The organism is Shinella zoogloeoides (assembly GCF_033705735.1).
Classification (GTDB): Bacteria; Pseudomonadota; Alphaproteobacteria; order Rhizobiales; family Rhizobiaceae; genus Shinella; species Shinella zoogloeoides_A.
Genome location: NZ_CP131130.1, coordinates 650,994 through 1,082,876 on the forward strand (window position 1 = coordinate 650,994; position 431,883 = coordinate 1,082,876).

The 431,883-nt window shown below is 64.0% G+C and carries 458 protein-coding genes and 12 tRNA genes (2 of these 470 running past the window's edge); 246 read left to right on the forward strand and 224 right to left on the reverse strand.

What is annotated here, in order from left to right:
- Nucleotides 1-402: the 5' end (the start) of a MurR/RpiR family transcriptional regulator gene (locus ShzoTeo12_RS03195; RefSeq protein WP_119258855.1), read on the reverse strand. Its footprint begins 471 nt before the window's first position; 402 of the gene's 873 nt are visible here — the first part of the coding sequence; the start codon lies at nt 400-402; its stop codon lies beyond the left edge, outside the window.
- A gap of 190 nt (nt 403-592) precedes the next feature.
- Between ShzoTeo12_RS03195 and ShzoTeo12_RS03200 the strand changes: the two genes are divergently transcribed.
- On the forward strand, nt 593-1,714 hold the full coding sequence (locus ShzoTeo12_RS03200) for a Gfo/Idh/MocA family oxidoreductase (protein ID WP_318911259.1): 1,122 nt from the start codon (nt 593-595) through the stop codon (nt 1,712-1,714).
- A 97-nt stretch (nt 1,715-1,811) separates the two neighbouring features.
- The gene (locus ShzoTeo12_RS03205; protein WP_318911260.1) at nt 1,812-5,159 is read left to right on the forward strand and encodes a caspase family protein; all 3,348 of its coding nucleotides are present in this window, start codon (nt 1,812-1,814) and stop codon (nt 5,157-5,159) included.
- 144 nt (nt 5,160-5,303) lie between these two features.
- On the opposite strand, the gene ShzoTeo12_RS03210 is transcribed toward ShzoTeo12_RS03205, so the two are convergent.
- The 3 genes from ShzoTeo12_RS03210 to ShzoTeo12_RS03220 all read right to left on the reverse strand — a co-directional run bounded on the left by ShzoTeo12_RS03210 (nt 5,304) and on the right by ShzoTeo12_RS03220 (nt 7,844).
- A tRNA-Ser gene (locus tag ShzoTeo12_RS03210) sits at nt 5,304-5,393 on the reverse strand.
- 324 nt (nt 5,394-5,717) lie between these two features.
- The gene (locus ShzoTeo12_RS03215) at nt 5,718-6,629 is read right to left on the reverse strand and encodes a tyrosine-type recombinase/integrase (RefSeq protein WP_413251116.1); all 912 of its coding nucleotides are present in this window, start codon (nt 6,627-6,629) and stop codon (nt 5,718-5,720) included.
- A gap of 147 nt (nt 6,630-6,776) precedes the next feature.
- Complete coding sequence (locus ShzoTeo12_RS03220; RefSeq protein ID WP_318911262.1) at nt 6,777-7,844, reverse strand: porin; 1,068 nt, start codon at nt 7,842-7,844, stop codon at nt 6,777-6,779.
- 676 nt (nt 7,845-8,520) lie between these two features.
- Between ShzoTeo12_RS03220 and ShzoTeo12_RS03225 the strand changes: the two genes are divergently transcribed.
- Nucleotides 8,521-9,558 carry a porin gene (locus ShzoTeo12_RS03225; RefSeq protein ID WP_119258850.1) on the forward strand — a complete coding sequence of 346 codons (1,038 nt, stop codon included), beginning with the start codon at nt 8,521-8,523 and terminating at the stop codon, nt 9,556-9,558.
- An 89-nt stretch (nt 9,559-9,647) separates the two neighbouring features.
- On the opposite strand, the gene ShzoTeo12_RS03230 is transcribed toward ShzoTeo12_RS03225, so the two are convergent.
- Both ShzoTeo12_RS03230 and ShzoTeo12_RS03235 read right to left on the reverse strand, forming a co-directional pair.
- Nucleotides 9,648-10,526 (reverse strand): alpha/beta hydrolase, encoded by an 879-nt coding sequence (locus tag ShzoTeo12_RS03230; RefSeq protein WP_318911263.1) that lies wholly within the window; start codon nt 10,524-10,526, stop codon nt 9,648-9,650.
- A 149-nt stretch (nt 10,527-10,675) separates the two neighbouring features.
- Complete coding sequence (locus ShzoTeo12_RS03235; protein WP_318911264.1) at nt 10,676-12,745, reverse strand: lytic transglycosylase domain-containing protein; 2,070 nt, start codon at nt 12,743-12,745, stop codon at nt 10,676-10,678.
- Nucleotides 12,746-13,066: 321 nt separating this feature from the next.
- Between ShzoTeo12_RS03235 and dapA the strand changes: the two genes are divergently transcribed.
- Nucleotides 13,067-13,951 (forward strand): 4-hydroxy-tetrahydrodipicolinate synthase, encoded by an 885-nt coding sequence (dapA, locus tag ShzoTeo12_RS03240; protein WP_318911265.1) that lies wholly within the window; start codon nt 13,067-13,069, stop codon nt 13,949-13,951.
- A 1-nt stretch (nt 13,952) separates the two neighbouring features.
- Entirely contained in the window at nt 13,953-14,432 is a 480-nt protein-coding gene (gene smpB, locus ShzoTeo12_RS03245; protein ID WP_119258846.1) for an SsrA-binding protein SmpB, read from the forward strand.
- Between the two features lie 18 nt (nt 14,433-14,450).
- Here smpB and ShzoTeo12_RS03250 read toward each other — a convergent pair whose 3' ends face one another.
- The 3 genes from ShzoTeo12_RS03250 to ShzoTeo12_RS03260 form a co-directional block, all read right to left on the reverse strand.
- Nucleotides 14,451-14,915, reverse strand: a complete 465-nt coding sequence (locus ShzoTeo12_RS03250) for a hypothetical protein (protein ID WP_318911266.1) — start codon at nt 14,913-14,915, stop codon at nt 14,451-14,453.
- Between the two features lie 183 nt (nt 14,916-15,098).
- Nucleotides 15,099-15,632 carry a GNAT family N-acetyltransferase gene (locus ShzoTeo12_RS03255; RefSeq protein ID WP_318911267.1) on the reverse strand — a complete coding sequence of 178 codons (534 nt, stop codon included), beginning with the start codon at nt 15,630-15,632 and terminating at the stop codon, nt 15,099-15,101.
- Between the two features lie 49 nt (nt 15,633-15,681).
- Nucleotides 15,682-16,257 carry an NYN domain-containing protein gene (locus ShzoTeo12_RS03260; protein ID WP_318911268.1) on the reverse strand — a complete coding sequence of 192 codons (576 nt, stop codon included), beginning with the start codon at nt 16,255-16,257 and terminating at the stop codon, nt 15,682-15,684.
- Between the two features lie 408 nt (nt 16,258-16,665).
- On the opposite strand from ShzoTeo12_RS03260, the gene rpoZ reads away from it, so the two are divergent.
- The 8 genes from rpoZ (at nt 16,666) to era (ending at nt 23,386) form a co-directional block, all read left to right on the forward strand.
- Nucleotides 16,666-17,067, forward strand: coding sequence for a DNA-directed RNA polymerase subunit omega (gene rpoZ, locus ShzoTeo12_RS03265; protein ID WP_119258843.1), 402 nt, complete (start codon nt 16,666-16,668; stop codon nt 17,065-17,067).
- A 108-nt stretch (nt 17,068-17,175) separates the two neighbouring features.
- Nucleotides 17,176-19,404: a RelA/SpoT family protein gene (locus ShzoTeo12_RS03270; RefSeq protein ID WP_119258842.1), complete on the forward strand. Its 2,229-nt coding sequence runs from the start codon at nt 17,176-17,178 to the stop codon at nt 19,402-19,404.
- Nucleotides 19,405-19,572: 168 nt separating this feature from the next.
- A complete protein-coding gene (locus ShzoTeo12_RS03275; protein ID WP_119258841.1) occupies nt 19,573-19,725 on the forward strand; it encodes a DUF3563 family protein in 153 nt (50 codons plus the stop codon).
- A 111-nt stretch (nt 19,726-19,836) separates the two neighbouring features.
- Nucleotides 19,837-20,412, forward strand: coding sequence for a DUF2062 domain-containing protein (locus ShzoTeo12_RS03280; protein WP_413251137.1), 576 nt, complete (start codon nt 19,837-19,839; stop codon nt 20,410-20,412).
- Nucleotides 20,409-20,819, forward strand: coding sequence for a holo-ACP synthase (gene acpS / locus ShzoTeo12_RS03285; RefSeq protein ID WP_119258839.1), 411 nt, complete (start codon nt 20,409-20,411; stop codon nt 20,817-20,819). The genes ShzoTeo12_RS03280 and acpS overlap by 4 nt, the downstream gene beginning before the upstream one ends.
- 72 nt (nt 20,820-20,891) lie before the next feature.
- Nucleotides 20,892-21,662: a signal peptidase I gene (lepB, locus tag ShzoTeo12_RS03290; RefSeq protein ID WP_413251117.1), complete on the forward strand. Its 771-nt coding sequence runs from the start codon at nt 20,892-20,894 to the stop codon at nt 21,660-21,662.
- On the forward strand, nt 21,659-22,372 hold the full coding sequence (rnc, locus tag ShzoTeo12_RS03295; protein WP_119258838.1) for a ribonuclease III: 714 nt from the start codon (nt 21,659-21,661) through the stop codon (nt 22,370-22,372). Before lepB ends, rnc begins: the two co-directional genes overlap by 4 nt.
- Before the next feature lie 69 nt (nt 22,373-22,441).
- Entirely contained in the window at nt 22,442-23,386 is a 945-nt protein-coding gene (gene era / locus ShzoTeo12_RS03300) for a GTPase Era (protein WP_318911270.1), read from the forward strand.
- A 187-nt stretch (nt 23,387-23,573) separates the two neighbouring features.
- Here era and ShzoTeo12_RS03305 read toward each other — a convergent pair whose 3' ends face one another.
- A complete protein-coding gene (locus tag ShzoTeo12_RS03305; protein WP_318911271.1) occupies nt 23,574-25,937 on the reverse strand; it encodes a putative bifunctional diguanylate cyclase/phosphodiesterase in 2,364 nt (787 codons plus the stop codon).
- On the reverse strand, nt 25,924-26,973 hold the full coding sequence (locus ShzoTeo12_RS03310; RefSeq protein ID WP_318911272.1) for a spermidine/putrescine ABC transporter substrate-binding protein: 1,050 nt from the start codon (nt 26,971-26,973) through the stop codon (nt 25,924-25,926). The genes ShzoTeo12_RS03305 and ShzoTeo12_RS03310 overlap by 14 nt, the downstream gene beginning before the upstream one ends.
- Nucleotides 26,974-27,199: 226 nt before the next feature.
- Between ShzoTeo12_RS03310 and ShzoTeo12_RS03315 the strand changes: the two genes are divergently transcribed.
- Both ShzoTeo12_RS03315 and bla read left to right on the forward strand, forming a co-directional pair.
- Nucleotides 27,200-29,509, forward strand: a complete 2,310-nt coding sequence (locus ShzoTeo12_RS03315; RefSeq protein WP_318911273.1) for a Tex family protein — start codon at nt 27,200-27,202, stop codon at nt 29,507-29,509.
- 144 nt (nt 29,510-29,653) lie between these two features.
- Nucleotides 29,654-30,547, forward strand: a complete 894-nt coding sequence (gene bla / locus ShzoTeo12_RS03320) for a BKC/GPC family carbapenem-hydrolyzing class A beta-lactamase (protein ID WP_318911274.1) — start codon at nt 29,654-29,656, stop codon at nt 30,545-30,547.
- A 31-nt stretch (nt 30,548-30,578) separates the two neighbouring features.
- On the opposite strand, the gene ShzoTeo12_RS03325 is transcribed toward bla, so the two are convergent.
- Nucleotides 30,579-30,902, reverse strand: a complete 324-nt coding sequence (locus tag ShzoTeo12_RS03325) for an ArsR/SmtB family transcription factor (protein WP_119258833.1) — start codon at nt 30,900-30,902, stop codon at nt 30,579-30,581.
- A 74-nt stretch (nt 30,903-30,976) separates the two neighbouring features.
- Between ShzoTeo12_RS03325 and ShzoTeo12_RS03330 the strand changes: the two genes are divergently transcribed.
- Complete coding sequence (locus tag ShzoTeo12_RS03330) at nt 30,977-31,465, forward strand: SRPBCC domain-containing protein (RefSeq protein WP_318911275.1); 489 nt, start codon at nt 30,977-30,979, stop codon at nt 31,463-31,465.
- A 62-nt stretch (nt 31,466-31,527) separates the two neighbouring features.
- Here ShzoTeo12_RS03330 and ShzoTeo12_RS03335 read toward each other — a convergent pair whose 3' ends face one another.
- Entirely contained in the window at nt 31,528-32,235 is a 708-nt protein-coding gene (locus ShzoTeo12_RS03335) for a L,D-transpeptidase (RefSeq protein WP_318911276.1), read from the reverse strand.
- A gap of 261 nt (nt 32,236-32,496) precedes the next feature.
- Here ShzoTeo12_RS03335 and recO point away from each other — a divergent pair, with 261 nt between their 5' ends.
- The 10 genes from recO (at nt 32,497) to ShzoTeo12_RS03385 (ending at nt 44,346) form a co-directional block, all read left to right on the forward strand.
- Nucleotides 32,497-33,258, forward strand: a complete 762-nt coding sequence (gene recO, locus ShzoTeo12_RS03340; protein ID WP_318911277.1) for a DNA repair protein RecO — start codon at nt 32,497-32,499, stop codon at nt 33,256-33,258.
- Complete coding sequence (locus tag ShzoTeo12_RS03345) at nt 33,255-33,764, forward strand: PaaI family thioesterase (RefSeq protein ID WP_318911278.1); 510 nt, start codon at nt 33,255-33,257, stop codon at nt 33,762-33,764. Before recO ends, ShzoTeo12_RS03345 begins: the two co-directional genes overlap by 4 nt.
- A gap of 96 nt (nt 33,765-33,860) precedes the next feature.
- Complete coding sequence (locus tag ShzoTeo12_RS03350; protein ID WP_318911279.1) at nt 33,861-36,713, forward strand: DUF2339 domain-containing protein; 2,853 nt, start codon at nt 33,861-33,863, stop codon at nt 36,711-36,713.
- Between the two features lie 36 nt (nt 36,714-36,749).
- A complete protein-coding gene (locus ShzoTeo12_RS03355; RefSeq protein ID WP_318911280.1) occupies nt 36,750-37,403 on the forward strand; it encodes an HD domain-containing protein in 654 nt (217 codons plus the stop codon).
- 78 nt (nt 37,404-37,481) lie between these two features.
- A complete protein-coding gene (locus tag ShzoTeo12_RS03360; RefSeq protein ID WP_318911281.1) occupies nt 37,482-38,327 on the forward strand; it encodes an MOSC domain-containing protein in 846 nt (281 codons plus the stop codon).
- A gap of 208 nt (nt 38,328-38,535) precedes the next feature.
- A complete protein-coding gene (locus ShzoTeo12_RS03365) occupies nt 38,536-39,768 on the forward strand; it encodes an MFS transporter (RefSeq protein WP_318911282.1) in 1,233 nt (410 codons plus the stop codon).
- 168 nt (nt 39,769-39,936) lie between these two features.
- Nucleotides 39,937-41,016 (forward strand): quinolinate synthase NadA, encoded by a 1,080-nt coding sequence (gene nadA / locus ShzoTeo12_RS03370; protein ID WP_318911283.1) that lies wholly within the window; start codon nt 39,937-39,939, stop codon nt 41,014-41,016.
- 198 nt (nt 41,017-41,214) lie between these two features.
- Nucleotides 41,215-42,813, forward strand: a complete 1,599-nt coding sequence (locus ShzoTeo12_RS03375; RefSeq protein WP_318911284.1) for an L-aspartate oxidase — start codon at nt 41,215-41,217, stop codon at nt 42,811-42,813.
- A 39-nt stretch (nt 42,814-42,852) separates the two neighbouring features.
- Nucleotides 42,853-43,758 (forward strand): carboxylating nicotinate-nucleotide diphosphorylase, encoded by a 906-nt coding sequence (gene nadC, locus ShzoTeo12_RS03380; RefSeq protein WP_318911285.1) that lies wholly within the window; start codon nt 42,853-42,855, stop codon nt 43,756-43,758.
- A 66-nt stretch (nt 43,759-43,824) separates the two neighbouring features.
- Complete coding sequence (locus ShzoTeo12_RS03385) at nt 43,825-44,346, forward strand: superoxide dismutase family protein (RefSeq protein WP_318911286.1); 522 nt, start codon at nt 43,825-43,827, stop codon at nt 44,344-44,346.
- On the opposite strand, the gene ShzoTeo12_RS03390 is transcribed toward ShzoTeo12_RS03385, so the two are convergent.
- The 5 genes from ShzoTeo12_RS03390 to ShzoTeo12_RS03410 all read right to left on the reverse strand — a co-directional run bounded on the left by ShzoTeo12_RS03390 (nt 44,347) and on the right by ShzoTeo12_RS03410 (nt 48,220).
- Entirely contained in the window at nt 44,347-45,177 is an 831-nt protein-coding gene (locus tag ShzoTeo12_RS03390) for a mechanosensitive ion channel family protein (protein WP_318911287.1), read from the reverse strand. It lies immediately after the preceding gene.
- Between the two features lie 61 nt (nt 45,178-45,238).
- Nucleotides 45,239-46,216 carry an NrtR DNA-binding winged helix domain-containing protein gene (locus ShzoTeo12_RS03395; RefSeq protein WP_318911288.1) on the reverse strand — a complete coding sequence of 326 codons (978 nt, stop codon included), beginning with the start codon at nt 46,214-46,216 and terminating at the stop codon, nt 45,239-45,241.
- Entirely contained in the window at nt 46,213-46,746 is a 534-nt protein-coding gene (locus ShzoTeo12_RS03400) for a tyrosine phosphatase family protein (protein ID WP_318911289.1), read from the reverse strand. The genes ShzoTeo12_RS03395 and ShzoTeo12_RS03400 overlap by 4 nt, the downstream gene beginning before the upstream one ends.
- 2 nt (nt 46,747-46,748) lie before the next feature.
- Nucleotides 46,749-47,378, reverse strand: coding sequence for a YfbR-like 5'-deoxynucleotidase (locus ShzoTeo12_RS03405; RefSeq protein WP_119258820.1), 630 nt, complete (start codon nt 47,376-47,378; stop codon nt 46,749-46,751).
- The gene (locus ShzoTeo12_RS03410) at nt 47,375-48,220 is read right to left on the reverse strand and encodes a folate-binding protein YgfZ (RefSeq protein ID WP_318911290.1); all 846 of its coding nucleotides are present in this window, start codon (nt 48,218-48,220) and stop codon (nt 47,375-47,377) included. The genes ShzoTeo12_RS03405 and ShzoTeo12_RS03410 overlap by 4 nt, the downstream gene beginning before the upstream one ends.
- Nucleotides 48,221-48,383: 163 nt before the next feature.
- Here ShzoTeo12_RS03410 and ShzoTeo12_RS03415 point away from each other — a divergent pair, with 163 nt between their 5' ends.
- Complete coding sequence (locus tag ShzoTeo12_RS03415) at nt 48,384-49,007, forward strand: amino acid transporter (protein WP_318911291.1); 624 nt, start codon at nt 48,384-48,386, stop codon at nt 49,005-49,007.
- Here ShzoTeo12_RS03415 and ShzoTeo12_RS03420 read toward each other — a convergent pair.
- The 4 genes from ShzoTeo12_RS03420 to ShzoTeo12_RS03435 form a co-directional block, all read right to left on the reverse strand.
- A complete protein-coding gene (locus ShzoTeo12_RS03420) occupies nt 48,994-49,791 on the reverse strand; it encodes a hypothetical protein (protein WP_318911292.1) in 798 nt (265 codons plus the stop codon). The two genes, ShzoTeo12_RS03415 and ShzoTeo12_RS03420, sit on opposite strands and share 14 nt — an antisense overlap.
- Nucleotides 49,792-49,807: 16 nt before the next feature.
- Nucleotides 49,808-50,077 (reverse strand): hypothetical protein, encoded by a 270-nt coding sequence (locus tag ShzoTeo12_RS03425; protein WP_119258816.1) that lies wholly within the window; start codon nt 50,075-50,077, stop codon nt 49,808-49,810.
- 92 nt (nt 50,078-50,169) lie between these two features.
- Nucleotides 50,170-50,595, reverse strand: a complete 426-nt coding sequence (locus tag ShzoTeo12_RS03430; RefSeq protein ID WP_318911293.1) for a TIGR02301 family protein — start codon at nt 50,593-50,595, stop codon at nt 50,170-50,172.
- Nucleotides 50,592-51,026 (reverse strand): NUDIX hydrolase, encoded by a 435-nt coding sequence (locus tag ShzoTeo12_RS03435; protein WP_318911294.1) that lies wholly within the window; start codon nt 51,024-51,026, stop codon nt 50,592-50,594. Before ShzoTeo12_RS03435 ends, ShzoTeo12_RS03430 begins: the two co-directional genes overlap by 4 nt.
- 60 nt (nt 51,027-51,086) lie before the next feature.
- Between ShzoTeo12_RS03435 and ShzoTeo12_RS03440 the strand changes: the two genes are divergently transcribed.
- Entirely contained in the window at nt 51,087-51,857 is a 771-nt protein-coding gene (locus tag ShzoTeo12_RS03440; RefSeq protein WP_318911295.1) for an SOS response-associated peptidase, read from the forward strand.
- 11 nt (nt 51,858-51,868) lie between these two features.
- Here the strand turns inward: ShzoTeo12_RS03440 and ShzoTeo12_RS03445 are convergent, their stop codons facing one another.
- Nucleotides 51,869-52,051: a hypothetical protein gene (locus ShzoTeo12_RS03445; RefSeq protein ID WP_119258812.1), complete on the reverse strand. Its 183-nt coding sequence runs from the start codon at nt 52,049-52,051 to the stop codon at nt 51,869-51,871.
- 441 nt (nt 52,052-52,492) lie between these two features.
- Here ShzoTeo12_RS03445 and cysS point away from each other — a divergent pair, with 441 nt between their 5' ends.
- The 8 genes from cysS (at nt 52,493) to rarD (ending at nt 59,955) form a co-directional block, all read left to right on the forward strand.
- Complete coding sequence (gene cysS / locus ShzoTeo12_RS03450; protein ID WP_318911296.1) at nt 52,493-53,965, forward strand: cysteine--tRNA ligase; 1,473 nt, start codon at nt 52,493-52,495, stop codon at nt 53,963-53,965.
- Between the two features lie 176 nt (nt 53,966-54,141).
- Entirely contained in the window at nt 54,142-54,525 is a 384-nt protein-coding gene (locus tag ShzoTeo12_RS03455; protein WP_318911297.1) for an endonuclease domain-containing protein, read from the forward strand.
- Complete coding sequence (locus ShzoTeo12_RS03460; protein WP_318911298.1) at nt 54,522-55,004, forward strand: GFA family protein; 483 nt, start codon at nt 54,522-54,524, stop codon at nt 55,002-55,004. The genes ShzoTeo12_RS03455 and ShzoTeo12_RS03460 overlap by 4 nt, the downstream gene beginning before the upstream one ends.
- Nucleotides 55,001-55,498, forward strand: a complete 498-nt coding sequence (locus tag ShzoTeo12_RS03465) for a GFA family protein (protein WP_318911299.1) — start codon at nt 55,001-55,003, stop codon at nt 55,496-55,498. Before ShzoTeo12_RS03460 ends, ShzoTeo12_RS03465 begins: the two co-directional genes overlap by 4 nt.
- 127 nt (nt 55,499-55,625) lie before the next feature.
- Nucleotides 55,626-56,108 (forward strand): GFA family protein, encoded by a 483-nt coding sequence (locus ShzoTeo12_RS03470; protein WP_119258809.1) that lies wholly within the window; start codon nt 55,626-55,628, stop codon nt 56,106-56,108.
- Complete coding sequence (gene pip, locus ShzoTeo12_RS03475; protein ID WP_318911300.1) at nt 56,105-57,064, forward strand: prolyl aminopeptidase; 960 nt, start codon at nt 56,105-56,107, stop codon at nt 57,062-57,064. Before ShzoTeo12_RS03470 ends, pip begins: the two co-directional genes overlap by 4 nt.
- 182 nt (nt 57,065-57,246) lie before the next feature.
- Nucleotides 57,247-58,860, forward strand: a complete 1,614-nt coding sequence (gene cimA / locus ShzoTeo12_RS03480) for a citramalate synthase (RefSeq protein ID WP_318911301.1) — start codon at nt 57,247-57,249, stop codon at nt 58,858-58,860.
- A gap of 150 nt (nt 58,861-59,010) precedes the next feature.
- Nucleotides 59,011-59,955: an EamA family transporter RarD gene (rarD, locus tag ShzoTeo12_RS03485; RefSeq protein ID WP_119258806.1), complete on the forward strand. Its 945-nt coding sequence runs from the start codon at nt 59,011-59,013 to the stop codon at nt 59,953-59,955.
- A 54-nt stretch (nt 59,956-60,009) separates the two neighbouring features.
- Here rarD and ShzoTeo12_RS03490 read toward each other — a convergent pair whose 3' ends face one another.
- The gene (locus ShzoTeo12_RS03490) at nt 60,010-60,630 is read right to left on the reverse strand and encodes a TIGR00730 family Rossman fold protein (protein WP_119259128.1); all 621 of its coding nucleotides are present in this window, start codon (nt 60,628-60,630) and stop codon (nt 60,010-60,012) included.
- 160 nt (nt 60,631-60,790) lie between these two features.
- On the opposite strand from ShzoTeo12_RS03490, the gene ShzoTeo12_RS03495 reads away from it, so the two are divergent.
- Together ShzoTeo12_RS03495 and ShzoTeo12_RS03500 are read left to right on the forward strand one after the other, a co-directional pair.
- Nucleotides 60,791-63,058: a LysM peptidoglycan-binding domain-containing protein gene (locus tag ShzoTeo12_RS03495; RefSeq protein ID WP_318911302.1), complete on the forward strand. Its 2,268-nt coding sequence runs from the start codon at nt 60,791-60,793 to the stop codon at nt 63,056-63,058.
- A 249-nt stretch (nt 63,059-63,307) separates the two neighbouring features.
- On the forward strand, nt 63,308-65,143 hold the full coding sequence (locus ShzoTeo12_RS03500; RefSeq protein WP_318912365.1) for an ABC transporter ATP-binding protein/permease: 1,836 nt from the start codon (nt 63,308-63,310) through the stop codon (nt 65,141-65,143).
- On the opposite strand, the gene ShzoTeo12_RS03505 is transcribed toward ShzoTeo12_RS03500, so the two are convergent.
- On the reverse strand, nt 65,144-65,554 hold the full coding sequence (locus tag ShzoTeo12_RS03505) for a VOC family protein (protein WP_413251118.1): 411 nt from the start codon (nt 65,552-65,554) through the stop codon (nt 65,144-65,146). It abuts the gene before it with no gap.
- Between the two features lie 348 nt (nt 65,555-65,902).
- On the opposite strand from ShzoTeo12_RS03505, the gene ShzoTeo12_RS03510 reads away from it, so the two are divergent.
- The 6 genes from ShzoTeo12_RS03510 (at nt 65,903) to ShzoTeo12_RS03535 (ending at nt 72,085) form a co-directional block, all read left to right on the forward strand.
- Entirely contained in the window at nt 65,903-66,601 is a 699-nt protein-coding gene (locus ShzoTeo12_RS03510; protein ID WP_119259130.1) for a phosphatidylserine decarboxylase, read from the forward strand.
- A 114-nt stretch (nt 66,602-66,715) separates the two neighbouring features.
- Complete coding sequence (gene pssA / locus ShzoTeo12_RS03515; RefSeq protein ID WP_119259131.1) at nt 66,716-67,567, forward strand: CDP-diacylglycerol--serine O-phosphatidyltransferase; 852 nt, start codon at nt 66,716-66,718, stop codon at nt 67,565-67,567.
- 149 nt (nt 67,568-67,716) lie between these two features.
- A complete protein-coding gene (locus tag ShzoTeo12_RS03520; protein ID WP_119259132.1) occupies nt 67,717-68,172 on the forward strand; it encodes a MarR family winged helix-turn-helix transcriptional regulator in 456 nt (151 codons plus the stop codon).
- Between the two features lie 95 nt (nt 68,173-68,267).
- Nucleotides 68,268-69,842: an MFS transporter gene (locus tag ShzoTeo12_RS03525; protein WP_413251138.1), complete on the forward strand. Its 1,575-nt coding sequence runs from the start codon at nt 68,268-68,270 to the stop codon at nt 69,840-69,842.
- A 7-nt stretch (nt 69,843-69,849) separates the two neighbouring features.
- A complete protein-coding gene (locus ShzoTeo12_RS03530) occupies nt 69,850-70,887 on the forward strand; it encodes an HlyD family secretion protein (protein ID WP_318911303.1) in 1,038 nt (345 codons plus the stop codon).
- A gap of 265 nt (nt 70,888-71,152) precedes the next feature.
- Nucleotides 71,153-72,085, forward strand: coding sequence for an IS110 family transposase (locus tag ShzoTeo12_RS03535; RefSeq protein ID WP_318909409.1), 933 nt, complete (start codon nt 71,153-71,155; stop codon nt 72,083-72,085).
- Between the two features lie 168 nt (nt 72,086-72,253).
- Here the strand turns inward: ShzoTeo12_RS03535 and ShzoTeo12_RS03540 are convergent, their stop codons facing one another.
- The 5 genes from ShzoTeo12_RS03540 to alr all read right to left on the reverse strand — a co-directional run bounded on the left by ShzoTeo12_RS03540 (nt 72,254) and on the right by alr (nt 78,133).
- Nucleotides 72,254-72,994, reverse strand: a complete 741-nt coding sequence (locus ShzoTeo12_RS03540) for an SDR family NAD(P)-dependent oxidoreductase (protein WP_318911304.1) — start codon at nt 72,992-72,994, stop codon at nt 72,254-72,256.
- A gap of 11 nt (nt 72,995-73,005) precedes the next feature.
- The gene (purF, locus tag ShzoTeo12_RS03545) at nt 73,006-74,499 is read right to left on the reverse strand and encodes an amidophosphoribosyltransferase (RefSeq protein WP_119259135.1); all 1,494 of its coding nucleotides are present in this window, start codon (nt 74,497-74,499) and stop codon (nt 73,006-73,008) included.
- 196 nt (nt 74,500-74,695) lie between these two features.
- On the reverse strand, nt 74,696-75,307 hold the full coding sequence (locus tag ShzoTeo12_RS03550; protein ID WP_119259136.1) for a CvpA family protein: 612 nt from the start codon (nt 75,305-75,307) through the stop codon (nt 74,696-74,698).
- Between the two features lie 191 nt (nt 75,308-75,498).
- Nucleotides 75,499-76,902 (reverse strand): DNA repair protein RadA, encoded by a 1,404-nt coding sequence (gene radA / locus ShzoTeo12_RS03555; protein ID WP_119259137.1) that lies wholly within the window; start codon nt 76,900-76,902, stop codon nt 75,499-75,501.
- A 67-nt stretch (nt 76,903-76,969) separates the two neighbouring features.
- On the reverse strand, nt 76,970-78,133 hold the full coding sequence (gene alr / locus ShzoTeo12_RS03560; protein ID WP_119259138.1) for an alanine racemase: 1,164 nt from the start codon (nt 78,131-78,133) through the stop codon (nt 76,970-76,972).
- 103 nt (nt 78,134-78,236) lie between these two features.
- On the opposite strand from alr, the gene ShzoTeo12_RS03565 reads away from it, so the two are divergent.
- Entirely contained in the window at nt 78,237-78,833 is a 597-nt protein-coding gene (locus tag ShzoTeo12_RS03565) for a hypothetical protein (RefSeq protein ID WP_318911305.1), read from the forward strand.
- A 25-nt stretch (nt 78,834-78,858) separates the two neighbouring features.
- Here the strand turns inward: ShzoTeo12_RS03565 and ShzoTeo12_RS03570 are convergent, their stop codons facing one another.
- The 6 genes from ShzoTeo12_RS03570 to rpsF form a co-directional block, all read right to left on the reverse strand.
- Entirely contained in the window at nt 78,859-80,358 is a 1,500-nt protein-coding gene (locus ShzoTeo12_RS03570; RefSeq protein ID WP_119259140.1) for a replicative DNA helicase, read from the reverse strand.
- Nucleotides 80,359-80,552: 194 nt separating this feature from the next.
- Entirely contained in the window at nt 80,553-81,839 is a 1,287-nt protein-coding gene (locus ShzoTeo12_RS03575) for an SAM-dependent methyltransferase (RefSeq protein ID WP_119259141.1), read from the reverse strand.
- Nucleotides 81,840-82,077: 238 nt separating this feature from the next.
- Nucleotides 82,078-82,653 carry a 50S ribosomal protein L9 gene (gene rplI, locus ShzoTeo12_RS03580; protein WP_119259142.1) on the reverse strand — a complete coding sequence of 192 codons (576 nt, stop codon included), beginning with the start codon at nt 82,651-82,653 and terminating at the stop codon, nt 82,078-82,080.
- A 20-nt stretch (nt 82,654-82,673) separates the two neighbouring features.
- The gene (locus ShzoTeo12_RS03585; RefSeq protein ID WP_318911306.1) at nt 82,674-83,648 is read right to left on the reverse strand and encodes a DUF2232 domain-containing protein; all 975 of its coding nucleotides are present in this window, start codon (nt 83,646-83,648) and stop codon (nt 82,674-82,676) included.
- A gap of 205 nt (nt 83,649-83,853) precedes the next feature.
- Nucleotides 83,854-84,102, reverse strand: coding sequence for a 30S ribosomal protein S18 (gene rpsR, locus ShzoTeo12_RS03590; protein WP_097139135.1), 249 nt, complete (start codon nt 84,100-84,102; stop codon nt 83,854-83,856).
- Between the two features lie 24 nt (nt 84,103-84,126).
- A complete protein-coding gene (gene rpsF / locus ShzoTeo12_RS03595) occupies nt 84,127-84,579 on the reverse strand; it encodes a 30S ribosomal protein S6 (protein ID WP_119259144.1) in 453 nt (150 codons plus the stop codon).
- Nucleotides 84,580-84,926: 347 nt separating this feature from the next.
- Here rpsF and ShzoTeo12_RS03600 point away from each other — a divergent pair, with 347 nt between their 5' ends.
- The gene (locus ShzoTeo12_RS03600; RefSeq protein WP_205536236.1) at nt 84,927-85,259 is read left to right on the forward strand and encodes a hypothetical protein; all 333 of its coding nucleotides are present in this window, start codon (nt 84,927-84,929) and stop codon (nt 85,257-85,259) included.
- 265 nt (nt 85,260-85,524) lie between these two features.
- Nucleotides 85,525-86,913, forward strand: coding sequence for a nucleobase:cation symporter-2 family protein (locus ShzoTeo12_RS03605; protein WP_119259145.1), 1,389 nt, complete (start codon nt 85,525-85,527; stop codon nt 86,911-86,913).
- A gap of 39 nt (nt 86,914-86,952) precedes the next feature.
- Here ShzoTeo12_RS03605 and ShzoTeo12_RS03610 read toward each other — a convergent pair whose 3' ends face one another.
- Complete coding sequence (locus ShzoTeo12_RS03610; protein ID WP_318911307.1) at nt 86,953-87,996, reverse strand: aldo/keto reductase; 1,044 nt, start codon at nt 87,994-87,996, stop codon at nt 86,953-86,955.
- 193 nt (nt 87,997-88,189) lie between these two features.
- Between ShzoTeo12_RS03610 and fabD the strand changes: the two genes are divergently transcribed.
- The 7 genes from fabD (at nt 88,190) to gmk (ending at nt 94,847) form a co-directional block, all read left to right on the forward strand.
- Complete coding sequence (fabD, locus tag ShzoTeo12_RS03615; RefSeq protein WP_318911308.1) at nt 88,190-89,134, forward strand: ACP S-malonyltransferase; 945 nt, start codon at nt 88,190-88,192, stop codon at nt 89,132-89,134.
- Nucleotides 89,135-89,157: 23 nt separating this feature from the next.
- Nucleotides 89,158-89,895 (forward strand): 3-oxoacyl-[acyl-carrier-protein] reductase, encoded by a 738-nt coding sequence (fabG, locus tag ShzoTeo12_RS03620; protein WP_119259148.1) that lies wholly within the window; start codon nt 89,158-89,160, stop codon nt 89,893-89,895.
- 282 nt (nt 89,896-90,177) lie between these two features.
- The gene (locus ShzoTeo12_RS03625) at nt 90,178-90,414 is read left to right on the forward strand and encodes an acyl carrier protein (RefSeq protein WP_097139127.1); all 237 of its coding nucleotides are present in this window, start codon (nt 90,178-90,180) and stop codon (nt 90,412-90,414) included.
- 110 nt (nt 90,415-90,524) lie between these two features.
- Entirely contained in the window at nt 90,525-91,787 is a 1,263-nt protein-coding gene (gene fabF / locus ShzoTeo12_RS03630) for a beta-ketoacyl-ACP synthase II (RefSeq protein ID WP_318911309.1), read from the forward strand.
- A 129-nt stretch (nt 91,788-91,916) separates the two neighbouring features.
- Nucleotides 91,917-93,101: an endolytic transglycosylase MltG gene (mltG, locus tag ShzoTeo12_RS03635; protein ID WP_119259150.1), complete on the forward strand. Its 1,185-nt coding sequence runs from the start codon at nt 91,917-91,919 to the stop codon at nt 93,099-93,101.
- Between the two features lie 195 nt (nt 93,102-93,296).
- Nucleotides 93,297-94,184, forward strand: a complete 888-nt coding sequence (locus ShzoTeo12_RS03640) for a YicC/YloC family endoribonuclease (protein WP_318911310.1) — start codon at nt 93,297-93,299, stop codon at nt 94,182-94,184.
- A 3-nt stretch (nt 94,185-94,187) separates the two neighbouring features.
- A complete protein-coding gene (gene gmk, locus ShzoTeo12_RS03645; RefSeq protein WP_119259152.1) occupies nt 94,188-94,847 on the forward strand; it encodes a guanylate kinase in 660 nt (219 codons plus the stop codon).
- Between the two features lie 190 nt (nt 94,848-95,037).
- Here gmk and rsmA read toward each other — a convergent pair whose 3' ends face one another.
- The 6 genes from rsmA to lptF all read right to left on the reverse strand — a co-directional run bounded on the left by rsmA (nt 95,038) and on the right by lptF (nt 102,699).
- Entirely contained in the window at nt 95,038-95,865 is an 828-nt protein-coding gene (rsmA, locus tag ShzoTeo12_RS03650) for a 16S rRNA (adenine(1518)-N(6)/adenine(1519)-N(6))-dimethyltransferase RsmA (RefSeq protein WP_318912366.1), read from the reverse strand.
- Nucleotides 95,865-96,902, reverse strand: coding sequence for a 4-hydroxythreonine-4-phosphate dehydrogenase PdxA (gene pdxA / locus ShzoTeo12_RS03655; protein ID WP_318911311.1), 1,038 nt, complete (start codon nt 96,900-96,902; stop codon nt 95,865-95,867). Before pdxA ends, rsmA begins: the two co-directional genes overlap by 1 nt.
- A gap of 128 nt (nt 96,903-97,030) precedes the next feature.
- Nucleotides 97,031-97,972: a peptidylprolyl isomerase gene (locus ShzoTeo12_RS03660; protein WP_119259155.1), complete on the reverse strand. Its 942-nt coding sequence runs from the start codon at nt 97,970-97,972 to the stop codon at nt 97,031-97,033.
- A 127-nt stretch (nt 97,973-98,099) separates the two neighbouring features.
- Nucleotides 98,100-100,439, reverse strand: coding sequence for an LPS-assembly protein LptD (locus ShzoTeo12_RS03665; RefSeq protein ID WP_318911312.1), 2,340 nt, complete (start codon nt 100,437-100,439; stop codon nt 98,100-98,102).
- Entirely contained in the window at nt 100,439-101,518 is a 1,080-nt protein-coding gene (lptG, locus tag ShzoTeo12_RS03670) for an LPS export ABC transporter permease LptG (RefSeq protein WP_119259157.1), read from the reverse strand. Before lptG ends, ShzoTeo12_RS03665 begins: the two co-directional genes overlap by 1 nt.
- Nucleotides 101,515-102,699: an LPS export ABC transporter permease LptF gene (gene lptF, locus ShzoTeo12_RS03675; protein ID WP_318911313.1), complete on the reverse strand. Its 1,185-nt coding sequence runs from the start codon at nt 102,697-102,699 to the stop codon at nt 101,515-101,517. The genes lptG and lptF overlap by 4 nt, the downstream gene beginning before the upstream one ends.
- Before the next feature lie 359 nt (nt 102,700-103,058).
- On the opposite strand from lptF, the gene ShzoTeo12_RS03680 reads away from it, so the two are divergent.
- The 4 genes from ShzoTeo12_RS03680 (at nt 103,059) to ShzoTeo12_RS03695 (ending at nt 106,894) form a co-directional block, all read left to right on the forward strand.
- On the forward strand, nt 103,059-104,549 hold the full coding sequence (locus tag ShzoTeo12_RS03680) for a leucyl aminopeptidase (RefSeq protein ID WP_318911314.1): 1,491 nt from the start codon (nt 103,059-103,061) through the stop codon (nt 104,547-104,549).
- Between the two features lie 7 nt (nt 104,550-104,556).
- Nucleotides 104,557-105,006, forward strand: coding sequence for a DNA polymerase III subunit chi (locus ShzoTeo12_RS03685; RefSeq protein WP_119259160.1), 450 nt, complete (start codon nt 104,557-104,559; stop codon nt 105,004-105,006).
- Nucleotides 105,007-105,106: 100 nt separating this feature from the next.
- Nucleotides 105,107-105,508, forward strand: a complete 402-nt coding sequence (locus ShzoTeo12_RS03690; RefSeq protein WP_119259161.1) for a MarR family winged helix-turn-helix transcriptional regulator — start codon at nt 105,107-105,109, stop codon at nt 105,506-105,508.
- Between the two features lie 93 nt (nt 105,509-105,601).
- Nucleotides 105,602-106,894 carry an MFS transporter gene (locus ShzoTeo12_RS03695; protein WP_318911315.1) on the forward strand — a complete coding sequence of 431 codons (1,293 nt, stop codon included), beginning with the start codon at nt 105,602-105,604 and terminating at the stop codon, nt 106,892-106,894.
- 39 nt (nt 106,895-106,933) lie between these two features.
- Here ShzoTeo12_RS03695 and ShzoTeo12_RS03700 read toward each other — a convergent pair whose 3' ends face one another.
- Nucleotides 106,934-107,860 carry a Gfo/Idh/MocA family oxidoreductase gene (locus tag ShzoTeo12_RS03700; RefSeq protein WP_318911316.1) on the reverse strand — a complete coding sequence of 309 codons (927 nt, stop codon included), beginning with the start codon at nt 107,858-107,860 and terminating at the stop codon, nt 106,934-106,936.
- A gap of 248 nt (nt 107,861-108,108) precedes the next feature.
- Between ShzoTeo12_RS03700 and ShzoTeo12_RS03705 the strand changes: the two genes are divergently transcribed.
- Both ShzoTeo12_RS03705 and ShzoTeo12_RS03710 read left to right on the forward strand, forming a co-directional pair.
- The gene (locus ShzoTeo12_RS03705; protein ID WP_119259164.1) at nt 108,109-108,684 is read left to right on the forward strand and encodes a TRAP transporter small permease subunit; all 576 of its coding nucleotides are present in this window, start codon (nt 108,109-108,111) and stop codon (nt 108,682-108,684) included.
- The gene (locus ShzoTeo12_RS03710; protein WP_318911317.1) at nt 108,681-110,468 is read left to right on the forward strand and encodes a TRAP transporter large permease subunit; all 1,788 of its coding nucleotides are present in this window, start codon (nt 108,681-108,683) and stop codon (nt 110,466-110,468) included. Before ShzoTeo12_RS03705 ends, ShzoTeo12_RS03710 begins: the two co-directional genes overlap by 4 nt.
- 259 nt (nt 110,469-110,727) lie before the next feature.
- Here the strand turns inward: ShzoTeo12_RS03710 and ShzoTeo12_RS03715 are convergent, their stop codons facing one another.
- The 5 genes from ShzoTeo12_RS03715 to ShzoTeo12_RS03735 all read right to left on the reverse strand — a co-directional run bounded on the left by ShzoTeo12_RS03715 (nt 110,728) and on the right by ShzoTeo12_RS03735 (nt 116,245).
- Nucleotides 110,728-111,834, reverse strand: a complete 1,107-nt coding sequence (locus ShzoTeo12_RS03715) for a TRAP transporter substrate-binding protein (RefSeq protein ID WP_119259166.1) — start codon at nt 111,832-111,834, stop codon at nt 110,728-110,730.
- A gap of 194 nt (nt 111,835-112,028) precedes the next feature.
- Complete coding sequence (locus tag ShzoTeo12_RS03720) at nt 112,029-113,912, reverse strand: ABC-F family ATP-binding cassette domain-containing protein (RefSeq protein WP_318911318.1); 1,884 nt, start codon at nt 113,910-113,912, stop codon at nt 112,029-112,031.
- A gap of 73 nt (nt 113,913-113,985) precedes the next feature.
- Nucleotides 113,986-115,068: a GGDEF domain-containing protein gene (locus tag ShzoTeo12_RS03725; RefSeq protein WP_318911319.1), complete on the reverse strand. Its 1,083-nt coding sequence runs from the start codon at nt 115,066-115,068 to the stop codon at nt 113,986-113,988.
- 187 nt (nt 115,069-115,255) lie between these two features.
- Entirely contained in the window at nt 115,256-115,537 is a 282-nt protein-coding gene (locus ShzoTeo12_RS03730; protein ID WP_162911552.1) for a hypothetical protein, read from the reverse strand.
- A 198-nt stretch (nt 115,538-115,735) separates the two neighbouring features.
- A complete protein-coding gene (locus ShzoTeo12_RS03735) occupies nt 115,736-116,245 on the reverse strand; it encodes a DinB family protein (RefSeq protein ID WP_318911320.1) in 510 nt (169 codons plus the stop codon).
- Between the two features lie 133 nt (nt 116,246-116,378).
- On the opposite strand from ShzoTeo12_RS03735, the gene ShzoTeo12_RS03740 reads away from it, so the two are divergent.
- Together ShzoTeo12_RS03740 and ndk are read left to right on the forward strand one after the other, a co-directional pair.
- The gene (locus ShzoTeo12_RS03740; protein WP_318911321.1) at nt 116,379-117,068 is read left to right on the forward strand and encodes a glutathione S-transferase family protein; all 690 of its coding nucleotides are present in this window, start codon (nt 116,379-116,381) and stop codon (nt 117,066-117,068) included.
- Between the two features lie 104 nt (nt 117,069-117,172).
- The gene (gene ndk, locus ShzoTeo12_RS03745; RefSeq protein ID WP_119259171.1) at nt 117,173-117,595 is read left to right on the forward strand and encodes a nucleoside-diphosphate kinase; all 423 of its coding nucleotides are present in this window, start codon (nt 117,173-117,175) and stop codon (nt 117,593-117,595) included.
- Between the two features lie 250 nt (nt 117,596-117,845).
- Here ndk and ShzoTeo12_RS03750 read toward each other — a convergent pair whose 3' ends face one another.
- The gene (locus tag ShzoTeo12_RS03750) at nt 117,846-118,349 is read right to left on the reverse strand and encodes a hypothetical protein (protein ID WP_318911322.1); all 504 of its coding nucleotides are present in this window, start codon (nt 118,347-118,349) and stop codon (nt 117,846-117,848) included.
- Nucleotides 118,346-118,900: a CGNR zinc finger domain-containing protein gene (locus ShzoTeo12_RS03755; protein WP_318911323.1), complete on the reverse strand. Its 555-nt coding sequence runs from the start codon at nt 118,898-118,900 to the stop codon at nt 118,346-118,348. Before ShzoTeo12_RS03755 ends, ShzoTeo12_RS03750 begins: the two co-directional genes overlap by 4 nt.
- 64 nt (nt 118,901-118,964) lie before the next feature.
- Between ShzoTeo12_RS03755 and ShzoTeo12_RS03760 the strand changes: the two genes are divergently transcribed.
- Entirely contained in the window at nt 118,965-119,861 is an 897-nt protein-coding gene (locus ShzoTeo12_RS03760) for a branched-chain amino acid ABC transporter permease (RefSeq protein ID WP_318911324.1), read from the forward strand.
- A gap of 184 nt (nt 119,862-120,045) precedes the next feature.
- Here the strand turns inward: ShzoTeo12_RS03760 and ShzoTeo12_RS03765 are convergent, their stop codons facing one another.
- From ShzoTeo12_RS03765 to ShzoTeo12_RS03785, 5 genes are all read right to left on the reverse strand, one after another.
- Entirely contained in the window at nt 120,046-120,519 is a 474-nt protein-coding gene (locus tag ShzoTeo12_RS03765) for a molybdenum cofactor biosynthesis protein MoaE (RefSeq protein ID WP_313195753.1), read from the reverse strand.
- Between the two features lie 3 nt (nt 120,520-120,522).
- A complete protein-coding gene (gene moaD / locus ShzoTeo12_RS03770; protein WP_119258788.1) occupies nt 120,523-120,777 on the reverse strand; it encodes a molybdopterin converting factor subunit 1 in 255 nt (84 codons plus the stop codon).
- A gap of 1 nt (nt 120,778) precedes the next feature.
- The gene (pgsA, locus tag ShzoTeo12_RS03775; RefSeq protein WP_119258787.1) at nt 120,779-121,363 is read right to left on the reverse strand and encodes a CDP-diacylglycerol--glycerol-3-phosphate 3-phosphatidyltransferase; all 585 of its coding nucleotides are present in this window, start codon (nt 121,361-121,363) and stop codon (nt 120,779-120,781) included.
- A 202-nt stretch (nt 121,364-121,565) separates the two neighbouring features.
- Complete coding sequence (gene uvrC, locus ShzoTeo12_RS03780) at nt 121,566-123,614, reverse strand: excinuclease ABC subunit UvrC (protein ID WP_318911325.1); 2,049 nt, start codon at nt 123,612-123,614, stop codon at nt 121,566-121,568.
- Nucleotides 123,611-124,375: an SDR family oxidoreductase gene (locus ShzoTeo12_RS03785; RefSeq protein ID WP_318911326.1), complete on the reverse strand. Its 765-nt coding sequence runs from the start codon at nt 124,373-124,375 to the stop codon at nt 123,611-123,613. The genes uvrC and ShzoTeo12_RS03785 overlap by 4 nt, the downstream gene beginning before the upstream one ends.
- 358 nt (nt 124,376-124,733) lie before the next feature.
- Here ShzoTeo12_RS03785 and ShzoTeo12_RS03790 point away from each other — a divergent pair, with 358 nt between their 5' ends.
- Entirely contained in the window at nt 124,734-125,366 is a 633-nt protein-coding gene (locus ShzoTeo12_RS03790; protein WP_119258785.1) for an outer membrane protein, read from the forward strand.
- Between the two features lie 63 nt (nt 125,367-125,429).
- Here ShzoTeo12_RS03790 and ShzoTeo12_RS03795 read toward each other — a convergent pair whose 3' ends face one another.
- Genes ShzoTeo12_RS03795 through ShzoTeo12_RS03805 form a run of 3 tightly spaced genes read right to left on the reverse strand, consistent with a single transcriptional unit; the run spans nt 125,430 to nt 127,683 of the window.
- Nucleotides 125,430-126,020 (reverse strand): glutathione S-transferase, encoded by a 591-nt coding sequence (locus tag ShzoTeo12_RS03795; RefSeq protein WP_318911327.1) that lies wholly within the window; start codon nt 126,018-126,020, stop codon nt 125,430-125,432.
- 14 nt (nt 126,021-126,034) lie between these two features.
- Nucleotides 126,035-126,769 (reverse strand): ribonuclease T2 family protein, encoded by a 735-nt coding sequence (locus ShzoTeo12_RS03800; protein ID WP_318911328.1) that lies wholly within the window; start codon nt 126,767-126,769, stop codon nt 126,035-126,037.
- A gap of 53 nt (nt 126,770-126,822) precedes the next feature.
- Nucleotides 126,823-127,683, reverse strand: a complete 861-nt coding sequence (locus ShzoTeo12_RS03805; RefSeq protein ID WP_318911329.1) for a 23S rRNA (adenine(2030)-N(6))-methyltransferase RlmJ — start codon at nt 127,681-127,683, stop codon at nt 126,823-126,825.
- Nucleotides 127,684-127,785: 102 nt separating this feature from the next.
- Between ShzoTeo12_RS03805 and ShzoTeo12_RS03810 the strand changes: the two genes are divergently transcribed.
- The 4 genes from ShzoTeo12_RS03810 to ShzoTeo12_RS03825 all read left to right on the forward strand — a co-directional run bounded on the left by ShzoTeo12_RS03810 (nt 127,786) and on the right by ShzoTeo12_RS03825 (nt 133,017).
- The gene (locus tag ShzoTeo12_RS03810) at nt 127,786-129,900 is read left to right on the forward strand and encodes a molybdopterin oxidoreductase family protein (protein WP_318911330.1); all 2,115 of its coding nucleotides are present in this window, start codon (nt 127,786-127,788) and stop codon (nt 129,898-129,900) included.
- Between the two features lie 16 nt (nt 129,901-129,916).
- Nucleotides 129,917-130,513 carry an NUDIX domain-containing protein gene (locus ShzoTeo12_RS03815; protein ID WP_318911331.1) on the forward strand — a complete coding sequence of 199 codons (597 nt, stop codon included), beginning with the start codon at nt 129,917-129,919 and terminating at the stop codon, nt 130,511-130,513.
- Nucleotides 130,514-130,806: 293 nt separating this feature from the next.
- Entirely contained in the window at nt 130,807-132,594 is a 1,788-nt protein-coding gene (aspS, locus tag ShzoTeo12_RS03820) for an aspartate--tRNA ligase (protein ID WP_318911332.1), read from the forward strand.
- A 93-nt stretch (nt 132,595-132,687) separates the two neighbouring features.
- Nucleotides 132,688-133,017, forward strand: a complete 330-nt coding sequence (locus tag ShzoTeo12_RS03825; RefSeq protein ID WP_318911333.1) for a DUF1236 domain-containing protein — start codon at nt 132,688-132,690, stop codon at nt 133,015-133,017.
- Between the two features lie 81 nt (nt 133,018-133,098).
- Here the strand turns inward: ShzoTeo12_RS03825 and ShzoTeo12_RS03830 are convergent, their stop codons facing one another.
- Nucleotides 133,099-134,289: a hypothetical protein gene (locus ShzoTeo12_RS03830; RefSeq protein ID WP_318911334.1), complete on the reverse strand. Its 1,191-nt coding sequence runs from the start codon at nt 134,287-134,289 to the stop codon at nt 133,099-133,101.
- A gap of 210 nt (nt 134,290-134,499) precedes the next feature.
- Here ShzoTeo12_RS03830 and parC point away from each other — a divergent pair, with 210 nt between their 5' ends.
- The gene (gene parC, locus ShzoTeo12_RS03835) at nt 134,500-136,752 is read left to right on the forward strand and encodes a DNA topoisomerase IV subunit A (RefSeq protein WP_318911335.1); all 2,253 of its coding nucleotides are present in this window, start codon (nt 134,500-134,502) and stop codon (nt 136,750-136,752) included.
- On the opposite strand, the gene ShzoTeo12_RS03840 is transcribed toward parC, so the two are convergent.
- From ShzoTeo12_RS03840 to ShzoTeo12_RS03860, 5 genes are all read right to left on the reverse strand, one after another.
- Nucleotides 136,753-137,142 (reverse strand): type II toxin-antitoxin system death-on-curing family toxin, encoded by a 390-nt coding sequence (locus ShzoTeo12_RS03840; RefSeq protein ID WP_318911336.1) that lies wholly within the window; start codon nt 137,140-137,142, stop codon nt 136,753-136,755.
- Complete coding sequence (locus ShzoTeo12_RS03845; protein WP_119258777.1) at nt 137,139-137,360, reverse strand: AbrB/MazE/SpoVT family DNA-binding domain-containing protein; 222 nt, start codon at nt 137,358-137,360, stop codon at nt 137,139-137,141. Before ShzoTeo12_RS03845 ends, ShzoTeo12_RS03840 begins: the two co-directional genes overlap by 4 nt.
- 53 nt (nt 137,361-137,413) lie before the next feature.
- On the reverse strand, nt 137,414-138,331 hold the full coding sequence (locus ShzoTeo12_RS03850) for a DMT family transporter (RefSeq protein ID WP_318911337.1): 918 nt from the start codon (nt 138,329-138,331) through the stop codon (nt 137,414-137,416).
- Between the two features lie 111 nt (nt 138,332-138,442).
- Entirely contained in the window at nt 138,443-139,207 is a 765-nt protein-coding gene (locus ShzoTeo12_RS03855) for an arginyltransferase (RefSeq protein ID WP_318911338.1), read from the reverse strand.
- A gap of 160 nt (nt 139,208-139,367) precedes the next feature.
- Complete coding sequence (locus tag ShzoTeo12_RS03860; RefSeq protein WP_119258774.1) at nt 139,368-139,832, reverse strand: RDD family protein; 465 nt, start codon at nt 139,830-139,832, stop codon at nt 139,368-139,370.
- Nucleotides 139,833-139,985: 153 nt separating this feature from the next.
- Here ShzoTeo12_RS03860 and ShzoTeo12_RS03865 point away from each other — a divergent pair, with 153 nt between their 5' ends.
- Complete coding sequence (locus ShzoTeo12_RS03865; protein ID WP_318911339.1) at nt 139,986-140,507, forward strand: hypothetical protein; 522 nt, start codon at nt 139,986-139,988, stop codon at nt 140,505-140,507.
- Between the two features lie 12 nt (nt 140,508-140,519).
- Here ShzoTeo12_RS03865 and hemB read toward each other — a convergent pair whose 3' ends face one another.
- A complete protein-coding gene (gene hemB, locus ShzoTeo12_RS03870) occupies nt 140,520-141,536 on the reverse strand; it encodes a porphobilinogen synthase (protein ID WP_119258772.1) in 1,017 nt (338 codons plus the stop codon).
- Nucleotides 141,537-141,689: 153 nt separating this feature from the next.
- Between hemB and ShzoTeo12_RS03875 the strand changes: the two genes are divergently transcribed.
- From ShzoTeo12_RS03875 to ShzoTeo12_RS03930, 12 genes are all read left to right on the forward strand, one after another.
- Entirely contained in the window at nt 141,690-142,127 is a 438-nt protein-coding gene (locus tag ShzoTeo12_RS03875; protein ID WP_413251139.1) for a DUF6163 family protein, read from the forward strand.
- Nucleotides 142,128-142,258: 131 nt separating this feature from the next.
- Nucleotides 142,259-142,771 (forward strand): transcriptional regulator LdtR, encoded by a 513-nt coding sequence (ldtR, locus tag ShzoTeo12_RS03880; RefSeq protein ID WP_119258771.1) that lies wholly within the window; start codon nt 142,259-142,261, stop codon nt 142,769-142,771.
- 279 nt (nt 142,772-143,050) lie between these two features.
- Nucleotides 143,051-144,376, forward strand: a complete 1,326-nt coding sequence (locus ShzoTeo12_RS03885) for a L,D-transpeptidase family protein (RefSeq protein ID WP_119258770.1) — start codon at nt 143,051-143,053, stop codon at nt 144,374-144,376.
- A gap of 191 nt (nt 144,377-144,567) precedes the next feature.
- Nucleotides 144,568-145,866, forward strand: a complete 1,299-nt coding sequence (gene glyA, locus ShzoTeo12_RS03890) for a serine hydroxymethyltransferase (protein ID WP_119258769.1) — start codon at nt 144,568-144,570, stop codon at nt 145,864-145,866.
- Between the two features lie 13 nt (nt 145,867-145,879).
- Nucleotides 145,880-146,359, forward strand: a complete 480-nt coding sequence (gene nrdR, locus ShzoTeo12_RS03895; protein WP_119258768.1) for a transcriptional regulator NrdR — start codon at nt 145,880-145,882, stop codon at nt 146,357-146,359.
- Complete coding sequence (gene ribD / locus ShzoTeo12_RS03900) at nt 146,360-147,457, forward strand: bifunctional diaminohydroxyphosphoribosylaminopyrimidine deaminase/5-amino-6-(5-phosphoribosylamino)uracil reductase RibD (RefSeq protein WP_318911341.1); 1,098 nt, start codon at nt 146,360-146,362, stop codon at nt 147,455-147,457.
- Complete coding sequence (locus ShzoTeo12_RS03905; RefSeq protein WP_318911342.1) at nt 147,457-148,074, forward strand: riboflavin synthase; 618 nt, start codon at nt 147,457-147,459, stop codon at nt 148,072-148,074. The genes ribD and ShzoTeo12_RS03905 overlap by 1 nt, the downstream gene beginning before the upstream one ends.
- Before the next feature lie 225 nt (nt 148,075-148,299).
- Entirely contained in the window at nt 148,300-149,436 is a 1,137-nt protein-coding gene (locus tag ShzoTeo12_RS03910) for a GGDEF domain-containing protein (RefSeq protein WP_318911343.1), read from the forward strand.
- A 181-nt stretch (nt 149,437-149,617) separates the two neighbouring features.
- Nucleotides 149,618-150,079 (forward strand): 6,7-dimethyl-8-ribityllumazine synthase, encoded by a 462-nt coding sequence (gene ribH, locus ShzoTeo12_RS03915; RefSeq protein ID WP_119258764.1) that lies wholly within the window; start codon nt 149,618-149,620, stop codon nt 150,077-150,079.
- The gene (nusB, locus tag ShzoTeo12_RS03920) at nt 150,076-150,558 is read left to right on the forward strand and encodes a transcription antitermination factor NusB (protein ID WP_119258763.1); all 483 of its coding nucleotides are present in this window, start codon (nt 150,076-150,078) and stop codon (nt 150,556-150,558) included. The genes ribH and nusB overlap by 4 nt, the downstream gene beginning before the upstream one ends.
- A gap of 12 nt (nt 150,559-150,570) precedes the next feature.
- The gene (locus tag ShzoTeo12_RS03925; RefSeq protein ID WP_318911344.1) at nt 150,571-151,797 is read left to right on the forward strand and encodes an MFS transporter; all 1,227 of its coding nucleotides are present in this window, start codon (nt 150,571-150,573) and stop codon (nt 151,795-151,797) included.
- A gap of 189 nt (nt 151,798-151,986) precedes the next feature.
- Nucleotides 151,987-154,122 (forward strand): sodium-translocating pyrophosphatase, encoded by a 2,136-nt coding sequence (locus ShzoTeo12_RS03930; protein WP_318911345.1) that lies wholly within the window; start codon nt 151,987-151,989, stop codon nt 154,120-154,122.
- Nucleotides 154,123-154,197: 75 nt separating this feature from the next.
- On the opposite strand, the gene ShzoTeo12_RS03935 is transcribed toward ShzoTeo12_RS03930, so the two are convergent.
- Nucleotides 154,198-154,668, reverse strand: coding sequence for an outer membrane protein assembly factor BamE (locus tag ShzoTeo12_RS03935; RefSeq protein ID WP_119258760.1), 471 nt, complete (start codon nt 154,666-154,668; stop codon nt 154,198-154,200).
- 152 nt (nt 154,669-154,820) lie between these two features.
- Here ShzoTeo12_RS03935 and ShzoTeo12_RS03940 point away from each other — a divergent pair, with 152 nt between their 5' ends.
- From ShzoTeo12_RS03940 to ShzoTeo12_RS03975, 8 genes are all read left to right on the forward strand, one after another.
- Nucleotides 154,821-155,375 (forward strand): ubiquinol-cytochrome C chaperone family protein, encoded by a 555-nt coding sequence (locus ShzoTeo12_RS03940; protein WP_318912368.1) that lies wholly within the window; start codon nt 154,821-154,823, stop codon nt 155,373-155,375.
- Nucleotides 155,376-155,393: 18 nt separating this feature from the next.
- Nucleotides 155,394-155,948: a DUF177 domain-containing protein gene (locus ShzoTeo12_RS03945; protein ID WP_318911346.1), complete on the forward strand. Its 555-nt coding sequence runs from the start codon at nt 155,394-155,396 to the stop codon at nt 155,946-155,948.
- Nucleotides 155,949-156,073: 125 nt separating this feature from the next.
- Nucleotides 156,074-157,129, forward strand: coding sequence for a phosphate acyltransferase PlsX (gene plsX, locus ShzoTeo12_RS03950; RefSeq protein WP_119258758.1), 1,056 nt, complete (start codon nt 156,074-156,076; stop codon nt 157,127-157,129).
- Between the two features lies 1 nt (nt 157,130).
- Nucleotides 157,131-158,102 carry a beta-ketoacyl-ACP synthase III gene (locus tag ShzoTeo12_RS03955; protein WP_318911347.1) on the forward strand — a complete coding sequence of 324 codons (972 nt, stop codon included), beginning with the start codon at nt 157,131-157,133 and terminating at the stop codon, nt 158,100-158,102.
- A 99-nt stretch (nt 158,103-158,201) separates the two neighbouring features.
- A complete protein-coding gene (locus tag ShzoTeo12_RS03960) occupies nt 158,202-158,540 on the forward strand; it encodes an integration host factor subunit alpha (protein ID WP_064329714.1) in 339 nt (112 codons plus the stop codon).
- A 128-nt stretch (nt 158,541-158,668) separates the two neighbouring features.
- Nucleotides 158,669-159,199: a MerR family transcriptional regulator gene (locus ShzoTeo12_RS03965; protein ID WP_119258756.1), complete on the forward strand. Its 531-nt coding sequence runs from the start codon at nt 158,669-158,671 to the stop codon at nt 159,197-159,199.
- Nucleotides 159,200-159,560: 361 nt separating this feature from the next.
- Nucleotides 159,561-159,637 (forward strand) — tRNA-Pro (locus ShzoTeo12_RS03970).
- A 116-nt stretch (nt 159,638-159,753) separates the two neighbouring features.
- Nucleotides 159,754-160,005, forward strand: a complete 252-nt coding sequence (locus ShzoTeo12_RS03975; protein WP_119258755.1) for a GlsB/YeaQ/YmgE family stress response membrane protein — start codon at nt 159,754-159,756, stop codon at nt 160,003-160,005.
- On the opposite strand, the gene ShzoTeo12_RS03980 is transcribed toward ShzoTeo12_RS03975, so the two are convergent.
- From ShzoTeo12_RS03980 to ShzoTeo12_RS03995, 4 genes are read right to left on the reverse strand one after another with little or no spacing between them, the layout of a single operon-like run.
- Nucleotides 159,995-161,290 carry an O-antigen ligase family protein gene (locus ShzoTeo12_RS03980; RefSeq protein WP_318911348.1) on the reverse strand — a complete coding sequence of 432 codons (1,296 nt, stop codon included), beginning with the start codon at nt 161,288-161,290 and terminating at the stop codon, nt 159,995-159,997. The genes ShzoTeo12_RS03975 and ShzoTeo12_RS03980 overlap by 11 nt on opposite strands.
- The gene (locus ShzoTeo12_RS03985) at nt 161,287-162,849 is read right to left on the reverse strand and encodes an undecaprenyl-phosphate glucose phosphotransferase (protein ID WP_119258753.1); all 1,563 of its coding nucleotides are present in this window, start codon (nt 162,847-162,849) and stop codon (nt 161,287-161,289) included. The genes ShzoTeo12_RS03980 and ShzoTeo12_RS03985 overlap by 4 nt, the downstream gene beginning before the upstream one ends.
- A 55-nt stretch (nt 162,850-162,904) precedes the next feature.
- Nucleotides 162,905-164,092, reverse strand: a complete 1,188-nt coding sequence (locus ShzoTeo12_RS03990; RefSeq protein ID WP_119258752.1) for a glycosyltransferase family 4 protein — start codon at nt 164,090-164,092, stop codon at nt 162,905-162,907.
- A gap of 5 nt (nt 164,093-164,097) precedes the next feature.
- Nucleotides 164,098-164,673, reverse strand: a complete 576-nt coding sequence (locus tag ShzoTeo12_RS03995; protein ID WP_119258751.1) for a polysaccharide biosynthesis/export family protein — start codon at nt 164,671-164,673, stop codon at nt 164,098-164,100.
- 207 nt (nt 164,674-164,880) lie between these two features.
- On the opposite strand from ShzoTeo12_RS03995, the gene ShzoTeo12_RS04000 reads away from it, so the two are divergent.
- Nucleotides 164,881-167,112, forward strand: a complete 2,232-nt coding sequence (locus ShzoTeo12_RS04000; RefSeq protein WP_318911349.1) for an exopolysaccharide transport family protein — start codon at nt 164,881-164,883, stop codon at nt 167,110-167,112.
- Here ShzoTeo12_RS04000 and ShzoTeo12_RS04005 read toward each other — a convergent pair.
- Together ShzoTeo12_RS04005 and ShzoTeo12_RS04010 are read right to left on the reverse strand one after the other, a co-directional pair.
- On the reverse strand, nt 167,109-168,353 hold the full coding sequence (locus ShzoTeo12_RS04005; RefSeq protein WP_318911350.1) for a GNAT family N-acetyltransferase: 1,245 nt from the start codon (nt 168,351-168,353) through the stop codon (nt 167,109-167,111). The genes ShzoTeo12_RS04000 and ShzoTeo12_RS04005 overlap by 4 nt on opposite strands.
- 147 nt (nt 168,354-168,500) lie before the next feature.
- Nucleotides 168,501-168,719 carry a DUF2842 domain-containing protein gene (locus ShzoTeo12_RS04010; RefSeq protein ID WP_318911351.1) on the reverse strand — a complete coding sequence of 73 codons (219 nt, stop codon included), beginning with the start codon at nt 168,717-168,719 and terminating at the stop codon, nt 168,501-168,503.
- A 194-nt stretch (nt 168,720-168,913) separates the two neighbouring features.
- Between ShzoTeo12_RS04010 and ShzoTeo12_RS04015 the strand changes: the two genes are divergently transcribed.
- Nucleotides 168,914-170,005 (forward strand): COX15/CtaA family protein, encoded by a 1,092-nt coding sequence (locus ShzoTeo12_RS04015; protein ID WP_318911352.1) that lies wholly within the window; start codon nt 168,914-168,916, stop codon nt 170,003-170,005.
- Nucleotides 170,006-170,011: 6 nt separating this feature from the next.
- On the opposite strand, the gene ShzoTeo12_RS04020 is transcribed toward ShzoTeo12_RS04015, so the two are convergent.
- From ShzoTeo12_RS04020 to ShzoTeo12_RS04045, 6 genes are all read right to left on the reverse strand, one after another.
- Nucleotides 170,012-170,854 (reverse strand): aminoglycoside phosphotransferase family protein, encoded by an 843-nt coding sequence (locus tag ShzoTeo12_RS04020; RefSeq protein ID WP_318911353.1) that lies wholly within the window; start codon nt 170,852-170,854, stop codon nt 170,012-170,014.
- The gene (argC, locus tag ShzoTeo12_RS04025) at nt 170,851-171,783 is read right to left on the reverse strand and encodes an N-acetyl-gamma-glutamyl-phosphate reductase (RefSeq protein ID WP_318911354.1); all 933 of its coding nucleotides are present in this window, start codon (nt 171,781-171,783) and stop codon (nt 170,851-170,853) included. The genes ShzoTeo12_RS04020 and argC overlap by 4 nt, the downstream gene beginning before the upstream one ends.
- 118 nt (nt 171,784-171,901) lie before the next feature.
- Nucleotides 171,902-172,855: an agmatinase gene (gene speB / locus ShzoTeo12_RS04030; RefSeq protein WP_119258744.1), complete on the reverse strand. Its 954-nt coding sequence runs from the start codon at nt 172,853-172,855 to the stop codon at nt 171,902-171,904.
- A gap of 140 nt (nt 172,856-172,995) precedes the next feature.
- A complete protein-coding gene (rpsI, locus tag ShzoTeo12_RS04035; protein WP_119258743.1) occupies nt 172,996-173,472 on the reverse strand; it encodes a 30S ribosomal protein S9 in 477 nt (158 codons plus the stop codon).
- 2 nt (nt 173,473-173,474) lie between these two features.
- Nucleotides 173,475-173,939 (reverse strand): 50S ribosomal protein L13, encoded by a 465-nt coding sequence (rplM, locus tag ShzoTeo12_RS04040; protein ID WP_119258742.1) that lies wholly within the window; start codon nt 173,937-173,939, stop codon nt 173,475-173,477.
- 229 nt (nt 173,940-174,168) lie between these two features.
- Nucleotides 174,169-174,600: a PaaI family thioesterase gene (locus ShzoTeo12_RS04045; protein WP_318911355.1), complete on the reverse strand. Its 432-nt coding sequence runs from the start codon at nt 174,598-174,600 to the stop codon at nt 174,169-174,171.
- A gap of 156 nt (nt 174,601-174,756) precedes the next feature.
- On the opposite strand from ShzoTeo12_RS04045, the gene ShzoTeo12_RS04050 reads away from it, so the two are divergent.
- A complete protein-coding gene (locus ShzoTeo12_RS04050; RefSeq protein ID WP_318912369.1) occupies nt 174,757-175,578 on the forward strand; it encodes an enoyl-CoA hydratase in 822 nt (273 codons plus the stop codon).
- Here the strand turns inward: ShzoTeo12_RS04050 and ShzoTeo12_RS04055 are convergent, their stop codons facing one another.
- On the reverse strand, nt 175,579-176,415 hold the full coding sequence (locus tag ShzoTeo12_RS04055) for an EamA family transporter (RefSeq protein WP_119258740.1): 837 nt from the start codon (nt 176,413-176,415) through the stop codon (nt 175,579-175,581).
- Between the two features lie 240 nt (nt 176,416-176,655).
- Here ShzoTeo12_RS04055 and ShzoTeo12_RS04060 point away from each other — a divergent pair, with 240 nt between their 5' ends.
- The 4 genes from ShzoTeo12_RS04060 to ShzoTeo12_RS04075 all read left to right on the forward strand — a co-directional run bounded on the left by ShzoTeo12_RS04060 (nt 176,656) and on the right by ShzoTeo12_RS04075 (nt 179,374).
- Nucleotides 176,656-177,093, forward strand: a complete 438-nt coding sequence (locus ShzoTeo12_RS04060) for a CoA-binding protein (RefSeq protein ID WP_318911356.1) — start codon at nt 176,656-176,658, stop codon at nt 177,091-177,093.
- Between the two features lie 61 nt (nt 177,094-177,154).
- Nucleotides 177,155-177,583: a CoA-binding protein gene (locus ShzoTeo12_RS04065; protein WP_318911357.1), complete on the forward strand. Its 429-nt coding sequence runs from the start codon at nt 177,155-177,157 to the stop codon at nt 177,581-177,583.
- 95 nt (nt 177,584-177,678) lie between these two features.
- A complete protein-coding gene (locus ShzoTeo12_RS04070; RefSeq protein WP_318911358.1) occupies nt 177,679-178,962 on the forward strand; it encodes an O-acetylhomoserine aminocarboxypropyltransferase in 1,284 nt (427 codons plus the stop codon).
- 67 nt (nt 178,963-179,029) lie between these two features.
- On the forward strand, nt 179,030-179,374 hold the full coding sequence (locus ShzoTeo12_RS04075; RefSeq protein ID WP_318911359.1) for a cupin domain-containing protein: 345 nt from the start codon (nt 179,030-179,032) through the stop codon (nt 179,372-179,374).
- 32 nt (nt 179,375-179,406) lie between these two features.
- Here the strand turns inward: ShzoTeo12_RS04075 and ggt are convergent, their stop codons facing one another.
- Entirely contained in the window at nt 179,407-181,161 is a 1,755-nt protein-coding gene (gene ggt, locus ShzoTeo12_RS04080) for a gamma-glutamyltransferase (RefSeq protein ID WP_318911360.1), read from the reverse strand.
- A gap of 262 nt (nt 181,162-181,423) precedes the next feature.
- On the opposite strand from ggt, the gene clpP reads away from it, so the two are divergent.
- From clpP to ShzoTeo12_RS04105, 5 genes are all read left to right on the forward strand, one after another.
- Nucleotides 181,424-182,056 carry an ATP-dependent Clp endopeptidase proteolytic subunit ClpP gene (gene clpP, locus ShzoTeo12_RS04085; RefSeq protein WP_318911361.1) on the forward strand — a complete coding sequence of 211 codons (633 nt, stop codon included), beginning with the start codon at nt 181,424-181,426 and terminating at the stop codon, nt 182,054-182,056.
- Between the two features lie 287 nt (nt 182,057-182,343).
- Nucleotides 182,344-183,621 carry an ATP-dependent Clp protease ATP-binding subunit ClpX gene (gene clpX / locus ShzoTeo12_RS04090; protein ID WP_119258733.1) on the forward strand — a complete coding sequence of 426 codons (1,278 nt, stop codon included), beginning with the start codon at nt 182,344-182,346 and terminating at the stop codon, nt 183,619-183,621.
- A 423-nt stretch (nt 183,622-184,044) separates the two neighbouring features.
- Nucleotides 184,045-186,468, forward strand: coding sequence for an endopeptidase La (lon, locus tag ShzoTeo12_RS04095; protein WP_119258732.1), 2,424 nt, complete (start codon nt 184,045-184,047; stop codon nt 186,466-186,468).
- Nucleotides 186,469-186,673: 205 nt separating this feature from the next.
- On the forward strand, nt 186,674-186,949 hold the full coding sequence (hupB, locus tag ShzoTeo12_RS04100) for a DNA-binding protein HupB (protein ID WP_023516583.1): 276 nt from the start codon (nt 186,674-186,676) through the stop codon (nt 186,947-186,949).
- Nucleotides 186,950-187,227: 278 nt separating this feature from the next.
- Entirely contained in the window at nt 187,228-189,420 is a 2,193-nt protein-coding gene (locus ShzoTeo12_RS04105; protein WP_318911362.1) for an esterase-like activity of phytase family protein, read from the forward strand.
- Between the two features lie 112 nt (nt 189,421-189,532).
- On the opposite strand, the gene ShzoTeo12_RS04110 is transcribed toward ShzoTeo12_RS04105, so the two are convergent.
- Complete coding sequence (locus ShzoTeo12_RS04110) at nt 189,533-190,099, reverse strand: MarR family winged helix-turn-helix transcriptional regulator (RefSeq protein WP_245424916.1); 567 nt, start codon at nt 190,097-190,099, stop codon at nt 189,533-189,535.
- Between the two features lie 172 nt (nt 190,100-190,271).
- Between ShzoTeo12_RS04110 and ShzoTeo12_RS04115 the strand changes: the two genes are divergently transcribed.
- From ShzoTeo12_RS04115 to secD, 4 genes are all read left to right on the forward strand, one after another.
- Nucleotides 190,272-191,540, forward strand: a complete 1,269-nt coding sequence (locus tag ShzoTeo12_RS04115) for a DNA repair exonuclease (protein ID WP_318911363.1) — start codon at nt 190,272-190,274, stop codon at nt 191,538-191,540.
- A gap of 3 nt (nt 191,541-191,543) precedes the next feature.
- Nucleotides 191,544-195,026 (forward strand): ATP-binding protein, encoded by a 3,483-nt coding sequence (locus ShzoTeo12_RS04120; protein WP_318911364.1) that lies wholly within the window; start codon nt 191,544-191,546, stop codon nt 195,024-195,026.
- A 154-nt stretch (nt 195,027-195,180) separates the two neighbouring features.
- Complete coding sequence (locus ShzoTeo12_RS04125) at nt 195,181-195,603, forward strand: hypothetical protein (protein WP_318911365.1); 423 nt, start codon at nt 195,181-195,183, stop codon at nt 195,601-195,603.
- A gap of 106 nt (nt 195,604-195,709) precedes the next feature.
- Nucleotides 195,710-198,247 carry a protein translocase subunit SecD gene (secD, locus tag ShzoTeo12_RS04130; RefSeq protein ID WP_119258726.1) on the forward strand — a complete coding sequence of 846 codons (2,538 nt, stop codon included), beginning with the start codon at nt 195,710-195,712 and terminating at the stop codon, nt 198,245-198,247.
- A 35-nt stretch (nt 198,248-198,282) separates the two neighbouring features.
- On the opposite strand, the gene ShzoTeo12_RS04135 is transcribed toward secD, so the two are convergent.
- From ShzoTeo12_RS04135 to hutI, 9 genes are all read right to left on the reverse strand, one after another.
- The gene (locus tag ShzoTeo12_RS04135) at nt 198,283-199,407 is read right to left on the reverse strand and encodes an NAD(P)/FAD-dependent oxidoreductase (RefSeq protein ID WP_119258725.1); all 1,125 of its coding nucleotides are present in this window, start codon (nt 199,405-199,407) and stop codon (nt 198,283-198,285) included.
- 82 nt (nt 199,408-199,489) lie between these two features.
- Nucleotides 199,490-200,443, reverse strand: a complete 954-nt coding sequence (locus ShzoTeo12_RS04140) for a LysR family transcriptional regulator (RefSeq protein ID WP_318911366.1) — start codon at nt 200,441-200,443, stop codon at nt 199,490-199,492.
- Between the two features lie 194 nt (nt 200,444-200,637).
- Nucleotides 200,638-201,414 carry an ABC transporter substrate-binding protein gene (locus ShzoTeo12_RS04145; protein WP_318911367.1) on the reverse strand — a complete coding sequence of 259 codons (777 nt, stop codon included), beginning with the start codon at nt 201,412-201,414 and terminating at the stop codon, nt 200,638-200,640.
- Nucleotides 201,415-201,529: 115 nt separating this feature from the next.
- Entirely contained in the window at nt 201,530-202,516 is a 987-nt protein-coding gene (locus ShzoTeo12_RS04150) for an aldo/keto reductase (RefSeq protein WP_318911368.1), read from the reverse strand.
- A 71-nt stretch (nt 202,517-202,587) separates the two neighbouring features.
- The gene (locus ShzoTeo12_RS04155; RefSeq protein ID WP_318911369.1) at nt 202,588-203,166 is read right to left on the reverse strand and encodes a HutD family protein; all 579 of its coding nucleotides are present in this window, start codon (nt 203,164-203,166) and stop codon (nt 202,588-202,590) included.
- The gene (hutU, locus tag ShzoTeo12_RS04160; protein WP_318911370.1) at nt 203,166-204,842 is read right to left on the reverse strand and encodes a urocanate hydratase; all 1,677 of its coding nucleotides are present in this window, start codon (nt 204,840-204,842) and stop codon (nt 203,166-203,168) included. Before hutU ends, ShzoTeo12_RS04155 begins: the two co-directional genes overlap by 1 nt.
- A 16-nt stretch (nt 204,843-204,858) precedes the next feature.
- Entirely contained in the window at nt 204,859-205,659 is an 801-nt protein-coding gene (gene hutG / locus ShzoTeo12_RS04165; RefSeq protein ID WP_318911371.1) for an N-formylglutamate deformylase, read from the reverse strand.
- A gap of 1 nt (nt 205,660) precedes the next feature.
- Nucleotides 205,661-207,196 carry a histidine ammonia-lyase gene (hutH, locus tag ShzoTeo12_RS04170; protein ID WP_119258718.1) on the reverse strand — a complete coding sequence of 512 codons (1,536 nt, stop codon included), beginning with the start codon at nt 207,194-207,196 and terminating at the stop codon, nt 205,661-205,663.
- 42 nt (nt 207,197-207,238) lie between these two features.
- A complete protein-coding gene (gene hutI / locus ShzoTeo12_RS04175; protein WP_318911372.1) occupies nt 207,239-208,462 on the reverse strand; it encodes an imidazolonepropionase in 1,224 nt (407 codons plus the stop codon).
- 112 nt (nt 208,463-208,574) lie between these two features.
- Between hutI and ShzoTeo12_RS04180 the strand changes: the two genes are divergently transcribed.
- The 3 genes from ShzoTeo12_RS04180 to ShzoTeo12_RS04190 all read left to right on the forward strand — a co-directional run bounded on the left by ShzoTeo12_RS04180 (nt 208,575) and on the right by ShzoTeo12_RS04190 (nt 211,223).
- Nucleotides 208,575-209,918 carry a formimidoylglutamate deiminase gene (locus tag ShzoTeo12_RS04180; RefSeq protein ID WP_318911373.1) on the forward strand — a complete coding sequence of 448 codons (1,344 nt, stop codon included), beginning with the start codon at nt 208,575-208,577 and terminating at the stop codon, nt 209,916-209,918.
- Nucleotides 209,919-209,949: 31 nt separating this feature from the next.
- Nucleotides 209,950-210,756, forward strand: coding sequence for a histidine utilization repressor (gene hutC, locus ShzoTeo12_RS04185; protein ID WP_318911374.1), 807 nt, complete (start codon nt 209,950-209,952; stop codon nt 210,754-210,756).
- Nucleotides 210,757-210,950: 194 nt separating this feature from the next.
- Nucleotides 210,951-211,223 carry a hypothetical protein gene (locus tag ShzoTeo12_RS04190; protein WP_119258714.1) on the forward strand — a complete coding sequence of 91 codons (273 nt, stop codon included), beginning with the start codon at nt 210,951-210,953 and terminating at the stop codon, nt 211,221-211,223.
- A gap of 113 nt (nt 211,224-211,336) precedes the next feature.
- On the opposite strand, the gene ShzoTeo12_RS04195 is transcribed toward ShzoTeo12_RS04190, so the two are convergent.
- Nucleotides 211,337-211,412 (reverse strand) — tRNA-Val (locus ShzoTeo12_RS04195).
- Nucleotides 211,413-211,657: 245 nt separating this feature from the next.
- Between ShzoTeo12_RS04195 and ShzoTeo12_RS04200 the strand changes: the two genes are divergently transcribed.
- The 26 genes from ShzoTeo12_RS04200 to ShzoTeo12_RS04325 all read left to right on the forward strand — a co-directional run bounded on the left by ShzoTeo12_RS04200 (nt 211,658) and on the right by ShzoTeo12_RS04325 (nt 236,610).
- Nucleotides 211,658-211,734: transfer RNA gene (locus ShzoTeo12_RS04200), tRNA-Asp, on the forward strand.
- Between the two features lie 47 nt (nt 211,735-211,781).
- Nucleotides 211,782-211,858: transfer RNA gene (locus tag ShzoTeo12_RS04205), tRNA-Asp, on the forward strand.
- 143 nt (nt 211,859-212,001) lie between these two features.
- Nucleotides 212,002-212,889, forward strand: a complete 888-nt coding sequence (locus ShzoTeo12_RS04210; RefSeq protein WP_119258713.1) for a prohibitin family protein — start codon at nt 212,002-212,004, stop codon at nt 212,887-212,889.
- A gap of 276 nt (nt 212,890-213,165) precedes the next feature.
- On the forward strand, nt 213,166-213,531 hold the full coding sequence (locus tag ShzoTeo12_RS04215) for an NADH-quinone oxidoreductase subunit A (RefSeq protein ID WP_119258712.1): 366 nt from the start codon (nt 213,166-213,168) through the stop codon (nt 213,529-213,531).
- The gene (locus tag ShzoTeo12_RS04220) at nt 213,522-214,103 is read left to right on the forward strand and encodes a NuoB/complex I 20 kDa subunit family protein (RefSeq protein ID WP_234189364.1); all 582 of its coding nucleotides are present in this window, start codon (nt 213,522-213,524) and stop codon (nt 214,101-214,103) included. The genes ShzoTeo12_RS04215 and ShzoTeo12_RS04220 overlap by 10 nt, the downstream gene beginning before the upstream one ends.
- Before the next feature lie 18 nt (nt 214,104-214,121).
- Nucleotides 214,122-214,727, forward strand: a complete 606-nt coding sequence (locus ShzoTeo12_RS04225) for an NADH-quinone oxidoreductase subunit C (RefSeq protein WP_318911375.1) — start codon at nt 214,122-214,124, stop codon at nt 214,725-214,727.
- Nucleotides 214,728-214,775: 48 nt separating this feature from the next.
- A complete protein-coding gene (locus ShzoTeo12_RS04230) occupies nt 214,776-215,966 on the forward strand; it encodes an NADH-quinone oxidoreductase subunit D (protein ID WP_318911376.1) in 1,191 nt (396 codons plus the stop codon).
- Nucleotides 215,966-216,145, forward strand: a complete 180-nt coding sequence (locus ShzoTeo12_RS04235; RefSeq protein ID WP_318911377.1) for a hypothetical protein — start codon at nt 215,966-215,968, stop codon at nt 216,143-216,145. Before ShzoTeo12_RS04230 ends, ShzoTeo12_RS04235 begins: the two co-directional genes overlap by 1 nt.
- 16 nt (nt 216,146-216,161) lie before the next feature.
- Nucleotides 216,162-217,298 (forward strand): NADH-quinone oxidoreductase subunit E, encoded by a 1,137-nt coding sequence (locus tag ShzoTeo12_RS04240; RefSeq protein ID WP_318911378.1) that lies wholly within the window; start codon nt 216,162-216,164, stop codon nt 217,296-217,298.
- A gap of 11 nt (nt 217,299-217,309) precedes the next feature.
- Nucleotides 217,310-218,614, forward strand: a complete 1,305-nt coding sequence (gene nuoF, locus ShzoTeo12_RS04245; protein ID WP_119258707.1) for an NADH-quinone oxidoreductase subunit NuoF — start codon at nt 217,310-217,312, stop codon at nt 218,612-218,614.
- Nucleotides 218,615-218,618: 4 nt separating this feature from the next.
- Entirely contained in the window at nt 218,619-219,263 is a 645-nt protein-coding gene (locus ShzoTeo12_RS04250; RefSeq protein ID WP_318911379.1) for an NADH:ubiquinone oxidoreductase, read from the forward strand.
- Nucleotides 219,264-219,382: 119 nt separating this feature from the next.
- Nucleotides 219,383-221,461 carry an NADH-quinone oxidoreductase subunit NuoG gene (nuoG, locus tag ShzoTeo12_RS04255; protein ID WP_119258706.1) on the forward strand — a complete coding sequence of 693 codons (2,079 nt, stop codon included), beginning with the start codon at nt 219,383-219,385 and terminating at the stop codon, nt 221,459-221,461.
- 20 nt (nt 221,462-221,481) lie between these two features.
- On the forward strand, nt 221,482-222,528 hold the full coding sequence (gene nuoH / locus ShzoTeo12_RS04260) for an NADH-quinone oxidoreductase subunit NuoH (protein WP_119258705.1): 1,047 nt from the start codon (nt 221,482-221,484) through the stop codon (nt 222,526-222,528).
- A 34-nt stretch (nt 222,529-222,562) separates the two neighbouring features.
- On the forward strand, nt 222,563-223,054 hold the full coding sequence (gene nuoI, locus ShzoTeo12_RS04265; protein ID WP_119258704.1) for an NADH-quinone oxidoreductase subunit NuoI: 492 nt from the start codon (nt 222,563-222,565) through the stop codon (nt 223,052-223,054).
- A gap of 102 nt (nt 223,055-223,156) precedes the next feature.
- Entirely contained in the window at nt 223,157-223,771 is a 615-nt protein-coding gene (locus ShzoTeo12_RS04270) for an NADH-quinone oxidoreductase subunit J (RefSeq protein ID WP_119258703.1), read from the forward strand.
- Nucleotides 223,772-223,796: 25 nt separating this feature from the next.
- Nucleotides 223,797-224,105, forward strand: a complete 309-nt coding sequence (gene nuoK / locus ShzoTeo12_RS04275) for an NADH-quinone oxidoreductase subunit NuoK (protein ID WP_119258702.1) — start codon at nt 223,797-223,799, stop codon at nt 224,103-224,105.
- Nucleotides 224,106-224,112: 7 nt separating this feature from the next.
- Nucleotides 224,113-226,110, forward strand: a complete 1,998-nt coding sequence (gene nuoL, locus ShzoTeo12_RS04280) for an NADH-quinone oxidoreductase subunit L (RefSeq protein ID WP_119258701.1) — start codon at nt 224,113-224,115, stop codon at nt 226,108-226,110.
- The gene (locus ShzoTeo12_RS04285) at nt 226,110-227,624 is read left to right on the forward strand and encodes an NADH-quinone oxidoreductase subunit M (protein ID WP_119258700.1); all 1,515 of its coding nucleotides are present in this window, start codon (nt 226,110-226,112) and stop codon (nt 227,622-227,624) included. Before nuoL ends, ShzoTeo12_RS04285 begins: the two co-directional genes overlap by 1 nt.
- 16 nt (nt 227,625-227,640) lie before the next feature.
- Nucleotides 227,641-229,083, forward strand: coding sequence for an NADH-quinone oxidoreductase subunit NuoN (nuoN, locus tag ShzoTeo12_RS04290; RefSeq protein ID WP_119258699.1), 1,443 nt, complete (start codon nt 227,641-227,643; stop codon nt 229,081-229,083).
- Nucleotides 229,080-229,847, forward strand: coding sequence for a biotin--[acetyl-CoA-carboxylase] ligase (locus tag ShzoTeo12_RS04295; RefSeq protein ID WP_318911380.1), 768 nt, complete (start codon nt 229,080-229,082; stop codon nt 229,845-229,847). Before nuoN ends, ShzoTeo12_RS04295 begins: the two co-directional genes overlap by 4 nt.
- A 15-nt stretch (nt 229,848-229,862) precedes the next feature.
- Nucleotides 229,863-231,530 (forward strand): ribonuclease J, encoded by a 1,668-nt coding sequence (locus ShzoTeo12_RS04300; protein WP_119258697.1) that lies wholly within the window; start codon nt 229,863-229,865, stop codon nt 231,528-231,530.
- A 247-nt stretch (nt 231,531-231,777) separates the two neighbouring features.
- Entirely contained in the window at nt 231,778-232,182 is a 405-nt protein-coding gene (gene mce / locus ShzoTeo12_RS04305; protein ID WP_318911381.1) for a methylmalonyl-CoA epimerase, read from the forward strand.
- A 77-nt stretch (nt 232,183-232,259) separates the two neighbouring features.
- On the forward strand, nt 232,260-232,529 hold the full coding sequence (locus ShzoTeo12_RS04310; protein WP_119258695.1) for a DUF1467 family protein: 270 nt from the start codon (nt 232,260-232,262) through the stop codon (nt 232,527-232,529).
- A 719-nt stretch (nt 232,530-233,248) separates the two neighbouring features.
- The gene (gene proS / locus ShzoTeo12_RS04315) at nt 233,249-234,577 is read left to right on the forward strand and encodes a proline--tRNA ligase (protein WP_318911382.1); all 1,329 of its coding nucleotides are present in this window, start codon (nt 233,249-233,251) and stop codon (nt 234,575-234,577) included.
- 27 nt (nt 234,578-234,604) lie between these two features.
- Complete coding sequence (locus ShzoTeo12_RS04320; RefSeq protein WP_318911383.1) at nt 234,605-235,912, forward strand: lipoprotein-releasing ABC transporter permease subunit; 1,308 nt, start codon at nt 234,605-234,607, stop codon at nt 235,910-235,912.
- A gap of 11 nt (nt 235,913-235,923) precedes the next feature.
- Nucleotides 235,924-236,610 (forward strand): ABC transporter ATP-binding protein, encoded by a 687-nt coding sequence (locus tag ShzoTeo12_RS04325; protein WP_318911384.1) that lies wholly within the window; start codon nt 235,924-235,926, stop codon nt 236,608-236,610.
- Nucleotides 236,611-236,616: 6 nt separating this feature from the next.
- On the opposite strand, the gene ShzoTeo12_RS04330 is transcribed toward ShzoTeo12_RS04325, so the two are convergent.
- Complete coding sequence (locus tag ShzoTeo12_RS04330) at nt 236,617-237,207, reverse strand: hypothetical protein (protein ID WP_318911385.1); 591 nt, start codon at nt 237,205-237,207, stop codon at nt 236,617-236,619.
- 476 nt (nt 237,208-237,683) lie between these two features.
- On the opposite strand from ShzoTeo12_RS04330, the gene dnaE reads away from it, so the two are divergent.
- On the forward strand, nt 237,684-241,178 hold the full coding sequence (dnaE, locus tag ShzoTeo12_RS04335; protein WP_318911386.1) for a DNA polymerase III subunit alpha: 3,495 nt from the start codon (nt 237,684-237,686) through the stop codon (nt 241,176-241,178).
- Between the two features lie 37 nt (nt 241,179-241,215).
- On the opposite strand, the gene ShzoTeo12_RS04340 is transcribed toward dnaE, so the two are convergent.
- The gene (locus ShzoTeo12_RS04340; protein ID WP_318911387.1) at nt 241,216-242,097 is read right to left on the reverse strand and encodes a LysR substrate-binding domain-containing protein; all 882 of its coding nucleotides are present in this window, start codon (nt 242,095-242,097) and stop codon (nt 241,216-241,218) included.
- 117 nt (nt 242,098-242,214) lie between these two features.
- On the opposite strand from ShzoTeo12_RS04340, the gene ShzoTeo12_RS04345 reads away from it, so the two are divergent.
- Nucleotides 242,215-243,060, forward strand: a complete 846-nt coding sequence (locus ShzoTeo12_RS04345; RefSeq protein ID WP_318911388.1) for a DMT family transporter — start codon at nt 242,215-242,217, stop codon at nt 243,058-243,060.
- Between the two features lie 12 nt (nt 243,061-243,072).
- On the opposite strand, the gene ShzoTeo12_RS04350 is transcribed toward ShzoTeo12_RS04345, so the two are convergent.
- From ShzoTeo12_RS04350 to ShzoTeo12_RS04360, 3 genes are all read right to left on the reverse strand, one after another.
- Nucleotides 243,073-244,380, reverse strand: coding sequence for a L,D-transpeptidase family protein (locus ShzoTeo12_RS04350; RefSeq protein ID WP_318911389.1), 1,308 nt, complete (start codon nt 244,378-244,380; stop codon nt 243,073-243,075).
- 132 nt (nt 244,381-244,512) lie between these two features.
- Entirely contained in the window at nt 244,513-245,859 is a 1,347-nt protein-coding gene (locus ShzoTeo12_RS04355; protein ID WP_318911390.1) for a DNA polymerase IV, read from the reverse strand.
- Between the two features lie 123 nt (nt 245,860-245,982).
- A complete protein-coding gene (locus tag ShzoTeo12_RS04360) occupies nt 245,983-246,282 on the reverse strand; it encodes a DUF3572 domain-containing protein (protein ID WP_119258687.1) in 300 nt (99 codons plus the stop codon).
- A 141-nt stretch (nt 246,283-246,423) separates the two neighbouring features.
- Between ShzoTeo12_RS04360 and ShzoTeo12_RS04365 the strand changes: the two genes are divergently transcribed.
- Together ShzoTeo12_RS04365 and ShzoTeo12_RS04370 are read left to right on the forward strand one after the other, a co-directional pair.
- The gene (locus tag ShzoTeo12_RS04365) at nt 246,424-246,795 is read left to right on the forward strand and encodes a response regulator (RefSeq protein ID WP_119258686.1); all 372 of its coding nucleotides are present in this window, start codon (nt 246,424-246,426) and stop codon (nt 246,793-246,795) included.
- A 7-nt stretch (nt 246,796-246,802) separates the two neighbouring features.
- Nucleotides 246,803-248,170, forward strand: coding sequence for a PleD family two-component system response regulator (locus ShzoTeo12_RS04370; protein WP_318911391.1), 1,368 nt, complete (start codon nt 246,803-246,805; stop codon nt 248,168-248,170).
- 649 nt (nt 248,171-248,819) lie between these two features.
- Here ShzoTeo12_RS04370 and rpmG read toward each other — a convergent pair.
- The 6 genes from rpmG to topA all read right to left on the reverse strand — a co-directional run bounded on the left by rpmG (nt 248,820) and on the right by topA (nt 256,452).
- On the reverse strand, nt 248,820-248,987 hold the full coding sequence (gene rpmG / locus ShzoTeo12_RS04375) for a 50S ribosomal protein L33 (RefSeq protein ID WP_003547442.1): 168 nt from the start codon (nt 248,985-248,987) through the stop codon (nt 248,820-248,822).
- Nucleotides 248,988-249,081: 94 nt separating this feature from the next.
- Nucleotides 249,082-250,266: an MFS transporter gene (locus ShzoTeo12_RS04380; protein WP_119258684.1), complete on the reverse strand. Its 1,185-nt coding sequence runs from the start codon at nt 250,264-250,266 to the stop codon at nt 249,082-249,084.
- Nucleotides 250,267-250,279: 13 nt separating this feature from the next.
- A complete protein-coding gene (locus ShzoTeo12_RS04385) occupies nt 250,280-250,942 on the reverse strand; it encodes an NUDIX hydrolase (RefSeq protein WP_318911395.1) in 663 nt (220 codons plus the stop codon).
- Complete coding sequence (locus ShzoTeo12_RS04390; RefSeq protein WP_119258682.1) at nt 250,939-251,409, reverse strand: DUF983 domain-containing protein; 471 nt, start codon at nt 251,407-251,409, stop codon at nt 250,939-250,941. The genes ShzoTeo12_RS04385 and ShzoTeo12_RS04390 overlap by 4 nt, the downstream gene beginning before the upstream one ends.
- 29 nt (nt 251,410-251,438) lie before the next feature.
- A complete protein-coding gene (rnr, locus tag ShzoTeo12_RS04395; RefSeq protein ID WP_318911396.1) occupies nt 251,439-253,790 on the reverse strand; it encodes a ribonuclease R in 2,352 nt (783 codons plus the stop codon).
- Between the two features lie 4 nt (nt 253,791-253,794).
- Nucleotides 253,795-256,452, reverse strand: a complete 2,658-nt coding sequence (topA, locus tag ShzoTeo12_RS04400; RefSeq protein ID WP_318911397.1) for a type I DNA topoisomerase — start codon at nt 256,450-256,452, stop codon at nt 253,795-253,797.
- A gap of 259 nt (nt 256,453-256,711) precedes the next feature.
- Here topA and ShzoTeo12_RS04405 point away from each other — a divergent pair, with 259 nt between their 5' ends.
- Nucleotides 256,712-256,966, forward strand: coding sequence for a hypothetical protein (locus ShzoTeo12_RS04405; RefSeq protein ID WP_119258679.1), 255 nt, complete (start codon nt 256,712-256,714; stop codon nt 256,964-256,966).
- Here ShzoTeo12_RS04405 and dprA read toward each other — a convergent pair.
- The 4 genes from dprA to ShzoTeo12_RS04425 form a co-directional block, all read right to left on the reverse strand.
- Nucleotides 256,898-258,049, reverse strand: a complete 1,152-nt coding sequence (dprA, locus tag ShzoTeo12_RS04410; protein ID WP_318911398.1) for a DNA-processing protein DprA — start codon at nt 258,047-258,049, stop codon at nt 256,898-256,900. The two genes, ShzoTeo12_RS04405 and dprA, sit on opposite strands and share 69 nt — an antisense overlap.
- Before the next feature lie 2 nt (nt 258,050-258,051).
- Nucleotides 258,052-258,657 carry a glycerol-3-phosphate 1-O-acyltransferase PlsY gene (gene plsY / locus ShzoTeo12_RS04415; RefSeq protein WP_234189392.1) on the reverse strand — a complete coding sequence of 202 codons (606 nt, stop codon included), beginning with the start codon at nt 258,655-258,657 and terminating at the stop codon, nt 258,052-258,054.
- 172 nt (nt 258,658-258,829) lie between these two features.
- Nucleotides 258,830-260,122, reverse strand: coding sequence for a dihydroorotase (locus tag ShzoTeo12_RS04420; protein ID WP_318911399.1), 1,293 nt, complete (start codon nt 260,120-260,122; stop codon nt 258,830-258,832).
- Nucleotides 260,119-261,060, reverse strand: coding sequence for an aspartate carbamoyltransferase catalytic subunit (locus ShzoTeo12_RS04425; RefSeq protein ID WP_234189336.1), 942 nt, complete (start codon nt 261,058-261,060; stop codon nt 260,119-260,121). The genes ShzoTeo12_RS04420 and ShzoTeo12_RS04425 overlap by 4 nt, the downstream gene beginning before the upstream one ends.
- Before the next feature lie 172 nt (nt 261,061-261,232).
- Between ShzoTeo12_RS04425 and ShzoTeo12_RS04430 the strand changes: the two genes are divergently transcribed.
- Entirely contained in the window at nt 261,233-262,879 is a 1,647-nt protein-coding gene (locus ShzoTeo12_RS04430) for an acyl-CoA dehydrogenase family protein (protein ID WP_313196351.1), read from the forward strand.
- Here the strand turns inward: ShzoTeo12_RS04430 and ShzoTeo12_RS04435 are convergent.
- Nucleotides 262,861-263,796 carry an AEC family transporter gene (locus ShzoTeo12_RS04435; protein WP_318911400.1) on the reverse strand — a complete coding sequence of 312 codons (936 nt, stop codon included), beginning with the start codon at nt 263,794-263,796 and terminating at the stop codon, nt 262,861-262,863. The two genes, ShzoTeo12_RS04430 and ShzoTeo12_RS04435, sit on opposite strands and share 19 nt — an antisense overlap.
- Before the next feature lie 182 nt (nt 263,797-263,978).
- Here ShzoTeo12_RS04435 and ShzoTeo12_RS04440 point away from each other — a divergent pair, with 182 nt between their 5' ends.
- Both ShzoTeo12_RS04440 and ShzoTeo12_RS04445 read left to right on the forward strand, forming a co-directional pair.
- On the forward strand, nt 263,979-264,137 hold the full coding sequence (locus tag ShzoTeo12_RS04440; protein ID WP_162911518.1) for a hypothetical protein: 159 nt from the start codon (nt 263,979-263,981) through the stop codon (nt 264,135-264,137).
- Nucleotides 264,134-264,457, forward strand: a complete 324-nt coding sequence (locus ShzoTeo12_RS04445; protein ID WP_119258665.1) for a DUF6105 family protein — start codon at nt 264,134-264,136, stop codon at nt 264,455-264,457. The genes ShzoTeo12_RS04440 and ShzoTeo12_RS04445 overlap by 4 nt, the downstream gene beginning before the upstream one ends.
- Here ShzoTeo12_RS04445 and ruvX read toward each other — a convergent pair.
- Nucleotides 264,406-264,888 carry a Holliday junction resolvase RuvX gene (gene ruvX, locus ShzoTeo12_RS04450; protein ID WP_119258664.1) on the reverse strand — a complete coding sequence of 161 codons (483 nt, stop codon included), beginning with the start codon at nt 264,886-264,888 and terminating at the stop codon, nt 264,406-264,408. The two genes, ShzoTeo12_RS04445 and ruvX, sit on opposite strands and share 52 nt — an antisense overlap.
- Before the next feature lie 9 nt (nt 264,889-264,897).
- Nucleotides 264,898-265,194, reverse strand: coding sequence for an alkylphosphonate utilization protein (locus tag ShzoTeo12_RS04455; protein WP_318911401.1), 297 nt, complete (start codon nt 265,192-265,194; stop codon nt 264,898-264,900).
- Between the two features lie 132 nt (nt 265,195-265,326).
- On the opposite strand from ShzoTeo12_RS04455, the gene ShzoTeo12_RS04460 reads away from it, so the two are divergent.
- From ShzoTeo12_RS04460 to ShzoTeo12_RS04475, 4 genes are all read left to right on the forward strand, one after another.
- Entirely contained in the window at nt 265,327-266,031 is a 705-nt protein-coding gene (locus ShzoTeo12_RS04460) for a metal-dependent hydrolase (protein ID WP_318911402.1), read from the forward strand.
- Between the two features lie 104 nt (nt 266,032-266,135).
- A complete protein-coding gene (gene gatC / locus ShzoTeo12_RS04465; RefSeq protein ID WP_313196356.1) occupies nt 266,136-266,423 on the forward strand; it encodes an Asp-tRNA(Asn)/Glu-tRNA(Gln) amidotransferase subunit GatC in 288 nt (95 codons plus the stop codon).
- A 45-nt stretch (nt 266,424-266,468) separates the two neighbouring features.
- Nucleotides 266,469-267,950, forward strand: a complete 1,482-nt coding sequence (gene gatA / locus ShzoTeo12_RS04470; RefSeq protein ID WP_318911403.1) for an Asp-tRNA(Asn)/Glu-tRNA(Gln) amidotransferase subunit GatA — start codon at nt 266,469-266,471, stop codon at nt 267,948-267,950.
- A gap of 113 nt (nt 267,951-268,063) precedes the next feature.
- Nucleotides 268,064-268,576 carry a GNAT family N-acetyltransferase gene (locus tag ShzoTeo12_RS04475; protein ID WP_318911404.1) on the forward strand — a complete coding sequence of 171 codons (513 nt, stop codon included), beginning with the start codon at nt 268,064-268,066 and terminating at the stop codon, nt 268,574-268,576.
- Between the two features lie 32 nt (nt 268,577-268,608).
- On the opposite strand, the gene ShzoTeo12_RS04480 is transcribed toward ShzoTeo12_RS04475, so the two are convergent.
- From ShzoTeo12_RS04480 to ShzoTeo12_RS04495, 4 genes are all read right to left on the reverse strand, one after another.
- Nucleotides 268,609-268,869 (reverse strand): YjhX family toxin, encoded by a 261-nt coding sequence (locus ShzoTeo12_RS04480; RefSeq protein ID WP_318911405.1) that lies wholly within the window; start codon nt 268,867-268,869, stop codon nt 268,609-268,611.
- A 188-nt stretch (nt 268,870-269,057) separates the two neighbouring features.
- A complete protein-coding gene (locus tag ShzoTeo12_RS04485; protein WP_318911406.1) occupies nt 269,058-269,960 on the reverse strand; it encodes an NAD(P)/FAD-dependent oxidoreductase in 903 nt (300 codons plus the stop codon).
- Between the two features lie 84 nt (nt 269,961-270,044).
- Nucleotides 270,045-270,488, reverse strand: a complete 444-nt coding sequence (locus tag ShzoTeo12_RS04490) for an Rrf2 family transcriptional regulator (protein ID WP_119258656.1) — start codon at nt 270,486-270,488, stop codon at nt 270,045-270,047.
- Between the two features lie 57 nt (nt 270,489-270,545).
- Nucleotides 270,546-270,851, reverse strand: a complete 306-nt coding sequence (locus ShzoTeo12_RS04495; protein WP_318911407.1) for a DUF1294 domain-containing protein — start codon at nt 270,849-270,851, stop codon at nt 270,546-270,548.
- Nucleotides 270,852-270,980: 129 nt separating this feature from the next.
- On the opposite strand from ShzoTeo12_RS04495, the gene gatB reads away from it, so the two are divergent.
- Nucleotides 270,981-272,483 (forward strand): Asp-tRNA(Asn)/Glu-tRNA(Gln) amidotransferase subunit GatB, encoded by a 1,503-nt coding sequence (gene gatB / locus ShzoTeo12_RS04500; RefSeq protein ID WP_119258654.1) that lies wholly within the window; start codon nt 270,981-270,983, stop codon nt 272,481-272,483.
- A 4-nt stretch (nt 272,484-272,487) separates the two neighbouring features.
- Nucleotides 272,488-272,982, forward strand: a complete 495-nt coding sequence (locus ShzoTeo12_RS04505) for a GNAT family N-acetyltransferase (protein WP_318911408.1) — start codon at nt 272,488-272,490, stop codon at nt 272,980-272,982.
- A 119-nt stretch (nt 272,983-273,101) separates the two neighbouring features.
- Here the strand turns inward: ShzoTeo12_RS04505 and ShzoTeo12_RS04510 are convergent, their stop codons facing one another.
- Nucleotides 273,102-273,347, reverse strand: a complete 246-nt coding sequence (locus ShzoTeo12_RS04510; protein ID WP_119258652.1) for a hypothetical protein — start codon at nt 273,345-273,347, stop codon at nt 273,102-273,104.
- 38 nt (nt 273,348-273,385) lie between these two features.
- Nucleotides 273,386-273,631, reverse strand: a complete 246-nt coding sequence (locus tag ShzoTeo12_RS04515) for a hypothetical protein (RefSeq protein ID WP_119258650.1) — start codon at nt 273,629-273,631, stop codon at nt 273,386-273,388.
- A 376-nt stretch (nt 273,632-274,007) separates the two neighbouring features.
- Between ShzoTeo12_RS04515 and ShzoTeo12_RS04520 the strand changes: the two genes are divergently transcribed.
- Together ShzoTeo12_RS04520 and ShzoTeo12_RS04525 are read left to right on the forward strand one after the other, a co-directional pair.
- Nucleotides 274,008-274,403, forward strand: a complete 396-nt coding sequence (locus ShzoTeo12_RS04520) for an NADH:ubiquinone oxidoreductase subunit NDUFA12 (RefSeq protein ID WP_318911409.1) — start codon at nt 274,008-274,010, stop codon at nt 274,401-274,403.
- A 76-nt stretch (nt 274,404-274,479) separates the two neighbouring features.
- Nucleotides 274,480-274,920, forward strand: a complete 441-nt coding sequence (locus tag ShzoTeo12_RS04525) for a DUF2155 domain-containing protein (protein WP_413251119.1) — start codon at nt 274,480-274,482, stop codon at nt 274,918-274,920.
- 211 nt (nt 274,921-275,131) lie between these two features.
- On the opposite strand, the gene aat is transcribed toward ShzoTeo12_RS04525, so the two are convergent.
- From aat to ShzoTeo12_RS04550, 5 genes are all read right to left on the reverse strand, one after another.
- Nucleotides 275,132-275,746 carry a leucyl/phenylalanyl-tRNA--protein transferase gene (aat, locus tag ShzoTeo12_RS04530; RefSeq protein ID WP_318911410.1) on the reverse strand — a complete coding sequence of 205 codons (615 nt, stop codon included), beginning with the start codon at nt 275,744-275,746 and terminating at the stop codon, nt 275,132-275,134.
- Between the two features lie 15 nt (nt 275,747-275,761).
- Nucleotides 275,762-277,108 carry an acetyl-CoA carboxylase biotin carboxylase subunit gene (gene accC, locus ShzoTeo12_RS04535; protein ID WP_318911411.1) on the reverse strand — a complete coding sequence of 449 codons (1,347 nt, stop codon included), beginning with the start codon at nt 277,106-277,108 and terminating at the stop codon, nt 275,762-275,764.
- A 10-nt stretch (nt 277,109-277,118) separates the two neighbouring features.
- Entirely contained in the window at nt 277,119-277,583 is a 465-nt protein-coding gene (gene accB, locus ShzoTeo12_RS04540) for an acetyl-CoA carboxylase biotin carboxyl carrier protein (RefSeq protein WP_119258646.1), read from the reverse strand.
- Nucleotides 277,584-277,605: 22 nt separating this feature from the next.
- Nucleotides 277,606-278,043 carry a type II 3-dehydroquinate dehydratase gene (gene aroQ, locus ShzoTeo12_RS04545; RefSeq protein WP_119258645.1) on the reverse strand — a complete coding sequence of 146 codons (438 nt, stop codon included), beginning with the start codon at nt 278,041-278,043 and terminating at the stop codon, nt 277,606-277,608.
- Nucleotides 278,044-278,188: 145 nt separating this feature from the next.
- On the reverse strand, nt 278,189-278,950 hold the full coding sequence (locus tag ShzoTeo12_RS04550) for a DsbA family protein (protein ID WP_318912374.1): 762 nt from the start codon (nt 278,948-278,950) through the stop codon (nt 278,189-278,191).
- 208 nt (nt 278,951-279,158) lie between these two features.
- On the opposite strand from ShzoTeo12_RS04550, the gene ShzoTeo12_RS04555 reads away from it, so the two are divergent.
- Nucleotides 279,159-280,298: a pyridoxal phosphate-dependent aminotransferase gene (locus ShzoTeo12_RS04555; RefSeq protein WP_318911412.1), complete on the forward strand. Its 1,140-nt coding sequence runs from the start codon at nt 279,159-279,161 to the stop codon at nt 280,296-280,298.
- Between the two features lie 74 nt (nt 280,299-280,372).
- On the opposite strand, the gene ShzoTeo12_RS04560 is transcribed toward ShzoTeo12_RS04555, so the two are convergent.
- Both ShzoTeo12_RS04560 and ShzoTeo12_RS04565 read right to left on the reverse strand, forming a co-directional pair.
- A complete protein-coding gene (locus tag ShzoTeo12_RS04560) occupies nt 280,373-281,137 on the reverse strand; it encodes an SDR family oxidoreductase (RefSeq protein ID WP_318911413.1) in 765 nt (254 codons plus the stop codon).
- A gap of 127 nt (nt 281,138-281,264) precedes the next feature.
- A complete protein-coding gene (locus ShzoTeo12_RS04565; protein WP_318911414.1) occupies nt 281,265-284,123 on the reverse strand; it encodes an Rne/Rng family ribonuclease in 2,859 nt (952 codons plus the stop codon).
- Between the two features lie 652 nt (nt 284,124-284,775).
- On the opposite strand from ShzoTeo12_RS04565, the gene ShzoTeo12_RS04570 reads away from it, so the two are divergent.
- From ShzoTeo12_RS04570 to prfB, 3 genes are all read left to right on the forward strand, one after another.
- A complete protein-coding gene (locus tag ShzoTeo12_RS04570; protein ID WP_245424913.1) occupies nt 284,776-285,996 on the forward strand; it encodes an N-acetylmuramoyl-L-alanine amidase in 1,221 nt (406 codons plus the stop codon).
- A 284-nt stretch (nt 285,997-286,280) separates the two neighbouring features.
- The gene (locus ShzoTeo12_RS04575) at nt 286,281-288,731 is read left to right on the forward strand and encodes a penicillin-binding protein 1A (RefSeq protein ID WP_318911415.1); all 2,451 of its coding nucleotides are present in this window, start codon (nt 286,281-286,283) and stop codon (nt 288,729-288,731) included.
- Nucleotides 288,732-288,831: 100 nt separating this feature from the next.
- A protein-coding gene (gene prfB / locus ShzoTeo12_RS04580; RefSeq protein ID WP_119258640.1) for a peptide chain release factor 2 occupies nt 288,832-289,963 on the forward strand; the annotation gives its coding sequence in 2 pieces (ribosomal slippage) (nt 288,832-288,900 and nt 288,902-289,963; 1,131 coding nt in all).
- 46 nt (nt 289,964-290,009) lie between these two features.
- On the opposite strand, the gene ShzoTeo12_RS04585 is transcribed toward prfB, so the two are convergent.
- From ShzoTeo12_RS04585 to ShzoTeo12_RS04620, 8 genes are all read right to left on the reverse strand, one after another.
- The gene (locus ShzoTeo12_RS04585; protein ID WP_318911416.1) at nt 290,010-290,474 is read right to left on the reverse strand and encodes a hypothetical protein; all 465 of its coding nucleotides are present in this window, start codon (nt 290,472-290,474) and stop codon (nt 290,010-290,012) included.
- A gap of 31 nt (nt 290,475-290,505) precedes the next feature.
- Nucleotides 290,506-291,279 (reverse strand): NAD kinase, encoded by a 774-nt coding sequence (locus tag ShzoTeo12_RS04590; protein WP_119258638.1) that lies wholly within the window; start codon nt 291,277-291,279, stop codon nt 290,506-290,508.
- Nucleotides 291,280-291,489: 210 nt separating this feature from the next.
- Nucleotides 291,490-291,681 carry a hypothetical protein gene (locus tag ShzoTeo12_RS04595; RefSeq protein ID WP_318911417.1) on the reverse strand — a complete coding sequence of 64 codons (192 nt, stop codon included), beginning with the start codon at nt 291,679-291,681 and terminating at the stop codon, nt 291,490-291,492.
- Nucleotides 291,682-291,883: 202 nt separating this feature from the next.
- A complete protein-coding gene (locus ShzoTeo12_RS04600) occupies nt 291,884-292,072 on the reverse strand; it encodes a hypothetical protein (RefSeq protein WP_318911418.1) in 189 nt (62 codons plus the stop codon).
- A complete protein-coding gene (locus ShzoTeo12_RS04605) occupies nt 292,069-292,236 on the reverse strand; it encodes a hypothetical protein (RefSeq protein ID WP_162911516.1) in 168 nt (55 codons plus the stop codon). The genes ShzoTeo12_RS04600 and ShzoTeo12_RS04605 overlap by 4 nt, the downstream gene beginning before the upstream one ends.
- 92 nt (nt 292,237-292,328) lie before the next feature.
- A complete protein-coding gene (locus tag ShzoTeo12_RS04610) occupies nt 292,329-292,454 on the reverse strand; it encodes a hypothetical protein (RefSeq protein WP_318911419.1) in 126 nt (41 codons plus the stop codon).
- Between the two features lie 794 nt (nt 292,455-293,248).
- Nucleotides 293,249-293,324: transfer RNA gene (locus ShzoTeo12_RS04615), tRNA-Thr, on the reverse strand.
- Between the two features lie 54 nt (nt 293,325-293,378).
- On the reverse strand, nt 293,379-294,326 hold the full coding sequence (locus tag ShzoTeo12_RS04620; RefSeq protein ID WP_318911420.1) for a LysR family transcriptional regulator: 948 nt from the start codon (nt 294,324-294,326) through the stop codon (nt 293,379-293,381).
- 130 nt (nt 294,327-294,456) lie between these two features.
- Here ShzoTeo12_RS04620 and ShzoTeo12_RS04625 point away from each other — a divergent pair, with 130 nt between their 5' ends.
- Nucleotides 294,457-295,080, forward strand: coding sequence for an FMN-dependent NADH-azoreductase (locus tag ShzoTeo12_RS04625; protein WP_318911421.1), 624 nt, complete (start codon nt 294,457-294,459; stop codon nt 295,078-295,080).
- 71 nt (nt 295,081-295,151) lie between these two features.
- Here ShzoTeo12_RS04625 and rlmB read toward each other — a convergent pair whose 3' ends face one another.
- The gene (rlmB, locus tag ShzoTeo12_RS04630; protein ID WP_119258793.1) at nt 295,152-296,027 is read right to left on the reverse strand and encodes a 23S rRNA (guanosine(2251)-2'-O)-methyltransferase RlmB; all 876 of its coding nucleotides are present in this window, start codon (nt 296,025-296,027) and stop codon (nt 295,152-295,154) included.
- A gap of 247 nt (nt 296,028-296,274) precedes the next feature.
- Here rlmB and ShzoTeo12_RS04635 point away from each other — a divergent pair.
- The 15 genes from ShzoTeo12_RS04635 (at nt 296,275) to ShzoTeo12_RS04705 (ending at nt 313,207) form a co-directional block, all read left to right on the forward strand.
- A tRNA-Tyr gene (locus tag ShzoTeo12_RS04635) sits at nt 296,275-296,359 on the forward strand.
- A gap of 26 nt (nt 296,360-296,385) precedes the next feature.
- A tRNA-Gly gene (locus tag ShzoTeo12_RS04640) sits at nt 296,386-296,459 on the forward strand.
- A 155-nt stretch (nt 296,460-296,614) separates the two neighbouring features.
- Complete coding sequence (locus ShzoTeo12_RS04645; RefSeq protein ID WP_162911515.1) at nt 296,615-296,980, forward strand: hypothetical protein; 366 nt, start codon at nt 296,615-296,617, stop codon at nt 296,978-296,980.
- 304 nt (nt 296,981-297,284) lie between these two features.
- Nucleotides 297,285-298,460: an elongation factor Tu gene (tuf, locus tag ShzoTeo12_RS04650; protein WP_318911422.1), complete on the forward strand. Its 1,176-nt coding sequence runs from the start codon at nt 297,285-297,287 to the stop codon at nt 298,458-298,460.
- A 290-nt stretch (nt 298,461-298,750) separates the two neighbouring features.
- Nucleotides 298,751-299,407, forward strand: coding sequence for a hypothetical protein (locus ShzoTeo12_RS04655; protein ID WP_318911423.1), 657 nt, complete (start codon nt 298,751-298,753; stop codon nt 299,405-299,407).
- Between the two features lie 136 nt (nt 299,408-299,543).
- A tRNA-Trp gene (locus ShzoTeo12_RS04660) sits at nt 299,544-299,619 on the forward strand.
- Between the two features lie 190 nt (nt 299,620-299,809).
- Complete coding sequence (gene secE / locus ShzoTeo12_RS04665; protein WP_119259258.1) at nt 299,810-300,016, forward strand: preprotein translocase subunit SecE; 207 nt, start codon at nt 299,810-299,812, stop codon at nt 300,014-300,016.
- A gap of 16 nt (nt 300,017-300,032) precedes the next feature.
- Nucleotides 300,033-300,563 (forward strand): transcription termination/antitermination protein NusG, encoded by a 531-nt coding sequence (gene nusG, locus ShzoTeo12_RS04670; RefSeq protein ID WP_119259257.1) that lies wholly within the window; start codon nt 300,033-300,035, stop codon nt 300,561-300,563.
- Nucleotides 300,564-300,764: 201 nt separating this feature from the next.
- Entirely contained in the window at nt 300,765-301,196 is a 432-nt protein-coding gene (rplK, locus tag ShzoTeo12_RS04675; protein ID WP_119259256.1) for a 50S ribosomal protein L11, read from the forward strand.
- A 4-nt stretch (nt 301,197-301,200) separates the two neighbouring features.
- Nucleotides 301,201-301,893, forward strand: a complete 693-nt coding sequence (gene rplA / locus ShzoTeo12_RS04680; protein WP_119259255.1) for a 50S ribosomal protein L1 — start codon at nt 301,201-301,203, stop codon at nt 301,891-301,893.
- Nucleotides 301,894-302,230: 337 nt separating this feature from the next.
- Nucleotides 302,231-302,749: a 50S ribosomal protein L10 gene (gene rplJ / locus ShzoTeo12_RS04685; protein ID WP_024270435.1), complete on the forward strand. Its 519-nt coding sequence runs from the start codon at nt 302,231-302,233 to the stop codon at nt 302,747-302,749.
- Nucleotides 302,750-302,809: 60 nt separating this feature from the next.
- Nucleotides 302,810-303,187 carry a 50S ribosomal protein L7/L12 gene (rplL, locus tag ShzoTeo12_RS04690; RefSeq protein WP_119259254.1) on the forward strand — a complete coding sequence of 126 codons (378 nt, stop codon included), beginning with the start codon at nt 302,810-302,812 and terminating at the stop codon, nt 303,185-303,187.
- A 252-nt stretch (nt 303,188-303,439) separates the two neighbouring features.
- Nucleotides 303,440-307,579: a DNA-directed RNA polymerase subunit beta gene (rpoB, locus tag ShzoTeo12_RS04695; protein WP_119259253.1), complete on the forward strand. Its 4,140-nt coding sequence runs from the start codon at nt 303,440-303,442 to the stop codon at nt 307,577-307,579.
- 208 nt (nt 307,580-307,787) lie between these two features.
- Entirely contained in the window at nt 307,788-311,999 is a 4,212-nt protein-coding gene (rpoC, locus tag ShzoTeo12_RS04700; RefSeq protein ID WP_119259252.1) for a DNA-directed RNA polymerase subunit beta', read from the forward strand.
- 158 nt (nt 312,000-312,157) lie between these two features.
- On the forward strand, nt 312,158-313,207 hold the full coding sequence (locus ShzoTeo12_RS04705; protein ID WP_318911424.1) for a cytochrome-c peroxidase: 1,050 nt from the start codon (nt 312,158-312,160) through the stop codon (nt 313,205-313,207).
- A gap of 18 nt (nt 313,208-313,225) precedes the next feature.
- Here the strand turns inward: ShzoTeo12_RS04705 and ShzoTeo12_RS04710 are convergent, their stop codons facing one another.
- Nucleotides 313,226-313,522, reverse strand: a complete 297-nt coding sequence (locus ShzoTeo12_RS04710; RefSeq protein ID WP_119259250.1) for a transcriptional regulator — start codon at nt 313,520-313,522, stop codon at nt 313,226-313,228.
- A 574-nt stretch (nt 313,523-314,096) separates the two neighbouring features.
- Between ShzoTeo12_RS04710 and rpsL the strand changes: the two genes are divergently transcribed.
- From rpsL to rplQ, 31 genes are all read left to right on the forward strand, one after another.
- Entirely contained in the window at nt 314,097-314,468 is a 372-nt protein-coding gene (gene rpsL / locus ShzoTeo12_RS04715) for a 30S ribosomal protein S12 (protein ID WP_022719193.1), read from the forward strand.
- A 55-nt stretch (nt 314,469-314,523) separates the two neighbouring features.
- On the forward strand, nt 314,524-314,994 hold the full coding sequence (gene rpsG, locus ShzoTeo12_RS04720; protein ID WP_069059038.1) for a 30S ribosomal protein S7: 471 nt from the start codon (nt 314,524-314,526) through the stop codon (nt 314,992-314,994).
- A 31-nt stretch (nt 314,995-315,025) separates the two neighbouring features.
- A complete protein-coding gene (gene fusA / locus ShzoTeo12_RS04725; protein WP_119259249.1) occupies nt 315,026-317,125 on the forward strand; it encodes an elongation factor G in 2,100 nt (699 codons plus the stop codon).
- 65 nt (nt 317,126-317,190) lie between these two features.
- Nucleotides 317,191-318,366 carry an elongation factor Tu gene (gene tuf / locus ShzoTeo12_RS04730; protein ID WP_318911422.1) on the forward strand — a complete coding sequence of 392 codons (1,176 nt, stop codon included), beginning with the start codon at nt 317,191-317,193 and terminating at the stop codon, nt 318,364-318,366.
- Nucleotides 318,367-318,554: 188 nt separating this feature from the next.
- Nucleotides 318,555-318,863, forward strand: a complete 309-nt coding sequence (gene rpsJ, locus ShzoTeo12_RS04735) for a 30S ribosomal protein S10 (RefSeq protein ID WP_003507767.1) — start codon at nt 318,555-318,557, stop codon at nt 318,861-318,863.
- A 158-nt stretch (nt 318,864-319,021) separates the two neighbouring features.
- A complete protein-coding gene (gene rplC, locus ShzoTeo12_RS04740) occupies nt 319,022-319,705 on the forward strand; it encodes a 50S ribosomal protein L3 (protein ID WP_318911426.1) in 684 nt (227 codons plus the stop codon).
- Nucleotides 319,706-319,717: 12 nt separating this feature from the next.
- Nucleotides 319,718-320,338: a 50S ribosomal protein L4 gene (rplD, locus tag ShzoTeo12_RS04745; protein WP_119258430.1), complete on the forward strand. Its 621-nt coding sequence runs from the start codon at nt 319,718-319,720 to the stop codon at nt 320,336-320,338.
- Nucleotides 320,335-320,628: a 50S ribosomal protein L23 gene (locus ShzoTeo12_RS04750; protein ID WP_117372286.1), complete on the forward strand. Its 294-nt coding sequence runs from the start codon at nt 320,335-320,337 to the stop codon at nt 320,626-320,628. Before rplD ends, ShzoTeo12_RS04750 begins: the two co-directional genes overlap by 4 nt.
- Before the next feature lie 31 nt (nt 320,629-320,659).
- A complete protein-coding gene (gene rplB / locus ShzoTeo12_RS04755; protein ID WP_119258429.1) occupies nt 320,660-321,496 on the forward strand; it encodes a 50S ribosomal protein L2 in 837 nt (278 codons plus the stop codon).
- Nucleotides 321,497-321,511: 15 nt separating this feature from the next.
- Nucleotides 321,512-321,790, forward strand: coding sequence for a 30S ribosomal protein S19 (gene rpsS / locus ShzoTeo12_RS04760; RefSeq protein WP_023517272.1), 279 nt, complete (start codon nt 321,512-321,514; stop codon nt 321,788-321,790).
- 2 nt (nt 321,791-321,792) lie between these two features.
- Nucleotides 321,793-322,182 (forward strand): 50S ribosomal protein L22, encoded by a 390-nt coding sequence (gene rplV / locus ShzoTeo12_RS04765; protein WP_023514179.1) that lies wholly within the window; start codon nt 321,793-321,795, stop codon nt 322,180-322,182.
- Nucleotides 322,182-322,913 (forward strand): 30S ribosomal protein S3, encoded by a 732-nt coding sequence (gene rpsC / locus ShzoTeo12_RS04770; protein WP_064329856.1) that lies wholly within the window; start codon nt 322,182-322,184, stop codon nt 322,911-322,913. Before rplV ends, rpsC begins: the two co-directional genes overlap by 1 nt.
- 38 nt (nt 322,914-322,951) lie before the next feature.
- Nucleotides 322,952-323,365 carry a 50S ribosomal protein L16 gene (rplP, locus tag ShzoTeo12_RS04775; protein ID WP_119258428.1) on the forward strand — a complete coding sequence of 138 codons (414 nt, stop codon included), beginning with the start codon at nt 322,952-322,954 and terminating at the stop codon, nt 323,363-323,365.
- A gap of 12 nt (nt 323,366-323,377) precedes the next feature.
- Nucleotides 323,378-323,578 carry a 50S ribosomal protein L29 gene (gene rpmC, locus ShzoTeo12_RS04780; RefSeq protein WP_119258427.1) on the forward strand — a complete coding sequence of 67 codons (201 nt, stop codon included), beginning with the start codon at nt 323,378-323,380 and terminating at the stop codon, nt 323,576-323,578.
- A 13-nt stretch (nt 323,579-323,591) separates the two neighbouring features.
- Nucleotides 323,592-323,828 (forward strand): 30S ribosomal protein S17, encoded by a 237-nt coding sequence (gene rpsQ / locus ShzoTeo12_RS04785; protein ID WP_119258426.1) that lies wholly within the window; start codon nt 323,592-323,594, stop codon nt 323,826-323,828.
- 234 nt (nt 323,829-324,062) lie between these two features.
- Nucleotides 324,063-324,431: a 50S ribosomal protein L14 gene (rplN, locus tag ShzoTeo12_RS04790; protein ID WP_119258425.1), complete on the forward strand. Its 369-nt coding sequence runs from the start codon at nt 324,063-324,065 to the stop codon at nt 324,429-324,431.
- Nucleotides 324,432-324,443: 12 nt separating this feature from the next.
- The gene (rplX, locus tag ShzoTeo12_RS04795) at nt 324,444-324,755 is read left to right on the forward strand and encodes a 50S ribosomal protein L24 (protein ID WP_024270443.1); all 312 of its coding nucleotides are present in this window, start codon (nt 324,444-324,446) and stop codon (nt 324,753-324,755) included.
- Nucleotides 324,748-325,305, forward strand: a complete 558-nt coding sequence (gene rplE, locus ShzoTeo12_RS04800; RefSeq protein WP_119258424.1) for a 50S ribosomal protein L5 — start codon at nt 324,748-324,750, stop codon at nt 325,303-325,305. The genes rplX and rplE overlap by 8 nt, the downstream gene beginning before the upstream one ends.
- Before the next feature lie 34 nt (nt 325,306-325,339).
- Nucleotides 325,340-325,645: a 30S ribosomal protein S14 gene (gene rpsN, locus ShzoTeo12_RS04805; protein ID WP_119258423.1), complete on the forward strand. Its 306-nt coding sequence runs from the start codon at nt 325,340-325,342 to the stop codon at nt 325,643-325,645.
- 12 nt (nt 325,646-325,657) lie between these two features.
- A complete protein-coding gene (rpsH, locus tag ShzoTeo12_RS04810; protein ID WP_064329860.1) occupies nt 325,658-326,056 on the forward strand; it encodes a 30S ribosomal protein S8 in 399 nt (132 codons plus the stop codon).
- A 42-nt stretch (nt 326,057-326,098) separates the two neighbouring features.
- Nucleotides 326,099-326,632: a 50S ribosomal protein L6 gene (gene rplF, locus ShzoTeo12_RS04815; RefSeq protein WP_119258422.1), complete on the forward strand. Its 534-nt coding sequence runs from the start codon at nt 326,099-326,101 to the stop codon at nt 326,630-326,632.
- Nucleotides 326,633-326,644: 12 nt separating this feature from the next.
- On the forward strand, nt 326,645-327,007 hold the full coding sequence (gene rplR / locus ShzoTeo12_RS04820; RefSeq protein ID WP_119258421.1) for a 50S ribosomal protein L18: 363 nt from the start codon (nt 326,645-326,647) through the stop codon (nt 327,005-327,007).
- A gap of 123 nt (nt 327,008-327,130) precedes the next feature.
- Nucleotides 327,131-327,697 (forward strand): 30S ribosomal protein S5, encoded by a 567-nt coding sequence (gene rpsE / locus ShzoTeo12_RS04825; protein WP_119258420.1) that lies wholly within the window; start codon nt 327,131-327,133, stop codon nt 327,695-327,697.
- Between the two features lie 13 nt (nt 327,698-327,710).
- Nucleotides 327,711-327,914, forward strand: coding sequence for a 50S ribosomal protein L30 (gene rpmD, locus ShzoTeo12_RS04830; protein WP_119258419.1), 204 nt, complete (start codon nt 327,711-327,713; stop codon nt 327,912-327,914).
- A 13-nt stretch (nt 327,915-327,927) separates the two neighbouring features.
- A complete protein-coding gene (gene rplO, locus ShzoTeo12_RS04835; protein ID WP_119258418.1) occupies nt 327,928-328,407 on the forward strand; it encodes a 50S ribosomal protein L15 in 480 nt (159 codons plus the stop codon).
- Between the two features lie 317 nt (nt 328,408-328,724).
- Nucleotides 328,725-330,065, forward strand: a complete 1,341-nt coding sequence (gene secY / locus ShzoTeo12_RS04840; protein ID WP_119258417.1) for a preprotein translocase subunit SecY — start codon at nt 328,725-328,727, stop codon at nt 330,063-330,065.
- Complete coding sequence (locus tag ShzoTeo12_RS04845) at nt 330,062-330,646, forward strand: adenylate kinase (RefSeq protein ID WP_119258416.1); 585 nt, start codon at nt 330,062-330,064, stop codon at nt 330,644-330,646. The genes secY and ShzoTeo12_RS04845 overlap by 4 nt, the downstream gene beginning before the upstream one ends.
- A gap of 228 nt (nt 330,647-330,874) precedes the next feature.
- Nucleotides 330,875-331,243, forward strand: a complete 369-nt coding sequence (rpsM, locus tag ShzoTeo12_RS04850) for a 30S ribosomal protein S13 (protein ID WP_119258415.1) — start codon at nt 330,875-330,877, stop codon at nt 331,241-331,243.
- Nucleotides 331,244-331,485: 242 nt separating this feature from the next.
- Nucleotides 331,486-331,875 carry a 30S ribosomal protein S11 gene (gene rpsK / locus ShzoTeo12_RS04855; RefSeq protein WP_023513823.1) on the forward strand — a complete coding sequence of 130 codons (390 nt, stop codon included), beginning with the start codon at nt 331,486-331,488 and terminating at the stop codon, nt 331,873-331,875.
- A gap of 100 nt (nt 331,876-331,975) precedes the next feature.
- Complete coding sequence (locus tag ShzoTeo12_RS04860) at nt 331,976-332,986, forward strand: DNA-directed RNA polymerase subunit alpha (protein ID WP_119258414.1); 1,011 nt, start codon at nt 331,976-331,978, stop codon at nt 332,984-332,986.
- A gap of 139 nt (nt 332,987-333,125) precedes the next feature.
- Nucleotides 333,126-333,551, forward strand: a complete 426-nt coding sequence (gene rplQ / locus ShzoTeo12_RS04865; RefSeq protein ID WP_119258413.1) for a 50S ribosomal protein L17 — start codon at nt 333,126-333,128, stop codon at nt 333,549-333,551.
- A 58-nt stretch (nt 333,552-333,609) separates the two neighbouring features.
- Here rplQ and msrQ read toward each other — a convergent pair whose 3' ends face one another.
- Both msrQ and msrP read right to left on the reverse strand, forming a co-directional pair.
- Nucleotides 333,610-334,257: a protein-methionine-sulfoxide reductase heme-binding subunit MsrQ gene (gene msrQ / locus ShzoTeo12_RS04870; RefSeq protein WP_318911427.1), complete on the reverse strand. Its 648-nt coding sequence runs from the start codon at nt 334,255-334,257 to the stop codon at nt 333,610-333,612.
- Nucleotides 334,257-335,198 (reverse strand): protein-methionine-sulfoxide reductase catalytic subunit MsrP, encoded by a 942-nt coding sequence (msrP, locus tag ShzoTeo12_RS04875; RefSeq protein WP_318911428.1) that lies wholly within the window; start codon nt 335,196-335,198, stop codon nt 334,257-334,259. Before msrP ends, msrQ begins: the two co-directional genes overlap by 1 nt.
- Nucleotides 335,199-335,398: 200 nt before the next feature.
- On the opposite strand from msrP, the gene ShzoTeo12_RS04880 reads away from it, so the two are divergent.
- Both ShzoTeo12_RS04880 and ShzoTeo12_RS04885 read left to right on the forward strand, forming a co-directional pair.
- Complete coding sequence (locus ShzoTeo12_RS04880; protein ID WP_413251120.1) at nt 335,399-336,802, forward strand: DegQ family serine endoprotease; 1,404 nt, start codon at nt 335,399-335,401, stop codon at nt 336,800-336,802.
- On the forward strand, nt 336,799-338,115 hold the full coding sequence (locus ShzoTeo12_RS04885) for a replication-associated recombination protein A (RefSeq protein WP_318911429.1): 1,317 nt from the start codon (nt 336,799-336,801) through the stop codon (nt 338,113-338,115). Before ShzoTeo12_RS04880 ends, ShzoTeo12_RS04885 begins: the two co-directional genes overlap by 4 nt.
- Before the next feature lie 131 nt (nt 338,116-338,246).
- Here ShzoTeo12_RS04885 and ShzoTeo12_RS04890 read toward each other — a convergent pair whose 3' ends face one another.
- From ShzoTeo12_RS04890 to ShzoTeo12_RS04925, 8 genes are all read right to left on the reverse strand, one after another.
- A complete protein-coding gene (locus ShzoTeo12_RS04890; RefSeq protein ID WP_318911430.1) occupies nt 338,247-338,561 on the reverse strand; it encodes a DUF1883 domain-containing protein in 315 nt (104 codons plus the stop codon).
- Between the two features lie 462 nt (nt 338,562-339,023).
- Entirely contained in the window at nt 339,024-339,659 is a 636-nt protein-coding gene (locus ShzoTeo12_RS04895; RefSeq protein ID WP_318911431.1) for an alpha/beta family hydrolase, read from the reverse strand.
- A gap of 9 nt (nt 339,660-339,668) precedes the next feature.
- Nucleotides 339,669-339,839, reverse strand: coding sequence for a hypothetical protein (locus ShzoTeo12_RS04900; RefSeq protein ID WP_318911432.1), 171 nt, complete (start codon nt 339,837-339,839; stop codon nt 339,669-339,671).
- A gap of 75 nt (nt 339,840-339,914) precedes the next feature.
- Nucleotides 339,915-340,910 (reverse strand): endonuclease/exonuclease/phosphatase family protein, encoded by a 996-nt coding sequence (locus ShzoTeo12_RS04905; protein WP_318911433.1) that lies wholly within the window; start codon nt 340,908-340,910, stop codon nt 339,915-339,917.
- 312 nt (nt 340,911-341,222) lie between these two features.
- Nucleotides 341,223-345,038 (reverse strand): vitamin B12-dependent ribonucleotide reductase, encoded by a 3,816-nt coding sequence (locus tag ShzoTeo12_RS04910; protein WP_318911434.1) that lies wholly within the window; start codon nt 345,036-345,038, stop codon nt 341,223-341,225.
- A gap of 767 nt (nt 345,039-345,805) precedes the next feature.
- Nucleotides 345,806-346,303, reverse strand: coding sequence for a xanthine phosphoribosyltransferase (gene gpt / locus ShzoTeo12_RS04915; protein ID WP_318911435.1), 498 nt, complete (start codon nt 346,301-346,303; stop codon nt 345,806-345,808).
- Nucleotides 346,304-346,417: 114 nt separating this feature from the next.
- Entirely contained in the window at nt 346,418-347,260 is an 843-nt protein-coding gene (locus tag ShzoTeo12_RS04920) for a universal stress protein (protein ID WP_119258404.1), read from the reverse strand.
- Between the two features lie 59 nt (nt 347,261-347,319).
- Nucleotides 347,320-348,075 carry a competence/damage-inducible protein A gene (locus ShzoTeo12_RS04925; RefSeq protein ID WP_318911436.1) on the reverse strand — a complete coding sequence of 252 codons (756 nt, stop codon included), beginning with the start codon at nt 348,073-348,075 and terminating at the stop codon, nt 347,320-347,322.
- 169 nt (nt 348,076-348,244) lie between these two features.
- Here ShzoTeo12_RS04925 and wrbA point away from each other — a divergent pair, with 169 nt between their 5' ends.
- Nucleotides 348,245-348,844 (forward strand): NAD(P)H:quinone oxidoreductase type IV, encoded by a 600-nt coding sequence (wrbA, locus tag ShzoTeo12_RS04930; RefSeq protein ID WP_318911437.1) that lies wholly within the window; start codon nt 348,245-348,247, stop codon nt 348,842-348,844.
- 87 nt (nt 348,845-348,931) lie between these two features.
- Here the strand turns inward: wrbA and ShzoTeo12_RS04935 are convergent.
- The 7 genes from ShzoTeo12_RS04935 to ShzoTeo12_RS04965 form a co-directional block, all read right to left on the reverse strand.
- A tRNA-Leu gene (locus tag ShzoTeo12_RS04935) sits at nt 348,932-349,016 on the reverse strand.
- An 82-nt stretch (nt 349,017-349,098) separates the two neighbouring features.
- Nucleotides 349,099-349,413 carry a HigA family addiction module antitoxin gene (locus tag ShzoTeo12_RS04940; protein WP_318911438.1) on the reverse strand — a complete coding sequence of 105 codons (315 nt, stop codon included), beginning with the start codon at nt 349,411-349,413 and terminating at the stop codon, nt 349,099-349,101.
- Nucleotides 349,414-349,435: 22 nt separating this feature from the next.
- Nucleotides 349,436-349,717, reverse strand: coding sequence for a type II toxin-antitoxin system RelE/ParE family toxin (locus ShzoTeo12_RS04945; protein ID WP_318911439.1), 282 nt, complete (start codon nt 349,715-349,717; stop codon nt 349,436-349,438).
- A 100-nt stretch (nt 349,718-349,817) separates the two neighbouring features.
- Nucleotides 349,818-350,825, reverse strand: coding sequence for an inorganic phosphate transporter (locus ShzoTeo12_RS04950; RefSeq protein WP_119258402.1), 1,008 nt, complete (start codon nt 350,823-350,825; stop codon nt 349,818-349,820).
- Nucleotides 350,825-351,469 (reverse strand): DUF47 domain-containing protein, encoded by a 645-nt coding sequence (locus ShzoTeo12_RS04955; protein WP_119258401.1) that lies wholly within the window; start codon nt 351,467-351,469, stop codon nt 350,825-350,827. The genes ShzoTeo12_RS04950 and ShzoTeo12_RS04955 overlap by 1 nt, the downstream gene beginning before the upstream one ends.
- A gap of 125 nt (nt 351,470-351,594) precedes the next feature.
- A complete protein-coding gene (locus tag ShzoTeo12_RS04960) occupies nt 351,595-352,152 on the reverse strand; it encodes a hypothetical protein (protein WP_318911440.1) in 558 nt (185 codons plus the stop codon).
- 108 nt (nt 352,153-352,260) lie between these two features.
- On the reverse strand, nt 352,261-353,715 hold the full coding sequence (locus ShzoTeo12_RS04965; protein WP_119258399.1) for a TrkH family potassium uptake protein: 1,455 nt from the start codon (nt 353,713-353,715) through the stop codon (nt 352,261-352,263).
- A 195-nt stretch (nt 353,716-353,910) separates the two neighbouring features.
- On the opposite strand from ShzoTeo12_RS04965, the gene ilvA reads away from it, so the two are divergent.
- The 5 genes from ilvA to ShzoTeo12_RS04990 all read left to right on the forward strand — a co-directional run bounded on the left by ilvA (nt 353,911) and on the right by ShzoTeo12_RS04990 (nt 359,027).
- Nucleotides 353,911-355,158 (forward strand): threonine ammonia-lyase, encoded by a 1,248-nt coding sequence (ilvA, locus tag ShzoTeo12_RS04970; protein ID WP_318911441.1) that lies wholly within the window; start codon nt 353,911-353,913, stop codon nt 355,156-355,158.
- A 64-nt stretch (nt 355,159-355,222) separates the two neighbouring features.
- A complete protein-coding gene (locus ShzoTeo12_RS04975) occupies nt 355,223-355,537 on the forward strand; it encodes an HlyU family transcriptional regulator (protein WP_318911442.1) in 315 nt (104 codons plus the stop codon).
- Nucleotides 355,538-355,681: 144 nt separating this feature from the next.
- On the forward strand, nt 355,682-356,962 hold the full coding sequence (locus ShzoTeo12_RS04980; protein WP_318911443.1) for a GGDEF domain-containing protein: 1,281 nt from the start codon (nt 355,682-355,684) through the stop codon (nt 356,960-356,962).
- Nucleotides 356,963-357,096: 134 nt separating this feature from the next.
- The gene (ppk2, locus tag ShzoTeo12_RS04985; RefSeq protein ID WP_318911444.1) at nt 357,097-358,005 is read left to right on the forward strand and encodes a polyphosphate kinase 2; all 909 of its coding nucleotides are present in this window, start codon (nt 357,097-357,099) and stop codon (nt 358,003-358,005) included.
- 14 nt (nt 358,006-358,019) lie between these two features.
- Nucleotides 358,020-359,027: a CorA family divalent cation transporter gene (locus ShzoTeo12_RS04990; protein ID WP_119258393.1), complete on the forward strand. Its 1,008-nt coding sequence runs from the start codon at nt 358,020-358,022 to the stop codon at nt 359,025-359,027.
- 48 nt (nt 359,028-359,075) lie between these two features.
- On the opposite strand, the gene ShzoTeo12_RS04995 is transcribed toward ShzoTeo12_RS04990, so the two are convergent.
- Entirely contained in the window at nt 359,076-359,537 is a 462-nt protein-coding gene (locus tag ShzoTeo12_RS04995) for an Lrp/AsnC family transcriptional regulator (RefSeq protein WP_119258392.1), read from the reverse strand.
- 161 nt (nt 359,538-359,698) lie between these two features.
- Between ShzoTeo12_RS04995 and ald the strand changes: the two genes are divergently transcribed.
- Nucleotides 359,699-360,817, forward strand: coding sequence for an alanine dehydrogenase (gene ald, locus ShzoTeo12_RS05000; protein ID WP_318911445.1), 1,119 nt, complete (start codon nt 359,699-359,701; stop codon nt 360,815-360,817).
- Between the two features lie 201 nt (nt 360,818-361,018).
- Here ald and ShzoTeo12_RS05005 read toward each other — a convergent pair whose 3' ends face one another.
- The 6 genes from ShzoTeo12_RS05005 to ShzoTeo12_RS05030 form a co-directional block, all read right to left on the reverse strand.
- The gene (locus tag ShzoTeo12_RS05005; RefSeq protein ID WP_318911446.1) at nt 361,019-361,486 is read right to left on the reverse strand and encodes a DUF1203 domain-containing protein; all 468 of its coding nucleotides are present in this window, start codon (nt 361,484-361,486) and stop codon (nt 361,019-361,021) included.
- 119 nt (nt 361,487-361,605) lie between these two features.
- A complete protein-coding gene (locus ShzoTeo12_RS05010) occupies nt 361,606-362,166 on the reverse strand; it encodes an OmpA family protein (RefSeq protein ID WP_313196167.1) in 561 nt (186 codons plus the stop codon).
- A 96-nt stretch (nt 362,167-362,262) separates the two neighbouring features.
- On the reverse strand, nt 362,263-362,853 hold the full coding sequence (locus ShzoTeo12_RS05015; protein ID WP_318911447.1) for a GNAT family N-acetyltransferase: 591 nt from the start codon (nt 362,851-362,853) through the stop codon (nt 362,263-362,265).
- A gap of 2 nt (nt 362,854-362,855) precedes the next feature.
- Entirely contained in the window at nt 362,856-363,725 is an 870-nt protein-coding gene (gene sseA, locus ShzoTeo12_RS05020; RefSeq protein ID WP_318911448.1) for a 3-mercaptopyruvate sulfurtransferase, read from the reverse strand.
- A gap of 12 nt (nt 363,726-363,737) precedes the next feature.
- A complete protein-coding gene (locus tag ShzoTeo12_RS05025; RefSeq protein WP_318911449.1) occupies nt 363,738-364,481 on the reverse strand; it encodes an alanyl-tRNA editing protein in 744 nt (247 codons plus the stop codon).
- A gap of 5 nt (nt 364,482-364,486) precedes the next feature.
- Nucleotides 364,487-365,527, reverse strand: coding sequence for a cysteine synthase A (locus ShzoTeo12_RS05030; protein ID WP_318911450.1), 1,041 nt, complete (start codon nt 365,525-365,527; stop codon nt 364,487-364,489).
- 262 nt (nt 365,528-365,789) lie between these two features.
- Between ShzoTeo12_RS05030 and ShzoTeo12_RS05035 the strand changes: the two genes are divergently transcribed.
- Both ShzoTeo12_RS05035 and ShzoTeo12_RS05040 read left to right on the forward strand, forming a co-directional pair.
- Entirely contained in the window at nt 365,790-365,996 is a 207-nt protein-coding gene (locus ShzoTeo12_RS05035; protein WP_318911451.1) for a hypothetical protein, read from the forward strand.
- 69 nt (nt 365,997-366,065) lie between these two features.
- Nucleotides 366,066-366,257, forward strand: coding sequence for a hypothetical protein (locus ShzoTeo12_RS05040; protein WP_119258384.1), 192 nt, complete (start codon nt 366,066-366,068; stop codon nt 366,255-366,257).
- Nucleotides 366,258-366,496: 239 nt separating this feature from the next.
- Here the strand turns inward: ShzoTeo12_RS05040 and ShzoTeo12_RS05045 are convergent, their stop codons facing one another.
- On the reverse strand, nt 366,497-366,694 hold the full coding sequence (locus ShzoTeo12_RS05045; RefSeq protein WP_318911452.1) for a hypothetical protein: 198 nt from the start codon (nt 366,692-366,694) through the stop codon (nt 366,497-366,499).
- Nucleotides 366,695-367,230: 536 nt separating this feature from the next.
- Here ShzoTeo12_RS05045 and ShzoTeo12_RS05050 point away from each other — a divergent pair.
- The gene (locus tag ShzoTeo12_RS05050; protein WP_318911453.1) at nt 367,231-368,073 is read left to right on the forward strand and encodes a hypothetical protein; all 843 of its coding nucleotides are present in this window, start codon (nt 367,231-367,233) and stop codon (nt 368,071-368,073) included.
- A 425-nt stretch (nt 368,074-368,498) separates the two neighbouring features.
- Nucleotides 368,499-368,753 carry a hypothetical protein gene (locus ShzoTeo12_RS05055; RefSeq protein WP_318911454.1) on the forward strand — a complete coding sequence of 85 codons (255 nt, stop codon included), beginning with the start codon at nt 368,499-368,501 and terminating at the stop codon, nt 368,751-368,753.
- Nucleotides 368,754-368,769: 16 nt separating this feature from the next.
- On the opposite strand, the gene ShzoTeo12_RS05060 is transcribed toward ShzoTeo12_RS05055, so the two are convergent.
- From ShzoTeo12_RS05060 to ShzoTeo12_RS05070, 3 genes are all read right to left on the reverse strand, one after another.
- Nucleotides 368,770-369,090, reverse strand: a complete 321-nt coding sequence (locus ShzoTeo12_RS05060; protein ID WP_318911455.1) for a hypothetical protein — start codon at nt 369,088-369,090, stop codon at nt 368,770-368,772.
- Nucleotides 369,083-369,475: a DUF4326 domain-containing protein gene (locus ShzoTeo12_RS05065; protein ID WP_318911456.1), complete on the reverse strand. Its 393-nt coding sequence runs from the start codon at nt 369,473-369,475 to the stop codon at nt 369,083-369,085. Before ShzoTeo12_RS05065 ends, ShzoTeo12_RS05060 begins: the two co-directional genes overlap by 8 nt.
- A gap of 554 nt (nt 369,476-370,029) precedes the next feature.
- Complete coding sequence (locus ShzoTeo12_RS05070; RefSeq protein WP_318911457.1) at nt 370,030-370,248, reverse strand: hypothetical protein; 219 nt, start codon at nt 370,246-370,248, stop codon at nt 370,030-370,032.
- A gap of 321 nt (nt 370,249-370,569) precedes the next feature.
- Here ShzoTeo12_RS05070 and ShzoTeo12_RS05075 point away from each other — a divergent pair, with 321 nt between their 5' ends.
- Nucleotides 370,570-370,824 (forward strand): hypothetical protein, encoded by a 255-nt coding sequence (locus ShzoTeo12_RS05075; RefSeq protein ID WP_318911458.1) that lies wholly within the window; start codon nt 370,570-370,572, stop codon nt 370,822-370,824.
- Nucleotides 370,825-370,835: 11 nt separating this feature from the next.
- Here the strand turns inward: ShzoTeo12_RS05075 and ShzoTeo12_RS05080 are convergent, their stop codons facing one another.
- The 34 genes from ShzoTeo12_RS05080 to ShzoTeo12_RS05245 all read right to left on the reverse strand — a co-directional run bounded on the left by ShzoTeo12_RS05080 (nt 370,836) and on the right by ShzoTeo12_RS05245 (nt 391,633).
- A complete protein-coding gene (locus ShzoTeo12_RS05080; protein WP_318911459.1) occupies nt 370,836-371,150 on the reverse strand; it encodes a hypothetical protein in 315 nt (104 codons plus the stop codon).
- Complete coding sequence (locus tag ShzoTeo12_RS05085) at nt 371,143-371,412, reverse strand: hypothetical protein (RefSeq protein WP_318911460.1); 270 nt, start codon at nt 371,410-371,412, stop codon at nt 371,143-371,145. Before ShzoTeo12_RS05085 ends, ShzoTeo12_RS05080 begins: the two co-directional genes overlap by 8 nt.
- Nucleotides 371,405-371,932, reverse strand: a complete 528-nt coding sequence (locus tag ShzoTeo12_RS05090) for a DUF1643 domain-containing protein (protein ID WP_318911461.1) — start codon at nt 371,930-371,932, stop codon at nt 371,405-371,407. Before ShzoTeo12_RS05090 ends, ShzoTeo12_RS05085 begins: the two co-directional genes overlap by 8 nt.
- Entirely contained in the window at nt 371,929-372,660 is a 732-nt protein-coding gene (locus tag ShzoTeo12_RS05095) for a hypothetical protein (protein ID WP_318911462.1), read from the reverse strand. Before ShzoTeo12_RS05095 ends, ShzoTeo12_RS05090 begins: the two co-directional genes overlap by 4 nt.
- Nucleotides 372,647-373,036, reverse strand: a complete 390-nt coding sequence (locus ShzoTeo12_RS05100) for a hypothetical protein (protein WP_318911463.1) — start codon at nt 373,034-373,036, stop codon at nt 372,647-372,649. Before ShzoTeo12_RS05100 ends, ShzoTeo12_RS05095 begins: the two co-directional genes overlap by 14 nt.
- Nucleotides 373,033-373,473 carry a hypothetical protein gene (locus tag ShzoTeo12_RS05105; RefSeq protein ID WP_318911464.1) on the reverse strand — a complete coding sequence of 147 codons (441 nt, stop codon included), beginning with the start codon at nt 373,471-373,473 and terminating at the stop codon, nt 373,033-373,035. Before ShzoTeo12_RS05105 ends, ShzoTeo12_RS05100 begins: the two co-directional genes overlap by 4 nt.
- 2 nt (nt 373,474-373,475) lie before the next feature.
- Nucleotides 373,476-374,054 (reverse strand): J domain-containing protein, encoded by a 579-nt coding sequence (locus ShzoTeo12_RS05110; RefSeq protein ID WP_318911465.1) that lies wholly within the window; start codon nt 374,052-374,054, stop codon nt 373,476-373,478.
- Nucleotides 374,051-374,923: a DUF5131 family protein gene (locus ShzoTeo12_RS05115; RefSeq protein WP_318911466.1), complete on the reverse strand. Its 873-nt coding sequence runs from the start codon at nt 374,921-374,923 to the stop codon at nt 374,051-374,053. Before ShzoTeo12_RS05115 ends, ShzoTeo12_RS05110 begins: the two co-directional genes overlap by 4 nt.
- Before the next feature lie 296 nt (nt 374,924-375,219).
- Nucleotides 375,220-375,426 carry a hypothetical protein gene (locus ShzoTeo12_RS05120; RefSeq protein ID WP_318911467.1) on the reverse strand — a complete coding sequence of 69 codons (207 nt, stop codon included), beginning with the start codon at nt 375,424-375,426 and terminating at the stop codon, nt 375,220-375,222.
- The gene (locus ShzoTeo12_RS05125; protein WP_318911468.1) at nt 375,423-375,842 is read right to left on the reverse strand and encodes a hypothetical protein; all 420 of its coding nucleotides are present in this window, start codon (nt 375,840-375,842) and stop codon (nt 375,423-375,425) included. The genes ShzoTeo12_RS05120 and ShzoTeo12_RS05125 overlap by 4 nt, the downstream gene beginning before the upstream one ends.
- Nucleotides 375,839-376,945, reverse strand: a complete 1,107-nt coding sequence (locus ShzoTeo12_RS05130; RefSeq protein WP_318911469.1) for an ATP-dependent DNA helicase — start codon at nt 376,943-376,945, stop codon at nt 375,839-375,841. The genes ShzoTeo12_RS05125 and ShzoTeo12_RS05130 overlap by 4 nt, the downstream gene beginning before the upstream one ends.
- A complete protein-coding gene (locus ShzoTeo12_RS05135) occupies nt 376,942-377,127 on the reverse strand; it encodes a hypothetical protein (protein WP_318911470.1) in 186 nt (61 codons plus the stop codon). The genes ShzoTeo12_RS05130 and ShzoTeo12_RS05135 overlap by 4 nt, the downstream gene beginning before the upstream one ends.
- Nucleotides 377,124-377,585: an RNA methyltransferase gene (locus ShzoTeo12_RS05140; protein ID WP_318911471.1), complete on the reverse strand. Its 462-nt coding sequence runs from the start codon at nt 377,583-377,585 to the stop codon at nt 377,124-377,126. The genes ShzoTeo12_RS05135 and ShzoTeo12_RS05140 overlap by 4 nt, the downstream gene beginning before the upstream one ends.
- Entirely contained in the window at nt 377,582-378,256 is a 675-nt protein-coding gene (locus ShzoTeo12_RS05145; RefSeq protein ID WP_318911472.1) for a hypothetical protein, read from the reverse strand. Before ShzoTeo12_RS05145 ends, ShzoTeo12_RS05140 begins: the two co-directional genes overlap by 4 nt.
- On the reverse strand, nt 378,253-378,408 hold the full coding sequence (locus ShzoTeo12_RS05150) for a hypothetical protein (protein WP_318911473.1): 156 nt from the start codon (nt 378,406-378,408) through the stop codon (nt 378,253-378,255). Before ShzoTeo12_RS05150 ends, ShzoTeo12_RS05145 begins: the two co-directional genes overlap by 4 nt.
- 44 nt (nt 378,409-378,452) lie before the next feature.
- On the reverse strand, nt 378,453-378,701 hold the full coding sequence (locus ShzoTeo12_RS05155; protein WP_318911474.1) for a hypothetical protein: 249 nt from the start codon (nt 378,699-378,701) through the stop codon (nt 378,453-378,455).
- Nucleotides 378,698-379,132, reverse strand: a complete 435-nt coding sequence (locus tag ShzoTeo12_RS05160) for a hypothetical protein (RefSeq protein WP_318911475.1) — start codon at nt 379,130-379,132, stop codon at nt 378,698-378,700. The genes ShzoTeo12_RS05155 and ShzoTeo12_RS05160 overlap by 4 nt, the downstream gene beginning before the upstream one ends.
- Nucleotides 379,129-379,725 (reverse strand): hypothetical protein, encoded by a 597-nt coding sequence (locus ShzoTeo12_RS05165; protein WP_318911476.1) that lies wholly within the window; start codon nt 379,723-379,725, stop codon nt 379,129-379,131. The genes ShzoTeo12_RS05160 and ShzoTeo12_RS05165 overlap by 4 nt, the downstream gene beginning before the upstream one ends.
- Nucleotides 379,725-380,375 carry a hypothetical protein gene (locus ShzoTeo12_RS05170; RefSeq protein ID WP_318911477.1) on the reverse strand — a complete coding sequence of 217 codons (651 nt, stop codon included), beginning with the start codon at nt 380,373-380,375 and terminating at the stop codon, nt 379,725-379,727. Before ShzoTeo12_RS05170 ends, ShzoTeo12_RS05165 begins: the two co-directional genes overlap by 1 nt.
- Nucleotides 380,368-380,739, reverse strand: coding sequence for a hypothetical protein (locus tag ShzoTeo12_RS05175; RefSeq protein WP_318911478.1), 372 nt, complete (start codon nt 380,737-380,739; stop codon nt 380,368-380,370). Before ShzoTeo12_RS05175 ends, ShzoTeo12_RS05170 begins: the two co-directional genes overlap by 8 nt.
- Nucleotides 380,736-381,629 carry an FAD-dependent thymidylate synthase gene (locus ShzoTeo12_RS05180; protein WP_318911479.1) on the reverse strand — a complete coding sequence of 298 codons (894 nt, stop codon included), beginning with the start codon at nt 381,627-381,629 and terminating at the stop codon, nt 380,736-380,738. The genes ShzoTeo12_RS05175 and ShzoTeo12_RS05180 overlap by 4 nt, the downstream gene beginning before the upstream one ends.
- Nucleotides 381,626-382,474 carry a hypothetical protein gene (locus ShzoTeo12_RS05185; RefSeq protein WP_318911480.1) on the reverse strand — a complete coding sequence of 283 codons (849 nt, stop codon included), beginning with the start codon at nt 382,472-382,474 and terminating at the stop codon, nt 381,626-381,628. Before ShzoTeo12_RS05185 ends, ShzoTeo12_RS05180 begins: the two co-directional genes overlap by 4 nt.
- 3 nt (nt 382,475-382,477) lie before the next feature.
- Complete coding sequence (gene dnaN / locus ShzoTeo12_RS05190) at nt 382,478-383,593, reverse strand: DNA polymerase III subunit beta (RefSeq protein ID WP_318911482.1); 1,116 nt, start codon at nt 383,591-383,593, stop codon at nt 382,478-382,480.
- Nucleotides 383,593-383,790, reverse strand: coding sequence for a hypothetical protein (locus ShzoTeo12_RS05195; protein ID WP_318911483.1), 198 nt, complete (start codon nt 383,788-383,790; stop codon nt 383,593-383,595). The genes dnaN and ShzoTeo12_RS05195 overlap by 1 nt, the downstream gene beginning before the upstream one ends.
- On the reverse strand, nt 383,790-384,035 hold the full coding sequence (locus ShzoTeo12_RS05200) for a hypothetical protein (protein ID WP_318911485.1): 246 nt from the start codon (nt 384,033-384,035) through the stop codon (nt 383,790-383,792). The genes ShzoTeo12_RS05195 and ShzoTeo12_RS05200 overlap by 1 nt, the downstream gene beginning before the upstream one ends.
- The gene (locus ShzoTeo12_RS05205; RefSeq protein WP_318911486.1) at nt 384,032-384,988 is read right to left on the reverse strand and encodes a DNA polymerase III subunit epsilon; all 957 of its coding nucleotides are present in this window, start codon (nt 384,986-384,988) and stop codon (nt 384,032-384,034) included. The genes ShzoTeo12_RS05200 and ShzoTeo12_RS05205 overlap by 4 nt, the downstream gene beginning before the upstream one ends.
- Nucleotides 384,985-385,530: a peptidylprolyl isomerase gene (locus tag ShzoTeo12_RS05210; protein ID WP_318911488.1), complete on the reverse strand. Its 546-nt coding sequence runs from the start codon at nt 385,528-385,530 to the stop codon at nt 384,985-384,987. Before ShzoTeo12_RS05210 ends, ShzoTeo12_RS05205 begins: the two co-directional genes overlap by 4 nt.
- A gap of 11 nt (nt 385,531-385,541) precedes the next feature.
- Nucleotides 385,542-386,780, reverse strand: coding sequence for a hypothetical protein (locus ShzoTeo12_RS05215; RefSeq protein ID WP_318911489.1), 1,239 nt, complete (start codon nt 386,778-386,780; stop codon nt 385,542-385,544).
- Nucleotides 386,777-387,724, reverse strand: coding sequence for a PD-(D/E)XK nuclease-like domain-containing protein (locus tag ShzoTeo12_RS05220; RefSeq protein ID WP_318911491.1), 948 nt, complete (start codon nt 387,722-387,724; stop codon nt 386,777-386,779). The genes ShzoTeo12_RS05215 and ShzoTeo12_RS05220 overlap by 4 nt, the downstream gene beginning before the upstream one ends.
- On the reverse strand, nt 387,721-389,046 hold the full coding sequence (locus tag ShzoTeo12_RS05225; protein ID WP_318911492.1) for an AAA family ATPase: 1,326 nt from the start codon (nt 389,044-389,046) through the stop codon (nt 387,721-387,723). The genes ShzoTeo12_RS05220 and ShzoTeo12_RS05225 overlap by 4 nt, the downstream gene beginning before the upstream one ends.
- A gap of 14 nt (nt 389,047-389,060) precedes the next feature.
- Nucleotides 389,061-389,321 (reverse strand): hypothetical protein, encoded by a 261-nt coding sequence (locus ShzoTeo12_RS05230; RefSeq protein ID WP_318911495.1) that lies wholly within the window; start codon nt 389,319-389,321, stop codon nt 389,061-389,063.
- Nucleotides 389,314-389,592 (reverse strand): hypothetical protein, encoded by a 279-nt coding sequence (locus ShzoTeo12_RS05235; protein WP_318911497.1) that lies wholly within the window; start codon nt 389,590-389,592, stop codon nt 389,314-389,316. Before ShzoTeo12_RS05235 ends, ShzoTeo12_RS05230 begins: the two co-directional genes overlap by 8 nt.
- Nucleotides 389,593-390,893: 1,301 nt before the next feature.
- Complete coding sequence (locus tag ShzoTeo12_RS05240; RefSeq protein ID WP_318911499.1) at nt 390,894-391,271, reverse strand: hypothetical protein; 378 nt, start codon at nt 391,269-391,271, stop codon at nt 390,894-390,896.
- 17 nt (nt 391,272-391,288) lie between these two features.
- Nucleotides 391,289-391,633: a hypothetical protein gene (locus ShzoTeo12_RS05245; protein ID WP_318911501.1), complete on the reverse strand. Its 345-nt coding sequence runs from the start codon at nt 391,631-391,633 to the stop codon at nt 391,289-391,291.
- A 54-nt stretch (nt 391,634-391,687) separates the two neighbouring features.
- On the opposite strand from ShzoTeo12_RS05245, the gene ShzoTeo12_RS05250 reads away from it, so the two are divergent.
- The 20 genes from ShzoTeo12_RS05250 (at nt 391,688) to ShzoTeo12_RS05345 (ending at nt 409,127) form a co-directional block, all read left to right on the forward strand.
- A complete protein-coding gene (locus tag ShzoTeo12_RS05250; protein WP_318911502.1) occupies nt 391,688-392,062 on the forward strand; it encodes a hypothetical protein in 375 nt (124 codons plus the stop codon).
- Between the two features lie 312 nt (nt 392,063-392,374).
- Entirely contained in the window at nt 392,375-393,037 is a 663-nt protein-coding gene (locus ShzoTeo12_RS05255) for a hypothetical protein (protein WP_318911503.1), read from the forward strand.
- Between the two features lie 17 nt (nt 393,038-393,054).
- Nucleotides 393,055-393,678, forward strand: a complete 624-nt coding sequence (locus ShzoTeo12_RS05260; RefSeq protein WP_318911505.1) for an MT-A70 family methyltransferase — start codon at nt 393,055-393,057, stop codon at nt 393,676-393,678.
- Between the two features lie 29 nt (nt 393,679-393,707).
- A complete protein-coding gene (locus tag ShzoTeo12_RS05265) occupies nt 393,708-393,983 on the forward strand; it encodes an HU family DNA-binding protein (RefSeq protein ID WP_318911506.1) in 276 nt (91 codons plus the stop codon).
- 76 nt (nt 393,984-394,059) lie between these two features.
- The gene (locus ShzoTeo12_RS05270; RefSeq protein WP_318911508.1) at nt 394,060-394,575 is read left to right on the forward strand and encodes a hypothetical protein; all 516 of its coding nucleotides are present in this window, start codon (nt 394,060-394,062) and stop codon (nt 394,573-394,575) included.
- Between the two features lie 16 nt (nt 394,576-394,591).
- Entirely contained in the window at nt 394,592-395,692 is a 1,101-nt protein-coding gene (locus tag ShzoTeo12_RS05275; RefSeq protein ID WP_318911510.1) for an ORF6N domain-containing protein, read from the forward strand.
- Complete coding sequence (locus tag ShzoTeo12_RS05280) at nt 395,689-396,417, forward strand: hypothetical protein (protein WP_318911512.1); 729 nt, start codon at nt 395,689-395,691, stop codon at nt 396,415-396,417. Before ShzoTeo12_RS05275 ends, ShzoTeo12_RS05280 begins: the two co-directional genes overlap by 4 nt.
- A gap of 29 nt (nt 396,418-396,446) precedes the next feature.
- On the forward strand, nt 396,447-397,031 hold the full coding sequence (locus tag ShzoTeo12_RS05285; protein WP_318911514.1) for a GcrA family cell cycle regulator: 585 nt from the start codon (nt 396,447-396,449) through the stop codon (nt 397,029-397,031).
- Entirely contained in the window at nt 397,019-397,408 is a 390-nt protein-coding gene (locus tag ShzoTeo12_RS05290) for a hypothetical protein (RefSeq protein ID WP_318911516.1), read from the forward strand. The genes ShzoTeo12_RS05285 and ShzoTeo12_RS05290 overlap by 13 nt, the downstream gene beginning before the upstream one ends.
- Nucleotides 397,405-399,672 carry a DNA cytosine methyltransferase gene (locus ShzoTeo12_RS05295; protein WP_318911517.1) on the forward strand — a complete coding sequence of 756 codons (2,268 nt, stop codon included), beginning with the start codon at nt 397,405-397,407 and terminating at the stop codon, nt 399,670-399,672. The genes ShzoTeo12_RS05290 and ShzoTeo12_RS05295 overlap by 4 nt, the downstream gene beginning before the upstream one ends.
- Nucleotides 399,665-400,015 carry a hypothetical protein gene (locus ShzoTeo12_RS05300; protein WP_318911519.1) on the forward strand — a complete coding sequence of 117 codons (351 nt, stop codon included), beginning with the start codon at nt 399,665-399,667 and terminating at the stop codon, nt 400,013-400,015. The genes ShzoTeo12_RS05295 and ShzoTeo12_RS05300 overlap by 8 nt, the downstream gene beginning before the upstream one ends.
- Nucleotides 400,015-401,226, forward strand: coding sequence for a phosphoadenosine phosphosulfate reductase family protein (locus ShzoTeo12_RS05305; protein WP_318911520.1), 1,212 nt, complete (start codon nt 400,015-400,017; stop codon nt 401,224-401,226). The genes ShzoTeo12_RS05300 and ShzoTeo12_RS05305 overlap by 1 nt, the downstream gene beginning before the upstream one ends.
- Nucleotides 401,227-401,264: 38 nt before the next feature.
- Nucleotides 401,265-401,750, forward strand: coding sequence for a hypothetical protein (locus ShzoTeo12_RS05310; RefSeq protein ID WP_318911521.1), 486 nt, complete (start codon nt 401,265-401,267; stop codon nt 401,748-401,750).
- On the forward strand, nt 401,747-402,490 hold the full coding sequence (locus ShzoTeo12_RS05315) for a DNA N-6-adenine-methyltransferase (RefSeq protein WP_318911523.1): 744 nt from the start codon (nt 401,747-401,749) through the stop codon (nt 402,488-402,490). The genes ShzoTeo12_RS05310 and ShzoTeo12_RS05315 overlap by 4 nt, the downstream gene beginning before the upstream one ends.
- Before the next feature lie 2 nt (nt 402,491-402,492).
- A complete protein-coding gene (locus ShzoTeo12_RS05320) occupies nt 402,493-404,139 on the forward strand; it encodes a DEAD/DEAH box helicase family protein (protein ID WP_318911525.1) in 1,647 nt (548 codons plus the stop codon).
- Nucleotides 404,136-404,963, forward strand: a complete 828-nt coding sequence (locus ShzoTeo12_RS05325; protein ID WP_318911526.1) for a DUF6551 family protein — start codon at nt 404,136-404,138, stop codon at nt 404,961-404,963. Before ShzoTeo12_RS05320 ends, ShzoTeo12_RS05325 begins: the two co-directional genes overlap by 4 nt.
- Nucleotides 404,963-405,628, forward strand: a complete 666-nt coding sequence (locus ShzoTeo12_RS05330; protein WP_318911528.1) for a sigma-70 family RNA polymerase sigma factor — start codon at nt 404,963-404,965, stop codon at nt 405,626-405,628. Before ShzoTeo12_RS05325 ends, ShzoTeo12_RS05330 begins: the two co-directional genes overlap by 1 nt.
- Nucleotides 405,625-406,770 (forward strand): toprim domain-containing protein, encoded by a 1,146-nt coding sequence (locus ShzoTeo12_RS05335; protein ID WP_318911529.1) that lies wholly within the window; start codon nt 405,625-405,627, stop codon nt 406,768-406,770. Before ShzoTeo12_RS05330 ends, ShzoTeo12_RS05335 begins: the two co-directional genes overlap by 4 nt.
- A complete protein-coding gene (locus ShzoTeo12_RS05340) occupies nt 406,739-408,130 on the forward strand; it encodes a replicative DNA helicase (RefSeq protein ID WP_318911531.1) in 1,392 nt (463 codons plus the stop codon). Before ShzoTeo12_RS05335 ends, ShzoTeo12_RS05340 begins: the two co-directional genes overlap by 32 nt.
- Nucleotides 408,131-408,134: 4 nt before the next feature.
- Nucleotides 408,135-409,127 (forward strand): hypothetical protein, encoded by a 993-nt coding sequence (locus tag ShzoTeo12_RS05345; protein ID WP_318911533.1) that lies wholly within the window; start codon nt 408,135-408,137, stop codon nt 409,125-409,127.
- 15 nt (nt 409,128-409,142) lie between these two features.
- Here ShzoTeo12_RS05345 and ShzoTeo12_RS05350 read toward each other — a convergent pair whose 3' ends face one another.
- The 28 genes from ShzoTeo12_RS05350 to ShzoTeo12_RS05485 form a co-directional block, all read right to left on the reverse strand.
- The gene (locus tag ShzoTeo12_RS05350; protein WP_318911535.1) at nt 409,143-409,661 is read right to left on the reverse strand and encodes a hypothetical protein; all 519 of its coding nucleotides are present in this window, start codon (nt 409,659-409,661) and stop codon (nt 409,143-409,145) included.
- A 41-nt stretch (nt 409,662-409,702) separates the two neighbouring features.
- Nucleotides 409,703-410,122, reverse strand: coding sequence for a hypothetical protein (locus tag ShzoTeo12_RS05355; protein WP_318911536.1), 420 nt, complete (start codon nt 410,120-410,122; stop codon nt 409,703-409,705).
- The gene (locus tag ShzoTeo12_RS05360) at nt 410,119-410,424 is read right to left on the reverse strand and encodes a hypothetical protein (protein WP_318911538.1); all 306 of its coding nucleotides are present in this window, start codon (nt 410,422-410,424) and stop codon (nt 410,119-410,121) included. The genes ShzoTeo12_RS05355 and ShzoTeo12_RS05360 overlap by 4 nt, the downstream gene beginning before the upstream one ends.
- Before the next feature lie 10 nt (nt 410,425-410,434).
- Nucleotides 410,435-411,217, reverse strand: coding sequence for an N-6 DNA methylase (locus ShzoTeo12_RS05365; protein WP_318911539.1), 783 nt, complete (start codon nt 411,215-411,217; stop codon nt 410,435-410,437).
- A gap of 237 nt (nt 411,218-411,454) precedes the next feature.
- Nucleotides 411,455-411,751 (reverse strand): hypothetical protein, encoded by a 297-nt coding sequence (locus ShzoTeo12_RS05370; RefSeq protein WP_318911541.1) that lies wholly within the window; start codon nt 411,749-411,751, stop codon nt 411,455-411,457.
- A gap of 259 nt (nt 411,752-412,010) precedes the next feature.
- Nucleotides 412,011-412,757 carry a hypothetical protein gene (locus ShzoTeo12_RS05375; RefSeq protein ID WP_318911542.1) on the reverse strand — a complete coding sequence of 249 codons (747 nt, stop codon included), beginning with the start codon at nt 412,755-412,757 and terminating at the stop codon, nt 412,011-412,013.
- A gap of 10 nt (nt 412,758-412,767) precedes the next feature.
- Entirely contained in the window at nt 412,768-412,950 is a 183-nt protein-coding gene (locus ShzoTeo12_RS05380) for a hypothetical protein (RefSeq protein WP_318911543.1), read from the reverse strand.
- Complete coding sequence (locus tag ShzoTeo12_RS05385; protein WP_318911545.1) at nt 412,947-413,720, reverse strand: hypothetical protein; 774 nt, start codon at nt 413,718-413,720, stop codon at nt 412,947-412,949. The genes ShzoTeo12_RS05380 and ShzoTeo12_RS05385 overlap by 4 nt, the downstream gene beginning before the upstream one ends.
- Nucleotides 413,717-414,283 (reverse strand): hypothetical protein, encoded by a 567-nt coding sequence (locus tag ShzoTeo12_RS05390; protein ID WP_318911547.1) that lies wholly within the window; start codon nt 414,281-414,283, stop codon nt 413,717-413,719. Before ShzoTeo12_RS05390 ends, ShzoTeo12_RS05385 begins: the two co-directional genes overlap by 4 nt.
- A 683-nt stretch (nt 414,284-414,966) precedes the next feature.
- A complete protein-coding gene (locus tag ShzoTeo12_RS05395; protein ID WP_318911548.1) occupies nt 414,967-415,665 on the reverse strand; it encodes a hypothetical protein in 699 nt (232 codons plus the stop codon).
- 38 nt (nt 415,666-415,703) lie between these two features.
- Nucleotides 415,704-416,000 carry a hypothetical protein gene (locus ShzoTeo12_RS05400; protein ID WP_318911550.1) on the reverse strand — a complete coding sequence of 99 codons (297 nt, stop codon included), beginning with the start codon at nt 415,998-416,000 and terminating at the stop codon, nt 415,704-415,706.
- 9 nt (nt 416,001-416,009) lie between these two features.
- Nucleotides 416,010-416,375, reverse strand: coding sequence for a hypothetical protein (locus ShzoTeo12_RS05405; protein ID WP_318911552.1), 366 nt, complete (start codon nt 416,373-416,375; stop codon nt 416,010-416,012).
- A gap of 44 nt (nt 416,376-416,419) precedes the next feature.
- Nucleotides 416,420-416,797 carry a hypothetical protein gene (locus ShzoTeo12_RS05410; RefSeq protein WP_318911553.1) on the reverse strand — a complete coding sequence of 126 codons (378 nt, stop codon included), beginning with the start codon at nt 416,795-416,797 and terminating at the stop codon, nt 416,420-416,422.
- Between the two features lie 2 nt (nt 416,798-416,799).
- Nucleotides 416,800-417,555, reverse strand: coding sequence for a hypothetical protein (locus ShzoTeo12_RS05415; protein WP_318911554.1), 756 nt, complete (start codon nt 417,553-417,555; stop codon nt 416,800-416,802).
- 40 nt (nt 417,556-417,595) lie between these two features.
- The gene (locus ShzoTeo12_RS05420; RefSeq protein WP_318911555.1) at nt 417,596-417,904 is read right to left on the reverse strand and encodes a hypothetical protein; all 309 of its coding nucleotides are present in this window, start codon (nt 417,902-417,904) and stop codon (nt 417,596-417,598) included.
- Nucleotides 417,905-417,945: 41 nt separating this feature from the next.
- On the reverse strand, nt 417,946-418,242 hold the full coding sequence (locus ShzoTeo12_RS05425) for a hypothetical protein (protein ID WP_318911556.1): 297 nt from the start codon (nt 418,240-418,242) through the stop codon (nt 417,946-417,948).
- 28 nt (nt 418,243-418,270) lie between these two features.
- On the reverse strand, nt 418,271-418,651 hold the full coding sequence (locus ShzoTeo12_RS05430; protein WP_318911557.1) for a hypothetical protein: 381 nt from the start codon (nt 418,649-418,651) through the stop codon (nt 418,271-418,273).
- 212 nt (nt 418,652-418,863) lie between these two features.
- On the reverse strand, nt 418,864-419,238 hold the full coding sequence (locus ShzoTeo12_RS05435) for a hypothetical protein (RefSeq protein ID WP_318911559.1): 375 nt from the start codon (nt 419,236-419,238) through the stop codon (nt 418,864-418,866).
- Nucleotides 419,231-419,767, reverse strand: a complete 537-nt coding sequence (locus ShzoTeo12_RS05440; protein ID WP_318911561.1) for a hypothetical protein — start codon at nt 419,765-419,767, stop codon at nt 419,231-419,233. The genes ShzoTeo12_RS05435 and ShzoTeo12_RS05440 overlap by 8 nt, the downstream gene beginning before the upstream one ends.
- A 40-nt stretch (nt 419,768-419,807) precedes the next feature.
- A complete protein-coding gene (locus tag ShzoTeo12_RS05445; protein WP_318911562.1) occupies nt 419,808-420,110 on the reverse strand; it encodes a hypothetical protein in 303 nt (100 codons plus the stop codon).
- A gap of 721 nt (nt 420,111-420,831) precedes the next feature.
- A complete protein-coding gene (locus tag ShzoTeo12_RS05450; RefSeq protein ID WP_318911563.1) occupies nt 420,832-422,040 on the reverse strand; it encodes a DUF2201 family putative metallopeptidase in 1,209 nt (402 codons plus the stop codon).
- Nucleotides 422,037-423,089, reverse strand: a complete 1,053-nt coding sequence (locus tag ShzoTeo12_RS05455; RefSeq protein WP_318911565.1) for a MoxR family ATPase — start codon at nt 423,087-423,089, stop codon at nt 422,037-422,039. The genes ShzoTeo12_RS05450 and ShzoTeo12_RS05455 overlap by 4 nt, the downstream gene beginning before the upstream one ends.
- A gap of 39 nt (nt 423,090-423,128) precedes the next feature.
- Nucleotides 423,129-424,004 carry a hypothetical protein gene (locus tag ShzoTeo12_RS05460; protein ID WP_318911566.1) on the reverse strand — a complete coding sequence of 292 codons (876 nt, stop codon included), beginning with the start codon at nt 424,002-424,004 and terminating at the stop codon, nt 423,129-423,131.
- 59 nt (nt 424,005-424,063) lie between these two features.
- Nucleotides 424,064-424,246 carry a hypothetical protein gene (locus ShzoTeo12_RS05465; RefSeq protein WP_318911568.1) on the reverse strand — a complete coding sequence of 61 codons (183 nt, stop codon included), beginning with the start codon at nt 424,244-424,246 and terminating at the stop codon, nt 424,064-424,066.
- Nucleotides 424,247-424,324: 78 nt separating this feature from the next.
- Complete coding sequence (locus tag ShzoTeo12_RS05470) at nt 424,325-424,528, reverse strand: hypothetical protein (protein ID WP_318911570.1); 204 nt, start codon at nt 424,526-424,528, stop codon at nt 424,325-424,327.
- 97 nt (nt 424,529-424,625) lie between these two features.
- On the reverse strand, nt 424,626-424,847 hold the full coding sequence (locus ShzoTeo12_RS05475; RefSeq protein ID WP_318911572.1) for a hypothetical protein: 222 nt from the start codon (nt 424,845-424,847) through the stop codon (nt 424,626-424,628).
- Nucleotides 424,848-424,913: 66 nt separating this feature from the next.
- A complete protein-coding gene (locus ShzoTeo12_RS05480) occupies nt 424,914-425,150 on the reverse strand; it encodes a hypothetical protein (protein WP_318911573.1) in 237 nt (78 codons plus the stop codon).
- 310 nt (nt 425,151-425,460) lie between these two features.
- Nucleotides 425,461-425,661 carry a hypothetical protein gene (locus ShzoTeo12_RS05485; RefSeq protein WP_318911575.1) on the reverse strand — a complete coding sequence of 67 codons (201 nt, stop codon included), beginning with the start codon at nt 425,659-425,661 and terminating at the stop codon, nt 425,461-425,463.
- A 684-nt stretch (nt 425,662-426,345) separates the two neighbouring features.
- Here ShzoTeo12_RS05485 and ShzoTeo12_RS05490 point away from each other — a divergent pair.
- The 4 genes from ShzoTeo12_RS05490 (at nt 426,346) to ShzoTeo12_RS05500 (ending at nt 428,428) form a co-directional block, all read left to right on the forward strand.
- Nucleotides 426,346-426,888, forward strand: coding sequence for a hypothetical protein (locus tag ShzoTeo12_RS05490; protein WP_318911577.1), 543 nt, complete (start codon nt 426,346-426,348; stop codon nt 426,886-426,888).
- Complete coding sequence (locus ShzoTeo12_RS05495; RefSeq protein ID WP_318911578.1) at nt 426,885-427,538, forward strand: hypothetical protein; 654 nt, start codon at nt 426,885-426,887, stop codon at nt 427,536-427,538. The genes ShzoTeo12_RS05490 and ShzoTeo12_RS05495 overlap by 4 nt, the downstream gene beginning before the upstream one ends.
- A gap of 185 nt (nt 427,539-427,723) precedes the next feature.
- Nucleotides 427,724-427,945 (forward strand): HNH endonuclease, encoded by a 222-nt coding sequence (locus ShzoTeo12_RS28215; protein WP_413251140.1) that lies wholly within the window; start codon nt 427,724-427,726, stop codon nt 427,943-427,945.
- Nucleotides 427,946-428,014: 69 nt separating this feature from the next.
- Nucleotides 428,015-428,428, forward strand: a complete 414-nt coding sequence (locus ShzoTeo12_RS05500) for a hypothetical protein (protein WP_318911580.1) — start codon at nt 428,015-428,017, stop codon at nt 428,426-428,428.
- An 18-nt stretch (nt 428,429-428,446) separates the two neighbouring features.
- Here the strand turns inward: ShzoTeo12_RS05500 and ShzoTeo12_RS05505 are convergent, their stop codons facing one another.
- A complete protein-coding gene (locus ShzoTeo12_RS05505) occupies nt 428,447-428,770 on the reverse strand; it encodes a BrnA antitoxin family protein (RefSeq protein ID WP_318911582.1) in 324 nt (107 codons plus the stop codon).
- An 820-nt stretch (nt 428,771-429,590) separates the two neighbouring features.
- Here ShzoTeo12_RS05505 and ShzoTeo12_RS05510 point away from each other — a divergent pair.
- The 6 genes from ShzoTeo12_RS05510 to ShzoTeo12_RS05535 all read left to right on the forward strand — a co-directional run.
- Nucleotides 429,591-429,667 (forward strand) — tRNA-Met (locus ShzoTeo12_RS05510).
- A 19-nt stretch (nt 429,668-429,686) separates the two neighbouring features.
- Nucleotides 429,687-430,016, forward strand: coding sequence for a hypothetical protein (locus ShzoTeo12_RS05515; protein ID WP_318911584.1), 330 nt, complete (start codon nt 429,687-429,689; stop codon nt 430,014-430,016).
- A 333-nt stretch (nt 430,017-430,349) separates the two neighbouring features.
- A tRNA-Pro gene (locus ShzoTeo12_RS05520) sits at nt 430,350-430,424 on the forward strand.
- Nucleotides 430,425-430,994: 570 nt separating this feature from the next.
- Entirely contained in the window at nt 430,995-431,207 is a 213-nt protein-coding gene (locus tag ShzoTeo12_RS05525) for a hypothetical protein (RefSeq protein ID WP_318911585.1), read from the forward strand.
- A gap of 11 nt (nt 431,208-431,218) precedes the next feature.
- Nucleotides 431,219-431,362 (forward strand): hypothetical protein, encoded by a 144-nt coding sequence (locus ShzoTeo12_RS05530; RefSeq protein WP_318911587.1) that lies wholly within the window; start codon nt 431,219-431,221, stop codon nt 431,360-431,362.
- Between the two features lie 112 nt (nt 431,363-431,474).
- On the forward strand, nt 431,475-431,883 hold the 5' portion of the coding sequence (locus tag ShzoTeo12_RS05535; protein WP_318911589.1) for a prohibitin family protein. The gene runs 446 nt beyond the window's last position; 409 of the gene's 855 nt are visible here — the first part of the coding sequence; the start codon lies at nt 431,475-431,477; its stop codon lies off the right edge, out of view.

Here is a 431,883-nt window from a genome sequence, read left to right on the forward strand (position 1 = left end):
GATGGTGCCGGCGAGCCGCGCCACCGACTGGCTCGCCGCCGTCAGGAAGCCGGAGAGCAGTTCCGCGTCGCTGTTGGCCGCCGGCCCCGCCTCCAGCGAGAGCATGCGCTCCTCATAGGAAAGCGTGCGGTCGCGCAGGCGCGCGCGAAAGACGTTCTGGAGGTCGGAAAAGCCTTCGTAGCCGAGGTGGTGGGCAAGGCGCACCAGCGTGGAGGGCTGCACGTCGGCCGCCGTCGCGATGCTCGCCGCCGTGCCGAAGGCCATGTCGTCCGGGTTGGAAAGCGCATAGGCCGCCACCTGCGCCAGCCGCTTCGGCATGGTCGCCTTGCGCTCGATGATGACGCTGCGCAGGCTGTCGAAATCGCGGGGGACGCGCGTGAGGGCCGCTTCGCTGCTGTTCATGGATCTGTTCTCCTCGTGCGGCCATTCTGCGACAAATGAAATAAATATTCCATATCGTCGGAAAAGATAGTTTTCGTTCCAAATCTTTCCCGCTATGGATGGCGCAAGGCGCGCCCTCAGCGCGAGGTATATCAACTCTTGCGAAACTGCGTAGCGGTTTTGCGAGGGCCGGAGACGATGGAGGATTGTCATGAAGGCCTTGGGTATCGGACTGATCGGCACGGGTTACATGGGCAAGTGCCACGCGCTCGCCTGGAACAATGTCAGCACCGTCTTCGGCGACGTCGAGCGCCCGCGCCTCGTGCATCTTGCCGAGGCCAATGCCGGGCTTGCGGCAAGCCGCGCCCGCGAATTCGGCTTCGCCAGATCCACCGCCGATTGGCGCGACCTCCTGTCCGATCCCGAGATCGACGTCGTTTCCGTCACCACGCCGAACCAGTTCCATGCCGAGATGGCCATCGCCGCGCTCGAGGCCGGCAAGCATGTCTGGTGCGAGAAGCCGATGGCGCCCGCCTTTGCCGATGCCGAGCGCATGCTCGCCGCCCAGCGCGCCTCCGGCAAGGTGGCCGTCATGGGCTACAATTACATCCAGAACCCTGTCATGCGGCATATCCGCCTGCTGCTCGACGAGGGCCGCATCGGCACGGTCAACCATGTCCGCATCGAGATGGACGAGGACTTCATGGCCGATCCGGACGTACCCTTCTACTGGAAGAGCGAGGCATCCTCCGGCTACGGCGCGCTCGACGACTTCGCCGTGCACCCGCTTTCGCTGCTCTGGAGCCTCTTCGGCCATGTCGAGGCCGTCATCGCCTCGCTGGCGAAACCCTATGCCGAGCGCCCGCTGAAGGAAGGCGGCCGCCGCGCCGTCGAGAATCACGATATCGCCAGCGTCCTGATGCGCCTTCCCGGCGGCATTTCCGGCGTGCTGATGTCCAACCGCTCCGCCTGGGGCCGCAAGGGCCGCATCGCCCTGCAGATCTACGGCTCGAAGGGCTCGATCCTCTACGACCAGGAGCGCATGAACGAGTTCCAGCTCTACACGACCGAAGGCCGCGCCACCGAACAGGGCTTTTCCACAGTCCTGACCGCGCCGCACCACAGGCCCTATGACCGCTTCATCCCGGCGCCCGGCCACGGCCTCGGCTTCAACGATCTCAAGGTCATCGAATGCCGCGAGCTGATCGCCGCAATCGCCGGCATGGCCTCGCATTCCATTGATTTCAATCATGGTCTGCGCATCGAGCAATCCGTGCACGCCATGGCGCGTTCGTTCCGCGAGGGACGCTGGGTGGAGATCGCCTCTGCGTGAGTTTTCGGCGGCCGGGTCCAAAAAATCCGGCCGGCCACGCATTGAAACGACCAATCCCATACGTAATACTCTCGGCAATAATGCCGGAGGGATAGGCATGTTCAAGCGACTACCGAAACGCTGGGCGCCGGTTTTCCTTGTCTCGATTGCTGTCGTTGTGTTCAACGCGGGCGCCGCAGAGGCCAAACGCGTGGCGCTGCTGATAGGCAATCAGAAATACGAGGAAACCGCACCGCTCAACAATCCTGCGAACGACGTGGAGCTGATGCGCGCCTCGTTCCAGGAAGCGGGCTTTGATTCCGTGAAGACCGTCTTCGATCTCGACCGCGCCGCCATGGTCAAGGCGTTGCGCGATTTCGAGGACGAATCCATCGATGCGGAAATGGCCGTGGTCTACTATTCCGGCCATGCGATGGAGATGAACGGGGTCAATTACCTGATCCCCGTCGACGCGGCGCTGAGGAGCGACCGCGACGTCGAGGACGAGAGCGTCGCCATCGACCGCGTCCAGCGCTCGCTGGAAGGCGCCAAGAAGCTGAAGCTCTTCATTCTCGACGCCTGCCGCAACAATCCCTTCGCCGCCTCCATGACGCGCTCCATCGGCACGCGCGCCGTCAGCCGCGGCCTCGCCCGCGTCGAGCCCGAATCGGCCGACACGTTGATCGCTTTCGCCTCCAAGGCCGGCACGGTGGCGCTGGACGGGGAGGGCAGGAACAGCCCCTTCGCCACGGCGCTCGCGAAATACCTCACCGAGCCGGGCCTCGACGTGCGTATCGCGCTCGGCAAGGTGCGCGACGAGGTGGTGCAGGCGACCAACCGCGAGCAGGAGCCCTTCGTCTATGGTTCGCTCGGCGGCGCGCAGATCTTCCTGAACATCAAGGAAGTGAACATCAACATCACCAATAGCGGCAACACGCAGGAAGTCTCGCCGAACGGCCAGTCGGAAGCGGCTGCCGACTGGCAGAACATCCGCGATCTTGCCGACGAGGACCTGATCAACGCCTTCATCGCCAAGCACGGCAAGGACCCGGTCTACAAGATGCTGGCGGAAAAGAAGCTCGCCAGCCTCAAGGAGGCCACCCAGAACGAAGGCCAGGACGCGGCAAGCATCGCCTGGGAGGCGCTGAAGGAATCGACCGACGCGGCCGCCCTGCAGCGCTTCATCGAGCGCTATCCGGACAGCCAGCACCGCGGCGATGCCGAACACCTGATCGCCGCGCTGGAGCCGAAGAAGGGCCTCAGCGTCAACCTTGCCGCCAAGGAAACGGCCGCCTCGCGCGATTGCTTCCTCCTAGCCGGCGAGCCGCAGTCGCTGCCCGGCTTCATGGGCGTCAACTTCCTGAAGATCGATGCCAAGCGGGCGCTCACCGCCTGCGCGCAGGCCGTCAACGAAAACCCGTCCGACGGCATGCTGGTGAACCTGCTCGGCCGCTCGCACGATGCCGACCGCAACTATGTCGAGGCGCGGCGCAACTACGAGAAGGCCATCGAGCTCGGCAACATGTACGCGCTCACCAACCTCGCCTGGTTCTCGATCTACGGCACGGACGGGCCGGTCGACGTGGCCAAGGGCCTCTCGATGTTCGAGAAGGCGGCGATCGCCGGCAATTCCTATGCGCAGGCCTCGCTCGGCTGGCTGTACCGGGAAGGCTATGGCGGCACCCGCCAGGACTATAACGAGGCATTGAAGTGGTACCAGCAGTCCGCCAACCAGGGCTATGCCAATGCCATGGCGACCATGGGCTGGTTCTACCGCGAGGGCCTCGGCGTCTCGCAGGATTATGTCCAGTCGCTTGCCTGGTACCGCAAGGCGGCCGATGCGGGCGATGCCAACGCCATGTCCTCGCTCGGCTGGGCCTACCAGAACGGCCTCGGCACGTCGCAGAACTACGGCGAGGCGAAGGTCTGGTACGAAAAGGCCGCCAATATCGGCGACGCCTATTCCATGGCCTCGCTCGCCTGGCTCTATGACGTCGGCAACGGCGTGAAGCAGGACTATGTGGAGGCCCGCTACTGGTACGAGAAGGCGGCCAATGCCGGCAGCTCCTATGCCATGGGCAACCTTTCGCGCCTCTACGACCAGGGCCTCGGCACGCCGTCGGATGCGAAGGAGGCCGTCCGCTGGGCCGCCGCCAGCATCGAGAGCGGTGATGCCACCAAGCTGAAGGAACTGAAGGAAAATCCCGGCAACTTCACCGTCGCCTTCCGCCGGGAAATGCAGGATCTCCTGAAGGAGCGCGGCTATTACAGCGGCGCGTCCGACGGCGAATTCGGCCCGGCCACCATGGCCGCGATCGAAAAGCTGGCGACAGGCCGCAACGACAGCACGCTGTCGAGCGCCGGCACCTCGACCGTCACGATGATGGGCCAGTCGACTGTCGCCCTCAGCGGCTCGGAGGCCGAGCAGTGCTACGAGCTGGCGGGCGAGCCGAATGTCCGTCCGGGCTTCGTCGGCAAGCTCTTCGCGCAGATTGACTATGGCCGGGCTATACCGGTCTGCGAGGCGGCGCTGGGCGCCAACCCCTCGGACAATTCGATCCGCAACATGCTGGGCCGTGCCCACGATGCCGCGCGCAATTACCCGCAGGCGCGCGAGAATTACCAGAAGGCGGCCGATGCGGGGAACCTCTACGCGCTGACCAACCTTGCCTGGTATTCGATCTACGGCACGGACGGCGCGGTCGACATGGGCAAGGGCACGCGCATGTTCGAGCAGGCCGCCAATGCCGGCAATGCCTATGCCCAGGCGTCCCTCGGCTGGCTCTACCGCGAAGGCTACAACGGCACGCGCAAGGACTATGACGAGGCGATCAAGTGGTACCGCAAGGCCGCCGAACAGGGCTATGCCAACGCGCAGGCCACGATGGGCTGGTTCTACCGCGAAGGCCTTGGCACGCCGCGCGACCACAACATCTCGCTCGACTGGTACAAGAAGGGCGCGGAAGGCGGCGACATCAACGCCATGTCCTCGGTCGGCTATGCCTACCAGTCCGGCCTCGGCGTTGCGGTCGATTATGTCGAGGCGCGCAAGTGGTACGAGAAGGCCGCGGCCTTCAACGACTACTATTCCATGGCCTCGCTCGGCTGGCTCTATGATGCCGGCAACGGCGTGAAGCAGGACTATGTCGAAGCCCTGAACTGGTACGAGAAGGCGGCCAATGGCGGCAATACCTACGCCATGGGCAACCTCTCGCGCCTCTACGACCAAGGCCTCGGCACCCGCGCCAATGCCAAGGAGGCCGCCCGCTGGGCCGCCGCCAGCGTGGAGGGCGGCGACCAGGGCAAGCTGCAGGAGCTCAAGGGCTCTCCGGCGAACTTCACGCCGCAGTTCCGCAAGGAGTTCCAGCAGATCCTGCGTGACCGTGGCTACTACAACGGCCCCGTCGATGGCGATTTCGGCGCTTCGACGCAAAACGCCATCGACCGCCTCGCCGCCCGCACCTGAGCCGCGCCGAGTACACAGAGCAAAGTCGCTGGAAACGACCGTTTCCGGCGGCTTTTCATGTCGAACGGTAACCGCGTAGCGGCTTGCGCGAGCAAGCGACTGCGGACGCCTGGAATATGAAATAAAGGAAAGAGTAGGGGGAACTGGCGGAGAAGAAGGGATTCGAACCCTCGATACCGTTTCCGGTATACTCCCTTAGCAGGGGAGCGCCTTCGACCACTCGGCCACCTCTCCGCTCGCGGTTTCACTATGCGGCATGGACTGAGATTGCAAGGCTTTTTTCGGTTCTTGCGACAATATTCTGAATTTCAACAGCGGAGGCCGAGCCGACGAAAAAGAGGGCGCAAGCCATTGTTTCTCGGCCTGTTTCCGCAAGCTTTCCGCAGTGCTTGTTTCCCATCCGTGCGCCGCCCGGGATGCTGATGCTGCGACTGCAAACGAAGCTAGTTTGAAAGCCGAAAGATGCTCGCCGCAGCTTGTCGTTCCATCTGATTCTCGTGGGCAGTCGGCATCGCCGGCGCCGAATGCAATCCGGCGCCGGCGGAGTAAATCCGGCCGTCAAGCCGTCTTCGCGCGAGCGGCGCGCTCGAGGATCGGCACGCAGATATCGAGATCGCCCGAAGCCAGATGCGCATAACGCATGGTCATCTGCAGCGTCTGGTGGCCGAGCCATGTCTGGACGCGGCGGATATCGATGCCACCCTGGACCAGCCGTGAGGCGCAGGTGTGGCGCAGGATATGCGGCACGACGTCCGGCTCTGAGCCGAGTCCCACTTCCTGCTTCGCCTCGTTCCAGGCGGCCCTGAATTTCGCCTGGATGATGTTGGTAAACGGCCCTCGCCGCGTCCGCTCCGAAGCCTGTATGGCCGCCGCCGCCCGCTCGGTGAGGGGAACGGAGCGGCTCTTGCCGCTTTTCGTCAGCCAGAAGGTTGCGCGATCACGGTTGAGATCCTGCCAGCGCAGGCCTATGCCTTCGCCAAGACGTGCGCCGGTGTCGATCAGGAAGATGCAGAAACGGCCATAGAGGTCCGACTTTTCCGAAATGGCCTCAAAAAGCCGCGTTTCCTCCTCTGGCTCCAGAAAACGGATGCGTCCCGCCTTCTCCTTCAGGCGCTTGAATTCCGGCAGGCTCTGGACGTCGCCCATCTTGTGGGCCTTGCGCAGAAGCTTGCTGAGCGCCGCCATCTTCCGGTTGATCGTGGCGTTGCTGTTACCCCGCTTGCGAAGCGCCGAGATCAGCGTGTCCAGCATCTCGTCAGTGAATTCCGAAAATTCCGCCCCGAACAAGACCTCGTCGAGTTCGCCGATAAAGGACGAGACATTGTATTTGTGCGAGCCCGGTTCCCAAAGGACATCGACATGGCGGCCAAGCAGAGTCCGAAGGCTGGTGAGCTGGGTTGCTCGCCCTTTCATTCCGCCGAGTTGATAATCCAATTTATAGATGCTGTTAATTTGGGTGTTTTGTAACATTTCGCTCCCCAGTACGACCTTTGATCGCCCATTGGTTGCATGATATAGTTAGCAAATTCTGTTGAAAAGCCCCAAACAACAGGAATAGGGAACCACCCGACCTTTTCAGGCCGGATGATCCCCTCGTTTCGGCTAAGTCAGATCGACTTAGAAGCTGCGCTGAAGGCGCAGGAAGCCGGTGACTTCGTCCTTGCCGACATCCTGATCGGTGTAGTTAACCGTTGCCTTGACAGCGAGGTTTTCGACGACCTGGTAGTCGACCGTCAGGCCAACGCGCCATGCGTCGTTGCCGTTCACGAGCCTGTAGTCGCCGAAGTACTGGGCGCCGGGCGTGATCGACAGCTTGTCGGTTGCCTTGAACGAGTAGTCGGCAGCAACGCTCCACTCGGACTTGCTGTAGTAAGCGTTTGCACCGCTTGCATAGAGGCCCATCAGTTCGAAGGTGCCCGGACCGACTTCAGCCGAGAGCCAAGCGCGGACTGCGCCTTCTTCAGCGGCGTTGTCGTATGCGCCAAGCAGTTCGAAGTTCACGCCACCGAGGGTAGCGGCAACCATGCCGGAGAAGCCGACATCGTTGTGAATGCCATCAACGCCGCTGCCGACGCCGGGGCCAGCCCAGTCAGCGTAATCCGGCATTTCGTCGATCGACAGACCGGCGCGGAAGGTGCCGCCGTCATAGACGTAACGAACCGAGGTGAAACGGGTGACGTTCGACGCCGTTTCGGTTTCGCCGATCATGTCGTTATCCCACCAGTTCAGGAAGGTACCGGCACGGAACCCGCCGAGTTCGATATAGGCTTCATCGATGTAGAAGGAGCTGGTAGAGCCGCTGCCCAGACCCTCGAAGCCATCGTCCTCAAAGTTATAGGTGTAAGCGCCGTTGCCAGATTCGCCGTTGATGGCGATGACGCTCGTGAGCGTGCCGAGTTCCGTGTCGGACTTGGCTTCAACTGCGAGATGAGCGCGAGTCCACGTGTTCCAGTCGGAGTTGCCGAACTGGTCGCGACCGAAGTCGGTCTGGAAACGGACATAACCGCCGATCTTGAGGCAGGTTTCGGTGCCCGGGATGTAGAAGAAGCCGGTGCCGAAGGCGTCGCAAACGCGAACGTATTCCATGGGCTCAGGCTCAGCAGCAACGATAGCGTCGGCAGCCTGTGCGCCAGATACTGCTGCGAGAGCCGCAGCGGAGCCGATGAGAAGGCTCTTGATGTTCATTTCTGACCTCCAGTCAAAAAGAGCCCCGCATGTGTTTTGTGGGGGCCTGATCAACCCTTGGTCGGAGATGGCTATATATAGAGTGTGTCTTGCGCCTTGGCGCAGGTTCGATGTGCCGATAGCCCGACGCATCGCTGGGCAACCGGAGTGAGAAAAGTGCGTGGCCTTCATGCAGAAGCGAAGCGACGCAGCTCGCCCAATCGATGATTGCTGGCGCGCCGACTCGGGCGAATCGAACAGGTAAATGACGACAGCGATTCTCTTCCGGTCTGCATGAAAAGGGCGGAGTCGGAACTGAACCGCCGCGCTAAAAACGCTTCACTGCCACCTTGCGGGGCCGCGTTTGCCCGCTTCTCGCCGGGTTTGTGGCATGCCATATGATAGTCGGGCGCCTGCTAAGTGCCCGCTTCATAAGGTGTTTTGTTAAGAATCCATAAACTTTTAGCGATCCGACCTGCCGTTTTGTGTCCTTTGCGCAACAGCGCGGGGCGAAGGCTGGCGCAAACCCCCTCTCGTTTCAGTTTGGTGATTGCTTACGGAAACGCGTCTTGTATTTTCAGCTTCGGAAGCAGGGGCGGTTGATCGTCCGCTTCCTGAACTTGGGGATGGGGCAGGGAACGCTGTCCTTCAGCAAAAAACCCAGACCCGTTTGAAACTTTTTGACTGGAGGTCAGAAATGAACATCAAGAGCCTTCTCATCGGCTCCGCTGCGGCTCTCGCAGCAGTATCTGGCGCACAGGCTGCCGACGCTATCGTTGCTGCTGAGCCTGAGCCCATGGAATACGTTCGCGTTTGCGACGCCTTCGGCACCGGCTTCTTCTACATCCCGGGCACCGAAACCTGCCTCAAGATCGGCGGTTACATCCGTTTCCAGACCGACTTCGGTCGTGACGCCTTCGAGGCATCTGACTGGAACACCTGGACCCGCGCTCGTCTCGAAGTTCAGGCCAAGTCCGACACGGAACTCGGCACGCTCACGAGCTTCATCGCCATCCACGGCGAAGCTGGCAACGACGTTGATGGTCTTCCCGACGGCATCGCAGGTAGCGGCGCTACGAACGACTTCTACCTCGACGAAGCTTACATCGAACTCGGTGGCTTCCGTGCCGGTACCTTCCTGAACTGGTGGGATAACGACATGATCGGCGAAACCGAAACGGCGTCTTACAAGACCCGCTTCACCTCGGTTCGCTACGTCTATGACGGCGGTACCTTCCGCGCCGGTCTGTCGGTCGACGAAATCCCGGATTACTGGGATTCCTTTGCTGGCACCGGTAACGCTCACAACAATGTCGGCTTCTCCGGCATGGTTGCAGCGACCCTCGGTGGCGTGAACTTCGAACTGCTCGGCGCATACGACAACGCCGCTGAAGAAGGCGCAGTCCGCGCTTGGCTCTCGGCTGAAGTTGGTCCGGGCACCCTCGAAGTCATGGGCCTCTACTCGAGCGGCTGGAACGTCTACTACAACGAATCCGAGTGGAGCGTTGCAGCAGACTACTCGTTCAAGGCAACCGACAAGCTGGCGATCACGCCCGGCGCCCAGTACTTCGGCGACTACAAGCAGGTTAACGGCAACGACGCATGGCGCGTTGGCCTGACGGTCGACTACCAGATCGTCGAAAACCTTGCTCTCAAGGCGACGGTCAACTACACCGATCCGGATGAATCCGACGACTTCGTCTCGGGCTTCCTGCGCCTGCAGCGCTCGTTCTAATCTGATTTCATAATCGGATGAATGACCCGCAGCCTCCCTGAGGCTGCGGGTTTTTCTATTCAGCCTGCTTTTTGGAAAAGGCTGCCTTCTTACGGCCGGTGATCCAGGAACGCCTTTATCCGCGGAAACAGGCTGCGGTGATGGAGCAGTGGGGCATGACCCTGGCCTTCGGCGGTAGCCGTCTCCAGATTCGAGGCCTCCGCCTGCATGCGCGCCATGGTTTCCGTCGAGAACAGCCTCGAATGTTCTCCTCGCACCACGAACAGGGGCCGTTCCGCCAGAAGAGCGAATTGCGGCCATAGCGTCGGCAGAGGCTGGCTGAAATCCACGGCCTGCAACTGGTCGGCCAGCCGGGGATCGTGATCGGCGGCGATGCGGCCGTTCGTATCTCTATAGATGGCGTGGGCCATATCGAGCCAATCCGCCCGGGAAAGGGCGGGGAAGGTGGGGCCGTGGATGCGTTTGAGCGCGTCGGCGGCGTCTTCGAAGGTTTCCAGGAAGGCGCGGTTCGCAAGATAGTCGCGAATTTCCTTCAGTCCCTCGGCCTCGATTGCCGGCCCTATGTCGTTGAGGACCGCGGCGTCGATGAGATCCGGCTGCGTTGCCGCCATGACATGCAGGATAAGGCCGCCGCGGGAGGTGCCGACGAAGATCGCGCGCGATATGCCGAGCGCGGCGCATGCGGCGATGACGTCGCGGCATTCGATGACGACATTATAGTTGGCGGCATCGTTGTCCCAGGCGGAAAGCCCCCGGCCGCGATAGTCGAGCGCCACGACCCGGCGGGGCAAGGCCGCGTCCTGCGAGAGAAGCGTGGCGAATGGGTGGAAATCCCGGGCGTTGCGGCTGAGTCCCGGCAGGCAGATGACGGGGAGGCGTCTTTCCCCTCCCAGCGCAGGCGGGTAGTCGCGAGCATGCAGTTGCAGCCCGTCCGGTGCGGAAAAGAAGCGGCTGGTATCGTTCGTCATGCACAGGCCTCCTGATCTGGAGGCAGACTAGAGCAATTTCGTGCGGCATGCGAAGCCGTTACGCCCGCCTTCGCATGAAAACAAAGAGATAGAGCATTCATGCGGCGAGGCAGCATTTTTGGCGTGCGCCATCGCAAGGCGCGGCCGCCTCAGCGCCCCACGCTTAAATCGTGCACGATATCGGCCTTCTGGCCGAGGCGGGTTTTGTAGACTTGGTAATTCTCCATGACGCGCTGCACGTAGCCGCGGGTTTCGGAGAAGGGGATGCGCTCGATCCAGTCCACCACCTCGTCGATCGGCTTGCCGCGCGGGTCGCCATAGCGGGCGATCCACTGCGGTACGCGGCGCGGGCCGGCATTGTAGGCGATGAAGGTGAGGACGTAGGAGCCGCCGAACTTGTCGATCTGCTCGCCGAGATAATGCGCGCCGAGCGTCGCATTATAGGCGGCGTCCGTCGTCAGCCGCGCCTTCGAATAGGCAAGGCCGTAGCGCTTGGCGACGCCTTCCGCCGTGCCGGGCATGAGCTGCAGCAGGCCTTGTGCATTGGCGGCGGAAACGGCGGCCGGGTTGAAGGCGCTTTCCTGCCGCGCGATGGCATAGGCGAGCGCCTTGCCGGAGCCGGCTATATTGGCGCCATCCGGAATGACACCGATGGGGAAGGCGAGCGCCGCCACATCGATACCGCGCCCGAAGGCGATCTTGCCGATCTGCAGGGAAAGCTGGTGGTTGCCGTCCTTCTCCGCGTCGGCGGCAAGGAGCGCAAGTTCGCCGGGGCTCATCAGTTCGCCCGCGAGCGCCCGGTAGAGGCTATCGCCCCGCCAGCCATGGCCGGCGGCCTGAAGGCGGGCGATGGCCTGCACGGCCTCGCGCTGGCGGAAGCTCGTGCGCTCCTCGGCAGTCGGCGTCGGATAGGCGACATTCAGCGTCGTGCGGCCGAGCCGGGCAGCGGCAAGCTGGCCGTAGAAGGTGCCGGGAAAGTTCGCGGCCTTGGTGAAATAGTCCTTCGCATCGCCCGGCCCGCCCTTTTCCGCCGCGCGACCGAGCCAGTACCAGGCGCGGGAGACGGAGATCGGCCTGTCGGAGACCTGCAGGATGTGCTGGAAATGCTTTGCCGCGGTCTTCGCCTCACCGAGATCGCGTAGCGCATACCAGCCGGCATGGAATTCCGCTTCCACGATATCGGCAGGGTCGTCCGCGCCGTGCCGGGCGGCGACGCGGTAGGCGTCGCGATAGTCGCCGAGATCGGCAAGCCCGCGGCTGACGATGCGCTGCTCGTTCCACCACGCGCCCGGATTGACGAGCCGTGCGGGATCCTCCGGCATGGCGGAAAAGAGTTTCGCGGCCGCGCGGTAATCTTCCCGGTTCCGCAGGTAGCGGATGCGCAGATAGGTATAGGCCGGGTCCTTCTGCCAGCTCGCATCCACAGCCTTGATGAGGTCGCCGGCAGTCCGGTTCTTGCGGATGACCGCCGCCCAGGCGCGGTAGAAGGACTGCGCCTTGCCGAGGTCGCCGAAACGCTGCGCCTGGTCGGCGCGGTCGCGGTAGAGCAGCATCTCCATGCGGGCCTTGTGGTCCGCGACGGTAAGAAGCGTGTCGAATTCGCCGAGAATCTGGCTTTCGAGGTCCTTGGTGAGCGCCTCCTTCTGCCAGAAGGCGCGCAGGATCTCGGTCGCGCGGGCCGTCTCGCCGGAGGCGACGAGCGCGCGGGACAGCACGATGGCGCCCTCCGCCGTTTCCGGGCGGGTGGTACCGAAGGCGGCCAGCACGTCGGCGACCGGCGGATTTTCGCGGGCAAGCGCCCGCTCGGAATGGCCGCGCAGCGCCTTCAGGCCCGGCCAGCCCTTGAGCTCGCGCTGGGCGCTGGCGATTTCAAGCGAGGGAACGCCCCGCTGGCCGGAAACGGCAATGGCCCAGGTGAGGATATGCCGGTCGAGGCTGCCGGAAGGAAGGCGGCCGCGCGCGGCGATGGCGGCGGCGGGATCGCGGTTGGAAAGCGCATCGAGCCCGGCGCTGAGATCCGGATTGACCGGCTGCAGCGCCTCGGCGCGCGGAATGGCGTTGGTGATTACCTCGGGGGAGGGCATCTGGGCGGCGAAGCCGAGCGGCTTGATCTCCGGCACGGCGGAATTATCCGCCTCGACGGGCGAGGAGTGGAGCGCAAGGATAGCCGCTCCGGCAAGCAGCAAGGCGCAAAGGGCAAAACCGTTTCTCGAGATCATGCTACGTCCCGGATGCCTGGCAGGCGGCGCATGGACCCTCGCTTTCCGCCTGTTCTCCGACAAACATTAACCCTTCGTTGCCTTAACGAAACCTTAACCGCGCCTCTCACCAATCCGTGAAGGCCGCCGGTTCTCAGGCGACGGATGAAGCAGCGTAACTATTCGTGCGGGCATGCGGATTTCCGCCTTGATCGTGCATGAAAACGCCCGTCGCGCGCTTGCCGCATCCCTGTCACATGATTATTGTGCGACCGTTTTTAACCACGGAATACGGCCAAAGCATGTATGCCCTTGCGGCGGCTCTGGCCTCAGGAGTTCTCGATGTTCAAGGGATCCATTCCCGCTCTCGTCACCCCGTTCACGGCTGCCGGCGCCGTCGATGAAGACGCCTTTGCCGCGCATGTGGAATGGCAGATCGGCGAAGGCAGCCACGGCCTTGTGCCGGTCGGCACCACCGGCGAATCGCCGACGCTGTCGCATGACGAGCACAAACGGGTGGTGGAACTCTGCATCAAGGTTGCCGCCGGCCGCGTGCCCGTGATCGCCGGCGCCGGCTCCAACAACACCAAGGAAGCGATCGATCTCGCCCAGCACGCCGAAAAGGCGGGCGCGGACGCGATCCTCGTCGTCACGCCCTATTACAACAAGCCGACGCAGAAAGGCCTCTTCGCGCATTTCGCGGCCGTCGCCGAGGCCGTGAAGGTGCCGATCGTCATCTACAACATTCCGGGCCGTTCGGTGATCGACATGACGCCGGAAACGATGGGCGCGCTGCACAAGGCGCATCCCTCGATCATGGGCGTCAAGGATGCGACGGGCAAGATCGAGCGCGTTTCCGAGCAGCGCATCGCTTGCGGCAAGGACTTCGTCCAGCTTTCGGGCGAGGATGCGACCGCGCTCGGCTTCAACGCCCATGGCGGCGTCGGCTGCATCTCGGTCACGGCCAATGTCGCCCCGCGGCTCTGTGCCGAGTTCCAGAAGGCGACGCTTGCCGGCGACTATGCCAAGGCGCTGGAATACCAGGACCGGCTGATGCCGCTGCACAAGGCGATCTTCATGGAGCCGGGCGTCTGCGGTGCGAAATACGGCCTCTCGCGCGTGCGCGGGATGAACCGCACCGTTCGCTCCCCGCTCGTCTCCTCGCTGGAGCTGGCCACGGAGGCGGCTATCGACGCGGCGTTGCGCCACGCCGGGCTGTTGAACTGATATGGCGACGAAAGCGCGTCCGACAACGATCAAGAAGATTGTCGCGGAGAACCGCAAGGCCCGCTACAACTACGAGATCGTGGATACCTACGAGGCCGGTCTCGTGCTGACCGGCACGGAGGTCAAGTCGCTGCGCGAAGGCAAGGCGAATATCGCCGAATCCTACGCCTCCGACGAGGGTGGCGAAATCTGGCTGATCAATTCCTACCTGCCGGAATACCTGCAGGCGAACCGCTTCAACCACGAGACGCGCCGACGGCGCAAACTCCTCCTGTCGCGTCGCGAGATCCATCGCCTGCGCGTGGCGATCAACCGCGAGGGCATGACCCTCGTGCCGCTGAAGATCTATTTCAACGACAGCGGCCGGGCCAAGCTCGAACTCGCGCTCGCCAAGGGCAAGAAGCTGCACGACAAGCGCGAGACGGAGAAGGAACGCGACTGGAACCGCCAGAAGGGCCGCCTGCTGCGCGAACGCGGCTGATCCGGCCTTCGGTCTTCCTCAGAACTGGTTGTAGAGCTGGTTGATCACCGACTGGCGAGCGGCGAGCGCAAGCTGTTCGTTGCTCGCGGGCGCCGGCACGTCCGGCGAGGGCGCAGGATTGGCGCTCGACGCGCGCGCGGTCAGGAACGACGACATCAGGGCGTCGAGATCCGTGCTTTCGATGGCGAGCCGTGCGCTCGGGTTGCGTTCCGCGGCAACGCGCGTGTCAGGCGTCGCCTGCGTGGCGGAGACGGTGCTGACGGGCTGGGTCGCAAGGCCCGGCTGGCCGTTCGGCGCATAGAGGAAGGCGAGATCGCCGATCTCTTCCGCCGCATCGGAGGGAGCGGAAACTGTCGTCACCGGCTGCGGGCCGCTCAGTGCGGCCAAGGCTTCCGCTGCGGGGCGGCTTTCGGCGATGCGCGATGCGAGCGCGCTCGATGCGGCCCGGTAGCTGTTGCCCGAAAGCGATACTGCGTCCACCATTTTCCGGAAATCCTGATGCGAAGTGACTGTAGGATTTCGCAATATCAGCAGAGTCTTGCGGAACGTTAACGAGGGGCAGGGGCATTTGAATCAATGTTTAACGAACATTGAATATGGCGGATTTCCGGGTTTACGGAAGAGTATGAAAAGGGAGGGCCGCGTGCGATGGCCCGCTTTGTCCGGCTAGCGGCCGCGCCATTCGCCGCGTGTCATCTCGTACCAGACATCGCCTTGCTCGCTGCCGGCAATCGGGTCGGGATAGTCGATATGGTCGGTGCGCGTGTATCTCATGCCCACCTTTTCCATCACGCGGCGCGATCCACGGTTCACCGCCATCGTGGTCGCCACGATCCTGTCATAGCCGCCGTGTTCGAAACCCCAGCCGACGAGGGCGAGGGCGCCTTCCGAGGCCAGCCCCTGTCCCCAGTCCTCCCGGCGCAGGCGATATCCGAGTTCGGCAAGGGCCTCGCCCTCCGGCCAGAGGCAGAACCATCCCACGAAGGCGCCGCCGGTCGTGCGCCGCGCCGTCCAGACATGAGGTTCCGTTCCCTCCGGCATGAGGAATGTCGCGCTCGGATCTGCCCGCGCCCGATCGACGGCGTGGCCGCCGTTGAGGAAGCGCATGACCTCGGGGTCGCGTTCGAGGGCGATGAAATCGTCGCGGTCATCCGGGCGGCAGGGGCGGAGCGTCAGCCGTGTCGTCTGCAAGACAGCCATTCTCGTGCATCCCCTCCGCTGACGGCTTGAAGAGGCGGAGCCTGCCGCCTCAGTCCGCGGCGGTTTCCACCGGCTCGGCCGTGCGCTGCGGGCGCTCGGACGGGTCGCGGCCGACCTCGGCCTTCAGCGTGCCGAGGTCGATGAAATAGTCGGCCTGGCGGCGCAGGTCGTCGGCGATCATCGGCGGCTGGGTCTGCATGGTGGAGACGACGGAGACCTTGCGGCCCCTACGCTGCAGCGCCTCGACGAGTGTGGTGAAGTCGCCGTCGCCGGAGAAGATGACGAGGTGGTCGACCGTCTCGGACTGTTCCATCGCGTCGATGGCCAGCTCGATATCCATGTTGCCCTTGATCTTGCGGCGGCCGAGCGAGTCGGTGAATTCCTTGGCCGGCTTGGTGACGACCTTGTAGCCGTTATAGTCGAGCCAGTCGATCAGCGGGCGGATGGAGGAATATTCCTGGTCCTCGATGAGGGCGGTATAGTAATAGGCACGCAGCAGGTAGCCGCGCTTCTGGAAGGCCTTCAGAAGCTTCCTGTAGTCTATGTCGAAGCCGAGTGTCCTGGACGCCGCATAGAGATTTGCACCGTCGATGAAGAGGGCGATTTTCTCGCGGGGGTCGAACATGTCGCGCAATCCTTTAAATAGAAGTTGAGGAAAAAGGTTGGGTTTCAGCCGGTTTCTGCTTGCCCGGTGCACATTCCGGTTGAATTACCTATTTTTCATATAATATTCATTTAGGGCAGCCGCCGCCGGTTTCCAAGCAAATCTAGGTTGCGCCGTTCAATTTTGTTTCCGGCATCGTTTCAGTAAATTCAATGACTTCCGAATTGGGGAATAGTTCCCGCGCTTTACCCCATTTGTCCGATATTTCGCCCTTCCGCCTCCCCTAGCGGGAGGCATCAATCAGAAGTTATATGGGCAACCTTACGACATGCCCCGCCGGGGGCGCGGGAAGGAAAAACTTGAATTTCCGGCCCGATCCCTGTATCGGGCATGCAAACTCCTGAAATTCTCGATCACAAAGGACAGGCAATGGCCCGTGTCACCGTTGAAGATTGCATTGACAAGGTAGACAACCGCTTCGAGCTGGTTCTTCTTGCAAGCCATCGCGCCCGCCTCATCTCGCAGGGCGCCGCCATCACCATCGACCGCGACAACGACAAGAACCCGGTCGTCGCGCTGCGCGAGATCGCCGACGAAACCCTTTCGCCCGACGACCTCAAGGAAGACCTGATCCACTCGCTGCAGAAGCATGTGGAAGTGGACGAGCCCGAGCCCGATCCGGCAAGCCTCATTGCCGACGACGCGACGACCGCCACCGTCGACGAGGACGAGGACCAGCCGGAAACCATCGCCTTCGACCGCATGTCGGAAGAAGAGCTTCTGGCCGGCATCGAAGGCCTCGTTCCGCCGGAAAAGAGCGACGATTACTGATTTCGGTAACTTACCGAAACCTTTGCTGTTGCGAATGCCGGTGCGCCCCTTTTAAGTTGGGGCGCACTTTTTTTTGCCCTGCGGGAGCGGGGAGAAAGCCGACCGAGGATGATGCGTCAATATGAACTCGTCGAGCGGGTTCAGAAATACAAGCCCGATGCCAACGAAGCCCTGCTGAACAAGGCCTATGTCTATGCCATGCAGAAGCATGGACAGCAGAAGCGGGCGAGCGGCGACCCCTATATCTCGCATCCCCTCGAAGTCGCCGCCATCCTGACGGATATGCGCCTCGACGAATCCACCATCGCGGTGGCCCTGCTGCACGATACGATCGAGGACACCAGCGCCACGCGCGCCGAGATCGACGAACTGTTCGGCGAGGATATCGGCGCGCTGGTCGAGGGCCTCACCAAGATCAAGAAGCTCGACCTCGTTTCCAAGAAGGCCAAGCAGGCCGAGAACCTGCGCAAGCTGCTGCTCGCCATTTCCGACGACGTGCGCGTGCTCCTCGTCAAGCTCGCCGACCGCCTGCACAACATGCGCACGCTCGACCACATGTCGCCGGAAAAGCGCGCCCGCATCTCCGAGGAGACGATGGACATCTATGCGCCGCTCGCCGGCCGCATGGGCATGCAGGACATGCGCGAGGAGCTGGAGGACCTGTCCTTCCGCTACATCAACCCGGAAGCCTACGAGACCGTCAGCCGCAAGCTGGAGGAGCTTTCCCGGCGCAACGAGGGCCTGATCCGCAAGATCGAGGAGGAGCTGCGCGAGCTGCTGGTGACGAACGGCCTCGACGAGGCGCTGGTCAAGGGCCGGCAGAAGAAGCCCTATTCGGTCTTCCGCAAGATGCAGTCGAAGTCGCTGTCCTTCGAGCAGCTCTCCGACGTCTATGCCTTCCGTATCCTCGTCGGCGACATTCCCGCCTGCTATGCCGCGCTCGGCATCGTGCACACGCGCTGGCGCGTCGTGCCGGGCCGCTTCAAGGACTATATCTCGACGCCGAAGCAGAACGACTACCAGTCGATCCACACGACCATCGTCGGCCCCTCGCGCCAGCGCATCGAGCTGCAGATCCGCACCAAGCGCATGCACGAGATCGCCGAATACGGTATCGCCGCCCATTCGCTCTACAAGGACAAGGAAGCCGCCGGCGCGGACGAGGTGCGCTCGCCGCGCTCCAACGCCTATGCCATGCTGCGCCGGACCATCGAGGCGCTGGCCGAGGGCGACAATCCGGAAGAGTTCCTGGAGCACACCAAGCTGGAGCTCTTCCAGGACCAGGTCTTCACCTTCACGCCGAAGGGCCAGCTCATCACGCTGCCGCGCGGCGCGACGCCCATCGACTTCGCCTATGCGGTGCACACCAATATCGGCGACACCTGCGTCGGTGCCAAGATCAACGGCCGCATCATGCCGCTCGTCACCCGCCTCAACAATGGCGACGAGGTCGAGATCATCCGCTCCGGCATCCAGGTGCCGCCGCCGGCCTGGGAGGAGATCGTCGTCACCGGCAAGGCGCGCGCCGCCATCCGCCGCGCGACCCGCGCCGCCGTGCGCAAGCAATATTCCGGCCTCGGCTACCGCATTCTGGAGCGCACCTTCGAGCGCGCCGGAAAGCAGTTCTCCCGCGACGGGCTGAAGCCGGTGCTGCATCGCCTCGGCCAGAAGGAGGTGGAGGACGCCATCGCCTCCGTCGGGCGCGGCGAGCTTTCCTCGCTCGACGTGCTGCGCGCCGTCTTCCCGGATTACCAGGACGAGCGCGTGACGGTGAAGCCGAGCTCGGACGACGGCTGGTTCAACATGCGCAGTGCGGCCGGTATGGTCTTCAAGCTGCCGGGCAAGAACAAGGCGGCGCTGGAGCGCGAGGAGGGCGAGGCCGGCCCCGATGCGCTGCCGATCCGCGGCCTTTCCGGCAATGCCGAGGTGCACTTCTCCGCCGGCGGCGCCGTGCCGGGCGACCGCATCGTCGGCATCATGGAGAAGGACAAGGGCATCACCATCTACCCGATCCAGTCGCCGGCGCTGCAGAAGTTCGACGACGAGCCGGAGCGCTGGATCGATGTGCGCTGGGACCTCGACGAAGCGAACAACACCCGCTTCATGGCGCGCATCATGATCAACGCGCTGAACGAGCCGGGCACGCTCGCCGAAGTCACGCAGACCATCGCCACCAGCGACATCAACATCCGCTCCATGTCGATGGCGCGCGTGGCGGCCGACTTTACCGAGGTGCATATCGATCTGGAGGTCTGGGACCTGCGCCAGCTCAACCAACTCATCGGCCAGTTGAAGGAACTGCAGTGCGTTTCGACGATCAATCGTGTCTTCGCGTGACGGTCCCATGCAAAAATGTGGCGACCTGCCTCGATTGAGGCAGGTTTGCCCAAGATTTGACCAGCCGTTATGCGCGTTCCGCATGGCTGTATTGGGATAGTGTCGCTGGTGCGAAGGGGCGGGTAAACCTATCTTCTGCGTCGGGAGGTAACCGAACGAGGTTTACCAATGTTGAAGCAGATCAAGAATTTCACCCGCGCCCTGCGCATCCCGAATGCCGACGAGCGCGAAATGGCCTACCTGAACGCCGCCATCGACCGCATCGACCTGGAATACCGCCAGCGTCAGATCGACCGCGGCCTCTTCCGCAGGTCCTACTAAGGCTTCGGCTTGCCGTGTGGCGCAGATCGCTGCGCCACGGCGGCTGCCGCATCCGGCGCCATGACGGCGCCGCCATTGAAATGCCACCAACGGATCGGCTATGTCTGGGCGATGTTGTTCCGACGCCGAAAGAAGGCCTCCTGGCCCGAGCGATTGCGCGAATTCTTCTGGCCGCGCAAGGGGTTCTCGCGTCCCGCGCGCTACCTCGCCAAGCGCATCCTGCGCCTTTCCGCTTCGCCCCATGCGATTGCGGCGGGGGTCGCGGCCGGTACTTTCTCCGCCTTCACGCCGCTGCTCGGCTTCCATGTCATCCTGGCCCTTGCGCTCGCCTACCTGACGGCCGGCAATCTTGTCGCCGCGGCGCTCGCCACGACCATCGCCAATCCGCTGACCATCCCGCTCATCGCCCTTGCGACCTTCCGCGTCGGCGAGGTGCTGCTCGGCATCCGTTCGGGCGAGGCGATCAGCGCGGCCGACCTCTTCCACCGCATGGAACATCTGCAATTTTCCGAGCTCTGGCATCCTGTGCTTGAGCCGATGCTCGTCGGCGCGCTCGTCCTCGGCGGCAGCGCGGCTTTCCTCGCCTATGGCGCAACCCGCCTTGCGGCGCGTTCGGTGGCGGCGCGGCGCCATGCCCGCCTCGTGAAGCGCGTGCCCGTCCTTTCCCATGGAGACACTCCCCTATGATCATCGGCATCGGCAGCGACCTCATCGACATCCGCCGGGTGGAGAAGTCGCTGGAGCGCTTCGGCGAACGCTTCACGGAGCGCTGCTTCACCGAGATCGAGCGGGCGAAGTCCGATGGGCGGCGCAACCGCGCGGCCTCCTACGCCAAGCGTTTCGCCGCCAAGGAGGCCTGTTCCAAGGCGCTCGGCACGGGGCTGGCGCAGGGCGTGTTCTGGAAGGACATGGGCGTCGTCAACCTTCCGGGCGGCAAGCCGACCATGCGGCTGACCGGCGGCGCGCTCGAAAAGCTGAAGCAGCTCCTGCCCGAGGGGCACGAGGCGCGCATCCACATCACCATTACCGACGACTTCCCGCTGGCGCAGGCATTCGTGATCATCGAGGCGCTGCCGGCCGGAACGTCCGGCTAGCCGGTGTTTCGCCATGTGTCTTTTTGACCGACACGATTTCCAACAGGCAACCTTTCCTCTATAGAGGGCCCCATGTTTGCAAATAAGGACAAGTCCGGCGTGGCAGAGAAGACTGATAAGGCTGAGAGCGGCCTGTGGGAAAACGTCAAGGTCATCATCCAGGCGCTGCTGCTCGCCGTGGTGATCCGCACGGTGCTTTTCCAGCCCTTCACCATCCCCTCGGGCTCGATGATGCCGACGCTGCTCGTCGGCGACTATCTCTTCGTCAACAAGTTCTCCTACGGCTATTCGAAGTATTCGCTGCCGTTCTCGCCGAACCTGTTCTCGGGCCGCATCTTCGCCAGCGAGCCGAAGCGCGGCGACATCGTCGTCTTCCGCTTCCCGCCGAACCCCGACATCGACTACATCAAGCGCCTCGTCGGCCTGCCGGGCGACCATGTGCAGGTCAAGGACAGCGTCCTCTACGTCAACGGCCAGCCCGTGCCGCGCGAGCATAACGGCTTCTTCCGTGCCGACGACCAGTACGACACCGGCGAGGACGTGCCGGTCTTCCGCGAGACCATGGACAACGGCGTTTCCTACGATACGCTGGATACCCGTCCGGGTACCGTCGGCGACAACACGCGCGAGTTCATCGTGCCGGAAGGCCATTATTTCATGATGGGCGACAACCGCGACAACTCGGCCGACAGCCGCTTCGACGTGGGCTTCGTGCCGGCCGAGAACCTGATCGGCCGCGCAAGCCTCATCTTCTTCTCGCTGGGGCATGACACCTCGTTCAGCGAAGTCTGGAAGTGGCCGACCAACCTGCGCTGGGACCGCCTCTTCAAGGTCGTTGAATGAAGGGCGCCATACCGCTGAACGACGCGAACCGGAAAGCCCTCGAAGAGCTGATCGGCTACGTCTTCACCGACAAGGACCGTCTCGACCGGGCGATCACCCATGCCAGCGCCCGGCCCGGCAAGGGCAGCAACTACGAGCGGCTGGAATTCCTCGGCGACCGGGTCCTCGGGCTCTGCGTCGCCGAGATGCTGTTCCGCACCTTCCGAGAGGCGAAGGAGGGCGAGCTTTCCGTCCGCCTCAACCAGCTCGTCAGCGCCGAGAGCTGCGCGGCGGTCTCGGACGACCTCGCCCTTCACCGCTTCATCCGCACCGGCGCGGACGTCAAGAAGCTCACCGGAAAAGCCATGATGAACGTCAGGGCCGATGTGGTAGAGTCGCTGATCGCCGCGATCTATCTCGATGGCGGGCTGGAGGCGGCGCGCGGCTTCATCCTCGCCAACTGGGAGGGCAGGGCCGCCCGGGCGGAAGGCGCGCGGCGCGACGCCAAGACGGAATTGCAGGAATGGGCGCATGCCCGGTTCGGCGTGACGCCGAACTACCGGGTGGACGAGCGCTCCGGACCGGACCACGACCCGCGCTTCACCGTGACGGTGGAGATCAGGGGCGTGAAGCCGGAAACGGGCACCGACCGCTCGAAACGGGCCGCTGAGCAGGTGGCCGCGACGAAGATTCTGGAACGCGAAGGCGTCTGGCCCAAGGGCGGCGCCTGAGGCGATTCCGGCAGGAGCCGTAGGGCTTTGCGCCGGAAGTTGCCTGAAAACACAAGATTGACGGACACCATGACCGAAGAAAACCAGACCCCCGCCGAGACCGGAACGACCGGTGAGGGCGCGACCCACTCGGGCTTCGTGGCGCTGATCGGCGCGACCAATGCCGGCAAGTCGACCCTCGTCAACCGCCTCGTCGGCGCGAAGGTGTCGATCGTCAGCCACAAGGTGCAGACGACGCGCGCCATCGTGCGCGGCATCGCGATCCACGATAACGCCCAGATCGTCTTCATGGACACGCCCGGTATCTTCAAGCCGCGCCGCCGGCTCGACCGCGCCATGGTCACGACCGCCTGGGGCGGCGCCAAGGATGCCGATTTCATCATGTTCCTGATCGACAGCGAGCGTGGCCTCAAGGGCGATGCCGAGACCATCCTGGAAGGCCTGAAGGAGGTCCATCAGCCGAAGATCCTCGTCCTCAACAAGGTCGACCGGGTGAAGCCGGAGGACCTGCTGAAGCTGACGGCGGCGGTGAACGAGGTCGTCAAGTTCGAGCGCACCTTCATGATCTCGGCCCTCAACGGCTCGGGCTGCGAGGACGTGATGAACTATCTCGCCGCCGCGCTGCCGGAAGGCCCCTGGTACTATCCGGAAGACCAGATCTCCGACCTGCCCATGCGCCAGCTCGCCGCCGAGATCACCCGCGAAAAGCTGTTCCTGCGCCTGCACCAGGAGCTCCCCTATTCCTCGCATGTCGAGACGGAGAAGTGGGAGGAGCGCAAGGACGGCTCGGTGCGCATCGAGCAGGTCATCTATGTCGAGCGCGACAGCCAGAAGAAGATCGCGCTCGGCAAGAACGGCGAGGCGATCAAGGCGATCTCCATGGCCTCGCGCAAGGAGCTGTCGGATATCCTCGAACAGCCCGTGCACCTCTTCCTCTTCGTGAAGGTGCGCGAGAACTGGGGCGACGACCCGGCCCGCTTCCGCGAAATGGGCCTGGATTTCCCGACGTCCTGATCGGAGCGCATATTGCGGATTTGCCCCTCACCCTAACCCTCTCCCCGCAAGCGGGGAGAGGGGACTTGCCCCATGGGTGGGTAATGAGTCGGGAAACCGGTGCGGCATATCCCTTCTCCCCGCCCGCGGGGAGAAGGTCCCGGCAGGGGGATGAGGGGCAGCCCCCCTCGTCATTTTCTAAGAGACCTCACGCCCGAGCGCGCCGTTCCGGCTTCTGCGCGCCCTCGCGCGCCTTGTCGATGAGCCGCTGCATGGCCCAGATGCCGAGATCTTCCAGGGTGAGGGGGCGGCTGATCAGGTAGCCCTGGTAGAGGTCGCAGCCCGCCGCGGCGAGCAGCGTCATCTTCTCGGTCGTATCGATGCCCTCGGCGATCACCGACATGTCCTGCGCGTGGCAGAGCGCGACGAGCGCCCGCAGCGTCGGCAGGGCCGCCGAGCGGGTGAGGCTTTCGACGAGCGCGCGGTCGAGCTTGATGGTCTCGGCCGGATATTCGATGATCTGCTGCACCGAGGTATAGCCCGCCCCGAAATCGTCGATGGAGATGCGGAAGCCGCGGCTGCGCAGGATCTCGATATTGCGGCGCGACTGCTCGCCGAGCTTCACCGCGAAGGTTTCCGTCAGCTCGATCTCGATGAGGCGCGTGTCGACGCCGTGCCGGTCGGCACACTCGCAGAAATGGTCGCTGATCGACTTCGTGTAGAGTTCCGCCGACGAGATGTTGATGCAGAGGATCGTCTCGGCGCCGAAGAGCTTGCGGATCCGGCCATGGTCGGCCATGGCCCGGTCGATCACCCACCAGTCGATCTTGCTGAAGAGGCCGGTGGTCTCCGCGATCGGGATGAACTCGTCCGGCGTCACGCTGCCGAGTGCGGGAGAGGTCCAGCGCAGCAGCGCCTCGCAGCCCGTCACGCGGCCGTGGCCGTCGACGATGGGCATGTAGACGAGATGGAATTCCTCGTCGGGATCGAGGACGCGCAACTCCTCCTCGATGCGGCGCTGGCGGGTGCGCTTTTCGTGCAGCGAGCGCGAATAGCGGGCCGAGCCGTTCTTGCCCTGCGATTTCGCCTGATACATGGCCGCATCGGCATTGGCGATCAGCTCCGGCAGGGTACGGGCATCTTCCGGATAGACGGCGATGCCGATGCTCGCCGTCACCGGATAGGCCTTGTCCAGAACCTCGAAGCCTTCCGCAAAGAGCGAGAGGATGTTGTTTGCCATTTCGGTAATCGTGCCGCCGCCCGGCTGACAGCGCAGCATGATGGCGAATTCGTCGCCGGAAAGGCGGGCGAAGAGGCCGTCCGGCAGGCCGCGATCCGCGACGATGCGGGCGACGATGGCCGAGATGCGGTCGGCAAGCGTCTTCAGGAGCTCGTCGCCGATCTTGTGGCCGTGCTTGTCGTTGACGAACTTGAAGTTGTCGACGTCGATGAAGAGCAGCGTGCAGCCGAGGCCGGCTTCCTCGGCCTCTTCCAGAAGCTGCGTGGAGCGGATGTTGAAATATTCGCGGTTGGAAATGCCCGTCAGCGTATCCGTCCAGGAAGCGTTCTGCACGAGGTCGAAGGACTGCATGGAATGGTCGTGCAGCCGTTTGACATTGGCCGAAAGACGGCCGATCTCGCCCACTTCGTCCATTGCCAGGATGCCGCTGCGGCTGCCGGTCATGACGTCTGTAAGCTGGCGGTCGAGCCGCGCGATGGGATTGGTGATGTAGCGCCGCACGAGCAGCAGAACGAGGCCGATGGTGCAGAGGCTGAGCGCGATGGCGCCGAGCGCGAGCAGGCTCTTCAGCGTCCCCAGCCGGCTTTCGAGGAAGGCGGCGTCGGGCGTCAGGCGCGCGAAGAGCGAGGGGCCGAGCGTCGCGGTGGCCGAGAGCGCACCTTGCGCCAGGAACTGGTGCTGCCCGATCTCGATCGCCGCGCCATATTCCTTTTCGAGCGTGCGCTTCATCTCGAGGAAGGCATTGGGCCGCACGGCGGTCTGCACGAGGATCGCGCTGTCCTTGGCGCTGGCGACCGGCCGGTTGAAGGTCAGCGGATCGATGAATTCGGAATGCACGATCAGCGGCTCGATGCCGGCCGTGTCGAGATAGGCCCAGGACGAAAGGCGCGGGCTCGCGATGACCTGCCGGGCATGGGCGAGCTGCTGCGGCGTGATCTCGGCGAACGGATCGGCGCTGTCCTCGTAATAATAGTCGACCGTCAGCGGCGGGCGGATGATCGCGACCGAGATGAACTTCTTGCGGTCGTCGGAAAGCGAGGTGATGCTCTGCTGCAGGCGCACGCCGAGCGCCGTGCTGCGATAGCCCGCATCCGGCTCGTTGACGAAGAGGCGCACCGTATCGCCGGCGACCAGCGAATAGATGAGGCTGCGGTTCTGTGTCACCTCGTTCTGGAAGAGGGCGGTGAGCAGGCCCATCTGCTGCCACAGGCGCGCGCGCTCCAGCCCGAGGATCGCGGAGCCCTGGACATAGTAGATGAGGGAGGCCGCGAGCACGTAGCCCGCCAGCACGACCGGGAAGATGAGGGCGAGGGCGCGTTTACCGAGCGTCACTGAGTTGGGCCAGACTGCTGATGATGCGGCGGCGGGCCTGGACCGATTGGACGGTCAGTTCCTCCTGAAGCTGGCTTCTGGCCAGGATTTCCGGTGCGGCATAGATTTCGGGATTGGAGCGGATGTCTTGCGGCAGCAGCGCGAGCGCTGCGGTGCTTGCGGTGGGCATGTTGAGCTTGAGGGCGTTGCGCGCGCCGTTCTTCGCATTGCTGATATAGTCGACCAGCCGCAGCGCGTTCGCCTTGTCCCGCGAGCGCTCGCTGACGGTGATGCAGTCGAGCCAGGAGAGCGTGCCTTCCTTCGGCACGGCATAGCGCCAGAGGCCCGGCGCGTTGACCTTGCCGTTCAGCGTGTACTGGTCGCCGCTATAGCCGAGCGCCATGTAGATATTCGGCCCCTTGTCGGCGCTCTGGATCGAGGTGATGACGTAGTCGTAGGTCAGCACATAGGGAAGCTGCACCTTCATCAGCTCGAACGCCGCCTTCAACGTTTCGTTGTCGTTGGCATTGACCGACTTGCCGAGCAGCACGAGCGGCGCGACGAAGGCCTCCGCATGGTCGTCGTACATGGCGATGTGGCCGCGCAGGCTTTCCGCCGGCTTCATCAGGTCCGCCCAGGAGGAGGGCGCCTCGGTGATCTTGTCGGAACGGTAGAGGATGCCCATCGTGCCCCAGAGATAGGGCACGCCATAGCCGCCGCAACGCTTCGTCCAGCCTTCCTCGAAGTCCTTCAGCGCGGGCACGTTCTTGCGGTCGAGCGCCATGATGATGCCGCGGTTGCCGTAGAGCTTCGCGCCGTTCTCGTTGGTGACGACCACGTCGATATTGCTGTTCGGATCAGCGAGGATCTCGTCGCGGGCATCGCCGCTGTCGTAGAAGATCTGGCGCACCTCGATGCCGGTCTCGACCGTGAAATCGGCGAGGATCTGCTCGTCGATATAGGTTTCCCAGATGAGGAGGTTGAGCGTCGCCGCGTGGGCTGGAGCGGCCGCGGCGATGGCCGTCAGAGAGACTGCTGCAAGAAATGCGCCGCGCATGCCGAAGGCCCCGTTGCCGTTACGCAAGGCAGGATAGTCGGCAAGGCTTTATGAAGGGTTACAACCACCAAGCCCCCTTTTTTGTCCATTCAACCCTGATGCGGCGGCGCAAGGCTGCGCGGCCGGTGATATATTGTGGACGTGGCCCGCCGCGGCAGGCCCGGTGGTTGGCCTGTCGCCATGCGCTCACTATGGTCGCCGCCCGCACCATCACGAGGAGTTCGACATGGCCCCGACACCGCTCAAGATCGCCAACCTGATCGCCGCCGAGATCAAGGCGACCTCCGTGCAGGTCTCCGCCGCCGTGGAGCTGCTGGACGAGGGTGCGACCGTGCCCTTCATCGCGCGCTACCGCAAGGAGGTGACGGGCGGCCTCGACGATACGCAGCTGCGCACGCTCGCCGAGCGGCTGACCTATCTGCGCGAGCTGGAGGCCCGCCGCGCCTCGATCCTCGATTCCATCGCGGGGCAGGGCAAGCTGACGGATGAATTGGCCGCCAAGATCGCCACGGTCACCACCAAGGCCGAGCTCGAGGACATCTACCTGCCCTACAAGCCCAAGCGCCGCACCAAGGCGGAGATCGCCCGCGAGCGCGGCCTCGGCCCGCTGGCCGAGCAAATCCTTGCCGACCGCGCGCTGGTGCCGGCCGAACTGGCGGAAAAGTTCCTTTCCGCCGAGGTGCCGGACGTGAAGGCCGCGCTGGAAGGCGCGCGCGACATCGTCGCCGAGCAGTTGACGGAAAATGCCGACCTCCTCAAGCGCCTGCGCGAATACATGAAGGACAACGCCTTCCTGCGTTCCCGCGTCGTGGAGGGCAAGCAGGAGGCCGGCGCCAAGTTTTCCGACTATTTCGACCACACCGAACGCTGGGCGACCGTTCCGGGCCACCGCGCGCTCGCCATGCTGCGCGGCTGGAACGAGGAGTTCCTGTCGGTCGATATCGTCGTCGACCAGGACAGCACCGAGCCGGTCAAGCCCGTCGAGCGCATCATCGCCTCGTTCTATGCCGTCGGCACGAAGCCGGGCGACAAGTGGCTGGCCGAGGTGATCGGCTGGACCTGGCGCGTGAAGCTTTCCATGTCGCTCTCTCTCGACCTGATGCGCGAGATGCGCGAGCGCTCGGAAGAGGAGGCGATCCGCGTCTTCGCCCGCAATCTCAAGGACCTGCTGCTCGCCGCGCCCGCCGGCACGCGCGCCACGATGGGGCTCGATCCGGGCATCCGCACCGGCGTCAAGGTCGCCGTGGTCGACAATACCGGCAAGGTGGTCGAGACGACGACGGTCTATCCCTTCCCGCCGAAGAACGACGTGCGCGGCACGCAGGCCGAGCTTGCCTCGCTGATCCGCAAGCACAAGGTCGAGCTGATCGCCATCGGCAACGGCACGGGCAGCCGCGAGACGGAAAAGCTGGTGGCCGACATGCTCGCCCAGCTTCCCGCGCCCAAGCCCACCAAGGTCATCGTCTCGGAGGCCGGCGCCTCGGTCTATTCCGCGTCTGAAACGGCGGCCGCGGAATTCCCGAATCTCGACGTCTCGCTGCGCGGGGCCGTCTCCATCGCCCGCCGCCTGCAGGATCCGCTGGCGGAGCTGGTGAAGATCGAGCCGAAATCGATCGGCGTCGGCCAGTATCAGCACGACGTCGACCAGGGCAAGCTTTCGCGCTCGCTGGACGCGGTGGTGGAAGACGCGGTGAACGCCGTCGGCGTCGATCTCAACACGGCCTCCGCGCCGCTGCTCGCCCGCGTTTCCGGCCTGGGGAAATCTTCGGCGGAGGCCATCGTCGCGCATCGCGATGCGAACGGCCCCTTCGAGAGCCGCAAGGAGCTGATGAAGGTCTCGCGCCTCGGCGCGCGCACCTTCGAGCAATGCGCCGGCTTTCTGCGCATCCCGAACGGTAAGGAGCCGCTCGATGCCTCCTCCGTGCACCCGGAAGCCTATGGCGTCGCCAAGAAGATCGTCGCCGCCTGCGGGCGAGACCTGCGCGCCCTGATGGGCGACAGCGCGGCGCTGAAGGCGCTCGACCCGAAGGTCTTCGTCGACGAGCGCTTCGGCCTTCCGACCGTCAGGGACATTCTCGCCGAACTCGAAAAGCCCGGCCGCGACCCGCGCCCGGAATTCAAGACCGCGACCTTCGCCGACGGCGTCGACGACATCAAGGACCTCAAGGTCGGCATGCTGCTGGAAGGCACGGTGACGAACGTCGCGGCCTTCGGCGCCTTCGTCGATATCGGCGTGCATCAGGATGGCCTCGTGCACGTCTCGCAGCTCGCCGACCGCTTCGTCAAGGATCCGCATGAGGTGGTGAAGGCTGGCGATGTGGTGAAGGTGCGGGTGACGGAGGTGGACGTGCCGCGCAAGCGCATCGGCCTTACCATGCGCAAGGACGGCGGCGCGCCGGCCGCCCGCGACAATGCGCCCCGGAATGACCGCACTGCCGGCATGAAGCCGAAGTTCAGCCAGGCCGCGCCGAAGCAGCAGGCGCCCGCGCAGGGTGCTTTCGGGGCCGCGCTCGCCGAGGCGATGAAACGGAAATAGGGGCATGAGCCCAAATTTTCCTAATGGCTGGCGGCAGAAATCGTCGTTTGCCTTGTCCCTTATGCTCGCCCATAGTCGCGGTGTGGGCGGGCTGAACGGGCTGGGGCAAGGCGCACCGGTGCCCGAAAGACAGGAAAATACACGATGACGATCACGATTTCACGCCGGCAGGCGATTGCCGGCGCTTTCCTTGCCGTTCCCGCGGTCTCCGCGTTTGCCGGCACCGCGGTGGCGGCCGGGGAGGGCAACCTGGAAAAGCGGCTTGCGGAACTCGAAGCGCGGCACAAGGGCCGCATCGGCGTTGCCATACATAATCTCGCGACGGGCGCCCGGCTCGGCCACCGTGCCGACGAACGCTTCCTGATGTGCAGCACCTTCAAGGCGCTGCTGGCAGGCCATATCCTCGCCCGCGTCGACCGCAAGGAGGAAGACCTCGATCGCCGTATCGTCGTGAAGAAATCCGACCTCGTGGACTGGTCCCCGGTAGTGGAGAAGCGCGTTGGCGGCGACGGGATCTCGATTGCCGAACTCTGCGCGGCGACGATCACGCTCAGCGACAATGCCGCTGCCAATCTCCTGCTTGCGGCCTCCGGCGGACCGAAGGCGGTGACGCAGTTCCTGCGCGGCTTCGGCGACGAGGTGACCCGCCTCGACCGCACCGAGCCCAAGCTCAACTACCACGATGCGCCGGACGACGAGCGCGACACGACGACTCCGCTCGCCATGACCGAAACGCTGCGCCGGCTGGTCTTCTCCGACGTGCTTTCGCCATCGTCGAAGGCGCAGCTTGCCGCCTGGCTGGTGATGAACAAGACCGGCGACACGCGGCTGCGCGCCGGCTTCCCGGCGGACTGGATGACCGGCGACAAGACCGGCACGAACGGCGACAAGCAGGGTAATGCCAATGACGTGGCCGTCGCCTGGTCGCCGGATCGCGGCGCGATCGTCATCACGGCCTTCTGCGAGATCCCCGGCATTTCCGGCGACGAGCGCAATGCCGTCATTGCCGAGATCGGCCGCATCGCCGCCGAGGTCTGATCCTTGGGGGCGCTGCCGAAGGGCGGCGCCTTTACCCTTCGAGGTCGGCTTGCAGCGCCGAAAGCACGGTCATCGCATGGCCGGCATATTGGCTGATCCAGCGGTCGTGGATCGCCTGGATCGGCAGGGCGTTGAGATGGTTCCAGCGCTCGCGGCCCTCGCGGCGAGGAATGATCAGCTCGGCCTCTTCCAGCACCTTCAGGTGCTGCATGACCGTGCAGCGGTCCATCTCCGGAAACCTTTCGCAGAGCGCGCCCGTTGTCAGCGGCGCATCCCTGATCGCATCCAGCATCTGCCGCCTTTTGCCGTTGGCGAGCGCCTTGAAAACGGCGTCCTCTTTCGATTCGCTTGACATGTTATGTTTTTATAACATATTTTGACCGGGTACAAGATCGAGAAGAGGGCGGGGTAGCGCCCAAGGAGGACGGCATGACGCTGGAATTTCGCGTGAACGGCCGGATCGGCAAGCCGGTCGCCGAGGTTTTCGATGCTGTGGTCAATCCGAAGAAGCTGAGCGGCTATTTCACCACGATCGGTGGGGCGAGTGCACCGCTGGTCGAAGGCACGACGGTGACATGGTGGGGCATGGCCCCGGTCATCGTCGACAAGGTGGAGAAGGACGCGCTCATCGTCTTCCGCTGGGACGCCATGGTCGACAAGGACGAGGAGCCCTACAAGACGCGCGTCGAGATGCGCTTCAAGCCGCTTGAGGACGGCGGCACGATGGTCACCATCGCCGAGACCGGCTGGCGGGAGAACGACCGCGGCCAGAAATCCTCCTACATGAATTGCGAGGGCTGGTCGCAGATGCTCGCCTGCATGAAGGCCTATGTCGAATATGGCATCAACCTGCGCGAGGGCTATTACCCGAGCGAGATGAAGGGCGTCGTCACATCCGAGCAGCAGGATTTCACCTGATGCGGAAAGGCCGCTATCGCTGTGAAGCGATAGCGCCCTTTGAAAGCCGGATTTGACGGTCCCTAGATGGCGGCCGGCGGCACGAAGCCGTTGGCCGCCGCCACCGGCGTTGTCTCCTCCGCAGGGGTCTGATGCTGCAGCACGACGACGCGGCTGCCGCTCGGCACGCGGCCGTAGAGGTCGATGATGTCCTGGTTGAAGAGGCGGATGCAGCCGCTCGAAACGGCCTTGCCGATCGACCACGGCTCGGACGTGCCGTGGATGCGGAACAGCGTGTCCTTGCCGTCCTTGTAGAGATAGAGCGCGCGCGGCCCGAGCGGATTGGTCAGGCCCGGCTCCATGCCGTTCGCCCATTTGAGGTTCCGTTCCGGCTCGCGCTTGATCATGCTCGGTGTCGGCGTCCAGCGCGGCCATTCCGCCTTGCGGCCGATGCGCGCCGCGCCCTCGAATTCCAGTCCCGCCTTGCCGACGCCGATGCCGTAGCGCATCGCCATGCCTTCACCCTGCACGAGGTAGAGGAAGCGGTTCTGCGTATCGATGACGATCGTGCCGGCCGGCTCCATCGTCTGGTAGGCCACCTGCTGGCGGAAATATCTCGGGTTCACCCGGCTGATGTCCATCGCCGGCAGCGGGAAGCGCTCTTCCGGCTGCGGCCCGTACATGGCGACATGCATCGGATCCGGCCCCTTCCTCACCGGCTTTGCGGTGGTGACGCAGCCGGCAAGCGTTGCGGCGACGGCGAGAAGGGCGAGGGCGCGGGACACACACATGAAAGGGCACCTGTATCTGGAACTGCAATGCGGCCTCTTGGCCTTGGCCGGGGTCTATAAAGCCAAAGGCGGCGCCGGCAGGGCGAGAAGAAAGCGAAACTGTGGCAAGGGGTTAGGTGTGGCGATATGGCCACGCACCCATGCTTGGGATTGCCCCTCATCCGCCTGCCGGCCGTTCTCCTCGGCTGCGGGGAGACGGTGAGGGGCAAGGCAGCATGCGCTGCGCTTGCTCCCGCCCCATCGAGGGCGTAAGGCTTTGCCATGCAATGGAGTGACGAAGCCATCGTTCTGGGCGTGCGGCGCCACGGCGAGACGTCGGTGATCGCCGAGGTGATGACGCGTGGCCGCGGCCGGCATCTCGGCATGGTGCGCGGCGGCCGGTCGCGGACAATGCAGCCGGTGCTTCAGCCCGGCAATTCCGTTGAAGTGACATGGCGCGCGCGGCTCGACGAGCATCTCGGCGAGTTCCGCCTCGAGCCGCTGGAGCTTCGCGCCGGCCGCCTCATGGAGACCGCGACGGCCGTCTACGGCGTGCAGGCCATGGCGGCGCTGCTGCGTTTCCTGCCGGAGCGCGATCCCCATCCCCATCTCTACGAGGCGCTGTCGGTCATCCTCGACCATCTGCACGAGCCGGCCGATGCCGGCGAGCTCTTTATCCGCTTCGAGCTCGCCGTGCTGAACGACCTCGGCTTCGGCCTCGATCTCCTCGAATGCGTGGCGACCGGCAGCCGCGACGACCTCTGCTACGTCTCGCCGAAATCCGGCCGCGCCGTCTCGCGCGCGGCGGGCGCGCCCTGGGCGGACAAGATGCTGGCGCTCCCTGCCTTCCTCGGCGACGAGAGCCGGCACGCCGCCGATGCCGCCGCGCTCGCCGACGGTTTTCGCCTGACCGCCTTCTTCCTCAACCGCCATGTCTGCGAGCCGCGCGGGCTGGAGCTTGCGAGCGCCCGCGAAGGCTTCGTGCAGGCGGCCTTGAAGGCGCTCGGCCGGCAGGACGGGGAACGCAGGGAGGCGCATGCATGACGGTCGAAATCTATCCGGGGATGACGGTTGCGGGTGTCGGCACGCTGCCGCTCGACGTGGTGGCGCGCGACGGCGGCCTCAAGGTGCTGCGGGCGATGCTTGGCGGCGATCTGCCCGCGCCGCCGATGGCAAGGACCCTCGCCTTCAGTATGACCGAGGTGGAGGAGGGGCGTGTCGTCTTCGCCGGCATGCCGTCCGCCGACCATCTCAACCCGCTCGGCACGGTGCATGGCGGCTGGACCGCCACGGTGATGGATTCGGCGCTCGGCTGCGCCGTCTTCTCGACGGTCAGGCCGGGCGAGGCCTATACGACCATCGAGTTCAAGCTGAATCTCGTGCGCCCCGTTCTGCCCGGCATGGGCGAGGTGTTCTGCGAGGGAAGGATCGTCCATCGCGGCCGCACCATCGCCACGTCGGAAGCGTGGCTGCGCGACGGCAAGGGCAAGCTGCTCGCCCACGGCACGGAGACCTGCGCCATCTTCCCCATCGAAAATCTGATGCGCTGAGCGGCGAAGAGATCGCCTGCCTGAAACGTAACTACGTTTGGCGTTTGAGAAAAACCGGGTAGTGTTCCGCCCGGACAGTGCCGCTCTGGAGTCGCAATGCTTGAAATACTCGGCCTCGTCGCCTTTGGCCTGGCGCTCTATACCCTCAATGCCTCGCGCAACAGCGCGCAGAAGCTCGGCGATGAGGTGATGCGCCTCCGACAGGAGGTCGAGGCCCTGAAGGCGGGCGGCGTGCCCCTTGCAGCGGCGGCCCCCGCCGAAGAGACGGCCGAAGCCGCGACGGAAGAGCTGCCCGAGCCGCCGGCGGAGGAGGAGGGTTTCTCCAGCCCCTGGGCGGCGGCGCAGGCGGACGAGGCCGGCAAGGGCCGCTCCATCTTCGGCGGCGACACGCCCGCCGTGCCGGCCGATGCCGTGGCCGCAAGCGAGACGGCGGAAGAGACCGTCGCCGTGCCGCCCGCCGCCGCGCCGGCAAGGCCGAAGGAAAGCTTCGAGAGCCGCATCGGCGCGCGCTGGGCCGTCTGGGTCGGCGGCATCGCGCTCGCGCTCGGCGGCATCTTCATGGTCAAGTATTCCATCGAGGCGGGACTTCTCAGCCCCGCCGTGCGGCTGTCGCTCGCGGCGCTCTTTGGCCTCGTGCTGATGGCGGCCGGCGAATTCGTGCGCCGCCGCACCCAGCCGCTCATCGCCAACGCCTTCCAGAACGCCATGATCCCCGGCGTGCTGACGGCGGCGGGCGCCATCACGCTCTTCGCCGTGACCTATGTCGCCTATGCCTTCTACGCCTATCTCGGCGCGCCGGCCGCCTTCGTGCTGCTCGCCGTCGTCGCCTTCGCCACCATCGGCCTTTCGCTGCTGCACGGGCAGGCGCTGGCCGGCCTCGGCCTGCTCGCCTCGCTGCTGACGCCCGCGCTGGTCTCGACCAGCGAGCCGAACCCGTGGGGCCTCTTCGGCTTCCTCGGCATCGCCTGGCTTGCCACCTTCGCCGCCTCGCGCATCCGCCGCTGGCAGGTCGTGCCGGCGCTCGCCAATGTCGGCATGGCCCTCTGGGCCTTGCTCTATCTCTCGCAGGCCGACACGGTCGAGGTGATGCCGGTGCTGCTGGCCATGCTCGTGCTCGCCCTCGGCCATGGCCTGCTCTGGCCGGGCGGCATCACCGCCGAGGAGATGCCCGCGCCAACGGGCGCTGCCTCCGCCGATCCGCTCGACCGTCTCTTCGCCCCACCGGCCGTCGCGGTGTCGCTGACCGGCGCGCTCGCCATGCTCTTCCCGGCGCTGATGCTCGCCGGCAAGGTGCCCGTGGTCGCCTCCGCCGATTACGGCTTCGTCGCCGTCGTCCTCGCGCTCGCGCTGCTCGGCGCGCTACGCTGCTGGGCGATCTATCCGGCCGTCATCTCCGCCGTCGGTGCGGTGGCCGGCACCGTGGCGATGTCCGCCATGCCGGTCGGCCTGTTCATCGATACGCTTGGCGTGGTCGCCCCGCCGACGCTCGACGGGACGACCCTGCCGGTTCCCGTCCTCGGGCCGGCTCCCGTCCTCGGCTCGGTGCCGGTCGGTCTGCTGCTGGCGCTTGCCGTCGCCTATGCGGCCGTCGGCCTTGCGGCGGTACGCCTGCGCCTTGCCGGCTCCGGCCTCTTCGCCGCGATCTGGAGCCTGCTGGCGCCGGCCGTGCCGCTGGCGATCCTCGCGATCAGCTTCCTCACCTTCGGCAATCTCTCCTTCGACCTGAAGCACGGCCTTCTCGCCGTCGTCCTCGGCCTCGTCTTCCTCGGCGCGGCCGAGGCGTTCTCGCGCGGAAGGCAGGAGACGGACGGCGTCTTCGTCCCGCAATGGGCGCTCGCCGCCGGAGGCTTCGCCTTCCTCGTCCTGGCGCTGCACGCGCTGACGGACGGCCTTGCCACCACGCTCGGCATCGCGCTTCTCGGCGCCGCCGCCGTCTTCGCCACGCGCCTTCGCCGCTGGCCGGTGCTGCCCTGGCTGATGGTGGGCACGGCCCTCGTGGTCGCCGGCCGCATCGCCTGGGAGCCGACCATCGTCGGCGCCGCGAACCTTTCGAAGGTGCCGGTCTTCAACCAGCTTCTCGCCGGCTACGGCATTCCGGCCGTGCTGCTCGCGCTGTCGGCCTTCGAGCTGCGCCGCTGGCCGGATCTGCGCATCCGCAATCTCCTCCAGGCGCTCGCCAGCCTCTTCCTGCTGCTGACCGCCGCCATCCTCGTGCGCCACGGCATGAACGGCGGCGTGCTCGACAGCTCCGTGCCGACGCTCGGCGAGCAGGCGATCTACACGCTGCTGGTCATCGGCGCCTCGGCGACCATGATGTCGCTCGATCTCAAGTCGCCGAGCCCGGTCTTCCGCTATGGCTCCATGGCGGTCGGCGGGCTTTCTGTCCTTTCGGTGCTGAGCGCCCATTTCATCGGGCTCAATCCCTATTTCACCGGCGAGCTGCTCGGCAGGTGGCCGTTCTTCGACCTCTTGCTGATCGGCTATCTCATTCCCGGCATCGCCTATGGCGGGCTTGCCTGGTATGCGCAGAACCGCCGGCCGCTGCCCTATGTCATCATGCTGGCGCTCACCGGCGTCGCGCTCGCCTTCGCCTGGGTCACGCTCTCCGTTCGCCGCTACTGGCATGGCGAGGGCATCGCCGACTGGAAGGGTTTCCTCCAGCCGGAGACCTATACCTATTCGGTCGTCTGGCTGCTGCTCGGCGTGGCGCTGCTCGCCGTCGGCTCGAAGTTCGATTCCAAGAGCATCCGCCTTGCCTCCGCCGGCCTCGTGCTGATCGCCGTCGTCAAGGTCTTCCTCATCGACATGTCGAACCTCGAAGGCATCCTGCGGGCGCTCTCCTTCATCGGCCTCGGCGCGGTGCTGATCGGCATCGGCCTGTTCTACCAGAAGATCCTCTCGGGAAAGGCCGGGACGGAGGAAAAGGTGGAATTGAACGCACCGTCCTGACGGGATAGGTCTCGGGCAGTCTTTTTCGGGGTGCCCATGTCCTTCACCTGCCTCGCCGCCGCCTTCTCGCCCCTCGGGGACCTTGCCGGACGCCTGCTGCCGCAGGCCTTCGCCGCCGATGACGGCTCGCACGACGCCGCCCATCTCATCCGCGTGTGGAAGAGCGCCCGGCGCATCCAGGCGGAGGAGGGCGGGGACCTCCGGCTCCTCGCCGCCGCCGTGCTGCTGCATGATTGCGTGGCGGTGGAGAAGAATTCGCCGCTGCGCCGGCAGGCCTCGCGCCTTGCCGCCGAAAAGGCCGCGGGCCTTCTTGCCGCCGAAGGCTGGAGCGAGGCGGACATCGCCGCCGTCGCCCATGCCATCCTCACGCACAGCTTCTCCGCCGATATCCCGCCGGAAACGCTGGAGGCGAAAATCCTGCAGGACGCCGACCGGCTGGACGCCATCGGCATGGTCGGCGCGGCGCGCTGCTTCTATATCGCGGGCCGCATGGGCAGCGGCCTCTACGATCCGCTGGATCCGCTCGCCGAGCACCGCCCCCTCGACGACAAGGCCTTCGCCATCGACCATTTCGAGGTGAAGCTCTTCCGGCTGGCAGATGGGTTCCGCACGAAGGCGGGCGCGCGCATGGCCAAGGCCCGCACGGAGCGCCTGCGCGCCATCCGCGACATGCTTCTGGATGAAATCTGAGCGAAAACATGCTTTTGTGCCGCCGGATTGAATCGATCCGGCAAGGCGTTGAATCGAAGTTTCAGGAAAGGTCGTCCCATGAAGGTCGAGGCTCTCAATATCTATCCGCTGAAGAGCGGCCGGGCCATTCCCGTCGAGAGCGCGTCCGTGCGCCGCGATGGCCTTGCCGGCGACCGGCGCTTCATGATCGTCGAGCCGGACGGCCGCTGCATCACCCAGCGCGAGTTGCAGGCGTTGGCGCGTGTCGAGGCGACGCCGGTCGGCGAGAGCCTGCATCTGGAGATGGAGGGCCGCCAGCTCTTCGCGAGCTTCGAGCCGGAAGACCGCCTCGACGTGACGATATGGGATACGCCCGTCAATGCCGCGGTGGCCGACGAGGCGGTGAACGAGGCGCTGTCGGACTGGTTCGCCCGGCCCGTGAAGCTGGTGCACATGGATTCGGCGGCCCACCGCGCCGAGGGCGAGGAGTGGGCCGGAAAGCCGGTGCCGGTGCGTTTTGCGGACGGTTTTCCCGTTCTCGTCACCACGACGGGGTCGCTGGCCGACCTCAACCGCACGCTCGTCGCCAAGGGGCAGGAGCCGGTCGGCATGGACCGCTTCCGCACCAATATCCTCGTCACCTGCGAGGAGCCCTGGCAGGAGGATTTCTGGCAAACCATCGAGATCGGCGGCGTCACCTTCGACCTCGTCAAACCCTGCGCCCGCTGCATCATGACCACGCAGGACCAGATGACCGGCGAGCGCATCGGCGGCAACCCGATCCAGGGCCTTGCGGAAAAGCGCATGTCGGCCGACCGCCGCGTGCCCGGCGTCCTCTTCGGCTGGAACGCGGTGCCGCGCGGCGAGGGTGACATCCGCCTCGGTGACGTGGTGGAGGTGAAGGGCACGCGCGCCGATCGCTGGCCGCTCAAGGTGCGGGCGTGAATCTCGCCCGCTCTTCCATCAACCCGGTTGATCGTCCGCTCAATTAAATTCGCTTTCGTTCATCGATGGCGGCGCGTAGGTTCCGTGTCCCTGGAGCAATTCCAGCAAAAGCGTGAAGCGGTTTTGCGTCCTGGAATTGCGTGAAGAAAAAGAATTAGAGCGTTTTCGCGATTCGAAGAAAAGCGGAAATGCTCTAATGGAGACCACCATGTCCGCCACCACCGTTACGGCTCCGGCCGCGAGCCGGCCGATGCCCTGGCTCATCATCGTCGCCGGTTCGCTGATCGCCGTGCTGACCTTCGGCCCGCGCTCGGCGATGGGTTTCTTCCAGCTTCCGATGCTGCAGGATACCGGCTGGGACCGCACGACCTTCGGCCTCGCCATGGCCCTGCAGAACCTCGCCTGGGGCGTCAGCCAGCCCTTTTTCGGCGCCATCGCCGACAAGTTCGGCACATGGCGCGTGCTGCTCGTCTCGGGCCTCGTCTATGCGCTCGGCCTGTTCCTGATGTCGCTCGGCACATCGCCGCTCTGGCTGCATGTCGGCGGCGGCGTGCTGGTCGGGCTCGGCGTCGGGGCCGGCTCCTTCGGCATCCTGCTCTCCGCCTTCGCGCGCAACGTCACGCCGGACCAGCGTTCCATGGCCTTCGGCATCTGCACGGCCGCCGGCTCGGCCGGCATGTTCCTCTTCGCGCCGCTCTCGCAGGGGCTGATCAGCGCCTTCGGCTGGTCCGACAGCCTCGTCTGGCTCGGCGTCATGATGCTTCTCGTGCCGCTCCTCGGCATTCCGCTGCGCGGCAATTCCTCCTCCGGCATCACCGCCGCCAGCGAATACAAGCAGACCATCGGCGAGGCGCTGAAGGAGGCGCTCGGCCACCGCAGCTACCTGCTGCTCACCGCCGGCTTCTTCGTCTGCGGCTATCAGGTCGCCTTCATCACCGCGCATTTCCCGGCCTATCTCGGCGATATCGGCATCGATGCGCGCTATGCGGTGATCGCGCTGGCGCTGATCGGTTTCTTCAACGTCATCGGCTCGCTCGCCGCCGGCTTCATCGGCCAGCGTTACTCGAAGCCCTATTTCCTCGCCTATATCTACCTTGCCCGCTCGGTCGCGGTCTCGGCTTTCATCCTCCTGCCGAAGTCGCCGGCCTCCGTCATCATTTTTGCCGTGGTGATGGGCCTGCTCTGGCTCTCCACCGTGCCGCCGACCAACGGCCTCGTCGCCATCATGTTCGGCACCAAGCATCTCGGCCTGCTCGGCGGCATCGTCTTCCTGTCGCACCAGATCGGCTCGTTCCTCGGCGTGTGGATGGGCGGCTATCTCTACGACCATTTCGGCACCTACGATCCGGTCTGGTGGCTGGGCGTCGTGCTCGGCCTCTTCGCGGCGATCGTGCACTGGCCGATCGAGGAGAAGGGCGTCGCCCGCCCGGCGATGGCCTGATTCGAAACGGTATCGCCGCCCGAAGGAATTCGGGCGGCGCCGCCTTGCAAAGCGTCATAAAAGTTTCTAAATCTGAACCACCGGCAATGCCGGTTTTGTTTTACAGCCATTATGCTCAATATGAGCAAAATGGCGAAGCCGCCGGAAACGGCGGAGGAGGAGGGTTCCATGACCGTTCTGGCCCAGCATGCAGTGGAGGCCGAAGCCGCACGTCCGCTGACCGCCGCGGAGCGCTTCGGCGTCGCCGAAAAACCGGACCTTGCCTTCACGCCGGAGATCGCCCGCGAGACCGAGCACCTCTACGAGAAGGTCAAACAGTTCATTCCCGCCTTCGAATGGCCGGTCTACGCGCCCTATGTCGCAGCCATCAACCGGCTGAAGAAGGAGCGCGGCGCGGTCATCCTCGCGCATAATTACCAGACGCCGGAAATCTTCCACTGCGTCGCCGACATCGTCGGCGATTCGCTGCAGCTTGCCCGCGACGCCACCCGGGTCGATGCCGAGATCATCATCCAGTGCGGCGTGCACTTCATGGCCGAGACCTCCAAGCTGCTGAACCCGGAAAAGACCGTCCTCATCCCGGATGCGCGCGCCGGCTGCTCGCTGTCGGAATCGATCACCGGCGCGGACGTGCGCCTGCTCAAGCAGCGCTATCCCGGCGTACCGGTCGTCACCTATGTCAACACGTCCGCGGACGTGAAGGCGGAGACGGATATCTGCTGCACCTCCTCCAACGTGCTCGCCGTCATCGAGAGCCTTGAGAGCGACACCGTCCTCTGTATCCCGGACGAGTATCTGGCGATGAACGTCGCCAAGCAGACCAACAAGAAGATCCTCACCTGGAAGGGCCATTGCGAGGTGCACGAGCGCTTCACCCCGCAGGAACTGCTCGCCTACAAGGAAGCCCATCCCGGCATTGAGATCATCGGCCACCCGGAATGCCACCCGGACGTCATCGCCGTCTGCGACTTCGCCGGCTCGACGGCGGGCATGATCAACTATGTGAAGGACAACCGTCCCGCGCGCGTGCTGCTCGTCACCGAATGCTCCATGGCCTCCAATATCCAGGCCGAGCTTCCCGGCGTCGATTTCGTCAAGCCGTGCAACCTCTGTCCGCACATGAAGCGCATCACGCTGCCGAAGATCCTCGACAGCCTTGTGAACATGACGGAGGAGGTTCTGGTCGATCCGGCGATCGCCGATCGGGCGCGCCTTGCCGTCGAGCGGATGGTGAACTTGAAGCAGTAACGTGGCTGGCTTTCTGATCGCGGAAGGCAGAGCGCGGACGGTGCGGTTTTCGATCTCCCCCCTTGTGGGGGAGATGCCCGGCAGGGCAGAGGGGGGTGAGCCTCCTCGTCAGTGCGGGCCGCCACCCCCCTCTGTCACTTCGTGACATCTCCCCCACAAGGGGGGAGAACAGTCTGGTGCACGTCGGAGGAAAGACAAATGCCCATGGAAAGTTTCCGCCCGCAATCGTGGAACGGCATCGACGATATCGTCATCGTCGGCGGCGGGCTTGCGGGCCTGTTCTGCGCGCTGAAGCTCGCGCCACGCCCCGTCACCATCCTTGCCGCCGCGCCCATCGGGCAGGGCGCGTCCTCCGCCTGGGCGCAGGGCGGCATCGCGGCGGCGATGAGCCCCGGCGACACCTTCGACAAGCATGTCGCCGACACGCTGGAGGCGGGCGCCGGCATCGTCGACGAGAAGATGGCGCGCTTCATGGTCTCCGAAGGCCCGGCGCGCATCCATGACCTGCTCGAATACGGCGTGCCCTTCGACCGCGACCTCGAAGGCAAGCTCCTGCTCTCCCGCGAAGCCGCCCATTCCGAGCGCCGCATCGTGCGCGTCAAGGGCGACATGGCCGGCAAGGCCATCATGGAGGCGCTGATCGCGGCCGTGCGCAACACGCCGTCGATCCGCGTGCTGGAAGGCTATGTCGTCGAGGAGCTGGTGCGCGAGGGCCGCTTCATCTCCGGCGTCGTCGCCCGGCCAGATGCCGGCCAGTCGAAGAACCGCGTGCATTTCCCCGCCCGCGCCGTCGTGCTCTGCTCGGGCGGCGTCGGCCATCTCTTCGCCGTCACCACCAATCCGTGGGAGGCCTGCGGACAGGGCGTCGGTATGGCCGCCCGCGCCGGCGCGATCATCGCTGATCCGGAATTCGTGCAGTTCCACCCGACCGCCATCAATATCGGCCGCGATCCCGCGCCGCTCGCCACCGAGGCGCTGCGCGGCGACGGCGCGCATCTCGTCAATTCCGCCGGCCATCGCTTCATGCTGGATATCCACCCGGATGGCGAGCTTGCCCCGCGCGACATCGTCTCGCGCGGCGTCTTTGCCGAGGTGCAGGCCGGCCGCGGTGCCTTTCTCGATTGCACCAAGGCCGTCGGCGCGCATTTCCCCGACATGTTCCCGACGGTCTATGCCTCCTGTAAGGCCGCCGGCATCGACCCGGTCACCCAGCCGATTCCCGTCGTGCCCGCCGTGCATTATCACATGGGCGGCGTGCTGACGGATGCCGAGGGCCGCACCTCCATCGACGGCCTGTGGGCCGCCGGCGAGGTCACCTCCACCGGCGTCCACGGCGCGAACCGCCTTGCCTCCAACTCGCTGCTCGAGGCCGTCGTCTTCGCCGCCCGAATCGCCGAGAACATCAAGGGCATGCTGCCCGAGCCGAAGATCAACGACTGGGGCAAGAATGCCGGCGAGAGCGACGACCTCGTCACCATCGAGGACAGCCCCGCGCTCACGCGCCTGCGCCATGTCATGAGCGACCAGGCCGGCGTCATCCGCGATCGCGACGGCCTTGCGGCCGCCATCCGCGAGATCGCCACGCTGGAGCGCGAGAACAGCCGCATGCGCTTCCACAATATCGTCACCACGGCAAAGCTCATCGCCGTCGGCGCCTGGCTGCGCGAGGAAAGCCGCGGCGGCCATTTCCGCTCGGATTTCCCCGAGCAGAAGGCGAACTGGAAGCACCGCACCTTCCTCACGCTCGCCGAGACCGACAAGGTGGTCGCCGAGCTTTCGGAAACGGCGGCGGCCTGACGCCGCCGCTTGAGACACAGTGAAACGGGACAAGCAGCCATGACCACCCCCTATCTCCCCGTCCTTTCGCCGCTGATGGTGGAGGAGCAGGTGCGCGCGGCGCTTGGCGAGGATCTCGGCCGGGCCGGCGACATCACCAGCCAGGCGACCATTGCGCCCGACATGACGGCGGCCGCCGAACTGAACATCCGCGAGGACGGCGTCGTCGCCGGCCTCGATCTCGCCCGCGCCGCCTTCCGCCTGATGGATCCCGCCATCCGCTTCGAGACCTTCGTGAAGGACGGCGACACGCTTTCGCCGGGCACGGTGATCGCCAGGGTCTCTGGCCCGGCCCGCGCCGTGCTGTCCGCCGAGCGCGTGGCACTCAACTTCCTCATGCATCTGAGCGGCGTCGCCTCCTACACGGCGCGCTTCGCCCGCGAGATCGCCCACACGCCGGCCAGGGTCTGCTGCACGCGCAAGACCATTCCCGGCCTCCGGGCGCTTGAAAAATACGCCGTGCGCATGGGCGGCGGCTCCTCGCACCGCTACGGGCTCGACGACGCGATCCTCATCAAGGACAACCACATCGCCGTCGCCGGCGGCGTTGCCGGGGCTATTCGTGCCGCGCGGGCCTTCGCCGGCCATCTCGTCAAGGTCGAGGTGGAGGTGACGAGCCTTGCGGAGCTGGAGGAGGCGCTTGAAGCGCAGCCCGACGTGATCCTCCTCGACAATATGGGGCCGGAGCTCCTGCGCCGCGCCGTCGAGATCAACCGTGACAATGCCGGCCTTGCCGATGCCGTCTATGCGGCAGACCCGCGCCGCGTGAAGCTCGAAGCCTCCGGCAACGTGAACCTTTCGACGATCCGCGCCATCGCCGAGACCGGCGTCGACTATATCTCGACGTCCAAGATCACCATGGCCGCCCCGACGCTCGACATCGGCCTCGACGTCGTGCTGCGCTGAGCGCGGGAACACCCCAACGCAGGATGCGTTCCGGTTTCAGGTGAAAACCAACCGGAAGGACGCATCATGAACAAGATCCTTGGGCTCGCCGTCGCGGCGGGCACGCTCGCAGCGTTCGGCGCCCCGGCGCTCGCGCAGCAGGGGAAGAGCACGGCCGAGGCCAATTTCCTCAACCGCGCCGGCACGGAAACCGGCCGCGCGCACCTGACGGCCGGAAACGACGGCGTGCTGTTCGAGGTGGAGATCTCGGGTCTGACGCCGCGCAAATGGGTGGCGCTGCATATCCACGAGACCGGCGCCTGCGACCCGAGCGGCGGCCACGAATCGGCGGGCGGCCACTTCAACCCGGATGGGAAGGAGCACGGCTTCCTTGCCGCCGACGGCCCGCATGCCGGCGACCTTCCCAACCAGTATGTCGCCGACGACGGTGTGCTGCGCGCGCAGGTCTATTCAACGATGGTGCGCCTCGACGATGCCGAGCGCGGCATTCGCGGCCGCGCGCTGGTCGTCCATGCCGGCTCTGACGATTACCGCAACGGCCCGGCCGGCGGGGCCGGAGACCGGCTCGCCTGCGCCGTCATCAAGTAGCTATTCGGCCGGGGCCGCCTCTGCGGGCGGCTCCGGCAGGCTCTGCCCGAAGGCGATGCGCACGCGGCGGTTCATCTCCCGCGTCGTCCTGAACCATTGCGGCGTCGGCACCCAGTAGCGCAGCGTCAGCGTGGCGGCATTTTCCGCGAGGCTGTCGACGAAGACCTGTGGCGGCGGCGCCGATTCGATGGCGGGCTCCTCGCGCGCGATGGTCAGCAGGCGGTCGATCTCATTGTCGATATCCCGGTCGCTCGGGATGGTCACCTGGAGGTCGTGCTTGCGGGTGCGCTCGCGGCTGAAATTGGTGACCGGCGTGTTCCAGAGCGTGGAATTGGGCGCGAGGCGATAGAGACCGTCGCTCGTCCTCAGCTCCGTGGCGAAGAGGCCGATTTCGGTAATCGTGCCGGTGACGTCCTTGGTCTCGATATATTCACCGACCCGGAACGGGCGCAGCACCAGCAGCATGATGCCGGCCGCGATGTTCTGCAGCGTGCCCTGCAGCGCAAGGCCGATGGCGAGGCCCGCCGCGCCGAGCGCCGCGATGATCGAGGCCGTCTGCACGCCGAACTGGCCGAGCGCCATCACGAAGACGAGGATGAGCACCGCATAGCGCAGCACATTGGCGAAGAAATGCGCGAGCGTCATGTCGATGCCCCGCACACGCGAGAGCGCGGAAAGCGCCCAGCGGTGCAGCAGCCGCGACAGGAACCAGCCGAGCAGCAGCAGCAACAGCGCGCCGAGAATGGAGAAGGAATATTGCACGGCGAGCGCGCTCGCCTGCGTCAGCGCTGCTCGCGTCGCGACGATGACGTCGGTTGCCTGTCGTTCCATGAAACCCTTTTCCACCGTTGATATCGATGGCGAAATGGCAGGGAGGGAAAGAAGTTCCGATTTAGCGCATTCCGACCTTGAGGCCGGGTGCTGGGCGCTCCTCGAAGATGCGGCGGCGGAAGCGGAAGAGGGCGGCGGGCCGGCCGCCCGTCGCGCTGGTGGAAGAGCCGGTCGGCTCCACCAGCTCGGCCCCTTCGACGAGCCGGCGGAAGTTCTGCTTGTGCAGGTGCCGGCCCGAGATCGCCTCGACGGTCGCCTGAAGCTCGGTCAGCGTGAATTCCGGCGCCATCAGCTCGAAGATGACCGGGCGGTACTTGATCTTGCCACGCAGCCGCGCCATGGCCGTCGCGAGGATGCGGCGATGGTCGTGGCGCATGGCGATGCCGGGCGAGGGCTGGCCGGCGCGCGCCCAGCCGTCCGTCACCGCCTCCTCGGCAAGGCCGGCCTCGTAGAGAAGCTCGTAGCGCTCCAGCACGCGCTCCTCGTCCCACGGGAAATCGTCGAGGCCGAAGGCGAGGCGGATACGCGTGCGCGGCGTCGGCATCGGGGTCGCGCGGTCGGCATTGGCCGCCTCGCTGCCCCAGTGCTTCAGGGCGGGCAGGATCAGCTGGTCGATCACGGCCGGCCGGCCCTGCCGCCAGTCCTCCCAGGGAAGATAGGCATACCAGTCGCGCCAGGCGGCGCCGGCTTCCGCCAGCTGCTCGTTCGCCTCGGCGTCCGTGCGCGTCAGCGCGAGATAGCCGACCGAGACCATGTGCGTGCCGGCCTCGTCGGGGGCTTTCTGCCGGCCGCGGTCGCCGAAGGTGTAGAGCTGCTCGATATAGCCGAGTTTCAGCGCGGTCTGCGCCTCCACGCTGGCGCGCAGGCTCGTCTCGAAGGTGCGATGCTGGTGCGGGTCGAAGGGGCCGAAGGGCAGGGCGTCGCGCTTGTGCGCGCCCTCGCCGCCGATGGCGAGGATGGAGGGGCTGCGCCCGGAAATCGCGACGACCGCCGCGTTGAGGCCGATCTCGACCGGGGGGCGGGCGCCGCTTTCCGTCATGGTTCTGCGCTCTCGGGAAGGGCGGAGAAGGAGAACGGGCTCTCGCCGACATAGTCCGCGCCGCGGCCGATGGCCTTCACCGCCGCGACGAGCTTTCCGCCCCGCCCGAGCACATGGTCGCCGATCGCCACCAGCCGCACATTCGGCGTCGCCTGCGCGGAGGCGCGGCGCAGGCGCTGCGCGAGGTCATGGTCGTCCTGGTCCGGCGCCACCGCGAGCGCGGCGATAAGCGCGGCGGCCGGCGAGCGCGAGACGCCCATCATGCAATGGACGAGCAGCGGCGCCTGCCGGTCCCAGCCGCGCGCGAAGCCGACGATCGCCGCCACATGCTCCTCGCCGGGCGCGACGAGATTGCCGGTGCCGGCAAAGGCGATGTCGTTGACGCCGAGGATCAGGTGACGCCCGGCGGAGATCACCGCCGGTCGGTGGAAATCCTGCTTCGGCGCGACGAGGCTCAGCATCTCGCGGCAGCGGTGGCGGACGGCGAGCTCCGCGATCCGGCCGAGCGGGGCGACGACGATCGTGCCCATGCTCACACCGCCGCGGCGAGGGGGCCGCGCTCGCGTTCCAGCGCCTCGAAGCGCTCGCAAAAGCGCCTTTGCGCCTCCACGGCGGGCACCGGCGCGATCTCGATCATGTCGAGCGTGATGCCGCGCGGCGCGCCGAAGAATTTCACGGCCTCGGCATGGGAGAAGCCGGCAAGCTCGGTCGCCTCGAAGAAGGCGGCGACCTGGTCGGCCTTCTTGATCTTCGCCTTCAGGCTGGCAGGCGTTGCCGCCGGCAGGCCGAAGCGCAGGTGCACGGCGGCTTCCAGCCGCTTCTCGACCGTCTTGTAGCCGCCGCCGACCACGGCCTTGAAGGGCGAGATCATGTCGCCGATCACATATTCCGGCGCATCGTGCAGCAGCGCCATCAGGCACTCGCCGGCGTCGCAGCGGTTCTGGCGGCGGAAGATTGCCTCGACGGCCAGCGAATGCTGCGCCACCGAGAAGGCATGGTCGCCGTTGGTCTGGCCGTTCCAGCGGGCGACGCGGGCAAGGCCGTGGGCGATGTCGGACAGCTCGATATCGAGCGGCGAGGGGTTGAGGAGGTCGAGGCGGCGGCCGGACAGCATGCGCTGCCAGGCGCGCGGCTCCGTCTTCGGGCGTGCCGCGCCGCTCATTGCGCCGGCACCTCGGGTGCCTGCTCGGGGAAGGTGAGGCCGGTCCATGCCGGGAGCGTGAGGGTGACGGGCGCGCCGTCCGCCGTGATCGGCGTGCCGGCGGCGATGGCGTCGGCCACGCGGTCGATGCGCGCGATGGCAAGGCCGAGCGCACCGGAGACACTGCCGAGCGTGCCGACCGGCTTGCCGCCGGCCAGAAGCTCGGTGCCCGTCGCCGGAAGCGGCGCCTCGCCCGTGACGATGACGGGCCGGCGGCGGGCGGTGCCGCGATGCTGCATGCGGGAGACGACCTCCTGCCCGACATAGCATCCCGTGCGGAAGGAAAGCCCGCCGCTGAGATCGAGCAGAACGTCATGCGGGAAGACGTCGGAAAGCGCATAGTCGCTGCCGGCCTCGGGAAGTCCCGCGGCGATGCGCAGCGCATCGTAGAGTGCGGTATCGTCGCTGCCTCCGTCGCTCGCGCGGCGGGAAACGTCGATCCCCGCCTTGGCGAAGCGCACGTCGCGCGGCGCGCCGGCCTCCGCCTCGTCCCAGGAGATCGTCACCGCGCCGCACTCGGCGGCCGCAAGGTCGACGGCGGCGCGCAGCTTGTACATGGTCAGCCGCTTGAGGAGGCCGTCGCGCTGGTCCTCCGTCGTCTCGATGAGGAAGGCATCCGGGCCGTCGCGGCGGATCAGGAAGTCGAAGAGGATCTTGCCCTGCGGCGTCAGCAGCGCGCCGGGGCGGATTTCATCCTCCCTGAGATCGGGCAGGTTGGTGGTGATCAGGTTCTGCAGGAAGGTTTCGGCATCCTTGCCGGAAATGCGGAGGAAGGCGCGGCCGGAAAGCGTGACGGAAGGCATGGTCGGATCCAGATTTATCGTGCGCCGGACGAAGCCGGCGTCTGCGGTGCACCATCGCACCCGTTGATGCAGAGGTAGAACGGCTGGGCCGCTTTCGCAAGGTCGCGGCTCTTGCCCGCCGGCGCGATAGCGGTATGAAAGGCGCCCAAGGAGAGACCCGACGATGACCGCCCCGACAACGCCGCTTGCCCATGATGCATGGTCCGCCTGGCATCCGGCCGAGCTCGCCCGCCGGCTTGCCGGCGTCCCGCGGCCCTGGTGCGTCGTCGGCGGCTGGGCGCTCGATCTCTGGCACGGCGCCGGGACGCGCCCGCACGAGGATCTGGAATTCACCCTGCTGCGGCCCGATTTTCCGCTCTTCCGCGCGGCCTTGCCGGATGTCCGCCTTCATTTGGTGGGCGACGGCAAGGTGCGGCCGCTCGCGGAGGGCGAAGCGCCGCCGGCCGATATAGCGCAGGTCTGGTGCGAGGACAGGGCGGCACGCCGCTGGCGGGTGGACATGATGCTGGAGGACGGCACGCCGGAGACCTGGGTCTACAAACGCGATCCGTCGATCCGCCGCCCGCGCCGCGAGGCCGTCCGGCTGGGCGCAGGAGGCATCCCCCATCTCGCGCCGGAGATCGTCCTGCTTTTCAAGGCGAAGTACCGACGCGACAAGGACGAGGCCGATTTCGTCCGGGCGCTGCCGAAGCTGGACGCTCCGGCGCGAGACTGGCTGCGGGAATGTCTTGCCGGAGGGCATCCCGGACACGCGTGGCTGGACGCGCTGGAGACTATTCGCCGGTGACGAAGAACTTCCACTGGCCGTCCGGCGTAATGCCGACGCGGTAGAAGTTGTAGCTGCCGAATTCCTGCATGTCGGAATAGTCGCCGGCCGTGACGATGCGCAGCAGCTCCACCTTTTCCGGCGGCGTCAGGCTCGTGAGCGGCTTTTCGGCGAAATAGGGCCAGACATACATCTCGTCCGCCGTGCCCTGGCCGACATGGGCGAAGCCCGTCGCCAGCACGTCGAGCAGGATCGCGAGAATCTCGATGCCGTCGGGATCGCCGGACTGGCCCTTCAGCGTCTCGACCGGGCCGTCCTCGCTTTCGACCATGGAGACCTGCGTCTCGGTCATGCCCTTGCCGAGCAGGGGGCGCAGGCGCTCGATATCGCCGGAAGCGGCGGCCTCGACGATGAGCTGGCGCATGCGGCGCACCGGCTCGGGCGCCTTGTCGATGTCGTAGAGCACCTCGACGGGCGCCTGCGGCTCTTCCGCAGGCTTGTCGGTGGTCGCCGGCGTTTCCTCGGCCGGTTCCGTCACCGCCTTGTCGTTGCGGATCAGCGGGTCCGGCCGCGGCAGTTCGACCGGGGCGGCTTCCTCTTCCTTGACCGCCGGCGCGGACTTTTCGGCCTCGGCCGGCTTTTCGCCGTCGGCGGGTTTTTGCGGCACCTCGCCCGGCTCGTGCTTCAATTCGCTGAGGGCGAAGGCCGGGCGCACGGGCGCAAGGAGCGTCGTCGTTGCGAAGAGCACCGACAAGGCGATGACGCTGCTGGAAAGCAGCTTGTTGCCGTCAGCCGACATCTGCATGACCTGTCTTTCCAGCCTATTGCAGGATGCGCTCGGGGGAGAATTCTCCAGCCAGCAGGCGCTCGCGAAGCGAATCGAGCAGCGCTTCCGCGCCCCGCTCGCCATGGACGCGGACCGTCTCGCGCAGGGCGAGCGCAATGGCCGCATCGGCGATGATTTCCGGTTCGATACCATCAGCCATGCCATCGGCCCAGGCTTCGTTCTGGTGTTCCAGAGCGGCCTGCATCTTCTCGTGCACGATCATCTCGTCGATATCGTTGAGAGTAGGTTCCATAGATCGGTCCATGCGAGGCATTCAGTTCTTACTGCACTGTTAACGACCTTAGCAGCCTTTTCCCAAAACGGCACTGGCTGCTGCGAAAACAGGTTAATTAATCCCTAATTTCCGAACCTTGCGGTAATTTCCGTGGCAAGTGTTGCACCTTCGTTACGGTATCTCTCTTCTGCGACAACTGCCGAGTCGGTGCAAGCGGTATAGATGGCGGCAAAGGAGCGGTATCCACGGTTGAATGCGGCGGTCAGCTTTTCCTGCCGCTTCGGCTCCTTGGCCGCTTCCAGCTCGATAATGCGCTGCATGGCGGCGCGCCAGTTGTCCTCCGCCTTGCCGGCGCAAAGATTGCGCAGGTAGTGCACCGCGCCGAGGATTTCCGAAAGCCGCTCCAGCCGCTCGTCATAAGGTGCGGGTTTTTCCTCGATGGGAGCGGCGGCCGGCGTTTCCGTGCCGGCGGCCTGCTTCGCCTTCTGGGCGAGGGCAGGGCCGGCAAGGGCAAGGCTTGCGATCAGGGCGAGGCGAATCACCTTCATGCGGCAGGCCCCAGCCGTTCGGCTTCCAGCCGCGCGATGCATTCGCGCACGCTGTCGGGCGCGGGAAGGCCCGCAATCTCCTCGGCCGTGTACCAGCCGACGCTCGCCGCATCGTCGGCGGCGACGGCAACCGCGCTCCGGTCGGCCTTCACCTTGAAGACGGAAAGGAAGAAGGAGGGGCTGCCGGGGCCGTCCTCGCGGCCCGGCAGGTCGTAGGTCGCGAAAAGCATCGGCTTTTCCGCCTTTATGCCGGTTTCCTCGAAGAGTTCGCGCAGCGCCGTCTCGGCCGGCGTCTCGCCGTCCTCGCCGCGCCCGCCCGGAAAGGCATACATGGCATCCGACGGCGGCTTGCTGCGCAGCACGAGCAGGTAGCGCCCGTCGCGCTCAATGATGGCGGAGGAGGCGGGCTGGGGCGTCTTCGACTTCTTCATCGCTGTCCGGTTCGGTTGCGCTTCATTGACCCCTTATAGGCAAAGTGCGATGACGATGCCATGTGTGGACGATATGCATTGCTCGCCAGGACGGACCTCTTGCGGGAATTCCTCGGCATCGTGGATGTGGAGGATCCGCCGGCGCGCTACAACATCGCCCCGACGCAGCCGATCCTCGTCGTCATCGCGGGCGAAAGGCAGGAGCCCGGCAGCAACCTGCCGGAGCGCCGGGCGGTGCTCGTGCGCTGGGGCTTCATGCCCGGCTGGGTGAAGGATCCGCGCGATTTTCCGCTGCTGATCAATGCGCGCTCCGAGACGGCGGTGGGCAAGGCCTCGTTCAAGGCCGCCATGCGCCATCGCCGCATCCTCGTGCCGGCCTCAGGCTTCTTCGAATGGCGGCGGCCGGAGGAGAAGGGCGCGAAGGCGCAGGCCTATTTCATCCGCCCGAGGAAGGGCGAGATCGTCGCCTTCGCCGGCCTGATGGAGACCTGGTCTTCCGCCGATGGCTCGGAGGTCGATACCGGCGCGATCCTGACGACGGCGGCCAACAACGACATTTCCCGCATCCACGACCGCATGCCGGTCGTCATCCGCCCGGAAGATTTTTCCCGCTGGCTCGACTGCAAAGCACAGGAGCCGCGCGACGTCGCCGACCTCATGAAGCCGATCGACGACGGCTTCTTCGAGGCCATTGCGATTTCCGACAAGGTGAACAAGGTCGCTAATATGGGACCGGACATCCTCGAGCCCGTCGAGGAGAAAGCGCCGATGCCGCAAAAGAACAAGGGCGCACAAGCGCCCCCATCGTCGGATCAGCTATCGCTCTTTTGACTTGGAGCCGCCTATTCGTAGAGCGACTGGAGCACCGGCGGCAAGTCGCGGTCGCGGCGCGCCTCAGTGGCCTTCACCTCCGGCTTGCACTGCGTGGCGGCAACCACGGCGCGCAGGCCGAGCGGCTTGTAGCGCTCCTGCAGGTTGGCATTGGCGGCGGCGGGTTGCGCCGGTTTCTTCTTGGCGATCGACATTCTCACTCTCCTGAAGTTGTCATCAGGCAGCCCCGTCTGGTTCCCCCGGTCGCTACCCCCGATGACCTATGCATTTACCGGACCCTTTCGGCCAAATTCTGCTCAAATCTTGATCGCTCTGCGGCGGAAGGCCCAAATCCGCGGTTTCGGCGATCAATAAATATGACCGGCGGACATATCGCACGACGCGCCGGACGCCGGCTGTCACGCGGGTAACAGCTTGGGATAACAGGCCGAACGGGCAGGATTTTCGCGGCCCGGCCTTCACGCCGCTTGACCGCGGGCGCGCACGGCGCGATAAAGCAGGCCATGAAAACGGTACTCTGCATTCGCCGGAGCATTATTCGCTAGCGCACGCGCTGGCCTGGCCGTTTTCGTCCCCCAAAATCCCCGGATGACAACGACCCGGCCAGCCGGGTGCACGCATTTTGGGAGATTTCCATGGCCGAAAAGCCGGTCCTGTCGCTATACAACACGCTCACGCGCTCGAAGGAGCCCTTCGCTCCCATCGATCCCGACAACGTGCGCATGTATGTCTGCGGCCCGACGGTCTATGACTTCGCCCATATCGGCAATGCGCGGCCGGTCATCGTCTTCGACGTGCTCTACCGCCTGCTGCGCCATGTCTATGGCGAAGCCCACGTCACCTATGCCCGCAACATCACGGACGTCGATGACAAGATCAATGCCCGGGCGCTGCGCGATTTCGGCGGCGAGATCGAAAGCGGCGCCCTCTCGCTGAACGAGGCGATCCGCCGGGTGACGGAGAAGACGGCGAACCAGTTCCATTCCGATGTCGCCACGCTCGGTGCCATGCCGCCGACGCACGAGCCGCGCGCCACCGAATTCGTGCAGCCGCGCGAGGATGGCAAGGCGGACATGATCACCCTGATTCAACGTCTCATCGAACGCGGCCATGCCTATGAAACCAATGGTGAAGTGCTGTTCGACACCGGATCGATGGCCGATTACGGCCAGCTTTCGAAGCGCAATCTCGACGAGCAGCAGGCCGGCGCCCGCGTCGCCGTCGACGTGCACAAGAAGAATCCCGGCGACTTCGTGCTTTGGAAGCTCTCCTCGCCGGAGGAGCCCGGCTGGGAGAGCCCGTGGGGCCAAGAGGCATGGAAGGCCGCTGGCCTGACAGGGAAACCAAAGGGCCGCCCCGGCTGGCATATCGAGTGCTCGGCCATGTCGGCGGCCTATCTCGGCGAGGTCTTCGATATCCATGGCGGCGGGCTCGACCTGATCTTCCCGCACCACGAGAACGAGATCGCCCAGTCACGCTGCGCCCATGGCACGAAGGTCATGGCGAATGTCTGGATGCACAACGGCTTCGTGCAGGTCGAAGGCCGCAAGATGTCGAAATCCGAAGGCAACTTCGTCACGATCTACGAGCTGCTGCACGAGGAAAAGTTTGGCGGCCGCAAATGGCCGGGCGAGGTGCTGCGCCTCGCCATGCTGATGACGCATTATCGCGAGCCGATCGACTTCTCCGTCAAGCGGCTGGAGGAGGCCGAGCGCCTGCTCTCAAAATGGCCGGCCGGCGGTAACCCGGCGGAAGGCCGGGTGGACCAGACGGTGCTCGCCCCGCTCCTCGACGACCTCAACACGGTCGGCGCCGTACAGGCCCTGCATGCGCTGGCCCAATGCGCCAACAGCGACCCGCTGATGCTGCCCGTCTTCGCCGCCAGCGCCCGGCTTCTCGGCGTGGAGCCGAAGAAGGCCGAGGTCTCCAAGGCGCTGGAGGAGAGCATCGACTCGATCATCCAGCTCCGCCTCGAAATGCTGAAGGCGAAGAACTTCACTGAAGCCGACAGGATTCGCGACGACCTCTCCGCCAAGGGCATCCAGCTGAAAGACGGCAAGGACCCGGCGACGGGCGAGCGCGTGACGACGTGGGAGGTGAAGCGTTGAGACAAGCCACCCCCCTCTGTCACTTCGTGACATCTCCCCCACAAGGGGGGAGATCGGGGACTCGTGGCTTCCGCTTCGAAAATCAATTACTGGTTGAGTTCGCGATGAGCGATTATGCTGGCACCCAATCTCCCCCCTTGTGGGGGAGATGTCACGAAGTGACAGAGGGGGGTGCCATGCCGCACGGGAAGGTTTCGAGGCTCAATCGCCTTCGCGCGCGCCGGATGCGCAAGATCCTGACGGATGCCGAGCTCGCCCTCTGGAACGAACTGCGTGCCCATCGTCTCATGGGGCTGAGTTTTCGGCGCCAGATGCCGGTAGCCGGATACATCGTCGATTTCGCCTGCCCAGCCCATCGCATCGTTGTCGAGCTCGATGGATCGCAGCACGCGACGGACACGTCACTGCGATATGATGCCGACCGGACACGGCGTCTCGAAGCGGATGGCTGGACAGTTTTGCGGTTCTGGAATGACGACGTGCTGAAGGATATGGACAATGTTTGCCGCCATATCCTTGCCGTCGTCGAAGAGCGCCGGAACAGGGAGCCCGCGCCATGACCACCCCCTTCTACACCGGCGGATGCCAGTGCGGCGCCGTGCGCTTTCATGTCGAGGGCGCGCTGGGCGATGCGTCGGTCTGTCATTGCCGGATGTGCCAGAAGGCGAGCGGGAACTTTTATCTGCCGCTGGTTTCGGTCAGCGGCGCGAAGCTGACATGGACGCGCGGCGAGCCGAAGCGCTTCCGCTCCTCCAACCACGGCTATCGCGGCTTCTGCGCGGAATGCGGTACGCCGTTGACCTATGAGGCGCCGGACGGCGTGGCGCTGACCATCGCCGCTTTCGACGACCCAGCCGAGATCGCCCCGCGCATCCAGTGGGGCATCGAGGCAAAGCTGCCCTATGTCGACACGATCCGCGACCTGCCGGGCGAGGATACGATGGCCGACCAGGGGGCCGCCGCCTTCCTCGCCGACCTCGTCTCCTACCAGCATCCCGACCACGATACCGACGAATGGCCGCCGGAGCGCGCGCCATGAGCATCTCGCGCATCTATACCGGCGGCTGCCAGTGCGGCGCGGTGCGCTACCGCGTCGAGGGCACGCTCGGCGATCCGCATCTGTGTCATTGCCGCATGTGCCAGAAGGCGGCGGGCAACTATTTCCTGCCGCTCGCCAATGCCCCGCGCGAGCGCTTTTCCATCACCCGCGGCGAGCCGGGCTGGTTCCGGTCGTCGGAAATCGTGCGCCGCGGCTTCTGCCGGGATTGCGGCACGCCGCTCTTCTATGACGGCCTCGCCTCGGCCCATATCAACGTGACGCTGGGTTCGCTCGACGATCCGGACGACGTGCGCCCCATCGCCCAATCCGGCGTCGAATCGCGCGTCGTCTGGTTTCCGCAACTGGCCAGATTGCCGGAGCACGAAAGCAACGAGGGGGAGGGCGGCGAGGCGCGGCATGTGGCGATCCGCGATTCGAACCGCCAGCATCCCGACTACGACACCGACCACTGGCCGCCGGAGGATGCCCCATGAGCGATCCCAGGCCCGAGCTCGGCTTTCCCCGCAAGTGGCTCTATCTCATCGCCGGAAAGCTGATCCTCATCACGGCCGTCGTGATCGCCGTCGTCGTCTATTCCTCTTATCGCTGAAGGAGCCTGCCATGACCACGGAACAGGAAAAGACAAGGACCGGCGGCTGCCAGTGCGGCGCGGTGCGCTTCCGCATCCACGGCGCGCTCGGCCGCCCGTCGATCTGCCATTGCCGCATGTGCCAGAAGCAGTTCGGCGGCTTCTTCGGCCCGCTCGTCACCGTCGAGGGCGAGGCCGAATGGACACGCGAGGAGCCGAGCTACTTCCAGTCCTCGGTCAACATTGCCCGCGGCTTCTGCAAGCGCTGCGGCACGCCGCTGACCTACAGGCATCCGGGCGGGCTGGAGATCGCCATCGGCGCTTTCGACGACCGCAGCGACCTCGCTCCGCAGATCCAGGTCAATTACGGTTCGCGCCTGCCTTGGGTGGAGACGATCTTCTCCGCTCCGGTGCATGACGACCCGGATTACTACAGCCGGCAGGAGACGATCATCTCCTTCCAGCATCCCGATCACGAAACCGAAAACTGGCCTGCCCACGGAATGAAACTATGAGTGAAGCCTTGCGTACCCTCTATCCCGAGATCGAGCCCTATGCCTGCGGCCATCTCGATGTCGGCGACGGGCATGTCATCTACTGGGAACGGGCCGGCACGCCGGGTGCCAAGCCCGCCGTCTTCCTGCATGGCGGTCCGGGCGGCACGATCTCGCCGAGCCACCGCCGGCTGTTCGATCCGAAGCTCTACGACGTGACGCTGTTCGACCAGCGCGGCTGCGGCCGCTCCACGCCCCATGCGGGACTGGAGGCCAACACCACCTGGCATCTCGTTTCCGACATGGAGCGGCTGCGCGAGATGGCCGGGGCGGAAAAGTGGCTGGTCTTCGGCGGCTCCTGGGGCTCGACGCTGGCGCTCGCCTATGCCGAGAAGCATCCCGAACGCGTGTCCGAACTCGTGCTGCGCGGCATCTACATGCTCACCAAGGCCGAGCTCGACTGGTACTACCAGTTCGGCGTCTCGGAAATGTTCCCCGACAAATGGGAGCGCTTCCTCGCGCCCATCCCGCCGGAAGAGCGCCATGAGATGATGCAGGCCTATTACCGCCGCCTGACGGGCGCGGACAAGGCGGTGCGCATCGCCGCCGCCAAGGCCTGGAGCCTCTGGGAAGGCGAGACGATCACGCTTCTGCCGGAACCGTCGACGAGCGATCATTTCGGCGAGGACGAATTCGCCGATGCCTTCGCCCGGCTGGAGACGCATTTCTTCGTCAATGCCGGCTGGCTGGAAGAGGGGCAGCTGCTCCGCGATGCCCGCAGGCTGCACGGCATTCCCGGCGTCATCGCCCACGGCCGCTACGACATGCCGTGCCCGGCGAAGAACGCCTGGGCGCTGCACAAGGCCTGGCCGGAATCGGAATTCTACCTCGTCGAAGGAGCGGGCCATGCCTATTCCGAACCCGGTATCCTCGACCGCCTGATTTATGCGACCGACAAGTTTGCCGGCAAAGTTTGAGAGCTTGCCCCTCACCCTAACCCTCTCCCCGCAGGCGGGGAGAGGGGACACGCCCCACCAACAGTGAAGGTTTGGGGAAAACGGCGCGGCATAGTCCTTCTCCCCGCTTGCGGGGAGAAGGTGGCGGCAGCCGGATGAGGGGCAGATTTGAAGTACCAGGACCGTTCCCAGGGAGGGAACCGATGAAAGACCGTATCTACCTTTTCGACACCACGCTTCGCGACGGCCAGCAGACGCCCGGCATCGACTTTTCCGTCGAGGACAAGATCGCTATTGCCGGCATGCTGGACGAGTTCGGCCTGGACTATGTCGAGGGCGGTTATCCGGGCGCCAACCCGACCGATACGGCCTTCTTCGCGAAGAAACGCACCGGCCGCGCCAAGTTCGTCGCTTTCGGCATGACGAAGCGCGCCGGCGTGTCCGCCTCCAACGATCCCGGCCTTGCCGCGCTCCTCGATTCGCGGAGCGACGCGATCTGTCTCGTCGCCAAGAGCTGGGACTATCATGTGCGCGTCGCGCTCGGCTGCACCAATGAGGAGAACCTCGAGAGCATCGCCGAATCCGTGAAGGCGGTCGTCGCCTCCGGCCGCGAATCCATGATCGACTGCGAGCATTTCTTCGACGGCTACAAGGCGAATCCCGAATACGCATTGGCCTGCGCGAAGACCGCCTTCGCCTCCGGTGCGCGCTGGGTCGTGCTCTGCGACACCAATGGCGGCACGCAGCCCTCCGAAGTGCAGACCATCGTGAAGGCGGTGATCGCCGCCGGCGTGCCGGGCGAAAACCTCGGCATCCACGCCCATAACGATACGGGGCAGGCCGTCGCCAATTCGCTGGCCGCCGTCGAGGCGGGCGTGCGGCAGGTGCAGGGCACGCTCAACGGCATCGGCGAGCGCTGCGGCAATGCCAATCTCGTGACGCTCGTGCCGACGCTCGCGCTGAAGGAAGCCTATAGCGGGCGCTTCGAGATCGGCATCGACACGGAGGAGCTGACCGGCCTCACCAAGCTCGCCCATACCTTCGACGAGCTGCTGAACCGCTCGCCCGATCACCAGGCGCCCTATGTCGGCGCCTCCGCCTTCGCCACCAAGGCCGGCATCCATGCCTCCGCGCTCCTCAAGGACCCGCGCACCTACGAGCATGTCACGCCGGAAAGCGTCGGCAACCTGCGCAAGGTCATGGTGTCGGACCAGGGCGGCAAGGCGAACTTCATCAACGCCCTGAAGCTGCGCGGCATTTCGGTCGCCAAGGACGATCCGAAGCTCGACCGGCTCATCCAGATCGTCAAGGAGCGCGAGGCGACGGGCTATGCCTATGAGGGCGCGGATGCGAGCTTCGCGCTGCTCGCCTACCGCACGCTCGGCACGGTGCCGGATTTCTTCCATGTCGAGAGCTTTCGCGTGATGGTCGAACGGCGCTATGACGCCAACGGCCAGCTCAAGACCGTGTCGGAAGCGGTGGTGCGGGTGATCGTCGACGGCGAGACCATGATGTCCGTCGCCGAGGGCCACGGCCCGGTCAACGCGCTCGACCTTGCGCTGCGCAAGGACCTCGGCAAGTACCAGGGCGAGATCGCCGACCTGGAGCTGGCGGATTACAAGGTCCGTATCCTCAACGGCGGTACCGGGGCCATCACCCGCGTCCTGATCGAATCGACCGACGCTTCCGGCGCCCGCTGGTGGACGGTCGGCGTCTCCGACAACATCATCGATGCCTCCTTCCAGGCGCTGATGGATTCCATCGTCTACAAGCTGCTGAAGAACCGCGGCGAAGCGGGGCGCGTGGCGGCGGAGTAGTCTTTCCAGCGCATGGCGCCTGCGAAGGCAGGCCGCCATGCGCGCGAGCTTCAGCGCCGCTCATCGTCCCTTCACCGGAATGAATTGGTACATTCGCCGGCATTGGAGTAGGACGTCGGGAAATCCGAAAAATCGACGGGAAACGACACCATGGCCGACGCAAACTCCTCCAGCGGCCCCCAGACGGGCGATTCGCCGCGCGGTTTTGCCTTTGCGCTGATAGCCTATGTGCTGTGGGGCTTCCTGCCCTTCTTCATGAAGGCCGTGTCCCATATCCCCGCGCCCGAAGTGGTGGCGCACCGCATCGTCTGGTCTGTGCCGCTCGCCGGCCTCGTTCTGGTCTGGCTCGGCCGCACGGCCGATATCAAGGCGGCGCTGCGCTCGCCGCGCATGCTCGCCATGGCAACGCTGACGGCGGTGCTGATCACCATCAACTGGGGCATCTATGTCTGGGCGATCAGCGTCGGCCGCACCATCGAGACGGCGCTCGGCTACTATATCAACCCGCTCTTTTCGATCTTCCTCGGCGCGGTGCTTCTGAAGGAAAAGCCGAGCCCGGCGCAGATGGTGGCGATCGGCCTTGCCGCTTGCGCGGTGGCTATCCTCGCCTTCGATGCCGGCGGGCTGCCCTGGGTGTCGCTCGGCCTCTGCTTCTCCTGGGGCTTCTACGCCTTCTTCCGCAAGACCCTGCCGATCGGCCCGAATCAGGGCTTCTTCCTCGAAGTGCTGCTGCTCAGCGTGCCGGCGCTCGCCTATGTGATCTGGCTGGAAGCGAGCGGCGGGGGCCATTTCGGCGATACCGGCATGGCCGACGTCCTCTGGCTGCTCGCCTGCGGCATCGTCACGGCGATCCCGCTGATGATCTATGCCAACGGCGCGAAGCTCCTGCGCCTGTCGACCATCGGCATCATGCAGTACATCGCCCCGACGATGATCTTCCTCATCGCCGTCTTCGCCTTCGGCGAGCCCTTCGGCACCACCAAGCTCATCGCCTTCGGCTTCATCTGGGCCGCGCTCTTCATCTATTCCGGCGCGATGCTGCGCGGCGCCCGCGCGAAACGCCTCGCGGCGACGGAATTGAAGCCGGCGGAATGAACGAAAAAAGCCGGAGGTGAGACCTCCGGCTTTTTGTTTCCGTCGCTCCCGGCGTCAGAGCTTTGCGATGATCTCGGCTTCGCCCTCGCGGTCGATCTGGCCGGCCCAGTGCTCGACAAGGGCGGAGACGATTTCTTCCGGGTCGTCGATGACGAGCGGCTGGACGAGATGGGCGGTGTGGATGAAGCCCTCGTCGGCCATGTGGCGGATGAGCTTCAGCATCGGGTCCCAGAAGCCGCCGATATTGGCGAAGACCATCGGCTTCCTGTGCCGGCCGAGCTGCGCCCAGGTCATCACCTCGACGATCTCCTCCAGCGTGCCGATGCCGCCCGGCAGGGCGACGAAGGCGTCGGCGCGGTCGAACATCTTGTGCTTGCGCTCGTGCATGTCGGGCGTGACGATCAGTTCGCTGAGCTGGCCCAGCGAATGGCGCGTGGCCTCCATATCCACGAGGAATTGCGGTATGATGCCGGTGACGCGCCCGCCATGCGAGAGTACGCCGCTGGCGACGGCTCCCATGATGCCCTTGGTCCCGCCGCCATAGACGAGCTGGAGGTGGTTTTCCGCCATCGCCTTGCCCAGCAGCCTTCCGGCGGTGACATAGGCAGAATCACGGCCCGGCTGGGAGCCGCAGTAAACGCAGACGGATCGAATCGGCATGTTTTGCTCACTCATGCCCCGATTCAGACACCCGCCCGGCGGCCCGTCAAGGATATTGACCGAAAAAGCGTGGGGGCAAGGCCGCCAAAGCCCCCGAAACCTTGTGCAAGGCACTGGGAACCGATAGCAATTTCGGCAGGGGACGCCCCGGGAAACCGGGACAGAGAGAGAGTTGATGATGAAGAACAAGACCGGCCTGGTGGCCTTGATCGTGCTGGCGGCGGCAACGCTGCTCATGGTTTTCTTCGTGCTGCCCAACATGAACAAGGAAAAGCCCGCGCAAACGCCGGTCGCATCGCTTGCCGAAAAGCCGGTCGAGGGCGGCGGCGATACCAGGACGACGGACGGCAAGCAGGCCCGCGCGACGGGTGAGCAGCCCGCGGCCGGCACGGCTTCCAGCGGCGATGCCACTGCCACGGCCGCCGCGACGCAGGAAACCGCCAAGGCCGACGCCACCCCCGCCGAGTCTTCGGCCGATCCCACGGCCGGCTGGGTCACGCCTGCCTTCGATCTCCTGCGTGTCGAGCCGGACGGCTCCACGGTGATCGCCGGCCGCGGCCAGCCGAACACCAGGCTGGAGATCCGCAACGGCGAGACGGTCGTCGCCACGACCGATATCGGTCCCTCGGGCGATTTCGCCGCCGTGTTCGACCATCCGCTCGCCGCCGGCGACTACCAGCTCACGCTGAACACCAAGGACGACAAGGGCGATACGAAGACCTCCGAGGAGGTCGCGACTGTTTCCGTGCCGAAGGACGGCAGCGGCGAGCTGCTCGCCATGGTCTCGAAGCCCGGCGAGGCGAGCCGGCTGATCACGATGCCGGAAGCCGCGCAGAAGGCGACCGGCGAAGTCGCATCCGCCACGGGCGAGGTGCCGCTGGCCACCGGCGGGCAGACCGTGACCGGAGGCGAAGCCGCCAGCGCGCAGCCGACGGGCGAGGGCACCCAGCCCGCCGCCGATACGGCGGATGCCGCCGCGAAGGCGCAGGCGCGCGTTTCGGCCGTGGAACTGGAAGGCGAGCGTATGTTCGTCGCCGGGACGGCCAAGCCGAACGCACTGGTCCGCATTTATGCCGACGACAAGCTCGTCGGCGAGGCCAAGGCCGATGAAGCGGGCCGCTATGTCATCGATGGCAAGATCGTTCTCTCTGTCGGCCGCCATACGGTTCGCGCCGATGTCATGAATGCCGACGGCAGCAAGGTCGATTTCCGCGCCTCCGTTCCGTTCGACCGGCCGGAAGGCGAGCAGGTCGCAGTGGTCGCGCAGGAAAATGCCGCGACCGATGCCGGCCCGGGCCTCGGCCTCATCGGCGGCGGCACCTTCGACAAGCTGCGCACCGAGGCGGACAAGGCGCTTGCGCTCCTCAAGGGCCTTTACGCCGACGGCCGCGTGCCGAGTGCCGAGGAACTGGCGGCGGCCCGCTCCGCGACGGAGATCGCGCTGAAGTCGCTGGCCGAGTTCAAGCCCGGCGAGGAGGAAGGGGAGGCGGCCCGCCAGATGGCGGCCAAGGCCTCCGCCGCTGCCGCCTCCGCGTTGACCCGCCTTCATGCGTTGCCGCCGGATGCTGCCGCTGTCGGCGAGGCGCTCGGCTCGATCGAGACCGCCGTTGCCGATGCGCTCGCCCCGGCGATCGAGAAGGCCCATGACGCGGCCGGCAACGTGACGGCCGCCGCGGACAACTCCATCGAGGCGCTGGCCGGTCAGGCGACCGCCCTGCAGCAGCAGTTCGTCGCACTCTTCGCCGATGGCAGGAATGCCACGGCGGCGGAGATACAGACGGGCCGCACGGCGCTCGAAAGCGCGCTGATGCGCCTCACCGGCTTCGTGCCGCCGGCCGATACCGCCGCCGACGTCAAGGCCGCCATCGAGGAGCTGAAGGGCTGGGCCGCGACCGCGCTCGACCGCCTTGCCGCCGTGCCTGCCGGCGCGGGCAAGGAAGCCTACCAGCAGGCGCTCGTCGCGCTCGAGGGCATGCCCTCGCTGACCGCCGCGGCCAATGCCGTTGCAACCGCGACGCAGGGCGCCGCCGCCGCGACGGACGGCTCTGCTGCGACCAACGGTGCTACGGCAACCGATGGCGCGGCTGCAGGCGAGGGCGCTTCCACCGCTGCAGGCACCGAAAGCGGTGCGGCATCGGGCGGCCAGCCCGCGGCCTCCGCGGGCGGCGAGGCTGTCGCTGGGGAGCCGGAAACGGTCGAGCAGGCGCCGCTCAAGGAGAGCAAGACTTCGGTCATTATCCGCCGCGGCGATACGCTGTGGCAGATCTCCCGCCGCATCTACGGCAAGGGCGTGCGCTACACCACGATCTACCTCGCCAACGAGGACCAGATCGCCAACCCGGACCGCATCATCCCCGGCCAGGTCTTCGGCGTGCCGGACAAGACCATGGAGACCGACGCCGAGGCCGAGAAGATGCACCGCAAGCATATGCGCGGGAATTGACGGCCGTTATTTCCTGCCGGCCGTTGCGAAACGGCCGGCAAGGTCCTATCTCCGCTATGCGGCGCCCCACCGGGCGCCGTATTTCATTCCATGCGCGATTGCGTGAAGACGAAGGCTGAAAGGCGTCGAACGACGCTTTTCACGGGCAGCAAGACGAGAGCGGGCGTTTGGCGTCCGGCGGAGGCCAGCGTGGCGACGACGACGAAAAAGACGGTTTCGGCCGACCACAGCAATCTCCTCCAGACGCTGATGAACCTCTGGCCCTATATGTGGCCCTCGGATCGGCCGGACCTGAAGATGCGCGTGGTCTGGGCATCGGTCTTCCTTCTCGCCTCCAAGATCGTGCTGCTGCTCGTTCCCTATTTCTTCAAATGGGCGACGGATGCACTGAACAACAAGCCCGACGCCGTCGGCCTGCTGCCCGCCTTCCTGCTCGGCGCCGTCATGCTGGTGCTCGCCTATAACGGCGCGCGCATCGTGCAGGCCGGCCTCAACCAGCTTCGCGACGCGCTCTTTGCCAGCGTCGGGCAATATGCCGTGCGCCAGCTCGCCTACCGCACCTTCGTGCACCTGCATCGCCTGTCGCTGCGCTTCCATCTGGAGCGGCGCACCGGCGGCCTGTCGCGCGTCATCGAGCGCGGCACCAAGGGCATCGAGACGATCGTGCGCTTCACGATCCTCAATAGCGTGCCGACCTTCATCGAGTTCCTTTTGACAGCCGCCGTCTTCTGGCGCGGTTATGGCCTGCAATACCTGCTCGTCACCGCCGTCACGGTCTGTCTCTACATCTGGTTCACCGTCCGGGCGAGCGACTGGCGCATTTCCATCCGCCGCGCGATGAACGACAGCGACACGGAGGCCAACACCAAGGCCATCGATTCGCTCCTCAACTTCGAGACGGTGAAGTATTTCGGCAACGAGGAGATGGAGGCCCGCCGCTTCGACCAGTCCATGGAGCGGTACGAGAAATCCGCCACCCAGGTTTGGACCTCGCTCGGCTGGCTCAACTTCGGCCAGGCGCTGATCTTCGGCGTCGGCATGGCGGTGATGATGGCGATGTCCGCGCTTGCCGTGCAGCGCGGCGAGCAGACGGTCGGCGACTTCGTCTTCATCAACGCGATGCTGATCCAGCTCGCCATCCCGCTCAACTTCATCGGCTTCGTCTACCGCGAGATCCGCCAGGGCCTCACCGATATCGAGCAGATGTTCGATCTGCTGGAGGTCGAGGAAGAGGTGCAGGACAGGCCGGGCGCGACGGCGCTTGCCGTCACGGACGGCGCGATCTCCTTCAGGGACGTGCATTTCGCCTACGATCCGGCGCGGCCGATCCTCAAGGGCATCTCCTTCGACGTGCCGGCCGGCAAGACGGTCGCCGTCGTCGGCCCATCGGGTGCCGGCAAGTCGACGCTCTCGCGCCTGCTCTACCGTTTCTACGACGTGCAGGAGGGGGCGATCACCATCGACGGTCAGGATGTGCGCGAGGTCACGCAGAAGAGCCTGCGCAAGGTCATCGGCATGGTGCCGCAGGACACCGTGCTCTTCAACGACACCATCGCCTACAACATCCGCTACGGCCGCCCCGAAGCCTCCGACGAGGAGGTCACCGCCGCCGCCGAAGCCGCGCAGATCGGCCCCTTCATCCGCCACCTGCCGGGCGGCTTCAAGGCGATGGTCGGCGAGCGCGGCCTGAAGCTCTCCGGCGGTGAGAAGCAGCGCGTCGCCATCGCCCGCACGATCCTGAAGAGCCCGCCGATCCTCATCCTCGACGAGGCGACCTCGGCGCTCGACACCCGCACCGAGCAGGAAATCCAGGCGGCGCTCGATGTGGTCTCGAAGAACCGTACCACGCTGGTCATCGCCCACCGCCTCTCCACCGTCATCTCGGCCGATGAGATCATCGTGCTCAAGGACGGCGCGATCGCCGAGCGCGGCACGCATGGCGAGCTGATGCAGCGCGACGATGGCCTCTATGCCTCGATGTGGAACCGCCAGCGCGAGGCCGTGCAGGCCGAGGAGCGACTGAAGCAGGTGCGCGAGAGCGACGACCTTGGCATCGTCACGCGCGGCGTGCCGGCGGCGGAGTGATCAGTCGCCGGGGGCTGCAAAGAGGATCAGGTTGCCGTCCGGATCGCGGACGATGACGTTCCTCGCGCCCCACGGCTGCGTCGTCAGCGTCAGGTGAAAGGGCACGCCCGCCGCCTGATAGTCGAGAAAGAGCCGCTCGATGGCCGTCGCGCTGTCGAGCGTGATCGATGCCGACAACAGTTCCTCTCGCTCCCGCACGTCTCCGGCAAAGACCGGCCCTTCCACGAGCCGCAGGCAGAGCCGCGCCCGGTCCCGCTGCACGACGCCGTAAAAGGGCGGGTCGCCATAGATGAAGTCCACGGCAAAGCCGAGCTTCTGCGTGTAGAAGGCGAGGGCGGCGGGAAAGTCGGTCACGTAGAGGACCGGTTCTGCGCCGCTGAGAAGCGATTGCTTTTCCGTCTCTGCGCTCATGGCTTTGCCTCCCGCAATGATGACGAGTGTCCACTTCCGTCAGCTGCTCTGTCAATGCGGGATACCCCCCTCTGCCCTGCCGGGCATCTCCCCACAAGGGGGGAGATCGGCAAGAGGCGAGCACTTTGCTCAAATTGCAACGCTGATGGTGGCTTGAAACGGTGCCCCATCCAATCTCCCCCCTTGTGGGGGAGATGCCCGGCAGGGCAGAGGGGGTGTCCCGCCCGGTTTCCCATCGAAACCACATACGCCAGGCCTCGCGTCCGGGGTCTATCCACTGCGCCGCATTGCCCCGGCGGGCTTTTCACGCTAGGTCGATGGCGTGAAATTATCAGGAGACGTCGGAAGATGAGTTTGGTCGATACGATACGCAGCACCCTGGTGCCGATTCATCGGGAGGGCTGGAAGTTCGTGGCGGCCTTCTTCGTCGTGTCGCTGCTTCTCGGTCTCCTCTGGGAGCCGCTGATGTGGATCGGCTTCATCCTGACGGCCTGGTGCGCCTATTTCTTCCGCGATCCCGAGCGCATGACGCCGCAGGACGACGACCTCGTCATCTCCCCGGCAGACGGCCGCGTCTCGGCCATCGCCATGGTGACGCCGCCGGCCGAGCTGGAGCTCGGCGATCAGCCGATGATGCGTATCTCGGTCTTCATGAACGTCTTCAACTGCCATGTGAACCGCGCGCCGATGCGCGGCCGCGTCTCGCGGGTCGCCTATCGCGCCGGCAAGTTCCTCAATGCCGACCTCGACAAGGCGAGCCAGGAGAACGAGCGCAACGGTCTCGTCATCGAAAGCGCCCATGGCCGGATCGGCGTCGTGCAGATCGCCGGCCTCGTCGCCCGCCGCATCCTCTGCTGGACCGCGATGAACGACAGCCTGGAGGCCGGTGAGCGCTTCGGCCTCATCCGCTTCGGCTCGCGCCTCGACGTCTTCCTGCCGGCCGGCGCCGAGCCGCGCGTCAGCGTCGGCCAGACGGCGATCGCCGGGGAGACGGTGCTTGCCGAATTCGGCTCGGCCAAGGGTCCGGTCATCAGCCGTCGAGGATAGGCGATAGGAATTAGCCAATAGGCAGTAGGAACAATGAAATAGCCGGTACGGTTTCGATCAGGCATCTTCCTACTTCCTACTGGCTACTGCCTCACAACAACGAAGCGATAAGCGATGGACACTCCGTTTCCGCCCTATGAGCCCAATGGCCCGAACGACGAGGCCAGAGGCCCGCGCCTGCGCGAAATCCCGCTGCGCATCATCATCCCGAACGTCATCACGGTTCTCGCCATCTGTGCGGGCCTCACCGGTATCCGGCTCGCCTTCGAGAACCGTTACGAACTCGCCGTCGGCATGGTGCTGCTCGCCGCCTTTCTCGACGGCATCGATGGCCGCGTCGCGCGCCTGCTGAAGGCGACGTCCAAGTTCGGCGGGCAGATGGATTCGCTCGCCGACATCGTCAATTTCGGCGTGGCGCCCGCGCTTGTGCTCTACGTCTTCATTCTCGATCAGGCGCGCTCCTTCGGCTGGATCGCCGCGCTGATCTACGCCATCGCCGCGGGCCTTCGCCTCGCGCGCTTCAATGTCATGGCGGAGCGCGAGACCAAGGCGAAGTGGCAGTCGGAATATTTCGTCGGCGTGCCGGCGCCCGCCGGCGCCATGCTCGTGCTGCTGCCCGTCTATCTCGGCTTCCTCGGCATCGCGCCGAGCCCGCTCTTCGCCTTCCTCGCCTCCGGCTATACGGTACTGATCGGCTTCCTTCTGGTCAGCCGCCTGCCGGTCTGGTCCGGCAAGTCCGAGGGCAGCCGCATCCGCCGCGATCTCGTCCTGCCGGCGATCCTGCTCGTCGTCATCTATGTCGCGACGCTGATGAGCTTCACCTGGGAGACCATGGTTGTGACGGTCGTCGCCTATCTCGCGACCCTGCCGTTCGGCGCCCGCTCCTGGCAGCGCAAGTACGGCGGCTGGACGACGCCTTCGACCCATGGCGCAAGCGAATTCCCCGAGGAGGCCGACGGCCCCTGAGCCGGCTCCCGCCATCACATCCGCGTGAATCCCTTGAAGCCCTGTCCACACCCCGTGGGCAGGGCTTGATTTTTGCCAGGCGGTCGGGTAGATAGCTATCAAATAGATAGTGAGCTAATAATATTGAGACTAGCAATGAGACTGGCAAGATGAGCACGACCGATCCGCGCGAACGCCTCCTCGACGATCTCTCCCGTGTCCAGCGCAAGATGCGCGCGCTGTTCGACGCCCGCGTGAAGGAGAGGGGGCTGACGCTGCCGCGCGCCCGCGCGCTGCTCATTCTCGGCCGCGGCGTGCAGCTCAACCAGCGGGAACTTGCCGACGAGCTCGATATCGAGACGCCGACCCTCGTTCGCCTGCTCGACGGCATGGAAAAGCAGGGCTTCATCGAGCGGCAGGCCGTCGAAGGCGACCGCCGCGCCAAGCAGATCGCCATGACGCCCTATGGCGCCCAGGTGGCCGAGGAGGTGCTGGACCTTGCCAGATCGCTGCGCGCCGACGTGCTGAAGAGCATCCCGGCCGGCGACATGTCCACCACCGTCAAGGTCTTCGCCACCATGGCCGAGAACATCGCAAAGAGCTGTCGGGAGAGCGTCGACGCATGAGCACTGCGCCCGACAACGGGGATCGCGGCGCGGAGGGCGAGCCACCGGAGCCGGTGGAGGCGCCGCCGGCCGCCCCGCCGCCAGCTCCCCCGCCGATGCTGCCCGCGCGCGCCGCCGCCTACATGGCCGCCTCGACGCTGCTGGCCCTCACGCAGGGCTTCGGCATGAACCTCGTGGCCGCCAATATTCCCCAGCTTCAGGGCCCGTTCGGCGCTACCAGCGCCGAGGCGGTCTGGCTGATGGCGGCCTATATGGCGCCCAACGCCTCGCTGTCGATCGCCCTCATCAAGATCCGCAACCAGTATGGCCTGCGCCATTTCGCCGAGCTCGGCATTGCCGTCTTCCTCGTCGTCGCGGCGCTGCATATCTTCATCACGGACCTGCGCTCGGCGATCGTGCTGCGCTTCTTCGCCGGCATCGCCGCCGCGCCGCTTTCCTCGCTCGGCTTCCTCTATATGCTGGAGGCCTTTCCGCCGGCCCGCAAGCTGACGGTCGGCATTTCGCTGGCGCTCACCAATATCAGCCTTGCCCCGCCGCTGACCCGCTTCATCTCGCCGACACTGATCGACCTCGGCGGCGTGCGGGCGCTGCTCCAGCTCGAACTGGCGCTCGCCATGCTCGCCTTCGCGGCGATCTACCTCCTGCCGCTGACGCCGATCCCGCGCGCCAAGGTCATCGAGAAGCGCGACATCGTCAGCTATATCTTCATCGCCATCGGCTTTGGCTCGGGCGCCGTCGTGCTCGTCACCGGACGGATCTATTGGTGGCTGGAGGCGCGGTGGCTCGGCGAGCTGCTGGTGGTCATGATCGCCGCGCTCACCATCGCCGCCGTGCTGGAGCTGAACCGAGAGAAGCCGCTGATCGACCTGCGCTGGCTCGCCAGCCGCGAGGTGCTGCATGTCGGCGCGGTGCTGGTGCTGTTCCGGCTGATGCTGGCCGAGCAGACCGCCGTCGCCAGCAATTTCTTCCAGATCATCGGCCTGCAGAACGACCAGCTGACCGGCCTCTACGGCATCGTGGCGCTCGCCACCGTCGCGGGCGGGCTTTCCTGCGCGGCGATTCTCAAGCCCGGGCGGGAGCCCGGCATCCACATGGCCGCGCTGCTCTTCATCGGCATCGGCGCCTTCCTCGACAGCCATGCGACGAACCTCACGCGGCCCGGGCAGATGTATCTGAGCCAGTCGATGATCGCCGTCGGCGGCAGCCTCTTCATGCCGCCGGCCATCGCCGCCGGCTTCACCATGGCGCTGCGCAAGGGCCCGCAATACATCCTGAGCTTCATCGTCGTCTTCCTGGTGACGCAGAGCCTCGGAGGGCTGGCCGGCTCGGCGCTGTTCGGCTCCTTCATCACGCTGCGCGAGAAGTTCCATTCCAACATGCTCGCCCAGTCGATGACGCTCGCCGACCCGCTGGTCGCAGCCCGCGTCTCGCAGCTTTCCGCCGCCTATGGCCGCATCATCACCGACCCCGCCGTGCTCAAGGCGGAGGGCGTCGCGCTGCTCAGCCAGCAGGTGACGCGCGAGGCCAACGTGCTGGCCCACAACGACGCATTCCTCATCATCGCGCTTCTGGCGGTCGGCGCCGCCGTCGCGCTCGTCATTCACTGGCTTTACATCCGCATCAAGGAGGCCGCCGCCCGCCCCGAAGGGCAGGCGGCCGTTGAAGGTTGACCCCGCAATGAAGACATATATCCGCAACACGGCGACCGGCGTCGCCATCCTCCTCGGCATCGCCGGCATCGGCGCCGTGCTCTACGCCTGGCAATTGCCGCCCTTCTCCAGCGATGTCCAGACGACCGACAACGCCTATGTGCGCGGCTACGTCACGCTGATCAGCCCGCAGCTCGCCGGCTATGTCACCGACGTCACGGTCAAGGACTACGAGCCCGTGAAGGCCGGTGCCGTGCTCGCCCGCCTCGACGACCGCATCTACCGCCAGAAGGTGGCGCAGGCCGAGGCGACGCTCGCCAGCCAGAAGGCGGCGCTCGCCAATTCCGAGCAGCAGGAGAACGCCGCCAAGGCGCGCATCGGCGCCAGCGATGCGGCGCTCGCCAGCGCCAGCGCCGCAAAGCGCCGCGCGCAGGAGAACTGGAACCGCATCGAGGAACTGTCCGACAAGGGCATCGCCACCCAGAGCGACCGCGAGCAGAGCCGCACCCAGTTCGATCAGGCCGAGGCCGCCGTCGTGCAGGCCGAAGCCAATCTCGAAGTCACCCGGCAGGACCTCCAGACGATCATCGTCGGCCGCGATTCGCTGCGCGCCGCGGTGGCGGGCGCGGAGGCTTCGGTCGAGCTTGCCAAGATCGATCTTTCCAACACCGTCATCACCGCGCCGCGTGACGGCGCCGTCGGCGAGGTGGGCGTGAAGCTCGGCCAATATGTCGCCGCCGGCACGCAGCTCATGGCCGTTGTGCCGCAGGACACCTGGGTCATCGCCAATTTCAAGGAAACGCAGCTTGCCTATATCAAGCCCGGCCAGAAAGTGAAGGTCAGCGTCGACGCGCTGAAGCACGCCACCCTGACTGGCCATGTCGAGCGCTTCTCGCCGGCCGCCGGTTCGGAATTCAGCGTCATCAAGCCGGATAACGCCACCGGCAACTTCACCAAGATCGCCCAGCGCATCCCCGTCCGCATCGCCATCGACGAGGGGCAGGACCTTGCGAAATATCTCGCGCCGGGGCTTTCGGTGGAGGCGACGACGGTGGTCGGGGAGTAGGCAGTAGGCAGTAGAGAATAGGCAGTAGGCAGTAGGCAGTAGGCAGTAGGTTTGCCCCTCATCCGCCTGCCGGCACCTTTGTAACTTCCCTTTATCCGCGAAAGCCGGTGTATTTGGCATTGCGGTGGCGGATGGCATCCCGCAGCACTTTTGGGACACCAAGCCCGCGGGAGAGCCCGGGTCTCCATCCGCCGTTCCATCGAACCCGAACAGTCGCCAGGGCCGCTCGACATTGCGAAGCCCGCTTAGGCAAGGATGGGATCGGATGGACAAGGTTGTCGTCGGTATCGACGTATCGAAGGACTGGCTCGACGTGCATGTCGCACCGTCGGGTGAACATTTCCGGGTCGGCAACGATCATGCCGGCGTGGAGGCGCTGATAGCCCGGCTGTCGTCGCACGGCCCCGCTCTGGTGGCGCTGGAGGCGACGGGCGGCTACGAGCATGTGGCGGTGGCGGCGCTTTCGGCGGCGGGGCTTGCCGTGGTGGTCGTCAATCCGGCACAGGTTCGCGCCTATGCGAATGCTCTGGGCAAACATGCCAAGACCGATCCGATCGACGCGGCAGTGATCGCGGCCTTCGTCGAAGCGGCCAAGCCCGACATACGTCCCTTGAAGGACGAGGCGGCGCGGGCCTTCGGCGAACTGGTGACACGGCGGCGCCAGATCGTGCAGATGATGGTGGCGGAAGAGAACCGCGAGCGGATGGCCGCATCCCCGCCCGCCCGCAAGAGCATCCGGCGCGTCCTGACGGCGCTGCGGCGCGAGCTGGAGAGCCTTGATGCCGATATGGACGACCGGATCCGCAAATCACCGTTGTGGCGGGTGCGCGAGAGGCTGTTGACCTCGGTGCCGGGCGTGGGACCGGCGGTGGCGCGCACGCTTTTGGCACATATGCCGGAACTGGGCAGCCTCGACCGGCGACAGATCGCGGCGCTGGCCGGGCTTGCACCGTGGACGCGGCAATCGGGCAAGTGGAAGGGCAGGAGCTTCATCGGCGGAGGCCGGAGCAACGTGCGGTCCGTGCTGTTCATGGCAGCCCTCGTGGCCAGTCGCCACAATGCGGTGCTCAAGGCCTTCCGCGATCATCTCGTGGCGGCCGGCAAGCCGAAGATCGTCGCCATCGTCGCAACCATGCGGAAGCTGCTGACCATGCTCAACGCCATCATCAGGGACCAAAGGCCATGGCAAAACACTTGACAACAAAGACAGTCGCTCTCCCCGCAAGCGGGGAGAAGGATTGTCGTGGCACGGCTCTGCCATCCACCATGGTTGCGAGTTACTGGAAGCCGGATCGGCATAAGCCTTCTCCCCGCTTGCGGGGAGGAGGTGCCGGCAGGCGGATGAGGGGCTATGCCCGTGCTCGCCTCAATCCGGCAGCCGGTAATCCAGCAAACGCCCCTTGCGCATCTCGAAGAGCTTGCCCGTCTCGGTGAAACCCGGCGAGACCAGCGACAGGATGGCCTTCGCCACCTCGGAAGGATGCTGCACCGTCGACGGATCCTCGCCCGGCACGGCCTGCGCGCGCATGGCGGTGCGGGTAGCACCGGGGTCGAGCGAGGTGATGCGCAGGGCCGTGCGCTGCGTCTCGCCGGCCCAGGTACGGGCAAGGGCTTCCACGGCCGCCTTGGAGGCGGAGTAGGGCCCCCAGAAGGGCTTGCACTTGTGCGCGGCGCTGGAAGAGAGGATGACGGCGCGGCCGGCGTCCGACTTCAGCAGCAGCGGCTCGAGCGAGCGGATGAGGCGCCATGTCGCTGTGACGTTGATGGTCATCACCTTCTCGAAGACCTTCGCCTCGACATGGCCGATGGGCGAGATGGTGCCGAGCACGCCGGCATTGGCCACGAGGATGTCGAGCTTGCCCCAGCGCTCGAAGATCGAGCCGCCGAGCTTGTCGATGGCCGCCATGTCGGCAAGGTCGAAGGGCACCAGCGTCGCGCTGCCGCCGGCCTGCTTGATCGCGTCGTCCAGCTCTTCCAGCCCCCCGACGGTGCGGGCGCAGGCGATGACATGCGCGCCCGCCTTCGCAAGTTCGAGGGCGGTGAAATAGCCGATGCCGCGCGAGGCGCCGGTGACCAGCGCGAGGCGGCCCTTCAGGTCGATGCTCATGATGTCTTCAATTATCCGTTGCTTGCCAGAACCGAGACCTTCCGTCCCATCGTCTCGCCTTCCTTGTCAAGGAGGCGCGTCGGATAGTCGCCGGTGAAGTAATGGTCGGTGAACTGCGGACGGGCCGGGTTGCGGTCCTCGCCGCCGACGGCGCGGTAGAGGCCGTCGATGGAGATGAACTCAAGCGAATCCGCACCGATATACTCCGCCATCGCCTTGACGTCCGTGTACTGGTTGGCGAGCAGCTTGTCGCGATCCGGCGTGTCGATGCCGTAGAAGTCCGGATAGAAGATCATCGGGCTGGCGACGCGGATATGCACTTCCTTTGCGCCGGCATCGCGGATCATCTGCACGATCTTCAGCGACGTCGTGCCGCGCACGATCGAATCGTCGACGAGGATGACGCGCTTGCCGGCGATCATCGCGCGGTTGGCCGAATGCTTCAGCTTCACGCCGAAGGCGCGGATCTGCTGCGTCGGCTCGATGAAGGTGCGCCCGACATAATGGTTGCGGATGATGCCGTATTCGAACGGAATGCCGCTCTCCTGCGCATAGCCGAGTGCCGCTGGCGTGCCGCCGTCCGGCACCGGCACGACGACGTCGCCCTCGACCGGGTGCTCCTTGGCGAGGTTGATGCCCATGTTCTTGCGCGCCACATAGACGCTGCGGCCGCCGACGACGGAATCGGGGCGGGCGAAATAGACATATTCGAAGAGGCAGAGGCGTTCCGGCTGGGCGTTGCCCGACTTCTTCGCCTCGATGCTGATCGAGCCGTCCGGCTGGATCTCGCAGACGACGATCTCGCCGTTCTCCACGTCGCGGATGTATTTCGCGCCGATGATGTCGAGCGCGCAGGTCTCGGAGGCGAAGATCGGCTTGCCGTCGAGCTCGCCCATGACGAGCGGGCGGATGCCGGTGGGGTCGCGTGCGGCGATCAGCTTGGTGCGGGTGATGCCGAGCATCGAATAACCGCCTTCCATCTGGCGGATGGCGTCGATGAAGCGGTCGGTGGTGTTGGTGTAGCGCGAGCGGGCGATGAGGTGCAGCACGACTTCCGTGTCGGATGTCGACTGACAGATCGCGCCGCCGGCGATGAGCTGCCGGCGCAGCGTCAGGCCGTTGGTGAAGTTGCCGTTATGGGCGACGGCGATGCCGCCGACTTCCAGCTCCGCGAAGAGCGGCTGCACGTTGCGCAGCGCCACTTCCCCGGTGGTGGAATAGCGCGTGTGGCCGACGGCGATGTTGCCGGGGAGCTTGGCCAGCGTCACCGGGTTCGTATAGTGGTCGCCCACGAGACCCATGTGCTTTTCGGTGTGGAACTGCTTGCCGTCGAAGGAGACGATGCCCGCCGCTTCCTGGCCGCGATGCTGGAGCGCGTGCAGGCCCAGCGCCGTCAGCGTGGCCGCCTCGGGATGGCCGAGAATGCCGAAGACGCCGCATTCCTCATGAAGCGTATCGCCGTCGAGATCGTCGTCGTGGCGGCCGGGGAACTCAAAATCGCTCATTGCTGCAAGCCTTTGCTCGGGACCGTAGGAGGTTGCGCTGGTACTCGGTGGTTCATCGCCCCGGCGAGGCCCATATGGGTATCGCCGAAAGCATTTGCCACCGAGGCCCGGAAGCGTCAGTGGCGATTGTCTATCCTACCAAAAAATCGGGGAGCCTGCCTTCATCAATTCTCGCGAGCGGCGGCTCCCCTGGTGTTTATCCGTTCGTGGCGGGCGTGTCTTCGGCGGGTGCCGGGCTGGTGCCGCCGCCCGTCGTGCCGTCCGGCTCTTCCGCGCCGCCTTCGCCCTCGGTCTTCTTGCCGCGCAGGCGGTCGAGGATCGTCGCGTCGGCGTCTTCCGGCAGCAGCGCCACGAGGCGCGAGCCGAGATTGTCGAGCAGCGGCTTCGACTTGGCGGTGGTGACCCAGACCGGCTGCTGCTGCGGCGCGACCAGCCAATTGAAGAACAGCATGGCGACGACGACGAGCAGGATGCCGCGGGCCGCGCCGAACAGGAAGCCGAGCGTGCGGTCCAGCGCGCCGATGCGGCTGTCGATGATGAAGTCGGCGATGCGCATGGTGATGAAGGAGATCACGATGAGCGCGACGAGGAAGACGGCGCCGGCCGAGCCCGCCAGCGCGACCGTGTCGCTCGTCGTGTAGTTCTTCGCATAGGGAACCAGCACCGGATAGAGGAAGTAGGCGGCCGCGGCGGCGCCCACCCAGCTTGCGACGGAGAGCACTTCGCGCGAGAAGCCGCGCACCATCGCCAGAACGGCGGAGAACAGGGCAACGCCGATGACGATACCGTCGAGAATTGTGATGGGCATGTTCGTCCTACTCCAAACCCGAAATGTCGCCGGGCCCCATGCCCCCATGCGGGGCCAACTTATATGCCCCATGCGGGGCTAGCTTACATGTCCCCGTGCGGGGCTAACTTAGCGGAAGGCGCCGTCGCCGTCCCGGTTCGACACATATGAAGCCATGTTTCCCACAGGGCTTTCTCTTTCGCCGGAGGGCGTCAGACGTCCTCGTCTTCCCGCTTGAGGGCGTTCTTCGATCCGGCAATGCGCGCCACCAGATCCGGCAGGCTTTCGATCTCGCTCCAGCGGCCACCGGCCCCCTTGGGCAGATCGGCGGAACCGGCGGGCAGCACGGCCTGCGAAAAACCCAGCTTTTCGGCTTCTTTAAGGCGCTGGGCGGTGTGCGCAACCGGACGAATGGCGCCCGACAGGCTGACTTCGCCGAAATAGACGCAATCGGCGGGAAGGGCAAGTCCGGCGAGCGAGGAAACCAGCGCCGAGGCGACGGCAAGGTCCGCCGCCGGTTCCGAGATGCGGTAGCCGCCGGCGACGTTGAGATAAACGTCGTGCTGGCCGAGCCTGACGCCGCAATGGGCCTCCAGCACTGCAAGGATCATCGAGAGTCGCGCCGAATCCCAGCCGACGACGGCCCGGCGCGGCGTGCCGAGCGAGGTGGGCGCGACCAGCGCCTGCACCTCGACCAGCACCGGCCGCGTGCCCTCCATGCCGGCGAAGACGGCCGCACCCGGCGATTTGGCATTGCGCTCGCCGAGGAAGAGTTCGGACGGGTTGGAGACTTCGCGCAGCCCCCGGTCGGACATTTCGAAGACGCCGATCTCGTCGGTCGGGCCGAAGCGGTTCTTCACCGTGCGCAGGATGCGGTAGTGGTGGCCACGGTCGCCCTCGAAATAGAGCACCGCGTCGACCATGTGCTCGACGACGCGGGGACCGGCGATCTGGCCTTCCTTGGTGACATGGCCGACGAGGACCATAGCGGCGCCCGTCTGCTTGGCGAAGCGGATCATCGCCTGCACGCCGGTCCTCACCTGCGTCACCGTGCCGGGCGCGGCCTCGGCCGTGTCGCTCCACAGCGTCTGGATCGAATCGATGATGACGAGGTCCGGCCGCTTGCCCTCGCCGACGGTGGCGAGGATGTCCTCCACATTGGTCTCGGCGGCGAGCAGCACGTCCGTCTCGTGCGCATGCAGGCGCTGGGCGCGAAGGCGCACCTGCGCGACGGCCTCTTCCCCGGAGACATAGATGATGCGGTGTCCCTGCCGGGAGAGGGCGGCGGCCGACTGCATCAGCAACGTCGACTTGCCGATGCCGGGATCGCCGCCGATCAGCACCGCCGAGCCGCGCACGAAGCCGCCGCCGGTCGCCCGGTCGAGTTCCGCGATGCCGGTGTGGATGCGCGGCGCCTCCTCCGTCTCGCCGGAAAGCGTGGTGAGCGCGACGGGGCGGCCCTTCTTCGGCACCTTGCCGGGGCCGGCGCCGATGCCGCCCATCGGGTCTTCCTCGACCACGGTGTTCCATTCGCCGCAGCCCTCGCATTTTCCGACCCAGCGGGAATGCGCGGTGCCGCAGTTCTGGCAGACGAATTGGGTGCGGGCTTTCGCCATCGGATCTCGCTTCTGGTGCTGACGTTGGAATCGCCAGCAAGCCCATAGCACAAAACAGGAACGTGTCCTATTTTTTCACCGTCTCGTAGCGTCGTTCGTAGCGGTTGCCGAGGCTGGTGAGGAGCTCGTAGTCGACGGTACCCGCGGCGCGCGCGACGTCCTGGATCGGCATGGCGCGGCCGAAGAGCTCGATGAAGTCGCCGGCCCGTACGCTGCCGGGCGGCAGGTCGGTGACGTCGAAATGGGTGAGGTCCATGGTGACGCGGCCGATCAGCGGCACGGTGCGCCCGTGCAGCACGCCGTTCGCTCCGGGAATGCCGGCCGCGCGCAGCGGAACGCCGGCGCCGAGCGTGCGCATGTAGCCATCCGCATAGCCGATGGCGGCGATGGCGATGCGGCTGTCGCGGGCAAGCGGCGTCGCGCCGTAGCTGACGCTCTCGCCGGCCTTCGCCTCGCGCACCTGGAGGATGCGCGCCTCGGCGGTGACGACCGGTTTCATCGGGTTGTCGACGCCGTTGACGGCGCTGCCGCCATAGAGCGCGATGCCGGGGCGGGTGAGGGTGAAGTGATAGTCCTCGCCGAGGAAGATGCCCGCCGAATTGGCAAGGCTGGCGTCGATGTCGTCGAAGGCCGCGACGACGCTGCGGAACCTTTGCAGCTGCTGGCGGTTGAGCGGATGGGCTGGCTCGTCGGCGCAGGCAAGGTGGCTCAGCAGCATGATCGGCGCGAAGCTCGCCGGCCGCGCGGCGTCGCCCGCCAGCGCCAGCGCGTCCTCGACCCGAAGGCCGAGCCGGTTCATGCCGGTATCGACATGCAGCACGCAAGGATGGTCACGCCCTTCGGAAACCGCCGCCATGAAGACGACGAGCTGTTCTTCCGAGACGATGACGGGCACGAGGTCGAATTCGAAGAAGAGGCGTTCCGAGCCGGCCCACATGCCGGAGAGGACGTAGATGCGGACATCCGGCAGGATGGCGCGCAGCGTCGCGCCCTCCGCCGGAGTGGCGACGAAGAAGTCGCGGGCGCCGGCGTGATGGAAGGTCCGGCCGGCATGCTCCAGCCCGATGCCGTAGCCATCAGCCTTCAGCACGGCCGCCGTGCGCGCCGCGCCGGAGCGCCGCGCCATGGCGCGCCAGTTATCGGCGAGCGCCGAAAGGTCGATCGTCAGGCGGGCATGATCCTCACCGGCGACGGGCAGGGTGGAACGCGCGTGGGAATGGTGTGGGCTCATGGTTCTGAATACAGCCTGTTGACCATGGCGGCAATATGCCGGAGCGCGCCATTGCCGGTGCAAAAGGCGCTCTTTATGGTGCGCCACCAAAAGGGGAAACAGCATGTGGCGCAGAGTGGCAACGACCTTGGGGGCGATCACCTTTGCCTTTCCGGCGTCGGTCGCCGCGGCGCCCCCGCCGACCGACGCTGAAATGCGCGAGGCGCATGCCGTGCTGCTCGGCCTTGCCCAGGACGGCGCGGAACCCGAGCGCGACAAGGGCGCCGATGTCTATTACTCGATCGTCGAAAATCCCGATGCGCCGCGGCTCGTGACGCGGCTTGAAGTCTCCGGCGCGCCCTGCCGGGCGCGGACGATCTCCGCCCTGCAGTTTCCCGACAAATGGGCGACGCTGACCCTCGGCCTCGTCGATCTCGGTCGCGTCACCGCCGTCACGGCCTATGCCTCGGTCGACGACATGATCGCGGAGACCAACCCGCTTCCCCTCGATGCTCCGGGGGCCGAGCAGGTCGTGCTGACGGGCGAGGGGCTCTACTGTTCGAGCCGGATGTCGCTTTCCGGAGACAGTACCGCCGCGGACGAGACCTGCGCCGACCGCCTCGACCTGCCGATGACGGACGCGGACCAGAAGGCGCGCGGCAAACGCGCCCTGGCCATCGTCGCGGACTATTGCAAGGCGCCGGCCTTTCAGAAGAAGTGAGGCGGCGAAGGCCTCACGATTTCCCTCAGTGCTCGTACTGGGTGAAGGACGGATCGGCGAGATCGGTGAAGCGGGTGTATTCCGACTGGAAGGCGAGCTTCACCGTGCCGGTGGGGCCGTGACGCTGCTTGGCGATGATGACGTCCGCGGTGCCCTTCACCGCTTCGAACTTCATCTTCCATTCCTCGTATTTCGGGTCGAACTCGTCGCGCGGCTCGAGGTTCTTCACATAGTATTCCTCGCGAAACACGAAGAGCACCACGTCGGCGTCCTGCTCGATGGAGCCCGATTCGCGAAGGTCGGAGAGCTGCGGGCGCTTGTCCTCGCGGCTCTCCACCTGACGGGAGAGCTGGGAGAGGGCGATGATCGGAACATTCAGCTCCTTGCCGAGCGCCTTCAGGCCTGTGGTGATCTGGGTGATCTCCTGCACGCGATTGTCGCTGGATTTTCCCGAGCCGGTCATGAGCTGGATATAGTCCACCACGAGGCAATCGAGGCCGCGCTGGCGCTTCAGGCGGCGGGCGCGGGCGGAAAGCTGGGCAATCGAGATGCCGCCCGTCTGGTCGATATAGAGCGGCACCTTCTGCATCATCTGCGAGCAGGCGACGAGCTTTTCGAAATCGGCCTCGGAAATGTCGCCGCGGCGGATCTTCGAGGAGGAGACTTCCGTCTGTTCCGAAATGATACGGGTGGCGAGCTGTTCGGAGGACATTTCCAGCGAGTAGAAGCCGACGACGCCGCCGTTCCTCGCCTTGAACGAGCCGTCCGCCTGCACTTCCGGCTCATAGGAGGCGGCGATATTGTAGGCGATGTTGGTGGCAAGCGAGGTCTTGCCCATGCCGGGACGACCGGCAAGCACGATAAGGTCCGAGCGCTGCAGGCCGCCCATGCGGCCGTCGAGCGAGTGGATGCCGGTGGAAATGCCCGAGAGCGAGCCGTCGCGCTCGAAGGCCTGGCCGGCCATGTCGATCGCCTGCGCCACCGCGTCGTTGAACGACTGGAAGCCGCCGTCGTAGCGGCCGGTCTCGGCCAGCTCGAAGAGGCGGCGCTCGGCGTCCTCGATCTGGTTCTGCGGCGGCATGTCGAGCGGCGCGTCATAGGCGATGTTGACCATGTCTTCGCCGATGGTGATCAGCGAGCGGCGCAGCGCCAGGTCATAGATCGCCCGGCCATAGTCTTCCGCGTTGATGATCGTCACGGCCTCGGCGGCAAGACGGGCGAGATATTGCGGGATCGTCAGGTCGCCGACCTTGCCGTCCGCCGGAAGATGGGTCTTCAGCGTGATCGTTGTCGCGATCTTGCCCATGCGGATCGTGTCGCCGGCAAGCTCGTAGATCTTGCGGTGCAGGGGCTCGTGGAAATGGATCGGCTTGAGGAAGTCCGAGACGCGATAATAGGCGTCGTTGTTGACGAGGATCGCGCCGAGCAGCGCCTGTTCCGCCTCGACGTTGTTCGGCGCCTCGCGGTGATGCGCCTCCGGTGCTTCGCGACCGGCCCCGCTCAACTTGCGCACGGCATCGTTCATCGTCCCGAATCTCCCGTCCCTGTTGCCTGAAGCCCCGTGGTTTGGGTCCTTTGCGCCCGAGGGTCAAGCGGTTCCGGCCGCATGCGCGCCTGCCGCGTCCTTTAGGCCCGGTGTTAGACTTTTCCACAGGCGCGCCAAAGGCGGCAAGCCGGAATCTTCCGGGCCCGCCACCTTCCGGTTTGACTGGGGCGAATCTACAACGATGCCTCCTGCGGAAACTGCCGGGCGCCGCGGCGCTCGCCCTTCGGGTTTGCCTCATGCGCCTTCAGGCAATCCTCGCCGCGCCCGATATATTCGCGGGTCAGCGGCACGGCCTGCTGGTCATGCGCGAGCTGGAGCTGGAAGACCACGAGGTTCTGCCAGCGGAACGCGCTTTCCGAGGCGGCGAGATAGAACTCCCAGATGCGGCAGAACTTCTCGTCGTAGATCGCCTTGGCCTCCTCGCGCCGCGCCATGAAACGCTCGCGCCAGTGCCGCAGCGTTTCGGCATAGTGCAGCCGCAGGATCTCGACATCCGTCACGGCAAGCCCGCTCTTCTCTACCGCCTGCATCACCTCGGAAAGCGCGGGGATATAGCCGCCGGGGAAGATGTACTTCTCGATGAACGGGTTGTTGGCGGTCGGCTGGTCCGTGCGGCCGATCGTGTGCAGCAGCATCACCCCGTCGCGCTTGAGGAGCGAGGCGCTCTTCCTGAAGAAGGTGAGGTAGTTCGGCCGGCCGACATGCTCGAACATGCCGACGGAGACGATGCGGTCGAAGGGCCCTTCCGTGTTGCGATAGTCCTGCAGCAGGAACTTCACCTCGTCGGAAAGGCCAGCGTCGCTCGCGCGCTTGACGGCGATGGCATGTTGCTCGTCGGAGAGCGTGACGCCCGTGACCTTCGCGCCGACCTGGCGGGCGAGATAGAGCGCCATGCCGCCCCAGCCGCAGCCGATGTCGAGCACGTTCTGTCCCGGCCGGTTGATGTTGAGCTTGGCGGAGATGTGGCGCTTCTTGGCGAGTTGCGCATCATCCAGCGTCTGGTCCGGCCGCTCGAAATAGGCGCAGGAATATTGCCGGTCCTGATCGAGGAAGAGGTCGTAGAGCGCGCCGGTGAGATCGTAATGGTGCTGCACGTTCTTGCGCGAGCGCACGATGCTGTTCTTCTCCCGCGCCCAGCGGAAGAGGTAGCGGAAGCGCTCCAGGAAGCGGTTCCAGCCGGTGTCGTAATACTTGAAGTCCGGATTGCCGGTGAAGACCGCCTTGAGCAGCCCGTACATGTCGCCCTGGAGAAGATCGATCTCCCCCGTGCCGTAACAATGGCCGAGGTAATAGGCGGGATCGATGCCGAGCCCCCAGAGGGCCTTCCTGGTATTGATGCGCATGTGGACGGGATTGCCGGTGCCGTCGCCATAGGTCTGGCTGGTTCCGTCGGGGTATGTGATCGTCAGGTTTCCGGTCTCGATAAGGCGGGAAACGAGAGCCTGTACAATGAATTTCATTCGCTAAACTCCGTCACGCTTAAAATATCTGGCGGAACGGGTCTGGTCGGAAACCGGCCTGGGGAGCGGCCCGACCGCCAATCCAGTCTAACGGAATATAAATATTGATGGAAAAGACGGGATTTCAACCCGTATTTTTTTGCCTCTTTGCAAATAAGACGGGCCGGCAATGCCGGCCCGTCGGAAAAGCGTATCCGCTCGAAACAAATGAGCCGGCGGAAGCCGGCTCATTCGCTGATTATTCTTCGTCGCCGTCCTGGTCGGCTTCCGGATCGAAGAAGTCTTCCGGCTTCAGGGCGTCTTCGTCGACGCCGTAGATGGCGTCGGCCGAGGTGAGGCTTTCGCCCTTGGCCTGGCGCTCGGCTTCGTCGGCCGAACGGGCGACGTTGAGCTCGATGGCGATCTCGACTTCGGCGTGCAGGTGCAGGACGACCTTGTGCAGGCCGATCGCCTTGATCGGGGTGTTGAGCTCGACCTGGTTGCGGCCGATGTTGAAGCCTTCGGCGGAGAGGGCTTCGATGATGTCACGGGCAGCGACCGAACCGTAGAGCTGGCCGGTTTCGCCGGCGGAGCGGACCATGACGAAGGACTTGCCGTCGAGCTGTTCGGCAACCTTCTGGGCTTCCGACTTGCGCTCGAGGTTGCGGGCTTCGAGCGTCGAACGCTCGGCTTCGAAGCGCTTCTTGTTGGCTTCGTTGGCGCGCAGCGCCTTGCCGAGCGGCAGCAGGTAGTTGCGGGCAAAGCCGTCGCGGACCTTTACGGTCTCGCCCATCTGGCCGAGCTTGGCGATGCGTTCGAGGAGAATGACGTCCATTTCGAGTTCCTTTCTTGAGTTCAGGTATTCTGGTTTTTCTGGCCCGCCGGGCTGGTGGGCGTCAGCGCTATGGCGCGCCGCGTGTCCATCAGGCCGAGGATCAGGATGGCGAAGACCGGTATCGTGAAGAGCAATACCGAGATATAGGCGAACCACAGGGCAATCAGCCGCCACGGCTTGCCGCGCGTCCTGAAATGCAGGCTCGCGAAGCCGGCGAGCACGAAGCCGGCCCCGAAGGTGCCGCAGACGAGCGCGCCGATGATCGCCGGAACGCCGCCCACGAAGGACAGGACGAGGCCGGCGAGGAAGAGGAAGATCGCATTGCGGTGCATGCGCAGCGTCGAGGGCATGTCCTCGCGCGGGCGCAGGCCCTTGCCGGAAAGGCGAACGATGAAGCTTGCGACATAATAGGCGGCAAAGAGCAGGAACACCCACAGCGCGCCCTGCACCAGCGGCAGCGCCAGCGCGAAGATCGACTTCATCTGCGCGACGGCGGCAGCGTCCGGATTGTAGAGCGGTTCCTGCGCCTTCAGCGTCTCGATGACGATGTCGACCAGCTTGCCGGCCATCTCGCTGTCGTAGCCGACGATCGCGCCGACGGCGATCATGCCGAGCGTCACCATCACGGCGAGATGGGCGAGGATGTTGGAAAGCGGATACCAGGCAAGCGCGTCTTCCGGGCCGCCGAGTTCGGAGGCGGGGCGGGCGAGGTTCGCAAGGTTGCTGAGCCAGCCGGCCGGAATGAGCGTGATGATGACGATCAGCGCGGCGAAATGCGAGGAGACCAGCGCGGAGGCGGTCACGCCGCCGGCGACGACGGCGATGAAGGCGCTGGCATTGCCCCAGCCGAGGCCGGCGATCAGGATGGGAAGGGCGGACGCGGCATAGAGCACGATGGCGAGCGACGACTGCGCATTCGCGCTCAGCGAAAGCAGAGCGGCGGTCACACCGGCAACGAGGCCGGTCGCAATCGAGGCTGGCGTCAGGTTCTTCACGTCGCTGTCCTGTCCGGTCAGACAGTTAGAGGAGTGCCCGAAAGGACCGGCTCCCCAACATGGGATTTGGCCTTGCCCGTTGAGGGCCGAGGCCGGCGGTTCCGATCCGCGCCCATCGCGGAAGGGACTGGGGAAGGCGGCTGGGCCGTCTTCCCCGGTATCGTCTCTCCCGGCGCGGCGAAGGCCGGCCGGGAGGAAAGCATGATTACGCTACGACGTAGGGCAGCAGGCCGAGGAAGCGGGCGCGCTTGATCGCCTTGGCGAGTTCGCGCTGCTTCTTCTGGGAAACGGCCGTGATGCGGGACGGAACGATCTTGCCGCGCTCGGAGATGTAACGCGACAGAAGACGGACGTCCTTGTAGTCGATCTTCGGAGCGTTGGCGCCCGAGAAGGGGCAGGTCTTGCGGCGGCGGTGGAACGGACGGCGTGCCGGAGCGGAAGAAATATCAGCCATTGTCTTAGTCTCCTTCTGCTTCGATTACGCTTCGCGGGCCGGACGGTCGCCGTCGCGGCGCGGCGGGCGGTCGCCGAAGTCGCGGCGCGGACGGTCGCCGAAGTCACGGCGCGGGCCGCGGTCGTCGCCATCGCGGCGCGGACGGTCGTCGCGGTCGCGCTTCTGCATCATCGCGGACGGGCCTTCTTCGTGGGCTTCGACGGCGATGGTCATGTAGCGAAGAACGTCTTCGTTGATGCGCATCTGGCGTTCCATCTCGTGGATGGCGGCGGCCGGGGCATCGATGTCCATCAGGGCGTAGTGGGCCTTGCGGTTCTTCTTGATGCGGTAGGTGAGGGACTTGAGGCCCCAGTTCTCGACACGGCCGACCTTGCCGCCGTGTGCTTCGATCACGCCCTTGTACTGTTCGACGAGAGCGTCGACCTGCTGGGCGGACACGTCCTGGCGGGCCAGGAATACATGTTCGTAAAGAGCCATTTGGCTTTGCCTTTCTTGCGTTAAACTACACCCGAAACCGGCGCCAAGCCTCAACGACAGTTCTCAGGGGCGTATAGCCCGAAGCAAGAAAAGCGTATCATCCAGACGGTCGAGAGCGGAGACACGGGAGGCCGGAGCCCTTGGCCCCAAACGGCAGATCTTGCGATATGCCGGCCCTCCGTTCAGCCACCAGCCGGTGACCCGGGTGTTTTGAACAGCGCGCTTATACGCATTTTTCGCGGGAATGCAAGGCCTGCAGGCGCGCTGTCCCGTTCTGCGACGGCCGGGGGAACAAAAACGGACGTGGCGCGTTGTTCAGCCCGACCCAACCAGATGGAGTGACAGACATGCAGGATCCCAACCTTGTCAATCGTCCCCCGGAAGAGAGCGGCCCGACGGTGGTCAATACAACCAACCGCGGCAGCGGAACCGGCGGCTGGGCCGTGGCGGTGATCATCGCTGTCCTCGTCGCCGTGGGCATATTCTATTTCGTCGGCAGCGGAACACCGGGTGGCGGCGTCGATACGAACGCCAACACCTCGGCCATCGGGACGCAGGAAAGCGCCCCGGCGGGCGGCACGGCGACCGGCGGCGCAACGGGTGGCGCGGAAACCGGCACCCAGCCGCTGAACAGCCAGCCGGCCCAGGGCGGTGGTGCCAATACCACCACCACGCCCTGAGGTCGCCTGTATGGGGCATGAGAAACCCGCCGGAAACGGCGGGTTTCTTTTTGCGCATTACCCCTCGGACCGCACGAAACTCTTTCAGGTTTCCGGATGGGGTTCTTCGCGGCGAACTCGGTTAGCTTCTCCAGCCCGAAGTGGAGGCTTCGGAAAACCCCATCACGCCGGGAGGAGAAGCCATGGCGACCCACCATTACCGTGCCGCGGCACGGTCCTGCGCGCATATGCGCAATGTAATCGGACATTTCATGGGGGGCAGACGATGAACGCCTATACCCATCCCGAAGTGCCGTCGACGCCGGCGGACGACCTGGTCTTCGCGCTGGAGGACAAGCCGAAGCCGGCGATCGCGCTGCTCGCCGCCATCCAGCACCTGCTCGCCATCATCGTGCCGATCGTCACGCCCGGTCTCCTGATCTGTCAGGCCCTCGGCGTTTCCGCGCGCGACACCAACATGATCGTCTCGATGTCGCTGGTCATCTCCGGCATCGCGACCTTCGTGCAGTGCCGCCGCTTCGGTCCGCTCGGCGCGGGCCTGCTGATCGTCCAGGGCACCAGCTTCAACTTCGTCGGCCCGCTGATCGCCGGCGGCGTGCTCATGGTCAAGCAGGGCACGCCCGTCGAGGCCGTCATGGCCGCGATCTTCGGCGTGGTCATCGCCGGCTCCTTCATCGAGATGGGGCTTTCGCGCGTCCTGCCCTTCGTCAAGAAGCTAATCACCCCGCTCGTCACCGGCATCGTCGTGCTGATGATCGGCCTTACGCTCATCAAGGTCGGCCTCATCAGCATGGGCGGCGGTTTCGGCGCCATGCAGTCGGGCACCTTTGCCAATGGCGAGAACCTGCTCCTGTCGGGCACGGTGCTGGGCCTGATCATCGTGCTGAACCGTATCCCGGTCGTCTGGGTGCGCAGCGCCGCCATCATCATTGCGCTCGGCGCTGGCTACGCGCTTGCCGCCGCCGTCGGCCGCCTCGATTTCGCGGGCGTCCACCAGGCCGCCTGGTTCGAAGTGCCGACGCCGCTGCATTTCGGGATCGATTTCTCCTGGACGCTCTTTGCACCCATGGTCGTCATCTATCTCGTGACCTCGCTCGAGGCCATCGGCGACATCACCGCCACCAGCAAGATCTCCCGCGAGCCCGTCGAGGGCCCGGTGTGGATGGAGCGCGTGAAGGGCGGCGTGCTCGTCAACGGCGCGAACTCGCTTCTCGCCGGCATCTTCAACACCTTCCCGAGCTCGGTCTTCGCGCAGAACAACGGCATCATCCAGCTCACCGGCGTCGCCAGCCGCCATGTCGGCGTCTATATCGCCGGCGTGCTGGTGCTGCTCGGCCTGTTCCCGACGATCGCCGGCGTCATCCAGGCGGTGCCTGAGCCGGTTCTGGGCGGCGCGGTCATCGTTATGTTCGGTGCGGTCGCCGCCTCGGGCATCAACATCCTCGCCGGTCTCCAGCTCGACCGTCGCGCGCTGCTGATCATCTCGATTTCTCTGGCGCTCGGCCTCGGCGTGTCGCAGGTGCCGGAATTCGTCTCGCACATGCCGAATTTCGTAAAGAGCGTGCTGGAATCGGGCGTTGCGACCGGTGGCCTCTGCGCGGTCTTCCTGAACTGGCTGCTGCCGGAAACGCAGGAGCCCAAGCCCATCCATTGACGCCAATCTGGGCGGCCGGGGATCGGCCGCCCAGCTTTCCTACATCGGCGCGGGATAGAGCCGGTGGATGCGGCGGATGCCGTTCATCACCTCGGCGGAGAGCGCCACGTCCTTCGCCCCGATATCCGCCTTCAACTGTTCCATGGTCGTCGCGCCGATGATGACGGAGGCCGTGAAGGGCCGCGTCAGGCAGAAGGCGAGGGCCATCTGGGCGGGATCGAGCCCGTGCTCCCGTGCAAGCTCCACATAGGCGCGCACCGCCGGCTCCTGCAGCGGCTGGTAGCGGCCGCCGAGATCGCCGTTCTTCGTCAGGCGCGAGCCTTCCGGCCGCGCGCCGTCGAGATACTTGCCGGTGAGAAGGCCGGCGGCGAGCGGCGAATAGGCGAGCAGCCCGATCTCCTCGTGATGCGAAACCTCCGCAAGGTCGAGATCGTAGGCCCGGTAGAGGAGATTGTATTCGTTCTGGATCGAGGCGACGCGCGGCAGGCCCTTTTCCTCCGCGAGCTTCAGGAGCTGCATCGTGCCCCAGGCCGTATCGTTGGAAAGGCCGAGCGCCCGCACCTTGCCGGCCTTGACGAGTTCGCCGGCCGTTTCGAGGATTTCGAGAAGCTCGGCGGCGACTTTCGCGCGGTCCTGCTTCGAGGGCTCATAGCTCCAGGCGTTGCGGAAATGGTAGTGGCCGCGGTTCGGCCAATGGAGCTGGTAGAGATCGAGATAGTCGGTCTTCAGGCGCGAGAGGCTGTTGTCGATCGCTTCGAGAATGCCCGCACGGCTCATCGGCGCGCCGCCGCGGATATAGGGACGGCCGGGGCCGGCGACCTTGGAGGCAAGCACGATCCTGTCGCGGTTGCCGCGCGCCTTCATCCAGTTGCCGATGAAGCGTTCCGTGTCGCCATAGGTTTCGGGGGAAAGCGGCGTGGTCGGGTAGAGTTCGGCGGTATCGATGAAGTTGACGCCCTGCGAAAAAGCATAATCGAGCTGGTCCACGGCGTCCTGTTCGCTGTTCTGCGAGCCCCAGGTCATCGTGCCGAGGCAGATTTCCGACACGCTGATGCCGGTCCGGCCGAGCGGATTGTATTTCATGGGAGGGAAAATCCTTTGGTGGAAACGGCGCGAATGTAGGCAGCTCATGGCGAAGCGCAAGCCTGAAAGGCGCGATTCCCTGTGTGAAGCGCCCCGGAAAGCCGGGTTGGAGCGGGGCCGCCCGGGCGCCATGCCTTGACTTGCGGGGCCGGAATGTGAATGGAAAAGGAAACATGAGACGGGAGAAACCCCTATGAGCGTAGCATTCACCTTCCCCGGCCAGGGCAGCCAGGCCGTCGGCATGGGCAAGGATCTCGCCGACGCCTTCCCCGAGGCGCGCGCCGTTTTCGCGGAAGTCGACGAGGCCCTCGGCCAGAAGCTTTCCACCATCATGTTCGAAGGGCCCGAGGAAACGCTGACGCTGACCGCCAATGCGCAGCCGGCGCTGATGGCCGTCTCCATCGCTGTCATGCGCGTGCTGGAAGCGCGCGGCCTGTCGCTGAAGGATCAGGTCTCCTATGTCGCCGGCCACTCGCTCGGCGAATATTCGGCGCTCTGTGCCGCCGGCACCTTCTCGCTGGCCGATACCGCGCGCCTGCTGCGCATCCGCGGCAACGCCATGCAGTCGGCCGTTCCGGTCGGCGAGGGCGCCATGGCCGCGATCATCGGCCTTGAGCAGTCCGACGTCGAAGCCATCTGCAAGGAAGCCTCCACCGGCGGCGCCTGCCAGATCGCCAACGACAATGGCGGCGGCCAGCTCGTCATCTCCGGCTCCAAGCCGGCCGTCGAGGTCGCGGCCCGGCTCGCGACGGAGAAGGGCGCCAAGCGCGCGCTGATGCTCTCTGTCTCCGCCCCCTTCCACTCCGCCCTGATGGCGCCCGCCGCCGATGCCATGCGCGAGGCGCTCGCCGCTGTGACGGCCAAGGCCCCCGTCGTGCCGGTCATCGCCAATGTCCGCGCCGCGCCGGTGAGCGACCCTGAGGAAATCGTCAGGCTCCTCGTCGAGCAGGTCACCGGCCAGGTTCGCTGGCGCGAGACGGTCGAATGGTTCGGAAAGAATGACGTGACGACGCTCTACGAAGTCGGCTCCGGCAAGGTGCTGACCGGCCTCGCGCGCCGCATCGACAAGTCCGTCACCGGCATCGCCATCAACACTCCCGCCGATATCGACAGCGCGCTCGCAGCGCTCATCGGCTGATCTCTCTTTAAAGGAACGGAACCATGCTTGATCTTACCGGCCGCAAGGCTCTCGTTACCGGCGCATCCGGCGGCATCGGCGAGGAGATCGCCCGCGTCCTCCACGCCCAGGGCGCCATCGTCGGCCTGCACGGCACCCGCGTCGAGAAGCTGGAAACCCTCGCCAACGATCTCGGCGAACGCGTCCACATCTTCCCGGCCAACCTTTCCGACCGCGCCGAGGTCAAGGCGCTCGGCGAGAAGGCGGAAGCCGAGCTCGGCGGCGTCGACATTCTCGTCAACAATGCCGGCATCACCAAGGACGGCCTCTTCGTGCGCATGAGCGACGAGGACTGGGATGCCGTCCTCGAAGTGAACCTGACGGCCGTCTTCCGCCTGACGCGCGAGCTGACCCATCCGATGATGCGCCGCCGCTACGGCCGCATCATCAACATCACCTCGGTCGTCGGCGTCACCGGCAATCCGGGCCAGGCGAACTACTGCGCCTCCAAGGCCGGCATGATCGGCTTCACCAAGTCGCTGGCCCAGGAGATCGCGACCCGCAACGTCACCGTCAACTGCGTGGCGCCGGGCTTCATCGAAAGCGCGATGACGGGCAAGCTGAACGACAAGCAGAAGGAAGCGATCATGGGGGCGATCCCGATGAAGCGCATGGGCACCGGCGCGGAAGTCGCGTCAGCCGTCGCTTACCTCGCTTCCTCGGAAGCGTCCTACATGACGGGCCAGACGCTGCACGTGAACGGCGGCATGGCGATGATCTGAAGCTGGCCCAAGCGCCCGGCGAAACAGCATAAATTGCATGTTGACCGCTGGCGCACCGGCTATTTTCACACTTTGCGGCAGGCATAAACCGTGTTAATCGGGCCATGACTGCCAGCAGTCGACCGGCAAAAGCCTGAGCGATCGGGCGATACGCAAAAGGATCGTCGATCCCGCATTGCCGGTTGAAGGGTTTGCCGGATGTGTTCTTGAGGCACATCGGGCGTGTTGAGTGTCCGGTGCCGTGAAAGGCGCCGATCAAAAACAAAGGTCGAGGAATCCGACATGAGCGATATCGCAGAACGCGTAAAGAAAATTGTCATTGATCATCTGGGTGTTGACGCCGATAAGGTCAGCGAAGGCGCAAGCTTCATCGATGATCTTGGCGCGGACTCGCTCGACACCGTCGAACTGGTCATGGCGTTCGAAGAAGAATTCGGCGTCGAGATCCCGGACGATGCCGCTGACTCGATCCTGACGGTCGGCGACGCCGTCAAGTTCATCGAGAAGGCCCAGGCCTGATCTGACTGCCGACGGGCCGCCCTGCGGCGGCCCGTCCCGGTCTCCGTCCGGGAGGCCGCACCTCTCCACGAGGCAATGGATTATAAGAATATAAGGGTGGATCACGGACGATGAGGCGTGTCGTTATCACGGGTACCGGCATGGTATCCCCGCTTGGCTGTGGCACCGAAGTGACCTGGAGCCGGCTTCTGGAGGGCCGCAGCGCCGCCGCCAGGGTAACCGCCTTCGAGGTCGAGGACCTTCCCGCGAAGATCGCCTGCTCCATCCCGCTCGGCGACGGTTCCGACGGCACCTACAATGCCGACCAGTGGATGGAACCCAAGGAACAGCGCAAGGTCGATCCGTTCATCACCTATGCCGTCGCAGCCGCCGACATGGCGCTCGAAGATGCCGGCTGGCATCCGAAGACCGACGAGGACCAGATCGCGACCGGCGTGCTCATCGGCTCCGGCATCGGCGGCCTCGAGGGCATCGTCGAGGCCGGCTACACGCTGCGCGACAAGGGCCCGCGCCGCATCTCGCCCTTCTTCATTCCCGGCCGCCTGATCAACCTCGCCTCCGGCCAGGTCTCGATCAAGCACAAGCTGCGCGGCCCGAACCATTCCGTCGTCACGGCCTGTTCGACCGGCGCGCACGCCATCGGCGATGCCAGCCGCCTGATCGCGCTCGGCGATGCCGACGTCATGGTGGCCGGCGGCGCCGAATCGCCGATCTGCCGCATCTCGCTCGCCGGCTTTGCCGCCTGCAAGGCGCTGTCCACCGCCCGCAACGACGATCCGACCGCCGCTTCGCGTCCCTATGACCGCGATCGCGACGGTTTCGTCATGGGCGAGGGCGCCGGCATCGTCGTTCTCGAAGAGCTGGAGCACGCCAAGGCGCGCGGCGCGAAGATCTATGCCGAGGTCGTCGGCTACGGCCTTTCGGGCGACGCATTCCACATCACCGCACCGTCCGAGGACGGCGACGGCGCCTTCCGCTGCATGACCATGGCGCTGAAGCGCGCCGGCATTCCGGCCAGCGAAGTCGACTATATCAACGCGCACGGCACCTCCACCATGGCCGACACGATCGAGCTCGGCGCGGTGGAACGGCTCGTCGGCGATGCGGCCTCCCGTATCTCCATGTCGTCCACCAAGTCCGCCATCGGCCACCTTCTGGGTGCCGCCGGTGCCGTCGAGGCGATCTTCACGGCGCTGGCGATCCGTGACAATATCGCGCCGCCGACGCTCAACCTCGACAATCCTGACGTCGAGACGGCGATCGACCTGGTGCCCCACAAGGCCCGCAAGCGCGAGATCAACGTGGCGCTGTCCAATTCGTTCGGCTTCGGCGGAACGAACGCATCGCTGGTTCTCAAGCGCTACGACGCCTGATCCCGTCCGGGACGCCATGTCGTCCCGGCGCGCCCGCACAACCGAATGAGAAGAGCGGCTTGATCCCGCTTTTGCCGCATTGCTCTGCTGGAAGACGTCGAGCAATGCCCGAACCCATGAGGACAGTCCGTGAGCGACACGAACGATTCCGGCGAGACGCAATTCGGACGCGGCGAGGCCTCCGGCCAGCCCCGCATCATTCCGAAGTCCGCCAATGAGGCCCTGCGCCCCGAGCAGGTGCCCGAACCGCCGAGCCGCCGCCGGTCGCGCAAGGCGCGCAGCCAGGTCGTCATCTTTCTGAATTTCGTCATGACCGTGGTCGTCTTCGCCACGCTCATCGGCGTCGGCATCTTCTATTACGGCATCAAGAGCTATGAGGAAGCCGGTCCCCTGACCGCCAACACGAACTTCATCGTTCGCGGCGGCGCCGGCACCAACGAGATCGCCGCCAATCTCGAACGCAACAACATCATCAGCGACAGCCGCGTCTTCCGCGTGCTCTCGCGCGTCTATCTCGACGGCGAGACGCTGAAGGCCGGTGAATACGAGATCAAGGCCGGCGCCTCCATGCGCGAGATCGTCGAGCTGCTGAAATCCGGCAAGTCGATCCTCTACAGCGTCTCCGTGCCGGAAGGCCTGACGGTCAAGCAGGTGTTCAAGCGCCTCACCGAGGATCCGGTGCTGGAAGGCGACCTGCCGGCCGAGCTGCCGCCGGAAGGCTCGCTGATGACGGACACCTACAAGTTCTCGCGCGGCACGAAGCGCGCCGATATCCTGCACCAGATGCTCGATGCGCAGAAGGCGCTGATCGACCAGATCTGGCAGCGCCGCGACGACAATCTGCCGATCACCACCCGTGAGGAATTCGTCACGCTCGCCTCCATCGTCGAGAAGGAAACCGGCCGGGCCGACGAGCGCTCGCGCGTGGCCTCGGTGTTCCTCAACCGTCTCGAAAAGGGCATGCGCCTGCAGTCGGACCCGACGATCATCTACGGCATGTTCGGCGGCGAGGGTAAGCCCGCCGACCGCCCGATCTTCCAGTCGGACCTCGAGAAGAAGACGCCGTTCAACACCTATATCATCAAGGGCCTGCCGCCGACGCCGATCGCCAATCCCGGCCGCGCGGCGCTGGAAGCCGTCGCCAATCCCTCGCGCACCGCAGACCTCTACTTCGTCGCCGACGGCACCGGCGGCCATGTCTTCGCCGAGACGCTGGACGAGCACAACCAGAATGTCCGGCGCTGGCGTAAGCTGGAAGCGGAGAAGGCGGCCGACGCCGCCAAGGAAACGCAGGGCACGACCACCGCCCAGTAAGGGCGGGATTTCGCAAAAGGCCCCGGTTTTCCGGGGCCTCTTCGTATCTGCGCCACCTTTGATGTGGATCGCTGCCGCTTCCGCCCGCTTGCCGGTTTTCAAGGCCGGGAAACTGTTTCACTTTGGATATCCAATACCGGGCACGCTGCGCGTATCCGGCAGGTCCGCCCGGGCGGGCCGCCACTGGAGGCTGACATGACATTGCAATCGATGACCGGCTTTGCGCGGGTCGAGGGAACCAGCGGACGCACCCGCTGGGCGTGGGAACTGCGTTCGGTGAACGGCAAGGGGCTCGACATGCGCCTGCGCCTGCCGCCCGGCTTCGAGGCGCTGGAAGCGGATGTGCGGCGCCTTGCCGGCGAAGCCTTCTCGCGCGGCAATCTGCAGGTCGGCCTTGCCACCAGCGTCAGCGAAGCGGATATCGAGGCCGTCGTGAACCAGGGCGCGCTGGCCGCCGTCCTTGCCCTGCGCGACCAGCTTGCCGGCACCATCGATCCCGCTCCGATCAAGCTCGATACGCTGCTCTCCGTCCGCGGCATCGTGGACTTCCGCGAGGCGGAGGAGAGCGAGGACGAGCGCGCGGCGCGGGATGGCGACATCCGGGAGGGCTTTGTCGAGGCGGTCCGCCGTCTTGCCGACATGCGGCGCAAGGAAGGAAGCGCGCTCTCCGGCATCCTGCTCGGCCAGGTCGCCCGCATCGAGGCATTGACGGAGGTGGTCGAGGCCGACCCTTCGCGTAGCGTGACGGCAATCGCCGAGCGGCTGGCCGGGCAGGTCGCCATGCTGCTGCAGGGCGCGAGCGCGCTCGACCGAGACCGGCTGCACCAGGAAGCGGCGCTGCTCGCCACCAAGGCGGACCTGCGTGAGGAGATCGACCGGCTGAAGGCCCATGTTGCGGCCGCGCGCGAACTCATCGCCGCAGGCGGCCCCATCGGCCGCAAGCTCGATTTTCTCGCACAGGAATTTAACCGGGAATCGAATACGATCTGTTCCAAGTCGAACGCTGCTGCTGTAACGGCTGCAGGCATCGAGCTGAAGGTGGTCATCGACCAGTTCAGGGAACAGGTCCAGAATTTGGAGTAGGCCATGGCCGAACCGTCGAAAGAGATCCATATCGAGCGCCGCGGGCTCATGCTCGTCATCTCCTCGCCGTCGGGCGCGGGCAAGTCGACCATCGCGCGCAACCTGCTGGAGGCCGATCCCGGCCTCAGCCTGTCGGTCAGCGTGACGACGCGCCAGCGCCGCGCCAGCGAGATCGCCGGCCGGCACTATCACTTCATTTCCAAGCGTGAATTCGAACTTCGCCGCGACTCTGATTCTCTGCTCGAATGGGCCGAGGTGCACGGCAATTTCTACGGCACGCCGCGCGAGCCGGTGGAAGAGGCGATGTCCGCCGGCCGGGACATGCTCTTCGACATCGACTGGCAGGGCGCCCAGCAGCTTCAGGAGAAGATGCCGGCCGACGTCGTCTCGATCTTCATCCTGCCGCCGTCGATGACCGAGCTGCAATCGCGCCTGCACCGCCGCGCGGAGGACACGGAAGAGGTCATCCAGACCCGCCTCGCCAATTCCCGCGCCGAGATCGAGCATTGGCGCGAATATGACTACGTCATCCTCAACGACGACCTCTCCGTCGCCTTCGATGCCGTGCAGAGCATCGTGAAAGCCGAGCGCCTGCGCCGCGACCGGCGGCACGGGCTCTTCGATTTCGTGACGAATCTGGTGACGGAAAAGCCGGTTCTCTAACGGGTCAGTGCCGATCGCACGGTTCCCATTTCGGGATAGCCCCTCACCCTAACCCTCTCCCCGCAAGCGGGGAGAGGGGACTTGTCCCACGGGGCGTCAAAGATCCGGGAAACCAGTGCGGCATATTCCCTTCTCCCCGCTTGCGGGGAGAAGGTGGCCGGCAGGCCGGATGAGGGGCCACGCCCATGCCTCAGAGCGCGTTCGCCAGCCGCACGAACTCTTCCACGCTCAGCGTCTCCGCCCGCCGCTGCGGATCGATCTCCGCCTTTGCCAGCAGCGCTTCGCCCCCAAGCGACTTGACGCTCTGCCGCAGCATCTTGCGGCGCTGGCCGAAGGCCGCATGGGTGACGCGCTCCAAAGCCGCGACATCGCAGGGCAGGGGATTGGCGTTCGGCTCCAGATGCACGACGGAGGACGTTACCTTCGGCGGCGGCGTGAAGGCCTGCGGCGGCACGTCGAAGGCCATGCGGGCATCGGTGCGCCATCCGCAGAGCACACCGAGCCGGCCGTAATGGTCGTCGTTCTCTTCGGCGACGATGCGCAGGCCCACCTCGCGCTGGAACATCAGCGTCAGCGACTCCCAGAACGGCGGCCAGCGCTTCGGCAGCAGCCAGTTGACGAGCAGCTGCGTGCCGACATTGTAGGGCAGGTTGGCAATGATGCGCACCGGCTCGCCGGGCGCCAGCGCCTCGAAATCCGTCTTCAGCGCATCGCCCTCGATCACCGTCAGGCGGCCGGGATAGTGCTCGGAGATTTCCGCCAGCGCCGGCAGGCAGCGCGCATCGCGCTCGATGGCGATGACGCGTTTCGCGCCGAGCGCGAGAATGGCGCGCGTCAGGCCACCGGGGCCGGGACCGACCTCGATCACCGTATGGTTCTCGATGGGGCCGGCAGTGCGGGCGATCTTCTGGGTGAGGTTCAGGTCGAGCAGGAAGTTCTGCCCGAGCGCCTTCTTCGCATCGAGCCCATGCCGCTGGATGACGTCGCGCAGCGGCGGAAGTCCGTCGAGTGCCGCCATCATGCCGTCTCCCCTGCTGCACGCTCATGCGCGGCAAGTGTATTCGCCAGCCGGAGCGCGGCGAGCAGGCTGTCGGGCCTCGCGACGCCCCTGCCGGCCAGCGGGAAGGCCGTGCCATGGTCCGGCGAGGTGCGGATGAAGGGCAGACCCAGCGTCGCGTTGACCGAATCGTCGAAGCCGAGTGCCTTGGCGGGGATCAGCGCCTGGTCGTGATACATGCAGAGCGCCACGTCATAGGTGGCGCGGGCGGCATCGTGGAACATCGTATCGGCCGGCAGCGGGCCGACGGCGTCGATGCCGGCGGTCTTCAGCCGTTCGACCGCGGGGCGCACAATGGCGTCGTCCTCCAGCCCCAGCGCGCCGCCTTCGCCGGCATGGGGGTTGAGGCCGGCAATCGCGAGGCGCGGGCGCTCGATGCCGAAGCGGTGGCGAAGGTCACGCGCGGTGATCGTCGCCGTCTCGACGATGAGGTCCTCGGTGAGGGCGGTGGGGACGTCCTTCAGCGGAATATGGATCGTGACGGGAACGGCGCGCAGCTTCGGGCCTGCCAGGAGCATGACGGGGAGGAGAGCCTCCCGGCCGGTTGCCCTCGCGGCAAGATCGGCAAGGAACTCGGTATGGCCCGGAAAGCCGAAGCCGGCATCGTAGAGAACCGCCTTGGCGATCGGGTTCGTCACGACGGCGGAGGTTCGCCCCGCCATGGTAAGATGGACGGCGGTCTCGATCGAGCCCGTTATGGCCGCGGCGTTGCCGGCATCCGGGGCGCCGGGAACGACGGGCGCCCGGCAGTCGCGGGCAAGAACGGGAATGGCTTTGGGGAAGACGGCAGCTGCCGTTTCCGGCTCCGCCGCGGCGATGGTGACGTCGAGGCCGAGCAGGACGGCCCGCTCACGCAGCACCTTGGCATCGCCGATGAACAGGAAGGCTGGAAGCGAGAGCCGCTCACGGGCGGCCCAAAGGGCGAGGGTGATGTCCGGCCCGATGCCGGCGGGATCGCCCATGGTGAGCGTCAGCGGAGGTGTGTTGGTCTGCGTCATGGGCCCCCGCCGCGAAAGCGCTTCCGGCATGGTGCGCAGCGATTGCCGCCGGAATGCATGGAGAGATAAGACAAGGGCATCGAATGATGCCCTTGCGGGTTCGAGAAGCGTCCCGCAGGAGCGCCGGATCAGCGTTCGGTGATCGTCGCCTTCTTGCGCAGTTCGGCGATGTACTTCTTGCTGTTCTCGTCGTTCTCGTTGTTGCCCTTGGAATTGGCGATGTCCTCCGCGCGGAAGACCATCTCGGCGGCGACGTCGTCGTTGACTTCCCGCTTCTTGCAGATCGCCAGATATTCGACGCCGCGTTCGGTGACGCGCGTGCCGGTCGTCTGGCCGGTCGTCTTCTCGATCAGCGGCTTCCAATCGTCCGGCATCTGGGGTGCGAGGACGCGGCCGAGATCGCGGATCGACACGTCATGCATCGTCGCGGCAAAAGCCTTCGCCTGGTCGCAGCCGGGGAATTTCGAGCGGGAGGCTTCCGCCTCCGCCTTGCGCTTGCCGAGGATCGCGTTGCGGCGCTTTTCAGGTACGACGAAAATCACCTGCTTGAGGAAATATTCCGTCGTCACGGGCTTCTTGCCGCCGTTCTCCTGCATGCGCTCGGCAAGCGTCTTGCCGTTGGTCGAACCGCCGAAGCGGGCATTGACCACGCGCGGCCAGCTCATCTGGACGGCGATGAACTGCTTGAAATGCTCCGGTCCGACCCCGGCCTGGTTCAGGATCTTGCCGAGCTGGTCGGGCGACATCTTGTTCGAGGAGGCAAAGCGCGCATAGGCGGCGTCCACTTCCGAGGTGCTGACGGAGGCGCCCGCACGCAGGACCTCTCCGCGCTTCAGCGCTTCCTCGATGAGTTCCTCGCGGGCCTTGCTGCGAAGGTTGCCCTTCGCGTGCTGCAGCTTCAGGAAGTTGACGCGGCGTTCAAGATCCCCGGAGGTGATCGGCGTGTTGTTGACGACGGCGACGACCGAGGTGGCGGCCTCGGCGGAACCCATCGGGACAGCGATCGTCACAGCCGCTGCAAGCGCAGCGCCCACCATCATGGAACGCACCAGAGATTGTCTGCCCATCATGCCAGTCCCTCTATCCTAATCCATTTCGCCCGCCGGTCCACGCCACGAAAGCGCATGACGGCAACGGTCTATTGTCCCGGATGCATAATACATACGGCCAAACGATGACAAGAGCGGCAAGCGAACGCTATTCGAAGCCGGTGAGCGTGGAATCCCCCACCCGGATGTCACCGAGGGTACGGAACATCAGGCGCGCGCCGATCGACCAGTCGTTCGCCGTGTTGTCGTACTTGTCCCGCTCACGCTCATAGAAGAGCGAGAAGACGGTATCCCGGTCGTCGTAGGAAATGCCGATCCCGTCGCGTGAGATGACATGGTTGCCGATGTCGTAAGTCAGCGAGCCGAAGACGGACCAGTAATCGTGGAACTTGAAGACGGCCTTGCTCTGGAGTTCGCTCGCGCTGTTTTCCAGACCGTAGTCCGGCTGCCCTGCAATGCGCGTATAGACGAATTCCGTCGCGACCTTGACGCCGTCGTAACGCAGGGCGGTATCCGAGCGGCGAAGCGAGAAATCGTCCTTGTCGAGACGTGCGCTGGTGGAGAAGGAGATGCCGTTCGGCAGGTCGAAGCCCGCCATGCCGACATAATCCGAGCTGTCCGTTTCAAGGCCGGAATTCGCGCCGGCATTGACGAGGTCCGGCGTTGCGAAGGAATTCACGCCGCCGAGCTGGAAGGACTGGCCGATGATGCTGCGCAGGAGCACGCCATTGTCGAACGTGCCGGTGTAGCGCAGGCCGATATTGGCCCGGGTGCCGCCCTCGATCCGGTCGAAGCCCGAGAACTTGTCCCGTTCGAAGAGGTTCGTGGCGTCGAAGACGAAGCTCTGGGAATCCTCGTTCGGCAGCCTGCCGGCAAGGTCTTCGTTGGGGCGTGCATAGATCTGCGCGATCGGCTCGAAGAGATGGGTACTGTAATCCGTCGTCGCGAGGATCGGGTAGCGTGCTTCCAGTCCTGCCGTCAGCATCGAACGGGTGGCACTGCTGTCTGACTCGTAGTTTCCAGCATAGCCCGCTGGCGAACGCATATCGAGGCGATGGATATCGCCGCGCGCTGCCAGCAAAGGCGTGAGAACAAGGCCGCCCGGAACCACGAACTGGCGCTTCCATTCCACTTCGCTCGTCAGGCGGGTCATGCCGCCTTCGAGGCCTCGGAAGCGATCCACCCCGCCGAGCGTCGTATAGGTATCGGCGAGATCGCGGTCGATGTTCGTGATGTTCGTCGTCACGCTGAGTTCGCCACCGAGCACGGACTGCGGCACGATATACTCGTGGTCCAGCGTCTGGGCGATCGCCTGGCGGCGCTCGTCTTCGTCGTTCGGATCGGCGTCCTGGACATCGAAATAGAAAGCGCGCAGGTCGAAGCTGTTGCGGCGGCCAAGGCCCGACAGATAGCCCTGGTTGACGTATGTCTTGTCCTTCAGACCGCCTATTTCGTAGGTGCGCGAGAAGTTGTTGTCGGTCTGCGCCATCACGTTCCAGCCGAACGCCCAGCGCGGATTGATCTTGAATTCACCCGTGGAGGCGACCATGCCGCGGAAGCCGTCTTCCAGGCGGTCGCTCGTATTGGCCGTGAAGACGTCCGAGTTCAGCTGCCGGATGCCGGCGGCGCGCAGCGTTATCAGGCCATTATGGAAGCGCTTGCGGAATTCCGCCTCCATCAGGAAGCCCTGATTGGTGAGGACGGTCGGTGACAGCGTCGCGTCCATGTCGGGGGCGATCGCGATATAGTAGGGGGTCGTCACGCCGAAGCCGAGCTTCTGCGCATACTGGAACTTCGGGAAGAGGAAGCCGGTCTTGCGTTTGACGGTATGGTCCGGCACCTCGAGCACCGGAATATAGGCGATCGGCTTGCCGAACATCTCGAAGCGGGCGCGCTCGAGGCGGATCGTTTTGGTGCGGCCGTTCTGCACGATGCGCTCGGCCTTGACCTCCCAGACGCCGCGATGCGTCGGGTCGGTGGCGCAGGGCGTACAGGCGGTATAGACGGCGTGGTTGAGGATCATCTCCTCGTCGTTGACGCGTTCGCCGCTGGTGGCCGCCATCTTGGTGAGGTCGGTGGTCTCGACGCGCAGCGCGTTGACGAAGCCGTTGGCGAAATCGTCCGAAAGGTCCATCTCCTCGCCATAGAGGCGATTGCCGGTCGGTTCGATCAGTTCGATATTGCCGCGGGCTTTCAGCCGGCCCGTCTTCTGGTCGTATTCGACCTCGCGGGCGACGAGATGGTAGCCGCCGTAATTGATCTGTACGGCGCCGCGGGCGACAACCGTCTCGTTGTCCCTGTTGTAGACGAGTTCGTTGGCAGCGAGAACCAGCTTGCTGCCTTCGGGAATCTTCGGCTCCATCGTCCCGATATCGGGCGACTGGGCATATGCGGGCAGGGAGAAGACGGGCATGAGGGCGCACGTGGCCGCACCTGCAAGCAGGGCGGCTTTCAACCACCGATTCTTTTTGCGGTCGCCTGCCGCCACTAGCCGTCCTCCTGATGCAGAAGAATCGTCGCGCCCAAGGACATTGCGACGACCACTGGGAGCCAGGCCGCAACGAACGGAGGAACAACACCGCTGCTTCCGAATGCCTTCACAAGCACGGTGACGACATAAAGCATGAAGCCTGACAGGATTCCACCCAGAATCACCGCACGCGATTGGTTAAACCGACTAAATTTTAACGATACACAGGCCGCGATCAGCGTCATCGCAACCAGGAGAAGCGGCAGCGAAAGCATCGAGTGGAGTTGCGTTTGCATCGCATAGGTCGGGAAGCCGAAGGATCTGGCGGCCTCGATCTTTCGTCCCAGCTCGAAAAACGCAATGTTTTCAGGTTTCTCCAGGCTCTCTTGGACGAATTCCCGTTTCAGGTTGGTACGAAGCTGTACCTCGTCGAGACGAACCGGCAATTCGCCGATGCGAGTCTCGCGGACGTTCTTAAGAAGCCAGTAACCATCTTCCAAAGTGGCCGAGTCGGCGTCCTGCCTGAGGACGATCCCGCCGGCCTGGTCGAAGTGGATGACGGAGACGTTGAGAAGACGCGTGCCGCCGTCGAGCATCGCCTTGGCGCCGATGATCGCCTGGTCCTTGCCGTAGATCTGGCGCAGCCATGGAACGGTGTTTTCGGCCCGTGCATTGGTCGCGCCCCAGGAGGCTTCGAGCTCCTGCGACTTCCTGTTGCCCCAGGCGGCAAGCGGATTGAGCACCAGCACGGCGGCAAGGCCGAACAGGAAGGCGCCGACGATGAAGGGACGCAGGAACTGCCAGACGGAAATGCCCGCCGCGCGCGTCACGACCAGTTCGTAACGGCGGTTGAGCGAGATCAGCGCGGCCATGCCGGAAAACAGCGCGACGAAGGGCACCGTCTGCATGAGGATCGTCGGGATGCGCAGCGCCGTGACGAGGAGGCCGATCGAGACCGTATAATGCGGCAGCGCGCCGGCGCGGTTCGACATCTCGCTGAAATCGATGATGAAGACCAGCGAGAAGACGCCGAGCAGGAACCACACCGTGGTGGTGATGTAGCGGCGGAAGAAATAGAGGCCGAGCGTGCGAATCATGAGCTGGTGCCCCCGCCGACGGAGGGCGTACCCGGGCTGATGAACCGCGAAAGCAGCCTTGCGCGCAACGCCGCCAGCCGTTCGCCGAGCGTGGCCGGAATCTCCAGGCTCTTGTTGCGCGCGAGATAGCGGATCGCGAGCCCCCCGGTGACGAGCGGTATGAGATACATGATCACGGTGAAGGCGATCGAGTTCTCGGCATTGTTCGATGCATAGAAACTCGCCCAGCGAATGAAGAGTGCCGTCAGCAGCGCGGTGACCATAGGATGGATGCGCGCTTCACGGTGTGAGCGCGCGTCGCCGCTGACGACGAGCGCGATCAGGCCGAAGACCGCGGGCAGCAACCACTCGGAGAAGCGGCGGTGCAGCTCGGCGGTGAAAGCGCCCGGATTGCGCTTGAAATAGGGGTCTTCCGGGTCGGGGTCGAGAAGATAGGGCAGGTCCCGGTCCTTCGGCCTTATATTGGCCTGCCCGGCGCTCTGGGTAAGGTCGGCAAGGTCGAAGGCATAGGATTCGAATCGGATGACCGAGACGTTGCCGTCCGGCAGCTTGCGGTGCACCTCGCCGTCCTTCATCACCAGTGCCGAGCTCTTCTCGTCCACGGCGCCCTCGCGGGCGTAATAGACCATCTCGAAGCGCGGATCGCGCGTATCGGCAACGAAGATGCCGCGCAGGACGCCGCCGTTGCGCCGTTCGGCAACCTGTACATAGAGGCCGTCGGTGATCTTGCGGAAGGTGTTTTCCTGCACGACCGCGGAGAGCATGTCGGCATGGGCCGTCGCGATCATCTTGCGAACGGCCATGCGCGAATAGGGCTCGACGAAATTGTCGACGGCGAAGGAGACGAAGCTCATCGCCACGGCGAGGATCATGATCGGCCGGATGATCGTGACGCGTGAGGCACCCGCCGCATTCAGCACCGTCAGTTCCGAATCGCCGTTCATCACGGTCAGCGTCTGCGAAACGCCGATGACGAGCGCGAAGGGCAGGATGATCGGAATGACGGACGGCAGGATCAGCGTCGCGAGCTTCACGAAGGCGAAGATCGACTGGCCGCTGTCGGTGACGAGGTTGATGCTGGTCAACGCCTGCGTGACCCAGACGATGCCGAGCAGGGGCAGGAGCGTGGCGACGAACATGAGCGACGCCCGCCGCAGGATATAGCGCTCGATCAGTTTCATCTTTCAGTCCGCACGTCCGACAAGCGGTTCCGGTCCACGCCCAAGGCGCCCGTCAACGGAACTGCAAATGGGCATATAAGCTTTCTTGAGGCTGACGCCATAGCGAAGAGTGTCCGCCCGGATGGAAAATTTCTGGCGAACAAGCATGCTTAACGATCTCTAAACAAGCGGGCGCGTCTTGCCAAGCGCCGCAAAAGCGACAAGGAATTGATGCGACTGGAGCCGTTCCGGCAGAAGCGCAAGGTGGTTTTGCACGCGGAACGGCAGAAACGAAAGATGGAGCTTCCCGCGATTCGCGGAAAGCTCCGGTGGCCCGCGCGGCTGAAATAAAAGGCCGCAAGGCCATATCGGAGTGAATCATGGCTTTCAAATTCGACATCGGTTTCGCAAAGACGGCGCGCGGGGCGGGTGACCTCGCGATCCTTCTGCAGGTCGCCGGCGGCGAGCCCGCGGCGATCGGCGAGGTCGATCCGGCTGGCGCCGTGGCTCGCGCGGCCGGGGTTGCGAAATTCACCGGCAAGGCGCTGAAGAGCCTCGATGTTCTCGCGCCGCATGGCGCATCGGTCGACCGCATCCTCGTGCTCGGCCTCGGCGAGGCGGAAAAGCTCGTTGCGCATGACTGGCTGAAGCTGGGCGGGGCCGCTGCCGGCAGGATCGGCCGCGCCGAGAAGGTGGCGATCCATCTCGATGCCCCCGGCGTCTCGGTGACGGGGAAGAACGCCGCCGACTTCGTGCTCGGCCTGCAACTCGGCGCCTACAGCTTCGATCTCTACAAGACGAAGAAGAGCGAGGACGACGAGGCGAAGAACGGCAAGGCCGTCAAGGTGACGATCGTCACCGCCGAGGCCGGTGCGGCGAAGAAGGCGAACGACGTCTCCGAAGCCGTTGCCGAAGGCGTCATCCTCGCGCGCAACCTCGTCAACGAGCCGGCCAACGTGCTCGGCCCCGTCGAATTCGCCGACAAGGCCAAGGCGCTGGAGAAGCTCGGCGTCGAGGTGGACATCCTCACCGAGCGCGAAATGAAGAAGCTCGGCATGGCCGCCCTGCTCGGCGTTGCGCAGGGCTCCGTTCGCCCGCCACGCCTCGCGGTCATGCACTGGAAGGGCGGCAAGGAGAAGGACCGGCCGGTTGCCTTCATCGGCAAGGGCGTCGTCTTCGACACCGGCGGCATTTCCATCAAGCCGGCCGCCGGCATGGAGGACATGAAGGGCGACATGGGCGGCGCGGCCGCCGTCATCGGCCTCATGCACACGCTCGCGGCCCGCAAGGCCAAGGCCAATGTCGTCGGCATCCTCGGCCTCGTGGAAAACATGCCCGACGGCAATGCCCAGCGCCCCGGCGATATCGTCAAGTCGATGTCCGGCCAGACCATCGAGGTCATCAATACCGATGCCGAAGGCCGCCTCGTGCTCTGCGATGCGCTCTGGTACTGCAACGAGACCTTCAAGCCGCAATTCATGGTGAACCTCGCGACGCTGACCGGCGCGATCATGGTGGCGCTCGGCAGCCACCATGCCGGCCTGTTCTCCAACGACGACACGCTCGCCGCGCGCCTCACCGCCGCGGGCCTTTCGACGAACGAGCGCCTTTGGCGCATGCCGCTCGGCCGCGAATACGACAAGATGATCGACAGCAAGTTCGCCGACATGAAGAACACCGGCGGCCGCTATGCCGGCTCGATCACCGCCGCGCAGTTCCTCCAGCGCTTCGTCAAGGACACGCCCTGGGCGCACCTCGATATCGCCGGCACCGCCATGGGTTCGCCGACCGACGAGATCAACCAGTCCTGGGCCTCCGGCTTCGGCGTGCGCCTGCTCGACGAACTCGTGCGCGCCCATTACGAAGGGTGAGGGAGAGGTGAGCGAAGTCCTCTTCTATCACCTGACGGAATCCAAACTCGAAGACGCGCTGCCGCCGCTGCTCGACAAGAGTCTGGAGCGCGGCTGGCGCGTCGTCGTGCAGGCGGGCGATGCCGAGCGCCGCGATGCGCTCGACACGCATCTGTGGACCTTCCGCGAGGACAGCTTCCTGCCGCACGGCACCGACGAGCAGGCATTTCCCGAAGAGCAGCCGGTGCTGCTGACGGCAACGCCCGACAACCCGAACGCCGCCACCGTCCGCTTCCTCGTCGCCGGCGCGCCGCCGCCGCCGCTCGACGCCTATGAGCGCGTCATCTTCATGTTCGACGGCTACGACCAGAGCGAGGTGGAAACCGCGCGCGAGCACTGGAAGCGCCTGAAAGGCGAGGGGCACCAGCTAACCTACTGGCAGCAGAACGGTGACGGGCGCTGGATGAAGAAGGCCTGATCCGGCCGCCTTTTCCGAGGCATCGAAGATGGCATCGCGCATCCCCGTGCGATGCGCCTTTCGTCTTGTGCGGATATGATTGTGGGTATATACCCGAGAAATGACCAAGGACATGTGTCACTGCATCGTGTTGCGCAAGGCCTCGCGCCGGGTCTCGTCCTATTACGACGAGGCGCTGGCGCCGCTTGGCGTGAACATCGCGCAGTTCAGCCTGCTCAGGAACATCGACCGCATGGCGCCTGTATCGCTGACCGATCTGGGCATGCGCGTCGAACTCGACCGCTCGACGGTAGGGCGCAACGCCAAGGTGCTGGAGCGCATGGGGCTGGTGGCGATCCGGCCCGGCAAGGACCAGCGCGAGGCGACGCTGGCCGTGACCGACGAGGGACGCGCAATCCTCGGGGCAGGGGCACCGCTATGGGACGGCGTTCAGGCCGATATCGAATCGCGGCTCGGGCCGGGCGGCGCCGAGCAGTTGCGGCAGCTTCTTGCCGCGCTCTGATTTTTTCGACAGGAAATGGGTATCTGCCCGTATTTTTGAGCAGATGCTCCAAACCCGACCGCACCGGCGGCGATCAGGAAAGGGACTTCGACCATGTTCTCCGCAAACCTCGCCAGATGGATGGCCGACCGGAACCTCCATTACGGCTGGGTGGTTGCCGCGACCACCTTCCTCACCATGCTGGCGACCGCCGGGGCCATGGGCTCGGCGGGCGTCATGATCCTGCCCCTGCACGAGGAGTTCGGCTGGGATATCGCCGAGATTTCCTCCGCCATGGCCGTGCGCCTCGTGCTCTTCGGGCTACTCGGTCCCTTCGCCGCCGCCTTCATGAATCATTTCGGCATCCGCCAGGTCGTGACGACCGCACTCGTCCTCATCATGAGCGGCATCGTCGTCTCCTTCTTCATGACCGAGGTCTGGCAGCTTCTGCTGCTCTGGGGCGTGGTGATCGGGGTCGGCACCGGCATGACGGCGCTGGTTCTGGGCGCGACCGTCGCCACCCGCTGGTTCTCGAAGCGCCGGGGCCTCGTCGTCGGCCTGATGACGGCGAGCACAGCGACCGGCCAGCTCGTCTTCCTGCCGCTGCTTGCCGCGCTGACCGAGGCCTATGGCTGGCGCACCGCGCTGACGCTGTCGGTCGCCGTCATCGCCGCCGCCATGTTGTTCGTTCTTCTGCTGATGCGCGACCATCCCGCCGATGTCGGCCTGCCGGCCTATGGCGAGACGGCCATCGTCAAGCCGCCCCGGCAGGATCACAATCTGCGCGCCACCTTGCTTGCCCCGCTCATCACCCTGAAAAGCGTTTCCGCCAATCCGGTCTTCTGGGTTCTCTTCGGCACCTTCTTCGTTTGCGGGCTTTCGACCAACGGCCTCATCCAGACCCATTGGATTTCGATCTGCGGCGATTTCGGCATGGCGGCCGTAACTGCCGCAAGCACGCTCGCCGTCATTGGCGTCTTCGATTTCTTCGGCACGGTTTTCGCCGGCTGGCTGTCGGATCGCTACGACAACCGCTTCCTGCTTTTCTGGTTCTACGGGCTGCGTGGCTTCTCGCTGATCTACCTGTCCTTCTCCGGCTTCAGCATGCTGGAACTGTCGGTCTTCGCCGTCTTCTACGGTCTGGACTGGGTCGCGACGGTGCCGCCGACGGTCAAGCTCGCGGCGGAAAATTTCGGTCGCGAAAAGGCGGGGCTGGTTTTCGGCTGGGTCTTTGCCGGCCATCAGCTCGGCGCGGCGACGGCCGCCTTCGGCGCGGGCTACCTGAAGAGCGACTACAACACCTACATGCCCGCCTTGCAGATCGCCGGCCTCATGTGCGTGCTGGCCGCGCTCTCGGTGCTGCTGCTCAGGCGGCCGGGGGCAAGTCCGGCCGCTGCCGCGGCCTGACGGCCCAACGGAAAGGCCCGCCAGAAGGCGGGCCTTATCTCAATCGTAGAACGAATCGACGAACTTCCGTCGCCCGAGCATGAACGCATCCGCGACGTGGCGAAGCGGCGCGAGGTCGACGTCGGACTTTCCGGCCTTGATGATCTCGGCGAAGCGCTTGTAGAGCATCGGATATTCCTGCTCCGGCTCCTCGTGCACCAGCTTGCCGTCGATGGAGAGCTTGGCGCCGCCTTCCGACAGCACCATTTCGCCGGCATCCGTCCCAGCGACGATGTCCCAGCTCTGCTTGCCCGTCTGGCGCCAGTCGAACTCGGCGGCAAGGTCGAGTCCCTTCGCGTCCGAGAAGGTCATCGAGGCGGCGATGGGCGCGTCGCGGTTTTCCGGGAATTCCAGCGTCGCGGCGGTGATGAAGACCGGGCGCGGCAGGATATGGGTGACGATGGAAAGCGCATTGATGCCCGGATCGAACACGCCGAGGCCGCCCGCCTGCCAGATCCATTCCTGGTTCGGATGCCAGTGGCGCACGTCTTCCTTCCAGATCACCCGCATGGAGCGGATCGTCGTGCCGGCGAGAAATTCCTTCGCGGCCTCGACGGCCGGCGCATAGCGCGAGTGCCAGCTTGCAAAGAGCGAAAGCCCCTTGGCGGCGGCGAGCGCCTCGAGGTCAGCGACCTCGGAAAGCGTCGCGCCCGGCGGCTTTTCGAGGAAGACGTGCTTGCCGGCGCAAAGCGCCTTCTCGGCCGCCTCGTAGCGATATTGCGGCGGCATGCAGAGCGATACGGCGTCGATGGCGGGGACAGCGGCCAGCATCTCGTCGATCGACTTGAAATTATCGATGCCCTCGACCGTGCCGTGGCGGCTCGCCGCGGCGATCAGTCGGTAGTCGCCGTTTTTCGCGACGGCCGGAAGATGCTGGTCGCGCACGATCTTGCCGACGCCGACGATTGCGAGATTGATCGGGGACATGGCTCCGCCCTCATTTGTATGATGATTTGGCGTTGTTGTAGCAGAACCCTCGGCGGGAGCAAGGCCGCAGCGATGCCTCCCGCTGCCTATCCTTTGTGCAACGGCCTTAAAGCCGCATTCGCCTTTCGTCTAAGACGGCGGCTGAGAGCGGGAAAACCGGGCTTTGTGCTTGAAACGGGCTTTGAAATCGGCACTCTGACTCTGTCTGGCACCAAACAAATAACAAGCCGGGCGGGGAGGAATTGATTATGAAGACGCTGCTGGTCCTCAGCCGGCTCATCGACGCGATCACGGAAAATATCGGAAAGGCCGTTGGCTGGCTGATCCTCGTCGCCGTTCTCGTCAGCGCCGGCAACGCCATCGTGCGAAAGGTGTTCAACACATCGTCCAACGCCTGGCTCGAGGCGCAATGGTACCTCTTCGGCGGGGCCTTCATGCTCGCCGCGGCCTATACGCTGGCGCAGAACGAGCATATCCGCATCGACGTCGTCTACGGCAAGTTCTCGCGCCGGGTGCAGCACTGGATCGACCTTCTCGGCCATCTCCTGTTCCTGATGCCCTTCGTGCTGCTGATGGTCTATTACCTCGTTCCCTATGTGCTGATGTCCTTCCGCTCGGGCGAGGGCTCGTCGAGCGCCGGCGGCCTCATCGTCTGGCCGGCCAAGGCCATCCTGCTCGCCGGCTTCGTGCTGCTCGCCTTCCAGGGCGTATCGGAGATCGTCAAGAAGATCGCCATCATGCGCGGCGACATGGACGATCCGACGCCCTACAACCCCACGCACGCCCCCCTCGAAGACGCCGTTGCCGGGGAGAAGGGCGCATGATCGAGTTCATTGCGGAAAATCTCGCGCCGATCATGTTCGTCTCGCTGATCGTGTTCCTGCTGCTCGGCTATCCGGTGGCATTCGCGCTTGCGGCAAACGGCCTGCTCTTCTTCGTCATCGGCGTGGAGCTTGCGCCGCTCTCCGATTCGATCAACCTCTCCTGGCCGCTGCTGAATGCCATGCCGGAGCGGCTCTGGGGGGTGATGTCGAACGACACGTTGCTGGCCATACCCTTCTTCACCTTCATGGGGATCGTGCTCGAACGGTCCGGCATGGCCGAGGACCTGCTCGACACGATCGGCCAGCTCTTCGGGCCGATCCGCGGCGGCCTTGCCTATGCGGTGATCTTCGTCGGCGCGCTGCTGGCGGCCACCACCGGCGTCGTCGCCGCCTCGGTCATCGCTATGGGCCTCATCTCGCTGCCGATCATGCTGCGTTACGGCTACGACCGCTCCATCGCCTCGGGCGTCATCGCGGCTTCGGGCACGCTCGCCCAGATCATCCCGCCCTCGCTCGTGCTGATCGTGCTTGCCGACCAGCTCGGCCGCTCGGTCGGCGACATGTATGCCGGTGCGCTCATCCCGGGCCTCGTTCTCACCGGCCTCTACATGGGCTACATCCTGCTGATGACCTTCCTGAAGCGGGATTCCATGCCGGCATTGCCGCTGGAGGCGCGTTCGCTGGGCTCGGGCGTGACGTCGCTGGCCATCGCGCTCGTGGTTGCAGCCGGCTTTGCCTATGCCGCCCATGTCTACCTCGCCCCGACCCATGGCGAGAATGCCGACATCCTCGGCGCGACCGTCGGCGTGATCTTCATCTATATCGTGGCGCTGGCTGACAAGTCGCTCAACATCAACATGATGTCGCGGCTCGCCCAGCAGGTCATCATCGTGCTGATCCCGCCGCTGGCGCTGATCTTCCTCGTGCTCGGCACCATCTTCCTCGGCATCGCGACGCCGACGGAAGGCGGCGCCATGGGCGCGGTCGGCGCGCTGGCCATGGCGGCGGCCAAGGGGCGGCTCACCATGGAGGTGGTCCGTTCGGCGCTGACCTCCACCACGCGCCTTTCGGCCTTCGTGCTGTTCATCCTCATCGGGGCGCGCGTCTTCTCGCTCACCTTCTACGGTGTCAACGGGCATCTGTGGGTCGAGCACCTGCTGGTCTCGCTGCCGGGCGGCGAGACGGGCTTCCTGATCGGGGTGAACCTGCTGGTCTTCTTCCTGGCGTTCTTCCTCGATTTCTTCGAACTCGCCTTCATCATCGTGCCGCTGCTGGCGCCTGCCGCCGACAAGCTCGGCATCGACCTCATCTGGTTCGGCGTGCTGCTCGGCATCAACATGCAGACGAGCTTCATGCACCCGCCTTTCGGCTTCGCGCTGTTCTACCTGCGCTCGGTCGCGGCGAAGGTGCCCTATCTCGACAAGGTGACGGGCAAGCTGACGCAGCCGGTGACGACGGGGCAGATCTATTGGGGCGCGGTGCCCTTCGTCGGCATTCAGATCCTCATGGTCGCGCTCACCATCCTCTTCCCCGGCATGGTCATGCACTACAAGGGTGAGGGGAGCGGCATCGATCCGGCGACGATCAAGATCGAGGTGCCCGGCTTCGGCACCGGCCTGACGTTGCCCGACAACGGCGGCGGCCTCGGCCTTCCCGGCGGCCTGCAGCTTCCGGCCGGCAATCCGCTGGACGGAAGCGGTGGCGAGAAGCCGGCCGAAGGCGGCCAGCCCGGCACGGAGCAGAAGCCCGCCACGGACCTGTCGAGCCCGCCGTCGTTCAATTGAGGGGCCGGGGGGAGCCTGCCCCTCATCCCGCTGCCGCGACCTTCTCCCCGCAGGCGGGAGAAGGGAGCCGTGGCGATGCTTCGCCTGTAGTTGAAGGAAAACAGCGCGGCAGAGTCCCTTCGCCCCGCTTGCGGGGAGAAGGTGCCGGCAGGCGGATGAGGGGCATGGCAGGGCGCTGCCGTCTCCGGCAATATGGCAACAAACGAAAACCCCGGCGCATCGCTGCCCCGGGGTTTTCCGTCTCTGCTTCCGCCAGCCCTTACAGCTTGTTGCTGCGCTGCTGGATCATCATGAAGGTGTCGTAGTTGTATTCGGCGATCTGGGCGTTGAGGTAGAACTCGCCGCGGAAGGCCTTGATCGAGTCCCAGATCTTCTTGAAGGTCGGGTTCGAGGCTTCCATTTCTGCATAAACCTCATTGGAGGCGTCGAAGCAGGCCGACAGGATTTCCTGGCTGAACGGGCTGAGCTTCGCGCCGGCGGCGACGAGGCGCTTGATGGCGGCCGGGTTCAGGTAGTCGTATTTCTGCAGCATGTCCGCGTCGGTCGCCTGGCAGGCGGTGCGCAGCAGCGACTGGTAGTTCTTCGGCAGGCTCTCGAAGGCCGCCTTGTTGAAGAGGGCATGCACCGTCGGTCCGCCTTCCCACCAGCCGGGATAGTAGTAATAGGGCGCGACCTTGAAGAAGCCGAGCTTCTCGTCGTCATAGGGGCCGACCCATTCGGCCGCGTCGATCGTGCCCTTTTCGAGCGCGGGATAGATGTCGCCGCCGGCGATCTGCTGCGGCACGACGCCGAGCTTTTCGACGACTTTGCCGGCAAAGCCGCCGATGCGCATCTTCAGGCCCTTCATGTCGGCGACGGTCTTGATCTCCTTGCGGAACCAGCCGCCCATCTGCACGCCGGTATTGCCACCTGGAAAGCCGATGAGGCCCTGCGTCGCGAGGAATTCGTTGAAGAGGTCGATGCCGCCGCCATGGTACTGCCAGGCGTTCATGCCGCGCGCGTTGAGCGCGAAGGGCACGGCCGCGCCGAGCGCCCAGACCGGGTCCTTGCCCCAGTAATAGTAGGAAACCGTATGCGCCGCCTCGACCGTTCCGGCCGATGCCGCGTCGGCCGCCTGGAGGCCGGGCACGATTTCACCGGCCGCGAAGACCTGGATCTGAAAGTTGCCGTCCGTCGCCTCGGAGACGTATTTGGAAAGGACCTCCGCGCCGCCATAGATCGTGTCGAGCGACTTGGGGAACGACGAGGCGAGGCGCCAGTTGATCTTGGGGCTGCTCTGGGCGATGGCCGGTGCGGCAAGCATCGTGGCGGCAGCGCCCCCGACGCCGGCGACACCGGCTTTGCGGATGAATGAACGACGATCCATGGTTTTCCTCCCAATGACGAGCGGGTCCCATCCCGCTTTCGTGCCATCGGGCGGAAGCTAACCACGGCGGGTCCGGCGTTTCAACCCGGCGAGGAGGGAAGGCGAAAGCCGCGCGCTACGACTTTCGTCTTAGAGGCAGCCTGCGCAATCTGCCTGTTTTTCAGGCGTTTCCGAGGAAGAAGCCGGGGCGGCCGTCAGCCCGCCATCGCATCCTCGTACTCGGCGGAGAGCTCCAGCCACTGCTCCTCTGCATCATTCAGCCTGTCGACGGCCATGGAGCGCAGCTTGGCCTTCTCGGCGGCCTTGGCGGGGCTCTTCTCGTAGAGCATCGGATCCGCAAGCTCGGTGTCAAGAAGTTGAATCTGCTTCTGCAGCTTTGCCGTCAGGGACTCGATTTCGTTGATCTTTTTCTTCAAGGGTGCAAGCTGCGCGCGCCGGTCGGCATTGGCCTTGCGCAGCTCGGCCTTGTTCGCCTCGCCGCCATTGGCGGTCTTGTCCCGGTCGTCTTTCCTGGCGGATTGAACGATGAGGCTGCGATAATCCTCCATGTCGCCGTCGAAGGATTTGACGGTGCCGTCATTGACCAGCCAGAGCCGGTCGACGGTCGCCTCGATCAGGTGGCGATCGTGCGAGATCAGGATGACGGCGCCCTCGTAGTCGTTCAGCGCCTCGATCAGCGCGCGGCGGCTGTCGATGTCGAGATGGTTCGTCGGCTCGTCGAGGATGAGCAGGTTCGGCGCGTCGAAGGCGGCAAGGCCCATGAGGAGGCGAGCCTTCTCGCCGCCCGAAAGGTCCTTGGCGGCGGTCGACATCTTTTCCGTCGCAAGCCCCATCTGCGCCACGCGGGCGCGGACCTTGGCCTCCGGCGCCTCCGGCATCAGCCGGCGCACATGCTCGACGGGCGACTGGTCGGGAATGAGGTCGTCGAGCTGGTGCTGCGCGAAGAAGCCGATCTTGAGGTTCGGCGCCTTCCTGATGGCTCCGGCCTCGGCGTCGAGACGGCCCGAGATGAACTTGGCGAAGGTCGACTTGCCGTTGCCGTTCGAGCCGAGCAGCGCGATGCGGTCGTCGTTGTCGATCCTGAGATTGATCTGCTTGAGGATCGGCTTGCCCGGCACATAGCCGACCGCGCCGCCCTCGATGGCGACGATGGGTGAGGCGGGCTGCTTTTCCGGCTCGGGGAAGGTGATGGGCTGGACATGCGTCTCGATCACGGCGGCGACCGTGCCCATGCGCTCCAGCGCCTTGATACGGCTCTGTGCCTGCCGGGCCTTGGTCGCCTTGGCGCGGAAGCGGTCGATGAAGCTTTGCAGGTGTTTTCGCGCGGCGTCGTTCTTGGCCTTCGCCTTCATCTGCAATTCGTCGGCCTCGGCCTTCTGGCGCTCGAACTGATCGTAGGAGCCGCGGTAGAAGGTGAGCTTCTGCTGGTCGAGATGGACGATGGAATTGACGGCGGTGTTCAGCAGGTCGCGGTCGTGGCTGATGACGATGACCGTGTGCGGATAGCGCTTCACATAGTCTTCCAGCCAGAGCGTGCCTTCGAGGTCGAGATAGTTGGTCGGCTCGTCGAGCAGCAGCAGGTCCGGCTCGGAGAACAGCACGGCCGCGAGCGCCACGCGCATGCGCCAGCCGCCGGAAAAGCTTTTCGCCGGGCGCTGCTGCGCCTCGTGGTCGAAGCCGAGGCCGGCAAGGATGCTGGCGGCGCGCGATTCGGCCGAATGGGCGCCGATATCGGTGAGCCGCGTCTGGATTTCGGCGATGCGGTGCGGGTCGCTCGCCGTCTCGGCTTCCTTGAGGAGGCTGGCGCGCTCCTTGTCGGCGGCGAGCACGATCTCGATCAGCGCTTCGTCCGTGCCCGGCGCTTCCTGCGCCACCTGGCCGATGCGCGCGTTCTTAGGCAGCGAGATGGTGCCGGCCTCGGGGGCAAGGTCGCCGGTGATGATGCGGAACAGCGTGGACTTGCCGGTGCCGTTGCGCCCGACGAGACCCGCCTTCGTGCCGCTCGGCAGCGAAACGGAGGCATTGTCGATGAGAAGACGCCCGGCGACGCGGGCAGTGAGGCCGGAAATCGTGATCATGCCGGCTCTATAGAGCAATTCCCGCGAAAGTGCGAAGCGCTTTTGGCCGGGAAAACCTCAAAAGGGAAGTGGCTCAGCCTGCGGCGCCCGCCCGGTAGAGCCGGCCCGCCCGCTCGGACACCTCGGCCGAATAGATGCGCAGCGCAATGCCGCTTTCCGCCGCATAGGCGAGCGCCTGTTCCGCCTGCTCGTAGAGCATGGTGGGCGAGCTTGCCGAATCGCTCAGCGAGACCCCGGCCGTCAGCGTCAGGAAGCCGGCCGGCAATTCGCGGTCCATGAAGGGAAACGGCTTTTCGGCGACCCGCACCGCGATGCGCCGGGCGATGGTGACGGCGATCTCGCGGCTGACATCGCTGAGGAGGAGGCAGAAGAGGTCCGGGCCGGTGCGGGCGACGAAATCGTGCTTCTTCACCGACTGGCGGAAGATGGCGGCAAGCCGCTTCAGTGTCTTTTCCGCCGCGCCCGCCGGATGCGTCTCAGCGAATTCCTTCAACTGCTCGACGCGGAAGAGGAGGAGCGCGGAGGTGCTCTCGCCGGCCTCTTTCTGGAAGAAGTCCTTCAGGCGGCCGATCAGGGCGGCGTGATTGGCAAGGCCCGTCACCGGATCGTGCGTCAGTGCCGCGCGGCTGACGGAAAGGCCGGAGCGCAGGCCGTCGAGATGGTTCTGGAGGTCGTCGATGCGCGCAGAGGCGGCCCTGTCGGCGCCGAGGATGTCCTGCACCAGCGAGAGCAGGCGCACCGCGTCGCCCGAAAAATCCGAAATGCCGAGCACCGGGTCGCGGTTCATGCGCGCGGCGATCTCCTCGAGTTCCAGCACGGCGGCGGCGCGCTGGCGCTGGTTTTCCTCCGTCGTCTTCGAGATTTCCGTGAGCAGGCGCACGGCTTCGCCCGCAGCCTGGCCGGCGGCGAGCACATTGTGGCTCGGCAGCGAATGGCGCAGCGCGATGGAATCGAGGGCCGATTGCTCGGGCGCCTTGCCCAGCGCCGCGATCTCGCGCGAAACGCCCGCATTGCCGTTCAGCGCCTCGAAGAGAAGCTCGTAGTTGCGCGGCAGCGCGGCAATGCCGAGGCTGGCCATGACATGGGCGATGCGCGCCATGATCGGCGGTACGGGGGACTGCGCGTCCTTGGGGGCGGGTTGTGCCTTGCTGGTCATGAAACGCCGTAAGGTAGGCGCGGGCGGCGGAGGCCTGCCCGCTGGGATCTGTCGGCGTAACTATCGGATTGCGCGGTTAATTTTGCGTGTGCTGAACCAAGGATTCGACCGCACTTGACGAATGTCAGGGACGTGGCTGTCCGGCGGGCGATGGGCAGGCGCCCCGCCCGCCACAACCTGCGGACGGTCAGGCCGTGCGCCGGGCGAGCGGGATCACCCGCATCATCTGGCTGATCACCGTCGGGCGCCGCGCATTGTTGGCGCGCAACGTCCTGTTTTGCAATTCCCGCATGGCGGCGGCGTAGCCCTCGGCCCGCGCCTCGTCCAGCGCGACGTCGAATGTCTTTTCGATCACCGGATAGCATTCTTCCGGCAGGTAGGCGTTCGGGGCGTCCGTGCCGTAAACGCGGGCCATCTTGCAAAGCGTACTGCCGAGCAGGGCTGCCCACTCTTCGTTCGTTCTTGCCATTGTATTTCCTCTCTCCGGGCGAGGCGCGTGCCGTTCGGCATTGGCCCCAATGGCAGCGACTATCCCATCACCGATCGCCCGTGCCTGTCACCTGGGTGACAGGGCGGTACAGCCCCCAAATCGGTGTCGAGCGCTTCCATACTCCTCGACTGTATCACTACTGTTGCAGGAACAGGAAGATGTCATTCACCCTAAAATTTATAGGAATTCCGTTCCCTCCGTCCGCAGGAAGTAGATGAGGTCGAGCGACAGGCTCGGCCCGCCGAGCGCCGTCAACATGGCGTGGCACTGGCCGCGATGATGGGTCTGGTGGTTGAAGACATGGGTCAGCGCCGCACGCAGAGAATGAGTGACGACCGAAGGATTGGTGATCGGGCTATAGGTGAAATCCGCTGCGATCCGTTCCTCCGTCAGCGAATCGACGAAGGCGGCAAGCCGGGCGTCTTCCGTCTCCCTCGCGGCCGTAAGGCTTGCCAGGTCCTCGTGCAGGATGGCGTCCAGCCGGCTGGGCGCGGCGCCTTCTCCGGTGAAGCGCTTCATCCAGATTCGGTCGGCGGCAAGCAGGTGGTTCAGCGTGCCGTGCAGCGAGCCGAAGAAGGCGCCGAGATTCTTGCGATAGTCGGAATCGTCGAGCTTGGCGGTCTCCGCATAGACGAGGCGGTTGGCCCAGCCATTGTAGGCGGCATACATGCGATAGTGGTCGAGCATCGTTGTCTCCGTGGTTTGCCGGACTATAGACCGGCCTGCGATATCGCGCGTGAATGCCATCCATGAAATTATCTGATTTGCGCCGGGTGCCGCGCTGCGCTCCTATGCGGCCGGATCGATCGAGGAGGTTGCCATGACACGACTGCTCTACGCGCTCGCCGGCGCGGACAAGGCCCGCCAGTTTTCGCCCCATGTCTGGAAGACGGTGATGTCGCTGGCCCACAAGGGGCTCGATTACGAGACGGTGCCGGTGGGCTTCACCGAGATCCCGGCTATCGAGGGCGGCAGCACGACGACGGTGCCGGTGCTGCGCGACGGCGACCGGCTGGTGCGCGACAGCTTCGACATCGCGGTCTATCTGGACGAGGCCTATCCCGACCGGCCGACCCTGTTCGGCGGGGAGGGCGGCCGGGCGATGGCCCGCTTCATCGAGACCTGGTCACAGTCGACCCTGCACATGGCCGTCACCCGTATCGCCATCCTCGATATCCACGACATGCTCGGGCCGGACGATCGGGCCTATTTCCGCCGCAGCCGTGAGGCGCGGCTCGGCGCCTCGCTGGAGGACATCGCCGCCGCCGGCGCGGCGGAGATCGAAGGCTTTGCGAAAAGGCTCCAGCCCCTGCGCAACATGCTGAAGGTGCAGCCCTTCATCGGCGGGGAGGGACCGCTCTTTGCCGACTATATCGTCTTCGGCGCGCTGCAATGGCTGCGCACGACGGCGGGCACGAAGGTGCTGGAGGAGGACGACCCCGTCGCGCTCTGGTTCGCCCGCTGCCTCGACCTTCACGGCGGTGCCGGCCATCGTGTGACGGCTGCATGAAAGTTTGAGGCCCGGACCGGCAAAAGCTGCCACCCTCTTGTTTTGCGGGGCGTTGGCGGCTATGGAACCGCCACTTTCACCGGAAAACCAAGGGAAACGGGAAAATGGCGATTGAACGCACCTTTTCGATGATCAAGCCGGACGCGACGAAGCGCAACCTGACCGGCGCCATCACCAAGATGCTTGAAGATGCGGGCCTCCGCGTCGTTGCTTCCAAGCGCGTCTGGATGAGCCGCCGCGAAGCCGAAGGCTTCTACGCCGTTCACAAGGAACGTCCGTTCTTCGGCGAACTCGTCGAAGGCATGACCTCCGGCCCGACGATCGTCCAGGTTCTCGAAGGCGAGAACGCGATCCTCAAGAACCGCGAAGTCATGGGCGCCACCAACCCGGCCAATGCCGACGAAGGCACCATCCGCAAGACGCACGCCCTGTCGATCGGCGAAAACTCGGTCCACGGCTCGGATGCTCCGGAAACCGCTGCCCAGGAAATCAAGTACTGGTTCTCCGACACCGAAATCGTCGGCTGAATCGGTTTGTCCGGCTCGGGCCGGAAACCTTTGAAATGACTCGGGAACCGGGGCCGCAAGGCTCCGGTTCTTTCGTTTGTGGAGCCCCTTTCCACCCCGAGAGTACGCCCCGCCCACCGGCGTCACCCCCGGCCTTGAGCCGAGAGTCCATGCCACACCAATCGATGGATGCTCGGGTCAAACCCGAGCATGACGGAGAAGAGGTTTCAGGATTCTATCGGCCCTATGGAGCCGTGGCCGAAGGACCGCTTTACTTGGCACACTTCGCCATTTCGAAATGCGCGGGTGCCTTGCCGTCCTTGAAGACCTCGGGATTCTTGTCGTAGCCGGGGCCGACGACGAGGGCCTTTGCCGGCAGGATGCTCTGGTCGGCGCTCGACGTCACCTGCGTTTCGATGGATTGCAGGGTGCCGCCGTCCGGCCCCACCACCGCGATGGTGACCTTGTAAGGCCGCGCCTTCTTCACGCAGGTCACGTCCGGGCTTTCCAGCACCACCTTCGGCAGGTTGGGAAAGATCCTGCGCTCCAGCGTCAGCGCCGCGCCGCCCGCCGGGTTCTCGAATTCCGCCTTGACGACGGTGCCGTCGGGCAGGGGCGTCATTTGCTCCAGTGTGACGAGATAGGTCGCATAGGCGAGGCGGTAGTTGAAGACGAACATCTTGCCCGTCAGCTTCAAGGGATCGCCGCCCGTCTCGCGTTGGCAGGCGGCGAGCGCAAGGGCAAGCGGCAGCAGGATCGCCAGATATTTCCTCATGGCCGCTCCTCCCCGCGATTGCGGCGGTAATGCCGGCTCGCCTTCGCGCGGTTGCCGCAGACCGCCATGTCGCACCAGGCGCGCGAGCGGTTGCGGCTGCGGTCGAGGAAAAGCCACCCGCAGTTCGGGCAGATCTTCAGCCGCTCCGGCTCCGGCCGGGCGATCAGCAGCACGGCCGAGCGCGCCGTCGCGGTATCGAGCGCCTGCGGCCTTTCGCCCGAAAGGCGCAGCGTCGCGGCCGCCGCCTCCAGCAGATCGGCGAGCAGCGCCGGCCTTGTGCCGGTCGCCACCTCGGCGCGAAAATGCCGGTCTATCGCCTCGCGAAGCCTGACCAGCCCCGCGCGCGCCTCCGGGGCAACGGGCTCCAGCGGGCCGAAGAGGGCGCGCTCCGCCCCATGCCGGTTCGCGCCGGCGGCAAAGGCATCCATCACCGCCGGATCGGCGAAACGGTCGATCCGGCGTTCGGGATCGGCGCGCAGGACAACGGAATTGGCGACATCGAGCGCAAGCACGCCACCGGAAAAGCGATGCGGGGTCCAGGAAAAGGTCATGTGATATTCTAACTGGTAAAGGCAATTTTACCAGTTATAATTCTGAAAAATTGCGGGAGCCGCCATGGCCTACTTTCTCCAGCAGATCGCCAATGCCGCGCCCGTGGCCGCGCTCTATGCGGCGCTCGCCTTCGGCTATTCCATCGCCTTCGCGGTCACGCGCCGGGCGGATGTGGCCTATGGCGCACTCTTCGCCTTCGCGGCGCAGATGTTCGTGCTTTTCGCGAGTGTCGGCTGGACGCGGCTCTGGCTGGTCCTGCCAGCCGCGCTCGCCTTCGGCGCGGCCGCCGCGCTGCTCTACGGCGTCGGCGCCGGCATCCTCATCGGGCGCCACGTCATGCGGCCGCTCGCCTTTTCCTCGGACAATACGGTCGTGGTCGCCGCGCTCGGCATCGTGCTGGTGCTGATGGAGACGGCGCGGCTCGCCTCCGATACGAAAAGCCTCTGGCTGCCGCCGCTGCTCGGCACACGCGTCGTCTTCTGGGACAATCCCGGCTTTCCCGTGGTGCTGACCGTCCTGCAGCTCGTCAACACGGCCGCCATGGTGGCCATCGTCGCCGTCGGCCACACCTTCCTCGTCCGCTCGGCCTGGGGCCGGCGCTGGCGAGCGGTGTCGCAGGACCGCGCGGCGGCGGCGCTCTGCGGCGTCGATGCGGGCGCGATCTTCCTGACGGCCTATGCCGCGGCGGCGCTGATCGCCAGCATCACCGGCATCCTCGCCGTCTCCTACTATGGAAACATGGATTTCGGCGCCGCCATGGTCTTCGGCGTCAAGGTGCTCTTCATCGCCGCCATCGGCGGGGCAGGGGCGCCGCTCCGCTCCGCGCTCGGCGGGGCCGCGATGGGCCTGGCCGAAACCGTCTGGAGCGCCTATGGCGCGTTTCTCTGGCGGGATCTGGTGATCTTTTCCGGGCTGGTGCTGCTGCTGGTGATCTTCCGGCGGGAGAGGCTGGTGCCGTAGCGGGCGTGCCGCGGGCTGTGGGTCCTCGGGTCGAGTCCAAGGATGACGGAGGGGGAAGGAAAGGTCGCCCGACCATCGAACGGTGCAGCAAGAGTGAAGAGCCTCGATTGTAGGGTCTTCCTTCTTGCGTCGTCCTCGGGTTTGGTTCGAGGACTCATCCGCCGTCACGACGGCAACCGTCCCGCTAGGACCACTTCCCCCGCGCCCGGTCGTCGCTCTCCTTGGCATCGACCCAGCCGCCTTCGCTTCCGTCGGAAAAGTGCTCCTTCTTCCAGAACGGGGCGGAAGTCTTCAGGTAATCCATGACGAAGGAGGCACCGTCGAAGGCGGCGTGGCGGTGCGGTGCGGCGGCGATGACGAGAACGATGTTTTCGCCAGGCGCGATCCTGCCGACGCGGTGGATGGCGGCGATGCCGAGGAGGGAGAAGCGTTCGACGGCCTCATGGCAGATGCGGCCGATCTCGGCTTCCGCCATGCCCGGATAATGCTCCAGTTCCAGCGCGGAAAGCCGTCCGCCCTCGTCACGGCAGAGGCCCGTGAAGGTCACGATGGCGCCCGCCGCTGCCTGTCCACCCGTCAGGCGTGCCGTCTCGGCCGCGATGTCGAAATCGTCCGTCTGGACGCGCACGGTGACCGGTGCCGGGGCGCGGCCGGTCACGGTTCAGCCTCCCGTCATCGGCGGGAAGAGGGCGATCTCCCGGGCGCCGGCAATCGGCTCGTCGTGCTCGACATGTTCCTGGTTGATCGCGATGCGGATGACCTTGTCGTGCTCAAGCGCATGGGCATAGTCCTCGCCGAGCGTCTTGAGATAGCGCAGGAGTTCGCCGCCGGTGGTCACGGAGGCCGGCAAGTCGATGTCTTCCTCGCCCTTGCCGATCCGTTCGCGCACCCAGGCGAAGTAGACGAGCCGCGTCATCTCACTCGTCCACGATATGCTTCAGGCCGGCGCGGAAATAGTCGTAGCCCGTATACATGGTGATGGCGGCGGCGACCCAGAGCAGCACGATGCCGATCTCGGTCGTATAGGGCAGCACCTTGTCGCCGGCGGGGCCGGCCAGCAGGAAGCCGATGGCGAGCATCTGGATCGTCGTCTTCCACTTGGCGATGCGCGTCACGGGAACGCTCACCTTGAGGTCGGCGAGATATTCGCGCAGGCCCGAAACGAGGATCTCGCGGCACAGGATGATGATCGCCGCCCAGATCGTCCAGCCGGCGATGGTTCCGTCCGCGGCCATCAGCAGCAGCACCGAGGCGACGAGCAGCTTGTCGGCGATCGGGTCCAGCATGCGGCCGATATTGGACGTCTGGTTCCAGATGCGGGCGAGATAGCCGTCGAGATAGTCGGTGATGGATGCCGCGACGAACAGCCAGAAGGCCGTCCACCGCGCAAAGTCCGACGACTCCAGCCGCCCTTCGATGAAGAAGCAGAGGACGATCAGCGGAACGGCCAGGATGCGGCCGTAGGTGAGGAGGTTCGGGATGCTATATGCGCGGGAAGCCATGGATTCTTCGGTCTCGTCAGTTTACGGCTAGATGAGGTCTTTGTGACAGCAAGGTCAACCTTTGTTTCCGGCAATTCTTGGCGAATTTGCGGAGGGCGGCGCAATGCCGCTCCCCGCGGCCCGGTTTCCGGTGAAGAAAACTCCACTTTTCTCCGGATCGGCCCGCCATTTTCGTCGGCACGGGGAAACTGCGCGCCGGCCGTCAGCCGGCCGCGTCGTCGTGGAAATGGTTGTAGACGAGGCGGGCGACGCTTTCCGAAATGCCGCCGACCGCCATCAGGTCCGCCATCGCGGCACGGGAGACGGCCTTGGCGGTGCCGAAATGCTGGAGCAGGGCGCGCTTGCGCGTCGGGCCGATGCCGGCGATCTCGTCGAGCGGGTTCTTGACCATCTCCTTCTTGCGCCGCGCCCGGTGCGAGCCGATGGCGAAGCGGTGCGCCTCGTCGCGCAGGCGCTGCACGAAATAGAGCACCGGATCGCGCGGCGGCAGCGAGAAGTCGGGGATGCCCTTCATGAAGAAGCGCTCGCGCCCCGCCTCGCGGTCCGCGCCCTTGGCGACGCCGATGGCGATCACCTGGTCGGTGATGCCGAGTTCTTCGAGGATGACGCGCACCGCCGTCATCTGGCCCTGGCCGCCGTCTATGAGGATGACGTCGGGCCAGGCGGGGAAGGGCAGGTCCGCCGCATCCGCGCTCTGGTCGGCGTTGCGATCCGGCAGGCCCTCTTCCTTGATGAGACGGGAGAAGCGCCGGGTCATCACTTCCTTCATCATGCCGAAGTCGTCGCCGGGCGTGATGTCGGTCGATTTGATGTTGAACTTGCGGTACTGGCCCTTCACGAAGCCTTCCGGTCCCGCCACCACCATGCCACCCACGGCATTGGTGCCCATGATATGCGAGTTGTCGTAGATCTCGATGCGGCGCGGCACGTAAGGCAGCTTGAAGGTCGCGGCGAAGCCTTCGAGCAGGCGTGACTGCGAGGCCGTCTCGGCGAGCTTGCGCCCGTGGGCCTCGCGGGCATTGGCCACGACATGGTCGACGAGGTCCTTTTTCTCGCCGCGCTGCGGCACGGAGATCGCGACCTTGTGCCCCGAGCGCTCGGAAAGCGCCTGCGAGAGCAGGTCGATCTCCTCGACCGGTTCGGAGAGCAGGATCTGCCGCGGACAGGGCTTGTCGTCGTAGAACTGGGCGAGGAAGGCGTTCAGCACCTCTGCCCCGGTAAGCTGCGGATCGGCCTTGGGAAAATAGGCACGGTTGCCCCAGTTCTGCCCGGTGCGGAAGAAGAAGACCTGGATGCAGGAGACGCCGCCTTCGTGATGGATGGCGAAGACGTCCGCCTCCTCCACGCCGGCCGGGTTGATGCCCTGATGGCTCTGGACGTGGGAAAGCGCCGCCAGCCGGTCGCGATAGACGGCGGCGCGCTCGAAATCGAGGTCCTCGGCGGCCGCGTTCATGGCTTCGGCCATATGGGCCTTCACCTTCTGGCTCTTGCCGGAGAGGAAGTCCTCGGCCTCCTGCACCAGTTCGGCATAGTCCTGGTCGCTGATCTCATGGGTACAGGGACCGGAACAGCGCTTGATCTGGTAGAGCAGGCACGGCCGCGTGCGCGTCTCGAAGACGCTGTCGGTGCAGGTGCGCAAGAGGAAGGCACGCTGCAGCGAGTTGATGGTGCGCCCCACCGCGCCCGCCGAGGCGAAGGGGCCGAAATAATCGCCCTTGCGGCTGCGCGCGCCGCGATGCTTGAAGATGGCCGGCGCGCGGCTGTCGCCCGTCACGAGGATATAGGGGAAGGACTTGTCGTCGCGCAGCAGCACGTTGAAGCGGGGGCGCAGCCGCTTGATGAGGTTCGCCTCCAGCAGCAGCGCCTCGGTCTCGGTGCGCGTGGTGACGAATTCCATGTTCGCCGTCAGGCGAATCATCTGCGTGATGCGGTTGGAATGGCCGCGGCCCTGCGCGTAGTTGGTGACGCGCTTCTTCAGGCTGCGCGCCTTGCCGACATAGAGCACGTCGCCGTCCGCATTGAACATGCGGTAGACGCCGGGGCTGTTCGGCAGGCGCTTGACGAAGGCCTGGATCAGCTCGGCGCCGATGAGGCCCTCCGGCACGTCGCCGCCCTCGTTCCAGTCTATGCCCGGGGTGGCGATGGCGGGCGCGGCGCCGCCTTCGGGCGGGCTTTCCTGAAGCTCGTCTTCCTCGTCGGTCTCGTTTTCGTCATAGAGGATGCCGCCATCCTCCACCTTCCGGCCGTTCATTCCGCTATTCCCCCGACATCGGGTGTTTCCCAGGCGAGATGCTGCCCGCCGTCGAGCGCTATCATTTGCCCCGTAATGGACGGCGTGTCGAACAAAAAGCGAACTGTGCGGCCGAATTCCTCCAGTGAGGGGCCGCGGCGGAGGATCAATCCCTCCACCTGCGCCTGAAAGGCGGCATCGTCCTGGCGCTCGTTCGGCAGGGAGGGGCCGGGGCCGATGGCATTGACCCGCACCCGCGGTGCAAAGCTCTGCGCCATGGTCCGCGTCGCCATCCAGAGAGCGGATTTGGAGAGCGTATAGGAATAGTAACGCGGCGTCGGATTCCAGACGCGCTGGTCGATGATGTTGACGATCGAGCCCGCATGCTCCTCGGGAAGCTGCCGGACGAAATCGCGCGCAAGGATCGACGGCGCCTTAACGTGCACGGCGAAATGCCGGTCCCACAAGTCGTCGTCGAAGGCCTCCACGGTGTCGGGCTTGAACAGCGAGGCATTGTTGACGAGGAGGTCGATCGGGCCGAGAGCGTCGTTGACGCGGTCCATCAGCCGCGCCGTCGCCGCGCCGTTTGCGAGGTCGCATTGCACCGCGGCCGCCCTGATGCCCTGTCCGACGAGCCCGCGGACCATGTCCTCGGCATCCTTCAGAGACCTGTTTGCATGGATGGCGACGGCAAAGCCATGTGCCGCGAGATCGTCCACGATGGCCTTGCCGATACGCTTTGCGCCGCCCGTCACGAGGGCCGTTTTCAAGGGCTGCTTCAAGAAAAGTCCGTCCTGCCGATTCATTTGATTAACCGGCCCAAGATATAGACATCTCTGCGCAGGCTTAAACTCCCCCGGAAAATTGGTTGCGGAAAAATTAACCGCAGAGGTGACTTCAAAGTAATTTGAAGTATATTTTACCGTATTCTTCGCTGATTGAAATCATGGTTAATGAATTTCCTGTTGTTCAAAAGTCACATCCAATTTGTGCCGCGTGTCTGCCACAATAATTTCATATTTTGGCTCTTTCATTTCCTCAATCTTTATTCAATTTCACCTCAACCGGGCGGGACTGAATTGGAAATGACGACGCCCGTCAGCCTCCCAGAGAGGGCGTCGTTTAGTAAAGGAGAATAACATGCGTACACTTATCGCTACCCTCGTCGCTTCGACCGTTTCGATGGTCGCCTTCCAGGCCGCTCACGCTGCCGACGCCATCGACGAAGTTCCGCAGGCTCCGGCCGCCGAATATTCCGAGCCGGTCGTCAAGAACTGGTCGGGCGCCTATCTCGGTGGCACCGCCACCTGGCAGAACGGCAAGTTCAACGGCCAGGGCAAGAACCGCGCGCACGGCTTCGGCGGCGGCGTCTATGGCGGTTACAACATGCAGAGCGGCCAGATGGTCTATGGCGGCGAAGCCGACCTGAACTATTCGGGTGTCGATAACTCGGCCAACGGCTTCAAGGCCAAGCAGGGCGCCAACGGCTCGATTCGCGGCCGCGTCGGCGTCGATCTGAACCCGGTTCTGGTTTACGGCACGGCTGGTGTTGCGGCCTCGAACTTCGAGGTTAAGAGCGCTGCCGGCAAGGACGACGCGACCATGCTCGGCCTGACGGCCGGTGCAGGTGTGGAAGCTTTCGTCACCGACAACGTTACCGCTCGCGTCGAATACCGCTACACCGACTACGGCAAGAAGAATTTCCGTGGCGCCGCTCAGAAGACCGGCTTCGAGGACCACAGCATCCGCGTCGGTATGGGCGTGAAGTTCTAAGCCGTCACGGCTCAGGAAATGCGGAAAGGCCGGGCGAAAGCCCGGCCTTTTTGTATTGTGCCCTCAGCCCTTGAACATCGCATAGTCGGGGAAGACGGCCTCGAAGCGGGTGAGGTAGCGCTTCAGCTTCGGCCGGCCGCGCTGCCATTTTCCGGCGAAGCGCATCTCGATGTAGCGCAGCATGGCGGCGAGAGCGAAGTGGCCGGCATGCGGTTTCTTGCCGAGGCACGGCATGTTGGCTTCGAGGTGATCGAGCGCGCGCTCGACTTTCTGCCACTGGCGGTCGATCCAGGGCTGGTGGACCTTGTCCTCCGGCCGCGTGCGGCGTTCGTAGACGATGGAGAGCAGGCTGTCGCAGATGCCGTCGGCGGTCGCCTCCAGCACGTCGACCTCTGTGCGCTTGGCGGCGTTGCGCGGATAGAGCGTGCCGCGCGTCTGGCGGTCGATATAGTTCATGATCGCCCGGCTGTCATAGACGGCGAGCCCATCGTCGGTGAGAAGCGTCGGAATCTTGCCGAGCGGATTCGCGGCCAGCAGCTCAGCCGGGTTCGCATTGGTGTCGACGACGACCGCATCGACCGGAAGGCCGGCATAATGGGCGGCCATGCGCACCTTGGTAGAATAGGGCGAGGCATCGGAATAGAAGATCTTCATGGGCGTTTCCTGTTCTAGCGGATGGGCGGTTGTTCGATGGACTGGGCGCGGCAGGCGGCACGGTCGACGGCGGGACAGGTACGGAAGGCGAGGTCCGCCGTCATGCAGATGCGGACCTCCTCCAGTCGGCCGTCCTCGCAGGTGACGGCGATGCCCTTGGGGTCGAGCCCGGGATTGGCGGCGATGAAGGCGCTTTCCACCGTGTCGGGCGAAAGACGACGGCCGCCTCGGCCCGCCTCGGCCGGAATGCGAATGCGCTCGAAGGCGGCGCGCACCGTGGCGAAATAATCCTTCTGGGAAAGGCCCGAGCAACTGCCATGCTTGCGCCATTCGTGGCCGACCAGGCCCATGGAGGGAATGATGTCGAGAACGGTGCGCCCGAGGCTTTCCGGCACGCGGTCCGATTCCCGCGTCGAGCAATATTCCGGATAGCCGCGCTCGTTCTGTGGCCAGAGCCCGTGCACGATGAAGCCGTTGTTCTCACCGCGGCGGCACTGCTGCGTCCTGCCGCCGGCATCGTTGTCCGCGCACCAGGTCGGCGACCAGGAGAGCGAGAGGACGTAGAAGTCGAAGCCCTTGCCGAGCGGTGCCTGTGCCCGCTTTTCCGGCGCAGCATGATTCGTCTCGGGCTTGGCCTTCCCGGCCGGCTTTTCCTCGCCGCAGCTGGAAAGCGCGGCCATGCCGGCGAGGAGCAGCGGGACGAGGATGGAGGAGGGCCGCCGCATCATGGCGCGGCCGCGGGCAAGCATGTCATGAAGGTCTCCCGGTTCGGCGCGCGATTGTTGCCGCCGAACGCCAAAGGTCAAGAGGCCTTCGCTTCTCCCGCAAGCCAGAAAGCGCGCGCCGAAGCGAAACGATCCTGCGCCAGCCGCTCCTTGAGGAAGGGCAGCAGCACGTCGAGCTCCTGCTTCAGCGTGAAGGGCGGGTTGACGACGATGAGGCCGGAGCCGGTCAATCCCGTCGTCTCCCGGTCGCTCTTCACGGTAAGCTCGGCGCAGAGCATCTTGGCAATGCCCGTCTCCTTCAGCGCCTTGTGGAAGGCGGCGATCGGCGCGTTCTTCTTCAGCGGATACCACAGGCAATAGACCCCGCCGGCAAAGCGGCGCACGGCCTTTTCCAGCCCCTCGACCATCCGCTCGTATTCGCCCTCGATCTCGAAAGGCGGGTCGACCAGCACGATGCCGCGCTTTTCCTTCGGCGGCAGATGCGCGCCGAGCGAAAGCCAGCCGTCGAGATGGGTGATGCGGCTCTGGAAATCGCCGTCGAAGAGGCGGTGCAGGGTCTCGTAATCGTCCGGATGCAGCTCCATGGCCGAAAGCCGGTCCTGCGGGCGGAGCAGCATGCGGGCAAGTTTTGGCGAGCCGGGATAATGGGTTAGCCCGCCTTGCGGATTCAGTTCCTGAATGACCTTGAGATAAGGTTCAAGGATGGCGGCCACCGCCGGCGGCATGTCGCCTTCCAGCAGCCGGCCGATGCCGTCGCGCCACTCGCCGGTCTTCTGCGCCTCCTCGCTGGAAAGGTCGTAGAGCCCGATGCCGGCATGGGTATCGAGCACGCGGAAGGCCTTGTCCTTGCCCTGCATATAGGTGACGAGGCGGGCGAGCACGGCATGTTTCAGCACGTCTGCGAAATTGCCGGCATGGTAGATGTGGCGGTAGTTCATGGAGCAAGGCCCGGGATCGTCCGCAATGATGCGTCGATGAATTGTTGCGATGGTAGAACGTTTTGCCTTTTGGCCGTTTGCGCTCTGCAATATAGAAAAGCCATGAACGTTGCGACCCCTCATCTCGGAAAACCGCGGATCGGCCATTCGGCTTGCCCGCACGACTGTCCCTCGACCTGCGCCCTCGATATCGAGATCGATGCGGAAGGCCGCATGGGCCGCGTCAGGGGCAGCGCCGACAACAGCTATACGGCCGGCGTCATCTGCGCCAAGGTCGCCCGTTACGCCGAACGTCTCTACCATCCCGACCGGCTGATGAAGCCGCAGGTCCGCAAGGGCGCCAAGGGCAGCGGCGAATGGGCCGACATCTCCTGGGAAGCCGCATTGGACGCCATCGCCGAAGCCTTCGTCAAGGCCGAGCAGGCGCATGGCACGGAGGCGGTCTGGCCCTATTATTACGCCGGCACGATGGGCCTCGTGCAGCGCGATTCCATCGAGCGCCTGCGCCATGCGAAACGCTATTCCGGCTTCTTCGATTCCATCTGCACCAATCCGGCCTGGACGGGCTTCACCATGGGCGCCGGCACGCTGCGCGGCCCCGATCCGCGCGAGATGGCGAAGTCCGACTGCGTGGTGATCTGGGGCACGAACGCCGTCTCCACGCAGGTCAACGTGATGACCCACGCCGTGAAGGCGCGCAAGGAGCGGGGCGCGAAGATCGTCGTCATCGACGTCTATGACAATCCGACGATGAAGCAGGCCGACCTCGCGCTGAAGCTCAAGCCGGGCACCGACGCCGCGCTCGCCTGCGCCGTCATGCATGTCGCGTTCCGTGACGGTTATGCCGACCGCGCCTATATGGAAAAGTTCGCCGACGATCCGGCCGGCCTCGAGGCCCACCTTTTGACCCGCAATCCGCAATGGGCGGCCGACATCACAGGCCTTGCCGTCGAGGAGATCGAGGCTTTCGCCGCGCTCGTCGGGAAGACGAAGAAAAGCTTCTTCCGTCTCGGCTACGGCTTCACCCGCAGCCGCAACGGCGCGGTCTCCATGCATGCCGCGCTTTCCGTCGCCACGGTTCTCGGCTCCTGGCAATATGAGGGCGGCGGCGCGTTCCACAGCAATTCCAGCATCTTCCATCTGCGCAAGGGCGAGCTGACGGGCGCGAAATTCGTCGATCCGGATATCCGCATGCTCGACCAGTCGCAGATCGGCCGCATCCTGACGGGCGATGCCGTCGCGCTGCGCGATCGCGGCCCGGTCACGGCCATGCTGATCCAGAACACCAACCCCGCGAATGTCGCGCCCGAACAGCGCCTCGTGAAGCAGGGCTTTCTGCGCGACGACCTCTTCGTCGCCGTGCACGAGCAGTTCATGACCGATACGGCAAAGCTCGCCGATATCGTGCTGCCCGCCACCATGTTCGTCGAGCATGACGACATCTACCGCGGCGGCGGCCACCAGCACATCCTGCTCGGCCCCAAGCTCGTCGAGCCGCCGGCGACCGTGCGCACCAACCTCTTCGTCATCGAGGAACTGGCAAGGCGCCTCGGCGTCGCCGACCTGCCGGGCTTCGGCCTTTCCGAGCAGCAGCACATCACCCGCATGCTGCCCTATTACGAGATGGATTTCGACGGGCTGAAAGAAGAGAAGTGGCTCGACTGCCAGCCGGATTTCGAGACGGCGCATTTTTCCAAGGGCTTCGGCTTCCCCGACGGCAGGTTCCGCTTCCGCCCGAACTGGACCAACACGCCGGCTCCCAACAAGCCGCCGAAGGTGCTCGGGGCCTTCGGCCCGCACGAGGCGCTGCCGGCCTTCCCGGATTATGTGACCGTGATAGAGACGGCGGATGCCGACCACCCGTTCCGCCTCGCGACATCGCCTGCCCGCACCTTCCTCAACTCTACCTTTTCGGAAGGCAGGAGCTCGCGCGAGCGGGAAGGGCGGCCGGAGGTGATGATCCACCCCGACGACGCGGCAACGCAGGGCATCGAGCCGGGCGACATCGTGCGCCTCGGCAACAGGCGCGGCGACATCCGCCTGCATGCGAAGGTCACGGGGGAGGCCAAGCCCGGCGTGCTCATCGCCGAAGGCATCTGGCCGAATTCCGCCCATCTCGACGGGGAGGGCATCAACGTGCTGACCGGCGCCGATCCCATCGCGCCCTATGGCGGCGCGGCCTTCCACGACAACCATGTCTGGCTGCGCAAGGCCTGACGCCGAAGGGTATTCCATGTCCGCAGAAAAGCAGTCGTCCGTCCGTATCGTCGAGCAGCAGACGGTCTGGAAGCGTTTCATCCATTTGCGCACCCTCGTCCTCGAACAGACCCGCGCCGACGGCCGGGTCGAGTTCCTCGACCGCGAGGTGCACGACCACGGCGCGGCGGCGGCGATCCTCCTCGTCGATCCGGTGCGCCAGACGGTCGTGCTGGTGCGCCAGTTCCGCCCCGGCGCCTTCCTCGGCGGCCACCCAGACGGTTTCCTCCTCGAAATACCTGCCGGCCTTCTTGACGACGACAGCCCGGAAGACGCCATCAGCCGCGAGGCGATGGAGGAAACGGGCTACGCGGTCAGCGACCTGCGCCACGTCTTCGACATGTATCCCAGCCCCGGTACGCTGACGGAGCATGTCTCCTGCTTCGCCGCCCATATCGATAGCGCCAGGCGCGACGGCAAGGGCGGCGGCGTGGACGGCGAGGGCGAGGATATCGAGATCATCGAAATGCCCATCGACGAGGCCTGCGCCCTGATCGCCACCGGCGGCATCGTCGATTCAAAGACGATCATGATGCTGCAATGGCTGATGTTGAATCGCGAGGCGTTCGCCTGAACGGCACGGTGATTCCCTTGCCGCTTGCCCCTCACCCTAACCCTCTCCCCGCAGGCGGGGAGAGGGGACGTGCCCCACGCTACGTCAAAGATTCGGGAAACCGGTGCGGCATATCCCCTTCGCCCCGCTTGCGGGGAGAAGGTGGCCGGCAGGCCGGATGAGGGGCTGGCACCCGGCCTTTCCCCCGCCAAGCCTTGACAAACGGCCGCCACCATGCGCTTTTCCGCGCGATTTTCTTGGGTAGCTGCGCCGGGACCTTCCCGCGCGGCCTGTCAGCATTTCAGGATACCACGATGCACCGTTACCGCAGCCACACCTGCGCCGCTCTCCGCAAGTCCGATGTCGGTGAGACCGTCCGTCTTTCCGGCTGGGTTCACCGCGTCCGAGATCACGGCGGCGTGCTCTTCATCGACCTGCGCGACCATTACGGCATCACGCAGGTCGTCGCCGACCCCGATTCCCCGGCCTTCAAGAAGGCCGAGACGGTGCGCGGCGAATGGGTGATCCGCATCGACGGCCTCGTCAAGGCGCGCACCGAGGATACGGTCAACAAGGGCATGCCGACCGGCGAGATCGAGCTTTACGCGCAGGATATCGAAGTCCTGTCGGCCGCCAAGGAACTGCCGCTGCCGGTCTTCGGCGAGCCGGAGTATCCGGAAGACGTCCGCCTCAAGTACCGCTTCATCGACCTGCGCCGCGAAACGCTGCACCGGAACATCGTCAAGCGCACGCAGATCATCTCCGCCATGCGCAAGGGCATGGGCGAGGCCGGTTTTGCCGAATACACGACGCCGATCCTGACGGCTTCCTCGCCCGAGGGCGCGCGCGACTTCCTCGTGCCGTCGCGCATCCATGAGGGCAAGTTCTTCGCCCTGCCGCAGGCCCCGCAGCAGTACAAGCAGCTGCTGATGGTCGCCGGTTTCGACCGCTACTTCCAGATCGCGCCGTGCTTCCGTGACGAAGACCCGCGCGCCGACCGCCTGCCGGGCGAATTCTACCAACTCGACGTCGAAATGAGCTTCGTCACCCAGGAAGACGTCTGGCAGACGATGGAACCGATGATGACGGCCGTCTTCGAGGAGTTTGCCGAAGGCAAGCCCGTCACGAAGGAGTGGCCGCGCATTCCTTACGATGAAGCGATCCGCAAATACGGCTCCGATAAGCCCGACCTGCGCAATCCCATCGTCATGCAGGCCGTCACCGAGCATTTCGCCGGCTCCGGCTTCAAGGTCTTCGCGAACATGATCGCGTCGAACCCGAAGGTCGAAGTCTGGGCGATCCCGGCCAAGACCGGCGGCAGCCGCGCTTTCTGCGACCGCATGAACGCCTGGGCGCAGTCGACCGGCCAACCCGGCCTCGGCTACATCTTCTGGCGCAAGGAAGCCGACAAGCTGGAGGGCGCAGGCCCGCTCGCCAAGAACATCGGCGAGGAGCGCACGGAAGCCATCCGCACGCAGCTCGGCCTCGATGACGGCGACGCCTGCTTCTTCGTCGCCGGCGACCCGGCCAAGTTCTACAAGTTCGCAGGCGAAGCCCGCACCCGCGCCGGCGAGGAACTGAACCTCGTCGATCGCGACCGCTTCGAAATGTGCTGGATCGTCGACTTCCCGTTCTACGAATACAACGAAGACGAAAAGAAGATCGACTTCGCGCACAACCCCTTCTCCATGCCGCAGGGCGGCCTCGAAGCCTTCGACAGCAAGGATCCGCTGGAACTCAAGGCCTACCAGTACGACGCGGTCTGCAACGGCTTCGAGATCGCCTCGGGCTCGATCCGTAACCAGTCGCCGGAACTGATGGTCAAGGCCTTCGAGAAGGTCGGCCTCAGCCAGGCGGACGTGGAAGAGCGCTTCGGCGGCCTCTACCGCGCCTTCCAGTACGGCGCCCCGCCGCACGGCGGCTGCGCCTTCGGCATCGACCGTGTCGTCATGCTGCTCGTCGGCGCCAAGAACCTGCGCGAAATCTCGCTGTTCCCGATGAACCAGCAGGCGCAGGATCTCCTGATGAACGCTCCGTCGCCGGCAACGCCGACGCAGCTTCGGGAACTGGCGCTGCGCGTGGTTCCGTCCAAGAAGGACTGATATCTGGAGGGCGGGAAGGGCCTTGCCGTTCCCGCCGCCCGGAACAGTCGGGCGCTGACGCCGTTCTTCTCCCGTCAACACAGGAGAACGAACATGCGCAACAGGCTTATCCTTGTCTCCGCGGCGGCGCTTCTGTCGCTGTCCGCCTCGGCCTATGCCCAGGATACTGTGATCGTGCAGGAGTCCGACCCGGTTACGACGGAATCGACCGTCGTCATCCCGGGCGAAGTCCGTACCTACGTTCTGGAGCAGGACATTCCCTCGGTGCCCTATGAAGGCGATATCCTGATCGGGAAGGTCGTTCCCGATGCGGTGGAAATCCACGCCATCGACGGCCAGCCCGACTACGCCTACACCATCGTCAACGAGCACCGGGTGATCGTGAATCCGCAGACGCGGACCGTCATCCAGGTTCTCGAATAACCCTTCCTTCGGCATGGCCGAAAAAGAGAAAGCCCGGAGCGATGCTCCGGGCTTTCGTGTTTCTTGTTCCTGCGCTGTCGCTTACTCGTTGGCCGTAACGGTCACGCCGAGGACCTGCGGGATGGTCTGCGGTGCGCCCATGGCGGCGCCCATGATCATCGGGAACGGCACCGGCTCCTTCGGCTCGGCGCTGATCTTCAGGCTCTTCGGGTCGTCGAGATAGGTGTTGACGGCGGCGGAGATCTGGTTCTGCAGGTCGGGCATGTTGAGCTGCGCGATCATGATCGGAACGAGGCCCTTCAGCGACTGCGCCATCTGGTCGCCCGTCACGCCCTGCTCGCTGCCGGCATAGTCGAGCAGCTTCTTGGTGATCGAGGCGTCGTCGAAGGAGATCGAGGCGCTGTTGAAGGTGAGCTGCTGGACGAGGCCCATCATGGCCATGCCCATAGCGGCGTTCGCTTCGTCCTTGTTCGGGTTGGATTCGGCCGTCTTGAGCGCTTCCTGCATGTTCTTCAGGAAGTCCAGCGTGTAGCCGGAGAAGGCGAGCGTGATGTTGAGGCGGCCGACATCCTTGAAGTCAAAGGCATATTCGTCGACGGCCAGCTTGCCGCTCGCCAGTTCCCAGCTGCCCGACATGCTGACCTTGCCGTCCAGCGAGTGGATGCCGAGCTTGTCGAGCGCGTCCTTGGTCTTGGCGTCCTCGACGCCCGTGAGGTCGGCCTTGAGATCGGACATCGTCGCATCGAATTCGAGGCCGGCGTCATCGTCCATCCGGGTGATGTTCGCTTCCATGCCGGACATGGAGAAGACTTCCTTGCCCTTGGCGGTGACGCTGACCGGGCCGGCCGTCGCCGATTCGTACATCAGCAGCGATTCCAGCGTGCCGGGAACGACCTTGCCGGGAACCGAGACGCCGCTGAGCGCGATGTCCTTGGCCGTGACGATCGTCTCGTCCTCGGTGACGTTGACGTCCTCGAAGGAAACGGTCTCGATCTTGTAGCCGCCGTCGCCGTCTTCCTCGACGCCGTCCATGGTGACGGTGCCGAGCTTGATCGGGGTTTCATTGCCCGTCGCCTTCAGCTCCGCGCCTTCCAGGGTCACGGTGGAGCCGTCGGCGGTCACGTTCGAAGAGCTGATGGATACGCCGCTGGTGGCATAGGTAGCATTCAGCTTGGCCAGCAGGTCCGCACCGTCGAGTGCGAAGGCGGGGCTTGCCAGGGTGGCGAGCGCTGCACCGGCGAGAAGGGCGCGGAAATGGGAGGTGCGCATCATGAATAGGCTCTCTTTCTGATTTCTTGGACGGCTGCCTTGCCGTTACCGCTCCTATACGGGCGGCGTGGCAAATATATTCATGCCGCGAAGAGTTTCCATGGAATTCTCTGTCGCGGGGAGCAGATTTCGAAGAAGCTTTACAAACTGCTATCCACAGCCCGATTGCCCGGATTCCTTGCCGCGAATCGGCCAAGGGGGTAGTCAAGGCCTATGGGACAAAACACTTTGCCGCCCGATGGCGGAGACGACAATATCGTGCCGGTCGACCTCAAGGCGGCGCTGGAAGAGCGCTACCTTGCCTATGCGCTGTCGACCATCACCCAGCGCGCACTGCCGGATGTCCGCGACGGCCTGAAGCCGGTCCATCGCCGCATCATCCACGCCATGAGCGAAATGGGCCTCAGGTCCAACTCCTCGTTCAAGAAATGCGCGCGTATCGTCGGCGACGTCATCGGTAAGTTCCACCCGCACGGCGACCAGTCGGTCTACGATGCGCTGGTGCGCCTCGCACAGGATTTCTCGCAGCGTTATCCCATCGTCGACGGGCAGGGCAATTTCGGCAATATCGACGGCGACAACGCCGCCGCCTACCGATACACCGAAGCGCGCATGACCGAGGTCGCGACGCTGCTGCTCGAAGGCATCGACCAGGACGCCGTCGACTTCCGCCCGACCTACAACGAGGAAGACGAAGAACCCGTCGTCCTGCCGGGCGCCTTCCCGAATCTTCTCGCGAACGGTTCCTCCGGCATCGCCGTCGGCATGGCGACCTCCATTCCCTCGCACAATGTCCATGAACTGTGCGATGCCGCGCTCCACCTCATTCGCAATCCTGATGCGGACGTGGAAAAGCTGGTCGAATTCGTGCAGGGCCCGGACCTGCCGACCGGCGGCATCATCATCGACAGCCGCGAAAGCATCATCGAGGCCTACAAGACGGGCCGCGGCGGTTTCCGCGTTCGCTCGAAATGGGAGACGGAAGACCTCGGTCGCGGCGGCTACCAGATCGTCGTCACCGAGATTCCCTACCAGGTGCAGAAGTCGCGCCTGATCGAGAAGATCGCCGAGCTGCTGATCGCCCGCAAGCTTCCGCTTCTGGAAGACATCCGCGACGAATCGGCCGAGGACGTGCGCATCGTGCTGGTGCCGAAGAGCCGTACCGTCGATCCGACGATCCTGATGGAATCGCTCTTCAAGCTTTCCGAGCTGGAGAACCGCATTCCGCTCAACATGAACGTGCTCTCGATGGGGCGCGTGCCGAAGGTCATGGGCCTCAAGGACGTGCTTGTCGAGTGGCTGGCCCACCGGCGCGAAGTCCTGCAGCGCCGTTCGCGCCATCGCCTCGCCGCCATCGAACGTCGCCTGGAAATCCTCGGCGGTTACCTCGTCGCGTATCTCAATCTCGACGAGGTGATCCGCATCATCCGCGAGGAGGACGAGCCGAAGGTTTCCTTGATGGAGACCTTCTCGCTGACGGACGTGCAGGCCGAAGCGATCCTCAACATGCGCCTGCGCTCGCTGCGCAAGCTCGAGGAATTCGAGATCCGCACCGAATTCGACAACCTGTCGAAGGAGAAGGCGGAAATCGAGGCGCTGCTCGCCTCCGACGAGAAGCAATGGCAGACCGTCGCCTGGGAAATCGGCGAGGTCCGCAAGAAATTCGCCAAGGCGACCGAGATCGGCCGCCGCCGCACCCAGTTCGCCAGCGCCCCGGAGGCCGATGTCGAGGCCATCCAGCAGGCCATGATCGAGAAGGAGCCGGTCACGGTCGTCATCTCGGAAAAGGGCTGGATCCGTGCGCTGAAGGGCCATATCGCCGACACGTCCGGCCTCCAGTTCAAGGAAGGCGACGCGCTGAAGGTGGCCTTCCCGGCGCAGACGACGGACAAGCTGCTGATCGTCACGACGGGCGGCAAGGTCTTCACGCTCGGCGCCGACAAGCTGCCGGGCGGGCGCGGCCATGGTGAGCCGCTGCGCATCATGGTCGACATGGAGAACGATCAGGACGTGCTGACCGCCTTCGTGCACGATCCGTCGCGCAAGGTCGTCATCGCCTCGCAGGCCGGCAACGGCTTCGTCGTCTCGGAAAGCGAGATGGTCGCCAATACCCGCAAGGGCAAGCAGGTAATGAATGTCGGCATGCCGGACGAGGCCAAGCTCGTCGTGCCCGTGCGCGGCGACCATGTCGCCGTCGTCGGCGAGAACCGCAAGATGCTGGTCTTCCCGCTGGCGCAGCTGCCGGAAATGTCGCGCGGCAAGGGCGTTCGCCTGCAGCGCTACAAGGACGGCGGCGTCTCCGATATCCGCTGCTTCGCGATCGACGAGGGACTCTCCTGGGACGACAGCGCCGGCCGCAACTTCGTGCGGACGAAGGAAGAGCTTGCCGAATGGCTCGCCGACCGCGCCACCGCCGGCCGTACCGTGCCGAAGGGCTTCCCGCGCAGCGGCAAGTTCAGCGGCTGATCACCCGGCATAGGGGACGCTGACGTCGCGCAGGAAGCGCGTCGCGCCCTCTTCGTCGATCTCGCCGGCCGCGACGGCGAGGACGAAGGTGTAAAGCGTGGCATCATCCGTGGCGATTTCGAAGCCGTTGTCCATCAGGAAGGCCGCAGCCGCGACAATGGCGATGCGCTTGTTGCCATCGACAAATGCGTGGTTCCTCGCCAGCCCGTAGAGATATGCCGCGGCGAGTTCGAGCAGATCCTCGCAGCCATAGCGCGCCTTGTTGACGGGACGGGACAGTGCCGACTCGAATGCATTCTCGTCACGCAGACCTGCGGCTCCGCCGAACCGCTCTATCTGCACGGTGTGCAGTCGTTCCACCAGGCGCCGGTCGAGAAAGAGAAAGCTCATTCGGCAAGCTTCTTGAGCGCGACCTTGTAGCGGTCCATGAACTTCTCGGCATGCTTGAGCTGCCGGTCGAAGTCGCCGTCGGAAGCGGTGAGAATGAGTTTGCCGCCCTCGCTGGTCAGCGTGACCTCATCGCCCGCCTTGACGCCCATGCGGTCCAGCACGTCCTTCGGAATGATGATGCCTTCGGAATTGCCGATCTTGCGGATGGTGATGTTCATGGCCTTGCTCCGTTATAACCAAGTTATAACGTGCGACTGAGCAGATCGCAATCTCATCCGGTGAACGGAAGCCCGGTAGCCGAGTCCGCTGCCTTCGCGGCCCGCACCTTCGAGCGCATCTGCCAGAGCGAGTGGGCGAGGAGGGCGAGGATGAGGATGGAGCCGCCGACGAGGGTCTGGGTGGTGGGCGTTTCGGCGAAGACGATCCAGACCCAGATGGGCGCGAGTACCGTTTCCACGAGATAGAACATGCCGACTTCCGGTGCGGAAAGGTAGCGGGGTCCCGTTGCGAGGCACCAGAAGGCGAGGGGAAGCAGGACGAGGCCGTTGAGGAGAATATAGACGGGGTCCGCGACGACGAGGCCGCCTTCGGGCAGCAGGAACAGGCCGACGATGCCCGACGTGGCGGAGGCGATCAGCGGTACGAAGCCCATGTCGGCGCCGCTGCTGCGGCTGAGCGTCAGGGCGCATGCCAGCATCAGCGCGGAACAGGCGGCCATCGCATCGCCGAAGAGATTGCCGCTGGCAAGGCCCTCGTGCACGATGAGAATGACGCCGAAGACCATGGCCGCCATGGTCAGCAGCGTCGCGTTGGCCGGCCGCTCCCCGAGGAAGATCCAGGAGAGAATGGCGGCGAACATCGACGTGAAGGCGAGGATGAAGACGACATTGGCCGTCGTCGTGTTGAAGACGGCGAGCATGAAGGTCAGCGAGTTGACGCCGTAGAAGAGGGTGATCAGCAGACCCTTGCGGCCGGGCACGAGCACGGTCTTCCGGCGAAGCACGAAGTTCAGCCCCGCCCACAGGACGAGGGCCATCAGGAAGACGGAAAGGTTCCGCAGCACCAGCATCGACCAGAACTCGCCATGGGCCGAGCGGATCAGCGGGATGTCGAAGGAAAGCGCGAGACCGCCAACGGCGGTGATGAGAAGGCCCTTGCGGTGAAGGGCGGGATCGTTGGCTGAGGACACGGCGGGACCGAAAGTGAACTGGAGCGTTTCCAGCCGGAGCGGCGTCGCTTCGGCGTCGGATAATGCGGTTAAAACAAGAATCTAGAATATTTCCGGCGAGCCGGAAATGCACTAGGGAGCGGTATCGTCTCCTTCATAGCGCTCCCAGCCGCGCGGCATCAGGTGCTCCTGCGGCAAAAACTTTGTTTTATAGTCCATCTTCCGCGATCCCTTCACCCAGTAGCCGAGATAGACATGCGGCAGGCCGAGCGCCCTGGCGCGGCGGATATGGTCGAGGATCATGAAAGTGCCGAGCGAGCGGTGGGTCAGTTCCGGATTGTAGAAGGAATAGACCATGGAAAGGCCGTCGCCCATGCGGTCGGTCAGCGCCACGGCGAGGAGCTCGCCCTGCGGCCGTTCCTTGAGGCCGGCGCCTTCCTCGCGCAGGCGATATTCGATGACCTTGGTGTGGACATGCGTGTCCTCCACCATCATCGCATAGTCGAGCACGGACATGTCCGACATGCCGCCTTTCTGGTGGCGGGCGTCGAGATAGTGGCGGAAGAGCGAATATTGCTCGCTGGAGGGCTCGGCCGGATATTCCCGCGAGACGATGTCGCCATTGGCGGCCAGCACCCGCCGCATGCTGCGTCGCGGCTCGAACTCGTTGACGAGGATGCGCACGGAAATGCAGGCGCGGCAGGATTCGCAGGCCGGGCGATAGGCGATGTTCTGCGAACGGCGGAAGCCGCCCTGGGTGAGGAGATCGTTCAGCTCCGGCGCGCGCTCGCCCACGAGGTGGGTGAACACCTTTCTCTCCATCTCCTGCGGCAGATAGGGGCAAGCCGCCGGCGCGGTGAGATAGAATTGCGGAGAGGATGTTGCCTGCGTGTTCATTTGCCGTGAAGCGACTCCGTCGCCATGTGACACTTCTATGCCAATACCATGGCGCAGTTCGGAAAAAGGTCAACTGCCGCAAGGCCCTTCCCCCTGCAATCGCCATGGGGAGGGCCGTTGCGGAGCGATGGGGCCGGTGGCTTGAGGGCGATCCGGCCGGTCAGTAGCGGTCGCGGCGGACCATAACGGTGCCGAGCAGCAGGTCGTGCAGCAGGCGGCCGCGATCGGTGAAGAGGCCAACGAGCACGATGAACGGCGTCAGCAGCGCATTGCCGATCCAGAACAGCACGAGATGGACGATCGCCGTCAGGAAATCGACCGGCCGGCCGTCGACGCGCGCGAGCGCGAGGCCCATGACGTTCATGCCGGCGCTCGCCTGGCTCGGGCCGCCCATCGTCAGGCCGAAATAGAGCATGGCGACGATGACGAAGAGCGAGGGATAAAGGAAGAAGCCGAGGCCGAAGGTCAGGATGCCGAGGAAGAAGACCACCACGGCGGCCGGAATCCAGAGGAGCGCGATGATCGCATAGTCGATCAGGAACGCGAACACCCGGCGCGACAGCACGCCGCGATAGGCCTGCCAGTCCGTCGTCGGAACCCGCGTCTCGTTGAAATCAGCGCTCATCTGCCTGTCTCCCGAATGGAACATGCCCTCCATATGGGATGTCGTCGGCGGAAAACAACAGATCGGAACCAATAGGCGCTTCCCGGGCATGGCGGTGATAGGACGAACGGGGATGGCATTTAACGCGCCGATCCGCATTCGAAAGGAAACGACATGAAACCGTCGGAGAATACTCCGTGGCTCCTCGTCAGTGGTGACCTGCGCAAGGATACTCCATTCTTTTCCTCGCTGGGCTTTCTGGCGGCGATTCTTCAGTTTGTCGCCTATGACTATTTCGACAAGGCGGACTGGGGCGGTATCCTGCTGCTGGAGCATGTCGCCTTCCATTCCATAGCATTCTCGATCCTGTTTCTGTGGACTGGAAGGCTGATTTTGGAGTGGCAGGGCAACCGGCGCGCAATGGCCTATCTACGGGATATGGTGCACAATGTGGCAACAAGAGCCGTCGGCTTCGCTTCGGTGGCGGCCGCGGTTCTTTTCGGTTTTGCAATCATGCCTGCGATCACCGGCGCCTTCTGGCATGCCGGCATGTTCATGCTTTGCGGCCTTTACTTCGTCTGCCTTGCCGAGGTTGCGGCAAACCCGCTGCCCGGAAAGGGAGACTCGAGGAGCCACCCCTTTGCGATCGGCGTGGTTATCGGGATGCCATTCGCTCTGTCACGGATTGCGTTGTAGCTTGAGGGGCGCTCAGCCCTTTTTAGCCAGATGCCGCGCCACGTCCATTGCGAAATAGGTGAGGATGCCGTCGCAGCCGGCGCGCTTGAAGGCGAGCAGGGTTTCGAGCATGACGCGCTCGCCGTCGATCCAGCCGTTCAGCGCCGCGGCCTTGATCTGGCTGTATTCGCCCGAGACCTGATAGGCGAAGACCGGCAGGCCGAACGCCTCCTTCATGCGCCAACAGATGTCGAGATAGGGAAGGCCCGGCTTGACCATCATCATGTCCGCGCCTTCCTCGACGTCGAGCGCGGCGTCGCGCATCGCCTCGGTGCCGTTGGCGGGGTCGATGTAATAGGTCTTCTTGTCGCCCTTCAGCAGGCCGCCGGTGCCGATGGCGTCGCGGTAGGGGCCGTAGAAGGCCGAGGCGAACTTCGTCGCATAGGCCATGATGCCGACATCCTGGTGGCCCGCCGCATCGAGCGCCCGGCGGATCGCGCCGACGCGCCCGTCCATCATCTCGGACGGCGCGATAATGTCGGAGCCGGCATCGGCCTGGATCACGGCGGCCCGGGCGACCAGCTCGACCGTCTCGTCGTTGACGATCACATCGCCGCGCAGCACGCCGTCATGGCCGTGGCTGGTGAAGGGATCGAGCGCGACGTCGGTGATGACGCCGATATTCGGCACGGCCTTCTTGATGGCCCGCGTCGCCTCGTTGATGAGGTTGTCGGCCGCAAGGCTGTGCGAGCCCGTCTCGTCGCGCAGGTTCATATCGATATTGGGGAAGGTGGCGATGGCGGGAATGCCGAGGTCGGCCGCTTCCCTGGCGGCTTCCACCAGCCTGTCGACGCTCATGCGGTTGACGCCGGGCATCGCCGCGACGGGATCGACGACATTCGTGCCCGGCACCACGAAGACCGGCCAGATGAGATCGTCCACCGTCAGGCGATTCTCCTGCACGAGCCGGCGGGTCCAGTCGGCCTTCCGGTTCCGCCGCATGCGGCGGTGGCCGGTGATTTCGTCGACGATGTTCCTGCTGCCGGTCATGATGTCATTTCCTTGCTGGTCCGTTTGGCGCGTCTTATCACGCCGCCCGCGTCAATCAAATCGCGAGCGGGGAGGGGAGTGTGCGGCATATGGCCGTGCATGACGCGTTTTGCAGGCTTTATGCCGGCGGTGCTTGCCCTTACTGTCCCCACCATGGTTGCTGATTCTGCCAAGGGCCCAAGACCGAGCCTGACCGAGACGCTGTTCGCGCTGTTCCTGCGGCTGGTGGCGGTGGCCTCGCTGTGGTTCGCGCTGCAGTACTGGGCCATGCTGACGGGCTTCTCCCTTGATGGGAGAGGACGGTTCGATCTGCTGCCGCCGGCCTGGAAGGCTGCCTCGACGGCGCTTGCCGTGCTCTTCCCAGTCGCGGCCGTCGGCCTCTGGCTGCTCGTCTCCTGGGGACCCGTGATCTGGCTGATCGCCGCAGCGACGGAAATCACGATGCACGAGGTCTATCCCTCCATCTTCGGCATCAACCGGCTGCTGGTCATCATGCATGTCGCGGTGGCTGTCATGTTCCTGCTTTTCCGCGTCGCGCTCTTCATCCAGCGCCGCCGCCAGGCCCGCACGGTAAGAACTGATTCACCCTGAGACAGGGTCGCTCTCCGGTAAGGCGCTGTTAAGGCTGCGGTTTAAGTAGAATTTTAGATGCATTCGCTAGGTTCTCACTCAAGGCGGGAAAACAAACCACACCGCCAAACAAAACAGTGAGGCAGAGAACCATGAACACCAAGATGAAGCCGCAGCAGGCCCCGGTCGTCGATCCGCAGGAAGATGCGATCCGCAACCTCTATCTGGAATCCCTTCACCTCGTCGAGCGTCTGCACCGTCGCCTGCTCGATGTCATCAAGGACGAATTCGACCGCGCCGGTCGCTCCGACGTCAACGCCGTCCAGGCGCTGCTCCTCTTCAACATCGGCAATTCCGAGCTGACCGCCGGCGAGCTGCGCTCGCGTGGCTACTACCTCGGCTCGAACGTCTCCTATAACGTCAAGAAGCTGGTCGACCTCGGCTTCATCAACCACCAGCGCTCGCGCATCGACCGCCGCTCGGTCCGTATCAGCCTGACGGAAACCGGCCAGGAAGTCGCCGAGACCGTCGCCAAGCTCTACGAGCGCCATATCGGCTCGATCCAGAAGGTCGGCGGCATCGGCGAAGGCGAATTCAACCAGATGAACAAGCTGCTTCAGCGCCTCGACCGCTTCTGGAACGACTCGATCCTCTATCGCCTGTAATCCCCGGGCGTTCTTTTCGACCTCCTCCGAAAGCCGGCCGCGTTCCCTGCGCGTCCGGCTTTTCACGTTTTCGTTTGCGGCCGGCCCGCAGCCTCCGAGACACGAATTGGCCATATTGCTGTGACACCCGGACGATGGGCTCAGGTATGCGCGGGCGGCAGGGCCGGTTTGCGTTTGTTAACCCTGTTCGTGATAGCTGCATCGGGTATGGACCCTTCGGTCCCCCGTGCCGCGTGCACCTCGCCGCTCGATGTGGCGTCTCAGGAGATGGTAGGATAGATGTCTCGCAAAACCGGATTTGATGTGTTCTCGCGCCGCGCATTCCTGCGTTCGGCCGCAACCTTCGGCGCCGCTGCCCTTGCAGCGCCCGCGTTTGCCCAGTCGGCGATGGACGACATTCTGGATGCATCGCGCCGCGGCAACTGGGACGACCAGTTCGACGCCAAGGCCTCGCGCAGCGCCGACGCCGTCGCCTCGAACAATCCGATCCTCGGCCCCGGCGCCGTGCCGAACATCCAGCAGGCGATCGCCGACTACCAGCAGATCGTATCCGCCGGCGGCTGGCCGGAAGTCTCCTCGGCCCAGAAGCTGCAGATCGGCGTGGTCGATCCCGGCGTCCAGACCCTGCGCCAGCGCTTGATGATCTCCGGAGACCTGTCGCGCGAGGCGGGTATCTCCAACGCCTTCGATTCCTATGTCGACGGCGCGGTGAAGCGCTTCCAGGCCCGCCACGGCCTGCCGCAGGACGGCGTGCTCGGCGAATTCTCGCTGAAGGCCATGAACGTGCCGGCAACGACGCGCCTCAACCAGCTCAACACCAATCTCGTGCGCCTGCAGACGATGTCCGGCGATCTCGGCCAGCGCTACGTGATGGTCAACATTCCGGCTGCCTCCGTCGAGGCGGTGGAAGATGGGCGCGTCGTGCTGCGCCATGTCGCCGTCGTCGGCCGCAGCAGCCGCCCGACGCATATCCTCAATTCGAAGATCTACGACGTCACCCTCAATCCCTACTGGACCGCGCCGCGCTCGATCGTCGAGAAGGACATCGTGCCGCTGATGCGCAAGGATCCGACCTACCTCAAGCGCAACAACATCCGCCTGATCGACGGCAGCGGCCGTGAGGTCGCGCCGGAGACCGTGGACTGGTTCGCCGACAAGGCGCCGAACCTGATGTTCCGTCAGGACCCGGGCAAGATCAACGCCATGGCGTCGACCAAGATCAACTTCCACAACACGAACAACGAATACATGCACGACACGCCCCAGCAGGGCCTGTTCAACAAGCTGATGCGCTTCGAATCGTCCGGCTGCGTGCGCGTGCAGAACGTCCGCGACCTCATCACCTGGCTGCTGCGCGACACGCCCGGCTGGTCGCGCCAGCAGATCGAGAAGGTCATCAACGACCGCGTCAACACGCCGATCAAGCTGGCCGTCGAGGTTCCGGTCTATTTCGTCTACATCAGCGCCTGGTCGGCCCGCGACCGCGTCGTGCAGTTCCGCGACGACATCTACCAGATGGACGGCGCCACCGAACTCGCCCTCCAGACCGGCTACGGCATGGAAAAGCCGGCCGGCTCCCCGGACGATGACCTGCTGCCGCAATAAGGCTATTTGTCTGACTTTTCGAAGGCCCCGCTTCCCTCTGGAACGCGGGGCCTTTTTCCTTCCGGCTTTCTGCCGTCTGTCGTTTTTATCCCATAAGACGCGCCGAAATGGCGCAAACCGTGGAGCGGATATTGCCCTTGCCATGCGAGGACGTTAAACACCGTGCCACCCACCCTTAAGGAGCCTCGAGGATGAGCCAGTCTTCCGCCACCGACGTTTTCTTCACGCGTTCCCTTGCCGACACCGATCCGGAGATTTTCGGCTCGATCCAGAAGGAACTCGGTCGCCAGCGCCATGAGATCGAACTGATCGCCTCGGAGAACATCGTCTCGCGCGCCGTGCTCGAAGCCCAGGGCTCGATCATGACGAACAAATATGCCGAAGGCTATCCGGGCAAGCGCTACTATGGCGGCTGCCAGTTCGTCGACATCGCGGAAGAGCTTGCCATCGAGCGCGCCAAGAAGCTGTTCGGCGTCAACTTCGCCAACGTCCAGCCGAATTCCGGCTCGCAGATGAACCAGGCCGTCTTCCTCGCGCTGCTCCAGCCGGGCGACACCTTCATGGGCCTCGATCTCAATTCGGGCGGCCACCTGACGCACGGCTCGCCGGTCAACATGTCCGGCAAGTGGTTCAACGTCGTGTCCTACGGCGTGCGTGAGGGCGACAATCTGCTCGACATGGACGACGTCGCCGAGAAGGCCCGCAAGAACAAGCCGAAGCTCATCATCGCCGGCGGCACCGCTTACTCCCGCATCTGGGACTGGAAGCGCTTCCGCGAGATCGCCGATGAAGTCGGCGCCTATCTGATGGTCGACATGGCGCATATCGCCGGCCTCGTCGCCGGTGGCCAGCATCCGTCGCCGTTCCCGCATTGCCACGTCGCGACCACCACCACGCACAAGTCGCTCCGCGGCCCGCGCGGCGGCGTCGTGCTGACGAACGACGAGGACATCGCCAAGAAGATCAACTCGGCCGTCTTCCCGGGCCTGCAGGGCGGCCCGCTCATGCACATCATCGCCGCCAAGGCCGTCGCCTTCGGCGAGGCGCTGCAGCCGGAATTCAAGGAATACGCCGCGCAGGTCGTCAAGAATGCCAAGACGCTCGCCGAGACGCTGAAGGCCGGCGGCCTTGACATCGTTTCGGGCGGTACCGACAATCACCTGATGCTCGTCGATCTTCGCAAGAAGAACGCGACCGGCAAGCGGGCGGAAGCCGCTCTCGGCCGCGCCTATGTCACCTGCAACAAGAACGGCATCCCGTTCGACCCCGAAAAGCCCTTCGTCACCTCGGGCGTCCGCCTCGGCACGCCGGCCGGCACGACCCGCGGCTTCAAGGAAGCCGAGTTCAAGGAGATCGGCAGCCTGATCGTCGAGGTTCTCGACGGTCTCAAGGTCGCCAATTCCGACGAGGGCAATGCGGCTGTCGAAGCTGCCGTCCGGGAGAAGGTCGTCGCACTGACGGGCCGATTCCCGATGTATCCCTACATGTAAGCAGGATCAGAGAATGCGCTGCCCCTATTGCGGTTCGGAAGATACGCAGGTGAAGGACTCCCGTCCCGCAGAGGACGGGGCCGCCATTCGCCGCCGGCGCATCTGCCCGGATTGCGGCGGTCGGTTCACGACCTTCGAACGGGTGCAGCTGCGGGATCTGATGGTCGTCAAGAAGACGGGCCGCAAGGCCCCCTTCGACCGCGACAAGCTGCTGAAATCCTTCGAGATCGCGCTTCGCAAGCGGCCCGTCGACCGGGACCGCATCGAACGCGCGGTCTCGGGCATCGTCCGCCGGCTCGAAAGCTCCGGCGAGACGGAAATCGCCTCGGAAGAAATCGGCCTCCAGGTGCTGGAGGCGCTGAAGGCACTCGATGACGTGGGCTTCGTGCGCTACGCCTCGGTCTACCGCGATTTCTCCCATGTCGACGACTTCGAGAAGATCCTCGCCGAGGTCGCCGCCAAGATCGCCCGGGATCCGGGCGCCGACGGCTAGATGTCTTCTCAGGCGGAAGATAAGCGCTTCATGGCGGCGGCGATCCGCCTCAGCCGCCTCAACCTTGGCCTGACCTCTACCAATCCCTCCGTCGCCTGCCTGATCGTCAGGGACGGCGTGGTCGTCGGTTCGGCCGTCACCGCGCCGGGCGGAAGGCCGCATGCGGAAACGCAGGCGCTCGCCGAGGCGGGCGCGGCGGCGCGCGGTGCGACAGCTTATGTCACCCTTGAACCCTGCTCCCACCACGGCAAGACGCCGCCATGCTCCGAGGCGCTGATCGCCGCCGGCATCGCCCGCGTCGTCGTGTCGGTGACGGACCCGGACGAGCGCGTCGCGGGCAGGGGCCTTGCCATGCTGCGCGATGCCGGCATCGCGGTGGAGACCGGCGTTCTGGAGGAAGCCGGCCGGGAGGCCCTTGCCGCCTACCTGAATCGACAGACGAAGAAGCAGCCCTATGTGACTCTGAAACTTGCCGTTTCCGCCGACGGCATGCTCGGCCGGCTGGGCGAGGGACAGGTGGCGATCACCGGCCCGGTGTCGCGCGGACAGGTGCATGTGCTGCGCGCCGAGACAGATGCGATCCTTATTGGCATCGGCACGGCGCTCGCCGACGATCCGGAACTCACCTGCCGCCTGCCGGGCCTCGAGGCCCGCTCGCCGGTGCGTATCGTGCTCGATCCGCGGCTGGAACTGCCGCCGGCCTCGAAACTGGCGCAGACGGCGCAAACGGTGCCGGTCATCGCCGTGACGGAAAGGGACCGCAGGGACGATCCCGGCTTCCTCGCGCGCCAGGCGGCACTGGAGGCGCTCGGCGTCGAGGTGCTGATCTGCGATCCGCGCAAGCTCGACGCCCTGTTGACGGCGCTGGCGACGCGCGGCATCTCCTCGCTGCTGGTGGAGGGCGGCGCGCGCACGGCACAATCCTTCCTCGATGCCGGCCTCGTCGGCCGCATTTCGCTCTTTACCGGGCCCAAGGCCATTGGCAAGGACGGGGTCGCATCCCCATTTGTGTCCGGGCGGATGCCGGACGGCTTCTCGCTTCGCCACACGGCGCGCTACGGCGCGGATGTCCTGCAAGAATACGAAAGAGACGATTGATGTTTACCGGCATTGTCACGGATATCGGAACGGTCGAGAAGATCGAGCCCATGAACGAGGGCGTCCGCCTGCGCGTGCGCACGAACTACGACCCCGCCACCATCGACATGGGCGCCTCCATTGCCCATTCGGGCACCTGTCTCACCGTGACGGCACTGCCGGAGGAGGGCACGAATGCCCGCTGGTTCGAGGTCGAGGCCTGGGAAGAGGCGCTGCGGCTGACGACAATCGGCACCTGGACGGCCGGAACGCGCATCAACCTCGAACGGTCCCTGAAGATCGGCGACGAACTCGGCGGCCACATCGTCTCCGGCCATGTCGACGGCAAGGCGGAAATCCTCTCGGTCGAGGCGGAGGGCGATGCCACGCGCTTCCGCATCCGCGCGCCGGAAGGACTGGAGCGCTTCGTCGCCCCGAAGGGCTCCGTCGCGCTCGACGGCACCTCGCTCACCGTCAACGCGGTCGATGGCGCGGTCTTCGACGTGCTCCTCATCCGCCACACGCTGGAGGTCACCACCTGGGGCGAGCGCAAGGCCGGCGATTTCGTCAATTTCGAGGTCGACACCATGGCGCGCTACGCCGCCCGGCTGGCGGAATTCCCTGCGCCGAAGGCGTAGGAGAGAACCTTCCGAAGCAGGCGCATTGGCTCGTCCTCGCCGGTAAAAGGCCGGCGGACGGGCAACAGGGTTGCGTCCGGTTGCATCCGGGCGTGACCGCGGCGTGACAATCTCGAGGTTCGTTGCGAAACGGCACAGGAAATCGGCGGCAAGCCATCTCCGAGGTAACGATATCGATACTTCTGCGCTCCTAGGGTGCGGCATCGGACCTGGGGACGCTCGTGCATGATGCCGGACTATAACACTCTTCTCCTGGCTATCGGGCTGGCGGGCTTCTGCCTTTCCGCCACTCTGTTCGCCACGTGGATGTCCGCCCAGGTCGAGCGCTTCCTGCTCTCCTGGTCCCTCGGCATCGGCTGCATCGTTCCGGCCGTCGTGGTCTACAGCATCTATTTCGACAACCCCGACTTCCGGATCGGATGCCTTGCCTTCGCGCTTCAGTTCCTCGGCTTCGCCTTCATCTATGGCGCGGCCTATCGTTTCCGCACGGGCCGGCGCGGCCGCGGCCGCATCCTCGCCGCCTTCCTCGCGAGCTCGGCCATTGCTCTCCCCTGGCTGGTGGCCGGCTATGACGGCGCAGGCTTCGTCGCGCTCAACCTGTTGATCGCTGCGGCGCTGGTCGCCACGGCCGGCGAATACTGGCGCGGCCGGGACGAGGCGCCGCTGCCGCTCACCGGCATGGTCATCCTCTACCTGCTGACGGCGCTGTCCTTCATCCTGTGCGCCGGCGTGCTCATTCACGATGGCCGCATGGTGCTCGGCCATGCGCCGGACAACTGGGCGGAAAACCTCAATCTTGTCGTGGCGATCATGGGCATAAGCGGCATTGGCGCCATGTCGCTGGCGCTCAACCAGTGGCGTGTCGCCCGCAACCACCAGCGCGCCGCCAATACGGATGCGCTGACGGGCCTTCTCAATCGGCGGGCGCTCTTCGACCGCTACGGCGAGGAGACGGTCGGTGCGCACCGGGCGGCCATCGCCTTCGACCTCGACAGCTTCAAGTCGGTCAACGACCGCCACGGCCATGCGGCCGGCGATGCGGTGCTGAAGGCCTTCGCCGCGGTGCTGTGCGATGCCTGCGGCGCGGCGGCCTGCGTCGCCCGCCTGGGCGGAGAGGAGTTCGTCGTGGTGCTGGACCGCACGCTGCCGCACCGGGCGCAGCACATTGCCGAATGCATCCGCGCCGATTTCGCGGCCAAGCTGATCCCCATCGGCGGGCGCTCCATAAGCTGCACCGTGAGCGCCGGCATCGCCTTCGGCAACGAGGCCTGCGCGAGCTTCGATTCCCTCCTCAGTAACGCCGACAAGGCGCTCTACGAGGCCAAGCGCGGCGGCCGCAATCGCGTGTCGCTCGCCGCCTGAGATCAGGCGCCGGGCTCGTCTTCCCGGTAGCCGACGGTTCCGTCCTCCGAAGGGCCGGCCATGCGGGGAGGGCGGAAAACGCCGCAGGGGGCGGAAAACGCTTGCCAAGCCCCGTCCGTCGTGGTTTGACCGCCGCTTCCGCCCGCAATTGCGTGGCCTGCTTCCAATTTTCAGGTGATTCATGGCCAACACCGATAATCCCCATCTCCTCATCGTCGAGGCCCGCTTCTACGACGACATGGCCGATGCGATGCTCGACGGCGCCAAGCACGCGCTCGACGCGGCCGGCGCGACCTACGACATCGTGACCGTCATGGGCGCGCTCGAAATCCCGGCCGCCATCTCCATGGCGCTCGACGGCATGGAAAATGCCGGCACCTGGTATGACGGATTCGTCGCGCTCGGCATGGTCATCCGCGGCGAGACCTACCATTTCGACATCGTCGCCAACGAATCCTGCCGCGCGCTGATGGACCTCTCCGTCAGCGAGGCCCTCCCCATCGGCAACGGCATCCTGACGGTCGAGAACGACGAGCAGGGCTGGGCGCGCGCCCGCCGCTCGGAAGGTGACAAGGGTGGCTTCGCGGCCCGCGCGGCGCTGACCATGATCGAGCTGAAGAAGAAACTGGGCGGCGAACAGTGACCACCGAGAAGAACCAGCAGCCGGTGAAACCGGCCAACCAGCGCGGCGCGGCGCGCCTTGCCGCCGTGCAGGCGCTCTACCAGATGGATATCGGCGGCACCGGCGTGCTGGAGATCGTCGCCGAATACGAGGCGCACCGCCTCGGCCAGGAACTCGACGGCGACACCTATCTGAAGGCGGACCCCTCATGGTTCCGCTCCATCGTCTCGGGCGTCGTGCGCGACCAGCGCCAGCTCGATCCGCTGATCGGCGCGGCGCTGCAGGACGACTGGGCGCTGTCGCGCCTCGATTCGACGGTCCGCGCCATCCTGCGCGCCGGCACCTTCGAACTGCGCGAGCGCAAGGACGTGCCGGTCGCCGTGATCGTCACGGAATATGTCGAGATAGCCAAGGCGTTCTTCGAGGACGAGGAGCCGAAGCTGGTGAACGCGGTTCTCGACCGCATCGCCAGGCAGGTTCGGACGGATACACGCAAGTAAACGGTAGGCACGATGAGCGTCGGCACGGTCGAAGGTCTTGAACGGGAACTGTCGGCCGCGCGCCGCAACGTCTTCCTGCTGATGTTCGCGCAGGCGCTGCTCGCCTCGTCCGGCCCCATCGTCTTCTCCGTCGGTGGCCTTGCCGGCTACAACCTGCTCGGCGCGGACAAGTCGCTGGCGACCGCCCCGCTGACCGGCTTCAATGTCGGCGTGGCGCTCGGCGCCGTTCTCGTCGCCATCGCCGCGCGCCTGCTCGGGCGCGCCTACGGCTTCGTCGTCGGCGCGCTGGTCGGGGCGAGCGGCGGGCTGATCGCGGCCATCGCGCTCTTCCGCGGCGATTTCTGGCTCTTCGCCCTCGGCTTCATGCTCGTCGGCATTTCCAGCGACTTCGCGCAGAAGATCCGCTTCGCCGCGGCCGATGCCTCGCCCTCGTTCTACAAGCCGCGCGCCATCTCCTGGATCCTCGCCGGCGGCGTCATTTCGGCAATCCTCGGCCCGCAGGTCGTCATCCTCACCAAGGACCTCTTCGAGCCCGTGCTCTTCGCCGGCGCCTTCGTGGCGCTCGCGCCGCTCTGCGGCCTCGCCATCGTCCTGTTCTTCCTGCTGCGCCTGCCCGACCACAAGGCGGCCGGCGCCGCCAGCGGTGCGCCCGTGCGGCCGCTGCGCGAGATCGTGCTGACCCAGCGCTTCCTGACCGGCATGGTCTGCGGCATTTCCTCCTATGCACTGATGACCTTCATGATGACCGGCGCGCCGCTCGCCATGGTCATCGGCTGCGGCTTCTCGCCGGAAATGGCGACGCTCGGCATCCAGTGGCACGTACTTGCCATGTTCGCCCCGAGCTTCTTCACCGGCATGCTGATCCAGCGCTTCGGCACGGAAAAGGTGGTCGCCGCCGGCCTCATCATCCTCATGGGCTGCGCCGGGGTCGCGCATATGGGCATCGCGCTGTGGAATTTCTGGGGTGCGCTCATCCTGCTCGGCATCGGCTGGAACTTCGGCTTCATCGGCGCCACCGCCATCGTCGCCTCCAGCTATCGCCCGCACGAGGCCGACAAGGTGCAGGGCTTCCACGACATCATCCTCTTCGGGGCGGTGGCGCTCGCCTCCTTCTCCTCCGGCAAGGTGTTCAACACCTATGGCTGGCAGGCGATCAACCTGATGTTCTGGCCCATCACCGGCGTCAGCCTCGTTCTGGTACTGCTCCTGCTTTTGCGCACGCGCCGCGCTGCCGTCTAATCGGTTCGCACCGAGCCGCCTCGAAAAATCCGTTTTTTAGAAGCGCTTGCCGCGGTGCAGCGGCTTGACGCAACCGATTCGCAAACGCACTCTGGCCGCGCCGGTTTCCACTTGTGAGGAGGCAAGGGGAGTTGGCGCTTTTCGGCTGCGGGGAGAGGACCCCGGAGCCTCCAAGGAGGACAGAGCGAAATGACCATATTGTTTGGCGTTATCGCATGCGGGTTGCTCTCGGTGGTCTATGCCATCTGGGCGACACAGTCGGTGCTGGCCGCCGACCAGGGGAATGCCCGCATGCAGGAAATTGCAGGTTATATCCGGGAAGGGGCGCAGGCCTATCTCACCCGGCAGTACAAGACCATTGCCATCGTCGGGGTCGTCGTCTTCATCGGCACCTGGCTACTGCTTTCCGCAACGGCCGCCATCGGTTTCCTGATCGGCGCCGTGCTGTCGGGCGTTGCCGGCTTCATCGGCATGCATGTTTCCGTCCGCGCCAATGTGCGCACGGCGCAGGCCGCGTCCGTCAGCCTGTCCTCCGGCCTGGACATCGCCTTCAAGTCGGGCGCGATCACCGGCATGCTGGTGGCGGGTCTCGCGCTTCTCGGCGTCTCCATCTACTACTGGATCCTGACCGGCGTCCTCGGCCAGGAACCGGCCTCGCGCGAGGTTATCGACGCGCTCGTCGCGCTCGGCTTCGGCGCATCGCTGATCTCGATCTTCGCCCGTCTCGGCGGCGGCATCTTCACCAAGGGTGCGGATGTCGGCGGTGACCTCGTCGGCAAGGTCGAGGCCGGCATTCCCGAGGACGACCCGCGCAACCCGGCCACCATCGCCGACAATGTGGGCGACAATGTCGGCGACTGCGCCGGCATGGCCGCCGACCTCTTCGAGACCTATGCGGTGACGGTCGTCGCCACCATGGTCCTCGCGGCGATCTTCTTCGCGGCCACGCCGATCCTCGCGAGCGCGATGATCTATCCGCTCGCCATCTGCGGCGCCTGCATCATCACCTCGATCATCGGTTCCTTCTTCGTCAAGCTCGGCTCGAACGGCTCGATCATGGGCGCCCTCTACAAGGGCCTCATCGTGACGGGCGTGCTTTCGGTCCTCGGCCTTGGGGCCGCGACGTCGCTCACGGTCGGCTGGGGCAGCCTCGGCACGGTGGCGGGCAAGGAGATCACCGGCACGAACCTCTTCATCTGCGGCCTGCTCGGGCTTCTGGTGACGGCGCTCATCGTGGTGATCACCGAATACTATACCGGCACCAACAAGCGCCCGGTGAACTCCATCGCCCAGGCGTCCGTCACCGGCCACGGCACGAACGTCATCCAGGGCCTTGCCGTCTCGTTGGAATCGACGGCGCTGCCGGCGATCGTCATCGTCGGCGGCATCATCGCCACCTACCAGCTCGCCGGCCTCTTCGGCACCGGTATCGCCGTCACAGGCATGCTCGGCATTGCTGGCATGATCGTGGCGCTCGATGCCTTCGGCCCGGTTACGGACAATGCCGGCGGCATCGCCGAAATGTCCCACCTGCCGCCGGAGGTGCGCAAGTCCACCGACGCGCTCGACGCCGTCGGCAATACGACCAAGGCCGTCACCAAGGGCTACGCGATCGGCTCGGCCGGCCTCGGCGCGCTGGTGCTTTTCGCCGCCTACTCGAACGACCTTGCCTATTTCGCGGCGAACGGCGACAAATATCCGTATTTCGCGGATATCGGCACGATCTCCTTCGATCTCTCCAACCCCTACGTGGTGGCCGGTCTCATCTTCGGCGGCCTCATCCCCTACCTCTTCGGCGGTATCGCGATGACCGCCGTCGGTCGGGCGGCGGGTTCCATCGTGGAGGAAGTACGTCGGCAGTTCCGCGAGAAGGCCGGCATCATGGCCGGCACCGAGCGGCCGGATTACGGCCGCGCGGTGGATATCCTGACCAAGGCGGCGATCCGCGAGATGATCATTCCCTCGCTGTTGCCGGTGCTGGCGCCGCTCGTCGTCTATTTCGGCGTGCTGCTCATCTCCGGCTCGAAGGCCTCGGCCTTCGCGGCGCTCGGCGCCTCGCTGCTCGGCGTCATCGTCAACGGCCTGTTCGTGGCGATCTCCATGACCTCCGGCGGCGGCGCATGGGACAATGCCAAGAAGAGCTTCGAGGACGGTTTCGTCGACAAGGATGGTACCCGTCACCTGAAGGGCTCGGAAGCCCACAAGGCCTCCGTCACCGGCGACACGGTCGGCGATCCCTACAAGGACACGGCCGGCCCGGCTGTGAACCCGGCGATCAAGATCACCAATATCGTGGCCTTGCTGCTGCTCGCCGTTCTCGCCTGATCCGGACGGCGATCAAACAAAAACCCGCGGGGAGCGATCCCCGCGGGTTTCTTGTTTCATCCTTCCGGATGGGCGTCAGTTGTTGCCGCCCAGCATGCTCTTCATGACGCTGCCGGGGTTCGCGCCGCCGCGCAGAAGCTGGCCGAGGAAGGTCGTTTCGGCGCCGCCCGTCGGTGTGACGCGGGCGATCATGTCGAAGACCTTGCCGTCCTGCAGGGTGTAGTTCGCGAGGCGCTCCACATTGCCGTCCTTGTCGAAATAGACGGCGAGCACGCTCTGCTCGATGACCTTCGGCTTCATGAAGGCGGCCGCGCGCCTGCGCTTCTGCGAGATGTAGTAGAAGACTTCGTTGTCGAACGTCGCGGTCGAGGATGGCGTGCCGAGCGAAAGCAGAACCTGCTCGCGCGAGGAGCCAACGGGTGCGAGCGCCAGCGTTTCCTGGTCGACGACATAGCCCTGATAGAGGACTTCGCTGGGGCCCTGGCAGGCCGTCAGAACGGATGCGGAGAGGGTGACGGCAATGGCGGCGTTACGCAACAGCTTCATATTCGCAGAATCTCTCTTCACAACATCCCCGGGACGATGATGGCCGCGCAGCCATTGCAATTCATGCCTGCTTCGGTAAACCAGCTTCGACCGTCATGCAACATGACTTGCGACGGCACCATGGTTTGAATCGGGCAAAACTAGGCTTTATGATGATTTTCGGCCTGTTCGGCAAAAAAAACGGCAACCGGCGCATCGTCGAAAAGCAGTATGCGACCCTGACAAAGGCGGCGCGTCATCCCTATCTCTATGAGAGACTTGACGTTCCTGACACGGTCATGGGGCGTTTCGAGATGCTCTCGGCCATGCTGATCCTTTACTTCCGGCGCACGCGTGTAAGCGCCACGTCGGGCCAGGAGATCGCTCAGGAGATCGTCGACGCCTTCTTCGAGGACGTTGACCATTCGATTCGCGAGCTTGGCGTGGGCGATGTCGGCGTGCCGAAGCGCATGAAGAAATTCGCCGGCATGTTCTACGGCCGGCTGGAATCCTATGCCGCCGCACTCGATGCCGGCGACCGCGCCGCGCTTGCCGAGGCGCTCCGCCGGAACATCCATCCGGCGGCGGGTCTTGAGGCTCCCTCAATGGAGGGACTGGCGGAGTATTTCGTCGCCGTCGAGAAGGCGATGGGGGAGGCCGGTGAAGATGTGGTCCGGGCCGGCCTGCTCGAGGTGATCGAGCCCGGCACCGAAGAAAACGCCGCCTGAAGCGGCGAGGGACATGTGATGAAGAAAGACGACGACGCGCCATTCTCCTACCCCGTGAAGGTGGGCCATATCTCGGCCAACCCGGTCGAGGTGACGATCAGCGCCGATGCAGAGGAAAGGGCCGGCCTCGCCGGGCTCTGGTCGGTGCTCGAGGTGAAGGCGCTGTCGGCGACCTTCCAGGTCATGCGCTGGAAGCGCGACGGCGTGCGCCTCAAGGGGCGCGTGACCGCCGATATCGTGCAGGCCTGCGTCGTGACGCTCGACCCGGTCGAATCCCATATCGACGAGCCGGTGGAAGTGGTCTTCGTGCCGGAGGGATCCAAGCTGGCGCGCCTGCCGGTCTCGTCCGAAACCGGCGAGATGCTGCTCGATCCCGATGGTCCCGATGCGCCGGAAGTCTTCACCGGCGACACCATCGATGCCGGCGTGGTGGCCGCCGAACATGCGGCGCTCGCCATCGATCCCTATCCCCGCAGGGCCGATGTCGCCTTCGGCGACCACATCGAAAGCACGGACAAGGACGATCGCAAACCGTCGCCCTTCGCCGTTCTGAAGGATTGGAAAAAAGACTGAACGGCCCGGCAAGCGCCCGATAATTCAGTTGTGCACCCGGCGAAAAGCGGTATTTTGGCCGAATTCCGCTGTAGTGACCCCTCTGCCGTTGGAACAAGAATCAAGGCTAGTAAGGCAAGACTCGCGTGGTCAGAATATCCGTCGATGTCATGGGTGGCGATTTCGGTCCGAAGGTCGCCATCCCGGGCGCAGCCAAGGCTCTCGAACGACATCCCGAGATCCGCTTCGTACTTTATGGCAATGCCGCCGAATGCGAGCCGCTTCTGGCGCAGCATCCCAAGCTGAAGGCTGCAAGCACCTTCCATCATTGCGACGTCTCCGTCGCCATGGACGAGAAGCCGAGCCAGGCGCTGCGCCGCGGCCGCGGCAAGTCCTCCATGTGGCAGGCGATCGATGCGGTGGCGAAAAACGAGGCCGATGTCGCCGTCTCCGCCGGCAATACCGGCGCGCTGATGGCCATGTCGAAGTTCTGCCTGCGCATGATGGCCAATATCGAGCGCCCGGCCATCGCCGGCATCTGGCCGACCCTGAAGGGCGAGAGCATCGTGCTCGACATCGGCGCGACGATCGGCGCCGATGCGAGCCAGCTCTTCGACTTCGCGCTGATGGGCGGGGCCATGGCGCGCGCGCTGTTCGAGATCGACCGGCCGACGCTCGGCCTCCTCAATGTCGGCGTCGAGGAGATCAAGGGCCAGGAAGAGGTCAAGGCCGCCGGCCAGCTCATCCGCGAGGCCAATTTCGACACGATTGAATATTACGGCTTCGTGGAAGGCGACGATATCGGTCGCGGCACGGTGGACGTGGTGGTCACGGAAGGGTTTTCAGGAAACATCGCCCTGAAGGCGGCGGAAGGCACGGCGCGGCAGATCGCCGAATACCTGCGCGCGGCCATGTCGCGCACCTGGCTTGCCAAGCTCGGCTACATTCTCGCCAAGAGCGCCTTCGACCGCGTGCGCGAGAAGATGGACCCGCGCAAGACGAACGGCGGCGTGTTCCTCGGCCTCAACGGCATCGTCATCAAGAGCCATGGCGGCACGGATGCCGAGGGCTTCGCCGCGGCGGTGGATGTCGGCTACGACATGGTCCGCAACGGCCTCAGGGACAAGATCGAACGGGATTTGCAGAAGTATCACGCGGGCCGGCCTGTCGAAGGCGCCCCGGGCGTGACCGACGAGGTATAGGATGATTCGTTCAGTGGTTCGCGGTTTCGGAACGGCGCTTCCGAAACGGGTGCTCACCAATGCCGAACTGGAAAGCATGGTCGACACGTCCGACGAATGGATCGTGCAGCGCACCGGCATCCGCCAGCGTTACATCGCCGGCGAGGGCGAGACGACCGCTTCGCTCGGCGAGGGCGCTGCCCGCGCCGCGCTGGACAATGCCGGCCTCACCGCCGCCGACATCGACCTGATCATCGTCGCCACCTCCACGCCGGACAACACCTTCCCGGCGACGGCCGTCAACATCCAGAACCGCCTCGGCATGTCCCATGGCTTCGCCTTCGACGTGCAGGCGGTCTGTTCGGGCTTCGTCTATGCCGTGACGACGGCGGACGCCTATATCCGCGGCGGGCTTGCGAAGCGCGTCCTCGTCATCGGCGCGGAGACCTTCTCGCGCATCCTCGACTGGACCGACCGCACGACCTGCGTGCTTTTCGGCGACGGCGCCGGCGCCATCGTGCTGGAAGCGCAGGAAGGGGCGGGGACCAATGCGGACCGCGGCGTCCTGTCGACGCAGCTTCGCTCCGACGGCGCGCACCGCGACAAGCTCTTCGTCGACGGCGGCCCGTCCACCACCGGCACGGTCGGCCATCTGCGCATGGAGGGCCGCGAGGTCTTCAAGCATGCGGTCGGCATGATCACGGACGTCATCGTCTCGGCCTTCGACGCCACCGGCTTCACCGCCGAGGACGTCGACTGGCTGGTGCCGCACCAGGCCAACAAGCGCATCATCGACGGTTCGGCCAAGAAGCTCGGAATCCCGCTGGAGAAGGTCGTCATCACCGTGGACCAGCACGGCAACACCTCGGCGGCATCGATCCCGCTGGCCCTTGCGGCGGCGGCCGCCGACGGCCGTATCAAACAGGGTGACCTCGTCCTTCTGGAGGCGATGGGCGGCGGTTTCACCTGGGGTGCGGTGCTGCTTCGCTGGTAAGGTGAGACTGCGCAGCAGGCCCGCTTGACCCGAGGGGGCAAGGACAATACTCTTCCGCCACTTAACCATAGGCTTTCAATAGGAAATCGGTGAGGAGCGATGAGCGGTAAGACGGTGACACGCGCAGATTTGGCCGAATCGGTTTTCCGGAAGGTCGGCCTTTCCAGAACAGAATCCGCGGAGCTTGTCGAAACCGTGATCGACGAGATTTGCAACGCCATCGTGCGGGGCGAGAGCGTGAAGCTCTCCTCCTTCGCGACATTCCAGGTTCGTGACAAGAACGAGCGCATCGGGCGAAATCCGAAGACCGGCGAGGAAGTGCCGATCTCGCCGCGCCGCGTCATGACCTTCAAGGCGTCCAATGTTCTCAAGCAGCGGGTGCTGAAGGCCCATCTCGCGCGCAAGGCGAAGCAGAAGCCCGCTTCTCCCGCGTCCTGAGCGATTTTCCCGCCTGTTGCCGGGCATTAGCAATTTGAAACTTGAATATCGCCCGGCAACCCGCTGAAATGAATACGATTCGGCGGCACGCTTCTCGTGCGCCGACGTGAGCTTTCATCGAGGGTAGAATGGACAAGAGTCCGGACGCTTTCCGCACCATCAGCGAGGTCGCCGACGATCTCGACCTGCCGCAGCATGTGCTGCGTTTCTGGGAAACGCGCTTTACGCAGATCAAGCCGATGAAGCGCGGCGGCGGGCGGCGCTACTATCGCCCGGAAGACGTCGATCTCCTCAAGGGCATCCGCCACCTGCTCTACGACCACGGCTATACGATCAAGGGCGTGCAGAAGCTGCTCAAGGTCAATGGCAACAAGTTCGTCGCGGCGATCGCCAGCGGCGACCTTGCGACCGTCGAGGCGCTGGCGGCCGCCAGCCATGAGGAGCCGCCCCCGCCGAAGGCCGGCAGCGACGAGGACCAGATCGTCGGCCGCGCCAAGGCGCCGGCCAGCCGCCGCTTCTTCTCCTTCGTCGGCGGCGGCGAGGAGACACCGGAAATCTCGCTCGGCAAGACCAGCGTCGGCAAGGAGGACCGCGCCCTCCTGCAGGAGGCGCTCTACGATCTCCTGGAATGCAAGCGCCTGCTCGACCAGGTCCGCTGAACCGCGGAAATCCCCGAAAAGAAAAAGCCCCGCACTATGGCGGGGCAAAACAAGCGTCACGCTTGGCTCTGTGACGCGGGGGAGTTGCTCGCAAAATGACAAGCGAGCAGGAACAGTCTTAGACTTTGGTCTAATGGCCGGGAAGGTCTGATTTGACGAATCCGGTACGCTTGCGAAAAGAATCCTGTCTTGGAAGCGTCATGCGCTTGCCAAGCTCCGCCGTGAGGACGAAGGCCGCGTACCCGATGCAGGGACGCCGCCGTCCTCGGCAGGAAATTCGAATTGCCGATGACGAAACATCCCGAATTGGCAATTTTGGGCTTGCATCCAAATGCCCGAGACTATAGGGGTTTGCGCGGTCCGGAATGTAGCGCAGCCCGGTAGCGCACTTGACTGGGGGTCAAGGGGTCGTGGGTTCGAATCCCGCCATTCCGACCATTCTCTCCCCTCATAGATTGCATTTGAAGTTCCGCATGGAACTTTACGCGTCTCTTCGCGTTCTCTCGCCGCCGGCTTGTCGTGCCGGGGCTATCTGACGCTTGAGGAGGTTACGCATGGAAAATGCAGGCATCGGCTGGATCGCAGCCATCATCATCGGCGGCATTGCCGGCTGGCTCGCCGAAATGTTCATGAAGAGCAATATGGGCGTGCTGATGAACATTGTTCTCGGCATCGTCGGCGCGGCGGTCGCAAACATCCTGTTGGGGCTGATCGGCGTTTCGCTCGGCGGCTGGCTGGGCTATCTCGTCGCCGGCTTCATCGGCGCCTGCATTCTCATAGCGCTGGCAAGGGCCATCAGGCGATAGATTTGCCCGATGGACTATCGAGAGCCGTCTCTCCGGGAGGAGGGGCGGCTTTTCCTTTGAGCGCCTGCCGGGTGTAACGGCGCTCCAGCGCAAGGCAGCCCCATGTGACGCCGAGCAGCAGGTAGAAATGGCGCCAGTGGTCGGTGTCGATGACGAAGCCGATCCCGCTGTGGCCGAGCAGCGTGATGAAGGCGATCATCAGGTAGGGCTGCCATGGCCTGTCGCGCAACAGCGCCTTGAAGGCGGCCGAGAGCGTCCATCCGACCAGTGTCAGGTAGGTGATGAAGCCGAGCCAGCCATAGGTGGTGAGCGATTTCAGGTAGATGTTGTGCTCGTCCTCGGAGAACATCTTGCCGAAGCGCATCGGTCCGATGCCGAGCGGCTTTTCCATCGCCATCAGGAAGCCGATGCGGTGGCGCTCGAAGCGCCCGAGATGGCCGCCGTCATACTCCTGGACGAGCTGCGTGCGGCTGGAGAAGAGGCTCGAGACCTTGTCGAACTGCAGGGCGACGACGAGCGCGAGGATCATCAGGCCGGCGGCCGAGATGCTGAGGATGAGGATCTTCAGCCGGAAGGCCCCGGTGCGCTCCTTCAGCAGCATGATGAAGACGAGCGCCGCGACGGCGAAGAGATAAAGCCCCCAGGCCGCGCGCGAGAAGGACAGGAAGATGCCGAGCGCCAGGATGAGGACGCCGATCACCTTCAGCGGCGCGCCGAGGATGCGGCCGGCGAGAAGGCCGTGCATCAGGTAGAGCGAGGGGGCGACGAGGAAGGGGCCGAAGACGTTCGGGTCCTGGAAGGCGCCCTTGGCGCGGTCGTAGAGCGTGAAGGCCTCCGAGCCCGGGAAGGCATGGAAATAGCCGAGGATGCCGAGCATCGAGGTGATGAGGGCGCTCGCCACCCAGGCGCGGAAGATGAGCTGCAGCCGCGCCGGCTTCGCCTCGACGATAGCGGCGAAGAAGACGCTGGAAATGGCGAGGAACAGCGAGACGGCCATGTACATCGGCCCCTCGGAAAGATCGTCCATCACCGTCAGCGAGAGCATGCCGCCGATATTGAAGACCACGAGAAGGGCGAGAAGCGATCCGACGGTGCGCGAGATGCGCAGCCCCACGAGCGCCCAGAGGCCGATGAGCGCCGCCATGAAGACCTCATAGGGCGCCGGCTCGCTGATGACGAAGCCCGAAAGGAACACGCCCAGCGTCACCAGCCCCGAGCCGATAATGCCGACGGCCGCAAGCTGCGGCCGGAAGGAGGGGGCGTGGGGGAGGGCCGCGTCGCTCAATAGGCGTTTTCCGTGTTGAGCAGGCGGAAGGGCGTCAGGAACAGGATCTTCAGGTCGAGCCAGAGCGACCAGTTCTCGATGTAGTAGAGGTCGAATTCGGTGCGGAAGCGGATCTTGTCGTCATGGTCGATCTCGCCGCGCCAGCCGTTGATCTGCGCCCAGCCGGTCACGCCCGGCTTCACGCGGTGGCGGGCGAAATAGCTGTCGACGACATCGACATATTTGCGGTCGTGCGTCTGCGCCTCGACGGCATGCGGACGCGGACCGACGAGCGAAAGCTCGCCCTTCAGCACGTTGAAGAGCTGCGGCAGCTCGTCGATGGAGGACTTGCGCAGGAAGCGGCCGACACGGGTGACGCGCGGATCGCCCTTGGTGACGGCGGCGCGGGCGGACGGGTCCGAAAGATGCGTGTACATCGAGCGGAATTTGTAGACCTCGATGACCTCGTTGTTGAAGCCGTGGCGCTTCTGCTTGAAGAGGATCGGGCCGGGCGAGGAGAGCTTCACCGCGATGGCCGCGCCGATCAGCACCGGCCAGAGCAGGACGAGCGCGACGACGGAAAAGAAGATGTCGAAGATGCGCTTGGCGACATTGTCCCAGTCGGCGATCGGCTTGTCGAAGATGTCGAGCATCGGCACGGCGCCGATCTGCGAATAGCTGCGCGGGCGGAAGCGAAGGCCCCTCGCATGGGCGGCAAGGCGGATATCCACCGGCAGCACCCACAGCTTCTTGAGCAGCGACAGGATGCGCGTCTCGGCCGAGAGCGGCAGCGAGATGATCAGCATGTCGATGCGCGCGAGGCGGGCGAATTCGACGAGTTCGGCGACATTGCCGAGCTTGGGATAGCCGGCGATGATCGAGGGCGAGCGGCGCTCGTCGCGGTCGTCGAAGATGCCGCAGATGCGGATGTCGTTCTCCGGCTGGTATTCCAGCGAGCGGATGAGCTCCTTGGCCGGCTCGCCGCCGCCGACGATGACGGCGCGCCGCTCCATCGTGCCGTTGCGGGCCCAGCGGCGGATCGCATAGGCGATCACCTGCCGCTCGAACAGGAGATAGACGGCGCCCGTCGCGAACCAGGCGGCAAACCAGACGCGGGAATACTGGTCGCCCGTCTTGAAGAAGAAGAGGACGAGCGAAATGGAGGCGAAGGCCGCCGCCCAGGCGGCGAGGATGCGCGGCGTCATGCGCAAGGGCGAGCGGAGCGCCGGCACCTGATAGGCATCGGCGAGTTGCAGGAGGAGGACCCCGATGGCCGCGCCCCCCACCAGCACGGCGGCATAGAGCACCGTGATCTCGAAGCCGTCATAGAGCGCATGGATGAAGTAGCCGAGGGCAAGCAGTGCGCCGAATTCGCAAAGGCGCAGCAGCCCGGTGATCATGGCCGGCGAATAGCTGTCGTCGCGGAACTGTTCGGCGATCTGGCGAGCAAGCTGATTGAGCTCGACGCCCTTTTCCTCCGCGCCGCCGGCAGCCGGGCCGGACGCATTTCCCCGGCTTTCGGAGAGCCTGCGTCTCAAACCTTCCGGATCGAAGGATTCGGGCTTCTCGACATGGTTCATGGCATGCACCTTTGGGGCTTTGTGCCGGAAATAGCACGAAGCCCCTAAGAAACGTTTACGGCAGGGCTTCCGCCGACGTTTCGGCAAGCCGCCGGCCGCCGGCCTGGCGGGCAAGAATGTCCCGGTAAAGGGCAAGGATCGAGCCGGACATGGCCGAGGCCGAGAAGGTTTCCTTGAAGGCCGCGGGCTCCGGCATGACCTTGCGCAGCCAGCCGGGATCGCCGATCGCCTGGGCCATCGCCGCCGCCAGGGACTGGGCGTCGCCCGGCTCGGTGAGCGCGATGCTGTCGCGGCCGAGCACTTCCGGTATGCCGCCGACACGGCTTGCGATGACCGGCTTCTGGGCGGCGAGCGCTTCCAGCACGATATAGGGCATCGCCTCGGCGCGTGACGGCACGACCACGTTGCGGGTGAGGGCGAAGGCCTCGCGCGCCTTCATGGCGGGCATCATGACGATGCGCCGGCCGAGGCCGAGCTGCAGCATCATCTGCTTGTATTTTTCCCTGTCCGGCCCGTCGCCGATCATCAGCGCGGAGAGCGGCCGGCCTGCGATGCGCTCGGCCCGCGCGAAGGCGTCGACGAAGACGTCCGGGCCCTTCAGGTCGCGCAGCATGCCGATATAGAGGAAATCCACCGCATCCTCGCGGGGATAGACCCGCTCGAAATCGCGGTCGTGGATGCCGTTGTAGATGCGCGCCGTCTGGATGCGCGGGCGGCCGACGCGGGCGGTATAGGCGTCCTTCTCGTAGTCGCAGACGAAGGCGATGGCATCGCCGAAGGGTTCGAGAAGCCGTTCGGCGGTGAGCACCGCGAGCCCCGTCGCCGAGCGCCGGGTATAGTGCAGGCTGCCGCCATGCGGCGTATAGAGGCGGGCTACGCGATACCTGTTGACCCGCAGGATCGAGCCGATGAGCCGGGCGATGGCGCCACCCTTGGCGCCATGCCCATGCAGGACATCCGGCTGCAAACCTTTTATTTCACGATAACTGTCCCGGATGGCGCCGAGGTCGCGCAGATTGACCGACCGGCTGATCGGCATGCGGACGAGGCCGAGCGAGAGATGGGGGCGGATCTCGTCGAAGAGCTTGTCCTCGAAAGAGCCGCCGGTAAGGCTGTCGCAGATGATGCCGACCTCATGGCCCGCCCGCGTGTGGTATTCCGCAAGGTCGCGCACATGGCGGAAGATTCCGCCGACGGGAGACCTGAAACAATGAATGATGCGCAGGGGCCCATCGTCCGCCATGAGAATCAGAACAGTCGTTCGCGCACATAGATCGTATCGCCGGCCAGCACCGGATCGGAGATGGAAACCCTTCCGGTGACGATCTTGCCGTTGATCTTGCGGGTCACGTCGACGTCGCGCTGGTTGGCGCGCGGCGAGAAGCCGCCGGCGACCGCGATGGCGTTCTGGATCGTCATGCCGGCGACGTAGCTGTACTGACCCGCCTGGCCGACCTCGCCCATGAGATAGATGGAGCGGTAGCGATCAACCTCGATGGAAACGTCCGGATCGCGCAGATATCCCTGGCGGAGCTTCGCCGCGATGATGCTTTCCAGTTCCTGGATGGTCTGGCCGCGCGCCGGCACGGCGCCGATGAGCGGGAAGGCCACGTAACCGGCCTGGTCGACCGTATAGGTATTGCTGAGGCCGGTCTGCTCGAAGACGGTGATGCGCAGCCGGTCGCCGCTGTCGAGGCGATAGGGCTGGATCGTCGCCTCGTGGAAGGCCTTGGGGGCGGGGCGATAGCTGCTGCAGCCCGAAACGGCCGGCACGATGAGCGCCAGCGCGAGCAGGATGCCCTTGTTGATCGTAGCGACACGCATTTCGCAGTTCCGTCCCAAATCAGATGTGAGGCCCCGTTATCGTTCCGTTAGGGTTAACGGCTGGTAAAGGCCGCGCGCCTGTCGGTAGCAAAGGCCGTTTTTTCCGGAGAAACGAACAACGCGGGGTAGGGGAAGCGCCGGAAGATTAACTCTTGCGTTACCATGTTTGTTTACCGTGCAGCCAAATCGTCGGGTTTGGAGTTTGTTATGTCGGGCGTTCACGAGAGCCAGCAGGATGTCGATATCGACCTTGGCGGTCTGTTCGGCGCGATCTGGCGCAACCGTATGCGCGTGCTGCTGGCGACCGTCGCCTGCGCGGGCATCGCCTTTGCCGGTGCGAGCCTGATCACGCCCAAATACAAGAGCGAGGCGCGCCTCCTCATCGAAACGCGCGAGCCCGCCTTCACGACGGGGCAGGATCGTGCGCAGGGCGGCGAGCAGCCGGCCTTCGACGAGGCGGGCATCGCCAGCCAGGTGCAGCTCCTCCAGTCGGCCGACCTCATCAAGCAGGTCGCGCGCAACATGAAGCTCTATGAGCTGGAGGAATTCGACACGACGGCGAAGCCCTCGGCGGTTTCCGACGTGCTGGTGCTTCTCGGCCTTCGCAAGAACCCGCTCGACCTGCCGCCGGAAGAGCGCGTCCTCAAGGAATTCACCGAGAAGCTGACCGTCTATCAGGTGGAGCGCTCGCGCGTCATCGCCATCGAGTTCGCCTCGAAGGACCCACGCCTTGCCGCCGAGATCCCCAACGAAATGGCGAAGGTCTATCTCTCCCTGCAGAGCGGCGCCAAGCTCGACACCAATTCCGAGGCGACGCGCTGGCTGGAGCCGGAAATCGCCAACCTGCGCGAGAAGGTGCGCGAGGCCGAGCAGAAGGTCGCCGAATACCGCTCGCAGTCCGATCTCCTGCCGACGGGCGACAATTCGACCTTCGCGGTGCGCCAGTTGAACGACATCTCCACCGAGCTTGCCCGCGTGCGCGGCGAGCGCGCCAATGCCGAGGCACGGGCCGAAAGCGTGCGTGCCGTTCTGAAGAGCGGCGGGTCGCCGGATACGCTTTCCGACGTCGTCGGCTCGCAGATGATCCAGAGGCTCAAGGAGAGCGAGGCGCAGATCCAGGGGCAGATCTCCGATCTTTCGACTTCGCTACTGGAGGGACATCCCCGGTTGAAGGGCCTGCGCTCGCAGCTTTCCGGTATCCGCACGCAGATCAAGGCGGAAACGCAGAAGATCCTGTCGAGCCTCGAAAACGAGGCGAAGACGGCGGAGTTGCGCGAAACCCAGCTCACGCAGCAGCTCAACAAGCTGAAGGCCGATACCGCCCGCGCCGGCGAGGACGAGGTCGGCCTCAAGGCGCTGGAGCGCGAGGCTGCCGCGCAACGCCAGCTTCTCGAGACCTATCTTGCGCGCTACCGCGAGGCGACCTCGCGCACGAGCAACAACGCGACCCCGGCAGATGCCCGCATCATCTCGGCGGCCGTCGAGCCGACGGAGGTTTCCTTCCCGAAGGTGGTTCCGATCACCGTCGTGGGTGGCGTCGCCGGCTTCGCGCTGAGCTCCATCATCATCCTGCTTGCCGAGCTCTTCAGCGGCCGCGCCCTGAAGCCGACCGCCGCCGCTGCTGCCGCGACGTCCCGGCGCCGCGAGGAGGAAGAAGTGGTTGTGGAGACGCCGGAGCCCGCCGAAACCGTGGAAGAGCCGGTCGTTCATGCGGACCGTGAGGCCTTCCGGGAGCCCGTCGTGCCGGCCCGTTCGCTGCTCTCGGACATGGAACCGGAAGACGAGGACGAGGGCGAGGAGGAGCCGGAGGTTGCGGAAATCGCCGCCGTGGAAGCGGAGGATGACGAGGATTATTCCATCGCCGCCGTCGCCGACTATCTGGTCGAGAACGAAATCCCGGTCGCCATCTCCGTCTCGCCGTCCGGCGACCGCGGCTCGGCGGCCACCGTCATGCTCGCCCGCCGCATCGCGCAGGAAAACCGCAAGACGCTGATCATCGACCTGACGGGGTCGGCCTGCCCGACCCGGCTGATGGCGCAATCGCAGTTCCTGCCCGGCATCACCGATCTTCTCGTCGGCGATGCCGCCTTCGGCGACATCATCCACGGCGACCGGCTTTCCGACGCCCATATCATCCCGCGCGGCAATGCCAATACCAGGCGCGCCATGCGCGGCATCGACCGTCTCGCGATGGTGGTCGATTCGCTGTCCGACGCCTATGACACGGTGATCGTGGAATGCGGGGCGGCCGAGGTGGAGGGCGTGCGCCGCCTGACGCGTGACCAGCAGATGGATATCATCCTCTCCCTTCCCGGCGCCGACGAGGACGAGGTCGTCGACCTGCTCACCGCCTTCGGCGATGCGGGCTACAGCGAGATCGTGCTGATGACGGGCGAGGCGAAGGAACCCCCCGGTCACCCGGGCCGCCGGGCCGCCTAATCGGCGGCGGTAGCGGATCCGGCAGGCTCCGCCTTGCCGAAGCGAAGGCGCTGCACGAGGGAATAGACCTGCGGGTTCTGCTTGATGAGCCGCTTGGTGGCGGCCTTGGCGCGGTGCAGGGTCGCCGCGGCCCTGCCGGCGAGCGTCACCGGCCAGAAAAGATCGTGCTGCGCCGTCTCGATCGGGCACCAGGAGCGCTTGTAGAGCTGGTCACCGATGCCGAAATCGAAAAGCCGCACGCCTTCGCCGCACAGTTTCTCGATGGCGATATGGAACAGGAAGTCGCCGGGGCTGGCATCCGCCGCCACGCTGTCGTCGATCGAGCCGAACTGGCAGATCACGTGATCGCCCTTGCGCGAAAGGCCCGTGATGGCCGCGACATGTCCCTCATGCTCGCCCTTGAGGCGTAGGGCGTGGAGCTGGAGGAGATGATTGCCGCCAGCCGCGGGGGCCGAGGCGAGGGCGCGGAAGAAGCTGCGCGTGCGCTCCTCGCGGAAGACATCCGGCAGGCCCATCGCCTCGAATCGCGCCGCCTTCTGGCGGAAGAACAGGTCGAGCAGCGCGAGCGCGTCCTCGCCCGGCTCGGCGATGACATGGTCGTAGCCGCCTGTCGCGGTGAGGCGCCGCTCGGAGTTGCGCGCCCGCTTGCGGCGGCGCTTGGCGTTGATCTGCTCCAGCGTCCGTTCGAAGCTGTCGAACACCGCGAGCTGGAACGCCGCATTCTGGTTGATCACCGAGGGAAGGGCGGCGAAGGGGCTGGCGCGGCCGCGCCATTCCAGCGGCATCTTCTCGAGAAGCAGCAGGTCGCAGGTGCGGGCAAGCTGGCCGCGCATGTCCTCGAGGGCGCGCAGGAGCTGCCGGGGCGAGGAGGTCTCGCGGAATGCCTCGCTGTAAAGGCCGGTATTGATATTGCTGAAATCGGTGGCGATCATCCGGGCGGTGCGCAGCGGCCCCTGGCGCACGACCTCCAGCGGCAGGATGAATTGCGTGCTTCCGCCGCGAAGGCCTTCGATGATCAATAAGTCATGGCCGTGGGTCTCCACCCAGGCCTGGCACCAGTCGTAGCTCTGGTGGAGGGAGAGGCCGTTTTCCGCTTCGAGCGCGCGCCACGCCGCCTCCAGCGGCTCCATGCGGTCGTGCAGGCGAAGCGTGAGCGGCAGGCCCGCATGCAGCACGTCGCCGGCTCCCTCCGCAAGGAGGGCCGCGGGTTCATGCCCGGACGCCTTGATCTGCAGTTGCATCGCCCTCGACCCTTGCCTTGGCCACGCGGCCGCATTGCCGCGCCTTGAGGCTACGCGCAAGGCGTGCGAAAAAGGTTTAAGCCCGCTCCGTGCCGGCGAAATCGGCGGGTGCGGTTATCGATTCCCTAATTCGGCGGGCCCTGTGGCCTATTCGTCGTGCGGCTTTGCCGGCTTTTCCATCCACTTGATGATGAGCATGGCGGGCAGGATCCACAAAAGCCCGGTTACGGCGAAATAGAGAAGGTGGATGTACCACGGCGACTGACCGAGCGTCGCCGAGGCGACGGTCGTCGCGACCAGGGCATAGAAGAGCACGAGGATGATGATCAGGATCGTGCCGATCAGTTTTCTGAGGCGAGGGGGCATTTTCGGTCTTTCAAAAACGGGGGCGGCGGGGCGCGACGGCATGCCGCAAAGGTTCGGGCCTTGTTTTGCACGGGCTGGTCGGGCAAATCAACGCTGGAACCAGTCCAGCCAATGCGCCCGCGCGGTTTTGCGCCAGCGCTTGCTTGAAAAATCCTAAGCGGCAGCCATGCTGCCGTTCAACAGGAGCCGACAGAATGAACGCCACGACCGTCAACGCCTATCGAAGCGGCCATGACAGCGACCGGATCGACCGCAACCGCCGCCAGGTGCGCCGCTGGCTCGCCGTCGTGCTGGTCGCGCTCGCCGTCCTCGTCCTCGTCGGTGGCGCGACGCGGCTGACCGGCTCGGGCCTTTCCATTACCGAATGGAAGCCGATCCACGGCGCCATCCCTCCGCTCACCGCTGCCGAATGGCAGGAGGAGTTCGAGCTCTACAAGCGCATCCCGCAATATGAGCAGATCAACAAGGGCATGACGGTCGACGAGTTCAAGTCGATCTTCTGGTGGGAATGGGCACACCGGCTGATCGCGCGCTCCATCGGCTTCATCTTCGCCGTGCCGCTCGTCTTCTTCTGGTTCACGGGACGCATTGAGAAGCGGCTGCGCTGGCCGCTCACCGGCCTTCTGGCGCTCGGCGGCTTCCAGGGCTTCATCGGCTGGTGGATGGTCTCCTCCGGCCTTGCCGAACGGGTTTCGGTCAGCCAGTACCGGCTGGCGACGCACCTCACCATCGCCTGTCTCATCTTCGCGCTGACGATGTGGATCATGCGCGCGCTCGCGCCGCATAGCGAGGATGCGCCGCCGACCGCCGGCGCGCGCCGGATGGCCGGCATCATCGCCTGCATGGCGATCTTCCAGATCTATCTCGGCGCACTCGTCGCCGGCCTTCATGCGGGCCTCACCTACAATACATGGCCCTTGATGGACGGCGCGCTGGTGCCGGGCGGCCTCTTCGTGCAGCAGCCCTGGTGGATCAACCTCTTCGAAAACCCGAAGACCGTGCAGTTCGTCCACCGCCTCGGCGCCTATGTGCTCTTCGCGCTTGCCCTGATCCATCTGGTCTCGTCGCTGCGCGCCGCACCGGAAACGACGCATGCGCGCCGCGCGCTGCTGCTGTTCGGCCTCGTCTGTCTGCAGGCGACGATCGGCATCCTCACGCTGGTCTGGCAGGTCCCGCTCGTATGGGCGCTCGCCCACCAGGGCGGCGCGCTGATCGTGCTCGGCTTCGCCATCGCGCATTGGCGCGGGTTCTATGGGGAATTTCCCCGCGAGATCGCGGACGACTGATCCCGCTCAGGCCTGCCCGAGAACGTTGCGGACGGCGGCGGCGACGGCGAGTTCGTTGTCGCGCTCCTCTTCGCTGCCGTCCTCCTCATGCCATGCGGCCGACAGGCAGCCATAGGCGAAGGCGTAGCGCAGGATCGTGCGGACGTCGCGGCCGAGCGTTTCGGCGAAGGTGGCGGCCATTTCGGCGATCCGTTCCTCGTTTCGGGTAAGATCGAAGCGGTCGAGCGGATTGGAGAACATGTTGGCGACGTCGAGCGCCGCATCGCCGATCAGCCCCGCCGGATCGATGATCAGCCAGCCGCGTGAACCGTGGACGATGTTTTCGTGGTGCAGGTCGCCATGCAGCGGCTTGATATCCCGCTGGTCGGCGATCAGCGCATCGGCAATAGCCGCGGCATCCACATAGGGACTTGCCAGGCTTTCCCTGCGGTCCTGCTCGGCCTTGGTGAACAGGCTTGCAAAATAGCGCGGCAGCGGCAGCAGGCTAGCGGGTGGTGGGGTCTGCGAAGGGTGATGATATGCCCGCAGCACCTCTGCGGCGATGCGGGTCGCATCGTCGTCGCCCTGGGTCTCGAGGTGATTACGCAGCGTCGTCTTGCCGGCATGCTCCATCAGCAACATGTCGTCCGAGCGGGCAAGGAGCCTCACACAGCCGATGCCATCCCGCCAGGCGAGGAAATCCGCGCCGCGCAGGCTGTCTTCCAGGACCTTCGGCTTCAGGTGCTTGACGATCGCGCTCGCGCCGTCTGAAAGCGCCACTTCATAGACGCTTCCGGCAGCTGTGTCGGCAATGAGCCGGGCGCTTTCGATCCGCCATTCGGCGGGGAAGGACGGGTATCCGGCCTTCATCCCTTCAGCATCAGGTCCATGTTCTGGACGGCTGCACCCGATGCGCCCTTGCCGAGATTGTCGAGCAGGGTGACAAGGTTGACATGCGGCGCGCCGGCGGTGCCGAAGACGTAGAGTTTCATGCGGTCCGTATCGGCAAGCTCGACGGCATCGACGCGGGGGAGCGCCGCGCTCTCCTTGAGGTCCACCACCTCGACGATGTCCTGCCCGGCATAGTGGTCGGCAAGCGCCTCATGGATCGAGCCCAGCGAGGCGTGGCCGTTGAGGTCGGCGAGGTAGAGCGGCACCTGCACGATCATGCCCTGCGCGAACTTGCCGACGGAGGGCGCGAAGAGCGGCGCGCGGGAAAGGAGGCCATGCACCTGCATTTCCGGCACGTGCTTGTGCTTGAGCGGCAGGCCGTAGAGGAAGTGCGGCGAGGCGACATGCTCGGGATGATCGGCATTCTCCATCTGTGCGATGAGCTGCTTGCCGCCGCCCGTATAGCCGGAGACCGCATTGACCGTGACCGGATAGTCCTCCGGCAGGATGCCGGCGAGGCGGAGCGGGCGGAGGAGGCCGATGGCGCCCGTCGGATAGCAGCCGGGATTGGCGACATAGCGGGCGCCGGCGATCTTCTTCGGCTGCTCGCGGTCCATCTCGGCAAAACCGTAGGCCCAGTCCGGATTGACACGGTGCGCGGTCGAGGTGTCGATGATGCGCACCTGATTGTTGCCGGAAACCATGGCCACGGCTTCCTTCGCCGCGTCATCCGGCAGGCAGAGGATCGCGACGTCGGCGCTGTTCAGCAGGTCTTCGCGCAGCTGTGCATTGCGGCGCTCGGCCTCGGGAATGGAAAGCAGCTCGACATCGCTGCGGCCGGCCATGCGCGTGCGGATCTGCAGGCCCGTCGTGCCGTGTTCGCCATCGATGAAGATCTTCGGTTTCATCTGCTGTCCATCCTGTCAGAGCCTTGCGCAATTCCAGCAAAAGCGTGTTGCGGAATTACGAACATAAGAAGTCGCGGCCGATATAACCCCTCGGCCTGTCGCATTCAATGCTGCGCCGTCAGCGGCGCTCCGCCAGATTCTCGGCATGCAGGCCCAGCATGTACATGGCGATGTTGGAGCCGGCGATGGCGGTGATATCGGCATGGTCGTAGGCGGGGGCCACCTCGACCACATCGGAGCCGACAATGTTGAGGGCGCCGAGCTTGCGCAGGACCGAGAGGATGCGCGCGCTGGACGGGCCGCCGGAGACGGGCGTGCCGGTGCCGGGGGCGAAGGCCGGGTCGAGGCAGTCGATATCGAAGGTGAGGTAGGTCGCCCGGTCGCCGACATGGCGGATGATCGTTTCGGCGATCTCGGCGGCGCTCATTTCCTCGACGTCGTAGCCGTAGAGGATGCGGATGCCGCAATCCTCCGGCGCATGGGTGCGGATGCCGATCTGGATCGAGCTTTCTGCATCGATCAGTCCCTCGCGCACGGCGGTGCCGACGAAGGATCCGTGGTCGATGCGGCCCTTCTCGTCCGCCCAGGTATCCTGGTGGGCGTCGAACTGCACGAGGGAGAGGGGGCCGTATTTTTCGGCATGGGCGCGCAGCAGCGGCAGCGTGATGAAATGGTCGCCGCCCAGCGTCAGCATGTAGGCGCCGGATTTCAGGATCTTCTTCGCCTCGCGCTCGATGGTGCCGGGCGTCTTCTGGTGGTTGCCGTAGTCGAGCAGGCAATCGCCATAGTCGATGACCGCCATGTCCTCGAAGAGGTCGCGTTCGAAGGGATATTGCGGATCGTTGTCCATGATCGCCGAGGCGCGGCGGATGGCCTGCGGCCCGAAGCGCGTGCCGGGACGGTTGGAGGTCGCGGCATCGAAGGGAATGCCCCAGACGACGGCGTCCACGTCCTTCAGCACCTTCGTGTAGCGGCGGCGCATGAAGGAGAGGATGCCCGCATGGGTCGGGTCCGAGGCGGCGCTCTTCAGCGTCTTGCCCGTGATGGCGTGGTCGATCGTCTTGTTGGCCATGAAAGTCCCTCCGAAGTCTGGCGGGACGTTCGCCAATCGGCGCCTTCAAGGCAAGAGGACTCTGTGGATTTTTGTGTCGCCGAAAACGAAAAGGCCGGGGCGAACCCCGGCCTTTCCTGAAGAACAAGTCTTCCGAGCGATCAACGCTTGGAGAACTGGAACGAACGACGGGCCTTGGCCTTGCCGTACTTCTTGCGTTCGACGACGCGCGAGTCGCGGGTCAGGAAGCCGCCCTTCTTGAGGACCGAGCGCAGGCCCGGCTCGAAGTAGGTCAGCGCCTTGGAGATGCCGTGACGAACGGCACCGGCCTGGCCGGAAAGGCCGCCGCCGGCGACGGTCGCGTCGATGTCGAACTGGCCGTCACGGGCCGCTGCGACGATCGGCTGCTGCAGGATCATCTGCAGGACCGGGCGGGCGAAGTAGGCTTCGAACGACTTGCCGTTGATGGTGATCTTGCCGGAGCCCGGCTTGACCCATACACGGGCAACGGCGTCCTTGCGCTTGCCGGTTGCGTAGGAACGGCCCTGGGCGTCAACCTTCTTGACGTGAACCGGGGCGGAAGCGGCCGGAGCTGCAGCGGCGACGCCGAGGTCCTTGAGCGAGGAGAGGTCGGCCATTATCAGGCGCTCCTTGTGTTCTTGCTGTTCAGCGCGGCGACGTCGAGAGCGACGGGCTGCTGTGCTTCATGCGGGTGGTTGGAGCCGGCGTAGACGCGCAGGTTCTTCATCTGGCGACGGCCGAGCGGGCCGCGCGGAACCATGCGTTCGACAGCCTTCTCGAGGACGCGCTCCGGGAAGCGGCCTTCGATGATCTGGCGAGCCGTGCGCTCCTTGATGCCGCCCGGGTAACCGGTGTGCCAGTAGTACTTCTTGTCGGAGTACTTCTTGCCGGTGAAGACGACCTTGTCGGCGTTGATGACGATGACGTTGTCGCCGTCGTCGACGTGGGGCGTGAAGGTTGCCTTGTGCTTGCCGCGCAGGCGGTTAGCGATGAGGGTAGCGAGGCGACCGACAACGAGGCCTTCGGCGTCGATGAGGATCCACTTCTTCTCTACCTCGGCGGGCTTCTGTACGAAGGTTGCCATAGGAGTAGCTCTTTCTTTAGGGTCCCGGGGCCTTGTGGGCGACGGGCGTTTCTTGTTGCTTGGTTTGGCCCCTTGCGGATGCCAAAAATCGAACGCGGCCCGTGGGGACCGCGATCTGGGCGGCTTATAAGCGAGAGCCGATGGGACGTCAAGGGACGCGATCCGGGCGACGTCAAAGATACGACAATGAAAACAATGGCTTATTAATGAGGTATATAAATACCGCAAATTATCGAGGCGGAATCGAATAGGTCGCGGTGGCGTGGGCCACCAGATCGTCGGCGTCCTCGTCGAAAATCGAGGCTTCCATGACCGCCAGCCGCTTGCCGAGCTTGAGAAGCCGGCAGGTGCAGGTGAGGGGGCCGGGCTTCGGCTTGCGCAGGAAGTTGATGTTGAGGCTGGTGGTGACCGCCAGCGCCACCGGTCCGATATGGGCGAGCACGGCGCAATAGGCGCCGACATCGGCGAGCGCGAAGAGCGTGGGGCCGGAGACGGTACCGCCGGGGCGCAAATGCCGCTCGTTCGGCATGAGGCGCATGACGACCGAGCCGGGGGAGACATCCACCACCTCGAACACCTTGCCGTCCGTGTGAAGCTGCGGAAAATCGGTTTCGAGGAAGCGGTTCAGCGCCTCGGGGTTCATGACGGGCGTCAATTCCATGGTATCCTCTCCTGTCGCCTGCTTTGAAGACCGATTTTCCGGCCGCTGCAAGCCCTTCCAAAGTCGCGGCAAGCCCTCTCAAAGTCTATGCCTGCGCGCTTGAAACCGGCTGCCGCCCGGCGTAGGACCGGAGGCGGAAACATGAAGGAGGCGATCATGGCGGATGTGGTGTCGTTCAGGAAAGAGGAACCGACGGGCCTCGTGCGCGTCGAACGCGCCGAGCCGATCCTTCGGATCACGCTCAACAATCCGCCCGCCAATGCCCTCTCCATCGCCGTCATGGAAGCGCTCGGCGAGGCGCTGGATGCCGTCGCCGCCGATGACGCCATCCGCGTCGTCGTGCTCGCCTCGACGGGCAAGGTCTTTTCCGCCGGCCACGACCTCAAAGAGATGACCGCCCACCGCGAGGATGCCGACGACGGCCGCGCCTTCTTCGAGAGGACCATGCGCATGGCGGCGGAGATCATGCTGAAGATCGCCGCGCTGCCGCAGCCGGTCGTCGCCGAGATCGACGGGCTCGCGACGGCGGCCGGCTGCCAGCTCGTCGCGAGCTGCGATCTTGCCATCTGCACCGACACCTCCACTTTCTGCACGCCGGGCGTCAATATCGGCCTCTTCTGCTCGACGCCGATGGTCGCCGTCACTCGCGCGGCGCATCCCAAGCAGGCGATGGAGATGCTGCTGACCGGCGAGACGATCGACGCCTCCACCGCCAAGGATTTCGGCCTCGTCAACCGCATCGTGCCGCAGCAATATCTCCGCCAGGTCGTCGACAAATACGCCGCCGTCATCGCCGCAAAGTCGCCGCAGGCGCTGCGCATCGGCAAGGCCGCCTTCCGCGCGCAGGCCGGATTGCCGGTAGCGGAAGCCTATGACGTCGCGGTGGCGGCGATGGTCGACAACATGCTCGCGGATGACGCGAAGGAGGGCATCGGCGCCTTCCTCGGCAAGCGCATGCCGGAATGGGACCGGAAGTAGCTAGGCGAGCTTCAGCACCAGCACGCCGCAGGCGATGACCGAGCCGGCGACGTAGCGCCAGATGCCGGCCTTCTCCTTGAGGATGAAGACCGAGATGAGGAGCGCGAAGAGGATGGCGGTCTCGCGAAGCGCCGCCACGGTCGCGACCGGCGCTCTGGTCATAGCCCACAGGGCGAGGCCGTAGGAGGCGATGGAGCCGGCGCCGCCGAGGAGGCCGCGCGCCCAGTTGCGCCGCACATGGTTCCAGACCGGCCGGGTCCCCCGCCGCAGGACCGCCCAGGCGAAGAGCAGCACCGGCGTCGGGAGCGACAGCCAGAGCGTATAGGAGACGGCGTTGCCCGAGACGCGCGCGCCCGCGCCGTCGACGAAGGTATAGCCGGCGATCACCACGGCATTGGCGAACGCGTAGGCGATGGCGCGGCGGCTGCCGTGGCGCGCCTCGAGGGCGAGGGTGAGCACGCCCGCCGAGATGACGAGAACGCCGACCATCGCCATGGACGTCAGATGCTCGCCGAGGATCACGCCGCTGGTCATCGCGATCAGAAGGGGCGGCGTGCCGCGCATCAGCGGATAGACGAGGCCGATGTCGCCGGTGCGGTAAGCGGCGGCCACGAGCTGGAAATAGGCGAATTGCAGGAATGTCGACGTCAGGATGAACGGCCAGGCCGCCGGCTGCGGCATCGGCACAAGCGGAAGGAAGGCAAGGCCGATCACCCCGCCGCCGAGCGAGACCATCGCGGCGTCGAGCGACTTGTCGGTGCCGGATTTGACGAGGGCATTCCAGGTCGCATGCAGGGCCGCGCCGAACAGCACGAGAAAGAGAACGTCTAGCGGCAATCGGGGACCTCGGAAGGGCAGGCGCGCGAAGGGGAGTGCGTCTTCATCTGCCCAAAAGAGGCGGTTTGCAACCGGCAATTTTCAGGAAGCCGCACGATCTGTCCCGAATCGGCACAGGGCCCGCGTGCAGGCGGGCAGGGGCACGGTCGCCTTCTTTAAGATTTCGGGCTAGAATGCGGCAGGGACGACGAATGACAGGCAGCCAGTGAGAGACGGTCGCGAACGCCGGAGGAGGCAGCGATGAACCATAATCACTATCCCGACAGCTATATTCGCCACATCCTGAAATCCGTGCACACCATCGCCGTGCTCGGCGCCTCGCCGAACGATGCGCGGCCGAGCCATGGCGTCATGGGCTTTCTGCTCGGCAAGGGATACCGCGTCATACCGGTCAATCCCGGCCATGCCGGCAAGACCATTCTCGGCCAACCCGTTTACGGGCATCTTGCCGACATTCCCGAGCCGATCGACATGGTGGACGTCTTCCGCGCCGCCAGCCAGTTCCAGGCGGTCGTCGATGAGGTGCTGGCCCTTCGCCCGCTGCCGTCGGTGATCTGGGGACAGTTCACCGTGCGCGACGATGCGGCCGCCGCCCGGGCGGAAGCGGCGGGCATCCGGGTCGTCATGGACCGCTGCCCGGTCACGGAATATCCGGTGCTGATGCTCAAGGCGTCCTGAGCGCTCATATTGACTTCACGTTGCGTTACCCCAATTCTCCGCGCAGAAACGGGAAAGCGCCATGAATCACGATTCCTATCCGGACTATTACATCGCCGACATCCTGCGCTCGACGAAGGTGATCGCGCTGGTCGGTGCTTCGCCCAATCCGGAGCGCCCGAGCTACAGGGTCATGGCCTTCCTGCTGCGCAAGGGCTATCGCGTCATTCCCGTCAATCCCGGCCAGGCCGGCAAGGAAATCCTCGGCCAGACCGTCGTCGCGCGCCTTGCCGACATAGCCGAGCCCGTCGACATGGTGGACGTCTTCCGCGCCGCCGATGCGCTCCCCTCGGTCGTCGATGAGGTCCTGGCGCTCTCCCCGCTGCCGAAGGTCATATGGGGACAGCTCTCCGTGCGGCACGACGAGGCCGCCGCGAAGGCCGAGGCGGCGGGCGTCAAGGTGGTCATGGATCGCTGCCCGGCGATCGAGTATCCGCGCCTCGTCGCCTGACGTCGCGCGACCGGCGGATCGCCGAAAAATCTTTCTTTGACCGGGCTTTAAGTCTCTGAAATAGTCGCCCCGACTTTAGCCAGGGAGGCCATTTCATGAGCAAGAACAAGCCCGGATTTTCCACGCTCGCCGTCCACGCCGGCGCCCAGCCGGACCCGACCACGGGCGCCCGCGCGACGCCGATCTACCAGACCACCAGCTTCGTCTTCAACGATACGGACCACGCCGCCTCGCTCTTCGGCCTGCAGGCCTTCGGCAACATCTATACCCGCATCATGAACCCGACGCAGGCCGTGCTCGAAGAGCGCGTCGCCGCGCTTGAAGGCGGCACGGCGGCGCTCGCCGTCGCCTCGGGCCATTCGGCCCAGCTCCTCGTCTTCCACACGATCATGCGCCCGGGCGAGAACTTCATCGCCGCGCGCCGGCTCTATGGCGGCTCGATCAACCAGTTCGGCCACGCCTTCAAGTCGTTCGACTGGCATGTGCGCTGGGCCGATCCGGCCGACCTGTCGAGCTTCGAGAGCCAGATCGACGACAAGACCAAGGCGATCTTCATCGAGAGTCTGGCCAATCCGGGCGGCACCTTCGTCGATATCGCCGGCATCGCCGAGATCGCCCATCGCCACGGCCTGCCGCTCATCGTCGACAACACGATGGCGACGCCCTACCTGCTGCGCCCGCTGGAGCACGGCGCCGACATCGTCGTGCATTCGCTGACCAAGTTCATGGGCGGCCACGGCAATTCCATGGGCGGCGTCATCGTCGACGGCGGCACCTTCGACTGGTCGGCCTCCGGCAAGTATCCGGCGCTCTCCGAGCCGCGCCCGGAATATGCCGGCATGGTGCTGCACGCCACCTTCGGCAATTTCGCCTTCGCCATTGCCTGCCGCGTCCTCGGCCTGCGCGACTTCGGCCCGGCCATCTCGCCCTTCAACGCCTTCCAGCTTCTCAACGGCATCGAGACGCTGCCGCTGCGCATGCAGCGTCATTGCGACAACGCGCTCGCCGTCGCCAAGTGGCTGAAGAGCCACGACAAGGTGTCCTGGGTCAACTATGCGGGCCTCGAGACCGACCCTAACTATGCGCTGCAGCAGCGCTATTCTCCGAAGGGCGCGGGCGCCGTCTTCACCTTCGGCCTGAAGGGCGGTTACGAGGCGGGCAAGCGCTTCGTCGAGGGGCTGGAGATGCTCTCGCACCTCGCCAATATCGGCGACACGCGCTCACTCGTCATCCACCCGGCCTCCACCACCCACCGCCAGCTCAGCGAGGAGCAGCAGGTCGCCGCCGGTGCCGGCCCGGACGTCGTGCGCCTCTCCATCGGCATCGAGGACGTCGCCGACATCATCGCCGACATCGAGCAGGCGCTCGCCAAGGCTTGAGAAATCCGGGTTGCCCCTCGTCCGGCAGGCCGGATGAGGGGCGATCACGCACACGAAAAGGGCCGCCATGAGCAAGGCACGCAATTTCGACATTTCCGGCATCACGCCGGAAGAAGGCCGTCCGGCGGCCGACAGGCTGATTTCCGGCGATCCGGTCTTCACGAGCTGGAACATCGAGGAAGCCGATGGCGGCATCTATTCCGGCATCTGGCAATCGACGCCGGGCAAGTGGCGCATCCAGTACGACGAGTGGGAATATTTCCACATCCTCGAAGGCCATTCCATCGTGACCTCCGACGACGGCGAAACCTTCGACCTCCGGGCCGGCGACCGCCTGATCCTCAGGCCCGGCTTCAAGGGAACCTGGGAAGTCGTTGAAACGACTCGCAAGGACTATGTGATCCGGCTTTAGGATCACGTCGCACTACCGCCTTCCGGCCTTGCCTATTTCCCGACCGCCACGCCCTCGCGGCGGGGATCGGCGGCGCCCCGGATGCCGCCCTCGGTCAGTTCGAGGGCGTGGAGGCCGGAATTCATTTCGCCGGGCTTGACCTCGTAGCCGAGCGCCTTCAGCGGCTCGGCCAGTTTTTCCGCATCCGTGCCCGCCTCGATCTCGTAGGGGCCGAAGCGGTTGATGAGATGGGGCATGGCGACGACGTCGCCGATATCCATGCCCCAGTCGATATAGGCGACGAGCGCCTGTGCCACATAGCCGATGATCTGGCTGCCGCCGGGCGAGCCGATGGCCAGGAGCGGCTTGCCGTCCTTGAGCACGATGGTCGGCGACATGGAGGAGCGCGGGCGCTTGCCCGGCTCGACGCGATTGGCGACCGGCACGCCCTCGTCATGCGTCCTGAAGGAGAAGTCGGTCAGCTCGTTGTTCAGCAGGAAGCCGCCGGTCATCAGCCGCGAACCGAAACCGTTCTCGATGGTCGTCGTCATGGAAACGACGTTGCCGGCCTTGTCGACGATGACGAAATGGCTGGTGGAGGGCAGTTCGAGCGCGCCATCGCGGCCGAAGTTGAAGGCGTGGTCCCATTCCGGCCTGCCGGCCGTCACGGCGTCGTCGCCGAGCGCCTTTTCGCCGTCGAGCAATTTCGCCCGCTCGCCGAGATAGGCCTTGTCGAGAAGGCCCTCGATCGGGGCGGGCACGAAGTCGGTATCGGCGAGGTAGCGCTCCCGGTCGGCCAAGGCGAGGCGCTGGGCGTCGCCGATCAGCCGCCAGCTCTCCGGATTGTCCTTGCCGAGCGCCTTGAGGTCGAAGTTCTCCAGCATGCCGAGCATCTCGCCGATGGCGACCGCGCCGGAGGAGGGCGGCCCCATGCCGCAGACATCAAGCGCCCGGTAGCGGGCGCAGACCGGCCGGCGCTCCTTCACCCGATAGTTGGCGAGATCTTCCAGCGAGAGGACGCCGGCATTCCTGCCGGACATGCGCACCGTATCGACGATCCCCTCGGCGATCGGGCCGCTGTAGAAGGCCTGCGCGCCGCCCTTGGCGATGGCGACGAGGGTTTCGGCATAGGCGGGGTTCTTCAGCACGGCGCTGGCTTTCAGCGGCGCGCCGTCGGCGCCGAAGAAATAGGTGGCCGTCGTCTCGAAGGTCTTCAGCCGGTCGCCCTCCGCGGCGATGAGGCCGGCAAGGCGTGGCGAGACGGCAAAGCCCTCGCGCGCCAGTGTTTCCGCCGGCGTGAAGAGGTCCTTCCACGGCTTGCGGCCCCAGCGGTTGTGCGCCTGCTGCAGCAGCATGACGGTGCCGGGCGTGCCGACCGAGCGCCCGCCGACGACGGCATCGAAGAAATCGAGCGGCTGGCCCGTCTTGTCGAGGAAGAGCTTCGGTGTCGCCTCCATCGGCGCGGTCTCGCGCCCGTCGAGCGTGACGATGCGCTTCGCCTCGGCGTCGTAATAGACGAGGAAGGCCCCGCCGCCGAGGCCGGAGGACTGCGGCTCCACGAGGCCGAGCACGGTCTGGACGGCGACCATCGCATCGATGGCGCTGCCGCCCTCGGCAAGGACCTTCTCGCCTGCCGCCGCCGCGAGCGGATGGGCGGCGGCGACCATATGGTCCTTCGCGGTCGCGACGCTCGCCGCGGCAAGGCCGGTCGCCCGCTCGGGGGCGATCGTGTCCGACGCCTGCTGCGCGAAGGCGCCCGTCGCGGTCATGAGAAGCAGCGAAAGGGCTGCGATCGATGGTCTCGTCATGGCTGCCTCCGTCCGGCGGCTGGGGCGATGGGGTGGGGCGGGAGGGATGGCCGGATTCACCCTTCCTTCACCTTGCCTCCGGTTCGGTTGTGGAAATCGCGGTTCCACCTCGCGCCGGTTAACCGCATTCTGGCATAGAGCGCCGCAAAACGCTTGGCCGTCTTGAAGTCGCATACCCTGACACTCTATGTAGGGAAGACGAAACTTGCTGATTCCCAACGTTTGCGAAGGGTTTCAGAGCCACCTGAGATGAAGGATTGATATGAGAAATCCCGTAGATACCGCCATGGCTCTGGTGCCGATGGTCGTCGAGCAGACCAACCGCGGCGAGCGTTCCTACGACATCTATTCGCGCCTCCTCAAGGAGCGCATCATCTTCCTGACGGGTCCCGTCGAGGATCATATCGCCACGCTCGTCTGCGCGCAGCTTCTCTTCCTCGAGGCAGAAAACCCGAAGAAGGAGATCGCGCTCTACATCAATTCGCCGGGCGGCGTCGTGACCTCGGGCATGGCGATCTACGACACGATGCAGTTCATCAAGCCGGCCGTGTCGACGCTCTGCATCGGCCAGGCCGCGTCCATGGGCTCGCTGCTACTCGCCGCCGGCCACAAGGACATGCGCTTCGCAACGCCCAACGCTCGCATCATGGTGCACCAGCCCTCGGGCGGCTTCCAGGGCCAGGCGTCAGACATCGAGCGCCACGCCAAGGACATCCTCAAGATGAAGCGCAAGCTGAACGAGGTCTATGTCAAGCACTGCGGCCGCACCTACGAGGAAGTGGAACAGACCCTCGATCGCGACCATTTCATGAGTGCGGACGAGGCGAAGGACTGGGGTCTGGTGGACCAGGTCATCACCAGCCGCGCCGAGGCCGAGGGCGGTGAAAGCGCCTGAAATCAAGGTTTTGTGTGCGGATGAGGCATATTGTGACGCATTTGTAATGGTCACGGGCTTTATCCGCACGGCAAACCCGTTAATATTGGCCGTTAATGCTATGTTGATTTGACAGACCTAGCATTCGGTAATTCGGTGGGGCTTCGTTGCCACCGGTTCGGGCGGTGCCCATGCCGGTCAGTACCCCTGGAGCCTTCGAAGGGCGGCGCGAGCGGCCCCCCGAGAAGGTGGTTTGAGTGGTCCGGCCATCTTCCTGAAGATGAACGGCGTGCTGGAAGGAAAGTGATATGAGCAAGGTCAGCGGCAGCAACGGCGGCGACTCCAAGAATACCCTTTACTGCTCCTTCTGCGGCAAGAGCCAGCACGAGGTCCGCAAGCTGATTGCCGGACCGACGGTGTTCATCTGCGATGAATGCGTCGAACTGTGCATGGACATCATCCGCGAGGAGAACAAGACCTCGATGGTGAAATCCCGCGACGGCGTTCCCACGCCCCAGGATATCATCAAGGTTCTCGACGAATACGTCATCGGCCAGCAGCAGGCCAAGCGCATCCTGTCGGTCGCGGTGCACAACCACTACAAGCGCCTGGCGCATGCCGCCAAGGGCTCGGACGTGGAACTGGCGAAGTCGAACATCATGCTGGTCGGCCCCACGGGCTGCGGCAAGACCTATCTCGCCCAGACGCTCGCCCGCATCATCGACGTGCCCTTCACCATGGCCGACGCCACGACGCTGACCGAAGCCGGTTACGTCGGCGAGGACGTGGAGAACATCATCCTCAAGCTCCTGCAGGCGGCCGACTACAATGTCGAGCGCGCGCAGCGCGGCATCGTCTATATCGACGAGGTCGACAAGATCTCGCGCAAGTCCGACAACCCGTCCATAACCCGTGACGTCTCGGGCGAGGGCGTGCAGCAGGCGCTTCTGAAGATCATGGAAGGCACGGTTGCCTCCGTGCCGCCGCAGGGCGGCCGCAAGCATCCGCAGCAGGAATTCCTGCAGGTCGACACGACGAACATCCTGTTCATCTGCGGCGGCGCCTTCGCCGGTCTCGACAAGATCATCTCCGCCCGCGGCGAGAAGACCTCCATCGGCTTCGGTGCGACGGTTCGCTCGCCGGAAGATCGCCGCGTCGGCGAAGTCCTGCGCGACCTCGAGCCGGAGGATCTGGTGAAGTTCGGCCTCATCCCGGAATTCATCGGCCGTCTGCCGGTTCTGGCGACGCTGGAAGACCTCGACGAGGATGCGCTGATCCAGATCCTGTCCGAACCGAAGAACGCGCTGATCAAGCAGTACCAGCGCCTGTTCGAGATGGAAGACGTCGAACTGACCTTCCACGAGGACGCGCTGCGCGAGATCGCCCGCAAGGCGATCGTCCGCAAGACCGGCGCCCGCGGCCTGCGCTCGATCATGGAGAAGATCCTGCTCGACACGATGTTCGAGCTGCCGACGCTGGAAGGCGTCCGCGAGGTTGTCATCTCCGACGAGGTGGTCAAGGGCGCGGCCCGTCCGCTCTACATCTACTCGGAGCGCTCCGAGGAGAAGGCGAACGTCTCGGCCTGAACCTCCGGCTCTCCTTGCCAACGATCTGGACCCGCCCACGGCGGGTCTTTTCGTTTGAAAATCACTGGTGATATTTCGTGACTAGCCGCTTCTGCCCATCGAGGGCATGATACGCGACTGATCCGGCGCGCAGGTGAGGCGTTGCGAAACGGCACGCGCCGCGCGAATATGGAAGACTTCGATTCTGTTTCGCGTATGCTCCGGCAATGATTGCCGGGGGAAGGCCGCAAGTTCCGCGACAGCGCGGAAGACTAGACTTCCTTGATGGTTCGTCTGGTTCGGCGCGGGGGTGGGGCACCTCGGCGCCGGGCTTGAAAAAGCGTTAGCCGCACGCCACCTGTGGATGGAAAAGATAGCCGGCCCGGTGTTCCCAGGCACCGAGTGGACCGGTTCCCGGAAACGGGACGTTTGAAAGGAAATGACATGACGAAAAAGACGTCTGCGCCGCACGATTCCACGGCCTATCCGGTCCTGCCCCTGCGCGACATCGTGGTGTTCCCGCACATGATCGTGCCGCTGTTCGTCGGTCGCGAGAAGTCGATCCGCGCGCTGGAAGAGGTGATGGGCACCGACAAGCAGATCATGCTTGCCACCCAGATCAACGCTTCCGACGACGATCCGGAGACCGACGCCATCTACCGCATCGGCACCGTCGCCAACGTTCTCCAGCTCCTGAAGCTGCCCGACGGGACCGTGAAGGTTCTCGTCGAGGGCCGCGCCCGCGCGGAGATCGACGGCTACACCGAGCGCGAGGAGTTCTACGAGGCGATGGCGCATGTGCTGCCCGAGCCGGACGAGGACCCGGTCGAGATCGAGGCGCTGTCGCGCTCGGTCGTCTCCGAGTTCGAGAACTATGTGAAGCTCAACAAGAAGATTTCGCCGGAAGTCGTCGGCGCCGCGAGCCAGATCGAGGACTACTCGAAGCTCGCCGACACCGTCGCATCGCACCTCTCCATCAAGATCGTCGAGAAGCAGGAAATGCTCGAGACGACCAGCGTCAAGCTGCGCCTCGAAAAGGCGCTCGGCTTCATGGAAGGCGAAATCTCGGTCCTGCAGGTGGAAAAGCGCATCCGCTCGCGCGTCAAGCGCCAGATGGAGAAGACCCAGCGCGAATACTACCTCAACGAACAGATGAAGGCGATCCAGAAGGAACTCGGCGACGGCGAGGACGGCCGCGACGAGATGGCCGAACTGGAAGAGAAGATCGCCAAGGTCAAGCTCTCCAAGGAGGCCCGCGAGAAGGCGGATGCCGAGCTGAAGAAGCTGCGCCAGATGAGCCCGATGTCGGCGGAAGCCACCGTCGTGCGCAACTATCTGGACTGGCTGACGGGCATTCCGTGGGGCAAGAAGTCGAAGATCAAGACCGACCTGAACGCCGCCGAGAAGATCCTCGACGAGGATCATTTCGGCCTCGACAAGGTCAAGGAGCGCATCGTCGAATATCTCGCCGTGCAGGCTCGCTCGACCAAGATCAAGGGCCCGATCCTGTGCCTCGTCGGTCCTCCGGGCGTCGGCAAGACCTCGCTCGCCAAGTCGATCGCCAAGGCGACCGGCCGCGAATATATCCGCATGGCGCTTGGCGGCGTGCGTGACGAGGCCGAAATCCGCGGTCACCGCCGCACCTATATCGGCTCGATGCCCGGCAAGGTCATCCAGTCGATGAAGAAGGCGAAGAAGTCCAACCCGCTCTTCCTGCTCGACGAGATCGACAAGATGGGCATGGACTTCCGTGGTGACCCGTCTTCGGCCCTGCTGGAGGTGCTGGATCCGGAACAGAACTCGACCTTCATGGACCACTACCTGGAAGTCGAATACGACCTGTCCAACGTCATGTTCGTGACGACGGCGAACACGCTGAACATTCCCGCGCCCCTGATGGACCGCATGGAAGTGATCCGCATCGCCGGCTACACGGAAGAAGAGAAGCTGGAAATCGCCAAGCGGCACCTGCTGCCCAAGGCGATCCGCGACCACGCGCTGCAGCCGAAGGAATTCTCCGTCACCGACGGCGCGCTGATGGCGGTCATCCAGCAGTACACCCGCGAGGCGGGCGTTCGTAACTTCGAGCGTGAACTGATGAAGCTCGCCCGCAAGGCGGTCACCGAGATCATCAAGGGCAAGGCGAAGAAGGTCGAGGTCACGGCTGACAACATCCATGACTTCCTCGGCGTTCCGCGCTTCCGCCACGGCGAAGCCGAGCGCGAGGACCAGGTCGGCGTCGTCACGGGCCTTGCCTGGACGGAAGTCGGCGGCGAACTGCTCACCATCGAAGGCGTCAGCCTGCCGGGTGGCAAGGGCCGCATGACGGTCACCGGCAACCTGAAGGACGTGATGAAGGAATCGATCTCGGCGGCGGCCTCCTATGTCCGCTCGCGCGCCGTCGATTTCGGCATCGAGCCGCCACGCTTCGACAAGACGGATATCCACGTGCACGTGCCGGAAGGCGCGACGCCGAAGGACGGCCCGTCGGCCGGTATCGCCATGGCGACCGCCATCGTCTCCATCATGACCGGCATCCCGGTCTCGAAGGATATCGCGATGACGGGCGAAGTGACGCTGCGCGGCCGGGTCCTGCCGATCGGCGGCCTCAAGGAAAAGCTGCTCGCGGCGCTTCGCGGCGGCATCAAGAAGGTGCTGATCCCGGAAGAGAACGCCAAGGACCTGGCGGACATTCCGGACAATGTGAAGAACAGCATGGAGATCGTCCCGGTCTCGCGGATGGGCGAGGTGATCGCGCATGCGCTCACCCGCAAGCCCGAGCCGATCGAGTGGGACGGCACGGTCGAGGCGGCCAAGGTGCCGCCCGTCGAATCGACCGAGGACGGCGCCGGAGCGGTCGCGCACTGAGCCTTCCGCCCGGGGCAATTTGCCCGGCCATGACTGGAAAATGCCAAAAGACCGGCCCCTGGGCCGGTCTTTTTCGTCGAAAAGAGTGTGTAAACCCCGGATTCTCAGGCTTTTCGGGCGAAATATTCTTGCGGGGCGAAGGCCGATGCGTATTCTGCCCCCGACTTGTATGAGTCGTTTCAAACCGTAAGAAAGGGGTGGAAACATGAACAAGAATGAACTCGTATCCGCAGTGGCTGAGAAGTCTGGCCTCTCCAAGACGGACGCAGCATCTGCTGTCGACGCCGTTTTCGAGACGATCCAGGGCGAACTCAAGAACGGCGGCGACGTTCGTCTCGTCGGTTTCGGCAATTTCTCCGTATCGCGTCGTGAAGCTTCGAAGGGCCGCAACCTTTCGACGGGCGCCGAGATCGAGATCCCGGCTCGCAACGTGCCGAAGTTCTCGGCCGGCAAGGGCCTGAAGGACGCCGTCAACGGCTGATCTTCAGCCGCCGTGTGATCCCTGCGTGTAAGCGCGGCCGGTCCTGCGGCAGCTAAAACGCTCTCGGCCTTTCGCGCGTCGTCACCGACGCGCGGCGCTGGAGGGCAGAGCGGTTATCCACTCCGCCGCCATCCTGATTTCAGGATCTGGGGTCCGGTTCGTCCGGGCCCCTTTTTATTTGCGCGGAAGGAGCACCTCACCATCTCGATTGTCATCGCGCTGTAACAGGAAAGCCTCAGAACCGCCGGGTTCCTATTGACCGGATTCCGGAGGATTTCATGAAAACCCGTTCGCTCACCGCTGCGCTGGCAGCGGTCCTCGCCGCATCGGTGGCCTCTGCCGCCAGCGCCGAGCCCGTATTCAATCGCATTGCGTCCTTTGCCGTCGCCGACAACCTGCCGGAAGGCGCGGACAAGGCGAAGCCGACCTCGTCCGAAATCATCGCCGCCTCCGAGGACGGCAACACGCTCGTCTATTCCGACAGCCCGAACAAGGCGATCGGCTTCATCGACATCACCGACGCCAGGGCACCGAAGGCCGGCGGCACCGTCGCCTTCGAAGGCGAACCGACCTCCGTGACCTTTGCGGCCGGCAAGGCGCTGGTCGCCGTCAACACGCGCGAGAGCTATGTGAAGCCTTCCGGCATCCTCGCCCAGGTCGACGTCGCCTCGAAGACGGTCGATGCGACCTGCGATCTCGGCGGCCAGCCGGATTCGATCGCCCTCAACAAGGGCAAGACGCTCGCCGCCATCGCCATCGAAAACGAGCGCGACGAAGAGGTCAATGACGGCGCCATCCCGCAGATGCCGGCCGGCGATCTGGTGCTGCTGTCGCTGAAGGACGGCGTCGTCGATTGCGGCTCGATCAAGCACGTAGCCCTGACCGGCCTTGCCGAAATCGCCGGGGGGGACCCCGAGCCTGAATTCGTCTCCTTCAACGGTCTCGACGAAGTCGCCGTGACCCTGCAGGAAAACAACCATATCGTCATCGTCGACGGCAAGACGGGCGCGGTGAAAACCCACTTCTCCGCCGGCACCGTCAGCCTCGAAGGCGTCGATACCAAGAAGGACGGTGCGCTGAAGTTCACCGGCAAGGTCGAGGACGTCGCCCGCGAACCCGACGCCGTGAAGTGGCTGGACGACAACCGCCTCGTCGTCGCCAATGAAGGCGACTGGAAGGGCGGCGCCCGCGGCTTCACCATCTTCGACAAGCAGGGCAAGGTTCTCTATGAGAATGGCCCGGCCTTCGAACGCGAGATCGCCAAGATCGGTCACTACCCGGACAAGCGCAACAAGAAGGGCGTCGAGCCGGAAGGCCTGGAAGCCGCGAAATTCGGTGAGGACAACCTGTTCTTCGTGCTGGCCGAGCGCGCCTCCATCGTCGGCGTCTACAAGGACACCGGCGGCGAGCCCGAGCTTCTCCAGCTTCTGCCGTCGGGCATCGCGCCTGAAGGTGCCGTTGCCATTCCGGCCCGCAACCTCCTCGTGACGGCCAACGAGGCCGACCTCGTCGAGGACGGCGGCGCGCGCTCGCATGTCATGATCTATGAACGCGCGGAAGGGGAGGCTGCCTATCCGCAGATCGTCTCCACCGAGAAGGACGGCGAGCTGATCGGCTTCGGCGCGCTTTCCGGCCTTGCCCCGGTCAAGGACAAGCCGGGCATGCTCTATGCCGTCAACGATTCCTTCTACGCTTCCCAGCCGACGATCTTCACGATCGACGCGACGGGCAAGCCGGCGAAGATCGTCGATGCCCTGCGCATCACCCGCAACGGTGCTCCCGCGCAGAAGCTCGACAGCGAAGGCCTGACGCCGGATGGCGAAGGCGGCTTCTGGCTGGCCAACGAAGGCGATGCCGACAAGCTCTATGCCCATGCCATCATCCACGTGAACGCGAAGGGCGAGATCGACAAGGAGATCGCCATTCCTGCCGAGCTGCGCGCCGGCGAAAAGCGCTTCGGCTTCGAAGGTATCACCAGCGTCGGCGAGGGTGACGACACGGTGCTCTGGATGGCAGTGCAGCGCGAATGGGGCGACGACGAGAAGGGCTTCGTGAAGCTCGTCTCCTACAAGCCCTCCGACAAGGAATGGGGCGCTGTCCGCTACCCGCTCGAAAAGACCGAAAGCGGCTGGGTCGGCCTCTCCGAGATCACGGCGAACGGTGATCACGCCTATATCATCGAGCGTGACAACCTGATCGGCCAGGCCGCCAAGCTGAAGAAGCTGTACCGCGTCGCGCTGGCCGACCTGAAGCCGGCCAAGCTCGGCGGTGAACTGCCGGTCGTGAAGAAGGAGGAGGTCCGCGACCTCATTCCCGACCTCAAGGCCACCAACGGCTATGTCGTCGACAAGGTCGAGGGCTTTACGATCGATGCGGCCGGCAACGGCTTCGTCGTGACGGACAATGACGGCGTGGACGATTCGTCCGGCGAAACGCTGTTCTTCGGTATCGGCCCGCTCAACGCCATGTAGGCGGCGGGTCCCGCGTCCTCCTCGTGCGGGGGAGGGCGCGGTTTTCCATGTCCAAACGAAAAGGCCGGGATCCTGCGATCCCGGCCTTTTCCTTTCTCGTTGTCGTTCGGTCTTAGCCGACGACGCGCAATGAAGCCGCGGGCGCCGCCTCGGGCAGCTCGCTTGCGTTCCTGTCTCTTTCCCGTTGCAGCTCTTCGGTCTTGGCGCTGAGGCAGCCGATGATGTCCTTCAGATGCTGCTTCTGATCTTCGGTCAGAGCGTTGAAGATCGCTTCGATCGTCTTGTGCTGCGGCTGCTGGGCGGCCGAAATGACGGTCCGGCCCATATCCGTGATCGAGACGATCTTGGCGCGGCGGTCCTTCGGGTCGGGCTCGCGTTTTACGAGCTTGTCGCGTTCCAGGCCGTCGATCGCTTCCGTCACCGTACGGGGTGCGAAACCAAGCGCGCAGGCGATATCCGTCGACCGCTGCGGGCCCTGACATTCCAGAAGAAGCAGGAACTTGCTGCGGGCGAGCGAGACGCCTTCGTCCATCATGCACTCATTCACCAGGCGACTCACCTGATGGTAGAGTTTGAACATGCCCTGGGAGATTTCTATCGTGCTACTCATGAGGTGGAATATAGGTATTATGAGGGACCATGTCAAATGATCACGAAGTTTTTCGTTGAATTTGATCATAGATATTGAACGATCCTTGTAAATGCGAACTGTTCGGTAACAGGCGGTTTTTCTTGGCTCTTCTCGGTCTTTTTCGGGGAGGGGCGATTTCTTCCCTGCATAACCCGCCCATAAGGTCGCGGGCGCAGCCGCAAGCATTGACCGGGCGGGTGGCCGGGGCGATGGTCCGGCCATGCCATTCCGCTTCATCCACACGGCCGACCTGCATCTCGATTCGCCGCTCGCCTCGCTCGCGCTGCGCAATGCCGACCTAGGCGACCTCGTGCGCGGTGCGACCCGCAAGGCGCTGGAGCGCATCGTCGACCTTGCCATCGCCGAGGCGGTGGATGCGGTGATCGTCGCCGGCGATCTCTATGACGGTTCGCAGACCTCGATGGCGACCGCGCTCTTCCTGATGGGCCAGATGCGGCGGCTGGAGGCGGCAGGCATCCGCGTCTATATCATCCGCGGCAACCACGATGCGCAGTCGCAGATCACCCGCGAACTGACCTTCCCGCCCAACGTCCACGTCTTCGACGGGCGCGGCAGGCCGGTGCGCGCGGGGGCACTGGAAAACGGCCGCGAGGTCCATGTCCACGGCGTCAGCTTCGCCAATCCGCACGCCCCCGCCTCGCTGCTGCCGACCTTCCGTGCGCCGGTGCCGGATGCGGTCAATATCGGCCTCATGCATACGAGCCTTGCCGGCGCGAGCCGGCACGATCCCTATGCCCCGGTGGGGCTTGCCGATCTTTCCGCGCACGGTTTCGACTACTGGGCGCTCGGCCATATCCACCAGCGGCGCGTCCATCTGGAAAAGCCCTGGATCGTCATGCCCGGCAACCCGCAGGGCCGCGACATCAACGAGGGCGGGCCGAAGGGCGTGACGCTCGCCACCGTCGCCGAGGACGGCTCGATCACCTGCGAGGAACGCCATGTCGCCGTCGCAGTCTTCGAGCGGCTTTCGCTCGACCTTGCCGGCATAGACGACTGGAACGGCATGCTTGACCGGGCCGAAAGCCTGCTCGGCGCAGCGCGGGCGGCGGCAGGCGGCGCGCATCTCGTCGCTCGCCTTGCCGTGACCGGCGCGACACCGCTGGCCTGGCGCCTGCGCCGCGACGAGGACTTTCTGCTTGCCGAATTGCAGAACCTTGCCGCCTCGCTCGGCGAATGCTGGATCGAGGCGGTGGAGCTTGCCGTTTCCGTACCCGCTGCGGAAGCGGGCGCCGATGCTGGCCCAGTTGCCGAGCTGGCGCGCCTGATGCGCGAGGACGTCGTGGAGAACCATGCCTATCGGGAAGAGCTGCGCGAGACGCTGGGCGATCTGCTGCGCCAACTTCCGCGGGAGGCGCGCAGCCTCCTTGCCACGGACGAGGCGGAGGAGGAGGCGCTGCTGTCGGATATCGCCCTTCAAGGCTCGGACGCCGTGCTCGCCCGCCTCGGCGGCGAGAGCGGGGGAGCCTAGCGCATGCGCCTCGACAGACTGGACCTCGTCCGCTACGGCAAGTTCACCGACCGCAGCCTGGATTTCGGCAGCGCACAGCCGGGCAGGGCCGATTTCCACCTCGTCCACGGCCCCAACGAGGCGGGCAAGTCGACGCTGTTCTCCGCCTATCTCGATCTCCTCTTCGGCATCGAGAAATCGAGCGCCTACGGCTTCCTCCACCCCTATGCGCTGATGCGCGTCGGCGGCGCGCTCTCCATCGGCGCGCAACGGCACGAGGCCTATCGCCTCAAGAAGAACCAGGGCTCGCTCGTCACGGCCGACGACCGGGCGTTGCCGGACGGGCTCTTCGCCTCCGTGCTCGGCGGGATGGACCGCAACGCCTATCGCACCATGTTCTCGCTGGACGACGAGAGCATCGAGAAGGGCGGCGAGGATATCCTGAAGAGCGAGGGCGAGCTCGGCTCCATGCTGTTTTCCGCCAGTTCCGGCCTTTCCGACATGGCCTCCGGCCTCGCCGCGCTGAAGGCGGAAGCCGACGACTTCTACCGCCCCTCCGGCCGCAAGCACGGCCTGTCGATCCTGAAGACGGAAATCGAGGCGCTGGCCGCCGAGCGCAAGGTGCTCGACGTCGCCGCGCGTGATTACGGCCAGCTCGTCCGCGACCGCGATGCCGCGGCCCAGCGCCACGAAGAGGCGACGGCCGCGCGCGGAGAAGCGCGGGCCGCGCTTGCGCAGGCGGAGCGCAGCCTCTCCGCGCTGCCTTACCTTCACCGTCTTCGCGCGTTGCGCACGGAACTCGGCGGCTTCGATCTCGGCGACTCGCCGCCGCCCGCCTGGCGCATGCTGCTCGGCGAGCTTGCGCGCGAAGAGGCGGAGATCGCCGCGCGGGCCACGCGCGTCGTCGACGAGCGCGAGCGCCATGTGGCGGAGCGCGCCGCGCTTGCCGAAGACCTTGCCATATTCGCCGCCGAGGCCGATATCGCCGCGCTTTCCGGCTCGGCGCTGGAGGCCCGCTTCCGCACCGCCGCCATGGACCTTACCGCCCGCGAGGCGGACCGTGACCGCGCTGCCGCGACCATCGCCGCCGGCATTGCCACGCTGGGCCTGCCCGCCGAGGCCGATCCGCTCGAAATCCTGCTGCCCGCCGGCCTTGCCGAACGGCTCGGCTCCCTCCTGTCGCGGCGCGTGGCGCTTGCCGAGCGGTTCGAAGCCGCCGGGCGGGAGCGCGCGGAGGCGGAAAAGACCCTTGCCGCCATTGACGCCGGGGCCGGCAGCGCCTCCGCCACGGAAAGACAGCGCGACGAGGAGGCCCAGTCGGCCCTCGGCGCCATCGTTCGCGCCGCCCGCGCCGGCGATCTGCCCGCCCGCCTGCGCGAGGCCCGGCGCCTTGCCGCACTGGCACGGCAGGAGGCGGATGGCTCCCTGTCCCGCCTCGCGCCGTGGACGGGCTCAGCGGCGACGCTGGAAGCTATAGCCGCCCCCACAACGGACGAACTGGAACGCCTGCGCCGGCAATCCGACGCGGCTGCCGATGCTTCGAACCGGCAGCGGGAACAGGTTGCTACGCTGGAGCGCGATGTCGCCGCCGCAAGGGCAACGCTCGATGCGCTTCGCAAGACAACGGGTGCGGCGGGGGAGGAAGAGGCGGCTCACCTGCGCACCGCGCGCGAAGCGGCATGGCAGGCGCATCTGGCGAAACTGGACGCACCGTCCGCCGGGACCTTCGAGGCGGCGATGCGCGAGGACGACCGCGCGACGGAAGTGCGGTTGCGCAATGCAGACCGCCTGTCGGAAATCCGCGTCCTCGAACGCACCGTCGCCGAAGGGGCGGCAAGGCTCGAAACCCTCCGCGCCGAGGCGCTGCGGCTGGAAGGACAGAAGGCGGATATCGAGGCGGAATCCTCCGCCCTTGCTGTCGGCCTCGGGCTCGCGCCGCAGGCCTCCCTTGCCGATGTGGTTTCCTGGCTGGAGCGCCGCGCCGTGGCGCTGGAGAAACTTGCCGCCCTTGCGCGGCAGGAGATGGAGGCGGGGCTTGTCGCGCGGGAAGCGGACGATGTCTCTTCCCGTCTCTCCGCCCACCTTCCCGAGGGGCTGGCGAAGGATGCAGGCTTCGACGAGACCCTTTTCCTGGCAGAGGACAGGCTGGAGGCGCTGAAGACCGCCCGCGCCGAGCGTCTTGCCGCCGCCGAGCGCCTCGCGCGCGCAAAGGCGGATGCCGAGGCGCGCGGGAAGGCCATGGACGAGGCCGCAAGCGCGCTGGCGTCATGGCAGGAGGTCTGGAACACGGCGATTGCCGGCACGTGGCTTGCGAGCGGCGGCGCTCCGGCCGATCCGGATCGCCTCTCGACCCTGCTGCCGGCGTTGCAGGCGCTTGCCCAGAATGTCGAGCGGCAGCGCGAGCTGGAGCATCGCATCGCGGCCATGCGCCGCGACCAGGAGGATTATGCCGGCCATGCGGGCCGTCTTGCCGATCGCCTGGCCGATCGCCTGACGGAACCCTTCGATCCCGCCGATCCGCTGGCGACCGTCGCTGGGCTCGCAAGCCGCCTTGCCGTGGCGAAGATGGTCCGCGACCGCCGCGAGGCCATCGACAAGGCGCTCGCGAGGCTTGGCGAGGAGGAGAGGGCGCTGGACGAGCGCCGCGCGGTGCTTGCCTCGCGCCAGTCGGATATCTTTGCCTTCCTCGGCTGCGAAAGCCTCGCCGAGGCGGAGATCCTGCTCGAAGCCTACCGCAAGCGCGACGAGGTGCGCAGCCGCGCGGAGGATGCCGCGCGCGATCTCGTGCAGCAGATGCGCGCGGAAACGGTCGAAGAGGCCGAGGCGCTTCTCGCCGCCGTCGACGAGGACCAGCTTGCCGCCGAGCGCGGCGACCTTTCGGTCCGGCTGGACGAACTGGACCGGGCGGTGCAGGAACAGCACCTCGCACGGGCGAAGGCCGAGGAGGCGCTCGCCGCCATCGCCGGCAGCGACGCGGCGGCGGCGCTGGAGGAGCGGCGGCGCACCGCGCTGGTCGACCTTGCGGAAAGGTCGCGGCGTTATCTTTCGACGCGCGCCGGCATCATGGCCGCCGAACAGGCTCTTCGCCTTTACCGCGAGCGCCATCGCAGCGCGATGATGGAGCGAGCCTCGCACACCTTCCGCGACATTACCGGCGGCGAATATGCCGGCCTTTCCACGGTGCTGGAGAAGGACAGCGAATTCCTCGTCGTCAATGCCGCCGCGGGCGGCTCGAAGCTTGCGCGGGACCTTTCCAAGGGAACGCGCTTCCAGCTCTATCTCGCCCTGCGCGTCGCCGGCTATCACGAGGTCGCCGCAAGCCGCGAGATCGTGCCCTTCATCGCCGACGACATCATGGAGACCTTCGACGACCGGCGGGCGCTGAACGCGTTGCGTGTCATGGGCAGGATGGCGAGGAGTGGGCAGGTGATCTACCTGACCCACCACCAGCACCTGAAGGAGCTTGCGCGGGAAGCCTGCCCGGACGTCACGATCCACGAACTGTGACGGCTGAAACGGCCGGAAGCGGCGCCGTGAACTTGACTTGCCGGGGGTTAAATGTTTCTTGGCGCACCATCGGCAATGCCCGCGCGGACTGCTTCGCGCGGCGTTCCGCCCGGCAATTCCTCCATCGGGAATTGCGGGAAGGCTAAGGACAGGCATGACGACCGGAACAGGCAAAGAGGCGACGATCTGGGAGCGGGGTTTTGCACCCGTCGGCTTCCTCGTGCTGCTTTTCACGCTGTTCTTCTCGCAATTTCCCCTTTCGGGCGATGCGGGAACGCCGGGCCATCCGCAGCGCGCGGCCGCTGAGGGCGGGCTCGCGCCGTCGCCGCTCTCGCCTGCCGGCGAGGACCTCTGGTTCCCGGCCGGCAGCCATGCGGAACGGCGCGTCGCCAAGGCCAAGACGGGCCTTGCGGACGGCGATTCCGCCGGCAAGGCGCTCCTGCCGACCGCGGGGGCGCTGCTCTATCCCTTTGAAACCGCGTCCGTCGTCGTCTTCCCGGCGGCGGAAGATGCGGCGCCGGCATCGGCCGGCAGTGCTGCCTTCCGCAGCCGCGCGCCTCCGGCTTTTGCCGCCTGAGGCCCCCCGGCGTTAACACGCCGCGCCATTCGATTGAATTCCGATCCCACGGTCGGCGCCGGCCTTTTCGGTCGCGCCGTTCCGGCAGTTGAAGTGGAACAACCCCATGAAAACCTCCAAATGGGCATTGTTTGTCTCCGCCGCCATCATCCTCTTCGGGATGCTCGCGGCCGTGCCGAACGTGCTGACGCCTGAGCAGCAGGCGAAATACGGGCACTTCCTGCCCTCCAATCCCGTCACCCTCGGCCTCGACCTGAAGGGCGGTTCGCACCTCGTCCTGGAGGTGGATTCCGCCGCACTGCGCAAGGCGCGCATGGACGTGCTGCTCAACGATACCCGCGCGATCCTGCGCACCGCCGGCGAGCGTGCCTCGGCCGCCCGCCTCAACGGCACGACGCTGACCGTTACGCTGCCCGACCAGGCGGCGCTCGACAAGGTGCTGCCGGAAGTGCGCAAGCTCGCCGCACCCACCTCGACGCTCGGCTTCGGCGCCGGCTCGTCGGATATCGATGTCGCGACCAGCGGCCTCCAGATCAACGTGACGCTGACCGAAGCCGGCATCAACGAGCGCATGTCGGCCGCCGTCGAGCAGAGCCTCGAGATCATCCGCCGCCGCGTCGACCAGGTGGGCGTTGCCGAACCGCTGATCCAGCGCGTCGGCGGTGACCGCATCCTCGTCCAGCTTCCGGGCCTGCAGGACCCGACGCGCCTGCGCCAGCTTCTCGGCTCGACCGCACAGATGAGCTTCCACATGGTCGACCAGACCGTGGATCCGAACGGCGTCGCCCCGCGCGGCGTGCTGATCCTGCCCGGCGCGAACGACGGCCGCAAATATGCGGTCGAGGAGCGCGTGGCGATCTCCGGCGACCGGCTGGCCGACGCCAAGGCCGGCTTCGACCAGCGCTCGAACGAGCCGATCGTCTCGTTCAGCTTCGATTCCACCGGCGCGCGCCAGTTCGCGGAAATCACGCAGGCCAATGTCGGCAAGCCCTTCGCCATCGTCCTCGACGGCAAGGTGCTGACGGCGCCGGTCATCCGCGAGCCGATCATCGGCGGCCAGGGCCAGATCTCGGGCAACTTCAACCCGCAGGAAGCGACCGTCCTCTCGGCGCTGCTGCGCTCGGGCGCCCTGCCGGCACCGCTCACCATTATCGAGGAGCGCACCGTCGGCCCGAATCTCGGTTCGGACTCGATCCGCATGGGCCTTTATACGGGCTTCGCCGGCCTTCTCGCCGTCGTCATCCTTATGCAGGTGCTCTACGGCGCATGGGGCCTCATCGCCAATCTCGGCCTCGTGCTGCACACGATCCTGACGATCGGCGTGCTGGGCCTCCTCGGCTCGACGCTGACCTTGCCCGGCATCGCCGGCATCATCCTCGGCATCGGCATGGCGGTGGACGCCAACATCCTGATCAACGCCCGTATCCGTGAAGAGACCGCGGGTGGGGCAGGGGCCATGAAGGCGCTCGACGTCGGCTTCAACAAGGCCTACGCCACCATCGTCGACGGCAACATGACGACCATGGTCGGCATGATCCTGCTCTTCATGTTCGGCTCGGGCCCGGTTCGCGGCTTCGCCATCACCATGATCATCGGCCTTGCGATCTCGATGTTCACCTCGATCACCTTCGTGCGCTTCCTGATGCGCGAGGCGGTCATCGTGCGCAAGATGAAGAAGATCGATATCCATTCGCTCTTCGGCAAGGTCTGGGAAATCCCGACCTTCTCCTTCATGCGCGGCCGCTACATCGCCATCGCCATGTCGGCCTTCATCTCGACGAGCTCGATCATCCTGTTCTTCACGCCGGGCCTCAACTACGGCATCGACTTCGTCGGCGGCATCCAGGTCGAGGCGACCTCCAAGTCGCCCATCGACCTCGCGACGCTCCGCAAGAAGATGGAGGACCTCAACCTCGGCGAAGTGGCGCTGCAGGAATTCGGCCAGGGCACGTCCGTGCTCGTGCGCGTCCAGCGCCAGCCGGGTGGTGAGGCCGAGCAGACCGCGGCGCTTCAGGAGATCCGCAACGGCGTTGCCGAGATGATCCCGGACGCCAATTTCGAGCGCACGGAAGTGGTCGGCCCGACGGTCAGCACCGAGCTGGCGCGGTCCGGCTTCCTCGCCGTCGGCCTCGGCATGGTGGCGATCCTGATCTACATCTGGTGGCGCTTCGAGTGGCACTTCGCGGTGGGCGCCATCGTGACGCTGATCCTCGACATCACCAAGATGATCGGCTTCTTCTCGCTGATGCAGATCGATTTCAACCTGACGGCCATCGCCGCAGTGCTGACGCTGATCGGTTACTCGGTCAACGACAAGGTGGTGGTGTACGACCGAATGCGCGAGAATTTGCGCAAGTACAAGTCGATGCCGTTCTCCGACCTCATCGACCTGTCGATCAACCAGGTGGTCATGCGATGCATCTTCACCTCGCTCGCCGTGGCGGTCTCGCTGCTGCCCATGGCGATCTGGGGCGGCGACACGGTCAAGCCCTTCGCCTGGCCGATGCTGTTCGGCGTCGTCGTCGCGACGACCTCGTCGATCTATATCGGCGGCCCGATCCTGCTGTTCCTCAGCCGCTGGTGGAAGGATCGCGACACCGCCCGCGCCACCGGCACAGCCGGCAAGCCGGCTGCGGAAGCGTAAAGCAGAACGGGCGCCCTCGAGGCGCCCGTTTCGTTTCAGGGGAAGCGTGCGGGACTGAAGGTCTCGGCCCCGATGCCCTCGCGGGCGAGCGGCTCCGGCACCGGGCTTTCCGTGAGGAGGGCGGCGGCAAGGCTGCCGAGGGCGGGCGAGGTGAGGATGCCGTAACCGCCCTGGCCGGCGAGCCAGAAGAAGGACGGCTCGTCCTGAGCCGGCCCGACGATGGGCAGGCGGTCGGCGGAAAAGCTGCGCATGCCGGCCCAGCTGCGGAAGACCCGGCGCACACTGAGCGTCGTCGCCTCCTCGACATAATGGGCGGCATAGGCGATGTCGATTTCCTCCGGCTGCACGTCGGCGGGCTCGCAGGGCGTGGCGTCGGCGGGCGAGGCAAGCAGGCGGCCGCCTTCCGGCTTGAAATAGAACGTGTCCTCGATCTCGTTCATTTCCGGCAGGCTGCCCGCATCCACGCCCTCCGGCAGGTCGACCGTGACGGCGGTGCGCCGGTGCGGCAGGATGCCGAGGGGCTTGACGCCGGACAGGCTGGCGACCGTGTCCGCCCAGCCGCCCGCCGCATTGACGAGCACGCCGGCGGAAAGGGTTTCGCCATTGGTCTCGATCAGCCACCGGCCGCCGTCCCGTCGGGCGCCGGTGAAGGGACGCCTTTCGAGGACCTGCGCGCCGTTGTGCCGGGCGTGGCGGGCATAGGCCTGCAGGAGCGCGTCCACCTCGATGTCCCAATAGTCCGGGTCGAAATAGGCGGCCGCGACATAGGCCGGGTTCATGATGGGCGTGCGGGCAAGAAGCGCAGCCTCGTCCAGCCACTCGACGGCGACGCCGAGCGCCTTCGTCTGCTCGAAGCGTTCGCGCACCAGCGCAGCCTTGTCCTCGGCGCCGAACAGGATGCTGCCGCGTGCGACGAGAAGCGGCACGGCGGCAAAGCCCTCCGGCGGGCTTATCATGAAGGCATGGCTGGCGCGGGCCAGCGCGTTCACGAGGGGGGCGTTGTCGCGCAGGGTGAATTCGGCGGCCGAGCGGCCGGTGCTGTGGTAGCCGAGCGCTTCCTCCCGCTCCAGCACCACGACGGAGCGGTGCGGGCTCAGGAAATAGGCGAGCGACAGGCCGGCAATGCCGCCGCCGATGATTGCGATGTCGAAAGTCTGCATGGCCGCCTCCGTCTGTTTGTGGAGAAAGGCCTACGAAAGCTGCCGATATTCTTCAAATTTATAGCGCTGAAGGCGGGTATCATCAGGATTGATGTGGCTCGCCCCAGCGCCAGACGGGCACGTCGGCGATATGGGCGAGGAAGGCGCGCTCGGCCGGGTTGAGCGCCGACCCGGGATTGGTGATGCGGAAGGTCTCCGTCACCGGCAGGTCGTCATAGGGCGGCAATTGCCAGAGCTCGCCGGCGGCCAGCGCCGGGTCGGTGAGGTGGGCCGGCAGCATGCCGATGCCGGCATTGGCGACGACGAGGCGCAGCACCTCCTCGACGTTGAAGGCCAGCGCCCGCACCTGCTGGCCGAAGGAGCCGACGGCACGCACCGCCGTCACCGGCCCCATATGCGGCCCGCCGAGCACGTCGGCGAGGAAGCTGACATAGGGCTCGCCGCGCAGATCCTCCAGCCGCGCGTCGCGCCTGCCGAACAGCCGGTGTCCGCGCCCGCAATAAAGCGCATAGCGCTCGAAGCAGAAGGGCACCTTGTCCAGCCCCTCGGGAATGATGCCGTCCGAAAGGCCGAGCGTCGCGACGCCCCGCTCGACCGAGCGGATCACGTCCGTCGTCGTCTCTACCGTCACGCCGACGGTGACGCGCGGATGCAGCCGGAAGAAATCGGCGATCGCCCGGTCCCATTCCGGGTTCATGGCATGGCTGACGGCGTGGATGGTGATATGCCCGGCAATGTCCTCGCCGGAGGGTTCCATCGCCTCCGGCAGGCGCACGATGGCGGTGAAGATGTCGCGGCAGAGCGCATGGAGGCGCTCGCCGGCTTCCGTCAGCTCGAAGCGGCCGGGGCTGCGGTCGATCAGCCGGTGGCCGACCGATTGCTCCAGCCGTTTCAGCGCCATGCTGACGGCCGGCTGTTGCAGCAGCAGCCGGTTCGCCGCCCGCGTGATCGAGCCTTCCTCCACCACGACGACGAAGGTGCGCAGGAGGTTCCAGTCGAGATTGTGGGCGAAGCGTTCGAGGCGGTTGATCGGCATGCGCCTAGCTAGGACGGCGGGGCGGGGGAAGGCAAGGGCTCTTGCCATGCGCGGCCGGGCTGCCCCTCATCCCGCTGCCGCGACCTTCTCCCCGTAAACGGGGAGAAGGGGAATGGTGCACTGATTTCCCCAAGCAACTCTGGCGGAGAGAAAGTGGCCGGCAGGCCGGATGAGGGCGCGCTACGCTCCCACGCTCACTTCATCGTATAGATATCGATCGAGAAGTACTTGTCGTTGATCTTCTGATATGTCCCGTCCTCGCGGATGGCCTTCAGCGCGGCGTTCAGCTTCTCGCGCAGGTCGTTGTCATCCTGACGCACGGCGATGCCGACGCCTTCGCCGACGAATTTCGGATCGGTGATGGGCTTGCCGATCAATTCGCAGCAGGCCTTGCCGTCGTCGTTCTTGGTGACCCAGTCGAGCAGCGGGATCATGTCGCCGACCTGAAGGTCGAGACGGCCGTTGGCCATGTCGAGGTTCACTTCGTCCTGCGTCGGGTAGAGCTTGATGTCGGCGTCCGGATAGACGGCGGCGGCATAGTCGGCCTGCGTGGTGCCGGACTGGGCGCCGATGGTCTTGCCCTTCATGCCTTCATTGGTGAAGTCGGTGATGCCGGAATTCTTCGGCGCGGCATGGGTCATGGCGGCAAGATAGTAGGGGTCGGTGAAGGCGACCTGCTTCTTGCGCTCCTCGGTGATGAACATCGAGGCGATGATCATGTCGTATTTCTTGGCGATGAGGCCCGGAATGATGCCGTCCCAGTCCTGGCCGACGACTTCGCATTCGACCTTCATCTTCTCGCAGAGCGCAAGACCGATCTCCACGTCGAAGCCGCCGAGCTTGCCGGCCGAATCCTGGAAGTTGAAGGGCGGGTAGGCGCCTTCCGTGCCGATCTTCAGCGTCTCGGCGGATGCAGCGGCCGAAAGCAGGGTGGAGCTTGCGAGAGCCAGCGCAAGAAGCATTCTTTTCATGGTTGTTCCCCAGTTGTGATTGCGAGCAATGGGGAACGGTAGCGCGGGCCCGCGCATAAACGAAATAGATAGCCATAATGTTGGCTATCATTTCAGTTTATGCGCTTTGCCTGTTTTACCAGCGCTGGTGGACATGCGGTGCGACGAGGCGCTCATAGACCTCGCGCGTCGCTTCCATCACGTTTTCCGGGATGGGCGGCAGGTTCGCGGCCGCGGCGTTGGCCTTCGCCTGTTCGCCGTTGCGCGCACCCGGAATGACGACGCTGACGGCATCCGCCATCAGGATCCAGCGCAGCGCGAAGGCGGCCATGCTCTCGCCTGCCGGCACCAGCGCGCGGATTTCCTCGACGGCTTGCAGGCCCGTCTCGAAAGGCACGCCGGCAAAGGTCTCGCCGACGTCGAACGCATCACCGTTGCGGTTGAAGTTGCGGTGGTCGTCGGCGGCAAAGGCGGTGTCGCGCGTGATCTTGCCGGAGAGCAGGCCGCTTGCCAGCGGCACGCGGGCGATGATCGCGACCTTGCGGCGGGCGGCCTCCTGGAAGAAGAGCCTCGCCGGGCGCTGGCGGAAGATGTTGTAGATGATCTGCACGCTGACGACGCCCGGATATTCGATGGCCTTCAGCGCTTCCTCGACCTTCTCGACGCTGACGCCGTAATCGGCGATCTTGCCGGCGGCCTTGATCTCCTCCAGCGCCTGGAAGACCTCGGGGCGGTAATAGACTTCGGTCGGCGGGCAATGGAGCTGCACGAGGTCGAGGCATTCGACGCCGAGATTCGTCAGGCTGCGGTCGATGAAAGCTTCGAGATTGGCCTTGTTGTAGCCGTCAGCGACATGCGGGGAGAGCCGACGGCCGGCCTTGGTCGCCACCATCGGGCGTTCGCCGCCACGTTCCTTCAGCACGTCGGCGATGATCTTTTCCGAACGGCCGTCGCCATAGACGTCGGCGGTGTCGATGAAGGTCATGCCGGCATCGAGCGCGGCGTGAAGGGCGGCGCGGCCATCCGCTTCGCTGACGTCACCCCAGGCGCCGCCGATCTGCCAGGCGCCGAAGCCGATATCCGTGGTGGTGAAGCCCGTACGGCCGAATGTGCGATGTCTCATGAAAATCTCCCGGCAAAAAATGAATTTGCCGGGAGGTAACATCCCGGGAAGGGACGGACAAGGAACGCCGGTCAGGCCGGCGTGATTTCGACGAGGTAGAACGCGGCACTTGCACCCGCCGGCACCACTTCCGCCTCTTCCGCGCTATCGAGCACGAGGGCGTCGAGCGGCTGGAGGCCGACGAGGCCATCCGCCGTGGAGACACCGAGCGGTTCGAGCGCCAGTAGCAGGCGCTGGCCCGACGATGCCGGGAGCGCCTTCGCGCCCTCGGCGACGTGGTGCGCGAGGCCGTGCCGGAAAACACCGCGCCGCGTCATCACGTTGAGGTCGGTGATCGGCCCGCCGGGCAGGCGTGCTGTGGTCGGCGCATCGGCCGGGAAGGGGAGCGGCGCGGACTTTGGTGTCAGCAGCCTCTCGCCAAGCCCTTCGATGGACAGTTCCATGCCGTCGCCCGTAAGCACCGCCAGCGTGCGGTCGATGCCGGGGAAGACGGAGAAGGGACCGTCGCTCGCCACGCCCGCCATGCTGACGCGCCAGCCGAAATCCGAAAGGCTCGCGCCTTCCGGATGCACGATCACCTCGACCGTCTCGCCGCCGCCGTTCTTCCACGGCATGCGGCGATGGTCTGCGTTGCGGAGCAACCGGCTCATCAGTTGCCCAGGATGCCCGGCAGGCGCAGGCCCTTTTCACGGGCGCAGTCGAGCGCGATGTCGTAGCCCGCATCGGCGTGGCGCATGACGCCGGTCGCCGGGTCGTTCCACAAGACGCGGCCAACGCGCTCGGCGGCTTCATCCGTGCCGTCGCAGCAGATGACGACGCCCGAATGCTGCGAGAAGCCCATGCCGACGCCGCCGCCGTGGTGGAGCGACACCCAGGTCGCGCCGGATGCGGTGTTGAGCAGGGCGTTGAGCAGCGGCCAGTCGGATACGGCGTCCGAGCCGTCCTTCATCGATTCCGTCTCGCGGTTCGGCGAGGCGACGGAACCCGAATCGAGGTGGTCGCGGCCGATGACGATCGGAGCCTTCAGCTCGCCGTTCTTGACCATCTCGTTGAAGGCGAGGCCGAGGCGATGGCGGTCGCCGAGGCCGACCCAGCAAATGCGCGCCGGCAGGCCCTGGAAGGCGATGCGGTCCTTCGCCATGTCCAGCCAGTTGTGCAGGTGCTTGTTGTCGGGCAGCAGTTCCTTCACCTTGGCGTCGGTCTTGTAGATGTCTTCCGGATCGCCCGAGAGAGCGGCCCAGCGGAACGGACCGATGCCCTTGCAGAACAGCGGGCGGATATAGGCCGGCACGAAGCCCGGGAAGGCGAAGGCGTTTTCAAGACCTTCTTCCTTGGCGACCTGGCGGATGTTGTTGCCGTAGTCGAAGGTCGGGATGCCCATGTCCTGGAAGGCGATCATGGCTTCGACATGCTCGCGCATGGAAGCGCGGGCGGCCTTTTCGACGGCCTTCGGATCGCTTTCGCGCTTTGCCTTCCACTCGGCCATCGTCCAGCCCTTCGGCAGGTAGCCGTTGATCGGGTCGTGGGCGGAGGTCTGGTCGGTGACCATGTCGGGGCGGATGCCGCGGCGGATCATCTCGGGGAGGATTTCGGCAGCGTTGCCGAGCAGGCCCACGGACTTGGCTTCGCCAGCCTTCGTCCAGCGGTCGATCATCGCCATGGCTTCGTCGAGCGTTTCGGCCTTCTCGTCGATGTAGCGGGTGCGCAGGCGGAAATCGATCGAGTCCGGGTTGCACTCGACGGCAAGGCACGAGGCGCCGGCCATGACCGCGGCGAGCGGCTGGGCGCCGCCCATGCCGCCGAGGCCGCCGGTGAGGACCCACTTGCCCTTGAGGTTGCCGTTATAGTGCTGGCGGCCGGCTTCCACGAAGGTCTCGTAGGTGCCCTGAACGATGCCCTGCGAGCCGATATAGATCCACGAGCCGGCCGTCATCTGGCCGTACATGGCAAGGCCCTTCTTATCCAGCTCGTTGAAGTGATCCCAGGTGGCCCAGTGCGGCACGAGGTTGGAGTTGGCGATGAGAACGCGCGGCGCATCCTTGTGCGTGCGGAAGATGCCGACCGGCTTGCCGGACTGCACGATCAGCGTCTCGTTTTCTTCAAGGTCGCGCAGCGAGGCGACGATCTTGTCGAAATCGGCCCAGGTGCGGGCGGCGCGGCCGATGCCGCCATAGACGACCAGCTCGTGCGGGTTTTCCGCGACGTCGGGGTCGAGGTTGTTCATCAGCATGCGCAGCGGCGCTTCGGTCAGCCAGCTCTTGGCGGTGCGTTCGGTGCCGGTGGCGGCGCGGACTTCGCGGATATTGTGGCGGGGATTGTCGGTCATGGCTGGTTCTCCCGGGTCAGCGTGTGAGGGTGGAGGCGAGCGCCTCGATGCGTTGCAGAATGTCTTTCAGGTGAATGCGCAGGCGTGCGGCCTTGTCCGCGTCCAGATCGAAGGGTGGAACCTCCGTGGACAGATGGCTCACCTGGGCGAGCTCCATCTGGATGGCGTGCACGCCGGTTTCCGGCTTGCCGTAATGGCGTGTCGTCCAGCCGCCCTTGAAGCGGCCATTGAGGATGCTGGTATAGCCTTCAGCCTTCGCGCAGACGTCGAACGTCGCCGTTTCGATTTCCTTCGCGCAGGTGCGCCCCATGTCGGTGCCGACGTTGAAATCCGGCAGCCGGCCTTCGAACAGGAAGGGGATCAGCGAGCGGATCGAGTGGCAGTCGTAGAGGATCGCCACGCCGTGGATCGCCTTCACGCGCTCGATCTCGGCGGCGAGGGCCGCGTGGTAGGGCGCATGGAAATTGGCGAGCCGGTAGGCGATGTCGGCCTCGGTCGGCGTTTCGCCGTCCTTCCAGATCGGCTTGCCGTCGAAATCCGTCTCCGGAACGAGGCCCGTCGTGTTCTGGCCGGGATAGAGGCTGACGCCAGCCGGATCCCGGTTGGCGTCGATGACATAGCGGTGGAACGTGGCGCGCACCGTCGTCACGTCGGGCAGCAGGCCGTCATAGAGACGTTCGATGTGCCAGTCCGTATCCGCGAGGATGCGGCCATTGTCGTTCAGGCGCTCCCGGATATCGGCAGGAACATCCGTGCCGGTATGCGGGAAGGCGAGAATGACGGGCGAGGTGCCCTGGTGGGTTTCGAAGAGTGCCATGTCAGGCCTCCAGAACCGGCAGGATACCCTTGGTGACGGAAGCGGCGAGCGCGCCCGAGGAGACGAACGTGCCGGCGGCGGCGAGGTCCGGCGCCATGTAGCGGTCTTCCTCCAGCGTCGGCACGACGGTGCGCAGCGCGGCGACGACCTTCTGCAGCTCTGGGCTGGTGGTGAGCGGTGCGCGGAACTCGATGCCCTGGGCAGCCGTCAGCGCCTCGATGCCGATGATGGCGGAGAGGTTTTCCGTCATGCGCAGCAGGCGGCGGGCGCCGTGGCAGGCCATGGAGACATGGTCTTCCTGGTTGGCGGAGGTTGGGGTGGAGTCGACCGAGGCCGGATGCGACATCTGCTTGTTCTCGCTCATCAGCGCGGCCGAAGTGACTTCCGCGATCATGAGGCCCGAATTGAGGCCCGGCTTCTTGGCGAGGAAGGCCGGCAGGCCGAAGGAGAGGGCCGGATCGACCAGCAGCGCGATGCGGCGCTGGGCGATGGCGCCGATCTCGCAGGTCGCAATCGCGATCTGGTCGGCGGCGAAGGCCACGGGCTCGGCATGGAAGTTGCCGCCGGAAACGACGCTGTTGTCCGACAGGACGAGCGGGTTGTCGGTCACGGCATTGGCTTCGATTTCGAGCGTATGGGCGGCCGAACGCAGGAGGTCGAGGCAGGCGCCATCGACCTGCGGCTGGCAGCGGATGCAATAGGGATCCTGCACACGCTCGTCGCCGGTAATGTGGCTGTCGCGGATGACGGAGCCGGCCAGCAGTGCACGAAGCGAGGCGGCCGCATCGATCTGGCCCTTATGGCCGCGCAGCGTGTGAATGTCGGGATGGAATGGCGCGGAGGACCCCATGGCGGCGTCGGTGGAAAGCGCGCCGGTGACGAGCGCGGCCTGCGCGGCGCGATGGGCGCGGAAGAGGCCGGCAAGCGCAAGGCCGGTGGAGACCTGCGTGCCGTTGATCAGTGCGAGGCCTTCCTTGGCGGCCAGAACGACCGGCTTCAGGCCGGCCTTTTCGAGGGCCTTGCCACCCGGCATACGGTCGCCGGCATAGATGGCTTCGCCTTCGCCGATCATGACGGCCGTCATGTGGGCGAGGGGAGCGAGGTCGCCCGAGGCGCCGACGGAACCCTGTTCGGGAATGACCGGGATGACACCCTTGGCCTGCATGGCTTCGAGCAGACGGACGATCTCGATACGCACGCCGGATGCGCCGCGGCCGAGCGAGATCAGCTTCAGCGCCATGATGAGGCGCACGATGTTTTCCGCAAGCGGTTTGCCCACGCCGCAGCAGTGCGACAGGATCAGGTTGCGCTGGAGCGTCGCGACATCGGCCGGTGCGATCTTGATGGAGGCGAGTTTGCCGAAGCCGGTATTGATGCCGTAGACCGGCTCGTCGCCGGCGGCGATTTCCGCGATGCGCGCGGCGGCCTTCTGGATGCCGGCGTCGAAGGACGCGTCAAGCTTGGCGGCTTCGCCGGTCCAGTAGATGGTTTCGAGGGTTTTCAGGGGCACGGAGCCCGGATGAAGCGTGATCGTCATGTTTCATTTCCCGATGCAGCGCACAGGCTGCGTATGATGTGATCAGTGTCCGCTGCGGATACGGGCATGCATGGGGTTGAAGCCCATGCGGTAGACCAGTTCCGCCGGCCGGCCGATATTCCAGAGAACGAAATCGGCCCATTTTCCGGCCTCAAGCGTCCCCACCTCGTCGACCAGCCCAAGCGCGCGAGCGGCTTCGCGCGTCGTGCCGGCGATGCATTCCTCGACGGTCATGCCGAAGAGGGTTGCGGCCATATTCATGGTGAGGAGGAGGGAGGTGAGCGGCGACGTGCCGGGATTGGCGTCGGTTGCGACCGCCATTTTCACGCCGTGCTTGCGGAAGAGATCGACCGGCGGCTTCTTGGTTTCACGAATGAAGTAGAAGGCACCGGGGAGAATGACGGCGACGGTGCCGGCTTTCGCCATCGCGGCTGCGCCCGCATCGTCGGTATATTCGAGGTGATCGGCCGAAAGCGCACCGTAGTGGGCGGCAAGTTCGGCGCCGTGCAGATTGGAAAGCTGGTCGGCATGGAGCTTGACCGGCAGGCCATGCGCCTTCGCGGCCTCGAAGACCTCGGTCATCTCGGCGGTCGAGAAGGCGATGCCCTCGCAGAAGCCGTCCACCGCATCGGCAAGCCCTTCGGCCGCGACGGCCGGCAGCATCTCGGTGACGACCTTCTTTATATAGGCCGTCTTGTCGCCGTTCATTTCCTGCGGCAGCGCATGGGCGCCGAGGAAGGTGGTGCGCACGGTGACGTCGCGCTCGTCGGCGATGCGGCGGGCCGCGCGCAGCGACTTCAGTTCGTTTTCCGTGTCGAGGCCGTAGCCGGACTTCATCTCGACCGTCGTCACGCCTTCGGCGATCAGCGCATCGAGGCGGGGCAGGGTTTCCCGCACCAGATCGTCCTCGCTTGCCGCGCGCAGTGCCTTCACCGAGGAGACGATGCCGCCGCCGGCCCGCGCGACCTCCTCATAGGAGGCGCCGGCAAGGCGAAGCTCGAATTCATGGGCGCGGTCGCCGGCATGCACGAGATGGGTGTGGCAGTCGATGAGGCCGGGCGTGATCCAGCGGCCTTCGCAATCGATGCTTTCGGCCTTGGCGAACGTGGCGGGAAGCTCCGCCTCCGGACCCGCAAAGGCGATGCGCCCGTCGACGACGGCGATCGCGCCGTTTTCCACGATGCCGAGGCCGGGCAGGCTTTCGTTGAGCGTCGCAAGCCGGGCATTGCGCCAGACGCGGGCGATGTCGTTTTCCGTTGCCGTCATCGTGATTGCCTCTTCCCTGTGATGGAGATAATGTATATACATAATCACATCGGACGCAAGAGCCATTTTTCGGATCGGCGTCGGGGGTGCACATCGGGAGAGGAGACCGGCCATGGCCGTCATTCATGCAAGGCAGGCGCTGCTGGCGAGCGGCTGGGCGAACAATGTCCGGATTAGCGTCGAGGGCGGGCGGATCGCGGGAATCGAGAGCAGGGCGGCCGCGCCGGGCGACGAGCGCCACGACACCCTCGTCGCCGGCATGCCGAACCTGCACAGCCACGCCTTCCAGCGCGGCATGGCGGGCCTTGCCGAAACGCGCGGCCCGGGCAGCGACAGCTTCTGGAGCTGGCGCAATGTCATGTACCGCTTCGCGCTCTCCATGACGCCTGACGATGTCGAGGCGGTTGCCGCGCAGCTCTATGTGGAAATGCTGGAAGCCGGCTTCACCCGCGTCGGCGAGTTCCATTATCTGCACCACGACAAGGACGGCGGGCATTATGGCGACATCGCCGAAATGGCCGCGCGAATCGCCTCTGCCGCGTCCGAGACCGGCATCGCCCTCACGCTGCTTCCCGTCTTCTATGCCCATGCCGGTTTCGGCGGCACCGCGCCGGGCGAGGGGCAGCGCCGCTTCATCAACGACCGCGATTCCTATGCCGCCCTTCTGGAGCGCTGCCACGCCCTGACGGGTTCGCTGCCGGACGGCGTCACCGGTGTCGCCCCGCACAGTCTGCGCGCCGTCACGCCTGACGAGCTGAGCGCCGTCGTCACCATGGCCGGCGATAAGCCGATCCATATCCATATCGCCGAACAGGTGAAGGAAGTGGAGGACAGCATCGCCTGGTCCGGCCGCCGCCCGGTGGAATGGCTGCTCGAGAACCAGAAGGTCGACGGCCGCTGGTGCTTCATCCACGCCACCCACATGACGGATGCCGAAACGCTGGGCATGGCGAAAGCCGGCGCCATCGCCGGCCTCTGCCCGGTAACGGAAGCCAATCTCGGCGACGGCACCTTCCCGGCGCCCGATTTCCTTGCCGCCGGCGGCCGCTACGGCGTCGGCTCCGATTCGAACGTGCTGATCGGCCTGCCGGACGAACTGCGCCAGCTCGAATATTCCCAGCGCCTCTATCATCGCGCCCGCAACGTCCTGGCGGAGCCCGGCGGCTCGACGGGTCGTGCGCTGTTCGACGGCGCGCTTGTCGGCGGCGCGGCGGCGCTCGGCGTGGAAGCCGGTCTTGCCGCGGGCAGGGCGGCCGATTTCGTCAGCCTCAAGGCCCGCCACGGCCTCGAACTTGCCGGCGACGGCCTGCTCGACGGCTGGATCTTCGCAAACGGTGCCGAAGTCGATTGCGTCTGGGTGAATGGCCGCAAGCAGGTCGAGGATGGCCGGCACGCCGCCCGCGAAGCGGTCGGCCGGCGCTTCACCGCGACCATGCGGGCGCTCGCCACGGCCTGAGGCCGTATTGAAAGCCGACCGGGCCTTTCCTATGACTTTCCTGAGACCGGGCGAATCCACGCCCGGAGCGGAGGCGACCATTTCCATCGACGGGGACAGAACAGAGGTCGAGGCCAGGGAGCCTTCGCTGCACCGGCGCATCCTCGATGATGTCGAGGGCAAGATCCTGTCGGGCGAATGGCCGCCGGGCCACCGAATCCCCTTCGAGCACGAGCTGACCGAGCAGTATCAATGCTCGCGCATGACGGTGAACAAGGCGATCACCGAGCTGGTCAAGCGCGGCCTCATCGAGCGCCGCCGCAAATCGGGCAGCTACGTCACCCATCCGCACGCCCAGTCCGCGGTTCTCGAAATCCACGATATCCGGCTTGAAGTCGAATCGCTCGGGCTTCCCTATCGCTACGAGCGCCGCACGCGCCTCGACCGCGCGGCCAAGACCGTCGACCGCCGGCTGATGGAGCTTTCCGATTCTGCCCGGCTGACGGATATCTCGGCGCTTCACTTTGCCGGCGCGCAGCCCTTCTGCCTGGAAGATCGCCTCATCAACCTCGAAGCCGTGCCCGAGGCCGCCGGAGAGACGTTCGAGGATGTCGCCCCCGGCGCCTGGCTGATCAGCCGCGTCCCCTGGAGCGCCGCCGAGCACCGCATCCGCGCCGTCGGCGCCGATGCCCGCGCTGCCGAACTTCTGGCCATCGCGTCCGGCACGCCCTGCCTCGTCGTGGAACGCCGCACCTGGAGCGGTGGCCTTTACATTACCCATGTGCGTCTGACCTATCCCGGCGAAAAGCACGAGCTCGTCGCCGAATTCGCCCCGACGCATCCCAAGCAGGTCGTCTGAACTCCGAGGGTGGACGGATACCCTCCGCTCTGTCACAAGGGATTCCAGAACGCGACTGCCGATAGTTTTAGATCGGGGTCGGGCGACCGATTGACGTCACGTCGCTGCCGCGAGATCACGCTGGCCGTTCTGATTTCACCAATTCGGCCCTGCCGGATCCCGAATCCGGCTAGACGCCCGCAGGATCGCCCGCCATGACCAAGAAGCCCAAACTGGAGCATTCCGAGCTTTCGGGAGAATTCACGGAAGACGGCGTCACCGTGCTCGTCGACATCTCTCGCCCCGCCGGCACGCAAAACGACTGGAAGCTGGAGGTCGTCACCCAGAACGAAGACCTCTTCGAATGGGACGAACCCTTCGCCACCGACCGCGAAGCCTTCGACGAATTCCTGGCCACGATCGCAAGGGATGGCATCCATTCGTTCCTGGAGGACGACGAGGAAGAAGAGCCGCCGACAACGCATTGACGCGGCGCCCCGGACCGGCCCGCGCAGCCGGGCCGGTTACGGCAGGGAAGGGCAGCGCCAGAACGAAAAAAGCCCCGTTTTACGGGGCCTGCGTGCGAATTCCGGAGGAAGAATGGTGGGCGATGAGAGACTCGAACTCCCGACATCCTCGGTGTAAACGAGGCGCTCTACCAACTGAGCTAATCGCCCGCCGCGTTGGTGGCTGTGATCTATGCGGAACCGGATCGAACCGCAAGAGGCAATCGCAAAGTTTTTTGCATTTTTTTGAACGGCCCCATGAAGATGGGCAAGGGTGTGGAAACATTTCGCGACGCGTCATTCTTTTGTCTTGAAACCTGCTTGACACCCAAACCCGAACCCCGTAGTTAGCCGCTCATCGAACGGCTCAGGCCGCTCGGGACGGATGCTTCGTCATCCGGTCGCTTTCGAGGAATGCGGGTGTAGCTCAGTCGGTTAGAGTGCCGGCCTGTCACGCCGGAGGTCGCGGGTTCGAGCCCCGTCACTCGCGCCACTCGAAGGGCCGGACGATCGTTCGGGGCCGCAAGGCCACAAAGATGCGCGGGTGTAGCTCAGTCGGTTAGAGTGCCGGCCTGTCACGCCGGAGGTCGCGGGTTCGAGCCCCGTCACTCGCGCCATTTCTTTCCTTTCAGGCCATTGTCGTCGTTTCCTCATGCATCGCATGAGGCACATTTTCGTGGAAATTCTTCCCGTCGCGCCGAATGTTTCTGGCCGCCTTCCCGTCTTCGTATAGCTTGCCGAGCGAAGAGAGGGGATTTGCATGCGTAATGTCACCATGGCCTTGACGGGCCTTGCCGCGCTCGTGGCGCTCAGCATCCTGTTCGGTTCGTGGTACACCATCGACCAGGGCGAGCGCGGGGTCATCCTGCGCTACGGTGCCGTCGCGGGCACCGCGGAGCCGGGCCTCGGCTTCAAGCTGCCGCTGATCGATTCGGTCGTGCGGATCTCGGTGCAGTCCAAGGCCGTCGTCTACGAGAAGATGGAGGCCTATAGCCGCGACCAGCAGCCGGCCGATATTCGGCTTTCGGTGAACTACCGCATCCCGGCCGATCGCGTGCAGGACGTCTACGCGACCTATGGCGGCGAGGACGGGCTGATGTCGCGCCTTATCGAGCGCAAGGTCTTCGAGGAGACGAAGACGGTCTTCGGCCGCTTCAATGCGGTGACGGCCATCCAGGAGCGCGGGCGGCTCAATGCGGAGGTCGCGACGGCGATCCAGGAAGGCGTTTCCGGCCCCGTCATCATAGATAGCGTGCAGATCGAGAACATCGACTTCTCCGATGCCTACGAGGCGAGCATCGAGCAGCGCATGCTGGCGGAGGTCGAGGTGCAGCGCCTGCGCCAGAACGCCGAGCGCGAGAAGGTGCAGGCGGAGATCACCGTGACGCAGGCGCGCGCCCAGGCCGATGCCCGCCGCGCCGAAGCGCAGGCCCAGGCCGACGCCGTGCGGCTGGCCGCGCAAGCCGAGGCGGAAGCGATCAAGCTGCGCGGGGAGGCGGAAGCCGGCGCCATCAAGCTGCGCGGCGATGCGCTGCGTGACAATCCCGGCCTCGTCTCGCTGACGCAGGCGGAAAAATGGGACGGACAACTGCCGCGCACCATGCTGCCGGGCGGCTCGATCCCCATGCTCAATCTCAATGCGAACTGAGGGAAGGGCGGGGCCGCGGCGGGCTTTTCCGCCGCGCCTGCGGCGAAACGTCCCGCGCTCCGCCTTTCATCGAATCGTAACGATTTAAAAAGGCCCGTCCCCGGCCTTCGGAGCGACAGGGAAAAGAACACAATGATTGCGGCGAAAGCCGGACAAAGCCTTGCGCGGGGACGCTCACTGCGCTAACGACGTGGCGTTGCAACATACTTTATCGGCTTGCAGGTCTTCGACCATCAGGCGTCTCTCCGGCGCCACGAGCAGGCAGGATGGACGCCAATGACTGAACTTCTCGGTTCCTATATCCCGATCGCCATCTTCATCGGTATCGCACTCGTGATCGGCATTGCCTTGCTGGTCGCGCCGTTCGCCGTCGCATACAAGGCCCCCGATTCGGAAAAGCTCTCCGCTTACGAGTGCGGCTTCAATGCGTTCGACGATGCGCGCATGAAATTCGATATCCGCTTCTACCTGGTATCGATCCTCTTCATCATCTTCGACCTGGAAGTCGCCTTCCTCTTCCCCTGGGCCGTCTCCTTCGGCGACATGGGCTGGTTCGGCTTCTGGTCCATGATGGTCTTCCTCGGTGTCCTGACCATCGGCTTCATCTATGAATGGAAGAAGGGAGCACTCGAATGGGAGTAGCTCATACGAACAACACGCTCGTCGCGCCGCAGCCCAAGGGGATCATCGATCCCAGCACGGGCAAGCCCGTCGGCAGCAACGACGCCTTCTTCGGCGAGATCAACAACGAGCTCGCCGACAAGGGCTTTCTGGTCACGTCCACGGACGAGCTCATCACCTGGGCCCGTACCGGCTCGCTGATGTGGATGACCTTTGGTCTGGCGTGCTGTGCCGTCGAGATGATGCAGCTCTCGATGCCGCGCTACGACGTCGAGCGCTTCGGTTTCGCGCCGCGCGCCAGCCCACGCCAGTCCGACGTCATGATCGTCGCCGGCACGCTGACCAACAAGATGGCCCCCGCGCTCCGCAAGGTCTACGACCAGATGCCCGAGCCGCGCTACGTCATCTCGATGGGCTCCTGCGCCAACGGCGGCGGCTACTATCACTATTCCTATTCGGTGGTGCGCGGCTGTGACCGCGTGGTGCCGGTCGACATCTATGTACCAGGCTGTCCTCCCACGGCGGAAGCGCTCCTCTACGGCGTGCTCCTGCTGCAGAAGAAGATCCGCCGGACCGGTACGATCGAACGTTAAGGGCAGGGGACTGACACGATGAGCGAAGCCCTCCAGGAGCTTTCCTCCCATATCGGCGAAGCGGCCGGCGGTCTCGTCGCCTCCGCCGATATCGCCTTTGGCGAACTCACCCTGAAGACGGACGGCGCCCGCGTCGTCGAGCTTCTGACCTTCCTGCGCGATGACGTGCAGTGCGGCTTCGTCAACCTCGTCGACATCTGCGGCGTGGACTGGCCGGCCCGCGCCGAGCGCTTCGACGTGGTCTACCACCTCCTGTCGCCGCGCCAGAACCTGCGCATCCGCGTCAAGGTCGCGACCGGCGAGGACCAGCCCGTTCCGTCCGCCTGCTCGGTCTATCCGGGCGCCGACTGGTTCGAGCGCGAAGCCTACGACATGTACGGCATCCTCTTCACCGGCCATCCGGACCTGCGCCGCATCCTCACCGACTATGGTTTCGAGGGGCACCCGCTACGCAAGGACTTCCCGACGACCGGTTTCGTGGAAGTGCGTTATGACGACGAGGTCAAGCGCGTCGTGTACGAGCCTGTCGAACTGAAGCAGGAATTCCGCAACTTCGACTTCCTCTCTCCCTGGGAAGGCACGGATTACGTGCTGCCGGGTGACGAGAAGGCAAAGACGAACTGATTTTGGGTCGGGCGACCCGCTAGGGCGCCGGCCTCTGGAGCAAGCGGCATGAACGAGCACAACGTTCGCAACTTCAACATCAACTTCGGCCCGCAGCACCCTGCGGCGCACGGGGTTCTGCGTCTTGTCCTCGAACTCGACGGCGAAATCGTCGAGCGCGTCGACCCGCATATCGGCCTGCTGCATCGCGGCACCGAGAAGCTGATCGAGACGAAGACCTACCTTCAGGCCGTGCCCTATTTCGACCGCCTCGACTACGTGGCGCCGATGAACCAGGAGCATGCCTTCGCGCTTGCCGTCGAGAAGTTGACCAGCACCGAGGTTCCGATCCGCGGCCAGCTCATCCGTGTGCTCTATTCCGAAATCGGCCGCATCCTCTCGCACCTTCTCAACGTGACGACCCAGGCCATGGACGTCGGTGCACTGACGCCGCCGCTCTGGGGCTTCGAGGAGCGCGAGAAGCTGATGGTGTTCTATGAGCGTGCCTGCGGCGCGCGCATGCACTCGGCCTATATCCGTCCGGGCGGCGTCCATCAGGACCTGCCGCACGAGCTGGTCGAAGACATCGGCAAGTGGATCGATCCGTTCCTGAAGACCGTCGACGATATCGACGAGCTGCTCACCGGCAACCGCATCTTCAAGCAGCGAAACGTCGATATCGGCGTCGTTAAGCTGGAAGATTGCTGGGCCTGGGGCTTCTCGGGCGTGATGGTGCGCGGTTCGGGCGCGGCGTGGGACCTGCGTCGCTCGCAGCCCTACGAGTGCTATTCCGACCTCGATTTCGACATTCCGATCGGCAAGAACGGCGACTGCTACGACCGTTACGTCATCCGCATGATCGAAATGCGTGAATCGGCGAAGATCATGCGCCAGTGCGTCGACCGCCTGCTCGGCGATGCCAAGGTCGGCCCGGTCTCCTCCATCGACGGCAAGATGGTTCCGCCGAAGCGCGGCCAGATGAAGCGTTCGATGGAAGCGCTGATCCACCACTTCAAGCTCTACACGGAAGGCTACCATGTGCCGGCCGGTGAAGTGTACGCGGCCGTGGAAGCGCCGAAGGGCGAGTTCGGCGTCTACGTCGTCGCCGACGGCACCAACAAGCCCTACCGCTGCAAGATCCGCGCCCCGGGCTATGCCCACCTGCAGGCGATGGACTTCATCTGTCGCGGCCACCAGCTCGCCGACGTCTCGGCGATCCTGGGCTCCCTCGACATCGTGTTCGGCGAGGTTGACCGCTGATGCCGAACGCAGCCCTTGCCGTGACCGCCGCGATCCCGACCGCCGCCGCCTTCGCGAAGGCCGGTGTTCGGGCGCATGCGTCCGCTGGCTGCGCACTCGTATTCCTTCAGAACGACACGCCGGCCCACGCCCGCGCTTTCGCCGACACGGCGGAAATGCGGCGCCGGCAGATTAACTGAGACAAGGCGTTACAGAATGTCCGTTCGTCGACTAGCCGATGACAATGTCCAGCCCGCCAGCTTCGCCTTCTCCAAGGAGAATGCGGCCTGGGCCAAGGCCACGATCAACAAGTATCCGAAGGGCCGTCAGCAGTCAGCGGTCATTCCGCTGCTGATGCGGGCGCAGGAGCAGGACGGCTGGGTCACCAAGGCGGCCATCGAATATGTCGCCGACATGCTTGACATGGCCTATATCCGCGTGCTCGAGGTCGCGACCTTCTACACCCAGTTCCAGCTGCTGCCGGTCGGCACGCGCGCCCATGTCCAGGTCTGCGGCACGACGCCCTGCATGCTGCGCGGCGCGGAAGACCTGATCAACGTCTGCAAGAAGCGCATCCACGCCGAGCCCTTCCATCTCAACGAGAGCGGCACGCTTTCCTGGGAAGAGGTCGAGTGTCAGGGCGCTTGCGTGAATGCGCCCATGATCATGATCTTCAAGGACAGCTATGAAGACCTGACGCCGACGCAGCTCGAGCACATCATCGACCGTTTCGACGCCGGCAAGGGCGCCGACGTCACGCCGGGCACGCAGATCGACCGCATCTATTCCGCGCCGGCCGGTGGCCTCACCAGCCTGAACGAACCGGAAGCGGCCGCGAAGAAGACCACGACGCGCGCCAAGAAGGCCGACGAGGACAGCGTCAGCGTTCCCCCGTCGAACGCCGCCCGCGCCAAGACGGATGCGGACGAGACCGATCCGAAGCTGAAGACGCCGGCAACCGCCAAGGCGGAAGCTGCCGCCAACACCAAGGCGAAGGGCGACACGCGCGCCGAAGGTGGCGATGCCGCCGCCAAGCAGCCGATCGCGGCCGCTGTCGGCAAGCCTTCGCTGGAAGACAAGAACCGCCCGGCCGGCATCGAACGCCCGGCAACGCTCGATGACCTCAAGCTCATCTCCGGTGTCGGCCCGAAGATCGAGGGCACGCTGCACGAGCTCGGCATCTTCACCTTCGCGCAAGTCGCGTCCTGGAAGAAGGCGGAGCGCGAGTGGGTCGATCTTTATCTGAATTTCAAGGGCCGCATCGAGCGCGACGACTGGGTCAAGCAGGCCAAGGCGCTCGCCAAGGGCGGTGAAGCGGAATACATCCGCGTCTTCGGCAAGAAGCCGCGGTAAAGGGGTGAAAAATGCTTAAAGACCAGGATCGCATCTTCACCAATATCTACGGCACCAAGGACAAGTCGCTGAAGGGCGCCATGGCCCGCGGCCATTGGGACGGCACCAAGCAGCTGCTCGAAAAGGGCCGTGACTGGATCATCAACGAGGTCAAGGCCTCGGGCCTGCGCGGCCGCGGCGGCGCAGGCTTCCCGACCGGCCTCAAGTGGTCCTTCATGCCGAAGGAATCCGACGGTCGTCCGCACTACCTCGTCGTCAATGCCGACGAATCCGAGCCCGGCACCTGCAAGGACCGCGATATCCTGCGCCACGATCCGCACACGCTGATCGAGGGCTGCGTCGTCGCCTCCTTCGCCATGGGCGCGCATGCGGCCTATATCTACGTGCGCGGCGAGTTCATCCGCGAGCGTGAAGCGCTCCAGGCGGCCATCGACGAGTGCTACGATGCGGGCCTGCTCGGCAAGAACAACAAGCTCGGCTACGATATCGACATCTACGTTCACCACGGCGCCGGCGCTTATATCTGCGGTGAAGAGACCGCGCTGCTCGAAAGCCTCGAAGGCAAGAAGGGCCAGCCGCGCCTGAAGCCGCCGTTCCCGGCGAATATGGGCCTCTACGGCTGCCCGACGACCGTCAACAACGTCGAGTCCATCGCCGTCACGCCGACGATCCTGCGCCGCGGCGCAAGCTGGTTCTCCAGCTTCGGCCGCCCGAACAATGTCGGCACCAAGCTGTTCATGATGTCCGGCCACGTCAACAAGCCGTGCACGGTCGAGGAGAGCATGGGCATCTCCTTCCGCGAAATGGTCGAGAAGCATGGCGGCGGCATCCGCGGCGGCTGGGACAATCTTCTCGCCGTCATCCCCGGCGGCGCATCGTGCCCGGTCGTCAAGGCCGAGGACATGATGAACGTCACGCTCGACTTCGACGGTCTGCGCGAGGTGAAGTCCTCCTTCGGCACCGGCGGCATGATCATCATGGATCGCTCGACCGACATCATCAAGGCGATCTGGCGCATCTCGGCCTTCTTCAAGCACGAGAGCTGCGGCCAGTGCACGCCCTGCCGCGAAGGCACGGGCTGGATGATGCGCGTCATGGAGCGCATGGTGCGCGGCAATGCGCAGAAGCGCGAGATCGACATGCTCTTCGACGTGACGAAGCAGATCGAAGGCCACACGATCTGCGCGCTCGGCGACGCCGCGGCCTGGCCGATCCAGGGCCTCATCCGCAACTTCCGCCCCGAAATCGAGGCGCGCATCGACCAATACACCGCCAATGCCATGGCGCATGGCGCGGTGCTGGAAGCAGCGGAGTAGGACGATGACGAAGCCGGTTGGACAGGATGCGAATGCGACCCATGTCCCGCCGGCTGAAGCTGCCGGCGACGATCCGTTCGGGCTGTCGCCGTGGCTGAAGCAGATGCCGGACATGCCGCTGCATCCGCTGATGGCGCATCCGATGGCGGCGATGGCCGCCACGACCGCGATCGGCTTCGGCATTGCGGGCCAGATGGCCGGGGCGATGCTGGGCGTGATGCAGAGCACGGCGGAGCGGACGAAGGCGATGCTGGATGAGGCGGCGGAACTTACCGCCAAGGCCGAAGCCGCGAAAGAGACGGCGGCGCCCGTGAAGGCGAAGCCGGAACTGCGGATGGTTCCGAAGGCGGAACCGGAGATGAAGGTGGCGCGCGAGAAGAGCGCGACGCCGAGGACGGTGGAAGCCAAACCGGCGCGCAGGGCGCCGGCGGCCAAAGCCGGGAAGGCCGATGACCTGAAGGCGATTTCGGGCATCGGGCCGAAGCTGGAGCAGGTGCTGAACGGCATGGGGCTCAAGCGCTACGCCGACATTGCGGCCCTGACGGACGCGGATGTCGCAAGGATCGAAGCCGAACTCGGTCTCGGCGGGCGCATCGCCCGCGACGGCTGGGTGGAGCAGGCAAGGACGCTGGCGAAGGGCAGGGGCTAGGCCCGCCGGAACCGGCAGATGGAACAAAGGCCGAAGGGAAGGGCGAACGCCCGGAACGGAAGCCGGAGAATGGCGCTGGCAGGACGCGGGATTCCCCGCGTCAGAAGCGGGATTGAGATATGGCAAAGCTGATAGTCGACGGAAAAGAAATTGAAGTCCCGGATCACTTCACGCTGCTTCAGGCGTGCGAGGAGGCGGGTGCCGAAGTTCCGCGCTTCTGTTTCCACGAGCGGCTGTCGGTTGCCGGCAACTGCCGCATGTGCCTCGTCGAGGTGAAGGGCGGCCCGCCGAAGCCGGCTGCTTCCTGCGCCATGGGCGTGCGCGACCTGCGTCCCGGCCCGAACGGCGAGCCGCCGGAAGTCTTCACGACCACACCGATGGTCAAGAAGGCGCGCGAAGGCGTGATGGAATTCCTGCTCATCAACCACCCGCTGGATTGCCCGATCTGCGACCAGGGCGGCGAATGCGACCTGCAGGACCAGGCGATGGCCTTCGGCATCGACAGTTCGCGCTATGCCGAGAACAAGCGCGCGGTCGAGGACAAGTATATCGGCCCGCTCGTCAAGACGGTCATGAACCGCTGCATCCACTGCACGCGCTGCGTCCGCTTCACGACGGAAGTCGCCGGCATCACCGAGCTCGGCCTGATCGGCCGTGGCGAGGATGCCGAGATCACCACCTATCTCGAGCAGGCGATGACGTCGGAGCTTCAGGGCAACGTGGTCGACCTTTGCCCGGTCGGCGCGCTGACCTCCAAGCCCTTCGCTTTCACGGCCCGCCCGTGGGAACTGAACAAGACGGAATCCATCGACGTCATGGACGCGGTCGGTTCGGCCATCCGCGTCGATACGCGCGGCCGCGAAGTCATGCGCATCCTGCCGCGCGTCAATGAAGAGATCAACGAGGAGTGGATCTCCGACAAGACCCGCTACATCTGGGATGGCCTGAAGACCCAGCGTCTCGACCGGCCCTATGTCCGCAAGGATGGCCGCCTCCAGCCCGCAAGCTGGGCGGAAGCGTTCGGCGCCGTCAAGGCCGCCGTTGCCGGCAAGGCGGGCGACCGCATCGGCGCCATCGCCGGCGACCTCGCCTCCGTCGAGGAAATCTATGCGCTGCGCGAACTGATGACCGCGCTCGGCTCGAAGAACGTCGACTGCCGCCAGGACGGTTCGGTGCTCGATCCGTCGCTCGGCCGGGCCAGCTACCTCTTCAACCCGACTATCGAAGGCATCGAGCAGGCTGACGCGCTGCTCATCGTCGGCTCCAACCCGCGCCTGGAAGCGGCCGTGCTCAACGCCCGCATCCGCAAGCGCTGGCGCATGGACAACTTCCCGATCGGCGTGATCGGCGAAGAGGGCGAACTGCGCTACGGCTACGAATATCTCGGCGCCGGCACGGACACGCTCTCCGGCCTCATCGACGGTTCGGTCAAGTTCGCCGCCAAGCTCAAGAAGGCCGAGCGCCCGATGATCATCGTCGGCCAGGGCGCGCTGTCGCGCGCCGATGGCCTTGCCGTTCTCTCGGCGGTCTCTGCGCTCGCGGAAAAGGTCGGTGCGGTGAAGGCGGACTGGAACGGCCTCGCCGTCCTCCATACGGCGGCCTCGCGCGTCGGCGGCCTCGACCTCGGCTTCGTGCCGGGCGAGGGCGGCAAGACGGCAGCCGACATGCTGACGGGCACCGACGTGCTCTTCCTGCTCGGCGCCGACGAGATGGACTTCTCCCGCAAGACCGCCTTCACGGTCTATATCGGCTCGCACGGCGACAACGCGGCGCATGTCGCCGACGTCATCCTGCCGGGCGCGACCTACACCGAGAAGTCGGGCACCTGGGTCAACACCGAAGGCCGCGTCCAGATGGGCAACCGCGCCGGCTTTGCGCCGGGCGATGCCCGCGAGGACTGGGCGATCCTGCGCGCGCTTTCCGACGTGCTCGGCAAGAAGCTGCCCTTCGATTCGCTCGCCGAGCTGCGCGCGAAGCTCTATGCGGCGCATCCGCATTTCGCCGCGATCGACGAGATTGCAGCCGGCGATATCGCCGATCTCTCCGCCCTTGCGAAAAAAGGCGGGACGATGGCGAATTCCGGGTTTGCGTCTCCGGTCAAAGACTTCTATTTGACGAACCCGATAGCGCGCGCCTCCGCGGTCATGGCCGAATGCTCGGCTCTGGCCCGCAACAATTTCAAAGTCGCGGCGGAATGAGCGCGAAGGGATAAAGCATTATGGACGCTTTCATTTCGACCTATGTCTGGCCTGGCGTGATCATCGTGGCCCAGTCGCTGCTGCTTCTGGTGCTGCTCCTGGTCTCCATCGCCTTCATCCTGCTGGCCGACCGCAAGATCTGGGCTGCCGTGCAGCTTCGCCGCGGTCCGAACGTCGTCGGACCCTTCGGCCTGCTGCAGTCCTTCGCCGACCTTCTGAAGTTCGTCTTCAAGGAGCCGGTGATTCCGGCCAGCGCCAACAAGGCGATCTTCCTGCTCGCCCCGCTCGTCTCCGTGACGCTGGCGCTCGCCACCTGGGCGGTCGTGCCGGTCAATGACGGCTGGATGATCGCCAACATCAATGTCGGCATCCTCTACATCTTCGCGATTTCCTCGCTCGAAGTGTACGGCATCATCATGGGCGGTTGGGCTTCGAACTCGAAGTACCCGTTCCTCGGCGCGCTGCGCTCGGCCGCGCAGATGGTGTCCTACGAAGTCTCCATCGGCTTCGTTATCGTCACCGTCCTGCTCTGCGTCGGCTCGCTGAACCTGTCCGACATCGTCAATGCCCAGCATGACGGCCTCGGCACGCGCCTCGGCCTGCCGCCGTCCTTCCTCGACTGGCACTGGCTGGCGCTGTTCCCGATGTTCGTGGTGTTCTTCATCTCGGCGCTCGCCGAGACGAACCGCCCGCCCTTCGACCTTCCCGAAGCCGAATCCGAACTCGTCGCCGGCTTCATGGTCGAATACGGCTCGACCCCGTATATGATGTTCATGCTCGGCGAATATGCCGCCATCTGCCTGATGTGCGCCCTGACGACGATCCTCTTCCTCGGCGGCTGGCTGCCCCCGGTGGACGTCTGGTTCCTCAACTGGGTCCCGGGCATCGTCTGGTTCGTCCTGAAGGCGCTCTTCGTCTTCTTCATGTTCGCGATGGTGAAGGCCTTCGTGCCGCGCTACCGCTACGACCAGCTCATGCGTCTCGGCTGGAAGGTCTTCCTTCCGATCTCGCTCGCCATGGTCGTCATCGTTGCATTCGTGCTGAAACTCACGGGCTGGTCCGCATGACCGCCCGGGATTTCAGCAGCATTGGAGCTTAAGCATGGCTAGTCTTTCGCAAGCCGTAAATTCGCTGTTCCTCAAGGAATTCGTCGGCGCGTTCTTCCTGTCGATGCGCTACTTCTTCCGCGCCAAGGCGACGGTGAACTATCCGTTCGAGAAGGGCCCGGTCTCCCCGCGCTTCCGCGGCGAGCACGCGCTGCGCCGCTATCCGAACGGCGAGGAACGCTGCATCGCCTGCAAGCTGTGCGAGGCCATCTGTCCTGCCCAGGCCATCACCATCGAGGCGGGTCCCCGCCGCAACGACGGCACGCGCCGCACGGTGCGCTACGACATCGACATGGTGAAGTGCATCTATTGCGGCTTCTGCCAGGAAGCCTGCCCGGTCGACGCCATCGTCGAAGGTCCGAATTTCGAATTCTCGACCGAGACGCGCGAGGAGCTCTACTACGACAAGCAGAAGCTCCTCGATAATGGCGACCGCTGGGAGCGGGAGATCGCCCGCAACATCGCTATGGACTCGCCTTACCGCTGATACGCAGCGGAAAGGCAAAACGAAAGCACGTGCCTGACGAAGGGTCGTCAGGCTTCGACGGGGGGGGGGAACCTTCTCCGGGGAAGACGAAAAGGCACCAAAATGGGTCTTCAGGCTCTATTCTTCTATCTGTTCGCCTTCGTGGCGGTGGCGTCCGCCTTCATGGTGATCGCGTCCAGGAACCCGGTCTATTCCGTGCTGTTCCTGATCCTCACCTTCTTCAATTCGGCGGGCCTGTTCCTTCTGACGGGTGCCGAGTTCCTGGCGATGATCCTCCTGGTCGTCTATGTCGGCGCCGTCGCGGTCCTCTTCCTCTTTGTCGTGATGATGCTCGACATCGACTTTGCCGAGCTGCGTGCGGGCGCGCTCGAATATGCCCCGGTCGGTGCGCTGATCGGCATCGTCCTGGCGATCGAGCTGCTGGTGGTCGCCGGCGGCTGGGTCCTGTCGCCGGAGCTTGCCAAGACCGTCTCGATGCCGATCCCGCCGATCGCCGAGCGTACTAACACCGCCGCCCTCGGCGACGTGCTCTATACGCATTACGTCTACTACTTCCAGATCGCCGGCCTCGTGCTGCTGGTCGCGATGATCGGCGCGATCGTGCTGACGCTGCGCCACAAGCCGCACATCAAGCGCCAGAACATCTCGCAGCAGGTCGCCCGTTCGCCGGAAACCGCCGTCGAGGTGGTCAAGGTGAAGCCGGGGCAGGGTATCTGAGGCCGCGCGGACAAGGAAAAGCATCATGGAAATCGGTATTTCCCACTATCTCACCGTCAGCGCCATCCTCTTCATCCTCGGCGTTTTCGGCATCTTCCTGAACCGGAAGAACGTCATCGTCATCCTGATGTCGATCGAGCTCATCCTGCTTTCGGTCAACATCAACATGGTGGCGTTCTCGCACTTCCTGAACGACATCGTCGGCCAGGTCTTCGCGCTGTTCATTCTGACCGTCGCGGCTGCGGAAGCGGCCATCGGTCTTGCAATTCTCGTCGTCTTCTACCGTAACCGCGGTTCGATCGCCGTCGAAGACGTCAATATGATGAAGGGCTGATCGGGTCATGGATACCATCATCAAGGCAATCGTCTTCCTTCCGCTGATCGGCTTCCTGATCGCCGGCCTCGGCGGCAACGCCATTGGCGCCAAGGCGTCCGAATACGTAACGTCCGGCTTCATGATCATTGCGGCCGTCCTGTCCTGGATCGTCTTCTTCGACGTCGCCATGGGCGAGACGGAGATGATCAAGGTGAGCGTGCTGACCTGGATCCAGTCCGGCAGCTTCGATGTCGAATGGGCCTTCCGCGTCGATACGCTGACGGCCGTCATGCTCGTGGTCGTGAACACGGTCTCGACGCTCGTGCACGTCTATTCCATCGGCTACATGCACCACGACCCGCACCGGCCGCGCTTCTTCGCCTATCTCTCGCTCTTCACCTTCGCCATGCTCATGCTGGTGACGTCGGATAACCTGCTGCAGATGTTCTTCGGCTGGGAAGGCGTGGGCCTGGCGTCCTACCTGCTCATCGGCTTCTGGTACAAGAAGCCCTCGGCAAGCGCCGCCGCCATGAAGGCCTTCATCGTCAACCGCGTCGGCGACTTCGGCTTCGCGCTCGGCATCTTCTCGGTCTTCGTGCTCTTCGGCTCTATCAACTTCGAGACGATCTTCGCGACCGCCGCGACCTACCTTCCGGCCGAAGGCGCCGCGGATGCCGCCGAGCCGGTCATCAACCTCTTCGGCATGAGCCTCGACAAGTCGCAGGCGCTGACCGCCACCTGCCTGCTGCTCTTCATGGGCGCGATGGGCAAGTCGGCGCAGTTCCTGCTGCACACCTGGCTGCCGGACGCCATGGAAGGCCCGACCCCGGTCTCGGCCCTCATCCATGCCGCCACCATGGTCACCGCCGGCGTCTTCCTCGTCGCCCGCATGTCGCCGATCTTCGAACTCTCGCACAACGCCCTGATGGTCGTGACGCTGATCGGCGCCATCACCGCCTTCTTCGCGGCGACCGTCGGCCTCGTGCAGAACGACATCAAGCGCGTCATCGCCTATTCGACCTGCTCGCAGCTCGGCTACATGTTCGTGGCGCTCGGCATCGGCGCCTATGGCGCGGCCGTCTTCCACCTCTTCACGCACGCCTTCTTCAAGGCTCTCCTGTTCCTCGGCGCCGGCTCGGTCATCCATGCCGTCGACGGCGAGCAGGACATGCGCTACATGGGTGGCCTGAGGAAGCACATCCCGATCACCTTCTGGATGATGACGATCGGCACGCTGGCGCTGACGGGCGTCGGCATTCCCGGCACCGTTATCGGCTTCGCGGGCTTCTTCTCGAAGGATGCGATCATCGAGAGCACCTTCGCCTCGCACAGCCCGATCGCCGGCTTCGCCTTCGTGCTGCTGGTCATCGCCGCGCTCTTCACGAGCTTCTACTCCTGGCGTCTGGCCTTCATGACCTTCTTCGGCAAGCCGCGCGCTTCCGCCGACGTCATGCACCACGTCCACGAGTCGCCGGCCGTCATGCTGGTTCCGCTCTTCATCCTCGGCGCGGGCGCGATCTTCGCCGGCTGGCTCTTCGTGGAATATTTCTACGGCCACCACTACGACGAGTTCTGGCAGGGCGCGCTCTTCACGGGTGCCGAAAACCACCTCGTGCACGAGTTCCACAACGTCCCGCTCTGGGTGAAGTGGAGCCCGTTCGCCGCCATGGCCATCGGCTTCGTCACCGCCTGGTACATGTACATCCGCTCGCCGGAAACTCCGAAGTACCTCGCCGAGCAGCACCGCGGTCTCTACCAGTTCCTGCTCAACAAGTGGTACTTCGACGAGCTCTACGACGCCATCTTCGTCCGTCCGGCGAAGGCGCTCGGCAAGTTCCTCTGGAAGAAGGGTGACGGCACCGTCATCGACGGCTTCGGCCCGAACGGCATCGCCGCCCGCGTCGTCGACGTCACCAACCGCGTCGTCCGCCTCCAGACCGGTTACCTCTATCACTACGCATTCGCGATGCTGCTCGGTATTGCGGCACTCGTCACCTGGATGATGCTCGGGAGTTCCCTCTGATGACCGATTGGCCCATTCTTTCAGCGGTCACCTTCCTCCCGCTCGTCGGCGTGGCGCTCCTGCTGCTGACCCGCGAGGACAGCCCGTACGGCCGCCGCAACATCCTGAACGTGGCGCTGCTGACGACGGTCTTCACCTTCGTCCTCTCGCTCTTCATCTGGGTCGGCTTCGATTATTCGAACCCCGGCTTCCAGATGGTCGAGAAGCATGAATGGCTCGGCACCGGCATTTCCTACCATCTCGGCATCGACGGCATCTCCATGCTGTTCGTCATCCTGTCGACCTTCCTGATGCCGTTCTGCGTGCTCGCAAGCTGGAACACCATCGAGAAGCGCCTGAAGGAGTACATGATCGCCTTCCTGCTTCTGGAAGTGTTCATGGTCGGCGTGTTCGTCTCGCTCGACATCGTCCTCTTCTACGTCTTCTTCGAGGCGGGCCTCATTCCGATGTTCATCATCATCGGCGTGTGGGGCGGCAAGGATCGCGTCTACGCATCCTACAAGTTCTTCCTCTATACGCTGCTCGGCTCGGTGCTGATGCTGCTCGCCATCATGGCGATGTACTGGCAGGCCGGCACGACGGACATCACGGAACTGCTCGCCTATAACTTCCCGGCCCATATGCAGACCTGGCTATGGCTCGCCTTCTTCGCCTCCTTCGCGGTGAAGATGCCGATGTGGCCGGTCCATACCTGGCTTCCCGACGCGCACGTGCAGGCGCCGACGGCGGGCTCGGTCATCCTGGCGGGCGTCCTCCTGAAGCTCGGCGGCTACGGCTTCATCCGCTTCTCGCTGGCCATGTTCCCGCTCGCCTCCGACTATTTCGCGCCCTTCGTCTTCGCACTGTCGGTCATCGCCATCATCTACACCTCGCTGGTCGCGATGATGCAGGACGACATCAAGAAGCTGATCGCCTATTCGTCGGTCGCCCACATGGGCTATGTCACCATGGGCATCTTCGCGGCAAACGCACAGGGGCTTCAGGGCGCCATCTTCCAGATGCTCTCGCACGGCATCGTCTCCGGCGCGCTCTTCCTGTGCGTCGGCGTCGTCTACGACCGGCTGCACACCCGCGAGATCTCCGCCTATGGCGGCCTCGTCAACAACATGCCGAAATACGCCGTCGCCTTCATGGTCTTCACCATGGCCAATGTCGGCCTGCCGGGCACCTCGGGCTTCGTCGGCGAAATCATGACCCTGCTCGGCGCCTTCCGCGCCAATACCTGGGTCGCGTTCTTCGCCACGACGGGCGTCATCCTCTCGGCCTCCTACGCGCTGTGGCTCTACCGCCGCGTGATCTTCGGCGCGCTCGAGAAGGAAAGCCTGAAGTCGCTGCTCGATCTCTCCGGTCGCGAGAAGCTGCTGCTTTACCCGCTCGTGATCCTGACGATCTTCTTCGGCGTCTATCCGGCTCCGGTGTTCAATGTGACGGCGGCCTCGGTCGACGCGCTTCTCAACCAATATTCCGCGGCTCTGCAGGCGGCGCAGCAATCTGTTGCGCTCCTGGCGAACTGACGACGGGACCCAAGACATGACTGCTGATACAATCCTTGCCAGCCTTCAGCTCTCGACGCCGGAGATCATCCTCGCCGTCGGCGGCCTGGTCCTGCTGATGATCGGTGTCTTCTCGGGCGAGCGGTCGGGAACGACCGTGACCGGGCTCGCCGTCGCGGTTCTCATCATCGCCGGCCTCTGGCTGGTGCTGGCGACGGGCGAGGGGCAGGCCTATGGCGGCGCCTTCGTCTCCGACGCCTTCGCCAAGTTCATGAAGGTGCTGGCGCTGATCGGCTCCATCACCGCCATGGTGATGACCGTCGGCCATGCCCGCTCCGAGCAGCTCGACCGCTTCGAGTTCCCGGTGCTGATCGTGCTCTCGACGCTCGGCATGCTGCTGATGCTCTCGGCCAACAGCCTGCTGTCGCTCTACCTCGCGCTCGAACTCCAGTCGCTCGCCCTCTACGTGGTCGCTGCGATCAACCGCGAGAGCCTGCGCTCGACGGAAGCCGGCCTGAAGTATTTCGTGCTCGGCGCGCTCTCCTCGGGCATGCTGCTCTACGGCATGTCGCTGGTCTACGGCTTCACCGGCCATATCGGCTTCCAGGAGATCGCCGCGGCCCTGACAGCGGAAGGCCGTTCGATCGGCCTCGTCTTCGGCCTCGTGTTCATCCTCGCCGGCCTTGCCTTCAAGATCTCGGCCGTGCCGTTCCACATGTGGACGCCGGACGTCTATGAAGGCGCGCCGACCCCGGTCACGGCCTTCTTCGCGGCCGCCCCGAAGGTCGCCGCCATGGGCATGCTGGTTCGCATCGTCATTGACGCCTTCGAGCCGGTCGTCGCCGACTGGCAGCAGGTCGTGGTCTTCATCTCGATCGCCTCGATGCTTCTCGGCTCGTTCGCCGCCATCGGCCAGCGCAACATCAAGCGCCTGATGGCCTATTCCTCGATCGGCCACATGGGCTACGCGCTCGTCGGCCTCGCCTCCGGCTCCATGGCCGGCGTGCGCGGCGTGGCGCTCTACATGCTCATCTACATGGTCATGACGCTCGGCACCTTCGCCTGCATCCTCGCCATGCGCCGCAAGGAAGGCGGCAATGTCGAGGAGATCAACGATCTGGCGGGCCTGTCCTCGACCAATCCGTTCATGGCGACGGCGATGACGATCATGATGTTCTCGCTGGCCGGCATTCCGCCGCTGGCAGGCTTCTTCGCCAAGTACTTCGTCTTCATGGCGGCCATCGAGGCGCAGCTCTATGCGCTGGCCATCATCGGCGTGCTCTCCTCGGTCGTCGGTGCCTACTATTACCTGCGCGTCATCAAGGTGATGTGGTTCGACGATCCGACCGGCGAATTCGCCCGCACCTCGGGCGAACTGAAGCTGGTCTTCGGCCTCGCCGGCCTCTTCGTGCTCGGCTATGTGCTGATCGGCGGGCCGATCGGCAATGCGGCCGAAGCTGCGGCGCGGACCTTCTTTTGAGCGGGTCCGATAGTCCTCGCCGGTTGTCGCTCGACGACTTCCGGCACGAGGCGCTCGCAGAAGTGGGCTCCACCAATACGGAATGCCTGGAGCGCGCCCGAAAGGGCGCGCTTTCCGGTCTCTGGATCACCGCCGGCCGGCAGACCGTCGGGCGTGGCAGGCGCGGGCGCGCCTGGTTTTCCGAGCCCGGCAATCTCTATGCCTCGCTGCTCTTGATCGATCCTGCCCCGATGGACCGCCTCGGCTCCCTGCCACTCGCCGTCGCCGTCGCCGTGCAGGATGCCGTTCGCCGCATCATGCCGCCCGGCGCGCCCGATGTGCTGGTCAAATGGCCGAATGACATCCTGATCGACCGGCGCAAGGTCTGCGGCATCCTCGTAGAGGGCGAGCCGCTGCCCGATGGCAGCCATGCCCTGGTGATCGGCATTGGCATCAATGTCGCCATCGCGCCGGATGCCGGGCTCTATCCGGTCGCGACGCTGCGCGATTTCGGTGCCTCCGCCGCGCCCGAGGAACTCTTCGCCTGGCTCTTCCAGTCCATGGCGGAAACGCTCTCGCTCTGGAATCGCGGGCGCGGCATCGCGGGCATCATGGAGCGCTGGAAACGGGTCGCCGGCGGCATCGGGGAAAACATAACCGTGAATCTCCCCGACCATTCTATTTCCGGGCGCTTTGCCGGAATTGATGATACAGGTCTCCTGAAACTGGAGACGGATGACGACGGCACGCGCCTGATCGCGGCCGGCGACGTATTTTTTGGATAGGATTTTTTGAACCCGATGGCAAAAGAAGACGAACTGGTGTTCCTGCCGCTTGGCGGCGTCGGCGAAATCGGCATGAACCTTGCGCTCTACGGCTACGGCCCGAAGACGAACCGCCAGTGGATCATGGTCGATTGCGGCGTCACCTTCCCGGGGCCGGACCTGCCGGGCGTCGACCTCGTTCTGCCCGATATCCGCTTCCTCGCCGAGGAGCGCAAGAACCTCAAGGGCATTATCATCACCCACGCCCACGAAGACCATTACGGCGCGCTGAACGAGCTGTGGCCGGGCCTCAACGTGCCGGTCTATGCCTCGCCCTTCACGGCCGGCATGCTGGAAGCCAAGCGCGACTTCGAGCGCAGCCGCGTCGAGATCCCGGTGACGATCTTCAAGCAGGGCGACAGGATCAATCTCGGCCCGTTCGAGATCGAGGCCATCGGCGTCAATCACTCGATCCCCGAGCCCATGTCGCTGGCGATCAAGACGCCGCTCGGCACCGTCGTCCACACGGGCGACTGGAAGATCGACCTCGAACCCTCGCTCGGCCCCCTGACGGACGAGGCGCGCTTCCGCAAGCTCGGTGACGAGGGCGTTCTGGCGCTGATCTGCGACAGCACCAACGCGGTGCGCGACGGCATCTCGCCCTCCGAGCGCGAGGTTTCCGAGAGCCTGACGAAGATCATCGAAAGCGCCGAGGGCAGGGTGGGCATCACCACCTTCTCCTCGAATGTCGGCCGCATCCGCTCCATCGCGCAGGCCGCGGAAGCCGCCGGCCGCGAGGTGCTGCTGCTCGGCAGTTCCATGAAGCGCGTGACGGAGGTGGCGCGCGACATCGGACTCATGGAGGGCCTGAAGCCCTTCATCGCGGAGGACGAGTTCGGCTATATCCCGCGCGACAAGGTCGTCGTGATCCTGACGGGCAGCCAGGGCGAGCCGCGCGCCGCGCTTGCCAAGATCGCCCGCGACGAGATGCGCAACGTCGCCTTCACCGCAGGCGACACGATCATCTTCTCCTCCCGCGCCATTCCCGGAAACGAGAAGGCGATCAACGACATCAAGAACGGCCTGATCGAGCAGGGCATCCACATCGTCACCGATTCCGAGGCGCTGGTGCACGTCTCCGGCCATCCGCGCCGCCATGAGCTGCAGCAGATGTACGGCTGGGTGCGCCCGAAGATGGTCGTGCCGGTGCATGGCGAGGCCGCGCATCTGACGGCCCATGCCGAGCTTGCCGAGCAGTCCGGCATCGCCGAGGTGCCGCGCGTGCGCAACGGCGATGTGCTGAAGCTCGCGCCTGGCGCGCCCGAGGTCGTGGACCACGCCCCCTTCGGCCGTATCTTCAAGGACGGCAACCTCATCGGCGATTACGAGGAGATGGGCATCGGCGACCGCCGCAAGCTCGCCTTCGTCGGCCACGTCGCCGTCAGCGTTTTGCTCGACAGCCGCTACGACTTCATGGGCGACCCGGAAGTCGAGCCCTTCGGTCTGCCGCAGTTCGACGACGAGGGCGAGGATATGGGCGACACGCTCTACGACGCCGTGCTCGGCGCCGTCGAAAGCATCCCCCGCGCCCGTCGCAAGGATCTGGAAATGGTGCGCGAGGCCGTGCGCCGCGCGGTCCGTTCGACGGCCAACGAAATCTGGGGCAAGAAGCCCGTCGTGACGGTGTTCCTGACGAAGGTCTGATTGCCGCGCAGCCCCTCATCCCGCTGCCGCGGCCTTCTCCCTGTAAACGGGGAGAAGGAGGGTGGGGCGAGGCGTTGCCCCGAACGACGTTGGGTAGACCTGCACGACATCTCCTTCGCCCAGTCTGACGGGAGACGATATGCGGGAAACCGTTGCAACATCCCCTTCTCCCCGTTCGCGGGGAGAAGGTGGCGGCAGCCGGATGAGGGGCTTGCTGCCGACCAATTGCCCCATGGGAGAGACGCGCATGCTCGGAAGGGTCAACCACATCGCCATCGCCGTGCCGGATCTCGCCGCCGCGACCGCGACCTATCGCGACACGCTCGGCGCCACGGTTTCCGCCCCTCAGGCCCTGCCGGAACACGGCGTGACCGTGGTTTTCGTCGAGCTGCCGAATACCAAGGTGGAGCTGCTGGAGCCGCTGGGTGAGGGCTCGCCCATCGCCGCCTTCCTGGAAAAGGCGCCCGTCGGCGGCATGCATCACATCTGCTACGAGGTGGACGACATTCTCGCCGCCCGCGACCGGCTGGTGGCGAGCGGCGCGCGCGTGCTCGGCGACGGCATGCCGAAGACCGGCGCGCATGGCAAGCCGGTGCTGTTCCTCCACCCCAAGGATTTCCTCGGCACGCTGGTCGAGCTGGAAGAGGTGTGACAGCACGTCGCGCCGACCGCCCGTTTGAACTTCTTCGCCGAGAGGCGTAAAAGGGCCGCTGTCACAAGGGACCGACCATGCAGCTGTTTTCCTTCTTCGCCGTCTATTTCGTCGTCTGGTGGATGACGCTCTTCGCCGTCCTGCCCTTCGGTCTGAAGACCCAGGCCGAGGCGAACGAGGTGGTTCCGGGCACGGTGGAAAGCGCTCCCGCCCGGTTCCGCGGCGGCCGTGTCATGCTGCTGAACACCATCGTCTCCGCTATCGTCTACGGCGCCTGGTATATTCTCTCGGTGCGCTTCGGCTATGGCATCGACGCGATCCCGCAATTCTATCCGAGCTACGACTGAGCGGCCGCCACAGGCGTTAACGCGTCGTTAGCAGGCCGGAAGCAAGACATTCCGCCACTGCCGGGATAGGAAGAAAAAGTCTTCCGATTGCCCTTCTTCGGATATTGCCGGGAAATAACCGTCTTACGGGAATGCCCGACCCAGCGTGAAGCGCCTGCGCGCGGTCTTGCCTTACGGTATGTGGGGGAGATCTCCGCAGCGACCGCCGGTGTGCGGCTTTGACGCATGGACCCGGACGGGAAAGCTGTTAGAGGAGAGGCGCCTTCGGGCGAAAAGCAAAAAAAAACAAGGCTGAAAGCCTTGTTTTACAGGTATCGCGTGATCTTTATCCGTTGTGCGGTGGCAGCGTCTACGCGCGCCAAAGATCTGATCCTCCCAAGACTTGACCGCGAAATTGGCGAGAATTTGTACTTCTTGCCTGTTTTGTGGCCTGAAACTAGCCCAAAGCTTGGGCGTTGTCATCCGCTTTTTTGCATTTTTGCTACAGTGGAATAAAATTTTTCCGTTGACAAGGCGCGCGCAATTTCCGTTATTTGCGGCCCCATTTTTTCGCCACATTTCTTTGGGCCGTCCACGACGGTGGACAGTGCTTCGCGCCGATGTCGCCACCCGCCCTGCCGGGTTCCCTTCCTGTGGCGAAGCGTTTATGAACGCATGAAAATCAACGTCATTTTGCCCGATTCCCCGAATAGGGCGGATCAGTCACTCCGGAACCCGATATGCGCCTTTCCCGCTTCTTCCTGCCCATCCTCAAGGAAAACCCCAAGGAAGCCGAGATCGTCTCCCACCGGCTTATGCTGCGTGCGGGCATGATCAAGCAGCAGTCCCAGGGCATCTATACCTGGCTGCCGCTCGGCAAGCGGGTGCTCGACAAGGTCAACGCCATCATCCGCGAGGAGCAGAACCGCTCCGGCGCCGTCGAGCTTTTGATGCCGACGCTGCAGTCGGCCGAGCTCTGGCAGGAAAGCGGCCGCTACGACGCCTATGGCAAGGAGATGCTGCGCATCAAGGACCGCCAGGAGCGTCCGATGCTCTACGGCCCGACCAACGAGGAGATGATCACGGACGTCTTCCGCTCGTTCGTGAAGTCCTACAAGGATCTGCCGCTCAATCTCTACCACATCCAGCTCAAGTTCCGCGACGAGATCCGTCCGCGCTTCGGCACCATGCGCTCGCGCGAGTTCCTGATGAAGGACGCCTATTCCTTCGACCTCAACCGCGAAGGCGCCGTGCATGCCTATAATCGCATGTTCGCGGCCTATCTACGCACCTTCTCGCGCATGGGCCTGCGCGCCATTCCGATGCGCGCCGACACCGGCCCGATCGGCGGCGATCTCAGCCATGAATTCATCATCCTCGCCGATACGGGCGAATCCGAAGTCTTCTGCCACAAGGACTTCCTGAATTTCGACATTCCGGGCGTGGACACCAATTTCGACGACGTCGCGGGCCTGCGCGCCATCTTCGACAAGTGGACCTCGCGCTACGCCGCGACGTCCGAGATGCACGACGCACCCGCCTTCGAGGCGATCCCGGAAGGCGAGCGCCTGTCCGCCCGCGGCATCGAGGTCGGCCATATCTTCTATTTCGGCACGAAGTACTCCGAAACCATGGGCGCCAAGGTGCAGGGTCCCGACGGCAAGGAGCATACCGTGCACATGGGCTCCTACGGCATCGGCCCGACGCGCCTCGTGCCGGCGATCATCGAAGCCTCGCATGACGAGAACGGCATCATCTGGCCGAAGGCCGTCGCGCCTTTCGAGGCCATCGTCATCAACATGAAGTCGGGCGACGAAGCCTGCGATGCGGCCTGCGAAAAGATCTACGGCGCGCTGCTGAACGCCGGCGTCGACGTGCTCTACGACGACAAGGACGAGCGCGCGGGGGCCAAGTTCGCCACCGCAGACCTCATCGGCGCGCCGGTGCAGGTCATTGCCGGCCCGCGCGGCGTGGCGAACGGCGAGGTCGAGATCAAGGATCGCAAGACCGGCGAACGCGAGACGCTGACCATCGAGGCAGCCATCAATCGCCTGACGTCCGGCAATTGATGCGGACCGGCGGCAACGGGAGGTAACATGGCTGACGCAGCGAGCGGCGCGCCCGCAACCGAGGCTCAGGTCTTCAGGAAAAACCGCCCGTTCTCCGCTTTCGAGCGGATGGTCGCCTGGCGCTACCTGCGCTCGCGACGCAAGGAAGCCTTCATCTCGGTGATCGCCGGCTTCTCGTTCATCGGCATCATGCTCGGCGTCGCCACCCTCATCATCGTCATGGCGGTGATGAACGGTTTCCGCACCGAGCTGATTTCGCGCATCCTCGGCATCAACGGCCACATGATCGTCCAGCCGATCGACAGCCCGCTGAACGACTATGCCGCACTGGCCGACCGCTTTTCCGCCGTACCGGGCGTGACGATGGCGATCCCGCTCGTCGAAGGCCAGACGCTGGCCTCCGGCACGGCGGGGGCGGGCACCGGCGCACTGGTGCGCGGCGTGCGCGCCGACGACCTTGCGAAGATGAAGGCCGTCTCCGACCATATCAAGGAAGGCGATCTCGTCGGCTTTGCCGCCGGCAGCGGCGTTGCCATCGGCGCGCGCATGGCCGAGCAGCTCGGCCTCAGCGCCGGCGGCCAGATCACGCTCGTCGCGCCCGAGGGCGACGTCACGCCGCTCGGCGTGAACCCGCGCGTGAAGACCTATACCGTCTCCGCCATCTTCGAGATCGGCATGTCGGAATACGACGCCTCGATCATCTACATGCCGCTGGAGGAAGCGCAGCTCTACTTCAATTCCGAAGGCATCGTGCAGTCGATCGAGCTCTTCGTCTCCAACCCGGATGCCGTCGACCAGCTCCGCCAGCCGCTGGAGGCCGCCGCCGGGCGGCAAATCTTCATCACCGACTGGCGACAGCGCAATCGCACGTTCTTCTCGGCGCTGGAGGTCGAGCGCAACGTCATGTTCATGATCCTGACGCTGATCGTGCTCGTCGCAGCGCTCAACATCATCTCCGGCCTCATCATGCTGGTGAAGGACAAGGGCAGCGACATCGCGATCCTGCGCACCATGGGCGCGACATCCGGCGCCATCATGCGCATCTTCTTCATGACGGGCGCGGCCATCGGCACGGTCGGCACGTTTGCCGGCGTCCTGCTCGGCGTCGTCGTCTGCCTCAATGTCGAATCCATCCGCCAGTTCTTCTCGTGGATTTCGGGCACGACGCTGTTCAACCCGGAACTCTATTTCCTCAGCCAGCTTCCGGCCGACATGAATGCCGGCGAGACCGTTTCGGTCGTCGTCATGGCGCTGGCGCTCTCGTTCCTCGCGACGATCTTCCCCGCCTGGCGCGCCTCGAAGCTCGATCCGGTCCAGGCCCTTCGGTACGAATAGGAACAGAACGCATGAATGCGCGCGTGGCTTTGGAACTCAAGGGCATCGAACGGCACTACGGCCAGGGCGAGACCGTGCTGACCATCCTCAAGGGGGCGGACTTCACGCTGCGGAGCGGCGAGACGGTCGCGCTCGTTGCCCCGTCGGGCACCGGCAAATCGACCCTGCTCCACATCGCCGGCCTTCTCGAAAGGCCCGATGTGGGCGAGGTCCTCGTCAACGGCCATTCCTGCGCCGAGCTTTCCGACGACCAGCGCACCGCGATCCGCCGAGGCGAGATCGGCTTCGTCTACCAGTTCCACCATCTGCTGCCGGAATTCACGGCGCTCGAGAACATCATGATGCCGCAGTTGATAGGCGGCCTCTCCAAGGCGGAGGCGCGCGAGCGCGCCGCCCAACTTCTCGACTACATGCGCATCGGTCATCGCGCCGACCATCGCCCGTCCGAGCTTTCCGGCGGTGAGCAGCAGCGCGTGGCCATCGCAAGGGCCGTCGCCAATGCCCCGCTCGTCCTTCTCGCCGACGAGCCGACCGGCAACCTCGACCCGGAGACCGCCGGCTATGTCTTCGAGGCGCTGGAAGCGCTCGCCCGCCAGTCGGGCCTCGCTGCGCTGATCGCCACCCACAATCACGAGCTGGCCGGCCTCATGGACCGCCGCGTGACGATCGAGGACGGCCTCGTGCGCGAACTGGCCTGACGGCTATCAGTCCAGCCCGCAGATCGAACGGCCGATCTCGTCCTTCCAGTCCTTCAAAAGCACGAACTGCGCCTTCCCGGCCACCGGCTGGCCATTGCTCTTGCCCTTGCCGGTCAGGACGTTGAGATCGCATTCGTTCGTGCTGTTCTCCGCGCCTTCCTCCGCGATCGTGTCGTAGGAGGAGAAGGTGTAGCCGGCGACGATGAAGTCGAAATTACGATAGGCAATGGTGAGCGACTGGCGCCAGCGGTCGCGGCCGACCGCGTCGTTCTTCGTCGTCAGCGTGAAGGAGCCGTTGGCAAGCGCCGTCAGCTCCGGCTCCTGACCGTAAAGGGTCAAGTTGCCCCAGACGGAATTGGGTAGCGACAGGACCGGCGTCAGGCGCCCCTCCGTCTTCTTTGCGAGCCAGACATAAAGCCCGTTGTCGTCGCCGCCGTCGTCTCCGGGCGTCGCCACCACGGCAAGATCCGGCGCACCATCCTTGTCCCAGTCGCCGCTCGCCATGGCGATGATACGACCAGCCGGAAAGTCCGCGGCCGCAGCGGCGGCGGGCAGTGTGACCGAGAGAAGTAGGGCGGCAATCCAGGGTTTCATCATGTTTCCTCCATTCGTGGAGGCGACCATAAAGCACGCCGCGAAAGCATGCAGCCGATTTGCGCTCGCCCTACGGGAGAAATCAACAGGAAGTCGCCGCCGTCGGCCGACGTCTGACAGAGCTTTGAAACCCTCTCTTTCGCCATGCGCCGGCTGGGTCCTGGCATTCACAGATTCCCTCGGCCGGAAGGTTTTTCCGGGTGCCTGTGGAAAACTGGTTGACGCATGAACAAAAATAGAACAAACTAAAAACATAAAGGGAAAGGAAGCCAAAATGACCGATTTTCTTCGTGATCTTGCTGCATTCGCCTCCATGGCAATGTTCGTCGCCAGCTTCTCCGTCATTCTTTTCGGCATCTGACGGCGGGCCTTCCGCCATGTGCGCCCGGCGTGGAAACCGGGTGCAAAGCCAAGAACCGTCTGGACGAGGCGGGGTCGAATCCGCTTAAGCTTCCCGTCTGACTGAAAGGACGATTGCGATGGCGGACGAGGCACCCAGAACGGACGACGGGAAGATCGCGGAGACGCCGCAATTCGTGCATCTGCGCGTGCATTCGGCCTTCTCGCTGCTGGAAGGCGCCCTGCCGATCAAGAAGATCATCGGCAAGGCAACTTCAGATCAGCAACCGGCGATCGCCATCACCGACACGAACAATCTCTTCGCCGCACTCGAATTCTCGCAGAAGGCGGTCGGCGAGGGTATCCAGCCGCTGATCGGCTGCCAGCTCTCCATCGACATGGAAGACGAAGGCGAGGGGGAACGGCGCGGCCCGCAGGCGCATCTCCAGAAGCTGCCGTCCATCGTGGTGCTGGCGGCGAGCGATGCCGGTTATGCGCGGCTCGTCGACCTCGTCAGCCGCGCCTATCTCGGCGGTGAGGGCAACCAGGCGATCCACATCGCCTATCGCTGGCTGGAAGAGGGGGCGGAGGGGCTGATCGCCCTTACCGGGGCGCGGGGCGGCCCGATCGACATGGCTTACCTCGCCGGCCAGCCGGCTGTCGCAGAAGCCCGTCTCGATGCGCTGAAGCGCGTCTTCGGCGGCCGGCTCTATATCGAGTTGCAGCGCCACGGGCGCTACGACAGGCAGCACGAGCGGCGCATGGTCGAGCTTGCCTATGCGCGGGACGTGCCGCTGGTGGCGACCAACGAGCCCTTCTTCCCGGCGCCTGACGACTACGATGCCCACGATGCGCTCATGGCCGTGGCGCACAACGCCATGGTGTCGGACGACAACCGCTTTCGCCTGTCGCCGGACCATTACCTCAAGAGCCGCAAGGACATGGCGGCGCTCTTCGCCGACCTGCCGGAAGCGCTGGAGAACACGGTGGAGATCGCCCGGCGCTGCTCCTTCGTGCTGAAGACGCGCGGGCCGATCCTGCCGCGCTTCACCGGCGCGACGGCGGACCCGGAGGAGGCCGAACGCGCCGAGGCGGCGGAACTGCGCCGGCAGGCCGTGGAAGGTCTGGAGAGCCGCATGGCGCTGCTCGGCCTGACGCCCGGCTATAGCGAGGAGGATTATCGCGAGCGGCTGGATTTCGAGCTCGGCGTCATCGAGCGCATGAAGTTCCCCGGCTACTTCCTCATCGTTGCCGACTTCATCAAATGGGCCAAGCAGCACAATATCCCCGTCGGGCCGGGCCGCGGCTCCGGCGCGGGCTCGCTCGTCGCCTATGCGCTGACCATCACCGACGTCGATCCCCTGCGCTTCTCGCTGCTCTTCGAGCGCTTCCTTAATCCGGAACGCGTCTCGATGCCCGACTTCGACATCGACTTCTGCCAGGACCGCCGCGAAGAGGTGATCCGTTACGTGCAGCAGAAATACGGGCGCGAGCAGGTGGCGCAGATCATCACCTTCGGTTCGCTCCAGGCCCGCGCGGCGCTGCGCGACGTCGGCCGCGTGCTCGAAATGCCCTATGGTCAGGTCGACAAGATCTGCAAGCTCGTGCCGAACAATCCGGCCAATCCGACGCCGCTCTACAAGGCGATCGAGGAGGAGCCGAAGCTGCAGGAGGAGGCCGAGAAGGAGCCGGTCGTCGCGCGCCTGCTCGACATCGCCCAGAAGATCGAGGGCCTTTACCGCCACGCCTCGACCCACGCCGCCGGCATCGTGATCGGCGACCGGCCGCTGTCGCAGCTGGTGCCGATGTACCGCGATCCGCGCTCCGACATGCCGGTCACCCAGTTCAACATGAAATGGGTGGAGCAGGCCGGCCTCGTGAAGTTCGACTTCCTCGGCCTCAAGACGCTGACCGTCCTCAAGACCGCCGTCGATTTCATCCGCAAGCGTAACATCGAGGTGAAGCTGGAAAGCCTGCCGCTCGACGATCCGCCGACCTACGAGATGCTCTCGCGCGGCGAGACGGTCGGCGTGTTCCAGGTGGAAAGCGCGGGCATGCGCAAGGCGCTGATCGGCATGCGGCCGGACTGCATCGAGGACATCATCGCTCTGGTGGCGCTCTACCGCCCCGGCCCGATGGAGAACATCCCGGTCTACAACGCCCGCAAGCACGGCGAGGAGGAGATCGAATCGATCCATCCGATGATCGACCATCTGCTGAAGGAAACGCAGGGCGTCATCGTCTACCAGGAACAGGTGATGCAGATCGCCCAGGTCCTTTCCGGCTACTCGCTCGGCGAGGCCGACCTCCTGCGCCGCGCCATGGGCAAGAAGATCAAGGAGGAGATGGACAAGCAGCGCGCCCGCTTCGTCGACGGTGCGGTGAAGAACGGCGTTTCCAAGCCGCAATCCGACCTGATCTTCGACCTGCTCGCCAAGTTCGCCAACTACGGCTTCAACAAGTCGCACGCCGCCGCCTACGCCATCGTCTCCTACCAGACGGCCTATCTGAAGGCGCATTACCCGGTCGAGTTCCTCGCCGCGTCGATGACCTACGATATGTCCAACACGGACAAGCTGAATGACTTTAGGCAGGATGCCGGGCGGCTCGGTATCGAGGTGGTCCCGCCCTCCGTCCAGACGTCCTTCGCCCATTTCGAGACCGGCGAGAGCCGCATCTATTATGCGCTCGCCGCCATCAAGGGCGTGGGCGAGGCGGCCGTGCAGCACATCGTCGAGGTGCGGGGCGACGCGCCCTTCCGGAGCCTTGAGGATTTCTGCGAGCGCATCGATCCGAAATTCGTCAATCGCCGCGTCTTCGAAAGCCTGATCGTCGCCGGCGCCTTCGACTGCTTCGGCCATGACCGCGCCGCCATGATCGCCGGCCTCGACCGCCTGCTCGGCGCCGCCCAGCGCGCGCAGGAGAACAAGACGAGCGGGCAGGGCGACATTTTCGGCATGGGGGCGGCGACCGGGCCGGAGGTCATCACGCTGCCCTCCTATACGCCCTGGCTCGCCTCTGAGAAGCTGCACCGCGAATTCCAGGTGCTCGGCTTCTACCTCTCCGCCCATCCGCTCGACACCTATGCGCCGATCCTCGCCAAGATGCGCGTGCAGACCTTCGGCGATTTCTCCGCCGCGGTGAAGCGCGGCGCTACCGCCGGCCGGCTCGCGGGAACGGTGACGTCGAAGCAGGAGCGCAAGACGCGCACCGGCAACAAGATGGGCATCGTCGCCTTCTCCGATTCCTCCGGCCAGTTCGAGGCGGTGCTGTTCTCCGAAATGCTGAACCAGTATCGCGACCTGCTGGAGGCCGGCAAGTCGCTGGTCATGACGGTGCAGGCGGAAGAGCGGCCGGAAGGCATCGGCCTGCGCATCCAGACCCTGCGCTCGCTGGAGGAGGAATCGCTCCAGACCCAGAAGGCGCTGCGCGTCTATGTCCGCGACAGCGGCCCACTGCGCTCCATCGCCGCCCACCTCAACACCAAGGGCGACGGCCTCGTCTCCTTCATCGTCATCAAGGAAAGCGGCCAGCGCGAGATCGAGGTGGAGCTTAACGAACGCTTCCGCATCTCTCCCGAAATCGCCGCAGCCATGCGCTCGACGCCGGGCGTGCTGGACGTGGAACTCGTTTAAGGAGCGCCTCGGCGGAACCGGCGGCGTTTCGCCTGCCTTATGACAGGGCGCGGCGAAGAAAGTCGTTCAGGCGTTCCACCGCCGGGCTGCGTGATCGCGGGTTTCGCAGGATGCTGATTTCCAGCTCGTCGAGACGCGGCAAGCCCTCGTTGGCTCCGATAATGCGCAGGGAAGGCGGCACGCTGCACAGGGCCAGACCGGCGATGGCAAGGCCGGCCTGCACGACCGCGACAAGGCCCATCAGGCTGGCGCTCGAATAGGTGCACCGGTAGGTGCGGTCTCCTTCGGCGAGGGCTTTGAGGACGTTGATCCGCGCGGTGCAGCCGGGTTCGAACAGCGCGACAGGGAGCGGGTCGTCGTCCCAGGCGATGTGGGATGGAGAGGCGACCCAGACGAAGGGCTCCCGCCTCAGGACCTCGACGGGCTGCTCCGCTAGGCGTGTGACGATGGCAAGGTCTATGCGCGCGTCCTCTATCGCCTTCGTCAATGCGGTCGTGGGCTCGCACACGAGCTCGACCGTGACCCGCGGATGCTCCGCCGCAAACTGGGCCAGCACCGGCGGCAGCAGGAAGGCCGCGTAGTCGTCCGGAACACCCAGCCGGACACGGCCGCTCTCTTCCGGCCGCGTGACGCTTGCCCATGCCTCATCCGACAGCTTCAGGAGCCGCCGGGCATGGACCAGGAAATCCGATCCGGCCGCATTGGGAGTGACGGCCTTCGGACCGCGGATCAGAAGCTGCTTGCCGACGGCCTGTTCCAGCCGCTGCATCTGCATGCTCACGGCCGACTGGCTGCGCCCGATCCGCGGAGCGGCATTGGAGAAGCTGCCCGTTTCGACAACGGCAACGAAGGTTCGCAGCAGATCGATATCCAGAGGGTTTGTCATGGCGCTATCAGAATAACGAATAGGGTTCTCCAAATCTATTCGTTTGATTGAATTGTGCCAAGCCGCAATATGACCTCTCAACGTGTTTGAGAGGTCAGCATGGAAAGAACATCCGACACACGTTTGCCCGCCGCAAAGCTCGTGGCCGCGATGGCGATCGTCGGCACGGTCGGGGCATTTGCGGTCGAGGCCGGACTGGACCCGGTAACGACGGTTTTCTGGCGGTGCGCCTTCGGTACCGTCTTTCTCGGTGCATGGTGCCTGATACGTGGCTATCTGCCGGCCCGCGACCTTTCGTCGGCCCGGCTGGCGCTGGCTGCGCTCGGCGGTGTTTGCATGGTCCTGAGCTGGATCGCGTTCTTTGCCGGATTCGCGATGACATCGATCGCCACGACGACGATCGTCTACCATATCCAGCCCTTCTTCGTGGTCCTGATCGGCGTGCTGTTCCTCAAGGAGCGGATCACGCTCGATCAGGTCGTCTGGATGGTCGGTGCGTTTATCGGCGTCGTTCTCGCCAGCGGTCTTGTCGTCTCCTCCGGCGCGGTCGACACGACATGGGTGGTCGGGATCGCGCTGACGCTTGGCGCCGCGCTGCTTTATGCGATCGCGACCATTCTCGCGAAAGGCCTCGGGCAGCAACGCCCGGAGGTGACGGCCTTGTGCCAGACCGTTGTCGGCACCATCCTGCTTGCCCCGTTTGCCGATATCTTCCGTTCCATTCCGACAGCGTCCTGGGGATGGCTTCTCGGCATCGGCATCCTGCACACGGGCATTGCCTATGTGCTCATGTATTCGGCCTATCCGAAGCTGTCGACGCCGGTCATCGGCGTGCTGACCTTCATCTATCCGCTGGTCGCGATTCTCATCGACTGGATCGTCTATGGCCACCCGCTCGGGATCGCGCAGGCGCTCGGCATGGTTCTGATCGCCCTCGGGACGCTCGGTGTACGGCTTGGCTGGCGCTTTCCAACCGGCAGAACCTTGCCGGCTTGAGGTCCGGCCCGTTCAGTTGACGACCGTGATCGAGGACTTCTTCTTTTTCTTCTTCTTGCCCTGCACGACTGCGGCATCCGCCTTCTGCACCTTGCGGGTCACGGTGATGAAGTCCGTGCCGTTGCCGGTTTCCGGGCCGAGGCCGGTGTCGGAGATGGAGAGCGACGCGCCTTCGCTGACGAGGCGGGAGATGTGGTTGCGCGTCTCTTCCGGAATATCGAGCCGGTCGAGCGTCCTCGCGATGGCGTCCGGTGCTTCGGCGTCGGCCTCGGTGGTGATGCGGAGGCGCTTCATGGTGGCCTTCGGGAGCTGGTTGTCCATGCTCACGCCGTACCATTCGGCCGTGCCCTTGTCGGCATCGACGTCGCGGGCGAGCAGGAAGTGCGTGCCGAGCGCGATCTCCGGTTCGCGGATGGTGATCGGCTCCTCGATGAGCGGCGTGAATTTCTGGCGCACGAGGATCTGGCCGTTCGGCGGCGTGCCCTTGCCGGCTTTCGCATAGACGGCGGCGAGGAGTTCCGGCGTCACCATGCCGTCCTCCTTGAGCCCTTCGGCGAGCTGGAAGGCGCGGATGGCGACGACCGTCTGCTTGCCGTGGCGCCCGTCGGGCACGCCGGCATCGTAGCCGAGGTCCGTCAGCATTCGCTGGAGGTCGAGCAGCATCTCACGCTCCCCGCGGCGGGTGACGAGGATGCGGATCGGGTCCTGTTCGGTGCGCTCCACGGCCGGGGTGAGGATTTCCGGCTTCGGATCGGTCATCGCCACCTCGACGCTCTTGTCGCCGGCCTCGATGAGCGCGGGGCGCAGGCCCGCATCGGAAAGCAGCGGCGTGTCGGGCACGACGACGGAGGGCCGGAAGAGCGCATCGTGCACGATGCGCTGCGGCGCGACCTCGCCGTCGGTGATCAGCACGTGGCCGCCGCGCCGCGTGACGGAAAACAGCGTCTTGGCGAAATCGTTCGGCAGGCGCACGCAGCCATGCGAGGCGGGGTAGGACGGCACGCTGTTGGATGCATGCAGCGCGATGCCCGACCAGGTGAGCCGCTGCATGAAGGGCATCGGCGCGCTGTCGTAGATATTGGAGAAATGCGAGCGCTTCTTTTCGAGGATCGAGAAGATGCCGGTCGGCGTCCCGTGGCCGGCCTTGCCGGTGGAGACGCGCGAGGTGGCCACCACCACGCCGCCGTCATAGATCTTCAGCTCCTGGCGGTCCTTCGACACCATGATCTGGAGCGGCCCTTCCAGCGTTCCGCCGAGCACGGTGGTGCAGCTCAGCATCAGGCCCAGAATGCTCATGCCAGTGGCGAGGCGAAACTTCATGTAACCCATCCGTACGCAATACAAACCGGTGGCAAGCCTAGGACATCGGGCTTAAGGAAGGCTTGATGCACCCGCGCGGTCGGCACGATCCGTGCCATCCCGATGCAGGGAAGGACGCGGGCCGGCGGGGTTTTATTCGCCGGGATCGCCGGTTTTCCCCGACGTCTTGACAGTCAACTTTCCGTGAAAGCGCTCCGGGCCGTTCTTGCCGAACGTATAGCCGGTCTCCACGCTCGCCTTGCCGAACTTGTCGCGCAGCGTGTTCATCGCGGCTTCCGCCGCCGCGCGGCGCGTTGCGGCGGGATCGACGAGATCGGGCGGATCGGCGCGGCCGGGATCGGCAAGATCGCTCACGCCGATGCCGATCAGGCGGTATTTCGTGCCGTCCGCTTCCTTGCGCAGGAGCTCCATGCCGGTGCGGAAGATCCGGTCGGCGAGCATGGTCGGGTCTTCGAGCTTGCGGTTGCGCGTGCGGCTCTTGAAGTCCGCCGTCTTCAGCTTGAGCACGACGGTGTGGCCGGCAATGCCGGACTTGCGCAGCCGCGTGGCGACCTTCTCGCTCAGCCGGCGCAGATGCGCGGTGAGTTCGTCATAGCGCGAGATGTCGTCGAAGAAGGTCGTCTCGGCCGAAACGCTCTTGGCGGGGTCGTTGGGATGCACCTCGCGGTCGTCCTGCCCGCGCGACAGGTGGAAGAGCCGCTTGCCCATGACGCCGTAGCGGCGCATCAGGTCGGTTTCCTCCATCGTCTGGAGCTGGCCGACGCTGCGGATGCCGTCGCGCTCCAGCGTCTCGGCAAAGGCCTTGCCGACGCCCCAGATCAGCCGCACCGGCTTGTCGCGCAGGAAATCCAGCGCTTCGGCCGCGCCGATGATGGAAAAGCCGCGCGGCTTGTTGAGGTCCGAGGCGACCTTGGCGAGGAACTTGCAGTAGGAAAGCCCGACGGAAATGGTGATGCCGATCTCCTTCTCCACGCGCTGGGTGAAGCGCGCCAGCACGCGGGCAGGGGGATCGTGGTGCAGCCGCTCGGTGCCCTTCAGCTCCAGGAACGCCTCGTCGATGGAGATCGGCTGCACGAGCGGTGTCAGCTCCTGCATCATCGCGCGCACTTCGCGGCCGACCTTGACGTATTTTTCCATGTCCGGCTTGATGACGACGGCGTCCGGGCAGGCTTCCAGTGCCTTGAACATCGGCATGGCCGAGCGCACGCCATGGATGCGCGCGATGTAGCAGGCCGTGGAGACGACGCCGCGCTTGCCGCCGCCGATGATCACCGGCTTGTCGGCGAGCTCCGGATTATCGCGCTTCTCGATTGCCGCATAGAAGGCGTCGCAGTCGATATGGGCGAGCGTCAGGTCGTAGAGCTCGCCGTGATAGAGGAGGCGGGGGCTGCCGCAGGCCCGGCATCGGCGCAGGCCCGCAGGCTGCCCGGCAAGGCAGTCGCGGCAGAAGCCCGGAAAACGCATGTCGGCGGTGCTCATGATCTGGAACAAATATTGAACATCGCGACATTACCGCCTAAATTCGCGAGTCTCAACGGGAAGAAGGGCTGAACGCATGACGATGCACAGGCATGCGCAGGATGGCCCGCAGGGGCCGGCTTGTCAGAAGTCGCCGCCGCCATGGGGGCCGGACAGGACCGCATGGGCGTGGACGACGGCCTCCGGCTGGATGCCCGTCGCGGCGCTGAAAGCCAGAAGCGTCGGCTCGTGCTCCATGAGGAAATCGACGAGGCCGGCAAGGAAGCCGTGGTCGTTTACCGCGTTGCGGACTTCGCCGGGGGCGACACCCGTCAGCGCCAGGAAACGCGACAGGAGCTCCGGCTCTCCGGCCAGCCAGCCGAGGATGGAAAGGGCGGTCGCATCCGCGTCTTCGCGCGCGGGTGTTTCTTTTTGGCGTTTCATCCTTTTCCTTCGGGAAATTTACCTTTTCATCAACCAAGTGACGCTAACGTGGCTGCGGTCGGGCTGGGGGATTTCGGCTTCGCCGCAACTTATCTATCTCCCGGACGGTTGCAAGGCCGGCGAGAGGAACAGGGACGCACGATGCCCAAGCAGGTCATGATTGTCGAGGACAACGAGCTGAACATGAAGCTCTTCCGGGACCTCATCGAGGCATCCGGCTATGCGACCATCCAGACCCGGAACGGGATGGAGGCCCTCGATCTCGCGCGCAAGCACCGTCCCGACCTGATCCTGATGGACATCCAGCTCCCGGAAGTCTCCGGCCTCGAGGTTACCAAGTGGCTGAAGGAGGACGACGAGTTGCATGTCATCCCCGTGATCGCCGTCACGGCCTTCGCGATGAAGGGCGACGAGGAGCGGATCCGGCAGGGCGGCTGCGAGGCCTATGTCTCCAAGCCGATCTCCGTGCCGAAGTTCATCGAGACCATCAAGACCTATCTCGGGGACGCGTGAGGCCGACATGACAGCGCGCATCCTCGTCGTCGACGATATCCCGGCCAATGTGAAGCTGCTCGAAGCGCGGCTCCTGGCGGAATATTTCGACGTGCTGACGGCCGAGAACGGCTACGAGGCCCTGTCCATCTGCGAGAGCACCCAGGTCGACCTCATTCTCCTCGACATCATGATGCCGGGCATCGACGGCTTCGAGGTCTGCGAGCGGCTGAAGGCCAATCCGCGCACCGCCCATATTCCCGTCGTCATGGTCACGGCGCTCGACCAGCCCTCCGACCGCGTGCGCGGCCTCAAGGCCGGCGCCGACGACTTCCTGACCAAGCCGGTCAATGATCTGCAGCTCATGTCGCGGGTCAAGAGCCTCGTGCGCCTCAAGACGCTGACGGACGAGCTGCGCCTGCGCGCCGCGACGGCCCGCGCGATATCCCTTGAGGACGGGCTGGAAAGCAATCTCGGCGACGAGCCGGGCGACGTCCTGCTCGTCGATGGCCGCGCCACTTCGCAGGAGCGCATCGCCCGCGCGCTGAAGCCCATCGCCGACGTCACCTGCATGTCCGACCCGCAGGCCGCGCTCTTCCAGGCGGCCGAGAGCAATTACGAGCTGGTGATCGTCAACGCCAATTTCGAGGACTATGATCCGCTGCGTCTCTGCTCGCAGCTTCGCTCGCTGGAGCGCACGCGCTTCCTGCCGATCCTGCTGATCGCCGAGCAGGGCGACGACGACATGGTCGTGCGGGCGCTGGATCTCGGTGTCACCGACTATCTGGTGCGCCCGATCGATCCCAACGAGCTGATCGCCCGCAGCCTCACGCAGATCCGCCGCAAGCGCTGCAACGACCGCCTGCGCGCCAGCGTGCGCCAGACCATCGAGCTTGCCGTCACCGACGGTCTGACGGGCCTGCACAACCGCCGCTATCTCGACAACCACATGAAGCTGCTGATCGACCGCGCGACCGCGCGCGGCCGCGCGCTCTCCGTCTGCATGACGGATATCGACCGCTTCAAGCTGGTCAACGACACCTATGGCCACGATGCGGGCGATGCCGTGCTGCGCGAATTCGCCAGCCGCGTGCGCTCCGCCGTGCGCGGCGCGGACCTTGCCTGCCGCTATGGCGGGGAGGAGTTCGTGCTGGTCATGCCCGATACCTCCGCCGAGATGGCGGCGGGCGTCGCCGAGCGCCTGCGGGCGATCGTCGAGCGGGAGCCCTTCCGCGTTCCCGGCACGGATGTCTTCCTGCCGATCACCGCGTCCATGGGCATCGCCTCGATCCTGCCGGAAGGGGACAGCCCCGAGGCGCTGGTGAAGCGTGCCGACGCCGCGCTCTACGAGGCCAAGCGCTCGGGCCGCAACCGGGTTGTGGCCGCGGCCGCCTGAGCGGCTTTTCCACAGGGGCATTCACATTTCCGGCATTTACCTTTGATTCCGGGCAGTTGCCGGGCATTCCTGGACGCATGTTAACTTGACGTCTCTCGGCAGGTTTTCGGCCGTATGTCGTACCATTCATTTTTGATGAAGCTAATCAACGGCTTGCAGATTTCGCAATCTGGCCGTGTGAGGGCGGCAGGTTTCCTCGGTTGTAGATTTGCTCGTGCCACGATCGAATCGGTTGCCCGTCGCTGTGTCGCCTTCCATGACGAAACTGCCGCTCGATGGAACAAAACAGAGCCCGGCGGTTAACTATGAGACAAGGACGCGGTCCGCGAGCGTTAAGAATTCGTTGATTTTTTTTCTCTTTCGCGCGATGCTCAACTCATAGGCGGGAAACAAGCCCGCACAACCGGTTACCCCATGATGCTAGGTCCGCCGCATCTCCTGGGTCGTGGGGTCGGTCGGTCAGCTACGACATAAACGGAATCCTCGTGCCGTCGTCGTGCCTGACCGACCCCCGTTTCGACGCCGCTCCCGGAAACGGGGGCGGCGTTTCGATTCGGACGGTTGCAGGAGGTTGCAGGCGAGGGGGCAAAAGAAAAGGCGCCGGACGTTTCCGTCCAGCGCCTTTGCGAACCTCAAAGGGCTCCCAGGATCACTTGATCTTGGTTTCCTTGAATTCGACGTGCTTCTTGGCGACCGGGTCGTACTTGGTCTTGGTCATCTTGTCCGTCATCGTACGGCTGTTCTTCGTGGTCACGTAGAAGAAACCGGTGTCGGCCGTCGACAGCAGCTTGATCTTGATGGTGGTAGCCTTGGCCATGGTCGTCCTGCCTTTATGAAAAACGAAGCCGCGGACAGCCATTCTGTTCCACGGCTTTAAATCTGGCCGGAAACTACAAATCGCGCCCGAAAAGTCAAGCCCGTTTCGGCCGGAAAACCATCCGCACCAGAGAAAGTACCAGGTAAAGGCCGAAGAAACCGACGATTGCCCAGGCAAAACCGTCATTGCCGCCGACATCCATCGCCGCGCCGATCGCCTGCGGCCCGACCACCGTGCCGACCGCATAGCAGAAGATGAAGGCGGCGTTGGCGGCGGCGAGATCCGCGCCGGTGAGGCGGGAGCCGAGATGGCTGAGGCCGATCGTGTAGAGGCCCGCCACGCAGCCGCCCCACACGAGCAGCACCGCCGCCATCAGCAGCCAGTTATGCGAGATGACGGGCAGCGAGAGCGCGCCGACGAGGCCGATGGCGGCCATGATCGTCAGGAGGCTCCGGCGGTCCCGCATGCGGTCGGAAAGCATGCCGAGCGGGATCTGGAAGGCCATGTTGCCGATGCCCATGACGGTGAGCAGCAGGGCGGCCTGCGATTCGGTGAAGCCGGCGCGCGTGCCGTAGATCGGCAGCAGCGAAAGCCCGCCCACCTGCACAGCTCCGAAGATGAAGACTGCCGCCGTCGCCGTCGGCACGAGAAGGATGTAGCGCATGAAATGCAGCTCCGGCTTCTCGTCGATGATCGGGCTCTCGCCGCGCGCGATGAAGATGGGAACGGCGGCGAGCAGGATGATCGCGGCCCCGAGCGCGAAGGGCAGCACGCCGTCGCTGCCGATCAGCGAGAAGATGAGGGGGCCGGTGGCGAAGCCGAGCGACAGCACGGTCGCATAGATGCCGAGCACCAGCCCGCGCCGGCGCGGCGGCGCCGCCGCGTTGATCCAGAACTCGGAGAGGATGAAGAGCATGGTCGTCGCGCCGTGGAAGACGAGGCGCAGCGGGAACCACAGCCAGAAATTCTCGATGTAGTAGAAGCCGAGGCCGCTGACAGCGGCGAGCAGGATCGCGCCGAGCATGGTCGTGGAGGTGCCCCAGTCATGCGCAAGGCGCGTCGTGAAGGGCGCGGCGGCCATGGCGGCGATGCCGGCCATGGCGGAATTGATGCCGATCATCGTGGAGGAGATGCCGCGCTTTTCCATGATGATGGAGAGCAGCGGGAGACCGAGGCCCATGGCGATGCCGACTGCGGAAATGGCCGCGATGGCTGCAATGAGAGACCGCCGGTGAATGTGCTCCACCGGGCCGGTTGTGCCGGATTGCGGCTGCGTCATATGCAATCGATCCTCAAAGCAGGTCCCGCAGGAAGCGCCCGCGCTGGGTGTAATACAGCGGTGCGGCTCTCCCGAAGGGTAAAGACTTGTCTTCCTGAATGCTTTTTCGAAGCTCTTCAAGGATCAATACGGTTATGTCGGGCATATCGATGCCCCCGTGATCAAAAATATCGATCCATTGCACGTCTTCCAGCTCGTGGCTTGCGGTCGCGCCGGCCGGATCGATGCCGGCTTCGTCGGTAAAGAGCGTGAAGAAGCGGGTATCGAAACGCCGCACCATGCCGGCGGGCGTGATGGCGCGGGCGAGGAAGCGCAGGTTGGAAAGGTCCGGCCGGAAGGGGAGGTCGCCCCCGGCCATGGCGTCCAGCGGGCGGCCGACGGCGATGCCGGCCTCCTCGTAGAGTTCGCGCAGCGCCGCCACGCCGAGGGCGCGCAGGCGCGAATCGGAACATCGCGTGCCCGTCCGCAGTGCAAGCCGCTCGCAGGCGAGCGGGTTCAGCGGACCGGAGACGGGAACCAGGCGGTCCGTCGCATCGCGCCGACCGCCGGGAAAGACATAGACGTCCGGCATGAAGACATGTCGGCTGCTGCGCCGGCCGACCAGCACGCGTATTCCGCCGCCCGACCGATCGAGAAGCAGGATAGAGGCTGCATCGACGGGCCGGACCGCGGTCATGCGGTTCTGTCGCCGTAGGCGGGCGATTCTTCCGCTTCCTCCCGCTTGTCGCCGAAGCCGTGCATCTTCAGCGCCCATTGCAGGCCGATGGCGCCGCCCTTGATGGGCTGCAGCAGGAGGAGGGACAGGATGAGCGTGATCGGTGTCCAGATCGCGAGGTGCTGCCAGGTGCTGAGCGGCCAGATGAGGTCCGTCGCCATGTAGCCGCCGACGACGATATGGCCGACGATGGTGATGACGAGATAGGGTGGCAGGTCGTCGGCGCGCTGGTGCGTGTAGTCCTCGCCGCAGGCGGCGCAATGATCGACCGGCTTGACGTAGGAGCGGAAAAGCTTGCCGGTGCCGCAGGCCGGGCAGCGGTTCAGCATGCCGCGCTTGATGGCGCGCCCGAGCGGGCGCTCGGCGGGGGCAGTGGCCGGCATGTCGCCGAAATGCTGTGTGCTGCCGTCGGTTTCGTTCGTCTGCATGTCGTGTCTCCTGCCGGCCGCTGTATGGCCTAGCGTTTGCCGCGGGGCGGGCGCGTGCCCGGCTGGCGTCTCGGCGCGCCACCCTTGCGCCGGCCCGACTTGTGGAAGGAGCGCACCGCCGTCGGCATCTTGCGTCCCTCGCTGATCACGTCGAACCGGAGCGAACCGGCGAGCGGCACCGCTTCCGCGAGCCTCACACGCACTTCATCCCCGAGACGGTAGCCGAGCCCGGTCTTTTCGCCGGAAAGCGCCTGATGGGCCTCGTCGTAGATGTAATAGTCGCGTCCGAGCAGGGATATAGGCACGAAACCATCGGCGCCATACTCCGGCAGGGTGACAAAAAGTCCCGCCTTGGTGACGCCGGAGACGCGGCCGTCGAATTCCTCGCCGATGCGCCCGGCAAGGTGATGGGCGATCAGCCGGTCGACCGTATCGCGCTCGGCCGCCATGGCGCGGCGCTCGAAGGTCGAGATTTCCGCCGCGATATCGTCGAGCACGGCTTCTTCGTCCGGCGTGATGCCACCTTCGCCGAGGCCGAGCGAGCCGACCAGCGCCCGGTGCACGATCAGGTCCGCATAGCGGCGGATCGGCGAGGTGAAATGGGCGTATTTCATGAGGTTCAGGCCGAAATGGCCGATATTCTCCGGGCTGTAGATCGCCTGGCTCTGAGAGCGCAGCACCATTTCATTGACCATCTGCTCGAACGGCTTGTCCTTGGCCTTGGCGAGGATGCCGTTGAAATGGTTGGAGCGCATGTTGCCGCCCTTGACCAGCGAGATGTCGAGCGTCTGGAGGAACTCGCGCAGCACCTCCTGCTTGGCAAGCGAGGGGGCGTCGTGCACGCGGTAGACGAGGACCTGCTTCTTCTTCTCCAGCGTCTCGGCAGCCGCGACGTTGGCCTGGATCATCATCTCCTCGATGAGCTTGTGCGCATCGAGCCGCGGCGGCACGACGACCCGGTCCACGGTGCCGTCCTCCTTCAGGAGGATCTTGCGTTCCGGCATGTCGAGTTCGAGCGGCTGGCGGCGGTTCCGGCCGGCCGTGAGGATGCGATAGGCCTGCCAGAGTGGCTTCAGGATCGTTTCGAGGATCGGGCCGGTCTTGTCGTCCGGCGCGCCGTCGATGGCGGCCTGCGCCTGCTGGTAGGAGAGCTTGGCCGCGCTCTTCATCATGATGCGGTGGAAGGTGTGGCTCGCCTTCCGCCCCTCATGCGAGAAGACCATGCGCACGGCGAGCGCCGGGCGGTCGACGCCTTCCTTCAGCGAGCAGAGGTCGTTGGAGATGCGTTCCGGCAGCATCGGTACGACGCGATCCGGGAAATAGACCGAATTGCCGCGCTTCAGCGCCTCGCGGTCGAGCGCCGATTTCGGGCGGACATAGTAGCTGACATCGGCGATGGCGACGGTGACGATCACGCCGCCCGGATTGTCGGGCGAGGTGTCCGGCTCGGCGAAGACCGCGTCGTCGTGGTCCTTGGCGTCTGCGGGGTCGATGGTGATGAGCGGCAGGCTCCGCCAGTCCTCGCGATGCGACATGGTGGCGGGACCGGCAGCCTCCGCCTCGCGGATGACGGCATCGGGAAAGATATAGGGAATGCCGTGGGCGTGGATGGCGATCATCGAGATCGCCTTTTCCGAGGCGACGGAGCCGACCACGCCCTTGATCTGCGCGCGCGGCAGGCCATAGCGGCCCATGCGCACGACATCGATCTCGACGAGGTCGCCGTCCTTGGCGCCCGCGGTGAATTCCGAGTCGACCTCCATCTCCTCGCCGCGCCGGTCGATGGGCATGATGCGCCCGCCGCCGCCCGCCATGGAGCGGAAGACGCCCATGCCGGAATTCTTCTTCTTGTCGAGGACCTTGATGACGCGGCCCGTATAGGCCGGCCCGCCGCGTTCCTTGGCGGGGAAGATCTTTGCCAGCACCCGGTCGCCGAGCCCTGCCACCGGCGCCTTGTCCTTGCGCGGCCCGCTCGACTGGCGGATCAGCACGGCGGGCGCGACGCCCGCATCGTCGAGCCATTCGGCCGGGCGGCCGATCAGCTCGCCGTCGACGTCGCGGGTGGTGATGTCGAGCACGGTGACGGGGGGCAGGGCGCCCGGCCGCACCAGCGACTTGCGGCGCTTTTCCAGTAGCCCGTCTTCCTCGAAGGATTTCAGCAGCGCCTTCAGCTCCACCCGCGCCTCGCCCTTCAGGCCGAAGGCCTTGGCGAGCTCGCGCTTGGAGGCCTGTTCCGGATGCTCGGCAATGAAGCGCAGCAGCACGTCGCGCGGCGGGACGGCGCCGTGGATGATCGGGGCATTGTCGGCAGGCGGCAGGTCACGGCCCGCGCGGCCGGGCCGTCTTTCGTGTCCTGCCCGGCTGCGTGGTTCCTTCGTCATGGCCTCACGCCTTCTTTGCCTTTGCGGCCGCCTTGGGCTTGGCCGCAGCCTTCGCCTTCGGCTTTGCCGTCTTGGTTTCGCCGGCCTTGGCCGTTTTCGTGGTCTTGGCCTTCGCCGGGGCTTTCTTGCCCTTGGCCGGCATCTTGCCGGCCTTGTCGGCGATCAGCACCAGGGCCTCTTCCAGCGTGACGCTGTCGGCAGCCTTGCCCTTGGGCAGGGTGGCGTTGACCTTGCCCCAGTTGACATAGGGACCGTACTTGCCGTCGCGAACGGTGATCGCGCCGCCATCCGGGTGGTCGCCCAGCGTTTTCAGCGCGGCCGGCGCGGAGCGGCCACGGCCCGGGCCCTTCGACTGCTTGTCGGCGATCACGGTCACGGCGCGGTTGAGGCCGATGGAGAACACGTCCTCGACGGTCTCGAGATTGGCATAGCTGCCGTCATGCAGCAGGAACGGGCCGTAGCGGCCGATGCCGGCGGAGATCATCTTGCCGGTCTCGGGATGCTGGCCGATGTCGCGCGGCAGCGAGAGCAGGGCAAGCGCCTTCTCATGGTCGATGCTCGCCGGCGTCCAGCCCTTCGGCAGACTGGCGCGCTTGGCCTCCTTGCCGTCGCCGCGCTGGACATAGGGCCCGAAGCGGCCGTTGCGCAGCGTGATCTCCTCGCCGGTATGCGGGTCCTTGCCGAGGCTCTGCGGCTCGTTGGAGGCGGCCGCCTCCGCATCCGCGCCGCCGTCGGCGGAAAGCTGGCGGGTATAGTTGCATTCCGGATAGTTCGAGCAGCCGACGAAGGCGCCGAACTTGCCGAGCTTGAGCGAGAGCTTGCCGGTGCCGCAGACCTGGCAGATACGCGGATCGCTGCCGTCCTCGCGCTTGGGGAAGACGAGCGGCGCCAGTTCCTCGTTCAGCGCGTCGAGAACGTTGGTGACGCGCAGCTCCTTGGTGTCCTCGATCTGGGCGAAGAAGTCCTTCCAGAAGTCGCGGAGAACCTGCTTCCAGTCGAGCTCGCCGGCCGAGATCTTGTCGAGCTTCTCTTCGAGGTCCGCCGTGAAATCGTATTCGACATAGCGGGTGAAGAAGCTTTCGAGGAAGGCGGTGACGAGCCGGCCCTTGGCCTCCGGGATCAGCTTGCGCTTGTCGATGATGATATATTCGCGGTCGCGCAGCGTGGCCAGCGTCGCGGCATAGGTCGACGGACGGCCGATGCCGAGCTCTTCCATCTTCTTGATGAGCGAGGCTTCGGAATAGCGCGGCGGCGGCTCGGTGAAGTGCTGCGTGGCGTTCACCTTCTGCTTGTCGAGCTTTTCCTGGGCGTTGATCTCCGGCAGGCGGCCGTCCTCGTCACCCTCGTCCGGCTGCTCGCCGTCTTCCTTCTGGTCCGTATAGGCGGCGATGAAGCCATCGAAGCGGATGACCGAGCCGGTGGCGCGAAGGCCAGCCTTGCGGCCGCCGTTGTCGGCCTCGATCTCGACGGTGGTGCGCTCGATCTCGGCGGAGGCCATCTGGCTGGCGATGCCGCGCTTCCAGACGAGATCGTAGAGGCGAAGCTGGTCGGGATCGAGATAGCGGCGCACCTGGTCCGGCGTGCGGTCGAAGGAGGTCGGGCGGATCGCCTCGTGGGCTTCCTGGGCGTTCTTGGCCTTGGTGGAGTAGAAGCGGGGCTTTTCCGGCACGTAGCGCGCGCCGAACTGCTCGCCGACGGCCTTGCGGGCCGCGTCGATCGCCTCCGGCGCCATCTGCACGCCATCGGTACGCATATAGGTGATGAGACCGACCGTCTCGCCGCCGATGTCGATGCCCTCATAGAGCCGCTGCGCGACCTGCATGGTGCGCGAGGCCGAGAAGCCGAGCTTGGAGGAGGCGGCCTGCTGGAGCGTGGAAGTGGTGAAGGGCGGGGCCGGGTTGCGCTTCGTCGGCTTGGCCTCGACGCTCTCGACGCGGTAGGCCGCGCCGTCGAGCAGGGCCTTGAGGCGGTTCGCCTCCTCGCCGTTGCCGATGGACTTCGCCTGCAGGCGCTTGCCTTCGGCCGAGACGAGGCGCGCCTCGAATTCGTCGCCGCGCGGGGTCTTCAGGAGCGCGGAAAGGTTCCAGTATTCTTCCGAGACGAAGCGCTCGATCTCGGACTCGCGGTCGCAGACGAGGCGCAGCGCGACCGACTGCACGCGGCCGGCCGAGCGCGCGCCCGGCAGCTTGCGCCAGAGCACCGGCGACAGGTTGAAGCCGACGAGATAGTCGAGCGCGCGGCGGGCGAGATAGGCATCCACCAGCGAAATATCGATGTCGCGCGGGTTGCGCATGGCATCGAGCACGGCCGACTTGGTGATGGCGTTGAAGACGACGCGCTTGACCGGCTTGTCGCCGATCACCTTCTTCTTCTTGAGCACGTCCAGCACATGCCAGGAAATGGCTTCCCCCTCGCGATCCGGGTCGGTCGCGAGAATGAGGCCGTCGGAGGACTTCATCGCGTCGGCGATGTCCTTGATGCGCTTGGCGGACGCGCTGTCGACTTCCCAGGACATTTCGAAGTCCTCGTCCGGGCGCACGGAGCCGTCCTTGGCCGGCAGGTCGCGCACATGGCCGAAGGAGGCGAGCACCTTGTAGCCGGGGCCGAGATACTTGTTGATCGTCTTGGCCTTGGCGGGCGATTCCACAACTACAACATTCATCGTCATTTTCTCTGATACCGGGCGCCGCAGGGTTGGATGCGCGGCGAAAGGGCGTTTATCCGCCGGAAAGTCGTGTCTCGACATGAACAGGGAAAGCGTTCGGGTCAAGAGGTAGGGTTGAAATTAGTCGAATGCAACGAGATGCAACCAATACGAGATTATTGTGGTGTTGCAATTATAAATAATCGTTGTATCGTTTCCTAGGGAGAGGAATTGCAACCTTTCGGTGATTCCGAAACGTAGGCACAACGGGAAAGCCATGAACTCGAAACCCACCAGACCTGCGCTTCCGCCGCATACGGCAGAGGAGAACATCGCCTACAGCCGCCAGATGCTGGGCGAGCTGCGCACCGTCGTGAACAACGAGGGTGCGGACGTCCTGCGCTATTTCATCGAGATGGCCTATATGGAGGCGGGCGATATCCTGGCGGGGTTGCGCCCGCTGTCATTCAAGGTTCAGCGAGACGCCGCCGCCGACATGCCGCTGAAGCCGGCCGGCAAGGTCAAGTTCTAGAAGGACGAGATAGACCGTCGCGGCCGGAATGCCGGTGTGGCGGATGATCTCGTCGATCTCGGCGGGCACCTGGCTCAGCGCATCCGCGATACGGTCACGCTCCCCGTCGCTCGGCGGCAGCCGCAGGCGGGGCGCGACGTCCTCCGCCGGCTCGCCAGCACCGGGGCGGGGGGTGAAGAGGTCCGGCTCCGACAGCGGCCGCAGGGCCTCCAGCACATCCTCCGGCGTCGTGGTGATGGTCGCGCCGTCCTTGAGCAGGCCGTTGGTGCCTTCGCAGCGCGGATCGAGCGGCGAGCCGGGCACGGCGAAGACCAGCCGGCCGAAATCGGCCGCGTTGCGCGCCGTGATCAGCGAGCCGGAGCGCACCGCCGCCTCCACGACCACCAGCCCGAGCGCCATGCCGGCGATCAGCCGGTTGCGGCGGGGAAAGTCCCGCGCCCGCGGCTCCCAGCCGAAGGGCATTTCGCTGACGGCAAGGCCCTGTCCGTCCGTCAGCTCCTCCAGCAGGCCGATGTTTTCCGGCGGATAGGGCTTGTCGAGCCCGCCGGCCATGGCGGCGATGGTGCCGGTGGAAAGGCTGGCGCGGTGGGCCGCCGTATCGATGCCGCGCGCAAGGCCCGACACGACGACATAGCCGGTGCGGCCGACCTCCCGCGCGACGAGGCTGGCGAACTTGATGCCGGAGATCGAGGCGTTGCGCGCGCCGACGATGCCGACGGCCGGCGCCGGCGTGACCTTGCGGTTGCCCTTGACGGCGAGAAGCGGCGGCGCGCCGTCGATCTGGCGCAGGAGCGGGGGATAATCCGGCTCGCCGATGCCCACGAAGCCGGCGCCGTGCCGCTCGGCGATTTCCAGCTCCCGTTCCGCCTCGGCCCGGCCGGCGACGCGGATGCTGCGCGAGGCCCCGCCGCGGCGGGAGAGTTCCGGCAGCATTTCCAGCGCCGTCTCGGCGCTGCCGAAATGATTGATGAGCTCGCGGAAGGTGACCGGACCGACATTGTCGCTGCGGATCAGCCGCAGCCAGGCAATCCTCTGTCGTTCCGTCAGCGCAATTCCCCTTGTCCTTGCGCTGCGGTCGTCCATGGCTATCCCTTGCTGCCGATCCTGCTTTCGGTGCCGTTCATCAGGCGGCCGATATTGGCCCGATGCTTCCACCAGGTGATCACGGTGAGAACGGCGAAGAGCAGCGCCACCTTCTCGTGACCGAGGAACCACAATACAACCGGAGATACGATTGTTGCAACCAGGGCCGAGAGCGACGAATAGCGGGTGAGATAGGCCATGCCGATCCAGACCGCGGCGAAGACCGCCACCATGACCGGCACGAGGCCGAGCAGCACGCCGACATAGGTCGCGACGCCCTTGCCGCCCTTGAAGCCGAGCCAGACGGGAAAGAGATGGCCGAGAAAGGCGGCAAGGCCCGCCGCGATGCCGGCATCGAGCCCCCAGCGCGAGGCGATGGCCGCCGCCGCCGTGCCCTTCAGCGCGTCGAGCAGCAGCGTTGCGGCGGCGAGTTTCTTGTTGCCGGTGCGCAGGACGTTCGTCGCGCCGATATTGCCGGAGCCGATGGCGCGCACATCGCCGAGCCCGGCCATGCGGGTGAGGATCAGGCCGAAGGGGATGGAGCCGAGAAGATAGCCGAAGGCGAGGGCGGCCAGCGTCGGCAAGGCGCCGAGCTGCCAGGTGAAGATGTCGGACACTGTGTTCTCCCCCGAGACGTCTCTTTCCATGGAACCGCTCTGTCCCTGACCCCCTCCTCACAAGCGGGGAGGGGAATGGAAGCGTTGCGGCAAGTCTCCTTCTCCCCGCCTGCGGGGAGAAGGTGCCCGGCAGGGCGGATGAGGGGCAATTCGCCGCGTCCCGTCAGCCGAGCGAATGCACCCGTTCGCCGGCAACATAGGTGCTAACGGCGCGCCCCGTAAAGCGGGCATCTTCGAACGGCGTGTTCTTCGAGCGCGAAACGAAGCCGTCCTTGACGGCGAGCCACGGCTCGTCCGGATCGATCAGCACGATGTCGGCGCGGGCGCCCGGCGCCAGCGTGCCGGCATCGAGGCCGAAGATCTTTGCCGGGCGTGTCGAGAGCGCATCGATGAGGCGCATCAGCGGAACCTCGCCGCTGTGGTGGAGGCGGAGCGCCGCAGCCAGCATGGTTTCGAGGCCGATGGCGCCGTCCGCGGCATCCGCGAAGGGCAGGCGCTTGGTGTCGACGTCCTGCGGGTCGTGGGAGGAGACGATGATGTCGATCTCGCCCCGGGCCAGCGCATCCACCATCGCCTTGCGGTCGTCCTCGCCGCGCAGGGGTGGGGAGAGCTTGAAGAAGGTGCGGTATTCGCCGATGTCGTTCTCGTTCAACGTCAGGTGGTTGATCGAGGCGGCGCAGGTGACGTTCGCGCCGCGCTCGCGGGCGATCTTCACGGCCTCCGCCGATTCCGGCACCGAGATCTGTGCGGCATGGTATTTCGCGCGGGTGAGGCCGGCGATGCGCAGGTCCCGTTCGAGCGGGATGAGTTCGGCCTCGCGCGGCGTGCCGGAAAGGCCGAGCCAGCTTGCCAGAAGCCCCTCATTCATCACCCCGCCGGCGCCCAGATGCTTGTCGCGCGTCTCCAGCGAAATGACGCTGCCGAATTCGCGGGCATAGGTCATGGCGCGGCGCAGCACCTGTGCATTGTGCATCGGGTTGCGGCCATTGGTGAAGGCGACGGCGCCGGCCGCCTTGAGCAGGCCGAATTCCGTCATCTCCTCGCCGGCGAGATGCTTGGTGAGCGCGGCCGCCGCGTGGATGTTCACCACGGCCTTGTCACGTGCCGTCTTCAGCACGAATTCGACCAGCGCGATGTCGTCGATGACGGGATCGGTGTCCGGCATCATGATGAAGGTGGTGACGCCGCCGGCCGCCGCCGCGCGGGAGGCCGATTCGATGGTCTCGCGGTGCTCCGCGCCGGGCTCGCCGACGAAGACCCGGGCATCGACGAGGCCGGGAGCGGCGATCATGCCGCGCCCGTCGACGATCTCGGCGCCCTCGGGCACGCCCTGGTTCTGCGCGCCGCTGCCGATGGCGGCGATCCTGCCATTCTCGATGACGATGGAGCCGGCTTCGTCGAGGTCGCGGGAAGGATCGACGATGCGGAGGTTCTTGAGGACGGTCGTGCGGGTCATGCGCGGGGTCCCTGGTTCTGCGAGAGAAGAAGCGTTTCCATGACGGCCATGCGGACGGCGACGCCCATCTCGACCTGCTGCTCGATCACGCTCTGAGGCCCGTCGGCGATCTCCGAGGCGATCTCGACGCCGCGGTTCATCGGGCCGGGATGCATGACGAGCGCATCCTCCTTCGCCGCCTTCAGCTTCTCGGCATCGAGGCCGAAATAGTGGAAATATTCGCGCACCGAGGGCACGAAGGCGCCGGACATGCGCTCGCGCTGGAGGCGCAGCATCATCACGACGTCGGCGTCCTTCAGGCCTTCTTCCATGGAGTGATAGACCTCCGCGCCCATCTCGGCGATGCCGGAGGGCAGCAGCGTCGCCGGGGCGACGACGCGCACCCGCGCGCCCATGGCGTTGAGGAGCAGGATGTTCGAGCGCGCGACCCGCGAATGCAGCACGTCGCCGCAGATGGCGACGATGATGCGCGAGAGCTTGCCCTTGGCGCGGCGGATGGTCAGGGCGTCGAGGAGGGCCTGCGTCGGATGCTCGTGCTGGCCGTCGCCGGCATTGACCACCGAGCAGGAGACCTTCTGCGCCAGCAGCGCGGCGGCGCCGGCCGAGGAATGGCGCACCACCAGCACGTCCGGGTGCATGGCGTTCAGCGTCATCGCCGTGTCGATGAGCGTTTCGCCCTTCTTCACCGAGGAATTGCCGACCGACATGTTCATCACGTCGGCGCCGAGGCGTTTGCCGGCAAGCTCGAAGGAGGATTGCGTGCGGGTGGAGGCCTCGAAGAAGAGATTGATCTGCGTCAGGCCCCGAAGGGTCGACGTCTTCTTCTCCCTCTGGCGGGAGATCTTCACGGCCTCGTCGGCGCGGTCGAGCAGGAGGGTGATTTCCTGCTCGGTCAAACCCTTGATGCCGAGAAGGTGGCGATGCGGAAAGAAGTCCATGGGGGCTCCGCCTCAACTGTCGTGGATACGCGGGGTCTATAGAGCCTCGATCCGGCCCCGGCAAGGCGGAGCGGCCAAGGCTTTGTGCATTCCCACGCTTTTGTGCGCGCAACCGCGCCTGCGGCCGCAAGGCCCCGTTTCGCACCGCCCCGACTTGGGATAGAACCCGCTCATGACTCGCGACACCGAACAGAAACTTGCCGATCTCAACCAGCCGCCGCTCTGGTCGGGCATCAATGCCTATCGCTCCGACCCGCTGCTGGTCGATGCCACCGATGCCATGCCGAAGCCTTTGCGCGACGAATTCGACGCGATCGGCCGCTACGTGACCGCGCCGGAGGCGCAGGAGCTCGCCCGCATGGCGAACGAAGGCGTGCCGCAGCTTCGCACGCACGGTCCGCGCGGCGAGCGGCTCGACGTCGTGGATTTCCATCCGGCCTGGCACGCGCTGATGCGCCGCTCCATGGCGAACGGGCTGCATTCCTCGCTTTGGGAAAACGTGCCCGACGAGCAGGGCAGGGCGCACAAGGCGCGCGCCGTGCGCTTCTACCTGACGGCGCAGCTCGAATGCGGCCATCTCTGCCCGCTGACGATGACGAGTGCCTCGGTCGCCGCGCTCTCGGCCTCGCCGCAGGTGCAGCGCGAATGGGGCCGCAAGATCCTGTCGCGCAAATACGATTCCACCAACAAGCCCGCCATGCAGAAGAGCGCCGTCACCATCGGCATGGGCATGACGGAAAAGCAGGGCGGCACGGATGTGCGCGCCAACACCTCGCGCGCCGAGCGCGTCGGCGAGGGCATCTACCGGCTCACCGGCCACAAGTGGTTCATGTCGGCGCCGATGAGCGACGGCTTCGTCATGCTGGCGCAGACGCGCGAGGGCATCGGCTGTTTCCTCGTGCCGCGGCTGCTGGAGGACGGCTCCAGCAACGGCCTGCGCTTCCAGCGGTTGAAGGACAAGCTCGGCAACCGCTCCAACGCCTCCTCGGAGGTCGAGTTCTCCGAGACCTTCGGCTTCCTGCTCGGCGCGCCGGATGCCGGCATCCGCACCATCCTCGACATGGTGACGCTGACGCGGCTCGACTGCGCGCTGGCCTCCTCCGGCATCATGCGCGCCTCGCTGGCCGAGGCCGTGCACCATACGCGCGGCCGCCACGTTTTCGGCAAGCCGCTCGTCGCCCAGCCGATCATGACGCGGGTCCTCGCCGACATGGCGCTCGACGTCGCCGCCGCGACCGCGCTTTCCCTGCGCCTTGCCGAAGCCTTCGACAAGGCGCGCGACAGCGCGGAAGACGCAGCCTATGCCCGCATCATGACGCCGGTCACCAAATACTGGTGCTGCAAGATCGCGCCCGCCCTCATCTACGAGGCGATGGAATGCATCGGCGGCAGCGGCTACGTCGAAGAGCGGCCCATCGCCCGGCATTACCGCGAGGCGCCGGTCAACGCGATCTGGGAAGGCTCCGGCAATGTCATGGCGCTCGACCTGATGCGCGTCATCGGCCGGGGCAAGGATCTCTTCGAGATGCTCTTTGCCGGCCTTGCCCGCGATCTCGGCCCGGCAGGCCGCAAGACGGTGGAGGTGCTGCGCGCCTGCCTGTCGCTCTGCGAGCGCGACGAGGGCGCGGCCCGCATGCTCATCGAGCAGCTGGCGCTTGCCGCCGCCGCCGCCGAACTCTACCGCGCCGGTGCCGGCCGCATCGCCGATGCCTTCCTGGAAACGCGCCTCGCCTCCGGCTGGCGCTCGACCTACGGCATGCTCGATTCGCGCTTCGATTCGGCCTATATCGTCGATCTGCTCTATCCGCCGGCGAGATAGGCCGTCGTCGCCAGCACCATCGGAATGGTAAAGAAGGAGGCGATCGTCTGGAGCGTCGCGACGGCGGCGTAGAAAGGTGCGTCGCCGCCCATCTGCTTGGCCAGCACATAGCCGTTCATCGCGGTCGGCACGCTCGCGCCCATGGCGATGGTGAGAAGCTGCTCGCCGCGCATGCCGAGCGCATAGGCCGCGCCCGTCATGACCAGCGGCATGAAGAGCAGCTTGAGCACGACGGGAAGAAAGACCAGCGGCCGGGGCCGCAGGGCATCCGCGAGCTTCAGCCCGGCCCCCACCATGATGAGCCCGAGGCTGAGCGAGGTATCCGCCACCAGTTCCGCCGTCTGCATCAGCGGCGCATAGATGCGGATGCCGAGAAGGTTCACCGCGACGCCGAGCACCGAGCCGATGATCATCGGATTGGTCAGGATTTTCCGCGCGAAGGTCCCGAGGCTTCGCGTGCCGCCGCCGAAGAGCACCAGCACGCCGATATTGTAGAGGTTGATCGGGATGATGATCAGCGTCGCCACCAGCGCGACGAGCGCGAGGCTCTGCGCGCCGTAGAGCTTTTCGGCGATCGCCAGCGCGATGAAGGCGTTCCACCGCGTCGAGGTCTGGAAGACCGAGGTATAGGTCGGCGGCGAGATGCCCGCCGCCCGGAACAGCGGCCAGCAAAGGCCCAGGAGGAGCGCGATGAGGCTGAGCGACCCGATGGAGCCGAGGGCGACGTCACCCGCCGCCATGCCGGCGAATTCCGCCTTGGCGAGCGTGGTGAAAAGCAGGGAGGGGAACAGCACGAAGAAGCCGAGCTGTTCGAGCCCGGTCCACATGTCGCGGTCGATCAGCCGCCAGCGCTTGAGTAGGGCGCCGAGGACCACGAGCAGGAAGACGGGCAGGATGCTTTCGAAGATGGCGGGCATGGCACCGGATCGGCAGGGAAGGGACCGCTGCTCATTCCACGCCGCGGCCGGCCTTGCAAGGGGCAGGGCCGGGAAGCGCCGTGTGGAAATTAACCTTAATGGAGGGTTTCCGTTGCGCGGGGAAGGTTAACGGGCAAAGGTGCTGTTTACCTGGTGTTAACCATGTGAAGCGAGTGCCTGCCATGGCCAGAACGGCCCGCATATCGGTCATGACGACCCTGTTTTCCTTCGCGGCGGTGGATATCGTCGTGCCGCTCCTCGTACTCGTTGCGGGCGTGGCGGTCAGCGAGATGATTTTTGCAGCCGGCGACCTCTTCGCGATGCGGAGGAGGGCGGCATGAAGTGGTTCCTGATTCTGTGGGCCGGTCCCATCGCGCTGCTCGGAAGCTGGTACGGGCTTTCCTACTACGACATGAATTTCGGCATCTTCATGCTGACGCGCGATGCGCATGACCTCGTCTTCCGCATCTACGGCCATATTCTCGGCATTCCGCCGGAAGACCTGCCGCCGCTCGTGCTGCGCGCCATCGTCTTCGACAGTTTCCTGGTGTTCGGCCTCATCGCCTTCCGCCGCCGCCGGCAGATCGCCGCCTGGTGGCGGGCGCGCCGTCAGGCGTCGGCAGCCCTTGCCAGCGACGAGAGCCTGTCCAGCGCGCCCTGAAGGATGAAGGAGGCGGCGGCCGAATCGATCCGCTCGGCCCGCTTCTTGCGCGACACGTCCATCTCGATCAGCGTGCGCTCCGCCGCGACCGTCGACAGCCGTTCGTCCCAGAAGACGAAGGGGATGTCGGTCTTGTCGGCCATCGAGCGCACGAAGGCGCGCGTCGCCTGCACGCGCGGGCCGGCGCTGCCGTCCATGTTCATCGGCAGGCCGATGACGAAGGCGACGACCTTCTCCTTCTCGGCAAAGGCGAGCAGCACCTCGGCATCCTGCGTGAACTTCACCCGTTTCAGCACCGGCCGCGGCGTCGCCAGCCGCCGGCCGAGATCCGAGACGGAAAGGCCGATGGTCTTGGTGCCGAGATCGAGGCCGGCGATCGGCTGGCCGGGGCCGAGGATCGCCGCCAGTTCTTCGAGGGTGAGCGTCGCCATGAAAAGCCCTCAGCGCTTGCGGACGAATTCGGTGCGCAGAACGAGGCCCCTGATCGCGTCGTGCCGGCAGTCGATTTCTTCCGGATTGTCGGTGAGGCGGATCGACTTGATCACCGTGCCCTGTTTCAGCGTCTGGCCGGCGCCCTTCACCTTCAGGTCCTTGATCAGCACGACCGAATCGCCGTCCGCGAGCACATTGCCGCCGGCGTCGTGCACCACGCTCGCGGCGGCCTTTTCGGCTGCGATTTCCGAGGCCGGGCGCCATTCGCCGGTGGCTTCGTCATAGATGTAGTCGTCGTCGCTCATGGCGGGGTTCCTTCATTATGGTGTAAGCCGCGCTTATAAGGTTTAAATCACGCTTATAGCGTTCGCGCTGCGGATGGAAACAGCCTTCGCGGTTTCTATATTGCGGGCAGGCAATCAATCGGGAGAACATGCATGAAAATCACCTGGCTCGGCCACTCCGCCTTCCGGATCGAAACGGCGAAGGCCAGAATCCTCATCGACCCGTTCTTCACCGGCAATCCCGCCTTCGACGAATCGACCCGCAAGGACGCCGTCTCAGGCCTTACCCATGTCCTCTTGACCCACGGCCACGGCGACCATGTCGGCGATACGATCAAGATCGCGGCGGAAACCGGCGCGACGGTTCTCGCCAATGCCGACCTTGCCGCCTGGCTCGGCGCGAAGGGCGTGGAGAAGGTCGACATGGGCAATACCGGCGGCACCGTGCATTTCGACGGCTTCTCGACCACCTTCGTCAATGCGCTCCATTCCTCCGCGCAGATCACCGAGGACGGCGTTTCCCATTCGCTCGGCAATGCCAATGGCCTCGTCCTTCATTTCGAGGACGAGCCGACGCTCTACCACATGGGCGACACCGACATCTTCTCCGACATGGCGCTGGTCAACGAGCTGCACCAGCCGGAAATCGGCCTCGTGCCGATCGGCGACCGCTTCACCATGGGCGGTGCCGTGGCGGCGCTCGCCTGCCAGCGCTTCTTCAAGTTCGACACCGTCCTTCCCTGCCACTACGGCTCCTTCGGCATCATCGACCAGACAGCCGACCTCTTCGTGCAGGCGATGGACGGCGCGTCGGCGAAGATCGAGGTGCCTAAGGTCGGCGGTTCGGTCTCGCGCTGAGCAGCCGGAAAAGCGGCGAGGGGCTGCAAAGGGGGCATTCCCCCGTTGCGCCCCTTGGGCTTGGTCAGTATAGCGGGTAGGAAATTTCCTGTCGGAGACCATCCATGTCCGTAGATCTAGCCACCGTGAAGCGCGTCGCGCGCCTTGCCCGCATCGCCGTCAGCGAGGAAGAGGCAAGCCGCATGATGGGCGAGCTGAACGGCATCCTCGGCTTCGTCGAGCAGCTTTCCGAGGTGAATGTCGAGGGCGTCGAGCCGATGACATCCGTCACGCCCATGGAGATGCGCAAGCGCGAAGACGTCGTCAACGACGGCAACAAGGCGGACGATATCGTCGCCAATGCCCCGGCGTCCGACCGCAACTTCTTCCAGGTGCCCAAGGTCGTCGAATAACGCCCTTCGCCGCCAGAGCCGCCCGCTTCCGAAAGTAGTCCTTCCATGACCGAACTCACCCGCCTCACCATTGCCGAAGCCCGCGAAAAGCTCGGCGCCAAGGAGATCACCGCCGTCGAACTGACGGATGCCTATCTCGGCGCGATCGAGGCCGCGAACGGTGCGCTCAACGCCTATGTCACCGTCACGCCGGAAAAGGCGCGCGAGATGGCGAAGGCCTCCGACGCCCGCATCGCCGAAGGCAAGGCCGGCGCGCTGGAAGGCATCCCCCTCGGCATCAAGGACCTCTTCGCGACCGAGGGCGTGCACACGCAGGCCTGCAGCCACATCCTCGACGGCTTCAAGCCGAAATACGAATCGACCGTCACGCAGAACCTGTGGAACGACGGCGCCGTCATGCTCGGCAAGCTGAACATGGACGAGTTCGCCATGGGCTCCTCCAACGAGTCCTCCTATTACGGCCCGGTGAAGAACCCGTGGCGCGCGGCCGGCTCCAATGCCGATCTCGTGCCGGGCGGCTCCTCGGGCGGTTCGGCCGCCGCCGTCGCCGCGTTCCTGTGCGCCGGCGCGACCGCCACGGATACCGGCGGCTCCATCCGCCAGCCCGCCGCCTTCACCGGCACGGTCGGCATCAAGCCGACCTATGGCCGCTGCTCGCGCTGGGGCATCGTCGCCTTCGCCTCCTCGCTCGACCAGGCAGGCCCCATCGCCCGCGACGTCCGCGACGCGGCGATCCTCCTCAAATCCATGGCTAGCGTAGACGCCAAGGACACGACCTCCGTCGATCTGCCGGTGCCGGATTACGAAGCCGCGCTCGGCCAGTCGCTGAAGGGCATGCGCATCGGCATTCCGCGCGAATACCGTGTCGACGGCATGCCGGAAGAGATCGAGGCGCTCTGGCAGCAGGGCATCGCCTGGCTGAAGGATGCCGGCGCCGATGTCATCGACATCTCCCTGCCGCACACGAAATACGCCCTGCCGGCCTATTACATCGTCGCCCCGGCGGAAGCCTCCTCGAACCTTGCTCGCTACGACGGCGTGCGCTACGGCCTGCGCGTCGATGGCAAGGATATCGTCGACATGTACGAGAAGACCCGTGCGGCCGGCTTCGGCACCGAGGTCAAGCGCCGCATCATGATCGGCACCTATGTGCTCTCGGCCGGCTACTACGACGCCTATTACCTGCAGGCCCAAAAGGTGCGCACGCTCATCAAGCGCGACTTCGAGCTGGCCTTCCATGCCGGCGTCGATGCCATCCTGACGCCCGCCACCCCGTCGTCGGCCTTCGGCATCGCCGACGAGGACCTCGCCTCCGATCCGGTGAAGATGTATCTCAACGACATCTTCACGGTGACGGTGAACATGGCCGGCCTGCCGGGCCTTTCCGTTCCCGCCGGCCTCGATCACAAGGGCCTGCCGCTCGGCCTCCAGCTCATCGGCAAGCCCTTCGAGGAGGAAACCCTCTTCAAGACTGCCCACGTCATCGAAAAGGCCGCCGGCCGCTTCGCGCCGACGCGCTGGTGGTAAGGGGGCGTCCGGCCCCTTATCGGCTTCCGCCTCTTCATCATCTCCGTGGATAGCGGTCGGCGTCTCTCGCCAACCGCGCCGCGCGGTGCTTTGATGGTGGCGGAGAGAGCCGCATGATCACCGTTCGCAATGCCCTCGAGGAAGATGTACCGGCGCTGATCGACATCGGCGTCCGGGCCTGGGAACAGGCTGTCATCGGCGTGGCCGACCTCCAGGTGCGGCGCGATCATGCCCGCAATGCCTTCCAGCAGTTCCTCGCAAGCCATTGGCTGCGCGCCAGCGTCGCCGAATTCGGCGGCGTGCTTGCGGGCTGGGCCTCGCGCGAGGCGCTGGACGACGAGATCACCGATCTCTGGATCGATCCGCCGCAGCAGAGGAAGGGGCTCGGCTCGGCCCTGCTTGCCGCCATGGAAAACGAGATCGTCGCGGTCGGATTGGAGGCCGCGCGCCTCCAGACGCATGCGCGCAACACTGCGGCCGTCGGCTTCTTCCAGAAGCACGGCTATTCGGTGAGCTGGCTGTCGGTGGATTATTCGCCGCGGCTCGACCGCAACGTCGAATCGATCGGCCTGCGCCGGCAGCTCGTCGCGGACGAGCCGATCGGCTACGGGCCGGGCGGTTTTTGAGGGAGGCGGGCTTTCGCCGCGCCTCCCGTCGGTCACTGGTTATCCTGCTGCGCGCGCACCAGCTCCAGGCCCCGCTGCGTGATGCGGTAGGGCCTGCCGCCGGAAGACGCGATGCAGCGCCGGCGTTTCAGCTTGCGGAAAAGTTCGAGATCGAGGCCGCCCGCCCGCCAGCCGTCCCGCGTGATGCAGGCGACCGTCACGATCTTCCTGTCGTCGTCGTCTTTTTCGATATCGATCCTGCCGCCCTGGGCGAGCAGATGGAGGATGCGCTGTTCGGCGCGTGAAATGTCCATTGTCCTGAGAATCCATCCGGCGTTCGAATGAACGCGAAAAAACGTTCCGCCACCGAAGGGTGGCAGGGCTCATCGTTTTTCCGACCCTGCGCGCAAGCTTTCGCGGGCAGGGTCCTCAGCGGGCCTCAGAGCTAGACATCAAAACCCCATTGCGGATGCCCCGGAAATAGCCGGGGCATCCATAAAGGTCAATGCGCGGGCCAGATCAGCGAATGGTGCAGGAAGACGCCGGTTTTCACGCCATTGGCCGAGGCGAGCGAGATATTGGCCGCGCCGAGCGCGATGTCGCCGGCGGCATAGAGGCCGGGCAGGGAGGTCTGGCCGGTGTCGTCGGTGTCGAGGATGCTGCCGACGGGCGTCTCCTTCAGCTTCAGGCCGCGGTCGGCCGGAATGGCGCTGCGCACCCGCGCCTCCGGCATGACGAACAGCGCCTTGACCAGCGTCGGAATGCCGGGGCCGGTCTCGATGGCGAGCATGCCGTCAGGGCCATCCGAAATGGCCGTGACGCGGCCCGGCCGCAGCTTCACATTGCGCGCGGCGAGAACGGCAAGGGCCTCCTCGTCCGGCTCCGGCACCTGATTGGTGAAGAGCGTGACATTGCCCCAGTCGGCGACCACCGCCGCGAAGCGCGCGGCCTCCGCCGTGCGCGCGAGTACCCCGACCGGCCCGCCGCCCACTTCATAGCCATGGCAATAGGGGCAATGCAGCACCGTCTTGCCCCAGCGCTCCGCAAGGCCCGGGATGGCGGGCAGCCGGTCCTCGAAACCCGTCGCGAGCAGCACGCGCCGCGCCGCGATCCGCCCGCCGTCGCCGGTGACCACGCAGAAGGCGTCCCTTTCCCCCTCCAGCCGCTCGGCCGGCGCATCGCGGAAGGTCACGGTCTCGTAGGCGGCAAGCTGGCGGCGGGCATCGGCAAGGATCTCGCCGCCCGGCCTTCCGTCCTGCGCGAGGAAGCCGTGCGAATGGGCGGCGAAGCGGTTGCGCGGCTCGCCGGTGTCGACAATGGTGATGCGGCGGCGGGCGCGGGCGAGCTGCATGGCGGCGGAAAGGCCGGCAAAGCCCCCGCCGATGATGATGGCATCTTCGGTCATGGTTCATCCTTTCTATGGAGCGAGCGGCATCGTTCGGCCGGCCGGTGCCGCCCGTTCGATGCAGGTCTTGGGGATTGGTTGCCTTCAGCCGGTGTCGGCCCGGCAGTGTTTCGCCGCCATCCGGAAATCGGCCGCGAGATCGGCCAGTGTCGTGCCGGCGAAGCGCGCCATCAGGATCGCCTCGGCATCCTTCAGCGCGTCGCCGATCACCCGGTTGACGGATTGCTCGACCACGCAGCCCGGCATTTCCGTCGCCGGGCCGATCTGGAAGAGGATCGGCTCGCCGAGCGCATTGTAGATGTCGAGCAGCGAGATTTCGGCGAGCGGCCGGGCGAAATGCCAGCCGCCACCATGGCCGCGGCCGGATTGCACGATGCCGGCCTCGCGCAGCCCGGCCATGGTGCGCCGGACGACGACGGCATTGGTGTCGAGGCAGAGCGCGAGATCGTCCGAGGTCATCGGCTCCTCGCGCTCGGCCATGTGCATGAGTGCATGGAGCACGGCGGAAAGGCGGCTGTTTCTTTTCATGTAACAATAATAGTTACGAATCCTGCCGCATGTCAACACATGCCGGCGAAAGGGGTATCAGCCGGCACGCAGCATATCGAGGAGACTAGGGCCGAAGATCAGGGCCACAGGGACCAGCGCCACATGCAGCACGAGGATCGCCATGAGCTGCGTTCGGAACGGCTCCTTGCGCGTCTTGTGCCGCAGCAGCCGCTGCGCGGCGACGGCGCCGAGACTGCCGCCGAGGAAGGCGAACTGCAGCAGCCGCGCCTCGGAAACGCGCCAATGGCCGTCCCGCGCCGCTTTCTTGTCCCACCAGTAGAGGCAGAACGTGATGATGTTGAAGAGAAGGAAGATGACGAAAAGCGTTGTTGTCGTGCCCATGGCATGCTTTTAGCCGATCATCCTTGCGGCTTGGCTAACGAGGGTGGACGGCACCCGCTGAAAACCTTGCGCCGCCTGCCCATATGTTCTACCGAGACAGCACCGAAGACACCACAAAAAGAGCCTGCAATGACCCTCGTCGACGTCCGCACCCCCGATCCGAAACGCTTGATCCCCGGCGCCACCGGCGACTGGGAAGTCATCATCGGCATGGAGGTGCACGCGCAGGTCCTTTCCAATTCCAAGCTCTTCTCCGGCGCATCGACCGAATTCGGCAAGGCGCCGAATGCCAACGTCTCGCTGGTCGATGCCGCCATGCCCGGCATGCTGCCGGTCATCAACGAGGAATGCGTCAGGCAGGCGGTGCGCACGGGCCTCGGCCTGAAGGCGCAGATCAACCACCGCTCGATCTTCGACCGCAAGAACTACTTCTATCCGGACCTGCCGCAGGGCTACCAGATCTCGCAGTTCAAGGACCCGATCGTCGGCGAGGGCAAGATCACCATCTCGCTCGGCCCGGACCGCCAAGGCAATTTCGAGGATATCGAGATCGGCATCGAGCGCCTGCATCTGGAGCAGGACGCCGGCAAGTCGATGCACGACCAGCATCCGACCATGTCCTATGTCGACCTCAACCGTTCGGGCGTCGCGCTGATGGAGATCGTCTCCAAGCCGGACATGCGCTCCTCGGACGAGGCCAAGGCCTATATGACGAAGCTGCGCTCCATCGTGCGCTATCTCGGCACCTGCGACGGCAACATGGACGAGGGTTCCATGCGCGCCGACGTCAACGTCTCCGTGCGCCGCCCGGGCGAGGCCTTCGGCACGCGCTGCGAGATCAAGAACGTCAACTCCATCCGCTTCATCGGCCAGGCCATCGAATATGAGGCCCGCCGCCAGATCGGCATTCTGGAGGATGGCGGCAGCATCGACCAGGAAACCCGCCTCTTCGATCCCGGCAAGGGTGAGACGCGCTCCATGCGCTCGAAGGAAGATGCGCACGACTACCGCTATTTCCCCGACCCGGACCTGCTGCCGCTGGAATTCGACAACGAATTCGTCGGTGCGCTGCTTGCCGACCTGCCGGAACTGCCGGACGACAAGAAGATCCGCTTCGTCAAGGATCTCGGCCTTTCCGTCTACGACGCCTCGGTGCTCGTCTCGGAAAAGGCGATCGCCGACTATTACGAGGCCGTGGCCGCCGGCCGCGACGGCAAGATCGCCGCGAACTGGGTCATCAACGACTTGCTGGGCGCCTTGAACAAGGACGGCAAAGCCATTGAAGAGACTCCGGTTTCGCCCGCCCAGCTCGGCGGCATCATCGATCTCATCAAGGACGGCACCATCTCCGGCAAGATCGCCAAGGACCTCTTCGAGATCGTCTGGAACGAGGGCGGCAATCCGGCCGAGATCGTCGAGGCGCGCGGCCTCAAGCAGGTGACCGATACCGGCGCCATCGAGAAGGCCGTTGACGAGATCATCGCCGCGAACCCGGATCAGGTCGAGAAGGTCAAGGCCAAGCCGACGCTCGCCGGCTGGTTCGTCGGCCAGGTCATGAAGGCGACGGGCGGCAAGGCCAATCCGCAGGCCGTGCAGGCGCTGGTCAAGGCCAAGCTCGGCATCGAGGAATAATCCGGTGTTTTTCGTCCGCACGGCCTCCGAGCGCGATCTGGCGAAGGTCAGCGCGCTTCTGGCCGAGACGTGGCATGCGACCTATGACGCGCTCTACGGTGCCGACAAGGTGAGCGAGATCACCGCGCACTGGCATTCCGTGCCGGCGCTCAAGGCCAAGCTGGAACGCAAGGACAGCGAGTTCGTCGTCGCAGACAACGGCAGGGAACTGGCCGGCATGGGCTATGTTGCCATGTCGAAGGACCGGCCGAAGACGGCCTTCCTGCGCCAGCTCTACGTGCTGCCGCGCTATCAGCGTCAGGGCATCGGCCGCGACATGTTCGCCGAGCTCGAAACCTGCTTTCCCGATGCCGAATACATGCGGCTTCATGTCGAGCCGCGCAACGGCGCTGCCATTTCATTCTATGAGCGGCTGGGCTTCGAAAAGATCGGCGAAGCGACGGAAGGCGGCGCGCTGGGACTTCCCGCGCTCGTTCTGGAAAAACGGCTCGACTTCTAGGGCGGTTTCGGCAAGGCGGCCGCCGGCTTTCGTCGGATCGTCCGAGCGTCAGATACACGAAGGCCCGCCGTCCTTTCGGGTGGCGGGCCGCTTCTGCAAAGTAGCGATATTCCAGGGTATCAGCGGGTCAGAACGGCGCGGGGCTGGTTGTTGTCCGAGTTGAGCAGGACGCTGACGGACGTGCCGGAAGCGAGGTTTGCCGGGACCGGAACGCTGTTCGGCAGGGTGACGGTCTTGCCGTCCTGGAAGGAGATGACGCCGGTGCGGGCATTGTAGTCCTGCACGATGCCGCTGACGGATGCGGCCGAGGCCGAGCCTGCTGCGAGGAGGGCGAGGGCTGCGACGGAGAGAGCGATCGTTTTCATTTTCAGTTTCCTTTTTGCTGTGTTGTGCTTGGGAGGGCTCAGCGGGTCAGAACGGCGCGGGGCTGGTTGTTGTCCGAGTTGAGCAGGACGCTGACGGACGTGCCGGAAGCGAGGTTTGCCGGAACCGGAACGCTGTTCGGCAGGGTCACGGTCTTGCCGTCCTGGAAGGAGATGACGCCGGTGCGGGCATTGTAGTCCTGCACGATGCCGCTGACGGATGCGGCCGATGCCGAGCCTGCTGCGAGAAGAGCGAGGGCGGCGACGGAGAGAGCGATCTTTTTCATGTTAATCACCTTGTTTGCTTCGTTGAGCTTGCCGAAGCGACATGATGTCCGCTTCGATGATTAACATGTAGGGCCCTCATTAAATGGTTACTAGTGCAAAAATTATGACCGCTGTGTTCATAAAAAAAGAACGGCATTTCAATTGTTTATCACGAAAACGCGATTGCCCTTGAAAAGCGCTGCAGGCATTCCGACATCTTTCGGCTGCCTGTAAACGAGCCGAGGGACGAGCATCGGCTGCGACGGCGGGCGCGTCGAAAAGGCAGGTGGGAAGCCGCCGGAATCGCTGGACATTTCGGCTATGGCGCGCCATAAGCTGAGGAAATATCAGTCGCGGGCCGCGCTTTCGGCATGGCCCTGCCAAGGACGCCAGCCCATGAACCTTCTCAAGCAGATTTTCACCTGGTGGAACGGTCAAACGATCGGCACCCGTTTCCATACCTGGCGCTTCGGCACCCGGGTCGGCCAGGACGAATTCGGCAATGTCTACTATCAGGGCGGCAAGGATTCCGAAGGCCGCACGCGCCGCTGGGTGATCTATAACGGCTATGCCGACGCGTCCGCCATCCCGGCCGGCTGGCACGGCTGGATGCACCACCGCACCGACGTTTCCCCGGCTGACGAGGAATACAAGGCGCGCGAGTGGCAGAAGTCGCACCGTCCGAACCCGACCGGCACCTCGCAGGCCTATCGTCCGCCGGGCTCGCTTGCCGCTGCCGGCGAGCGTCCGCGCGTGACGGGCGACTACGACGCCTGGACGCCGGGCAACTGATACCGATTTGGCCACATTTCGCCGGTAGCTCGAAGCGACCGGCGGCGGCCGGTTCGGATCGCAGGAGACGGCATCGATGACAGCAGGGTTTTCACGGGCAGGCGCCGCAGGGCGGTTCCTTTCGGTCGCGCTTGCAGCGGCGACCGCAGGTCTCGCCATGGCGCCCGTCGCGGCCAGCGCCGCGCGTATCGAAAACCCCGTCGCCACATTTTCCGGCATCGACAAGATCACCGGCCGCATCACCAGCTTCGACGTTTATATCGGCGAGACCGTGCAGTTCGGCGCGCTGCAGGTGACGCCGAAGGTCTGCTACAGCCGCGACGATACGGAAGCGCAGAAGATCACCTCCTTCGTCGAGGTCGACGAGATCACCCTCGACCGCAAGATTCGCCGCATCTTCACCGGCTGGATGTTCGCCGACAGCCCCGGCCTCAACGCGGTGGAGCACCCCGTCTATGACGTCTGGCTCACCGAGTGCAAGACGAAGTCGGACGTCCCGCCGCCGGACGGCAAGTAGGCCGGAGCCGCTTCGGCCGCATCGCCCCTCATCCGGCTTGCCGGCCACCTTCTCCTTGGCAGCGGGGCGAAGGGATATGCCGCACTTTTTCCAGTTCAACGGACGCTTTCTTGTAGAGCAATGACGGCAATGGAAGTGGGAAACCGGACCCGCAAATTTCCTTCGCCCCGCTTGCGGGGAGAAGGTGGCCGGCAAGCCGGATGAGGGGCGGTCAGAACGGCAGGTGCGGCGAGGCCAGCGCATTCGCCAGCATGTCCTCGTATTCGATCTTCGGCACGTCGATCGCGCCGAACGTCTTGAGGTGCTCGGTGGTGAACTGCGTGTCGAGCAGGCGGAAGCCGTTCGCCTTCAGCCGCTCCACCAGCGCCACAAGGCAAACCTTCGAGGCATCCGTGCGGCGTGAGAACATGCTTTCCCCGAAGAAGGCCGCACCCAGCGAGACGCCGTAGAGGCCGCCGACGAGCTGGTCGCCCTCCCATGCCTCCACGCAATGCGCATGGCCCATGCGGTGCAGGGTGCCGTAGAGCGACTTGATCTTGGCGTTGATCCAGGTGGAGGGCCGGTCGGGCGCGGCCTCGGCGCAGGCGGCGACGACAGCGTCGAAGGCGGTATCGAAACGGATGTCGAAGGGGGTCTTGCGGATCGTCTTGGCGAGGCTGCGCGAGACGTGGAATCCGTCGAGGGGGATGACGCCCCGCATATCCGGCTCGACCCAGAAGAGCTCCGGGTCGTCTGCCGAATCGGCCATCGGGAAAAGCCCGATGGAATAGGCGCGCAGCAGCAGTTCCGGGGTGATCTCCGGGTGCTTTCTGCGACGCCCTGCCATCAGAGCCGACGCCCCTCAGGCGTCGGTCTTGCTGGCTAGGTAGTTTTCCAGCCAGTGGATGTCATAATCGCCGTTGGCGATGTCCTGATTGCCAATCAGATCCTGGAAGAGCGGCAGGGTCGTCTTGATGCCGTCGATGACGAACTCGTCCAGCACGCGGCGCAGGCGCATCATGCATTCGACGCGGGTGCGGCCGTGCACGATCAGCTTGCCGATCAGGCTGTCGTAGTAGGGCGGGATCTTGTAGCCCTGATAGGCGCCCGAATCGACGCGCACGCCAAGGCCGCCCGGCGCATGGAAATGCGTGATCGTGCCCGGCGAGGGAACGAAGGTGCGCGGGTCTTCGGCATTGATACGGCACTCGATGGCATGGCCCGAGAAGACGATGTCTTCCTGGCTGACCGACAGGCCTGCGCCGGAGGCGACGCGGATCTGCTCGTGCACGAGGTCGATGCCGGTGATCGCCTCGGTGATCGGATGCTCCACCTGAAGACGCGTGTTCATTTCGATGAAATAGAACTCGCCGTTCTCGTAGAGGAACTCGACCGTGCCGGCGCCGCGGTATTTCAGCTTCTTCATGGCGTCGGCGCAGATCTGGCCGATCTTCATGCGCTGCTCGACATTGAGGGCAGGGGAATTGGCCTCTTCCCAGACCTTCTGGTGGCGGCGCTGCAGCGAGCAGTCGCGCTCGCCGAGGTGAACCGCGTTGCCCATGCCGTCGCCGACGACCTGGATTTCGATGTGGCGCGGCTTGCCGAGGTACTTTTCCATATAGACGGCGTCGTTGCCGAAAGCGGCGAGCGCCTCGGAACGGGCGGTCGAGACGGCTTCCTCAAGGTCGGCCTCGGTCTTGGCGACCTTCATGCCGCGTCCGCCGCCGCCGGCGGTAGCCTTGATGAGCACGGGGAAGCCGATCTGACGGGCGACTTCCAGCGCGTTCTCCGGCTTCACCTCGCCGTCGGAGCCGGGAACGACGGGAATGCCGAGTTCCTGCGCCGTCTGCTTGGCGGTGATCTTGTCGCCCATGATGCGGATATGCTCCGCCGTCGGGCCGATGAAGGTGATGCCGTGCGCGTCGAGGATTTCCGCGAACTTGGCGTTCTCCGACAGGAAGCCGTAGCCCGGATGCACGGCGTCGGCGCCGGTGATCTCGCAGGCGGCGACGATCTGGTGGATGTTCAGGTAGCTTTCGCGCGACGGGGGCGGGCCGATGCACACGCTCTCGTCGGCAAGGCGCACATGCATGGCGTCGGCGTCGGCCGTCGAATGCACGGCGACCGTGGCGATGCCCAGCTCCTTGCACGCCCGAAGGACGCGAAGGGCGATTTCGCCGCGGTTGGCAATGAGGACTTTGGAGATCATGGGATCCGCCTTATTCGATGACGATCAGCGGTTCGCCATATTCGACCGGGCTCGCATCCGAGACGAGGATTTCGGTGACCTTGCCCGAGCGCGGCGCGGGGATCTGGTTCATCGTCTTCATGGCTTCGATGATGAGGATGGTCTGGCCTTCCTTGACGCTCGCGCCGACCTCGATGAAGGGGCGGGCGCCCGGGGCGGGCGAAAGATAGGCGGTGCCCACCATCGGCGCGGTCACGGCGTTCTTGTTGCTGCGGGCATCGGCGGGCGCGGCTGCTGCGGCGACCGGTGCGGGCGCTGCGCTGGCGGCAACGGGGGCGGCGATCGGCGCCTGGACATATTGCGGCGTGCCGGCGCGCGAGACGCGGATGCGCAGGTCGTCCTGCTCCACTTCGATCTCCGTCAGGTCCGTCTCGTTGAGGATGTTGGCGAGATCGCGGATCAGAGCCTGATCGATGCCGTGTTTCTTTTCAGCCATGGAAGTGAGCCTCTGGTTCTTCTTATTTCGTGATGGATGACAGCGCATGGAGCGCGAGGACATAGCTATGCGCACCGAAACCGCAGATGACGCCCTTCACGGCGGGCGCAATCATCGATTTGTGGCGGAATTCCTCGCGGGCATGCACGTTGGAAAGGTGCAGTTCGACGACCGGGACCTTCACGGCGCGGATGGCGTCGTGCAGCGCGATCGAGGTGTGGGTATAGGCACCGGCGTTGATGGCGACGCCGGCAGCGACATCGCCGGCCTCATGGATCCAGTCGACCAGATCGCCTTCATGGTTGGACTGGCGGAAATCGACGGCAAAGCCCAGCGTCTCGCCCTCGGCCTTGCAGAGAGCCTCGATATCGGCGAGCGTCTGGCCGCCATAGATACCGGGCTCGCGTTTGCCGAGTGCGTTCAGGTTGGGGCCGTTGAGCACGAAAAGGGGTAAAGCCATTCGCAATTCCGCATGCTGGATAGAGATTTACCTATAGACCGGCGGTTTGCGTGAGGAAAGCCCCAAGGGAAGGGGCTTTGCCGGTCGAAAGGGCGTGTCCACAAGCCAAAGGCTCAACACGGCCAGCATGGCGAGAAAATGGCGCTTACGAGCAGTTCGCCTTGCCGCAGGCGCGCACATTGGCGATCTTTTCCTTCAGGTCGTCCACGCCGACCGCGCCGAACACCATTTCCTGGCCGATCACGTAGGACGGCGTGCCCGTGATGCCGAGGTCGTTGGCCAGCGAATAGGCCTGGCGCACCGCGTCGTCATGCGGCTTCTCGGTCATGGTCTTGCGGATATCGGCTTCCGGAACGCCCATGCTGGCGGCAAGCGCAATGGCGCTCTCCTCCGTCGCGCGGCCTTCGCCGCCGAGCAAGGCACGGTGGAATTCCCCGTATTTCTCCGGCGAGAGATCGCGGAAGGCGGCACTCACCTTGTGGGCGGCAAGCGAATCGGGGCCGAGGATCGGCAGCTCCTTGAGGACGAAGCGGATGTTCTTGTCCTCCTTCAGCAACTCGTCCATGTCGGAGAGGGCCCGCTTGCAGTAGCCGCAATTGTAGTCGAAGAACTCGACGATGGTGACGTCGCCCTTAGGATTGCCGAGCGCGATGTCGTAGGGCGAGGAGAAGATCGCCTTCTCGTTGTCGGTGATGGCGGACTGGGCCTTGGCCTGCTGCTGCGCTTCCTGCTTCTTCTGCAGGGCTTCCTGCACGTCGAGCAGGATTTCCGGATTCTCGACGAGATATTCCTTGATGAACTCGCCCATCTCCTTCTTCTGCGCGTCGTCGAGGGCGAGAGCGGGAAGGGGGGCTGCGACCGCGATGGTGAGAGCGACGGTGGCCGCGAGCTTCGTCTGGAATGTCATGTCTGTCCTGTCCTCGTCCTTGATGCGCCGGAGAAGTGCCATTGGCGGCACCCGCGCGTCAATGCGCTGCGCAGCGCTTTCAACGACCTTATGGCGGGCGGCATGCAAACGATAGGGCAAAAGCGGCGGATTTTCGGCCCTCGCGGGATTGTGAAGGCCGGCATCTTGCGGCAGGAAGGCCGCATCCCACCAACCGGAAGCAAAACCCATGAAACTCTCCCGCCGCGGTGCAGTCGAACCCTTTCACGCCATGGACGTGCTCGCCGAGGCGACGAAGCGCCGCGCGGCCGGCCGGCCGGTGATCTCGATGGCCGTCGGCCAGCCCGTCCATCCCGCGCCGCAGGCCGCCCGAGAGGCTGCGCGCCGGGCGCTGGAGATCGGCCGCGTCGGTTATACGGATGCGCTGGGCCTTCTTTCGCTGCGGCAGGCCATTGCGGATTTCTACCGGACCCGCCACGGCGTTACGGTCGATCCCGGCCGCATCGCCATCACCACGGGCTCCTCCGCCGGCTTCAACCTCGCCTTCCTCGCGCTGTTCGATGCCGGCGACCGCGTCGCCATCGCGCGGCCCGGCTATCCCGCCTACCGCAACATCCTCGCCGCGCTCGGCATCGAGACGGTGGAGATCGACGTGAGCGCCGAGAACGGTTTTACGCTGACGCCCGAGGCGCTGGAAGCGGCGGGTCGCATCGACGGCGTGCTGCTGGCCAGCCCGGCCAATCCGACAGGCACGGTGACCGGCCGCGCCAATCTCGCAGCTTTGTCGGCCTATTGCCGGGACAATGGCATCGCCTTCATCTCGGACGAGATCTATCACGGCCTCACCTTCGTCGGCGAAGAAGCGACGGCGCTGGAATTTGGCGAGGAGGCGGTGATCATCAACTCCTTCTCGAAATACTATTGCATGACCGGCTGGCGGATCGGCTGGATGGTGCTGCCGGAAAAGCTGGTGCGCCCGGTCGAGCGCATCGCGCAGAGCCTCTACATCTCCGCGCCGGAACTGTCGCAGATCGCGGCGGAAGCCGCGCTCGGCGCGGAGGCGGAACTGAACGTCTATCGTGACGCCTACCGCGAGAACCGCGATTTCCTCGTCGAGCGCCTGCCGCAACTCGGCTTCTCCATCGCCTCGCCGATGGACGGCGCCTTCTACGCCTATGTCGATGTCAGCCGCTTCACCAATGACAGCATGGCCTTCGCCCGCCGCATGCTGGCCGAGACGGATGTGGCGGCAACGCCCGGCATCGACTTCGATCCGCGCGACGGCCACCACACCATGCGCTTTTCCTATGCCGGCTCCTTCGAGGAGATGAGCGAGGCGGTCGACCGCCTCGCGCGCTGGCTCGCGTGAGGCTGAAAGCGATTCCGCTTCAATGGCTTGCGTCCGCAAGCGGATTCGATCTTTCAGGCACCTGAATCACTTTCTCAGACGCGGTTGATCGACACGCCGCCGTCGACGAGCATCGCCGTGCCGGTCGTGAAGCTGGAGGCCGGCGAGCAGAGGAACAGCGCGGCCTCCGCGATTTCTTCCGGCGCTGCAATGCGCTTGAAGGCGTTGAGGCCGGCGACGAATTGCAGCGCCTCGGGCGTATTGGCCACTTCGCGGCCCATGGGCGTATCCGTCGCGCCGGGCAGCAGCGCATTCACGCGGATACCCTTGCGGCCATATTCCGAGGCGAGCACCTGCACGAGGCCAATGAGCCCGGATTTCGAGGCGGCATAGGCAGCCAGCCCCGGAAAGCCCGCCGTATAGCCGACGAAGGTGGAGGTGAAGACGAGACTGCCGCCGCCGCGCGCCTCCAGGGCGGGAATCTGGTACTTCGCGGCCAGGAAGCCGCTCGTCAGGTTGACGTCGAGCACCTTCTGCCATTCCGTCATGGAAAGCGCGGGCAGGGCGCCGACGGGCCCCGTCGTGCCGACATTGTTGAAGGCGATGTCGAGCCCGCCGAATTCCGTCCGCGCGGCATCGACCAGCGCTTCGTGATGCGCTTCCTCGCTCACATCGCCGGCAATGGCTGCGACCGAACCGCCGGCCGCGCGGATTTCGTCGGCGACCGCTTCCAGCCTTTCGCGTCCGCGGGCCGAAAGTACGACCTTCGCACCCTGCCGGGCGAAAAGCAGCGCGGCGGCCCGGCCGATGCCGGAGCTTGCGCCGGTGATGATGGCGACCTTGTCGTCGAGGCGTGTCATGGGAAACTCCTGTTGGTTCTGGCGACAGCGATGTCGCAGAAGGAGGAGGGCGCAGCCACCCGATTCCTGCGCAAGAAAAAGGCCCGGTTTTCACCGGGCCTCTTCAATTCCGTAATGCAGCAGCCTCTTAGAAGAAGCCGCGGCGTTGCCACCAGCCGCCCTTCTTGGGCTTTTCGGACTCGTCTTCCTGCGCGCCTTCCTTGGCGGTGGAAGACTTCACCACCGGTTCGGAGGCGATGTTGCTGATGTCGCGGTTCGCGCGGACCGGCTTCGCCGGCTCGGCAAGATCGGCGGCGGCCGTCTCGACTTCCGGTTCGACCGGCGTGGCTTCGGCTGCCGGCTCGGCCGGAACCGGCGCGGGCTGTGCCTCGACCTCGCTACGGGCGGCTTCGTCGGCCGGCGTTTCGGCTGCGGCCTTGGCGCGGCTGCGGCGCGCGCGCTTCGGCTTGGCGGGCGCCTCTTCGGCAACCGGCTCGGCCGGCGCTTCCTCGGCGGCGACGTCTACCTCGGCCTCGACAGCGACGGCATCTTCCGACGCGTCCTCGTCGCTTTCGCCATCACCTTCGGCGTCGTCGCCATCGGCTGCTGCTTCCACGCCGTCTTCGGGGCGGTTGCGGCGGCCACCGCGCTTGCCGCGGCGGCGGCGCTTGCGGCGCGTCTCGGACGAATCGTCGGCATCGGCCTGTGCGGTTTCCTGGCCGTCGTCGCCTTCCGCCTCGTCATCGTCGAGGACGTCCTCGTCGCCGGCCTGTTCGCCGCCGAAGGAGGCCGTATCGGTGCCTTCGCCATTCTCGCGGCCACGGCCGCGACGGCGGCGGCGGCGCTTGCGCTTGTTGCGGCCGTTCTCGTCGGAGGAGGCGGACGGCGAGGCCTGGCCCGCAGCGGCGGGACGTGCGTCTTCTTCCTCTTCGTCGATCTCGTCCTCGATCACGACGTCGTCTTCTTCCGGCTCCGGCTCGAAATGCAGGAGCTGTTCGATCTTGACCGGGTTCTCGACGGGCTCGCCGCGGTCGATCGCGAAGTGCTGCGCGCCGACATGGGCGTCGGCCTCGATGATGATGGCGACGCCGAAGCGGGCCTCATAGTCGATAATCGTGCCGCGCTTGTGGTTGAGCAGGTAGAGCGCGATGTCCGGCGTGGTACGGACGGTGATGTCGTGCGTCGTGTTCTTGAGGAGATATTCCTCGATGCCGCGCAGGACATGCAGCGCGACCGACGACTGCGAGCGGATATGGCCCGTGCCGTTGCAGTGCGGGCAGGTCTGCATGGTCGATTCGAGAACCGAGGCGCGGATGCGCTGGCGCGACATTTCGAGTAGGCCGAAATGCGAGATGCGGCCGACCTGGATGCGCGCGCGGTCGTTCTTGAGATGGTCCTTCAGACGCTTCTCGACGGCCCGGTTGTTGCGCTTCTCCTCCATGTCGATGAAGTCGATGACGACGAGGCCGGCAAGGTCGCGCAGGCGCAGCTGGCGCGCCACTTCTTCCGCCGCTTCCAGGTTCGTCTGGAGCGCGGTCTCCTCAATGGAGTGCTCGCGCGTCGAGCGGCCGGAGTTGACGTCGATCGAGACGAGCGCCTCGGTCTGGTTGATGATGATGTAGCCGCCGGACTTCAGCGTCACCTGCGGCTGCAGCATGCGGTCGAGCTGGGCTTCGATGCCCGAGCGCGAGAAGATCGGATGCACGTCGCGGTAGGGCTGGACGACCTTCGCATGGCTCGGCATCAGCATCTTCATGAAGGCTTTCGCCTCGCGGTAGCCTTCCTCGCCGGCAACGACGATCTCGCTGATGTCCTTGTTGTAGAGGTCGCGGATCGAGCGCTTGATGAGCGAGCCTTCCTCATAGACGAGGCAGGGCGCGGTGGAGGCGAGCGTCAGCGTGCGGACGTTCTCCCACAGGCGCATCAGGTATTCGAAGTCGCGCTTGACCTCGACGCGGGTGCGGTTCGCGCCGGCGGTGCGGAGAATCACGCCCATGCCCTGCGGAACCTCGAGGTCGCGGGCGATTTCCTTCAGGCGCTTGCGGTCCTGCAGATTGGTGATCTTGCGGGAAATGCCGCCGCCGCGCGCCGTGTTCGGCATCAGGACGGAGTAGCGGCCGGCGAGCGACAGGTACGTGGTGAGAGCCGCGCCCTTGTTGCCGCGCTCTTCCTTGGCGACCTGCACGAGCAGGATCTGGCGACGCTTGATGACTTCCTGGATGCGGTACTGCTTGCGCGGCTTGCGCTGCACACGGTCCGGCACCTCTTCCATGGCGTCTTCGGCGCCGACGGATTCGATGACTTCCTTTTCCTCGCCGTTGTGATCGTCATCATCGTCGTCATCGCGGCGGCGACGGCCGCGCTTGCGCTCGGCCGGCTCGGAGATCTCGTCGGTATCGACGGCCATGGCCATCGCGCCGCCGGGCGTCTCGTCGTCGCTGCCCTCGCTGGGAGCGGCGGCTTCCTCGGCGGCCGGTGCTTCTTCTTCGGTCTTCGTCTTGGCCTTGCGGGTGCGGCGGGGCTTCTTCGGCTTTTCGGCCGGCGCTTCCTCGGCGGCAAGATCGGCGGAGGCCTCGGCGACTTCCGGCTCGGCCGGTGCTTCGGCTACGGTTTCCTCGACGGCCGCGGCGGCCTCAACCTCGACCTCGGCCGGTGCTTCGCTCTCCTCGGAGGCGCGCGTGCCCGTCTCGATCGGCTCGATATCGTCGTCGCGGCGATGTTCCTCGGCCTCGGCTTTCAGGAGAGCCTGACGATCGGCGAGGGGGATCTGGTAGTAATCCGGGTGGATTTCGGCGAAGGCCAGGAAGCCGTGGCGGTTGCCGCCGTAATCGACGAAGGCCGCCTGGAGCGACGGTTCGACGCGCGTGACCTTGGCAAGGTAGATATTGCCGCGGATCTGCTTCTTGTGTTCGGATTCGAAGTCGAATTCTTCTATGCGGTTCCCGCGTACGACGACAACCCGCGTCTCCTCAGCGTGAGACGCGTCGATAAGCATTTTCTCTGCCATGTAATTTGAGCTCCTCGGCGCAGCCGCAATCCTGGCGGCGAGCCGATCCCTGAAAGGGATGGGCCGGGGGAGGAGAGGGATGCGCCGGATAAGTAAGTTCCCGTCGGGCCCCGGTGAGGGGTAAGCGGACGGAGGGAGGCCGGAACGCATGCGCCCCGATGCCGGTTACCCTCTGATAAAATCCGCCGTGACAACATCAACGTCCAACGAGAATGCCAGTGCCATAGACCTGATCGGTCCGATGAAATGCCCTTTGGTAAGGGCGTGCGGTGGAAATCCACCTTGACTGTTCCGGCCACCGCCGGTTTACGCGATCTAATCGGCCGGGAAAAAGCAGCGCGACGGCGGATGAAGGCCCGGTTCGGCGCCAAGATCCCGAAGGAGTGGCTGCCTGCTCTAAGCGATTCTATCCCGTCAATTCTTTTTCCCTGATTTTGCTTTTATGGCGGATATGTCACAATGGCAAGGGAAAAGCCAAAAGCGTCATAATCTTGATCGATTTGCCGTGATCTGTGCGTGAACCCGCCGACGGGTGCGCGCGGCAAGCTTCGGTTAACCATATGGGGGCATCTATAGGCCTTGTCCAGCGCCGCATCGCGCGGTTTCCACGCGTTTGAACGGACTGCAGGTGGTGATGCCGAACCTTCCGACAATGAGTTTCTTCCGCCGTGCGGCGGGCGCGCTTGCCGCTGCCCTCTGCCTTGCGATCCTGTCGCCGGCACTTGCCGCACCGGCCTCCGCCGCGCCGCTGCTCGCCTTCGGCGCCCGCATCGCCGGCGATGACGCCCGCACGCGCCTCATCATCGATTTCGACCGCAAGCCGGACTTCAAGGTCCACTATGTCGCCAATCCCTACCGTGTCCTGATCGACCTGCCGGAGACCGATTTCGGCATCAAGGCGGACGAGCTGGAGGCGCGCGGCATCTTCTCCGACATCCGCTACGGCACCATGGCAGAGGGCCGCTCCCGCATCGTGCTGACCGCCTCGCGCCCCGTCGGCGTGGTGCTGGCGGAAGTGCAGGAAGAGCAGGGGGCCGCGAGCTACCGGCTCGTCATCGACACGGCGATCGTCACCGGGGAGGTCTTCCAGGGCCAGATGGAAAAGCAGAGCTGGCAGCAGGCTTCCGCCCCCGCCGGCGAGCAGCCTTCGGTCATTCTGCCGGGCGGCAAGGCGGATGGTCCCTTCGTCATCGCGGTCGATGCCGGCCACGGCGGCATCGACAACGGCGCGCGCGGGGCCAACACAAAGACGGAAGAGAAGAACGTCACGCTGGCCTTCGCCCATCAGCTTGCCGAGGCGCTGAACAAGCTGCCCGGCACACGCGCCATCCTGACGCGCGACAAGGACGAGTTCCTGTCGCTCTCCCAGCGCGTGCAGCTTGCCCGCAGCGAGGGCGCGAATCTCCTCATCTCCATCCATGCCGATACGCTGAAGCAGAAGGACATCCGCGGCGCGACGGTCTACACGATCTCCGACAAGGCCTCCGACAGCCTCGCCGCCAGCCTTGCCGAGCGCGAGAACCTTTCCGACCAGATCGCCGGCATCGCCTTCGTGGACGAGCCGGCCGAGGTGGCCGACATCCTGCTGGACCTCACCCGCCGCGAGACGCAGGCCTTCTCCATCAATCTCGCCGAGAGCGTCGTCGGCAAGTTCAAGGACGAGGTGCTGCTGATCAACAATCCGCACCGCCATGCCGGCTTCCGCGTGCTGACGGCGCCGGACGTGCCCTCGATCCTGCTGGAACTCGGCTTCCTGTCGAACAAGGAGGACGAGCAATTGCTGGTCGATCCGGCCTGGCAGAAGAAGGTGGCGGGTCTTATCGCCAACGCGGTGGAGGAATACCGGGCGACCGTCGTCGCGAACGGCGGTTAAGCCTGGCCGGCGGATAGCCGAGACGCGGGCGGGCAGGCATGCTACTTTCGCCCGCATCGGCCTGTGCCGGAAAAGTGACAGCGGCCGCCATTGTGCGGTGGCGAAGGCCCGACGCATGCTGTAAGCCCTATTTTCCTCACATTCCGATCGCTAGACGGGATCGGGAAAAATGGGGACGACTCGTCTTCGACAGGCAAGGCGCGGCACAAGAGGCCGGGGCGGCTCGGCCGGGCGGCAGGATCGCCCGATGACATTATAAGACATAAGGCATCGGTAACTGGCTCATGATCAGACTGATTGGATATTTCTTCGGGATTGGCGCCGTGTTCTTTCTCGGCGTGGCGGGGGCGGTCGCCCTCTATCTCGCAAGTGTGGCCAAGGATCTTCCCGATTATGAGGTCTTGAACAATTACGCCCCGCCGGTGACGACCCGCGTTCATGCCGGCAACGGCGCGCTGATGGCCGAATATGCCCGCGAGCGCCGCCTCTACCTGCCGATCCAGGCGATCCCCGACCGCGTGAAGGCCGCCTTCCTCTCGGCGGAAGACAAGAACTTCTACCAGCATCCCGGCGTCGACGTGACCGGCCTCTTCCGCGCGATCGTGGTCAACGTGCAGAACATGGGCTCCGGCCGCCGTCCGGTCGGCGCCTCCACCATCACGCAGCAGGTCGCCAAGAACTTCCTCCTGTCCTCCGACCAGACCATGGACCGCAAGGTCAAGGAAGCGATCCTCTCCTTCCGCATCGAGCAGGCCTATTCCAAGGATCGCATTCTCGAGCTCTACCTCAACGAGATCTTCTTCGGCCTGAATTCCTACGGCATCGCCGGCGCGGCGCTCACCTATTTCGACAAGTCCGTCACCGAGCTGACCATCGCCGAGAGCGCCTATCTCGCCTCCCTGCCGAAGGGCCCGTCGAACTACCATCCCTTCCGCCATCCGGACGCCGCGCTGGAGCGCCGCAACTGGGTGATCGACCGCATGGTCGAGAACGGCTACGTCACGCAGAGCGACGGCGCGGAAGCCAAGGCCCAGCCGCTCGGCGTCACGCCGCGCCACCGCGGCACCTATCTCTTCGCCTCCGACTATTTCTCGGAGGAAGTCCGTCGCCAGATCATCGATCGCTACGGCGACAACGCCCTTTACGAAGGTGGCCTCTCGGTCCGCACCTCGCTCGACCCGCGCATCCAGGTCGCGGCGCGCAAGGCGCTGCAGCACGGCCTCCTGAGCTATGACGAGCGCCGCGGCTTCCACGGTCCCGTCAAGACCATCGAGGTCGGCGGCGACTGGGGGCCGGCGCTCGCCAAGGTCGACGCCTTCTCCGACGTGCCGGAATGGAAGCTCGCGGTCGTCCTCGCCGTCGACGACGGCGGCGCCGATATTGGCCTGCAGCCGAGCAAGGAGGCGTCCGGCAAGGTCGTCGCCGAGCGCGTGACCGGCCGCATAGAGGCCAAGAACATGAGCTGGGCCTATCGCTCCGCCAAGGGCGACCGCAAGACGGCGAAGTCCCCGACAGGGGTCCTCGAGGTCGGCGACGTCGTCTATGTCGAGCCGACCGAGACCGGCAATTCCTACCGCCTGCGCCAGCCGCCGAAGGTTCAGGGCGGCCTCGTCGCCATGGACCCGCATACCGGCCGCGTGCTCGCCATGGTCGGCGGCTTCTCCTACGGCCAGTCGGAATTCAACCGCGCGACGCAGGCGATGCGCCAGCCGGGCTCGTCCTTCAAGCCCTTCGTCTACGCCGCCGCGCTCGACAACGGCTATACGCCGGCCTCGGTGATCCTCGACGCGCCCTTCGAGATGGTCTCGGGCGGCCAGGTCTGGCGCCCGCAGAACTACGGCGGCGGCTCGGCCGGTCCCTCGACGCTGCGCCTCGGCATCGAGCGCTCGCGCAACCTGATGACCGTTCGCCTCGCCAACGACATGGGCATGAACCTCGTCGCCGAATATGCCGAGCGCTTCGGCATCTACGACAAGATGCTCCCCGTTCTCGCCATGTCGCTCGGCTCGGGCGAGACGACCGTGATGCGCATGGTCTCGGCCTATGCCGTGCTCGCCAATGGCGGCAAGCAGATCAAGCCTTCGCTGATCGACCGCATCCAGGACCGCTACGGCAAGACGATCTTCCGCCACGAGGAGCGCACCTGCGAGAACTGCAACGCCAGCGACTGGGAAAACCAGGCCGAGCCGGAGCTGGTCGACAACCGCGAGCAGGTGCTCGACCCGATGACCGCCTACCAGATCACCTCCATGATGGAAGGCGTCGTCACGCGCGGCACCGCAGCCGGCAAGATCAAGCTCGACCGCCCGACGGCCGGCAAGACCGGCACGACCAACGACGAGAAGGACGCCTGGTTCGTCGGCTATACGCCGGACCTCGTGGCCGGTCTCTATATCGGCTTCGACAGCCCGGCTCCGCTCGGCCGCGGCGGTACCGGCGGCTCGCTTTCCGCGCCGATCTTCAACGAATTCATGCAGGCTGCCGTCCAGGGCACCCGTCCGACGAAGTTCATCGTGCCGGAAGGCATGAAGTTCATCGCCGTCAACCGCAAGACCGGCATGCAGGCCTATGAGGGCGACCCGGACACGATCATGGAAGCCTTCAAGCCCGGCACCGGCCCGGCCGACGTCTTCTCCGTCATCGGCGGCGACGAATATGCGACGCCCGACGAGATCCTGAAGAGCTCGCCGCAGGCCAACCAGGCGGTGACGGGCGGCAGCGGCGGCCTGTTCTGATCCAGCCGATCCAGTTGCGAGGGCGGGCGCGGGGCTTTACATCCGCGCCCGCCCTCTCTATTTCGGGGCCACCGAAACCTGAAGCATCGAAGAAACGGACATGCGCGCGGAAATCGAGAATATTGTCGACGAAATCAAGCAGGCCATAAGCCTGCTGAGGAGGCATCTTTGACTGGGATCAGGCGGTAAGACGACTGGACTGGTTGAACAACAAGGCAGAGGATCCCAGCCTCTGGAACGATGCCCAGGAAGCCCAGAAGCTGATGCGCGAGCGCCAGCAGCTTGACGAGGGCATCAACGCCGTGAAGGCCATCGAGCAGCAGCTCCGGGACAATGTCGAGCTGATCGAGCTCGGCGAGGAAGAGGGCGATGCTTCGATCGTCAAGGACGCCGAGGACGCGCTGAAGGTGCTGAAGACCGAGGCCGCGCGCAAGCAGGTCGAGGCCATGCTTTCGGGCGAGGCGGACGGCAACGACACCTATCTCGAAGTGCATTCGGGCGCCGGCGGCACGGAAAGCCAGGACTGGGCGAACATGCTCCTGCGCATGTACACCCGCTGGGCGGAACGCTCCGGCTACAAGGTCGAGCTGCTGGAAATCCACGACGGCGAAGAGGCCGGCATCAAGTCCGCGACCATGCTCGTCAAGGGCCACAATGCCTATGGCTGGCTCAAGACCGAATCGGGCGTGCACCGCCTGGTGCGCATCTCGCCCTATGACAGCAATGCGCGGCGCCACACCTCGTTCTCGTCGATCTGGGTCTACCCGGTCGTCGACGACACGATCAACATCGAGGTGAACGAAAGCGACTGCCGCATCGACACCTACCGTTCGTCGGGCGCCGGCGGCCAGCACGTCAACACGACCGACTCGGCTGTGCGCATCACGCATATCCCGACCGGCATCGTGGTGGCCTGCCAGCAGGAACGCTCGCAGCACAAGAACCGCGCCAAGGCGTGGGACATGCTGCGCGCCCGTCTCTACGAGGCAGAGCTGAAGAAGCGCGAGGACGCCGCCAATGCCGAATCCGCCTCCAAGACGGATATCGGCTGGGGCCACCAGATCCGCTCCTACGTCCTGCAGCCCTACCAGCTCGTCAAGGACCTCAGGACCGGCGTCGAAAGCTCGGCTCCGTCGGATGTGCTCGACGGCAAGATCGACGAGTTCATGGAAGCCGCGCTCGCCCACCGCGTCAATGGCGGTGCGGACGCGGTCGTCGACGACCTGAACTGATATCTGTCGGACATGACATGGAAAACGGGCGCTTCGGCGCCCGTTTTCAGTTCGTCGCGCGCTCGACCTTGATCTCGCCGAGATCGTCGATCAGCACGGTCCAGCTTTCGGGCTCGGCGGCCTTGGGATCGGTCTTCAGGTAGACGGTGGCGAAGAGGCCGGGCTCGGCGGTGATGCCGGAGGAGTTCTCAGGGCGGATGTCGGTCACGTAAGGCTTCAGCGCCGAGAATTCCTCGAGGACCGTCGAGGAGGCGATCTTCGGGCCGTCACCGGTCGCCTCGATCTGCTGGAGATGGACCTGCGCCGTGCCGTCCGGCTGGCGCACGGCGGCGAGCTTGTAATAGCCGCGGCGCATCGCACCCTCCGCGGCATCCTCGGCGGGCTCTTCCCAGAAGCCGGTGCTCACGACGAAGGTGACGGTTTCCGGAACGGGCGTCTCGTCCGCGGCGAAGGCGGCGGAGCCGGTGAGGAGGAGGAAGGCGAGGGCGCTGGCGAGCCGGTGCCGTCTCATGGCGAACTCCTGTCCTGATGCTGTCGCACCGTCAGTAATCGAATTGTTCGGCGAGAATCCGGTCGGACCAGGAATGATCCGGATCGGAGAGGATGCGCGCGGAAAGGCCGATCGATTCGGCGATGCGCACCGTCGTCACGGATTTGACCTCGGTATTGTCGGCGACCGCGTTGACCGGGCGCTTTTCCGCCTCCAGTACCTCGATATCCACCGTCACCTTGTTGGGCAGCAGCGCGCCGCGCCAGCGGCGGGGCCGGAAGGCGCTGACGGGCGTCATGGCAAGGAGCGGCGCTTCCAGCGGCAGGATCGGGCCATGGGCGGAAAGGTTGTAGGCCGTCGAGCCCGCCGGCGTGGCCAGAAGGAGGCCGTCGCAGATCAACTCCTCCAGCCGCACGCGCCCGTCGATGCTGACGCGCAGCTTGGCTGCCTGGTAGGACTGGCGGAAGAGATAGACCTCGTTGATGGCGAGCGCCCGGCGCTCCTGGCCGCTCGCATCGCCCGTCGTCATCTCCAGCGGGCGGAAGGCGTTCTCCACCGCGCCGTCGATTCGCCCCGCAAGGTCCTTCGTGTCGAAGCGGTTCATCAGGAACCCGACCGAGCCGCGGTTCATGCCGTAGACGGGCTTGCCGGAATTCATCGTCGTGTGCAGCGTCTGCAGCATGAAGCCGTCGCCGCCGAGCGCCACGATCACGTCGGCCTCTTCCGGGTCCGTATTGCCGTAGATAGCGATCAGCTCGTCGCGCGCTTCCTGTGCTTCGGGGGCCTGCGAGGCCACGAAGGAGAAGGAGGTGAAATTACGCGTCATGCCCTGATCCGCATCCTCGCTGCAAAGCCTCGTCCGGGCGCCGCCCGCTTTTCACGCCACAGTTCCCTGTGCCCGCGCGATCCTCCCGCAGACGCGCCTCGCACGCCTGCCGGAATTGCCCGGGCCGGCCTTTGTCGCATGCCTTTACGGTATGCGCATCTGAAAAATATGACAGGGATATCGGGTAAGGCTGCCGCCGGCAGGCCGTACTCAGGATTTTCCGCCCGCCTGCGCCTCGAGACGCTTTAGCATGGTCTGTCCAGCAGCGGCGGCCTGGAGCGGATTGGCGAAGGGACCGTTCACCGGATAGGTGACGCCGCGAAAGGTCAACGCGAAGAAATAACGCCCCTTGGCGTCCTTCTCCACGGTGACCTTGGAAACCGGTTCCTTGTCTGCCGCCACGTCCGTTCCTCCATATGATCGCTCTGCACCATGCCGTCAGCGGCAGCGATTGCAGGGCAGGCGCCCCAAGGCGCCGAGTTCAAGCTACAGACGCCTATAGGACAGGTGAGGGCGCACGGCAATGTGCCGCTGCCGGCGGAGCTGCCTGCCGGACGCGCGATCTCCAGCAGGGATCGCCCGTTCGCGGCATGTCCCGGAAATCCTAGCCACCCCGGCCGTGTCGCGGGCTGTCGCAACGGCGTGTCATGATCATCGTCGCGATGGCCAGCCGCTCCTCGACGGCATCGCGCTCGGCGATCATCGTGCGTAGCGCTTCCAGCGCGTTTCCGTTGTGAAGCGCGAGGATTTCGGCCGCCTCCTCGCGCCCGGTGGGCGATTGCTGCACGGTCATTGCAGCCGCAGCTCCAACTGCTTCTTGCTCTTCAGCACATAAAGCGGCTTGGCGACGGCCGCGGCCTTGCGCTGGAGTTCGAGACGGTTCTGCATCTGCCGCTCCCGCAGCGACCGGCAGGCTTCCAGGATGGCATTTCCACGTTCGAGCGTATCGTTCCGCATCGTCGTATCCTCCGAATGTTCTTGTTATGTTCTGTTTTCCGACAAAGGTCAAGAGACGAGGACGGCAGGGCTATCGGAAGAGAAGGGGAGCCTCAAAGCGTGGTGCGAACGAAATGGGCGGCGTCCTGCACGACCCGCTGTGTATAGGCGCCATGATTTTGCGTGAAGTCCCAGACGAGGACGCAGGCGAAGACGAAGATGGCGATGACGTATCTCATGGGCACCCCGGGAACGAGAGGAATGCGCTGACGAAACGGTCTGTCCGGACTATGCGGCCGGCCCGTGGCGCATGGTGGGGCCTCCCACGCGCGAAGTCCATTTAATTTTAGATATTACTCATGAATGGGATTCAAAATGCTTAACGGAAGGAAAACAATCGACCGTGGAGGCATCGAGCGGAAATTGATGCAGCCCGGAGGTCGCTACCGTTTCCAGCCCGGAATGCCTGCCGATCCCTTCTTGGCCAGCAGCGAGCCGGAAACTGTGCTGATAGCGCTAGAAGGTGAGCTCCGCAAAGGGTTGAAATCCGCCCGGCTTTGGCTACGCTCGGGAGGGTTGTCAGCGGAGTTGTTCACGCAGTGCCGATCCTTGTTGGAATAGACCGGGATACCCTTCCAGTCTTGATTGTCTCAACGGTTGGTTCGGCTGTCCTTTTTGCCGGCTTTGCAGGGGCATATTTTTGGCGTGTGAAGCACGCGGAGCATGTCGTTGCGACGATAGAGGACGTTTGGGAAGAAGCGAGGTCTCGTGGTTCCACCGTGAGCGTCGCGGAACTTTCATTCACGCGACGGACACCCAAGGGAACGAGCGTGGTATGTCGGGTCGTCGTTGGTATTGGCGCACCGAGTTATGGTTACAAGATCGGAGACAAGCTCGATGTTGTTCCCCGGACCGGTACCTGTTCACGGCCCTTCGTTATCGGGCGTGCGGAATAGGGAATCGCGGACATATATTTGAATGCCGCACCGCTAACTGCGGAATTTCTCTTAAAATATTGATTTGAAGAAACAAGTGGTGCCCCCACCAGGACTCGAACCCGGGACCCCCTGATTACAAATCAGGTGCTCTACCAACTGAGCTATAAGGGCACTCTGCGAGGGAGTTAGCATATTCTCCGCCGCTGTAAAGGGCAAAGGGCCGTTTCAGATCGACCAGTCGCCGCCGGAGGCGGCCTGGGGCACGATTTCCTGGCAGCGCTGCATGGAGCGCGGCAGGTTTTCGGCGAGGTGGTCGATGAGGGCGCGCACGGCGGGCAGCATGCCGTGGCGCGAGGTGAAGACGGCGTGGACGGCCGATTCCGCGCTCGTCCAGTCCGGCAGCACCGGCGTCAGCAGTCCCGTGCGAAAACCGCGCTCGACGATCATGTCCGGCAACAGCCCGAGGCCGATACCCTCGATCGTCGCCCGTTCCAGCACGCTGAAATCCGAGCAGGTCAGCACCGGCGAGTGGGAGACGTCGTGCACCTCGCCGTTTGTGTGGAACAGCGTCCAGATGGCGCGCGGATTGTTCTCCTGCATGGAAAGGGTCGGCACGCGGCCGATCGTGTCAAGGTCGATGGGACCGTGGCGCTCCAGGAAGCGCGGGCTTGCCGCGAGATAACGGCGCGTGCCGCCGAAGCGCCGTACGATCAGCGACTGGTCGGTGTCGTAGCTGTCGCGCACGCGCAGCGCCACGTCGATCCGCTCCTCGATGAGATCGACCGGCCGCCCCGTCGTCAGGATCGAAAGGCGCACCAGCGGATAGCGCTTCATGAAGCCCGGAAGGATATCGGCGACGACGGGCGCGAAGCCGGGCGGCATCGACAGGCGCACCGTGCCCGCGGGCTCGGTCTTCGCTACGGCAACCACGGCCTCGGCCGCCTCGACGCCGGACAGCACCGCCTCGCAGCGCTCGTAGAAGGACTGGCCTATATCGGTGATGGCGAGTTTTCGCGTGGAACGCTCGATGAGCCGCACGCCGAGCTGCTCCTCCAGCGCGGCGATGCGCTTGCTGATCTTCGATTTCGGCACCGACAGGGCATTGGCCGCCGCCGTGAAGCCCTTGTGCCGCACCACGGCGGCGTAAAGCGCGAGATCGTTCAGGTCCTGCATGGCGTTTCTCCGGTCACTGCCCGATTATTGTTTCTCATTTGAAACAGTCAATTGGATTTTTGCTGTCTAATCGCGTGATTGTTTTCGGGGCATATGGGTTGCATCGAATTTCAAGCAAAGGTGCTGACCCATGAACGTCCTCCATATCGACTCCGGCATTCTCGGAGACCATTCCGTATCCCGCCGCCTGACCGCTGCCGTCGCCGCTCAGATCGAGGCCGACCAGCCCGGCGCGACCGTCACCTATCGCGACCTCGTCGCCAATCCGCTGCCGCATCTTTCCGGCGCCCACCTGATGGCCGCCAACGCCAAGCCGGAAGAGGTCGACGCGCAGGTCGCCGCGGAGGTCGAGGAGAGCAAGGTCGTGCTGGACGAGTTCCTCGCCGCCGATACCGTCGTCCTCGGCGTGCCGATGTATAATTTCTCCCTGCCGAGCCAGCTCAAGGCCTGGATCGACCGCGTCGCCGTTGCCGGCAAGACGTTCCGCTACACGGCGGAAGGCCCGGAAGGCCTTGCCAAGGGCAAGAAGGTCATCATCGTTTCCACCCGCGGCGGTCACTACAGCGCCGGTCCGGCTGCGGTCATGGACCATCAGGAAAGCTACCTGAAGACCGTGCTCGGCTTCTTCGGTATCACGGATATCGAAATCGTTCGCGCCGAGGGCCTGAACCTCAGCGCCGATTCGAAGGTCGAAGCCATTTCGGAAGCCGAGCGCGTCATTTCCGGCCGCGGCAACCTGAGGCTCGCAAGCTAAGAGATACCGGTTTCAACGCAAAGGCCCGCCGGCTTTCACCGGCGGGCCTTTGTGCATTCAGGAATACCGGTTCAGCCGAACAGGTGGCGATGCGAGGCGTAGAGCGCGATGGCGGCCGCATTCGACACGTTGAGCGACTTGATGGCGCCGGGCATGTCGAGGCGGGCGAGGGCCTTGCAGGTCGCGCGCGTCTTCTGCCGCAGGCCCTTGCCCTCCGAGCCCATGACGAGCGCGATGCGCTGGCCGGAAAGCGTGCCCTCCAGCGGAGCGGGACCTTCCGAATCGAGGCCGACGGTCAGGAAGCCGAGCTTGTGCAGCTCTTCCAGCGCATCCGAGAGATTGGTGATCTGGATATAGGGAATGAGTTCCAGCGCGCCGGAGGCGGTTTTCGCCAGCACGCCGGATTCCGTCGGGGAGTGGCGCTGCGTGGTGATGACGGCGCCGGCGTTGAAGGCGACGGCCGAGCGCATGATGGCGCCGACATTGTGCGGATCGGTGACCTGATCGAGCACGAGGAGAAGCGGCGAATCCTTCAGCGCCTCCAGCCGGCGCACCGGAAGCGGCCGCGTTTCCAGCATCACGCCCTGGTGGATGGCTTCCGGCCCGAGCACCTTGTCGAGATCGGAGGGAAGCACCGTCTCGACGGGATAGGGCAGGGTGGAGAGGTCCGGCAGCTCCAGCCGCTGGGCGGCGTTCTGGCTGACGGAAAGCTTGATGATCCGGCGCTCGGGATTGTCGAGCGCCGCGCGCACCGTGTGCAGGCCATAGAGGAGGACCTGATCCGGCGCGACGGCCGGCGGCTTCCAGCCTTCCGCCTGCCGGCGGCGGCGGTCGTCCTTCGGCGTCGGGATCTCGCCGCGCTCGCGCCGCTGGTCGCGATGCGCCCGGCGGAGCTTGGCATAATGGGTGTCTTTTGCGGACTTGCCGCCGGTATCGTCTTTGCTCATGCCGCTTCTATAATGCATGTCGCGCAAAAGTGTGCAGCGGTTTTGCAAGGCGCGCGAAAAATCGGGCAGGAAGCAATTGCGGGCACCTCGGCGCCCCGTATGGGGACGACGACATTTTTCGCAATTTTTTCCGTGACGTCGTGTTGACAGGATGAATTGTGCCCGTCATATACCGCGCCAGATCGAAGGCGCCGCCGCAAGGCACTGCCGAACGGTCGATACTGGTCGCTTGATCCCGACGGAATATGGAGGGATGCCCGAGTGGTTAAAGGGGACGGACTGTAAATCCGTTGGCTCAGCCTACGTTGGTTCAAATCCAACTCCCTCCACCATTCCGTTGCTTCGGATCAAGACCCCCGCGGGTATAGCTCAATGGTAGAGCAGCAGCCTTCCAAGCTGAATACGCGGGTTCGATTCCCGCTACCCGCTCCAGATTTTCAGGCATTTGCAGGTTGAGGGCGTCTTTCGGGCCCTCCTGTTGCCCATTACTTTCTTTCTTCGTCCGGCCGCAAATTCAGGCGTGCAGGATCGACTCGACTCTTTCCCCGATTGGGCTCATGATCCTTGCGAGCGATGGGGGAAGCATCATGAATGTGAAATCCTACGTTGTTGTCGCCGTGGCGGCAGCCCTTGCGGGCTGCGGCCAGACCGCCCAAAAGGAAACGGCGCCCTCGGCGAGCGCCTACACGCTGACGCAGGCGGACGTGAAGGTCGTCGAGACGGGTGTGCGAAGTTCTCTCAAGGATCTGGCATCGGCCAAACTCGACCGGATGAAGGCGACGCGCCGCCCCGATGGCGTGATCAATGTGTGCGGCTATGTCGGCGCCTTCCCCTTCATGGGCGTCCTGACCGTCTCGCCGAAGTCGTCCTTCGCCGTGACCGGGGTCGGCAGCGATGAAGGAAAAGCCGCGCTGACGATGAATTTCTGCCGGAAAGCCGGGATCGAGATCTAGCGGCGGCGATAAGGCCGACTTGAAGACAGGGTTACGGGTACCTTGCCGGCCGAAGGGAGGCGGGGTGCGTCGTCCATTATGTCCTGCCTCATGTCCGAGACGCCGCGCGCCGGCGTTTCGGCATAACGCTTTGCCTTGAAAAAGCGATTCGGCATGCCGATCTAAGGCAAATCCGGCTTTCCCAAGCTCCTTTCCCGCAGTTTTCGCTGTGCATTTAAGGCTTGCGCATTCGTTGCGAAAGCCTTAAACGCCTGCCAAACCGGACGGGCCGGTTAGCCCAACTTTCGTTCAGTAGGAAAAAGACATGGCAAAAGGTAAGTTTGAGCGCAACAAGCCTCACGTAAACATCGGCACGATCGGCCACGTTGACCATGGCAAGACGTCGACGACTGCAGCGATCACGAAGTACTTCGGCGAGTTCAAGGCGTACGACCAGATCGACGCTGCTCCGGAAGAAAAGGCCCGCGGCATCACCATCTCGACGGCACACGTCGAGTATGAGACGGCCAACCGTCACTACGCGCACGTCGACTGCCCCGGCCACGCCGACTACGTCAAGAACATGATCACCGGTGCTGCCCAGATGGACGGCGCGATTCTCGTCGTCTCGGCTGCCGACGGCCCGATGCCGCAGACCCGCGAGCACATCCTGCTCGCCCGCCAGGTCGGCGTTCCGGCGATCGTCGTGTTCCTCAACAAGGTCGACCAGGTCGATGACGCCGAGCTTCTCGAGCTCGTCGAGCTGGAAGTCCGCGAACTTCTGTCGTCCTACGAATTCCCGGGCGACGACATTCCGATCGTCAAGGGCTCGGCTCTTGCCGCCCTGGAAGACTCGAACAAGGAAATCGGCGAAGACGCGATCCGCGCCCTGATGGCCGCTGTCGACGACTACATCCCGACCCCGGAACGTCCGATCGACCAGCCCTTCCTGATGCCGATCGAAGACGTGTTCTCGATCTCGGGCCGCGGTACGGTTGTGACCGGTCGCGTCGAGCGCGGCATCGTCAAGGTCGGTGAGGAAATCGAGATCGTCGGCATCCGTCCGACGACGAAGACGACCTGCACGGGCGTTGAAATGTTCCGCAAGCTGCTCGACCAGGGCCAGGCCGGCGACAACATCGGTGCGCTGCTGCGCGGTGTGAACCGTGACGGCGTGGAGCGTGGCCAGATCCTGTGCAAGCCGGGTTCGGTCAAGCCGCACAAGAAGTTCAAGGCCGAAGCCTACATCCTGACGAAGGAAGAAGGCGGCCGTCATACGCCGTTCTTCACGAACTACCGTCCGCAGTTCTACTTCCGCACGACGGACGTCACGGGTATCGTGACGCTTCCGGAAGGCACGGAAATGGTCATGCCGGGCGACAACGTAACGGTTGACGTCGAGCTGATCGTTCCGATCGCGATGGAAGAAAAGCTGCGCTTCGCTATCCGCGAAGGCGGCCGTACCGTCGGCGCCGGCATCGTCGCTTCGATCGTCGAGTAAGTCTTAAGGCTTCAGGCCTGACGAGAGCCCCGCGGGAAACCGCGGGGCTTTTTCCGTTTATTGGTTCTTTTTTAGCCCCCGGACATAACTCGCCAGTTCTGGGGATGGAGAGGGCAGCCGGGAAAGAGTAGGTTTCCCGTGTCGCTTGAAGCGGCTCGGCCGGCGCGAATTGCGCCATGGCCCGGCGTCCCACGGATTCTTCAGATTCGCTGTTGTGGAGGCGCCTTTGCATGTGGCGGGCACCAGGCATGCCGCGTGCATCACGGTAACAACGAACAGGCCGTTGCTCCATGAAGGCTCTTGTCCGCGTAGCGCGCGCAGCGCTCGCCCTTTCGACGATTCTCGCGATCCTGCCGGCAGGCCCGGCGGCGGCGGGCGATTCGCTGGTGATCTGGTCGCCGACGAAAGTCTCGCCCTATGTCTACCGGCTGAGGACGGGCGCCAAGACGGCGGCGGGCAATCCGCTGAGCGCCGGCGTCGATTTCTCGGTCAGCGCGTCGCCGGGCGGGCGCATCCGCAACACGCGCGACAATGCCCGCCTCTGGGCGGAGATGGCGGGGCAGGGGCGCTCCGGCGCCGAACGCAGCGCGGCGGCCGGCTACAATCCCCTGACGGGGCGCGTGTCGGGCAGGATCGGCGTGACGCGGCGCTGGATGGCGTCGCGCTCCATCGATGTCGTGCTGACGCCGACGATCTCGGCGGATACCACCATGCGGCGCGGTGAGCACGGCGCTTTCCGCATGACGCAGCGGGCGGAGATCCGGGCTCTTGCGACGGGGACCGCCTTCATCGCCTCCGGCAGCGCGGCGAGCGGCCGGCAGGACGTCGCAACGGAGCTTTCCGTCGAGCAGCGGCTCTTCGATAATCTCAACCTCGCCGCCTCGGTGCGCCGGCAGGAGGCGGAGCTGACGGGTGCGCTGCGCGCGCGGTTCCGCGTGACCTGGTGAAGGCCGGCGGGGAGGGCGGCAGGACGCCTAAGCTGTGAAAAAATCTCGTCTTCGGGCTTGCCAAGTCCGCCCGCGCGCCGTAAAGACGCCATGCCTTGCCGGCGAGAGGCGTTTCGCCCCGATACGGCAAGCACATAGGGGTATAGCTCAGTTGGTAGAGCGGCGGTCTCCAAAACCGCAGGTCGGGGGTTCGAGCCCCTCTGCCCCTGCCATTCCTGCCGGACAGCGCGGACCACTTGCAGCGACGGCAGCGATGGCACGGCGGTGTTTTCCGCCGAAATTCGCGAAAAGCCCGCTTGCCTCTTGTGAAAAAGGGAATCGGGCTTTATGTAGGGCTAAACAGACACGCGGTGCGTGGGGCTGAGAGTTCAGCTTTACGCGCCGTAATGGCGTGGACATTCAATGGCATCGAAAACGAATCCGATTGCGTTTCTGCAGCAGGTACGCTCCGAGACGGCGAAAGTGACTTGGCCCTCGCGGCGCGAGACGATGATCTCGACCGTCATGGTCTTCGTCATGGTCTTCCTTGCCGCGGTGTTTTTCTTCGCTGCGGACCAGTTGATGGGCTGGCTGGTTGGCCTCGTCCTCGGCGCCGGCGTTGGCGCCTGATCGGTTGGAGATGAACATGGCTTCGCGTTGGTACATCGTCCACGCCTATTCGAATTTCGAGAAGAAGGTCGCTGAGGATATCGAGAACAAGGCCCGCCAGAAGGGTCTCGATCACCTCTTCGAAAAGATCCTCGTGCCGACCGAGAAGGTCGTCGAGGTGCGTCGCGGCCGCAAGGTCGACTCCGAGCGCAAGTTCTTCCCCGGCTACGTGCTGGTGCGGGCGAACCTGACGGACGAGGCGTACCACCTCATCAAGAATACGCCGAAGGTCACGGGCTTCCTCGGTTCCGACAACAAGCCGGTTCCGATCCCGGACAGTGAGGCCGAGCGCATCCTGTCGCAGGTCCAGGACGGCGTCGATCGTCCGAAGCCCTCGGTTTCCTTCGAGATCGGCGAGCAGGTTCGCGTTTCCGACGGTCCGTTCGCTTCGTTCAACGGTATCGTCCAGGACGTCGACGAGGAGCGTTCGCGCCTCAAGGTGGAAGTGTCGATCTTCGGTCGCGCCACCCCGGTCGAGCTGGAATACGCCCAGGTCGAGAAAATCTGATTTCGGCGGCGCCTTCCGGGCGCTGCTGTTTCGAAATCCAATCCTCCTTGCGAGGGTTGGTGGCGGAGGTTTCCGCCAATCGCGTGGAAGGGAAGGCGGCCTTTAGCCGGGCGCCCGGACCGCACCACGCAACCGCAGCCGCCGGTCTTCGGGCCGGCATCGAGGGCCGGGCAACCGGCCGCATTCTGAAAGGCAGAGAAAATGGCTAAGAAAGTTGCAGGCCAGCTCAAGCTTCAGGTCAAGGCAGGATCGGCGAACCCGTCCCCGCCGATCGGCCCGGCGCTTGGTCAGCGTGGCATTAACATCATGGAATTCTGCAAGTCGTTCAACGCGGCGACGCAGGAAATGGAAAAGGGTATGCCGATCCCGGTCGTCATCACCTACTACCAGGACAAGTCCTTCACGTTTGTGATGAAGCAGCCGCCGGTGACCTACTTCCTCAAGAAGGAAGCCAAGATCCAGTCCGGCTCGAAGACCCCCGGCAAGGGCGCGTCCATCGGCAAGCTCACCAAGGCTCAGATCAAGTCGATCGCCGAAGCCAAGATGAAGGATCTCAACGCCGCCGATATCGAAGGCGCGATGGCAATGGTCGAGGGCTCTGCCCGCGCCATGGGCCTGGAAGTGGTAGGTTAAGACCATGGCCAAGATTGCAAAGCGTCTCCAGAAGATCCGTGAAGGCATCGACCCGACCAAGCTCGTTGCCCTGTCGGACGCAATCGCTCTCGTCAAGGAGCGTGCCGTCGCCAAGTTCGACGAAACCGTCGAAGTCGCCATGAACCTCGGCGTCGACCCGCGCCACGCTGACCAGATGGTCCGCGGCGTGGTCAACCTGCCGAACGGCACGGGCCGCGACGTCCGCGTCGCCGTCTTCGCTCGCGGCGCCAAGGCCGATGAAGCCAAGGCTGCCGGCGCTGACATCGTCGGTGCGGAAGACCTGCTCGAAATCGTCCAGGGCGGCAAGATCGACTTCGATCGTTGCATCGCGACCCCGGACATGATGCCGCTCGTCGGTCGCCTCGGTAAGGTTCTCGGCCCGCGCGGCATGATGCCGAACCCGAAGGTCGGCACCGTCACCATGGACGTCACGGGCGCCGTCAAGGCATCCAAGGGCGGCGCTGTCGAGTTCCGCGTCGAGAAGGCTGGTATCATCCATGCCGGCATCGGCAAGGCTTCCTTCGACGCCAAGGCTCTGGAAGAGAACATCAAGGCTTTCGCCGACGCCGTCATCAAGGCGAAGCCGGCTGGCGCCAAAGGCAACTACGTCAAGCGCGTTGCCATCTCTTCGACGATGGGCCCGGGCGTGAAGATCGACCCGGCGACCGTCGCCTGATGTATTTCGGTCCGGCTTGCCGGACCGCAACAGAATTCCCGGCCCATCCGGCCGGGGATTTCCGGGGCAACCCGGAACTCCTGTCCGAGATTGCAGGTGGTTAGGCCTTAATCACGTTGCCTGCATGAGACGGGTGAGACCTGGATTTCACTCAGCGTCGGATGACGCGGAATTCGGTTCGAACCTACCTTGCCTGTGTCGCGGCCTCTGGCCGAGCGCGGGGGGACAGGATCCTCGAGCGTCGCTCGGGATCAGCTTTTTGAGATGATCTCTAGCGGCAAAGGCAAACCCGGCAGGGTCCGTGAGAAGTCATGGCCCTGTCTACTGGAGATAGGCAGTGGAAAGAGCGGAAAAACGCGAATTCGTCACGGAGCTGAATGAAGTCTTCAAGGCTTCCGGTTCGGTTGTCGTGGCCCGCTATGCCGGCATCACCGTTGCACAGATGAACGATCTTCGTACGAAGATGCGTGCAGCTGGCGGTACCGTCAAAGTCGCGAAGAACCGCCTGGCCAAAATTGCCCTTCAGGGTACGGAGTCGGAAGGGATGTCTGATCTCTTCCAGGGTCAGACGCTCATTGCATACGCAAATGATCCGATGATCGCTCCGAAGGTAGCCATGGATTTCGCCAAGACCAACGACAAGCTCGTTGTTCTCGGTGGTGCCATGGGTGCGACCACACTCGACGCAGAAGCAGTCAAGTCGCTTGCGACCCTGCCTTCGCTCGACGAGCTTCGTGCAAAGCTCCTGGGCCTCATTGCAGCCCCGGCAACGCGCGTCGCCACGGTCGTTGCAGCACCGGCAAGCCAGCTTGCCCGCGTGTTCGCAGCCTACGCCAAGAAGGACGAAGCCGCGTAAGGCGGTTTTTCGCTGTAAATCAAACAACCCAGTTCGAACCGAACAAAAGGAAATACGAAAATGGCTGATCTCGCAAAGATCGTTGAAGACCTGTCCGCCCTGACCGTCCTGGAAGCCGCTGAGCTTTCCAAGCTTCTCGAAGAGAAGTGGGGCGTTTCGGCTGCAGCTCCCGTAGCTGTTGCTGCTGCTGGCGGCGCTGCTGCTCCGGCTGCTGCCGAAGAAGAAAAGACCGAGTTCGACGTTATCCTCGTTGACGCTGGCGCCAACAAGATCAACGTCATCAAGGAAGTCCGCGGCATCACCGGCCTCGGCCTCAAGGAAGCCAAGGACCTGGTCGAAGGCGCTCCGAAGCCGGTCAAGGAAGCCGTTTCCAAGGCTGAAGCCGCTGACCTCAAGAAGAAGCTTGAGGACGCCGGCGCCAAGGTCGACGTCAAGTAATACCGGAATACGGTGGGAGAGGGTTTCGACCCTCTCCCATTGCTCCTTTCCGCTGAACTGATTACCCAAAAGCCGCAAAAACGGCTTTTGGGTAATGGGTTCTTCAAGAGGATGGTCTTCACCGCAAGATTGGGCAATCCGGCCCGTCAACCGGCAGAAAGACGAGTTTGAACCAACCCATTGGTCGACGGGATCGACTGGCCAGCGAACCCCGTCCGTTGCAGGCCCGGATGCAAATTTGAAGGAGCGACGATGGCTCAGACCCTTTCGTTTAACGGTCGTAGGCGCGTACGCAAGTTTTTTGGTAAAATCCCCGAAGTCGCTGAAATGCCGAACCTCATCGAGGTTCAGAAGGCGTCTTATGATCAATTCCTGATGGTTGAAGAGCCCGCCGGCGGTCGTCCGGACGAGGGCCTTCAGGCCGTTTTCAAGTCGGTTTTCCCGATCACGGACTTCTCCGGCGCTTCCATGCTCGAATTCGTCTCCTACGAATTCGAACAGCCGAAGTTCGACGTCGAGGAATGCCGCCAGCGTGACCTGACCTACGCAGCGCCCCTCAAGGTGACGTTGCGCCTCATCGTGTTCGATATCGACGAGGATACGGGCGCCAAGTCGATCAAGGACATCAAGGAACAGAACGTCTACATGGGCGACATGCCGCTCATGACCGACAATGGTACGTTCATCGTCAACGGCACCGAGCGCGTCATCGTTTCCCAGATGCACCGTTCGCCGGGCGTGTTCTTCGACCACGACAAGGGCAAGAGCCATTCTTCCGGCAAGCTGCTCTTCGCCGCCCGCGTCATCCCGTATCGCGGTTCCTGGCTCGACATCGAGTTCGACGCCAAGGATATCGTGCATGCGCGCATCGACCGCCGCCGCAAGATCCCCGTCACGTCGCTGCTCATGGCTCTCGGCATGGACGGCGAAGAAATCCTGTCGACCTTCTACACGAAGTCGCTCTACCAGCGCGACGGCGAAGGCTGGCGCGTGCCGTTCAATCCCGACGCGCTGAAGGGCCAGAAGGCCGTCGCGGACATGATCGACGCCGACACGGGTGAAGTGGTCGTCGAGATCGGCAAGAAGCTGACCCCGCGCCTGCTGCGCTCGCTCTCCGAAAAGGGCCTCAAGGCCCTCAAGGCGACCGACGAAGACCTCTACGGCAACTACCTCGCCGAAGACGTCGTCAACTACAGCACGGGTGAGATCTATCTCGAAGCCGGCGACGAAATCGACGAGAAGACCCTGCCGGTCATCCTGTCGGCCGGTTTCGACGAGATTCCGGTTCTCGACATCGACCACATCAATGTCGGCGCCTACATCCGCAACACGCTTTCGGCAGACAAGAACGAGAACCGTCAGGACGCTCTGTTCGACATCTACCGCGTCATGCGTCCGGGTGAACCGCCGACAATGGATTCGGCCGAAGCCATGTTCAACACGCTGTTCTTCGACGCGGAGCGTTACGACCTCTCCGCCGTTGGCCGCGTGAAGATGAACATGCGCCTCGACCTCGACGTCGCCGACACGGTCCGCACGCTGCGCAAGGAAGACATCCTTGCCGTCGTGAAGATGCTGGTCGAACTGCGCGACGGCAAGGGCGAGATCGACGACATCGATAACCTCGGCAACCGTCGCGTCCGCTCTGTCGGCGAACTGATGGAGAACCAGTACCGTCTCGGCCTGCTCCGCATGGAGCGCGCGATCAAGGAACGCATGTCCTCGATCGAGATCGACACGGTCATGCCGCAGGACCTGATCAACGCGAAGCCGGCAGCCGCCGCCGTTCGTGAATTCTTCGGTTCCTCGCAGCTCTCGCAGTTCATGGACCAGGTGAACCCGCTCTCGGAAATCACCCACAAGCGCCGTCTTTCGGCCCTTGGCCCGGGTGGTCTGACCCGTGAGCGCGCCGGCTTCGAAGTCCGCGACGTTCACCCGACCCACTACGGCCGTATCTGCCCGATCGAAACGCCGGAAGGCCCGAACATCGGTCTGATCAACTCGCTCGCAACCTTCGCCCGCGTCAACAAGTACGGCTTCATCGAAAGCCCGTACCGCAAGATCGTCGACGGCAAGGTCACGACGGACGTGGTCTACCTCTCCGCAATGGAAGAGGCCAAGTACCACGTCGCGCAGGCCAACTCGGTGCTCGAAGCCGACAACTCCTTCGCTGAAGAGTTCGTCGTCTGCCGTCACGCCGGCGAAGTCATGCTCGCCCCGCGCGACCAGATCAACCTCATGGACGTTTCGCCGAAGCAGCTCGTTTCGGTCGCGGCGGCGCTCATTCCGTTCCTCGAGAACGACGACGCCAACCGCGCGCTCATGGGTTCGAACATGCAGCGTCAGGCCGTGCCGCTCCTGCGTGCGGAAGCTCCGTTCGTCGGCACCGGCATGGAGCCGGTCGTCGCCCGTGACTCGGGCGCCGCCATCGCGGCTCGCCGCGGCGGCGTCGTCGACCAGGTCGACGCGACCCGTATCGTTATCCGCGCCACCGAAGACCTCGATCCGTCGAAGTCGGGCGTCGATATCTACCGTCTGCAGAAGTTCCAGCGTTCCAACCAGAACACCTGCGTCAACCAGCGCCCGCTGGTCGCCGTCGGCGACGTTCTGAACAAGGGCGACATCATCGCGGACGGTCCGTCGACCGACCTCGGCGACCTCGCGCTCGGCCGCAACGCGCTCGTCGCGTTCATGCCGTGGAACGGCTACAACTACGAAGACTCGATCCTGATGTCCGAACGCATCGTCTCCGACGACGTGTTCACCTCGATCCACATCGAGGAATTCGAAGTCATGGCCCGCGACACCAAGCTGGGTCCGGAAGAAATCACGCGCGACATTCCGAACGTTTCGGAAGAAGCGCTGAAGAACCTCGACGAAGCCGGTATCGTTTACATCGGCGCAGAGGTTCAGCCGGGCGACATCCTGGTCGGCAAGATCACCCCGAAGGGCGAAAGCCCGATGACGCCGGAAGAAAAGCTCCTGCGCGCCATCTTCGGTGAAAAGGCGTCCGACGTTCGCGACACCTCCATGCGCATGCCGCCCGGCACCTTCGGCACGGTCGTCGAAGTTCGCGTCTTCAACCGCCACGGCGTGGAGAAGGACGAACGCGCGATGGCGATCGAGCGTGAAGAGATCGAGCGTCTTGCGAAGGACCGTGACGACGAGCAGGCGATCCTCGACCGTAACGTCTACGGCCGTCTGATCGACATGCTGCGCGGTCACGTCGCCGTCGCCGGCCCGAAGTCCTTCAAGAAGGGCACCGAGCTGTCGAACGCCGTCGTCTCCGAATATCCCCGCTCGCAGTGGTGGATGTTCGCCGTCGAGGACGAGAAGGTCCAGGGCGAGATCGAAGCCCTCCGCGGCCAGTACGACGAATCCAAGTCGCGCCTTGAACAGCGCTTCATGGACAAGGTCGAGAAGGTCCAGCGCGGCGACGAAATGCCTCCGGGCGTCATGAAGATGGTCAAGGTCTTCGTCGCTGTGAAGCGCAAGATCCAGCCGGGCGACAAGATGGCCGGCCGTCACGGCAACAAGGGCGTCGTCTCGCGCATCCTGCCGATCGAGGACATGCCGTTCCTCGAAGACGGCACGCATGTCGACATCTGCTTGAACCCGCTGGGCGTGCCTTCGCGCATGAACGTCGGTCAGATCCTCGAAACGCACCTCGCATGGGCTTGCGCCGGCATGGGCAAGAAGATCGGCGAGCTGCTCGACGAGTATCGCAAGACCATGGACATCTCGGACCTGAAGCGCGAGCTGACGGAAGTCTACGAAAGCGAAGCCAAGGACGAAGTCGCTCACTTCGACGACGACGCCCTGGTCAAGCTTGCCGAGCAGTCCCGCAAGGGCGTCTCCATCGCAACCCCGGTCTTCGACGGTGCGCATGAGCCCGACGTCGCCGGCATGCTGGAGCGCGCAGGTCTTGCCTCGTCCGGTCAGTCGGTTCTCTACGACGGCCGTACGGGCGAAGCCTTCGACCGCCAGGTCACCGTCGGCTACATGTACATGATCAAGCTGAACCACCTCGTGGACGACAAGATCCACGCCCGTTCGATCGGCCCGTACTCGCTCGTTACCCAGCAGCCGCTGGGCGGCAAGGCGCAGTTCGGCGGCCAGCGCTTCGGGGAAATGGAGGTCTGGGCGCTCGAAGCCTACGGCGCCGCCTACACGCTGCAGGAAATGCTGACCGTGAAGTCGGACGACGTCGCGGGCCGCACCAAGGTGTACGAGGCGATCGTGCGTGGCGACGACACGTTCGAGGCGGGCATTCCGGAGAGCTTCAACGTTCTCGTCAAGGAAATGCGCTCGCTCGGTCTGTCGGTCGAACTCGAGAACTCGAAGGTCGATCCGGCCGCGGAAGCCGGCCAGCTTCCCGACGCCGCGGAATAAGCCTGATCTGGTGCGCGCCTTGTGGGGCGCGCACCGTTCCGCCTCCGCCGGTCGGCGAGGGGCGGCTCATCCGTTTCAGGCAGTCTTGCGGCACCCGGGTATCGCCGCAATCGACTGCTAGGAGCAATTCCAGGAAAAGTGTGCAGCGGTTTTCCGTCCGGAATTGCGTCAGACAAAAGAGGGCCACTGGCCCACGAAGGAGATAGGCATGAACCAAGAGGTCATGAACCTTTTCAACCCGCAGGTGCCTGCGCAGACGTTCGACTCCATCCGTATTTCGATCGCGTCTCCGGAAAAGATCCTTTCCTGGTCGTATGGCGAGATCAAGAAGCCGGAAACGATCAACTACCGCACGTTCAAGCCGGAACGCGACGGTCTCTTCTGCGCGCGCATCTTTGGCCCGATCAAGGACTACGAGTGCCTGTGCGGCAAGTACAAGCGCATGAAGTACAAGGGCATCATCTGCGAAAAGTGCGGCGTCGAAGTCACGCTGTCGCGCGTTCGCCGCGAGCGCATGGGCCATATCGAGCTCGCCGCGCCCGTCGCCCACATCTGGTTCCTGAAGTCGCTGCCCTCGCGCATCGCCACGCTCCTCGACATGACCCTCAAGGATGTCGAGCGCGTTCTCTATTTCGAGAACTACATCGTGACGGAGCCGGGCCTGACCGCGCTCAAGGAAAACCAGCTTCTTTCCGAAGAAGAATACATGATCGCCGTCGATGAATATGGTGAAGACCAGTTCACGGCGATGATCGGCGCCGAGGCCATCTACGAGATGCTCGCCTCGATGAACCTCGAGAAGATCGCTGGCGACCTGCGTTCTGATCTGGCCGACACCACGTCGGACCTGAAGCAGAAGAAGCTGATGAAGCGCCTGAAGATCGTCGAGAACTTCATGGAATCCGGCAATCGCCCGGAATGGATGATTATGAAGGTCGTTCCGGTGATCCCGCCGGATCTGCGCCCGCTGGTTCCGCTGGACGGCGGCCGCTTCGCGACGTCGGACCTCAACGATCTCTATCGCCGCGTCATCAACCGTAACAACCGTCTGAAGCGCCTCATCGAGCTGCGCGCACCGGGCATCATCATCCGTAACGAGAAGCGCATGCTTCAGGAATCGGTTGATGCCCTGTTCGACAACGGCCGCCGCGGCCGCGTCATCACCGGCGCCAACAAGCGTCCGCTGAAGTCGCTGTCCGACATGCTCAAGGGCAAGCAGGGCCGCTTCCGCCAGAACCTGCTCGGCAAGCGCGTCGACTATTCCGGCCGTTCGGTCATCGTGACGGGTCCGGAACTCAAGCTGCACCAGTGCGGCCTGCCGAAGAAGATGGCGCTCGAGCTGTTCAAGCCGTTCATCTACGCCCGCCTCGACGCGAAGGGTTTCTCCTCGACCGTCAAGCAGGCCAAGAAGCTCGTCGAGAAGGAAAAGCCGGAAGTCTGGGATATCCTCGACGAGGTCATCCGCGAGCATCCGGTTCTCCTGAACCGCGCACCGACGCTGCACCGCCTGGGCATCCAGGCCTTCGAACCGATCCTGGTCGAAGGCAAGGCCATTCAGCTGCACCCGCTCGTCTGCACGGCCTTCAACGCCGACTTCGACGGCGACCAGATGGCCGTCCACGTCCCGCTCTCGCTGGAAGCCCAGCTTGAAGCGCGCGTGCTCATGATGTCGACGAACAACATCCTGCACCCGGCGAACGGCGCACCGATCATCGTTCCCTCGCAGGACATGGTTCTCGGCCTCTACTATCTGTCGATCCAGAACCAGAACGAGCCGGGCGAAGGCATGGCCTTCTCCGACATGGGCGAACTGCACCACGCTCTGGAAAACAAGGTCGTCACGCTGCACGCGAAGATCCGTGGCCGCTACAAGTCGGTCGATGCCGACGGCAAGCCGTACACGAAGATCTACGAGACGACGCCCGGCCGCATGATCATCGGCGAACTGCTGCCGAAGAACGGCAATATCCCGTTCGACATCTGCAACCAGGAAATGACCAAGAAGAACATCTCCAAGATGATCGACACGGTCTACCGCCATTGCGGCCAGAAGGACACGGTCATCTTCTGCGACCGCATCATGCAGCTCGGCTTCAGCCATGCCTGCCGCGCCGGCATCTCGTTCGGCAAGGACGACATGGTCATTCCGGACAGCAAGGTGAAGATCGTCGGTGATACCGAAAACCTGGTCAAGGAATACGAGCAGCAGTACAACGACGGCCTGATCACTCAGGGCGAGAAGTACAACAAGGTCGTCGACGCCTGGGGCAAGGCGACCGAAAAGGTTGCCGAGGACATGATGGCCCGCATCAAGGCCGTCGAGTTCGACCCGGAAACCGGTCGCCAGAAGCCGATGAACGCGATCTACATGATGTCCCACTCGGGCGCCCGCGGTTCTCCGAACCAGATGCGCCAGCTGGGCGGCATGCGCGGCCTCATGGCCAAGCCGTCGGGCGAGATCATCGAAACGCCGATCATCTCGAACTTCAAGGAAGGCCTGACCGTGAACGAGTACTTCAACTCGACGCACGGCGCCCGCAAGGGTCTGGCAGACACCGCCTTGAAGACCGCGAACTCCGGTTACCTGACCCGCCGTCTCGTCGACGTCGCGCAGGATTGCATCGTCACGCATGTCGACTGCGGCACCGACAAGGGCCTCACGATGACGGCGATCGTCGACGCCGGCCAGGTCGTGGCTTCCATCGGCACCCGCGTTCTCGGCCGTACGGCCCTGGACGACATCGATCATCCGGTCACGGGTGAGCGCATCGTCGATGCCGGCAAGATGATCCTCGAGGCCGATGTCGTCGAGATCGAGAAGGCCGGCATCCAGTCGATCCGCATCCGCTCGGCGCTGACCTGCGAGATCCAGACCGGTGTCTGCGGCGTCTGCTACGGTCGCGACCTTGCACGTGGCACGCCCGTCAACATGGGCGAAGCCGTGGGCGTCATCGCGGCTCAGTCGATCGGCGAACCGGGCACCCAGCTCACCATGCGTACCTTCCACCTTGGTGGCACGGCGACCGTGGTCGACCAGTCGTTCCTGGAAGCCTCGTATGAAGGCACGGTGCAGATCAAGAACCGCAACATGCTGCGCAACTCCGACGGCGCACTCGTCGCGATGGGCCGCAACATGGCGATCACCATCCTCGACGAGCGTGGTGTCGAGCGTTCCGCGCAGCGCGTCGCTTACGGTTCGAAGATCTTCGTCGATGACGGCGACAAGGTGAAGCGCGGCCAGCGTCTCGCCGAGTGGGACCCCTACACCCGTCCGATGATGACGGAAGTGGAAGGTACGGTTCACTTCGAAGACGTCGTCGACGGTATCTCGGTTCTGGAAACGACCGACGAATCCACCGGCATCACCAAGCGTTCGGTCATCGACTGGCGCTCGACGCCGCGCGGTACGGACCTGAAGCCGGCCATCGTCATCAAGGACAAGAGCGGCGCCGTCGCCAAGCTGTCCCGTGGTGGTGAAGCCCGCTTCATGCTCTCGGTCGACGCGATCCTTTCGGTCGAGCCGGGCCAGAAGGTCTCCCAGGGTGACGTTCTTGCCCGCTCGCCGCTGGAAAGCGCCAAGACCAAGGACATCACCGGCGGTCTGCCGCGCGTTGCCGAACTGTTCGAGGCCCGTCGTCCGAAGGACCACGCCATCATCGCTGAGATCGATGGTACCGTCCGCTTCGGCCGCGACTACAAGAACAAGCGTCGCGTGATGATCGAGCCGGCGGAAGACGGTGTCGAGCCGGTCGAGTACCTGATCCCGAAGGGCAAGCCCTTCCACCTTCAGGACGGCGACTACATCGAAAAGGGTGACTACATCCTCGACGGCAACCCCGCGCCGCACGACATCCTGGCGATCAAGGGCGTGGAAGCACTCGCTTCCTACCTCGTGAACGAAATCCAGGAAGTCTACCGACTGCAGGGCGTTGTGATCAACGACAAGCACATCGAGGTGATCGTTCGCCAGATGCTGCAGAAGGTCGAGATCACGGATGCTGGCGACTCGACGTACATTGTCGGTGACAACATCGACCGCATCGAGCTGGAAGACGTCAACGACGCCCTGATCGAGGAAGGCAAGAAGCCGGCTTACGGCGAGCCTGTCCTTCTCGGCATCACCAAGGCGTCGCTGCAGACCCCGTCGTTCATCTCGGCCGCTTCGTTCCAGGAGACCACCAAGGTTCTCACGGAAGCTGCGATCGCCGGCAAGACCGATGGCCTGCAGGGCCTCAAGGAGAACGTCATCGTCGGCCGCCTCATCCCGGCCGGTACCGGTGGCACCATGACCCAGATCCGCCGCATCGCGACGGCCCGCGACGAGATGATTCTCGACGAGCGCCGCAAGTCGACCGGCGCTGGCGTCGCGACCCCGATGCTGGCGGACCTCGCCGGCGGCGAAGGCGCCGCAGCCGAGTAAGCGCTGCCGCTCTTTTGACGAATGAAAAGGCCGCCCGAAATATTTCGGGCGGCCTTTTGTTTATGCGCAAGGACAGGCGAGGGCGGTTTGATCTGGCGCAATCGCTCAGTTTGGAGCGGTTCTAAAGTCCATTCGTATCCCAACGAATGGAGGTAGCCATGAAATTCCTGCTGGCGACTGTGGCCGCGACGGTCATCGCGACCGTGGCCTTTGCCGCCGATCCGGTTCCGGCCGATCTGCGCGCGACGGCGCTCGACATCTTCAAGCCCCTGCCGTCGACCTATCCGGCGGTCAACGACAATCCGATCACGAAGGAGAAGATCGACCTCGGCAAGGCTCTGTTCTTCGATCCGCGGCTGTCGGCCTCGGGTGTCTTCTCGTGCAATTCCTGTCACAACCTGGCGACCGGCGGCGACGACAACCTCGAAACGTCGATCGGCCACGGCTGGCAGAAGGGTCCGCGCAACTCGCCGACCGCCCTGAACGCGGTCTTCAACGAGGCGCAGTTCTGGGATGGCCGGGCGGAAGACCTGAAGGCGCAGGCCAAGGGGCCGATCCAGGCCGGAGTCGAGATGGCGAACACGCCGGCCCAGGTCGTCGCGACGCTGAAGTCGATGCCGAAATATGTCGACTGGTTCAAGGCCGCCTTCCCGAGCGATGCCGATCCCGTGACCTTTGACAACATGGCCAAGGCCATCGAGGCCTTCGAGGCGACGCTGATCACGCCGGCGCCGTTCGATGCCTATCTCAACGGCGACGACGGTGCGATGACCGCGGAGCAGAAGGAGGGGCTCGCGCTCTTCATGGACAAGGGCTGTGCCTCCTGCCACAGCGGCATCAATATCGGCGGTAACGGCTACTATCCGTTCGGCCTGATCGAGAAGCCCGGTTCGGAAGTTCTGCCGGAGAACGACAAGGGCCGCTTCGCGGTGACGGCGACGGCGGACGATTCCTACGTCTTCCGCGCCGCGCCGCTGCGCAACGTCACGCTGACGGCGCCGTACTTCCATTCGGGCAAGGTATGGAACCTGAGGCAGGCCGTGGCCATCATGGGCACCTCGCAGCTCGGCGAGGACCTGTCGGAGACCGAAGTCGACCGCATCGTGGCCTTCCTCGGTTCGCTGGAAGGGCGCATGCCTGAAGTGGTCTATCCGGTGCTGCCGGCAGAGACGGGCGATACGCCCCTGCCGAGCGGCGACGTCAAGTAGACGACGGGGTGGCGGTCGTCACGCGAAGCGGATGATCGCCACTTCCCCTTCGAGGGCGCCCTTGTAGGCGGAGGCGTGCGGCTCTTCCTCGGGCTCGCCGGTCAGCGTGCCGATCTGGTCGAGGTCTGCCTCGAGGAAACCTTCCTCCGAAAGCGCGTTCAGCGCCTCGCGTACGGCGGTGTCGTCGTCGGGCGCGCGCAGCATGACGTGGATGTCGATGCCCTCGTCGCCCTCGCGCTCATAGGCCTTGCCGATGATGATGAAGACCATCGGCTCCTCGAGCGTGCTGTTGTCGTTGTCGGCGTCTGACGCCATGGCGGGCTCCTTTCGGGATCGGGTTGTGCTCGTTCTATAAAGGGTAGGGCGGCAGGACCCAAACGCAAAATCGCCGCTGCTTCCAAAAGAGCGGAAAGGGAATCGGTGAGCGTCCCGCCGACTCTTTCCGGTTGATTCCGTCTTCATGCTTTCTTAATGTTCGCCTGCGAAGGCTGCCGGGCTCAGGGAGCCGTCGAAACGGCGCAGGGCAGGGGCTTGAAGCCCTGCTTTTCAGGCGGGTCAGCCATCCGCTCCCGGGATTCTTTAGCGCCGCCCCTTGACCTTTCGCCCTTTAGTCAGTATTCCGCACGCCATCAGAGCCTATGTGAGGCTGGCTGGTTCGGAATGACTCGTTCTGAAGTTCGCCTCAAACAGGGCTCGACGCACGTTGAGAACATGAATGCTGCACGCATGACGCGGTTATAGCGCGTCCTCTGCCTAATGAGGTCATCCGCTAGAGGCGGATTGGCCTTTTATTGCGCATGAACACGCGTGTGGTCATGGACTCGCCCGTGAGGGTGACGATTTATCCGCCCGCAAGGGTAACGAGACTAGATTTGCAAGGGATGGTTATATGCCTACCGTAAACCAGTTGATCCGCAAGCCGCGCCAGGCGTCGGTAAAGCGCAACAAGGTTCCTGCTCTGCAGGAAAACCCCCAGAAGCGCGGCGTTTGCACCCGCGTCTACACGACGACCCCGAAGAAGCCGAACTCGGCTCTGCGTAAGGTCGCCAAGATCCGCCTGACCAATGGCTTCGAAGTCATCGGTTACATCCCCGGCGAAGGCCACAACCTGCAGGAACACTCTGTCGTCATGATCCGTGGCGGCCGCGTAAAGGACCTTCCGGGCGTGCGCTACCACATCATCCGCGGCGTTCTCGACACCCAGGGCGTCAAGAACCGCAAGCAGCGCCGCTCCAAGTACGGCGCGAAGCGTCCGAAATAATACAGTAACCGGCGCCATTTCGCTGGTCGGAACCTTTTGAAGAAAGACGAAAAGTATGTCCCGTCGCCATAGAGCAGAAAAGCGCGAGATCAACCCGGACCCGAAGTTCGGCGACCTCGTAGTCACCAAGTTCATGAACGCCATCATGCTGGACGGCAAGAAGTCCGTCGCCGAAACGATCGTTTACGGCGCCTTCGATGTCGTGCAGGGCAAGGCCAAGCAGGATCCGGTGACGGTTTTCCATTCGGCTCTCGACAACGTCGCGCCGCACGTCGAAGTGCGCTCGCGTCGCGTCGGCGGTGCGACCTACCAGGTTCCGGTCGACGTTCGTCCGGAGCGCCGTCAGGCTCTGGCCATCCGCTGGCTGATCGCCGCTGCCCGCAAGCGTAACGAAACGACCATGGTCGAGCGCCTCTCCGGCGAACTCATGGACGCAGCGAACAACCGCGGCAGCGCCGTCAAGAAGCGCGAAGACACGCACAAGATGGCTGACGCCAACCGTGCATTCTCGCACTACCGCTGGTAACCGAAACTAGACGTCTCGAAAGGAGTCCCAGATGGCTCGCGAATATAAAATCGAAGACTACCGCAACTTCGGTATCATGGCGCACATCGACGCCGGCAAGACCACGACGACCGAGCGTATCCTGTACTACACCGGTAAGAACCACAAGATCGGCGAGACCCACGACGGCGCGTCGACGATGGACTGGATGGAGCAGGAGCAGGAGCGCGGCATCACCATCACGTCCGCTGCCACCACGACCTTCTGGAAGGGCCGTGACGGCAAGGCTCGCCGCTTCAACATCATCGACACCCCCGGCCACGTCGACTTCACCATTGAAGTCGAGCGTTCGCTGCGCGTTCTCGACGGCGCCATCGCGCTGCTCGACTCCAACGCCGGCGTTGAGCCGCAGACGGAAACCGTCTGGCGTCAGGCCGAGAAGTATCATGTTCCGCGCATGATCTTCTGCAACAAGATGGACAAGACCGGCGCTGACTTCTATCGCTGCCTTGACATGATCAAGTCGCGCCTCGGTGCGATCCCGGTCGCCATGCAGCTGCCGATCGGCGCCGAGACCGAGTTCAAGGGCGTCATCGACCTGATCGAGATGAACGCTCTCATCTGGCGCGACGAATCGCTCGGCGCCCAGTGGGACGTCGTCGAGATCCCGGAAGATCTGAAGGAAAAGGCCGAGGAATACCGCGAGAAGCTCATCGAGACCGTCGTCGAAGTCGACGAAGCCGCGATGGAAGCCTATCTCGAAGGTAACTACCCGGACAACGACAAGATCCGCGAACTCGTTCGCCGCGGCACGATCGACGTGAAGTTCCACCCGGTCTATTGCGGTACCGCGTTCAAGAACAAGGGCGTTCAGCCGCTTCTCGACGCCGTCGTCGACTTCCTGCCGTCGCCGATCGATATCCCGGCCATCAAGGGCATCGACGTGAAGACGGAAGCCGAGATCGAGCGTCACGCCGATGACGCCGAGCCGCTCTCCATGCTCGCGTTCAAGATCATGAACGACCCCTTCGTCGGTTCGCTGACCTTCGCTCGCATCTACTCGGGCAAGCTCGAAAAGGGCACGTCCGTCATGAACACGGTCAAGGACAAGCGCGAGCGCGTCGGCCGTATGCTTCAGATGCACTCCAACTCGCGTGAAGACATCGAAGAAGCCTTCGCAGGCGACATCGTTGCTCTCGCCGGTCTCAAGGACACGACGACGGGCGACACGCTCTGCGATCCGCTGAAGCCGGTCATCCTCGAGCGCATGGAATTCCCGGAACCGGTTATCCAGATCGCCATCGAGCCGAAGACGAAGAACGACCAGGAAAAGATGGGCCTCGCCCTGAACCGCCTGGCCGCCGAAGACCCGTCCTTCCGCGTCAAGACCGACGAAGAGTCCGGCCAGACGATCATCGCAGGCATGGGCGAACTTCACCTCGACATCATCGTCGACCGCATGCGTCGCGAGTTCAAGGTCGAAGCCAATGTCGGCGCTCCGCAGGTTGCTTACCGTGAGACGATCACGCGCAAGACCGAGAAGGACTACACGCACAAGAAGCAGACCGGTGGTACCGGCCAGTTCGCCCGCGTGAAGCTCGTCTTCGAACCGAACCCGGATGGCGAAGATTTCGTCTTCGAATCCAAGATCGTCGGCGGTGCTGTTCCGAAGGAATACATCCCGGGCGTTCAGAAGGGTATCGAAAGCGTTCTGTCCTCGGGTCCGCTCGCAGGCTTCCCGATGCTCGGCGTCAAGGCGACGCTCATCGACGGCGCCTTCCACGACGTCGACTCCTCGGTCCTCGCCTTCGAAATCGCATCGCGTGCCTGCTTCCGTGAAGCATCCCGCGAAGCCGGCGCCCAGCTCCTGGAGCCGATGATGAAGGTCGAAGTCGTGACGCCGGAAGACTATGTCGGCGACGTCATCGGCGACCTGAACTCCCGCCGTGGCCAGATCCAGGGCCAGGAATCGCGCGGCATCGCCGTCGTGATCTCCGCCCACGTGCCGCTGGCGAACATGTTCAAGTACGTCGACAACCTGCGCTCCATGTCGCAGGGCCGCGCCCAGTACTCGATGGTCTTCGACCATTACGCGCCGGTTCCGTCGAACGTCGCACAGGAAATCCAGGCAAAGTACTCCGGTCAGAAGTGACCGGGGTATCCCCCTTAAAGTTTTGAACGAATTTCCCTTCGGGGATCAGGAACGGAGAGCCGGAAATGGCAAAAGGTAAGTTTGAGCGCAACAAGCCTCACGTAAACATCGGCACGATCGGCCACGTTGACCATGGCAAGACGTCGACGACTGCAGCGATCACGAAGTACTTCGGCGAGTTCAAGGCGTACGACCAGATCGACGCTGCTCCGGAAGAAAAGGCCCGCGGCATCACCATCTCGACGGCGCACGTCGAGTATGAGACGGCCAACCGTCACTACGCGCACGTCGACTGCCCCGGCCACGCCGACTACGTCAAGAACATGATCACCGGCGCTGCCCAGATGGACGGCGCGATTCTCGTCGTCTCGGCTGCCGACGGCCCGATGCCGCAGACCCGCGAGCACATCCTGCTCGCCCGTCAGGTCGGCGTTCCGGCGATCGTCGTGTTCCTCAACAAGGTCGACCAGGTTGACGACGCCGAGCTTCTCGAGCTCGTCGAGCTGGAAGTCCGCGAACTGCTGTCGTCCTACGAATTCCCGGGCGACGACATTCCGATCGTCAAGGGCTCGGCTCTTGCCGCTCTGGAAGACTCGAACAAGGAAATCGGCGAAGACGCGATCCGCGCCCTGATGGCCGCTGTCGACGACTACATCCCGACCCCGGAACGTCCGATCGACCAGCCCTTCCTGATGCCGATCGAAGACGTGTTCTCGATCTCGGGCCGCGGTACGGTTGTGACCGGTCGCGTCGAGCGCGGCATCGTCAAGGTCGGTGAGGAAATCGAGATCGTCGGCATCCGTCCGACGACGAAGACGACCTGCACGGGCGTTGAAATGTTCCGCAAGCTGCTCGACCAGGGCCAGGCCGGCGACAACATCGGTGCGCTGCTGCGCGGTGTGAACCGTGACGGCGTGGAGCGTGGCCAGATCCTGTGCAAGCCGGGTTCGGTCAAGCCGCACAAGAAGTTCAAGGCCGAAGCCTACATCCTGACGAAGGAAGAAGGCGGCCGTCATACGCCGTTCTTCACGAACTACCGTCCGCAGTTCTACTTCCGCACGACGGACGTCACGGGCATCGTGACGCTTCCGGAAGGCACGGAAATGGTCATGCCGGGCGACAACGTGACGGTTGACGTCGAACTGATCGTTCCGATCGCGATGGAAGAAAAGCTGCGCTTCGCTATCCGCGAAGGCGGCCGTACCGTCGGCGCCGGCATCGTCGCTTCGATCGTCGAGTAAGTCTTAAGGCTTCAGGCCGCTGAAATAGGAAGGGCAGGATCGCATCCTGCCCCTCCGGTCTTTGATAATTTAGCGGACTGGCCTTTCGGCATTGTGTTTTCGTGCGCCTTCCTTTATGGGAAGCGCCAGAATCAAAAAAGCGCATTCCCCAAGAGAATCGCGCGGATAACGAACTAAGGAAAAGTCGTATGAACGGCCAGAACATCCGCATCCGCCTCAAGGCGTTTGACCACCGGATCCTTGATGCCTCCACGCGTGAAATCGTGTCGACGGCAAAGCGTACCGGCGCAAGCGTCCGCGGCCCCGTTCCTCTCCCGACCCGTATTGAAAAGTTCACGGTCAACCGTTCGCCCCACGTTGACAAGAAGAGCCGTGAACAGTTCGAGATGCGCACCCACAAGCGCCTGCTCGACATCGTAGATCCGACGCCGCAGACGGTCGATGCTCTTATGAAGCTCGATCTTGCGGCCGGTGTGGACGTAGAGATCAAGCTCTAAGTCCTGGCGCAAGCCGAATAACAAGGAAGGTACGTGGCGAAAGCCGACGTCTTCTAAAAACGGGAAACCCGACGGCCTTCGAGCCCGAGTGGAATCCTTAAACCAAGAGGCATGACGGGACGTCACGATCCCGCCAGGACTTCTAAGAGGATTGAACCATGCGTTCAGGTGTGATTGCACAGAAAATAGGGATGACTCGCGTCTATAATGACGCAGGTGAGCACATCCCGGTAACAGTATTGCGACTGGACAACGTCCAGGTCGTTGCCCAGCGTACGCAGGACAAGAACGGCTACACGGCTGTTCAGCTCGGCGCCGGCTCTTCCAAGGTGAAGAACACGGCAAAGGCGCTGCGCGGCCAGTTCGCCGCTGCAAGCGTCGAGCCGAAGGCCAAGCTCGTCGAGTTCCGCGTTTCGGAAGACAACCTCATCGAGATCGGCGCGGAACTCACCGCCAGCCATTTCGTCGCCGGCCAGCTCGTCGACGTTACCGGCACCACGATCGGTAAGGGTTTCGCCGGTGCCATGAAGCGCCACAACTTCGGCGGTCTTCGTGCAACGCACGGCGTTTCCGTTTCGCACCGTTCGCACGGTTCGACGGGTAACAACCAGGACCCGGGCAAGGTCTGGAAGGGCAAGCGCATGGCTGGTCACATGGGCCAGACGCGCGTCACCACGCAGAACCTCGAAGTCGTCTCCACCGACGAAGAGCGCGGTCTCATCCTCGTCAAGGGCGCAGTCCCGGGCTCCAAGGGCGCCTGGATCGTCGTTCGTGACGCCGTCAAGTCCGGCACCCCGGCAGACGCTCCGCGTCCGGCCGCCGTGCGCGCCGTAGCCAAGTAAGGGAGCCTGATCATGGATCTCAAAGTCACGACCCTCGACGGGAAGGACGCCGGCAAGGTCTCCCTCTCCGACGCGATCTTCGGCCTCGAGCCGCGCGAAGACATCATTGCCCGCGTCATCCGCTGGCAGCTCGCCAAGAAGCAGCAGGGCACGCACCAGTCGCTGACCCGCGGCGAAGTCGCTCGCACCGGCTCGAAGATGTACAAGCAGAAGGGTACGGGCCGCGCTCGTCACCATTCGGCTCGCGCTCCGCAGTTCCGCGGCGGTGCCAAGGCTCACGGCCCGGTATCCCGCAGCCACGCCCACGACCTGCCCAAGCAGGTTCGCGCGCTCGGCCTGCGTCACGCCCTCTCGGCCAAGATCAAGGCTGACGACGTCATCATCATCGATGATCTCGTTGCTGCAGAAGCAAAGACGAAGGCTCTGGCCGGCGCATTCGCTTCGCTCGGCCTCACCAATGCCCTCTTCATCGGCGGCGCTGAACTTGACGGCAACTTCAAGCTCGCAGCGCGCAACATCCCGAACGTGGATGTCCTGCCGATCCAGGGTATCAATGTTTACGATATTCTGCGCCGCGGCAAGCTCGTGCTCTCCAAGGCTGCTGTAGAAGCCCTCGAGGAGCGGTTCAAATGACGGATCTTCGCCACTACGATGTGATCGTATCTCCTTCGATCACCGAAAAGTCGACGCTGGTATCCGAAAACAACCAGATCGTCTTCAACGTTGCCAAGCGTGCCTCCAAGCCTGAAATCAAGGCTGCGGTCGAAGCACTCTTCGGCGTCAAGGTCACGGCTGTGAACACGCTCGTCCGCAAGGGCAAGGTAAAGCGTTTCCGCGGCTTCGCCGGCCGGCAGGGAGATGTCAAGAAGGCTATCGTCACGCTCGCTGACGGTCAGTCCATCGACGTCTCCACCGGGCTCTAATCGGGCAGTCGGCTAAAAGGGAAACAAGAAAATGGCATTGAAACACTTCAATCCGACCACTCCGAGCCAGCGTCAGCTGGTCATCGTCGACCGGTCGGGCCTTTACAAGGGCAAGCCCGTCAAGGCTCTGACCGAAGGTCTCTCCAAGAGCGGCGGCCGTAACAACCTCGGCCGCATCACCGCCCGCTTCATCGGCGGCGGTCACAAGCGCACCTACCGTCTCATCGACTTCAAGCGTCGCAAGTTCGACGTCGAGGGCACGGTCGAGCGTCTGGAGTACGACCCGAACCGTACGGCGTTCATCGCTCTGGTGAGCTATCCCGACGGCGAGCAGGCCTACATCCTGGCTCCGCAGCGCCTGGCAGCCGGCGACAAGGTCATCGCGTCCGACAAGGCCGTTGACGTCAAGCCCGGCAACACCATGCCGCTGCAGTACATCCCGGTCGGCTCGATCGTTCACAACGTCGAAATGAAGCCGGGCAAGGGCGGCCAGATCGCCCGCTCCGCCGGCACGTTCGTCCAGCTCGTCGGCCGCGACCAGGGCATGGCGATCCTTCGCCTGAACTCGGGCGAACAGCGCCTGGTTCACGCGTCCTGCCTCGCAACGATCGGCGCCGTATCCAACCCGGACCACGGCAACATCAACGACGGCAAGGCCGGTCGCACCCGCTGGCGCGGCAAGACCCCGCATAACCGCGGTGTCGTCATGAACCCGGTCGACCACCCGCACGGCGGTGGTGAAGGCCGCACCTCCGGTGGCCGTCATCCGGTATCCCCGTGGGGCAAGCCGACCAAGGGCAAGCGTACCCGTTCGAACAAGTCCACGGACAAGTTCATCATGCGCTCGCGCCACTTGAAGAAGAAGTAAGAGAGGTAGTCAGGAATGGCTCGTTCAGTATGGAAAGGCCCGTTTGTTGACGGCTATCTTCTCAAGAAGGCTGAGAAGGTTCGTGAAGGCGGTCGCAGCGAAGTAATCAAGATCTGGAGCCGTCGCTCCACGATCCTGCCGCAGTTCGTAGGTCTCACCTTCGGTGTCTACAACGGCAGCAAGCACATCCCGGTGGCCGTCAACGAAGACATGGTCGGCCACAAGTTTGGTGAATTCGCTCCGACGCGGACCTACTACGGTCACGGCGCGGACAAGAAGGCGAAGAGGAAGTAACGATGGGTAAGGCTAAAGCCGAACGTCGGCTGAAGGATAACGAGGCGCAGGCTATCGCGCGCACGATCCGCGTCAGCCCCCAGAAGCTCAACCTGCTTGCTGCGCTCATCCGCGGCAAGAAGGTGGACCGCGCTCTCGCCGAGCTCGAGTTCTCGCGCAAGCGTAGCGCCGAGACGGTCAAGAAGACTCTCGAGTCCGCGATCGCCAACGCAGAAAACAACCACGACCTCGACGTCGATTCGCTGATCGTCGCTGAGGCCTATGTCGGCAAGTCGATTGTCATGAAGCGCTTTGCCGCTCGTGGCCGCGGCCGTGCATCGCGGATCGAGAAGCCTTTCTCGCATCTGACGATCGTCGTCCGTGAAGTCGAAGCCAAAGGGGAGGCCGCATAATGGGCCAGAAGATTAATCCGATCGGTTTCCGCCTCGGCATCAACCGTACCTGGGACAGCCGTTGGTTCGCCGACAATGCCGAATACGGCCAGCTGCTCCACGAAGACCTGAAGATCCGCAAGTTCGTACAGGACGAGCTGAAGCAGGCCGGTATCGCCAAGGTCGTCATCGAGCGCCCGCACAAGAAGTGCCGCGTCACGATCCACTCGGCTCGCCCGGGTCTGATCATCGGCAAGAAGGGCGCGGACATCGAGAAGCTCCGCAAGAAGCTTTCCGAGATGACGAATTCCGAAACGCACCTCAACATCGTTGAAGTGCGCAAGCCGGAAGTCGACGCAACGCTGGTCGCTCAGTCGATCGCCCAGCAGCTCGAGCGCCGCGTGGCCTTCCGCCGTGCGATGAAGCGCGCCGTTCAGTCGGCCATGCGTCTTGGCGCCGAAGGCATCAAGATCACCTGCGCCGGCCGTCTCGGCGGTGCGGAAATCGCCCGTACGGAATGGTACCGCGAAGGTCGCGTTCCGCTTCACACGCTGCGTGCAGACATCGACTACGGTACGGCTGAAGCCGAAACCGCATTCGGCATCTGCGGCATCAAGGTCTGGATCTTCAAGGGCGAAATCCTTGAGCACGATCCGATGGCCTCTGAGCGTCGCGCCAGCGAAAGTGACAGCCAGGGTCCCGCAAGCCGTGAACGCGGCGACCGCGGCGACCGTCGTCGTGAAAACGCGTAACAGTCGCGTTTGGCAGCCAATATCGGAGAAGTAAAAAAATGTTGCAGCCAAAGCGTACCAAGTACCGCAAGCAGTTCAAGGGCCGCATCAAGGGCGTCGCCAAGGGCGGCTCCGAGCTCGCCTTCGGCGAGTTCGGCTTGAAGGCTCAGGAACCGAACCGCGTGAACGCTCGCGAGATCGAAGCGGCCCGCCGCGCGATCACCCGTTACATGAAGCGTGCCGGCCGTGTGTGGATCCGCGTGTTCCCCGACACCCCGGTTACCGCAAAGCCCACGGAAGTCCGCATGGGTAAGGGTAAGGGTTCGGTCGAATACTGGGCAGCCAAGGTCAAGCCCGGCCGTATGATGTTCGAGATCGACGGCGTTTCCGAGGAAATCGCGCGTGAAGCGCTTCGCCTCGGCTCGGCCAAGCTCTCGGTCAAGACGCGCTTCGTACAGCGCATTGCAGAGTAAGGAGCGAGAGCGATGAAAGCCGCAGACGTCCGGGCGCTCAGCGCCGACCAGCTCAACGACGAGCTTGCCAAGCTGAAGAAAGAGCAGTTCAACCTGCGCTTCCAGAAGGCCACCGGCCAGCTTGAAAAGACCTCGCGTATCAACGAAGTCCGTAAGGACATCGCGCGCGTCAAGACCATTGCCCGCCAGAAGGCGGCAGAAGCCAAGGCCTAAGGACCAGAAAAATATGCCGAAACGCATTCTGCAGGGCACCGTAGTCAGCGACAAGAACGACAAGACCGTTGTCGTCCGCGTCGAGCGCCGTTTTGCCCACCCGCTGCTTCAGAAGACCGTTCGCCGGTCGAAGAAGTACAAGGCGCATGACGAGACCAACCAGTACAAGGTCGGCGATGTCGTTTCCATCCAGGAATGTGCACCGATCTCCAAGGACAAGCGCTGGACCGTCGTATCGGCCCAGGCTTAAATCATCGGATTTTGCGCCAGGCCCTTGCGTCTGGCGCGGAAATCTGTATGAAGCAGCGCAAGGACGCTCGGAATCGCGAGCGTTCTTTTGCTTTGAGCGCACGGAAGGTCCGTCGGTTCGCCGAAGGGAAACCACCCTGGCAACACACCATCCCGCGCGAAAACATGAATTTCCATAAGCTGGAACAGGGGGCTAACACCCAACCGGTCCGGTAAAACAAGAAGGCGACCTGACATGATTCAGATGCAGACTAACCTCGACGTCGCGGATAATTCCGGCGCACGTCGTGTCATGTGCATCAAGGTGCTGGGCGGCTCCAAGCGCAAGTACGCTTCGGTCGGCGACATTATCGTCGTCTCGATCAAGGAAGCCATCCCGCGCGGCCGCGTGAAGAAGGGTGACGTGATGAAGGCGGTCGTCGTACGCACCGCCAAGGACATCCGTCGCGCCGACGGCAGCGTCATTCGTTTCGACAGCAACGCCGCTGTCCTGATCGACAACAAGAAAGAGCCGATCGGCACCCGTATCTTCGGACCGGTTCCGCGCGAACTTCGCGCCAAGAACCACATGAAGATCATCTCGCTGGCTCCCGAAGTACTCTAAGGAGCGATGGCTATGCAAAAGATTCGTAAAGGCGACAAGGTCGTCGTACTCACCGGCAAGGACAAGGGCCGTACCGGTGAAGTCGTTCAGGTCATGCCGAAGGAAGACCGTGCGGTCGTCAAGGGTATCAACCTGGTGAAGCGTCACCAGCGCCAGACCCAGACCCAGGAAGCCGGCATCATCACCAAGGAAGCTTCGATCCATCTGTCGAACATCGCGATCGCCGACCCCAAGGACGGCAAGCCGACCCGCGTCGGTTTCAAGGTCGAGGGCGACAAGAAGGTTCGTGTAGCAAAGCGTTCGGGAGTGTCGATCGATGGCTGACACCAAGTATGAGCCGCGCCTCAAGAAGGAATACGTCGAGCGTATCCGCAAGGCGCTTCAGGAGCAGTTCTCCTTCGCCAACGAGATGCAGATTCCGCGTCTCGACAAGATCGTCATCAACATGGGCGTAGGCGAAGCCACGGCGGACTCCAAGAAGCCCACCGTTGCAGCTGCCGACCTCGCAGCGATCTCCGGCCAGAAGCCGGTCATCACGCGCGCCCGCAACTCCATCGCGGGCTTCAAGGTCCGTGAAGGCATGCCGATCGGCGCGAAGGTCACCCTGCGCGGCGCCCGCATGTACGAATTTCTGGATCGCCTCGTGAACATCGCGCTGCCCCGCGTACGCGACTTCCGTGGTCTGAACCCGAAGTCCTTCGATGGCCGTGGCAACTTCGCCATGGGCGTCAAGGAGCACATTGTGTTCCCTGAGATCAACTACGACAAGGTTGATCAGATGTGGGGCATGGACATCATCGTTTGCACGACGGCAAAGACGGACGACGAAGCACGGGCTCTTCTGAAAGAGTTCAACTTCCCGTTCCGCGCCTGACCCGTAACGACAAGCGTAAAGAAGGATAACTGTTATGGCTAAAACCAGCGCAGTAGAAAAGAATAACCGTCGCCGCAAGCTTGTCGCCAGCCAGGCTTCCAAGCGCGCCGCTCTCAAGGCGGTCATCATGAACCAGTCTCTTCCGATCGAAGAGCGCTTCAAGGCAACCCTGAAGCTTGCCGAAATGCCGCGCAATGGCTCCAAGACCCGCATTCGCAACCGTTGCGAAGTCACGGGCCGTCCGCGCGCTTTCTATCGCAAACTCAAGATGTCGCGTATTGCGCTTCGCGAACTGGGCAATCTCGGCAAGGTGCCGGGTATCGTCAAGTCGAGCTGGTAAGGAGACGGGTACATGGCAATGACTGATCCCCTGGGCGATATGCTCACCCGTATCCGCAACGGCGCCGCACGCCGCAAGTCGAGCGTTTCCACGCCGGCTTCCAAGCTGCGCGCTCGCGTTCTGGATGTTCTTCAGGCTGAAGGCTACATCCGCGGATACTCCGAAGTCGAATTCGGCAACGGCAAGGCCGAGCTGAACATCGAACTCAAGTACTACGAAGGCGCATCGGTGATCCGCAAGATCGACCGCGTCTCCAAGCCGGGCCGCCGGGTCTATGTCTCGGTAAAGTCCATTCCGCAGGTCGCGAACGGCCTCGGCATCACCATCCTTTCGACCCCGAAGGGCGTGATGGCCGATCACCAGGCACGCGAACAGAACGTTGGTGGCGAGATTCTTTGCTCTGTCTTCTAAGACAGGGCAGGGATCTCCATAACGAACAGACAGGATAAAACAATGTCTCGTATCGGTAAGAAGCCCGTTCCGGTTCCCGCTGGTGTCACCGCGACCGTCGACGGTCAGAAGGTTACCGCCAAGGGCCCGAAGGGCGAACTGTTCTTCGTCGCCAATGACGAAGTTTCGGTCAAGCTCGAAGACAACGCCGTTGTCGTTCAGCCGGTCAACCAGTCCAAGGATGCGCGTTCGAAGTGGGGCATGTCCCGCACGATGATCGAAGGCATCTTCAAGGGCGTGAAGGACGGTTACGAGCGCAAGCTCGAAATCAACGGCGTCGGCTACCGCGCGTCCATGCAGGGCAAGAACCTGCAGCTGGCCCTCGGTTTCAGCCACGACGTCGTCTACCAGACGCCGGAAGGCATCACGATCGCTGTTCCGAAGCCGACCGAAATCATCGTCACCGGCATCAGCAAGCAGCAGGTCGGCCAGGTCGCCGCCGAAATCCGCGAATACCGTGGCCCCGAGCCCTACAAGGGCAAGGGCGTCAAGTATGCGGAAGAACGCATCGTCCGCAAGGAAGGCAAGAAGAAGTAAGGATCACGCGAAATGGCTAGCACTAAAGAAGCTCTCGTGCGCCGCGCCAACCGCGTGCGCCGTTCCATCAAGGCGGTCGCCAACGGCCGTCCGCGCCTGTCGGTTCATCGCTCGTCGAAGAACATCTACGTACAGGTCATCGACGACGTGGCCGGCAAGACCCTTGCCGCCGCTTCGACGCTCGACACCGATCTGCGTTCGTCGCTGAAGACGGGCGCCGACACGGCAGCAGCTGCTGCCGTCGGCAAGCTCATTGCCGAGCGCGCAGTCAAGGCCGGCGTCAAGGACGTCGTCTTCGACCGTGGCGCCTTCCTCTATCACGGCCGCGTCAAGGCTCTTGCCGACGCAGCCCGTGAAGGTGGTCTGAACTTCTGATCCTCGGTCGGGCGCTCCGGCGCCCGCCGACCAGCTCAGGGTATTGGTCGCTTCCATTCCTGAAATGGAGGCGACTTTCGTCAATCTGCCGATTGCACCCGGAAAAGAAAAAGGAAAAGGACAATGGCACAGGAAAAGCGCGGTCGCGATGACCGCCAGAACCGCGAAGAGCGCGACAGCGAGTTTGTCGACAAGCTCGTCGCGATCAACCGCGTCGCGAAGGTCGTCAAGGGCGGCCGTCGTTTCGGTTTCGCAGCTCTCGTCGTCGTCGGCGACCAGAAGGGCCGCGTCGGCTTCGGCCATGGCAAGGCTCGTGAAGTTCCGGAAGCGATCCGGAAGGCCACCGAAGCCGCCAAGCGCGACCTCATCTTCGTCCCGCTGCGCTCGGGCCGCACGCTGCACCACGACGTGCACGGCCGCCACGGCGCCGGCAAGGTTCTGCTTCGTTCGGCCAAGGCCGGTACCGGCATCATCGCCGGCGGCCCGATGCGCGCCGTCTTCGAAACGCTCGGCGTTCATGACGTCGTCGCCAAGTCGACCGGTTCCTCGAACCCGTACAACATGATCCGTGCGACGTTCGACGCTCTCAAGAGCCAGATGCACCCGAAGGACATCGCAGCTCAGCGCGGCATGAAGTACGCCACGCTGCAGGCTCGTCGTCAGTCGGCTGGCGTTGCTGCTGAAGAATAAGGAGCACTGATCCATGGCTAAGAAAGAAACCGCCAAGAAGACGGTGACTGTCGAGCAGATCGGCAGCCCCATCCGCCGTCCGGCCGTACAGCGCGCAACGCTCGTCGGCCTGGGCCTCAACAAGATGCACCGGGTTCGCACGCTGGAAGACACCCCGTCTGTCCGCGGCATGATCCGTGCCGTCCAGCACCTCGTTCGCGTCGTCGACGAGAAGTGAGGGAGTAGAGATCATGAAGCTTAACGAAATCAAGGACAACGAAGGTTCTTCGAAGGGCCGCAAGCGCCTCGGTCGCGGTATCGGCTCCGGCAAGGGCAAGACCGGTGGTCGCGGTGTCAAGGGTCAGAAGGCTCGTTCGGGCGTCGCCATCAACGGCTTCGAAGGCGGTCAGATGCCCATCTACCGTCGCCTGCCGAAGCGCGGCTTCAACAACATCTTCGCATCCGACTTCGTCATCGTTTCCCTGGACCGCGTCCAGAAGGCAATCGATGCCGGCAAGCTCGATGCCAAGGCGACCGTTGACGCAGCCGCTCTCAAGGCTGCCGGCGTCATCCGCCGCGAAAAGGACGGCGTGCGCATCCTCGCCGACGGCGAACTGAAGGCCAAGGTCGCCTTCGAGGTCGCCGGCGCCTCCAAGCCTGCGGTCGAGAAGATCGAAAAGGCCGGCGGCTCGGTGAAGCTGCTGGCCGCAGCAGCGGAAGCCGCGGAATAATTCGACAAAATAGTCGCCCGGTGTGCTTCACACCGGGCGATTTTGCTCCCATATGTGAGCCTCACAACGACCGTCGGGATTCTCGTCCCCATCGTTATCCGGAATAAAAGCCAGGGTGAGGCCGGGATTGCTTGACAATCCGCGTTTCAACCGGTTTAGGCTCCATCCGCCCGCTTCGCCGCAACGGCGCAGGCAGGCACGACGAATTTCAGCATTGGCGATCGGTCCGGGGAGGGCCGGGCGCGAATGCCAACGGATCAGCCAATCCGGACCTGGCCGGGCGTTACCGCCGCCGGATCGGCTTCGCGGAGAAATGCATGGCTTCGGCAGCGGAACAACTTGCCTCTAACCTCAACTTCTCGACTTTCGCCAAGGCGGAAGACCTGAAGAAGCGCCTCTGGTTCACGCTGGGCGCGCTGATCGTCTATCGGCTCGGCACCCATATTCCCCTGCCGGGCCTCAACGCCGAAGCCTTCGCACAGGCCTTCCGCGGCCAGTCGGGCGGTATTCTCGGCCTCTTCAACATGTTCTCCGGCGGCGCCGTCGAGCGCATGGCGATCTTCGCGCTCGGCATCATGCCGTACATTTCCGCGTCGATCATCGTGCAGCTGATGACTTCGGTCGTTCCCTCGCTGGAGCAGCTGAAGAAGGAAGGCGAGCAGGGCCGCAAGATCATCAACCAGTACACCCGCTACGGCACGGTGCTGCTCGGCACGCTGCAGGCCTACGGCATCGCGGTGGGCCTTGAGAGCGGGGCAGGGCTGGTCAACGATCCGGGCTGGTTCTTCCGCATATCCACCGTCATCTCGCTGCTTGGCGGCACCATGTTCCTGATGTGGCTCGGTGAGCAGATCACCTCGCGCGGCATCGGCAACGGCATTTCGCTGATCATCTTCGCCGGCATCGTCGCGGCCCTGCCGCGCGCCCTCGGCAACACGCTGGAACTCGGCCGTACCGGCCAGCTTTCCATCGGCGTCGTGCTTGCGGTCGTCGTCATGGCAGTCTGCGTCATCGCGCTCATCGTCTTCGTCGAACGCGCCCAGCGCCGCCTGCTGATCCAGTATCCGAAACGCCAGGTCGGCAACCGCATGTTCCAGGGCGATACCTCGCACCTGCCGCTGAAGCTGAACACCTCGGGCGTCATCCCGGCGATCTTCGCCTCCTCGCTGCTGCTGCTGCCGGCAACGGTCGCGGGCTTCTCGAATACGGCTGCGATGCCGAACTGGGCGACGACGATCATCGCCTCGCTCGGCCACGGCAAGCCGCTCTACATGGTGCTCTACGCCGCCATGATCGCCTTCTTCGCCTTCTTCTACACGGCCATCGTCTTCAATCCGAAGGACACGGCCGACAATCTGAAGAAGCACGGCGGCTTCATTCCGGGCATCCGTCCGGGCGAGCGCACCGCCGAATATATCGACTACGTGCTGACCCGCATCACGGTCGTCGGCGCCATTTACCTGATGTTCGTCTGTATCCTTCCCGAAATCCTGATCGCGCAGACCGGGGTGCCATTCTACCTTGGTGGTACGTCGCTTTTGATTGTTGTCAGCGTGACCCTGGATACTGTAGCACAGATACAGGGCCACCTGATCGCCCAGCAGTATGAGGGGCTGATCAAGAAGTCGAAGCTGCGTGGAGGAAAGAGGGGACGATGAGACTGATTTTTCTGGGACCGCCCGGCGCTGGCAAGGGGACTCAAGCCAAGCTCCTGACGGAAAGGCACGGCATTCCGCAGCTTTCCACGGGTGACATGCTGCGCGCGGCCGTCGCCGCCGGAACGGATGTCGGCAAGCGCGCCAAGGCCGTCATGGATGCCGGCCAGCTCGTCTCCGACGCGATCGTCAACGAGATCGTTTCCGACCGCATCGATTCGCCGGACTGTGCCAAGGGCTTCATCCTCGACGGCTATCCGCGCACGGTTCCCCAGGCGGAAGCCCTCGACGGGATCCTCGCCGGCAAGGGCATCGCGCTCGATGCGGTCATCGAGCTGAAGGTGGACGAAGATGCGCTGGTCAAGCGCATGGAGAATCGCGTAGCCGAAACCATTGCCGCCGGCGGCACGGTTCGCTCCGACGACAATCCGGAAGCCTTCAAGCGTCGCCTCACGGAATACCGTGAGAAGACCGCGCCGCTGTCGAACTACTACGCTTCGACGGGCAAGCTTCAGACGGTCGACGGCATGGCCGATGTCGACAAGGTGACCGCGCAGATCGCGGGAATCCTCGAGAACGCCTGATATCAGGTTAAAAAGGACGGCCGGGGAGTTGACTTTTTCGGCCGATTCCCCTTAAGACAGCGCCAACTCGCGACATACCATTGCGATCGGCGCGGATTTCGAAGAACGAAGTCCGGGTACGGTCGTTTTCGACATGTCCCGAACATCAGATTGAGCAGCGGCTTTCGTGGCCGTATCGAATGAAGAAGACCACTTGCCGGATGGCAACTGGAAGCAAGGAGAACAGGCGTGGCACGTATCGCTGGCGTCAACATCCCGACCGCGAAGCGCGTCGTAATCGCGCTCCGTTACATTCACGGGATCGGCCCGAAGTTTGCACAGGAAATCATCGAGAAGGTCGGTATCCCGGCTGATCGTCGCGTGCATCAGCTCACGGACGCAGAAATCCTGCAGATCCGTGAAGCCATCGACCGCGACTACCAGGTCGAAGGCGACCTGCGTCGCGAAACTTCGATGAACATCAAGCGTCTCATGGACCTCGGTTGCTACCGTGGTCTGCGTCACCGTCGTAGCCTCCCGGTTCGCGGTCAGCGCACGCACACCAACGCCCGTACCCGCAAGGGTCCGGCCAAGGCCATCGCAGGCAAGAAGAAGTAATTTCCCGGAAACGGGGAACGGGAGGCTGGCGCTTCGCGCCGGCCTCTTTTGAGTTTCGAGCGGGGTCTTGTCCTTTGTCAGGATCCCGGTCGGTGGAGCTGCTGGTACTACGGCAGTGACGATATCGCCGCAGACGGAAGCCTTCGGGCATGTCTGCAAATACTGTTCAGGGCAGGGTTTCGACCCCGCCCGGTGGAGCCGCTGGCATTACGGCGGTGTCGAGATCAACGAAAGGACTACCCATGGCCAAGGAAGCCGCACGCGTCCGCCGTCGCGAACGCAAGAACATCACCTCGGGTGTTGCTCACGTCAATTCTTCGTTCAACAACACGATGATCACCATCACCGACGCACAGGGTAACGCGATTGCCTGGTCGTCCGCCGGTGCAAAGGGCTTCAAGGGTTCGCGCAAGTCGACCCCGTTCGCTGCCCAGATCGCTGCCGAAGACTGCGCCAAGAAGGCCCAGGAACACGGCATGAAGTCGCTGGAAGTCGAAGTCTGCGGTCCGGGTTCCGGCCGTGAATCGGCTCTGCGCGCCCTCCAGGCTGCCGGCTTCATGATCACGTCCATCCGCGACGTGACCCCGATCCCGCACAACGGTTGCCGTCCGCGCAAGAAGCGCCGCGTCTGATCATCGACTTCAAACAACCGTGGAGGCCATCCGGCTTCCGCGGTACTTCAGGGCTCGGCCGTCACGATTGGATGGTGGCGGCGAACGGAAGGCAAAACACATGATCCAGAAAAACTGGCAGGAACTGATCAAGCCGAACAAGGTGGAATTCACCTCCTCCGGCCGCACCAAGGCAAGCCTTGTTGCCGAGCCGCTGGAGCGTGGCTTCGGCCTGACGCTCGGCAACGCGCTGCGTCGCGTGCTCCTGTCGTCGCTGCGCGGTGCGGCTGTTACCGCCGTGCAGATCGACGGCGTCCTGCACGAGTTCTCCTCCATCCCGGGCGTCCGGGAAGATGTGACGGACATCGTGCTCAACATCAAGGAAATCGCCATCAAGATGGATGGCGACGATTCCAAGCGCATGGTCGTGCGCAAGCAGGGTCCGGGCGTCGTAACGGCTGGTGACATCCAGACGGTCGGCGACATTGAGATCCTGAACCCCGACCACGTCATCTGCACCCTCGACGAGGGCGCGGAAATCCGCATGGAGTTCACGGTCAACAACGGCAAGGGCTACGTCCCGGCCGACCGCAACCGCTCCGAAGACGCACCGATCGGCCTCATCCCGGTCGACAGCCTCTACTCGCCGGTCAAGAAAGTGTCCTACAAGGTGGAAAACACCCGTGAAGGCCAGGTTCTCGACTACGACAAGCTGACGATGACCATCGAAACCGACGGTTCCGTCACGGGCGAAGATGCGATCGCGTTCGCGGCCCGCATTCTTCAGGACCAGCTCTCGGTCTTCGTCAACTTCGACGAACCGCAGAAGGAAGCCGAGGAAGAATCGGTCACGGAACTGGCGTTCAACCCGGCGCTCCTCAAGAAGGTCGACGAACTGGAACTTTCGGTCCGTTCGGCGAACTGCCTGAAGAACGACAACATCGTCTATATCGGCGATCTCATTCAGAAGACCGAAGCCGAAATGCTTCGCACTCCGAATTTTGGTCGCAAGTCGCTCAACGAGATCAAGGAAGTTCTCGCTTCCATGGGCCTGCACCTCGGCATGGAAGTGCCCGCATGGCCGCCGGAGAACATCGAAGATCTCGCCAAGCGCTACGAAGACCAGTACTAAGGCCGATCGCGCCCCTCGGGGCGCGTAAAGCTGGCCTTAGCATCTATGAACTGCGCATGTCCCTTTGTCCCGCAAGGCGGGACGGACATGCGCCACCATCAAACGGCAGGCGACTGCCTGCATGTGAAGGAGAATCGAGATGCGCCACCAGAATTCGGGTCGCAAACTCAACCGTACCGCCAGCCACCGCAAGGCGATGTTCGCCAACATGGCTGCCTCGCTCATCCAGCATGAGCAGATCGTAACGACGCTGCCGAAGGCGAAGGAAATCCGCCCGATCGTGGAGAAGCTCGTCACCCTCGGTAAGCGCGGCGACCTGCACGCTCGCCGCCAGGCGATCTCGCAGATCCGCGACGTCGCCGTCGTTTCGAAGCTCTTCGACGCGATCGCAAGCCGCTATGCCAACCGTAACGGTGGCTACCTGCGCATCATGAAGGCCGGCTTCCGCCACGGCGACAACGCCCCGCTCGCCGTCATCGAATTCGTCGACCGCGACGTCGATGCCAAGGGCGCAGCCGACAAGGCCCGCGTAGCCGCTGAAGAAGCTGCTGCCGAAGCAGCCTGATCCTTCGGGATACGAAAACAGCAAAAGGCCGGAAGAGCGATCTTCCGGCCTTTTGCTGTTATGCCCTGTTGAATTGCGGTCGTCCGCCTGCCCCGCGCTTCCAGCGATTGAAGGGCGTTCGCACGAGGCGCCAGGCAAGCAGCAGCGCGACGAGGCCGATGTAGGTCCACGGCTCCAGCCCCACGACCTTGACGGACATGGCGAAGTGCAGCGCGCCCGCGGCGGCGATGACATAGACGAGCCGGTGCAGCTTCACCCAGCGCGGCCCCAGCCGGCGGATCGACCAATTGTTGGAGGTCAGCGCCAGTGGAATCAGGAACACGAAGGCCGCCATGCCGATGGTGATGAAGGGCCGCTTGGCGATATCGATCAGGATCGCCTGGAAATTCAGGTACTGGTCGAGCACCATATAGGTCAGGAAGTGCATCAGCACGTACCAGAAGGCGAGCAGCCCGAGGGCGCGCCGGTAGCGGATCCAGTTGATGCCGGCAAGGTCGCGCAGCGGCGTGATCGCGAGCGTGGCGACGAGGAAACGCAGCGCCCAGAGCCCCAGCAGGTGCTCGAATTCCTTCACCGGATTGCCCGGAAGCCCACCCGTCGCCCCGAGCCAGAAGCCGTAGGCCGCAGGCGCGAGCCCGGCGGCATAGAGCAGCCAGATCGACGCGGCATGGTACTTGCGGGGCAGGGCGGGGGGCAGGAGAGCCATCAGTAATTGGCCCTGAGGTCCATGCCGGCATAGAGGCTCGCGACCTCGTCCGCATAGCCGTTGAAGGGCAGGGTCGGCCGCCTGTTGGCGCCGAAGAAGCCGCCTTCGCCGATGCGGTTCTCGCTCGCCTGGCTCCAGCGCGGGTGATCGACCTCCGGATTGACGTTGGCGTAGAAGCCGTATTCCTCGGGTGCGGAAATATTCCAGGTCGAGGGCGGCTGCTTGTCGGTGAGGGTGATCTTCACGATCGACTTGATGCCCTTGAAGCCGTATTTCCACGGCACGACGAGGCGGACCGGCGCGCCGTTCTGGTTCGGCAGCGTCTTGCCGTAGACACCGACGGAAAGGATCGCCAGCGGATGGCGCGCCTCGTCGAGCCTCAGGCCCTCGACATAGGGCCAAGGCAGGGACTGGAAGAAACCGGACTGGCCGGGCATCTCCTTCGGCCGGACGACTGTTTCGAAGGCGACGTATTTCGCATCGCCGAGCGGCTCGACCTTGTCGAGGAGTGCTGCGAGCGGAAAACCGACCCAGGGGATCACCATCGACCAGGCTTCCACGCAGCGCATGCGGTAGACCCGGTCCTCGAGCGGCATGGCCAGCAGCTCCTCCAGCCCGAATTCCTTCGGCTTGCCGACGAGGCCGCCGACCTTGATGGTCCAGGGCGTCGGCTTGAATTTCTCCGAATTCGCCTGCGGGTCGCCCTTGCCCATGCCGAATTCATAGAAATTGTTGTAGCTGGTCACGTCCTTTTCCGGCGTCAGCTTCTCATCGACGGTATAGGTGCTCTTCGACGCCTTCAGCGCTTCGGCGAAGGCGGGCGTTCCGGCGGCTGCCAGCATGCCGCCGGCGGCCGCGGCGAGAAAAGAGCGCCGGTTGAAGAAACAGCTTTCCGGCGTGATCTCGGAGGCATTGATGCGGGGCGGGCGATAGAGGGTCATGGCGGGCTCGATCCATTCGGTTACTTGCCTGATACCTACGTAAAGAACTCCCATGTTGTTTCAACGGCGGGGAAGATTTGCGGCAACCACTTTTTCGTGCGCGCCGCGTGAGCGCCGGCGCATGAAAAGACCGGCGCGGTTTGCCTTTTTTCCTGCGAAATCCTATCTGATCGTGACGTGGAAACGAAGGAGACTCGTCCATGCTGAAAGCCCGCATCCTGCTTGCCGCCCCCGTTGTCATGGCGCTGGCGCTGGTGACACCCGCAACGGCCCAGGAGCGAACCGTGCCCCAATCGCGCACGGAGATGCAGCTCTCCTTCGCGCCGCTCGTCAAGCAGGTCGAGAATGCCGTCGTCAACGTCTATGCCGAACGCGTCGTCGAGCGCCGCTCGATCTTCGAGGGCGACCCCTTCTTCGAGGAATTCTTCGGCCAGCGCATGCCGAACCGCAGCGAGAAACAGTCCTCCCTCGGCTCGGGCGTCATTGTCGGCGCCAAGGGCTTCGTGGTGACCAACAACCACGTCATCGAGGGCGCGAGCGACATCAAGGTCGCGCTTGCCGACGGCCGCGAATTCGAGAGCACCGTCGTACTCAAGGACGAGCGCGTCGACCTCGCCGTGCTGAAGATCAAGTCGGATGCCGATTTCGCCACCCTGCCGCTCGGCGACAGCGATGCTGTCCAGGTCGGCGATCTGGTGCTGGCCATCGGCAACCCCTTCGGCGTCGGCCAGACGGTGACGAGCGGCATCGTCTCGGCGCTTGCCCGCAACCAGGTGCGCTCGGGCGATTTCGGCTTCTTCATCCAGACGGACGCCGCGATCAATCCCGGCAATTCCGGCGGCGGCCTCATCAACATGAACGGCGAGCTGATCGGCATCAACACCGCCATCTTCTCGCGCGGCGGTGGTTCGAACGGCGTCGGCTTCGCCATTCCCGCCAATCTCGTGAAGACCTTCGTCGCCAGCGCGGAGAACGGCAACGCCACCTTCGATCGCCCCTTCATCGGCGCGACTTTCGATCCGGTGACCTCGGAAGTTGCCGACGCCCTCGGTCTCGACCGCGCCCGCGGCGCGCTCATTTCGCAGGTCCAGCCCGGCAGCCCGGCGGAAAAGGCCGGCATGAAGGCCGGACAGGTCGTCACCGCCGTCAACGGCATCCCGGTCGAGCATCCCGATGCGCTCGGCTATCGCCTCACCACTGTCGGCATCGGTGGCACGGCCCGCATCACCGTCATCGCCGACGGCAAGGAGCAGGAGCTGACGCTTTCCCTCGACCGCGCGCCCGAGACGACGCCGCGCGACGAGCGGCTGATCGAGGGTCGCAATCCCTTCTCCGGCGCGGTCGTCGCGAACCTCTCGCCGCGCGTCGCCGAGGAGCTGCGCATGCCGACCAACAAGACGACCACCGGCGTGGTGATCACCGAGATCAACCGCGGCTCGCCCGCCGCCCGCATCGGCCTCCAGCCGCGCGACATCGTCATCGAGCTGAACGGCACGCCCGTCACCACCACCGAAAAGCTCGCCGCGCTCGTCGGCGAGGATCCGTCCATCTGGCGCGTCGAGATCGAGCGCGACGGCCAGCGCATCCGCCAGTTCTTCCGATGAGCGACCTCTTCGCCCCGCGTGAACCGGAGGAAATGGCGGCAAAACGGCCCCTGGCCGACCGCCTGCGCCCCCGCACGCTGGGCGAGGTCTCCGGTCAGGAGCACCTGACCGGTCCGGATGGTGTGCTCTCGCGCATGATCGAGGCGGGCTCGCTCGGCTCGATGATCTTCTGGGGCCCGCCGGGCACCGGCAAGACGACGGTGGCGCGCCTGCTTTCCGGCGAGACGGGCCTTGCCTTCGAGCAGATCTCGGCGATCTTCTCCGGCGTCGCCGATCTCAAGAAGGTCTTCGAGGCCGCCCGCCAGCGCCGCATGGACGGCCGCCAGACCCTGCTTTTCGTCGACGAAATACATCGCTTCAACCGCGCCCAGCAGGACAGTTTCCTGCCCGTCATGGAGGACGGCACCATCGTGCTCGTCGGCGCGACGACGGAAAACCCGTCCTTCGAGCTCAACGCCGCTCTTCTCTCGCGCGCCCGCGTGCTGACCTTCAAGCCGCATGACGAGCAGAGCCTGGAAGAGCTGCTGAAGCGCGCCGAGGCCATCGAGGAAAAGCCGTTGCCGCTCGACGGAGAGGCACGCGCCTCGCTGCTGCGCATGGCCGACGGCGACGGGCGGGCGGTGCTGACGCTGGCCGAGGAAGTGTGGCGGGCGGCGCGCTCCGGCGAGACCTTCGGCCAGGACGATCTCTTCCGCATCGTCCAGCGCCGCGCGCCGGTCTACGACAAGTCGCAGGACGGCCACTACAATCTCATCTCCGCCCTGCACAAGGCCGTGCGCGGCTCGGACCCCGATGCGGCGCTCTACTATCTCACCCGCATGCTGGATGCCGGCGAGGACCCGCTGTTCCTCTGCCGCCGCATGGTGCGCATGGCGGTGGAGGATATCGGTCTTGCCGATCCGCAGGCGCTCGTCGTCTGCAATGCGGCGAAGGATGCCTATGACTTCCTCGGCTCGCCGGAAGGCGAGCTGGCGCTCGCGCAGGCCTGCGTCTATCTCGCCACCGCCCCGAAATCCAACGCCGTCTATACTGCCTACAAGTCCGCCATGCGCGCGGCGAAGGAGAATGGCTCCCTGCTGCCGCCCAAGCACATCCTCAATGCCCCGACCAAGCTGATGAAGGGCGAGGGCTATGGCGAAGGCTACCGCTACGACCATGACGAGCCGGAGGCCTTTTCCGGCCAGGATTATTTCCCGGAGAAGATGGGCCGCCGCACCTTCTACGATCCGCCGGAGCGCGGCTTCGAGCGGGAGCTGCGCAAGCGGCTGGAATGGTGGGCGAAGCTGCGCCGGGAGAAGGGCGGGAACGGCTAGGACCGATCGCCATTCAGTCCAGCAGGCCTGCAACTTTTGGGCTTCCGGTGCTCACGTACGGAAAGTACGCTGCGCTCCGGATCCCGGAAAAGCACCATTTCGGCTCAGCCTGAACTGAATGGCGATCGGCCCTAGGCGGCGCCGAAGCGGGGCGCCGGCTTCTGCGGCGCCTGCGGCACCAGCTTGATCGAGGACTCCGCCTTGCCGGGAAGGCCCTCCATGTCCACCACCACATGCCAGTGGCCGCTTTGCGGGATCTTCAGCCGGATCGGCGATTGCTTTGCAACGCCGCCGATGAACTTGTGCTGGCGAGCATTCCTGAAAAGATCGAAATTGGCATGGCTCATCAGGCGCACATTGGCGACGGCCGAAAGCGTGATCTCGATCACCATGCCGCTGCGCTGCATGTCGAGGTCGTAATGCGTATAGGAAAAGCTGTGCGCCATGGATCGCCCGGATATCTGGGATAGCGCCGATATGATGGCATGCGCCGGTTAACGTTCCCTTCTCGCAGGCGATGCGGCTCTCTGGCAATAGTGACGCATATTCAAACGGTTGTCCTGGAAAGCGGATTCAAATCGGCAGCGACTTGATTCAAAGTCGCAGGCGCGTTGGATGAGAATGCCGATGTCAAAGAGCCGTCATTGCGAAAGCGACTCTAACACGGTGGCCGAGGCCGGGGAGATTGGCGGGCGAAATCTCCGCAAAGGGCGAAGCCCGGATGCGGAGAGGTGCATCCGGGCTTCGCCGCGCCCGTGAGGCCGTCTGCCGGCGGGGCCCGGCCGATCGACCCATATCGGCGGCTCGCTCGGTGGCAGACGCGGACGCGTTTTGCGCGGAGGCAAGAGCCATCCGGTAGGGGAAATGTCGCATGGGCTGGATTGGCGCGCTGTTTCCCGCGGAACAGCTCAGAGCGTTTCCGCCCAGGCCTTCACCGTCTTCGCCATCGTGGCAAGGTGGTCGGCGGCGGAGAAGCCGGAAATGCTCTTGCGGGGCTTGAGGTCATGGTCGCCGTCCTCGAGCCACAGGAAGCGGATGCGCTCCGGCAGGCCATAGGCCGGAACCTCCTCGCTCGTGCCGAAGGGATCGCGCGTTCCCTGGCAGATCAGCGTCGGCACGCGAAGCGTCGTCAGATGCGCGGTGCGAAGCTGCGTCGGCTTTTCCGGCGGGTGGAAGGGATAGCCGAGGCAGAGGAGGCCGGCGATGCGGCCTTCGGCGTAAAGCCCGTCCGCCACCATGCTGGCGACACGCCCGCCCATCGACTTGCCGCCGATGACGAGCTTACCCTTGGTGCCGAGCTCGGCGACGGCGGCGCAAAATTCGGGGTTCAGCGTCTCGGCCTTCGGCGGCGGCCTGCGGCTGCCCTCCGTGCGCCGCGCCGCCATGTAGGAGAACTCGAAGCGGGCGACGCGCAGGCCCTCGGCCGCCAGCGCCGTCGCCGCCGCATTCATCGCCGGCGAATCCATCGGCGCGCCGCTGCCATGGGCAAGCAACAGGGTGGCGGGCGCATCCTGCGGGCCGGTGAAGAGGAAGGGCAGGCTCATGCGGCCGTCTTACTTCGCGTGGTCCCTGACGTCGCCGGGCGCGATCGGGTCGCTGGCCGGAAAGGTCTCCTCCAGCGCTTCCTCCAGATAGTCGTCCTGCTCGGCCTTGAGGCTCTTTTCCTTCTGGCGGGCCTGTTCCTTTTCCAGCGAAGCCTTGGGGCTGTCCTTTTCCGTCGCCATGGTCATCTCCTTCGGTTGTGTTTCTCAGGATAGCGTGTTTTGTGGCGGGGGCGAAGGGTTGGCGGCGAAAGTGCTCTAGCTCTCCGGCAGCGAAAGCTCGGCGATGACCGGCAGGTGGTTCGAGCCGAAGGCCGGGCCGATGCGGTGCGCCCGCACGGAAATGTCCGGCGACACGACGATATGGTCGATCGAGGCGCCGATATAGGCGAGGGCGTCGAGCTTCATGCTGAAGCGCGTCACCGGCTGCAGCCAGCCGCCCGCGGTGGAGGCAAGGCCGGCCTGCCGCAGGAAGCCGCGGAAGAACGGCGACCAGGTGGGCGTGTTCCAGTCGCCGGCGACGATGACCGGCCCCTTTTCGAGATCGCCCTTTACCGCATCGGCGGCGGCGGAAAGATAGGCGTTGCGGTCGCGCCACTGCCAGGGCCGGCGCGGCGTTTCGGGATGGAAGGCGTAGAGGAAGAGCGGTTTTCCGCCGAGGTCTAGCTCGAGACGCAGCGGCTGCTTGTAGGCGCGCTCCTCGGTGAAGGCGCGCTTCAGCTCGGTCTCGGCGCGGATCGGCAGGCGGGAAAAGACCTTCAGGCTGTCGCGTGCGCGGCTTTCCGCGCTGCTCTGGTAAGGGTAGAGCCCGGCGGCCGAAAGCGCCTCGTCCCAGGCGCGGGTCGTTTCCTCCAGAACCACGATGTCGGGCTTTTCCCGGCGCAGGATCTCGATGAAGCGGGCAGGGCCTTCGACATTTCCGACGAAGAGATTGGCCGTGAGGACCTTGAGCCCTCCGCCGCCGTCGCGGGCGGGGCGGGCGGTCGGCACGTCGAAGGCGGGAATGAGCGCGACGCCAATGCCGAGCAGCGCCATCGCGATCGCCTTCAGCCGCCGCGTCACCAGGGCGCCGACGAGGAAGAGGGCGCCGATGGTCACCACATAGGGCCAGGCGAAGGTGAGGAGATCGACGAGCCAGAACCGGTCGGCGGCAAGCACCACGACGCTGACGGCGAAGAGATAGGCGATGACGCCCGGCAGGATGAGGACGCGGTAGGCAAGGGCGACCAGCCCCCGGCGCGGCGTTGTCTGCATCGACTGTTCCTTCTGCATCACGGGATTCGGTTCAGGTCGATTCCCGTAACGGGAGGTTTGCATGTACCGTGTGCATGCCGAGGCTGCAATGCATTGCGGGTGCGGCCGGAAAGGTGCCTGCCGCAGTTCGTCGCTTTCGGCCGGGTTTGCCGCTGCCATCGGCCGGGGGCGGGAAAATGGGCGCGTATTTGCCAGAAAGGTAAAGGCGTTCCGTGCCGCGTGAATCCTCGGCCGTGAGCCGTGAGTGGCATTGAAACGGAAAACCCGGGGATCGCTCCCCGGGTTTTCGTTTATCAGGTCGGTCCTGGTCGCTTAGCTGCAGCCGCTGGTCGCGCCGCAGGTGTCGCACTTCTCGCAGGTGCCGTTGCGCACCATGGTGAAGTTCTGGCACTCGGAGCACATGTTGCCCGTATAGCCCTGTGCGATGGAGCGCATGCGGCGTTCGGCTTCCAGCTTCTTGGCCTCGGCCTTGGCGCTGGCGGCTTCAGCGGCGGCCTTGTCGGAGAAGAGGGCGGTCACGCTTTCGGGCGCTTCGTCCGCCACTTCTTCGGCGATCTCCTCGGCCAATTCGGCGGCGCGCTCCTCGTAGTCGCGCTTGAAGGCGACGATTTCAGAGGTGGCGACGGCGGTTGCCGGCTCCAGCTTGCGGGCGGCGCTGCCGGCAAAGGAGGTGACGTTGCCGGTCGAGGCTGCCTTGGCGGGCGCGGCGGTGGCTGCACCCTTCGGCTCGGAAAGCGAGCGCTCGCTCTGTCCGCCCTGGACGAGGGTCGGCTTGTGGCCGCGCGTCCAGCCGGTCGAGATCAGGTTCGTCTTGCCTTCCTGGATGCCCTTGCCGAGCGCGGTGTTGCCGAAGTCGGACGTGTCGACATGGGCAAGGTCGTGGCGGCCGAGATAGGACACGGCAAGCTCGCGGAAGACGTAGTCGAGGATCGACGTGGCGTTCTTGATCGCGTCGTTGCCGATGACCATGCCGGCCGGCTCGAACTTGGTGAAGGTGAAGGCCTCCACATATTCCTCAAGCGGCACGCCGTACTGCAGGCCGAGCGAGATGGCGATGGCGAAGTTGTTCATCATCGCACGGAAGGCGGCGCCTTCCTTGTGCATGTCGATGAAGATCTCGCCGAGGCGGCCGTCGCCGAATTCGCCGGTGCGCAGGTAGACCTTGTGCCCGCCGATGACGGCCTTCTGGGTGTAGCCCTGGCGGCGGTTCGGCAGCTTCTCGCGGTCGCGCACCAGGCGCTCGACGATCCGCTCGACGATCTTTTCCGTGACCTGCACGGCCTGGGCGGCGGCGGGTGCGGCGACCAGCGCCTCGACGGCATCGTCCTCGTCCTCCTCGTCCTCGATCAGCGAGGCGTTGAGCGGCTGCGAGAGCTTGGAGCCGTCGCGGTAGAGGGCGTTGGCCTTCAGCGCGAGCTTCCAGGAGAGCATGTAGGCGTTCTTGCAGTCCTCGACGGTCGCTTCGTTCGGCATGTTGATCGTCTTGGAGATGGCGCCCGAGATGAACGGCTGGGCTGCCGCCATCATGCGGATATGGCTTTCGACCGAAAGGTAGCGCTTGCCAATCTTGCCGCACGGGTTGGCGCAATCGAAGACCGGCAGGTGCTCGGCCTTGAGGAAGGGCGCGCCTTCCAGCGTCATCGCGCCGCAAACGTGGATATTCGCCGCCTCGATGTCCTTCCTCGTGAAGCCGACATGCTCCAGCAGGTTGAAGGACATGTCCGAAAGCTGCTCGTCCGTGACCTTCAGCGTCTCCTTCAGGAAGTCGGCGCCGAGCGTCCACTGGTTGAAGGCGAACTTGATGTCGAAGGCGGACTTCAGGCCCGCATTGACGGCTTCGATCTTCTCGTCGGTGAAGCCCTTGGCCTTCAGCGTCGACGGGTTGATGGCCGGCGCCTGGTTCATGTTGCCATGGCCGACGGCATAGGCCTCGATCTCGGCGATCTGGCTTTCCGAATAGCCGAGCGTGCGCAGCGCTTCCGGCACGGCGCGGTTGATGATCTTGAAGTAGCCGCCGCCGGCGAGCTTCTTGAACTTCACCAGGGCGAAGTCGGGCTCGATGCCGGTCGTGTCGCAGTCCATGACGAGGCCGATCGTGCCGGTCGGCGCGATGACGGTCGTCTGGGCGTTGCGGTAGCCATGCTTCTCGCCGAGCGCCACGGCCTTGTCCCAGGCCGCGGTGGCGTGGGCGACCAGGGCCGGATCGGAGCATTCGTCATGGATGAGGGCGACCGGGTTGACCGACAGCGCCTCATAGCCCGCCGTCTCGCCATAGGCGGCGCGGCGGTGGTTGCGCATGACGCGCAGCATGTTGTCGCGGTTCGGCGCAAAGCCCGGGAACGGGCCGAGCTCGCCGGCCATCTCGGCCGAGGTCGCATAGGCGACGCCCGTCATGATGGCGGTCAGCGCACCGGCGATGGCGCGGCCTTCAGCCGAGTCATATGGGATGCCGGAGGACATCAGCAGGCCGCCGATATTGGCATAGCCGAGGCCGAGCGTGCGGTACTCGTAGGAGAGTTCGGCGATCTGGCGCGAGGGGAACTGCGCCATCATGACCGAGACTTCGAGCACGATGGTCCACAGGCGCACGGCATGTTCGTAGTCGGCGATGTTGATCTTCTTCGTCGCGGCGTCCTTGAACTGCAGGAGGTTCAGCGAGGCGAGGTTGCAGGCCGTGTCGTCGAGGAACATGTATTCCGAGCACGGGTTCGACGCGCGGATGGGGCCGGCAGCCGGGCAGGTGTGCCAGTCGTTCATCGTCGTGTTGAAGTGCAGGCCCGGATCGGCCGACGCCCAGGCGGCGTAGGAGATCGATTCCCACAGGTCGCGCGCCTTCAGCGTCTTCATGACCTTGCCGTCCTTGCGGGCGGTCAGGTGCCATTCCCCGTCATTCTCGACGGCGCGCAGGAAGTCGTCCTTCAGCGAGACGGAGTTGTTGGAGTTCTGGCCGGAAACGGTGAGATAGGCTTCCGAATCCCAGTCCGTGTCATAGGTCTTGAACTCGATGTCCTTGTAGCCCTGCCGGGCGAACTGGACGACGCGCTTGATGTAGTTTTCCGGAACCTGGCTCTTCTTGGCGGCGCGGATCTCGCGCTTGAGGGCCGGGTTCTCGGCGGGGTCGTAGCAGCGCTCGCCCTCGGCCGAGCAATTGACGCAGGCCTTCATGATGGCCTTGAGGTGGCCGGCGACGATCTTCGAGCCGGTGACGAGCGCCGCCACCTTCTGCTCTTCCTTGACCTTCCAGTTGATGTAGTCCTCGATATCCGGATGGTCGATGTCGACCACGACCATCTTGGCGGCGCGGCGCGTCGTGCCGCCCGACTTGATGGCGCCGGCCGCGCGGTCGCCGATCTTCAGGAAGCTCATCAGGCCCGAGGAGCGGCCGCCGCCCGAAAGCTTCTCGCCTTCGCCGCGCAGATGCGAGAAGTTGGAGCCGGTGCCGGAGCCGTATTTGAAGAGGCGCGCTTCACGCACCCACAGGTCCATGATGCCGTTCTCGTTGACGAGATCGTCCTCGACGGACTGGATGAAGCAGGCATGCGGCTGGGGATGCTCGTAGGCCGACCTGGACTTGGTCAGCTTGCCGGTGAAGGGGTCGACATAGAAATGGCCCTGGCCGGGACCGTCGATGCCATAGGCCCAGTGCAGGCCCGTGTTGAACCACTGCGGCGAGTTCGGGGCGACGCGCTGCGTGGCGAGCATGTAGGCGAGTTCGTCCTTGAAGGCGGCAGCGTCTTCCTCGGAAGCGAAATACTTGCCCTTCCAGCCCCAGTAGGTCCAGGTGCCGGCAAGACGGTCGAAGACCTGGCGGGCATCGGTTTCCGAGCCGAAGCGCTCACCCTCGGGAAGCGCTTTCAAGGCTTCGGTATCGGGCACGGAGCGCCACAGGAAGGAGGGAACGTCGTTCTCCTCGACCTTCTTCAGCCGCGCCGGCACGCCGGCCTTGCGGAAGTATTTCTGCGCGAGGATGTCGGCGGCGACCTGGGAGAACTGCGCCGGCACGTCGATATCGGCCAGGCGGAAGACGATGGAGCCGTCCGGGTTCTTGATCTCGCTGGTGGCCTTGCGGAACTCGATCTCCGCATAGGCCGACTGGCCAGGTTTTGTGAAGCGACGTTCTATGCGCATTTCCGTTGTCCTCTGCTGCCGCATCCTGTCGTTGAAAACAGGGCGCAATTAACCCCGTCCGGCCGCAATGCCCTTGCAGCCAGCCCCGATCTTCCAATCCTTGCGGGAAACCCGATCGATCTCGGATGTCCTGTATCTTGTGCTGAGTTTGGCTGCAAACACTAAATATAGTATTAACAGATAGTTTATTCCAGACCCTGCGGGCGCGAAGGCGCATCAAAAAACCGGGCGCAAAAGCACCCTTGCGGTGAGCGGATCATCCGCCCCGCCGCATGCGCAGGAAACGCGATTTCGTGATGGGAACCGACCTCGTAACTTTACGGTCCAGTCGCCGCCGCAACTTGGAATTCATTAACCTCATCAGCCCGATTCTCGTCAAGGGCTGGTTTGTGAATGAAGTTTGAACTCTATATCTTGTGCCTGTGGGCTGTGGAAAATGGGGACATCGCGCAAGGCCTGAAAAATCAGCAGGTTCCGGCCGAAAGGTGAGGCGGCGTGACATGCCTCTGTGGAAAAGCAAAAAAAATCATGGGTGAAAAGAAGGGATTTTTCGACATCCCGACATCAGGGAATAGTCATCCCCGAAGAGTTGTGATCCGTGGATAAAGTGATTCTCCCTGCCGTCAACCCGACTCGCCGGCGGCCCTTTTTAGCGGCCGCGATGCTGCGGCTTCCCGGGCGGAAACGCCCGGAAAACGGCTGGAAAAGGCGAGGACTCTGGCGCGAAAGAAACGCCGGCGCACAGGGCAGGCGAGACGCCGCCGCTATCAGCCGCGGCTGCCCTTGGCGATCGGCTCCTGGTAGGTGAAGCCCATGTCCCAGGGGAAATAGATCCAGGTGTCCTGGCTGACTTCGGTGACGAAGGTGTCGACCAGCGGACGGCCCTTGGGCTTGGCGTAGACGGCGGCGAAATGCGCTTTCGGCAGCATGGCGCGGACCTGCGCGGCGGTCTTGCCGGTATCCGTCAGGTCGTCGACGATGAGGATGCCTTCGCCGCCCTGCTCGGTGAGCTCCGGCGAGATTCCCTTGAGGACGTGCATGTCGCCCTGCGAGACATAATCGTGGTAGGAGGCGACGCAGACCGTCTCGATCAGGCGGATGTTCAGTTCGCGCGAGATGACCGCCGCCGGCACGAGGCCGCCGCGGGTGATGCAGACGATCGCCTTCCATTCGCGGTCTCCGTCCGCCAGCCGCCAGGCGAGCGCGCGCGCGTCGCGGTGAAACTGATCCCAGGAAACGGGGAAGGCTTTGTCGGGCAGCGACATGACGGGCTCCTGATAGGCGGAAAAAAAGAAGATTCCTTCTCTCTAATGCAAGTCGCCGCTCAAGGAAATCGCCGCCCGGCCATGCAGGCCGGGCGATCCACAGCCAAGTCCGCCTCAGCGGGACATCAGCACCGGCACGCGGGCGTGGCGCATCATGGCGCTGGTGACGCCGCCGAAGAGGCGCTGGCGCAGCCGCGAATGGCTGTAGGCGCCCATGACGATGAGGCCCGCGCCGATCTCCGTCGCACGGTGGTTGACGGTCTCGGCGACGGAATGCCGCTCCGATCCGCGCGAGGCGACGGTGGTCTTGATGCCGTGCCGGGCGAGCGTCGCCGCAAGTTCGGCGCCGCAGAACTCGCGCGACTGCATGGAGTTCTCCGGCGGATCGACGGTGAAGATCTCGACCTCCTTCGCCGCCGTCAGGAAGGGCAGGGCGTCGAAGGCGGCGCGCGCCGATTCCTTCGAGCCGTTCCAGGCGAGCAGCACCCGGTCGATCGGTTCGGGGCCGGCCGGCGCATTGGAGACGAGATAGACCGGGCGGCCGCTCTCGTAGAGCAGGTCCTCGATATCCTCCTGCGCCGGGCCGTCGGCGTCCGGGTCGAACTGCCCGGCGATGACGATGTCGGCGCCGCGCGCGCTGTCGATGACGCCGGCCGAGGCATAGCCGGCGGTGCCGGTGAAGAGGCGCCATTCATAGGAGATGTCATCGCGCTCGCAGCGCGAGCGGAAGGCCTGCTCGACCTCGCGCGATTGCCGGCGGGCGCGTTCCTGCAGGTCGAGGACGGCGCTCGGATCGGGATATTCCATGGGCGCGATCAACGTGACCACGACCGGCGATTCCGCGTGAATGCCGACGACATGCCCGCCGGTGCGGCGCGCGAGCGCGAGCGCGTGGTCCGTCACCTTGCCGGCATCCTCCGCGGCGCTCAGCACCGCCACGATGGTCTTGTAGCTCATTTCGGCCTCCTGTCTGGTCCACACTTGCGCCTGCCGAAACGCCACAACCTTGATCGGGATCAAACGCCCGCCTTGGCCGCGGCGATTTCTGCAATCATCGCAAGTATATCACGTTCGGCCGCAAGCGCCGGAGATTCCTCGCGGCTGCGGATGACGATTTCCGTCGAGAAGCGGTTTTCCGAAAAGCGCGGATAGGAGCCGATGCTGGTCTCCGGATGGTTCTTCTGGATCTCGGCGAGCGCGCTGCCGATATCTCCCTCGCCGAAGGGCGAGGCGACGGAACGCTGGAGCATGGGCCGCCCGCCCTCGAGCTTCGGCACGACGGTGCCGAGCATCGCGGTGAAGACCTGCGGCACGCCCGCCATCACATAGACATTGCCGATATGGAAGCCCGGCGCCGTGGAAACGGCATTCTCGATATGGACGGAGCCCTCGGGCATGCGCGCCATGCGCTTGCGGGCCTCGTTGAACTCGACGCCGCGCCGCGCATACATCGCGCCGAGCAGCTCCATCGCCAGCGGATCGTGCAGGCACGGCACGCCGAACGCCTTGGAGACGGCGTCCGCGGTGATGTCGTCATGGGTCGGGCCGATGCCGCCGGAGGTGAAGACATAGGTATGGCGGGCGCGCAGCGCATTCAGCGCCTCGACGATCGCGTCTTCGTCGTCGCCGACGATGCGCACTTCCTTGAGGTCGATGCCGGCGAGGAAGAGCATGTCGGCGAGCTGGCCGATATTCTTGTCCTTGGTGCGCCCGGAAAGGAGTTCGTCGCCGATGGCGAGCATGGCGGCGGTGGCGGCGGGGCTGGAACTCATGGGCGCTCTCTGGACTTCGGACAATATTGCCGACCGATGCGGCGGCATTGTCAATGGAGGGTGAACAGTCTGTCGACCGGGCAGCTTCTGGGTGGCCGCCACCCTGAAGTGCTACATCCAAGGCGACGCCGCGATCAAGCGGAAAGGCATCGCAAGACAGGAGACGACGATGGCGAAAGTTCTGGTTCTTTACTATTCGGCCTACGGGCACATCGAAGCCATGGCCTATGCTGCGGCGGAAGGCGCGAAGTCGGCCGGTGCCGACGTGACCGTCAAGCGCGTCCCGGAACTGGTTCCGGAAGAGGTTGCCAAGGCTTCCTACTACAAGATGGACCAGAAGGCCGAGATCGCCACCGTGGCCGAACTCGAAAACTACGACGCCATCATCGTCGGCGCCGGCACGCGCTTCGGCACGGTCGCCTCGCAGATGCGCAATTTCTGGGACCAGACGGGCGGCCTTTGGGCGCAGGGCAAGCTGGTCGGCAAGGTCGGCTCGGTCTTCACCTCCTCGGCGACCCAGCACGGCGGCCAGGAATCCACCATCCTCGGCTTCATCCCCACGCTGCTGCACCACGGCCTTGCCGTCGTCGGCCTGCCCTATGCCTTCCAGGGCCAGATGGGCGTCGATGCCGTCAAGGGCGGCTCGCCCTACGGCGCTTCGACGATCACCGACGGCGACGGCTCGCGCCAGCCTTCGGAAGTCGAACTGGATGCCGCCCGCTTCCAGGGCGCGCATGTCGCCAAGATCGCGGCAAAGCTTTCGGCCTGACGTTCTCCTGAAACGTCGCTGAAAAAGAGGGTGCGGCCAGCGTCAGGGGCCGCACCCTTTTTGTTTGCCGTGATTCCGGAAGAATGCTGGTGCGGGCGGCGGGGATCGAACCCGCACAGCCAAGGCCGAGGGATTTTAAGTCCCTTGCGTCTACCAGTTTCGCCACGCCCGCTTCCCGCGCGTTTTCGATTGCCGGGGCGAAGCAGTCAAGAGGCGTTCACAAAATACCGCTTGGCGGGCAGGGGCAGCTGTTCTCAAGCCGCTACCGGAGTGTCCCGGCTTTCGATCTCGGGAATGGAAGCCAGTTCGTCCCTGAGGGCCGGCAGGGTGATCTTGATGTCGTAACTGGTCTGCAGGTTCAACCAGAACTGGGGCGTGGTCTTGAAGAATTTGGCAAGGCGGAGGGCCGTGTCCGTCGTGACCGGCGACTGCTCCGTTGCCAGCCGTTCGATGCGTGTGCGCGGAACCCCGAGCTTTCGGGCAAGGGCGCCGGCGCTCATGCCGAGGGGCAGCAGATAGTCCTCCCGAAGGATTTCGCCGGGATGGACCGGAGGCAGGATGCTGGTCATCTTCGATCTCCTTTGTGCGGCCTCAGTGATAGTCGACGATCTCGACGGCCTCGGCGCCACCGTCGGACCAGACGAAGCAGATGCGCCATTGGTCGTTGATGCGAATCGAATGCTGGCCTTTGCGGTCACCCCTCAGGGCCTCCAGGCGGTTGCCGGGAGGGCTTCGAAGGTCGTCCAGCGTTGCTGCGTTCTCGATCATCGTCAGCTTGCGGATCGCGGATCTGGAAAGATCCGCCGGAAATCCCTTCGGAATATTGCCGATCGCTACGGCTTCCGTTCTCGAATCTTTGTAGGAACGGATCATCAGCCAGCCTCGAGCAGATGTGTATCATATGATGATACATTCCGGTGGTCAAGGCATGAGAGCGGCGGAGGCGCCCGTGAGATCGCTCCGCCGCTGGCAGTCAGCCCGAAACCGCGTTCACCGCGAAGTAGAACAGCGCCGAGATCGCTGCCGCCGAGGGCAGGGTGACGATCCAGGCGATGACGATGTTGCCGGCGATGCCCCAGCGGACGGCCGAGACGCGGCGGGCGGCGCCGACGCCGATGATGGCGCCGGTGATCGTGTGGGTCGTGGAGACCGGGATGCCGAGCCATGTCGCGGCGAAGAGGGTGATCGCGCCACCGGTTTCGGCGCAGAAGCCCTGCATCGGGTTGAGGCGGGTGATCTTCGAGCCCATCGTGTGCACGATGCGCCAGCCGCCCATCAGCGTGCCGAGCGCCATGGCGGACTGGCAGGTGATCACCACCCAGAAGGGGACGTAGAAGTCGCCGCCGAGATAGCCCTGCGAATAGAGCAGTACGGCGATGATGCCCATGGTCTTCTGCGCGTCGTTGCCGCCGTGGCCGAGCGAATAGAGCGAGGCGGACAGGAACTGCATGACGCGGAAGGTGCGGTCGACGGCAAAGGGCGTCTGGCGCACGAAGATCCACGAGACGATCAGGATGAGGATCAGCGCCAGGAAGAAGCCGATGGCCGGCGACAGGAAGATGGCGCTCGCCGTCTTGATGAGGCCGCTCCACACGACGGCGTCGAAGCCGGTCTTGGCGAGGCCCGCGCCGACGAGGCCGCCGATCAGCGCATGCGAGGAGCTCGACGGGATGCCGAAGACCCAGGTGACGACGTTCCAGATGATCGCCCCCATCAGCGCCGAGAAGATGACCAGCGGGCTGACGATGGAAGGATCGATGATGCCCTTGCCCAGCGTCTCGGCGACATGCAGGCCGAAGAACAGGAAGGCGATGAAGTTGAAGAAGGCCGCCCACAGGACAGCGTATTGCGGGCGCAGCACGCGGGTGGAGACGATCGTAGCGATGGAATTCGCCGCGTCGTGCAGGCCGTTCAGGAAGTCGAAGACGAGCGCGATGCCGACGAGGCCGACCAGCAGCGGAAGGGCGAGCGTGGCGTCCATCAGACGTTCTCGATCACGATACCGCTGATTTCATTGGCGACGTCCTCGAAGCGGTCGACGACCTTCTCGAGTTCCCCGTAGATCTCGCTGCCGATGATATAGGCCATCGGATCGGTCTTGCCGAATTCCCTGAAGAGGTCCTTCAGGCCGCGGTCGTGCAATTCGTCGGAGCGGCCCTCGACGCGGGTGATCTCTTCCGCGATGGTGCCGAGGCGGCCGGCATGCACGCCGATCTTGTCGAGCAGCGGGATCGCCTCGGCGATGAGATGGGCGGCCTTGACGACGGTCTCGCCCATTTCCTGCATGCCGGGCTGGAAGCTCGTCTGCTCGTAGAGGCGGATGGTCTTGACCGTCTTGTGCATCATGTCGATGGCGTCGTCCATCGACTGGATCAGGTCCTTGATGTCGCCGCGGTCGAAGGGCGTGATGAAGCTGCGGCGCACGGCCTGCAGGACCTCATGGGTGATCTCGTCGGCCTGGTTTTCCAGTTCGACGATCCGGTCGCAGTGCTTTTCCATGTCCGGGCCGCCGGCAAGCAGCGTGCGGAGCGATTCGGCGGCGCCGACGACAGTGCGGGAATGCTGCTCGAAGAGATCGAAGAAACGGTCTTCGCGCGGCATGAGTTTGCGAAACAGCGAAAGCATGGATGCCCCTTACATGGCTGGGGTTGTCATGCGGCTGTCATAATTGACCGTCAACGCGCTGGAAAGCGTTGATTCGGCCTTGTCACAATTTCTCTTGCACTGCGGTAAACGGGACGCGCACCCGCTCAGGGCACGATCTTGAAGGGTTGCTCGCTGATGGCGACCGCGCCGCTGGCGCTGTCGCGGAAGCGGTAGCGCAGTACGTAGTCGCCGGCCGGCGGGCTCGTGAGATTGAGCGTCAGCTTGGCGAAGACCTCCTGGTTGCGCACGCTGCCCTTGAAGTCGAAGGAGCCGAAGGCCTTCTGCTCGGCAAGTTTCGTCCCTTTGGGATCGATCAGTTCGAGGTCGACGGTGAAATGCGATTCCAGGAGGCCGCCATCGGCGGCGCGCCAGGTGAGGCCGACCGGCTCGACATAGGAGATCAGCGCCTCGCCCGCCTTGAAGCTGGAATCGGGCCGGGTGGCATACATGCCATAGCCCTGCGGCGGCGCGGCGACGAAGATCGCCTTGCCGATGGAGAAGGGGAGCGTCGCGGCGAAGGCGCCATAGGCGTCGCGGATCGTGTTGTGCGCGCCGACCGTATCGCCGGCGGCGGCCTGCTCCTCCGCCTTCTTCGCGGCGTCCGCGAGGGGGCCGGCAAGCGCGAGCGTCGGCGCGAGCGCGGCGACAAAGGTCAAACGCATCAGGGACTTCCACACGGACATTCAGTCTTCCTCCAGCCGGATTGCGGGCAGGATGCGAAGAAGCGCGGCAACAGTCAAGGACGGCCGGCGCTTTGTCCGGGGCTCTCGTCAACTCTTCCAGAAGAGCGGCGTCAGGATGACCAGCACGGTGAGGATTTCGAGACGCCCGAGCAGCATGAGGAAGGAGAGCACGTAGAGCGCCGCGTCGTGGAACACCGTGAAGGAGCCGGCGGGGCCGATCTCCGGCGTGACGCCCGGTCCCACGTTGGAAAGCGAGGTCGCCGCCGCCGAGACGGCGGTCAGCACGTCGTAGCCCATCAGGCCGAGCAGGATCGCCCCGATGGCGGAGATCGCGACATAGGTGATGAAGAACAGGAAGACGTTGCGCTGCAGGTCGGCATCGACCGTCATCGAGCCGTAGCGCACGGCATGGATGCCGTCGGGATAGATGAGGCGGTAGAGACCGGTGCGGATGGAGTTGAAGAGGATGATGAGGCGATAGGCCTTGAGGCCGCCCGCCGTCGAGCCCGAACAGCCGCCGAGGAAGGTGGCGACGAAGGCGAGCGCCACGATGAAGTGGCCCCATCTCGTATAGTCGTCGCTGGCAAAGCCCGTCGTCGAGATGATCGAGGAGACGGTGAAGAAGGAATGGGCCAGCGCCTCGTGGAAATTGACCCCGTTCTGCAGGCGCAGGTAAATGCTGGCCGCGACGGAGAAGAGCACGAGATAGCCGAGGAAGACGCGGATCTGCGGGTCGCGCCAGGCATCGAGCCGCTGGCGCACGACGAAGAGGATCAGCACCGAGAAGGGCAGGCTGCTCAGCGTCATGAAGAAGGTGCCTGCCCACAGCAGCGGCAGGCTCTTGTAGTAGCCGAAGGAGGCGTCGTGAGTCGAAAGCCCGCCCGTCGCGACCGTCGACATGGCGTGGTTCACCGCGTCGAAGCGGCTCATGCCGAGCGCCGCATAGGTGACGGCGCAGATGATGGTGATCGCGACATAGATGGCGAGGAAGGCGCGGGTGTAGCTCGCGATGCGGGCGAAGGGCTTGTCGGCGGTGTCGGACGATTCGAGCTTGAAGAACGACATGCCGCCGACGCGCAGATACGGCATGATGAAGAGGCCGAGTGCCAGGATCCCGACGCCGCCGAGCCAGTGCAGCAGCGAGCGCCACATGAGGATGCCGGGCGGGGCGTTGTCGAGGCCGACGATGACGGTCGAGCCGGTCGTGCTGATCGCCGAGACCGATTCGAAGAGGGCCTGCGCGAAGGTCAGTTTCATCGAGGAAAGCCACAGCGGGATCGCGCCGATGAAGCAGCCCGAGATCCACAGCATGTTGACGACGAGGAAGCCCATGCGCTTGTTGAAGGGCGGCGGGCCGGCGCGGGTCGCCGCCGCCGTCGCCAGCGACAGGCCGCCCGTCATGAAGGCCGAAAGCAGGAAGATCTCCCAGTCCCGATGGCCGTAATAGATGTCGATGAAGGCCGGAATCAGCATCGCCACGGAAAGGTAGATGCCGCTGATGGCTGCGATATGGATGGCGGACCGGAAAATCGTGGCGTTCAACGGTGGTCGTCCTGCATGCCGGCTGGGCTCAAGGTCTGGTCTCGAAAGGCCGCGCGGCCGGGGCGGGCCGTGCCCGTCGCTGCGATAGGCAACTTTTTGTTTTCCGCGTCGTTTTTTGCCGAAAACCGCTGTCCACTCTTCTGCACGATGCTATAGCCTTTGCATTGTCCAAACTCAAGGATGGCATCGAACGGCATGAAACCGGACGTCGACGCAGCCTGCGAAGCTTTGCGCGGGCTCTTTCCCGAAACACCGCTCCAGCTCAACGAACATCTTTCCGCCCGCTACGGCGCGGAAATCTACCTGAAACGCGAGGACCTCTCGCCGGTGCGCTCCTACAAGATCCGGGGCGCCTTCAACTTCTTCCGCAAGGTCCTGGCGAAGCCGGACGGTGCGCGCAGCTTCGTCTGCGCCTCGGCCGGCAATCATGCGCAGGGCTTCGCTTTCGTCTGCAAGCATTTCGGCGTACCGGGCGTGGTCTTCATGCCGGTGACGACGCCGCAGCAGAAGATCGACAAGACGCGCATCTTCGGCGGCGAGTTCGTGACGATCAGGCTGGTCGGTGACTTCTTCGACCAGTGCTACAAGGCCGCCCGCGACCATGCGGAGGCGACCGGCGCGCAGATGGTGCCGCCCTTCGACCATGCGGACATCATCGAGGGGCAGGCGACCGTCGCGGCGGAAATCCTCACCCAGCTCGGCGAGGGCAAGCTGCCGGATATCGTCGCCCTTCCGGTCGGCGGCGGCGGCCTTGCCTCGGGCGTCACCGGCTATCTCGAAGGTACCGTCGGCCCGTCGAGCTTCGTCTTCTGCGAGCCGGCCGGCGCGCCGAGCCTCAAGCGGAGCCTCGAAAGCGGCACGGTGGTGACGCTCGACCAGGTGGACAATTTCGTCGATGGCGCCGCGGTCGGGCAGATCGGCGCGCTCAATTTCGCCGCGCTCAGCCGCTTCTCCGCCGACCAGGTCATGCTGCTTTCGGAAAACGCGATCTGCGTGACGATGATCGACATGCTGAATGTCGAGGGCGTGGTGCTGGAGCCGGCCGGCGCGCTGTCGCTGACGGCTCTGGAGGCGCTCGGCCGCGAGGCGCTGGCAGGCAAGACGGTCGTCGCGGTCGTCTCCGGCGGCAATTTCGACTTCGAGCGCCTACCGGACGTCAAGGAGCGCGCCATGCGCCATGCGGGGCTGAAGAAATACTTCATCCTGCGCCTTGCCCAGCGTCCGGGCGCTCTTCGAGATTTCCTCAACCTGCTCGGCCCGGACGACGACATCGCCCGCTTCGAGTACCTCAAGAAGTCCGCCCGCAACTTCGGCTCGATCCTTATCGGCATCGAGACGAAGGCGCCGGAGAACTTCGTCGCGCTGCGCAAGGCGTTCGATACTGCGGGCATGCGCTACCAGGACATCACCGAGAACGAGATTCTCGCAAACCTCATCATCTAAGGGACACGGGAGCCGGCGGCGCGTTCCTCTTGGAGCGCGCTTCCGCCTGTGCTAGCAATCGGCCATGGCATCGTTCTTTTCAAAACTCTTCGGTCGCGGCGGCGACTCGGCTACTCCGGCGAAGGTCGCCGAGGAAACCGAGGCCTATAACGACCTTCTCCTCGTCGCGGCCCCCATCGCGGAGGGCGGCCAGTTCCGTCTTGCCGGCCGCATAGAAAAGCGGGACGGCGAGCGCGTGCTGGTGCGCACCTTCATCCGCGCCGACCTGTTTTCCTCGCGAGACGATACCGTCGCCTCGACCTTCCGCAAGGCAAGGCAGATCGCCGACCAGCATGGTTCCTCGCTTTTCAGCGATGGCGAGGAGAGCCGGCCGGTCTGATCCGGGCGGACAGTCGCAAATAAATCATACAAAATGACGCGAACGTGCTGGAGAACCGGCGCGATTGCCTGTATCCGCAGGAAACGACTTGTTGTGACTCTCCCGCTATACTGGCGGGGAAAGTCGAAAATCTGCGGATTGCCCATGGGAACTGAAAACCTGATCCTGCTTCTCATCGAGGCCGGGTTTTATTTCGTCTTCATGGTGGGCCTTCTGCACCTGCGCCACCAGATCGGCATCGGCGTCTTCGTCGCGGCACTCGGGGTGATGCACTTCCTCGAGACCTATCTTGCGGCGGTCTTCTATATCGAACTGCCCTTCGGCGTCATCTCCCCCGGATCCTCGGTTCTCTTCTCCGGCAAGCTGATGATGATCCTCCTTCTTTACGTGAAGGAGGACGCGGCGGTCGTGCGCGCGCCGATCTACGGCCTGCTCGCCGGCAACTTCCTGACTGTCGGTCTCGGCTTCTTCCTGCGCCATCACCAGACGGTGGGGGCGGTGCCCGGCCGCGTCGCCGACCTTGCCTTCATCGACGAGATGGGCTGGCTGATGCTGCTTGGCACGACGCTGCTCTATCTCGATTCGCTCGGCATCATCCTGCTCTACGAGCGGCTGGGGCGGGTGTTCAAGAAGAGCACGGCCACGCGCTTCTTCGTGTCCGGCGTCATCGTGCTGACATTCGACCAGGTGGGCTTCTACGCGGCGCTGCATTTCCTCAATAACGCGCCGATGGAGGTGTTCTGGGGCGGCTGGATCGCCAAGATGATGGCGGCCTGCGCCTATGCGGTCATGATGACGGTCTATCTGCATTATTCGCGCATCTCGGCCATTCCGGTCTCGCCGCGGCCGATTTCCGACATTTTTGCCGACCTGACCTTCCGCGAGCGCTACGAGGACCTGCTCGACCGCTCGGGCCGCGATGCGCTGACCGGCGTCTACGACCGCAGCCGGCTGGAATTCGAGGCGCCGCGCCTGCTTTCCGCCATGCTGGCGGCCGGCAAGCCGATGGCGCTGATGATCATCGACGCCGATCACTTCAAGGACGTCAACGACCGGTTCGGCCATCTTGCCGGCGACGAGGTGCTGAAGACCGTCGCCACCTGCCTGCAGCGGGCGATGCGCGGCAACGACAAGGTCTTCCGCTTCGGCGGCGAGGAATTCGTCATCCTGTCGGAGGACATCACGCCGGATGTCGGGACGGACCGTGCCGAGGCCCTGCGCCGCATGGTGGAGGACGAGGTCCGCCGGCCGGACGGCATATCCGTGACGGTCAGCATCGGCGTCGCCAACAGCTACAGCGACGGCACCACGCTGAACGCCCTTCTCTCGGCGGCCGATGCGCGGCTCTATGCCGCCAAGAATGCCGGCCGGAACCGGGTGATCTCCACCGCCGCGCCCGCAGCTTCGTCCGGCTTCGAAGCCTGAGGTTTCCGACCCGCTTTCCGTCACAAAAGGTTCATGAAGGCTTCCTATAGGAGCAGGCGGCGCCATGGCTTGATCGCGCATGGCGCCTCCCGACGGCAACGGCCTTTCACCTTCCTCATCGACGGATATTGCTCATGTTCGACGACCATCATCTGAACCGCATCAAGGCGGAGATCGCCGACAGCTTCGACGAGGAGCTGGAAATGCAGATCGAAGAGGAGCGGCTGGACGACCTCATCGCCGAGGGCATGTCCGAGGCGCCCGTCCAGACGCTGGAGCGCCGCATCTATTTCCGCGAACTGTTCCGCCTCCAGCACGAGCTGGTGAAACTGCAGGACTGGGTGCACCACAAGAAGCTGAAGGTCGTGGTCCTGTTCGAGGGCCGCGATTCGGCCGGCAAGGGCGGCGCCATCAAGCGCGTCACCCAGCGCCTCAATCCGCGCGTCTGCCGCGTCGTCGCCCTGCCGGCGCCGACCGAGCGCGAGCGCCACCAATGGTATTTCCAGCGCTACGTGCCGCACCTGCCGTCGGCCGGTGAAATGGTGCTTTTCGACCGCTCCTGGTACAACCGCGCCGGTGTCGAGCGCGTCATGGGCTTCTGCACGCCGGACGAGCTGGAGGAATTCTTCCGCTCGGTGCCGGAATTCGAACGCATGCTCGTGCGCTCCGGCATCGTGCTCGTCAAATACTGGTTCTCGATCACCGACGAGGAGCAGGAATTCCGCTTCCGCATGCGCATCCACGATCCGCTGAAGCAGTGGAAGCTCTCCCCGATGGACCTCGAAAGCCGCGTCCACTGGGAGGACTATACCAAGGCGAAGGAAGAGATGCTGGAACGCACCCATATTCCTGAAGCGCCCTGGTGGATCGTCGAGGCCGTCGACAAGAAGAAGGCGCGCCTCAACTGCATCGCCCATCTCCTGACGCAGATTCCCTACGAGGACGTGCCGAAGGCGGCCATCGAACTGCCGGAGCGCGTGCGCCACGACGACTATATCCGGCATGAGCCGCCGGACGAAATGTACGTGCCGGACGTCTACTGACGCCGGATCTTCCTTTGAACCTGCTGGACCAGAGGGAAAGAGGACTGACGCCGGGGCTCGTCGGCGCCTACCGGGCCGGCCCCGGCGGCCCGGTTGTGCCGATCGCGCCGTCGGAGCTCGATGCGGCGCTTGCCGCCGAGGACGGCTGGGTGTGGCTGCATGTCGATCTCGTCGACCAGCGCATGCAGGGCTGGCTTGCGGCGAGGTGCCGGCTGCCCGCGGCGGCGCGCGCCATCCTCGAAGGCAATGACGAAAGCCTCGTCCTCGGCTGCGAGGCGGGCACGACCCATGGCGTCGTCGCCGATCTCCAGCAGGACATGGAACGCACCTCCACCACCATCGGCCGGCTGCATTTCGCCCTGACCGAGCGCCTGCTCGTCACCGGCCGACGCCATCCCGTCGAGGCGGTGAACCGCGTGCGCCGCGCTTTCGCCGACGGGTTCTGCCCAACGACGGCCTACGAGGTCTTCGAGGCCATCGTTACCGCCTTCTGCAAGAACACGGCCATCCGCCTCAAGGAGGCGGCGGCGCTGCTCGACGCCGTGGAAGACCGGCTGGTGACGGAACGCCTCAGCGACGAGCGCCGCAGCCTCAAGGAAGTGCGCCGCCTCGCGGTATCGCTGCACCGGCCCGTCGCCGGCATGGTGGCGCTGTTCGAGGAGGAGGACCGGGAGGATTGGACGCTTTCCGAGCATGCCCATGCGGTGCTTGGGCGCCTCTCCATGCGGCTGGAACGGCTCGACCGCGAAATCGTGATGGTCAACGACCGGGCAAGGCTGCTTCAGGAGGAAATGGCGGCGGAGCTCGCGGACGAATCCAACCGGAGCCTGAGGGCCATGGCCATCATGAGCGCGCTGCTTCTGCCCGGCACGCTGGTCGTCGGCGTCTTCGGCATGAATACCGGCGGCCTTCCGCTGAGCGAAGGCAGCTCTGGCTTCTTCTGGGCGATGATGCTCGGCATCGCCGCGACCGCGCTGTTCTACTGGCTCTTGCGCCGCGCGGGCATCAGCCTGCGGTTTTGACCGCGCAATCCCGGACGCAAAACCGCTTCACACTTTTGCCGGGATTGCTCAAACCCCGACATTCGGCCGGTCGATGATCTCGCGCAGCGCGAAGCTCGAATTGATCTTCACCACATGGGGCAGGGCCGAGAGCCAGTCGCGGTGGATGCGCTCGTAATCCTCGAGGTCCTTGGCGGCGACGCGCAGGATATAGTCGTATTCGCCGGACATCAGGTAGCAGACCAGCACGTTCGGACAGAGTTTTACCGCCGCCTCGAATTCCGCCAGCGTCTTGGCGAACTGGCCGGAGAGCGAGATATGCACGATGGCGATCATCTTGTAGTCGAGCGCCTTGGGCGAGACGCGGGCATGGTATCCGTTGATGATGCCGGACTTTTCCAGGATATCCAGACGGCGCGAACAGGCCGACGGCGAGAGCCCGACGCGCTCGGCAAGCTCGGCATTGGAGATTCGCCCGTTCTGCTGAACCGCCTTCAGGATCGCAGCATCGATAGCATCCCGTTGCACCATTCGAATTTTCTCCGAAAATTCCGCTGATATTCGAAGAATATTCGAAAGGAGGCCGTTTCGCCAAGGGGCTTTGCAAGGACATTGCACGCATCCTCTGCTTCCATGATGTCCCCGCCGAACGCGGCGGCAATAACGGGAACATCACTGGGAAAGGAACGCGCATGCGTGTCGGTTGTCCGAAGGAAATCAAGAATCATGAATATCGGGTCGGTCTGACGCCCGGTGCCGTGCGGGAATACGTCGCCCACGGTCACGAGGTGATCGTCGAGACCAGGGCCGGCGCCGGCATCGGCGCAGACGATGACGCCTATCGCGCCGCCGGCGCGAAGATCGTGCTCACTGCCGCGGACATTTTCCAGAAGTCCGACATGGTGGTGAAGGTCAAGGAACCGCAGCCCGCCGAATGGGCGCAGCTCCGCGACGGACAAATTCTCTACACCTACCTCCACCTCGCTCCCGACCCGGAACAGACCAAGGGCCTCCTCGGCTCGGGCGTCACCGCCATCGCCTATGAGACGGTGACGGACGACCGCGGCGGCCTGCCGCTGCTCGCGCCGATGTCGGAAGTCGCCGGGCGTCTCTCCATCCAGGCCGGTGCCACGGCGCTGCAGAAGGCCAATGGCGGGCGCGGCATCCTGCTTGGCGGCGTGCCGGGCGTGCCTCCCGCCAAGGTCGCCATCGTCGGCGGCGGCGTCGTCGGCCTGCATGCGGCGAAGATGGCGGCCGGCCTCGGCGCGGATGTCGCGATCCTCGACCGCTCGATCCCGCGCCTTCGCCAGCTCGACGATCTCTTCGGCGGCCGCGTCCACACGCGCTATTCGACCATCGACGCGCTGGAGGAGGAGGTCTTCTCGGCCGATCTCGTCATCGGCGCCGTTCTCATCCCCGGTGCCGCCGCACCGAAGCTCGTCACCCGCGAAATGCTCTCGGGCATGAAGAAGGGCGCGGTCATCGTCGACGTCGCCATCGACCAGGGCGGCTGCTTCGAGACGTCCCACGCGACGACCCATTCCGACCCGACCTTCGAGGTCGACGGCGTGGTGCACTATTGCGTCGCCAACATGCCGGGCGCCGTGCCGGTCACCTCGGCGCACGCCCTCAACAACGCGACCCTCCACTACGGCCTCCAGCTCGCCGACAAGGGCCTGAAGGCCATTGCCGAGGACCGGCACCTGCGCGCCGGCCTCAACGTGCACAAGGGCCGCGTGACGAACCGCGCTGTCGCCGAGGCGCTCGGCTACGAGTCCTTCGCGCCGGAGGCGGTGTTGAACGTGGCTTGAGGGTATCGGCGGAAGGGCCCGGAAAGGTCCGGGCCCGGTCTGCCGGAACACACACCCCACCCACTATGTCATCCTCAGGCTTGACCCGAGGATCCACGCGTCACCCGGAGCATGGACGGTCGGGTCGAGCCCGGCCATGACGAAGGAGGGGTGAGAGGCTTTGTCAGCCGCCTGCGAGGCCCGGAGCGATCCGGGCCTTTCTCATGCGCGCTCTACGCGGCACTGGTAGCAATTGTTGCGGGCCGAGCGGATGTGCAGGTAGGCGACATCCTCGCGCGCAAGCAAAGTTTCCGCATAGGCCGGAATATCGGCATTGGGCACCACGGCGCCGGTGCCGTAGAGGATGCGGTTTTCCGCCGAATAGCCGCGCACGATATAATCGCGGCTCGTCAGCATCGGCGGCATCGCTTCCGACGGCTCATGGGCCTTGCACGATTCGGCGTGGATGAAGACCGGCCCGGTTTCGGCATAGGGCTGGAGAGCCGGGAAGGGGCGGTGGGCGAGGGTGAGATAGGGCTCTCCGGCGCCGACGAGCCGCAGGCAGTGCCGGCAGGGCACGCCGTCGCCATTGGAGACACGGCGCTCGGGCGTCATGCCATAGGCATCAGGGCCGCCGCTCCAGTAGGTGTTAGCAGTCTCGGTGGGTATGGGCAGGAAGCGAATGGTCATGGCAATGCTCCGTTTGATGCGGAGAGCATCCATGCAAACCCGTCGGCCCGACACCCGTTTCCTGCCCGGAATCGAAACCGCCGGCGCGAGGCCGGCGGTGAGGATGGTCGGTCGGGCGATCAGCGCACGAATTCGTCGATGCGGCGGAGCGTGACGCGGCGGTTGCGCCATTCCTCGCGCTCGGTCGGCACCAGCAGGTATTCCTCGCCGTAGCCGACGGTTTCCAGCGCGCGGGAGGGCAGGCCGAATTCGCGCACCAGCACCCATTTCAGCGAATCGGCGCGGCGCTCGGAGAGGATCTGGTTGGACGAGGCCGAGCCGACGGCATCCGTGTGGCCCTCGATGAGGAAGACGGCGCGGCGGCGGCGGCGCAGGATCTGCTCCATGGCGCGGGCGATCTGGCGCACCTTGCGGTATTCCGAGCGCGGGATTTCGGCCGAGGCGAATTCGAAATTGATCGACTGAATGTCGATGGACGGCGCGGCGCGGCGCAGGTCCGCGCGGCGCTTGAACTCGCGCACGGTCACGCGTTCGTCCTCGCGCATGCGGCGGGCGGGCGCGGCATCGAGGCGGCGCAGGATCATCTCTTCGGACGGCGTTTCCTGTGCCAGGGCAAGGCCCGAGAAGGCCGGCGCGGCGAGGGTTGCGGCAAACGCGGTCAGAAAGGCGCGGCGTTGCATGGACGGTGTCTCCTTCGGTTTCGTCTTTCGGGCGGAAAGTGCCACGGATGACCTGAAGGAAAGATGAACCGGCCGGTTAGGCACCGTTCAGGGTGATTAACGCCGCTCGGCCGGCATCAGGCAGTCGCGCTTGGCGAGTGCCAGAAGCTCGGCATCGGAAAGCGGCGTGACCTCCGCCTCCATCGTGCCGACCGGCGAGAATCCGAACATCTGGTAGAGCTGCAGGGCCCGCGGATGGTCGAGGCTGTTGGTGGTGACGACGACCCGCTTCGGCCCGAGCGCCCAGGCGGCGTAAAGCGTCTGGAGCAGGAACCATTTGCCGATGCCGTGCCCCAGCGCCCGCTCGAAGAGGCCGAAATGGGAGAGCTCGACCGTGTCGTCGTCGATCCGCAGCAGCTCGAAGAAGCCGGCCGGCGCGCCGTCGACATAGAGCACGCTCACGCTGTTGCGCTTGTCGTGCAGCGTGGCAGTCAGCGTCCCGTCGTCCATGCGCAGCCGGTCGACCCAGTGCCAGCGGCTGCCCACCTGCCGGTAGAGGAAGCGGTAGAAGGCGAGCGGAATGTCCGGCGCGCCGAGGATCGCCGTCTGCACATTGACCGGCACCGGCAGGCTCTGCTTCGGCGGCGCGGTCATTTCGAGCGCGGTGATGGTGACGGATATCGGCGCGGACTGGACCTTCTTCGCCATGGTCAGTCCTTGCCGGTGGCAGCGGGCCCGGTGACGACGGGCGTATCCTCGCGCCCGCCCCATTCCGTCCACGAGCCGTCATAGAGCGTGTTGTCCTCGTGACCGAGCGAATGAAGCGCCAGCGTTATGATCGCCGCGGTGATGCCGGAGCCGCAGCTCGTGACGACCGGTTTGGAGAGATCGATGCCCGACGCCTCGAAATGCCGGCGGAGGCTGGCGAGATCCTTGAATTTCCCGCCTTCCGAGAAGGTGCCGGAGGGCATGCTCCTTGCGCCCGGCATATGGCCGGAGCGCATGCCGGCGCGGGGCTCCGCCTCCTCGCCGGTGAAGCGGCCGGCGCCGCGCGCATCGGCGACCTGCTTCGAGCCGGTCGAGACGATGCCGCGCATTTCCTCGAAGGAGGTCACGGCATAGGGATTGAAATTGGTGTGGAAGGTGGCGGGTGCGGGCTCCGGCAGGTCGGTCTCCAGCGGCCGTCCTTCCTTCTTCCAGCCGTCGATGCCGCCATCCATGACGAAGACGTTCTTCGCGCCCATCGTGCGGAACAACCACCAGACGCGCGGCGCGGTGAAGATGCCGGGGCCGTCGTAGACGACGATCGTGTCCGTATCGGAAATGCCGAGCTTGCCGACTTCGGCCGCGAAGACGTCCGGCGCGGGAACCATATGCGGCAGGCTGCTGGAATGATTGGCGATGACGTCCTGGTCGAAGAAGACCGCGCCGGGAATGTGCCCGCCGGCATATTCGGCCGCGCCGTTACGGTTCTGCGCGGGAAGATACCAGGAGGCATCGACGATACGGAATTCCGGCGCGCCGAGCTGCTTTTCCACCCAATCCGCCGAAACGACGAACCTGCTCTTTTCGTTGGACATGTTTCTCTCCCTTCAGGCTTCGGAGGCCGGCGCGCCGAAGCGGATGCGGAACCGGCGGTTCTCCTTGCCCTTCTTCTCGATCTTGGCGATGTGGATCGCGCCCACTTCCTGTGTTTCGGAAACATGGGTGCCGCCGCAGGGCTGACTGTCGACGGCGGAATTCTCGCCGATGCAGACGAGGCTGACGCGGCCGAGGCCCATGGGCGGGCGCACGTTCTTGGATTTGACGATGCCGGGATTGGCTGCAAGCTCCGCGTCGGTGATCCACTGGACGAAGATCGGGTGGTTCTCCGTAACGAGCTTCATCAGCTTCGCCGTCACCTCGTCCTTGTCGATGGTCTCCGTCATGTCGAAGTCGACGCGGCTGTCCTCCTCGCCGACGGCGGCGCCCGTAATGGGGTAGGGGCAGACGACGGAAAGGAGATGGCAGGCGGTGTGCATGCGCATCAGCTTGTAGCGGCGCGCCCAGTCGATATGGGCGACGACCGTCTCGCCGACGATGGGCGGTGCCTCGCCTTCCAGCGGCCGGTGGATGATGATCTCCTTGGTCGCGCCCGTCACCGCCGGGCCGAGCGCGATGCGGCTGCCGTCGGCGCGCTCCAGGAAACCGGTATCGCCGGGCTGGCCGCCCGACGTCGCGTAGAAACAGGTCTGGTCCAGCTCGATACCGCCGTCCTCGTGCACCGCCGTCACCACCGCCTCGTTCGTCGAAAGATAGAAATCGTCGCGGAAGAGGGCGGTGGTGGGAAGGGACATGATACCTATTCGACCGGCTGGTAGGGGACCTTGATCCCCGATTTCGCCTTCAGCCAGCCTGGAACCGGCAGGCCCTTCGAATCGAGGAAGTCCGGGTTGAAGAGTTTGGACTGATAGCGGTTAGCATAGTCGCAGAGGATCGTCACGATCGTGTGGCCGGGGCCGAGGTCCTTCGCGAGGCGGATCGCGCCCGCGATGTTGATGCCCGAGGAACCGCCGACGGCGATGCCCTCGTTCTCGATAAGGTCGAAGACCAGCGGAACGGCCTCCGAATCCGGGATGTTGTAGGAATAGTCCGGCGTGAAGCCTTCGAGATTGGCGGTGATGCGGCCCTGGCCGATGCCCTCGGTGATCGAGCTGCCGGAGGATTTCAATTCACCGTGCTCATAAAAGTTATGGAGCGCTGCGCCATCCGGATCGGCAAGGGCGATCTTGATATTGGGATTCTTGGCGCGAAGGCCGGCCGCGACGCCGGCAAGCGTCCCGCCCGAGCCGACGGCCGAGACGAAGCCATCCACCTTGCCGTTGGTGTCGCGCCAGATTTCCGGCGCGGTCGTCTCGATATGGGCGTCGCGGTTGGCGACGTTGTCGAACTGGTTGGCCCAGATCGCGCCGTTCGGCTCGGTTTGAGCAAGCTGCTCGGCGAGCCGGCCGGAGAGCTTTACATAATTGTTCGGGTTCTTGTAGGGAACGGCCGGCACCTCGACGAGCTCGGCGCCGAGCAGGCGCAGCGCGTCCTTCTTCTCCTGGCTCTGCGTCTCGGGAATGACGATGACGGTGCGATAGCCGAGCGCCTGCGCCACCAGCGCAAGGCCGATGCCGGTATTGCCCGCCGTGCCCTCGACGATGACGCCGCCGGGTCGCAGCGCGCCCGAGCGCTCCGCCGCGCGGATGATGGAGAGGGCGGCGCGGTCCTTCACCGACTGGCCGGGATTGAGGAATTCCGCCTTGCCGAGGATCTCGCAGCCCGTCGCTTCCGAGGCGCCCTTGAGGCGGATCAGCGGCGTGTTGCCGATTGCATCAAGAACGGACGGAAGAATGGACATGGGAAATCGAGCCTCGCGCGTTGCAAATCCGGATTGGTGTCGTCTTTTCGGCCGCTGCGGCCGGCTTTGCAAGGAATGGTGTTCCTGTCAGGCTGAGATTGCTAGGGATTTTTTCTTCGGGCAGGGGCTTCCTGCCGCAGGCCGGCCGAAAGCGCGCGGGCTTTAACGTCCTGTTAGCAAACATGGTTAATTTTGCGTCTATCGGCGAGCGGCGGAACGGAAAGGCCTGCCGCCCGTTTGAGACGACACTGGAGGTACCACGATGCTTTTCGGACTTTTTCAGGCCACCCCTACCGACGACGATGACATCGCCACCGGCACCTATGCGGACGGGGTGATGGGAACGCCGCTGAGCGATCCCTCCGCCCGCCCGCGCGAGCGCAGCCAGACCTTCCGCCGCACGGCCCACGAGCGCGACTACGGCGCCGCGCGGACTACCGGCCAGACCGGCGCCGGCCTCGTGCCCTGACCGCATCGCGCGCCGGGAACAAAGCGCGGCCCGGCGTGTTTCTCTTCCGCTTGCACGGAGGAGCCCGCCATGACCCATCACATCGACAATCGTCAGTTCAGCCCGCGCCAGGCTCGCCACGTTCTCGACGTGCTCGAGCATTGCCGCAAGAACGGGCTCGACAAGGCAGAAGAACGCAAGTTGCTCCTCCTCTTCGGCCGCTTCGCCACCCGTCACGAATTGCAGATGAACACGAAGCGCCCGCCGGCAAGCCGGCACTAGCGATTTCCAGATCGATAAAGATGGAAGAGGGTTGCCGAGCGGCGGCCCTTTTGCGTGTGTGGCGCTGAAAAGCAGAAGGGCCGCGCTATTCAGCGCAGCCCTTCTAGAAACTGGCTCCCCGGGCCGGATTGGCTCCAATTCGCTACCGAAGGGAAAATGTAGCTAATTCAGGTGCATGGGTGAATTTCTGGTCTTCATTTTCGGGCTGCGGTAGCCAGAAAGTAGCCAAAAGGTAGCCTCTATCGACCGAGAAGCTTCCGGATGCGATCGGCCTCGGATCCTCGGTTTTTCATCGCGAGATACTCCTTCTCCATCCGGTCAAGAATAGGCTGCGCGATTGGACCGCGCTCATCCACGATTTCCGCGCAGACCAAGAGGAATTCTTCCATCATCTCGAGGGTGACTTCGTCCAGGCTTTTGAGTGGTTCGTAAAACATTGATCCTGGGGCATCGCCCTGCTCCCGAAGGGAACTGCTACTCGGCGCGGTCCGCCGCTGCAGCATGCCTTGGCGCTACGCTGGCGCCGCGGCGTGGAGGATAGCTGTCAGCACCTCCACCTGTCGCGCGAGGCGACTTGACTCTCATGCGTTACGGGAACGAATATAGAACATGGTGTCCCATGTACGCATCCCCCAAGATCTAGAATCTCTCTTTTCTCCCCGGCGGCCGTCCCTCAGTGAAATACCGGAGTGGATGGAACTGGGCGGTCATTGCTCGAAATGTGAGAGGGAAGGGTGGGTCGATCGATGGGAGATCCAGCGAAAATTCGGCGGAAGCACGCTGGTCAAGGATTTGCGCCCGTTTCTGCGTTGCATGGCGTGCGGGAATAAGGGCACCAACACCTGGATCACCGCGAAGCTTCCTCGTTGATCTGGACCTCACTTGGGTGGTTGGCCTGGAACGAGAATCATGAATAGCATGCGTTGATTGCAGGCCTGATTTTGCCGCAACTCACGAAATACCGGGGGCCCTCGTGAAACCTACTATTCAATGGAGTTTTGACGCCGCGTTGCCAGCAATCGCATTGGTGATTTTTTCTCTTCTCCTTTTCGCAATGGCATTGAATCTGCAACCTACCCATGCCTGGTTGTGCGGGAGCTACGAGGACGGAACGAGCTGTGTTCGCGGGCTCATCTCCGAGTTTCAAACTCTTCTCACCGGTCTCGCTGCTGTGGCTGCCGCCACGCTTACAGTACGTGCGATGATCAAGACGGAGCTTGAGAATGCGAAGCGCCACCGACAGATATTGGGCGCGACACTCCGGGGCGAAGCCCGGCAGGTAGACAGGCTTTGGGCGCGTCGACTTCCACCCCTCCGGCACGCATCTCAAGTCTTTAGGGATGTGCTGGAAGGGCTGCCTTCCAAAGTCGGACCTGCGGGCGAGAAGGCACTTATGGTTCACTCTCTCAGCTCGGCGGCTATCACCGCAGCCCTCAAAATCAAAGGGGAGTTCCACACTGTGGAGTGGCGTGAAGCCGAACACCTTTTTGATGGGCAACTTGCTGCAGCCGTGGATTTTACTACGACGTCCCTGGCTGAACTGCTGCGTCATCTCAATGACATCGATGCTGAGACTGGCTCCATGGGGCGGAAAATCGCTACATTTACTGAGCGCTTGCAGATTGCAGGTTCGGGTGAGTTGATGGACATAATTGAGGCATCGTCCGCAAAACTGGCGGTAGAAAAGCAGGTGGAGCGTATCGACGTGGGTATTGTCGCCCTCCGCGAGAAGTTGCCCGAAGTTCTCGAGATTCTGCAAGATGTGCTCGAAGGTCTCGGACGTCTCAAGGAACGGTATTCGGAGGTCGATATTTGATCGTGTTTCACGCTGGGAGCATTGGTATTCCCCGCGACACAGCCGACCATGGGGGATCCGTGAAGAAAGCTATCGTGTTTGCAGTCGCCGGGCTTATCTTGGCGGGTTGCCAAAGTGACACCGAGTATGCGCGAACGAAACAGGACATGATCCGTCGTTGCAACGAGCCCACAGCGAGGCTCGACGGGCCCGACATGGGGAATTGCTTTCTTTGGGACCGCGAGGCTGACAAGAGACTGAGAGCGAAACATCGGCGAGAGCAAAGAGAGCGATGGGAGGCAATCGAGGCTGATGCAAAAGCTCACCCGGAGAAGTATCGTAGGCCTCGTCCCGTGCCGACCGCATCGTGTGTTGGGCGCGGAATGGACTCGATTGGAAATATTCGTCTCACCTGCTACTGAGCTTTCATTCACGGATGCAATCTCATGATCCTTCCAGGAAATGCTCGGCAAGTGATTATCGACGCCCTCGCAGGGTTTAGCGAGGCGCCGAACATTACCGCCAGCAAGGTCATCAACGATCTCGAAGACGCCGGCTTTCGAGTGGTGGACTATCGTGAACTGACCAACATCATCGAGAAGCTCATCGCAGTCATCAAGGCCCTGGATCCTGCCGGCAAAGCCGAGTTGACCGATGGGATTGTGCTGGCGAAGGCGCTCATCGAAGTGATGAAGGCCTGATCGAGCGAGATTCGGATCAGAAGCAGTCAGGATTGTCTCCGATCGGTCTGCTGGCAGCTTCGGAGCGCGCCTTCTCGAATTCATACAGGAGCTTCATCAATGCTTGCCGATAGAGAGCGTCGTTCACCTGGCTACGCTTGAAGCCGCGTGGCCATTCTTGCCCCCTGATGACGTGGTAGGCCTCGTGGATGCTGAGACCACCGCGATCGGCGAGCCTGCGGAGCGTTTGGCTGTGGTTGCGCTGCGCCTGCTTCTCGTGCTGGGCAATCGCCGCCCACGGGATGCACTTGATGATCGGATCGTTGAGGATGGGGAACATCGGCTCCTGATTAACCACCGTCGCCTCCCGTCGGCTTTCTGTTGGCGATCTTCAGTAAGTAATCCGCATGGCAAGGCGAGTCTTGCGAGCACCAGCACGCAAGGTTCTTGCCGGCTAGATTGTCGCGGACATGCTGATGGATGGCCGGATCGAGGCATAGGATGGTTCCAAATCGGCGCGCGGCCGCCTCCTGCGTGGGAGCGACATAATCCGGCTGGTTCAACGGCCACCATCCCCATCGCTTTGCCTGCTTACGATCGATCGGTTCGCCCACGACAAAAGGATTGCCCCATTCAGTGGGGCGGGCGACCACAACTGCGGGCAGCCCGTTGATTTCCCGCGAGGCGGCTTGGAGAGTGAAGCCCTTCGCGCGGGAGAGCTGAATGCGGACTGGCTCACTCATCGGGATGCCTTTTCGATTCATTCGCGTCGCGCGCTTCGGCAAAGTTTAGCCACGTGCGACAAATAACGGTGCCAGCGTCGGTAGTAGTCTTTAGGCACTTGTGGGCTCGCGGATGCACGATTAACTTGTGGCGTCCTGGAGGGAATTGCAGATGAGTTCTCGGTCTCGCATGCTTGCTGTCGGGATGACGCTCGCAGCCGCCAATTTTCTCACGTCGTGCGGAACATTGATGTATGACCCGGTGCGCGAGCGCCAGCAGCGTGAAGATCGCGAGGCTTTGGAACTCGCGAAGGTTCCTTGCGAGGATAGGGAAAGGTTTGGCCTGAAACGCTGCGGGGGTGACAATCGAGCTACCTCCTCCGATGAAGATTTCACAGCTGCCCGGATAGGACGTTTTGGTGGACCGCCCACCAACTGCGGAATGCCTCGTTGCTCCGACATCAGCGGCACAGATGGATCCAGAAGCGTGTCTCGCCCCGATGCGGATAATCGGGTCAGTTCGGCGCTGTGAGGCGAAAACTTGGTTATCGTTTAGGCGCCGGTCACCGGTGGTTCTAGCCATCGCCGCCTCCAGAAGATGACGCGGTGATGCGGCCGGTGTCATTCACCAACATGGCTTTAATCTCATCGGCCACCATGCTCGCCTCAGAGATGCCGAGGTGCAATGCACTGGAGGTGTCGGCGTCATCAAGCGACCGCGCTGCTAGGGCCAGCAGGTTCAGATGGTCGCGAAGGCGGTTGATTTTATCGATCAGATCGGGGCGGTTAGCCATCGTTGTCTCCAATTGAAGCAGTGTGGGGCAGTTTCCGCAGATAGTCGAAAGGCCGCCCGGGAAATATGTCCCGAGGCCGCGGGTGCCGCCACAAGCCGGGCCAATCTTCTGGCCTACGGCCGGCCCCGGAATGCTTGGGCTTCGCGGTCTGTTTGGCGCGGATCGCCTCAAGCACCTGGTGCAGTGGATGGGCACTGGCACGGCCACCGCTGAGGGTCAGGTGCACGTTGCCCTCGGGAAGAATGAAAGGTAATCCCGTCCTGTTGCGTCGCCTATGCGGGCGATAGCGCTTGATGCCAGAGGGCTTAGGAGGACGTTAGCGTGACCCTTTCCAGCATGCGGGAATTCTACGAAGAAAACCGTCAGAATAGGGCGATCTTCACTTGGGTTCATTCCCAGGGGACGTTTGACTACGACGATAACCTTGAGATCGTTATGGCCATGATAGTCGATGAAAACCCGCATGGGCGGATGCACCGTAAGTCTGTTTTCACCTCCAACGGCGAGCAGACCATCTCCCCCGAGGAGTTCATCGCACTTCAAGCGATCCAGAGGCAGATTGAGGCTGATCGATAGGGCCGAAACTCTCATTCGCTACTTCCAGATGGTTTGCTGGGGGGGCGGAAGAAGTGAAGCACCAGCTGTCCGTTGTGGAAAATTTCGGTCCCGAGGTAGCCATCCAAGAGAGCCACCGGGACGTGTTGCCCGGTACCAAAAACATGGATCAGCATGGCCTCGTCTGGCTGCTGCGGATCGCAAGCGTACCATACGTACGGGGTCTGATCGGTCGGGAACTGTCGGCTGATCTTGAGGACGCGAGCGCCGTATGGGGCGAAGATGACTAAATCTTCCGACGAGGTGAAAATCGGCAGCTTCTGTTTATGAATGACGAACTCAGCCATGGTCGCCTCCGGAAGCGATGCTGGCCGCAATCAACTTGCGGGCCATCGCCGGGTGGCAATAGATGACGCCTCGGACCTGATCGACGAGGTACTTGCCATCCGGTTCGTAAAGAGCGGTGATGTTCTGCCGGTGTTTCCGGCGGCGGCGGCGCGCACGGCCGGGCGAGCGGACCTTTGACCAGTCCTCACCGACGTAGACGACCATGCTGTCTACCTCATGGATGCGAAGGCCGTTGATCGTGCCAAGGATGGGGTTAAACATGGTCCCCTCCCTTTGCTTTTGTGGTGAAGGAGAAGGGGATCAATGGTGCATCGCCTCGAACATAGAGGGGGTGCCGTGGTGCGCCCTGCTGGGTCTTGCCGAGGCAGACCAAACGGGAACCGAGATAGTGCCGCATCAACGCAACAGCATCGCCGCCCTGGCTGTCACCATCTGCGCCCCAAGCCGCCACGATGGGGCCGGTCATCATGCGCAAATGTCGCTGAAACTCATTGTCGCTGTCGGGGCCGAACCGTTCAAGATAGCGCGTGGCCCATAGTTGCGCCGGATCGGTGGCGCGAAGCGGGAACAGGTTGACCACCACGATCCCGCCGCAGCCTTCGCGGCGGGCGAAACCTATGCAACGGCGGATGGTCGGATCGTCAAGATCAGCGTCCGCCGTTGACGGGTTGAGCATAACGAAGCCCATCATAAGACCGTCAGACCATTGGCGGGTCAGGCCATAGCGATAGCGCCCGCACGGTGAGACGGAGGCGCTGGACGATTGGAATAGATCGTTCATTCGGCGCACCCCTTTTGAATAGTGGCGGAACCGCTGCGCGTGGCGGCGAGGGCAGCTAGGAACGCAATGGCGTTGTCGATGGCGTGGGTTTGCTGCAATCGATCCGCGAGGCCGGAAGCGGCATGGCGAAGATCGGTGATGATCCGCTCCACCTCTGCGCTATCCTTTCCTTCTCGGGAGAGGGGTGGGGAGGAAAACTGACGAACTATGATTTCCTGCGCCTGGTCCGGGGAATATGATACGTCATCAGGGACGCCGATCTTCTCGACCAGAAGCCACGCCAGCACCTCTTCGGCGGCAGTCATAGGCGTGTCGCCGCCGTCTGCCATCGGCTTCGTACCGTCGTATAGGCGCTGATCCGGCTCGACCGCCGGCACATCGACAAGGGCGGAGCGGATGCGTTGCTCGTAGTCGGCTTGGGCGGCGGCCTTGGCATTCTCTTCGTCGGCTTCCGCAACATCGAAAATAACGTCGCTCTGCCCAAGCGTAACCACCCACCCGGGCGAATACGCCTTGATGCAAGCCTCGTACTTGAGGCCTAGACCCCGGCCAACGTGGATGGTGAACCCGCTTTTCTGCTCCGTTGTCCACTCCAGCGGTCGCGCCTTCATCTCTACTGCCTGTTGCTCTGATAGGGCGGCGGTGAGGGCGCGGCGAAGTTGATCGTCGGGCTTAAAGGTTTTGAGTTCGCGGCGAAGTGCCTTCAACATCTTGTCAGTTACCTGCATTTTCACCTCCGAGGAGTGCGCGGGCGCGACAGGACAGGACAGCTTCATTGATGAGCGCACATTGAGTTGCCCAGTCGAGTGACGCCGTATCGCCGGCTCCCCCAAGCATTTTGAATCGCTCTTGGAATTCGAGGATCTCGTCCAACCGGTCTTCGGAAAGCGGCTTGATCTCGTGATCGCCGGCCAGTGTCTTCCGCAGCTCCGCATTCTCTCGCTGCAACGCCTCTGCCTGACGGGCGATAATCTCGGCGACAGCTTTTGCCGCCTCGTCAAAGCCGACGACGTATGCAGAAGCGACTGCGGGAGAAAGCCCGGTCGCATCGACCTTGATGTGATCGCGCATTGCCTTCTCAATGGCGGATACGGGGGTGGTCATGCTGGACCTGCCTTCCAATGGCGGCGCATCTCAGCGGCCATCAACTTTGCCTGATTGATGATGCGGATGGCGGCCTCTGTGTCGCCCGAGACGGCCCAAAGACGCGTCGCGAGAGTCGTGGCATCGATGCCCCGGCTTTCCCACCACTCACGCTCCTTGCCCGTCCGGTGCTGCGCCTCCGGGCCCGTGCGGTGTTCCTCGGCAGTCAGCGGCAACACCCAGTCATCGCCGGCCTTCCTCCCCCGAGCGCGCTCTGGCTTACCGAAACGGCGATCCGCGAAGCTGATGTGGGCGGCTTCGCAGCCGAGGCGGCCGCTGACTACGCTCGGAAGGGTCCGGATCCAGGCGAGGTGCCGCGAATCACGGACGTCCTTCGACTCCTTTGCCCGGCGGGAGGTGTCGAATGCTGTAATGTCACGATTGATGCGCATCGCCATGCTCACAACTCCTTCAGCGCTTCATCGCGGGCGATGTTCAGCTCCGCCATCGCTGTCTCCGAGCCGCCCCGATCAGGGTGGGCGCCTTTCGCCAACTCGCGAAACGCCTGCTCGACCATCTCGCGGTCGATGTTGTGCCCGGGCACGTTGGTGAGCCGTAGAACTTCCTGCCAGGACTTCCTTGCCGGCGCCGGCAAGGCTGCGAATCCGGTGAACGTCGCGCGGACGATGTTGAGGCCGCCGTGACGAAGCTCGGTCCGGCGGGCGTCGATGATCATGTAGATGGCCTGCAGGTTGTCCTCGACCTTGGGATAGCGGTCGACTGCGATGCAGACCGAAAGGCCGTCCCATGTGAACCAGACGGCGACGCCTGGATCGGAAGGCTTGTCCACGCCGAGGGAGACATTCGACGAGATCACGATGTCTTTCACCGCTTTGCCGCTGTCGTTGGCAAACAGAGTCAGCGCGCCGCGCACGTTCTTTATCGCCGCGTTCAGCCCGGTCTTGAAGCGAGACGAAACGCGGCCCTTTGTTCGTGGCATGTTTTGAGGCCAGGTGAGGGGGTATGCTGTTGCGGTCATTGAAGAGCCCTCGGAAATTCTTGGACGCGAAGGTCAATTGGGAAGCTCTCGACGTCGGTAATAGGTTGGGTACCGGTGCCGGGAAGCTGCTTCAGGAAGAAGGCGGTGTTCGCGAACCTGCAATCTGAAAGGAGGCTGCGCGCCCAGTCATGATGGAATGGTCGACGGTCGCGACCGCTCTCCGATCCGGCGATTACCCAGTCGATGCCGAACAATGCTGGCGGGACCGTCGGCAATCCCATGCAGCCACAATCATGGCCGCTGCAGCATCGGGGCAGGGGATCTGGATATAGCGACGGTGGGTAACGACCGTCGATCGGCTCAATCTGTGGCTCGACGCTCAGGCCTACCCACGGAATGCGAAATTCGGCCTTCAGGCGCCGCAGGCGCTCGGCTTCTCGATCGAACTCAGCCTGGGTGACGACCGTGAACATCAAGCCGATGTGACGTGGCCACTGGCCCGTGCGCCAGTGCAGAGGCACCATCTTTGGGACATTGGGCCCGCGCTTGGTCAGTAGCTGGATGTTGACGCCGCTCGCGCGCTCGGCCTCCTCCAGCGCCTCCATCCGCCATGCATCGTCCACCTCGTTATCGAAGGTATCGGACATCGACTGCATGAACACGCGTTGCCGGCGACCGTGCTTCAGCGCGAAGGCAGCGGAATTCCGGTGGAGGCGGCGGAGGAGGCTGCCGGCGCCTTTGATCCGGCGCCGCGGCGCGCCGGCGCCCCACACCTGTGTTCCGCCGAATCGTGGGTTATTGTTGAGCGTCTCCGCATAGCAGTGATCGCATCCAGGGCCGACCTTAGTGCAGCCCCACCAGAAATTGACGGTGGCATCTGTCCACCCGATCTTTGACACTTCGGCCATATCAATTGATCCCCACTGCGGCCTCAATGGCTTGGCGCTTGCAGGCTTCCCACGATTTTTGCAGGAGCCTGACTATCCGGACGGCCTCAATCCTTTCCGGAGACCCAGCCGCGTACTGCCACGGACGATTGTTCCCGAATTTGCGGCGGTATCGACGCAGAAGGCGCGCATCGCGCCGGCGGAGCGTCTTGGACACGATCCGCCAATGCTTGCCGCAGATGAACTCAGGGTCTTCGCCCATGTTCTCCCAAGGCTTCCGAGTGCGCCGGCAAAAGGGAACACAGCAACCGATCCGCTCAGGCATAGGCTTTCACCGGCGATAGGCGATAGTCCTCGTGCTTATCGCGCGGGATCTTCCTGACATGACCGGAGGCGTACCGCGCCCAGATGAAATCGGCATTGATCTGATCGACTTCGGCCGGGTGCCAGATTGAGTTGTCGTGGGTGCGAAAGCGAACCTCGAGATGGTCGCCTTTCTTCAAGTTCCGAAGCTTGAGCTTCATCGTTTTCCTTGAGGATTCATCATCGCGTCAAAGAGCGACGACATCTGCGGCACCATCTTCCTCACGATCATGTCCACCATGACCGCTTCGATCGGTGCGAACAGCCAGGCCGATTGGCCGGGCAGCTTCTTGTATGTTCCGAGGGAGCATTGCTCCCATTCGCGCACTTCGGTCCCGTTCCAGTTGCCGCTGCGGACCTTGAACATCCAAGCCCGCGCCCTGAAGATCAGGGTTCCTGTGATCGTCAGGTTGTTACCCTCCCGATCATGAGACTTGTGCCTCATCCGACGGAACCGATAGGGCCATTCTCGATCATCCACGAGGCAGCAGATGTCTTCCAGGATGGCAGTCGAAATTTCTTCTCCGTACTGGCGACAAAACTGGAGGAACTCCTCGCAGTTGACGTCTTCTCTCATGCTACGATTGTCAGGCGCTCCGCGGCGCGCGTGATGCCTGTGTAGAGGTGTCGCCCGCGTTCGGGAAAGGCATGGCTTTCGTCGAACAGGCATACGTTACCCCATTGCGAGCCCTGAGCCTTGTGTACCGTGAGCGCGTAGCCGAAATCGAACTGCTGCGTCCCGCGCAACTCCTTCCAGCCGACCTCGTCGCCCTTGCCGAGGAACAGTTCCTGGCGACAGCGGACTGTCTTGGCTTCTGTGCCCTGGAAATCCAAGGACTTGACGATCATCTTCAGGCAATGGTCGTTCACGGCGCCACGCCGGCGCGGCTTGAGCTCAAGCACCTCCCAGAGGCCACCATTGAGGATGCCTAGAGCGTGGTCATTCTTCAGCGCCACCAAGCGATCGCCGACTTCCGGTAGCTGGGCCTTGAACCCGGCAATCTGCCGAAGGCGGGCGTTGTATCGCTGGCGGGTGCGATTGACGCCAACCAGCACCTGATCGGCGCCGGTGACGAGTTCGGGATCAACCTCTTTCGGCGAGATAATGCGCACAGCCCCATAATCGCCCCGCTCGAGTCTCCGTCCTTCGCGCACATCCGTCGCGAGACGGACAATCGGGTTGTCGGCCGCCTGCCGGTGAATCTCCTCGAGCATGACGTCCGGATCATGGTTCGTGAAGAAGCCGCCCCCATTGACCGGCGGCAACTGGCCCGGATCACCGAGGACCAGGATGGGGATGCCGTAGGAGAGAAGATCCTTGCCGAGTTCCTCGTACACCATCGAACACTCGTCGATGACGAAGAGCTTAATCTTCTCCAACTCGAACCGCGGCCGAAGGCGGAAGCGGGTAATGCCGGTCTCCTCGTCCTGCTCGAACTTGTAGATCAGGCTATGGATGGTGCTGGCTCCTGTGCATCCGTTCTTCTTCATCACCATCGCCGCTTTGCCCGTGAAGGCTGCGTATTGAACCGATCCTTTCACTGAGGCGGCAAAGTGCCGGGCGAGGGTGGTTTTGCCGGTGCCGGCATATCCGAAGACGCGGAAGATCGGGCGTTCATGACGTTTGAACCATTCGGCCACGGCGTCGATGGCGTCTGCCTGCTGGGGGGAGAACTTCAAATCCAACTCCGTTCGTTCATCGTCTTCCTTGCCGGCCGCGCGAGGATCTTCTCCTGCAAACGGTGGATGCCGTGCCGAAACTCAGAGACATCGTCGCTGTGATGGATCGGCAAGCGCAGGAAGGCGTTCCACGTCGCGACGAGGCCGTCCATGACCTCTTGCTCTTGCGGTGTCAGGTTCACGCTGCCTCCTTGATGGCTCGGGCCATCTGTTTGGCAAGGCGGTCGTAGAGCACCACGTTCACTGCGGCGGCGAGGTTCATGCAGATAGCGGTGGGCACCATCACCCGAAGAGGGCACCAATCCAGAATCGCGGCTCCTAGTGTGCCGTCCTCTGGTCCGAAAACGTAAAAGGCCGACTGGGGATGCTGAAAGTCGGGCAGGGGAACAGCGTTCGGCACAAGGTCGACCGCGACCGGCGTCGCGCCGAACGGAATGAGGCCTCGCAACTCGCCGCGCTGCACGGGCATGTGTTTGTGGGCTTGGCTCGTGTTGGCCGCATGGCGAATTCCATCGCTCCTGATGCGCTCGCCAGATATGGCCACCATACTGGCGCCGTATGCATGCGCAGCGCGAAGCACTCCGCCGATGTTATGGAGATCCTTTGGCCGATGAAGGCCGATTGCTGCGAATCCTCTCATGCTGCGTGCACCTCCGGGAAAAAGCCGCGCCGTTGAAGAGCGAAATACATGTCTTTGAGGAGGAGAAGATCCTCCAGGCTATCGCGGTGCTCGCCCGGACGGCGGCCGAGGATCACCTCGCAAGCCTCCTCGAAACGTGGCCACCGATATTCCGTCGATGTCTCGACTTCGCTCGGGAGCTTGCAGATCTGCTGCGCATAGGGCTTCTGAAGGTCGACGAATGTCGTCAGCGGCCGCGAGAGCCACAAGCGATCGAACGTGCTCGAGGGCTTGTTGAGGGAAATGGCGAAGCGCGCGAACAGGCTGGCCACGACCATGCGATCCATGTCGCCGTAGGTGACGATCTTCATGTGCGATTCGAACGGCCCGACTTTCAGCATATCGGAGAGAATGCCGAGCGCGCGCGACTCTGGGATCCCGAGGCGCCCACAGGCCTTGTGGTCGATCCCGTGCTTCTCCAGCGCACCACCCTTCACCATCCGGCCATCCGGCTTCATGTAGGCGGAGAAATGGTTGATCACCTGGCCGGCATCGTTGCATTGCATCGCGGCCATGTATGGCGCCCACGGCTGCTGAGAACTGTCGATCGACTCGTTGCGAAGGTAGAGGCCGCTCGTGTGGAGATCGAGGAACAGGATGTTGGGTATTGCTACCGGAGCGACGTCACTCACTGGACAGGCTCCTTTGCCCGCAGATCGAACATTTCGTAGCGTCTCCATGCGAGATCGGATCGGAGATTGATGAGAAAGCCTGCCTCTAGTTCGTTCTTTGCCCACGGTAGGGCCTCATCAAGAGGCAGGATGAAACGAGCAACATGATCCATGTTCCTCTCCCCACCCCAGACATCACAGATGACTTTGCTTAGATTCATTTCGGCACCGCGTAACGGACTTCGACCATGTGGGCCGGGATGCGAGCTACGATCTGGTCGCCCTTGATCACAGCGAAGAAGGGAATTGGCGCGCACTGGCCGTTCTCGGAATATGCGCGGATGCGGTCACACTTATGGGGGGACGCGGCGTTCGCAGATACCCAGAACCCGCCAGCATCCTCACCGGGGAACCAGATGGAATCGATCTCGCGGGTGTCTTCGCAAATGCTTGGAATGTCGTTCATGCTGAGATCCTCTCACTGTCCTTCTCCCACTGTTTTCTCCAGTCAAAGAAGCCCAGGGCACCCCTTACCTTGATGAATTCGACCGGCCTCGGGTTGGCGAGAACGAAACCGTAGTCGCCAAAGAACCAAGGATTGTTCATCTCCGTGACGACGTCGACAATCTCGACTGTCCCGATGATGCCTCCTGTCTGCAGGTCCTTGAAATGAGGGAACGCGTGGAGTTGCTCCAACGTGGCGCCGGCATAGCGATACGTCTGGAGCGCGCTCCGCCATTGACTCATGTCTTTCTTTTGCCCGACATGGATTGCGATCTCGCCGCGGAATTTGGTCGACCAGTCGCGGTTCTCGACGGGCTTGCCTAGGTGGATGATGGAGTGGCCCCAAGGCTGAAGGATCGACAAGGCAAGCTTCGGGAGATGAGGATAGATCATGCCGCCACCATGTCGTTCAGGCCGACAGCGGCCTCTTCGTACTGGCTGAGGCGCGCCATGAGCTGATCGGCCGTGAAGCGGTCGTAGAGGCCCGTGGTTTGCGGCGCTGATTTGGTATGCATGAACGTCCTCGTGGGCAGTTCCGCCGGCACCTTGTCTGCCCATTGGTCGAGAAGAATTATCGTCCGGTCGGCATGCATACGGATCGTGTGGAGCTGATCGGTCGTCATGCGGTACGACTGCCCGCGGCGCAGCACAAAACGTTGCTCCTCCAGAAGCCGAGTCTCTCGCTTCCAAAGAAATCCGTCGCCGCCGAGGAGGGGAGTCCGCCATTCAAACTCCTCGTAGACGTCGCCGGCCGGGTCCTCGCTGTAATAGGAGTTGGAGATGGCGCCGGTGATGACGGTGGTGTCGAAGTCGTACCGATGGTCGTGCGGATTGACGATCTCCGGCAGCCTCGTGAGATCTCCCTCGAAGAAATAGACCTTCCTTGTCCACTCCGGGGTTCGGAATAGGCAGAGGTAGTCGAAGCCCTTCACATGGAAGTTGCGGTACGAGTTCTCGAGCATCGCCTCGATAGGGGCATGTTCCATCAGTTTGCGCTCCCGATCGGGTGGTTTCGCTCCGCCGTTCGCTCGACGTAGTCGGCGGGCAGGGGCAAGGCGTGATTGATGGAATTGCCCACAAGGTTGTACTTGTGGCGCGAGAATGAGACCTTGACGAAGGTGCGCATGCCCGGCTGCTTCACATCTGCGACACGATGGATCACGTACTGATCCAGGAGGAGCAAATGCTTATCGGGATAGACGCGGTGGTGCGCGACGTCCTGCTCCGCAGCAGCTTCCATTTCTGCCAGCGAATCGTGGTGGTCCTGGGTGAACGCCGCCCTCTGTTCCGGCACCCAGAAGAGCGTGCCGTTGCAATTCGACCAGATGAAATTCAGGTCGTCGGTCAGGAAGCCGTCTGAGTGCCAGCCGGGCCGGTTCCCGGGGTTGTCGGCGGTCACCCAGAGAGTCTTGGCCGTGAGATAGATATAGTACGGCGCCAAGTCGCCAGCGAGCGAGCGCACCGCCCGATCAACGATCGGTTCGAACTGGGCGAGATTGGCCGGATAGTGCAGTTCCAATTTCCCCATGGGCGCGGTGGGCACCTTGATCGGGCAGTACAGCCAGAACATCATCTCCCTCGGCTCGAGCTCGATGCGGCCGAGGTCGCACGGGGGCTTTCCGTAGAGCTCATGCATGGGTGATCTCCTCGAAGATGTAGAGACCGAGCTCCATTTGCACGAAGACCGCACAGAACCCCACATAGCGAAGCTCGACATCGTCCGGCATTTTCCCGCCGCACTTGAATGACCAGAACGTCCGCGTCTCGTCAGGCACGTCCGTGCGAACAACCGCCCACAGCCAGAACATGCCGCCCTGATCAGCGACACGAATGATTTCGGCGCCGGCGGGGAGCTTCATTGTGAAGCGCTCGAGAACTGGCATCTGGTACTTGAAGATGACGCGGCCTGTGGCGTCGGACATCTTCTTCCCGCGCGTGGCTTCGTCCCATTGGTCAGCCTGGGCGCCAGCGGCCCATGAATCATCGACTCTGGTGCTCATGCCGCGACGCCCAACTGGTGACGGTACTGACGGAAGCCAACAAAGTTGGCGTGCTCGCGCTCATTCTCCCAGCGGATGTAGTAGTCTCCGGGGTAGCCGATCTTGCTACCGGCATCGGCCTGAGCAACTTGCTCGCAGGGTGACGCATGCATCGGCCGGCTGCCGACGAGCTTGTCGTGAAGCTTGACCGCGCGCTCGATTGTCATATCGAAGCCGTCGACCGTTTTATAGGAAGTGCCGGCGCACCGGGCGACGGATAGCTTTTTAGCGTAGTCTAGCCAGCGTTCGGACGGAAGCTCAGCGAGATCGCGCTCGTTCACGAATGGAAGATGCCAGCCTCCGGGCTCAAGCGTCTGAATTGGGTCTTGATCGAGGCATTTCCGGATTTCTCGGGCGAGCATCTGAATGTGCGGCTCGGCATCCTTGTGATCGCGGAGTTCAAGGAAGTTGTCCCACTCGGTCGCCGACACGAGCACGGTGATGTGCATAAAAGGCTCAAGCAGGCGATTGACGACCTGCTTGTGATAGCCGGCCTCTTCATAAGCCCGCGCGATCCGAATGGCGTAATCGCGCGCTTCATACCATGCCTCTTCACGAGTGCGGTAATCTGCGATCGGCGTGAGCACCTTCGCTGAACATTCCTCGAACGCCTGCATGCCTCGCTGGTCGGCGCCCCAATGCAACGGCATGGCGGTATCGGCGAGGATGTCGTCGATGATCTTCTTCACTGGGATTGCCCGGCTGCTCGCGGCGTTCCGGCTGAGTGCCCGATGCGTCATGAACTCGGCATGGATGAACCGCGGATAGCGCAGCAGCAGCGTTGACAGCACGTTGTCCGGCGCCGAGGCGTTACGCGAGCGGAGAACAGTCTTGGCGGAAACGGTGGTCACTGGCGGGGACCTTTCATGGCAATGACTTCATGGACGAAGCGCTCGGAGGCGAGCTTCAATTCGGCCAGGTCGGAATGGTTGTTGATGACGAAGTCGTAGGAGAAGTCTTCCACGCCCATGTCCGCGGCGTTCGAGGTCACGGTCTCGGCATCGTGCCGGTCGACGAAGACTGTGATGAACTCGCAGTCCTTCACGAGCGTCTTCATGAAATTGATCGCGTCGGGCTCCCGAGCGAAGATAAAGCCGATCTGTGCGGCTCGGGCCGACTGGAACATCGCGTGCTCCATTTCCGCGACGGTCCGCCGGGAAATGAACCGGTCGTACTTCTCGAACGCGGTCTTCAGTTCCGCCCAGAGCGCACGCTTCTCAGGCGTTTTGGGCTCTTCGGCTATGCCGGCCGCCTCGGTGATCGCCTTCACGAAATCAACAGTGCTGGAAGAGTAGGCGCCCCAGCCCATGTATGCGAAGAAATTGCCGGCGAACTCGACGAACGTGTCCTTGCCGGCGCGTGGGTAGCCGTTGACGATGACGACGATCTTCCGACGTTCGTGCGTTGCCTTGAAGATTTTCATTTTCTTGCGTTCCTCAAGCGCGTCTCGGCGCGCGTTGGTGGCGTCCAAGGAAGGGCAGCGACGGATCTCGCCCATCCGAAAAGCTCGCTTCCAAAGAGGCCAGGCGCTGGCCCCCTTGGTGTAGAATTCTCTGGCGATGCCTCGGCGATCCAGCCAATAGGAGTGCAGGTTCCCGCGGCGATCCCGCGTGAATTTGACGGTCCCTTGGCCGAGCATTGCTGCCCCGAAAGCCACGATGAAGCAGTTCGCCGGAAACCTTGCCGGCAGTCTCATGCGCTAGACGCGCATCGGCATGAGGACGTAGAGGGTCTCTTCCCCTTCTTCGTCCCGGATCACCGTCGGGCTTCCAGAGTCCGCGAGGCTGATGCGCGCTCGCTTCGATTGAACATTCACGAGGATGTCGTTGATGTATTTGGCGTTGAAGCCGATCTGCAGCGGCGGCTGGTCGTCGGGAAAGTCAATCGCGACGTCATCCTCGGCGCTACCCGAGTCGGGGTTCGTGACCTCCAAATGGAGATTGTTCTCCGCGAACGTCATCTTCACGGCGCGGCCGCGCTCGCTGGAGATGGTCGCCACTCGATCGGTCGCCGCGCGGATCGCGTCGGTGTCAGCGAGCGCAACGATGTTGTTCTGCGTGGGGATGACGCGCCCGTAGTCAGGGAAGGTCCCGTCGATGAGCTTCGAAAGCAGGATGACGTCGCCGCATCGCAGACGGATCTTCGTGTCCGAGACATCGATGTGGGCTTCGTCGTCGCCGAGCACCTTCTCGAACTCGCCGACGGTCTTCCTCGGGACGATCACTGCGGGCATCTCGCCAGAACCTGGCGGCGCGTCGGTCTGGGCGCGAGCGAGGCGGTGACCATCCGTTGCAACCGCTCGGAGCACCTTTTGTCCCTTGTCGTCGACCGTGTGCATGAAGATGCCGTTCAGATAGTAGCGCGTCTCCTCGGTCGAGATCGCGAATTTTGTCCGGGCGATCAGCGTCTTGAGTTGAGCCGACGGCATGGAGAACGAATGCGAGAACTCACCAACGCCCATATAGGGGAAGTCGGAGAAGGGCAGGCACTGCAATTTGAACTTCGACCGGCCGGCGCCGACCGAGATGGTGGAATGGTCAGACGAAAGGTCGAAGCTCACCTCCGAAGAGGACAGCTTGCGGACGATGTCGCTGAGCAACTGTGCCGGCACGGTAGTCTCGCCGACAACCGAGACTTGAGCAGGGACGGTGAGATGGATCTCCAGGTCCAGGTTGGAGGCTCGCATCGTCAGAGATGCGTCGGCGGCGATCAGCGCGACGTTGGAGAGAATGGGGACCGTATTACGGCGCTCGACGACACCGGTTGCGTGCGAGATCGCCCTGGCGATCACAGACTTTTCGATAGTGAATTTCATTAAAACACTCCAAACCAGACGCCGGCGCCGTGGACGATGCCCACTGGGGCGACGATGCAGCCGAATGCGAGGAGAACCCAGGCACTGGCCTTGATGCAGACGATGACGTGGGTGACCCATGCCGCGACGAGGGCTAGCCCGAAGGACAGGCCGGAAATCGATGAGCAGACCACGAAGAAGAGAGAGAGGAGGCGCATCAGAACTTCATCCCCTCGAGCTTGGCGATCGACTTCCGGAGCGATTTGATCTTCTTGGGGATCAAGGTCTCGTTGATGTACCGCACGGCCTCTTCGCGCGTTGCGAAGGCGTCGCGCCCGAGTTTGAAGCCACTGAAACCACGCTTCATGTCGTAAAGGTAAGCGGGGTCGCCGGACGAGGGCTCGAGTTCCGCCTCCTCGATTTTCCCGGTGGAGAGAACGTATTTGACGATGAAGTATTTCAAAGCGGCAACTCCTGGGTGTCAGCGCAAGCAGTCGGCTTCGGGTGCTCCCGTTGGTCGGACTTGGTGTGCGAGAAATCGGTAAAGGGCTTCTCCTCGTCCGGTTTTTCGAACCGCTCGGTCTCGGGCATGCCGTTCTTCCGATACTGGCGGTTCAGTTCATCGAGCTCCCAAGCGTTACGCTGGTCGATCTCGCGCTGGGCGAGATGAAAACTGGCCGTGTGCATCGTGTTCTCGTCGAAGTCCTTGGTGAGTATCCAGGAGAGGAAGCCGCTGTCGACCTCCGACCATGGCGTGCCTTTTCCTTTGCCGCCGTAGTCGCGCCACTTGCCAATCTTACAGCGGGGCAGGAGAGCCGGCTCGTTTGTCCACTTGATCAGTGTTTCGAACGAATGGCCGGCGTTGAGCGCTTCCCGAAGAGTGAAGGCTGTGATGTACGAGTCAGGCAGCGCGCGGTGAACGGGACACGCTTGGGCCGGGTCCAGGCCATCCGGGTCAAGGTAGTACCTGATCGCATTGTTGGAATGCGACGCGGCCTCCGGCCAAAGACGGAGCGCAACCTTGTAGGTGCAAATCCACGGCAGATCGCCGGCGGCCCGGCCAATAAGCGTTTTCTCCGCCTCGATGTTGTGGGCCGCAAGGGCAACGATCTTCTTGAACGGGCTGTTGACGAAGGTGACAAACGGCGCCACCTTTTCCCAGGACGGGGCGCTCGCAACGTCACCGTTGGTGATGTTGTGAATTCCCGAGGTTTCCGGAGGAATTGGTCCGTAGGGCTTGACCAGTGTGGTCGTGCTGTCATCCGGCATCTGGCCGACACGCCAGTCGAATGGATTACCGAGCATGTCATGTTGATCGGTCCACACATCAGTGTGGCCGTATTCCACGATCCCCGGCTCGGCGCCGAGGGGATCCGGTCCCGTTTCGAGGTCGATAACACGGATGACGCTTCTCATGCTGCGACCTCGACGTCGGCGAGCACGCGCATCGAAACGATGCTGTCGGGATCGCGCACGGGCTCACCACGCTTGATAGCGTCGATCACCTCCATGCCCTCCACCACATGGCCCCAGACGGAATACTGCTTGTTCAGCCAGGGCGCGTCCGTGAAGCAGATGAAGAACTGCGAGTTGGCGGAGTTCGGCATCTGGCTGCGCGCCATGGAGCAGGTGCCGCGCACATGGCTCATGTTGGAGAATTCGGCCTTGAGGTCCGGCTTATCCGAACCGCCCATGCCTGCGCGACCGGGATTGTAATCCGCGCTGCCCTGCTTGCCGAACTTCACGTCGCCCGTCTGGGCCATGAAGTCCTCGATCACGCGGTGGAAGACGACGCCGTCATAGGCGCCTTCGCGCGCCAGTTCCTTGATGCGGGCGACATGGCTCGGCGCGATCTCAGGCAGCAGCTTAATGAGAACCTTGCCCTTCGTGGTCTCCATCACGATGGCATTCTCGGAATTATCGATGGTTTTGATCACCTGGAAGAAACCTTTCGTCATGGCGTTTGTGCTCAGAGGCCGTTGAACGACTGTTCGATCGCGGCTTTGACGTCCCGCTTCACAGCGTCCGTCGACTTGTTGCCGGACATGCGCTGCAGATGGGCGCCGATGATTTTCTTACAGAGGTCGATGTCCGACGGGTGCGTGGGCTTCCCGCCCTTTTCCGCCCAGAAGGAATCGCTTGCATTGGAGGCCTTCTGGCGATCTGCCTCCTCTCCATTGCCCGTGCCGGCGAAGCGAAGCAGGGCGGTAGAGAACTCGTCGAAGATGCCAACGGGAGCGCGCTGGGACGGGGATGCGGGGCGCGCGCCCCCGTTGGCCTTGTCATCGCCCGAGACGGACGATGAATTGGTGGGGCTCCCGTCCTTTTGGACATGGGAAGCCCCGTCGACCTGGCGGGCCGACATATCTCGAGCATTCGCACCTGCGGCCACCGCCAGGGACGCGGCACCCGCGTCGACGAGTTCTCCCGTCCCGCCGTCGATCTTGTCCATCGGCAAGGCACCGGAGGCGATCCGGCGGACGTCCGCTGGGTTAAAGCCTTCGCCCGAGGTCGAAGAAAAGCGGGTGGCGAGCGAGGGCGTCACATCACGCGCGGCATTGGCTCGGCGATCTCGGTCTAGCTCCAGCAGTTCGTCGTCGCCGAGAACACCCATGATGGCCGCCGGCTTGTAGATACGTGCCCATTCCCGGCTGCCGCGGTAGACAAGCATCTTGCTGTAGGTCGCCGTGCGCCAAGGCGAGCCGTTGCCAGTGGTCTTCCATTCGCTGACCGCGCCATCCATGATGCGGTAGCCGGGCACGCGAATGCCGGGGCCGAGCTTCGCCACAACATCATCCGGAAGCGGCTGGTCGCAGAGATAGATCCGGTAATCGTCGGACGTCGGGTCGCCGGTGAAATAGTGGTGAAGCACGATGCCGAAGTTGGCTTCGAGTACCGCGGAAATGACCTTGCCTTCGAAGCCGAGCTTCCCGTGAACGATCGCGGCGCACTGGAGGAGGGCGAAGGGCGACATGTTCCAGCGATCGGCTTGCTCGCAGACCGCAAAGACGTTCGCGACGATCTGATCGCGCGGCAGGGCCTTCTTGTTGCTGCTGTTGCCTTCGGTCCGAAGCGTCTCCGGAACTAGACTGGAATTGGCGATCCGCTCGGCAAGCGACCACAGATATTCCAGGCGCTCTGGATTGATCGCCGCCGACGGGCGATACACTTCCGCCTCACTGGGAGGTGCAATTTCATTCACGTTCATTGCGAGAGATCCTGTTCAATCTGTTTGAGGCGACGCTTTGCCCACTCGCGTGTCCAGGTAGTCCGGCGCACGAAGCTGCCGTCTCCACCTTCACCCTTGGGGCCGGGCCATTCGTTGGTTTGGAGCGCGCGCGCGAAAAGGCGCAGCGCCGCCTGATTTTCGACGATGCCGTCGGCGACGTCGTCGGGATGAATGGTGTTGATGCGGACGCAGTGAGGGCGCTTCTGCTCCACATAAACGAGGAAGAAGTTCTCCATCGATCGATGGAAGACGTGACGCACGGCCTCGAAGGTGAGGGCGGCCTGCTGGTGGTAGCCGCGGTCCCCAAGCCCACGAGAGATGCCTTCGTCGAAGATATCGGCAACGCATTTCATGTCGGCGCCGTCGGCGTCGTTCGGCACAGCGTCCGGGCGGGACTTCACCCAAATCCCGGTCTCCGGATCGGGATAGAACATCGAAAGCTCGACGTGGCCGTTGAGGATACCGCCGCGAACTGGCTCTTCCAGCATTAGGCTGTTGGCCATTCCCTTGATGCACTCGACCTGTTTTGCCGTGAGGATCGTCAGGCCATTGAGCTGTTGCTCGGCGCGCCATTCCTTCGCCTCGTTGCTGCGGAACTCCGCATATTTCGAGACGACGAAATATTTGCTGAAATCCGCTTCGCCGAGAAACAGATGGTGCGCAGCCCGGCCGAGGATCGTCGCCTCGGTATCCTGGAATGGCTCCCGGTCAGGGTTGAGAGGCGACTTGTCCCAATAATGCTTCAAGCTCTGGGAGAAGATCGTCCGAAGTTGGCTGGAACTGATCGACGGGCCAACGCAGGGCTGTCCGTGATAGACCGACATCGGCATGTTGCGAATTGCGCAGGGAATATCGACGATGACGCCGGGCACATACTCGTAGATGCCGAATTCGTCTGGCTGGAAATCGAGATAGCTGCTCATTCTGCCGCCTCGAGCGCGACGGGCTGCTTCACGAGGCCGTCCTCGATCACGACGGCGCCAGGGCTGTCGGATTGCACGGTTTCGATCCAGACCTGATAGTCGTGCTTCTCGGCGAGATTCGCGACGACCTGCATGGAGTCTTCATCAAGGAGCGATCCTTCGCGGATCATGATCACGCGGAGGCGCGGGTTGGCCGCCATGCTGATTTCGCAGCCGGCGCGGATTTGCTCAGCCGTCGAAGCCTGGTCAAAGGGGACATCATTTAGGGTGATGAACCCGTCGCCGAAGCCGATACCAGAGACTGGCAGCGCAGCCTTCTCAATTGCCCGCAGCTTGCGCTTGTTGCTCTCCTCAATGTCCTTCGTCAGTTGGTCAGCCTCGGCCTCGGCCTTGCGGACGGCATCGAGCAACTCGTTCAGCCGGAGAAGCAGCCGGACATCGGCATTCGTTCGATTGGCGGCGTCGATCTTGGCTCGGACCGCGTCGGCGCTTTGCTGCTCTGGCAGGTCCCCGGCTTCCTTCAGGCGGAGGCGATTGGCCTCGGCCTGCTTGCGACGCTCCGCCGCCTGTTGCTCAGCCTCGTCGGCCTGTCGGCGCAGTTCGGCGGCCTTGGCGTCCAGATTGCGAGCTTCGATCTCCCACTGGTCCGCCTGGTCCGCGACGCGTGCCCGGTTGGCGCGCCGTGTCTCGATGTCAGCGTTGAATTCGCCGACCTTCTGCAGTTCTTCCGTGAGCGCCGAAATATCGATCTCGGCCGAGGGAGTCCCCTCGGGCACAGTGATGCCGGCGATCTGGGACTTCCAATCGCGGACGGTGCGGTTCACGTCGGTTCGGCGCTCGAATGCCTGTTTGCGCACCTGCTCTTCCGCTTCGAAATCGAAATCAGGTACAAAGCGCTTCATCAGTTCGAACTGGTCGGCCGGCTTCTTCCGAGTGAATTCGAGCGGGTCGAACGTCAGATCGCCGATGAGCTTGTTCAAGATGTTCTGGGGCGAGGTGAAACGGGCACCTTCCTCGCTCTCGACGATGAGGGTCGTCGAGAAGGACCCGTCCTCCTGACGAGTAAAGGTCCTGCGGATGGTCAAACTGCCCAGATTGATTTCGGTCTTCGCCTTGTCGGCGCCCGTGCGAATGGGCTGGTTGGGGATCTCCTTTACCCCACCCATGGCATAGAAGATGCTGTCGAGGACCGAGCTCTTCCCGTTGCCGTTTTTGCCGGTGACTTCGACGATGCGGCCGCTTGGAGTAATGGAAACCGCCTTCAGCCGCTTCACATTTTCCGTCTGCAGCTGGACGATCTTGTAGGTTTTTTCGGACATCATCGTTCCGTTCGTGCTTATTGAGCGCGCATCTGGCGCTTCGTGTCTTCCTCGACGAGCACGCAAAGCTCGACGATGGCGGGGCCTAGCGATCGGTCGAGGATCTCGGCGATCGCTCGCTGTTCGTCAGGAGAGCAGGCTAGAAATTCCCGGTGCGGGTTTCCCCGAAAGCGTTCTCGCCGGTCGGCCTGGTCGTCACCCGGGAAAGCTTCAAGAGGATCCACATGAATGAGCGCCGCAAGGATGTTCCGCGCTACCCGCCGGAGCGCCTCAACCACGCGCCGCTCCAGGCTGTCCGAGCGCGCGACGCTTCAGTTCCTCGGCAATTGCCAAGAAGTGAGTGACATAGGCGTGGTGACGAGCGACGTCCGCTTCGTGTTCTTTCTTCAGGCGCTTCACCTTCCAGGCAGGAAGGTTCTGGTGCGATCGACCGGCCGCCTTTTGCTTCTGGGCCGCCAAGTTTGCATGGAAGGCCGCGACAGAAGCCATTTGCAGCCACGAGCTTCCCTGCGCGAATGCCTCCTGAACGGAGACCGCGTTAATGGCCATGAGCCAACCTCAATGTCTTGAACTCGGGGAGGGCGGTTTGTGATGCTCTTGCCCAGGAGCATTTTCGTCTGGAAACGATCAGTTTCCGAAAAGTCGATTAGACTGGGATAGTCCGCGCGCACCGCGCTGCTGCTACTTGAAGACACGCCTCCTCAATGCCTCCAATTGAGGGGAGTCCCCACATTGGTTCATCCGAGTGGATTGGCTGGGCCGCAGCCGATCAATTTCGTCGATGATTATGGAATATGCGAAAACGCATCTTATGTCAATATGCGAAATAGCAGAAAATGCGTTGACGCAGATGCATTTTGGTGATTGTCTCTATGTCGCGGTGTGAATCGCTGAAAAAGAAAGACCCCGGCGACGTTGTAGCGTCCCGAGGTCGGACTGGAGTGAGTGCTTGAGGCTGATCCAGTGAGGGAAACTATATTGGTGTTCTCTCTTTGTTTCAATCTCCCATTTTGAATTTTGCGAACGAAGCCCGGGGATACCCGTGTTTCTAGCCATGACGCTTTGGGGCACCTGAGAGCCGTCGTCTTGGTGAAGTGTGCAGGTTGGGGGTGCAAGCGGTTCGCCGGCAATCAGGCGAAAGGGACGCGCAAGCACAAAGGGGATCCGAAACCCTGCGCGTGATCAGCCTTCCTGGGGCTATAGAAACGGATCATGAACCGGACAGGTAAGCGCCGACATATGGCGTGCCGGGGATGCGCGGAAACCTCAGAACACTCAGTCGAGTGCTGGACGTGCAGTTCCTATGGGTCGGGTCTACCGGCCCCATAGGGATTGGTCTGCCTCGTTTCCTAGAAGCCTAGTCGTTGCTGATAGAGGTTTATGTAAATTTTCCTAAAATCTTATGGAGAAGAGTCGATATTGGACTCCGCATCAGTTGCAAGAGCCATCGGCATCCAAGGTTGAAATAGTTTGCAGCGCGAACAGTTTGCGGATCTCGAGCTGCAAAATAATAGGCGGCTGAAGAGTTTATCGAGAATTGTGGCGCCGCGGTGTGAGTCGCTGATCGGTTGCTGAAGAATCAAAAAACAGGAAAATTTACCTAGGTGTATTGCCAATGTTCATGTTTTGATCCAATTTGTCCGAGCTGGAGACCGACATGGAAACAAGACGAAAAATCCTGAAATCAATGTCCTCACTAGGGGTCTTTGCCGTGATCGCGCCAACCGTGGCGTGTGCCGCTTCGCGCGACGACGACGTTGATTTTTATGCCCAAAAGCTCTCGGAGTCGTTGGCTCGGAAGCATGGCGGGCGATGGGAGATCACTGTCTTTCCCACCAATGACGGCCTCTTTATGTGCCGGCACCCGGAGTAGGCGGGTTTACCTTGGCGTAGGCCTCGACGAGGTTGGCGATATTTTCGCGCTGCGTGCTGTCCAGCTTGTCCATGGCGGCGATCACTCGGCGGATCGATGGATCCTGGTCTTTCGTGATCACGGGGAAATCGAGGGGCTTCCCTGTAGCTTTGGTGTAGAGTGCGAAGATCGCCGGTGCATTGCTGATATGCGGATTGTCTCTCCGGCGCTTGCCCTCGGAGAGCCATTTGCTGAAGTTGTTCGGATCGATCCCTGAATCTTCGCCCATGCGCTTGTAGACGGCGCCTTTGCCGTCGGCCTCATAAGCGGCCTTTATCTCTTTCAGGATCTGAAGAATGTAGTGATCGTTGGTCATGGCGACACCATACATGCTTATACGCATTGTGAAAAATCGAATTCGCACATTGACAAAAGATGCGAATTCGCATATTGATCAAAATCATGAGTACCATGAAGCACATTCGAACTGTCGTCTTCGGGGCCTCCCAAAAGGATTTCGCCGACATTGCTGGTGTCCACCAGGCGACAGTGTCCCGGTGGGATCGTGGAGAGTTCTTCCCGGAGATCGAAGCAATGAAACGAATTCGGGACGCAGCCAAGCAGCGGGGCATCGCATGGAGTGATGCCTACTTCTTTGAGGATCCCCGTACTCACGAGGAAAAGGATGTTGTTCCGGCCTGAGGAGGTCGGCAATTCAGGGGGCGAATAGTCGGTCATCTGCGTCCTTTCCGTTCATTGCGTGTCTAACAAGTAGCGGAAAGGAGTTGCCGGATGGGACAAACTGTTTGCCAAATTCGACAAGCCAGAACGTCTCCGGAAGACGCTTATGAGCGGGCTTTCACTCTCTGTGAAGCGGCGGTCAAACTGGAGCGGAACACCAAGGTCTACATTGGCGAGGCTTTGAACTCGCTGAAGCGACGCGGGAACTTCGGTTCCTGGCTGCACAAGCTCTACCACCGGAAAAAGGTGACGATCCACCTCCATTACTACGAGCGCCTGGTGCAGATACTCGAGGAGCTCTCGGTCCAGAACCAGGAGCAGATCGGCGAAATCGAAAAGCTTATCCAGAACGCGAGAGGGCGAATTAATGCGTCTGTTCAAAGCGGCATGGAGAGCCATAGCGTCAGCGTGGGCCGTCCGCAGTAAGCGGCGAGAACTGCTGGCAACGGCATCTTCGCACGAGGAGCGAGTCCAGCTCGCATCGAAGATGAAGGCTCTCAAGGATGCAGTGAAATGCTCCAAACGATCCTATCCAGGGTGAGATCCGAGCGCTTCACGAATGCAATGCGATGGGTTTCAATCGTCGCTTCGTTCGGGTTCCCCATCATAATCGTATTCGGGCTGGTGTCCCTACCGTAGAGCGGGCCGGCGAGAATACTCTGCCTAATGCGGCCGCTGGCCGCTAGGTGCGATCAGTTCGCGCGCGTCGCAACAGATCGAATGCAATAGCGGGCGTGCATGGAAGCGAACTTGGAGACTTGGTCGAAGGAGCGGTTAATTGCCCGCATCAACGACCTGGAAGCGATGGTCGACTCTCTGAAGACGGCCGGATCCGACAACAAGGTTCTGTCGGTGAAGATGCGCTTCAATCTGACTTTCAAGCAGGCGCGCCTGCTGACGGTCCTGAGCGACGGGCGGCCGAAAACGAAGCGTGCCATTTACGAGTTCGTCTACCACGATGAGTTCGATGATCCTCCGGAGATGCGGGTCATCGATGTCTTCATGGTCCACGTCAGAAAGAAGATCGCGCCCTTTGGCCTGTTCATCACGACCATGCGGGGCGCCGGAGACAGCAGCGGCTTCAAGCTCAACGACGCCACACTCTTCGACCTTGTGATGTCTGACGAGGTCGATCTCGAGACATTGCCGAAGGCGCCGCAGCGCGAGCGCCCGGGCAAGGAAAACGAGAACCTGGTGATGAACGTGCTCTGTCAGGCAATGGACTCGAGTGGCAGGGCGAAAATGCTGGGTCGGTCCATCGCCAAGGCCGCCGGCCTGACGGTCACCGTAGGCTCGGTTATGAAGCGACTTGAGAAGAAGAAGATGGTCAAGATCATAGGCTGTCCCCGAAGTGGGGCCAGCGATCGCCCGTGGATCGTGCAGGTGAGGGCGCAGAAGTGAATTGGCCCTTTGGGGACATGCAGCCATTCTCTTTCGACTGCTTCGTGGTCGACTGGCCGTGGGATTTCAAGCTCTACTCGGAGAACGGTGACGCCAAGTCGGCGCGGGCACATTACGACACGATGTCCCTGCAGGAGATTATCGACTTCTCCGTGATCACCCATCTCGCCCGCCCGGACAGCCTTTGGCTGATCTGGACCTGCGAGTGGATGAAGCCGGGGGACCAGCAACGGATTTTGGACGCGCATGGCCTGACCTACAAGTCGGCGCTGATGTGGCGGAAAACGACGAAGAACCACAAGGTCCGGATGGGCACCGGCTATCGGGTTCGGTCCATGCATGAGCGCCTCATTCTGGCGACGACGGGCAACCCGAAGCACAAGGCCTTCAAGTCGGTCTTCGACGGGCTGGCCCGCGGGCATAGCCGCAAGCCGGAGGAGTTCTACGATATCGTCCGGAAGAATACGCCCGGGATGACCCGGGCTGACATGTTCACCCGCCAGACCCGTGAAGGGTTCGTGGCTTGGGGGAACGAGAAGAACCTGTTCGACGCCGGCACGCCGGTGACGACGAAGCGGGCCCGCTCCGCTTCAGAAGAGCGCAAACCTGAACCCATGCCGCTCTTCACAACTGCCGCCTAACAACGGCAAGCATGAGGGTCATCCTCGAAATGAGCATCACAAAATCCGAAATCGCCGATCGCGTGGCCGAAGTCACCGGGTCGACCAAGAAACTCGCCGCTGAGATCGTCGGCGCCACATTCGACCAGATCACCTCGGCGCTCGCTTCCGGCAGCGATGTCCGCATCCCCGGCTTCGGCCAGTTCGTGGTCAAGGGCACCAAGGCCCGCAAGGCGCGCAACCCGCGCACGGGAGAGCAGGTCGATGTGCCCGCCGGCCTAAAGGTGTCGTTCAAGCCGGCCGCCGAGCTGAAGAAGGCGGTGTAACGCAATGGCACGAGGCAGGAAACCCAAACTCACCGTCGTTGGCGGCCCTACCGGTGGCCCTGGCCACAACTCCAGCATGACCGACGAGCAGAAGCTTCGGCTTCTTCGCGGTCACGTCGACAAGATCACAGCGCTGAAGGCGAAAGTCGCGACGGCGACGGCGGACTTGCGCAACGCGTACAAGACCGCGAAGGCCGACGACATCCCGAAGGAGGACATCGACTTCGCCATCGCCCTCGAGAAGGACGATGACGACAAGATGATCCAGCGCCGGCGGCGGGAGACCGAGCTCGCGCGGCTTCTCAACCATCCGATCGGCACGCAGTTCGAGATGTTCGACACCGATCCCCGGCCGCTGGCCGAGCGCTCGTTCGAGGACGGCAAGCAGGCGGGCCTCAAGGGGCAGGATTGTGCGCCGGACAACGCCCTCGGCGATGAAGCCCGCAACAAGTGGATCGAAGGTTGGCACGCCGGCCAGGCCATCTTGGCGGAGAAGTTCCAGAAGGGACCGAGCCAACCCGAGGTGCTCCGCCCTGAAGGCACGGGCGCCGAAAAGAAGGTCGACGACTTCGACCAGGCGGCAAGCACCTAACTGAGGAGCGTCGGAGATGAGCCAGAGCAAATTGGCCAAACTCCGGAACACCGACGTCTTCAAGGCGTGCATGCGCGTCTTGGAAGAATTCCGGATTCCGAAGGAGGACTTTCAGGTCCTCGATCGCCGGCCCCATCCGCAACTCACCGTCCGCTACTGCGGGCTGGAGCGGATGATGTCCCTGCCAAGTACCCCGAAGACGCGGGGAAAAGCGCCAACGGTCTACTCAGTGAATCTCCGACGCATGTTGAAGGAAATGCAAATGGAAGGGCTCGCCGGCGAGAAAGCAGTCGAGCAGCAAGGCGCTCATCAACCCGTTGACGGCTGCGCTGTCGTCGTCGGCAGCACCGTTATACGTCGCGTTGAATATCGTGGGGAACAGGTCGTCACTCTGGCCATGATCGACGAAGTTCATGGTCGACCGGATGGCACCGCCGGCCGGGTGTTCCGTGAGAACCGTGACAGGTTCGAGAACGGCCAGGACTTCCACCAGATCGTCCACGCCCAAAACGACGAATTCCGTCGATATGGGCTCCACATCCCGAACCGCGGCCTCCTCCTCATCACCCGCCGGGGCTATCTCAAGATCACCAAGTCGCTCAGCGATGATCGAGCATGGGAAGTCTTCGATCAAATGTTGGATCGATACTTTGCGGCTGAGCTTCCTCAGGCGGAGAGTGTCGCAACCCTCGGCGTTGAGGTCCGCAGCGTCATTGGCGGCATCGTCAAATCGATCGTGCATAGCGAACTCGCCTTGATCGTGAAGGAAACGATGGGGCTGAGAGAGCAGGTGGCAGGACTGCTGATCGGCTCGGATCCTCGCGTCGCTGTCGTTGAATTCGTCAGCGTTGCCCAACTCCTAGAGGAAGGGAAGGCTGTCCAAAAGGGCAGGCGCTCGCTCAATCAACGCGTAGGCCACGGGCTGCAGAACCTCGTTCTGGAGACTGGCAAAGCCAGCAATCGACGCCGCTGCCCCCACTCGGGCAAGTGGCTGTTCCAGCGGGACCTCGCGGACGAATACATGCAGCGTGAGGGCCGGAGGCTAATTCGAGAGCATAACGACGTCCAGACCGGACAGACTTTCATGCACTTTTGTGCCGGAGGTTCGGCAGCGTGAGCGTGTTCGTCGGACTGGATGTCGCCACCACTACTGGAGCTACGACCTACGCCGGCGGGCGCTACGTCGCGAGCACCTTCACTGCCGCCGCACCATACAAGCAGAAGAGCAAGAAGGAGCGTGTCGAGGAAGCGCTCGGCATGAAGGTGTCTGCGCTCGATGCAACCCTCACCGGCGCCGTGCTCGCCGACTTCGAGCGACGCCTGTGGATCTACCTTGCCGATGTCACGGAGCGCTACGGTCCGATCTCTGCCGTCGCCATCGAGAAGCCGCTGGTTCCCAACCATGAACGCACGCGGACAGTCGTCGACACGTCGAGTGAGTGGGCCGGCAAGGCAATCCGCAAAGAGAAAGTGGCCGGCACCAACGAGTCCACGATTCATCGGCTCAACGCACTTGCTTCCACGGCGGCCAAGGTGTGCGCGGTCCTGAACATCCCTTGCGAGTACATCGACCAGACCACATGGCGGAAGGACTTCCTCGGCAACGGCCGACCAGGTCCAAGCGACGTCTGCAAGAAGCTGGCAGTCAAGGTGTGCCGGTCGATGGGCATTGAGGTTCCGAATGCAGACGCCGCGGAAAGCGTGGGCATCTGCTTCAGCCTCGTCCTCAAGAAGAATCCCTATGGCGGCCGAGCGAACGACCTGTTCGCCCGTAAGCCGCTGCCGGCGACGCCCAAGCAAGAAGAGGCGCGCGAGGCGGCCGAAGCCCTATTCCGGAAGTGAGAATTTGCATGCGCCTTCTATGGCAAGCCATGACGACTGACGAGAGGATCGCGGTTGTCACGAAGTATGCGCTCGAAGGTCTCTCGGCAGCGAAAATTGCCGCGATGATCGAGGGCGCCACGCGGAACAGCGTGATTGGGGTCGTGCATCGCAATAAAATCTTGCTCGGCCGGGCGCCGTCTTTGCCGCGCGTAGCCATGACCACGGCCGCGCCGAGACAGCCGGAGGACGGTAACGTCGTGCCTCTTCCGAAGCCAAAGCCCAAACGCCCATCAGCGAAGCCACCGTCGGGCATAGCAGAGGTCATTCAGTTGCCGGCCAGAAAGCCGGCGCCGAAGAAGAAGAAGAAGAGAAAGGCTGGCGCCGGCGTCAGCATCATGGACCTCGGGCGAAGCACTTGTCGCGGACCACTCAACGAGAACTACCGACGGATTCCTCCAGCGCAAATGCTGTTCTGCGGAAAGCCTACCAGGCCAGACAGTTCCTGGTGCGAGGAATGCGCATCGATCTACGTGACAGGTCGCATCGGGACACCGCGGACGGTCGATAAGGATGGAACACCCCTCGCGCCGTCGACGAGGAAGAGGAAGCCCTTCTACCGATGGCGAAACTGACGGATTTCCCGCCGTCTGAAGTCGCCATGTCGATCCAATCGATCGTGGACAGGTCGAAGCTCAAATTCGGCGGTCATGCCGGCTTTCTCTTCATGGAACTGACCTTGGATCACGCCCGGATGTTCTGGGCGGCCAGCAAGCATCTCGAGTTCCTCTCCGATTGGGGAGTCGGGATCGAGACCACCCGATACAGCCTCGAGGAGTGCCGGGTCTTCATCGACGAATTGATCAAGACGGTCCGCAGCTCTCTCCGCGTGAGGCTGGACTTCGAGGAGCTGATGCTCCTCCGCGACGCAGCCACTCACATCGACCGGCTGTCGATCATGCAGACAACGAAGCCGCCAAGCAAACGGCGGAACGGAGGCAAAAAGACGTGATAATTTCCGGCGCATTGAAGGAGGTGGAGTTCACCCATTTTCACCTCTTCTGCGGGCTCGGCGCCGCGGCAAAGGGCATGAACAAGGGTAGGGCGCGTGTGGGAAATCTGCGCGCCAAGTTTCGTTGCTTGGGCGGGGTCGACAACGATCCGGCGGCGATCAACGACTTCTCACGCCTGGCCGGCGTGCCCGGCACGCTGCTCGACATGTTCGACGAGGATCAATACCGTTCCTTCCACGATGCCGAACCTCCGCGCGGCTGGCGGCCCGCAACTCCGGCAGACATCCAGCGGGCAGCGCATCACGAGTTCCCCGACATCGTGTTTCTCAGCGCCCCCTGCAAGGGCTTCTCCGGTCTCCTACCGGAATCGTCGTCGAAGACCGCGAAGTACCAGGCTCTCAACCGCCTCACCCTTCGGGGCGTCTGGCTCATGCTGGAAGCCTTCAAGGACAAGCCCCCGAAGCTGATCATTTTCGAGAACGTGCCGCGTATCGCGACGCGTGGCCGCGGCCTGCTCGACCAGATCGTCGCCTTGCTCCGCAGCTATGGCTATGCCGTTGCTGAGACGACGCACGACTGCGGCGAGCTCGGCGGCCTCGGCCAGTCCCGCAAGCGCTTCCTGCTCGTCGCCCGACACGAGGAGACGGTACCTCCGTTCCTCTACGAGCCGGAGAAGCGCCGCCTCCGCGGCGTCGGTGAAGTCCTCGACAAGCTCCCTATGCCGGGCGATCCGCGCGGCGGCCCGCTGCACCGCATTCCCGCGCTTCAGTGGAAGACATGGGTACGGCTGGCATTCGTTGAGGCCGGTGCTGACTGGCGCTCGCTGAACAAGCTCGCAGTCGAGGACGGGGTGTTGCGCGACTTCGGAATCCTGCCAATCGGCGGCTGGCGCGATACGGCTATCGCCGTTCCCGATGTTCGCACTGCAAGCACCCGGGAGGGCACCGGCTACCTCGGCGTGAACGCTTGGGACGAGAACATGGGCGTCATTTCCGGAAACGGGAGGCCGGGAGCAGGCGCATATAGCGTGGCCGACCCGCGCCCACCCGAGGGAAGCCTCGAATATCACCAATATGGCGTCAGAGAGTGGGGCGAGCCCAGCGGCGCGGTGATCAACGTGAAATCGCCTGGCCAGGGCACGTTTTCCGTTGCCGATCCCCGGATGGAGGGCAAGCCCCGCTTCAATAACGTCTACCGCGTCGTGCCGTGGGTCGAGAACGCGCCGGCCGTCGCCGGTCCTGGCGGCCCGGCCGGCGGCCTCGCCGTTGCCGACCCGCGCCCGGCGCCGCGCGACGATTACAAGCAGACCAAGTATCGTGTCACCGCGTTCGACGAGGCCGCCGGCACGGTCATCGCCGCATCGACGACGGGTAACGGTGCCTATGCGGTCGCTGATCCGCGCCCGGCTCGCGAACTGCACAAGGGCACGCATGGCGTTCGCGATTGGATGGAGCCGTCAGGCACAGTCCAAGGTGAAAGTCTACCTTCCAACGGAGCCTTCGCCGTAGCGGATCCGCGCACGGAATGGAGCGAGCACACCCACAGCAACAAGCTCGCCGTGACCGACTGGACCGAGCCCGGCACCACGGTCACCGGATCGCGTTTCGGATCGGGCGCCGGCGCGGTAGCCGATCCCCGGCCTGGATATGGGGAAGGCGCCCATCAAAACATCCTGGCCGTCACTGATTGGGACGGGGCGTCCAAGACCGTCACGGGCGCACGCCATGTCGCCGGCGGCGCGCTCAGCGTCGCGGACCCTCGGCCGGTCGGGCTCAACGCCAATCGCGAGCACTATAAATCCGGAGGCCACTATGGGGTGGTGCCTTGGGATGAGAATTCGGGCGCGGTGCCGGCGTTCGGGAAATACGACAGAGGCGCTTGGTCCGTTGCCGATCCCCGCGGTGGCGAAGGTGATGTCGCCGAGAGCCTTCCCCAGTCCAGCGACCGACTCGTCGCGGTGATCCGCGCGCTGGACGGGACGTGGCACCGGCCTTTCACCACGCTGGAGCTTGCCGCGCTGCAAAGCCTCGTCGATCCGGAGGAGGTTTTTACGCTCTATGGCCAGTCCGATTCCGCTTGGCGCGAGCGCATCGGCAACGCCGTGCCGCCGGATGCGGCAGAGGCGATCGCCGGCGTCATGGGCACAACTCTGTTGCTCGCCATGACGGGGCAGACCTTCATGTTGAGCAGCCAGCCGATTTGGGTTCAGCCGATCGCCATGGCGCTGGCTGTCGATCAGAGGGGGAACATTCCCCATGAGTGACCTTCAGAACATCCTGCGGCTGCTGAGATCGCGCCGTTTCTCGTTGACGGATGAGAAGAAGCTGCAGGCCGAGATTGAGGAAGTGCTGACCGCCGCCGGCGTCGATCACAAGCGAGAGCATCGCTTGGACGCTGGCTCCATCATCGACTTCATGATCGGGGCCACCGGAGTCGAGGTGAAGATCAAGGGCTCGAAGCTCAACATCTTCAGGCAACTCGAGCGGTATGCCGAGTTCGATGCGGTGGAATGCCTGGTCCTCGTCAGCAACGTCCCCACGGGAATGCCGGAACACATCGATGGCAAGCCCGTCCATCTCGTAAATCTTGCAAAGGCTTGGCTTTGATGAAGCAACCGACGCTCTTCGAGGGATCGAAGCGGCTGGTCTATGACGAGGCCGCCGAGATGACGCTGCAGTCGATGCAGGCGTATGGCCCAGCTCATGACCACTGGGTGTTCGCTTTTTCTGGCGGAAAAGACAGCACGGCAACGCTGACCGTGATCATGCATCTGATCGATGCGGGCCGATTGATGGCCCCCAAGACCATCACCGTCCTCTATGCGGACACGCGAATGGAGCTGCCGCCTCTGGCAATCGCAGCGGCAAAGCTCCTCGACCGGCTTCGCGCGAGAGGGATTCATTGCGAGACCGTCTGCGCGCCGCTCGACCAACGCTTTCTCGTCTACATGCTCGGGCGAGGGGTGCCACCGCCGAACAACAACACATTCCGCTGGTGCACCCGACAGATCAAGGTCGACCCGATGACGGTCGCCCTTGAGCGCCGGATCGGTGAGCTTCATGGCTCTATCCTCATGATCACGGGCGTTCGACAAGGGGAAAGCGCCATTCGCGACGGTCGGATTGCGATGTCCTGTGGCAAGGATGGCGCCGAGTGCGGGCAGGGCTGGTATCAGCAAGTCGTTCCGCAGGCGGCCGGAATTCGAGGGAAGATTGCGACGCTCGCACCACTTCTTCACTGGCGAGTTTGCAACGTGTTCGACTGGCTGAAAATCTACGCCAGGATGCCCGAGTACGGGGCATGGGATACCGGCGCCGTCGTCGATGCCTATGGAGGAGACGAGGCCCAGGAAATCAATGCGCGGACCGGCTGCAACGGCTGTCCGCTCGCATCGCGAGATCTTGGCCTCGAGACCGTGCTCCGTGTTCCATATTGGTCCTACATCGCGCCTCTCCTCGGCCTCAAGCCGCTATATCGTGAACTCCGTGAGCCGCGACACCGTCTGAAAAAGACTGGCATCGACGCCAACGGCGAAATCGCTACCGCCAAGAACAAGCAGCGGATGGGGCCACTCACATTCGAGGCCCGCCTCATGGCCTTGGACCGCGTGCTGTCCATCCAGGAACAGATCAACGCCGACGCCCTGTGTCTGGGCCGGCCGGCAGTCGACATCCTGAATGCAGAGGAAGAGACCCGGATCCGCGAACTAATCGATCTCGAGACATGGCCGAACGGCTGGGAGGGGGATGAGCCGACGGCCGATACCCCGATGGACACGATCTACGCCGATGGCTCGATCCAGCCATTGTTCATCTGAGCCCGCATGAGGGCGAATCTTCAAAATAGGGTATGCTGATGCAATATCGTTCCGATCGACAGATCGTTGAATCCCTTCTTCCCGTTCGCCTATGGGCGACTGTCATCGCCGAAGGCATCGACCAGCCGGATAGCGAGGACGCCCGCACCCTTCTGACCTGTCTGGCTCACGCGCAGGAAGAGGTCGTCGCCGGCCTGAGCCCGCGTAAAGCCGAAGCGATAGTCCGGCGGGCGCGTCGCGCCGTCGAGATCGCCAAGGAGCCTTTTGTGGAGGCAAAGGCTGCCGTGGCCAAGTTCGGCCTCTGCGTCTTCTATTTCCTCGATTGCCTTCGGAAGAACGGCGCCTTCGGCCTCGTAGATGGTAGCCCGCTGGATAGTGCCGTGACAGCGATCCTCGCGCCTGAAGGAACGCTCACAGAGTTCGCGAATATCCCGAAAGTGGATGCTTCCGCCCAGAAGCAGGCGCGCCACATGCTTACGGCGCTGCAGCGCGAAGGCTACTTTGCTCAGGTGGTCTGGGCATGACCGGGAACCTGTTTGCGGGAATGGGTGGCCATCACGGCGCGCGATCGACAACCGACGTTTGGCTCACCCCGCCGGCGATCATCGAAGCGCTTGGTGGGCCGGAATCCTTCGACCTAGACCCATGCAGCCTCGCAGGCCGGCCATGGCCGACGGCCCGCGTACACTTCACGCCAGCCGACAATGGTTTGCTGCTGCCTTGGGACGGTCGAGTATGGCTCAACCCACCTTACAGCACGCATCTCATCCGACGTTTTATGGCACGGATGGCGGATCATGGCCGGGGCGTCGCGCTCATTTTCGCCAGAACTGAAACGGATCACTTTCAACGGTTCGTGTTCGGCGCGGCGTCGGCGGTCTTGTTTCTCGCCGGCCGGATCAACTTCCATCTTCCGGACGGTCGAAGAGCTTCGAAGAATGGGGGCGCTCCGTCGGCACTCGTGGCCTATGGCGAGGATGATCGGGATATCTTGGCGCATGCGCCGATTGCGGGGGCGTTTGTGGCGCTGCGCCTTCCCACCTCGGTGCTCGTAGGCGCGCTGTCGGAAACCTGGGCCCAAGCCCTCCGCACGTTCTTCGAGCGGAACCCCGAGCAGGTGAGCCTGCAGGAACTCTATCGAGCCTTCAGCAACCATCCCAAGACGCGGGCCAACGCCCATTGGAGGGACAAGCTGCGCCAGGTCTTGCAGCGCGGCAACTACGAGCGCGTCGAACGCGGTGTTTGGAGGAGGCTGTCGGTTTGACAATGCCAACCTACGGAAACCTTCGGATCAAGGACCGCCGGATCATTCTCGAGGAAGTGAAGCCGCACGTCTCGATCCGACTGAAAAACATATTCGCGCGCATCGCCAAGCACCAGACGAAGCAGTTCGCGCTGCCTTTGACGGACGAGATGTGCGCTGATCTGATGTGGTTCATGGAGAGGTATCCGTTCTCCATGAAGAAGGCCGACCAGTCGCGGCTAAAGAAGGGCGCCAAGCAGTTCCGGATTGATCGGGAGTCGACGGAAGCGATCCTCCTTCCGGGGTGGCAGGCGCCGACGGTTGCCGGCTTCCGGCCGGGCTACGCCCCCAACTTCATGCAGATGCAGGCCATTGAGATGTTGAAGCGCCGGCGGCGGTTGCTACTGGGCGATGACGTCGGCCAGGGCAAAACGTGGGTCGCCATGGCTGCTGCCCTTCAAAAGCGCCCGGTTGCCGTGATCGTGGAGCCTCATCTCGCAGAGCAGTGGACCGAGGAATTCATCGTCGAATACACGACGCTTACCGCCCATATCATCGACGGCACCAGGCCTTATGATCTGCCGCAGGCTGACGTGTATGTCTTCCGGTATAGCAACATCTCAGGTTGGGTCGATATTGCGGGCACCGGCTACTTCTCGCTGGTGGTTTTTGACGAGATCCAGCAGCTTCGCACCGGCACGGAGACGGGCAAAGGCGCGGCCGCGGCCGTGTTTGCAGACAATGCAGACTGGGTGCTTGGTCTCTCGGCGACGCCAATTTTCGGCTACGGCTCCGAAATCTGGAACATCATGCGCATCATTGATGCTGACGTGCTCGGATCCTGGGAAGAGTTCACGCGCGAATGGTGCGTGATGGGCTCGGCGAACAAGTGGATTGTCACCGATCCCGATGCGCTCGGCGCCTATCTCGTCGAGGCCGGCTGTCATCTTCGCCGCCTGCGCGAGGGACGTCCGATCAACAAGATCATCGTCAACGTGGACTACGACGACAGTGAGGCGGAGAGGACCGAGGATCTGGCGCGCGCACTCGCCATGAAGGTGCTGGAGTCGAAATTCGGCGAGAGTGGGGAGGCGGCTCGCCAGTTGGACTCGCTACAGCGTCGCGTTACCGGGGTGGGAAAGGCGAAGGGGATCGCCGCATACGCCAAGCTCCTGCTCGCGGCCGGCCATCCCGTGTTGCTGTCCGCATGGCACCGCGACGTCTACGAAATCCTCCTGAAAGAGCTGAAAGATTTCCGTGTTGCCCTATACACGGGATCAGAGACCACAAAACAGAAGAACAAGGTCAAGCGCGATTTCATCGCCGGCAGACTTGACGCGGTTCTGATCTCGAACCGATCCGGCGCCGGCCTCGATGGCCTTCAGAAGCGATGCCACACACTGATCGTCGGTGAGCTCGATTGGGCGGCGGCGGTCTATTATCAGTTGGCCGGCCGACTGGATCGCCCAGGACAGCCGATGGACCAGATCACCATGATTTTCTGCGTCTGCGACTACGGTTCAGACCCAACGATCATGTCGGTCAATGCACTCAAGAGCGATCAGCTCAGAGGCATCATGGACCCCGGAAGCGGTGTTGCCGAGACCTACTCTGACGTCTCGCACATCAAGCTTCTCGCGGAACAATATCTCGAAAGGTCTAAGGCATGAGGATCGTTGATCCTTCCTCCTACGCTCGCTTTATGCGCCAGCCAAAGTCCTCCTCGCTCGGCGTGGAGCCGCGACTTGCCTGGATCCCGATCTCCAAGCTTCGGATCGATCCCGCATATCAGCGCGAGATCCTGAGAAACGGCCAGACGAACATTTTGAAGATCGCGATGAACTTCGACTGGGCCCTCTTCGGCGTTGTCGTGGTGGCCGAGATCGGCGATGGCTTGTTCGCGATCGTTGATGGGCAGCACCGCACGACCGCCGCAGCCGTTCGGGAAGCTCAACAGGTTCCGTGCATCGTTATCGAGGCTAGCCCCGCGAAACAGGCGGAGGCATTTGCGGCCATCAACGGCGCCGTCACGGCAATCTCTCCGTTGGCGATCTTCGCGGCCAAGGTCGCAGCTGAGGATGCCGACGCGCTCGCTCTGACCCGGGCATGCGAGCAGGCTGGGGTGTCTATCTGTCGGTATCCAGTGCCGGCGAGCAACATGAAGCCCGGCCAAACCCTCGCGGTCCAAGCGCTTCAATCGTGTGCAGCAACCTACGGCCTGACGCTGCTCACCCTTGCGCTGAAGGGGGTAGTCAGGGCGGCCAATGGGCGACCCGGGCTCGTGAAGGCGGCTGCCGTCAAGGCAGTCGTCCATGTGTTTGAGGTGGAGAGCTCGTGGCAGCAGCGAGAGAAGGAGTTGCTCGTCGCGATCGCTCGCTTCGATCTCGCCGCTGAATTGGCCAAAGCTGAGGCCAGCGCCAAGACCTCTCGGCGCCAGGTCCACAACGCGTTGGCGCTCGCGCTCTTCGATTTTCTCGACGCGGAGCTTGGATAATGCAGGCCTGCGAGCGACCGCAAGAATTCGACGCCGCCGTAATCGGCCAGCGCCGCGCGCTGTATTCGTTTGCGATGTCCATGGTCGGAACGCGCGACCGGGCCGAGGATCTTGTCCAAGACGTGATCCTGAAGGCGTTCATGAAATTTGACCAGTTTGAGCCTGGATCAAACCTGAAAGCATGGCTGTTCACCATCATGCGAAATGAGGTCTACAGTCGCTGGCGCAAACGCGGGCGCGAGGTCTCGGATCCAGACGGGATTTTTGCTGCGTTGGTGCCCGTAAACGAGGGCCAATCGTGGGCCTATGATCTGAAGGTCATTCGGCAGCGTATGCGAATGCTTCCATCAGGATATCGAAAGGCTGCCGAGCTCGTGGCCGTTCTTGGGCATGAGTATGAAGAAGCCGCCGCGATGCTCGGCGTTCCGCTCGGCACGATCAAAAGCCGCATCAACCGAGTGAGGCATTTTCTCGAGACAGGAGATCTCCTTGAGGACGAGCCGGCGATCGAACTCCCCTCAGTAATCCCGGCCGCGGATCAGATCGAAGCGCTGTTTCGAAACGGCAACTCCATCTCGGAGATTAAGGATCGCGTCGACGGAGCCACGCGCTCTGAGATCATGCAGGTCATTCTGGATCGCAAACTGTCGGTGAAACGCGCATGAGCCGCTTTGTTGACGATAGTGCCGAGCTAGCGCGCCTGGTGACGGACGAGGTTGAACGGCTGATCGAGGAATATTGGCCACAGGCGATCAAGGCCCGTGTGAAAGGGCAGCAGATTGCGCTTTTGACGCCTCGGCAGAAGGGGAAGCAGAAGCGGCCGACGTCCAGTTTCACTGTCAACCTGAGCGGCGACCGGCGGGGCCAGTGGTATCGTTTCAGTCAGTCGATTGGCGGCGGCGCGCTCGCGCTCCTTCATTATGGCAAGCACGGCTATGTGCCGAATTCCAAGAGTGATTGGGCGGAGACCTATCGCCTCGCGCGAGAATTCCTAGGGATCACGCAACAACGCGAGGAGACCGAAGAGGAGCGTGCAGATCGCGAGGCCCAGCGGGCAAGAGATACTGCCGCCCGAGATCAGCAGAACCGGCAGGCCGCCGAAGCTCGCGCCAGAAAGGAGGCCGCCCGAACGTATTCGGCCAACGAGGTTTGGGCTGAGACTCGGCCACTTCAGGGCACGCAAGGGGAGGCCTATCTGGTCGGCCGAGGGATCCCGCCGATTGAACATTGGCCCTGGGATTGTGGCGCGATCATCCGCTTCCATCCTTCTCTCGACTACGAGCTCGATCGAGCGGTCGGGCGCCTCCCGGCAGTCGTGGCCTCGGTTCTCGATCCATTCGGCAAACTGATTGCTGTCTGGCAGATCTACCTTGATCGGACGAAGGCAACGAAGGCCCCGGTCGAAAACGCGAAAGTAGGGCGCGGGCCGGCCGCCGGCGGTGCAGTGCGGATCGGCGGTGATGCGGAGCGCGTTGGCGCCTGCGAAGGTGTCGAGACTGGTCTAGGCCTGTGGGCGCTTGAGGGGTTCCGCATGCCGATGTGGTCGATGCTTTCGACTTCCGGAATGACCAGCTTCGAACCGCCGATGTTCGTGAAGAGGATATCGATCTTCCACGACGGCGACAAAGGCATCTTCCAGAACGGGAAAATCCTGAAGCCGCCGGGCACCAGCGCGGCCGACACGCTCGCCGGCCGTATGGCGGAGATCGGCGTAGCGACCAACAGGAATGAAATGCCGATCCTCGGGGACGGATTGGACTTGCTGCAGACGAGGAATGAAATTGACCGCAAGAAGCAGATCGCGTGAACAGCGCCAGCCGGCGCCGCTGGCCAATACCGATGCAGAGAAGATCATTCTCGGCAAGGTTCTGAGCAGCGAACAGGCATTTTGGCAGATCAGCGACACGGTCCAGGGCTTCCACTTCTCCGTGGAGATCTTCCAGCAGATATTCGACGCCATTCGGCTGATTGTCATGGAAGGGAAGAAGCCGACACTGTCGCTCCTTCAGAGCCGCGTCGGGCCAGAATATGGCGAAGGGTCATCGACCATGACGCTGATGACGGCGCTCATCCGGGACACCTCGGAGATCGACGACATCACACGCGAGGTGCAGGTCATCATCGAGATGTGGCAGCGCCGGCGGACCATCGAGATATGTCAGCAGTTCATGCAGGAAGCAACGAAGGCGGATACCGATACCTCCTACATGCTCAACGACCTTGAGAACTGCGTGAAGGACGTGACGGCGAACAGCCAGGCTGAACCCGTCAAGACCATGGGCGAAATCGTCACGCGGGTGATGCGCGAGTCAATGAGGACTCGAGACACCGGCATTTCGCCCGGCTTCGACACTGGCCTGGCACCGGTTGACCAAATACTTGGGCGGATATTCCCGGGGGACCTTGGTGTGATCGGCGCGCCTCCCGGTGGCGGCAAATCGCTTGTCGGCCTTCAGCTTCTCGATCACATCCAGCAAAACTACGGCCCAGCGTGCTTCTTCTCGCTCGAAATGAGGGACGTTGACTTGGGCCGCCGGGCGCTCGCCGGAAAAACAACCGTGTCGGTCTCCGAGATCGAAGAGGGAAGCTACGACGCGTTCGAGTGGGACGAGCTCCAAGTGGCGCAGAAGATGCTGCAGTCTTCCCGGATGCTCGTCGATGATCGGCCAGGACTCCGGATCGATCAGATCCGGGATCGATGCATCGTGCTGAAGCGGTCCAGAGGGCTCAAAGCAATTGTGGTTGACCATATCCGCCTCGTTCGCGCGCTCGGCAAATTCACCAACCGTTTCGATCGCGCTGAACACGTCACCGGCCTGTTGAAGGTGCTTGCAAAGGAAGCCGACCTGGCGGTCATCGCCCTTTCACAGGTCACGCGAACATCGCAGCGGCGCGAGGATCCGCGGCCTCAGCTCACCGACTTCGATTGCGGTTCCAGCGTCGACCAGGACGTTGACTGGGCCCTCAGTCTCTTCCGGCGCGACCGTTGGCTGCGTCAGCACAAGCCGCACGACATGGACTCTCCCGAGGGCAAGGATTGGGCGGAGAAATACTCGAAGTGCAAGGGAAAAATTGAGGTGCTGAACCTCAAGAGGCGCCGTGGGGAAGACGGCGGCCACTGTGAACTGATCTTTGACGGCAAGGCAAGCTTGCTGCGGGAGGCGTAATCTGATGATCGATCTGGAAAAAATCACCCCGCTCGAATTCTGCATCTTGGTGATGTGGATGCACGGCTGGACGATCAGCAAAATCCACCTGAGCATCGCAAAGCGCCACGGAAAGACGGCGAACGGTGTGCGTGGCATCATTAACAAGCTCGAGAAGCGCCGACAGGAACTCACCAGAGAAGAGCGGCAGGCCGTTCTTGATGGATGGAGAGCTGCCCGAATCGATGATGGAATGCTTCCGGAAGCCTATTTCAAAGCGACCTCGCTCGCTTCAGATCAGAAGGGCAAGAAGGTCGTGGCTGAGACAACGAAGATAGCAAAGGCGGTGGAATCGCCGCCGGATCCGAAAACACGGGCGGGCAGGGCAGAACTGAAGAGGAGAAAGAAGGAGGAGAAGCGAAGGCAGGCGCTCGCGGAAGAGGAGGCGAAGCGGCGTTCGGAGGGCTTGGCGCCCAGAGGAATGATGGCTGAGCCGTTGGCATTCCTGGCCGGCTCCGGCGCGCTAGACGAGCCGGGCGAAAAGAAGGGCGGGATTCGCGCATTGTCGCGCGACCGCCGGAGGGAAGCTGGCGAGCGGCTGCGGGCCATGCTGGTGTCCGCTTATGGCTCTGGCTTGAAGACGGCCAATTACGAGGCCGTGGGGGGAGGCGGCGGCACGGGGGTAGCAATTCATGCCGCCGTCGCCGAGAACCTTGCGAACATCGCCCAGATCAAGGCGATGCTGTCACCGGAAGAATTCGAGCGGCTGGATAAGATGCTGAGGCTCGATCTTTTCGTCTGGCAGATGCAGGGCGAGCTATCCGAGGAGCCGCTAATCGACGAAATCCGTCGACTTCTGGACGTGCTGTCTGTGCACTTCGACTTCATCAGCCTCCGGTACTTCCGGGAACGTTGGGGAGCGACGATAGAAATGCCGAACGTCGGCCGGTCGAACTCCCGGCAGGCTAACCGCGCAGCTCGGGACATGCTCGAGAAGGCGCAAAGGCAGGTGAGGTAGGCCGCCGACGGCGACCTACTCCTTGTATGGCGTTGTGACCGACCGCGTCAGTTCATCGGCGCGGTCGATATTTTTTGGGTCAGCGATGAAGAGCTCAAGCAGCACGTTCATCGGGTGAGGAATTTGCTCCTCGATCCCCTTGTCGTTGACCCCTCGCATCCAGTCGGCCATGCGCCGCTCGCTCGTGCCGTAGACCCACTCAAGAAACTTCCGAGTTACGCCGGCCTGAGCAATTTTGACCGCGAATTCTGTCGTCGTCAGTTTGCGATAACGCTCAACCTTGCCGCTTCGCGAGACCGTTCGCTCGCTCGGGAGGTTCAATATCTGGAACAGTCGTTCCGCGCCGGCTGCAATCGCCTCTTCGCGCGTCGGGAAATTTCGAAGACGCTTCGTTTCGGGATCGCGGATCATTCCAGGCACAAGTCCCGGGGCATAGTAGGTGGCGACGAAGCCAGGCCCATTCAGATTGGGTATGGCATCGGCGCCATAGCGAGTTTCGATTTGTACCGGCTTCGCGGCATCTTTCGGATTCATGGGTGTCTCCTCTGGTGCCACGATTGGCTCGCTGATGTATGTCAGGATGAGTGTCCTCTGTAAATGTCTCCGCGTCGTGCGGAGAAAATTGCGGCGGCGACGTCACTGTCGCGCGCGCGCCGGGCGGGTCCAGTGAAGGTCTCGGTGTCGGTAATCGCGAGGATTGCGGCCTTCAGCGCCTTGGCGTCGTTCTGCGTGATGTCGACCATCGCCATCGGCTTCACCACGAGATCCAGCCATTCCTGCTTGATTTCTTCTAGCGTGAGAGCGCGGTCTTCCAGATAGCGTCGGCCAGCAAACTGGCGGAAATCCTCCAGCTTCCGGCGGAGATATGCCTCGTGGACCGCCAAGGCATACGGAGCCGGCGCGCCCGTGCGGTGATAGTGGGATGCCGCCTCGCGAACGATGCGACGCATCCCTCGGCCGGCGTACCAGATCTTGATGAATTCGCAGATGCTCATGACAGTTCTCCTGTGGCGACAAAGCACTGAAGGTACGGAAGAAGCTCCGCCACTTGCTGACGTGTGAGGTGCATCCGGGTGTTGGCGATGTAATTGTCCGGCATCGTCAAGGCCATCCAGCCGAACCCATGGACCAGTATCTTCGGTTCGGCTTTGTTGCAGCCAAACCAGATAGCCTCTTCAGAGGCGAGGCTGCTCATCTGGAGACTGCATGCGACTTCATAGCGATCGATGAAATCAATGCGGGCGAAACCGCGCTCCGTGAATTTGACTTCCATGGTGCTCCGATCTGTTTGGGTCATGAATGCTGCGTCACAGCATGAAATCAAAGAGAGGCAAGCCGGTTTTTTCCTCGGCCGCCGGTGCAGGATCCGGACTTTCAATAGAAGGCGGTTCGACGATGAGAGGCTCGTTTGCCTTCCGAGGCCGGAGTTTATGGGACCAACCACCCATGATATGGGCCGGCGTGAACCAAGACTCCCTGAACTCCATGCGCAGCGTGTCGCCGATGATAACTTCCGCCGGGATGTGCATCAGCGAAAACTGAATGTACGCCATGTGAACGGCGCGCGGATCTACATCAACGGCCGTCACATGGAGCTTCTGCTGATAGTTGATCCCCACATCCTTGATTGCTTCGGCGAGTGCGATGATCATGGCGCCGGCGCCGACGGCGGGTTCATGTGCCGTGATGAAGCCGCGCTCCCCGATGACTTTCTCCAGATCCTCGCGGCCGCCCACGTTGATTTTCGCCATAAGCTGGCAGAGTTCGTAAGGCGTGAAGAACTGCCCGCGCGCCGTGTTGTGGAGCTCCAGATCGTGGAAGACCGCGCCGAGGATGTCCTGCGGCCGCGTTTCGAGCGCCATCACGACTTCCCCCAGAATCCTCGGAAACGTATCCACGATCTGTTTGTCGTACCGACCGATGATCTCCAGGTATCGTGCTTCACGGGTCTCTCGCTGCTGGAAATCCAGCGCGTTGCTCAAGGAGATGGCCGCACAAGCGCACCAGTCCGAGAAGACAGCGTAGAGGTCATGCCGGTGCCGGCAGGTTTCGAATAGTTTGATGATGTTTTTCAGGTGCGGATTGCTCATGCATCCGCCTCCTGCTCTGAAGCAGTGGCGTTCAATTCGTTAATCTCCTGTCGGGCCACGTTTGGCCATGATGTTGAGAAGGGGGCGGGAGCTAAGACTCCAGTCGCTCAATTCCCCAAGACAGGCGCCGCCAAGGACGGCGACGCCAATAGCTTCCACTGAGGAAGCACCAGGTAATCCAAAGTCTCCCCACTTGGACCTCGTAGGAAGTCGCGCCCTTGAAAGCGGTGAACTTCACTAGAGTTTCTTCCCTGATCGCGCCGGTGCCGCATCCGCGTCGGAGGTGGTGTCGATCTGTGCCGTCAACGACATTTCGACCGTTTCGCCGCCTGGAGGAGTGGCAACGTAGGTAGCTCCGTCCAACGTGACACTGTCGATTTTGAGCAGCCATAGAAGCTCGCCGGCAGACCTGGTCGCCATATTGGTTTGCATCGGGGAGAGGGAGTGGCGGGCGAGCGCCATGGCGGTGACGAGCGAATTGATAATCGCCTGTTTCTCGCGAGTAGACAGCTTAGCCCTGGTCGCCTCCTTCAATCGCACGACGTCGAACGATGGCCGCGCGCGATCCAGCGTCCGTCGCCAAGGTCAGTCGGTGCAAGGTGTGTGTTGGGCTTCCCTGCGGCACGTCCGCAGGTGAATAGCTGGCCCGGGGGCCAGTTAAACCACGTCCCGTAGCCAGGCGTGGGATAGCTGCCGTGGATAGATGTGATCGCTGCGCCGATCTCTTCGACGGTCCCTTCGACTTCATACTCAATCGTATAGGTGCCGTCCCACGTTGACCTGACCTCGGCTGTCATTCGGCGCGTCCCTTCGCATCTATGGTGACAACGCAGGTATTGACGCCGGTTCCGCTCGACTTGAACGAGCCATCCGGAAGACGCTTGATGCTGCCGCCGTTCGCCGAGACGAACTCGCGAAACTCGGTCGTGGGCTTGTTGTCGCGGAACATGACGCTGGCCGACATGATCGCAACGAGGCGTCCACCAGCCTTCAGAAACTTGAAGGCGTGCAAGACGTGGCGAATGTCATCCTGCTTGGCAAAGGGCGGGTTCATCACGACGCGGTCAAATGCCTTGACCGGCTCTGCGGCGAGGAAGTCGCCGATATTCGGCGCGTAATCCGCCAGCTTCTCCGCGCGCTTCGCGTCGATCTCCCAGCATGTTACATGCGCGCCAGCCTGACGGGCCGCGGCGGCAATGCGACCGATGCCGGCGCTGGGTTCGAGGACGGACATGCCGGCGCGAACGTCGGCGAGGTCAACGACTGTCTCGGCGAGATCAGAAGGCGTATCGAACTGGCCGAAATCCTGCTTGGTGCGGCTGTATTCGCCGGTGAGGATTATCGGCTCCAGCACCTCGGCCGCATCTCCGTCGAAGACATGCGCCTTCGCCGAGCGGTTCCACTTCCCGCCCGCCGCCTGCAAAACCTTGTCGGTTTCGACATAGAGCTTTCTGTCGAGCTGGCCGGTGAGAATGACTTTGGAACCCTCGACAATAGCGGCGTCGAGCACCTTGAGAACGTCTGTCGCGATCTGCGGCATGTTGAAATCCTTACTTGTCGAGGGGATTGGCGGATGCCGAAGCGGCTCCAGAAGATTTGATGGCGTCTACGCGTGCGCATGTTGCGCCAAACGCGAAGGCAAAGGGCACTGCCGCGAGCGGGTAGATAGCCATGAGAGCGAACGTTGGCAGGGCGAATGCCGCCTGCAAGATGCGGTAGGTTCTGATGCTCATTCTGCACCGCCTTTCGGCGTTGTGGAGGGTGCCCGGAACGAAGGCGGAGCAAGGTCATCCGGTAGGAGAATGTTCGGCATCCAAGCCAAAGGCTGCACATCGTCTCGGTGGACGGCGATCCACTTGCCGCGGTGATGGAAACCCTGCACCGAGACTATGAACGCATCTTCCTGCAACGAGAGTATGCAGTGCGTGCCGTCAAGCGGCGCAGTGTCCATCGACTGCCACTGCGGTAGAGCGGCAGCAATCGCTTGGCGCGCTGCTACCATCAAGTCATGGCACCCGTTGATGATCGTGGTGCGGTCCTCGGCGTTGATGAGCGAAGATGTGCCGTCAGGCTGGCGATTGCCCGCCAATCTGGAGAGGGCTTGAATAAGGGGCGTCGTCGTTACGCATTCGTTTACCCCGTCGGCGGCGTGATTGCTGCGCGTCGCGGCGAGGAGGTCGCGAGCCATTGGAAGCTCGGGAGCTTCGTTCCCGTCGCCGTCTTCCATGGCGGAGAAGTGCTGCAGGATTGCCGTTGCCAGAGCGCGCGCCTTCTCGGTCACCCCCGCGCTGTCTTCGCCATTTCTGGCGATCTGTGGTGAGAGCTCGGCAGCGATGTTCCGCATCATGCCTGCCAGTTCATCCTTGGCGACTTGGGGAAGTGCATCGACCTTCGCCGTCAGAGAGACGAAATTCGTATGACCGTGCGCATTGTTGCTGGTCCGGAACAGAATCAGGCCGCGCTCGATGTCACGTCGGCTGAAGGGCAAGGTATCGTCAGTCATGCGCGGGCTCCTGCGGCTGAAAGCGCGCTTTCGATGATTTCGGGGATGAGGATGTCGGCCATCGTGAAGTTGCCGGCGTCCTTGGCCGCCTGGCACGCTCGATCGACGAACGGTTTTGCATGGAGGAGGGCGTCGACGAGGCGCGTCACGATCAGATCGTTGCCGGCCGGGATCGTCGGCTGGGCCGGCCACCCGCCGGCAGAGAATTCGAGGATGCCCGGATCCGGGCCATTGTTGAGCAGCCATCTGTACAGGGCGACGTGATACGCGGCCTTGTACTCCTCTCGGAACACATGGGGCGTTACCTCCCGGGCGCCGGCCGCGATGGAGACGTAATAGTCTGCGCGGCCATCGGAAAGCCGCATGACTTTCACGGAAACGACCGGAGCGGCAGAATTGAGCGCCCGCTCAACGATGGGTGCGAAGCTGAATTGGCCATCGCAAACATTCTCATCGTAGAGAGGGCACAAAGCGATGATGCGGCCTTCGGCATCTCGAATGACGTGCATGTTGGGATGGGCGAGGATGGCTGCCTTGGTGACGTCGATCATGTAGGCTGTCATTGGTGGGCTCCTAAATCGTGTGGGTGTGCGAAAACGCTCTGAGCGGGCGTGCAGGCGGCGGCATGAGAAATGGCTGGTGTGTTGCGCAGCGCCGAGCAGCGCCGTGTTGCGTCACTTCGCGAAGTGAGGTGTCGCGATGCGAGACGAGGTGGATTCTATCCGTGGCACACAAGTCCATTCTCGCGGGCGCCGAGAACGATGTCCTCAAGATATCGATGTTCGATTAGGACCGGCCGGGACTCGTCCTCAACGTTGTCGCGAAGCCAGATCTCTCCCTCATCGGTTATTGGTATGCAGGACACCGCGAAACCGAGGTTGTGGAATTGGAGGTCGGGTCTCTCGATCATGCGAGTAGCCCCGGCCGTAACGGTGTGTTCGTGATGAACTGAAGAAGACTCGAGAGGTCTCCCCGATCCTCGGCGTTGTCGGCTTGCCGACCGCGAAGCCAAGAGATGCAAGACAATCGATGTTCTTCCGATATCGGTCGGCCATCATTCGAGTGGAACCCATACATGCACGCACCAGGATCTCCGGCCCACATGAATGATCCCCATTGGGATGCGAGCGCGAAGGCTCGTTCTTTGCTGAGCATGTTCAGTCTCCTTTGCGATCACAATTGATCTGTGGTGGCGATTGCACCCATGACCGGCGGCGAGCGCCGGTCGCGGCTGAAATCGAATGTGTTAGGCCACTTCTACAGCCACGTATTGCCTGCTCTGGCGCATGGCGTAGAATCGTTCTCGGCTCATGTATTCCGTGTAGACATCCGGGCAGCCATTGCAGTGCCAGTTGACGAAGTCGAAGCCTTCCGACCAGCCACCGCCCCAATCGAAGAGAGTGCCGTTTCCGCACGGGCAGGGACGAGATGCACGTTTGTCCCACTCATCTGCCTCGTTTCGCTCGATGCCATAATTGATCGGCGAATGACCTTTGTATGGCCCGATCAAGGTATCCATTTTGGGGTCGGGTATCTCTCCAGCCAGCGATTTTTCGATAACGGCGAGGCAACAGTGCGGATAATCTCTCCACTGATCCCAAACGCGATGAGACGCGCGGATTGATAGGCCGTTCTTGCGCATGAGCGACATGGCCCATTCGCCGGCGGCGTGCCAAACATAGCGAACGCCGGTTGAATTGTAGCCGCGTCCAACGCCGCACGTCTCGCCGCATACCTGGAGCTTTCGGCCCGCTCCAAATCGAGGAACAAAGCGGCCATGTTCATGGGCGTCAACAAGCCGGTATCCTGCCTCGATCCGGGCTTTACAGATCTTGGTCCAAGTCGGGCCACGATAGGAATGCTTGAAATCTGCTGTGATGGCGGCCTGCAGTTCTTCGACCGTTGTCGCGTCGCGGATACCATCGAGAAATTCCGATAGTTTCATGTTCGATCTCCTTCGCGGCCACGTTGGCCTGAAAGCGCTCAATCCTCTTTGCGAGCGGCCCAGTAGTCCTCCCGCGCTTTCATTGCCGCCGCTTTGCCTTGGGTTATGGCGGCGTGTTCAATGGGATTGTGTACCCTGAGAAATTCCAGTGCTTTGAGGTGATACTCGCTGCCCTCTGCCGCGCGGGCGACGATGTGGACGAACACTTCGTCGTCTGTGGCAAAGACGTCTTGATCATCGTCCTTCATTGCCTGGAAGGGGCCATTTTCCGAACCATCGCACTCGAAAATTGCCCATCCCTCGGTAATGGCCTGGCCATTGTAGAACTCTGCCATGACGTTCTCCTACGTGGGTTCCCCGTCAATCTCGACGGCAGAGAGCACACCGCCTCCTGCATTCTCGAAGATGGAAACCTCGCAGAGGATCGGATCGCCATTCGGCCACGCTCCGAGATTTGCGGTGTTTGCGTCAATCCTCTCCAGCATGGCGGCGGCTTCCGATTCAGTCCGCGCATGCACTCGGATGGAGGCATTGAGACGGACATCGAATAGGAATTCGCGCGGGGGGCGGAGTTTGCCGAGAAGTTCGTCCATCTTGGCGATCAGGCCGCCGTGTTCTTCCTTCACGCTTTCCTCCTCGCCGTCGAAAGCCTCGTAGGCCTCGCAGAGCAGGTCATAAAGCGAATGCGCATTGTCACGGATGATATCCATGGAATTGATCTCCTGTTGTGCCACGATTGGCTGGTTCATGCGGCCTAGCCGCCGATGGCGTCGATCTCGCTAATGATCAGAGTTGCTTCTTGCAGGGCGAGAAGTTGGACGGGGTTGCTTGGCGATGGCGCGGGAATGAATGCATTGAGCATGGCGCGGAGCGCCGCCTCCAGTTCCTTTGCCTTCCAGATTGCACCCTCGCAAATCTCGACTACCGATCCGCCGAAGGTCCCGTCTTCATGCTCGTATTCAGAGGCGGTATCCTCGCCATGGTTCTCGATATGGGAGGCGCGCATGTCGGCACGCGCCAGCGTTTCCGCATCCTCGCAGTCATCGGCGCGGACGATCGTGCCGAATTCACCTTGTTCCTGATCGTTGTCATTCCAGCGGATCAGAACTGAGAATGTTCGCTTGTCTGCCATGCTCAAATCCTTTCCATGTTGCTTGACTGGTTGATGAAGTCCTCCAGCAAATTGGACGCCGCGTCGATCCGGTCGCACAGGACGGTGATTGGGGTTGACGATCGGCTGCCGGCGTCGAGCGTGTCCCGCGCCGCCGCCATGGGGGCGAGGATGGCATTCATGATTTCGTGAGCCGCAGCTTTCGTCGTGAAGTCCCCGATGGCGAAACCCGGACCTTCCCGGTCGATGCCGAAAATGGTCCAAAAGGCCTTGAACCTTTCGCCGCCGGCTTCGGCTTGAGCGAGCGCCGCCGCGTATTCCTCTTCGGACCGGAAGCTATCCACGTTTCCGTGTTCGATCTGGTCGGCAAGACGGGTGTAGGTCTCGATGCAGGGGCGAACCTCAAAGTACGAGAACGCCATGGGCTTTGACGCAGCGGCCGGTCCCGTCGCAGCGCTATCCTCATCGAGCACAGGCAACTCGGGCAGAATCTCCGCATCGGCATCGAAGCAGATGTAATCGCAGCCCTTCGCACGCGCGTGCCGGATCACCGGAAACAAATCTTCGGGGATGCCGTAGAGAGTGCGGCCGCAATCCGGCAGGTTGGGTGCGTGCATAAACCAGCCCGTCAGCGTCGCTCCGAGGGCGCTCATTGCCGCGCCGCCGGCGAGCCCATGATAGTTGGCAGCATGATTGAGTGTCGATCCTTCAGAGAGCCACGCGCGCGCCGCCGGCGAAAGGTGCGCGGTGGAAAGATCGAGAAACTTGCGAACGGCCATCGATTGGGTCTCCTGTGATGCCACGTTTGGCGTGAGGGAATTAGGCGACGCGCGCCGGATACTTGAGATAGATTGGGCTCCAGACCATGTCCGCAGGGACATCGCCGTTATGGACCCATGCGAGCATTCCCTCGCGAGCGAGAATGAATGCCTCCTGATGCGTCAATGCCTGGCAACGCATACCCTTCGCAGTGATCGAGAGTTCGGCGACATCCCGATCACGGGGAGATCGGAAGGCAAACAATTGGTCTTCGCCTTCCAGATTGGCGAGGACGAAAAAAGTGTCGAAGACGGGATTGCCGAGCGCGTCCGAGTAGGTGGCAAAGTTCGAGGGTTCATGCGTAGGCATGTTCTTAGCTCCTATGGTGGCACGATTGCCGGGGTGCTTGATTAAAGGTCGCAGCCGCAGCCGGCGAAATGGACGCCGTCAGGGTCGTCGGGGCAGGGATGGTCGAAATCGGATGAAGACGCGAGCCTGCTCATCTCCGGTTCCGGCTTGGGTGCCTTGGGACGGTACGTGACGGCTTCATCGGTCGGATAGGTCGTGATGACATGGCCATTGCGGAATGCCCAGAAGCAATGCTTTCCAAGCCAGTGCCTATGCTCCGGCACGTCGTGATCGATGACGACATGTTTGCCCGGGGCGTCGGAATCGACCGGGCGCGTGGTGACATGCACATGCACCATGATGAAATCCTCCAGAATGTTGAATGGGTCAGGGCGCGGAGAGAAATCCGGGCCCGTAGCAGGAGCGGCACTCCAGCCGGTCGAAGTCATAACCGCGCATAGCCGCTCGATAGAGCATCATCAACTGGCCTTCCTTGGCGCGCGTGCGGCGAAGCTGGCTGTTGATCGTGGGCTTGCTGTCCAGTTCGTTCAGCGGGAACCGTTCACCGCATGCGTCACAGCACGCGGTCTCTACGATCTCGCAACCGCACGTTATGCAACGGTCTCCGCCGTCCATGGCGGTTTCGCCGCAGTTGTCGCAGGCCCATTCGTCATCATCGGAATGCTCGCTGCAATCCTCAACCGTGATCATGTCCCGGCCTTGGAAGAAGCAGCCGCAGGGGAGAGGAACAATTGCCGGATCAGCCATTGACGGTTGCCTCCAAAGAGAGTGAGCCTTTCCCCCAGTTCTCGCCTTCCTTGCCGTAAAGGTCGGCGATCTCTGCATCAGTCTCGCCACGTGACCGCAGCCAATCCACGCAAGGCGCGCAGACTCCATAACCGGTGTCCCGGTTCCAATGCTGGTGCCATCGCCCGGCGTCGTCGCCGCATACGCAGCAAGAGAGATTGCGGACGGTGCCCTTAGCCATAGCTGCGCCCCTCCGCCCACGCGCGGCCTTCCGGGCTTTCGGGATGGAAGGGGTTTTCGTCTTCGATCTCCGGCCGGGTTGTCCGCACGTCGTGACCGAGGCGCGCCAGCAAGTCCCGGCCGGCTTCGATGATGCCGCCATTCACATTGCCCGGCTTGAGCAGGTCGATCAGCATCGCCAGCATTTCGTGGCTGGCGGCGAATAGCTCCGCATCCGCGATCTCGACTTCCGGCGCCTGTTTCCAGTTGCCGACATAGGCGACGAAAACATCCGGGCCTTCCTCGCGCCGGGCATAAATTGCCCGGCCGAACCCGCTGGATGATGGCGGAATCTCAATTGCAAGCGGGCCTTCGGTGAACTTAGCCATTGGCGCGGCCCTCCGCCTTTGCGATGACGGATTCCGCTAGTGCGATCTCGGTTTCTTCTGTTTCGCTTAGATGGCCGTCCGACTCCCGCAGGCGAGTGGTGATAGCTTTGAGCCACTTCAGGAGGTCCGGCGCGGCATCGCTGATAGGCTTTGCAGGTGTGCCGGCGATCGCGGAACGAATTGAGGTCAACATGACGTCAATTCCTTTCTGCGTTTCATCGCCTTCAAACCCGGAGATGAAGCGCTCGGCACGCCTCAGTGCAGACCGCATTACAATGACCGGATCGTTTGCCGATACGAGTTCGGATTCCTCGCAGAGACCATAAAGCGTGATCGCCGGCGACATGAAATCATCGCCATCCATGGGCAATTCCTTGCCGCCCATGTGATCGTAGCAGAGCGACTTATCGCGAGTTCCGGCGTATCGCTCGGTAACGATCCGCGCGGCCTCCTCGTCGTTTGCGGCATCAACATAGATCGTGGCAGCGATCCAGACATCCACGCCAATTTTTTCGAGTGCATCGGTCATGGTCTCAATCTCCATTGTGGTCACGGTTGACCTGGCATGTTCAAAGGGTGAGGGCAGTAGCGGCGGCAATCGCTGCCTCCGTGGTCACGGCTTCACGCCAGCCAAAGCACCCGTCATCGGAGTGTAGGCCGATAAGCCATTCCTCATCATCGAGGCGGACATGGTCGGAACCGTCCATTCCGGTGATAAGCAGGTATTTGCCGTCTGGCAGGTTCTTCCGCCAAGCTGTGCATCCTCCGCCGGCTGGCCAAAGATCAAAGCCCGCCGCAGTGAATGCCATGCCGTCTTCAGTCGCCAGCGCCTCAGACTTGATGAAGCTGAAGCGAGCCAAAAAGTCGGACATTGTTGGTCTCCTATACGGTCACGATTGACCTGTTGCGGTGTCGATTGTTCATTGATCACCTCCGCACCCTACTGACTCCGCTGGAGGACGGCAGTTTCGGGCTCTTGGAGGGGATCGTGAGCAATCAAGCGAGTTGCTTGTGTGACAATGCGCCTGTCAGGCCGTGGCCGTCATCGCAAGGCGTACACTTGGGAAATTTACTCACCCAGACTCCGCGCAGCGCGGGGGGCGACAAGAGCGGGGTTTGTGCCGCCCATAGAGGGCGGCCGGCTCCACGGCCGGGCTGTTAATCCGGCGGGAGCCACCCGCATTCGGAAATCCATGTCATGGGCATTGCCTCTTGGAGGGTGCCGGGGAGTCGCCCGGGCTTTCATTCGTCTCAATGCATCTCTGGCCGCTCGCCACGAGGGCGGGCCGGTCATTCAATGAAAGTCCTGGCAGCTACGGCGGGTGGGCGTGCGGATAGCTCATGTCTGCCTCACAATCTGTTTTCGTCTCTCTTTGGGTCTTTCTGAAAATCGGGAAGGATGCAGCCGGCTTTATGATCCGGCGGAAGGTTGCCTCCTATGTTGCCGCTCAAAGCGCGCCCCGGCGTTCCGGGGCGATTGCATCACGCGGCTTGTCGCTTTGATTGGTGGGGGAGTGTTGATGCGCGCCGGCCTAGCCGCAGATGACCTTTGCGCTTGGGGTTCGGGGCGACGAATGTCGCCGCCCCGGATTGTCAGGCTGCAATGTGCAGCACTTCGCCGAAAGGAACCGCCGCCGCCCGCCGGGCGATGGCGTTCTTTTCGCCATAGGCCACCCACAAGACGGGTGCCGCTGGCTCCTCGCCAAACACACGGCAATCCAAATCCGTGAGATAGACGATCGCCGAAGCGTCGGGAGCGTTGTCCGCGATCCATTCGAAGGCCGGGGCGAAGCGAGTGCCGCCACTGCCGCGAGCCGTAATCGACATGTCATCACCTCTTTCGAAGGTTTCGACGCGGTGCACTGCGGCATTGCAGAACACCACTGTGACCTTGTCGGCGGAACCTTCATTGAGGGCCGCTTTCGCTTCCGCAGCACAAGCATTGAAAGCGGTCATGTCGATTGATGAAGAGTCGTCGATCACACACACGAGATGCGCGAGCGAGTCCGATACAAGGCCGGGAAGGATGAGGCCTTGCCCGATATAGCGCCGGTTCGGGTGCATCCACGAATAATCCTTGACGTTGGATTGATCGATGAAGGCCCGCAACTCCTCTTTCCAGTTGTAGCGGGGTGCGATGGTCACCTCGTCGATTGTTTCGAGATGGCCCGGAATGCTGCCGGCGTTCGATTTCTTGGCGACGGCGAGGGCCTGCCGGACATTGGCTTTCCACTCGCTTTCGCTTTCGGCAAATTTCGCCGGTTCATGGCCCGGTGCGGGGTCGCGGACCTGGCCCATTGTAGCGCCGGGCTTTTCCGGTGCCTGGCCCTTGCCGCCGCTCGCCGGTGCCGGCGCGCTGCCGTCGCCGGGCGGTTGCGGTTTCTTCCCGTTGTCTTGATCATCGTCCTTGGCCTTGAGGCGCTGATAAATCTCCTCTTCAGACAAGGCGTCATAATCGGGGTTCAGCGGCGCGCCGTCGGGGAGATTGAACCCGGCAGCTTTCAGCTCGGCGTTGATCGAGAAATCGCACGCGTCATCCCAGCGCTTGGCATCTCGATTTCCCCGGCGAACATGATGCAAGCGCGCACAATGGGAGACATTGTGCGCAACTGCCGTGCGAAGCTCGGAAGGCTTCAGCCCCTCGACATAGGAGGGATTGAAGCCAAGCCGCGCGCCATCCGTCCACATCGTTTTGCATGTGGTGTCCTCGACAAGCTCCAGATAGAGCGAGAGAGTCGCATAGAAGGGCTGGTCGAGCATGAGGCCGGCGCGGGCTTTGTCGACGAGTTCCGTGGCGCTCATGCGAAGACAGCCGCATTTGCGCCGCACCACTGGACCCATGCGCCTGTCTCCGCCAGCGACTTGTTCCGATTTTGAGAGTCGACGGCGGTCAGGACTTCATAGGCCTTCGGGATGCGCTTCACGTATTCCAGAATGGCGCCGTAGTTGACGGGTGTCGCTGCGCGGGCGAGGGCGGCAGATACCGCATAGAGCGCGCCCGGGCCGGTCGGCACGCGCGCGCCCGCCGGATCGTTCAAGATCGACGAGAGGGCGGGAAGGTCAAGGAATGTCCTGATGAAGCCCTCGAATTCGACCGCCGGGCCGGTGCCAACGCGGCCGGCAATCAAGGGGAAACGAATGTCCTTGTCGCGGTCGGCATATTTGGCCGCGTCGGTCCAAGAACGCGGCGTGGGAAACGCGCGGGCATCCGCCGCCATGACGATCTTTCCGCCGTGCCCGTCGTCGATGGTGCCGCCGGGCATGATATGGAGAAGCGCCGGCCGGAAGCGGGCGAATGCGATCATCGCGGGGTGCACTTGCGCCGAAACCGCCCATTTTGCCCACGCCTCGACATCCGGCACGACGTCAATATGAGCGAAGCGGTTAGCCAGCGCCGAGGGCATGCGCTGCGCGCTCGCCCGGTCACTCTGGCGGTTGCCGGCGGCGACGATGCGCCAGCCGTCCGGCATCACATAGGAGCCGATGCGGCGATTGAGCACCAGCTGATAGCAGGCCGCTTGCGTCGATGCCGGGGCGGCGTTGATTTCGTCGAGGAACAAAATCCCCTTTTCCCCGTCGCGCTTGGCATCCGGGAGAATGTCGGGGTTAGCCCAAACTGCCGAGCCGTCGCGGATGAAGGGAAGGCCGCGCAAATCGACGGGTTCCAGCGTCGTCAGGCGCTGGTCGATGAGGTTATAGCCGTTATCGTTCGCGACCTGCTGGACAACGTCCGATTTGCCGATTCCCGGTGCGCCCCACAGCATGGCCGGCGTATCGCCGGCGGCATATTCGGAAATGAGCTTGGCGGCGAAATCGACGGTGACGCCCTTGTCAATGGCTTGTGCATTCATGTGGTGAAACTCCTATTGTGCCACGGCTGGCGAGATTGATCAGGCGAGGAAGTCGGAAACGTCCGCGAGGATTGCGGCGGCGGCGTCTGCCACCTCGTTCCGCAAGGCCTCGTCATCCCTCAGGGCGTCCGCGTCATGGCGGACCAGTTCTTTGCGCATGCGGTCGGCAATCGCTGAAAGCCTCGGATCGGCGGTGATGTTCAGCGCGGGCAAGATGCCAGCCAGTTCGCGGACATTCTCCACGAGGGAGTCACGGAAGACGCCTTCCGCCTTCCGGTTATCATTGCCGGGTTGATACTGCCGCAACTTCTCCGCCATGCGTCCGCAGACTTCCGCCACGCGGCCGTAAACGTCGCGCATGGCCTCGCCGAGTTGCGCCTCGGCGCGGGCCTCGATCTCGGCGCGGATCAGCTCCGCTTGCGCGTCGCCGAGCGACACGCGGAAATCATCCCCCGCTGGAACCGGGTTGATAATGGTATCGAAGCTGAATCGGCTCCTGATATCGTCGGCTGAGGGGTAGTCCTCCGGCCGGAACATGTTGCCGAGACGAGAACGGGCGTCCTCGACGTGCTTCGAATAGCCGGAGATGAATTCGGACACGGCCTTGTCAAACTGGCCGCGAATGGCGCGCATCTGGGCCATGTAATCGACGAATGCCGCCGCCGGCAGCAACCGCGCGCCGTCATCCTGCCATGGCAGGGTGCGGGAATAGTGGAACGTGCGCGCCTTGCTCACAGCGGCTGTGATGCCGGAGAGGGCGGCTTTATCCACCAGAAGCTTATTGAACCGGCCGGCATCGTTCGCCGCGCCGTGAGACTCGTTCACTTCATCCGTCACCTTGCGGTCAATGCGGCGCGCGCTCCAAGCGGAAACGCGCACATGGGAAAGCATTGCTCTTTCAGACAGGATAGACATTGATCAGGCTCCATTTGTGCCACAGTTGGCGGGATTTGCCCTTTGGGGCGGGGTTGAAATCAGGAGAGGAAAGAACGCTTGCGGGCGATGGCCTGGCGGCGCTCATTGCGGCGGACGCGGCCTTCGGAACGCTTCGCGTAGGGCTCGGCATGCTTGCCGGTGACGTCGCGGCGCACGGGGAAGAAATCTTCGAGGTTGACCGAAAGCGCGCGACGTTCGGCCGGGGAAAGCGGTTTGTTCATGGTTCGGGCCTCCTACTGTTGATGCCGCTGGCGCGGCGCTGGCATTTCGAAATCCGCCCGAAGGCGGACGCCGAAAGGTCAGGCGGCAGATGCAAGGGCGAGGCTGGCGGCGGCGTTCTTGCGCTCGCTCAAAACGGCCTCGATTTCGTCGATGGTGAAAAGATCATCGAGGGCAGCGGTCAGGCAGGACGCGCGTTTGACACGTTCGTTTGCCCGGCTGAGTTTCCCTTCCAGATTGCTTGTGGTCAGGGTGCGGTAATGGTTGCGATCCAGCATTCCCATGGCAGGCTCCTAAGTTGTGGTGCTGAAAACGAGACAGGCCTAGCGTCTCGATATCGGCACGGGGCGGCGTGCCGATACGCATGGCTCTAGGTCGATGTCAGGGCATGCGGGTGGCGGAGACGGTCACAGCCGGCGCGGCGTCGGGTTCACACACGAGAGGCGCGCCGGAAAGGTCAATCCACATTCCGGGGACGATTTCGGCCCATGTGACGCTTTCAGCCATTGCCTTGCGGCAATCCTGATAGGTCATGGGGCCGTCGAGAACGAATGAATGCACGTCGCCGTTAAGGCTGGCGAGCGCCACCAGAACGAATTTCATCGCTGAGACTCCTATAGTGCCACAATTGGCGGGGAGGGGCGCGGCGATGGCCGCGCCCGGTATGCGTTAGGTGAGCTTGGAAAGAGTTGCCAGCGCGCCGACGGCGACGGTGAGCATAGCGCCAAACCGGATGGTGAGGCGAAGCGTTGCCGTGTCCAGCGCGGCGGCAAGGTCGGTTTTCGTTACCAGTTCCGCCATGATGAAATCCTTTGCGGCTTCCGCGTGGGCTTCCGCATGGTCTCGCGAAACTCCGGCCTTTTCAAGCCGCTTCGCATACCCCAAGGTGTCAAAGGCGATTGCCATTCTCTCAGTCTCCTATTGCGCCACAGTCGGCAGGTTTCGGCCTTGCTAGGCCTCATCAGCGGGGAAGCGTCATCCCCGGACCCACGGCGCATTTGCGCGCCGTTTGATGCCTCCGTTATTCCGTGCGCACGGTGGGCTAGCGCTATGATCGGGCGGCGTGGTGGGTGCCGTCGATATTTGTCAAAGAACCGAGGACGGGCCTCGCATGGGTCGCAATGGTCCGGTTCCCGTCGCGACGTGCGACGTGAAGGGGTGGTCATTGCGGTGTCTGGCATTTCGATAACCGCCCGCCGGGGCGGTTGCCGAAAGGTCAGTAGCCAAGCCAGACGAACAGGTCGCCAGCGTCCGGCATGATCACCTGCGAGGGCAGGCGGTCGGGATAGCGTTCGTCAAAGAACTCTTTGGGGTCCGCGCTATGCTGGTCGCAGATGCGGTTGACGGATGCGAGGGAGAGGCGGATGGCGTCGGGCGTGCCGCGCAGGTCGAGGGCTTCTTCAGCGGTAAAGCGCATTGCGTTGGTCTCCGTTGCGATCACTCTTGATCTGTCACCAATTAGCCATATGCGATTTCGCATGTCAACAAGGAAAATGCGAATGCGCATATTTTTTTGTTCGGCCGGGCCGGTGCATATCGGCACGCGCGCGTGAGAGGGCAGCTCATTGCCTGCTATCCAGCCCCATGGACGGGCGCTTGCATGACAGCTTGCGCCCCTGCGACTCATCACCGGCCACCGCTGTCAGGTGATGCCAGGTATCACAGGCTTGCCCCATGGCGTTGCCATCAACACCCCCAGCACAAACACCCACCATGCATTTACCGTGTCCCGCTAACCCACCACCCGCCCGCCACGGGCGGGGAGGGCGCGCCATGCCTCGCCGCTCGCTTGCTCGCCATCCTCGTCGATGCATCGACGACACCCACCATGCGCGCCCCATACAGGCCCACACAGAGGCGCAAGCGCTCGCCGGTCGTCTGGTGCCGGACCGGCTCGCCGACGCGCTCCACGGCCCCGCCTGAGGCGAACGGAACGTGAACAGGGGGTATGGGGGGTCATCTTAAGGTTTTGGGGGTCCAGAACCCCGACCGCGCTGGCAGGCAAATTCCCGCAGCGTTAGCGAAATGATTTCAAGCAGTGATCTTGCGGCGCCATTTCTCTCATGCAACTACTTGGCGAAAATTGCCGTAAGAGAATGCGATGAATCTAGATCAGCATTGGGGGCCGTGCCTGCCTCAAGCAACTGCCAGCGTGCCCGAACAGCTCTTTCAGCCCCGCTCATTGCTGAAGCTTTCCCGGGACTACGGAGAGATTCGCTCCTACCTTGCCTTGGCTGAGAAGGGTTTTGCTCTACCTCAAATGGTGCATCAAGCTGCGACCATCTTGTGGGTCCTCGATCGAGATGCCCAAATTTGGTTGGCAGTCGAGGAGCAGGTGACCGACGGAGGGAGAGGGACAATTCTTCTTCGCGGGATCGATCCGGCATTTGGCTACACGAAATTAGGGCATCCGTCGTTGCTCGAGCCAGGACCGGAAAAGATCGCGAGGCTCGGAGGGGAGATCACCTGGGACGGACGCCTCACTGGGCGCCCCAATTGGGTGATTTCGAACCGATCAGGACGTTTCGGACTGCTGGATCATCAACTGATCGGGATGAGGGCGGTTGTTAAAGAGTTTGAGAAGTACAATATACATCTCACTGGGTGGCACGTTGATGCAAAAGGAAAGGTCCAATTGCTATGAACAGATTTGCCAGTCTCTCTCCCTCTGACTATCAGGACTTGGTCGAGGCGGATTACGGTAACCAGTCGGTGCGCGAAGAATTTTTTCAGGAGTTCAAGGATTTCGCCGACGCGTATCCAGCGGATTTCGGGGCCGGTTCTGACAAGCTTCTGGTTGCCGCGCGCATGCTCAATGGTGCCGGTATCTGGGAGAAATTGCCAAGCGACGAGCTAGCGGAATTCATCTTTGATCTGGACATAGGTACGCAATCTGCGGTGCTGAGCGAGATAGCTGAGCATGTCGTGGATGGGATCTTTGCCGTTGAGCATAAATCCATTGGCGGCGAAGAACCGGCTACATCCGTGTTTGCCGATGCTACCGTTGCGCATATGGATTGGCACTCACATTTGAACAAAGTTGCAGGTTACGTTCACGTGGATGGCGCTTGGCGGGCGTTGGAAATCGTCGCTGGGACCCCTCCATCTTTGCGAATGCCGCTTGTTCTTAGTACCGATTTAGCTCAGCCGAATCTACACTTCACGCTCGGCTCGGCCATTGGCGACTTCCATAAGGTGCAATCAGAAAAGCTTAAGGGGAAGAGCGAGGGCGACCCGCCGCGCAAATCCGGAAAGCGCGTAGAAAAGCATACGCGGAAGCTACACGAAACTTGAGCGAACGAACACATAGACTGCCGCCGAGATTCAAGGCTTTCCAGCCCGCCCCCACGGCGATCGCGGCTGAGAAACTCTCCTCCATTGGGCGTTTCAGATCTTCGCCATCACTGCGCGGCTACGATGAGAAATGGCGGCGGCTCAGCATCGCATACCGCAAGCGGAATCCGTATTGCGAATGGTGTATGCAGGAGCAGCGTGACACGCTCACTGATCTCGTCGACCACATCATCCCAGTCGTAGATCGCCCTGACCTCCTTCACGAGTGGAAGAACCTTTGGGCGCTCTGCCGATATCACCACGGCCGCAAATTCAGCCTGGAGATCTACGCGCGAGACAACGGATTGCTCGAGATGTTGCCCATGTGGTGCAGGGATCCCACAATGAGACCGCCAGAGTTTCGTTGATCGTCAAGGATTCATTGACTTTTTCAGCCCTCCCGCAGAAGGATATGTATCGTTCTGGCTGTGGGGGAAATGATGCGGAAATCCGTTCTGGTTGTGAGCTTAGTGTTGACCGGCTGCACGACGGCCGGGCAATCTCCAGCGCCTGTTGTGAAGGCCACGACGCCGCGCGCATTGACTTCCGCGGAAAAGGCGGTTGTGGAGGAGGGCGTCCGGAAATCGCTCAAGGATCCGAATAGCGCAATGTTCGGCCCGATGGCTGCAGCCCAGGAAGATGAGAAAAACACCTGGGTCTGTGGCTATGTGAACGCCCGAAATAGCTTTGGGGGATACACAGGGGACAAGCCCTTCATGGGCGGTCTTGCGCACATTCCAGCAGACAAGCAAAAGATTGAGACGTTCGTTGTGACCGGCATAGGCGGGACGGAGAGCGCTTCGTATGCTGTGCTCGAAATGTGTCGCCGATACGGGGTTTTGCCTCGGTAATTAGCGTGTCCCGCTAATTCAGTTCTTCATTGCGAGGCGTAGCGCATCGTTTATGGCTGATCGCCATCCGTCGCCTTTTGCCTGGAAGAAGGCAACGATGTCGGCGTCGAGGCGGATCGATATCTGCTGCTTCGTGACGCCAGTTCGTGGACGCCCGCGCGTCTTTGTCGTGCGGATGGGAGCGGGTGCCGCTTCAATTGAACGAGCGCGAGCGCCCCTTTTGCTGGGGCCTTCCTTCGATCTCTTTTCAATAGGATTCTGGACTGCCGCGGCGAGCTCGCGCGCGATCTGTTGCGCAGACTTGAGGCCGCCTGCCTTTGCCAACTGTCCAGCCAATCCCATTTGAAGCCTCTCGATGAATGTAATGCGAATTCGCATTTTTCTGTTGACATGCGAAAACGCACATTCTATAGATAGCTCATCCTGAGAGATCGGGAAGCGGTCGGCACCGGCGCGGTACAGCGGGGGCGGGAATAGGTCAGGAACTCCGAAACGTTATGCCTGGCGCCTTCATGCGATAGTGGACGCTCCATACCCAGCGACAAGAGGGTTCGTAAGCCGGATGCGAGACCGGTGTGCCCATGGTGGACGAGCGGACGGACCGACGAAACCATGGGCGGATAGGTTACCCGAAAGGGTGAAGATGTGTGCCGAACGTGCGGAATGTTGAAGCCTCTGGCGGAGCAGCGCACGGCAAACCCACCCCAGCACTCCTTCCGGAGGCGACACTGGGACGCCAGCCGCGCCGTCCACAATCGGGGGGTTGAGCGGTAGACGCTGATAGGCCGGCGTGGTGTGGGTCCGATTTGCCCGAATGGGCATCCGAGGAGGGGGAGCGGCCTTATCAACCGCTCACGCCAGATGGGGGTGATAGCCCGGAGGCACCCCGCGATAAGGGAATGGCGATACCGCGAGGGTTCGTCCGGCACAGGCTGAGATAGATGCTCTCGGCGTTCCCAGCCTCAAGGTGGGAGGCTTTCTGGTTGCTGTAACGCCTTGCCGCGGCGGGCATGGTTCGCCGAGTAGAGGAAACCAGCGCTCGATCCCGTGAGCGAGAAAAAGCGGGAGGCGGGGAATACCGAAGATCAGTTCCGCCTAAAGGCACAGTTCGGTCGCATAGTCCCGGCGTTACGGGCTTCGGAATTCGCCCGAAGGGGCACGTTGCAGGGTAGAGCAGTCCGGTAGCTCGCCAGGCTCATAACCTGGAGGCCGGCGGTTCAAATCCGCCCCCTGCAACCAATCTTGAGGAGATGATCGCATGGCTTCGAAGAAGGGAAATTATCCAATCCCGTTCACCGCGGCCGGCGATCAGCTTCACTGTCCGGAATTCCAGTGGGTGGATGGGAAGCGTGTCCAGCCCGAGATGAAGGATAACTTCGTGTTCGAGGACACGCTGAAGTTTGACGACATGGCGCGCGGCCGAAGCGCAGCCTACTTCTACTTCACCCGGTCCAGCGGAACGAAGGTGGTCGTGTTCATGAAAGACCTTTGCGAAATGATGCCGCATCTCGTCGGCGGGGTCATCAAGGGCAAGTTCACCTTCACCAAGCGTGGCCAGAACTACGGCACAATCTTCATCGGAGCTTGAGAAATCATAGGGGAAGCCATCCGACCCCCAGTGCTGGGAAGCAATGCAGGCGTAGCGTCCTGCTAGGGATGGCCGGTCCGGTGGAATGCCGGCGTTGAGTTCGAGGCGAAGCCTCTCAGGAATGCGGTGTCCGCGCCTTCACCGGCGGCGGCCGAGATCTCGGGGACCTGTCATGAGCCATGGTAATCATGGCAGACGCCAACCGGATCGAAGTGGGCCCGGCCCAGCCGCGAGACGGGTTTGTGATCCGGCACGGCGGTACCGTGCAGAGCCCTGGGGCGCCATTCCCCTGCCTTTGCCGACGGCTCCGATCGGTGGCTCATTCGGGCATGTCTGGGTGTAGCGCAGCGGGAGCGCATCCGCTTTGGGAGCGGAGGGTCGTCAGTTCAATCCTGACCACCCGGACCAAGTTTCGAGGCCTTGGCCTCATCAAGATCTGGATGGCGCTTCGGCGTTGGTCGGTGCCCGCGATGTTGACTCTGGCCAGTCGACGAACGGGAGACCAAGGGTAGGGCTCCGCAAGAGGCACCGGGCGTGCTGGCGGTCTATCTCCCTCATCCAGAGTCAGTTTGGGACGTGACTGAGCGATGGTGCCACATGGCGGCATCATTCATGCCGGCAACCAGGGCCGGTGATTGGCGGGGTCGCTCCCCGCAACGTCCCAAAGCCTACTCGCTGGCGCCGGAATGGCGACGGCAAACTTATGCAGAGACGGCAGGTTGAATGCGCTGATCGTGTGGGGGCGAGACGGAAGGCCCCACCACCGGCGCTGGCCTGCCGGATCGATCACCGAAGCACTTCCTTCCGAAGGTGATCTTCTGCTTGCGAGGCGGCGTGGAAGGAACACGCAGACTGCGGAGAAGTACAATCCGCGGCGAACGGTGCAGCCAGGGAAGCCTGCTTAAAGCGACGATTGCCAAAGAGCCGGTGTCGAGTCCGGTCCTCGCACATAGCCCCCACCATCAAAAAGGAACCCCAATGACCTCACGCCAGGTTGAGCGTGCGCAGATGCGCCGTGCCTTCAAGGAGATGGACCGCCGGGCCAAGGAGCGTGCTCGAGCCGCGCGTCGGGCCGATGTCGAGAAGCGGGAAACGCCGCCCTCGACACTCCGCCTCGCAGCCATGCGCGCTGTCTCTCGTCTGCAGCCCAAGCGGATCGAAAAGGCGAAAGCCTCGAAACCGCGATTCTGAGGAGTCCCGACGTGAAGCCGGAAGACATGAACACCATCAACGACGACGGCAAGGCCTACGACGGTCGACGCGGTCCGGTCGTTCTCGCGCTCTCGTTCATCGCATGCGTCTCGCTGCTGGTCGCAGTCGCGGCGGTGCGATCGTGGGGTGGCTGATGCTCAAGGCCATCGGAGCGTGCGTTGTAGCAATCATCATCGCCGCCGGCGTCGTCAAAGCGATCGAATGGTATCGCGGCCGCCCGGCCAAATCGAAAGGAAAGAAGAAATAATGCGCGGATTTTCCATCCTCATCGGGACCGTGGTCGTCCTGTTCGTCTTGTCGCTGCTCGGCGGCTCGTTCTACACGGTCGACGAGGGCGAGCGCGCCGTCGTCGTGAGCCAAGGCAAGATCTCGGCCATCTCCGGCCCGGGCTTCCATTGGAAGCTCCCGTTCGTCGACGACGCGCACTCGATCAGCGTCCGCACGCAGGCGATCGAATTCGCTGATGAGCCGGTCTACACCGCTGACCGGCAGACGGCCAATGTCAGCTTCTCGGTCAACTACTCGGCGATCGCCACCGACAACGAGATCCGCACGATCTATCGCGAGTTCCAGACGCTCGAGGGACTGGAGTCCAGGATCCTGAAGCGCCAGGTGCGCGAGCAGATCAAGAACGTGTTCGGCACGTTCACCGCGG

Excerpts from the sequence above, each read along its gene's own strand:
- ShzoTeo12_RS03200 (WP_318911259.1), top strand. The coding sequence starts at position 593 with ATGAAGGCCTTGGGTATCGGACTGATCGGCACGGGTTACATGGGCAAG.
- ShzoTeo12_RS03205 (WP_318911260.1), top strand. The coding sequence starts at position 1,812 with ATGTTCAAGCGACTACCGAAACGCTGGGCGCCGGTTTTCCTTGTCTCG.
- ShzoTeo12_RS03215 (WP_413251116.1), bottom strand. The coding sequence starts at position 6,629 with ATGTTACAAAACACCCAAATTAACAGCATCTATAAATTGGATTATCAA.
- ShzoTeo12_RS03220 (WP_318911262.1), bottom strand. The coding sequence starts at position 7,844 with ATGAACATCAAGAGCCTTCTCATCGGCTCCGCTGCGGCTCTCGCAGCA.
- ShzoTeo12_RS03225 (WP_119258850.1), top strand. The coding sequence starts at position 8,521 with ATGAACATCAAGAGCCTTCTCATCGGCTCCGCTGCGGCTCTCGCAGCA.
- ShzoTeo12_RS03230 (WP_318911263.1), bottom strand. The coding sequence starts at position 10,526 with ATGACGAACGATACCAGCCGCTTCTTTTCCGCACCGGACGGGCTGCAA.
- ShzoTeo12_RS03235 (WP_318911264.1), bottom strand. The coding sequence starts at position 12,745 with ATGATCTCGAGAAACGGTTTTGCCCTTTGCGCCTTGCTGCTTGCCGGA.
- dapA (WP_318911265.1), top strand. The coding sequence starts at position 13,067 with ATGTTCAAGGGATCCATTCCCGCTCTCGTCACCCCGTTCACGGCTGCC.
- smpB (WP_119258846.1), top strand. The coding sequence starts at position 13,953 with ATGGCGACGAAAGCGCGTCCGACAACGATCAAGAAGATTGTCGCGGAG.
- ShzoTeo12_RS03250 (WP_318911266.1), bottom strand. The coding sequence starts at position 14,915 with ATGGTGGACGCAGTATCGCTTTCGGGCAACAGCTACCGGGCCGCATCG.
- ShzoTeo12_RS03255 (WP_318911267.1), bottom strand. The coding sequence starts at position 15,632 with ATGGCTGTCTTGCAGACGACACGGCTGACGCTCCGCCCCTGCCGCCCG.
- ShzoTeo12_RS03260 (WP_318911268.1), bottom strand. The coding sequence starts at position 16,257 with ATGTTCGACCCCCGCGAGAAAATCGCCCTCTTCATCGACGGTGCAAAT.
- rpoZ (WP_119258843.1), top strand. The coding sequence starts at position 16,666 with ATGGCCCGTGTCACCGTTGAAGATTGCATTGACAAGGTAGACAACCGC.
- ShzoTeo12_RS03270 (WP_119258842.1), top strand. The coding sequence starts at position 17,176 with ATGATGCGTCAATATGAACTCGTCGAGCGGGTTCAGAAATACAAGCCC.
- ShzoTeo12_RS03275 (WP_119258841.1), top strand. The coding sequence starts at position 19,573 with ATGTTGAAGCAGATCAAGAATTTCACCCGCGCCCTGCGCATCCCGAAT.
- ShzoTeo12_RS03280 (WP_413251137.1), top strand. The coding sequence starts at position 19,837 with ATGTTGTTCCGACGCCGAAAGAAGGCCTCCTGGCCCGAGCGATTGCGC.
- acpS (WP_119258839.1), top strand. The coding sequence starts at position 20,409 with ATGATCATCGGCATCGGCAGCGACCTCATCGACATCCGCCGGGTGGAG.
- lepB (WP_413251117.1), top strand. The coding sequence starts at position 20,892 with ATGTTTGCAAATAAGGACAAGTCCGGCGTGGCAGAGAAGACTGATAAG.
- rnc (WP_119258838.1), top strand. The coding sequence starts at position 21,659 with ATGAAGGGCGCCATACCGCTGAACGACGCGAACCGGAAAGCCCTCGAA.
- era (WP_318911270.1), top strand. The coding sequence starts at position 22,442 with ATGACCGAAGAAAACCAGACCCCCGCCGAGACCGGAACGACCGGTGAG.
- ShzoTeo12_RS03310 (WP_318911272.1), bottom strand. The coding sequence starts at position 26,973 with ATGCGCGGCGCATTTCTTGCAGCAGTCTCTCTGACGGCCATCGCCGCG.
- ShzoTeo12_RS03315 (WP_318911273.1), top strand. The coding sequence starts at position 27,200 with ATGGCCCCGACACCGCTCAAGATCGCCAACCTGATCGCCGCCGAGATC.
- bla (WP_318911274.1), top strand. The coding sequence starts at position 29,654 with ATGACGATCACGATTTCACGCCGGCAGGCGATTGCCGGCGCTTTCCTT.
- ShzoTeo12_RS03325 (WP_119258833.1), bottom strand. The coding sequence starts at position 30,902 with ATGTCAAGCGAATCGAAAGAGGACGCCGTTTTCAAGGCGCTCGCCAAC.
- ShzoTeo12_RS03330 (WP_318911275.1), top strand. The coding sequence starts at position 30,977 with ATGACGCTGGAATTTCGCGTGAACGGCCGGATCGGCAAGCCGGTCGCC.
- ShzoTeo12_RS03335 (WP_318911276.1), bottom strand. The coding sequence starts at position 32,235 with ATGTGTGTGTCCCGCGCCCTCGCCCTTCTCGCCGTCGCCGCAACGCTT.
- recO (WP_318911277.1), top strand. The coding sequence starts at position 32,497 with ATGCAATGGAGTGACGAAGCCATCGTTCTGGGCGTGCGGCGCCACGGC.
- ShzoTeo12_RS03345 (WP_318911278.1), top strand. The coding sequence starts at position 33,255 with ATGACGGTCGAAATCTATCCGGGGATGACGGTTGCGGGTGTCGGCACG.
- ShzoTeo12_RS03350 (WP_318911279.1), top strand. The coding sequence starts at position 33,861 with ATGCTTGAAATACTCGGCCTCGTCGCCTTTGGCCTGGCGCTCTATACC.
- ShzoTeo12_RS03355 (WP_318911280.1), top strand. The coding sequence starts at position 36,750 with ATGTCCTTCACCTGCCTCGCCGCCGCCTTCTCGCCCCTCGGGGACCTT.
- ShzoTeo12_RS03360 (WP_318911281.1), top strand. The coding sequence starts at position 37,482 with ATGAAGGTCGAGGCTCTCAATATCTATCCGCTGAAGAGCGGCCGGGCC.
- ShzoTeo12_RS03365 (WP_318911282.1), top strand. The coding sequence starts at position 38,536 with ATGTCCGCCACCACCGTTACGGCTCCGGCCGCGAGCCGGCCGATGCCC.
- nadA (WP_318911283.1), top strand. The coding sequence starts at position 39,937 with ATGACCGTTCTGGCCCAGCATGCAGTGGAGGCCGAAGCCGCACGTCCG.
- ShzoTeo12_RS03375 (WP_318911284.1), top strand. The coding sequence starts at position 41,215 with ATGCCCATGGAAAGTTTCCGCCCGCAATCGTGGAACGGCATCGACGAT.
- nadC (WP_318911285.1), top strand. The coding sequence starts at position 42,853 with ATGACCACCCCCTATCTCCCCGTCCTTTCGCCGCTGATGGTGGAGGAG.
- ShzoTeo12_RS03385 (WP_318911286.1), top strand. The coding sequence starts at position 43,825 with ATGAACAAGATCCTTGGGCTCGCCGTCGCGGCGGGCACGCTCGCAGCG.
- ShzoTeo12_RS03390 (WP_318911287.1), bottom strand. The coding sequence starts at position 45,177 with ATGGAACGACAGGCAACCGACGTCATCGTCGCGACGCGAGCAGCGCTG.
- ShzoTeo12_RS03395 (WP_318911288.1), bottom strand. The coding sequence starts at position 46,216 with ATGACGGAAAGCGGCGCCCGCCCCCCGGTCGAGATCGGCCTCAACGCG.
- ShzoTeo12_RS03400 (WP_318911289.1), bottom strand. The coding sequence starts at position 46,746 with ATGGGCACGATCGTCGTCGCCCCGCTCGGCCGGATCGCGGAGCTCGCC.
- ShzoTeo12_RS03405 (WP_119258820.1), bottom strand. The coding sequence starts at position 47,378 with ATGAGCGGCGCGGCACGCCCGAAGACGGAGCCGCGCGCCTGGCAGCGC.
- ShzoTeo12_RS03410 (WP_318911290.1), bottom strand. The coding sequence starts at position 48,220 with ATGCCTTCCGTCACGCTTTCCGGCCGCGCCTTCCTCCGCATTTCCGGC.
- ShzoTeo12_RS03415 (WP_318911291.1), top strand. The coding sequence starts at position 48,384 with ATGACCGCCCCGACAACGCCGCTTGCCCATGATGCATGGTCCGCCTGG.
- ShzoTeo12_RS03420 (WP_318911292.1), bottom strand. The coding sequence starts at position 49,791 with ATGCAGATGTCGGCTGACGGCAACAAGCTGCTTTCCAGCAGCGTCATC.
- ShzoTeo12_RS03425 (WP_119258816.1), bottom strand. The coding sequence starts at position 50,077 with ATGGACCGATCTATGGAACCTACTCTCAACGATATCGACGAGATGATC.
- ShzoTeo12_RS03430 (WP_318911293.1), bottom strand. The coding sequence starts at position 50,595 with ATGAAGGTGATTCGCCTCGCCCTGATCGCAAGCCTTGCCCTTGCCGGC.
- ShzoTeo12_RS03435 (WP_318911294.1), bottom strand. The coding sequence starts at position 51,026 with ATGAAGAAGTCGAAGACGCCCCAGCCCGCCTCCTCCGCCATCATTGAG.
- ShzoTeo12_RS03440 (WP_318911295.1), top strand. The coding sequence starts at position 51,087 with ATGTGTGGACGATATGCATTGCTCGCCAGGACGGACCTCTTGCGGGAA.
- ShzoTeo12_RS03445 (WP_119258812.1), bottom strand. The coding sequence starts at position 52,051 with ATGTCGATCGCCAAGAAGAAACCGGCGCAACCCGCCGCCGCCAATGCC.
- cysS (WP_318911296.1), top strand. The coding sequence starts at position 52,493 with ATGGCCGAAAAGCCGGTCCTGTCGCTATACAACACGCTCACGCGCTCG.
- ShzoTeo12_RS03455 (WP_318911297.1), top strand. The coding sequence starts at position 54,142 with ATGCCGCACGGGAAGGTTTCGAGGCTCAATCGCCTTCGCGCGCGCCGG.
- ShzoTeo12_RS03460 (WP_318911298.1), top strand. The coding sequence starts at position 54,522 with ATGACCACCCCCTTCTACACCGGCGGATGCCAGTGCGGCGCCGTGCGC.
- ShzoTeo12_RS03465 (WP_318911299.1), top strand. The coding sequence starts at position 55,001 with ATGAGCATCTCGCGCATCTATACCGGCGGCTGCCAGTGCGGCGCGGTG.
- ShzoTeo12_RS03470 (WP_119258809.1), top strand. The coding sequence starts at position 55,626 with ATGACCACGGAACAGGAAAAGACAAGGACCGGCGGCTGCCAGTGCGGC.
- pip (WP_318911300.1), top strand. The coding sequence starts at position 56,105 with ATGAGTGAAGCCTTGCGTACCCTCTATCCCGAGATCGAGCCCTATGCC.
- cimA (WP_318911301.1), top strand. The coding sequence starts at position 57,247 with ATGAAAGACCGTATCTACCTTTTCGACACCACGCTTCGCGACGGCCAG.
- rarD (WP_119258806.1), top strand. The coding sequence starts at position 59,011 with ATGGCCGACGCAAACTCCTCCAGCGGCCCCCAGACGGGCGATTCGCCG.
- ShzoTeo12_RS03490 (WP_119259128.1), bottom strand. The coding sequence starts at position 60,630 with ATGAGTGAGCAAAACATGCCGATTCGATCCGTCTGCGTTTACTGCGGC.
- ShzoTeo12_RS03495 (WP_318911302.1), top strand. The coding sequence starts at position 60,791 with ATGATGAAGAACAAGACCGGCCTGGTGGCCTTGATCGTGCTGGCGGCG.
- ShzoTeo12_RS03500 (WP_318912365.1), top strand. The coding sequence starts at position 63,308 with ATGAACCTCTGGCCCTATATGTGGCCCTCGGATCGGCCGGACCTGAAG.
- ShzoTeo12_RS03505 (WP_413251118.1), bottom strand. The coding sequence starts at position 65,554 with ATGAGCGCAGAGACGGAAAAGCAATCGCTTCTCAGCGGCGCAGAACCG.
- ShzoTeo12_RS03510 (WP_119259130.1), top strand. The coding sequence starts at position 65,903 with ATGAGTTTGGTCGATACGATACGCAGCACCCTGGTGCCGATTCATCGG.
- pssA (WP_119259131.1), top strand. The coding sequence starts at position 66,716 with ATGGACACTCCGTTTCCGCCCTATGAGCCCAATGGCCCGAACGACGAG.
- ShzoTeo12_RS03520 (WP_119259132.1), top strand. The coding sequence starts at position 67,717 with ATGAGCACGACCGATCCGCGCGAACGCCTCCTCGACGATCTCTCCCGT.
- ShzoTeo12_RS03525 (WP_413251138.1), top strand. The coding sequence starts at position 68,268 with ATGCTGCCCGCGCGCGCCGCCGCCTACATGGCCGCCTCGACGCTGCTG.
- ShzoTeo12_RS03530 (WP_318911303.1), top strand. The coding sequence starts at position 69,850 with ATGAAGACATATATCCGCAACACGGCGACCGGCGTCGCCATCCTCCTC.
- ShzoTeo12_RS03535 (WP_318909409.1), top strand. The coding sequence starts at position 71,153 with ATGGACAAGGTTGTCGTCGGTATCGACGTATCGAAGGACTGGCTCGAC.
- ShzoTeo12_RS03540 (WP_318911304.1), bottom strand. The coding sequence starts at position 72,994 with ATGAGCATCGACCTGAAGGGCCGCCTCGCGCTGGTCACCGGCGCCTCG.
- purF (WP_119259135.1), bottom strand. The coding sequence starts at position 74,499 with ATGAGCGATTTTGAGTTCCCCGGCCGCCACGACGACGATCTCGACGGC.
- ShzoTeo12_RS03550 (WP_119259136.1), bottom strand. The coding sequence starts at position 75,307 with ATGCCCATCACAATTCTCGACGGTATCGTCATCGGCGTTGCCCTGTTC.
- radA (WP_119259137.1), bottom strand. The coding sequence starts at position 76,902 with ATGGCGAAAGCCCGCACCCAATTCGTCTGCCAGAACTGCGGCACCGCG.
- alr (WP_119259138.1), bottom strand. The coding sequence starts at position 78,133 with ATGAGCCCACACCATTCCCACGCGCGTTCCACCCTGCCCGTCGCCGGT.
- ShzoTeo12_RS03565 (WP_318911305.1), top strand. The coding sequence starts at position 78,237 with ATGTGGCGCAGAGTGGCAACGACCTTGGGGGCGATCACCTTTGCCTTT.
- ShzoTeo12_RS03570 (WP_119259140.1), bottom strand. The coding sequence starts at position 80,358 with ATGAACGATGCCGTGCGCAAGTTGAGCGGGGCCGGTCGCGAAGCACCG.
- ShzoTeo12_RS03575 (WP_119259141.1), bottom strand. The coding sequence starts at position 81,839 with ATGAAATTCATTGTACAGGCTCTCGTTTCCCGCCTTATCGAGACCGGA.
- rplI (WP_119259142.1), bottom strand. The coding sequence starts at position 82,653 with ATGGACGTCATTCTCCTCGAACGCATCGCCAAGCTCGGCCAGATGGGC.
- rpsR (WP_097139135.1), bottom strand. The coding sequence starts at position 84,102 with ATGGCTGATATTTCTTCCGCTCCGGCACGCCGTCCGTTCCACCGCCGC.
- rpsF (WP_119259144.1), bottom strand. The coding sequence starts at position 84,579 with ATGGCTCTTTACGAACATGTATTCCTGGCCCGCCAGGACGTGTCCGCC.
- ShzoTeo12_RS03600 (WP_205536236.1), top strand. The coding sequence starts at position 84,927 with ATGCAGGATCCCAACCTTGTCAATCGTCCCCCGGAAGAGAGCGGCCCG.
- ShzoTeo12_RS03605 (WP_119259145.1), top strand. The coding sequence starts at position 85,525 with ATGAACGCCTATACCCATCCCGAAGTGCCGTCGACGCCGGCGGACGAC.
- ShzoTeo12_RS03610 (WP_318911307.1), bottom strand. The coding sequence starts at position 87,996 with ATGAAATACAATCCGCTCGGCCGGACCGGCATCAGCGTGTCGGAAATC.
- fabD (WP_318911308.1), top strand. The coding sequence starts at position 88,190 with ATGAGCGTAGCATTCACCTTCCCCGGCCAGGGCAGCCAGGCCGTCGGC.
- fabG (WP_119259148.1), top strand. The coding sequence starts at position 89,158 with ATGCTTGATCTTACCGGCCGCAAGGCTCTCGTTACCGGCGCATCCGGC.
- ShzoTeo12_RS03625 (WP_097139127.1), top strand. The coding sequence starts at position 90,178 with ATGAGCGATATCGCAGAACGCGTAAAGAAAATTGTCATTGATCATCTG.
- fabF (WP_318911309.1), top strand. The coding sequence starts at position 90,525 with ATGAGGCGTGTCGTTATCACGGGTACCGGCATGGTATCCCCGCTTGGC.
- ShzoTeo12_RS03640 (WP_318911310.1), top strand. The coding sequence starts at position 93,297 with ATGACATTGCAATCGATGACCGGCTTTGCGCGGGTCGAGGGAACCAGC.
- gmk (WP_119259152.1), top strand. The coding sequence starts at position 94,188 with ATGGCCGAACCGTCGAAAGAGATCCATATCGAGCGCCGCGGGCTCATG.
- rsmA (WP_318912366.1), bottom strand. The coding sequence starts at position 95,865 with ATGGCGGCACTCGACGGACTTCCGCCGCTGCGCGACGTCATCCAGCGG.
- pdxA (WP_318911311.1), bottom strand. The coding sequence starts at position 96,902 with ATGACGCAGACCAACACACCTCCGCTGACGCTCACCATGGGCGATCCC.
- ShzoTeo12_RS03660 (WP_119259155.1), bottom strand. The coding sequence starts at position 97,972 with ATGATGGGCAGACAATCTCTGGTGCGTTCCATGATGGTGGGCGCTGCG.
- lptG (WP_119259157.1), bottom strand. The coding sequence starts at position 101,518 with ATGATTCGCACGCTCGGCCTCTATTTCTTCCGCCGCTACATCACCACC.
- lptF (WP_318911313.1), bottom strand. The coding sequence starts at position 102,699 with ATGAAACTGATCGAGCGCTATATCCTGCGGCGGGCGTCGCTCATGTTC.
- ShzoTeo12_RS03680 (WP_318911314.1), top strand. The coding sequence starts at position 103,059 with ATGGCTTTCAAATTCGACATCGGTTTCGCAAAGACGGCGCGCGGGGCG.
- ShzoTeo12_RS03690 (WP_119259161.1), top strand. The coding sequence starts at position 105,107 with ATGACCAAGGACATGTGTCACTGCATCGTGTTGCGCAAGGCCTCGCGC.
- ShzoTeo12_RS03695 (WP_318911315.1), top strand. The coding sequence starts at position 105,602 with ATGTTCTCCGCAAACCTCGCCAGATGGATGGCCGACCGGAACCTCCAT.
- ShzoTeo12_RS03700 (WP_318911316.1), bottom strand. The coding sequence starts at position 107,860 with ATGTCCCCGATCAATCTCGCAATCGTCGGCGTCGGCAAGATCGTGCGC.
- ShzoTeo12_RS03705 (WP_119259164.1), top strand. The coding sequence starts at position 108,109 with ATGAAGACGCTGCTGGTCCTCAGCCGGCTCATCGACGCGATCACGGAA.
- ShzoTeo12_RS03710 (WP_318911317.1), top strand. The coding sequence starts at position 108,681 with ATGATCGAGTTCATTGCGGAAAATCTCGCGCCGATCATGTTCGTCTCG.
- ShzoTeo12_RS03715 (WP_119259166.1), bottom strand. The coding sequence starts at position 111,834 with ATGGATCGTCGTTCATTCATCCGCAAAGCCGGTGTCGCCGGCGTCGGG.
- ShzoTeo12_RS03720 (WP_318911318.1), bottom strand. The coding sequence starts at position 113,912 with ATGATCACGATTTCCGGCCTCACTGCCCGCGTCGCCGGGCGTCTTCTC.
- ShzoTeo12_RS03725 (WP_318911319.1), bottom strand. The coding sequence starts at position 115,068 with ATGACCAGCAAGGCACAACCCGCCCCCAAGGACGCGCAGTCCCCCGTA.
- ShzoTeo12_RS03730 (WP_162911552.1), bottom strand. The coding sequence starts at position 115,537 with ATGGCAAGAACGAACGAAGAGTGGGCAGCCCTGCTCGGCAGTACGCTT.
- ShzoTeo12_RS03735 (WP_318911320.1), bottom strand. The coding sequence starts at position 116,245 with ATGCTCGACCACTATCGCATGTATGCCGCCTACAATGGCTGGGCCAAC.
- ShzoTeo12_RS03740 (WP_318911321.1), top strand. The coding sequence starts at position 116,379 with ATGACACGACTGCTCTACGCGCTCGCCGGCGCGGACAAGGCCCGCCAG.
- ndk (WP_119259171.1), top strand. The coding sequence starts at position 117,173 with ATGGCGATTGAACGCACCTTTTCGATGATCAAGCCGGACGCGACGAAG.
- ShzoTeo12_RS03750 (WP_318911322.1), bottom strand. The coding sequence starts at position 118,349 with ATGAGGAAATATCTGGCGATCCTGCTGCCGCTTGCCCTTGCGCTCGCC.
- ShzoTeo12_RS03755 (WP_318911323.1), bottom strand. The coding sequence starts at position 118,900 with ATGACCTTTTCCTGGACCCCGCATCGCTTTTCCGGTGGCGTGCTTGCG.
- ShzoTeo12_RS03760 (WP_318911324.1), top strand. The coding sequence starts at position 118,965 with ATGGCCTACTTTCTCCAGCAGATCGCCAATGCCGCGCCCGTGGCCGCG.
- moaD (WP_119258788.1), bottom strand. The coding sequence starts at position 120,777 with ATGACGCGGCTCGTCTACTTCGCCTGGGTGCGCGAACGGATCGGCAAG.
- pgsA (WP_119258787.1), bottom strand. The coding sequence starts at position 121,363 with ATGGCTTCCCGCGCATATAGCATCCCGAACCTCCTCACCTACGGCCGC.
- uvrC (WP_318911325.1), bottom strand. The coding sequence starts at position 123,614 with ATGAACGGCCGGAAGGTGGAGGATGGCGGCATCCTCTATGACGAAAAC.
- ShzoTeo12_RS03790 (WP_119258785.1), top strand. The coding sequence starts at position 124,734 with ATGCGTACACTTATCGCTACCCTCGTCGCTTCGACCGTTTCGATGGTC.
- ShzoTeo12_RS03795 (WP_318911327.1), bottom strand. The coding sequence starts at position 126,020 with ATGAAGATCTTCTATTCCGATGCCTCGCCCTATTCTACCAAGGTGCGC.
- ShzoTeo12_RS03800 (WP_318911328.1), bottom strand. The coding sequence starts at position 126,769 with ATGCTTGCCCGCGGCCGCGCCATGATGCGGCGGCCCTCCTCCATCCTC.
- ShzoTeo12_RS03805 (WP_318911329.1), bottom strand. The coding sequence starts at position 127,683 with ATGAACTACCGCCACATCTACCATGCCGGCAATTTCGCAGACGTGCTG.
- ShzoTeo12_RS03810 (WP_318911330.1), top strand. The coding sequence starts at position 127,786 with ATGAACGTTGCGACCCCTCATCTCGGAAAACCGCGGATCGGCCATTCG.
- ShzoTeo12_RS03815 (WP_318911331.1), top strand. The coding sequence starts at position 129,917 with ATGTCCGCAGAAAAGCAGTCGTCCGTCCGTATCGTCGAGCAGCAGACG.
- aspS (WP_318911332.1), top strand. The coding sequence starts at position 130,807 with ATGCACCGTTACCGCAGCCACACCTGCGCCGCTCTCCGCAAGTCCGAT.
- ShzoTeo12_RS03825 (WP_318911333.1), top strand. The coding sequence starts at position 132,688 with ATGCGCAACAGGCTTATCCTTGTCTCCGCGGCGGCGCTTCTGTCGCTG.
- ShzoTeo12_RS03830 (WP_318911334.1), bottom strand. The coding sequence starts at position 134,289 with ATGATGCGCACCTCCCATTTCCGCGCCCTTCTCGCCGGTGCAGCGCTC.
- parC (WP_318911335.1), top strand. The coding sequence starts at position 134,500 with ATGGGACAAAACACTTTGCCGCCCGATGGCGGAGACGACAATATCGTG.
- ShzoTeo12_RS03840 (WP_318911336.1), bottom strand. The coding sequence starts at position 137,142 with ATGAGCTTTCTCTTTCTCGACCGGCGCCTGGTGGAACGACTGCACACC.
- ShzoTeo12_RS03845 (WP_119258777.1), bottom strand. The coding sequence starts at position 137,360 with ATGAACATCACCATCCGCAAGATCGGCAATTCCGAAGGCATCATCATT.
- ShzoTeo12_RS03855 (WP_318911338.1), bottom strand. The coding sequence starts at position 139,207 with ATGAACACGCAGGCAACATCCTCTCCGCAATTCTATCTCACCGCGCCG.
- ShzoTeo12_RS03860 (WP_119258774.1), bottom strand. The coding sequence starts at position 139,832 with ATGAGCGCTGATTTCAACGAGACGCGGGTTCCGACGACGGACTGGCAG.
- ShzoTeo12_RS03865 (WP_318911339.1), top strand. The coding sequence starts at position 139,986 with ATGAAACCGTCGGAGAATACTCCGTGGCTCCTCGTCAGTGGTGACCTG.
- hemB (WP_119258772.1), bottom strand. The coding sequence starts at position 141,536 with ATGACCGGCAGCAGGAACATCGTCGACGAAATCACCGGCCACCGCCGC.
- ShzoTeo12_RS03875 (WP_413251139.1), top strand. The coding sequence starts at position 141,690 with ATGGTTGCTGATTCTGCCAAGGGCCCAAGACCGAGCCTGACCGAGACG.
- ldtR (WP_119258771.1), top strand. The coding sequence starts at position 142,259 with ATGAACACCAAGATGAAGCCGCAGCAGGCCCCGGTCGTCGATCCGCAG.
- ShzoTeo12_RS03885 (WP_119258770.1), top strand. The coding sequence starts at position 143,051 with ATGTCTCGCAAAACCGGATTTGATGTGTTCTCGCGCCGCGCATTCCTG.
- glyA (WP_119258769.1), top strand. The coding sequence starts at position 144,568 with ATGAGCCAGTCTTCCGCCACCGACGTTTTCTTCACGCGTTCCCTTGCC.
- nrdR (WP_119258768.1), top strand. The coding sequence starts at position 145,880 with ATGCGCTGCCCCTATTGCGGTTCGGAAGATACGCAGGTGAAGGACTCC.
- ribD (WP_318911341.1), top strand. The coding sequence starts at position 146,360 with ATGTCTTCTCAGGCGGAAGATAAGCGCTTCATGGCGGCGGCGATCCGC.
- ShzoTeo12_RS03905 (WP_318911342.1), top strand. The coding sequence starts at position 147,457 with ATGTTTACCGGCATTGTCACGGATATCGGAACGGTCGAGAAGATCGAG.
- ShzoTeo12_RS03910 (WP_318911343.1), top strand. The coding sequence starts at position 148,300 with ATGATGCCGGACTATAACACTCTTCTCCTGGCTATCGGGCTGGCGGGC.
- ribH (WP_119258764.1), top strand. The coding sequence starts at position 149,618 with ATGGCCAACACCGATAATCCCCATCTCCTCATCGTCGAGGCCCGCTTC.
- ShzoTeo12_RS03925 (WP_318911344.1), top strand. The coding sequence starts at position 150,571 with ATGAGCGTCGGCACGGTCGAAGGTCTTGAACGGGAACTGTCGGCCGCG.
- ShzoTeo12_RS03930 (WP_318911345.1), top strand. The coding sequence starts at position 151,987 with ATGACCATATTGTTTGGCGTTATCGCATGCGGGTTGCTCTCGGTGGTC.
- ShzoTeo12_RS03935 (WP_119258760.1), bottom strand. The coding sequence starts at position 154,668 with ATGAAGCTGTTGCGTAACGCCGCCATTGCCGTCACCCTCTCCGCATCC.
- ShzoTeo12_RS03940 (WP_318912368.1), top strand. The coding sequence starts at position 154,821 with ATGATTTTCGGCCTGTTCGGCAAAAAAAACGGCAACCGGCGCATCGTC.
- ShzoTeo12_RS03945 (WP_318911346.1), top strand. The coding sequence starts at position 155,394 with ATGAAGAAAGACGACGACGCGCCATTCTCCTACCCCGTGAAGGTGGGC.
- ShzoTeo12_RS03955 (WP_318911347.1), top strand. The coding sequence starts at position 157,131 with ATGATTCGTTCAGTGGTTCGCGGTTTCGGAACGGCGCTTCCGAAACGG.
- ShzoTeo12_RS03960 (WP_064329714.1), top strand. The coding sequence starts at position 158,202 with ATGAGCGGTAAGACGGTGACACGCGCAGATTTGGCCGAATCGGTTTTC.
- ShzoTeo12_RS03965 (WP_119258756.1), top strand. The coding sequence starts at position 158,669 with ATGGACAAGAGTCCGGACGCTTTCCGCACCATCAGCGAGGTCGCCGAC.
- ShzoTeo12_RS03975 (WP_119258755.1), top strand. The coding sequence starts at position 159,754 with ATGGAAAATGCAGGCATCGGCTGGATCGCAGCCATCATCATCGGCGGC.
- ShzoTeo12_RS03985 (WP_119258753.1), bottom strand. The coding sequence starts at position 162,849 with ATGAACCATGTCGAGAAGCCCGAATCCTTCGATCCGGAAGGTTTGAGA.
- ShzoTeo12_RS03990 (WP_119258752.1), bottom strand. The coding sequence starts at position 164,092 with ATGGCGGACGATGGGCCCCTGCGCATCATTCATTGTTTCAGGTCTCCC.
- ShzoTeo12_RS03995 (WP_119258751.1), bottom strand. The coding sequence starts at position 164,673 with ATGCGTGTCGCTACGATCAACAAGGGCATCCTGCTCGCGCTGGCGCTC.
- ShzoTeo12_RS04000 (WP_318911349.1), top strand. The coding sequence starts at position 164,881 with ATGTCGGGCGTTCACGAGAGCCAGCAGGATGTCGATATCGACCTTGGC.
- ShzoTeo12_RS04005 (WP_318911350.1), bottom strand. The coding sequence starts at position 168,353 with ATGCAACTGCAGATCAAGGCGTCCGGGCATGAACCCGCGGCCCTCCTT.
- ShzoTeo12_RS04010 (WP_318911351.1), bottom strand. The coding sequence starts at position 168,719 with ATGCCCCCTCGCCTCAGAAAACTGATCGGCACGATCCTGATCATCATC.
- ShzoTeo12_RS04015 (WP_318911352.1), top strand. The coding sequence starts at position 168,914 with ATGAACGCCACGACCGTCAACGCCTATCGAAGCGGCCATGACAGCGAC.
- ShzoTeo12_RS04020 (WP_318911353.1), bottom strand. The coding sequence starts at position 170,854 with ATGAAGGCCGGATACCCGTCCTTCCCCGCCGAATGGCGGATCGAAAGC.
- argC (WP_318911354.1), bottom strand. The coding sequence starts at position 171,783 with ATGAAACCGAAGATCTTCATCGATGGCGAACACGGCACGACGGGCCTG.
- speB (WP_119258744.1), bottom strand. The coding sequence starts at position 172,855 with ATGGCCAACAAGACGATCGACCACGCCATCACGGGCAAGACGCTGAAG.
- rpsI (WP_119258743.1), bottom strand. The coding sequence starts at position 173,472 with ATGGCCGACCTCTCCTCGCTCAAGGACCTCGGCGTCGCCGCTGCAGCT.
- rplM (WP_119258742.1), bottom strand. The coding sequence starts at position 173,939 with ATGGCAACCTTCGTACAGAAGCCCGCCGAGGTAGAGAAGAAGTGGATC.
- ShzoTeo12_RS04045 (WP_318911355.1), bottom strand. The coding sequence starts at position 174,600 with ATGGAATTGACGCCCGTCATGAACCCCGAGGCGCTGAACCGCTTCCTC.
- ShzoTeo12_RS04050 (WP_318912369.1), top strand. The coding sequence starts at position 174,757 with ATGGCGGATGTGGTGTCGTTCAGGAAAGAGGAACCGACGGGCCTCGTG.
- ShzoTeo12_RS04060 (WP_318911356.1), top strand. The coding sequence starts at position 176,656 with ATGAACCATAATCACTATCCCGACAGCTATATTCGCCACATCCTGAAA.
- ShzoTeo12_RS04065 (WP_318911357.1), top strand. The coding sequence starts at position 177,155 with ATGAATCACGATTCCTATCCGGACTATTACATCGCCGACATCCTGCGC.
- ShzoTeo12_RS04070 (WP_318911358.1), top strand. The coding sequence starts at position 177,679 with ATGAGCAAGAACAAGCCCGGATTTTCCACGCTCGCCGTCCACGCCGGC.
- ShzoTeo12_RS04075 (WP_318911359.1), top strand. The coding sequence starts at position 179,030 with ATGAGCAAGGCACGCAATTTCGACATTTCCGGCATCACGCCGGAAGAA.
- ggt (WP_318911360.1), bottom strand. The coding sequence starts at position 181,161 with ATGACGAGACCATCGATCGCAGCCCTTTCGCTGCTTCTCATGACCGCG.
- clpP (WP_318911361.1), top strand. The coding sequence starts at position 181,424 with ATGAGAAATCCCGTAGATACCGCCATGGCTCTGGTGCCGATGGTCGTC.
- clpX (WP_119258733.1), top strand. The coding sequence starts at position 182,344 with ATGAGCAAGGTCAGCGGCAGCAACGGCGGCGACTCCAAGAATACCCTT.
- lon (WP_119258732.1), top strand. The coding sequence starts at position 184,045 with ATGACGAAAAAGACGTCTGCGCCGCACGATTCCACGGCCTATCCGGTC.
- hupB (WP_023516583.1), top strand. The coding sequence starts at position 186,674 with ATGAACAAGAATGAACTCGTATCCGCAGTGGCTGAGAAGTCTGGCCTC.
- ShzoTeo12_RS04105 (WP_318911362.1), top strand. The coding sequence starts at position 187,228 with ATGAAAACCCGTTCGCTCACCGCTGCGCTGGCAGCGGTCCTCGCCGCA.
- ShzoTeo12_RS04110 (WP_245424916.1), bottom strand. The coding sequence starts at position 190,099 with ATGATCAAATTCAACGAAAAACTTCGTGATCATTTGACATGGTCCCTC.
- ShzoTeo12_RS04115 (WP_318911363.1), top strand. The coding sequence starts at position 190,272 with ATGCCATTCCGCTTCATCCACACGGCCGACCTGCATCTCGATTCGCCG.
- ShzoTeo12_RS04120 (WP_318911364.1), top strand. The coding sequence starts at position 191,544 with ATGCGCCTCGACAGACTGGACCTCGTCCGCTACGGCAAGTTCACCGAC.
- ShzoTeo12_RS04125 (WP_318911365.1), top strand. The coding sequence starts at position 195,181 with ATGACGACCGGAACAGGCAAAGAGGCGACGATCTGGGAGCGGGGTTTT.
- secD (WP_119258726.1), top strand. The coding sequence starts at position 195,710 with ATGAAAACCTCCAAATGGGCATTGTTTGTCTCCGCCGCCATCATCCTC.
- ShzoTeo12_RS04135 (WP_119258725.1), bottom strand. The coding sequence starts at position 199,407 with ATGCAGACTTTCGACATCGCAATCATCGGCGGCGGCATTGCCGGCCTG.
- ShzoTeo12_RS04140 (WP_318911366.1), bottom strand. The coding sequence starts at position 200,443 with ATGCCGATCAACCGCCTCGAACGCTTCGCCCACAATCTCGACTGGAAC.
- ShzoTeo12_RS04145 (WP_318911367.1), bottom strand. The coding sequence starts at position 201,414 with ATGAAAAGAATGCTTCTTGCGCTGGCTCTCGCAAGCTCCACCCTGCTT.
- ShzoTeo12_RS04150 (WP_318911368.1), bottom strand. The coding sequence starts at position 202,516 with ATGAGACATCGCACATTCGGCCGTACGGGCTTCACCACCACGGATATC.
- ShzoTeo12_RS04155 (WP_318911369.1), bottom strand. The coding sequence starts at position 203,166 with ATGAGCCGGTTGCTCCGCAACGCAGACCATCGCCGCATGCCGTGGAAG.
- hutU (WP_318911370.1), bottom strand. The coding sequence starts at position 204,842 with ATGACCGACAATCCCCGCCACAATATCCGCGAAGTCCGCGCCGCCACC.
- hutG (WP_318911371.1), bottom strand. The coding sequence starts at position 205,659 with ATGGCACTCTTCGAAACCCACCAGGGCACCTCGCCCGTCATTCTCGCC.
- hutH (WP_119258718.1), bottom strand. The coding sequence starts at position 207,196 with ATGACGATCACGCTTCATCCGGGCTCCGTGCCCCTGAAAACCCTCGAA.
- hutI (WP_318911372.1), bottom strand. The coding sequence starts at position 208,462 with ATGACGGCAACGGAAAACGACATCGCCCGCGTCTGGCGCAATGCCCGG.
- ShzoTeo12_RS04180 (WP_318911373.1), top strand. The coding sequence starts at position 208,575 with ATGGCCGTCATTCATGCAAGGCAGGCGCTGCTGGCGAGCGGCTGGGCG.
- hutC (WP_318911374.1), top strand. The coding sequence starts at position 209,950 with ATGACTTTCCTGAGACCGGGCGAATCCACGCCCGGAGCGGAGGCGACC.
- ShzoTeo12_RS04190 (WP_119258714.1), top strand. The coding sequence starts at position 210,951 with ATGACCAAGAAGCCCAAACTGGAGCATTCCGAGCTTTCGGGAGAATTC.
- ShzoTeo12_RS04210 (WP_119258713.1), top strand. The coding sequence starts at position 212,002 with ATGCGTAATGTCACCATGGCCTTGACGGGCCTTGCCGCGCTCGTGGCG.
- ShzoTeo12_RS04215 (WP_119258712.1), top strand. The coding sequence starts at position 213,166 with ATGACTGAACTTCTCGGTTCCTATATCCCGATCGCCATCTTCATCGGT.
- ShzoTeo12_RS04220 (WP_234189364.1), top strand. The coding sequence starts at position 213,522 with ATGGGAGTAGCTCATACGAACAACACGCTCGTCGCGCCGCAGCCCAAG.
- ShzoTeo12_RS04225 (WP_318911375.1), top strand. The coding sequence starts at position 214,122 with ATGAGCGAAGCCCTCCAGGAGCTTTCCTCCCATATCGGCGAAGCGGCC.
- ShzoTeo12_RS04230 (WP_318911376.1), top strand. The coding sequence starts at position 214,776 with ATGAACGAGCACAACGTTCGCAACTTCAACATCAACTTCGGCCCGCAG.
- ShzoTeo12_RS04235 (WP_318911377.1), top strand. The coding sequence starts at position 215,966 with ATGCCGAACGCAGCCCTTGCCGTGACCGCCGCGATCCCGACCGCCGCC.
- ShzoTeo12_RS04240 (WP_318911378.1), top strand. The coding sequence starts at position 216,162 with ATGTCCGTTCGTCGACTAGCCGATGACAATGTCCAGCCCGCCAGCTTC.
- nuoF (WP_119258707.1), top strand. The coding sequence starts at position 217,310 with ATGCTTAAAGACCAGGATCGCATCTTCACCAATATCTACGGCACCAAG.
- ShzoTeo12_RS04250 (WP_318911379.1), top strand. The coding sequence starts at position 218,619 with ATGACGAAGCCGGTTGGACAGGATGCGAATGCGACCCATGTCCCGCCG.
- nuoG (WP_119258706.1), top strand. The coding sequence starts at position 219,383 with ATGGCAAAGCTGATAGTCGACGGAAAAGAAATTGAAGTCCCGGATCAC.
- nuoH (WP_119258705.1), top strand. The coding sequence starts at position 221,482 with ATGGACGCTTTCATTTCGACCTATGTCTGGCCTGGCGTGATCATCGTG.
- nuoI (WP_119258704.1), top strand. The coding sequence starts at position 222,563 with ATGGCTAGTCTTTCGCAAGCCGTAAATTCGCTGTTCCTCAAGGAATTC.
- ShzoTeo12_RS04270 (WP_119258703.1), top strand. The coding sequence starts at position 223,157 with ATGGGTCTTCAGGCTCTATTCTTCTATCTGTTCGCCTTCGTGGCGGTG.
- nuoK (WP_119258702.1), top strand. The coding sequence starts at position 223,797 with ATGGAAATCGGTATTTCCCACTATCTCACCGTCAGCGCCATCCTCTTC.
- nuoL (WP_119258701.1), top strand. The coding sequence starts at position 224,113 with ATGGATACCATCATCAAGGCAATCGTCTTCCTTCCGCTGATCGGCTTC.
- ShzoTeo12_RS04285 (WP_119258700.1), top strand. The coding sequence starts at position 226,110 with ATGACCGATTGGCCCATTCTTTCAGCGGTCACCTTCCTCCCGCTCGTC.
- nuoN (WP_119258699.1), top strand. The coding sequence starts at position 227,641 with ATGACTGCTGATACAATCCTTGCCAGCCTTCAGCTCTCGACGCCGGAG.
- ShzoTeo12_RS04300 (WP_119258697.1), top strand. The coding sequence starts at position 229,863 with ATGGCAAAAGAAGACGAACTGGTGTTCCTGCCGCTTGGCGGCGTCGGC.
- mce (WP_318911381.1), top strand. The coding sequence starts at position 231,778 with ATGCTCGGAAGGGTCAACCACATCGCCATCGCCGTGCCGGATCTCGCC.
- ShzoTeo12_RS04310 (WP_119258695.1), top strand. The coding sequence starts at position 232,260 with ATGCAGCTGTTTTCCTTCTTCGCCGTCTATTTCGTCGTCTGGTGGATG.
- proS (WP_318911382.1), top strand. The coding sequence starts at position 233,249 with ATGCGCCTTTCCCGCTTCTTCCTGCCCATCCTCAAGGAAAACCCCAAG.
- ShzoTeo12_RS04320 (WP_318911383.1), top strand. The coding sequence starts at position 234,605 with ATGGCTGACGCAGCGAGCGGCGCGCCCGCAACCGAGGCTCAGGTCTTC.
- ShzoTeo12_RS04325 (WP_318911384.1), top strand. The coding sequence starts at position 235,924 with ATGAATGCGCGCGTGGCTTTGGAACTCAAGGGCATCGAACGGCACTAC.
- ShzoTeo12_RS04330 (WP_318911385.1), bottom strand. The coding sequence starts at position 237,207 with ATGATGAAACCCTGGATTGCCGCCCTACTTCTCTCGGTCACACTGCCC.
- dnaE (WP_318911386.1), top strand. The coding sequence starts at position 237,684 with ATGGCGGACGAGGCACCCAGAACGGACGACGGGAAGATCGCGGAGACG.
- ShzoTeo12_RS04345 (WP_318911388.1), top strand. The coding sequence starts at position 242,215 with ATGGCGATCGTCGGCACGGTCGGGGCATTTGCGGTCGAGGCCGGACTG.
- ShzoTeo12_RS04350 (WP_318911389.1), bottom strand. The coding sequence starts at position 244,380 with ATGAAGTTTCGCCTCGCCACTGGCATGAGCATTCTGGGCCTGATGCTG.
- ShzoTeo12_RS04355 (WP_318911390.1), bottom strand. The coding sequence starts at position 245,859 with ATGAGCACCGCCGACATGCGTTTTCCGGGCTTCTGCCGCGACTGCCTT.
- ShzoTeo12_RS04360 (WP_119258687.1), bottom strand. The coding sequence starts at position 246,282 with ATGAAACGCCAAAAAGAAACACCCGCGCGCGAAGACGCGGATGCGACC.
- ShzoTeo12_RS04365 (WP_119258686.1), top strand. The coding sequence starts at position 246,424 with ATGCCCAAGCAGGTCATGATTGTCGAGGACAACGAGCTGAACATGAAG.
- ShzoTeo12_RS04370 (WP_318911391.1), top strand. The coding sequence starts at position 246,803 with ATGACAGCGCGCATCCTCGTCGTCGACGATATCCCGGCCAATGTGAAG.
- rpmG (WP_003547442.1), bottom strand. The coding sequence starts at position 248,987 with ATGGCCAAGGCTACCACCATCAAGATCAAGCTGCTGTCGACGGCCGAC.
- ShzoTeo12_RS04380 (WP_119258684.1), bottom strand. The coding sequence starts at position 250,266 with ATGACGCAGCCGCAATCCGGCACAACCGGCCCGGTGGAGCACATTCAC.
- ShzoTeo12_RS04385 (WP_318911395.1), bottom strand. The coding sequence starts at position 250,942 with ATGACCGCGGTCCGGCCCGTCGATGCAGCCTCTATCCTGCTTCTCGAT.
- ShzoTeo12_RS04390 (WP_119258682.1), bottom strand. The coding sequence starts at position 251,409 with ATGCAGACGAACGAAACCGACGGCAGCACACAGCATTTCGGCGACATG.
- rnr (WP_318911396.1), bottom strand. The coding sequence starts at position 253,790 with ATGACGAAGGAACCACGCAGCCGGGCAGGACACGAAAGACGGCCCGGC.
- topA (WP_318911397.1), bottom strand. The coding sequence starts at position 256,452 with ATGAATGTTGTAGTTGTGGAATCGCCCGCCAAGGCCAAGACGATCAAC.
- ShzoTeo12_RS04405 (WP_119258679.1), top strand. The coding sequence starts at position 256,712 with ATGAACTCGAAACCCACCAGACCTGCGCTTCCGCCGCATACGGCAGAG.
- dprA (WP_318911398.1), bottom strand. The coding sequence starts at position 258,049 with ATGGACGACCGCAGCGCAAGGACAAGGGGAATTGCGCTGACGGAACGA.
- ShzoTeo12_RS04420 (WP_318911399.1), bottom strand. The coding sequence starts at position 260,122 with ATGACCCGCACGACCGTCCTCAAGAACCTCCGCATCGTCGATCCTTCC.
- ShzoTeo12_RS04425 (WP_234189336.1), bottom strand. The coding sequence starts at position 261,060 with ATGGACTTCTTTCCGCATCGCCACCTTCTCGGCATCAAGGGTTTGACC.
- ShzoTeo12_RS04430 (WP_313196351.1), top strand. The coding sequence starts at position 261,233 with ATGACTCGCGACACCGAACAGAAACTTGCCGATCTCAACCAGCCGCCG.
- ShzoTeo12_RS04435 (WP_318911400.1), bottom strand. The coding sequence starts at position 263,796 with ATGCCCGCCATCTTCGAAAGCATCCTGCCCGTCTTCCTGCTCGTGGTC.
- ShzoTeo12_RS04440 (WP_162911518.1), top strand. The coding sequence starts at position 263,979 with ATGGCCAGAACGGCCCGCATATCGGTCATGACGACCCTGTTTTCCTTC.
- ShzoTeo12_RS04445 (WP_119258665.1), top strand. The coding sequence starts at position 264,134 with ATGAAGTGGTTCCTGATTCTGTGGGCCGGTCCCATCGCGCTGCTCGGA.
- ruvX (WP_119258664.1), bottom strand. The coding sequence starts at position 264,888 with ATGGCGACGCTCACCCTCGAAGAACTGGCGGCGATCCTCGGCCCCGGC.
- ShzoTeo12_RS04455 (WP_318911401.1), bottom strand. The coding sequence starts at position 265,194 with ATGAGCGACGACGACTACATCTATGACGAAGCCACCGGCGAATGGCGC.
- ShzoTeo12_RS04460 (WP_318911402.1), top strand. The coding sequence starts at position 265,327 with ATGAAAATCACCTGGCTCGGCCACTCCGCCTTCCGGATCGAAACGGCG.
- gatC (WP_313196356.1), top strand. The coding sequence starts at position 266,136 with ATGTCCGTAGATCTAGCCACCGTGAAGCGCGTCGCGCGCCTTGCCCGC.
- gatA (WP_318911403.1), top strand. The coding sequence starts at position 266,469 with ATGACCGAACTCACCCGCCTCACCATTGCCGAAGCCCGCGAAAAGCTC.
- ShzoTeo12_RS04475 (WP_318911404.1), top strand. The coding sequence starts at position 268,064 with ATGATCACCGTTCGCAATGCCCTCGAGGAAGATGTACCGGCGCTGATC.
- ShzoTeo12_RS04480 (WP_318911405.1), bottom strand. The coding sequence starts at position 268,869 with ATGGACATTTCACGCGCCGAACAGCGCATCCTCCATCTGCTCGCCCAG.
- ShzoTeo12_RS04485 (WP_318911406.1), bottom strand. The coding sequence starts at position 269,960 with ATGACCGAAGATGCCATCATCATCGGCGGGGGCTTTGCCGGCCTTTCC.
- ShzoTeo12_RS04490 (WP_119258656.1), bottom strand. The coding sequence starts at position 270,488 with ATGAAAAGAAACAGCCGCCTTTCCGCCGTGCTCCATGCACTCATGCAC.
- ShzoTeo12_RS04495 (WP_318911407.1), bottom strand. The coding sequence starts at position 270,851 with ATGGGCACGACAACAACGCTTTTCGTCATCTTCCTTCTCTTCAACATC.
- gatB (WP_119258654.1), top strand. The coding sequence starts at position 270,981 with ATGACCCTCGTCGACGTCCGCACCCCCGATCCGAAACGCTTGATCCCC.
- ShzoTeo12_RS04510 (WP_119258652.1), bottom strand. The coding sequence starts at position 273,347 with ATGAAAACGATCGCTCTCTCCGTCGCAGCCCTCGCCCTCCTCGCAGCA.
- ShzoTeo12_RS04515 (WP_119258650.1), bottom strand. The coding sequence starts at position 273,631 with ATGAAAAAGATCGCTCTCTCCGTCGCCGCCCTCGCTCTTCTCGCAGCA.
- ShzoTeo12_RS04520 (WP_318911409.1), top strand. The coding sequence starts at position 274,008 with ATGAACCTTCTCAAGCAGATTTTCACCTGGTGGAACGGTCAAACGATC.
- ShzoTeo12_RS04525 (WP_413251119.1), top strand. The coding sequence starts at position 274,480 with ATGACAGCAGGGTTTTCACGGGCAGGCGCCGCAGGGCGGTTCCTTTCG.
- aat (WP_318911410.1), bottom strand. The coding sequence starts at position 275,746 with ATGGCAGGGCGTCGCAGAAAGCACCCGGAGATCACCCCGGAACTGCTG.
- accC (WP_318911411.1), bottom strand. The coding sequence starts at position 277,108 with ATGATCTCCAAAGTCCTCATTGCCAACCGCGGCGAAATCGCCCTTCGC.
- accB (WP_119258646.1), bottom strand. The coding sequence starts at position 277,583 with ATGGCTGAAAAGAAACACGGCATCGATCAGGCTCTGATCCGCGATCTC.
- aroQ (WP_119258645.1), bottom strand. The coding sequence starts at position 278,043 with ATGGCTTTACCCCTTTTCGTGCTCAACGGCCCCAACCTGAACGCACTC.
- ShzoTeo12_RS04550 (WP_318912374.1), bottom strand. The coding sequence starts at position 278,950 with ATGACATTCCAGACGAAGCTCGCGGCCACCGTCGCTCTCACCATCGCG.
- ShzoTeo12_RS04555 (WP_318911412.1), top strand. The coding sequence starts at position 279,159 with ATGAAACTCTCCCGCCGCGGTGCAGTCGAACCCTTTCACGCCATGGAC.
- ShzoTeo12_RS04560 (WP_318911413.1), bottom strand. The coding sequence starts at position 281,137 with ATGACACGCCTCGACGACAAGGTCGCCATCATCACCGGCGCAAGCTCC.
- ShzoTeo12_RS04565 (WP_318911414.1), bottom strand. The coding sequence starts at position 284,123 with ATGGCAGAGAAAATGCTTATCGACGCGTCTCACGCTGAGGAGACGCGG.
- ShzoTeo12_RS04570 (WP_245424913.1), top strand. The coding sequence starts at position 284,776 with ATGAGTTTCTTCCGCCGTGCGGCGGGCGCGCTTGCCGCTGCCCTCTGC.
- ShzoTeo12_RS04575 (WP_318911415.1), top strand. The coding sequence starts at position 286,281 with ATGATCAGACTGATTGGATATTTCTTCGGGATTGGCGCCGTGTTCTTT.
- ShzoTeo12_RS04585 (WP_318911416.1), bottom strand. The coding sequence starts at position 290,474 with ATGAGACGGCACCGGCTCGCCAGCGCCCTCGCCTTCCTCCTCCTCACC.
- ShzoTeo12_RS04590 (WP_119258638.1), bottom strand. The coding sequence starts at position 291,279 with ATGACGCGTAATTTCACCTCCTTCTCCTTCGTGGCCTCGCAGGCCCCC.
- ShzoTeo12_RS04600 (WP_318911418.1), bottom strand. The coding sequence starts at position 292,072 with ATGACCGTGCAGCAATCGCCCACCGGGCGCGAGGAGGCGGCCGAAATC.
- ShzoTeo12_RS04605 (WP_162911516.1), bottom strand. The coding sequence starts at position 292,236 with ATGCGGAACGATACGCTCGAACGTGGAAATGCCATCCTGGAAGCCTGC.
- ShzoTeo12_RS04610 (WP_318911419.1), bottom strand. The coding sequence starts at position 292,454 with ATGAGATACGTCATCGCCATCTTCGTCTTCGCCTGCGTCCTCGTCTGG.
- ShzoTeo12_RS04620 (WP_318911420.1), bottom strand. The coding sequence starts at position 294,326 with ATGCAGGACCTGAACGATCTCGCGCTTTACGCCGCCGTGGTGCGGCAC.
- ShzoTeo12_RS04625 (WP_318911421.1), top strand. The coding sequence starts at position 294,457 with ATGAACGTCCTCCATATCGACTCCGGCATTCTCGGAGACCATTCCGTA.
- rlmB (WP_119258793.1), bottom strand. The coding sequence starts at position 296,027 with ATGAGCAAAGACGATACCGGCGGCAAGTCCGCAAAAGACACCCATTAT.
- ShzoTeo12_RS04645 (WP_162911515.1), top strand. The coding sequence starts at position 296,615 with ATGAATGTGAAATCCTACGTTGTTGTCGCCGTGGCGGCAGCCCTTGCG.
- tuf (WP_318911422.1), top strand. The coding sequence starts at position 297,285 with ATGGCAAAAGGTAAGTTTGAGCGCAACAAGCCTCACGTAAACATCGGC.
- ShzoTeo12_RS04655 (WP_318911423.1), top strand. The coding sequence starts at position 298,751 with ATGAAGGCTCTTGTCCGCGTAGCGCGCGCAGCGCTCGCCCTTTCGACG.
- secE (WP_119259258.1), top strand. The coding sequence starts at position 299,810 with ATGGCATCGAAAACGAATCCGATTGCGTTTCTGCAGCAGGTACGCTCC.
- nusG (WP_119259257.1), top strand. The coding sequence starts at position 300,033 with ATGGCTTCGCGTTGGTACATCGTCCACGCCTATTCGAATTTCGAGAAG.
- rplK (WP_119259256.1), top strand. The coding sequence starts at position 300,765 with ATGGCTAAGAAAGTTGCAGGCCAGCTCAAGCTTCAGGTCAAGGCAGGA.
- rplA (WP_119259255.1), top strand. The coding sequence starts at position 301,201 with ATGGCCAAGATTGCAAAGCGTCTCCAGAAGATCCGTGAAGGCATCGAC.
- rplL (WP_119259254.1), top strand. The coding sequence starts at position 302,810 with ATGGCTGATCTCGCAAAGATCGTTGAAGACCTGTCCGCCCTGACCGTC.
- rpoB (WP_119259253.1), top strand. The coding sequence starts at position 303,440 with ATGGCTCAGACCCTTTCGTTTAACGGTCGTAGGCGCGTACGCAAGTTT.
- rpoC (WP_119259252.1), top strand. The coding sequence starts at position 307,788 with ATGAACCAAGAGGTCATGAACCTTTTCAACCCGCAGGTGCCTGCGCAG.
- ShzoTeo12_RS04705 (WP_318911424.1), top strand. The coding sequence starts at position 312,158 with ATGAAATTCCTGCTGGCGACTGTGGCCGCGACGGTCATCGCGACCGTG.
- ShzoTeo12_RS04710 (WP_119259250.1), bottom strand. The coding sequence starts at position 313,522 with ATGGCGTCAGACGCCGACAACGACAACAGCACGCTCGAGGAGCCGATG.
- rpsL (WP_022719193.1), top strand. The coding sequence starts at position 314,097 with ATGCCTACCGTAAACCAGTTGATCCGCAAGCCGCGCCAGGCGTCGGTA.
- rpsG (WP_069059038.1), top strand. The coding sequence starts at position 314,524 with ATGTCCCGTCGCCATAGAGCAGAAAAGCGCGAGATCAACCCGGACCCG.
- fusA (WP_119259249.1), top strand. The coding sequence starts at position 315,026 with ATGGCTCGCGAATATAAAATCGAAGACTACCGCAACTTCGGTATCATG.
- tuf (WP_318911422.1), top strand. The coding sequence starts at position 317,191 with ATGGCAAAAGGTAAGTTTGAGCGCAACAAGCCTCACGTAAACATCGGC.
- rpsJ (WP_003507767.1), top strand. The coding sequence starts at position 318,555 with ATGAACGGCCAGAACATCCGCATCCGCCTCAAGGCGTTTGACCACCGG.
- rplC (WP_318911426.1), top strand. The coding sequence starts at position 319,022 with ATGCGTTCAGGTGTGATTGCACAGAAAATAGGGATGACTCGCGTCTAT.
- rplD (WP_119258430.1), top strand. The coding sequence starts at position 319,718 with ATGGATCTCAAAGTCACGACCCTCGACGGGAAGGACGCCGGCAAGGTC.
- ShzoTeo12_RS04750 (WP_117372286.1), top strand. The coding sequence starts at position 320,335 with ATGACGGATCTTCGCCACTACGATGTGATCGTATCTCCTTCGATCACC.
- rplB (WP_119258429.1), top strand. The coding sequence starts at position 320,660 with ATGGCATTGAAACACTTCAATCCGACCACTCCGAGCCAGCGTCAGCTG.
- rpsS (WP_023517272.1), top strand. The coding sequence starts at position 321,512 with ATGGCTCGTTCAGTATGGAAAGGCCCGTTTGTTGACGGCTATCTTCTC.
- rplV (WP_023514179.1), top strand. The coding sequence starts at position 321,793 with ATGGGTAAGGCTAAAGCCGAACGTCGGCTGAAGGATAACGAGGCGCAG.
- rpsC (WP_064329856.1), top strand. The coding sequence starts at position 322,182 with ATGGGCCAGAAGATTAATCCGATCGGTTTCCGCCTCGGCATCAACCGT.
- rplP (WP_119258428.1), top strand. The coding sequence starts at position 322,952 with ATGTTGCAGCCAAAGCGTACCAAGTACCGCAAGCAGTTCAAGGGCCGC.
- rpmC (WP_119258427.1), top strand. The coding sequence starts at position 323,378 with ATGAAAGCCGCAGACGTCCGGGCGCTCAGCGCCGACCAGCTCAACGAC.
- rpsQ (WP_119258426.1), top strand. The coding sequence starts at position 323,592 with ATGCCGAAACGCATTCTGCAGGGCACCGTAGTCAGCGACAAGAACGAC.
- rplN (WP_119258425.1), top strand. The coding sequence starts at position 324,063 with ATGATTCAGATGCAGACTAACCTCGACGTCGCGGATAATTCCGGCGCA.
- rplX (WP_024270443.1), top strand. The coding sequence starts at position 324,444 with ATGCAAAAGATTCGTAAAGGCGACAAGGTCGTCGTACTCACCGGCAAG.
- rplE (WP_119258424.1), top strand. The coding sequence starts at position 324,748 with ATGGCTGACACCAAGTATGAGCCGCGCCTCAAGAAGGAATACGTCGAG.
- rpsN (WP_119258423.1), top strand. The coding sequence starts at position 325,340 with ATGGCTAAAACCAGCGCAGTAGAAAAGAATAACCGTCGCCGCAAGCTT.
- rpsH (WP_064329860.1), top strand. The coding sequence starts at position 325,658 with ATGGCAATGACTGATCCCCTGGGCGATATGCTCACCCGTATCCGCAAC.
- rplF (WP_119258422.1), top strand. The coding sequence starts at position 326,099 with ATGTCTCGTATCGGTAAGAAGCCCGTTCCGGTTCCCGCTGGTGTCACC.
- rplR (WP_119258421.1), top strand. The coding sequence starts at position 326,645 with ATGGCTAGCACTAAAGAAGCTCTCGTGCGCCGCGCCAACCGCGTGCGC.
- rpsE (WP_119258420.1), top strand. The coding sequence starts at position 327,131 with ATGGCACAGGAAAAGCGCGGTCGCGATGACCGCCAGAACCGCGAAGAG.
- rpmD (WP_119258419.1), top strand. The coding sequence starts at position 327,711 with ATGGCTAAGAAAGAAACCGCCAAGAAGACGGTGACTGTCGAGCAGATC.
- rplO (WP_119258418.1), top strand. The coding sequence starts at position 327,928 with ATGAAGCTTAACGAAATCAAGGACAACGAAGGTTCTTCGAAGGGCCGC.
- secY (WP_119258417.1), top strand. The coding sequence starts at position 328,725 with ATGGCTTCGGCAGCGGAACAACTTGCCTCTAACCTCAACTTCTCGACT.
- ShzoTeo12_RS04845 (WP_119258416.1), top strand. The coding sequence starts at position 330,062 with ATGAGACTGATTTTTCTGGGACCGCCCGGCGCTGGCAAGGGGACTCAA.
- rpsK (WP_023513823.1), top strand. The coding sequence starts at position 331,486 with ATGGCCAAGGAAGCCGCACGCGTCCGCCGTCGCGAACGCAAGAACATC.
- ShzoTeo12_RS04860 (WP_119258414.1), top strand. The coding sequence starts at position 331,976 with ATGATCCAGAAAAACTGGCAGGAACTGATCAAGCCGAACAAGGTGGAA.
- rplQ (WP_119258413.1), top strand. The coding sequence starts at position 333,126 with ATGCGCCACCAGAATTCGGGTCGCAAACTCAACCGTACCGCCAGCCAC.
- msrQ (WP_318911427.1), bottom strand. The coding sequence starts at position 334,257 with ATGGCTCTCCTGCCCCCCGCCCTGCCCCGCAAGTACCATGCCGCGTCG.
- msrP (WP_318911428.1), bottom strand. The coding sequence starts at position 335,198 with ATGACCCTCTATCGCCCGCCCCGCATCAATGCCTCCGAGATCACGCCG.
- ShzoTeo12_RS04880 (WP_413251120.1), top strand. The coding sequence starts at position 335,399 with ATGCTGAAAGCCCGCATCCTGCTTGCCGCCCCCGTTGTCATGGCGCTG.
- ShzoTeo12_RS04885 (WP_318911429.1), top strand. The coding sequence starts at position 336,799 with ATGAGCGACCTCTTCGCCCCGCGTGAACCGGAGGAAATGGCGGCAAAA.
- ShzoTeo12_RS04890 (WP_318911430.1), bottom strand. The coding sequence starts at position 338,561 with ATGGCGCACAGCTTTTCCTATACGCATTACGACCTCGACATGCAGCGC.
- ShzoTeo12_RS04895 (WP_318911431.1), bottom strand. The coding sequence starts at position 339,659 with ATGAGCCTGCCCTTCCTCTTCACCGGCCCGCAGGATGCGCCCGCCACC.
- ShzoTeo12_RS04900 (WP_318911432.1), bottom strand. The coding sequence starts at position 339,839 with ATGGCGACGGAAAAGGACAGCCCCAAGGCTTCGCTGGAAAAGGAACAG.
- ShzoTeo12_RS04905 (WP_318911433.1), bottom strand. The coding sequence starts at position 340,910 with ATGCAGACAACGCCGCGCCGGGGGCTGGTCGCCCTTGCCTACCGCGTC.
- ShzoTeo12_RS04910 (WP_318911434.1), bottom strand. The coding sequence starts at position 345,038 with ATGCGCATAGAACGTCGCTTCACAAAACCTGGCCAGTCGGCCTATGCG.
- gpt (WP_318911435.1), bottom strand. The coding sequence starts at position 346,303 with ATGTCGCTGCCCGACAAAGCCTTCCCCGTTTCCTGGGATCAGTTTCAC.
- ShzoTeo12_RS04920 (WP_119258404.1), bottom strand. The coding sequence starts at position 347,260 with ATGAGCTACAAGACCATCGTGGCGGTGCTGAGCGCCGCGGAGGATGCC.
- ShzoTeo12_RS04925 (WP_318911436.1), bottom strand. The coding sequence starts at position 348,075 with ATGAGTTCCAGCCCCGCCGCCACCGCCGCCATGCTCGCCATCGGCGAC.
- wrbA (WP_318911437.1), top strand. The coding sequence starts at position 348,245 with ATGGCGAAAGTTCTGGTTCTTTACTATTCGGCCTACGGGCACATCGAA.
- ShzoTeo12_RS04940 (WP_318911438.1), bottom strand. The coding sequence starts at position 349,413 with ATGACCAGCATCCTGCCTCCGGTCCATCCCGGCGAAATCCTTCGGGAG.
- ShzoTeo12_RS04945 (WP_318911439.1), bottom strand. The coding sequence starts at position 349,717 with ATGATCCGTTCCTACAAAGATTCGAGAACGGAAGCCGTAGCGATCGGC.
- ShzoTeo12_RS04950 (WP_119258402.1), bottom strand. The coding sequence starts at position 350,825 with ATGGACGCCACGCTCGCCCTTCCGCTGCTGGTCGGCCTCGTCGGCATC.
- ShzoTeo12_RS04955 (WP_119258401.1), bottom strand. The coding sequence starts at position 351,469 with ATGCTTTCGCTGTTTCGCAAACTCATGCCGCGCGAAGACCGTTTCTTC.
- ShzoTeo12_RS04960 (WP_318911440.1), bottom strand. The coding sequence starts at position 352,152 with ATGCGTTTGACCTTTGTCGCCGCGCTCGCGCCGACGCTCGCGCTTGCC.
- ilvA (WP_318911441.1), top strand. The coding sequence starts at position 353,911 with ATGAAACCGGACGTCGACGCAGCCTGCGAAGCTTTGCGCGGGCTCTTT.
- ShzoTeo12_RS04975 (WP_318911442.1), top strand. The coding sequence starts at position 355,223 with ATGGCATCGTTCTTTTCAAAACTCTTCGGTCGCGGCGGCGACTCGGCT.
- ShzoTeo12_RS04980 (WP_318911443.1), top strand. The coding sequence starts at position 355,682 with ATGGGAACTGAAAACCTGATCCTGCTTCTCATCGAGGCCGGGTTTTAT.
- ppk2 (WP_318911444.1), top strand. The coding sequence starts at position 357,097 with ATGTTCGACGACCATCATCTGAACCGCATCAAGGCGGAGATCGCCGAC.
- ShzoTeo12_RS04995 (WP_119258392.1), bottom strand. The coding sequence starts at position 359,537 with ATGGTGCAACGGGATGCTATCGATGCTGCGATCCTGAAGGCGGTTCAG.
- ald (WP_318911445.1), top strand. The coding sequence starts at position 359,699 with ATGCGTGTCGGTTGTCCGAAGGAAATCAAGAATCATGAATATCGGGTC.
- ShzoTeo12_RS05005 (WP_318911446.1), bottom strand. The coding sequence starts at position 361,486 with ATGACCATTCGCTTCCTGCCCATACCCACCGAGACTGCTAACACCTAC.
- ShzoTeo12_RS05010 (WP_313196167.1), bottom strand. The coding sequence starts at position 362,166 with ATGCAACGCCGCGCCTTTCTGACCGCGTTTGCCGCAACCCTCGCCGCG.
- ShzoTeo12_RS05015 (WP_318911447.1), bottom strand. The coding sequence starts at position 362,853 with ATGGCGAAGAAGGTCCAGTCCGCGCCGATATCCGTCACCATCACCGCG.
- sseA (WP_318911448.1), bottom strand. The coding sequence starts at position 363,725 with ATGTCCAACGAAAAGAGCAGGTTCGTCGTTTCGGCGGATTGGGTGGAA.
- ShzoTeo12_RS05025 (WP_318911449.1), bottom strand. The coding sequence starts at position 364,481 with ATGTCCCTTCCCACCACCGCCCTCTTCCGCGACGATTTCTATCTTTCG.
- ShzoTeo12_RS05030 (WP_318911450.1), bottom strand. The coding sequence starts at position 365,527 with ATGTCCATTCTTCCGTCCGTTCTTGATGCAATCGGCAACACGCCGCTG.
- ShzoTeo12_RS05035 (WP_318911451.1), top strand. The coding sequence starts at position 365,790 with ATGCTTTTCGGACTTTTTCAGGCCACCCCTACCGACGACGATGACATC.
- ShzoTeo12_RS05040 (WP_119258384.1), top strand. The coding sequence starts at position 366,066 with ATGACCCATCACATCGACAATCGTCAGTTCAGCCCGCGCCAGGCTCGC.
- ShzoTeo12_RS05045 (WP_318911452.1), bottom strand. The coding sequence starts at position 366,694 with ATGTTTTACGAACCACTCAAAAGCCTGGACGAAGTCACCCTCGAGATG.
- ShzoTeo12_RS05055 (WP_318911454.1), top strand. The coding sequence starts at position 368,499 with ATGATCCTTCCAGGAAATGCTCGGCAAGTGATTATCGACGCCCTCGCA.
- ShzoTeo12_RS05065 (WP_318911456.1), bottom strand. The coding sequence starts at position 369,475 with ATGAGTGAGCCAGTCCGCATTCAGCTCTCCCGCGCGAAGGGCTTCACT.
- ShzoTeo12_RS05070 (WP_318911457.1), bottom strand. The coding sequence starts at position 370,248 with ATGGCTAACCGCCCCGATCTGATCGATAAAATCAACCGCCTTCGCGAC.
- ShzoTeo12_RS05080 (WP_318911459.1), bottom strand. The coding sequence starts at position 371,150 with ATGGCTGAGTTCGTCATTCATAAACAGAAGCTGCCGATTTTCACCTCG.
- ShzoTeo12_RS05085 (WP_318911460.1), bottom strand. The coding sequence starts at position 371,412 with ATGTTTAACCCCATCCTTGGCACGATCAACGGCCTTCGCATCCATGAG.
- ShzoTeo12_RS05090 (WP_318911461.1), bottom strand. The coding sequence starts at position 371,932 with ATGAACGATCTATTCCAATCGTCCAGCGCCTCCGTCTCACCGTGCGGG.
- ShzoTeo12_RS05095 (WP_318911462.1), bottom strand. The coding sequence starts at position 372,660 with ATGCAGGTAACTGACAAGATGTTGAAGGCACTTCGCCGCGAACTCAAA.
- ShzoTeo12_RS05100 (WP_318911463.1), bottom strand. The coding sequence starts at position 373,036 with ATGACCACCCCCGTATCCGCCATTGAGAAGGCAATGCGCGATCACATC.
- ShzoTeo12_RS05105 (WP_318911464.1), bottom strand. The coding sequence starts at position 373,473 with ATGGCGATGCGCATCAATCGTGACATTACAGCATTCGACACCTCCCGC.
- ShzoTeo12_RS05110 (WP_318911465.1), bottom strand. The coding sequence starts at position 374,054 with ATGACCGCAACAGCATACCCCCTCACCTGGCCTCAAAACATGCCACGA.
- ShzoTeo12_RS05115 (WP_318911466.1), bottom strand. The coding sequence starts at position 374,923 with ATGGCCGAAGTGTCAAAGATCGGGTGGACAGATGCCACCGTCAATTTC.
- ShzoTeo12_RS05120 (WP_318911467.1), bottom strand. The coding sequence starts at position 375,426 with ATGAAGCTCAAGCTTCGGAACTTGAAGAAAGGCGACCATCTCGAGGTT.
- ShzoTeo12_RS05125 (WP_318911468.1), bottom strand. The coding sequence starts at position 375,842 with ATGAGAGAAGACGTCAACTGCGAGGAGTTCCTCCAGTTTTGTCGCCAG.
- ShzoTeo12_RS05140 (WP_318911471.1), bottom strand. The coding sequence starts at position 377,585 with ATGAGAGGATTCGCAGCAATCGGCCTTCATCGGCCAAAGGATCTCCAT.
- ShzoTeo12_RS05150 (WP_318911473.1), bottom strand. The coding sequence starts at position 378,408 with ATGGATCATGTTGCTCGTTTCATCCTGCCTCTTGATGAGGCCCTACCG.
- ShzoTeo12_RS05155 (WP_318911474.1), bottom strand. The coding sequence starts at position 378,701 with ATGAACGACATTCCAAGCATTTGCGAAGACACCCGCGAGATCGATTCC.
- ShzoTeo12_RS05160 (WP_318911475.1), bottom strand. The coding sequence starts at position 379,132 with ATGATCTATCCTCATCTCCCGAAGCTTGCCTTGTCGATCCTTCAGCCT.
- ShzoTeo12_RS05165 (WP_318911476.1), bottom strand. The coding sequence starts at position 379,725 with ATGGAACATGCCCCTATCGAGGCGATGCTCGAGAACTCGTACCGCAAC.
- ShzoTeo12_RS05170 (WP_318911477.1), bottom strand. The coding sequence starts at position 380,375 with ATGCATGAGCTCTACGGAAAGCCCCCGTGCGACCTCGGCCGCATCGAG.
- ShzoTeo12_RS05175 (WP_318911478.1), bottom strand. The coding sequence starts at position 380,739 with ATGAGCACCAGAGTCGATGATTCATGGGCCGCTGGCGCCCAGGCTGAC.
- ShzoTeo12_RS05185 (WP_318911480.1), bottom strand. The coding sequence starts at position 382,474 with ATGAGACTGCCGGCAAGGTTTCCGGCGAACTGCTTCATCGTGGCTTTC.
- dnaN (WP_318911482.1), bottom strand. The coding sequence starts at position 383,593 with ATGAAATTCACTATCGAAAAGTCTGTGATCGCCAGGGCGATCTCGCAC.
- ShzoTeo12_RS05195 (WP_318911483.1), bottom strand. The coding sequence starts at position 383,790 with ATGCGCCTCCTCTCTCTCTTCTTCGTGGTCTGCTCATCGATTTCCGGC.
- ShzoTeo12_RS05205 (WP_318911486.1), bottom strand. The coding sequence starts at position 384,988 with ATGAGAAGCGTCATCCGTGTTATCGACCTCGAAACGGGACCGGATCCC.
- ShzoTeo12_RS05210 (WP_318911488.1), bottom strand. The coding sequence starts at position 385,530 with ATGACGAAAGGTTTCTTCCAGGTGATCAAAACCATCGATAATTCCGAG.
- ShzoTeo12_RS05215 (WP_318911489.1), bottom strand. The coding sequence starts at position 386,780 with ATGAACGTGAATGAAATTGCACCTCCCAGTGAGGCGGAAGTGTATCGC.
- ShzoTeo12_RS05220 (WP_318911491.1), bottom strand. The coding sequence starts at position 387,724 with ATGAGCAGCTATCTCGATTTCCAGCCAGACGAATTCGGCATCTACGAG.
- ShzoTeo12_RS05225 (WP_318911492.1), bottom strand. The coding sequence starts at position 389,046 with ATGATGTCCGAAAAAACCTACAAGATCGTCCAGCTGCAGACGGAAAAT.
- ShzoTeo12_RS05235 (WP_318911497.1), bottom strand. The coding sequence starts at position 389,592 with ATGGCCATTAACGCGGTCTCCGTTCAGGAGGCATTCGCGCAGGGAAGC.
- ShzoTeo12_RS05240 (WP_318911499.1), bottom strand. The coding sequence starts at position 391,271 with ATGACCAACGATCACTACATTCTTCAGATCCTGAAAGAGATAAAGGCC.
- ShzoTeo12_RS05245 (WP_318911501.1), bottom strand. The coding sequence starts at position 391,633 with ATGACCGACTATTCGCCCCCTGAATTGCCGACCTCCTCAGGCCGGAAC.
- ShzoTeo12_RS05250 (WP_318911502.1), top strand. The coding sequence starts at position 391,688 with ATGGGACAAACTGTTTGCCAAATTCGACAAGCCAGAACGTCTCCGGAA.
- ShzoTeo12_RS05255 (WP_318911503.1), top strand. The coding sequence starts at position 392,375 with ATGGAAGCGAACTTGGAGACTTGGTCGAAGGAGCGGTTAATTGCCCGC.
- ShzoTeo12_RS05260 (WP_318911505.1), top strand. The coding sequence starts at position 393,055 with ATGCAGCCATTCTCTTTCGACTGCTTCGTGGTCGACTGGCCGTGGGAT.
- ShzoTeo12_RS05265 (WP_318911506.1), top strand. The coding sequence starts at position 393,708 with ATGAGCATCACAAAATCCGAAATCGCCGATCGCGTGGCCGAAGTCACC.
- ShzoTeo12_RS05270 (WP_318911508.1), top strand. The coding sequence starts at position 394,060 with ATGACCGACGAGCAGAAGCTTCGGCTTCTTCGCGGTCACGTCGACAAG.
- ShzoTeo12_RS05275 (WP_318911510.1), top strand. The coding sequence starts at position 394,592 with ATGAGCCAGAGCAAATTGGCCAAACTCCGGAACACCGACGTCTTCAAG.
- ShzoTeo12_RS05285 (WP_318911514.1), top strand. The coding sequence starts at position 396,447 with ATGACGACTGACGAGAGGATCGCGGTTGTCACGAAGTATGCGCTCGAA.
- ShzoTeo12_RS05290 (WP_318911516.1), top strand. The coding sequence starts at position 397,019 with ATGGCGAAACTGACGGATTTCCCGCCGTCTGAAGTCGCCATGTCGATC.
- ShzoTeo12_RS05300 (WP_318911519.1), top strand. The coding sequence starts at position 399,665 with ATGAGTGACCTTCAGAACATCCTGCGGCTGCTGAGATCGCGCCGTTTC.
- ShzoTeo12_RS05305 (WP_318911520.1), top strand. The coding sequence starts at position 400,015 with ATGAAGCAACCGACGCTCTTCGAGGGATCGAAGCGGCTGGTCTATGAC.
- ShzoTeo12_RS05310 (WP_318911521.1), top strand. The coding sequence starts at position 401,265 with ATGCAATATCGTTCCGATCGACAGATCGTTGAATCCCTTCTTCCCGTT.
- ShzoTeo12_RS05315 (WP_318911523.1), top strand. The coding sequence starts at position 401,747 with ATGACCGGGAACCTGTTTGCGGGAATGGGTGGCCATCACGGCGCGCGA.
- ShzoTeo12_RS05320 (WP_318911525.1), top strand. The coding sequence starts at position 402,493 with ATGCCAACCTACGGAAACCTTCGGATCAAGGACCGCCGGATCATTCTC.
- ShzoTeo12_RS05325 (WP_318911526.1), top strand. The coding sequence starts at position 404,136 with ATGAGGATCGTTGATCCTTCCTCCTACGCTCGCTTTATGCGCCAGCCA.
- ShzoTeo12_RS05330 (WP_318911528.1), top strand. The coding sequence starts at position 404,963 with ATGCAGGCCTGCGAGCGACCGCAAGAATTCGACGCCGCCGTAATCGGC.
- ShzoTeo12_RS05335 (WP_318911529.1), top strand. The coding sequence starts at position 405,625 with ATGAGCCGCTTTGTTGACGATAGTGCCGAGCTAGCGCGCCTGGTGACG.
- ShzoTeo12_RS05340 (WP_318911531.1), top strand. The coding sequence starts at position 406,739 with ATGAAATTGACCGCAAGAAGCAGATCGCGTGAACAGCGCCAGCCGGCG.
- ShzoTeo12_RS05345 (WP_318911533.1), top strand. The coding sequence starts at position 408,135 with ATGATCGATCTGGAAAAAATCACCCCGCTCGAATTCTGCATCTTGGTG.
- ShzoTeo12_RS05350 (WP_318911535.1), bottom strand. The coding sequence starts at position 409,661 with ATGAATCCGAAAGATGCCGCGAAGCCGGTACAAATCGAAACTCGCTAT.
- ShzoTeo12_RS05355 (WP_318911536.1), bottom strand. The coding sequence starts at position 410,122 with ATGAGCATCTGCGAATTCATCAAGATCTGGTACGCCGGCCGAGGGATG.
- ShzoTeo12_RS05360 (WP_318911538.1), bottom strand. The coding sequence starts at position 410,424 with ATGACCCAAACAGATCGGAGCACCATGGAAGTCAAATTCACGGAGCGC.
- ShzoTeo12_RS05365 (WP_318911539.1), bottom strand. The coding sequence starts at position 411,217 with ATGAGCAATCCGCACCTGAAAAACATCATCAAACTATTCGAAACCTGC.
- ShzoTeo12_RS05375 (WP_318911542.1), bottom strand. The coding sequence starts at position 412,757 with ATGCCGCAGATCGCGACAGACGTTCTCAAGGTGCTCGACGCCGCTATT.
- ShzoTeo12_RS05380 (WP_318911543.1), bottom strand. The coding sequence starts at position 412,950 with ATGAGCATCAGAACCTACCGCATCTTGCAGGCGGCATTCGCCCTGCCA.
- ShzoTeo12_RS05385 (WP_318911545.1), bottom strand. The coding sequence starts at position 413,720 with ATGACTGACGATACCTTGCCCTTCAGCCGACGTGACATCGAGCGCGGC.
- ShzoTeo12_RS05390 (WP_318911547.1), bottom strand. The coding sequence starts at position 414,283 with ATGACAGCCTACATGATCGACGTCACCAAGGCAGCCATCCTCGCCCAT.
- ShzoTeo12_RS05395 (WP_318911548.1), bottom strand. The coding sequence starts at position 415,665 with ATGAAACTATCGGAATTTCTCGATGGTATCCGCGACGCGACAACGGTC.
- ShzoTeo12_RS05400 (WP_318911550.1), bottom strand. The coding sequence starts at position 416,000 with ATGGCAGAGTTCTACAATGGCCAGGCCATTACCGAGGGATGGGCAATT.
- ShzoTeo12_RS05405 (WP_318911552.1), bottom strand. The coding sequence starts at position 416,375 with ATGGATATCATCCGTGACAATGCGCATTCGCTTTATGACCTGCTCTGC.
- ShzoTeo12_RS05410 (WP_318911553.1), bottom strand. The coding sequence starts at position 416,797 with ATGGCAGACAAGCGAACATTCTCAGTTCTGATCCGCTGGAATGACAAC.
- ShzoTeo12_RS05415 (WP_318911554.1), bottom strand. The coding sequence starts at position 417,555 with ATGGCCGTTCGCAAGTTTCTCGATCTTTCCACCGCGCACCTTTCGCCG.
- ShzoTeo12_RS05420 (WP_318911555.1), bottom strand. The coding sequence starts at position 417,904 with ATGCCTACGCATGAACCCTCGAACTTTGCCACCTACTCGGACGCGCTC.
- ShzoTeo12_RS05425 (WP_318911556.1), bottom strand. The coding sequence starts at position 418,242 with ATGGTGCATGTGCATGTCACCACGCGCCCGGTCGATTCCGACGCCCCG.
- ShzoTeo12_RS05430 (WP_318911557.1), bottom strand. The coding sequence starts at position 418,651 with ATGGCTGATCCGGCAATTGTTCCTCTCCCCTGCGGCTGCTTCTTCCAA.
- ShzoTeo12_RS05435 (WP_318911559.1), bottom strand. The coding sequence starts at position 419,238 with ATGGCTAAGTTCACCGAAGGCCCGCTTGCAATTGAGATTCCGCCATCA.
- ShzoTeo12_RS05440 (WP_318911561.1), bottom strand. The coding sequence starts at position 419,767 with ATGACCGATGCACTCGAAAAAATTGGCGTGGATGTCTGGATCGCTGCC.
- ShzoTeo12_RS05445 (WP_318911562.1), bottom strand. The coding sequence starts at position 420,110 with ATGTCCGACTTTTTGGCTCGCTTCAGCTTCATCAAGTCTGAGGCGCTG.
- ShzoTeo12_RS05450 (WP_318911563.1), bottom strand. The coding sequence starts at position 422,040 with ATGAGCGCCACGGAACTCGTCGACAAAGCCCGCGCCGGCCTCATGCTC.
- ShzoTeo12_RS05455 (WP_318911565.1), bottom strand. The coding sequence starts at position 423,089 with ATGAATGCACAAGCCATTGACAAGGGCGTCACCGTCGATTTCGCCGCC.
- ShzoTeo12_RS05460 (WP_318911566.1), bottom strand. The coding sequence starts at position 424,004 with ATGTCTATCCTGTCTGAAAGAGCAATGCTTTCCCATGTGCGCGTTTCC.
- ShzoTeo12_RS05465 (WP_318911568.1), bottom strand. The coding sequence starts at position 424,246 with ATGAACAAACCGCTTTCCCCGGCCGAACGTCGCGCGCTTTCGGTCAAC.
- ShzoTeo12_RS05470 (WP_318911570.1), bottom strand. The coding sequence starts at position 424,528 with ATGGGAATGCTGGATCGCAACCATTACCGCACCCTGACCACAAGCAAT.
- ShzoTeo12_RS05475 (WP_318911572.1), bottom strand. The coding sequence starts at position 424,847 with ATGAAATTCGTTCTGGTGGCGCTCGCCAGCCTTAACGGCGACGTGCAT.
- ShzoTeo12_RS05480 (WP_318911573.1), bottom strand. The coding sequence starts at position 425,150 with ATGGCAATCGCCTTTGACACCTTGGGGTATGCGAAGCGGCTTGAAAAG.
- ShzoTeo12_RS05485 (WP_318911575.1), bottom strand. The coding sequence starts at position 425,661 with ATGCGCTTTACCGCTGAAGAAGCCCTCGACCTGCGCGGCACGCCCGAC.
- ShzoTeo12_RS05490 (WP_318911577.1), top strand. The coding sequence starts at position 426,346 with ATGAATCTAGATCAGCATTGGGGGCCGTGCCTGCCTCAAGCAACTGCC.
- ShzoTeo12_RS05495 (WP_318911578.1), top strand. The coding sequence starts at position 426,885 with ATGAACAGATTTGCCAGTCTCTCTCCCTCTGACTATCAGGACTTGGTC.
- ShzoTeo12_RS28215 (WP_413251140.1), top strand. The coding sequence starts at position 427,724 with ATGCAGGAGCAGCGTGACACGCTCACTGATCTCGTCGACCACATCATC.
- ShzoTeo12_RS05500 (WP_318911580.1), top strand. The coding sequence starts at position 428,015 with ATGATGCGGAAATCCGTTCTGGTTGTGAGCTTAGTGTTGACCGGCTGC.
- ShzoTeo12_RS05505 (WP_318911582.1), bottom strand. The coding sequence starts at position 428,770 with ATGGGATTGGCTGGACAGTTGGCAAAGGCAGGCGGCCTCAAGTCTGCG.
- ShzoTeo12_RS05515 (WP_318911584.1), top strand. The coding sequence starts at position 429,687 with ATGGCTTCGAAGAAGGGAAATTATCCAATCCCGTTCACCGCGGCCGGC.
- ShzoTeo12_RS05525 (WP_318911585.1), top strand. The coding sequence starts at position 430,995 with ATGACCTCACGCCAGGTTGAGCGTGCGCAGATGCGCCGTGCCTTCAAG.